Raw genomic sequence first — 461,373 nt, forward strand, 5'->3', positions numbered from 1 at the left:
TCGGCGGACGCGTCGGTCTGCTCACCGGCCGCCGCGGTGACGCGGTCGAGGACGACGGCGAGGAGCACGATCGGGATGCCGGCGGCCAGGGCGGCGCCGACGTCGACGGAGGCGAGGGCCTGGTAGACGCGGTCACCGAGGCCTCCGGCGCCGATGACGGAGGCGATGACGGCCATGGAGAGGGCCATCATGATCGTCTGGTTGAGGCCGAGGAGGAGCTGCTTGCGGGCCAGCGGGAGCCGTGCGGTCAGCAGGCGCTGGCGTCCGGTGGCGCCCAGGGACTCGACGGCTTCCAGGACCTCGGGGTCGGCGTCGCGCAGGCCGAGCGCGGTGAGGCGGGCCATGGGCGGGGCGGCGTAGACGACCGTGGCGAGGACGGCGGCGGGGACGCCGATGCCGAAGACGAGGACGACGGGGAGGAGGTAGGCGAAGGCGGGGAGCACCTGCATGGTGTCCAGGACCGGGCGCAGGGCGCGGTCCGTGCGGGCGGAGAGGCCGCCGGCCAGACCGAGCAGGGCGCCCACGACGACCGAGGTGAGCACGGCGACCACCATCAGCGCGAGGGTCTGCATGGTCGGCACCCACATGCCGAGCAGTCCGCACACGAGGAAGGCGACGCCGGTGCCGATCGCGAGACGTACGCCCGCGACGCGCCAGGCGACGAGCGCGCCGAACGCGGTGACACCGGCCCAGCCCGCGGCGAGCAGCACCAGGTAGACGGCGCGTACGGCGAGGACGACGGCGCTGCTGATGTAGCCGAAGAAGTAGAGGAACAGCGGGGAGCTGTCGCGGTTGTCGATGATCCAGTCGTTGGCCCGGCCCAGCGGACCGGACAGGTCGACGGTGAGGGCGTGCGGCCAACTGCCGCTGGACCAGTGCGCGTTGGCGAGCGGTACGAGGACCGCGGCGGCGAGCGCGAGCAGCATGAGTTTGTGCGCGGCCCGGTGCCGGAGGATGCCGGGGAGGGCGGGACGCGGGGCGGGTGCGGTGACCGTTGCCATCAGACCGCCTCCTTGTGGAGCTCCGCCCCTGCCACGACGTCCAGCAGTCGTGCCTGGTCGACCACGCCGAGGCAGCGGCCGTTCTCCACGACACAGGCAGGCTTGCCGCTGCGGGAGACGACCTTGATCGCCTCGGCGACGACCGCGTCGGCCGCGAGCGCGCCGGGGTGCTCCTGGCCTCCGCAGCCTCCTGGGCGCATGGCCGTGCGGACGGTCATGACGTCGGCGCGCGGGACGTCGCGGACGAACTCGCGGACGTAGTCGTCGGCGGGTGAGCCGACGATCTCCTCGGGGGTGCCGAGCTGGACGATACGGCCGTCGCGCATCAGGGCGATGCGGTCGCCGAGCTTGAGGGCCTCGTTGAGGTCGTGGGTGATGAAGACCATCGTGCGGCCCTCTTCCTGGTGCAGCCGGACGACCTCCTCCTGCATGTCGCGCCGGATCAGCGGGTCGAGCGCGCTGAACGGCTCGTCGAAGAGCAGGACTTGGGGGTCGACCGCCAACGCGCGGGCGAGACCGACGCGTTGGCGCTGGCCGCCGGAGAGCTGGCCGGGGCGGCGCTGCTCCATGCCGTCCAGGCCGACCTTGGTGACGACCTCGGCGGCGCGGCGGCGGCGCTCCGCCTTGGCGACGCCCTGGATCTCCAGGCCGTAGGCGACGTTGTCGAGGACCGTGCGGTGCGGGAGGAGGCCGAAGTGCTGGAAGACCATCGCGGCGCGGTGGCGGCGGAGTTCGCGCAGCCGGGACCGGTCCATGGCGCGGACGTCCTCGCCGTCGATGGCGATGGTGCCCGCGGTGGGCTCGATGAGTCGGGTGAGGCAGCGGACCAGGGTGGACTTGCCGGAGCCGGAGAGGCCCATCACCACGAAGACCTCGCCCTTGCGGACGTCGAAGGAGACGTCGCGGACGGCGGCGGTGCAGCCGGTGCGGGCGCGCAGCTCGGCGGCGTCGAGGGAGGTGAGTTCGGGGTCGGCGGGGATCTCGTCGGCCTTCGGGCCGAAGACCTTCCAGAGGCCGTCCACGGAGAACACGGCGTCACCGGAGGCACCCGTGCCGGGACCACCGGAGGCCTCCGTGTTCGTGGAACTGCCGGACGTGTCAAGGCCGTTGGGTGTGCTGACGGTACTCATCGCGCACCACCTCCGATCAGGTCGACGGCCCTCTCGCCGACCATGAGCACCCCGATCATCGGGTTCACGGCGGGCATGGTCGGGAAGACGGAGGCATCGGCGATCCGGAGGCCGTCCAGTCCGCGGACGCGCAACTCCGGGTCGACGACGGCGAGTTCGTCGGAGTCGGCGCCCATGCGGCAGGTGCCGGCCGGGTGGTAGACGGTGTGGGCGACCTTGCGGGCGTACTCGCTCAGCTCGGCGTCGCCGAGGATCTCCGGGCCGGGGCACACCTCGCGCTTGAGCCAGCCGGCGAGGGGTTCGGTCTTCGCGATCGCGCGGGCGATGCGGATGCCGTCGACGAGGGTGCGGCCGTCGTAGTCGTCCTCGTCGGTGAAGTACCGGAAGTCCAGGGCGGGTTTGACGGCCGGGTCGGCGCTCTCCAGGTACAGACGGCCGCGGCTCTTCGGCTTGGGGATGTTCGGGGTCATGGAGACGCCGAACTCGGGGCGTTCGTAGCCGAGGCGCTCGGGGTTGTCGGTGAAGGGCACCTGGTAGAAGTGGAACATCAGGTCCGGGCCCTGGTGTTCGGGGTCGCGGCGGACGAACAGGCCCGCGTCGGAGTCCATCGCGGAGTTCTCCGGGATCGGCCCGTCGGTCTCCCAGACGATCACCGACTCGGGGTGGTCGAGGAGGTTCTCGCCGACGCCCGGGAGGTCCACGGCGACGGGGATGCCGAGCGCTTCGAGGTCCTCGCGGGGGCCGATGCCCGAGTGCAGGAGCAGGCGCGGGGAGTCGACGGCGCCGGCGCACAGGACGACCTCGCGGCGGGCGCGGACGACCAGTTCCTCGCCGTCCTTGGTGCGGACGTGGACGCCCTCCGCGCGGGTGCCGTCCAGCTCCAGGCGGTGGGCCCAGGTCTCCAGGAAGAGGGTGAGGTTGGGGCGCTCGTCCATCACCGGGTGGAGATACGCGACGGACGCGCTGGACCGCTTGTTGTTCTCCGGGTGGTAGGCGAGGTCGAAGAAGCCGACGCCGTCCGTGAACGGGGCCTTGTTGAAGCCCTCGACGCGCGGGACGTCGAGCGCCTTCTGGGCCGCGTCGACGAAGTCGCGGGCGATGGCGTTCCGGTCCTTCTCGTCGACGGGGACGATGTTGTTGAGGAGGCGCGCGTAGTACGCCTCCATCGCTATCGCGCCCCAGCCCTTCGCCCCGGCCGCCTCCCACTCGTCCCAGTCGGACGGCAGCGGCTTGAAGGCGATCAGGGTGTTGTGCGAGGAGCAGCCGCCGAGGACGCGGGCGCGGCTGTGCCGGATGTGCGAGTTGCCGCGCGGCTGCTCGGTGGTCGGGTAGTCGTAGTCCAGCTCGCCGCCGAGGAGGCCCATCCAGCGGCGCAGGGTCAGTACGTCCTCGCGGCCGACGTCGCTGGGGCCGCCTTCGATGACGGCGACGGTGACGTCGGGGTTCTCGGTGAGGCGGGAGGCGATGACGGAGCCGGCCGTTCCGCCGCCGATGACGACGTAGTCGTATAGGTGAGGGGTCTCAGGCATGGAGCAACTCCGGGTAGAGGTGGTCTCTTCGGGGGCGGGTGCGGGTGCGAGTACTGGTGCGAGTACTGGTGCGGGTGCGTTGTGGCTGGTCGCGCCCACGCGGCGGAGCCGCATATCGGCACCGCCCGCGCCCCTAGGTGGGCTGGGGTAGCGGGGCCGGTGAGTCGACGGGATCAGCCCGCGAAACAGCTAGGTGGGCTGGGGGTAGCGGGGCAGCGAATCGACGGGACCAGCCGCGAAACAGCTAGGTGGGCTGGGGGTAGCGGGGTCAGGGAGTCGACGGGATCAGCCCGCGAACCAGCGCACCGGCTTCGGCGCCAGGTTCTGGTACACGTGCTTGGCCTCGCGGTACTCGGCGAGTCCGGCGGGGCCCAACTCCCGGCCCACACCGCTCTTTCCGAAGCCGCCCCACTCCGCCTGCGGAAGGTAGGGGTGGAAGTCGTTGATCCAGACGGTGCCGTGCCGCAGTCGTCCGGCGACGCGGCGCGCGCGGCCCGCGTCGGCGGTCCAGACGGCGCCCGCGAGGCCGTACTCGGTGTCGTTGGCGAGCGCGACGGCCTCGTCCTCGGTGCGGAAGGTCTCGACGGTGAGGACCGGTCCGAAGACCTCTTCGCGTACGACGGTCATCTCGCGATGGCACTGGTCGAGCACGGTCGGCTCGTAGAAGTAGCCGGTGGCCGGCCGGGTCCCGGTCGGCTCGGGACGCTTGCCGCCGGAGCGCAGCACCGCGCCCTCGGCGAGAGCGGCGGCGACGTACGACTCGGTCTTGGCGCGCTGCTGCTCGGAGACGAGCGGGCCGCACTCGACGCCGTCCTCGGTACCGCGGCCGAGGCGGATCTTCTCGGCGCGGCGGGCGAGTTCGGCGACGAAGCGCTCCCGGATGGTCTCCTCGACGATGAGGCGGGCACCCGCGGAGCAGACCTGGCCACTGTGGATGAAGGCCGCGTTGAGGGCCTGGTCGACGGCGGTGTCGAAGCCCTCCTCGGTGGCGCAGGCGTCGGCGAAGACGACGTTGGGGTTCTTGCCGCCGAGTTCGAGGGCGACCTTCTTCACGGTCACGGCCGCGGCCTGGGCGACCTTCGTGCCGCTGACGAGGCCGCCGGTGAAGGAGACGAGGTCGACGTCGGGGTGCTCGGCGAGGCGGGCACCGACCGAGTGACCGGGGCCGGTGACGATGTTGGCGACACCGGCGGGCAGACCGGCCTCGACGAGGAGGTCGATCAGGGCGATCGTCGTCATCGGGGTGATCTCGCTGGGCTTGACGACGAAGGTGTTGCCGGCCGCGAGGGCGGGCGCGATCTTCCAACTCGCCTGGAGCAGCGGGTAGTTCCAGGGGGTGATCAGCGCGCAGACCCCGACGGGCTCATGCACGACGACGCTGTGCACCTCGGGCGTGCCCGCGTCGACGACCCGGCCGGGGGCCTCGCCTGCGACGAGGTCGGCGAAGTAGCGGAAGGCGTCGGCGACACAGTCGATGTCGACCCGGCCCTCCTCCACGGTCTTGCCCGCGTCCCGGCTCTCCAGCAGGCCGAGCTGTTCGCGGTCGCGCACGAGGAGGTCGGCGACACGGCGCAGCAGGGCGGCGCGCTCGGTGACGGGGGTGAGCGGCCAGGCCCCCTGACCGCCGTCGAAGGCGTCACGGGCGGCGGCGACGGCCAGGTCCGTGTCCTTCTCGTCGCCCTCCGCGACCACGGCGAACGGCAGCGCGTCCGCGGGGTCGATGATCTCGCGCGTGGCGCCGGAGACCGCTTCGAGCCACTCCCCGCCCGCGTGAATGGTCTTCCCCACCTGCTGTTCCGCGTTGTCGGCCATGATCGGTATTGCCTTCCGTTCCTGTTCAGTGCCCCAGCGTCACCTAACTGTCACTCTCGGGGACTGCGAGCGCCTGCCCGGGACGTCCGCACGCATGCGCAATCCATGGCCGAAAGTGGGCCAGGTCACTGAACATGCGGACATATGGGGCGAAGCGCGGGCTGAATCAGTTGGCGGAGGCGTCGTCGCAGGTTCCGGCCTGCGGGCAGAACCAGGTGACGGCGGTGGCGAGCAGCTCCAGCTCGTCGGCGTGACCGTCCGCGTCGGGGCCGTAGGCGGCGATGGCGTAGATCGCGCCGTCGGACGCCACGAACCGTTCGTCGTAGACATGCCAGGTGCCGATGTCGGGCTCGCCCTTGAGGGAGTCGGCCGTGTATTCCAGCCGGGTCCCCGTGAAGCTGCCGTCGTCGAGGGTCTGAAGGCCGAGCTTGCGGAAACCGGCCGGCTTGGGCGTCTGGTCGGAGAGGTACAGCTCGAACGACGCGGCCGGGGTGGGCTCGGCCACCTGGTACACCTGGAGCCGGTGGTCGCCGTCCCCGCTGCGGTAGTTGACCACGTCGATGCCGTACGTCGACGCCACGGTGGAGCGGGTCCAGCCGTCCGGGTAGGCGATCCGGAAGCCCTCGGGATCGTCGAACGAGGTGTAACCGGGCGGGAGTTCGGGGGTCGAGGCGGACGGCGAGGGAGACGGCGACGGGGACACGTCCGTGGACGGCGAGGTGCCCGGCGTCGACGAGGAGGCGGCGACCGTGCGACCACCCTCGCCCTTGCCGTCGTCATGCCCCTGACCGACCACGAAGGTGAGCACCAGGCTTACAACGACCCCGACCGCGGCGGCCCCCACGATCACGGACCAGACAAGCCGCCGACTGTACGCGGGCCGGGACGACACCGGCCCGGACGAGACGGTGGGCGGAGCAAAGGAGGCGGGAGGCAGGGACGACGGCGGAAGCGGGGACGGGGGCGGGGGCAGAACGGAGTGCCAGTCCGGAGACGCGGAGTCCGTTGCCGGGGCCGAGTGCCAGTCCGGAGACGCGGAGTCCGTTGCCGGGGCCGAGTGCCAGTCCGAAGGCGCGGAGTCCGGAGCTGGGGCCGAGTGCCAGTCCGGGGGCGCGGAGTCCGGAGCTGAGGCCGAGTGCCAGTCCGGGGGCGCAGCGGCCGGAGTCTGGGCCGAGTACCAATCCGAAGGCGCAGCATCCGGAGCCGGGGTCGAGTACGAGTCCGAAGGCGGAGCGGCCGGAGCCTGGCCCGAGTACCAATCCGAAGGCGCAGCATCCGGAGCCGGGGCCGAGTGCCAGTCCGAAGGCGGAGCGACCGAAGCCGTCGGCGCCTCCGGGTCCACATCCTCGACACCCGCCACGTCCTGCGAACCCGACCCCGAATCCGAACCCGGCTTGGACCCCGCACCCGACTCCGCACCGGCATCCGCCCCCGGCTCCGGCTCCGACCCCGGCTCCGAACCGGAACCCCGCCCCGCCCCCGACCCGTCGCCGTCCTCCCAGCGCTGGGTCTCCTCATTCCAGTACCGCGGGCCCGATCCTGATGCCGACCACCAATCCGACCCCGCCCCTGACCCGGACCCCGATCCCCATCCCGCTCCCCCGCTCATCGCATCCCTCTCCCCACCCGGCTCACAGTCCCACCAGGCCCGCCACGGCTCCCGCCGAAGCGAGCACGGTCAGCAGGGACTGCGAGTCGGAGAGCAGTTCGCGCAGGCGTTCGCGGCGCGTCGGGGCCGCCTGCCCGGTGCGGGTGATCTCGTCCTCCGTGTCGGCGAGCGCGGCGTCCAGCACCGCCGTCTGGTCCGTGCCCCGCACCCGCTTGAGATCGGCCCGCAACTCCCTTACGGCCTTGAGGAGTTCCTCGGTCGCCTGGTCGCGTCCCGGCGCCACGCCGTGGTGGCTGACGGCCCGCGCGTGGCTGCCCACGGCGAAGGTGCTGTGGGAGACGTCCCCGAAGCTGACGTTCGGCTCATCCGTTGCCATTGGTCGAAGGCCCCCTCGTGGAGTTCGTGGAGTTGGTGGTGTGAGTCGTGCGCGTGGAGGACGCCGACCCGTGATCGCCGACCACGAACGTGCTGCCCTCCACCTTGTCCGCGTGCACGGTGTTGTTGCTGACGTTGGTGATCTTCTGGACGAACTCGCCGGTGAGGTACCCCGATGCGGCGAGCGCGTTCGTCACCCCGTGGGCGACCCGGTCCTGAACATTGCGCAGATACCGCCGGACGTCCATCTCCTGGAACGTGGACCCGGCCGACGCCGACCCCAACTCCCTTACGGACAGGGCCGGTCCGTCGGGCAGCGCGCCCGCGTAGCCGCCGGTCAGCAGCCGCCAGGCATACAGCGCGCCCCGGCCGAGCACGACGAGGGAGCCGACGGCGGAGCGGGGCACCCGGGCGACGGCCCAAGCCGCCTTGCCGAAGGCGTTGTTGTGGCGGAAGCGGTGGGCCGTACGGTCCGCGTTCTTGAAGTCCTCGCGGATCGGCAGCAGGACGTGCGGGGCGATCTCCAGGGTGAGCATGCGGCCCTGCGTGTGGACGCGCACGAACACCGTGACGACCAGCTCCTCCTCCCAGCCGCCGACGCGGATGCGCAGGAAGTGCCGCCGCTTCTCGGCGCCCTCCTCGACCGCCCGCGCCCGGTGCTCCTCGAAGGCCTGCGGGTAGTACGGCGCCTCTTCGCGCCGCATCAGCCCCTCCGCGGGCAGGAACACGCACTCGTCGATCTCCAGCCGGCGCAGCCGGTCGCGGCCCAGGTGGACGGCATGGTCGGCGGGCAGCCGGAGCTGGGCGAGCAGGGGGCGGATCGTCTCCAGGACCGTGCGGTTGCTGATCGGCCGCTGTTCCTTCTCGGGGTCGGGCCGGAGTTCGGCGGCGAGCACCCAGGTCTCGTACGAATCGCCGGCCCCGCAGAACGGGCGGGCCTCGTGGTACATGACCAGCGGCGCGTGCTGCTCGATCCGGACCCGGTTCCTGAGCCGCTGGAAGCGCTGGCCCTCGCCCTGCTCGGCGGGGTCGTTCGCGGCGTCCGGGAAGCGCTGCGGGGACAGTTCGGCGGCCAGCACCCGGGCGAACTGGCCGCGTTGGGCCGCCAGGCAGTAGGCGATCAGCGCGAACAGGGCGAGGGTGACCCAGGCCTGCCAGGGTTTGATCAGGCTGCCGAAGTCGTCGGTGCTGGGGACCAGGAGATCGGTGGCGCTGGTGGAGCCGGAGGAACCGTACGAGTCGTAGGACCCGTACGACCCGGAGGTCGAGCCGTAGGACGACGACGAGTCGTCCGGGCCGCCGCCGAAGGCGATCACCACCGTGAAGAACAGCAGGAACGCGAACATGAAGCGGCCCCACCAGCGGAGCAGGAAGGCGGCGATCAGCCGGTACAGCGGCGGATGCGCGGCGCGGCCCCTGATCCAGCCGCCGACCGCGAGGTAGAGGCTGGGGAACAGGAACAGGGCCAGCAGTCCGCCGCTGAGCAGCGAGCCCACCACCCACAGGCCCAGGATCGCCCCGGCCCACTGGAGCTCCAGACGGCTGGCCCGCACCGCGTGCGCGAGGACGCGGGCCGCGTCGAACCCGAGTGAAGGGGCCACGAGGCGCTGTTCGTTGAGATGCAGTTCGTCGATGACGCGGTCGCGGTAGCCGGAGTCCAGATAGGTGCCCGCGCACAGCAACCGGGTGGCCTCGCTGGCGTGCGGCGGGACGGGGGGCGGCGGCTGTGGCTGCGGTTGGTGCGGCACGAAAGCGGTACTCACGCGACTCCCCCGATGCGCGGAACTGAGCTGCTGAACACCCACACCCCAGCAGTTACTGACAGAGAGTCAGCATAGACCCGCGCTGCGCGACGATGGACGCCAATTAATCCTTTGACTAAAGTCAAAGAAATATGAGGCCCGTCGCAGAACCCGTCACAGAACCGGTGTCACCCGAGGACGTCGCGTCCTTCCGTCGCTTCAACCGCTACTTCACCCGCCGCATCGGCGCCCTGGACGACCACTACCTCGGCCAGGACCGCCCGCTCGGCGAGGCCCGGCTGCTGTTCGAGATCGGTGCCGGGGTCTCGCTGCGCGAGCTGCGCGGCCGACTCGCCCTGGACGCCGGGTACTTGAGCCGGATGGCGAAGTCCCTGGAGGCGCAGGGCCTGGTCCGGCTGACCGTGCCCCCGCACGACACCCGGCTGCGCCTGATCGAGCTGACCGGGGCGGGCCGCGTCGAGGTCGAGGAGCAGCAGCGCCGCGCCGACGCGCTCGCCGCCGGCCTCCTCACCGCGCTCACCCCGCCCCAACGCGCCGAACTGGCGCACGCGTTGGCCACCACGCAACGCCTCCTCCGCCTGGCCGGCATCACGGTCGCCCTGGTCGACGGCGCCGCCGAGGACGCCCGCGCCTGTCTCGACGCCTACGCCGCCGACATCGACGCCCTCTTCCCGGAGGGCTTCGACAAGACCGACCTCGTGCGGCCGGAGGAGGTCACGGGGGACGCGGGCGCGTTCTTCGTCGCGTACGAGGAGGGGCGCCCGGTGGCCTGCGGGGCTCTGCGCACCCTGGAGCCGGGCACCGGCGAGATCCGGCACGTCTGGGTGCACCCCGACGCCCGCCGCCTCGGCCTCGCCCGCCGCATCCTCGCGGAACTCGAACGGGCCGCCGTGGCGCACGGGTTCACCGTCGTACGGCTCGACACGCACGCGGCGCTCACGGAGGCGCAGGCGATGTACCGGGCGTGCGGGTACACGGAGATCCCGGCCTACGTCGACCACGTCTACGCGGACCACTGGTTCGAGAAACGGCTAACCGGGGCGCGCTGACCCCTGCTCCGCCAGCAGTTCCCGTACGCAGGATCGCAGCCAGGCGTGGGCCGGGTCGGCGTCGTGGCGCGGATGCCAGGCCAACCCGACCTCAAGGCTCGGGAGTTGGAGCGGCACGTCGAAGGTGACCAGGCCCAGGGTGTGGGCGATGGGCACGCTCCAGAGGCTGATCAGGCCGACCAGGTCCGTGTCGCGCAGCACGAAGAGCGAGGCCGGAAAGGTGCCGACGGTCCCCACCACCCGGCGTTTCAGGCCCAGTTCGGCCAGGCCGGTGTCGATGGGGCCGTGCAGTTTGCCGCGCCGCGAGACGATCAGGTGGTCCGCGTCCCCGGCGAACCGCTCGGGCGTCAACTCCCCTTCCAGCAAGGGGTGTCCGGCCCGCACCACGCCGACCATCCGGTCCTCGTGCAGCATCTCGACATGCACCTCGGGCGCGGTCGAGTCGACGACCCCGACCTCCAGGTCGGCGGTGCCCTGCCGCAGATACGGCGTGTCCACATGGCTCTCGGCGAGGAACCGGACGCGGATGCCGGGCGCCTCGGCGGCGGCGCGGGCCAGCAGCCGGGCGCCGTAGAGGGCCGGGAAGGTGTCGTGGCCGATGATCGTAAGGGTGCGGCTGACGGTCCTGAGGTCGGTGTCCCGGCCCGGCGCGAACAGGGCCCGCGCCCGCTCCACCACCGCGCTCACCTCGGCGCGCACGGCCAGCGCGCGCGGGGTGGGCACCATCTTCCGCCCGGCCCGCACCAGCACCGGATCACCGAGCGCCTTGCGGATGCGGCCCAGTGTGCGGCTCATCGCGGGTTCGGAGAGATGCAGCCGGTGCGCGGCACCCTGCACGCTCTGCTCCTCCAGCAGCACGTCGAGGGCGACCAGCAGATTGAGGTCCAGCCCTCCGGCGCTTCCGGATTGCGTCACACGCATTCTCCCCTTGCAAAGGTTGCACTGGAATGCAGGTCATCCCCGAGCCTACGGTGACAGGGCACCCACCACCACACCGGACTCCCTGGAGGAGCCGTGCCCTCACACGCCCAGAAGCCGACCCATGAGCCCGCCCCCGACCGCACCCTGAGGCGCTCCACCCTCCTCACCCTCTGCGCCTGCGTCCTCGTCGCGCAGAGCATGGTCGCCGCGATCAACCTCCTGATCCCGCAGCTGAGTTCGTCCTCCCTGCACCCCTCGCACACCGAACTGCTGTGGATGGTCGACGCGTACGTCATCGTCTTCGCGGGACTCCTCATCCCGGCCGGCGCGCTCGGCGACCGGCACGGCCGCAAGGGCGCGCTGCTCGCGGGGCTCGCCCTGTTCGCGGCGGGGGCCGCCACCAGCGCGCTCGCGCAGAACCCGGCGACGCTGATCGTGGGCCGCGGTCTGTCCGGCGCGGGCGCGGCGCTGATCACGCCCGCGACGATGTCGATCCTGGTCCACCTCTCCGCGCCGGAACACCGATCCCGCGCGTTGGCGTCCTGGACCCTCGCGCTCGGCCTCGGCGGACTCGCCGGGAACCTCGGCGGCGGCCTGGTAGGTCAATTCCTGTCCTGGCGTGCCCTGTTCGGGGCGATGGTCCCACTGGCCGCCCTGCTGGCCCTCGCGGTCACCCTGACCACACCCCGTACGGCCCGCTCGACGCGCAGCAACCTCGACCCCGCCGGCACCGCCCTCCTGACCACCGGCCTGGTCGCGCTGCTCTTCGGCATCATCGAGGGCCCGGCCTACGGCTGGACCTCCCCGCGCATCATCACGGCCTTCGCGGCGGCCGCCGTCCTCATCGCGGCGTTCACCCTGCACGCCCTCCGCTCCCCCACCCCGCTCCTCGACCCGCGCGTCTTCGCCTCCCCCACCCTCCGCGCGGCCACCCTCGGCACGGCCACCGGCTTCTTCGGCCTGTTCGCCCTCTTCTACGTCAACTCCCAGTACCTGCAAGGCATCAAGGGCTACGGCGCCGCCGTGACCGGTGTCGCGATCGTGCCGCTGACGATCGGCATGGCGCTGGTCCCGAAGCTCGCCGTCCGCTGGTCGCACCGCCCCCGCGCGGTCATCGGCACCGGTCTCGCCCTGATCGGGCTGGGTCTGCTGGGCGCGTCCACCGCCGACGCGGGCACCCCGTACTGGACGTACGCCTGCTGGCTGCTGGTGATCTCGGCGGGGACCGGGCTGTCGATGCCCGCGCTCACGGTCGGGGTCGTCACCTCGCTGCCACCGCACCGGACGGGCCTCGGCTCGGGTCTTGGCACCTCGGCCCGTGAACTGGGCGCGGCGCTGGGCGTGGCGGTGACCGGCACGATCCTGGCCGCCCACCCGGACCTCGGTCACGGCATGGGCCCGGCGCTGCGCACGGTCGGCGTGATCGTGCTGGCCGCCACGGCGGTCGTGATCGTCGGCCACCGCACCCGCCCGACGCCCACACGTACTATCGCGTCCGAGGAGGAACGCGTACTATCGCGTCCAGTCGGCCAGTCCTGATCGCCAACTCCCCCTATGCATGACCCAGTTGAGGAGCCACCCGTGCCCAACGCCCTCCTGAACCCCGTCCTCGACCTGGTCACCCTCCGCGCCACCGTCACCGCGGCCGAGCAGATCACCGCCCGCATGCGCCGTCTGCGCATCGAGGGCGACGCCCTCACCGGCCACGACGTCCGCCCCGGCCAGCAGGTCCGCGTCCTGGTCACCGGCCTGACCCTGCGCACGTACTCGGTGTGGCGCTACGACCCGTCCGGCGCCGTCGAGTTGTGCGTGCTGGACCACTCCGAGGGGGGACCCGGGGCGCTGTGGGGGAAGAGCGTCGGTGTCGGTGAGCAGGTGCGGCTGCGGAAGCCGGAGGGCACGTTCACGCTCCGCCCGGACGCCTCCCACCATGTCTTCGTCGGCGAGGAGACGGCGTCCGTCGCGTTCGCCGCGATGCTGGCCGCGCTGCCCGAGGGGGCACGGGTCTCCGGCTGCGTGGAGACGGAGGCGGCGGCGGACCGGCTGCCGATGGCGCACTCGGACCGCCTCGACTGGCTTGTCAGGGGCGGGACTTCACTCCCGGACGCGGTGAGGGAGCTGGCGCCCGAGCCGGGCGGGATCGCGTACGTCGCCGGGGAGGCCCGTACCGTGCAGCAGGTCCGGCAGGTGCTCGTCCGGGACGTGGGATGGGACCGGCGTTCCGTTCTGACGAAGCCGTTCTGGGCGCCGGGGAAGCGGGGCATGGAATAGGGCCCCGCGCCGGTCGAAACCGGAGCGGGGCCCAGGGGAACCCGTGACCGGGCCCTCAATTCAACTGTTCACCCTCACCTACCCGCTGGGGTGGCTCAGATGAGGCCGAGGGAGCGGACCGCCTCGCGCTCCTCCTCCAGCTCCTTCACCGACGCGTCGATGCGGGCGCGGGAGAACTCGTTGATGTCCAGGCCCTGGACGATCTCGTAGACGCCGTCCTTCGTGGTGACCGGGAAGGACGAGATGAGGCCCTCGGGGACGCCGTAGGAGCCGTCCGACGGGATGCCCATCGAGGTCCAGTCGCCGTCCGCCGTGCCGTTGACCCAGGTGTGGACGTGGTCGATGGCGGCGTTCGCGGCGGAGGCCGCGGAGGACGCGCCGCGGGCCTCGATGATCGCGGCGCCGCGCTTGGCGACGGTCGGGATGAAGTCCTCGGCCAGCCACTTCTCGTCGTTCACGGTCTCGGCGGCGTTCTTGTCGGCGACCGTGGCGTGGAAGATGTCGGGGTACTGGGTGGCGGAGTGGTTGCCCCAGATGGTCAGCCGCTTGATGTCGGCGACCGTGGTGCCCGTCTTCTTCGCGAGCTGGGTGAGCGCGCGGTTGTGGTCGAGGCGGGTCATCGCGGTGAAGCGGTCGGCCGGCACGTCCGGGGCGGCGGCCTGCGCGATGAGCGCGTTGGTGTTGGCCGGGTTGCCGACGACGAGGACCTTGATGTCGTCCGCGGCGTTGTCGTTGATGGCCTTGCCCTGCGGCTTGAAGATGCCGCCGTTCGCGGAGAGCAGGTCGCCGCGCTCCATGCCCTTGGTGCGGGGGCGGGCGCCGACGAGGAGGGCGACGTTGGCGCCGGCGAAGGCGACGTTCGGGTCGTCCGTGATGTCGATGCCCTGGAGCAGCGGGAAGGCGCAGTCGTCGAGCTCCATCGCGGTGCCCTCGGCGGCCTTGAGCGCCGGGGTGATCTCCAGGAGACGCAGCTTGACCGGCACGTCCGCGCCGAGCAGCTGGCCGGAGGCGATGCGGAAGAGCAGGGCGTAACCGATCTGGCCGGCCGCGCCGGTGACGGTGACGTTCACGGGAGTGCGGGTCATGGCGTTCTCCGTTATGACAGCTGGCGGTGGGGCGGCACTGCCCCGGGGTGCGGACGTACAGATGATCGATCTCTTGGCGTCAAGAGATCCACCGGTCAGGCTATCGCGCATCCGCGATCCCGGACTCCCGGGTCCGTGTGGCCCACCCCACAGAGCGGGGTCCGGGGCATGGGAAACGCGGACCGGGGCACACAAAAAGGCGGCCGTCCGGCTCGGGAGAGGAACACCGGACGACCGCCGTGGGGGGACCGGGGGTCCGGACTCCCGTGGGGGTACTTTTCCCCTGCCCGAAAGCGGGACGGCCATTCCGCACGTACACCGAATCCCCACACTTACGGCTTAGCCGGTGCACCCCTTCTGCCCCGACGCGAGCGTCACACACGCCTTCGCCTCACCGGCGTCCCTCACGGCCACCATCGGGGTGTAGGCGATGGCGTCGTCGGCCGCGGTGATGGTGTCGGTCTCCTTGGCGGTGCCCGCGCCGATCTGCACGGAGTCCCCCGCGACACCCGTGGTGATACGACCCCAGGCCGCGCGGCAGGTCTTGCTGTAGCGGACCTCGACGACGGTCGTGCCGACGGTCGCGGTCCGCGCGGTCGTCACCGCGCCCGCCTCCGTGGTGCACCCCATCGCCTCGGCGTCCTTGCCGGTGCAGCCCTCGCCCACGCACTTCACCCCGGCCGGCAGATCGGGCTCGGTGCTGGTGGACGCCGAGGCCGAGGTGTGCGAGGCCCCGGCCTTCCTGTCGTCGCCGCCGTCGCCGTTGCCGTGGGTGAACAGGAACACGGACCCGATCACGACGAGCGCCCCGAGGACCCCGGCCCCGAACATCAGTGCCCGGCGCTTGGCCCCGCCCATGCCCTCGGGCGGCGCGGGCCGCGAGGGTTCGCCGCCGGGGACCGGTGTCTCGGGCTCGGGCTTCGCGACGGGCGCCGGGGCATGGGGCCGGGCCGGGCCCGGATACCCGGCGATCCCCCAGGAGTTGGCGACCTTCGCGGGCCCCTCCCGTACGTCCTTCGCAGCGCCTTCCCGTACGTCCCTCGAAGAACTCGAAGAAGCTTCCCGTACGTCGCCGTCGGGCGCCGCCGACCGCGGCGGCACCGTGGGCGACACCCCCGCCGGACCCGCGATCCCCGGGGTCGCGGTGACGCTGCCGCCGCCCTTGCGGAACACCTTTCCGGCCTTGGCGGGGGCCGCCGGGGCCGCCCCGGCCTCGCCCAGCGCCGCCCGCGCCCGGGAGATCCGGAGCGCCTCCATGGTCGTGTCGTGCCGCAGCTCGGAGCGGCTCCAGGCGCGCTCGGCCAGCTCCCACAGGGTGGTCAGATGGACGGGACTGGTGCCGGTGACCTCGGCCAGGGCGATGACCGCACCCTTGGGCGCGAGGAGCTTGCCGTTGAGATAGCGGTCCCAGGACGTCTTGCCGTAGCCCGTACGGTCGGCCACCGCCGCGATGCTCAGGCCGCTGCGGTCCACGAGTCTGCGCAACTGGCTCGCGAACTCCCTGACCTGCGGATCGAGTTCATCCGGCAAGGCCCTCCAACGAGGCATTGCTTCCCCCTCTGCCCTGAATTGCCCACGCTAACGCGGTTGTCGGTCGGCTTCGTTGCATATCCTCGAACTTGTCAATACATCGACACAAGGGCCACGACTCCCACGACAGCGGTGAGGAGCAGGAGAAGCAACAGCACCAACGTGTACCGGAGCAGCCGTCCGCCGGGCCGTTGCTCCGGCTCCTCGGGAGGGGTGTCCCACCAGGGAAGGGTCGGGTCGTCCCGGTACTCGTCCCCGCCGTCCGCCCGTTCGGGGACCGGCACCGGACGGGGCCAGGCCTGGACCGCCAACTCCCAGCGCACTCCGATGCGTTCGGGGTCGACCCCGGCCACCCGGCACAGGGCGAGCACGGCCTGCCGGGGCGGGGGCTGGGTGGCGTTGAGATAGCGGTGCCAGGAGGACTTGCTGTACGCGGTGCGCGCGCCGAGCGCCACCAGGCTGAGCCCGGTGCGGTCCTTGAGGAGGCGCAGCTGCTCCACGAAGTGCCGTACCTCCGCCGGCAGTTCGTCCGGCAGCGGCTGCCAGCCGCCCATCGCACCTCCCCGGTGTCCCCCGTGCCCCCTTGCGCCCGCTCCGAGCGAAATGACGACACCGGAAGGGGAACGGTTCCCTCGTCGCCGCGCGGTGCGTGCCACGTAGCGAAACGGTCACCCCCCTGCCACAGCGCGCCGACAGCTGTTGAACAGGCTGCCGACAGGGCGACAAGCTGCATGCAGACGGCGGCGCGTCCTTGCTCGGGGGAGGGGACGGGCCGCCGTCGTGTGTCGTGAACTGCCGTGCGCCAGGACCTAGTTGCTGTTGACCGTGTAGTGCAGCGTGTCCTTGAGGTACGGGATCGTCAGCCACGGTTTCGGCTGCGCCATCATCGCCAGCAGGACGATCGCGAGGCCGAGGATGCCGTACGTGACGATGTCGGTGAAGCGGGAGCGTACGGCGAGCATGCCGACGTCCGGCATGACCCAGCGCAGGACGGCGCCGGCCAGCAGGGCGGCGCCGATGAGCAGGGTGCCGTAGCGGAAGACGTCGAAGGCCGTGAGCAGGAGGCCGAGGCCGACCGTGCCGAGGACGGCGAGGATCGGCCACTGGCGGGCCGGGGCCGGAGCGTCGCGCGGGGCGGCCCGGCCGCCGCCCTCGGGGCGGGCGGTGTCCCGGGTGAAGAGGGGGAAGCGGCGGGTGGCGCGGCGCGGCTTGCCCTCGGCGTCGGGCGCGCTGACCGCGTCCGTGACCTCGATCTCGTCCGGACCCTCGATCTCGTCCGGACCCTCGATCTCGTCCGGGCGCTCGGTCTCGTCCGGGCGCTCGGTGACCGCGGTGTCCTTGGCCCGGGTGTCCTGGGTGTCCTGGGTGCCCTCGGCCTTGCCGGGGTTGCTGTCAGGCGACACTGCGCTCCGCCGCCTCGACCACGTTGACGAGCAGCTGGGCGCGGGTCATCGGGCCGACTCCGCCGGGGTTCGGGGAGATGAACCCGGCGACCTCGGCGACGCCGGGGTGGACGTCGCCCACGATCTTGCCGTCGGCGTTGCGGGAGACACCGACGTCGAGGACGGCGGCGCCCGGCTTCACGTCCTCGGGGCGGATCAGATGGGCGGAACCGGCGGCGGCCACGATGATGTCGGCGCGCTTGAGGTGCGAGGAGAGGTCACGGGTGCCGGTGTGGCACTGGGTGACGGTGGCGTTCTCGCTGCGCCGGGTGAGGAGCAGGGGCATCGGGCGGCCGATGGTGACGCCGCGGCCGACGACCACGACCTCGGCGCCCTTGATCTCCACGCCGTAGCGGCGGAGCAGGGTCAGGACGCCGTTCGGGGTGCAGGGCAGCGGGGCCGGCTCGTTGAGGACGAGGCGGCCGAGGTTCATCGGGTGGAGGCCGTCGGCGTCCTTGTCCGGGTCCATCAGTTCGAGGATGCGGTTCTCGTCGATGCCCTTGGGGAGCGGGAGTTGGACGATGTACCCGGTGCAGGCCGGGTCCTCGTTCAGCTCCTTCACCACCGCCTCGATCTCGTCCTGCGTGGCGGTGGCGGGCAGTTCGCGCTGGATGGAGGCGATGCCCACCTGCGCGCAGTCCCGGTGCTTGCCGGCGACGTACTTCTGGCTGCCGGGGTCGTCCCCGACCAGGATCGTGCCGAGGCCGGGCGTGACGCCCTTCTCCTTCAGCGCCGCCACGCGGGCGGTCAGGTCGGACTTGATCGCGGCTGCGGTGGCCTTGCCATCGAGAATCTGGGCGGTCATGGACCCATCCTCGCGGATGACGCCCCCCGGGTTCCAATCCGGGTGCACCCCGGCTGTATCGCCATGATCACTGATGTTGCACTTACACAACACCTATGGAATGCCGCTGGACAAAAACTCGCCCCGAATAGAACGATGAACGCCGCAGTACTGCGGTAGGTGTTGGGGGGCAAGCCGCTCATCTCGTGACGTACCTCCGCGCAATCCGCATCGTCCCCGCATTGCCAACGGAGGAAACCCGCCATGAGTTTCGACCCGAACAACCCCTACGGGCAGCCACAGCAGAACCCCCAGCAGGGCTACGGCCAGCCGCAGGGCCAGCCGGGCTACGGCTACCCGCAGGGCGCCCCCCAGGGCGTCCCGCCGCAGCAGGGCTACGGCTACCCGCAGCAGCCGGGCTACCCCGGTTACCCGCAGGCCGGCTACGGCGCGACCCCGCCGTACGCGAACTGGGGTCAGCGGTTCCTGGGCACGCTGGTGGACGGGCTCGTCTTCCTGGTGCCGTACATCCTGATCATCGTCAGCCAGGGCAAGGGCGTGCTGCTCGCGATCGGCGCCATCATCATCATCGGCGTCGCCATCTGGCAGCTGATACAGGAGGGCAAGACCGGCCAGACCGTCGGCAAGAAGGCGCTGGGCATCCGCCTGGTCCGCGAGAGCGACGGCCAGCCCCTCGGTGTCGGCATGGCGTTCGTCCGCCGCCTCGCCCACTTCCTCGACTCCCTGGCGTGCTACCTGGGCTGGCTGTGGCCGGCGTGGGACGCGAAGCGCCAGACGTTCGCGGACAAGGTCTGCGGCTCGATCGTGATCCGCACGCAGTAGTAGTTTCGCGGGTCCGTCGCTGTTCCCCGGGGCCGTGTCACCACGTGGTGATGCGGCCCCGGGGCGTTGACGCTCCGCTATTTCAGGGCGTCGATGAACGGGGTCCAGGCGGGGGCGGGAATGAGGAGGGCGGGTCCGAGGGGGACCTTGGAGTCCCGGACGGGGACGAGGCCGGGGAGGTCATCGCGGACCTCGACGCATTCACCGCCGCTGCTGTTGCTGTAGCTGCTCCTACGCCACACTTCTGTGATCCTCCGAGGTAGAGGGCTAGGCCGTACCGGCCCACTCGATGAAGGGGGTCCAGGCGGGGGCGGCGATGAGAAGAGCGGGGCCGTGAGGGGCCTTGGAGTCCCGGACGGGGACGAGGCCGGGGAGGTCGTCGCAGACCTCGACGCAGTCACCGCCGCTGCTGTTGCTGTAGCTGCTCCTACGCCAAACAGCGGTGCTCAAGTCAGGCCCTGTGCTTGCCATTTCGGTGGTCCTCCGCCGCTTGCTCGATCATGTCCAGGGACGTCTCCGGCGGTAGTGCCGCGGCCCTGAGCAGATCGTACGACCTTCGGTAGTCCTTAACGAGGGCCGGATAGTCGATCAGTTGGCCACTGTGCAGGCCCTCCGTGTACACCACAGGCGGCGCGTCCGGAAAGGTCATCACCTTGATCATGCCCATCATGAGCGGGTAGGACGTCGTCGTTTCCGGAAGGACTTGCAGAACGCCTTGCGTGGAGCGGACCACCTGCGCGATGTGCTCCAACTGCGCTGCCATCTCGCCGGACGGCAACAGCGGCTTGCGAATCAGCTCCTCCCGAACAATCGCCCAGAACGACGGGCGTTCCTCCCGCTCCCAGAGCTTCGCACGCACGAGGCGTGCGTTGACCTGTGCCTCAACGGTGTCGGATCGCAGCCATGGGCTACCAGTCCGAATGACCTTGAGGGCGTACGCCTCCGTCTGCAACAGCCCCGGAAGTAGCGCTGGCGCCCACTCTTCAATCGACTCGGCGTACTTCTCCATCTCGGCGACATCCGCGAAATACTCCGCATGCCCTGACTGCTTCGCCTTCCGCGCGTCTTCACACCGGCGCTCGAAAAAGCCGTCCGTGCCCAGCCGTTGGTCGACGTGCTTGGCCAGGTCCAACGGCATTCTCCGCTCACCGCGCTCGATCTGGCTCAGAAACGGGACGCCTCGGAAGCTTCCCTCCGCCAGCTGTTCGAGCGTGAGGCCCGCCGCCTCCCTCTTGAAGCGCAACTCCGCGCCGTAGAAGGAGGGGACATTCGCCGACGCGTCGGTGTCCTTGCGTGGGGGCACAACTCACCACCGCCTTTTGCCAGTTCCCGGGTGCAACCCAAACCCCTGTCACGGTACGAGACTTCGCGTCACTCTGTGAGTGATTCGTCACAGAGAGAGGCGTACGGCCATGATCAGTCCCCGGTCCCACGAGGCCAACACCCACGTCGCGGAGCTACAGGACGCGTTGGCGGCGCACGGGATCATCCTGCCGTCACTCGGTGTCGACCTGCCCTCGGTCGTCCAGACCTACCGCGCCCCGCTCGTCGAACTCGGCAACTGCAACCTCGACACCGCGAGGGCCCTCACCGCCGCCCTCCGCAAGGCGGCCGGCCGGTGACTTCGCTCCGCCTCGAACTCCTCGCCGCCGCCAAGGCGGTACCGGAAGCCCGTCGGGCCGTACGGGCACACCTCGGCGTCCCGTGTCCCGAAGTCCAGCTCTGTGTCAGCGAGTTGCTGACCAACGTGATCAAGCACCTGGGCGAGGGCACCCCGGTGAGCCTCGGGGTGACGTGCCGCGACGGCCGGGTCCGTGTCTCCGTCACCGACCCGGAGCCGTACGCCTGGCTCGTCGTACGGGATGCCGGGCCGGACGACGAGAACGGGCGCGGGCTGCTGCTGCTCGACGCGGTCGCCGTGCGGTGGGGCGTGGCACAGGGGCCGGAGGGCAAGACGGTGTGGTGCGAGCTGGAGAGCCCGCACCCACACCACATGTCGGACCTCAGTGGAAGAAGTGCCGCGTCCCCGTGAAGTACATCGTGACGCCCGCCTTCTTCGCCGCCTCGACACTCAGCTCGTCGCGCAGCGAACCACCGGGCTGGACAACGGCCTTGACGCCCGCGTCGAGCAGGACCTCAAGCCCGTCCGGGAAGGGGAAGAACGCGTCCGAGGCCGCGTACGAACCCTGCGCCCGCTCGGCCCCCGCCCGCTCGACCGCCAGCTTCGCGGAGTCGACACGGTTGACCTGGCCCATACCGACGCCGACCGACGCACCGTCCTTGGCCAGCAGGATCGCGTTCGACTTCACGGCCCGGCAGGCCTTCCAGGCGAAGGCGAGTTCGGCCAGCTCGGACGCGGACAGCGCCTCGCCCGTCGCCAGCGTCCAGTTGGCCGGGTCGTCGCCGTCGGCCTGGAGGCGGTCCGTCACCTGGAGCAGCGCGCCTCCGTCGATCGCCTTGATCTCCACGGCGTTCGACGGGCCGCCCGGCGCCTTCAGCACCCGGATGTTCTTCTTCTTGGCCAGGGCCTCCAGCGCGCCGTCCTCGTAGTCCGGCGCGACGATGACCTCGGTGAAGATCGGCGCGACCTGCTCCGCCAGCTCCTTCGTCACCGGGCGGTTGACCGCGATCACGCCGCCGAACGCCGACAGCGGGTCGCACTCGTGCGCCTTGCGGTGCGCCTCGGTGACATCCGAACCGATCGCGATACCGCAGGGGTTGGCATGCTTGATGATCGCGACACAGGGCTCGTCGTGGTCGTACGCGGCACGGCGCGCGGCATCCGTGTCCGTGTAGTTGTTGTACGACATCTCCTTGCCGTGCAGCTGCTCGGCCTGCGCCAGGCCACCGCCGCTGCCGTCGACGTAGAGGGCCGCGGGCTGGTGCGGGTTCTCGCCGTAGCGCAGGGTGTTCTCGCGCTCCCAGGTGGCGCCCAGGAAGTCCGGGAACTGCGAGTCGTCGACCGGGGCGTACTCGCTCGCGAACCAGCTCGCCACCGCCACGTCGTACGACGCCGTGTGCTGGAACGCCTCCGCCGCGAGCCGCTTGCGGGTGGTGAGGTCGAAGCCGCCGTTCTGCACGGCGTTCAGGACGTCGGCGTAGCGCGCGGGGCTGGTGACGACCGCGACCGACGGGTGGTTCTTGGCGGCGGCACGGACCATCGACGGGCCGCCGATGTCGATCTGCTCGACGCACTCGTCGGCGGACGCGCCCGACGCGACCGTCTCCCGGAACGGGTACAGGTTGACGACCACCAGGTCGAAGGGGGCCACCCCCAGCTCGTCGAGCTGCTGACGGTGGCTCTCCAGGCGCAGGTCGGCGAGGATGCCGGCGTGCACCTTGGGGTGCAGGGTCTTGACCCGGCCGTCCAGGCACTCGGGGAAGCCGGTCAGCTCCTCGACCTTGGTGACGGGGACACCGGACGCGGCGATACGGGCGGCGGTGGAGCCCGTGGAGACGAGCTCCACGCCCGCCTCGTGCAGGCCGCGGGCCAGCTCCTCAAGACCGGTCTTGTCGTAGACGCTGACCAGCGCGCGGCGGATGGCTCGCTTGTTGCTCTCGGCGGTCACTGGATAACTACCTTTCGTCCCTCAATGCGATAGCCGTTGCGGGCGAGCCGCCCCACGACATCGACGAGCAGCGTGCGCTCGACTTCCTTGATGCGCTCGTGCAGAGCGCTCTCGTCGTCCTCGTCCCGGATCTCGACCACGCCCTGAGCGATGATCGGCCCGGTGTCGACGCCGTCGTCGACGAAGTGGACGGTGCAGCCGGTGACCCGGGCGCCGTACGCGAGCGCGTCCCGTACGCCATGGGCTCCCGGAAAACTGGGCAGCAGGGCGGGATGCGTGTTCACGACCCGGCCGCCGAAGCGGGCCAGGAACTCCTTGCCCACGATCTTCATGAACCCCGCCGACACGATCAGGTCCGGCTCGAACGCGGCGGTGGCCTCGGCGAGCGCCGCGTCCCACTCCTCGCGCGTCCCGAAGTCCTTCACCCGGCACACGAAGACCGGCAGCCCCGCCCGCTCGGCACGGGCGAGACCCTCGATGCCCTCACGGTCCGCCCCTACGGCCACGATCTCGGCGCCGTACGCCTCGGTGCCTGCGGTGTCGATGGCGTCGAGGAGCGCCTGCAAATTCGTACCGGATCCGGAGACCAGCACGACGAGGCGCTTGGCCACGGGCTTGGCGGCCACGGCGGGGCCCTTTCTCGGGGGAGCGTCGTCTTGTGCGGCCGGCTGGTGCATCCGTATGTCTCGTGCGTTCATACGAATGCTTCGCGCCCCGGGATACGGGGAAGTCTACGAAGCGGCCGACCGTCAGCAACGATACCGGCACACCGGACAGCCCCCACGGGACGGGGGCGTGGCCGGAAGGTAGCGTCTGGGGCGAGCGGGTTCGGGAACGCCGCCCTCGTGCGACGCGTTCACGAGGTGACAGCTCATGCAGTGACCGCTCATGAAGTGACAGTTCATGCCGGAGACGTATCCACCAAGGGGAAGACGCTCATTTGATGCCGGACCGCAGTCTGCGACTTCTCACGTTCCCGCCGCAGTCGGTGCTGCTCAGGGAGCGGCCCTCCTCACCGCCCGACGCACCCTCGGGTGACTCTGGTTCCACGGGTCCGTCGGATTCATCAGGTTCGTCGGGTTCCTCAGGTTCGTCCGGCTCCTCGGGTTCTTCCGGTTCCTCGGGTTCTTCCGGTTCTTCGGGCTCCTCGGACGACAATCCGTTCGCGCCGCCGCCCGAGGGCACCCCGGACCGGCCGTGGCAGCCGCGGCGGCCGGAGGGTGGTCAGGGCGGTGACGGACCGCAGAGCGACGGCGGGCAGTCGCCGTGGGGCAGTCAGTGGAGCGACCAGCAGCCCGGACGTTCCCAGGGCGGCTTCGGCGACCGGCCCGGCAGACAGGGCGGACCGGGCAGCCAGGGCGGTCCGGAGGGACCCGGTGGCGGCCCCGGCCAGGGAGGCATGCGCTGGGACCCGACGGACCCGGCACAGCGCCGCGCGCGGTACGCGCTGCTGAGCGGCATGTGGGCCTTCTTCTTCGCCCTCTTCAGCTGGCCGTACGTGGCCCTGCTGCTCGGCTCGCTCGCCCTCTACTGGGGCGGCAGCGCCCTGCGCGCCAAGCCCGGCACCGGCGACCCCGACACCCCGGCGGTCCCCGAGTCGCAGGCCCGCCCGCAGACGACGGCCGCGGTGAGCGGCCTGGTCACCGCGTCCCTGGCGATCGCCCTGGTCGCCGCGATGTTCGTCGCGCAGCTGGCCTACAAGGACTTCTACACCTGCACCAACGACGCCCTCACGAACGAGGCCAAGCAGTCCTGCAACCAGCTGCTGCCGAAGGACCTGCGGGGAATCCTGGGCACCAGCAACTGACCCGACCCATGGGCGGCGCCGGTCAGTTCGCCACCGGCGGTTCCGGCTCGCCCGGGTGGTCCGAGGGCCCCGCTTGTTCCGGGTGGCCCGAGTGGTCCGAGTAGTCCGAGTGTTGCGAGTGCTCCGGGTGTTCCGAGTGCTCCGGGTGTTCCGAGGTCTCCGGTGGCGTGGACGCCTCCCGCAGGGCCGCCCAACGGGCCTCGCGGGAGGCGTCGTCGTACCAGGGCGTGGGCGCCGGCTCCGACGGCACGTCGACGGGCAGGAAGTCGTACGGGTCGAACGTGGAGTCGTGGTCGTAGGCGATGTACGGCTGGTCGACGGGCGTCTGCGCGGGCACCGGTACCGGCACCGGCCGCTCCGCCTTCGGTTTGCGCGCGACCCAGCCCCGGGCGACCGCGAACGGCTTCCGGAACCAGCGTTGCGGGTCGGCACCGGCAGACACCGGCGCGGGTACGGAGACGGGCGGGGCAGGCGAGGCAGGCGCGGACACCGGGGGCGGGGTGACGGCCGCACCACCCTTCCGCGGCTTCCCGATCGTCGGCGCGGGCACCCGGCGCTTCCGCAGCCGCCACGCCCGCAGCCCCACCGCCGTCGGCACGGCCACCGCCGCGATCCACGCCAGCGCCGCTCCCCCGGTCTGCCACCACACCGGCCCGAACCGCGCCAGCGCCGCACCCCCGAGCGGCCCGCCGGACAACTCCGCGAGCAGCGCCAGCACCACGGCGCAGAGCGCGGCGGCGAGCAGGGCGGTGGCTGCGGTACGGCCGCGCGCCCAAGGGGCCTGCGCCGAGGCGGTCCTCGCCGAAGGGGCCTGCGTCGGCTGCTGCCGGAGCCCGGCGCCGATGGCCCGCCGCTGCTGTTCCTCCGTCAACTCGCCTGCGCTGTCGGCCCGTTGACTCGCCGTGCCGCCCACCGCGACCCGGGCCACGAACCATCCCGCCATCACCCCGGCGGCCACCGGCACCAGCCCGGCGAGCCAGTTGAGCGGGGTTCCGGCGCCCGCGTCCGGGACCGCCGCGAGGAGGGGGAAGGGCGGGAGGAGGGGCGCCGGGTCCGAGGAGAGGGGGGCGACCGTGTGGTGGACGCCGAGGGCGAAGCCGGGGCCGAGGGCGTAGGACGCGGACCACACCGCCGCGTTCGGGATCAGCGCGAGGCAGAGCAGCAGGACGGCGAACCGGCCCGACAATCCCTCCGTCAGCTGGAGGAACGACGTCCGGGCCGCTCCGCCGTGCCAGATCAGGGACGCTCCGAGCAGCAGCGCGCCACCGCCGAAGAGCACGGACGTGCCGAGTCCCGCGGCGCGCACCGCGGTGCCGATGCGGGCCCGGGACTCGCGTGCCTCCGGGCCGAGGACGAGCCGCCGTAGCCCGGCCGGCAGCAGGATCAGCACGCTCAGCACGGGTTCACGCGGGTGCCCGTACGCCGTCCACACCCCCGAACCGGCCGCGCCCGCCGCGAGCAGCGGCAGGCAGACCGCGGTCCAGCTCCAGGACGGGGAGAGTTCCCCGCCGGACGCGTAGAGGGCGGTCGCGGTGCCGACGGCGAGGTAGCCGACGGCGACGCCGGTCCACGCCGTGCGGGCGGCGATCAGGGGCGGGCCCTCGGGGTCGTCCTCGTCGGTCTCCCCGCCCAGCACCGCGTGCCGTGCGGCCCGGTGCAGCAGCCACAGCGGCAGGGCGAGGAGCAGGAGCGGGGTGACGCCGACCGGTGCGGGGGCGCCGGAGAGGGTGTCGGTGCGGACCAGTTCGACGCCGTGCGCGAGGAGCCACAGGGCGGCGGCCACGTGCAGGGCGCCGCCGGGCCCGCTGTCGGGGTACGGCGAGCTGATCCACAGCACCGTCACGAGTACCGCGAACGAGCCGAGTCCGAGCCCCGCCGCGACCGCGCCACCCAACAGGCTGGCGGCCAGTCCGGGGGATCGGTCGCGCATCCGGGTGAGCAGGGGCGACAACAGCGCTCGGCGGTGGGTCATCGGCATCACGCCCGCCATGCTCCCAACGACACGCGCTTTCTCGTCGTAACAGGCGAACCTCGGAAGTGTCGCCCAATATACGTTTATGTACTTTTTCGTACGAAGGGGCGTCCGGTGACGCAGAGCCCTGCAACCCCGCTCCCCCCGCCCAAGGAACGCCGACGCCTGCGCGAGGCGGGCTCGCTGACACAGGCTCAGGTCGCCGAGCGGGTGGGCGTCAGCCGCGAGACCGTGCGGTCGTGGGAGACCGGCCGTACGGCACCACGCGGCCGGAAACGGGAGGCGTACGCGAAATTGCTCACCAGCCTGGGTGAAGAGAAGACGGTGACGGGGGCCGCGGTTGAGCCGCGGGTGCCCGGGACGGTCACGGCGGAGGTGCCGGTCGAGGTGGTGGCGACGGCCGGGACGGTGGTGCCGGTCGAGACGGTGCTGCCGGCCGAGGTGGTGCTGCCGGTCGAGACGGTCGCGGTGGATGAGGGGGTGACGGTCGATGAGGGAGCGGCCGTTGATGAGACGGGCACGGTGGACGACACCGCCGCACTCGAACCCGTCCTCGTCCCCGTGCCGATCGAAGTACCGGCCCGCGCCGCCCTGACGCCCGCTCAGGCCTTCGACGCGCTCTACGCGTTCTGCGCGCCCGCCCTCGTACGGCAGGCCTATCTGCTCACCGGGCGGCGCGAGTTGGCACGCGAGTCCGTCGAGCGGGCCTTCCAGACCGCCTGGCAGCGGTGGCCCGAGGTCGCGGTCGACCGGGACCCGGCCGGCTGGGTGCGGTCGGTGGCCTACGAGTACGCCCTCTCCCCCTGGCACCGGTTCCGCCCCCGATACCGCCACCCGGAGCCCCCGCCCCCCGACACGTCCGACCGCGCTCTGCTGACCGCCCTCCTCAACCTCCCGCCGTCGTACCGCCGCACGCTGCTCCTCTACGACGGGGTCGGGCTCGGGCTCGCGGAGACGGCGGCGGAGACCGAGGCGAGTACGCCTGCGGCGGCCAACCGGCTGCTGCATGCGCGTGAGGCGATCGCGGCGCAGTTGCCCGACCTGTCCGACCCGGGCGAGTTGCGTCGGCGGATGACCGAACTCGCCTCCACCGGGCGGTTGCATGCCGCCAAGCCGCCGACCGTGCGGTTCGTGGGGGAACGGCGGACGGTGTTCTGGACCCGGGCGGCGATCGCCCTCACCGTCGCGATCATCGGGGCGACGGCCTTCACGCTCCGGGTCGCGCCCACGCGGTACGAGGCGCCGGTTCCCGTGGGGGAACGGGTGGATGGGGTGCCGGCGCGGGTGGTGCAGGGGTCTCTGTCGGAGGAGGAGATCGCTCTCCGGGACCGGTTGCGGAGCGGGATGACCAGTGGTCCGGAGAGGTTGGCGCCACTAGGTCGGTAGTCGGTAGTTCGTCGGGCGCGGGCCGGTGGGGGCTGGTCGCGCAGTTCCCCGCGCCCCTTAAAGGCAGGTCGGCCGAAACGGGGCCGGTTTCAGGGGCGCGGGGAGCGGTGCCCCTGAAAGACGCGGGCCCGCCGGTGCTTTTTAGGGGCGCGGGGAACTGCGCGACCAGCCACGACGAGCCCGCGGCCGCTCGACAACCGGACCCGCCGGTGTTTTTCAGGGGCGCGGGGAACTGCGCGATCGGCCACGACGGGCCCGCGGACGCTCGGCAACCGGACCCGGCACCCCATGACGCGGACGGGCCCGCCCCCCACTCAGGGGGACGGGCCCATCGACGTGCAGCGGGGTGGGTCAGCCGGCCAGGATCTCGCGGGCGAGCTTGGCCGTCTCGGTCGGGGTCTTGCCGACCTTGACGCCGGCGGCCTCGAGGGCCTCCTTCTTCGCGGCGGCCGTGCCGGAGGAACCGGAGACGATGGCACCGGCGTGGCCCATCGTCTTGCCCTCGGGCGCGGTGAAGCCCGCGACGTAACCGACGACCGGCTTCGTCACGTTCTTCGCGATGAAGTCCGCGGCCCGCTCCTCCGCGTCGCCACCGATCTCACCGATCATGACGATGAGGTCGGTGTCGGGGTCGGCCTCGAAGGCCGCCAGCGCGTCGATGTGCGTGGTGCCGATGACCGGGTCGCCACCGATACCGACGGCGGACGAGAAGCCGATGTCACGCAGCTCGTACATCATCTGGTACGTCAGCGTGCCGGACTTCGAGACCAGGCCGATACGGCCCGGCTTGGTGATGTCGCCCGGGATGATGCCGGCGTTCGACTGGCCCGGGGTGATGAGACCGGGGCAGTTCGGGCCGATGATCCGGGTCTTGTTGCCCTTGGCCACGGCGTACGCGTAGAACGCGGCCGAGTCGTGGACGGCGATGCCCTCGGTGATGACGACCGCGAGCGGGATCTCGGCGTCGATGGCCTCGACGACGGCGGCCTTGGAGAAGGCCGGCGGTACGAAGAGGACGGACACGTTCGCGCCCGTCTTCTCGATCGCCTCGGCGACCGTGCCGAAGACCGGGATCTCGGTGCCGTCGACGTCGACGGACGTGCCCGCCTTACGGGGGTTCACGCCACCGACGATGTTCGTGCCGTCGGCCAGCATGAGCTTGGTGTGCTTCATGCCCGTGGAGCCGGTCATGCCCTGGACGATGACCTTGCTGTCCTTGGTGAGGAAGATAGCCATGGCTGTTTTGTCCCTCGTCCCTTACTTCGCAGCCGCGAGCTCGGCGGCCTTGTCGGCCGCGCCGTCCATGGTGTCCACGCGCTGGACCAGCGGGTGGTTGGCGTCGGAGAGGATCTTGCGACCCAGCTCGGCGTTGTTGCCGTCGAGGCGGACGACGAGGGGCTTGGTGACTTCCTCGCCCTTGTCCGCGAGCAGCTGAAGCGCCTGGACGATGCCGTTGGCGACCTCGTCACACGCGGTGATGCCGCCGAAGACGTTGACGAACACGGACTTGACGTCCGGGTCGCCGAGGATGATCTCCAGGCCGTTCGCCATCACGGCCGCGGACGCGCCGCCGCCGATGTCGAGGAAGTTGGCCGGCTTCACGCCGCCGTGGTTCTCACCGGCGTACGCGACGACGTCCAGGGTGCTCATGACGAGACCCGCGCCGTTGCCGATGATGCCGACCTCGCCGTCGAGCTTGACGTAGTTGAGGTTCTTGGCCTTGGCGGCCGCCTCGAGCGGGTTGGCGGAGTCGTGGTCGACGAGCGCCTCGTGCTCCGGCTGACGGAACTCGGCGTTCTCGTCCAGCGAGACCTTGCCGTCGAGGGCGATGACACGGCCGTCGGCGACCTTCGCGAGGGGGTTGACCTCGACGAGGAGGGCGTCCTCCTTGACGAAGGTGTCCCACAGCGTCACCAGGATCTCGGCGACCTGCTCGGCCACGTCGGCCGGGAACTTCGCCTGCGCGACGATCTCGCGGGCCTTCTCGATGGAGACGCCTTCGTTGGCGTTGACCGGGACCTTCGCCAGGGCCTCGGGGTTCTCCTCCGCGACGACCTCGATCTCCACGCCGCCCTGGACGGACGCCATGGCGAGGAAGGTGCGGTTGGTGCGGTCGAGGAGGAAGGAGACGTAGTACTCCTCCACGATCTCGGGCGCGGTCTCGGCGATCATCACCTTGTGGACCGTGTGGCCCTTGATGTCCATGCCGAGGATGTCCGTCGCCCAGGCGACTGCCTCGTCCGGGGTGGCGGCGAGCTTGACGCCACCGGCCTTGCCACGGCCGCCGACCTTCACCTGGGCCTTGACGACGGACTTGCCACCGAGCCGCTCGGTGGCTGCGCGGGCCGCCTCAGGCGTGTCGATGACTTCACCGGCCAGCACCGGTACATCGTGCTTGGCGAAGAGGTCCCTCGCCTGATACTCGAACAGGTCCACGCGCTTCCGTCCTCAGTGATATCGCGGTTCGTTGGATGCGTGGGCGTGCCGCGAAGGGCAACGTGACGTCCGCTGTCACAAGGGAGGCGCACACGGTGACCGAGCGCGCGGCATGTCCGTCTCGCAGGTTATCGCTGCTTGCAGGGGGCCCCTAAATCGAGGGTCACACCTGAGCGGTGATACCTGTCACATGATGCCGGATTCCATGACACGGAGTGCCGCGCGCGGGGCGTACGGGCAGGTCGTTCGGGTGCGGCCGGACTGCGGTCGGACTGCGGTTCCACGGCCCGGGGGTGGGCCCGGGCGTGGGCGTGGTGGGCGCGGGGCCTCACCGGGTTGGGGTTGGCCCGGCGAGGCCCCAGACCGTGAGACGTACTCAGGACAAGCCGACGGCATTCGACCGTCCGGGGTCACCGCCTCACGGAGTCGGTCACTCCCAGTGCCGGGCCCGGCGCGCCACGGGGGCGGGGGCGGCCGTCTGGGTGCGGACATTGCGTGCGGCCCGGGCACCCTGGATGGCCGCGGCGGCCCTGACCCTGGAGTGCCTCGGGACGGAGACGTGGGCGTCGACGAGACGTCGGCGGAGTTCGGCGGGGGTGAAGGCGGTGCTCGCGCTCAGGTTGTGCGTGCTCAGGCCGTTCGTGCTCAAGCTGTTGGTGCTCATGCGTGCGTCGGTTCCTCAGGGATTCCGGGGCTGGGGACATGGCGACATTCCGGACAGCTCACCTGCCGGAAGGGCCCTGCCTAACCCGGGAAAACGGGAACGTCCCGGTACCTGTCCTGCGTCTCCGCCGCGTCCACCCGCGCCACGACACCGGGCACGATCCGCACGGCCACCCGGCACTCCGACGTCACCGCCTGCGCGTCACAGTGCCGCGACGACCCGCCGTCCACACCCGACTGATTCCGCAGCGCACCGTCGGGATCACCGGCGGGCGCCTGATGCCGGGCCGGCGCGTGCCCGGCGGAGGAACTCAGGGCGTGGCCTACGACCACATGTCCTACGGCGCCGAACGCATCGGCGGTTTCCGTGCCGAAGCGCGGCCCGTACGGGTCGCCTACCCCTGCCGTCGCCTCGGCGGGCCCCGCAGCGCCGGAGGACTGCGGGGTGGACCGGACGGGCGCGGGGACCGCCGTCGACACGGGCGCGGTGGGCGCCGGAGGCGTCGGTATCGGAGACGCAGGCTGACTCGGCACCACGGGGATTGAGGGGAGCGTAGGCGCTGACGGGATCGTCGGCACTGAGGGGATCGTGGGGATCGACGGCAGCGTGGGCAGAGCGGGCAACGAGGGCAACGCGGGTGTCTTGGTCAACACCTCGGTCACCGTCTTCGTCACCACGTCCGTCACGGGCCGCACGACCCGCTCCACGGTGTCCGAGACCGGAGCCACGACCGGAGCAACGACCGGGGTAAGGACCGGAGCGAGAACAGGAACCGAAGCCGGAACCTGCTCGGCCCTCGGAACCGGCTTGGCCGCCGAAACCGGCCTGGCGGTCGAAACCGGCTTGGCCGGCGAAACGGGCCTGGCTCCCGGAACGGGCTTGGCCGCCGGAACGGACCTGACCCCTTGAACGGGCACGGCCGCCGACACCGGCTTGGCCGGCGGAGCCACCGTCGGAATCACAGGCCGCTGCCCCGTGACCCCGTCGGCCGCCTGCGCCTGCCCCCCGCACAGCAACCCGAGCGCGAACAACCCGCCCACCAGCAGCGCCAGTTGAAGCACACGCCGCCCAACCGCCGTACGCATCACGCGCACAGCGGCACCGGGCACTACGGCGGGCCAGTTCATGAGGCGACGATCCTCGCACAAGCGTCCGGTGGACGCACAAGCCCCCTACATCTCACAGCAGTTCATCACGAGGGCTCAAGACGGTTCGTCACGCCGTGTCCGGTATCGGCAAGGGCCGCTTCTCGATCGCCGCCGCCATCACCTCCGGGAACAGATCCGGCGTACAGGCGAACGCCGGCGCCCCCAACGCGCCCAACGCGGCGGCGTGTTCCCGGTCGTAGGCGGGCGCGCCCTCGTCGGACAGCGCCAGCAGCGTCACGAACTGCACCCCCGACGCCTTCATCGCGGCGACCCGCTTGAGCATCTCGTTGCGGATGCCGCCTTCGTAGAGGTCGCTGATCAGCACGACGACCGTCTCCGCGGGCCGGGTGATCTGCGACTGGCAGTACGCGAGCGCCCTGTTGATGTCCGTGCCGCCGCCGAGCTGGGTCCCGAAGAGCACGTCCACCGGGTCGTCGAGCTGGTCGGTGAGGTCGACGACCGCCGTGTCGAAGGCGACGAGCCGGGTGTTGATCGACCGCATCGACGCGAGCACCGCCCCGAACACGGAGGCGTAGACGACGGAGGCCGCCATCGAACCGGACTGGTCGATGCAGAGGATGACCTCCTTCTTCACCGACTGGGACGCCCGCCCGTACCCGATCAGCCGCTCCGGCACGATCGTCCGGTACTCCGGGAGGTAGTGCTTGAGGTTGGCCGCGATCGTGCGGTTCCAGTCGATGTCGTGGTGGCGCGGCCGGTTGATCCGGGCGCTGCGGTCGAGCGCGCCGGTGAGCGTGGCCCGGGTGCGGGTGGCGAGCCGCTTCTCCAGGTCCTGGACGACCTTGCGGACGACCGCCCGCGCCGTCTCCTTCGTGGTCTCCGGCATCGCCTTGTTGAGGGAGAGGAGCGTGCCGACGAGATGCACGTCGGCCTCGACCGCCTCCAGCATCTCCGGTTCGAGCAGCAGCGCGGACAGCCCGAGCCGGTCGATGGCGTCGCGCTGCATGACCTGGACTACGGAGGACGGGAAGTACGTGCGGATGTCCCCGAGCCAGCGCGCGACGGACGGCGCCGACGCCCCGAGCCCCGCCGAACGGTCCTTCGCCGTCCGCCCCTTGTCCCCCCTGCCGTACAGCGCGGTCAGCGCCCCGTCCATCGCGGCGTCCTGCCCGGCCAGCTCGCATCCGGTGCCGTCGGCCGCCCCGCCCCCGAGCACGAGCCGCCACCGCCGCAGCCTCTCCTGCCCGGGGTCCGCGACCCCGCCGACCGCGACCGCCTCGGCCGCCCCGGTGGTCCCCGTGCTCATCCGCGCACCCCCGTACGCAGCCCTTCCCACAGCGGTACGACCCGCACGCCCTTCGCCGGGCCGCTCTCGGCCCGCCGCCCGCGCACGCCCTGGCCCGCGCCTGGCGTCTCCGGCTTCCTGGTGCCCTGCCTGCCGTTGTTCGTCATCCCGCCACCCCCACACGCTCGTTGTCGTCCAAACCCAGCAGCAGCCGCAGCACCGGCACGACCGCGTCCGCGCGCCCGGCGTCCGGCTCCGCGCCGAACCCGGGTATCCCGGCGACCGCCGTCGTCGTGCCCGTCTGCTTCCCCGGCCCGCGCCGCACCAATTCCCCGAGTGTCCGGCGCACCCCCGGCTCGTACGACGAGAACGTCCGCCGCAGCAACGGCAGTACGTCCGTGAACGCCTCCGCCGGCACCCGGGTCAGCCACTCGTCCACCAGCCCGAGCAACCGCTCGTCGTGTACGAGGAGCAGGCCGCCCCCGCCGCCCACGAACCCCTCGATCCACGCCGCCGCGTCCGCCGGAGGTGTCCCCGGTGAGAGCACAAGACCCATCAGCCGGGCCGCCTCGTCCGCCCCCAACTCCCCTTCGTCCAGCAGGAGTCGTACCGCCCGCCCACGGATGACACCGGGAACGGTGTCCCGCGCGGACAGAGTGCGCAGCACCGCGCGCCACCGGACCCGCAGGTCACCATGGGCGGACCCCGGCCCGGACCCGCCCGCGTCGCCCAGCAGACCCACCGCCCCGTGCACCGCGTCCACATGCCGCCGCATCTCCTCCGCGGCGTCCCCGTCGAGGGCCGCGCAGGCCGGGGGCAGCCCGACGAAGACCCGCTCGGCGAGGCCCGCCGCGACCTCCGTCAGCGCGCCGGTGTCGGTGCCGCGCACGTCGCCGTAGCGCAGTGAACGGACCAGCGCGGGCAGCGCCTGGGCGAGATGGCCGACGTCCGTGTCGAGGGCCGCGCGGTCGGCGAGGACCTTCATCACCACCGGGAGCGCGTCCGGCAGTTCGGCCAGCAGGCAGAGCTCGGCGAGTGCGGTGACGTCGGCGAGGCTCTCCGCACCGACGGCGTCCGCCTCCGCCTTGGCCGTCGCCGCGGCCGGCACCGTGGTGCCCCAGACCCCCGCCTCGGCGACCCGCACCACCAACTCCGGCTCCCAGCGCAGCCGCCAGGTCTCCCGGAACGTCCCCGTGCTCCCCCGCGACGCGGCCGGCTCGCCCCACTCGACGCGCAGCAGCCGCAGCCGGTGCAGCAGCGTGCTGCGCCCGGCGTCGATCTCCTTGCGCAGATCGAGCTCCAACTCCCGCTCCAGCGCCTCCGGTTTCATCCGCAGCCTGCGCTGCGAGCGGTCCAGGTCGCGCTGCAACGGCACCGCGGGCGCCCCCGGCGGCACCTCGCCCAGCACATCCCCGACCACGAGCCGGTCGCGCACCAGTGCCAGCGGTACGTCCGACCCCTCGCACATCACCGCGCGCACCGCGTCGGTGGTCTCCCCGAGCCCCGGCAACGGCCGCCCCCGCATCACCGCGAGGGTCTCCGCCAGCCGTACGGCCTCGATGACATGGGCCGAGGAGACGATCCGGTCCTCCTCCCGGAACAGCCCCGCCACCTTGGTCATCCATCGCTCGACCGGCCGGTCCGGCGCGCTGAACAGATGGCCGTACCAGCCCGGCGAGTCGATCCCCGCGCCGTACCCGCTGGCCCGCGACAGCCGGCGGTGCGTCCACGGCACCCAGGTCAGATCGGCCTTGACCTTGGGCAGCCCCTTCAGCAGCGCACGGTCCGCGGCGACCGACGTCTTCTGCCGCAGGGCGGGCACGTGCCACGCCCCGCACACCACGGCCACGTCGTCCTCGAACTCCCGCTGCGCCGCCCGCACCTGGAGCCGCATGTACGCCTCGCGCACGAGATCCCGGTCGTGCCCGCCGACCCCGTACGTCTCGCGCAGCGCCCCCATCGCCTCCTCCAGCGCGGTGAACGGCGCGAACGCGTCCCGCTCGCCGACGCCCCGGTGCTCGACGACGTCCTCCCACCAGCGCTCGGGGTCGTCGTAACCGGCGGCTTCGGCGAGGACGGCGAGGGGGTCGACGCGGATGTCGATGTCCGGCTCGGAGGGGTCCGGCTCGGAGGTGTCCGGGGCAGCGGGGTCCGGGGCGGAAGGGGACTCGCTGGACGGGGCCCCGGCGGTCGGGATCTCGGCGGTCGGGGTCCCAGCGTCCGGAGTCGCGACTGCCGGTGTCTCGGCGGTCGGGTCCGGCGGCTGCTCCTCCCCCGTCGACTCGCCCTCGGTGTCGTCCTTGTCGGCCTCGTCGTCCCTTCTCCACGCCAGCGTGTGCGTGGCAGGCAGGTCGATGAAGCGGGCCGGGACGTCGTGCTCCAGGGCCCAGCGGATGGCGACCCATTCCGGGGAGAACTCGGCCAGCGGCCAGAAGGCGGAGCGGCCGGGCTCGTCCACGGCGTGGGCGAGGAGCGCGACCGGTGGGCGCATGCCCTCGTCGGCGGCGAGCGGGATCAACGCGTCTGCCTCCGGCGGCCCTTCGATCAGGACGACCCGCGGCCGGGCCGCCGCCAGCGCCGCCCGTACCGCCCGCGCCGAACCGGGTCCGTGATGCCGCACCCCGAGCAGCAGCGGCCCGGCGCCCCGGCCCCCCTCAGTCCCTGCCATGTCGTCCTCCTCCCTTCCGAATCCCGCTCCGGCGGTTCCAGCGGCTCCAGTAGCTCCAGGTGGAGTCCTCGTCGACGTGCTCCCTGAAGCCGCTCACGCGCTCACCTCGCGGCAGGCCCGGTAGAAGTCCTTCCAGCCGTCGCGCTCGCGGACGACCGCCTCCAGGTACTCCTGCCAGATGACGCGGTCGGCCGCCGGATCGCGGACGACGGCGCCGAGGATGCCCGCGGCGACATCGCTCGGGCGCAGCAGTCCGTCGCCGAAGTGGGCTGCGAGGGCGAGGCCGTTGGTGACGACGGAGATCGCCTCGGCCGTCGACAGCGTGCCGCTGGGCGACTTGAGCTTGGTGCGGCCGTCCGCCGTGATGCCGTCGCGCAGTTCGCGGAAGACGGTCACCACGCGGCGGATCTCGTCGACGCCCTCGGGCACGGCGGGCAGGTCGAGGGAGCGGCCGATCTGGTCGACGCGGCGGGCGACGATCTCGACCTCGGCGTCGGCGCTCTCCGGCAGTGGCAGCACCACGGTGTTGAACCGGCGGCGCAGCGCGCTGGAGAGGTCGTTGACCCCGCGGTCGCGGTCGTTGGCCGTGGCGATCAGGTTGAAGCCGCGGACGGCCTGCACCTCTCCGCCCAGCTCCGGTATCGGCAGCGTCTTCTCGGACAGGATCGTGATGAGCGAGTCCTGCACGTCGGCCGGGATACGGGTCAGCTCCTCGACGCGCGCGGTCATCCCCTCGGCCATGGCCCGCATGACGGGGCTGGGCACGAGGGCGGCGCGGCTCGGGCCGTTGGCGAGCAGCTGCGCGTAGTTCCAGCCGTAGCGAATCGCCTCCTCCGGGGTGCCGGCGGTGCCCTGCACGAGCAGGGTGGAGTCGCCGCTGACCGCCGCCGCGAGGTGCTCGGACACCCAGGTCTTCGCGGTGCCGGGCACGCCGAGCAGGAGCAGGGCGCGGTCGGTGGCGAGGGTGGTGACGGCGACCTCGACGATGCGGCGCGGGCCGACGTACTTCGGTGTGATCACCGTGCCGTCCGGCAGCGTGCCGCCGAGCAGGTATGTGGCGACGGCCCACGGCGACATCTTCCAGCGAACCGGACGCGGCCGGTCGTCCTGCGCGGCCAGCGCGGCCAGTTCATCGGCGAAGGCGTCCTCGGCGTGCGGCCGCAACGCCTCGCTCGACGGCTTCTCACTCGCCACCGCGGACGTCGACGATGTGGGTTCTACGGACACAGTCATGGCTGAGGCCCCCTCCAGCTCGGCCGGTTCGGATCTGGTGTCCACCGTGCACCACGCCACTGACAACGCGATCCGACCTGCGAAAACACCCTCGCGGACACCGGTGACGGCTCAGCCTCCCGATCCCCGCGCCACCGCCGCCCTCCACTCCGCTCACCCACCGCTCGCGGACCGATTGTCAGTGGTGGGATCTACCGTCGAAGACATGACTCAGCAGGGGGTGCGCTGGACGGCTGATCAGGTGCTGGCACTGGCGCCTGACGCAGCGTCACGCAAAGCGGGAAGCAAGCTCGGGGCGGCAGGGCCGTGGTCCGAGGCGGGGAGTTCTGACGAGGGGACGGTGTGGGGGCTGTGCAAGGGCAGTGGCAGCAAGCCGTATCAGACGGTCGTCGACATCGCGGACACCGCGGGTCCGGCGTACAAGTGCAGTTGTCCCAGCCGCAAGTTCCCGTGCAAGCACGCGCTGGGGCTGCTGCTGCTCTGGGCCGGCGAGGACGGCGCGGTGCCGTCGTCGGGCCAGGCGCCGGACTGGGCCGAGGAGTGGATCGCGGGGCGGCGGAAGCGGACGGAGGACAAGCGGGCGGCGGGTGCGTCCGGTGCGCAGGCCGCCGCTGATCCGGAGGCCGCGCGGCGCCGGGCGGAGCGCCGGGCCGAGCGGATCAGCGCGGGCGCGGGCGAGCTGGAGCAGCGGCTGACGGACCTGCTGCGCACCGGCCTGGCCTCGGCGGAGCAGGGCGGGTACGCGCTGTGGGAGGAGACCGCGGCCCGCATGGTCGACGCACAGGCCCCAGGACTGGCCGCGCGGGCAAGGGAGTTGGGGGCGATCCCGGCGTCGGGACCCGGCTGGCCCGTCCGGCTGCTGGAGGAGTGCGCGCTGCTCCACCTCCTCGACCAGGCCTGGCTGCGCCGCGGGCGCCTGCCCGAGGACCTGGCGGCGACGGTCCGCTCCCGCATCGGCCTGCCCGGCACGGCGGACGGCCCGCCCCTGCGCGACCACTGGCTGGTCCTCGCCCAGTACGACACGGTGGACCCGAAACTGACGACCCGAAGAATCTGGCTGCACGGCACGGAGTCGGACCGCACGTCCCTCCTCCTCTCCTACGGCGCCGGTGGCCGCGCCCCCGAGCTGGCGCTGCCGATGGGGCTGGCCCTGGACGCGGAGATATCGGCGTTCCCGGGCGCGGGGCAGCTCCGGGCGGCCTTGGGCGAGCAGTTCGCGGCGCCCTCACCCACGACGGCACGGCCGCGCGGGGTGTCGACGGCTCAGGCCACCGCCCGCTACGGGGAGGCCCTCCGTCACGACCCGTGGCTGGACGCGGTCCCGGTGACGCTGGACCGGGTCGTGCCCACTCCGGACGGCGACTCCTGGCAACTGGCGGACGCCGACGCCGACTTGGCGGTGCCGCTCACCCCGAGCGCCCGTTCCCGTCCGGGTCTGTGGCGGCTGGTCGCGCTCTCCGGGGGCGCCCCGGTGAAGGTCTTCGGCGAGCTGGGCCACCGCGGCTTCACCCCGCTGACGGCCTGGCCGGAGGGGGCGGGAGAGGCCGTGTCCCTGTGCTGAACGCCACCCCTCCGAACCACCGACCCCTCTGAACCACCGACGGAAAGGCACCGCATGAACAGCACCTCCGCTCCGGCGCCCCCCGCGGGCGACTGGGAGGACCTCGTCACCACGGCCCTGCTCGGCACGGACCGCCGTACACCTCAGGGGCACGCCCCGGGCCAGGACGCACCGGTGACCCTCCTGGACGCGGCGGCCGTGGAGACCGTACGGCGGCGGGCCGGGCTGTGTCCGGCGCGGGCGGCACAGCGTCCGGAGCCGGCCGCGCCCGACACGCGTCCGGCGCTGCCCCCCGCGGCGGCGCGCAGGCTGGCGATGCTGCTGGCCGACCGTCCCGGCGCGGGCGGTGGCGGCCGTAGGGGCACCTCGCCGGATCTCATGGAGTTGCTGCCCCAGTGGCTGACGGCGGCCAACGCGCGGGGTTTCGCCCCGCCTGTCCAGGCGTTGCCGGCGTTGCTGGACGCGGCGCGGGGGCGTACGGATCTGCGGCCGGCGGCGCTGGAGTTCGCGGGCCCGCGCGCGTTGTGGCTGGCCCGGCTGAACCCGGACTGGCGGTTCGCCCTGCGCGCCACCCCGGGCGGCGGCACGGCCCTGCCGGACCTCGACTCCCCGGACCAGGTCGAACAGCTGTGGCAAGAGGGCCTGTTCGCCGAGCGGGTCGCCCTGCTCGCGGCGATACGGACGCGACAGCCCTCAGTCGCACGCGAGTTGCTGGCCACGACGTGGGCGACGGAGCGGGCGGAGGATCGGCTGATGTTCCTCGACTCGCTGCGGACGGGGCTCGCGGCCGAGGACGAGCCGTTCCTGGAGCAGGCGTTGGCCGACCGGAGCCGCAATGTGCGTGCCACGGCCGCCGAGTTGCTGTCGGCGCTGCCGGACTCGGCGCTCGCCGCGCGGATGGCGGTGCGGGCGTCGGCCTGTGTGGCGGTGGACCGTACGCGCGAGGAGCCTGGCCTGGTCGTCGAGGCGCCGCACGAGTGCGACTCGAGCATGGAGCGAGACGGTGTCGTGGCGAAGGCTCCGGCGGGACGAGGTGAACGCTCGTGGTGGTTCGGCCAGTTGGTGGAGGCGACGCCGCTCGGGACGTGGGAGCGGCGGCTCGGCGGTCGTACGCCCCAGGAGATCGTGGCGCTTCCGGTCGCGGACGACTGGCGGAGCGAGCTGCACGCCGCGTGGTGCCGGGCGGCCGTACGGCAGCGGAACGCGGACTGGTCCCGGGCACTGCTCGGGATGCCGTCCGCGCCCGAGGCGGGCGGGCCGGGGGCGGTGTCGCTGGCCGAGCGGGCGAAGCTGCTGAGCACGTTGGGCGGGGGCGAACGGGCGGAGTGGGTGGCCGGGTTCATCGCGGCGCAGGGGCTGTCCGAGGCGTTCCAGCTGCTCGGGGTGTGCGCGGTGCCGTGGGCCGCGCCGCTGGGGCGGGCTGTCGTGGACGCGCTCAACATCGCGCGGGACGCCGGGAGTTATCCGTGGAGCTTCAGCGGGGTGATGGGGCTGGCCGAGCGGTGTCTCGATCCGGGCGAGGCGGGTCGGCTGGACGGATTGCTGGCGGTGCCGGACGAGACGGAGGACGCGGCGCCGGGGGCCGGGAGTTATTGGGCGGAGGCGTTCCAGCGGCTGGTGACGACGTTGCGGCTACGGGCTGCGATGGCGCGGGAGTTGGAGGCACCGTAAAGGCTCGGGGGTCGCGCCCCCGAATCCCCCTTCGGTCTGAGCGGCCTCGTCCGCACACGCCGGACGGGCGGGAAGCGTCACCGGGTTCCGGTGGTGGAGTCCTGCCGCACGTTCTCCCGCACCCAGTCCACGATCGTCTGCGTGGTCGCCCCGGGCGTGAAGATCTCCGCGACGCCCTTCTCCTTGAGAGGGGCGATGTCCGCCTCGGGGATGATGCCGCCGCCGAAGACGAGGATGTCCTCCGCCTCGCGCTGCCGCAGCAGGTCGATCACCGCGGCGAAGAGTGTGTTGTGGGCGCCGGAGAGGATGGAGAGGCCGATCGCGTCGGCGTCCTCCTGGATCGCGGTGTCGACGATCTGCTCGGGCGTCTGGTGGAGGCCGGTGTAGATGACCTCCATACCGGCGTCGCGCAGCGCCCGCGCGATCACCTTGGCCCCGCGATCGTGGCCGTCGAGCCCCGGCTTGGCCACCACCACGCGGATCGGACCGGCTGCCACACCCATCACTGCCTCCATGAAGCGACTGCTTTCATCCCTACCCACGGGTACCGCGGCACCCGCCTCATTGCGGGAAGTGAACGAACGTTATCTCCAGCATCCCGCAACCGGCAGTTTCGCGGCGGATACCGAGGGGGAAATCACACAATGGGACACGTTCACCGCGCGACGTTCCGACGGGAACACGCGCACCGGGAGCCGCAACGAGGTCGCCGGACTACCGCGCCGCAGGCCGCGCGCCGTGGTGGTGCGGCGCATCGGCGCAGGCACGAAGGGCACGAAGGGCACGCAGGGCAGGCACGGCACGACAGCGGGAAGCCTCGTCGCCTCTTCGGCAGGGTTCCCCGTCCGGTCGACGGCATCGCATCCGCCGTACGCCGCGCTCACCCCACGCTTACCCCTCGCGCACCGTCGGTGATCCTCGCCGTGGCCTCCCACGAGGGCACACGGGGGACGGAGCTGTCGTTCCGTGTGCCGACAGGAGGTCGGCCATGAAGGTCACCGGGGCCGTAGCGCCCATTCTCCCCCTCTGTCAGCGCCTCCTGCCCAGCAGGCTGGCGGGCCTCTCCATGACCCTCCTGAAAGCGACCGCCCTGGAGATCGCGATCCTCGCGGGCCACCTTCTCCTCTATCCCTCCGGCATCGCCCAGGAACGCCGGGAACCGCTGCCGGAACCGCCCTCCCCGGAGGACGCGACACGGCTGCCGACCGAGGCGAAGCCGCCGGTGGTGCTGCTGCACGGGTTCATCGACAACCGCTCGGTCTTCGTGCTGCTGCGCCGCTCCCTGGCCCAGCACGGCCACCGCCAGGTCGAGTCGCTGAACTACTCGCCGCTGACCTGCGACATCCGCACCGCCGCGGAGCTGCTCGGCCGGCACATCGAGGAGATCTGCGAGCGCACGGGCAGCCGCGAGGTCGACATCGTCGGCCACAGTCTCGGCGGGCTGATCGCGCGCTACTACGCGCAGCGGCTCGGCGGCGACCTGCGGGTCCGCACGCTGGTGACGCTCGGCACCCCGCACTCGGGCACCGCCGTGGCGCCGCTGGCGAACGCCCACCCGATCGTCCGCCAGATGCGGCCCGGCTCGCCGGTGATCGAGGAGCTGGCCCGGCCCGCACCCGGCTGCCGCACGCATTTCGTCAGTTTCTGGAGCGACCTCGACCACCTGATGGAGCCGCTGGAGACGGCCTGCGTCGACCACCCCGACCTGATCACCCAGAACGTCCAGGTCAGCGGTATCGGCCATCTCGCCCTGCCGGTCCATCCGGCCGTCGCGACGGGCATACGCCAGGCCCTCGACACCCCGCGGCCGGAACCCCGGCCCGCCACCCGCGCCGGCGGCCTGACAGTGGCCTGACCGGAGACCGACAGGGGGCTCACAGAACCCGGAAGATCGAACGCTATTCGAACTCAAGGCCAAACCCGCGCCCGCCGTCCCCCGAAACACGGCCGAATGCCCGTTTCCTGCTGACGCGAAACCTGATGAAGATTGTCGTGCCCGCATACCGCCGGGTACAGTCCACCGCACTGCTCTGGCAGCCCCTGTTGTCGAGGCGAATAGAGAAGTTGGTGAACGATCGTCACCCGTCGGGGACCATGACCACCCCGGCTCCGGCTTCCGATGCCACCTCGGCGCCCTACGCGTCGTACGGCGGACAGGACGCCCAGTTCGGTGACTTCACCACGTACGGCGACCACACCGCCACGGGTTTTCAGCAGAGCGCGGCCGGCGGCCACGCCACCGCGAGCTTCGCGACCGACCCCCTCTTCGGCGACATGTCGGGCCACGCCCACGACACCGGGTCCCACCACACCGGCGCCTACGACTCCTCCGCCTGGTCCACGGGTGCCCAACACACCCTGAACTACGACCCGTACGCGGCCCAGCACCACGCCACCTACGACACGGGCGCCTACGAGACCACCGCCTGGTCGGCCGACTACCAGCAGCTGTCCGCCATCCCGCCGCAGGGCGCCGGTCACGACGCGAGCGGCCAGTGGGACGCCAACGCCTGGCTCCAGCCGGACACTTCGGCCCAGCACCCCGCCCCCGCCGACCAGACCCAGCAGTGGGAATGGGGCACGCAGGCCTTCGACACCGGCGCGTACGACGCCACGCAGTGGAACGCCGACGGCACCCCCGCCGAGGCCACCACCACCTTCGAGCAGGCCTCGTACGACGGGACCTACGGCGGAGCGGGCGAGTCGTACGGCGAACCGGCCCCGGAGGAAGGCGAGTTGACCGCCACCGGCGAGCTGCCCGCCCTCGACGACGCCGACCCGGACCACGACGACGCCCAGCCGCACCACGAACTCCTGGAGGATCAGGAGGAGTTCACCCCGGACCCGGAGACCGCCTCACGCGCCGCGTCCCGCAACGGCGGCCGTTCCAGGCGCCGTACGCCCCCGAAGCGGTCCGCGCTGATGACCATCGCCGTACCGTCCGCGTGTGTGATGGGTGTCGCCGGCATCGCCGCCGCGTCCGTCGGCACGCTGACCGGGGGCAGTGACACCACGGCGTCGGCCGCCGACGCGGCCACGGTGCAGCCGTCCGTCGCGAACAACAAGCTGGACGCCCAGATCAAGAGCCTGTCGGCCGGTGCCGACGACTTCGCCGACCGGGCCAGCCGTACGCAGGAACGCATCGACCTCAAGGCCCAGCAGGAGGCCGAGAAGAAGAAGGCGGCGGCGGAGGCGGCCCGCAAGGAGCGGCTGCGCCCCAAGTACGTGCTGCCGGTGACGCAGAGAGGCCTCAGCGCCTACTTCGGCCAGGCGGGCGTCAACTGGATGTCCGTGCACACGGGCATCGACTTCCCCGTCTCGTACGGCACGACGGTGATGGCCGCGACCGACGGCGTCGTCAGCACGAAGTGGAACAGCGCCTACGGCAACATGCTGATCCTCACCGAGAAGGACGGCACGCAGACCTGGTACTGCCACCTCTCCAGCTACCGGGTCCCCTCCGGTACGACGGTGAAGGCCGGCGACCCGATCGCGTACTCCGGGAACTCGGGCAACTCCACCGGTCCGCATCTGCACTTCGAGGTGCGCCCGGCGGGCGGGGCGGCCATCGACCCGCTCCCGTGGCTGCGCAGCCACGGACTCGACCCGACCTGAGCCGCCCGCCCGACTCCCTTACGGGCAGACCCCGTAAGGGCAACTCCCTTACGGGCTACAGCTTCTCCACCGGCGCGTACCGCAGCAGCAGCCGCTTCGGCTTCGGCTCCCCGAAGTCGACCGTCGCCTCCGCGTTCGCCCCCGTGCCCTTCACGCCGACCACCGTGCCGAGGCCGAACTGGTCGTGCGTGACCCGGTCGCCGACGGCAAGCGCCACGACCGGCTTCTCCGAGGTGCGGCGGGTCGCGAAGCCCGAGGCGCCCGACGCCGACGAGCGCGAGCGGGACGAGGACAGCGAGGCCGCGATGCCCGAGGCCGGACCCGTCGACGGCGGAGCCGCCATGGCGCCGGTCCGCTTCCACTCCACGTGCGCCGCCGGGATCTCCTCCAGGAAGCGCGAGGGCGGGTTGTACGACGGCTGTCCCCAGGCGCTGCGCAGCGACGAGCGGGTGAGGTAGAGGCGTTCCCGCGCGCGCGTGATGCCCACGTACGCGAGGCGCCGCTCCTCCTCCAGCTCCTTGGTCTGGCCGAGGGCCCGCATGTGCGGGAAGACGCCGTCCTCCATGCCGGTGAGGAAGACGACCGGGAACTCGAGTCCCTTGGCGGTGTGCAGAGTCATCAGCGTGATGACTCCGGAGCCGTCCTCGTCCTCGTCCGGGATCTGGTCCGAGTCGGCGACCAGCGCCACCCGCTCCAGGAACGCGGCGAGCCCTACCGGCGTCTCGCCCTCCCCGTCACTGTTCTCCTGCTCGAACTCCAGGGCCACGGCGGCGAGTTCCTGGAGGTTCTCGATGCGGGTCTCGTCCTGCGGGTCGGTCGAGGCCTGCAACTCGGCGAGGTAGCCGGTGCGTTCGAGGATGGCCTCCAGGACCGTCGCCGGGCCCGCCCCGGAGTCGACGATCGTACGGAGGTCCTCCATCAGCGTGTTGAACTTCTTGACCGCGTTCGTCGACCGCGCGGCCATGCCGTACGCCTCGTCGACGCGCTTCAACGCCTGCGGGAAGCTGATCTTCTCGCGCTGCGAGAGGGCGTCGATCATCGCCTCGGCGCGCTCGCCGATGCCGCGCTTGGGGACGTTGAGGATGCGGCGCAGCGGGACCGAGTCCTCCGGGTTGGCCAGCACGCGGAGGTAGGCCAGGACGTCCCGGACCTCCTTGCGCTCGTAGAAGCGGACACCGCCGACGACCTTGTAGGGCAGGCCGACGCGGATGAAGATCTCCTCGAAGACACGGGACTGGGCGTTCGTCCGGTAGAAGACGGCGACGTCACCGGCCTTCACGTCACCCGCGTCGGTGAGACGGTCTATCTCCTCGGCGACGAACTGCGCCTCGTCGTGCTCGGTGTCGGCGACATAGCCGGTGATCTGCGCGCCCGCGCCCGCGTTGGTCCACAGGTTCTTGGGGCGGCGGGACTCGTTGCGCTCGATGACCGCGTTGGCCGCGCTCAGGATCGTCTGCGTGGAGCGGTAGTTCTGCTCCAGGAGGATCGTCGTCGCGTTCGGGTAGTCCTCCTCGAACTGGAGGATGTTGCGGATCGTCGCACCCCGGAAGGCGTAGATCGACTGGTCGGCGTCACCCACGACGCACAACTCGGCGGGGGGCAGGTCGTGTTCGCTGGGCGGGGTGTCCTCGTCGTGCGCGGCGGTGCCGACGAGCTCCCGTACGAGCGCGTACTGCGCGTGGTTGGTGTCCTGGTACTCGTCGACCATGACGTGCCGGAAGCGGCGGCGGTAGTGCTCGGCGACGTCCGGGAAGGCGCGCAGCAGGTTGACCGTCGTCATGATCAGGTCGTCGAAGTCGAGGGCGTTGGCCTCGCGCAGCCGCGACTGGTACATGGCGTAGGCCTGGGCGAGGGTCTTCTCGAAGCCGTCGGTGGCCTGGGCGGCGAAGTCCTCCTCGTCGATCAGCTCGTTCTTCAGGTTCGAGATCTTGGCGCTGAAGGACTTCGGGGGGAACTTCTTCGGGTCGATGTCCAGGTCGCGGCAGACCAGGGCCATCAGGCGCTTGGAGTCGGCGGCGTCGTAGATCGAGAACGAGGACGTGAAGCCGAGCTTCTTCGACTCGCGGCGCAGGATGCGGACGCACGCGCTGTGGAAGGTCATCACCCACATCGCGTTGGCGCGCGGGCCGACGAGCTGCTCGACGCGCTCCTTCATCTCGCCCGCGGCCTTGTTGGTGAAGGTGATCGCGAGGATCTGCCCGGGGTGCACATGGCGCTCGCCGAGGAGGTGGGCGATGCGGTGGGTGAGCACACGGGTCTTGCCGGAGCCGGCGCCGGCCACGATGAGCAGCGGGCTGCCGGAGTGGACGACGGCCGCGCGCTGGTTCTCGTTCAGCCCGTCCAGGAGGGCCGCCGGGTCGACGACCGGGCGGGGGGCGCCGTCGCGGTAGTGGGCGTCCCTGCTCGCGGGCACGTCGAACTTCCCGCCGAACAGGTCGTCCGGAATCGGCTCAGGACCGTGCTCGTCCTCGGGCGGGGGCGGGGGCTCTCCCTCGTGGGCACGGGGCCCCTGGAGATCCGCCAGGAAGCTGTCGTCAAAGAGGCTGCTCATCGCCTTCCGAGTTTAGGGCGCCCCACTGACAACCGGCCGCCACCCCGAGAACTCGGGAAAATTCACGGACCGGAATCGCTCATTCACGATCAGCGACGACCGATCCCGCACATGGTCAAGGTCACGGGCGCGTACCGGGCATACCGAACATCGACCTTCACGCGAGCCACACATATTGGTTAGCGTTCGATCAAGCCGCACGACCCCGCCGACCTGGGGCGCGTCGGTCCAACTCCCTTTCCGGGCACGGACCGTGGGGCAGTCGCGGCCCAACAGGACAGCAACGGCCCTTGGGGCACCATCTGGAAGGGGTCGCCTCCCTTGGCGTCGTCGCACCGCAAGCCGCGTTCCGCGGGTAAGCGCATCGCAGGCAGCCCGGGCCTCGGAGAGGTCGAGAGGAAGATCGACGACCTCTACCGGCGGGCGGAGTCGGCGACCGAGAAGTACACCGCGGCCGGGGAGAGGGCGGCCAGGCCGCGCAAGCGCGTCGACGACCACCTGGACGACGTGACCGAGCGCGCGCAGAGGCCCAACTCCGCGCGAGAGTGGCTGGGTTCGTTCGCCGCCGCGCAGTACCGCACCGGGGTCTCCGCACCGGACGCCTCGGGCTTCCGGCTCGCCGACATCCCGCCGGACTACTTCGAGCAGACCCAGCTGATGAACCGGCTTGCCATGCGCCGCAGGAACGCGGGCGAGGCGTACGCCACCGGGCAGCCGACGGCCGGAAGCCCTGGGGCCCCCGGTGACACGCGGAGCGATCTGGGGACGGCCAAGGCCACCGTCCAGAAGAAGCTCATCACCGCACGCGAGCTGCTGACGCGGCTGACCGCGCAGGAGCAGCAGCAGGCGGAGACGGCGAAGGGCACCCCTTCCGACGCCTCGTACGCCACGAAGGCCGCCAAGGCCATCGCCTTCGCCCGCGCCCAGGTCGGCAAGCCGTACGTCTGGGGCGCCACCGGCCCCGGCTCCTACGACTGCTCCGGCCTCACCCAGGCCGCCTGGAAGGCGACCGGAGTCACCCTCCCGCGCGCGACCACCGACCAGGCCGACGCCGGAACCACGGTCCCCCTGGCCGAGGCGCAACCCGGTGACCTGGTCTTCTTCCACGACGACAGCAGCCACGTCGGTGTCTACGTCGGCGACGGCATGATGATCCACGCCCCGAAGCCCGGCGCCTACGTCCGCGAGGAGTCAGTCCACTACGACGGCACGGCGGTCATCCACAGCGTGGTGCGGCCGGCCTGAGCGGGTTCTCGGCACGCACACACGCGTGCAGGTGTTTTTGAGCTCCACGCGCGCGTGGCCCGCCGTCGGCACCGGAGCGGCTCCCTAGCATCGGCCCATGCCCGCTACCGGTATGTCCCGCTTCCGCCCCTGGTGGTCCCAGCGGCCCGCGGCGGCCGGAACCGCCGTGATGGCCGCCGCGATCATCTCGATCGGCCTGCACCTCATCGGCCACGAGACGCTGTCCCGCATCGTCCTCGCCCTGGCCTGCGCCGCCTGGCTGGCCCTGGCAGCGGACTTCGTCGTACGGCTGCTGCGGGACCGTCAGCGGTGGCTCGCGGAGGCGGAGACACCGGCCGGGCTGACCGCCGTGGCCGCGACCACCGTCCTCGGCACCCGCTTCTCGGCGGCCGGCCGGCAGACCCTCGCGGAAGCGCTGCTGGCCCTGGCCGCGGTGCTGTGGCCGGGGCTGCTCGTCGATGTCGTACGGCACTGGAAGCGCGGGATGGCGGGCGCGGTCTTCCTCGTCTGCGTGGCCACACAGGGCCTCGCCGTACTGGGCGCCACGCTCGCCGCAGCGCAGTCGGTGGCCTGGCTCGCCCACACCGCACTGGTGCTGTTCTGGCTCGGACTGGTCCTCTACGGGGTCGCCCTGGCCCATTTCGACGTACGGCAGGTGGTGACGGGCGCCGGGGACCACTGGGTGGTGGGCGGCGCGCTGGCGATCTCGACGCTCGCCGGGGCGAAGCTGGTCGCGGCGGGCAGCTCGGGGCTGTACCTGTGGAACTCCGACGACCGGGGCGTCCTGCGCGCCGTGACGGAGGCCCTGCTGGTGCTCGTCATGGCCTGGTACGTCGTCCTGGCGGTCGCGGAGGTCGTCCGGCCCCGGCTGCGCTACGACGTGCGGCGCTGGGCGACCGTGTTCCCCCTGGGGATGACGGCGGTGGCCGTGCTCTCCGTGGGGACCGCCCTGGGTTTCTCGTGGCTCAGGACGCCCGGACAGGTACTGGTGTGGATCGCGGTGGCGGGCTGGCTGGTGGTCGCGGTCGGGGCGGTGCGGTTCTACGCGGGGCCCGAGGGGCGGGTCACGTCCACAGGACCGCGATGAAGATGTTCACCATGGTCAGGCCCCCGACCAGCGCGAACTGGCTCTTGTCGACCGTCTCCTCGTCCCGCTTCACATAGACGAGCCCGAGGATCACGATCAGCAGCGCGAGCTTGATGCCGATCTTGACGTTGTTGACGTGCTGGTCGTCGGCCTGGTTGAGGCCGACCAGGATCGCGCCGGTGACCAGCATGGTCAGCGCGCCGTGCAGCATGCCGGGGACGAAGCGGGCGGTGCCCTGGCCCATCGCCTTCATCTGGGTGAGGAAACCGCCGAGCAGCGCGGCGATGCCGATGATGTGCAGGCCGACGAAGAGATGGATGAGTACGTCCATGGGTCCGGAGCCTAATCAGAGGCCCTGAGGGCTCCCGACACCGCCCCCGCGTCGCGCCTCCCGAACCACTCCCGGCCGTCGCATATATGCGGCCCATAGCACCGTGCCGCACCGCCCCACGCCGGAACCGCCGCATCGGTCAGCGCGCCGCGTGAAGGCGGCGACCCCGGACCGGGATCACAGTCATCCATGGTCAGCTCGCGGTCACCTCCTGTCAGTTCCGGACATGCGTTACCGGGCCGTCACCGTCAGGTTTAGCGTCCTCCACCAGGTGACCGGCTCACCATCGCCGCCCGGACCAGGGGCGGCAGTCGGACACCACCGCCGAAAAGGTCCGGCGGCGGCCCCGCTCCCCCTGTGCGGGCCGCCGCCGGACGCGCAATCGCCCGCTCCCCCGGCGGTCGTACGAAAGGACGTGCAGTCCACGTGGCAGCGCACCGCAAGCTCCGACAGCGCTCGCTCAGCGGCAATACGGCCCGCACCGCCGTCACCATCGCCCTCGCGGGCGCGGCGACGGCGACAGCCTTCGACGGAACCTCCCACGCCGAGCCACAGCTGACACCGACGCAGGTCAAGGCCAAGGTGGACAAGCTGTACCAGGAGGCGGAGGTCGCGACCGAGAAGTACGACGGCGCGAAGGAGAAGGCGGACGCGGCGGAGAAGCAGCTGAACACCCTGCGGGACGAGGCGGCGCGCAAGACGGAGAAACTCAACTCGGCGCGGGAAGCGCTGGGTTACGTCGCCGCCGCGCAGTACCGCAGCGGCGGGATCGACCCCGCGGTGCAGCTCATGCTCTCGAACGACCCCGAACGGTATCTGGACGGCGCCGAGTTCGCCGACCGGGTCGGCCACCGGCAGACGGCGGCCGTGGAACTCGTACGCCAACAGCTGCGCGAGATCGAGCAGCTGCGCGGTGCCGCGCACATCGAACTGACCTCCCTGAAGTCGCGGCAGGCCGAGCTGAAGAAGCAGAAGACCACGATCACCGGCAAGCTCGACCAGGCCCGCCGCCTGCTCTCCCGCCTGACCCCGCAGCAACAGGCCCAGGTCACAAGCCCCACGTCCGGCGGTCGCGCCTCCCGCTCCTCCACGACCGCCCGGGGCGCGCTGGCCGCCCCCCATTCCTCCGCCGCCGCTGCCGACGCCCCCAACTCCCGCGCCGCGGCCGCCGTTTCCTACGCCTACCAGAAACTCGGCAGCCCCTACGTCTGGGGCGCCACGGGCCCGCACGCCTTCGACTGCTCGGGCCTCGTCCAGGCCGCCTACAACTCCGCCGGCGTCTCACTGCCCCGCACGACCTACGCCCAGATCAACGCCGGGCAGCGCGTCTCCCGCTCCGAACTGCGCCCCGGCGACCTGGTCTTCTTCTACTCCGGCATCAGTCACGTCGGCATCTACGTCGGCGACGGCCAGATGATCCACGCCCCGAACCCGACGGCCCCGGTGCGGCTGGCACCCATCGACGAGATGCCGTTCGCCGGAGCGACCCGGGTGGTGTGAATCCCCGGGCGAACTCCCTTACGGGGTCGGGCTCTCAGGGGCTCGGGCTTTCACGGGGTCGGCCCTTACCGGGTCGCGTTCTACCGGGTCCGGCCCCTACGGGTCACACCAGTCGCCGTGCCGTCGCCCACCGGGTCAGCTCGTGCCGGTTCGACAGCTGGAGCTTCCTCAGCACCGCCGAGACATGGGACTCGACCGTCTTCACCGAGATGAACAGCTGCTTGGCGATCTCCTTGTACGCGTACCCGCGTGCGATGAGGCGGAGCACCTCGCGCTCGCGCTGGGTGAGGCGGTCGAGGTCCTCGTCGACCGGCGGGGCGTCGGTCGACGCGAAGGCGTCGAGGACGAACCCGGCCAGCCTCGGGGAGAAGACGGCGTCGCCTTCCTGGACCCGGAAGATGGAGTTGACGAGGTCGGTGCCCGTGATCGTCTTGGTGACGTAGCCGCGCGCACCGCCGCGGATCACCCCGATCACGTCCTCCGCCGCGTCCGACACGGACAGGGCGAGGAAGCGGACGGGCTGCTCGGCGTCGCTCATCAACGGGGCGCAGCGGCGCAGGACTTCGACCCCGCCGCCGCCCGGGAGGTGGACGTCGAGAAGGACCACCTCGGGGCGGGTCGCGGTGATCACCGTGACCGCCTGGTCGACGTCCGCGGCCTCGCCGACCACCTCGACACCGGTCTCGTCGGTCCGGCCGATCTCGGCCTGGACCCCCGTACGGAACATGCGGTGGTCGTCGACGAGGACCACGCGCACGTGACGCCCGCCCGCGCTCCCGCCGGTCGGCTCCGCCGGTTCGCTCGTCTCGGTCGTGTCGCTCATGACGTCTTCTCCGCCCTCTCCATCTCCAGCTCGACCTCGGTGCCGCCGTCCGGCACCGCGCGCAGACGTGCCGTACCGCCGTGACGCTCCATACGGCCGATGATCGATTCTCTGACGCCCATGCGGTCACCGGGTATCGAGTCGAGGTCGAAGCCCGGTCCGCGGTCGCGGACGGACACGAAGACCTTCTTCCCCTCCACCTCGGCGTAGACCTGCACGGCGCCGCCCTCGCCACCGTACTTGGCCGCGTTGACCATCGCTTCGCGCGCGGCCTGCATCTGGGCGCCGATTCTGTCGTCGAGCGGGCAGTCGCCGACCACGACGACTTCGATGGGGACGCCGTGCTTGTCCTCGACCTCGGCCGCGCTGCGGCGGACCGCCTCGGCGAGGGTGTCGGGTTCGTCGGCCTCGTCCTTGCCGGTGCCCCCCGGTTTGTAGAGCCAGGCGCGCAGATCGCGCTCCTGGGCGCGGGCCAGGCGGCGCACCTCGCCGGGGCTGTCGGCGTTGCGCTGGATCAGCGTCAAGGTGTGCAGCACGGAGTCGTGGACATGGGCGGCGACCTCGGCGCGCTCCTGGGCGCGGATGCGCATCAGGCGTTCCTCGGAGAGGTCCTGGGTCATCCGCACCAGGTACGGGCCGGCGAGCAGCGTGATGCCGACGAGGACCGCGAGGGCGGCCTGGAGGACCGAGCCGAGGTGGTCGGCGGAGCCCTGTAGCACGAAGATCGCGGTGGCACCGGCGGTGACCAGCAGGACGCCGCCGCCCGCGCGCAGCAGGCTGAGCGTACGGCGGCGGCTGCCGACCTCGGCCCAGCGGGCGCGGCGCGCGTTGTCCGCCTGGCGCCAGACGAGGGCGACGCCCGCGCCGACGAGGACGGTGGGGAAGAGATAGGCCTTCGCGCCGTTGCCCAGATTGACGTTGCCGACGAAGACCAGGGCCACGACGACCATGAGGAGCAGGGCGACGATCTGGCCCTTGTCGGGCTTGCGGGCGACGAGTCTGCGGCGGCCGTCCGGCGAGGTCTCGGTGGAGACGAGCGACGGGGGCCGCTGGCCGGCGACACCGCCGACGCCGAGCGGCACGAAGAACCAGAACGACGCGTACAACAGCGCGCCGAGTCCGTCCGCGAGGAACAGCCCGACGAACACCAGCCGCACCCAGATCACCGGCAGGCCGAGATGCCCGGCGAGCCCCCGCGCCACTCCGCCGAGCCAGCGACCGTCACTGCTGCGGTAGAGCTTGCGCGGCGGCCGCGGGTCCTCGACTGGCAATGCTGCGGCTTCCGGCATGCCACCGATGTTCACACGGCCCGCCGTTCAGGGCATCAGGGTCGACCCCCGAGACTCCCCTGATCTTCGAATCCGGCGGGCCGCGCCCTCGGAATCGGCGCGCGGCGAGCGGCTTTCGCGGAGTCGGGGACGCCGTCGAACACTCCCCCGGCCCGGGTCAGGGCGGATCTCAGGGTTCGGCCAGGGTTGTCCCGACTGCCATCGGCGGCTCGCGGCGGGCAGCATGGACGCATGACAGATCACGAGCGCGCCGCGACGGGTCCGGGACCCGGCTCCGGCCCGGCCCCGGAAGCGGGCGGCGGGCCGCGGGACGCCGTGCCCGGCGAGGGCACCGCGGCCGCGGCTCCGCACCGCTTCCGGCGGGACCGGCGGTCCAAGGTGCTCGCGGGGGTGTGCGCGGGGCTCGGCCGCCAGTGCGACATGGACCCGGTGATCTTCCGGATCACCCTCGCGGTGCTCTCCGCGACGGGCGGCATCGGCCTCATCTTCTACGGCTTCGCCTGGCTCTTCGTCCCGTACGAAGACGAGGAGGAGAACGAGGTCCGCAAACTCTTCACCGGCCGCGTCGACGGCCAGGCCCTGGCGGCCGTGCTGTTCGCGCTGGTGGGCTGCGGTGTGTTCCTGTCGATGCTGAGCAACGGGAGCGTGCTGACGTTCGCCGTCGTCCTCTCCCTCCTGCTGGCGGGCGCGGGGTACTGGTCGCAGCAGCGCGGCGCCCCCGACCCCGACCCGCTGGCCGCGCAGGCCGTCGCCGACGCGCCGCCGGAGGCTCAGGCACCGCCGGTGGTCACCTCCTATCCCTCCTGGTGGCGTGATCCGATCGTCAAGGACGGCACCCACGTGGGGGGCACAGGTTATCTGTGGGGTCCCGGCGACTCCCGCGACCGGGACATCGCGGACGTGGTCGACGCCCGGCTCTCCCCGTCGTACCCGCACTGGCGCGAGGACCAGCGCACCCCGCGCCCGGCGCCCCCGAAGCCGCGCGGCCCGCGCTGGATCGGCGGCTGGATCTTCCTTCTCGCGCTCGGCGCGGGAGCGGTCGGCACCGCCGCGAAATGGGACGACCAGGCGCTCGGCACCAGCCTTCAGGCGGGGCTGGCCTGTGCGCTCGTGGTGTTCGGCCTGGGGATCGCGGTCAGCGCGTTCCTCGGGCGGACGGGAGCGGGCTCGGTGTTCCTCGCGATCGTCACGGCCGGCCTGCTCGCCGCCTCGGCGGCCCTGCCCAAGGACCTCACCACGCACTGGGAGCGCGTGAGATGGCAGCCGGCGGCGGTCGCGGAGGTCCAGGAGAAGTACGACTTGGGGAACGGGGTGGGGACACTCGATCTGACCCACCTGCGCCTGGCCAAGGGCCAGGCGGTCGCGACGGACGCGGAGGTCGGCGTCGGACGGCTCCAGGTGATCGTCCCGTCGGACGTGACGGTGGAGCTGAATGTGGACGTGGGCGTCGGGGACATCCAGTTGCCCGGTGACGACAAGAAGGACGTGGACGTGGAGCCGGGCAAGCACCGGCAGGTCACTCTGACCCCGGCGACGGGCGTCAAGAGCACCGGCACGCTGACCCTGGACCTACATGTCGGCGTCGGACAGGCGGAGGTCAGCCGTGCTGCGTCATGAGTTCCAGCCCGGAAAGCTGGTCGCCGGCCTCTTCCTCGCCGCCGCGGGCGTGGTCTACGCCGGGGACGCGGGCGGCCTGTGGGTGACCGAGTGGTTCGCCGTGATCCCGCTGGTCACGGCTGGCCTGGTGCTGGCCGGTGTGGCGGCGGGCATCAACGGCGCGGTCCGCAGACGCCGAGGGGCCGCCCGCAGGAACACGGCCGACCCGGGTCCGGACATATCCGGCTGACGATCGCCTACGGACGGTGATGACGGCTGGCCCGGGACGGTCGGTCCCGGACGGCTGACGGCTGGGCGGAGCTACCGCCGCCGGTTCCCTCCTCGGGGACTCCGGGGACTCCGGGAACTCCGGGACCTGCCGGAACTTCCGGACCCGCCAGAACTACCGGTATCCCCCAGCCCGTTGCCTTCGCCTGCCGCGGATCACCGCGTCCAGGGAGAACATGGAGGCGCCCGCGAGGACAAGGGGCAGCCAGGCCATCAGATAGGCGAGGTCGTTGCCGTAGTAGTACGGGTCGTTGGCCCAGCTGATGGTCAGCCACAGGCTGAGCGAGATCAGTGCGCCGCCGAGGGCGGCGAGGCGGGCCAGCAGGCCGATCAACGTGCCGATGCCGACGGCGAGTTCACCGAAGGCGATGGCGTAGCCGAAGCCGACGGGGTTCTTCAGGGCCAGGTCGACCAGGGCCGGGATCGCCGAGGAGTCGCGGACCGCGCGCATCGTCTCGCCGATCGAGCCGGCACCGGAGGACTTCATGAAGGCGCTGTCGGTGAGTTTGTCCAGGCCGGCGTAGATGAAGGTGACGCCCAGGAAGACGCGCAGTGGGAGCAGGGCGTATCGGGTGGCGGTGTCCCGCCAGCTTCGGTCGCCGTCGAGGTACGGGGTTTGCGTATCCATTCGAGTGCCGTGAGTCATCGCCCTTAGCCGCCTCTCGCCCGCTGTGCCGTGACCCCTCAACTGACCATACGTACGAATAGGGGGACCCGCTCAATGATTCTTCAACCAGTTTTCGCGACCTTGGCACGGCTCAAGCGGTGGGCGGCCCGTCGAGGGCGTCAGTCCGTCACGTCGACGACGCAGGCGTTCGTCTCCACGCCCGCGGCCGTCACGACCTGTACTTCCACGCGGCCGGGTTCGACGTCGGCCGGGACCGGGACGGTGAGGAGGGTGTCCGTCGGGTTGGAGAAGCCGCCGGTGACCGGGACGAGGGGGACGTGGACGTTGACGGGGCCGATGCGGACGACCATGCGGGAGAGGCGGTCGGCGGTCTGGGCACCCGGGGGCACGAAGCCCGCGCCGCGGATCTCGATGTCGTCGCCGGTGCGGATGGGGGCGTCCAGGTCGCCCGCCTCGCGGGAGCGCACCACGGAGAGGATGACCGGCCGGCCGCCCTCGGCGTACTTGCCGGCCAGGTACGTCGCCGCCGAGATCAGCACCACGACCGCCAGCCCCCAGGGCAGGTCCGGCAGTTGGTCGGGGCGGCGGGCCAGGCGGACGGCGACGAAGACGAGGGCGACGGCGCTGATCGCGACGTACTGGATGTCGGCGAAGGTGCCGCGGCCCGCGTCGTCGGTGAGGAGGTCGGCCGCGCGGGGGCGGTCCGCGGGGACCTTCTGGAGGCGCTGGCCCAGCACCCGCAGGCCGACGACGCGGCGGACGAGCACCGCGATCGCGCAGACCACGGCGAGGACGGTCACCACACCGGCGGCGCGGGCGAGTTCGAGGCCGGAGATGAGGGCGTCGCGTTCGGCGTGGTCGGAGGCGGCGGCGAGGCGCCCGGCCAGGACCAGCACGGCGTACACCACGAACAGCACCCAGGACACGGCCACGGCACGGGAGGTCGACAGCCGGTTGTCCTCACCGATGACCGGGGCCAGCGCCCCGCCGCGCGCCCGGTGGAACCAGGAGGCCGCGGTCAGCGCACCGGCGACCAGGAGCGCGGCGAGCAGCCCGGCCGTGCGGGCCGCCGTCCAGCCCGCGCCGATCGCGGTGAGCGCCTGCACGAGGAGCAGGACGACGAAGGCGCCCCACACCGCGAAGGCCGTGCGGTGCCAGAGGCGGGCCAGCCAGGCGCCGCCCTCGGCTCGGCCGCGTTCGGCGACGACGTCGGCGGACTGGGTCAGTTCGTCCGAGACCCACTGCCGGGAGGCGGACGCCGAGTGCGCCACGGCCGCGGGCAGCCCCTCCCCTGCGGCGAACCCGTCCCGCTTGACGAGGAACGCGGCGACCGCGCGCCGGTGCCCCTCGCGTGCCCCGTGCGGGCAGTCCCCGCAGGTGCAGCCGCCTCCGTGGACACCGACGTGCTCGCCGCCCTGTCTCGCCTCCTGCACCGCCACGCCCGACGCCTGCCTTCCCCATGCCCCGCGGCCCGTGACCCCGGACCCTCGTGTTCGGCGGCCGGCTCCGAAGCCTTTGGCCACCGCCTTGCAACTCCCGTACGACAACAGCGGATTGTGCCCTACGGGACACGGCCCGCGTCCGGCAGGTCTGGTCAGCGCGGGTGAAGTGACGGCCGCCGTGTTGACCCGGCTGCGAGAATTTCCCTATGGCCGAGATCATCCAGCGCGACGGGACCTGGGCCTTCGACGGCACAACGGTCCGGATCACGCCGGGACTTCACCGCTCCGTGCCGCTGTTCCGGCAGACGTACGGGGAGATCACCGTGCCCCTCGAAGCCGTCGCGGGCGTCGTCTACGAACCGGAACGCAGACGTGGCCGCCTGCGGTTGAGGCTGCGCGAGGGTGCCGACCCGCTGCTCCAGGCGACCGGCGGACGGCTGCCGGACGCGGCGGACCCGTACCGGCTGCTGGTGGACATCGACCGGTCCGGGGTCGCCGAGTACGTGGCGGAGGAGATCCGGCACGCGCTGCTCCTCGACCAGATCCCCAAGGACCCGACCAAGGCGTATCTGCTGCCCGGGCCGCCGGTTCCGGTCTCGGTGCGCTCGTCCGACGGCACGGTGTCCTTCGACGGCGCGCAGGTGCGGATCGACTGGGCCGACACCTCGGAGCGCGTCAAGCGGGCCACCGGGCCGCGGATCGTCGCCGTGGGCGATCTGGTGCAGGTGGAGTGGCTGCCCAACACCGGTTACGAGGACGGGTTCATGCGGTTCGTGACCCGCGAGACGGTGTTCTCGAAACTGCCGCCGGAGAAGGACCCGTACGCCCTCGATCTGTGGGGCAGCACCCGCCGGGATCTGCTCACCGCGCTGGTCGCCACGGCGGTGACCTCGCGGCTGCCGCATCCGTCGGCGCGCGGCGAGGGCGAGGGCGACGGCGGGTTCGGGGACCGTCCGTCGCGGGCGGCCCGCGTCCCGCCCCCGGCCGACCATCACGACGTACTCCTGCGCAGGCTGCGGGAGTTGGGGGAGCTGCACCGCGACGGTGTGCTCACGGACGAGGAGTTCACGATGACCAAGGCGGCGGTGCTGCGGGGTTTCCGGTAGGTGCCTCAGCTGAGGAGGTCGGGTTCGCTGCGGCTGATGTCCTGCCACAGGGGCTGGTAGTTGATCCAGGCGACCAGGTCGCCGCCGGTCTGTTCGCGGGTGGCGACGGCGAGCTTGTGGTCGATGAGGAGGGGGCGGCCCGCGGCTTTGGCGAGGAGCTGGACCTGGGAGGAGCGCTCCATCGACAGGAACCACCAGGCCGCCGCGTCCACCGAGTCGCCCACGGTGAGCAGGCCGTGGTTGCGCAGCACGAGCGCCTTGCGGGAGCCGAGCGCGGCGGCGATCCGCTTGCCCTCCTCGGCGTCGACGGAGACCCCGCTGTAGGCGTCGTAGAGCGCGTGGTCCTCGTAGAAGGCGCAGCTCTCCTGGCTGATCGGGTCGAGGAAGTCGCCGAGGGCGGAGAGCGCGCGGCCGTGCACGGAGTGGCAGTGGGCGACCGCGACGACGTCCGGGCGGGCGGCGTGGACCTGGGAGTGCACGGTGAAGGCGGCCTGGTTCACATGGTGGCTGCCCTGGAGCACCTGGCCGTCCGAGTTGGACAGCACCAGATCGCTGACGGTGACGTGCCGGAAGGGCATCCCGAAGGGGTTGACCCAGAAGCAGTCGGTGAACTCGGGGTCGCGCGCGGTGATGTGTCCCGAGACGCCGTCCTCGAAGCCGAGCCGGCCGAACAGGCGCAGGGCGCCCGCGAGGCGTTCCTTGCGGTGCCGGCGTTCGTCCTCGACCGACTCGTGCATCGGCGGCATGGCGAACTGCAGCCGGTCGGTGGGCAGGGGGGAGGGCGGCGTCGGCCCGTGCATCGGTCCTCCAGCACTGGGTTCCTGGTTACCGGCGGAAGTTACCGTCGGTGAGGCGAAAAGGGCAGTGGTGTTCTGTAAAGATGCGGCACCAAGAGGGCCGGGCGGCCATTAATCCGGACAGTGGATGTCGGGTATCGGCGGGACAGTCACCGTATGACATCGAACTGGGCCGTATTCGTCGCCGCCGAACCCGAACTCGCCGCGACCGTGGAGAAGCGCTTCGGGGGCGGGGGTGCGGCGGTGTCCTCCGCGGAGTACAGACCGCACCACGTCCTCGCGACCCTGCGCAAGGACGGCTCGCCGCGGACGAGCGGGCTCGAAGTGCGTTTCCTGGACGGGGAGTTGTGGTTCGGGATGATGCCCGACTCGTTGAAGGCGCTGGATCTGCGGCGGGATCCACGGTTCGCGCTCCAGGCGAACCCAGGGGCGGGTACGGACATGGGCGGCGGGGACGTGCGGATCGGCGGGCGGGCGGTGGAGGTCACCGACCCCGGGGTGAAGGGGGCGTACAGCAAAGAGGTGGAACCGCCGGAGCCGTTCCACCTCTTCCGCACCGAGGTGACGGAGGTCGTGCGGACCTACGTCGAGGACGAGACGTATCTCGTCACTCAGGTCTGGCACCCCGGAGCGCCGGTGCGGACACTCCGGAGACGGTGACGGTGGGGACTACTCCCACTCGATGGTCCCCGGGGGCTTCGACGTGACGTCGAGGACGACCCGGTTGACGTCGGCGACCTCGTTCGTGATGCGGGTGGAGATCTTCGCGAGGACCTCGTAGGGCAGGCGGGACCAGTCGGCGGTCATCGCGTCCTCGGAGGAGACCGGGCGCAGGACGATCGGGTGGCCGTAGGTGCGGCCGTCGCCCTGGACGCCGACGCTGCGGACGTCCGCGAGGAGGACCACCGGGCACTGCCAGATGTCACGGTCGAGACCGGCCGCGGTCAGTTCCTCGCGGGCGATCGCGTCGGCCTCGCGGAGCAGGTCGAGGCGGTCCTTGGTGACCTCGCCGACGATCCGGATGCCCAGGCCGGGGCCGGGGAAGGGCTGGCGCTGGACGATCTCCTCCGGCAGGCCCAGTTCCTGGCCGACCATCCGGACCTCGTCCTTGAACAGCTTGCGCAGCGGCTCGACGAGCTGGAACTCCAGGTCCTCGGGCAGGCCGCCCACGTTGTGGTGGGACTTGATGTTGGCCGTGCCGGTGCCGCCGCCGGACTCGACGACGTCCGGGTAGAGCGTGCCCTGCACCAGGAACGCGACCTCGGGGCCCTCGTCCGCGATGATCTCGGCCTGCGCCTGCTCGAAGACGCGGATGAACTCGCGGCCGATGATCTTCCGCTTCTGCTCCGGATCGGATACCCCGGCGAGCGCGGTCAGGAACCGCTCCTCCGCGTCCACGACCTTGAGCTGGACGCCGGTCGCGGCCACGAAGTCCTTCTCGACCTGCTCGGTCTCGCCCTTGCGCATCAGGCCGTGGTCGACGTAGACGCAGGTCAGCTGGGAGCCGATGGCCTTCTGGACCAGGGCCGCGGCCACCGCGGAGTCGACACCGCCGGACAGACCGCAGATGGCGCGCTTGTCGCCGACCTGCTCGCGGATGAGGGCGACCTGCTCGTCGATGACGTTGCCGGTGGTCCAGTTCGGGGTGAGGCCCGCGCCGCGGTACAGGAAGTGCTCCAGGACCTGCTGGCCGTGCGTGGAGTGCATCACCTCGGGGTGGTGCTGGACGCCGTAGAGCTTCTTCTCGTCGTTCTCGAAGGCGGCGACCGGGACGACGTCCGTGGACGCGGTGACCGTGAAGCCCTCGGGGGCGGCGGAGCAGGCGTCGCCGTGCGACATCCACACCGACTGCTCGACCGGGGTGCCTTCGAAGAGGGTGGAGGACGCCTTGGAGACGTGCAGTCCCGTACGGCCGTACTCGCGGGCGCCGGTGTTGTCGACGGTGCCGCCGAGGGTCGTCGCCATCAGCTGGAAGCCGTAGCACATGCCGAAGACGGGGACGCCGGCCTCGAAGAGGGCGCGGTCCAGGCGGGGGGCGCCCTCCGCGTACACCGACGAGGGGCCGCCGGAGAGGATGATCGCCGCCGGGTTCTTGGCGAGCATCTCCGCGACCGGCATGGTGCTCGGCACGATCTCGCTGTAGACCCGGGCCTCGCGGACGCGGCGGGCGATGAGCTGGGCGTACTGCGCGCCGAAGTCGACGACCAGGACGGTGTCGGGGGCGGGGGTCGCTGCTGACACGGGGGCCTTCCGGCGGTTGGGCGGGGTTCTGGTCACCGATTCTAACGGGGCTCGGGCGGGACACCTGGTCGTCCCTGGGGACCCCGCCTCCCGGGACACCTGGTCGTCCCCGGGGGTCCAGCCTCCGGCCCCCCGGGCCGACGCCCGCGCACCGCCCGTCCCGGCAGGCCGCGAAGGCGTCCCACCCGCCCGGCCCGGCGGCCCGCACGGCCACCCTGAACCCCGCAGCCGTTCTGTGCCATACTCGCCCCCATGCTCACACACCCGACCTACCTCTTTACCTATGGCAACCGGCCCGCCGGCTGCCATGGTCGTGCTGCTTGAGCTACTGACAAGCGACTTCCCAGGCGCCCCGGGCCGACAGGTCCGGGGCGCCTGTTGTTTTCCCGGATCTGTCGCCCCGGGGTACCGCGTCCGTATCCGACAAGGAGCCCCCGATGACCGCCACCACGACCACGCCGACGACCACTCCGACGACCAGTCCCGAGCAGACGATCGCCGACGCCCGTGCCCGTATCGACGCCCTCGACGACCGCCTCATCGGGCTGATCCAGGAACGGGTCGCCGTCTCCGCCGTGGTGCAGGAGACCCGGATCGCGTCCGGCGGGCGGCGGGTGAGCCTCACCCGCGAGAACGAGGTCCTCCGGCACTACAGCGACGCGCTCGGCAAGCCCGGTACCGCCCTCGCGATGACGCTGCTCGAACTGTCCCGGGGTCGTATCTGAGTTCGGGCCCGCTCTCACCCGTACGGCGCGTGACCGGTCCCTGAACCGCTTCGTTGGTGGTGGTGTCCGTGCCAGCCAGGGGCGGGCCCGAAAGAACCACGCGTGGCTCACTGGGGCGATGAGACGTACGGAACGTGCCGTGCGTCGTGGGACCTCGCTCCAGGGTCGTGACCGGACGGCAGGGGACAGCAGCCCGGTCACCTCACCCAAGAGAACGGTCGGTCCCGGGGACGCCCGGGGCCGCCCGGCGGAAACTGCAAAAATGCACAAAGCCGGATCGAACGGTTGCGGAGGCCGCGTCCATCCAGCACGATGCGTAGAGGGCCCCGGAGGCTTCACCGTCCCCAAGTCCCGGAGCAGACAACCGTATTGCAGTGCACTGTTCCCCTGCCAAAGGTCGAGACCAAGCGCGCGCCCCGTGTGCGCCGGGGCGCCGACCCAGGGCACGCGAGACAAGCGGCGCAACCCCCCGGCGCCGCTTCCCAGGCACCGGCGCTGCCCTGACGTCGGTGCTGACGGAGAAGGGCCCCGCGGCTCCGTCCCGCGGGGCCCTTCGCTCGCCCTCAAGCAGCCCGCCGGCCCTCAACCGACTCGCTCGCCCTCAGTCACCTTCATCGTGACGGCGTCAAGTCAGCCCCCCCCGCCGCTCAGTTCGGCTACGTCCGGCTCACCGTCCCGCACGTCTCGTTCTCGCCGCCGATGTCCTTGCTCCGGTCGTACGGGTCCGTCGTCGGACCGGACGGCGCCGGCCCCGCGGGCTCCGACGTGGAGGGCGAGGAGAACTCCGGGTGGAAGTAGCCGTCGTAGATCTCGCAGGCGCTGTTGCCGAAGTCCGAGTTGTAGTGGTCGACGTGGAGGCGGCCGGACGTGACCTGGTAGCGGGCCGGGTCGAGGAGTTCGAGGTCGATCACGCGGCGGACGATGGTGCGGGTGACCTCGGTGGAGCCGTTCGTGCGGACGACCGGGTAGACGAAGGTGTAGTCGGTGTGGATCAGGACGCCGGAGTGCTCGCCCTCCTTGAAGGTGATCCGGCCGCGGGTCTTCACGACGTCACCGACGAGCCGTATGTGCTTGGGGTCGAAGCGGCTGAACAGATTCAGCGGGTCGTGGGTCTTCGCCGGGGTCTTCAGGGAGGTGTTCAACTCCTCGATCATCCCGGGCTGTTGGGGATCGAGCACTGAGAGCGCGGTTGCCGGGCGGGCACCGGCGAGCGTCTTCAGGTTCAGGTTGGCGTCGACGAGGAGCTTCTCGGTCTGTTTCAGGGCGAGTTGGACCTGGTCCTTGGAGAACACGCCCACCGCCTTGGCCTGGGGCAGGACGATACCGGCCTCGCCGTCCGCCCAGCTCAGCGCGGGTGAACCGGCGAACGGCCGGTCCAGCGTGGGGGTTTCGGGGTCCACGGCGGAGGGCGCGGCGGTCGGCGCCGCGGTCTCCGGCGCGAGCGGGGCGACGGCGGCGGGACTGCCGTCGCCGTTCTTGCCGCCCTTGCCGAAGGGGTCGCCCGGGATGACGGACGGCTTCATCGCGACCACGACGGCGGCCACGGCGAGCGGGACGCCGAGGACGGCCCACGCACGGCGTTTGCGCCCGGCCCGCCCGTTCATCTCCTGCCAGGCGGGACCGGTGCGCCAGCCCGGAGGCTCCTCGCCCTTGCCCGGCTTCAGCCGGCCGGTCACCTCACGGGCGCGGGCGGACGGCTCCTTGGGAGCGGAGGCGCGGATGTCGCGCTCCGTGTCACGGGCGAACTGTTCCCAGACATCGTCGGGGATCTCCGGGTGCGAGGGCGATTCCTCGGCGGGCTTGTCAGACACGTCCCCAAGTTCTAGACGTACCGAAAGCCTGTTCACAAGGCGAACCAGGGTGTGACGCAGCCCACATAAGAATTTGGTGAGAGTGGGTACAACCGTTCCCTCTCTTCCCGTGTCTCACCTGCGTAACCAAGGGCCACACCCGCGCCCCACACGCGGAGCCCTCCGCCCAGCGTGCTGCACTCTGCCGCAGCACACCGGACTTCTTGAGGACTTCATGAAGCTGCGCCGTGCCATGGCCGCGGCGGCCGCGACGGCCGTCATCGCTCCGCTCGCCCTGCTCTCCGCGCCCGCCGCGTTCGCGGAGGAGTCGCCGTCGGCGAGCCCGAGCGAGAGCGTGAGCGAGTCGGCGTCCGCGTCGCCGTCGGACTCGCCCTCCGCGTCGGCGTCCGACACCACGTCGCCGTCCGCCAGCACCCTGCCGGGCGACTCGGCCAGCCCCTCCGCGAGCACCAGCGCGTCCACGTCGGCCACTCCGTCGGCTTCGGCCGAGCCGAGCGGGGAGCCGACCGACCCGGATGTGCCGTTCTGTGACGACATCGACCAGGACTTCTCCACCGCCAAGGTGTCCGCGGACATCAAGGGTCTGCCGGGCAAGATCGTCGCGGGCGACGGCTTCCACAGCTTCAAGCTGACCGTGACGAACGACTCGAAGACCACGGTCGACGGCGTCGCCTTCTACGCCGAGGTCGAGAACTACGAACTCGACGAGTCGAAGTACCTGAGCCCGTACGTCGACCTGGAGTTCAAGAACCCCGAGTCCGGCAAGTGGGACCGGATCGGCGACGACGAGTGGGCCGGTGACTACTTCTTCTACGTCAACGCCCTGAAGTCCGGGAAGAGCGAGTCCGTCGACCTGCGCGTCAGCATCAGCGCGAAGGCCCCGGCCGGCGACGCCTACTCCTTCGGTTCCGGCGCCTACCTCGACAACGTCAAGGGCCAGGACTGCATCGCCGAGGGCTGGGCGCAGTACGACTTCGAGGTCCTGAAGGCCGGCACCTCGAACACCGACCCGGGCACCGCCACCCCGAGCACCGGTGACAAGGACACCTCGGTGAAGAAGCCGCAGGGCGAGGTCTCCGACCTCCCGACCGGCAACCTCGCCGAGACCGGCTCCAGCTCCGCACTCCCGATGATCGGCCTCGTGGGCGGCGCCGCCGTCGTCGCGGGTGCCGCCACGGTGGTCATGGTGCGCCGCCGCAAGAGCGGGGCGAGCGCGTAACACGTAGCTCACCGCACGAAGAAGGACCTGCGCTCGGAGGGGGGCGCAGGTCCTTCTGTCTGTAGCGGGTCCTTCTCTGTAGGGGCCCTTCTCCGTGTGGGGCCTTCTGTCTGTACCGGCGGCTGCTTCAAGTACCGCCGATCGCCTGCGCGTCAGACCGTCTCCTACGGCTTCGGCGGCACCGTCGGCATCCCCAGGAACGGCAGCTTCAGCTCGCCGAACGCGCCCTCGGGAACCGCCGGTCGACGCGGCTCCACCGGCTTCAGGCGTTCGTACGACAGCCCTTGCTCGGGGCGCGGGTCCGGCTCGCCCTTGTTGGGCCAGTACGACATCGCGCGCTCGGCCTGTGCCGTGATGGTGAGGGACGGGTTGACGCCGAGGTTCGCGGAGACCGCCGAGCCGTCGACGACCGAGATACCGGCATGGCCGTAGAGCCGGTGGTACGGGTCGATGACGCCCGTCTCGCGGGAGGCGCCGATGGGGCAGCCGCCGAGGAAGTGCGCGGTGAGCGGGGTGCCCATGAGTTCGCCGACGTTCGAGCCCGGGAAGCCGTTGATCTCGGCGGCGATCGCGGCCGCGCCCTCCGAAGCCGCCCTGATCTGCTTGGGGTTGGGGGCGCCATGACCCTGACGAGCCGTCAGAAGTCCCTTCCCCACGCCGTCCGGTTTCAGGTACGTCGTCAGGGAGTTGTCCAGCGACTGCATCACCAGGCCGATGATGGTCCGCTCCGACCAGCGGCGGTTGGAGAGCGAACGCAGGACCAGGAGCGGGTGCCTGGCCGCGTTCGCCAGCCAGGCCAGTGCCCTCGACGAGCCCTCCGCGTAGGGGACTTGGAGGATCGAGAGGCCGCCCATCGAGTTGGAGCCCTTGCCGTAGCGGACCGGTTCGATGTGGGTGTTCTCGTCCGGGTGGATCGAGGAGGTGATGGCGACCCCGCGCGTGAAGTCGACCTGCGGGGAGCCGGTCGCCTTGCGGTACCGGCGGCCGGTCGTCTGCGCGCCGACCAGCGCCTCCGAGTTGGTACGGGTCAGCTCGCCCAACTTCTCCGAGAGGTACGGCAGTTGACCGCCCGCCTTCATACGGTGCAGCAGGGTCTGGGTGCCGTAGGTGCCGGCGGCGAGGACGACACGGCGGGCCTTGAAGGTGCAGCCCTTCGACGACTTCCTCGCGTCCGTGGGCAGGGTCGCCACCGCGTAGCCGCCCTGCGAGTCGTCCGTGACCGACACGACCGTCGTCATGGGGTGGACCGTCGCGCCCGCCTTCTCGGCGAGGTGGAGGTAGTTCTCGTTCAGGGTGTTCTTCGCTCCGTGACGGCAGCCCGTCATGCACTCGCCGCACTCGGTGCACGCCTTGCGGGCCGGGCCCGCGCCGCCGAAGTAGGGGTCGTCGACCTGCTCGCCGGGGCGGGCCTTCGCCGTTCCCCCGGCGTCCTCGCCGTCGCCGAAGAAGACGCCGACGGGCGCCATGTGGAAGGTGTCTCCTACGCCCATGCGCTGGGCGGCGGCCTTCAGGTGGACGTCCGACGGGGTCATCGTCGGGTTGAGGCGTACGCCGAGCATGCGGCGGGCCTGGTCGTAGTACGGGGTCAACTCCTCTTCCCAGTCGGTGATGTCGCGCCACTGGGGGTCCTCGAAGAACGGCTTCGGGGGGACGTAGAGGGTGTTGGCGTAGTTCAGGGAGCCGCCGCCCACGCCCGCGCCGGCGAGGACCATGACGTTGCCCAGGAGGTGGATGCGCTGGAGGCCGTACATGTGGAGCTTGGGGGCCCAGAGGTAGTTCTTGAGGTCCCAGGAGTTCTTGGGGAGCGTCGCGGGGGTGAAGCGGCGGCCCGCTTCCAACACCCCTACCTTGTAACCCTTTTCGGTCAGGCGCAGGGCAGTCACCGAGCCGCCGAAGCCTGATCCGACGACTATGACGTCGTAGTCGTAGGTGTCCTGGGGCACGGGTTCTCCTCTTTGAGTTTCGCGTGCGGGTCGTCTGTGGCTGGTCGCGTCTACGCGGCGGAGCCGCATACCGATGCGGCCCCGCGCCCCTGAAAGCACCTCACCTGAGCCGGAATACCTTCATCGCGCGCAGACTGCGGCTCATGAACTGGGCGTACGCCTCGTCGGTCATTCCCAGGGAAGGGGCCATCGGCAACAGCCTTTGCTGGGCGATGGTCTGGGCCTCCGTGTACTTGAGGATGCCCTCGGAGCCGTGGCGGCGGCCGAGGCCGGAGTCCTTCATGCCGCCCATGGGGGACTGGACACTGCCGTAGGCGGAGGCGTAGCCCTCGTTGACGTTGACCGTGCCGGTGCGCAGGCGGGCGGCGATGGCGCGGCCGCGGCTGCCGTCCTTCGTCCAGACGGAGGAATTGAGGCCGTAGGGCGTGGAGTTGGCCTTCTCGACCACCTCGTCCTCCGACGTGAAGCGGTACACGGAGACGACCGGGCCGAAGGTCTCCTCGGTGCAGACGGCCATGGGGGCCTCCACGCCGTCGAGGATGGTCGGCTCGAAGAAGTACGGGCCGATGTCCGGGCGGGCCACGCCACCGGCCAGCACCTTCGCGCCCTTGGCGACCGCCTCGTCCACATGCCGGGTGACGGACTCCAACTGCCGCTCCCCCGCGAGCGATCCCATGTCCGCGCCGTACGCGAGGGACGTGCCGAGGCGCATCGCCCTGGTGCGGGCGGCGAAGCGCTCCAGGAAGGTGTCGGCGATCGACTCGTGGACGTACAACCGCTCGATGGAGACGCAGAGTTGGCCGGCGGAGGAGAAGCAGGCGCGGATCGCGCCCGCCGCCGCCTTCTCGATGTCGGCGTCCTCCAGGACCACCATGGCGTTCTTGCCGCCGAGTTCGAGGGAGACGCCGACCAGCCGGGCGGCGGCGGCCTGCGCGACCTCGCGGCCGGTGCGGGTGGAGCCGGTGAACGAGACGTAGTCGGCGTGCTGGACGACCTCGGGGCCGACGACCGGGCCCTCGCCGAGGACGATCTGGAAGACCTCGGCGGGCAGACCGGCCTCGATGAGGAGGTCACGGGCCCAGAGAGCCGTCAGGCAGGTCTCGGTGTCGGGCTTCATCACGACCGCGTTGCCCGCCGCGAAGGCCGGAAGCGCGTCGCCGACGGAGAGTTCGAGGGGGTAGTTCCAGGGGGCGATCTGGCCGACCACCCCGCGCGGGTGCCGGAGTTCGGTGACCTTGGTGAGGGTCGGGACGGCGCCGGTGTGCCTCTTCGGCTTGAGGTAGGCGGGGGCCTTGCGGCCGTAGTGGCGGGCCGCGACGGCGACGGCCTGCACCTCCTCGTGCGCGTGCAGCCTCGCCTTGCCGGTCTCCAGCTGGATCAGGTCGAGTACCTCGGCCTGGCGGGCGAGGACGAGATCGTGGAAGCGGAGCAGGACGGCCGCGCGCTGCCGTACCGGCGCCTGCGCCCACAGGGCCTGAGCGGCGCGGGCCGCGTCGAAGGCCTTCGCCACGTCCTCGGGGGTGGACTCGGGCAGGTCCGCGAGCTTCTCGCCGGTGAACGGCGAGTGGTTGGCGGTCCGGCCGGAGCCGACCACACCCTTCGTGAGCTGGGCGATCAGCTCCGGGGTGACCACATCGGCGGCGGTACGGGCGCCTGTGGGGGCCGGCGCGAGGGGGTTCGTGCCGGTCGTCGTTTCCGTGCCGGTCTTTTCCGGGGCCTGCGAGTCCGTCATGTGCCGCAGGGTATGCCGCTGCGAGAGGTTTGGGTACCCGTCGGTAATCGGGATTCACGCAGTACTCACATCACGCCAGTGATCACTGGCAACGAACACCCTGATCAGGGCGTTGTACGGCGATGATCACCCCCGCATCGCCACCGCATCACTTTCCGGCAAGGGTGAGCCGGTCGCGGGCGCCCTTGAAGAGCGCGGTCCCCTCCTTCTCGTCCGGGGTGCCCTTGGGCATGTCCACGCGCAGTTCGTACATACGGCCGTCCGCGGTGCGGATGATCAGCGCCATGACGCGGGTCGGGACGCCGGAGCCGTCCTGGACGGTGTCGGCGAGCACCGCGTCCTTGTTCCCCCGGAAGCTCGTGCGGGTGTACTGCGGATTCGACGTGCCCCGCGTCAGGGCGTGCGCCTCGGTGAGGGGGGAGGAGGAGGTCCCGGCCCGTTCGGTGAGGCGGACGCGGAGGACGCCGGTGGCGGTGGTGGCGTATGTGACCACGCGGGTGCCGGATTCCGTCTGCGCGGCGACGCGCTTGTACGGGGACGGGAGGTAGAGGACCGCGGACATCTTCCGCTCCGGGTGCGCTGTCCACGGACGGCTCGACTCGCTGTCGGCCGTTTCGAGCAGATTGTCGACGACCGTCCCGAGGACCAGACCCGTCAGGAGGAGAGCGCCGAGAACGAGGAGGAGCGGGCGGACCCAACGGGGGCGCTGGGAGCGGGACTTGGGAGTGGATATGGATTCGGCGTCGGGATCGGGCGCGGATTCGGGATCGGGTGCGGCTTCGAGGTCGGGTGTCGGTTCGAGGTCGGGCGCGGCTTCGAGGTCGGGTGTCGGTTCGAGGTCGGGCGCGGCTTCGAGGTCGGGTGTCGGTTCGAGGTCGGGCGCGGCTTCGAGGTCGGGTGCGGGTCCGGTCGCGGGCTCCGCTACGACGGCTGCGGCGTCGGGCGCCTCCACGACCGCCGCCTCAGGCGCCCCCTCCGACTTCTCCTCCCGCATCTCCTCCGGCAGATCCTCGGGCACCGCGTCGGGCACCGCATCGCTCGGAACCGTGGGGACCGGCCGATCCGGTACGTCCTTCCCCTCGGCCACCGCGTCCAGTACCGCGCCGACCTCCTCCGCCGCGGGCCGCGCCTCCGGCTCCCGCGCCAGCATCCGCAGGATCAGCGGGCCGAGGGGCCCCGCGCGGGTCGGTTCGGGCGGGTCGGCGGCGAGGATCGCGCCGAGGGTGGACTCAACGGTCGTACGGCGGAAGGGAGATGCCCCTTCGACGACCGCGTACAGCAGGACGCCCAGGGACCACAGGTCGGAGGCCGGGCCCGCTCCCGCGACCGTGCCCGACATGCGCTCGGGGGCGATGAATTCGAGGGAGCCGACGAACTCCCCGCTGGCGGTGAGGGATTCCTCGCCCTGGATGTGGGCGATGCCGAAGTCGGTGAGGACGACGCGGTCGTGCGGGCCGAGGAGGACGTTGGCGGGTTTGACGTCCCGGTGCACGATCCCGACGGAGTGCGCGGCGCACAGGGCGCCGAGGACGGCACGGCCGATGCGGGCGGCTTCGGCGGGGGCGACGGGGCCGCGGGCGAGTAATGCGTGCAGCGACTCACCGCGCACCAACTCCATGACGATCCACGGGAGTTCGTCCTCGATGACGACATCGTGGATGGTGACGGCGGAGGGATGGTCGACCCGGGCAGCGGCGCGGGCCTCGCGGTAGAGCCGGTGGGCGGCGCGCTGGAACTCCTCGTCCTCCGGGTCACCGGGCAACCGCGGCTGCTTCACGGCGACTTCGCGGTCGACGAGTTCGTCGAACGCCCGCCAGACGGTGCCCATGCCGCCGGAGCCGATCCGTTCGAGCAGCCGGTAGCGACTGCCGACCAGACGTCCGTCGCGCACCTGTTCGCCGACTTCGCTCATGCCCCATCAGTACCGTGCCGGATACGGCCTTGTCGACGCGCGCCCTACTTCCCGAGCATCAGCGTGTCGCCGACCCGCCGCACCTCCGCGACCCCGGTGCCGCCGAAGTGCGCCGGAATCACCAACTCTCCCTCGTCGGCGGCCCGTTCGAGAATGCGCCGCCGTCTCCTCGCGGCCTGCCGGGGATCGAGGCAGAAGCAGCTGCTGCACTCCGGATACGCGATCTGCACGGGGCTGTGCAGCAGGTCCCCGACGAACACGGCCCGTTCACCGCCGGAGGCGACCCGGAGGACCGACGAACCCGGGGTGTGCCCCGGCGCGGACTCCAACGTCAGGTGCTCGTCGACGCGGTACGTGCCGTCCCACAGGGTGGCCAACCCGGCGCGGTGCAGCGGCGCGACGCTGTCCTCGTAGATCAGCCGGTCGTCGGGCCGTACCGCGCCGCCGTAGTTGTTCGCGGGCCCGAAGTGGAAGTCGTCGGCGGCGGGCAGGAGATAGCGCGCGCCGGGGAACAGCGGCACCCAACTCCCGTCCACGTCATGGGTGTTCCAGCCGACGTGGTCGCCGTGGATGTGCGTGTTGACGACGATGTCGACGTCCTCCGGCCGCACCCCGGCCCGTGCCAGCCGCCCCGGGAGGTCGCCCCGGCTCATGTGGAAGAGCGGGTTGCCGGGCCGTTCCCGGCCGTTGCCGACACCGGTGTCCACGAGCACGGTCAGCCCGGCGCTGCGCACCACCCAGGTCTGGAGCGCCACGACCGCGCGGTCGGTCTCGGGCTCCCAGTGGTCGGGGGCGAGCATGTCGCGGTTGTCCTCCCACACCTCGGGCGGCACGTCCGGGACGAGGGTGCGGGCGGGGGCGAAGGGCCGCGCCCACTCGACGACACGGACGACGTCGACGTCACCGATGGTCAGGGTCTGTGTGTTGTCCTCACTCATGAGAACAACAGTAGGGAGGCCAGTATGAGTGTCTCAATGCGTGAATGACTCATCTGGATACGCGGACAGCTCAGCCCTGCTGTCTCTGCCGTAACCTGATCCCATGGACGTGGTGAGCGACGCGATCTCCGCCGTGCGGACCGGGCGGCCTTCCTCCAACCGGCTGCGAGTGGGCGGCAGTTGGTGCACGCGGCTGGCGCCGTACGAAGGGGCCGGGTTCCATGTCGTGCTCGCGGGCGGGTGCTGGCTGGTGCCGGAGACGGGCGGGGAGCCGGTGACGCTGGGCGCGGGGGACGTCGTACTGCTGCCGCACGGGGTCGGGCATGTGCTGGCGGACTCGCCCGGGGACATCGCGCGGGCGGTGCCGTTCGAGCAGATGCGGCGGCCGGACGGGGGCGGCGACGGGCGGGAGGCCGAGCTGCTGTGCGGGAAGTACCGGCTGGACCGGAGCCGGACCCATCCGCTGATGGCGGAGCTGCCGGAGGTCGTCCACCTGCCGAACCGGGTCGGCCGCCATCCCGAACTCCGGTCGGCGGTGGATCTGTTGGCGAACGAGTTGGACGAACGGCGGCCGGGGGCGTGCCTGGCGCTGCCGAGTCTGCTGGACCTGTTGCTGATCTACATGGTGCGGGCGTGGATGTCCGAGGCGGAGACGGGGAGTTGGCCGTCGGTGCTGAACGACCCGGTGACCACGGCCGCGCTGCGCGCCCTGCACTCGGACCCGGCCGCGCCCTGGACCAACGACCGGCTGGCCGCCGCGGCGGGCGTGTCCCGGGCGACGCTGGCCCGCCGGTTCACCGCGCTCGTGGGGCGGGCGCCGATGGCGTATCTGACGTGGTGGCGGCTGACGTTGGCGGCGACACGGCTGCGCGACACGGACGACTCGCTGACGACGGTGGCCCGGGAGGCGGGCTACGGCAGCCCGTACGCCCTGTCGCACGCGTTCAGCCGGGAGTTCGGGGTGACGCCGGGCAAGTATCGGATGGGGGCGGGGAGTTCATAGCCCTGGGGCTTCGCCGTCAGGTTCGTCGGCGTACTCCTCCGCGAGCCGCAGCCCGAGATCGGACTCCCACTCCAGGGCCCACCGCCGCAGCTCCGCGATCTCGTCGGCGTCGAGCCCGTGCGCCGCGAACTCCTCGTCGCTGACCCACACGACACTCTCCAGGCGGTCCCGCAGACCGAAGAGGTCGAAGTGCGTGCCGTCGGCCTGGAGGCCCAACTGCTCCAGTTCGACGGCGGAGTAGTGGCGGCGGGCGGCGTACACGTCGATCACGTCGGCCGGCAGGCCGCGGTCGCCGAGCGCGCGCACGCTCATGACCGCGAGGTCGGCGGCCTCCGTACCGTCGCTCACAGCCTGTCGACGTCCAGGTTCGCGATCGCCGCCTTCGCCACCTCGCGGCCCCGGGCCGTGAAGTCGCCCTTGCCGGGGTAACTGACCGTGAGGCGGTACATGTTGCCCGAGGTGGTCTTGTAGTAGAGGATCTGGACCTCGCGGGGGCGGGGGTACTGGCTGTCGTCGGTCTTGTAGGTGAGCGTGTTCGTGGCGGCGGGCCTGCCCCGGTAGGTGCCGGTGGGCTTGGTGTCCGACTTCGGGTTCTCCGGCATGTCGAGGCTGGAGCTGCCGCTCTGCTTGAAGCCGCCGTTGTCGTCGTACATTTGGGCAGCGGCGGAGTCCTTGATCTCGCCGAGGGTGTCCTCGGACTTCTTCACGAGCGCCAGGCCGACCGAGATGCTCCCGCTCGGGTCGGTGTACGTGATCCAGTGGCCCTTGTCCGTCTTGCGGTCGGGGCCCCCGCGCTCGTAGGCGGCGGGGACGGCGAGCGTCGCCGCGACGTCCGTCTCGTGGTGCTTGCTCCAGCCGTCCGGGAGGGTCCGCGCTCCGGCGAACGGGTTCGCGATCAGCAGATACGCCGAAACCGCCGCCGCGACGACCAGCGCACCCGCCCCGAACCACGCCTTGCGGCCGAGGAGTCGCCTGCGTCCGGGGCCCTCGACGTAGCGGACCTCCTGCGTCGGCACCGGTGCCGGAGGGTTGGCCACCGCTTCGAGTACGGCACGCACCTGGGCCGCGTTCGGGCGGCTCGGGGCGTCCTTGGCGAGGAGGGCGGTGATGAGGTCGGCGAGTGGGCCCGGGGCCGAAGTCGGCGGCACGGGCGCGGAGTTGAGGACCGACTGGAGGGTGGCGGGGGTGTTGCTGCGGCGGAACGGGGAGACGCCCTCCGTCGCCGCGTACAGGACCACGCCGAGGGACCAGAGGTCGGACGCGGGGCCGGGGCGCTGGCCCAACACCCGTTCCGGGGCGATGTATTCGGGCGAGCCGACGAACCCGCCGGTGTCCGTCAGGTTGGTCTCGCCCTCGATCTGCGCGATGCCGAAGTCGGTCAGGACGACCCGGTCGTGGCGGCCCAGCAGGACGTTGTCCGGCTTCACGTCACGGTGCAGGACGCCCGCCGCGTGCGCCGCTTCGAGGGCTCCGAGCACCTGGAGGCCGATGCGGGCCGCGTCGCGCGCGTCGAGGGTGCCCTCCTGCAAGACGTCGCCCAGCGAGCGGCCGGTCACCAGCTCCATCACGATCCACGGCTGACCGTCGACGACGGCCACATCGTGCACGTTCACGACGGCCGGGTGATCGAGCCGGGCCGCCGCACGGGCCTCGCGACGCATCCGCTCGAACGCGTTCTCCCGTTCGCGTTCGGGAAGATGGTCCGGGACACGCGGCTCCTTCACCGCGACCTCGCGGTCCATCGTCTCGTCCTTGGCGCGCCACACCGTCCCCATACCGCCGTGCCCGAGCTTGCCCAGCAGCCGGTACCGGCCGGCTATGAGGCGTCCGGTGCGGGGGTCGGGCGCTTGGGCGGGCGCCTGGGCAGACGCCGAACTCGGCGTCGCGTAGGGGTTGTTCGGGTGCGGCACAGCCGCTGGCGCGGACGCGGGCATGGGTGCAGGCGCAGGAGCAGGCACAGCCGCGGACCTGGGCGAAGACCGGTCCCCGCGTGGATTCGGTGGTTGCAGAGCAAAGCTCGTCGGCTCGTCGGCTCCGTGTCGGGCTCCCCCGTTGCTGCTCATACGTCCATCCATATCGCGCCGGCCGCCGCCCTATCCACCTCTGATGCTTTCCGGTCACAGACCCGTGACCGAGTGCGCGGCTTATCGCCCGATACGTGCCCACGGCCTCACGCGCGGACGAAGGTGTCCAGCGCGACGTCGAAGTACTCCTTCGCCTCCCGCACCTTCCCGACCGGCGCGGACACCCACACGTCGTACAGGCGGCCGTTCTCCTCCCAGCACATGTCGTAGGTGTGCCGGGGCCCCTCCGCCGCGCTGAAGCCGTTCCAGGTGAACTCCCAGAGCGCGGCGGGGTGGCCGGAGTGCGTGGTGTCGGTGACCTTGCCGTCGTGGTATCCGGGGTTGGTGGAGGCCCCGTTGGCCGCCGCGCTCTTCATCACCGCGAGCGGGCCGCCCTGTTGGGGGTCGGACATCCTGATGCCGAGCCGGAATGTCTCCCCCGGCGACATATAGAAGATGCGCTCCCCCTGCGGCACCCGCGTGAAGTCCTCCGGCACGGCGAGGGAGAAGCCGTCGGGGTCGTCGGCGATGCGGTAACCGGAGGGCGCGGTGGGGGTGTTGGGCGTGCCGGCACTCGCCGAGGGCGTCCCGGAGGTGTTGCCCGGGGTCGAGGGCCTGGGCGACGGTGACGGCGTACCGGCGCTCGTGGACGTCAGCGGTGCCGAACTCGTGTGCGCCGAGGGCCCGTTGCCGTCGTCAACCCGCATCAGCAGCGCCACCGCCGACACCCCGGCCCCTGCCGTCGCCGCGACCAGCAACGCGGCCACCAGCACCCCGCGCGTGGAGCGCCGGGAGGTCTGCCCGGCCGCATCGGGTGCGGGCGGCGAGGGGAGGGGGGCCGGGGACGGCACGGCGTCCCTTCGGGGAATGTCCCGTTGGGTCGGCGTGTACCCGGGCGTCGGCCTTCCCGCGTGGCCGGATGCCGCCCTGGGATGCCGCCCCGTCGACGCCCCCGCGGCCTTCGGCGTCCGCCCGGTGTCCAGGAACGCGCGCAGCATCCGCTCCGCCTCCGCCGCCCCGAGCCGCCGTTCCGGATCGCGTTCGAGCAGTCCCCGGACGACGGGCAGCAGGGGACGGGCCTGTTCCGGCGGGCGGATCTCGTCGACGACGACCGCGTGCAGGATGCCGCCCAACGAGTCGCGGCGGAACGGGGATTCACCGCTCAGCACCGTGCACAGCAGCGCGCCCAGCGACCACAGATCGGACTCCGGACCGGTCCGCACACCCGACATCCGCTCCGGCGCGGTGTACTCGGGCGAGCCGACGAACGCGCCGGTCTCGGTGAGCGTCGTCGCGCCCGCGACCTGCGCGATGCCGAAGTCGGTCAGCACGACCCGCTCCGGGCCGTCCTCGTCGGTGGCGGTCTGGAGCAGCACGTTGGCCGGTTTGATGTCCCGGTGCAGGACGCCCGCCGCATGCGCCGTGCGCAGCGCGCCGAGCAGGGCGACGCCGATGCGGGCGGCCTCGACCGCGTCGACCGGGCCGCGCGCGGAGATCCGCTCGGCGAGCGAGCCGCCGTCGACCAACTCCATGACGATGTACGGCCGTTCGTCCTGCTCGACGACGTCGTGGACGACGATGATGTGCGGGTGGCGCAGTTGCGCCACCGCCCGCGCCTCGCGCAGGGTGCGGTCGCGCTGCTGGCGGGCCTCCTCCTCGGAGAGGGAGTCGTCCTGGGCGATCTCCTTCACCGCGACCTGCCGGCCCAGGAGTTGGTCGGCCGCCCGCCACACGACGCCCATGCCGCCGCGCCCGAGCCGCTTCTCCAGTCGGTAACGCCCGGCAATGACGCGGGCGTTGTCCCCCTCGGTCCCCATGCGCACCATCATGACGCAAGCGGAAGCGGTCAGCCCGAGCCGGGACTCCAGCTCTGAAGGACCGACTTGAACCGCGCGCTGGTCGTCGCCCAGTCCGCGGCCGGCCCGGACATGTAGATCGCGAACTCGACGCCCTCACGGGACATGTACGTCTCCTCGATCGCGCGCCGCGGTCCCGGGAACGGCGTGTCCTTCGCCTGCGCGGTCCAGGAGTAGTCCCACAGGGAGCCAGGACGGTCGCGGTAGGTGTTCTCCTCCAGGGTCACCCGGTGGTAGTCGACCAGGCGCTGGAGCTGGACTTCCAGGTCGAGTTGGTGGGCGTTCGCGGTGGGGAAGTCCGGGGAGGTGTCGATGGCGATGCGGACGAAGTGCTTGCCGTTGTCGGGCGAGTAGTCGACCTGCTTGATGCCGCCGGAGTCGCCGTAGACCGTGCGCGTCCAGCCCTTGGGGAGGGATATGTCGAAGCCCCAAGGATCGTGGTAGACACGCCAGTTGGCCGGTCCCGAACCCTGCGGGCTCGGCGTGGCGCTCTGCGAGGCCGAGGAGCCCGGTGCGCTGCCCTGGTCCTGGTTCCGGCCCTGATGCCACTTCTGCAGCCCCAGCGCCGTACCGCCGCCGACGAGCGCGGCGACGACGACCACGAGGACGACCGAGCGCAGCCGGCGGCGCTTCGGCGAAGCGGCCGGCCCGGGAGGCGTGAGGGAGACGGGCGGGGTGTGCTGGTACGTGGCCCCGGTCGCCGACGGATACGGTGCCGCACCCCCGGTGGCCGGCGGATACGGCGTCCCGCCCGAGCCGACGTCCTCGGCGAACCCGCCCTGGCGCGAGCCCACTTGCTGCGTGGGCAGCCACTCCTCCGCCGAGCGCGGCCGTCGCCCCTCCGCCGCCTCCGCGAGCATCTGCTCGGCCTGGTCGGCGTCGGGGCGCAGGGCGGGGTCCTTGTTCAGGAGGGCGGTGATGACGGGGGCGAGGGCACCGGCGTAGCGGAGTTCGCCCGCGTCCTCCTCTACAACGGCCTGCATCGTGGAGAGCGGCGAGGTGCGGCGGAAGGGCGAGCGGCCCTCGACTGCCGTGTAGAGCGTGGCTCCCAGCGCCCACAGGTCGGAGGAGGGACCGGGGTCGGCGCCGCGGACGCGCTCGGGGGCGAGGTAGTCGACGGAGCCCACGACCTCTCCCGTGCGGGTGATGGTCGAGTCGCCCTCGATCTGCGCGATGCCGAAGTCGGTGAGCAGCACCCGTCCGTCCTGCCCGAGCAGCACGTTGCCCGGCTTGATGTCGCGGTGCAGGACACCGGCGGCGTGCGCGGCGCGCAGGGCGCGCAGCACCCACAGACCGATGCGCGCGGCCTCGGCGGGCTCGATACGGCCCTGCTCCTTCACCTCGTCGGCAAGGGAGTTGCCCTCGACCAGCTCCATGACGATCCACGGGCGGCCGTCGTGTTCGAGTACGTCGTGGACGGTGACGACGGCGGAGTGGTTGATCCGCGCGGCGGCGCGCGCCTCGGCACGGGTGCGCGCCAGCAGGCGTGGCTGGTCGCTCTCGGACACATAGAGCGCGGCCGTCAACTCCTTGATGGCGACGGTCCGGTGCAACACCTCGTCATGCGCCCGCCACACCCGGCCCATACCGCCGCTGCCGATCGACTCGGCCAGCCGATAGCGCCCCGCGAGGAGCAGGCCCTGCATCTGATTCACGTTTCCCCGCAATGCTCTTGACAGGCTCAGCGTAAGGACAGGCCCTCGTCCAGGGAACCAGCGGGGTACCACGGAGACCGCACTGTGACGGTTGTCGCTTCTGCGTCCGATCGGGAACCAACGGGCCCCGGCGCGCCGCCTCCGCGGGTCACCCGGTGTACTGATAGGTCGACGACGCCTGCTCGTACAGGCTTGTCACCTCGTCGCGTTGTGCCTCCGGGCCGCGGACCTGCACGATGTGGTAGCGGCCGTCGATGAGGAACGCCATGTTGCGTACGAAGAGGGCGCCGCCCTGGCTGTCCGTCCAGGTGAACTGGCCCTCGGCCATGGTCTTTCCGCCCACCGTGATGGTCCGCAGCCCGGTCGCGGTGGCCCAGCTGGAGCTGCGGTACGGCTGCAACTCGGCCTCCTTGTCCCGCTGGTAGACCATGGGGTCGCTGCCGTCGGCCGCCGCACTGTCCCGGCCCGCCACGACGATCAGCTCGAAGCCGTTGTGGGAGTAGACGACCTGGCCGCTGCCGTTCTTCGGCGTCCGGGTCCAGCCCTTCGCCACCGCGATCCGGAACCCTTCGGGGTCCTTGCGCAGCACGAAGCCGTCGGCCACGTTCGGGTCGGTCTGCGTCTCGGTCGAACTGGCCGACTTGGACGGGCTGTTGCCGCTGCCGGGCGAGGTCTGGTCGGGCTGCGGCTGACTGCTCGAACCGTCCGACGACCGGGTGGGCGCGGTACTGACCTCACCCGCCGCGCCGGTCCGATCGCCCTGCCCCGCACCGGTGTCCTCCCCGGACTTGGGCATGAAGAGCATGGCGTACGCGACCGCGCCGGCCAGCAGCAGGAAGACGAGGATCAGCAGCGTCCTGCCCAACCGCCGCGGTGAGCCGCCGACTTCGTCCTTGGCCCGCTTGTGCCGCCCGTGCGGACTGGTCGCGGGCAGCCCGGCCCGCCGCCTGCGCACCAACTCGCCGCGCCTGCGCACGATCGGCAGCCGCCGCGGGTCGGTCGGCGGGGTGGCGACGACATACGTACCGGCCTCGGGCTCGGGCGCCGAACGCACCAACGACCGCAGCCAGCCCCGCAGTTCCTCGAAGTCCAGCCGCTCCGTCGGGTCCTGCCGCAGCAACGACTCCACGACCGGCCGCAGCGGCCCGCACTCCTCGGCGAAGGCGGGCGGCTCCGCACACACCAGCTGCACCAGCTCCGCCGTCGCCTCCTCCGGATACGGCGCGTGCCCCTGCACGGCCCGGAAGAGCAGCGCCCCGAGCGCCCACAGATCGGTGGCGGGCCCGATCGGCGCGGCCAACTGCCAGTTCTCATGCACCGGCACGGCCTGCTCGGGCGCCCACCGCTCGGTGACCGGCCCTACGACCGTCATCCGCACCTGCCGGGCCCGCTCGGCGGCGAGCGCGGTGGCGGGTCCTCGGCGGACGGGAACACCTACGGCGGCGAGGTCGTCCCAACGGGCCGGTGGATGCGGCGAGTTACCGGGCACGGAGGCGGCATCGGGCGGCACCGGGCCTTCGAGGCCGGGGGTACGGGAGGTGCCCGCGGGCGGTGCGGGTACGGGGTGCTGGCCGGTGGCGGCTGTGAGGGCGCCGTAGGCCGTGGGGTCGGAAGTGTGGGGGCGGGGGGTGCCTCCGCCGTGGGCCGGGGCGTCCGCGCCGTGAGGGCGGGGTGCTCCGGGGTAGCCCGCTGGGGCTTCCGTGCCGTGAGGGCGAGGGGCTCCGGGGTAGCCCGCCGGGGCGTCCGCGCCGTAGGAACGGCCGTCCGTGCCGGGGAACGTGCCCGTTCCGCCCGGGGGCAGGGCACCGGCGGCGCCGCCCTCCCGAGGCGGGCGTGCCTGGTCGCCCTGCGGCACCGGGCCCTGCCCGGGGCGCCCCGGTCCCGACCCGAACGCGGACTGCGAACCTCCGCCGCCTTCCAGAGGCGGGAACGTCCGCTCGCCCTGCGCCGCCGAGCCGCCCTGCTCGCCGGTGCCGGGGCGCGGCGTCGCGCCGTGCCACGCGGTGTTGCGGACGCCGTAGGGGTCGGCTATCTGGCCCGGTGGGGTGGTGGGCGCCGGGTGTTGCACGCCGTTGCTTCCCGCGTACGGGAGTTGGGCCGCGCCGTTGGACTGGGCCGGGCCGTGTTCGCCCTCGGGGGCGGGGCGGGCGCCCGGGAGTGCCGGGCGGCCCTGCTGGGACTCCTGGACCCGCGCTGCGGCCCGGGCGCCCGCGCGGTACGCGGCGATCGCCCCGGCGCGCGCGGCCCGTACGTCACCGCCGCCGTCCGGCTCCCTGCGGGCGGGCACGGCGGGAGCACCGCTCGCTCCGGCGTTCTCCACGCCGACTCCGGGCAGCCCTCCGGCGGCCCGTGCCTCGATCGCGGCCCGCCGGGCGGCCTCGGGGTCCGCGCCGCCGGGGCCCACGGCGGCGGCCGAGCCACCGCCCGCGCCTCCGAAGCCGATCGCTCCGCCACCGGTCCCCCGCGAGCTACCGGGGACCGCAGGAACCATAGAACCGCCGGCAGTGGGGGAACCGGACCGCGTCGTGGAGCCGGCGGGGGCGATCGCGCCGCCCGGGGCCCTGGAGCCCGCGGGGATCGCGGCGTCGCCGTCCACACCGTCCTGGCCCGGCACCGGGTCGTAGCCGCACAGTGCCTCCTCCGCCGCGCCGACCGCGAGGCCGGTCAGCATGACGCGGCCGTCGTCGCAGACGAGCACCGTGCGGGCGGTGATGTTGCGGTGCACCCAGCCGTGCGCGTGCAGCACCCGCAGCGCCATCAGCACGTCGGAGGCGACCTCGGCCGCCCGGTACGGCGACAGCGGCTTCTCGGCGAGCAGCGCGGCGAGCGGCTGGGCGGAGACCAGTTCGCTCACTATCCACAGCGAACCGCCCTCGGCGAACACGTCGAAGACCTGGTCCAGCCGGGGATGGTCTGGAATCCGCGCCGCGGCCTGCGCGGCCTCGACCGCACGCCGTACGGCGGGGTCGGAGGGCCGCCGGGTCGCCGTCCGTGCCGCGGTCGGCCGCCGGGCCCCGCGGTCACGCGCCGTGAACCCGTCGGGCAGCCCGTCGTCGCCCAGCACCTCCGCCTCGACGACCTCGGGCAACGGCACCTGGCGCACCAGGACTTCCTGCCCGCTGTACGTGTCGAAGGCCGGGGTCTCGGTGAGTTCGTACTCGTCCGAGGGCGGCAGCGGCAGGCGGTAGCGGTCGGCGAGCACCCGACCCGCATAGTCGTCCACGTTGCCTCCCCCGGCCGCCCGGTTGGTCAATTCCGTTCGCCTTGCGGCCCGTTCCGTCCGCATACCTAGATGCGTACGGTCCGCAACCACTCACGATACGTGCCGCGGGCAACCCACAAAGAGGGGTTGACGGATCTGGCGCGCCAAACCCGCCCCACCCGCCTCACGACTTCGGCTGGAACGTCTTCGTCAGGGTCGTCCAGGTGTCCTTACGAAGCTCAGTACCCCAATTGGCAGCCTTCGCGGTGTACATGAGCGCATATCCGAGATGACTGTTGACGACGAACCCGCGGTCGATGGTGCGGTACTTCGTCCCACCGTCCTGATAGGTGAACTCCCAGTCGGCCGCGTTCCAGCCCCGGTAGTCCACCTTTTCTATTCGGATCTTCGAGTACCCGGAGCGCGTCATGTACTGCTCCTGGTTCTTCCAGTCCGCGACCGCGTCGCTCTTCGGCGTACTGGTCCAGGCGATCAGCAGCTTCTGCCCGTCGGGGCCGGCCAGCCGGACCCCGGCGGAGTCCGTCGACTGGTACGACCACCCTGCGGGCAGGCCGATCGAGAAACCCTGGCTCGCCTTGTACGTCTTCACGACCGCGGCGCCGTCCGAGGAACCCTTCGTCTCGTCGCCGGACCCACTGGACGCGCCCGTGCCCGAACTCGCCGTGTTCTCCCCGGCACTTGCCGTCGCCGAGGAGTCGCTGCTCGTGCCGCCCGTGCTCTTGGTGTCGCCGTCGTCCTTCTTCTCGTCCGCGCTCGTACTCGCGCTCGCGCTGACACCGCCCCCGGCCTTGGCTCCGCCGTTGTCCTTCGACCCCTTGGAGCCGCTGTCGTCTCCGCCGCCGAGCGTCAGCGCCAGCACAGCACCGATCACCGCGAGCGCGATCACGACCGCGATGATCACCAGCGTGCGCTTCGGCACCACGTCCGTCAGCGGCGCCCTCGGCACCGGCCGCGGCGGCAGATCCGGCGGCGTCATCACGGGCCAGCCGGAACTCCGCCCGCCCGCACCCGAGTTGTCCCCACGCGCACTGACCTCACGGGTCGCGCTCAGACCCTTGGTACCGGCATCACCGAGACCCGGCTCCCGCAGCCCCGACGACTGCACACCCGAAGCCCGCGTCCCGGAGTCACGCGAACCCGGGTCACGAGTCCCCGAGTCACGCGAACCGGCGTCGCGCGTACCGGAGTCCGCCGCACCGCCCTTCGCCGCCGAGCCGGCCGCAGCACCGGCGCCCGCGCCGGCCGCAGTTCCCGCACCGGCCGACGCCCCGGAACGCGTCCCCGCACCGCCAGCGCTTCCGGACCGAGCCGAAGGAACCCCGGGCGTACCGGACTTGGCGTCCGGAGACCCTGAACCGCTGTCAGCAGCAGCGCCCTTCGCCCCGCCGGAGCCACCCTTGCCCGAAGCACCGGCTCCGGCAGCAGCGGCACCAGAACCCGCACCCTCCCCGGAGTCACCCGGCTTACCGGGAGCGGAAGTTGAAGCCCCACTGGAAGCCCCGCCAGTTGTCGCACCGGCGGTCGCACCGGAAGCCCCACGAGAAGCCCCGGCGGACGGAGCCGCACCGGCCCCCGCCTTCGTGCCCGAACCCGCACCGGAACCCGCACCGGAACCCGTCGCCGACCCCGCAGCCGCCCCGGCCCCGGCCGCGGCCGATCCCCCGGCCGCCTTCCGCATGGACCGCAACGCCCCGCGCAACCGCTCGGCTCCCGCCGAAGCTCCCGAACCCCCGCTGCCGCCGCCGCTCTTCTTGCCACCGGTCTCCGCGGGCCCCGGCTGCGCCGGCAACGGCACGACCCGGGTCGCGTCCAGCGCCGGCTCCGGCTCGGCCGGCTTCGGCTCGGGCGCGTGGATCACCGCGGTGAGCATCGCCCGGGCACCCGCGTCGTCGAGACGCTGCGCCGGGTCCTTGTTCAGCAGGCCGTAGATGACGTCCTTCAACGGCCCGGCGTGCTTCGGCTCCTCCAACGGCTCGGTCATCACCGCGGTGAGCGTGGCGATCGCCGAACCCTTGTCGTACGGCGGTGCGCCCTCGACCGCCGCGTACAGCAACCCGCCGAGCGACCACAGGTCGGCCGCCGGTCCCGGCTTGTGCCCGCGGGCCCGCTCCGGGGAGATGTAGGAGGGCGCGCCGACGAGCATGCCGGTGGAGGTGATCGACGGGTCGCCCTCGACCTGCGCGATACCGAAGTCGGTGAGCACGACCCGGCCGTCCTCGGCGATCAGCACGTTCGACGGCTTCACGTCGCGGTGCAGGATGCCCTCGCGGTGCGCGGACCGCAGGACGTCGAGTATCGCGAGCCCGACCTCCGCGGCGCGCCGCGGCTTGAGCAGACCGTCCTCACGGATGGCCTCGGCGAGGGACTTGCCCTCGACCAGCTCCATGACGATCCATGGCCGGTCGTCCTCGTCGACGACGTCATAGACCGTCACCGCACTGGTGTTGCGGATGCGCGCGATGGCCTTCGCCTCGCGCAGCGTCCGTGTGATGAGCCGCCGCTTCTCGTCCTCGTCGATGCTGGACGGGAACCTCAGCTCCTTGACGGCGACCGTCCGGCCCAGGGTTTCGTCCTCGGCACGCCACACCGTGCCCATGCCTCCGCGGCCGAGCACTTCTCCCAACCGGTACCGCCCGGCGAGAAGACGCTCGTTCTTGTCCCGACGAGTGTCCTGACGGGATGTCCCCGCCCGCTCCGCCTCCGACATGCGTCCCCTCATGCAACCCGCCCTGACAGAGCCTCCATTGTCCCCCACCGAACAAGTGCCCAACGCCCAGGGTGCCTCTCCTCGCGCACTCCGGGCACATCCCGTCGGGTATCCGCCGCAGGTCACACAGCCAAGTCCGGCAGGATGACCGCTGAGAACGGAGGACCGCGATGCCCACACCTCGGACACTGCTGGCCCTTCCGATCTCCCTGGCCTTCCTCTGCCTGTCCACGGCCGCCTCCCAGGCCGGCCCGGCCCCGGACACGAACGCCCTGGTCAGACTGCTGGTCACCCGGGGAGGAGCCCCCGCGGCGGCGCTACTGGCCCAGGACAGCACGGGCCTTGGCGTCACCCCGGCCGGAACGGACGACGAGCGGGCCGCGAGGGACTACGCCCCCGAGACGGAGGCGTACGCCCGGTCGGGGACCGGCATCAGCCGCGCCGACCATTTCCGCGCGGGCAGCATCACGAAGACCTTCATCGCGACCGTGGTCCTCCAACTCGCCGCCGAACACAGGCTGTCCCTGTCCGACACGGTCGAGCAGCACCTCCCGGGTCTGGTACACGGAGCGGGCAACGACGGGCGCGCGCTGACCCTCCGTTCCCTGCTCACCCACACCAGCGGTCTGTACGACTTCACCGCGGACACCGGGGGCACCGTCCCCGTCTCCCCAACTCAGGCCGTCCGTACAGCAGTCACCCACCCTCCGGCCGATCGAGGCCGCTTCTCCTACTCGAACACCAACTACGTGCTGCTCGGCCTGGTGATCCGACAGGTCACCGGCGACTCGTACGCCACCGAGGCCGAGCGCCGCATCATCGCTCCGCTGCGTCTGACGGGCACCTCCTTCCCGGGCTCCCGCACCACACTTCCCTCGCCGCACGGCCGGGCCTACGCCGCCGACGGCTCCGACGTCACCGATCTCGACCCGCGGGTGGCCGGGGCCGCGGGCGAGCTGGTGACCACGCTCGCCGACCTGGACCGCTTCTACTCGGCCCTGCTCGGTGGGCAGTTGCTGCCCCCGCGCTGGCTGCGCGAGATGCTCGACACCCGCACCGCACACGGCTCGTACGGCATGGGGCTTTTTCCGGTGAAGCTGCCGTGCGGCATCACGGTGTGGGGGCACAACGGCCGGATCTCCGGCAGCTACGTGCGCACCGCAGCCACCCTCGACGGCCGTCGTGTCCTCACCTTCCGCGTGAACACGAGCGAGATCGCAGACCCCGGCCTCGAACCGGCCCTGCTCGCCGCTGAGTTCTGCCCCCGCACCTCGTAGAACGGCCGGGTTCCGGACAAAGATCCCAACTCATGACACTCGTTCGAGTGAAGCCGGCCCTGAGCCGGGCCGGCCGCACCCCGCGTCGTCACAGCGACGGCGCCGCAGCGGCGTCGCCACAGCAGCGGCGCAGACCGCGAGGGCGCATACCGCGGCGGCGCACACCGCGACGGGACTACAGCGGCGCGATGTCCGGCGCCCCCAGCCGCGCCGCGTCCGCCGTCAGGTCGTCCGGCTGGAGCTGGGACTCCCGCTCGGCCTCCACCCGCTTCTCGTAGTGCTCGACCTCGCGCTCGACCTGGTCCTTGTCCCAGCCGAGCACCGGTGCCATCAGCTCGGCGGCCTCACGGGCGCTGCGCGTACCCCGGTCGAAGGTCTCGATCGAGATGCGAGTGCGGCGGGTGAGGACGTCGTCGAGGTGGCGGGCGCCCTCGTGCGAGGCTGCGTAGACGACCTCGGCGCGCAGATAGTCGTCGGCCGCCTGGAGGGGTTCGCCGAGGGTGGGGTCCTTCTCGATGAGTTCGAGGACCTCCTCGGCCATCGAGCCGAAACGGTTCAACAGGTGCTCCACGCGCACCACATGGATGCCGGTCTTGGTGGCGATGCGGGCCCGCGCGTTCCACAGCGCCCGGTATCCCTCGGCGCCCAGCAGCGGCACGTCCTCGGTGACGCACTCCGCGACCCGCATGTCGAGTCCGTGCACCGCCTCGTCCACGGCGTCCTTGGCCATCACTCGGTACGTCGTGTACTTGCCGCCCGCCACGACGACGAGCCCCGGCACCGGGTGCGCGACGGTGTGCTCGCGCGACAGCTTGCTGGTGGCGTCGGACTCGCCGGCCAGCAGCGGGCGCAGTCCCGCGTACACACCCTGGACGTCGTCTCTGGTCAGCGGTACCGCGAGCACCGAGTTGACGTGTTCGAGGAGGTAGTCGATGTCGGCGCTGGACGCGGCCGGGTGGGCCTTGTCGAGGTCCCAGTCGGTGTCGGTGGTGCCGACGATCCAGTGCCGGCCCCACGGGATGACGAACAGGACGGACTTCTCGGTGCGCAGGATCAGCCCGCTGGTGGAGTTGATGCGGTCCTTGGGGACGACCAGGTGGATGCCCTTGGAGGCCCGGACGTGGAACTGGCCGCGCTCGCCGACCATCGCCTGGGTGTCGTCGGTCCACACCCCCGTCGCGTTCACGATCTGCTTGGCGCGGATCTCGTACTCGCCGCCCGCCTCGACGTCCTGCACCCGGGCGCCGACCACGCGCTCGCCCTCGCGCAGGAAACCGGTCACCCGCGCGCGGTTGGCGACTTTCGCGCCGTAGGACGAGGCCGTGCGCACCAGGGTGGCCACATAGCGGGCGTCGTCCATCTGCGCGTCGTAGTACTGCAACGCGCCGACCAGGGCGTCCTTCTTCAGGGCGGGTGCCACGCGCAGGGCGTGCCGGCGGCTCAGGTGGCGGTGTGTGGGCAGGCCCCGGCCGTGGGCGCGGGCCATGGACATCGCGTCGTAGAGCGCGACGCCCGAACCGGCGTACAGCCGCTCCCAGCCCTTGTGCTGGAGGGGGTACAGGAACGGCACCGGCTTCACCAGGTGCGGGGCCAGGCGCTCCAGCAGCAGTCCGCGTTCCTTGAGGGCCTCCCGGACGAGGGCGAAGTCGAGCATCTCCAGATAGCGCAGTCCTCCGTGGATGAGCTTGCTCGACCTGCTCGACGTGCCGGACGCCCAGTCCCGCGCCTCGACCAGTCCCGTGGACAGGCCGCGCGTCACGGCGTCCAGGGCGGTGCCCGCGCCGACCACGCCTCCGCCCACCACGAGCACATCCAGTTCGCGCTCGGCCATTCCCGCCAGTGCCTCGGCTCGCTGCGCCGGACCCAGTGTCGCTGTCCTCACCGCTGCCTCCCGCTATCGGTAGCGCCGGCCGCACCCGTTCGGCGAAGCCCGGTTCGTTTCCCTCCTGCCCAAATTCTGACCGGGTTGCCCGACTTCAGCCACCACTCGCCCCCAGCCTGTGGACAACAATCACGGGACTGCCGAGAAACACAGCCGTCCAATCCCGCATAACGGTCATATTTACTCCTAGTCTGACATTGCGCTCGCCCGTTCTGTCCACAGGGCTTGCGCACCTGTCCCGCTTCGGTTACTGGGAAGGACGGCCCACGCCATGCCCGCAGATCTCGCCGTCATCGGACTCGGTCCTCTCGGCCTGCCCCTGGCCCAGGCCGCTGTCGCCGCCGGTATCGCCACGGCCGGCTTCAAGACCGGTCCTGAGGCCGGCTCCCTCAGCCCCGCAGAACTGCGCCGGATGCTCTCGGGGGGCTTCCGGCCGGCCACCAACCCCGCCGAGCTCGGCCGCGTACGCACCGCCGTGATCTGCGCCCCGACGCCCCGGGACGCCGACGGCGGCCTCGACCTCAGCCAGGTGGAGACGGCCGCCCGCGCCCTCGCGGCCCACCTGCGTCCGCACACCACGGTGATCCTGGAGTCAGCGGTGCACCCCGGCACCACCGAAACCTTCCTGCGCCCCCTCCTCGAAGAGGGGTCAGGCCTGCGCGCGGGACGCGACTTCCACCTCGCCTACTCCCCCAGCCGCATCGACCCCGGCAACCGCGACTTCACCCCGGCCAACACCCCGAAGGTGATCGGCGGCCTCACCCCGGCCTGCACCGAGTCGGCCGCCGCCTTCTACGGCCGCCTCACCGACAAGGTGGTACGCGCGCGTGGCCTGCGCGAAGCCGAGACCGTGCAGCTCCTGGAGACCAACTTCCGGCACGTCAACATCGCCCTCGTCAACGAAATGGCCGTCCTGTGCCACGACTTGGGCGTCGACCTCTGGGACGTCATCCGCTGCGCGGAGACCAAGCCGTTCGGCTACCAGGCGTTCCGCCCCGGCCCCGGCGTCGGCGGCCACGCCGTCCCCCAGGACCTCACCGGCCACGGCGCGCGCCCCCTGCGCATGGTCGAACTCGCCCAGCAGGTCAACAACCAGATGCCCCGCTACGTCATCCAGCGCGCCGCCACGCTCCTCAATGAGCACGGCAAGTCCGCGCGCGGGGCCCGCGTCCTGCTCCTCGGCGTCACCTACAAGGCCGACCTCGCCGACCAACAGGGCACCCCCGCCCAGGAGATCGCGATCCGCCTGATGGAACTCGGCGCCTCCGTCAGCTACCACGACCCGCACATCCCGTCCTGGAGCGTCCTCGACCGCCCGGTCCCCCGCGCGGACTCCCTCTACGAGGCCGCGGCCGACGCGGACCTGACCATCCTGCTCCAGCAGCACCGGACCTACGACCTCCAGGGCCTGTCCGTCAAGGCCCAGCTGCTGCTGGACACGCGGGGGGCCACGCCTACGGGGGCGGCGCATCGGTTGTGAAAGGGGGCGCGCGGGGCGGGTGAGCCTCGGGGGTCGGTGGCGGGCGACTCGCGGCGCCGGTACCGTGAGAAACAGGTGGAGCCCACCGCAGCGGGTACTGCGGTGAGCTCCTGAAAAGTGAACGGAGTGTCCACCCCTATTGTGTCTAGGGGTGGCCGCTCACTTTCCGCCGTGAATCCACAAGATCCACCTCCTCCGTTGCTTCACCATCCGAAGACGGATCCGGTCCCAGCGGGTGGGCTTGCGGTGGCGACCCATGGGCGCCCCCTTCCACGAGGCCGCCCATTAGCCCGGTGGGCGGTTCGTCTGGAATTCGGGCCGGGCCCCGAGAGCCCGGGTCCGGAACGATTTCCGTGGAAGGGGGCACCCCGCACAACTGGGGCGCCACTCACGGACGTTACCGCTTCGACACGCCCCACCAGCGAACTTTCGCCCCGAACGCAACCGTGCGCCCCCTCGCTCCAACACACGCCCCACCAGCCCCACTTGGGCACACGAAAGGGCCCGGACCACCCAGGTCCGGGCCCTTTGAAGCGTCGTAGGACCGCCTCCGCCTACCGCTTGTGCTGGGAGTCGGCCACCGTGACCTCGACGCGCTGGAACTCCTTCAGCTCGCTGTACCCGGTCGTCGCCATCGCGCGGCGCAGCGCGCCGAAGATGTTCATGGAGCCGTCGGGGATGTGGGACGGGCCGGCGAGGATCTCCTCGATCGTGCCGACCGTGCCGAGGTCGACCTTCTTGCCGCGCGGCAGCTCCTCGTTGACCGCTTCCATGCCCCAGTGGTGGCCCTTGCCGGGCGCGTCCGTGGCGCGGGCGAGCGGGGAGCCCATCATGACCGCGTCCGCGCCGCAGGCGATCGCCTTGGGGAGGTCGCCGGACCAGCCGACGCCGCCGTCGGCGATGACGTGCACGTACCGGCCGCCGGACTCGTCCATGTAGTCGCGGCGGGCGGCGGCCACGTCGGCGACCGCGGTGGCCATCGGGACCTGGATGCCCAGCACGTTGCGCGTGGTGTGCGCCGCGCCGCCGCCGAAGCCGACGAGGACGCCGGCCGCGCCGGTGCGCATGAGGTGCAGGGCCGCGGTGTACGTGGCGCAGCCGCCGACGATGACCGGGACGTCCAGCTCGTAGATGAACTGCTTCAGGTTCAGCGGCTCGTGCGAACCGGACACGTGCTCCGCGGAGACCGTCGTACCGCGGATGACGAAGATGTCCACGCCCGCGTCGACGACGGCCTTGGAGAACTGGGCCGTGCGCTGCGGGGAGAGCGCGGCGGCGGTGACCACGCCCGAGTCGCGCACCTCCTTGATGCGCTGCCCGATCAGCTCCTCCTTGATGGGAGCCGCGTAGATCTCCTGGAGGCGGCGGGTCGCGGCGTCCACGTCGAGGCCGGTGATCTCGTCGAGCAGCGGCTGCGGGTCCTCGTACCGCGTCCAGAGGCCTTCGAGGTTCAGCACGCCGAGGCCGCCGAGCTCGCCGATGCGGATCGCGGTGGCCGGGGAGACGACCGAGTCCATGGGGGCGGCCAGGAAGGGCAGCTCGAAGCGGTAGGCGTCGATCTGCCAGGCGATCGAGACCTCCTTCGGGTCCCGCGTACGGCGGCTGGGGACGACGGCGATGTCGTCGAAGGCGTACGCCCGGCGGCCGCGCTTGCCGCGCCCGATCTCGATCTCAGTCACGTCTGTGGCCTTTCCTCTGCGTTTCAGCGTCTTCCAGTATCGCCGACGGACACGGCAAGGGCGGCCCCGGTGTCCCCGGGGCCGCCCTTGAGGAAGCCTGCCGACTACTTGCTGCGGCTGTAGTTCGGTGCCTCGACCGTCATCTGGATGTCGTGCGGGTGGCTCTCCTTGAGGCCCGCGGACGTGATGCGGACGAAACGGCCCTTGGTCTCCATCTCCTCGATGGTGGCCGCGCCGACATAGCCCATGGTCTGGCGCAGCCCGCCGACGAGCTGGTGCAGCACGTTGGCCAGCGGGCCGCGGTAGGGCACCTGGCCCTCGATGCCCTCGGGCACGAGCTTGTCGTCGGAGGCGACCTCGGCCTGGAAGTAGCGGTCCTTGGAGTACGACCGGGCCTGGCCGCGGGACTGCATCGCGCCGAGCGAGCCCATGCCGCGGTACGACTTGAACTGCTTGCCGTTGATGAACTGCAACTCGCCCGGGGACTCCTCGCAGCCCGCGAGGAGGCTGCCGAGCATCACCGTGTCGGCGCCGGCGGCGAGGGCCTTGCCGATGTCGCCGGAGTACTGGAGGCCGCCGTCGCCGATGAGCGGGACGCCGGCCGCGCGGGCGGCGAGGGACGCTTCGTAGATCGCGGTGACCTGCGGCACGCCGATGCCGGCGACGACCCGGGTCGTACAGATCGAGCCGGGGCCCACGCCGACCTTGATGCCGTCGACACCGGCGTCGACCAGGGCCTGGGCGCCGTCGCGGGTGGCGACGTTGCCGCCGATCACGTCGACGCCGACGCTCGACTTGATCTTCGCCATCCAGTTGAGGGCGTTGCTGTTGTGGCCGTGCGAGGTGTCGACGACCAGGAAGTCCACGCCGGCCTCGGCGAGGGCCTGGGCGCGCTCCAGGGCCTCGGGGCTGGCGCCGACGGCGGCACCGACGATCAGGCGGCCCTCGGCGTCCTTGGCGGCGTTCGGGTACTGCTCGGCCTTGACGAAGTCCTTGACCGTGATGAGGCCCTTGAGGATGCCGGCCTCGTCGACGAGGGGCAGCTTCTCGATCTTGTGGCGGCGCAGCAGCTGCATGGCGTCGGCGCCGGAGATGCCGACCTTGCCGGTGACCAGGGGCATCGGGGTCATGACCTCGCGCACCTGACGGGAGCGGTCGGTCTCGAAGGCCATGTCACGGTTGGTGACGATGCCGAGGAGCTTGCCGTTGCCGTCGGTCACCGGGACGCCGCTGATGCGGAACTTGGCGCACAGGGCGTCGGCCTCGCCGAGCGTGGCGTCCGGGTGGACGGTGATCGGGTCGGTGACCATGCCGGACTCGGAGCGCTTCACGAGGTCGACCTGGTTGACCTGGTCCTCGACGGACAGGTTGCGGTGCAGGACGCCGACACCGCCCTGGCGGGCCATCGCGATCGCCATCCGGGACTCGGTCACCTTGTCCATCGCCGCGGACAGCAGCGGGATGTTGACGCGGACGTTGCGCGAGATGCGGGACGAGGTGTCGACCGCGTTCGGGAGCACGTCGGACGCGCCCGGCAGCAGCAGCACGTCGTCGTAGGTCAGCCCTAGTGTCGCGAATTTGGCGGGCACTCCGTCGACGTTGGCAGTCATGACACCTTCCCCAAATGGCCTTGATCGGTGCGGATGTCCATGCTAACGGGAAGCGCGGTCACCAAATTCCACGATTCCACGGCTACGGCCCGCTCCGGGCTTCGTATGTTCGTACGTACGCCGTCGGCCTGCTGTTCACGGCAGGCACCCCGGGGTGAGGGCTCCACCGCCCAGGGCGGTGCCCGTAGGGGAGTTACTGCTCGGCCAGCGCGCGCAGTCGGCTCAGGGCGCGGTGCTGGGCGACCCGGACCGCACCGGGTGACATTCCCAACATCTGGCCGGTCTCCTCGGCGGTGAGGCCGACGGCGATGCGGAGCAGGAGCAGCTCGCGCTGGTTCTCCGGGAGGTTGGCCAGGAGTTTCTTGGCCCATTCGGCGTCGCTGCTGAGCAGGGCGCGCTCCTCGGGACCGAGGGAGTCGTCCGGGCGCTCCGGCATCTCGTCCGAGGGCACGGCCGTGGAGCCGGGGTGGCGCATCGCGGCGCGCTGGAGGTCGGCGACCTTGTGGGCGGCGATGGCGAAGACGAAGGCCTCGAAGGGACGGCCGGTGTCCTTGTAGCGCGGCAGCGCGAGGAGGACGGCGACGCAGACCTCCTGGGCGAGGTCCTCCACGAAGTGCCGTGCGTCGCCCGGGAGTCGGGACAGACGGGTGCGGCAGTACCGCAGCGCCAGTGGGTGCACGTGGGCGAGCAGATCGTGGGTGGCCTGCTCGTCTCCGTCGACCGCGCGGAGGACGAGCCCACCAATCGCCCCTGGGGCACTGGCCGCCTCGTCGTCGCGCATCGGTCCATGGTGCCTTGCGGCCGAAGGGTCCGTGGCACCGCGTCCGTTGTTGTGCACCGAAGCGTTATGAGCAGGTGCGCCGGAACTCATCTCCTGCGCCCTCCCCTCCCGCTCGACCGACTCGTCCCCGAGGAACTCCACACCTCAAGGATGCGGCATCCGCGGCGAAACGAGCAGCGGGCACCCGGCGGGCCCCTTCACCGTCCCCGCCCACCCTGCGGCGGGCGGGGATACTCGTACCCCCGCTACGACCCACTGACCTGGTCCTAACGGACCAGGCCCCACCGGAAACCGAGCGCCACGGCGTGTGCCCGGTCCGAGGCGCCGAGTTTCTTGAAGAGCCGCCGTGCGTGGGTCTTGACCGTGTCCTCGGAGAGGAAGAGCTCACGGCCGATCTCCGCGTTCGAGCGGCCGTGGCTCATGCCCTCCAGGACCTGGATCTCACGCGCGGTGAGCGTCGGCGCGGCGCCCATCTCGGCCGAGCGCAGCCGGCGCGGGGCCAGCCGCCAGGTCGGGTCGGCGAGGGCCTGGGTGACCGTGGCCCGCAGTTCGGCGCGCGAGGCGTCCTTGTGCAGATAGCCGCGTGCGCCGGCCGCGACCGCGAGGGCCACGCCGTCCAGGTCCTCGGCGACGGTGAGCATGATGATCCGTGCGCCCGGGTCGGCGGACAGCAGTCGCCGCACGGTCTCGACACCGCCGAGTCCGGGCATGCGTACGTCCATCAGGATGAGGTCCGAGCGGTCGGCACCCCAGCGGCGGAGGACTTCCTCGCCGTTGGCCGCCGTGGTCACGCGCTCGACACCGGGCACGGTCGCCACCGCGCGGCGGAGCGCCTCTCGGGCAAGCGGGGAGTCGTCACAGACGAGGACGGATGTCATGACCGCCCTCCGCAACTGATGCGCGTCACCTTGAGCCTCCAGGCTGGTACGAAATCGTCACCTGTGCGGTCGACCGTCTCGGACGCCTGCCCGAGCACTTGTGTTTTCAACCGCCTCGCACTCTCAACGACGGTCACTCGAAAGAGTTACGGGGCCGTGTGCCATCTTCGGCACTCTACGTGAGGGTGCGGACACGGTGGAGACGTGCGGGGCCGACCCTCAAGCTTTCATCACAACCGGTGCCCCATTCAGCCCTATTTCTTCCCTTTTGCTGGTGTCTGAGGCTAGATTCGCAATGAGTCATATTTTCATCTCCTTAGATCGTAGTTGTACGGTCGTGGACACCGTATCCGCCCATAACGGCTACAAGGGGTCACGCAATGGCAGATTTCTCCCGCCTTCCCGGACCGAACGCGGACCTGTGGGACTGGCAGCTCCTGGCTGCCTGCCGAGGGGTCGACAGCTCGCTCTTCTTTCATCCCGAGGGCGAGCGCGGTGCGGCACGAAGCGCTCGTGAGAACTCGGCCAAAGAGGTCTGCATGAGGTGCCCGGTCCGCGCACAGTGCGCGGCGCACGCGCTGGCGGTGCGCGAGCCGTACGGCGTCTGGGGCGGACTGACCGAGGACGAGCGCGAAGAGCTCATGGGGCGTGCCCGCAACCGGCTGGTGTCGGCTTCGGCCGCCGGGGACATGGCTTCGAACAACTGAAGGAACGTTTCTCCAACTAGCTGTCCACCAGGGGGCACAACCAGCTCTCCACCAGGGGCACACCCGGAGTCCCCACCAGGGGCACACCCGAAGTCCCACCAGGGGCACGCGTGCGCGTGCCCCTCTATTTTTCGCGGGCCGCGCGCTCCAGCCGGTCCAGCGTCGCCGCCACGGCCGGCACCCGCGCCAGGTCGGGCAGGGTCAGCGCGACGATCTCCCGCCGCACCGCCGGTTCCAGCGTCACCGTCCGCGCGCCCCGGGGCCGTACGGACTCGATGGCGAGCTGGGGCAGGACGGCGACGCCCAAGCCCGCGCTCACCAGGCCGACGACCGCCGGATAGTCGTCGGTCGCGAAGTCGATGCGCGGGGTGAAGCCCGCGCTCTCGCAGACCTCGACCAGCTGGCCCCGGCAGCGCGGGCAGCCGGCGATCCAGGGCTCGCGGGCGAGTTCGCCGATCGACACCGACTCCGCGCGCGCGAGGCGGTGCCTTTCCGGGACCAGGGCGACCAGACGGTCGCCGAGCAGGGGGCGTACCACCAGGTCGGACCAGTCCTCCGCGCCCGCCGCGGCCTCGTAGCGGAAGGCGAGCGCGATGTCGCAGTCGCCCTCCCGGAGGAGCTCGACGGAGTTCGGCGGCTCGGCCTCCTCCAGGGAGACGCGGGTGCCGGGGTGGGCGGCGCGCAGGGCGGCCAGTGCCGTGGGGACGAGCGTCGAGCTGCCGCTGGGGAAGGAGACCAGGCGGACCCGGCCGGCCCGCAGGCCCGCGATCGCGGCGACCTCCTCCTCGGCGGCGGTGAGCCCCGAGAGGATGCCGGCCGCGTGCCGGACCAGTGCCTCGCCCGCCTGGGTCAGCCGCATCTCGCGGCCGGTGCGGACCAGCAGCGGGGTGCCGATCGAGGTCTCCAGGGCCTTCATCTGCTGGCTGACGGCGGGCTGCGTGCAGCCCAGCTCGCGCCCGGCCGCCGAGAAGGAGCCGGTGGCGGCGACGGCGCGCAGCACACGGAGATGTCGGGCCTCGATCACGCGCCGAGCATAAGCGCTCCTTTGCTGCGGCGCCGAATAATGCGCCGCGCCTTTGGGGCGCTCTCGTCTACCGTGCCGCCATGAAGCTTCTCTCGCTGAACCTGGGCCGGGCCACGGCCGTGCCGTACACCGAACAGCCGGACGGCGTGACCGGTATCGACAAGCGGCCGACCGACGCGCCGGTGCGGGTGAGCGCGCCCGGCCCCAAGGGCGTCGCCGGGAGCGGGCTGGCCGGGGACGCGGTCTGTCACCGGCGCCACCACGGGGGCGACGACCAGGCGGTGTACGCGGTCGCGCGTGAGGATCTCGACGACTGGGAGCGGGAGTTGGGGCGCCCGCTGGCCAGCGGTTCCTTCGGGGAGAACCTGACGACCCTGGGTCTCGACGTGTCCGGCGCGCGGATAGGCGAGCGCTGGCGGATCGGTCCCGAGGTGGTCCTCGAAGTCACCTGCGGGCGCATCCCGTGCCGTACGTTCCAGGACCATCTGGGCGAACGGGGATGGGTGAAACGGTTCACCGTGAAGGGTGCCCCGGGGGCCTACCTGCGGGTGATCGAACCCGGTGAGATCCGGGCGGGCGACGCGATCGAGATCGTGCACCGGCCCGCTCACGAGGTGACGGTGGCCCTTCAGTTCCGGGCCGTGACGACCGAGCGGGAGCTGTTGCCGCGGCTGCTTCCGGCGGGCGAGGCGCTGCATCCGGAGTGTCTCGCCCAGGCCCGGAAGTATGTCGCGGAGCACCCCGCCTGACCTGCCGTCACGGCGTGTTCGACACATTGTTCGACACGTGTTCGTCACGGATCGGGAGGGCGTGTGCAGAGATCTGACCGGTCGGCCCGGGGTCACTAATCTTGCGCCATGACAACGGCATTGATTACGGGATCGACCGCGGGGATCGGTGCCGCGTTCGCGCGGCGGCTCGCGGCGGACGGACACAACCTCGTGCTGGTGGCGCGAAACACCGCCCGGCTCGGGGAGCAGGCGACCGAACTGCACGACCGGCACGGCATCGAGGCGGAGGTGCTCACCGCCGACCTCGCCACCGACGAGGGCATCGAGGCGGTGGCCGCCCGCCTCGCCGACCGCAAGAACCCCGTCGACCTGCTGGTCAACAACGCGGGCTTCGGCAACAAGGGCCGTTATCTCGACGTACCGATGGCCGACGAGCTGAAGATGCTCAAGGTGCACTGCGAGGCGGTGCTGCGGCTGACCAGCGCGGCGACCGGGGCGATGCGGGAGCGCGGGCGCGGCGGGGTGGTCAACGTGGCGTCGGTGGCGGCCTTCGTGCCGCGCGGGACGTACGGCGCGTCGAAGGCGTGGGTCGTGCAGTTCACGCAGGGCGCGGCCAAGGACCTGGCGGGTACGGGCGTACGGCTGATGGCGCTGGCGCCCGGCTTCGTGCGGACCGAGTTCCATGAGCGGGCCGGGATGGGCACGGACAACATCCCGAACTGGATGTGGCTGGACGCGGACAAGCTGGTCGCGGCGGCGCTCGCGGATCTGGCGCGCGGCAAGTCGCTGTCCATCCCGGACCCGCGCTACAAGGCGCTGATGGGCCTGGTGAAGGTCACCCCGCAGGCGGTGCTGGGCGGGATCACGTCGAAGACCGGGCGGAAGTACGGGCCGCGGTGACAGCAGCCGCCTCGATGACGGCGGCCTCTACGACGACCACGACGACCACGGAGACCGCGGAGACCACGAAGGCGACGGAAGCTCCGGTGACGCGCGAAGGCCCGGCTCCCCCAGAGGGGCGCCGGGCCTTCGACGTACGTACTACGGGTTCACCGACTGGCGTCAGTGGGAGTGGCCGTGGCTGTGACCAGCGGCGGCCGGCTCCTCCTCTTCCTTCTTCTCGACGACCAGGGTCTCGGTCGTGAGGAGGAGGGAGGCGATGGAGGCGGCGTTCTCCAGGGCCGAGCGGGTGACCTTGACCGGGTCGATGACGCCGGCCTTGACCAGGTCGCCGTACTCGCCGGTCGCGGCGTTGAAGCCCTGACCCGGCTCCAGCTCGGCGACCTTGGAGGTGATGACGTAGCCCTCCAGGCCGGCGTTCTCGGCGATCCAGCGCAGCGGCTCGACGACCGCGCGGCGCACGACCGCGACACCCGTGGCCTCGTCGCCGGTCTTGTCGAGGTTGCCGTCCAGCACCTTGGCGGCGTGCACCAGGGCGGAGCCACCACCGGAGACGATGCCCTCCTCGACCGCGGCGCGGGTCGCGGAGATGGCGTCCTCCAGACGGTGCTTCTTCTCCTTCAGCTCCACCTCGGTGGCGGCGCCGACCTTGATCACGCACACGCCGCCGGCCAGCTTCGCGAGGCGCTCCTGGAGCTTCTCGCGGTCCCAGTCGGAGTCGGTGTTCTCGATCTCGGCCTTGATCTGGTTGACGCGGCCCGCGACCTCGGAGGCGTCACCGGCACCGTCGACGACGGTCGTGTCGTCCTTGGTGACGGTCACCCGACGGGCGGAGCCCAGCACGTCCAGGCCGACCTGGTCGAGCTTGAGGCCGACCTCCTCGGCGATGACCTGACCGCCGGTGAGGGTGGCGAGGTCGCCGAGCATCGCCTTGCGGCGGTCGCCGAAGCCGGGGGCCTTGACCGCGACGGCGTTGAACGTGCCGCGGATCTTGTTCACGACCAGGGTCGACAGGGCCTCGCCCTCGACGTCCTCGGCGATGATCAGCAGCGGCTTGGAGGCGTTGGCCTGGATGACCTTCTCCAGCAGCGGCAGAAGGTCCTGGATGGAGCTGATCTTGCCCTGGTGGATGAGGATGTACGGGTCCTCGAGGACCGCTTCCATGCGCTCCTGGTCCGTCACGAAGTACGGCGACAGGTAGCCCTTGTCGAAGGCCATGCCCTCGGTGAAGTCCAGCTCCAGACCGAAGGTGTTGGACTCCTCGACGGTGATGACACCGTCCTTGCCGACCTTGTCCATCGCCTCGGCGATGAGCTCGCCGACCTGGCTGTCCTGGGCGGACAGACCGGCGACGGCCGCGATGTCGGCCTTGTCGTCGATCGGCCGCGCGGTGGAGAGCAGCTCGTCGGAGACGGCCTTGACGGCGGCGTCGATGCCCTTCTTCAAGGCGGCCGGGGAGGCACCCGCGGCGACGTTGCGCAGGCCCTCGCGCACGAGCGCCTGGGCGAGCACGGTGGCGGTGGTGGTGCCGTCACCCGCGATGTCGTTGGTCTTGGTCGCCACCTCCTTCACCAGCTGGGCACCGAGGTTCTCGTACGGGTCCTCGATCTCGACCTCGCGGGCGATGGTGACACCGTCGTTGGTGATGGTGGGGGCGCCGAACTTCTTGTCGATGACGACGTTGCGGCCCTTGGGGCCGATCGTCACCTTGACCGTGTCGGCAAGCTTGTTGACGCCGCGCTCGAGGGCGCGACGGGCGTCCTCGTCGAACTTCAGGATCTTCGCCATGGGAGCGGTTCAGCCCTCTCGGAAAACGTGGGTGAAACGAACTGCGCCCCCGACGCCCGGCTTCATAAGGTCGCGGGAACCAGGGGCGCAGCTCAAAAGCAGAATGTGCTGGTGGTGAATTACTTCTCGATGATCGCGAGCACGTCGCGAGCCGAGAGGACGAGGTACTCCTCGCCGCTGTACTTCACCTCGGTGCCGCCGTACTTGCTGTACAGCACGATGTCGCCGGTCTTCACGTCGAGCGGCAGGCGCTCGCCGTTCTCGAAGCGACCCGGGCCCACGGCGAGGACGACGCCCTCCTGGGGCTTCTCCTTCGCGGTGTCCGGGATGACCAGGCCAGAGGCCGTGGTCTGCTCGGCGTCGAGCGGCTGGACCACAATGCGGTCCTCGAGCGGCTTGATGGCAACCTTGGAGCTGGCGGTCGTCACGATCCGACCTCCCCCTTCGGAGATCTCACGGGGTTAACTGTCTGAGGTGGCGACCAGGTCGATCCGTCGTCGCGGGTGCCGGACCTGCCCGTCGCTGTTGGCACTCTCCAGTGGGGAGTGCCAGACCTGAGACTATGACTGCGATTAGCACTCGGTCAAGCGGAGTGCCAATGCCCGCGGCGCCGCACCGGATTTTCTCGTCGCCCTGAGCCGTGAGGCGGGCCCGTACTTGATGCCGCCGTCCCTGGGGGCTGCGCCCCCAGACCCCCCCTTCGGCCTGGACGGCCTCGTCCTCAAACGCCGGACGGGCTGACAGTGGCGACCGGTGCCCATGGGAGGGCGGACCGGTGCCCATGGGAGGGCCGATCGGTGCCCAGGGGAGTGCCGATCGGCGCCGAAGGACGGCCCTAGAGATAGTCCTCCAGGCGGCCCACCGTCAGGCCCCGCTCCTGGATGCCCCGGAGGAGGCGGGCGGTCGTGCCGGTCGGGGTGATCCGGACGATGTCTCCGGGGGTGAGGCGGTGGTCGCCCCGGGCGTAGGTGAGGGTGCCGGTCGTCGTGGAGGCGCGCCAGAGGACGAGGGCGGAGATACCGCAGTCGGCCGCGGCGCGGCGGGTCGTCGTGTCGTACGTGCCCTCCGGGGGCCGGAGCAGGCGGGAGCCGGGGCGGTGGCCGCAGATCTCGGTGCGCTGGGCGGCGTAGGGCAGGCCGGTGAAGCGGGCGGGCTTCGGGGGTGTGCGGAACTCCGTGACCGGGAGGCGCAGTTCGCGGATCAGGGCGGTGAACCTCGGGTCCCGGCGGGCGCGCGTGTCGTGGTCGTAGGTCAGGAAGACGACCCGGTCGCGGGTGCGGACGTGGTCCACGACCGGGGGGAGTCCCGGGCCCGCCGAGCGTGCGGCGGGCCGGGGGGACGGGGTCGGGGCGGGGGGCAGCGGGGCGGTCAGACCCCAGTGGCGGTACGGCTGTTCGTGGGTCGGGCCGTGCTGGTGCACGCGCTGGGCGGCCTTCTTGCCGAGCCGTTCGATGGGGTCGACGGACTGCGCGCAGCCGGTGAGGAGGGTGGCCGCCAACACGACGGTCACCGGCGTCCGTAGTGTCGCGAGTCTCACAGGTAGTCCTCCAGGCGGGCCACCGCGTATCCCTCGGCCGTGACCTTGCCGAGGAAGCGGCGCATGTCGTCGACCATGGTGCCCTTCCAGTCCTCGCGGCCCCGGAAGTGCGTCAGGACGATGTCGCCGGGATGCAGGGACCGGTCGTCCTCGCGGTACTCCCAGTGGTCGACGAAGACCTCCTCGTCCCAGATCGGGGCGTACTTGATGCCGCAGGACTTCGCGGCGACGAGGGTGTCGTGGTTGTAGTTCCCGTACGGCGGCCGGAACACGGTCGGGGCCTTGCCGAACTGCTTCTTCATGATGTCCTGCATGCCGCAGATCTCGCGCTTCTGCTCGGCGTAGGACAGGCCCGGCAGGTACGGGTGCGTGAGGGTGTGGTTGTTGACCGTGTGCCCCTGGGCCTGCATCTTCCGGAAGTAGCCGTAGTCGTCCTCCACCAGGTAGTTGCTGAGGAAGGCGGTGTACGGGATCTTCAGGTCGCTCATCATCCGCAGGAACGCGGGGTCCTTGTTCTCGCCGTCGTCGATAGTGAGGAACACGATCTTCTTCTTGGTCGGGATCGTGGTGAAGACCGGCGGGAGGTTCAGCTCCTCCTGGTCGTCCACCTCGAAGCCCGCGCGCGCGGTGATCTCCGGCTTCCGCGCGGGCGCCGGCGGGGCCGTGAGCGGCACCTTCGCCAGCCCCCAGCGCTTCGTGGCGGCCACCCGGGCCGCGTACTCGGCGCGCAGCTTCGTGGCGTAGGAGTCCAGCGCGCGGGCCGGGGGCGCGTGCAGGGGCGGTGCGCCCTGTGCCGGGTGGACCGCCGCTCCGGAGCCGGACTGGCCGCAGCCGGAGACGAGGGCCGCGAGCGCGAGAGCGGCGAGCGCGCCACGGGCGCCCGCCCTCCGGCGCGGATTCGCGTGCGCCCGGCTCCCACGCGCCCGATTGATGTCATTTTGTACGACTACTCGCATGGGGCCGGATCTTTTCAGGCCCCGGCCCCGATCCCGCGCCGACACCGCCGGGACACCACCACCGGAGGCACACCGTCCACCGACTGGCCCACAATGTCCCGGTGAACGACCCCGTACTCGCCTTCGCCGCCCTGCTCACCCCCGAGGGCCGCGCCCTCCTCGACGAGGTCCGCGGCACCGACCCGGCCAAGGAACTCGCCGTCGCCACCCGGCTGCGCCGCGACCACCCCGCCGACCTCGTCTCGGCGGCCCTCGGCCAGGCCCGGCTGCGGCAGCGCGCGGCGGCGGCGAAGTTCACGCCCGAGGACGCCGACCGGATGTTCTTCACCCCGAACGGCTTCGAACAGTCCACCCGCACCACCGTCGCCTCCTACCGCGCCGGCCGCCTCCAGGCCCTCGGCGTCACCTCCGTCGCCGACCTCTGCTGCGGCATCGGCGGCGACGCGATCGCGCTGGCCCGGGCGGGGGTGCGGGTTTTGGCCGTGGACCGCGACCCGCTGACGGTCGCCGTCGCCCGCGCCAACGCCGAGGCCCTGGGCCTGGCCGACCTGATCGAGGTACGGGAGGCGGATGTGACGGACGTCGACACGTCCGGGTACGACGCCGTCTTCGTCGACCCCGCACGACGCGGCGGCCGCGGCCGCGTCTTCGACCCCGAGGCGTACTCGCCCCCGCTGTCCTGGGCCGTCGACGCCGCTACGACCGCCCCGCTCGCCGCACTGAAGATCGCCCCCGGGGTGCCGCACGAGGCGATCCCGGCGACGGCCGAGGCGGAGTGGATCTCGGACGGGGGTGACGTGAAGGAGGCGGTGCTGTGGTTCGGGACCGGGGTACGGCCGGGCGCCGTGCGCGCGACTCTCCTCCCCGGCCCGCGAGTTCTGCACGGCCGGGGCCTGCCCGACCCCGAAGTCCGCCCCGTGGGCCGGTACTTGTACGAACCCGACGGCGCCGTCATCCGCGCCCACCTCGTGGCCGAGGTCGCGGAGGAGGTCGGGGGCGGGCTCGTCGACGAGACCATCGCGTATGTGACGGCGGACGGGCTACGGCCCACCGCGTACGCCTCCGCCTACGAGATCACCGATCAACTCCCCTTCGGCGTCAAGAAGTTGAAGGCGCTGCTGCGGGAGCGGGAGGTGGGCGTCCTCACCGTGAAGAAGCGGGGATCGGCCGTCGAGCCGGAGGAACTCCGCCGGAAGGTGAAGCCTCAGGGGCCCAACTCCGCGACCGTGTTCCTCACTCGGGTCGCGGGGGCGCCCACGATGTTGATCGGGCACCCCGCCTGACCCCCCGTCACACGCCCACACGCTCGCGCTACGACGCCTCCCCGGCCCGGCGCAGCAGGAGTTGCCGCTCGCGTTCGTTGCGGGCCAGCGAGGCCGCGCGTTCGAACTCGGCCTTCGCCTCCGTCGTACGGCCGAGGCGGAGGAGCAGGTCGCCGCGGACGCTCGGGAGCAAGTGGTAGTCGCGCAGGGCCGGTTCGGAGGCGAGGGTGTCGACGAGGGCCAGGGCCGGGGCCGGGCCGTCCGCCATCGAGATGGCCACCGCGCGGTTCAACTCCACGACGGGGGACGGGGATCGGGCGGCGAGGAGGCCGTAGAGGAGGGCGATCGTCCGCCAGTCGGTCTCGTCGTAGGTGTACGCGTGGGCGTGGCAGGCGGCGATGGCGGCCTGGAGGGCGTAGGGGCCGGGGGCGCCGGTGGAGACCGCGTCGGCGCGGCCGAGGGCGGTGATGCCGCGGGCGATGAGGAGGCGGTTCCAGCGGCGGCGGTTCTGGTCCCTGAGGAGGACGGGGGCGCCGTCGGGGCCGGTGCGGGCGGCGGAGCGGGAGGCCTGGAACTCCAACAGCGCGGCCAGCGCGTGCACTTCGGGTTCCTTCGGCATCAGGGCGGCGAGCAGGCGGGCCAGCCGGAGCGCGTCCTCGCAGAGGCTCGGGCGGAGCCAGTCGTCGCCCGCGGTCGCCGCGTAGCCCTCGTTGAAGATGAGGTAGATGACGTCCAGGACGGAGCCGAGGCGGGCTTCGCGGTCGGGGCCGTAGGGGACCTCGAAGGCGATGTTCCTGGTGGCCAGGGTGCGTTTGGCGCGGACGATGCGCTGGGCGATCGTCGGCTCGGGGGCCAGGAAGGCGCGGGCGATCTCGGGGGTGGTGAGGCCGCCGAGGAGGCGCAGGGTGAGGGCGGTGCGGGCCTCGGCGGAGAGGACCGGGTGACAGGTGGTGAAGACGAGGCGCAGGAGGTCGTCGTCGATGTCGTCCGGGGCGGTGGGTTCCTCGGGCGGGGCCGTCGTCTCCAGGGTGCGGCCGATCTCCTGGAGCTTGCGGGCGTAGTTCTCCCGGCGCCGGATCAGGTCGACGGCGCGGTGCCTGGCGGTGGCCATGAGCCAGGCGCCTGGGTTGTCGGGCACGCCGTCCCTCGGCCACTGTTCCAGCGCGGCGACGAGCGCGTCCTGCGCGAGTTCCTCGGCGATGCCGACGTCACGGACCAGGCGGGCGACGGCGGCGATGATGCGGGGGGACTCGATGCGGAAGACGGTCTCGATGGTGCCGTGCGGGTCGGTGGCGGTGCCGTGCGGGGCTGCGGTGGGCTGTGATTCCGGGGTCACAACCCACCATGCAACACCCCCGGCGGCCTCAGGGCCAAGGAAGGCCGGGCAGGGCCGGGGAGAGCGCGGGGTGCTCAGCCCTCCGCGATCTCCCGCACCTCGCAGGTCACCGTCCAGAACTCCTCGTGTACCTTCAGGAACCGCTTCGTCCACTCGATCGCCTCGGCCATGTCCTTGCACTGCATGAGCGCGTAGCCGCCGACGACCTCCTTGGACTCGGTGAAGGGGCCGTCGGTCACGGAGATCTTGCCGCCCTCCCAGTGGACGCGGGCGCCCTGCGCGGTCGGGGTGAGGCCGGCGGTGTCGAGCATGACGCCGGCCTTGGTGATCTCCTCGATCAGCTCGCCCATGCGCTGCATCAGCTCGGGGCTCGGTCCCTCGGCGGGGGCGGTCTTCTCGTCGATCTGCACGAGGGAGAGGTAGCGGGGCATGGTGACTCCTCGGGTCGTTCCGGCCGGGTCGTTCCCGGCCTTTCAACCATGCGTCGATCGAGGGCCGCCCGGATCGACACACTCGCCGGAAAACCTCGAAGATTTTTTCCGCCCAGCTGTTTCCGCAGGTCAGCCGGGGTTCGGCCGATACCTCAGCGCAGCGACTCCCAGAGATCGCTCGCCGCCGGCTCCTTCGCCACCACCCGGTTCGGGTCGGACGGCGCCGTGACGTTCGGCATCGTCACCGTGGTCACCGCGTCCGCCGACAGGCCCTTCAGGCTCTGGCCGAGGCCGATCAGTTCGCTGAGCGAGTCGAGACCGGTGTCGGTGGTGAGGCTGTCGGTGACCGCGTCGGTGATCTCGTAGAGCTTGGCGGGATCGGTGAGCAGGTCATGGGTGGATATCTGGGTCAGCAGGGCCTTCACCAGCATCTGCTGGAGGCCTATCCGGCCGAGGTCGCTGCCGTCGCCTATGCCGTGCCGGGTGCGGGCGAGGGCCAGGGCCTGCTTGCCGTCGAGGTGGTGGGTGCCCTTCTTGAGGTGCAGATGGCTGTCGTCGTCGTCGATGTCCTGGGTCGTGGTGACCGTGACACCGCCGAGCGCGTCGACCAGCTTCGCGAAGCCCGCGAAGTCGATCTCCAGGTAGTGGTCCATGCGGACGCCGGTGATGGACTCGACCGTCTTGACCGCGCAGACCGGACCGCCCACCGAGTACGCGCTGTTGAACATCGCCTGGTACGCCACCGACGTCGAGCCCCCGGACGACAGCGGGCAGGACGGGCGGGTGACGAGGGTGTCGCGCGGGATGCTGACGATCGTGGCCCTGGTGCGGCCCGCGTCGAGGTGGACGACCATCGCCGTGTCGGAGCGGGCGCCGGAGCTGTCGCCGCCGCCGAGTGACTTGTTCTCCTTGCCGCTGCGCGAGTCGGAGCCGAGGACCAGGATGTTCAGGGAACCGGTCGGCACGGGGGACGCGGACGCGGCGGAGGAGGGGGTGGTCACCGCCTTCGCGGGGCGCCCGGTGCCGAGCGCGCTGTCGATGTCGACGCTCTTGATGTTGTTGTTGAGGTGCCAGTAGGCCCAGCCCGCCGCGCCGACGCCCAGGACGAGGGCACCGGCCAGAGTGAGGCCGACGATCTTCAGCACGCGTGATCGCCGGCCCACTCGTCTGTCGTCCTCGGCGTTCTCGATGTCCGTCACGGACAGGAACGTAAGTCCGAATTATTAGGAGAAAGTTAGGGGAGCCGCCCCGATCCGGTTTTCTGCGGAAAATTTCACGGTTCTCAGGCCCGCTTCACCCCCGCGTACTCCCCCGCCTCCCTCATCCCAGGGTCACCACCGGCACCGGATTGCTCCCGCTCCAGGACGCGTTGAACCCGAACGACACCGAACCGCCGTCCGGGACCGTGCCGTTGTAGCTCGCGTTCGCACAACTCACCGCCGTGCCCGACTGGGTGCAGGCCGCGTTCCACGCCTGGGTGATCCGCTGGCCGGCGCCGTACGCCCAACTCGCCTTCCACGACGACAGCGAGGCCCCGGAACACGCGATCGTCACCTGTCCGGTGAACCCGGCGTTCCACTGACTCGTCACGCTGTACGTCGCCGAGCACGCACCGTTCGTCGGCGGCGGGGTGGTGGTCGTGCCGCCGAGCGCCTCCGAGATCCCGTAATACGCCGGTTTCGGCGCGTAGTTGGCGTCGTACGGTGTCGCCGCCCCGTAGCCCGGGAAGGTGCTGTCGACCCAGGAGTCGGAGTCGGTGAAGCCCCAGACGGTGACGTTCACGCAGCGCGTCACCGCGACGCAGGCGGCCGTGACGCTCTTGAAGTCGGCCTTCTGCTGGGCGAGTTTCGCGCTGTCGGCCGGGAGCGCCATCCGTACGTCCAGCTCGGTGATCGCCACGTCCACGCCGAGGTCGGCGAAGCGCTGGATGTTCTGCTGGAGGGTGGCCGGGACCTGGCCGACGATCAGATGGGCCTGGAGACCGACGCCGTCGATCGGAACGCCCGCCGCCTTCAGGGACTTGACCAGGTTGTAGAGGGCGGTGGACTTCGCGTTGACGCCCTCGACGTTGTAGTCGTTGATGTACAGCTTGGCGGCCGGGTCGGCGGTGTGCGCCCATGTCAGCGCCTGCGCGATGTAGTTGGCGCCGAGTCCGTCGTACCAGAGGGTCGAGCGGTAGGTGCCGTCCTCGTTGAAGGGTTCGTTCACCACGTCCCAGGCGGTGATCTCGCCCTTGTAGCGGCCGACTTCGGTGCTGATGTGGTTCTGTAGCAGGCTGCTCAACTGGGCGGACGTCCAGGTGCCGTTGGTCAGCCAGCTCGGGTTCTGGTTGTGCCAGACCAGGGTGTGGCCGCGCACCTGCTGGTGGTGGGCCTGGGCGAAGGCGACGATCTGGTCCGCCTCCGACCAGTTGAAGCTGCCCTGCGTCGGCTCCACGGTCCCCCACTTCATGGCGTTGCCGGGGGTGAGCGAGCTGAACTGGGCGCCTGCGATGTCGCCGTAGCCGCCGGTGAGTTTGGAGCCGGTGACGGCGGTGCCGATGACTTTGCCCTTCGCGGCGGCGAGGTCGCGCAGCGGGGTGTCGGCGGCGTGCGCGGCGGGGGCCGCGAAGAGCATGACGGCGCCGGTGAACAGGGCCGCCAGGGATAAGCCGGTTCTCAGAGATCTCATGCGGGTGCCTCCGAAAGTTTCGGTTGTGCAACCGATTGGCTTCGGAGGAGTGTGGGGCGGCTCGCCCCCCGCGTCAATACACCGCCTTCCGGCCACGCCCGGCACAGTCGGCTCGGCTTCTGGCCACGCGCCTCACTCCGCGGCCGGTGCCGCCGTACTGCTGCGCACCACCAGGCTGGTCGCCAGTTCCACCCGCCGGGCCGCCGAGGTCTCCTGCTCACGCCCGAGGTCGAGCACCAGCTTGGCCGCCGCCTCGGCCATCTCCGTCAGGGGCTGTCGTACGGTCGTCAGCGGCGGGCCGACCCAGCGGGCGACCGGCAGATCGTCGAAGCCGACCACGCTCAGGTCCTCCGGGATGCGCAGCCCGAGTTCACGCGCGGCCTCGTACAGGCCGAGCGCCTGGAGGTCGTTGCCGGCGAAGACGGCGGTGGGCCGGTCCGGGCGGCGCAGCAGCTGGAGCCCGAGCCGGTAGCCGGCCTCGTGGTGGAAGTCGCCGGTGGTGATCAGCGAGGGGTCGACCGGCAGCCCGGCCGTCTCCAGCGCGGCCCGGTACCCGTCGACCCGGGCACGGCTGCACATCATCCGGGACGGCCCGCTGATCGCGCCGATCCGGGTGTGGCCGAGCTCGACCAGGTGCCGGGTGGCGGCGAGCCCGCCCTGCCAGTTGGTCGCGCCGATCGACGGAACGTCGGCGCCCGGGTCACCGGCCGGGTCCATCACCACGAACGGGATGGAACGGCTGGTGAGCAGCGCCCGCTGGGACTCGTCGAGCCCGGACAGCACCAGGACCACGCCGTGCGGGCGGCGCGCGGCGACCTGGTCGGCCCAGGTCCGGCCCGGGGTCAGCCGCCCGGCGCTCTCACTCAGCACCACGCTCAGCCCGGAGTCCCGCGCGACGTTCTCCACGCCCCGGATTACCTCCATCGCCCAGGCGCTCTCCAGCTCGTGGAAGACCAGGTCGATCAGCGGGGAGCGGGTCGCCTCGGCGCGGCGGCGCCGGTAGCCGTAGACGCGCAGGAGTTCCTCGACGCGGGTGCGGGTCGCCGGGGCGACATCGGCACGGCCGTTGAGGACCTTCGAAACAGTCGGAGCCGACACTCCGGCCTCGCGGGCGATCTCGGCGAGGGTGGCGGTCTGGGTCGGCCGACCCGCTGTCTGGGTTTCGGCGGAATCCGGGGCTGTCATGGCGGCGATCGTATCCCTGCGCGACCTCTTGACGAACCCCCTCGCGCGTCTTAGGTTCCCGGAACATTCGTAGAACGGCTCGAAACATTCGCACGAGAGGTGCTGTCCATGGAGCCCAACACGTCCAACGGCGGGCGTACGTTCAGCAGGCGCTGGGTGCTCGGCGCCGGTGCCACCACCCTGCTCACGACCGGACTCACGGCCTGCGGTTCCAGTGACAGCACCGGCGGCAGCAGCACGGTCACCGCCTTCACCTACGGCGACGACGCGGCGAAGGTGCAGGTCAAGGCCGTCACCCGGTTCAACGCGTCGGCGGCGGCGAAGAAGGCCAAGGGCAAGATCAAGCTGGAGAAGGTGCCCGGCACGGACTACCCGGCGAAGCTGCGCACCGCGATGGGCTCGCCGAACGCGCCGGACGTCTTCTTCAACTGGGGCGGCGGCTCGATCAAGGCGTACCAGGAGGCCGACCAGCTGGTGGACCTCACCGACACCATCAAGAGCGACCCGGTCCTCAAGGACGGCTTCCTGCCCTCCGTGCTCGCGGCGGGCGCGCTCAAGGGCAAGAACTACGGCATACCGATGCGCGGCATGCAGCCGGTGATCCTCTTCTACAACAAGACCGTCTTCGCCGCGCACAAGCTCCAGCCGCCCACCACCTGGGCCGAGTTGCTCGACATCAACAAGAAGCTGAAGGCCGCGAACATCACGCCGTTCGCGCTCGGCGGTGCGGACATCTGGCCCGAGCTGATGTGGCTGGAGTACCTCGTCGACCGGATCGGCGGCCCCGAGGTCTTCGACAAGATCAAGAACGGCGACGCGTCCGGGTGGGGCGACCCCGCCGTCCTCAAGGCCGCCGAGACCGTCAAGCAGCTCATCGACGACGGGGCGTTCGGCAAGGGGTTCAGCTCCGTGTCGTACGTCAACGGGGGTGCGCCCGCGGTGTTCGCCAAGGGGAAGGCGGCGATGCATCTGATGGGGTCGTGGGAGTACTCGACGCAGCTCGGGAAGTTCCCCGACTTCGCGAAGAACAACCTGGGCTGGGTCGCCTTCCCGAAGTACGAGGGAGGCGCGGGCGACATCCGCAACGTGGTCGGCAACCCCACCAACTACTGGTCCGTGAACGCCCGTACGGGCAACAAGGACGCGGCGATCGCGTTCCTGCGGGACTGTGCGTCGGAGGCGTACGCGAAGGACCTGGTCGCCAACGGGGACATCCCCACCACGGCCAACGCCGAGAAGTTGCTGGAGTCCTCGCCCAACCCCGAGTTCGCGAAGTTCCAGTACCAGATGGTGCAGCAGGCGCCCGCGTTCACGTTGAGCTGGGACCAGGCGGTGGACCCGGCTGTGTCCACACCGATGCTGACCGAGATCAACAAGCTGTTCGTGGGGAAGAGTTCGCCGGCGCAGTTCGTGTCGGCGCTCAAGGGGCTGAAGTGAGCGAGCGCTCCGCGGAGGGGCCCGTCGTTCGGCCGCGGGCTCCTCGTGGTCTGTCGCGCCGTTCGCCGCGCCCCTATCGGGGCGCTGTGCCTCACGGCGTCTGGGCTGTGCCCGGGGTGCTGTTCTTCGTCTTCTTCGCCGTGGCGCCCATGGTGTTGGCGGTCTATCTCTCCTTCACCAAGTGGAACGGGCTCGGGGACCCCAAGCCCGTCGGTCTCGCCAACTGGGACAAGTTGCTGCACGACGACCGGCTGACCCAATCCCTCACCATCACCGTGCTGTTGACGGTGACGAGCTGGGTGTTCCAGACCGTCGCGTCCCTTCTCCTCGGTGTCTGGGCGGCGGGACGGCAGCGCAGCCGGGCCGTCCTCTCCGCGATCTTCTTCGTGCCGTTCCTGCTGTCCTCGACGGCGATAGCGCTGCTTTTCTACGCGCTGCTCGACCCCAACTTCGGGGTCATCCACCAGGACACGCTGGGGACGACGAGTGGGGCGTTTCTCGCGATCGTGTTCGTCGGGGGGTGGCAGTTCATTCCCTTCCACACGCTGATCTATCAGGGCGGCGCCCGGCAGATCCCCGAAGTGCTCTATCAGGCGGCGGCGATCGACGGGGCGGGACGGTACCGGCAGTTCTTCTCGATCACGCTGCCCCAGCTCCGCAACACGGCCACGACATCGAGCGTGCTGATGATCGTCGGCTCGCTCACGTACTTCGAGACCGTCCTGATCCTCACCCAGGGCGGTCCGGGTACGGACACGGCGATCCTGCCGTACCTGATGTACGAGGCCGGGTTCAAGAGCTACGACTTCGGCTACGCGAGCGCGATCGCCACCTTCCTGGTCGTCGTCGCCACCGCGCTGTCCCTGGTCCTGGTCCGGCTCACCGGTTTCGGCGCCATGCGCAGTACCCGCGAAGGGATGTGACGGAGTGTCACACGACACGTTGCCGCGTCCGGTGAAGACGGCGGGGGAACCGGCGGAAGAGCCGCGCACCCGGAGGCGCCGGCACTGGAGCAAGCGGCCCAACCCCGTGGCGGGGCTCGGTTCGCTGCTCTGGCTCGCCGTCGTCATCGTGCCGATCTACGCGATGATCTCGGCCTCGCTCACCCGCCAGGACAAGGCGCTGGGCAACAACGCCCTGAAGCCGCCCACCGATCCGACGTTCGCCAACTACAACACCGTCCTGCACAACGGCTTCGGCCACTTCCTCGCCAACACCGCGCTGGTCGCGGCGGCGGTCGTGGGAATCGTGCTGGTGCTGTGCGTGCCGCTGGCCTACGTGGCCGTACGCACCAGGACGGTATGGGCGAGCGGCGCCTTCCGGCTGTTCCTGCTGGGAGTCGCCATCCCGGCGCAGGCGGTCGTGGTCCCGCTGTACCTGATGATCGCCAAACTCAACCTGTACGACAGCCTGTTGGCGGTGATCCTGCCTACGGCGGCCTTCGCGATGCCGGTGTCCGTGCTGATCCTGACCGGCACGCTGCGGGACATCTCCGAGGAGCTGTACGAGGCGATGGCGCTCGACGGGGCCTCGGCGACCCGGATGCTGTTCCAGCTGGTCATCCCGATGACCAAGGGCGGGATCAGCACGGTCGTCGTCTACACAGCGCTCCAGGCCTGGAACGGCTTCCTCTTCCCGCTGATCTTCACCCAGTCCGACGGGCCGAGGGTCCTCACGCTCGGACTCTTCAACTACGTCAGCCAGTTCGGCGTGAACATCCCGGCCCTGCTCGCCTCGGTCGTCCTCTCCGGCATTCCGATCTTCGCCGTCTACCTGGTGGCCCGGCGCGCCCTGGTCGGCGGCCTGATGGGCGTGGGCGGCAAGTGAGCTGCCCCAACTCACCTTTCCCGAACGGAGTTTCATGACCACCGCCCCCTGGCGCGACCCCGCCCTGCCCACCGCCGCCCGCGTCGACGACCTCCTCGCCCGGATGACCCTGGAGGAGAAGACCGCCCAGCTCTACGGCGTCTGGGTGGGCGCCGCCACGGACGGCGACGGGGTCGCCCCGCTCCAGCGGGAGATGACCTCGGACTACGACTGGGACGAGCTGATCACCCTGGGGCTGGGCCAGCTCACCCGTTCCTTCGGTACGGCGCCGGTGGACCCGGAGCTGGGCGCACAGGCGCTGGCCCGCGCGCAGCGCCGGATCGCGGCGGCGGGGCGCTTCGGCATCCCGGCGGTCGCCCACGAGGAGTGCCTGGCGGGCTTCACCGCGTGGGGTGCGACGGCGTACCCGGTGCCGCTGGCGTGGGGGGCGAGCTTCGACCCGGGGCTGGTCGAGGAGATGGCCCGGCGCATCGGCGCCGACCTGCGCTCGGCCGGCGTCCACCAGGGTCTCGCCCCGGTCCTGGACGTCGTACGGGACCCGCGGTGGGGGCGGGTGGAGGAGACCATCGGCGAGGACCCGTATCTGGTGGGGACGATCGGGGCGGCCTATGTGCGGGGGCTGGAGTCGGCCGGGGTCGTCGCGACGCTGAAGCACTTCGCCGGGTACGCGTCCTCGGTGGGGGCGCGGAATCTGGCGCCGGTGCGGGCGGGGGTGCGGGAGTTCGCGGACGTCACACTGCCGCCGTTCGAGATGGCGCTGCGGGAGGGCGGGGCGCGCTCGGTGATGGCGGCGTACAACGAGACCGACGGCGTCCCGGCGTCGGCGGACCCGCACCTGCTGACCGAACTCCTGCGGGACGAGTGGGAGTTCACCGGCACGGTCGTCGCCGACTACTTCGGCATCGGCTTCCTGGAGACGCTCCACCGGGTCGCGGGCAGCCCGGCGCAGGCCGCGCACGCGGCGCTGGCGGCGGGGATCGACGTGGAGCTGCCGACGCTGAAGTGCTACGGCAGGCCGCTGGTCGAGGCGGTGCGGGCAGGGGAGATCCCGGAGTCGCTCGTGGACCGGGCGGCGCGCCGAGTGCTGCTCCAGAAGGCCGAGTTGGGGCTTCTGGACGAGGACTGGTCACCGGAGCCGACGGGCCCCATCGACCTGGACTCGACGGCGAACCGGACCCTGGCCCGCCGACTCGCGGAAAAATCCGTGGTGTTGCTGGACAACCCGGACGGTGTGCTCCCGCTCCCGCCGGAGGCACGGATAGCCGTGGTGGGCCCGAGGGCGGCGGACGCGCTGGCGATGCTCGGCTGCTACTCCTTCCCCTCCCATGTGGGAACGCACCACCCCGAGGTGCCGATGGGCATCGAGATCCCGACGGTGCTGGAGTCGCTGCGGGCCGAACTCCCGGACGCCAAGGTGACGTTCGCGGAGGGGTGCGATGTCTCCGACCCGGACACCTCCGGGTTCGAGGAGGCGGTCGCGCGGGCGGCGGAGGCGGACGTGTGCGTGGCCGTGCTCGGCGACCGGGCGGGCCTGTTCGGACGCGGCACCTCGGGCGAGGGCTGCGATGTGGCGGACCTCCGACTGCCGGGCGTCCAGGCCGACTTGCTGGACGCACTGGTGTCGACCGGGGTCCCGGTGGTGCTGGTCCTGCTGACCGGCCGCCCCTACGCGCTGGGCCGCTGGCAGGGCCGCCTCGGCGCGGTGGTCCAGGCGTTCTTCCCCGGCGAGGAGGGCGGCCCGGCGGTCACCGGCGTCCTCTCGGGCCGCGTGAACCCGTCCGGCCGCCTCCCGGTGAGCGTCCCGCAGGCCCCCGGCGGCCAGCCCTGGACGTACCTCCAGCCCCCTTTGGGCCTGGCCGACGAGGTCAGCAACCTCGACCCGACCCCGCTCTACCCCTTCGGCCACGGCCGCTCCTACACGAGCTTCGCGTGGGAGGTCACCGAGTCCCCGGTCCCGGAGATCGACACGGACGGCTCCTACGACCTGCCGGTCACCGTCCGCAACACCGGCGACCGCCCCGGCACGGAGGTCGTCCAGCTGTACCTGCACGACCCGGTCGCCTCGGTGACCCGCCCGGACGTCCGCCTGATCGCCTACCAGCGGCTGGAGTTGGCACCGGGCGAGTCGGCCCGGCTGACCTTCCGCTTCCACACCGACCTCTCGGCCTTCACCGACCGCTCGGGGCGCCGGGTGGTCGAACCGGGCGTACTGGAACTGAGGTTGGCGGCGTCGAGCGCGGACGTGCGGCACACGACCCGGCTGACCGTGACGGGTCCCGTACGGGTGGTGGGGGCGGAGCGGCGGCTGCGGTGCGAGACGGAGGTACAGGGCGAGGCGTGAGGACCGCCCCTCTTCACCCGCCCAGCGACTCGAACCGCCACCGGTGCACGGTCCGGGTCACCAACTCCCCGTCCGGCTCCGGGAGTTCGGGCAGATCGGCGTCCAGCTCCGCGTCCCACCAGGTGATGACGAGCACCCGGTCCCGGGGCGCGCGGAGGAACTCCCGGCGCAGGGGTTCGGCGGCAAGCCGCTGGGCCCGCGCCCAGGCGAGGAGTTCGGCCCCTCGCCCCTCCGCCGCTCGGGCCTCCCACATCAGCGCGACCGTCACGAGTACAGGTTCTCCTTGCTGACCTCGTGGACGTGGTCGTGGTGATGGTGACCCGGGACGTGGGGGTCCGTCACCGGGAGGGAGGAGTCCGCCGAGAGGTCCCAGTCGGACGGCGTGCGGTCGCGGGCGACCATCTCCGCGCCCAGTGCGGCGACCATCGCGCCGTTGTCCGTGCAGAGCTTGGGGCGCGGGACGCGCAGGCGGATGCCGGCGGCCTCGCAGCGTTCCTGGGCCAGGGCGCGCAGGCGGGAGTTGGCGGCGACACCCCCGCCGATCATCAGGTGGTCGACGCCCTCGTCCTTGCAGGCCCGCACGGCCTTGCGGGTCAGGACGTCGACGACGGCCTCCTGGAAGGACGCCGACACATCGCGCACCGGCACGTCCTCCCCCGCTGCCCGCTTCGCCTCGATCCAGCGGGCCACGGACGTCTTCAGCCCGGAGAAGGAGAAGTCGTACGCCGGGTCGCGCGGGCCGGTCAGTCCGCGCGGGAACGCGATCGCCGTGGGGTCGCCCTCCTTCGCGTACCGGTCGATGACCGGGCCGCCCGGGAAGCCGAGGTTCAGCACGCGCGCGATCTTGTCGAAGGCCTCGCCCGCCGCGTCGTCGATCGTCGCGCCCAGCGGCCGTACGTCCGAGGTGATGTCCGAGGAGAGGAGCAGCGAGGAGTGGCCGCCGGACACCAGGAGCGCCATCGTCGGTTCGGGCAACGGGCCGTGTTCCAGCTGGTCCACGCAGATGTGGGAGGCGAGGTGGTTCACGCCGTAGAGCGGCTTGCCGAGGGCGTAGGCGTACGCCTTGGCCGCCGAGACGCCGACCAGCAGGGCGCCGGCCAGGCCCGGACCCGCCGTGACCGCGATGCCGTCGAGGTCACGGGCGCTCACGCCCGCGTCCTTCAGCGCGCGCTCGATCGTCGGGACCATCGCCTCCAGATGGGCGCGGGACGCCACCTCCGGTACGACCCCGCCGAAGCGGGCGTGCTCGTCGACGCTGGACGCGACCGCGTCCGCCAGCAGGGTGGTGCCGCGGACGATCCCGACGCCGGTCTCGTCGCAGGAGGTCTCGATGCCGAGCACAAGGGGTTCGTCAGTCATGGATCTCGGTTCCTTGTACGGAAGGTGACTCCGCAGCGGAGCCGCTGTCGGGATCTGTGGTGAGGCGCATCACCAGGGCGTCGACATTGCCCGGCTGGTAGTAGCCGCGCCGGAAACCGATCGGGGCGAAGCCGAAGCGCTCGTACAGCTTCTGCGCGCGGACGTTGTCGACGCGGCACTCCAGCATGACCTCGGCGCACTCGAACTCGCTCGCCGCGGTGAGCAGTTCGGTCAGCAGGGTGGCGCCGAGGCCGGTGCCCCAGTGGTCGCGGGCGACGGCGATGGTCTGGATGTCGGCCTGGTCGCCGTTGGTGGCGAGACCGGCGTAGCCGATGACCCGGACACCGCCCTCGTCCTGCTCGCCGGCCACCTCGGCCACCAGGTACCGCCGGGTCGCCTCGGCGCCGCGGGCGTGCGCCAGCTCGGACCAGAACATGCCCCGGGACCAGGCGTCCTCGGGGAAGAGGTCCTTCTCCAGTTCCAGCACGGGATCGATGTCCCACCAGCGCATCTCGCGCAGCCGAGGGCTCAGGGATTCGGTCACTTCGGGGTGACCACCTTGTAGTTCTTGGGCACCTGGGCGTCCGGCCGGCGCAGGTACAGCGGCCGGGGCGCGGGGAGTTCGACGCCCGCCGCGAGTCTCTCGACGGCGAGTGAGGCGAGCGCGGCGGCGGACACGTGCTCCGGCTCGTGCACGGCCGGGAAGGTGTCCGGGTAGAGCAGCGCACCGGCGCCGACCGCGGGCAGTCCCGCGACCTCGTCGGCGATGTCGGCGGGCCGGTCGACGGCCGGGTCGGTCACCCTCGTACGGGAGTCGGAGTAGCGCGCCCAGTACACCTCCTTGCGCCGCGCGTCCGTGGCCACGACGAAGGGGCCGTCGAGGTCGGCGGCGTAGGCGAGGCCGTCCAGCGTGCACACACCGTGCACAGGGACGCCGAGCGCGAGGCCGAAGGTGTCGGCGGTCATCAGCCCGACGCGCAGTCCGGTGTAGGGGCCGGGGCCGATGCCCACGACGATTCCGGTGACGGCGTCGAGCCTGAGCCCCGCGCCGTCGAGCACGTGGTCGACGGCCGGGAGCAGCAGCTCACCGTGGCGGCGCGCGTCCACCTGACTCGACGAGGCGATGACGGCCTCGCCGTCGTGCAGGGCGACGGTGACGGCGGGGGTGGCGGTATCCAGAGCGAGCAAGAGCACGCAAACAGCCTACGGCTCCGGCGCCGCGAGCACGGCCGCCCCGGTCACCCCGGCCCCAACTGCTACGGTCACCTAGGGTCACCGGACTTACGGGATGTACGGGACCGTACGGGACACCGTCACAGACGGACGAGACGCGGAGGTGGGCGCCGATGGCCGGCAGCAGCGCGGGAATCGTGGCCGGACTCACCGTGGCGGCCGTCGCCACGGTCGGCTTCCTCGCCTATCAGGCGTCCGCGACCGTCCCGGCCGGGATGGGGGACACGGCCCACGCGAGCACCGCCCCCGTGGCGGCCAAGAAGGCCCCGCGCGACACGAAGAACCCCGCCGCGCTGCCCGCCGGGTCCGGCAGGGGCGAGCGGGTCGTCTACTCGGTGGACGACGACCGGGTGTGGCTGGTCGCCGAGAACGACAAGGTCACCCGCACGTTCAAGGTCACCCCCGGCACGGTCGACCCGCCCACGGGCACCTACCCGGTCACCTCCCGCTCGAACGCCATCGTCGGCACCGACGGCACCCCCATCCAGCACGTCGTCCGCTTCACCAACGCCAAGGGAGTCGCCATCGGCTTCAGCGCGCCGGTCAGCGGCGAGACAGCGGCACCCGACCCCACAACCAAGTCAGGCGGCATCCGCGAGTCGATCGCCGATGGCGCGGCCATGTGGGAATTCGCCACGATCGGCCAGAACATCGTGGTCATCCGCTAGACGAATCCAACGCCCTGCGGACCACTCCCTCAGGGGCGCGGGGAACTGCGCGACCAGCCACAACGGGCCCGCGGACGACCGACTACGCGGCTTTACGCGGCTCAACCGGCGGAGCCTCCGGCGCTCGCGGCGGGGTGGACACAGCCCGCGCCGCCTCACCCGCGGCCAACAGCTCCCGCATGGACACCGCACACGGCCGCGCCCGCTCACGCTGATCCTCTGAAGCCGACATGGACGCCTCCTGGGGGCCGGGGCAGACGTGGTTAGGTAGACCTAACTACGAACTGGATACCATGTGACCACGCCCGGGACCTGGAACGCAACATCTTGCCGACACCTTGTCGGAACCCACACCGCCCATGTCCCCCGCACCACCCGGTCAGCCGCCGAGCACACCCAGTTCGACGGAGGTCCACCGCTCACCGAGCCCCGTGACCGTGACATGCCGTACCTCGTCGGTGGTGTCACCGACGGCCCGGTGGATGACGAGGGACAGCCGGTCGTCCGTCAACTCCTCGACCTTGCCCTCACCCCACTCCACGACGATCACGGACTCGGGCAGCGAGACATCGAGATCGAGGTCCTCCATCTCATCGAGCCCGCCGCCCAGGCGGTACGCGTCGACATGGACGAGCGGCGGCCCCTCCCCCAGCGAGGGGTGCACGCGCGCGATGACGAACGTCGGCGAGGTGACCGCGCCGCGGACCCCGAGCCCCTCCCCCAGTCCCCGGGTCAGGGTGGTCTTGCCGGCGCCCAGCTCGCCCGTGAGCATCACCAGGTCGCCCGCGCGCAGCAGCTTGGCCAGGCGGCGACCCAACTCCCGCATCTGCTCGGGGGAGTTGACGGTGATCGATACGGACAGGGGCTCAGCCGCGTTGTGCGGTGCTGCTGGTGCTTCCATAGCCACTTACGGTAGCCCCTGCGGGCACGGCACCCGCGCGGGTGAGCAGGTCGGCGAGGCGGTCGGTGACCACCTCCGGGTGCTCCAGCATGACCAGGTGCCCGGCGTCCGGCACGAGCACCAGCTCGGCGTCCGGCAGCAGGTCGGCGATGGCCTCGCTGTGCTCACTGGGCGTGACGAGATCGCCGATCCCGGCCAGCACGAGCACCGGCATGTCCTTGAAGTGGGTGAGCGCGGCCGTCTTGTCGTGGTCGGTGAACGCCGGGTAGAACTCGGCGACGACGTCGATGGGCGTGCCCTCGATCATCCGCTCGGCGAACCGCGCGACCGCCGGGTCGACGTCCCGGGACGCGAACGAGTACCGCTTGATGATCCCGGCGAACAGATCGGCGGTGGCCCGGCGCCCCCGCTCCACCAGCGCGGCCTGCTGCCCGAGCGCCTTCAGTACGCCGGGCAGGATCCGCCGTACCGCGTTGACCCCGGCGACGGGCAGGCCGAAGTTGACCTCGCCGAGGCGCCCGGAGGACGTACCGACGAAGGCGGTGGCGACGACCCGGTCGCGGATCAGGTCGGGGTACTGGTCGGCGAGGGCCATGACCGTCATGCCGCCCATGGAGTGGCCGACGAGCACGATCTGGCCCTCGGGCACCGCCGCGTCGATCACGGCCTTCAGGTCCCGGCCCAACTGGTCGATGGTGAGCGGCATGCCGTCTTCCAGCTGCGCGACCCCGCGCGCGGAGCGGCCGTGGCTGCGCTGGTCCCAGTGCACGGTCCGCACGACCCCGCGCAGGGCGGCGCGCTGGAAGTGCCAGGAGTCCTGGTTGAGGCAGTAGCCGTGGCTGAAGACGACGGTGACGGGGGCCGGGGCCTTGCGCCCGAAGAGGCGGCGGCGCTTGGGCGTGACGGCGAGGTCCGGCTCGACGTCGTCGACCTCGTAGTACAGCTCGGTGCCGTCGTCGGCGAGTGCCGTGCCGGGGGTGCCGCGCAGCGAGCCGTACGGTCCCGTCGAGTCGAGCGCCAGGCGGGCCCGCTCGCGCATACCGCGCCCGACGGTCATCCGCTCTATGGCGACACCGGCCGCGGCGCCGGCGGCGATCACACCTATCGCGGCACCGGCGATACCGGTCGCCTTGCGCCAGTTGCCGGCCACCCCCGTGGCGGCGGAGGCGACCGCGGCGACCGCCTCCGCACTGCTCTCGCTCACGTGCCGCTCCTCTTCACGTCAGGGCCCTGCGCCGTGTCGCCCTCCTCATACCCGGGGGCGGCCTCATTGACGTAGACGCGGGGAACGCGAGTTCCGATGCGGGTCACGATCTCGTAGGCGATGGTGCCCGCGGCCTGCGCCCAGTCCTCGGCGGTCGGCTCGCCGCGGTCGCCGGGCCCGAAGAGGATCGCCTCCTCACCGGCCTCCGGCTCGTCCCCTCCGAGGTCCACGACGAACTGGTCCATGGCGACCCGGCCCGCGACCGTGCGCCACTTGCCGCCGACGAGCACGGGGCCGGTGCCGGAGGCGTGGCGCGGGATGCCGTCCGCGTAGCCGACGGGGACGAGGCCGAGGGTGGTGGTGCCCGGGGTGATGTAGTGATGGCCGTAGCTCACGCCGTGGCCGCCCGGGACCTGCTTCACCAGGGCGAGGGACGCCTTCAGGGTCATCACCGGGCGCAGCCCGAAGTCGGCCGGGGAGCCCACCTCGGGGCTGGGCGAGATGCCGTAGACGGCGATGCCGGTGCGGACGAGGTCGAAGTGGGCGTCCGGGCGGGTGAGGGCGGCGGGCGAGTTGGCGATGTGCCGCACCTCGGGGTGTACGCCCTGGGTCTCCGCGTGGGCGACCATCTCGCGGAACAGGGCGAGTTGGGCGTCGATGGAGGGGTGTCCCGGTTCGTCGGCGCAAGCGAGGTGCGACCAGAGTCCGGTGATCCGGACGAGCCCCTCGGCCTCCGCGCGCAGGGCGGCACCGACGAGCTCGGTCCAGTCGGCGCCCGGCTGGCAGCCGTTGCGCCCGAGCCCGGTGTCCGCCTTGAGCTGCACGCGCGCGGGACGCCCGACGGCACGGGCGGCGGCGGTGACTTCCCGGAGGGCCCACATCGCGCTGAGGGACACGTCGAGATCGGCCTCGATGGCCTCGCGCCAGGGTCCGCCCGGGGTCCACAGCCAGCACATGATCCGCGTGCCGTCCGGCAGTCCGGCGCGGGCGCGCAGGTCGAGGGCCTCCTCGGGCGTCGCCGTACCGAGCCAGGTCGCTCCCGCCTCGACGGCCGCGCGGGCGCACGCCGGGGCCCCGTGGCCGTACGCGTCGGACTTGACGACGGCCATGAGGGCCGCACCCGGCGCGAGGGCGCGCAGGGCGCGGACATTGGCCCGCAGGGCGCCCAGATCGATCTCGGCACGGGCCCGCAGGGGCGAGGTCGGCACAGCAGCTGTCTCATTCATGACGCCCCCAGTCTCTCAGAGGGGACTGACAATCCCGCAGGCCCGCCTAGTTTCCCGGCCGGTGGCCCCAGACGTAGACGCGGTCGCCCTTCTTCAGGACGCCCCAGAGCTTGCGGGCGTCGGCGAGCTGGAGGTTGACGCAGCCCCAGGAGCCGACGGTGGTGTAGATGCTGCCGTAGACGGCGTGGAAGGCGATGCCGCCGTCGAAGAACTGGGCGTACGGCATGGGGCTGTTGTAGAGCGTCGACCAGTGGTTCTTGTGCTTCCAGTAGATCTTGTGCCAGCCGCCCCGGGTCACATGCCCCTTGCGTCCGCTGCGCATCGGCACCGGTCCGAAGACGACCTTCGTGCCCTTCTGCACCCAGGTCAGCTGCCGGTCGAGGTCGACACAGGCGACGCGGTACGCGCGGACGGGGCACTTCCTGGCCGCGTTGGGGTTCTTCTTCGCCGCGAGCAACTGCATCCGCGCCCAGGTGACGGGCCCCGCGAAGCCGATCGCGGGCTTGATGCCCTGCTTCTTCTGAAAGGCGCGGATGGCCTTGCAGTCGGCGCCCGACTGCCTGCCGTCCACCCTCAGTCCCAGCCACCGCTCCACGCCCCGCTGGTACGGCCCGGTCTGCTTGCTGCACGTCACCTTGGCGACGGCGTCCCCGATCGGCACGTACTCGACGAGCGCGTACGTCCCCACGGCCGCGTCCCGGGGCTCGACGCGGTCCTCCTCAGCGGTCGGCGTGTACACCTTCGGCGCGAGGGCCTGATCCGGGGTGTCGATCTGCCAGGGCTGATACGGCCCCGGCGGCACCCCGGGCACCAACTCACTCTCCGCGGGCCCCGCCGCGGGCACCGGCACGGGTCCGTCGCTGGCCAAGGCACTCCCGGCCCCGACGGGGAGGGCGATCACCGCGGTGAGCAGCACCGCGATACTTCTGTGCGCGATTCGTGTACTGATCATGCGATCAGAGAAACGCGCCCCTACGGCCCGATCCGGCTGCCGCGCGGAGGGGTCACCCTTATTGACGAGCGCGAACGCCTCACCGCGGACCGGGTCCGCCACGGCTTTCGCCGCGGAGGCGAACACTCACCCCAGCACCACATCCCGCCAGGCCTCCCGCACCCCCTCCGCCACGTCATGCGCCCCCACCGGCGCCCCCTCCGCCGCCAGCCGCCCCGCCAGACCGTGCAGATACGCCCCCACACTCCCCGCGTCGAACGCCGACAGCCCCGACGCCAGCAACGACCCGGCGAGCCCCGACAACACGTCCCCGCTCCCCGCCGTGGCGAGCCATCCCGTCCCGGTCGAGTTGACCCGCACCGCACCGCCCCCCGAATCCGCGACCAACGTCGTGGACCCCTTCAGCAGCACGGTCGCCCCGTACCGCCCCGCAAGCTCCCGCACGGACTCCAGCCGGGCCCCCTCGACCACCGCCCGGTCCACCCCGAGGAGCGCCGCCGCCTCCCCCGCGTGCGGAGTCATCAACGTTGGTGCCCTGCGCGCCCGTACGGCATCCGGGTCGGCCAACCGCAACCCGTCCGCGTCGATGAGCACGGGCACCTCGGCGGTCACGACGTCCGCGACGGTCGCCGCGTCGTCCCCGCCGCCCGGCCCCACGACCCACGCCTGCACCCGCCCCGCCTTGAGCGGTCCCCCGTCCGACACCAGCACCTCGGGGAACCGCGCGATGACCGCGTCCGCGGCGGGACCGGCGTACCGTACGGCCCCCGCCCCGCCCCGCAACGCCCCCGCGACGGCGAGCACGGCCGCCCCGGGATACCGACCGGACCCGGCGGCGATGCCGACGACACCCCGCCGGTACTTGTCGCTCTCGGCGCTCGGCACGGGCAACAGCCGTGCCACGTCGGCGTGCTGGAGGGCCTCCAGCTCGGGTTCGGCGGGGAGTCCGGCGTCGAGTCCGATGTCGACCAGCCGTACGGAACCGGCGTACTCGCGCGCGGGATCGATCAGCAGCCCGGGCTTGTGGGCGCCGAAGGTGACGGTGACGTCGGCGCGCACGGCGGCACCGCGCACCTCGCCGCTGTCCGCCTCGACGCCGCTCGGCAGGTCGACGGCGACGACGAGCGCCCCGGAGTCCCCGGCGAGCGTCGCGAGGCGCGCGGCGTCGGGCCGCAGCCCGCCCTTGCCGCCGATGCCGACGATGCCGTCGAGGACGAGATCGGCGCGCAGGACGGTGTCCTCGGCGTCGGCGGGGGCGACGCTACGGCCGCCCGCGCGCAGCAGCGCCGCGAGCCCGCCCGCGTGGGTGCGGTCGGGCGCGAGGAGTACGGCGACGACGGCCGCCCCGCGCCGGGCCAGCCGTGCGCCGGCGTACAGGGCGTCGCCGCCGTTGTCCCCGCTCCCCACCAGCAGGACGACCCGGCTGCCGTAGACCCGGCCCAGCAACTGGGCGCAGGCCACGGCGAGTCCGGCGGCGGCGCGCTGCATGAGCGTGCCTTCCGGGAGCCGTGCCATGAGGGCCTGTTCGGCCGTCCTTACCGTCTCCACGCTGTACGCAGTCCGCATGCGGTCGAGTCTGCCCCGGATGGGCCGGGCCCCGCATCCGGGCGTCCGCGGCAGGTCCTTCTCAGCCCTCCGCGATGACCACGGCCGAGGCGACCCCGGCGTCGTGGCTCAGGGAGACGTGCCAGGAGCGCACGCCCAGTTCGGCCGCGCGGGCCGCGACCGTGCCGGTGACCCGCAGCCGGGGCTGCCCGCTGTCCTCGACGTACACCTCGGCGTCCGTCCAGTGCAGTCCGGCGGGCGCGCCGAGCGCCTTGGCGAGGGCCTCCTTCGCGGCGAAGCGGGCGGCGAGGGAGGCGTTCCCCCGCCGTTCCCCGCTCGGCAGCAGCAACTCGCTGTCCAGGAAGAGGCGTCGGGCCATTCCCGGTGTACGTGCGAGGGACGCCGCGAACCGGTCGATCTCGGCCACGTCGATACCAACCCCGATGATGCTCATGCCGAGCACCCTACGACCGGGCCCGCCCGCGACACGGATCGGCGGACGGGCGGTCGGACCGGCGGAGTTCAGGCGGCGTCGAGGGCCGCGGTGATCTTGCGGGTCATGTCGGCCATGACGGGGCCGGCGGCGTTCCTGTCGCCCCGGGTGCCCGCTTCGAGGGCGACGAGGACGGTGCCGCGGAAGTTGTCGGCCTCGGCCGGGTCCTGCTTCCTGAGCACGCTCATGGCCTCGGTCAGGGCCGGCAGGACGTGGTCGGCGAGTGCGGCGACGGACGTGCCGTCGAGCCCCTTGATCCGCGACTTCTCGGCGAGCACGTACCCGATCGGGCCGGTCGCCGAGGCCAGCGCGATGCTGCCCCGGGTGGCGACCTTGTGCGGCGAACCGGCGGCCCCGGCGGCGGCCATCAGCGAGACGGCGCCGTACGCGGCGGTGCGCAGGGTGTTCTTGTCCTGGTCGGTGAGGGTGATGCCCATGGTGACGCTCTCCTTGGATCCGGCGCGGCCCCGGGTCGGTGCCGCCTCGCCTTCGTTGTGATCCAGAGAGTGCGCCCGCCCGGTTTCAGGGGGCCTTCAGGGCGACTTCAGCGTGCTTTCAGGGCGGTCTCAGGGACCGGTCAAACGACCCGGACGCCCCGCCGCCAGACGCCGGCGACCAGGGGTACGCCCGGGCGGTAGGCGAGGTGGACGTGGCTCGGGGCGTCCAGGAGGGTCAGGTCGGCGCGGGCGCCCGGGGTGAGGCGGCCGACGTCGTCGCGGCGCAGGGCTGCCGCGCCGCCCGCCGTGGCCGACCACACCGCCTCGTCCGGGGTCATGCCCATGTCCCGTACGGCGAGGGCGATGCAGAAGGGCACCGAGGAGGTGAAGGACGAACCCGGGTTGCAGTCGGTGGAGAGGGCGACGGTCGCGCCCGCGTCCAGGAGGCGGCGGGCGTCCGGCCACTGGGCGCGCGTGGAGAACTCGGCGCCGGGCAGGAGCGTCGCGACCGTGCCGCTGTTCGCCAGGGCGTCCACGTCGGCGTCGGTGAGGTGGGTGCAGTGGTCGGCGCTGGCCGCGTCGAGTTCCACGGCGAGCTGGACGCCGGGGCCGTACGAGAGCTGGTTGGCGTGGATACGGGGGTGGAGGCCCTTCGCCCTGCCCGCGGTGAGGATCGCGCGGGCCTGGTCGCCGTCGAACGCGCCCTTCTCGCAGAACACGTCGATCCAACGGGCGTGCGGGGCGCAGGCGTCGAGCATCCCGCCGGTGACCAGGGACACGTATCCGGCGGGGTCGTCCGCGTAGTCCGGCGGGACGATGTGGGCGCCGAGGTACGTCACCTCGTCCGTGTGGGCGGCGGCGATGCGCAGCGCACGGGACTCGTCGGCGACCGTCAGGCCGTAGCCGGACTTCGTCTCGAAGGTGGTGGTGCCCTGGCGGAGCGCCTCGTCCAGGTAGCGGGTGAGGTTCGCCTCCAGCTCCCCGTCGCTCGCCGCGCGCGTCGCCGCGACGGTCGTGCGGATGCCGCCCGCGCTGTACGCCCGCCCGGACATCCGGGCGTTGAACTCCTGCGTGCGGTCGCCCGCGAAGACGAGGTGCGAGTGGGAGTCCACGAAGCCCGGCAGGACCGCCCGCCCACCGGCGTCGACCCGGTTGTCAGTGGCGGGTGCTTTGCTTGATTCACCGGTCCACACGACGCGGTCGCCGTCGATGACGACGGCCGCGTCGTGGATCAGTCCGAGGGGGGAACCGTCACCGAGGGAGGGGTCGTTGGTGACCAGCGTGGCGATGTTGGTGATGACAGTGCTGCTCATCGTGTCCTCGTGGGTGGGGGGTTCGGCGGTCAGCGGGAGCGCAGGGCTTCGACGGCCCGCGCCAGCGCCTGTGGCACATCCGGTACGAGCGTGTGAGCGCCGTCGCGTACGACGTGCCGGCCGCCCACGACCGTGTGCCGTACATCCGCTGCCGTCGCCGCGAATACGGCCGTCTCGGCGCCGAGCCTGGGCACCGGCCCCGCTGTCCTGACCGAGTCGAGGGCGATCGTCGTGAAGTCGGCGAGCGCGCCTGCCTCCAGCGTGCCCGCGTCCGTCCAGCCGAGTGCCGCGTGGCCGTCGGCCGAGGCCGCGCGGAGCAGGGCCGCCGCCGTCCAGTGACCCCGGGTGCGGGTGCGCAGGCGCTCGTTCAGCTCCATCGCGCGGGCCTCTTCGAGGAGGTCGATGACGGCGTGGCTGTCGGAGCCGAGGGAGAGGGGTGAGCCCGCGCGCTGGAGGGCGACGGCGGGGCCGATGCCGTCCGCGAGGTCGCGTTCCGTCGTCGGGCACATGCAGGTGCCGGTGCCGGTCGAGCCGAGCAGGGCGATGTCCTCGTCGGTGAGGTGCGTGTTGTGGACACCGGTGGTGCGCGGGCCGAGCACTCCGTGGTCGGCGAGGAGCCGGGTCGGGGTGCAGTCGTGGGCGGTGCGGCAGGCGTCGTTCTCGGCGGTCTGCTCGGACAGGTGGACGTGGAGCGGGGCCCGCCGCTCCTCGGCCCAGCGGGCCACGGTCGCCAACTCCCGTGCGGGCACGGCCCGTACGGAGTGGATGGCGGCACCGATCCGCGCGTGATCCCGTTCCTTGAGAAGTGAAGAGCGTTCGGCCCAGGCGTCCGCGCTGCCGTCGGAGAAGCGGAGCTGGTGCCGGTTGGGGGGCTGTCCGAAGCCGGAGGAGAGGTAGGCGGTGTCGAGGAGGGTGATGCGGATGCCGGCTTCGGAGGCGGCGGCGATGAGGGCCTCGCCCATGGCGTTGGGGTCGGCGTACGGGGTGCCGCCGTGCGCGTGGTGCACGTAGTGGAACTCGCCGACGGCCGTGATCCCGGCGAGCGCCATCTCGGCGTACACCGCGCGGGCGAGGGCGTGGTAGGTCTCCGGGGTCAGCTGGTCGGCGAAGGAGTACATGAACTCCCGCCAGGTCCAGAAGGTCCCGGAGCCGACCTGGACGGTGCCGCGCAGGGCCCGGTGGAAGGCGTGGCTGTGCGCGTTGGCGAGCCCGGGGAGGGTGAGTCCGCGGAGGATCTCGGCGCCGGGGGGCGGGGTGTCGACGCCCGTGCGGAGGGCGGTGACGCGTCCGTCGCCCACCTCCAGGGCGACGCCCGGCTCGACGTTGGTGTCGAGCCAGGCGTGTTCCAGCCAGTACGTCCGCGTTCGGGGTGCGGCGGGGGATGTCACCTGCGGGCCAGCCCTTCCAGTACGTCGGCGAGTGCGGTCACCCCGGCCACGCAGTCATCCTCGGCCGCGAACTCGGCCGGGGAGTGCGAGACGCCCGTGGGGTTGCGCACGAACAGCATGGCGGTCGGGATGCTTCCGGAGAGGATTCCGGCGTCGTGTCCGGCGCCGGTGCCCAGGACGGGGACCGTGAGGTCGGTGTCCTTGCCCAGGACGCGGGCGAGTTCGTCGCGCAGTGTGTGGTCGAACTCGACGACGGGGGTGAAGGACTCCCGGACGACGTCGAGGTCGACACCGTGCGCCTCGGCGTACTCGCGGGCCGCCTTCTCGACACCGGTGACCACCGTGTCCAGGGTGTCCTGGTCGGCGGCGCGGGAGTCGAGCCAGCCGCGCACCAGGGAGGGGATGGCGTTGACGCCGTTCGGCTCGACGGCGATCTTCCCGAACGTGGCCACGGCACCCGCGAGCTGGGCCTCGCGGCGGGCGGCGAGCACGGTCTCCGCGTACGACAGCATCGGGTCGCGGCGGTCCACCAGCCGGGTCGTGCCGGCGTGGTTGGCCTCGCCCCGGAAGTCGAACCGCCAGCGTCCGTGCGGCCAGATGGCGCTGGCGATGCCGACCCGGTCGCCGGACAGGTCCAGCGCGCGGCCCTGTTCGACGTGAAGCTCGACGAACGCGCCGATGCGGGCGAGGCGTTCGGGGTCGGGGCCGATGGCGTCGGCGTCGTAGCCGGCCGCCGCCATGGCCTGCGGCAGCGTGATCCCGTCGCCGTCGGTCAGCCGGTGTGCCTGCTCGACGGTGAGCTGCCCGGCGGTGAGCCGCGAGCCGACACAGGCGAGTCCGAAGCGGGCGCCCTCCTCGTCACCGAAGTTCACGATGGCGAGGGGCTTGGTGAACCGCGCTCCCCTGCGGCGCAGTTCATCGAGCGCGGCGAAGGACGACACGACACCGAGGGGCCCGTCGAAGGCCCCGCCGTCGGGCACCGAGTCGAGGTGCGACCCGGTGACGACGGCGTCCCCGGCGGCGGGATCGCCGAGCCAGGCCCACTGGTTGCCGTTGCGGTCCAGCTCGTAGGTCAGGCCCCGGGACCGGGCCTGCTCCTCGAACCAGGCACGGCACTCGGCGTCGGCGGCGGTCCAGGCGAACCGGCGGTAGCCGCCGGAGTCGGGGTGCCGGCCGACGGGGAGCAGTTCGCGCCACATCTCGTGGAAGGAGGCGCCGGACAGGGCCGCGTCCGGCGCCGCGGAGTCGCCGCCCCGCTCGTCTCCCGGAAGGGTCACGCGTCGTCACCCTCGCGCATCGGAACCCGCACGCCCCGCTCGTCCGCGACCCGCTCCGCGATGTCGTAGCCCGCGTCCACGTGCCGGATGACGCCCATGCCGGGGTCGTTGGTGAGGACGCGGCGGATCTTCTCGCCGGCGAGGGCGGTGCCGTCGGCGACGGTGACCTGGCCCGCGTGGATGGAGCGGCCCATGCCCACACCGCCGCCGTGGTGGATGGAGACCCAGGACGCGCCGGAGGCGACGTTGACCATGGCGTTCAGGAGGGGCCAGTCGGCGATCGCGTCGGAGCCGTCGAGCATGGCCTCGGTCTCGCGGTACGGGGAGGCGACGGACCCGGCGTCCAGGTGATCCCGGCCGATCGCCAGCGGCGCCGCCAGTTCTCCGCTCGCCACCATGTCGTTGAACCGGTCACCGGCCTTGTCCCGCTCGCCGTAGCCGAGCCAGCAGATACGCGCGGGAAGGCCCTGGAAGTGGACCCGCTCCCCCGCCATCTTGATCCAGCGGGCGAGGGACTCGTTCTCGGGGAACAGTTCCAGGATCGCCTTGTCGGTCTTGTGGATGTCGGACGCCTCGCCGGACAGGGCGGCCCAGCGGAAGGGGCCCTTGCCCTCGGAGAAGAGGGGGCGGATGTAGGCGGGGACGAAGCCGGGGAAGGCGAACGCGCGCTCGTACCCGGCGAGTTGGGCCTCGCCGCGGATCGAGTTGCCGTAGTCGAAGACCTCGGAACCGGCGTCCATGAAGCCGACCATCGCCTCGACGTGCCGGGCCATGGACTCACGGGCGCGGGTGGTGAAGCCCGCCGGGTCCTTGGCGGCCTCGTCGGCCATGTCCTCGAAGGCCATGCCCACGGGGAGGTAGGCCAGCGGGTCGTGGGCCGAGGTCTGGTCGGTCACGATGTCGATGGGGGCGCCCTCGGCGAGCATCTGCGGGAGCAGTTCGGCCGCGTTGCCGAGGAGGCCGATGGAGAGCGGGCGGCGGGCGTCGCGGGCCTCGACGGCCAGCTCCAGCGCATGGCGCAGGTTGTCGGCCTTGACGTCGAGGTAGCGGTGCTCGATGCGGCGTTCGATGGCACGCGGGTCGACGTCGATACAGATCGCGACGCCGTCGTTCATCGTCACGGCGAGGGGCTGCGCGCCGCCCATGCCGCCGAGGCCGGCGGTGAGGGTGATGGTCCCGGCGAGGGTGCCGTCGAACTTCTTCGCGGCGACGGCGGCGAAGGTCTCGTAGGTGCCCTGGAGGATGCCCTGGGTGCCGATGTAGATCCACGAACCGGCGGTCATCTGGCCGTACATGGTGAGGCCGAGGGCCTCCAGGCGGCGGAACTCCTCCCAGTTGGCCCAGTCGCCGACGAGGTTGGAGTTGGCGATGAGGACGCGCGGGGCCCACTCGTGGGTCTGCATCACGCCGACCGGGCGGCCGGACTGGACGAGCATCGTCTCGTCCTGCTTGAGGGTGCGCAGGGTGCGGACCATGGCGTCGAAGGAGCGCCAGTCGCGGGCGGCCTTGCCGGTGCCGCCGTAGACGACGAGCTTGTCGGGGTGTTCGGCGACCTCGGGGTCCAGGTTGTTCTGGAGCATCCGCAGGGCGGCCTCCTGCTGCCATCCCAGGGCGCTCAGTTCCGTACCGCGGGGTGCTCGTACGGGGCGGGGTCCTGACATGGTCTGCCTCCTAGCGGACTGCGTGCAGCGGATTTTTCTCCTACTTCTATTCACATCCTGGCTTCGTGAATAGAACTAGTCAATACATCAGGGCGTCTCTCTGGGCAGGCTCAGGATGTTTGGCCGGATGTACGAGCCGGTTGTACCGCCACGGGTGACGACACGACGGGGAATGCGATGAGCGACGGAATCCAGGGTCACACGGACGCCACCGAACCCGGCGGCGCGCGCACCGCCCGCCGGGACGAGGCGGTCCGGGCCGCCGTGGAACAGGGGTTGTTGGGACCCGGCGCCCCCATCGCCGCGCTGCTGGACGTCACCGGCATCCGGGAGTCGGCGGCGGAGCTGCGGGCGGCGTTCGACGCGGTGACGGCACCCGGGACCCCGGTGCTGCACGCGTTCGCCGTGAAGGCGAGCCCGCTGGTGCCGGTGCTGCGGCTGCTGCACGAGGAGGGCATCGGCGCCGAGGTCGCGAGCCCCGGCGAGCTGGCCCTCGCGCGGGCGGCGGGCGTGCGGCCGGAGCGGACGGTGCTGGACGCGCCCGCGAAGACGTCGGCGGAGCTGCGGGAGGCGCTGGCACTCGGGATCGCCGTGAACGCCGACAATCCGCAGGAGCTGGAGCGCATCGACGGACTGATGCGGTCGGCGAGCAGCCGTTCGCCGCTCGGCATCCGGGTCAATCCGCAGATCGGCGGCGGGTCGATCGCGGCGCTCTCCACGGCGACGGCGACCTCGAAGTTCGGGGTGGCACTGCGGGACGAGGGGGCGCGCGAGTGGGTGGTGCGCGCCTACGCCGAGCGGCCGTGGCTGACCCGGCTGCACGCGCACACCGGGTCGCAGGGCATCCCGCTGACCTTGCTCGCGCGGGGCGTGGCGGAGACGTACGAGCTGGCGGAGGAGATCAACGCGCGGATCGGGCGGCCGCAGATCGACACGCTCGACATCGGCGGCGGCCTGGGGGTCAACTTCGGTTCGGACGCGACGACCCCGACCTACGCGCAGTACGCGCGGCTGCTGCGGGAGGCGGTGCCGGGGCTGTTCGACGGGCGGTACGGGCTGGTGACCGAGTTCGGGCGGTCGATGCTGGCCAAGCAGGGCACGGTGGTGGCCCGGGTCGAGTACGCGAAGAGCGCGGGCGGGCGGCCCATCGCGATCACGCACGCGGGCGTGCAGGTGGCGACCCGGACGGTGTACGCGCCGCAGTCCTGGCCGCTGCGGATCGCCGCCTACGACGGGAAGGGGCGCCCCAAGCCGGGCCCCGAGGTGGTGCAGGATGTCGCCGGGCCCGCGTGCTTCGCGGGTGACCTGCTGGCCGAGGGACAGGCGCTGCCGTTGCTGGAGCAGGGCGACTACGCGGCGGCGCTGGACACCGGTGCGTACTACTTCTCGGCGCACTACGCCTACAACTCCCTTGCCCGGCCCGGCATTTACGGCTTCGTGCAGGACGGCGCCGGAGGCGTGACGTTCGCGACCGTGCGCAGGCCCCAGACGACGGCGGAGATCGTGGCCGAGTCCGGAGGGGCGCACGCCGTCGCGCTCACCACCCTGCGCGCGCCCGGGAGCCGTTGACGCACACCGGTGCGAGCAGGGTTCAACTGACCCATGCAACTCGTGTGAAAACGGGGTCAGTTGACCCACCTTAGTCACTCGGGAGCATGTTCCACTGGAAAATGCCAGATCCCTCACCCCTCGGCCACACGGTGCGTAGCTTCGTCGTCACTCAGCCGAACCGCAGGCGGGAGGGGAGCCACGGTGCCCGGAATCGACGAGTGCTTACTTGAGGCCATGCGACTGCCCGGTGCCCGGGGCGCCGCGCTGGTCGACTGGACGAGCGGGCTGGCCCTGGGCGTCGTCGGGGAGTCCCCGGGCGGTGACCAGGAGGCCAGTGCCGCCGAGGCCGCCGAGCTGGCGCGGCTCGCGGCCGAGCACCGGGCGTTCGCGTCCATGGGAACGGACGGGGAGGAGGCCGACGATCCGCCGCTGGAGGACCTGATCGTCAGCAACCGGGACAGCTATCACGTGCTCCGGTTCGTACGGACGTCGTTCGACAGCAGCGTGTTCCTGCACCTGTGGCTGGCCCGCGCGGAGGGCAACCTCGCGCTGGCCCGCATCCGGCTCGGCGAGATGGCCGGACGGCTGGTGCTGGGATGACCGCGGTCAAGGCCACGCCCACCACCCCGCCGCCCCGGCTGCCGGTCCGGGACAAGGCCGCCGCCGGGGACCGGGGCTGGGGCGGCGTCTCGCCGATGCTGACCCGGCTCGCCGCCGAGGAGGCCACCGGTGTCCTCGTCCGGGAGCGCGGCAGCCTGCATCTCGTGGACGGCGGGGTCGTCCACGCCGAGAGCCCGTCCGCGCCCGGCCTCGACCTGCTCCTCACCGCGCACGGCACGCTGGGCGCCGAGGCGTGGGAGGCCGCGGCGAGAGCCACCGACGACCGGCACGCCACCACCCGACTGCTGCTGGACGGCGGCCTGTTGAGCCCGGGCGCGCTGGAGCTGTGCCATCTGGGGGCGCTGTACGACGCGGCGTACTTCGTGCTCGCGCCGAGCAGCACCCCGGGCCGTTTCCGGTACGGCGTGACGCATCCGCTCGGGGGTGTGCGGCCGGTTCCGGTGGCCGCACTGGAGCGGGAGACGCTGCGCCGCCGGGATCTGCTGCACCGCGTCTGGCCGGACGCGGCGACGGACGGCGCGCCGCTGGTGCGGACCGACCCCGTCGCGCCCCCGCCGGTCACGCCCCGGCAGGCCGCGGTGCTGGACCGGGTGGACGGCGTCCGTACGGCGACGGACATCGCGCGGGCGCTGGGCCGGCGGGCGTACCCCACGCTGCTGGACGTCCGGCGGCTGGTGTCGGCGGGGCTCGTCTCACCCCGGCCGGCCGTGCCCGCCGCTGTGACCGCACCCGGACCCGCGCCAAGAGCCGCGCCAGGAGCCGCATCCGTGCCGGACGTCGCCGATCCCGACATCACATTGCTGAAGAGGCTCAGGGATGCGCTGGAGGCCCTTTGAGTGGCAGCGGGCACGCGCCGAGAGGAGAGAGCCGATGGCCTCCGAGGCCGAGATCCTCGACGAGCTGCGGCGACTGAGAGCCCGGGTGCCCCAGCTGACCGGGGCGCTGGCGGCGGGCGTGGACGGTCTCGTCCTGGCCCAGGACACCCCGGGCGTCGAGCCCGAGCGGGTGGCCGCGCTGACCGTGACGGCGCTCGGCGTGGCCGAACGGATGGCGGACGCGACCGGGCAGGGCGACTTCCGCGAGCTGCTCGTGCGCGGGGTCTACGGCTATGTCGCGACCTACGCGGCGGGCCGGGGCGCCGTGCTGACCGTGCTCGCCCAGGACCGCGTCAACCTCGGCCGGCTGCTGTTGGAGGGCCGCCGGGCGGGGGCCCGGATCGGCGAACTGGTCGACGCCGAGGCGGCAGCCGAGGCCGAGGCCGCGGAGCGGTCCGAGGAGACGGCGCCCGCCAAGGCACCCCCGAGAACCACCACCGCACGACCGAGAACAGCGCGCGCACCACGCACCACCAACGCGCGTACCACCACGGAAAGTTGAACGGACCCAAGGGAGCACTGTCATGGCCAACACCGAAACCTCTCTCAAAGAGGCGCTGACCTCCATCGAGGGCGCGACCGGCGTCGCGCTCGTCGACTACACCAGCGGTATGGCGCTCGGCACGATGGGCGGCAGCAAGACCTTCGACCTCGGGGTCGCCGCGGCCGGCAACACCGACGTGGTGCGCTCCAAGCTGCGCACCATGGAGCACCTCGGCCTGAAGGGCGAGATCGAGGACATCCTGATCACCCTGTCGAGCCAGTACCACCTGATCCGCCTGCTCAAGGGGCGCGGCGGCAACGGCCTCTTCCTCTACCTGGTCCTGGACGCCAACCGGGCCAACCTGGCGATGGCCCGGCACCAGCTGAAGAAGATCGAGGCGGACCTGGAGGTGTAGCCGGCCTAGGCGAAGACGTCGCTGCGGCGGCGCGCCCCGCCCGGGGTCGCGTCGCCGGCGGCGATGCCGGTGGAGCGGTAGCCCTTGACCGGCTTGCCCGCGGGGGCGCCGTGGCGCTTGTCCAGCCAGTCGACGCGGACCCAGAGCAGCACGTCGTCGGCACGCTCGCGGCGGCCGAGCCACGCGGCCTTCAGGCGCAGCCCCGTACCGGCACCGGCGAGCAGCATGCCGCCCGCGGCGGGCACGGCGAACGAGGCGGCCAGCGCGAGCGCGAGAGCGAGGACGAGCCACCAGCGGTGGGCACGGCGCCAGTTCCGTGTGCTCACCGCGCGGTCCTGGAGCACGTCGTGCTTCCCGGCCCGGACGGCCCCGCGGGCGAGCTCGGTGTAGCGCTTGCGGCGCGCGTACGACACCACGGCCGCCGCGACGATGAACAGCGCGGCCCCGGCCATCACCCCGATCCGCCGCCCGGTGATGCCGGGCGGCAGCACCCCGACACCCGCCGCGAGCACCCCGAACCACCACATCGGGGCGGCCCCGGCCCGTACGACGACAGCCACTCGGGCCAGCCCCTGAACTCTCCGATCTCCGCGTGCCACGTCCCGCCTCCTGGTCGTCCCGGCACCGTTCCGTCCGGCGGGGAGACTAGTGAGCGAACGTGAGACGAGTCTGAGAAGTCGGCGGCGAGGACGGGTTTTCGGGCACGGACGCCGTAGGGCGCGGCGAACCGCGCGCCCAGCCACAACGCACCCGCACCCCAAACCCCACACCGTGCCACCCGCCACCCGGCACCCGGCACCCGGCACCCGGCACCCGGCAACTCTCCCGTCCGCCCGCGGAGCGCCCGTCACTCCACGAACAACCCCCGTGCCGCCGCCCGCGCGTCGAACTCCTCAAGCCTGGCCTGCGCGTCCGGCAGGTCGTCGCACATCGCCTCCAGCAGGACCCGGCCGAGCAGCATCGGCGCGCACGCCGTGTCGAAGGCGAGGCCGGTGCCGACGGCGGCCGGGATCAGCAGGTCGGAGACCTTGGCGACGGGGGCGAACGCCGAGTCCGCGACGGTGACGACGGTCAGGCCCGCCTCCCGCGCGTACGCCAGCGTGTCCACGACCTCGCGCGGATGCCGGGGCAGCGCGAAGCACAGCAGGGCGGTGGCACCGGCCCGGACGGCCGCGTCGATCCGGTCGTGGATCATCGTGCCGCCCTCGTTGAGCAGCCGTACGTCCGGATGGACCTTGGCGGCGAAGTACGCGAAGCCGTACGCCTGGGAGGCCGCCGCGCGCAGGCCGAGGACGGGCAGCGGGCGCGAGGCGGCGAGCAGGCGGCGCGCCTTGGCGACCGGCCGGGGGTCGGCCAGTATCTCGGCGAGGTGCCTGAGGTTCTCGATCTCGGCCTCTACGGCCTGCTGGTACTCGTTGTACGACGCCGTGTCCGGTGCCGACTCGGCGGGCGTGACCTCGCGGAGGTGTCTGCGCAGCGCCGGGTAGCCGTCGAAGCCGAGGGCGACCGCGAAACGGGTCACGGAGGGCTGGCTGACACCGGCGAGTTCGGCGAGTTCGACGCTGGAGAGGAACGGCACGTCGGCGGCGCGGCGCACCATGCTGTGCGCGATGCGCCGCTGGGTCGGCGTGAGCCGGTGCCCCTCGAAGAGCGTCTGCAACCGTGCGGCCGGGCTGTCGGTCACACCCACACTCCTGTCCGCGGACGGGTCCTCGCTAGGCTCCGCGCTCCTGTCCGCACTCCCGTCCCCACTTCTGCCCACGCTCATGACGTGCTCCCCCTCCAGATCTCGGTGAACCGGTCCAGCAGTCCCGCCGCCGCCGTCACATCGTCCGTGAGCGGCCGGTCCGCCGTCTCGTCGACGAGCACCGACTCGGCCAGCTCCAGCGCGCGGCCGACCGGGAGTTCCGGGTCGGGCCGCAGACCGCGCTGGCGCAACGCCCGGACGGCGGCGACGAGTTCGCAGCCGACGACGAGACGGTACGCGCGGCAGGCGCGCAGTGTCTGACGTGCGGCGAGCGAGGCGAAGCTGGCCTGTTCCTCGACGCCCCGGGAGAGTACAGCGTGCCCGAGCGAGGCGGGAGCGGAGAAGGCCCGCAGGTCACCGAGGGCGGCGGCGGCGGAGTACTCCAGGATCATCACGCCGGAGGAGGCGGCCTCGTTGTCGGCGAGGAAGGGCTTGAGGCGGGTGAACGCGGGCTCGTTCAGCGAGGAGAGCCGGGACGTCGAGAGCCGGGCCACCTGGGTGAGGGCGAGCCTGAAGTGGTCCAGGGCGAGGACGAGTTGGGCCTGGTAGAAGCCGCCGTGGTGGTAGGCGGTCATGTCCTCGGCGGAGATGAAGGGGTTCTCGGCGGCGGCGTTGATCTCGATCGCGAGCACCGCTTCCAGCGCGTCGGCGGCGTCGTGCGCGGGCCCGTGGATCTGCGGCAGGCACCGGAAGCCGTACGGGTCCTGGATGCGCCCGAGCGGTGGGGTGGGCCGGTCGGCGGCTCCGATCAACTCCCGCATCCGCCGGGCGACTTCGGTCGAACCGTGGTGCGGCCGGGCGGCATGCACCGGCGCGGCGAACGGCTCGTGCGACCCGTCGACAGCGATCAGCGACAGCGCACCGACGACCTGCGTGGCCCCGATCAGCCCCCTCAACTCGTGCAGCGCGAGGGCGGATTGCCCGAGGGTGAGCGCGTTGCTGCTGATGAGCGCGAGCGCGTCGTTGTTGTCGAGGGGCTGGGGCTCGGGAACTCCCGCGCGGGCACGAGCGTCGGCGACTCCGGCACGGGCACGAGCCTCGGTATCTCCGGCACGGGCACGAGCGTCGGCGACTCCGGCGCCGGCACGGGGATCGGCACCTCCATTGCGGGCACGAGCTTCGGTAACTCCGTTGCGGGACAGACCACTTGAGGCCGCCCCACCCGCCTCGCCGGCCTCCCCCACCCCCCGCCAGGGATGCTCCCCCACCAGCGCCAGCCCCACCTGGGCCAGCGCCGCGATGTCCCCCGTCCCCACCGAACCGAACTCGTTGACGACCGGGTACACCCCGCTCTCCAGCGCCTCGCAGAGCGCGGTGACGACCGTGGGCCGCAGCCCCGCGCCGCCCGCCAGCAGCTGGTTCGCGCGGACCGCGAGCATCGCCCGTACTTCCCGGGCGGGAAGCTCGTCGCCGATCGCGCCGGCGTGGCTGCGCAGCAACCGCAGGCCGTGCTCGGCGGCGGCCTCCGTGGGCACGTCCTCGTTCCGGTTGGCGCCGACGCCGGTGGAGCGGCCGTAGACGCGGCCGGTCGCGGCGATCTGGCGGGCCGCGTCCCAGGACTCGGTCGCGCGCTTCATCGCGTCGGTGCCGGGGACCGGCCGGGCGTCCCCGTCGGCGAGCCGGACGACATCGGCGACGCCGAAGCCGACCCCGTCGAGGACGACGAGGTCGGAGCCTCCGGAGACCATCGCATCAGCCGTGTCCACGATCCGAGACGACATATAGCCCTAACTCCCCTCAATCCGGACACTCGATCTTGCCTACCGGTCATCCGTTACCTCGGATTAACGCGGAGACATTGACAAACTATTCAGACACCGAGAACTCTGCATGACGTTATACAGCCGGGCAAGGGACAACTCATGATCCAGTTCGACGCGGTCCACAAACGCTTCCCCAACGGCACGACAGCAGTTCACGACCTCACTCTGGAGATGCCGGAGGGCGGGGTCACGGTACTGGTCGGATCCTCCGGTTGCGGCAAGACGACCACCCTTCGGATGATCAACCGGATGATCGACCCGACCTCGGGCGTCATCAGGGTCGGCGGCAAGGACGTCACCCGTCAGGACGCGGCCGAACTGCGCCGCTCCATCGGCTACGTCATCCAGCAGTCGGGCCTCTTCCCGCACCGCACGGTGCTCGACAACATCGCCACCGTGCCGCTCCTGCTCGGCCACGGCAGGAAGAGGGCCCGCGCCCGCGCCGCCGAACTCCTGGAGACCGTCGGCCTCGCCGCCGACGCCGGGAAGCGCTACCCGCACCAGCTCTCCGGCGGCCAGCAGCAGCGCGTGGGCGTGGCCCGCGCACTCGCCGCCGACCCGCCCGTGCTGCTGATGGACGAGCCCTTCGGCGCCGTCGACCCGGTGGTCCGCACCCAGCTCCAGGACGAACTCCTCCGTCTTCAGAAGGAGTTGAACAAGACCATCGTCTTCGTCACGCACGACATCGACGAGGCCGTACGGCTCGGCGACCGCATCGCGATCTTCCGCACCGGCGGCCACCTCGTCCAGTGCGCGGCCCCCGCCGAACTCCTCGCCCGCCCGGCCGACGACTTCGTGGCCGACTTCCTCGGCGCCGAACGCGGCCTCAAGCTGCTCTCGCTGACGACCCTCGCCGAGGTCCCGCAGGGCCCGGCCCCCGAGGGCGGCCCGTGGACCCTCGTCCTCGACGAGGCGCGCAAGCCCCTGCACTGGGCGGCGAAGGACGCCGTCATACCCGTACGGCCCCTGACGGACGACGACTCCCTGCTCGCCGCGCTCGACGAGTCCGTCGCCTCCCCGAACGGCCTGATCGCCCGTGTCGACGCGGCCGGTGTCCTCACCGGCGTCTCCTCCCGCGACGACATCCACACCCACGCTGGCCGGGCGCACGCCGACGCGAGGGTCGCGGCATGACGATCGACTGGTCGTGGATAGGCGACCACACCGACGACCTGACCAGCCTCACGTTCTCGCACCTCCAGGCCGCGATGACCGCCGTCCTCCTCGGCCTGCTGATCTCGCTCCCGCTCGCGGTCGTGGCGCATCGGGTCCGCCCGCTCCGGGGCTTCCTGCTCGGCCTGTCGAACGTCCTCTTCACCATCCCGTCGATCGCGATCTTCGTGCTGCTGCTCCCGATCAGCGGCCTCACCCGTACGACCACGGTCATCGGCCTGACGGTCTACACGCTGGTCGTGCTGCTGCGGAACACGGTCGAGGGCCTCGACTCGGTCCCCGCGAAGACGAAGGAGGCCGCGAAGGCGATGGGCACGCGCCCCCTGCGCACGCTCCTCACCGTCGAACTCCCCCTCGCGCTCCCGGTGATCATGGCCGGTGTCCGTATCGCCACGGTCATGTCGATCTCGCTCGTCTCGGTCGCGACCTACATCGGCGACGGCGGCCTCGGCCAGCTCTTCACCGACGGCTTCCAGCGCGACTTCCCGACGCCGGTCATCGTCGGCGTCGTCCTGACCCTGCTCCTGGCCGTGGTGGCGGACGCCCTGCTGGTCGCCCTCCAGTACGTGCTGACCCCGTGGAAGAGGCGGCGCGCCTGATGTACGAACTCTTCAAGAACCTCGCCCAGTGGCTGACCAGCGGCTCCCAGTGGGCCGGTTCGGACGGCATCGCGCACCGCCTCGCCGAGCACCTCCAGTACTCGCTGCTCGCGACCCTCATCGCGGCCGCGATCGGCCTCCCCCTCGGCCTGCTGATCGGCCACACCGGCAAGGGCGCCTTCCTCGCGATCAACCTCGCGTCCTTCGGCCGCGCCCTGCCGACCGTCGGCCTGGTCGTCCTCGTCTTCCTCGCCAGCGGCCTGTCGATGTGGCCGGTGTACATCGCGCTGGTCGCCCTCGCGGTCCCGTCCATCGTCACGAACACCTACGCCGGGATGACCGCCGTGGACCCGGACGTGAAGGACGCGGCACGCGGCCAGGGCATGCGCGGCCACCAGGTCCTGTTCCAGGTGGAGCTGCCCCTCGCGCTCCCCCTGATCATGACCGGCCTGCGGCTCGCCCTCATCCAGGTGGTGGCCACCGCCACGATCGCCGCATACGTGTCTTTCGGCGGGCTGGGCCGGTACGTCTTCGACGGCCTCGCCCAGCGGGATCTCGTGCAGGTGCTGGGCGGTGCGGTGCTGGTGGCCGTCGTCGCCATCGTGCTGGACCTGGGCCTCTCCGCCCTTCAGCGATTCCTCTTCCGCCACCGGACGGCGTAGTCGCCTCGCCGGATGCGCCGTTTTCGTCTGCGGCGCCGTCGTGGCCGGTCGCGCAGTTCCCCGCGCCCCTTGGGTGCGTCGCCCCTCGGGGCGCTGCCGAACCACCCCGGACTTCACCCGACCTCGCCCAGGGAACCCGAAGGACCCGAAATGAACCGTCGCACTCTCCTCGGCGCCCTCGCCGGAACGGCCGTCGCCGTCCCCGTCCTGTCCGCCTGCTCCAGCGGCGTCACCTCGCTCGACGGCGGTGGCTCGTCCGGCGGCGGCAGCGCCTCCAGCAAGAACGGCGTCACCATCGGCACCGCCAACTTCACCGAGAACCAGGTCCTCGGCTACCTCTACGCCGCCGCCCTCGAAGCGGCCGGCGTGAAGGTCAAGGTCCGCCCCAACCTCGGCACCCGCGAGATCGTCTTCCCCGCCCTCAAGAGCGGCGACATCGACCTCCTCCCCGAGTACCAGGGCTCCCTGCTCACCTACCTCCGGCCCACGTCCAAGGTCGCGGAGGCCGGCGAGATGCAGAACTCCCTCACCCTCGCCCTCCCCTCCGGCCTCCAGGTCCTCCCCTACGGCATCGCCGAGGACGCGGACTGCTTCGTCGTCACCCGCGCGACCGCCCGGAAGTACGGCCTGACCTCGCTGGCCGACCTGGCGAAGCACAACGGCAAGCTGACCCTGGGCGCCTCCGCCGAGGTGAAGACACGTCAGGTGGGCGTCGTAGGACTGAAATCGGTCTACGGCGTGGAGTTCAAGGAGTTCAAGTCCCTTGATTCGGACGGGCCGTTGGTGAAGGGCGCGCTGAAGAAGGGGGATGTGGACGTGGCGAACCTGTTCACCACCGACACCGACATCAAGGCCAACGACTGGGTGGTCCTGACCGACCCCAAGACGCTGATCCCCAGTCAGCACATCGTCCCGCTGGTCGCCGACCGCGTGGCCGACCCCACCGTCCGCAAGGCCCTCGCCCGGCTCGGCAACCTCCTCACCACCGCCCAGCTCACCGAGCTGAACCGGCAGGTGGACAAGGACAAGAAGGACCCGGAGGACGTGGCGAACACCTACGCCCGACAGCACGGCATCACGAAGTAACGGCCGGTCGGGATGGATCGAGGTGCGCATCTCCGGGTGGGCAGGGCGGTCGTCGGCGGGTGCTGGAGTCGCCGGGTGCTCCCGGTGAACCCGACGTCCAACAGGGGGGCTATCCCCAGTGCGGCGGGGGATACGGCTCCCTAACCTGAGTCGCATGACGGGAATGGACGCGCACGACGTCGAACTCAAGAAGGAACTCAACGCCACCCTGCACGCACGCAGGGAACTCGGCGACGAGTACGAGTCGGCGCTGGTCGACTCCTTCCTGGACAAGGTCGACCAGCGCATCGACGGCGCGGTGGAGCGCCGGGTGCGCAGGCAGATGGCCGAGCAGCAGATGGTGGTCGCCCGCGGCTCCCGTTCGCCGCAGGGCACCGACTCCTGGGGCGAGCGCTTCGGCTTCGGCATCGTCTCGATGGTCCTGGCGATCCCGCTCTCCGCGATCGGCGGCGGCATCGCCCACCTCCCCGGCCTGCTGGTGGCCTGGGCCGGCATCGTCGGCGTGAACGTCGTCCAGGCGACGCGGTCCAACCCGGGGCTCTTCGGCGGACGGCGGCGCAAGTCGTCCCAGGACAGTGACTGGGAAGACTGAGAAAGCCGGGAAAAGGCTATGCGCGGGGACCGCCGCACCCCCCGTTGCCGGGAGGGCGGGACGACGGCGGTCCCCGCGAGGGACGCGTGCCGGGTCAGGGCCGGGCGTGCGCGTCCTAGGCGTCGGTGGAGGTCCGGGAGCCGCTCCGGAGGTCCGTGACGCCGTTTTTGTGTCGGCGAGGCGGGGAGCCGCTCCCGCCCTGCCGACACCCACTAATCTGCACGACGCGTGTTAAGCGTGTGCTGCGTGGACGTGACGCCCTCGTACCACTTCCACGAAGTCCACCGTTTCGGCGGGCAACCGCAAAGTCGCCGCCGACACGGCCCGTTCACCGGACGTTCGTCACTGCTTCCCGCCCTTGGCGAGGAAGGACAGCAGATCCTGTCGGCTGATGACACCGGTGGGCTTGCCCTCGACCAGGACGATGGCCGCGTCGGCGGCGCCCAGCACGGACATCAGGTCGCCCACCGGTTCGCCGGAGCCGACCTGCGGCAGCGGGGCCGACATGTGCTTCTCCAGCGGGTCGGTCAGGGAGGCGCGCTGGGTGAACAGGGCGTCCAGCAGCTCCCGTTCGACGACCGAGCCGACGACCTCCGCCGCCATGACGTCGGGGTGACCGGCGCCCGGCTTCACGATCGGCATCTGCGAGACGCCGTACTCGCGCAGGACCTCGATGGCCTCGCCGACGGTCTCGTCCGGGTGCATGTGCACGAGGGACGGGATGGCGCCGTGCACCTTGTCGTTGAGGACGTCGGCGACGCGGGCGCTGGGGCCCTCGTCCTCCAGGAAGCCGTAGTCGGCCATCCACTCGTCGTTGAAGATCTTGGAGAGATAGCCGCGGCCGCTGTCGGGCAGCAGGACGACCACGACGTCGTCGGGACCGAGCCGCTCGGCGACCCGCAGCGCGGCCACGACGGCCATGCCGCAGGAGCCGCCGACGAGCAGGCCCTCCTCCTTGGCGAGCCGGCGGGTCATCTGGAAGGAGTCCTTGTCGGACACGGGGACGATCTCGTCCGCGACGGTCCGGTCGTAGGCGGTCGGCCAGAAGTCCTCGCCGACGCCCTCGACGAGGTACGGCCGCCCGGAGCCGCCGGAGTAGACGGAGCCCTCGGGGTCGGCGCCGATGACCTGGACGGAGCCGTCGCTGGCGTCCTTGAGGTAGCGGCCCGTGCCGGAGATGGTGCCGCCCGTCCCCACACCCGCGACGAAGTGGGTGATCTTCCCCTCGGTCTGCTCCCACAGCTCGGGGCCGGTCGAGTGGTAGTGGGAGAGGGGGTTGTTCGGGTTGGAGTACTGGTCCGGCTTCCAGGCACCCGGCGTCTCACGGACCAGGCGGTCGGAGACGTTGTAGTACGAGTCCGGGTGCTCGGGGTCCACGGCGGTGGGGCACACGACCACCTCGGCGCCGTACGCGCGCAGCACGTTGATCTTGTCGGTGGACACCTTGTCGGGGCACACGAAGATGCAGTGGTACCCCTTCTGCTGGGCGACGATGGCGAGGCCGACACCGGTGTTGCCGCTGGTCGGCTCGACGATGGTGCCGCCGGGCTGAAGCTCCCCGCTCTTCTCGGCCGCCTCGATCATGCGCAGCGCGATGCGGTCCTTCACGGATCCGCCGGGGTTGAAGTACTCCACCTTGGCCAGAACGGTCGCCTGGACACCCGCGGTCACGCTGTTGAGCCTCAGCAGCGGGGTGTTGCCGACGAGGCTGATCATCGAGTCGTGGAATTGCACCGTTGTCTCCGGTTGCTGCAAAAGAAGTGGTCGTGATTGGTTCCGCCAGCCTAAGGCCCGAAATCCACGTTCACCGACTGTTGAGATTGGGCGACCTGCTGTTCGGGGCAAGGAGTGGATGACGGCTCAGAGGAGGTGGCGGCGACGTATGACGAGGATGTCGAGGGCACGGGTGGCCCGGCGGATCGCGGCCGGTGCGGCGTACGGCGGTGGCGGGGTCGGCCTGGTGGGCGCGGCGGCCGTCGGGCTGGTGCTGGCCGAGGTCCGGTTCGTGAAGCGGCATGTGGGCAACGGCCACGGTCCGGGCAGCAACCATGTGCCCAGCGCCGACGGCCGGTACGGCCATTCCTACGACACTCCGGGTGAACCTCCCCTGCGCCTGACCATGCTCGGCGACTCCACGGCCGCGGGACAGGGCGTGCACCGCGCGGCACAGACCCCGGGCGCACTGCTCGCCTCGGGCCTCGCCGCGGTCGCGGAACGCCCGGTCGAGCTGCGCAACGTGGCGCTCCCCGGCGCCCAGTCCGACGACCTGGACCGCCAGGTGGCGCTGGCCCTCGCGGACACCACCCGGGTGCCGGACGTCTGCGTGATCATGATCGGCGCGAACGACGTCACCCACCGCATGCACCCGACCCGCTCGGTACGCCATCTGTCGGCGACGGTACGCCGGCTGCGCACGGCCGGTGCCGAGGTCGTCGTCGGCACCTGTCCCGACCTCGGGACGGTGGAGCAGGTCCAGCAGCCCCTGCGCTGGCTGGCCCGCCGGGCGTCCAGACAGCTGGCGGCGGCCCAGACGATCGGCACGGTCGAGCAGGGCGGGCGCACGGTGTCGCTGGGCGACCTGCTGGGCCCCGAGTTCGCGGCGAACCCGCGTGAGCTGTTCGGCCCGGACAACTTCCACCCCTCCGCGGAGGGCTACGCCACCGCGGCCATGGCGGTCCTCCCGACCGTCTGTGCCGCGCTGGGCCTCTGGCCGGCCGACGAGGACCGTCCGGACGCGTCCCGCCGCGAGGGCTTCCTGCCGGTGGCACGGGCCGCCGCGGAGGCCGCCTCGGAGCCGGGCACGGAGGTCACGGCGGCGATGCCGACGGGTCCCCGGGGCCCGTGGGCCCTGCTGAAGCGCCGGAAGAGGCGGCGGGTGCCGGAGGCCTCGCCGATTCACGCACCCATTTCGGCGACTTCTCGACCCACCGAGTCGGGTGGTGGGTGGGCATAGGTCCGGGGGTCCAGGGGGTGGAGCCCCCTGGACGTCCGCCGCCGGCCCGCGCCGCCGACCCGCCCCACCGCCGGGGGCCCAAGCAAGCGCTTAGAAAACTGCGGTCAGGGTCACACAGCGATCCCCGTGACCTGTGCCATACGTGCGGGTAACTTCCGAAGGAGCCGTGCCAGTCCCCCGTACGAAACGCCAATGGAGCCGTGATGCCCGAAGCCGTCATCGTCTCGACCGCCCGCTCCCCCATCGGCCGCGCCGTCAAGGGCTCCCTCAAGGACCTGCGCCCCGACGACCTCACCGCCACGATCATCCAGGCCGCCCTCGCGAAGATCCCCGAGCTGGACCCGAAGCTCATCGAGGACCTGATGCTCGGCTGCGGCCTCCCCGGCGGCGAGCAGGGCTACAACCTCGGCCGGATCGTCGCCGTACAGCTGGGCATGGACCACCTGCCGGGCTGCACGGTCACCCGCTACTGTTCCTCGTCGTTGCAGACCAGCCGCATGGCCCTGCACGCCATCAAGGCCGGCGAGGGCGACGTCTTCATCTCGGCCGGTGTCGAGATGGTCTCCCGTTACGCCAAGGGCAGCTCGGACGGCCTCCCGGACACCACCAACCCGGTCTTCGCCGAGGCACAGGCCCGCACCGCCGCCACCGCCGCGTCCGAGGGGTCGACCTGGCACGACCCGCGCGAGGACGGCCTGCTCCCCGACCCGTACATCGCGATGGGCCAGACCGCGGAGAACCTCGCCCGGATCAAGGGCGTCACCCGCCAGGACATGGACGAGTTCGGCGTCCGCTCGCAGAACCTCGCCGAGGAAGCCCTGAAGAACGGCTTCTGGGAGCGCGAGATCACCCCGGTCACGCTGCCCGACGGCACGGTCGTGTCGAAGGACGACGGCCCGCGCGCCGGCGTCACCCTGGAGGGTGTCTCCGGCCTGAAGCCGGTGTTCCGCCCCGACGGCATGGTCACGGCCGGCAACTGCTGCCCGCTGAACGACGGCGCCGCCGCGGTCGTCATCATGAGCGACACCAAGGCCCGCGAGCTGGGCCTGACCCCGCTGGCCCGGATCGTGTCGACCGGTGTCTCCGGCCTCTCCCCCGAGATCATGGGCCTCGGCCCGGTCGAGGCGTCGAAGCAGGCGCTGGGCCGCGCCGGTCTCACCGTCGACGACATCGACCTGTTCGAGATCAACGAGGCGTTCGCCGCCCAGGTGATCCCGTCCTACCGCGACCTGAACATCCCGCTGGAGAAGCTGAACGTGAACGGCGGCGCCATCGCGGTCGGCCACCCCTTCGGCATGACCGGCGCCCGCATCACCGGCACCCTGATCAACTCCCTCCAGTTCCACGACAAGCAGTTCGGTCTGGAGACGATGTGCGTCGGCGGCGGCCAGGGCATGGCGATGGTCATCGAGCGCCTCAGCTAGTCAACTCCCCGTAGCCGCATGGGAACTTTGCGTCACCTTTCGGCCCGGAATCCGGCAACCGCCTGGGTTCTGGGCCGATTTGTGATCCAATCTCCCCCAGGATGTGACCTATCTCCCTTCGAAGAGGGATTTCCCCAGGTCAGGACCGTTTCACCACCAAACATCAGGCCCAAAGTCCTGCCCGTTTCGTGACGTTACGCACTGACAGCTGGTTAGTCCGCCCTTCAAGCTGATGTAGGAAGTCGGGGGTCGACTTTGAACCGGGAGTACGTCAGTGAGCGCCATGCCGATCGCTTTGCTGCTCACCACGGCCGCCGTTGGCGCCGTGGGCGTCGCCGTCCTGCGCACCCTCTTGGTGCTCCGTCGCCAGGTAGCAGCCCTGCACACCGAACTCGCCGAGGGCCGAGCCGCCGCCGTACGCGCGCTCGTGCCCGCCGCCCGCAGCCACACCGACGCGGATGAGATACGCGCCGCCGTGGCCGAGGCGCTGGCCGAGGAACGGGAGCGGGAACTCGCCGAGGCGCGCGCCTTCTGGGCCGCCCAGGAAGCCCGCGACACGGAGGTGCCGACCCTGCTGGGTCTGCCCGACAGCGAGCTGTTCCTGCCCCGCCAGAGCGACTTCGCGGGCCTCGAACCGCTGGAGCCGGTCACCGAGCCGTCCGCGGACGCCGACGAGTTCGCCGGGGAGTCCCCCGAACTGGCCGCGGCCCGTCGCCGCCACCCGTCCCACCCGGACTTCGTCCCGGCCCAGTCACCCGTGGCCAACGACCACGAACGCACGGTGGCGACCCTGGAAGAGCTGGCCGAGTCCGCCGTGGAACTGGCCGACGTCCGCCCCGGCCCGCTGGGCACCCTCGACGTGTACGTCTTCGTCGACGGCACCACCCTCTGCATGACCCCCGGCCACCGCGAGACCGCCGAACGCCTCGCCGCGGCCCTCCAGGCCGGCGAGACCCCGTTCCTCCTGGGCGGCTCCGGAGTCTCCGGCGCGTACACCCTCACGTTCGCGTGCGGCGAGGAGAACGTCTACATCCTGGCAGACCGGGTCATAGCGTCCCTTTGATTCCGGGGACGTCCGGGTACGTCGTCGAGTGCGAGTGAGTGGGGGCTTGTCGCGCAGTTCCCCGCACCCCTAGGGGGACCCGGCGGGGCTGCGTTCAGCCGCCCGGCAGCCACCTGAAAGTCCCGGCAGACCTACGTCTTTCGGGGGCGCGGGGAACTGCGCGACAAGCCACGACGCACCCGCACCCGCCGACGAAGCTCAGACCCCCGCCCTCTTCTGCGCCTCCGCGACCAACTCCAACGCCTCATCGACTTCGGCGTCATCGACCAGCACGAGCGCGAAGTCATGCACGGCCACGGTGATCTGATCGGCCGCGGCGAACATCCCCGCGTCCGGCATCTCCCGAGGCTTCGCCCCGGGCTCCTCCACCGCCTGCGCCCGGCGGGCCATTTCCCTGGCCAGCGCCAGCGCCTCCGCGGCGGCGCCCCGTTGCAAACGACTCTGCGGCGCGGCCCTGAGCCGGTCCGCGAAGTGATCCACCGCTTGAGTCAACCGCGTCGTATCCACCACGCCGCGAGACTACGCGCCGTACCGGGACTGTTGCCAACGGGCGAACGCTCAGGCACGGTGACCTGAAGGACCGGCTTACACCCCATGCGTCCGGAGGCGCCGATGTCCCAAGTGTTCTCCCAGGAGACCCATCAGAATCTGCTCGCCCGCATCCCCCACTGCACCGGTCGTGAAGTGTCCGACTGGTTGCGCACCGTCGACGAAGGCCCCGCCCTCTTCCGCTTCGAGGAGAAGGTCAGCTGGCTCCGAGCCGAGCACGACCTCGCGTACGGCCACGCCAAGGCGATCATTCACGAGTACGACCTGAGGAGGGCCGCGCGCAAACTGCTCTAGGCGCGCACCACGGACGAACCGACCACGGACATGACGAAGGGCCCCGGGAACGAACCCGGGGCCCTTTCACGATCGTGAGGACCGCTAGTTGTTGCTGTTGAGGATCGAGATGAGCCGCAGGAACTCCATGTAGATCCACACCAGCGTCAGCGTCAGCCCGAAGGCCGCGAGCCACGCCTCTTCCTTGGGCGCGCCGTAGGCGATCCCGTCCTCGACCTGCTTGAAGTCCAGGGCGAGGAAGCAGGCGCCGAGGATGATGCCGACGACGCCGAAGAAGATGCCGAGCGGGCCGCTGCGGAAGCCGAGGCCGTCACCGCCGCCGAAGACCGCGAACAGCAGGTTCACGACCATCAGCAGCATGAAGCCGAGCGCCGCCGCCATCACGAAGCCGTAGAAGCGGCGGTTCACGCGGATCCAGCCCGCGCGGTACGCGATGAGGACGCCGGCGAAGACCGCCATCGTGCCGATCACGGCCTGCATGGCCGCGCCGCTCGCGATGCGGTTGTCGACGACGCTGGAGACGACGCCGAGGAAGACGCCTTCCAGCGCGGCGTACGACAGGATCAGCGCCGGGACGGGCTTGCGCTTGAAGGACTGGACGAACGCCAGGACCATCGCCACCAGCGCGGCACCGATGCCGATGCCGTACGACCGGCCGATGTTGGCGTCGTCGACCGGGAGCAGCGCCCAGGCGAGCGCCGCCGTGACGATCAGCGTGCCGAGGGTGGTGCCGGTGCGCAGGACGACGTCGTCCATGGTCATCCGGCCGGTGGAGGCCGGGGCCTGGGGCGGTGCGCCCTGTTGCAGGTCCTGCTGCGCGTACGGGTTCTGCGCGTACGGGTTGCCGCCCGCGTAGGGGTTCCCCTGCGTGCCCACGGCGGGGCCCCCGGCCTGCGGCGCGGTGTTGAAGCCCGCGTAGCCGTTGTCGCGGCTGAACCCCCGTCGCGAGAAGACCGGGTTTCTGCTCCTCATTTCACTCCTCCATGGCCGCCTCGCGCGGCCTTGGGCTCAAGAGTAATAGGTAGGCAAAGGATTGACCCTACCTCTTGGGGAGGATCTTCCCCTCGTCCTGCCAAGGTACGCGGTGCGGCGCACGCCCCGCGCACACTGGTACCAAGCCGTGACGCCCCCCTTAGAGCCCCCTTATCCCTGTGCGTCGAACGGAAACCCGGTGTACGCCTCGGCAAGATCCGTCTCGGCCGCCGCGGACGACGCGATCCGCTCCAGCCGGGCCAGTTGGAGCCGCCCCTCGAAGGGCGTCGCGTCGGGCGCGCGGTGCAGGAGGCTCGTCATGTCGTAGGAGAACCGCTCGGCCTGCCAGACCCGTCGCAGACAGGTGGCGGAGTACGCGTCGAGCCGTTCGTCGCCGCCCGTCTCCTTCTTGTACGTCAGTGCCCGCGCGAAGGTGACGACGTCGCCGACGGCGAGGTTGAGGCCCTTGGCTCCGGTCGGCGGGACGATGTGCGCCGCGTCTCCCGCGAGGAAGAGCCGTCCGTGCCGCATGGGCTCGTGGACGTAGGACCGCATGGGGGTGACGGACTTCTGGGTGACGGGACCGCGGTCGAGCCGCCAGCCGTCCTCCGTCTCGAACCGCCGCTCCAGCTCGTCCCAGATGTCGTCGTCGCTCCAGCTCTCCGCGTCCGTGCCCGCCTCCACCTGGAGGTAGAGGCGGGAGACGGACGGCGAGCGCATGGAGAGGAGGGCGAAGCCGCGGTCGTGGCGGGCGTAGACCAGTTCGTCGTGGGAGGGCGCGACATCGGCGAGGATGCCGAGCCAGGCATAGGGGTACGACCGCTCGAAGACGCGGGTGAGGTGCGCGGGGATCGCGTTGCGGGCGACGCCCCAGAACCCGTCGCACCCGACGACGTAGTCGCAGTCGAGGACGTCCTCGCGCCCCTGATGCCGGAAGCGGACGCGCGGCCGGTCGGTCTCCGCCCCCGCCACCTCCAGCGCCTCCGCCTCGAACAACAGCGGGCCGCCGTCGGCGAGTTGAAGGGCGATCAGGTCCTTGCACACCTCGGTCTGGGCGTAGACGGTGACGCTGCGGCCGCCGGTGAGGGCCGGGAAGTCCACCCGGTGCCGCTTCCGGTCGAACCGCAGCTCGATCCCGTCGTGCCGCAGCCCCTCCCGGTCCAGGCGCTCCCCCGCGCCGGCCGCGCGCAGCACGTCGACCGTGCCCTGCTCCAGAATGCCGGCCCGCTGCCGGTGCTCCACGTACTCCCGGTCCCGGCTCTCCAGCACGACCGAGTCGATCCCGGCGTTGTGCAGCAGCCGGGCGAGCAGGAGCCCGGCGGGGCCGGCTCCGATGATGCCGACGGTGGTGCGCATCGGGCGTTCCCTTTCCCTGGCCAGCATGTGTTCGCATGGTGAAATTTCCTTCACCTTGCTGGTACGCCCCAAGTCTCCGGCCGCGTGGGTCGCCTGTCAACGGTTGGGAAAGTGTGCGAAAAAGGGTCGGAGGTGCCCGGAGCCGGACTTGAACCGGCACGCCCGCGAAGGGGCAGCGAGGTTTAAGCTCGCCGTGTCTGCATTCCACCATCCGGGCAGGCCGTGGGCTCCGCATCGAGGTCACGAGCCTATCGGGACGCGCCTCCCCAACAGCGGGCGGGCGGACCGATGTTGTCTTATTTTATTGATGTCTGAGGGTGCATCAGACCGCGGAAAGAGCCATCAGCACTTGCCAATAGCCTTGCGCGCGGTCAGGGGGCTCGTATGCGGAATGACGGAATTTCACCGCCCGAACGAGGGTGCTCCACCGGTTCTTGACGCGAACCCGACTCAGGGGCCGTCTCCGGGTCGGCCCTCATCCCCAGGTATGACAGCGCTGAGCGCAGTCCGACTGGAGGCTGCCCCCGGAACCGGAACAGCGGCTGACTACACGGTGCGATCGGGCGGAGAGGATGGGACACGTCCCCAGCAGTACCGTCGTCCCGACAGGAGCGCCCTCAGTGACCACCACCCCCATCGCCGACCGGACCACCTCCGTGGCCGCGCGTGCCACGGATCTTTCCAAGATCTACGGACAGGGCGAGACCCAGGTGGTCGCCCTCGACCGGGTCTCCATCGCCTTCCGGCAGGCCGAGTTCACCGCGATCATGGGCCCCTCGGGGTCCGGGAAGTCCACGCTGATGCACTGCGTGGCCGGCCTCGACACCTTCTCGTCCGGTTCCGTGCGGATCGGTGACACCGAACTGGGCTCCCTGAAGGACAAGCAGCTCACGAAGTTGCGCCGGGACAAGATCGGTTTCATCTTCCAGGCGTTCAACCTGCTGCCGACGCTGACGGCCCTGGAGAACATCACCCTCCCGATGGACATCGCGGGCCGCAAGCCGGACAAGGAGTGGCTGGACTCGGTGATCACGATGATCGGTCTCGCCGACCGGCTGAAGCACCGGCCCTCCGAGCTCTCCGGCGGCCAGCAGCAACGCGTCGCCGTGGCACGGGCACTGGCCTCCCGCCCCGACATCATCTTCGGTGACGAGCCGACCGGAAACCTGGACTCGCGCTCCGGCGCCGAGGTGCTGGGCTTCCTCCGCAACTCCGTACGGGAGCTGGGGCAGACGGTGGTCATGGTCACCCACGACCCGGTGGCCGCCGCGTACGCGGACCGGGTGGTGTTCCTCGCGGACGGCCGCATCGTCGACGAGGTCTACGAGCCGACGGCGGACTCGGTGCTCGACCGCATGAAGCGATTCGACACCAAGGTCCGCACCAGCTGACCGGCTCCGGCCGCACCAGCTGACGGCACCTCAACTCGCCGCACGGGGACGGGCGTTCACTGCCTCCTCCCCGACACCGCGGCCCCGGCAGCCGGCTTCACCGCCAGGGCCCCCGACTTCGCTGCCCGGCGGCACCCGACTCCGCCCCGGGCCCGACTTCCTCGCCCCGGCCCCCGGCTCCGCCGCCCGGCTCACCCCTCGTAGACCTGGACTGAGTAGACCCATGTTCCGTACCGCCTTGCGCAACGTACTCGCGCACAAGGCCCGGCTCCTCATGACCGTGCTCGCCGTGATGCTCGGCGTCGCGTTCGTGTCGGGGACCCTGGTCTTCACCAACACCATCTCGAACGCCTTCCAGAACAGCTCGGCCAAGGGCTTCGACCAGGTCGACGTCGCCGTCCAGGCCAAGTACCAGGACGGCGGGGGCGACACCGTCGGCAAGACCCCCGAGCTGACCCAGGCCATGCTGGACACCAGCGCCAAGGTGCCGGGCGCCGCGTCCGCGACCGGTGTCGTCAACGGCTTCACCGCCATCGCCGACAAGAAGGGCAAGCTCATCGGCGGCGGCTTCCAGTCGGAGGGCGGCAACTACTGGGGGGACAAGGACGCCCGCTACCCCCTCACGTCCGGTGCCGCGCCCCATGGTTCGGGCGAGGTGGCCATCGACTCCGAGACCGCGAAGCGCGCCGGGTACAAGGTCGGCGACACCGTGCGCATCTCGGTCGACGGCCCTGTCCTGACCCCGAGGATCACCGGCATCTTCACCACCGACGACGGCAATGTCACCGCCGGCGGCAGCCTCGCCCTCTTCGACACCGCGACCGCGCAGAAGCTGTTCGGCAAGGCGGGGACGTACGACGAGATCGATGTGAAGGCCGCGGCCGGAACCAGCCAGGCCGCGCTGAAGGCGCACCTGGACAGTGCCCTGCCCAAGGGCCTCACCGAGACCACCACCGCCAAGAAGCTCGCCGACGACCAGGCCGAGACGATCGCCTCCTCGATGAGCGGGCTCAAGCAGGGCCTGCTGGTCTTCGCGGGCATCGCGCTCTTCGTCGGCACGTTCATCATCGCCAACACCTTCACCATGCTGGTCGCCCAACGCACCAAGGAACTGGCCCTGTTGCGCGCCGTCGGCGCCTCCCGCAGGCAGGTCACGCGGTCGGTGCTGCTGGAGGCGTTCGTGGTCGGCGCGGTCGCCGCGGTGGCCGGTCTGGTCGCCGGTATCGGCATCGGCGCCGGACTGCGCGCCCTGATGGGCACGATCGGCGCGACCGTCCCGGACGGCCCGCTGGTCATCACCGGGAACACGGTCCTGAGCGCCCTCGCGGTCGGCATCCTCATCACCATGCTCGCCGCCTGGCTGCCCGGCCGCCGCGCCGCGAAGATCCCGCCGGTCGCCGCGATGAGCAGCCTGCACGCCACGGCCACCACCAAGTCGCTCGTCCTGCGCAACACGCTCGGCGCGCTGTTCTCCGGCGCGGGCATCGCGGTCGTCATCGCGGCCACGTCGATGAACGGCTCGGACGGCCAAGCCCCCATGGGTATCGGCGCCGTCCTCCTCATCATCGGTGTCTTCATCCTGACCCCGCTGCTGTCCCGCCCGCTGATCGCGGCCTCGGCGCCGGTCCTGCGGATCTTCGGGATCTCCGGCAAGCTGGCCCGCCAGAACTCGGTGCGCAACCCGCGCCGTACCGCCGCCACCGCGTCCGCGCTGATGATCGGCCTCACCCTCATCACCGGCATGACCGTGATGGCGGGCAGCCTCCAGCAGGCGATCGACAAGATGGCCTCGTCCGCGATCAGCGCCGACTACATCGTGTCGATGGCGAACGGCAACTCGCTCTCCCCCGACGTCGACAAGACGCTCACCACCACCTCCGGCGTCACCGCCACCAGCCCGCTGCGCAACGCCCCCTCGCGCATCGACGGCACGTCCGAGTTCCTCACCGGCGTCAACGGCTCGGCGATCGACAAGCTCACCGACCTCAAGGTCGACAGCGGCACCTTCAAGGTCGCCGGGACCCAGGTGGTCGTGGACGACGACACGGCCACCTCCCGTCACTGGAAGGCCGGTTCGACCTTCACCGCGCACTACGAGGACGGCAAGGCGCAACAGCTCACCGTCTCCGCGGTCTACGAGGGCAACGAGCTCATCCGCGGCATCATGCTCGACAACGCCACGCTCGCCCCGCACCAGACCGACCCGGCCGACATGCAGATCCTGGTCAAGACGGCCGACGGCGCGTCCAGCGCGACGAAGGACAAGCTGGAGAAGGCCCTCGGCTCCAACCCGGCCGTCAAGGTCCAGGACAAGAAGGACCTCTCCGACAGCATCGCGCAGGTCTTCACCCTGATCCTCAACATGGTCTACGGCCTGCTGGCGATGGCGGTGATCGTCGCGGTCCTCGGGGTCATCAACACCCTGGCCATGTCGGTCTTCGAGCGCTCGCAGGAGATCGGGATGCTGCGCGCGATCGGCCTCGACCGCAAGGGCATCAAGCGGATGGTCCGGCTGGAGTCCCTGGTCATCTCGCTCTTCGGCGGGGTGCTCGGCATCGGCCTCGGCGTGTTCTTCGGCTGGGCGGCGGGCGAGTTGATCGGCGCGAAGATGGCGACGTACGCGCTGGTCATCCCGTGGGCCCGGATGGCGCTCTTCCTGCTCCTCGCGGGCACGGTCGGCGTCCTGGCGGCCCTGTGGCCGGCCCGGCGCGCGGCCAAGCTGAACATGCTGTCGGCCATCAAGTCCGAGTAGCGGCACATGAGTCGGGGCCCCGTTCCGCATCGGAACGGGGCCCCTTCCGCTGTCCGGAAATCCGGATCAGTTCCAGGTACGGGCGCGCAACGGCATCCCGGAACTCCCGCCGTCCGGGGTCCGGACCGCCAGGACCTGGTTGACGCCGATGCGGTTGCGCTCGAAGGCGAGCGCGGAGGCAGCCATGTACAGACGCCACACACGCGCCCGGCCCGCCCCGGCCAGCTTGGCCGCACGCGCCCACTCGGCCTCCAGGTTGGCGACCCAGCGGCGCAGGGTGAGCGCGTAGTGCTCGCGGATCACCTCGACGTCACGCACTTCGAGCCCGGCGCGCTCCAACTGCGTCACCGTGGTGCCGATCGGGGCGAGTTCGCCGTCCGGGAAGACGTAGGAGTCGATGAACTCGTCGATGCTGTACGCCGATTCGTCCCGGCGCGGGCGCCGGGCGATCTGGTGGTTCAGGAGCCGCCCGCCGGGTGCGAGCAGCGCGTGGAGAACCCCCGCGTACTCCAAGTACCGCTCGGCGCCGACGTGTTCGGCCATGCCGATGGAGGAGATGGCGTCGTAGGGCCCGTCGCTGACGTCGCGGTAGTCCTGCACCCGGATCTCCACCTTGTCGGTGAGCCCCTCGTCCGCGACGCGCTTGCGGGCGTAGGCCGCCTGTTCCTGGGAGAGGGTCACGCCGACCACGCGCACGCCGTACTCGCGGGCCGCGTGGATCGCCATCGAGCCCCAGCCGCAGCCGACGTCGAGGAGGCGCTGACCCGGCGTCAACTCCAGTTTGCGGCAGATGAGGTCGAGCTTGTCGCGCTGGGCGTCCTCCAGGGTGCCGTCCGGGGACTCCCAGTAGGCGCAGGAGTAGACCATGGAGGGGCCGAGGACGATCTCGTAGAAGTCGTTGCCGACGTCGTAGTGGTGGCTGATGGCGTGCTTGTCGGTGCGCTTGGTGTGGAGGTGGGCGCGGCCGCGGCGGACCTCTTCCGGGGGCGGGGCGGGCGGCAGCGGGAGTCCGGCGAGCCTGACCATTCCGCGGACGGCGGAGCGCACCTCGGGGTCGCGCAGGGCCTGGGTGAGGGTGCGGGCGTCCTCGCCGCGCTCCCACACCAGCTCGGACATCGCGTCGAGGGCCTCGTACAGGTCGCCCTCGATGCCCAGGTCGCCGGAGACCCAGGCGCGGGCCATGCCCAGTTCGCCGGGCTTCCACAGCAGTCGGCGCAGGGCACGGCGATTGCGTACGACCAACGTCGGCGCATCGGGCGGCCCTGCCTCGGAACCGTCCCAGGCGCGGATGCGCACCGGGATAGAGGTTCCCAACAGCTGTTCGAAGAGGGATTTGAGCCGCAGCGCGGCATCAGCCATGGCGCACACCTCCGTGACGCGGATCCCGGAATTGTCCATCACTACGTAAACACCGGCCAGGCCCGATCGCAGTCCTGCGTGAGCATTACGAGTAGGCAAAATAGATGTAGCGGCCATGGAGGTGGCGTGAGCGCACGCCGAAGGGGCCGCCCGCACCACGGATGGCGGACGGCCCCTTCGGGGTCACTGCTTCTTACGACTGCGCACGGCTTCTCACACCGCCAGAGGTGACCGAGGACGGTCAGGAGGCCTTGGCCTTCTCCTCGGTCTTCGCGGCGACGGCCGGAGCCGGCGCCGGCTTGGCGGCCTCGTAGAACTCCTCGCGGGGGTTCTCCATGGCGCCGAGCGAGACGACCTCGCGCTTGAGGAACATCGCGAGCGTCCAGTCGGCGAAGACGCGGATCTTGCGGTTCCAGGTCGGCATGGCCAGACCGTGGTAGCCGCGGTGCATGTACCACGCGAGGCGGCCCTTGACCTTGATCTTCATCTTGCCCATGACGATCATCGCGACGCCCTTGTGGAGGCCGAGGCCCGCCACCGCACCCTTGTTGGCGTGCGAGTACTCCTTCTGCGGGAAGCCCCGCATACCGGAGATCACGTTGTCGCCGAGGACCTTCGCCTGGCGCAGCGCGTGCTGGGCGTTCGGCGGGCACCAGGCGTTCTCGACGCCGGCCTTGCGGGCGGCGATGTCGGGCACCTGGGCGTTGTCGCCGGCGGCCCAGACGTAGTCGGTGCCGGTGACCTGGAGGGTCGGCTGGGCGTCGACGTGACCGCGCGGGCCGAGCGGGAGGCCGAAGCGGGAGAGAACGGGGTTCGGCTTGACGCCGGCCGTCCACACGATCGTGTTGGAGTCGACCTCCAGGCCGTTCTTCAGCACGACGTGGCCGTCGACGCAGGAGTCCATCGAGGTCGAGAGGTAGATCTCGATCCCGCGGCTCTCCAGGTGCTCCTTGCCGTAGAGGCCGAGCTTGGGGCCGACCTCCGGGAGGATCTTGTCGGCGGCGTCGACGAGGACGAAGCGCATGTCCTCGCGGGAGACGTTGGTGTAGTACTTGGCCGCGTCCCGGGCCATGTCCTCGACCTCACCGATGGTCTCCGCACCGGCGAAACCGCCGCCGATGAAGACGAAGGTGAGCGCCTTGCGGCGGATCTCCTCGTCGGTGGTGGAGTCGGCCTTGTCGAGCTGCTCGAGGACGTGGTTGCGCAGGCCGATGGACTCCTCGATGCCCTTCATGCCGATGCCCTGTTCGGCGAGGCCGGGGATCGGGAAGGTGCGGGAGACCGCGCCCATCGCGATGACGAGGTAGTCGAAAGGCAGCTCGTACGCCTCGCCCACGAGGGGGGCGATCGTGGCGACCTTGCGGTCCTGGTCGATGGTGGTGACCCGGCCGGTGAGGACCTCCGCCTTGGGCAGGACGCGCCGCAGCGGGACGACGACGTGCCGAGGGGAGATGCTGCCGGCGGCGGCTTCGGGGAGGAAGGGCTGGTAGGTCATGTACGACCGGGGGTCGACGACCGTGACGGTCGCCTCGCCGTAGCGCATCTTCTTGAGAATGCGCCGAGCTGCGTACAGGCCTACGTACCCACCGCCTACTACGAGGATCCTGGGACGCTCCGTGGTGCTCATGCCATCGAGTATCCACCTGCCCCTGGGGGGTCGCTCGTGCGCCCCTTCACAAGCTTGCCCAGGGGCTGTGTTATCCTCCGCGACTCGCATGATCCAGGTCGCGTCAGAGGCACTGAACCACGGGTCGGTTCGCCCCGTTGTCAAGGCCGCGTGAGCTGCCGCTCTACCCCGCGAGACCCCCTGGACCACACCTCCGCGACACCCTCCCGAAACACCCGCGAATCACTCCCGGACCACCCCGCCGAGCACGTCCCCAGGGCCGTCCGCACCCCGGAAGGGCCAGCCGGGGCCGTCTCGTCGCTCAACTGGACAGAATTCCTTGTGAAGAACTTCACGAACTTTCTTGCGGACACGTTCCGAAGGGGGTCCGCGGGCGCCTCTGCTTCCGCTCATACGTTATATGGGCTGCTCAGGAGTTTACTACTGGCCAGTAATAATTCGGGGTTCCGGAGAGCCGGGGACGCCGGGGGACGGGCATAAGGGGGGATCGGCAGAGGGGTCGACGGCCCGGCGGCGGGACCGGTGTGAGGGCGGCGGCAGCTGGCCCACCCGTACGCCAACAACCCTGATTTCAGGCCGAGTCGGGAATGAAGCGGCGGGTGTCGCATGTTGTGGCCCCCCGACCGGATCTCCCCTCCCCTGGGAAGAAGGCACGCCCCATGACCTCCTCGCCGACCACCATGCGCGCCGTCCGGCTCTCCGCACCCGGCCCCGTGGAGAATCTGCGGCTGATCACGCTCCCCCTCCCTCCCGAACGGGACGGGTGGGTGCGCATCAAGGTCGAGGCGTTCGGGCTCAACCGGTCGGAGCTGAAGCTGCGGCTGGGGGTGAGCGAGGGCGTCAGCTTCCCCCGGGTGCCGGGGATCGAGGCCGCCGGGACCGTCGACTCGGCGCCGGCCGGAAGCGGGCTGGTGCGGGGGCAGAAGGTCGTCGCGATGATGGGGGACATGGGGCGGACCTACGACGGCGGGTACGCGGAGTACACGTCGGTGCCGCTGACTCAGGTGATCCCGGTGGAGACCGAGCTGCCCTGGGAGGTGCTGGGCGCGCTGCCGGAGATGGTGCAGACCGCGTACGGCTCGCTCACCGTCGGGCTGGATCTGCGGCCGGGGCAGTCCGTACTGATCCGGGGCGGCACCTCCTCCGTGGGCCTAGCCGCCGCCGCGCTCGCCCGCCGGCGCGGTGCCACGGTGCTGTCCACCACCCGCCGCCCCGACCGCCTCGCCGCGCTGAAGGAGCACGGTGTCGACCACCCGCTGCTCGACACCGGCGAAGTGGCGACCGCCGTAAGGGAGTTGTACCCGGACGGGGTCGACGCCGCCCTCGACCTGGTCGGCACCCCGACGCTGCCCGACACCCTGCGCGCGGTCCGCGTCCACGGCACGGGCTGCTTCGGCGGCAGCCTCTCCAACCAGTGGACGGTGCGGGACTTCGCGCCGAACGAGTACCTGCCGAGGGGAGTGCGTCTGGCGGGCTACTTCGGCGACGCGTCCGACCTGCCCGCGGCGGTCTTCCAGGAGATCCTGGACGCGGTCGCCGCCGGCCGACTCGCCTTCCCTGTCGACCGGGTCTACGACGGCCTGGAGCAGGTGGCGCGGGCCCACGACGACATGGAGCACGACCGGGCCACGGGCAAGTTGGTGGTCCGCGTCCGGCACGGCGGCCTCGACCGCGATGCCGGGGGTGCGCCCGCGTCCGCCCCTGCCTAGTGGGCGGAGATGAGGGCGATCAGGGCGATGAACAGCCCGAGGATTCCGGCGATCTCCGCAGCCACCGTCAGCAGCGGACGGCGCGCCCCGTCACCGGCCGGTGACGGGGCGGACGGGGTGAGGCCCCTTGGTTGTGCGCCTGCGGGACGTGCGGAAGGACGGTCGGTCCCGTCCCGGCCTGACGTCGCCCCCGGGCACGTCGCGTGCTGGAACGGACCAGTGCCCAGATCAGCAACCCGATCAGCACGACGATCACGACGTCGAACGGCAACACTGCCGTGACTGGCACCCCGTCGCACACGCCCTGCTCACCGACCACAGGTGCGTGAGTTCCCTGCACTGACTATGCCCGACGGGTGACGCGGGCAAGGGCCGAATCGCATCGGGCTTCGCCCCGGGGCGGGAAGAGGCCGGGGTCCTGTCGCCTCAGTCGCCCTGCTTGCCCGCCTCGGCCTCTTCCGCCGCCTTGAACGCGATCCCGTCCAGGATGTCGTGCTCGCTCACCACGACCTCGCTCGCTCCGATCCGCTCCATGATCGAGAGGAGTACGAGGGCGCCCGCGCCGATGACGTCGACGCGGCCGGGGTGCATGGAGGGGATGGCGGCGCGTTCGGCGTGGGTGGAGCGGAGGAGGGACTCCGTGATCTCGCGGACCCGGTCGTAGGGGACGCGGGAGTGGTGGATGGCCTCCGTGTCGTACGCGGGGAGGTCCTGGGCGATCGCCGAGACCGTGGTGACCGAACCGGCCAGGCCGACCAGGGTGCGGGCCTCGCGGAGCGGGACCGTCTCCTCGGCGAGGTCGAGTGCGGCCTCGATGTCCGCGCGCATCGCCGTGATCTGGTCCGGGGTGGGCGGGTCGGTGACCTTGCCGTCGCGCACGAGGTGGCGCTCGGTCATGCGGACACAGCCGATGTTCACGGAACGGGCGGCGCGGACCTGGTCGTCGCCGACGACGAACTCCGTGGAGCCGCCGCCGATGTCGACGACGAGGTAGGGCTTGGCGAGGTCGTCCCGGCCCGTCAGTTCCTTGGTCGCGCCGGTGAAGGAGAGCTCCGCCTCCTCGTCGCCGGAGATGACCTCGGGTTCGACGCCGAGGATGTCCAGCACCCCACGGACGAAGTCGTCACGGTTCGAGGCGTCGCGGGAGGCGGACGTGGCGACGAAGCGGAGGCGTTCGGCGCCGAGGTCCTTGATGATCGCCGCGTAGTCACGGCAGGCCGCGAACGTGCGCTCCAGCGCCTCGGGGGCCAGCCGGCCGGTCTTGTCCACGCCCTGGCCGAGCCGGACGATCGTCATCCGCCGGTCCAGGTCGACGAGTTCACCGGTCTCCGGGGGCACGTCGGCCACCAGGAGGCGGATCGAGTTCGTACCGCAGTCGACGGCGGCGACGCGGGTCACTGGCCCTCCTCCTTCGCGTCGACGGGCTTCTCGACGGGCTTGAACGCGAAGTGGCCCGTGCCGTCCTCGGTCGTGCTCGTCTGCCAGTCCTCGCCGGTCGGCGCCGCCCCGGGCACGGACACGCACGGCCCCTTCGCCCACCACTCCGGCAGCATGGCGAGGGCCTCGTCGCCGAGCGGGTTGACGCCCGGGCCCGCGGCCAGGGAGTGGCCCACCAGGACGTGCAGGCACTTCACGCGGTCCGGCATGCCGCCCGCGCTCGGGAAGCCCTCCAGGACCTCGATGGCGTCGCGGCGCGCGATGTAGTCCTCGTGCGCGGCGCGGTAGGCGGCGGCGAGTTCGGGGTCCGTCTCCAGACGGGCCGTCATCTCCTTCATCACGCCGTTCGCCTCAAGGGTGCCGATCGCCGAGGCGGCGCGCGGGCACGTGAGGTAGTACGTCGTCGGGAAGGGGGTGCCGTCGGGGAGGCGGGGGGCCGTCTCCACCACGTCCGGCTGACCGCACGGGCAACGGTGCGCGATCGCGCGCAGCCCGCGCGGCGGACGCCCGAGCTGCTGCTTGAAGGCCTCGACGTCGGCGTCGGTGGGCTCGGTGCGCGGGGTGGGCGGCGGGGGCGTTTCCATGACTGTCTTCAGGACGTCTTTCTATGGGTCAGTTCTCGCTGGTGGTGCTCACTGGTCGGACGCGTCGGACTTGTCGACGCCGTCCCACACGTTCGCGTACCAGGGACGGTCGGCCGCCCCCAGCTCGGCGCGCGACTGCTTCGCCGCGTCCGGGTCGATCACGATGTAGCCGGTCTCCCCGGGCATCACATAGTGCAGCCGCTGCCGGATCTGCTGCTCCGCGTAGGAGTCGTCCTGCCAGCGCGCCTTGAGGTCGCGCAGCTGCTCGACGCGCTGCCGGGCCTGGTCCTGCTGCCGCTGGAGATCGGAGATCTCGGCGCGCTGGGAGACGTACTGCCTTATCGGGTACGCCAGCGCCACGATCAGGGAGCAGAGGACCAGGGCGAGGAGGGCCGCCCGGCCGGTGAGCCGGGAGCGGCGGGCCTGCCGCTTGGTCTGGGAGCGGTAGACGCGGGCCGCCGTCTGCTCGCCGAGCAGCTTGAGCCTGGTCGCGGTGGAGAACCGGTCCCGGTCCCTCACGGCCATGTCCCGCCTCCCTTCACACGTGCGTACGTCCCCGCACACGGTACGGGACCGGGTGCGGGGACGTACGTACGACTGGCTAAGGATTGACCCTGGTGGGGTCAGCCCGTTACCGGTGTCAGCCCTTGAAGCGCGGGAAGGCGCTGCGGCCCGCGTACTCGGCCGCGTCGTCGAGGATCTCCTCGATGCGGAGCAGCTGGTTGTACTTGGCGACGCGGTCCGAGCGGGCCGGGGCGCCGGTCTTGATCTGACCGCAGTTCACCGCGACGGCGAGGTCGGCGATGGTGACGTCCTCGGTCTCGCCGGAGCGGTGGGACATCATGCACTTGAAGCCGTTGCGCTGGGCCATCTCGACGGCGTCCAGGGTCTCGGTCAGCGAGCCGATCTGGTTCACCTTGACGAGCAGGGCGTTGGCGGTGCCCTCCTCGATGCCGCGGGCGAGGCGCTCGGGGTTGGTGACGAAGAGGTCGTCGCCGACGATCTGGACCTTGTCGCCGATCTTGTCGGTGATGACCTTCCAGCCGGCCCAGTCGTCCTCGTACAGCGGGTCCTCGATGGAGACGAGCGGGTACGCGGAGACGAGCTCCTCGTAGTACTCGGTCATCTCGGCGGCCGAGCGGGACTTGCCCTCGAACTCGTACTTGCCGTCCTTGTAGAACTCGGACGCGGCGACGTCGAGCGCGAGCGCGATCTGCTCGCCGGGGATGTAACCGGCCTGCTTGATGGCCTCGATGATGAGGTCGAGGGCGGCGCGGTTGGACTCCAGGTTCGGGGCGAAGCCGCCCTCGTCGCCGAGGCCGGTGGACAGGCCCTTGGTCTTCAGCACCTTCTTGAGGGTGTGGTAGACCTCGGCGCCCCAGCGCAGCGCCTCGGAGAAGGACTCCGCGCCGATCGGGGCGATCATGAACTCCTGGATGTCCACGTTGGAGTCGGCGTGCGAGCCGCCGTTCAGGATGTTCATCATCGGAACGGGCAGCAGGTGCGCGTTCGGACCGCCGAGGTAGCGGAAGAGGGGGAGGTCGCTGGCCTCGGACGCGGCGTGCGCGACGGCGAGGGAGACGCCGAGGATGGCGTTGGCGCCGAGCGAGCCCTTGTTGTCGGTGGCGTCCAGGTCGAACATGGCCTGGTCGATCAGGCGCTGCTCGGTGGCGTCGTAGCCGACGAGCTCCGGGCCGATCTGCTCGATGACGGCGAGGACGGCCTTCTCGACACCCTTGCCGCCGTAGCGGTTGGGGTCACCGTCACGCAGCTCGATGGCTTCGAAGGCACCCGTGGAGGCGCCGGACGGAACGGCGGCACGACCCGTGCTGCCGTCGTCGAGGCCGACCTCGACCTCGACCGTGGGGTTGCCTCGGGAGTCCAGGATTTCCCGGGCTACGACGACGTCGATGGACGGCACGAGCATCTCCTTCTTGGGATCTGACGCGGCTACGGCAGCACCGCAGCGGCTCTGCGAGACGAGCCTAACCGGCTCGGGGCGATTGGCCATCCGGTCGGCCGCCTGATGGACAGAACCGAGAGTAAATTGTTTCCGAACGGAACAAAAAGTCCCGGCAAGCGGCGGGCATGAGCACGGGGCGGCAGGCCGGGGGACGCAAAAAGCCCCGCTCCGGTGCGTACGGGGGAACACGCACCGGAGCGGGGGGCCCGTGTGGGACGGGGGTGGCCCTCACGGGGTCTCCATGGTGGACACCACGGATAGGAGGGAGCTGTGGTTCAGCTACGAGCCGCGTAGGTCACTTCAGGTGGAGCTGCTGACCCGGGAAGATGAAGTCGGCGTCGTCGATGATGTCCTTGTTCAGCTTGAACAGCTTCTGCCAGCCGCCCTTCACCTTGTGCTTCTCGGCGATGGAGCTGAGGGTGTCACCCTTGACGACCTTGTACTCGCCGTCACCCTTCTTGACCTTCTTGCCGGTCGGGGTGGTGACGGTCTTCTTGGCGGCCGGACGCTCGGCGGAGCGGGAGGCGGTGGTGTCGCCGCTGGAGCGCTCGCTGGTGGAGCTTCCGCTCGACGAGCTGCCGCTGTTGGAGCCGCTGGAGCTGGAGGAGCTGCCGCCGGAGTAGGAAGCGCCCGACAGGCCGGTGCCACAGGTGGGCCAGGCGCCCTTGCCCTGGGCGGCGAGAACCTTCTCGCCGATGGCTATCTGCTGGGACTTGGAGGCCTGGTTCGCGGTGGAGGCGTAGGCGGTGCCGCCGTACGCGGCCCAGGTGGACGCGGAGAACTGGAGACCGCCGTAGTAACCGTTGCCGGTGTTGATGGACCAGTTGCCGCCGGACTCGCACTGGGCGACGGTGTCCCACTCGGAGGCGGTGGCGGCGGAGGCACTGCCGGTCGCCATGAGCGGGGCGGCGATGGCGACACCGGTCACGCCGGCGAGCGTGGCGACGCGGGTGGCCTTGGACGGACGGCGGTGCTTGCCCTTGCTGGAAAACAGCATGGAAGATCCCAATCCCCTCACCGACGCCTGCGAGGTGAGCTGTCGGGTTCGGGCCGTGTGAGTTGCCCGGCCGCGCACCTCTCGGCGCACGACTTCACCCCAAGCCGCACCCGGCATCAACTGCCGGGCCCGGCACTTACCTTGGGTCCCCCGCTCCTGCCTACGGCGCTTGACGCGACGACTGTTCCCGGAGGCCGCTGGCAGGACTCGGCGTTGCGGCAACCGGTGCTCGTGGTGACGAGCGGCCTTGACCGTAGACAGAGAATCCGCGGGATTTCAAAGACGATCAGGGCTTCTGAGACTCATCCCACACTTTCGCCAAACCGGACATTCAGCGCGAAGCGTGACGTGAACTCCCGCTGTATTCCTGCTACTTTCCGCCCGTTTCCGTCCCGACGTCCAGCGTCTGACCGGCGGCGATCTGTGTCGGATCGGCGCCTATCACCTTTTTGTTCTCGGCGTAGAGCGCACGCCATCCGCCGTCGAAGCCAAGGGAGTCGGCGATGGACGCGAGGGAGTCGCCGGCGCGGACGATGTACGTCTGCGGCGTCACGCTCTCCTCGGCACTCGCCCCGCGGTGCTTCCCGACACTCTGCGGCGCGTCCACACCGCTCGCACCACCCGTGCCGCTCGCACCGCTCACGTCATCGAGCGCGCCGGTGTCGACGAGGCTCGATTTGCCCACCGCCTGGGCCGAGTTGTCCGATTCGTCGAGTTTCGGAGAGGCCTCGGCCGAGTTGCCGCTCTTCGAAGGAGTGGTGGACTTGTCGGACTTGGAGGAGTTGGTCGGGTTGTCCTTCGCGGAGGGCGAGGGGCTCGACGAGGTGCCGGACGAGTCGGAGGACGACGAATCCGTGGTGCCGGGGGTACCGGAGGTGCCGGATTCGGACAACCCGGACGAAGCGGAAGAGCCCGAGGAACCGGAGGAGTCGGAGGAGCCGCTGGAGTCCGTCGCACCGGCCGACGGGGCGTCACTCGCGACGCCGGTGTCGACGTCCGTCGAACCGGAGTTCGTGGTGAGGCCGGAGAGCAGCGCGCAGGTGAGCCACGGGGTGGTGCCCTCGGCGTCGAGGATCTTCTCGGCGACGGCTATCTGCTGGGAGCGGCTGGCCAGGTCGGGGCTCGGGGCATAGTCGAGGCCGCCGTACTTGTCCCAGTCGTCCAGGGACATCTGTAGCCCGCCGTAGTAGGCGTTGCCGCTGTTCTCGCTCCAGGAGCCGCCGCTCTCGCAGTTGGCCACCTTGTCCCAGGTGGTGCCGTCGGCGGCGTTCGCGGAGGCGGCACCGAGCAGCGGAATCGCGATGGCGGACCCGGTCACCCCGGCCGCGACGAGAAGAGCCGGAGCCTGACGGGGGCGACGGTGACGACCGTTCCCGGAGAGCATGCGGAGACCTTTCGCGTGACAGCGGGGAGCGCGCGGCGGTGGGGGGTTGGGGTCGTACGGGTCGCCGCGCTGGTAGGTGAACGTATCCACAGTCGATCACTTGTCACAAGTTAATGCCACGGAGATCACGTGAAGATCACAGAGTTGAGGAAGTGTCACTTTCGGGTTTAGGGGGCGGGGGGACGGGTTCGGGGAGGGGGTGACGGGGCGGGTTGTGTGGGTGGGGGGTCGGGTTGGCGGGGTGGGTTGCCCGGCCGGGGAGTCGGGTTGGCGAAGTGGTGTGCCTGGGTGGGGAGTCGGGTTGGTTGGCGAGGCGGGATGCCCGGATGGGAGATCGGGCTCACGGGGCGGGTTGCCTGGCTGGGGAGTTGGGTTGGCGGGGTGGGTTGCCCCGCCGGGAGGTCGGGTTCACGGGGTGGGTTGCCCGGCCGGGGAGTCGGGTTGGCGAGGCGGGATGCCCGGATGGGAAATCGGGCTCACGGGGCGGGTTGCCTGGCCGGGAGGTCGGGTTCACTGGGCGGGTTGCCCGGCCGGGAGATCGGGTTCACGCGACGGGGTGCCTGGTTAGGGAGATCGGGTTCACGGGGCCGTACGCCTGGTTGGGGAGGTCGGGTTGGCGGGGCGGGGCGACTGGTTGGTGGGTCGGGGTTCGGGGGCGGGTCACGGGGTCTGGGCGTGCGGCCGGAGGCGCTCCGGGGTGAACTCCACGGGCAGGGTGCGCAGTCCGCGCATGATGAGGCCGCCGCGCCAGCGCAAGTCGGCCGGGTCTCCCGCGAGTTGGAGGTCGGGGAGGCGGGTGAGGAGGGTGGCCAACGCGGTCTGCCCCTCCAGTCGGGCCAGCGGAGCGCCCAGGCAGTAGTGGATCCCGTGGCCGTAACCGAGGTGTTGATTGTCACGCCGTCCGAGGTCGAGGACGTCCGGGTCGGCGAACCGCTCCGGATCACGGTCCGCGGCGGCGAGCACGACCAGCACGGGGTCGCCGGCCGCGATGTCCTTCCCGCCGAGGGTGAGCGGCCGGGTGGCGAAGCGCCAGGTGGCCAGCTCCACCGGGCCGTCGTAGCGCAGGAGTTCCTCTACGCCGGTCTCGAGTAGGCCGTGCTCCCCCGCGGCCAGGGACTTCTCCAGGCGGGCGCGCTGCTCGGGGTGGGTGAGCAGGGCGTACGTGCCGTTGCCGATGAGGTTGACGGTCGTCTCGAACCCGGCGAACAACAGGATGAAGGCCATCGCGGCGGCCTCGTTCTCGGTGAGGTGCTCGCCTTGGTCGGAGGCGCGGATGAGGCCGGAGAGAAGGTCTTCGGTGGGGGTGGGGGTGTCGGGGGTACCGGGGGCGTCGGGGGGGCCGGGGAGGTTTCCGGCGGGGGGTGGGGTGGGGGCGTCGGAGAGGGCTTCGCGCTTGCGGTGGATGAGGTCGGCGAGATAGGCGCGCATCTTCTTGACCGACCGGGCGACTCCGCCGCGCGGCCCGCCGCCGTGCCGGATCATCATGCCCGCCCAGTCACGGAAGTCGTCCTGGTCCTCGCGGGGAACGCCGAGCAGGTCGCAGATGGCGTAGATGGGGAGCGGGAACGCGAAGTCGTGGATCAGATCGGCGGAGCCCTCCGCAGCGAACCGGTCGATCAGATCGTTCGTCAACTCCTGCACCCGGGGCGCGAATTCGGCCACCCGGCGGGGTGTGAACGCCTTGCTGACCAGCCGTCGCAGCCGTGTGTGGTCCGGCGGGTCGATGTTGAGCAGATGCGTCATCAGCTCGGCCTTGCGCTCACCGGGGATACCGGTCTTGCCCTTGGCGTGCGCCGGTTCGTCGTGATGCGCGGGGTTCTTGGAGAGCCGCGGGTCGGCGAGCGCCTGCTTGGCATCGGCGTAACGGGTGACCAGCCAGGCCTCCACCCCACTGGGCAGCCGCGTCCTGTGCACCGGCTCGTGCTCGCGGAGCCAGGCGTAGGCGGGGTAGGGGTTGGTGGCGAACTCCCAGCTGAAGAGTTCCGGGGCGGTGTGGTGGGGGTGCGGCTGGTCTGTCACTCCTTGACGGTATCCGGGGTGCGGGGGCGCTCCACGATGGCCTTCAGGGCAGCGGGGTGTCCCATCTCGGCGGCTTTGCGGTACCAGACGCCGGCCTCCTCGGACTTGCCCTGCTTGTCGAGGAGGGCGGCGAGGCGGTAGGCCGCGTAGGAGTCGCCGGCCTGGTAGCCCCTCTCGTAGTACCTACGGGCTTCGGCCGGCTCTCCCTGCTCTTCCAGTACGACGCCGTAGTGGGCGTTGTCCAGCGGGTAGGCCTCCGAGAACGAGAAGCGGCCCCTTGTCTCCTCCAGCGGCTGCGGCCCTGTCCCCAGGTGCGCCAAGAGCTCGGCCGCCGGTCCGTCGCCCGCGGCCACCGCCCGTGCCAGCCATACCTGGGCCGCCCCATGCCCGTTGCACAGCAGATGGAGCATGCCCGAGCTTCTCGCTACCTCGGCGTATCCCTGTTGCTCCGCCAGAAGATAGGAGTTCTCCGCCTGGATGAGATCGCCCGCAGCGAGGCAGAGATCACCCAGTTGACGGGCCGCTTGTGGATTGCCCGACTCGGTCGCCGCTTCGAACCACTGAAACGCCCGGTCCCGGAGCAGCGTGCCCAGCAGCGTGGCTGCCACGTGGTCCCCAGCCTCGGCCGCCAACTCCAGGAAGAGTTCCGCCTCTCTGCTCTCACCCCGCTCCACGAGCAGCCGCCCGAGATGCCCTGCGGACTCGGTCCATCCCGCCTCCGCCGCCCGCCGGAACCAGGACTCGGCCTTCTCTCCTTCCCCCTGACTCCTTTCGAGAAGGCCCAGGGCATGCATGGCCGACCCGTCCCCCGCCTCGGCCTCCCCTGTATACGCCGCCCGCGCCCCGGCGACGACACCCTCCACGTCGTGCGCCGACGGATCCGCCCGCGCCGCCTCCACCGCCTGCCCCCACACCCACCCGGCAACGGCCGGAAACCCGTCGTCCTGCTCCGCGGTGTGCACGAAATACGGCAGCACGTTCCCGAAGGGACCTGTCTCCCGGTCGTTCTGTTCCGCCGTGCGCACGGCATACGGCAGTACGTCCTCGAAGGGTCTCGTCTCCCGGTCGCTGCATCGCATCATGCGCAGCGACCCGTACCGCCTGCGCCCCACCCACTCCCAGGCGTCGTCCAGGGATTCCCGTTCGAGACCCGCGATGCCGTACCCGTCGTGGACCGTCACCAACAGGTCGCGCGGCAGCGGTCCCGTCAGTCCGCACCGGGCCAGGTCCACCGCCGCCCGCACCAGCGCGTGGGCACGGGGGTGCCGCTGGGGGTTCCGGGCGCGCCGCCAGTCGTTCCAGAGGCGCTGGCCGATGGCGAGGTACGTGGCGACTCCCACCGTGCCGCTCTCGCGGACCGCCTCGGTGAGCCGGGGGTCCCCTGTCCTCTCGGCACGCTCCAGTTCGGCGGGTGACCAGGTCCGGGGAAGTTCGACGAGCTGGGCCAGGTCCAACAGGCGTCCGTGCGCGGACGTCCCGACGCATTTGTCGTAGGCCTCGTCCCGCATCGTCGCCACTACGACGGCCTCCAACGCGCTCAGCTGGGACAGCAGTCGTGGTTCCAGGCCACGGCCCCCGAGATGTCCGTCGAGGTCGTCGAGCCAGATGACACACCGCTCCGCCCGGCCGCGCAGCAGCGCGGGCAGCTCGCGCAGATCCTCGTTCCGCGCGGGCGCAAACACCCGGTGGCCCGGGAGCACTTGGGCCATCGCGGCGAGCGCTGCACGCGACTTCCCGACGTACGCCTGCCCGAGGACCACGACCAGGCCGCTCTCCGAACGCGCCTGCCCCACAGCCGAGTTGATGGCATCGTCCTGATCCCGCCGCACGTACGGCGGCAGCACCGGCAGTCCCTTCATGCGCCGGGTCGGCCGGACTCCGTGCGTGAGCGGCTCGACGTCCTTCGCCAACAGCCAGGCCGGTGCGGCCGGTTGAGTGCCGTCCGGCGCGGGGACGGCGTAGGAGTTGTGCACGGTCTGGACGCCGATGACCTGCCCGTTGAAGGTGCCCTCACGGAAGTCGAACAGGTCGCCGGAATCGGGGGTGGGAGGCGAAGCCGGGGCCAACTGGGAAACGAGGGAGCGGAGTGCATCGTCCTTCTCCGAGCCGGGCGTCGCCCGGATTGCCTCGCGAAGGCGATTGCGCCAGAACGCCTGTCCCCGACCGGAGCGGTCAGTCGCGGGGCCCGCAGTCCCGACTTCCCGGGCGACGGCATACATCCCGTGCCGTTCGAACCAGTCCACGAAATCGGCCCGATCCCAGCCCTGGTCGGAAGTACCCGGCCCGCCCGCCAACACCTCGGCCGCCATACCGACCAGCCGCTCCAACTCCCCGTCGTCCACACGCTCCCCCACACCCGAAACCGTCCCTGTCCCAACGGTACTGAGCCGACGCCCCCGTCACAGCCCGGAGCCGCGCCCCTCCACCCCTCTGATCGCATCCCGATAAGCCCGCCCCGCCGCCCGCAACGCCGCCTCCGGATCGACCCCGGCCGCCTCCGCCCGTACGGCGAGCGCAAGCAACTCGTACCCGATGCCGTCGTCCCCCGTGGGCAACGGCACCTCAAGTCCCGCCGTCCGTACGCGTGATGCGAGCTTCGACGCGAGGGCCAGGCCGGGCTGGCCCATGGGGATGCCCTCGGTGATGGAGGTGCGCTGCTTCTCCTCCGCCTTGGTCCGCAGCCAATGGGCCTTCACCTCCTCGGGAGTCGACGCCGTCTCGTCGCCGAAGACGTGGGGGTGGCGGTGGATCAGCTTGGTGACGATGCCGGCGGCCACGTCGTCGATCGAGAAGGGGGCGTCGGGGTCCTCCTCCGCGATGCGGGCGTGGAAGACGACCTGGAGGAGGACGTCACCGAGCTCCTCGCGCAGTTCGTCGCGGTCGCCCTCCTCGATCGCCTCGACGAGTTCGTACGCCTCCTCGATGCCGTACTTCGCCAGGCCCTTGTGCGTCTGCTGCGACGACCAGGGGCACTCGAGGCGGATGCGGTCCATGACCTGGACGAGATCGAGGAGGCGGGCGCCGGGAAGGTCGTAGGAGGCGGGGAGCAGTTCCAGGTCCGGCATCTGGATGCGTCCGGAACCGGCGAGGCGGGCCAGGCCGTCGGTGAGGGTGGGCTCGCCCTCACCGGTGGCGACGACCACCACCGTGGCGCCGCTCGCGCAGGCCGCGACCAGTTCCTCGGCGGTCGGGGCCGCCTCGGCGACGGTTATCCCGGCCTCGCGCAGATATGGCAGCTGCGGGTGCGCACCGTCCGCGCACAGCACCTGGTCCGCGTCGCGCAGCGCCTGCCACGCGGGCCAGGACAGCAGGCCGGGGGCGACACGGTGGCTGGTGGTGAGCAGGACGATGCGGCCGGGGGCGGGGACCGGGGTGCCGTCGGGGGCGGGGCTGGTTGCGTTCACCCCCCGAACGTAACCCACGCCGCCGACAGCCCCGGAGTTATCCACAGGCCGTCGTGCACCGGCCCCCGCTGTTGTCCACAGGTCAGCCCGTGCACCCCGGCCCGGGGTCGGGTCGGCCCGCGATCCGCCGCCCGCCGAGCCTCCGTACCGCTACGCCGACTGCTGCGTCTGCTTCGCCGTGACCTCGCGTACCCACGGCGTCTTCGCGTCCACCCGGCTGCTCTTCTCCACGTCCCACGTGCCGTAGCGCGGGTTGAGGTCGACGTGGAGTTCCTTGGAGGCGGTGGAGAGGGCCTTCCAGAAGGCGGGCTGGGTGGTGTCGGTGCCGAGTTTCGCGGCGAGTTTGCGGCCCTCGACCTGGAGGCGGAGGTTCTCGTCGAGGCGCTGCGGGGGGACCCCGTACTGGGCGAGCCAGGTCGCCTCCAGGGCCTTGGAGCCGCCCGCCTGCTGGGCGAGGCCGGCCCGCATGTCCTGGATGTCCTTGCGGGTGACGGTGACCCCGGCGTCCCGCGCGGCGCGGTGGACGACCTGGTCGAAGACCATGCCGTAGAGCGTCTCGCGGGTGAGGCCGCCGGTGGTGGCGACGGCCCGCTCGTACTGCGCCTCGTTCTGGACGGACGCCCGCTGGGCCGTGCGCACCTCGTTGACCCGGCTCTGCAGCTGCCCGACGGTGATGCGCTGGCCGCCCACGACGGCCGCGGCGCCTGGATGCGTATCGTTTCCGCAGGCGGTCAGGGCGGGTGCCGCAGCGGCGATCACGGCGGTGAGGACGAGCGCGGTGCGACGGCGGCGGTGCAAGGAAGCCTCCCGAGGAGATTGCAATAACAGGTGCGGCGCGCGGCCTCTCCATCAGGGGTGGTGGTCGGGCGACGGGCGGGCGCACAAAGTCTTGCGGTGATCGATGTTAGGCAGTGGGTCGGCTGTGGCCAACCCATTCGACCAACGATTCACCGGGACTTCGGGCACCGCCGCGCATGGGCACGCACGCGTGCGCTAGTTCCGCGCGTCCACCACGCGCTCCACGGCCGCCGCGACCGCCTCGCGGAGCCCGTCCCCGGTGGGCACCCAGGACACGTTCGCGGCGGTCTTGCCTCCGTTGGCGGCGCCGACGAGTACGAAGCCGACCTTCGCGTACCGCCCCGTCGTCTCCTGTGCCGCCTTCACCTCCGCGCCGCCCACCGCGAGGACGACCTCGCAGGAGCTCTGGAGCATGGCGTTGAGGAAGGGGCGCGCGTTCGCGGTGCTCTGTTCGCCGGTCACCGAGGAGTAGGTCACGCGTGTGTGCGTCCTGAGCGACGCGTCCTGCATGCCCCGCCAGACCGTGGCGGCCGTGCCGCCGTTGATGCCTTGGTGGTCGGTGAGCAGGCAGGCGTCGGTGTCGGTGTAGTGCCGGGCCCGGGTGGCGGGGATCGGCGGCCGGCTGTCGTGCCTGGAGAGGACGATTCCGGTCACGATCACCGCGAGGAGGACGGCGAGCGCCGTAGCGATCATGGCGATAGTGCGACCGCCGAGCGCACGCAGCCCGGCCACCACGGCATGCCCCACGCGCGTGAGCCGTCGCTGTCTCTCCACCGGGACCGGACGCGCCTGCGTGACCTGCCGGACCTGCTTGCCCATCTACCGCTGCTCCTCGGCCCGTTCGACCGCCGGGCCACGTGTCTGTTCTGCGGCCAGGTCCCGCGCCCGCCGCGGCCACGCCCGCCACGCGTGCGCCGAGGCGCCCGCCATGGAGAGCGCGACCAGCAGCAGGTCCACGCCGAACAGCGCGCCGTGCGTGTCGACCGGCGTCAGCGCGAGTTCGGTGATCCAGGCCGCGAGGACCGCGGTGAACCCGGCGAAGACGAGCCAGTCGGCGCGGGTGCGGCGGCGCAGGGCGAGGACGAGGGACGGGACGGGACAGAGCAGGCCCAGGCTGACGACCGGCAGCGCGGCGAAACCCACGCGCACGGCCGGCGTCCGCAGCACCGGCGCGGCGGACGCCCGCAGCACCCTCAGCATCCTCATCGCCCTCACTCCTCGCCCTTCAGCAGTCGGCGCTCAGCCGGTGATGGCCACCGGCGCGTCCCACGCGTCGCGGTCCACGGTGATCGTGTAACCGCCGCGGGTCTCCTTGCTGTTGACGAGGTACTGGTGGGCGCGGCTGTGGCCGGTGAACTGGGTGGAGCCCCACGGCCAGTCCGAGGTGGTCGTGTTGACCTTGTCCCACAGCGCGTACCAGAGGTTGCCCGGCAGGTCCGTCTTGTCGGTCGCGGTCGCGATCGCCTTGGCGCTGGAGCTGGAGAAGCCGTAGAGGCCGCCGCGGTAGATCTTGGCGTGCAGTTCCTTGTCGAAGGCGCGCACATAGGTCAGCACGGCGTTGTTGCAGGACGTGTTCGTCGTGTCGTACGACTCCATGTCCAGGTAGACCGGGCTGCCGGCCTTGAAGCCGAGCGCCGCGGACTTGGCGACCGCGTCGTCCGCCTCGGACTTGCCGACGGCCGCGGCGGTGCCGGCGCTGATCTTCACCGAGCCGCCGGAGCCGCAGGACGGCTGGGAGCCGACGTAGAGCGGGATGAACTTCCAGCCGACCGTGGTGAGGGACTTGACCCAGGAGGCGGTGAGGTTGGGCTGGGCGCAGCCGCGGTTCTTGCCGCCGATGTAGACGGCGGCGGCACCGTAGGCACCGTCGGTGTGCCAGGCCTTCATCGCGGCGAGGGAGGGGGCGGCACAGGTGTCGAAGGCGCGGCCCGTGTAGGTCTTCTGCGCGGGCCAGGTGGTGGCGGCCATCGAGTTCGTCGCGGCGATACCGCCTCCGGCGACGACGGCGGCACCCGCGACGCCCCAAGCGATGTATCTGCGCTTCTTCGACTGCCGGTGCTCGGACACGGAAAACCCCACCCCTGTTCATGACAAGCGGACATGTACGACGTCCGCCGGAAAATTGTCGGCCCCTCGGGGGCCCCGGAAGCTGCGCGGGTCCGGCGCGGCGACGCCGTAGGACTACGGTCGTACGGCCCTGTGTACGGAACCGTCCGTGCGCGCGCGGGACTTGGGACCCCAGCGAATCGCACGATAATCGACGGTGTCCTTCGACCTGGAAAACGGATCCTCTCGATCGCCACAAGATTCCCTCACGACACGGCAAAAACTCTCGTCCCGGGGAACGCGGGCCGGACAAACGCCGTACCAGTGCGCGGGCCTGGCGGGCGTCCGCCGGGTCGCGGGACGGTTCACATGGCCTTTCGTCCCCCGGGCGGCGGCCTGTGCCACGCCTTGGCCCGGCCTCGGGGGGGGGTTGGCATGGCAAAACGGCTCGCTGGGGCGTGTTCGCGTCCTGGCGGTCGTGCTGACCATGCTGACGGCCGCCGGACTGCTGCTGTTCGGAATGTTCGACACCCCGCCCCCGAAGCGGCAGCTGTACGTGGCATGCCGGTACCCCCGCAACAGGGGAACCCGTACCTGCGGTAGATCCCCTGCCTCCGGTGGATCACGTCCGCCGGGTGCGCCGCAGGATCCGTACCGCGGGCCAGACGATCAGTCCGGTGACGGCCCACAGGAAGGCCGAGAGGCCCAGCCATTCGCCGGTGCCGCTGTCGGGGTCGTGGCCAAAGACCGTCGTCGCGAGCGCGACGAAGGCGAACAGCCCGCCGAGGAGGAAGAACACGACGAGCGCGGCGGTCTGCCCGCCGGTGCGCCGGGCGGGCGCGGCACCACCGCTCTCGGCGGTCGGCGCCGACACGGGCGCCTCCGCGCGCGGGGCGCTCCGCCGAGGCGGCAACTGCACGCGCGCGTGCGGCGGTACCGCCGCGTCGAGCATCGCCATCGTGTGCGCGTCGACGCCGTAGAGCCCCGGTTCCACGGAGACGGCGAGACCGTCGGTGCCGATGAGCCGCCGGCCACCGTCGGGCCAGCTGAGCACGGCGGCGCAGGAACGGTACGGCACGGTCACCGCGAGGTCGCTCCCGTCACGTCCACGCACGGTCACGCTGACCCCGTCGTCCCCCACCACCAGCGCGGATCCGTCCTTGGCCACCGCCTCGAAACGCCGCCCGGTGACGGCGTACGTCGAACGGACCGGCGCCTCCACGTACCCCGCCCAGTCGGCACTGTGCCCCGAGGGCACCTGCAACAGCGCGGTCCCGGCAGCCTCCAGGGCCACCGCGTGCAGCTGACCGGGCGTCACCGACCACAGCTCGTGGCGCAGTTCGTCGAGCCCGCGCGGCGGCCGTCCGGCGAGCAGGTCCTCCGCCGCCCCCGGCAGCCGTCGTACGGCCGCGTCGGCCGCCGTCAGTCCCGCGTCGGCCCGCGCCCGTACGGCCTCCAGGTCTGCCTGCGCGATACGGCCGGCCTGGAGCGCGGCGAGGACGTCGACGAAGCCGCCGAGCACCGCGTCCTGCTTGGCGGGCAGGGAGTCCGCGAAGGCGGTGAGGAGGGCGTGGCCGTCGCGGCGGGAGGTGTAGTCGGTGGCGGCGGTGTAGGAGTTGCCGTCCTCCTGGCGCAGGGCGCGGGAGAGTTCGCGTTCCAGGACACCGGCGTAGAGTCGGGCGGCGGTGGTGTCGGTGACGACGGCGTCGAGGAGGACTCCGCCCTGGCCGTCGGCGAAGTGGGCGGGTGTGGTGGGGAGCGCGGAGGTGACGGCGGGGAGCGGGTGGCGGGTGCCCGGGGGCAGCTTGAGCGCGAGTCCGGCGGGGAAGCGCTCGCCGGCGATCCACAGCACGGCGTTGCCGGCGGTGAACCAGGTTTCCGTCCAGTGCCGTACGTCCTCCGGGCGCAGGTTCCTGACCCCCCACTCCGGGTAGCTGACCAGGCCGTAGCCCTGGGCGCCGTAGCGCCACAAGGGGAGTTGGCCGGTCTCGCGGCGGGACTCCTCCGTCCGTAGGATCTCCTTCTCCGTCTCCAGGCGCTCCATGGGGAGGTCGGCGAGGGAGGCGCACACGCCGTGAAGATAGTCGACGATCTCGTGTTCGGCGCCCTCCACGTGGAAGTGGGTGAAGGCGGCCTTGGTCGCGCCGTTGTAGTGGTAGTCGGCGAGACCGTGGCGGTACAGGGCGAGGTGTTCGACGAGGTGCGTGACACCGGCGCGGGCGAGGGTCTCGTCGGCGATGCCGACGCGGAAGACGAGGCCGGCGCGGAGGGGGCCGGGGGCGTAGGCGAAGAGGGTGGGGATGCCGTCGACTTCGGTGAGGTGGATGGCGTTCATGCTGGCGGCGGCGGGCTGACTGTCCTGGGAGGCCTGGGGGTTCTGGGGGTCCCGGGGGTTCATCTTCGGCCTCTCAGGGCGGAGTTGGCGATGTCGCGGTGCTGGACGTACGCCTCGGCGGGCTTGCCGAGGTAACTCCACGGATAGTCGGAGGCGAGGTTGCCGAGCGCCCGGAAGTGCGCGGCGGCCTGCGCGGTGTCGCCGATCAGCGAGAACAGCGCGGCGAAACTGCCCTGCACGGTGACCCAGCCGTACGGCCGCGCGAACTGCGGGTGGAACACGGAGCGTTGGGCGGCCTCGACGAGTTCGGCGTGCACGTGGGGTTGCTGGAGATATTCGCTGCGCTTGTCGTCGGCACCGAGGTCGAGCCAGTGCTCGACGTGCGCCTCGGCGACGAGCCCGCCGTTCAACGCCCCTGCGGGGGCGGTCAGTAGACACTCGCGCGCGAACCCGTGGGCCTCCTCCCAGGTGCCGCCCCACTTGGGGCAGAGCTTCTGGAGGAAGCGGGCCTGGCCGGTGAAGTGGTGGGGGTGGTAGCGGGCGAGGCGGTTGTAGCGGCGCCGACTCTCGTTCTGCCCGAGCGACAGCCCGCGGGCGGTGTTGAGACGGGCGGCCCAGGCGGCGTCGTAGGAAGGGTCCAAAGCCGTTGCCTGGATGAGGAGTTGCTCCGCCTCTCGCAGGTGTTCGTGGAACGCCTTGAACTGCTCGCGGCTGACGTTCTTGGCTCGCGCGCCGGTCCGTATCTCCCACCCGGCCTCGATGAGCCGGGTCCCGAGCACGGTGAGCGCGAGAACGTCGTGCGGTACGGCGGCGAGTTGCCGTCGCAGCGCGTGCTCGAAAGCGTCGTCCTCCGCCAACACCCCCACGACGAAGGCCCGGTCGGTACCGGGCGGCAGGCTGTCGTGGTACTGCCGGATCGCGGCCCAGTCGGCCGCGGCGGCGGCCTGACGCAACCAGGTGACCTCCGGGAAGGCGGACGCGAGTTCGAAGTCGGGGCCTGGATCGGCTCCGGGGACGGATGACATGCGGCGGATCCTAGGCGAGCCCTGTGACATCGCGGATGGCGGGGAATCCGCAGGTCAGACATGGGGTGAGCGTGGGTTTGACTTGACCTTCGCCCTACCTTTCGTCCAACTTCCGTTCACCAGAAGCTCATATTGTCCGCACCTTTCTGTACTCACGCCCCCCAGGAGCGACGCCATGTCCCTGAACGCCCGCCGTAACCGCCAACTCCTCGAAGCGGCGGCCCCGTTGCTCCTCCAGGGCGAACGGGTTGAGTTCACTTCCCTGGCCGCGATCGGCTCGGTATCGGTCCGCAAGCAAGCCCTGACGGCGGCCGTGGTGGGGGTGTTGAGCGCGGGAACGGTGATGGCCACGGTCACTCCACGCCCCCTGTACATAGTCCTGACCGACCAGAGAGTCCTGTTCTTCGACGGCAACAGGGGCGGGAAACCAGGCAAGTTGATGCTGAACCTGCCACGTCCGTACGTCTCGGCGGGCGGTTCGAAGAAGGCGTTCCTGGGGTTGCAGTTCACCACGAGGCTGTCGGTGGCGGGGCAGGAGCAGGGGTTGAAAGTCACGTTCCCGGTCCAGCACCGGGGGGATGGACCGCGGTTCGTGGCGGCGTTGCCGGTCACGCGGTAAGCAGCTCGCACCAGACGTATTTGCCGCGCGCGCCGTGCCTGGCTGAGGGCTGCCAGCCCCAGAGATCGGCACATGCCTGGACGAGCGCGAGCCCTCGTCCGCCCTCGGCATCCTCGGAGGCTGCAATCAGCTCCAACGGCTCTGGCGGGGGCGGAGGTTCGGGATCGGCGTCCCAGGCCCCGATCCGCAGTACCCCTGCCTCCCAGCGGACGCGCAGGTCGGCGGGTCCTTTCGTATGCCGTACGGCGTTGGAGACCAACTCGGTGGCAAGAAGTTCGGCGGTGTCGACGAGGCCGATGAGTCCGTGGACGGTGAGGATGAGGCGGAGGGTGCGGCGGCTTACGGTGACGGCTCGGGGGTCGTTGGGGATGGAGAGGGAGTACTCCCAGGGGGCGGTGGCGACGGGTCCGGCCTCAGACTCGTTTTCAAGCATGGGTCAACTCCGGTCAGGTGAAGGGGAGTTCGCGCGGTGGCTCGGCCACGACCATCACGGCATGACGGAGTGGTGCACTTCCGCAGGGTATGCGTTGCGTAACCAACCGTAGGGATAACCTGTCATCCCAGACAAGCGGATCGCGTAATCTGCCCTCGAACGAGGAGGAGCAATCGATGGTCCTGAGGCGCGAACCAACGGCACGACAGATGCGCCTGGGCATCGAGTTGCGCAGACTCCGCGAGGCAGCGGGGCTCACCGCCGTCGACGCCGCGGCGCTGCTCGGAGCGGGTCGCGTCCAGATCAGCCACATCGAAGCCGGAATCGTGGGCGTGAGCGAGGAACGGGTACGCCGCCTCGCATCCCACTACGCCTGCACGGACGAGGAGTTCATCGACGCGCTGGTCGCTATGGCAACCGATCGGACGCGGGGCTGGTGGGAGGAGTACCGGGGTCTGCTGCCCACGTCGTTCCTGGATCTGGCCGAGCTGGACCATCACGCCGCGTTCTTGCACGAGGTAGCGATCCTGTATGTGCCGGGCCTGCTACAGACGGAGGACTACGCCCGCGCGGTGTTCTCCGCCAGGGTCCCCGAACTCACCGACGAAGAACTTGAGTTGCGCGTCCAACATCGCCTGCGGCGTCAACAGCTCCGCATGCCCTACGAGTTGGTGATCCACGAGTCAGCACTGCGCATCAGGGTCAGCGACCGCGCAGCCTCCCGAGCCCAACTCACCAAGCTTCTCGGACTCTCCGAAGCGGACGACATCACCGTCCGCGTCATCCCCTTCGACCTGGACGGCTTCGCAAGGGCCGCCAGCGCGATGACGTACGCGGGCGGCCCCGTTCCCAAACTGGACACGGTCGTACGCGACGTACCCCACGGCTCGGCCTTCATCGACTCCGAAGCACAGCTCAGCGCCTTTCGAACGCGCTTCCGTAAGGTGGAAGCCGTGTCACTCGACCCCGAACGGTCGCGCGACTTCATCGACCGACTGGCGAAAGAGCTGTGAGACACCCCATGGACAACTGGCGGAAGTCGTCCTACTCGGGCCCGGACGACGGCAACAACTGTGTGGAGATCGCGAACTCCCCCACCCATACACACGTGTCCATACGCGACTCGAAGGCGCCGGCCAGGGCCATACTCACCTTCCCCGGCGGAACCTTCCATGCCTTCATCGAGACCCTCAAGACGGACGAAGAGACGCGTGCTTTCATCCGCGAACTGGTTCAGAAGCCGTGAGGTAGCCATGGACAACTGGCGGAAGTCGTCCTACTCAGGCCCGGACGACGGCAACGAGTGCGTGGAGATCGCGAACTCCCCCACCCATACACACGTGTCCGTACGCGACTCGAAGGCGCCGGCCAGGGCCATAATCACGTTCCCCGCAGGGGCCTTCGCCACGTTCGTAGACACGGTGAAGGCAGACATGACCCGCGCGCACACCGCGATGCGGGCGAGCTGAGAGCCAGGAGCGGCATCACCGTGCCAAGCCCAGACATCGCCGTCGGAGCCGCTGTGACCATCACTGAGGGCCCGTTCGCAACACTTCGGGCGACGGTCACAGAGATCGATGCCCCGACACAAAAGATCAAGGGCGTCATCAAACTGTTCGGCCGCCACTCTCCGGTCGAACTCACCTTCACCGGCACGCCGAACGAACTACGAGTGACAGCAGTGCAGGACCGCTCACAGATCATCGCCACGCACAGAGACGCCACACGCCACTTCGGGGTCGTAGGATGCATCACCTCCGGCAAAGACGCAGGCCGCTACATCCGGGTCGATGGAATGGCCGCCCTCGACGAGCCCGCTGCGGAGCACACAGGATCGGCGGAAGTGATGATTCGCGTCGCCGACGACCCCGGCATGCAGATCAACTGCGTCGGCGAATGGGTAGAGGACTGGGCAGGCGTGGAGGAGTCGTTCCGACTCGATCACCGCCAGGTCGACTGGGACCATTGAACTTCAACGGGCAGTGACGGGCTGATCATGCCCTACCTCCACGGCCCCGACCTCGAACATTGTCCGCTGCCGGGAGGACACGCCCGCATCCTGTGGACCCTGCCGGTGACCGCGGCCGAGATCGAGTTCCGCAGGCGTCACGGACACGAGGCGTTGGAACAGCTCTTCGACGAGGCACAGATCGTCCCCACCGATCCCTACCGAGCATCGGTCGCCTGACCTTCCGGCCTCATCCGGTTCGCCTACTTGGAATTGCCATGTGGCATCAGGCACCAAGACCTGTCCCGTTAGTGATCTTCGAGCTGTTCTGGATGCGGCGGGCCGCAGTCACGAGCTCGGCAGGCAGCGCGGGGCCGTCACACGCGTAATCGATCAGCAGGTCCCGGTAGGAGTCGTTCGGCAGGTTCGGCGCCAGTTCGATGAGTTCGCTCAGTTCGGCGGGCGACCCGATCAGCCGTGCTCGGTAGGCGGCTCCGGCAGCACGGAGCGTGAGCCCAGTCGGCTCGTACTCCATTCCCTGATCAATCAGCCGGACCGCAGCGGCGAAGTCGCCCTGCTCGGCGTGTACGTCGGCCAGGTCGAGATGGAGCGACCAGTTGGCCGGGTCCAGGGCAAGAGCGCGCTCGAACGCCGCCACCGTCCGTTCAGGATCACCCAGCTTGCGCCATGTACCCGCTCGCACGACTTCCGTCAGCATGATCGGCTCCACGGAGTCCGCCCGGTCGCAGAGAGCCAATGACGTATCGGTGAGACCGCATGTCCGCAGCAAGATCGCCATCTTGGCCAACGCATCCGGCGACGGCCGCCGGGCAGCGACCGCGTCGACGGCCTGGAACCAGGGCCGGAACCGTTCCCGCGTACTTTCGGTGTCCAGAACACGGCCGTGGTCCATCGTCCGCATTGCGGCCTCGGCCAACGCATCGGCACTCACCACACCGAGAAATCGCGCATCGCCGAACCAAGGGGCTTGGGCCCATGCGATGTCGGGTTGCACACCAGTGACCGACCCGATCGCCAGCGCCGCACCGTCCATGTCACCCTCAAGGAAGCTGATGTACGACCGCGCCAGCAGCGTCCTCAAGGAGTCGGCGCCCTGAACGACCTCGGCCAGTTCGGACGGCTTGTCCCTCCACAACTCGGCAAGGACCGTATAAGGCTCGGGGTTCTCAGGTGTGGAGGCGATGGCACCCGCCAGATAGTGCACGGCTGCTGCTGGGCTGCCCCCGCAGTGCGCCATCACCTGCGCGAGACCTACTCCAACTGCCACTGCCCGATTCGACATTGGCCGAGGGTATCCCTGACGGAAGCCTGCCGGCCCGCCCACCCAGGACTCGCTGGACACGACGCCGTGATCTTGTTGCGGCAGGAGTATTGGCGACGCCAAAACCGCCCTGGGCACGAACGCGGTTCGCAAGAGCCGGGCCCACCCGTCGACCAGTCAATGATTTGATCTTGGGCCAGCTCTCGGGAGTCACGTGATGGTGGTCCCCGTCGTCGGCGTCCATCCGTGAATGGAAGGGCACGTACAGCTGATCGTCTTCGAGACGGTGGGTGACGCCGCCCATACCGAATACGGTGAAGACGATTCCTACGCCTGGTGCTTCCGTCGGGTCCAGTTGGCGTCCCAGGCCATATCCGAGGGGTAGTCCCATTCTTCTCGGTACGTGGTATGTAAGGACGATTGGGTATGCACCTCGCCTACTCAATTTCCTGAACGCGAATAGGTTCAGCACCTCCCAAATAGAGCATGCATCCCGCATCCTCCTGGTCCGATTTTTCTGGAGGAATTACGTAGATTCCGGCGGTCGGTGCAGGAGCCCAACCTAGGCTTCGCGGAGGATCGTACGCCTCATAGTGCCCGACATAAAGGCGTGTCGACGGGATGGAGACCGTACAGACATCTCCAGCACGCAGCTCAGACGCTGGCGGTTCGAGCCGATATGGAACCCATTCTGGATTAGACTCTCCGTAGGGCAGCGCAAGAGTTCCGTCCCAGCGAAAATTGGCTGAATTGTCGACCGCACCCCAGGGCCAATCCAACGTGATGTATCGCGAATTCACCGACACAACCCTGGCCCCTGCGGGCTCACATGAGACAACTACCTCACTGCCGACTTGAGGAAGCATAATTACCTGCCACCTATCCTGACCGTGAAACGGCACCAACCTGCTCAAATTTGAAGTGAAACTTGCCACCGCCCTAACAACGGGAAATCATGTGGCGAAACCGTACCTGCCCTCACACCCTATCGGCTCCGAAATCCGTGCCCGCCAAAACAAACTACCGGTCGACCTGGATTCACAGGGCTAGCCTCAGAAATATATGCCGCACTCCCACATTCAGTCGGTCGAGAATGCCGTGAGAGCCGAGGCCAGCTGATTACCGTATTCATCGCAACTATTCAAAAGTCGGCGACCCGTCTCGGAGGAGATCAGTTCGTCATTTTCTGGCGCGACCAGGATTGCTTCATGACAGGTGCTTTCAATCTCTCGATTCATGGTGCCGAAATATCCCAGACCATATGAAAGAAAATGTTCGCCAGCACTGCGGAGATAGCCCCGACGATCCTCTTCCCCCTCGACCAGAGTGAGTGAAGATTCCATGTACTTGTCGAGATAGTCGGCCATTTCGCGAGCAAGGCAGACAACTGTGCCGGTCTGGACCTCACTCAAATCTCCCAACGCTTCCCCGAGCATGAGCCAACCATTGATGGCCTCCAACTGGAAGCTCTCAGCGAATTCCGGCTCGATCCCAGACTCGAACAGCGGTGCAGAGCGGAGTTCGATGATGGCCTGCTGGAGCCCTCCGTTGCTCTCCCCATCCATCTGTGCCTGGCCGGCTCGGATCAGAGATTCGACTGCCGTACTGTCCACTCCCCACTTCTCCGGCATAGTGATCCGAAGGAGTGGTGCCTGCAGTCTGCGTAGAGCAAGGTATGCCGCCTGATTGCGTTGTTTTCGCGACATGCATGGACCTGAGCTGACAACGTTTCTTCGTCACGCCGGCCCAATTGGCTCACTCCACCGATGACCTCGCACAGTCGGCGCTCCACGTCCTGCTTCCCTTGCAAACACCCGTGCTCCCGCGCACGTGCCCAATCCGCCCGAACCATAGAGAGTCTCTCTATTTGTCGGACAACGCCTGCAACACAACCTCCCACTGGAAGTCAATTAGCCGAGAGCAGTTCTCATTATCTCTCTCGGATTCAAGCAGCTCTTGGGGCAGTCCTTCCGTATGCAACACAGCCTCATAGCAGGAAGACATGATCTCTAGCGTTGAATCCGAATCGAACCCGGCAACCACACAATCGAAGAACAGCGAGAGACCTGCCACCAACGAATCAGTCCCGATTGCCAGATCCTCATTCGCCAAAGAATACAATCGACTGGAAATGCGGTCAGCTTCGTCACGATCGAAATCCTCAGAGGGGGCGGACTCGATAATTGACCTGACAAATTGGACCGTAGCTTCGGAGAACACTTCATCGAATGAAGGTCGAAAGAACTCAAGCGACCCACGGATCACCTGGAAAGAAACTTCCCCTCGCATATCCGGGGAAATCTCCTCCAAGGACTCACTCCAATGTTGCGCTCGCACATCCCACAAGCTCAAAACACACCTCCTACCCTTGCTTTCCTGTCTTAATTTCGCTCTTCATCGATCCCATGGGGCCAATCGAGTCTGCTCGAAGAGTTGTATGTTAGGAAATTCGTTACCCCTCGCCGCACAGTTCTGCCGTTCAGGTCCGCAAGCTGGTCGAGAAGCCACGATAGTACCCTCGCCTTCCAGGCTTCCATCTTCCACCGCATTGAAAAGAATTTGCTCTGCGTCAGTCTGGAGTGCTTGACCACCTGGCCCTTTAGTGACGTAATCCACTCCAAATATTCGCCGATACCCCTTCGCTTTCGCCAGAGCCTTCAGTGCCACAGAGGCCCGATTATTGTTAGTGGAGTAAACTAGTTCCCCCCCAAGTTCGCCCGTGGCAACCGTCGTACCTTGATCGGCCATCTTGTTACCATTTGTGGGCGGATTCTGGAGCTTCGAAATATTGGCATCGTGCAAAGCCTGCGCGTCATCACCCAACTCTTGCGCTGTCTTCGCGCCGTTTATCGGGCAACTCGCCGGAGACACCAGGTTGACATCGACGTTGTGAACCAGAACCGGAGTGTTCCCGGCCTCCACATAGTAGGTGTGGAGTGTGCCGATGGTCAGGTCGTAGGTAGTGGTGTTCGCGTGGTAGAGCCGAACCCCGGTGACCTCAGCCGTCCCGGACGGGGTCTGGAGGACGTCGCCGGCCTTCAGGTCCTTGCCCTCGATGAACGCCGACCGGGTCTCGTCGTAGAACGGGTGGTGGAAGGTCGTCGTCAGGTGCGCGCCCTGCGCAACCGGCGCCTCCCCGCCAGCCTTGCCGCTCTGACCGGGCGTTGCCGAGGACACCGCCGCGACCGTCTTGGCCGCCGGCTCCTGATCAGCGCCGTGGCCGTGGCTCGCGCCCAGCGCTCCCAGTACCGCAGCCGACGCCGCCAGGCCGAATGCCGCCTTGCGGGCGACCTTCTTGGCCAGGGACTTAGTAGCGGTGCTCGCGCCCTTCTTCGCGCCAGTCTCGACCGCCGCCTTGACCGTCAGGTCCACGAAGTCGTGGTCCGTGTGCGTGACGATCACCGCGGTGACCTTGTGCGCCTCCGTACCAGCAATCCCCGGCACCGAGTTGGCGATCGTGTCGCCCACCTTCATCTGTTCGATCGCCTTGGTCGTGCCGTCGGCCATAAGTACCCGGGTAGCACCAGTGAAACTGTGAACAGGGCAACTACCCGACCGCGACTGCGATTTAGTCCCCGCCCCCTCGGACTCCGCCGCCGAAGCCGCCTCATCCGTGGCATCCGCAGCCCCGGACTCCCCGGCTTCAGTCGCCCCCTTCCCGAAGAGCCCTCCGACGACCTCCATCGCCTTCGGAGCCGCCTTGGCAAGGAGCTTTCCGCCCAGGGAACCAAGCGCGCCGCCCAGCGCACCCGTCACCGCGCCCTCGACCGCCGACCCCGCGAACGCACCCGCGCTGCAGTCACCGCCGCCGTTCTGGGCGCACTTGAAGCCCTGCTCGACCAAGGACCCGGCCGCACCCGCCAACGCGGCGCAGCCAATCGTGCCCACGCCCCACGTCGCCGCCTCGCAGCCCGCGAAGACCGCCGTCGACACCACGATCGACGTGATCGCCGCCGCGTGGTTCTTGACGAACTTCGCGGTGGTCTTCACCGCCTTCACCGTGGCGTGGTAGGCCGTCCGCGTCGCATGCGCGACCGCCTTCGCCGCCTTCTTCACCTCATGCGCGACCTTGTGCGCCGCCTTCTTCACCGCGTGTACCACGCGATGCGCGACCCTCGATGCCTTGTGGTACGCCGTATGCACCGCGTGAACTGCCGCGTGGTACACGCGTTTCACGTGTCTGACCGTGTAGTGGTAGACCCGCCGCGTCACCCGCACCGTCGCCCGGTACACGTCGTGCACCTGGTGAACGACCCTGTGGGCCGCGTGCTTCACCGCGTGAACCACCTTGCGGGCCACGTGCTTGGCCGCGTGGTACACGGCCTTCGCCGCGTGCTTGACCTTGTGCGCCACGTGCTTGGCGGCCTTCACCTCGCACGAGCCGGTCCACCAGGAGCAGTGGCCGGACGGGTCCGTGCCCACCATCGGGTTGTCGTCGACGTAGGCGAAGGGGTTCGCAGCCACCGAGTCGGGGCTCGGGTCCAGGGACACACTGTCCTTGTTCAGGAACTCCCCGGAGTTCGGGTTGTACCAGCGGGACGCCGTGCCCACGTCACCCGTGCCCGGCTCCGTCCAGCCCGACTGGAAGCCCAGGTGGCCGATCAGTGACAGCGTCGCCGTCACCTTGCCCAGCGGGTCGTACGTCGCCGAACCCGAGAGGGCCGTCGCGCCCGACGTGAACGTGCCCACCACGTCGTCGTGCAGGTCCGTCAGAGCCAGGGCACCGGTCGACGAACCCGACTGCTTGATGCCCACCAGGCCGCCGCCCGGGTCGTACGTGTACGACGCGTCCCCGTCCGTCGCGATCGTGTTGTCCGCGCCCGAGTAGGCGAACGTACGGGTCGACGACGCGGCCGTGTCGGTGTCCGTGATGTTCCGGCCCAGCGCGTCCAGCGTGTAGGACTGCGGGCCGGCGACTATCTGGCCGCCGAACGCGTCCGTCTTGAACGCGGCCGTGCCGTTTGCCGTCGACGACTCCTGCGTCATCGTGCCGCGCGCCGAATAGGAGTACGAGTTGATGCCGTCCGATGTCAGCTGGTCCCGCGCGTCGTACGTGTAGACGTCCGCGCCGGACCGCACCCGGTTGCCCGAGGCGTCGTACGAATACGCCGTCGTCGTCGAGCCGTTGTTCCACGACGTCAGGCGGTCCGACCAGTCGTACGCGTACGTGTTCGTCGACGCGCCCGTCACGCCCGCCGTCGTCTTCGACGTCAGGTTGCCGTTGTTGTCGTAGCCGTACGTGAAGCTCGACACCGTCGACGCGCCCTGCACCATGACGTCGCTCGACAGCTCGTGCGCGCTGTTGTAGCCGAAGGTCCTCGTCTGGCCCGTGCTGCCGTACTTGATCGTCTTCAGGTTGTTCAACTGGTCGTACGTGTACGAGAGATGGGTGCCGCTCGCCGCGTCGTCCAGCGTGGAGAGGCGGCCCGCCGTGTCATAGCCGTACGACTGCGTGCCCGCCGCGTCCGTGCGAGTCAGTGTCGAACCGTCGTCGTTGTACGTGAAGCTCGACGAACCCGCCGAACCCGACGCCGAGAGCAGATCGCCCCGGTCGTCGTACGTGAACGCGTCGTGCGTGGACGCCTGGTGGTCCGCGGCGCCTACCGTGCCGGCCTCGTCCGTGTCCGCCGAGGTGACGCGGCCGTCGGCGTCGTAGGAGAAGCTGTGCTTCGCCGAGGCCGCTTCCGCGCCGGTGCCCGTCATCGTCTTGAGCTGGTCGTTGGCGTCGTACGTCATCGACGTCGTGACGCCGCCGGGGGCGGTGGCCGAGGTGGCGTTGCCGTCCGCGTCGTAGGCGAAGGTCGTCGTGGAGTCGGCGGCCGAGGTGTATTGGGACGTCGTGGGCTCGGTCACCGTCGCCTGCTGGCCCCAGGGGGTGTAGCCGTAGCGCCAGGAGTTGCCGCGGCCGTCGGTGAAGCGGGTGCGGTTGCCGGCCGCGTCGTAGCCGAAGGACGTGGTGATCGACGTCGTCGCGTCTACCGGCTCCACCTGCTGGGTGATCGTGCCCGCCGCGTCGTACGTCCAGCGGGTGGTGTGCTGGTTGGCGTCGGTGGCCGCGGTCAGGTTGCCGTTGCCGTCGTACTGCTGCGAAGTGCCGTAGAGGAACGTGCCGTTGGGGTCGTAGCTGCGAGTCGCCGTCGGGTCGTCGTTGACGTTGTAGTCGGTAGTCGTGTAACTGCCGTCTGCCAGCGTTGTCTTGGTGGGGTTGTCCTCGAAGTCGTAGGCGTAGGAGGTGGAGTTGCCCGCGCCGTCCGTGGTCTTCGTGACGTCGCCCGCGCGGTTGTAGGCGTACGTCGAGGTCACGCCGCCCGGGGTCGTCGTCGAGGCGACGTGGGCGCCGTAGGGGTTGCCGGTGGTGACCGCGTAGGAGTTGGTCGTGGTCAGCGTGCGGTTGGAGGGGTAGCGCTCCAGGGTGGTGGAGGTGACCTGGCGGCCGAGGTAGTCGAAGGTCGCCTGGGCCTGGGCGCCTGTGCCGTCCGTGGCCGTGCGCTGTTCGCCGTTGGTGTCGTAGGTGGCGTGTGTTTTCGTGCCGTCGGGCTCGGTTACCTGGGCCAGGTCGCCCAACTGGTCGTAGAGGTACGACGTCGTCCTGCCGCCCGGTGTCGTCTCGCTGGTCTGGTTGCCCTCGCTGTCGTACGTCCAGACTGTCGTGCCGGAGTTGGGAGTTGAGGCTCCGGCCGGGGTGTAGGAGGGGAGGGTCTCGCTGACCTTGTTGCCGACCGCGTCGTAGGCCGTGGTGGTGACCAGGCCGGTCGGGTCCTTCTCCGCGACGGCCTCGCCGAAGGTGTTGAAGCCGCTTGAGGTGACCGGGTTGACGGGCGCGGCGTTCGCGGCGATGCCGTCCGGCTCCGACTGGACCGTCGGTGCCGTGGTGACCGCGAGGTTGCCGGCCTGGTCGTACGCGTAGGTGGTGGTGTGCTGCTCGGGGTCCGTCATGGACGTGGGCAGACCGCGTTTGTCGTACGTGTACTTGGTGGTCTGCTGGTCGGAGGAACCGACCGTGCCGCCCGAACGGCCCTTTCCGTACAGGGAGTTGATCTCGCTCGTCGACAGCGCCCGCTGGTAGGTCTGGACGTTGCTGACCGCGCCGTTCACGGCGTTGCTGACCGCGCCCGAGGCGGTCTTCGCGCCGCCGATGGACAGCGGGCCCGCGCCGGTCCAGGGGGCGGGGTTGTTGGCGGTGCCCGCGAGGGTGCCGTTGACGTACAGGTTCATGGTGCCGGTCGACGCGTCGAAGGAGCCGACCAGTTGGGTCCAGGTGTTGAGGGCGGGGGTGGTGGAGGCGGAGGCGCTGTAGTACGCCGACGGGGCGGCGGAGGTGTCCTGGCTGGGCGAGATGAGACGGAAGACACCCGTGGTGGAGGCGTACTGGAGGTAGAAGGAGGAGCGGTTGGTGCCGCCCTGCGCGACGAAGGTGCGGAAGGTGGAGGCGTCGGACAGCTTCACCCACGCCGACACCGTGTAGGACGAACTCGTGTCCAGGACCGGTCCGTTGGTGGCGGCGATGTCGCCGTTGCCGGAGGTGTCGCCGCTGAACTGGGCCGCGTCGTCCGACCAGGTGACGCCCGGTCCGGCGGTGACGGTGTTGCCGGTGCCGGAGGAGTCGGTGACCGAGCGGCCGGTTGTCTGGTTCAGCTTCCACCAGCCCGACGGGTGCCCGGAGGCGTCGCCGTACAGGGTCTCGCTGAGCAGGTTGCCCATGTCGTCGTACGAGTCGGTGGTGGTGCGGTCGTAACCGGTCGCGTCGTGGTCGTTCTCCGACGCGACCTGGTCGTCCGGTGTGTACGACACGGACGTCACGCGGTCGACACCGGTCGGGTCGACGGTCGTGGACGTGGTGCGGCTGGAGGCGTCGACCGTGTACTGGGTGACGTTCTCGCCGTTGTCGGTGGTCTGGGTCAGCAGGTTGCCGGCCGCGTCGTAGGTGTCCGACTCCAGCGTGTAGCTGCTGGTGCCGTCGGAGCTGGTCCTCTTCACCGTCGCGGTCAGGCCGTCGTCGGTGTAGGTGTACGACGTCTTGTTGCCCATCGCATCCGTGACCGAGGCCAGCCGGTCAGCCGGGTCGTAGGCCCGCGAGGACTCGACCAGTTTCGCGGCGGTCCCCGGGGAGACCGGGTCGCCGGTGTACATCAGGCTCTGCGTGAGCAGGTTGCCGTTGTCGTCGTAGGTGTAGTCGGTCTCGTTGCCGGCGCTCGTCACCTCCTTGGTCTTGTTGCCTGAGGTGTCGTACGTGTACGTCGTCGTGTTGCCGTAGGACGTGCCTGCCGCGACGTTGGCGTCGGACTCGGTCAGCAGCCGGTCGTAGGCGTCGTAGGTCTGGGTCTCGGTGCGCGGGGCGTCGCCGCCCTGAGCGTCGGAGACGGTCTGGGAGAGGACATCGCCGTCGTCGTCGTAGACCGTGCTGGAGACGGCGGAGTGGTCGGCGCCCTGCACACGGTCGGTGATCTTCGGGTCGTGCTCGGCGGTGACCTGGCCGTTCTTGTCGTAGTCGTAGCTGGTGGTCAGACCGGCCGGGTAGGTGTCGGAGACGACGTTCTGACTCAGGACCTGGCCGACGCCGTCGTAGGTGTACGACGTGACCAGGCCGATGGCGTCGGTGGTGGAGGCGACGTCGCCGTTGGTGAAGTACGACACGGAGTTGACCGCTCCGCCGGGGCTGACCGTCTTGACCGGGAGGCCCTTGGGCACGACGCCGCCGTTGGCGGAGGGGTAGGTGCTGGTGCCGTCGCTGTAGACGGTGGTCGTGGTGCGGCCGGACGGGAAGCCGGGGACTGCGGGGCCGGTGACGGCGGTCTGGTTGCCCGCCGAGTCGTAGGTGTACGACGTCAGATACGTGTTGTCCGTCGCGGACGCCGAACGGCCGTCGCGCTCGGTCAGCAGCTGGTCGTTGCGCGGGTCGGCGGTGGTCAGCTGGGCGGTCGTGTCGTCCGGGTAGTACGTGTAGTACTCGGTGTTGCACTTGTTGGCGACCTGGTCCTGGCAGGACGTGGACGAGACGATGTTGCCGCGGACGTCGTGACCGGTGGTGGTGACCGCGCCGTTGGGGTCGGTGACCGTGTGCTCGAAGCCGGCCGTGTCGTAGCCGAAGCTGGTCTTGTTGCCGAGGCCGTCGGTCTCGGTCAGGGCGCGGTTTCCGTTGGTGACGTCGTAGGTGTACGTCAGCGTGGACGTGGTCGGCGAGGTCACCTTGACCGTCTCGACCGGGAGCAGCCCGCTGGAGTTCTTGGCCGCCTCGACATGTGCCGCCACGTCCGCCGCGCTGAGCGCCGTGTGGTAGAAGGCCGCGTCGGCGATCGAACCGGTGAAGTGGCTGACGTCTCCCGGGGAGTTGAGCCAGCTCTTGGCGAAACCGGCGCCCAGGTAGAGGTGGGTGTAGGTCTGGTCGGCCGGGGTGCCGGAGTAGCTGGACTGCTGGACGCCGTCCAGGTACAGGGTCTGGGTGGCGCCGGAGGCCGTGAGGGCCACGTGGTGCCAGGTGTTGTCGGTGACCGTGCCGGTCGAGCCGAACGCCGTCGAGCTGGACCCGCTGCCCGAGTAGTAGTGGCCGTGCAGTTTGTTGTCGCTGCCGACGTACAGCAGGGGCGCCCAGGTGCCGGACGTGGTGGTCGCGCCGGAGATGACCGCCGACTGGGCGCCGACGATGACGCCTTGCGAGGCGGTCTTGAACCAGAGTTCCAGAGAGCGGTCGCTGGTGCCGAACTGCACGGACGTCGGCAGCTCGGTATAGGAGGAACTGCCGTTGTACGTCGTGGCCTTGGCGTCGCTGAACGGTCCTGTCGCGCCGAGTGTCACTCCGCTGTACGTGCCGTTGCCGCCGTGCACCTCGTTGAGGGCCGTGGTCGCGCCGGCCGCCTCGCCGAGCCGGTAGTAGCCGGCCGGTCCGCCACCGAGGACCGCGCCCCGGTAGGTCTGGCTGGAGCCGGTGACGGTGGGGGCGGCGAGCTTCCAGACGCCGCCGTTCTCGTCGGTGAGCTGGGTGAGTGTTGTCGTCGCCGGGTCGTAGGTCATCGTCGCGAAGGACTTGCCGGAGGGGCGCTTGACCGAGGTGAGCAGGGACGTCGAGTGAGTGCCGTACTGGTAGAGGGCGTTGACGTCGGCGGCAACCAACGGGCGTCCGTACCAGGCCGCGTCGGCGATCGAGCCGTTGAAGTAGGTCGCGTAGCCGGTGCCGTCGGTGGTGCTGCTGTTCGCCTCGTCGGGCCAACTGCCGCCCAGGAAGCCGGTACCGAGGTAGTTGAAGACCTGGTTCTTGCCGAAGGCCACCGCGCTCTTGATGGAGACGGTGCCGGTGCGCGAGCCGACCTTCGTGTTGTCCAGGAACAGCGTCTGCGAGTTTCCGGCGGCGCTCAGCACCACGTGGTGCCACTTGCCGTCGGCCACGGACGCCGAGGACACGATCGGGTTGATGCCGCCGCTGTACCAGAACTCGGCGTTCAGCTTGCCGTCGGTGCCGACGTAGACCGACGGGGTGTAGAAGCCGGCGGCCTTCTTCGAGCTGATCGGCTGGGAGGCGTACGAGTAGAGCACCCCCGGTCCGGCCGAGGTCTTGAACCACAGGGACAGCGCGCCCGAGTCGGTGTCGTTTCCGGTGTTCTTCGGCAGGGCGACGTCGGAGGTGGTGCCGTTGAAGGAGGCCGCGGTGGAGGAGGAACCGGTGAGCGGGCCTGCCGCGCCCAGCGTCACGTTCTCGTACGTCGCGTTCTTCGTGCCCTCGTTGGCGAGGACCGCGTCCTTCGCGGTGGTGCCCGAGGTCTCCGTGAGCGGCCAGGCCGCGCTCGGGTCGAGGTCGAGGGACGCGTTCTGGTACTGCGAGCCAGTCGTGTAGCCGTACGTCGTGCACTTCGTCGTCGACAGCGGCGCGCACACGGTCGTCAACTGGTCGCCTGTGTAACCGTAGTTCCAGGTCAGCGCGGTCGACGCGGTGCCGGCGGTGACCGGGTCGGTGGTGACGGTCGCGACATGCGCGGCGAGGGCGCCGGAGGGGGTGGACCAGGTGAGGGCCAGTGTGCGGCCGGACACGTTGGACTTCATCTGTGTGACGTGGCCGCTGGTCCAAGTGAGCGATATGGAGCGGCCGTTGGCGTCGGTGACGGAGGTGAGTCCGTAGTTGCCCGTGGTCAGCAGCGTGGTGAAGGCGTAGACCGTGTCGTCCTTGTCGGTCAGGCTGTAGCCGCCCGCGCTGACCGTGGTGAACGTGGCCCAGCGGCCGGTGCCGGGCGCGAAGGTGCCGTCGCTGTTCTTGCCGTAGCCGACCTGTGAGCCGTCCGGATAGGTGACGTTGACGCTGGTGACCGCGCCGGCCGCGCTGTACTGCTCGGTGGCGCGCGCGTCGAAGATGGACGACCAGCCGGAACCGAAGGCTCCGGTCCAGCGCGGGTCACGGGAGTTGTAGTCGCGCTCGACGTCGAGGGACGGGCCGACGGTGGAGATCGAGGCGTCCGTGTCGGAGGTGGTGTAGTTGCCGATGGACGCGTCGAAGCCGTGGTCGCTGCTGTTCTGCGAGAGCCCCGAGGTGATGACCGGCTGGGGCACCTGGACGGACAACTCGTAGGGATCGGCGGGCGAGTAGAGCGCGGTCGTCGCGTCGTACGCCTGGACTTCCCAGGTGTAGTTCTTGCCCCAGGCCAGTTTCCCGGCCGGCACGGTCCAGTCGCCGGTGGAGACCAGGCCCGAGTCGACGACCAGGGCGTTGTTGGCGTCGTAGACCTTGAACTGGTACTTGTTCGCGCTGCCGCTGGTGGAGTTGGCGCCGCCCGCCCAAGCGGTGAGCTCCGGGGTGGTGGTGCCGACGACCGCGTTGTCGGCGGGGAACTGCTCGTAGAGCTGCGGGGCGGTGTTCCCGGTGTAGGTGACGATGAGCTTCGGGCCGAGCCCCGGGTCGTTGAAGGAGCCGAACTGCTTCCAGTGCAGGCTATCGGTCGTGGCCGCGTAGAGCGCGAGGCCGTAGTCGGCGGTCGTGCCGCTGAACCAGCCCTGGATCGCCGAGGTCGACAGCGTCACGTCCACCGTGTCGCCCACGGACCGGTCGGCGGCCGTGTTCGCGCAGGCGTTCGGCACGGTCGGGGTCAGGTTGCCGATGGAGGCGCCGTAGCTCGGCCCGGGATAGCCGGTGACGCCCTCGGGCGTCCAGGCCTGGGTGACGAGGGCGACGTCGAAACGCTCGGCGGTGCAGGTCGCGGCCCAGGTGTCGAACAGTTCCAGTTTCGCTGCGGTGACCGTCAGGCCGCTGTCGTCCCAGGCGGTGTCCCAGTGGTTGATGTAGCTCGCCGCGGAGTGCGTGCCCGAGTCGTACGAACCGACCTTGATCGTCTGCTCGTAGGAGTGGTCGCCCGTCGAGTCCGAGCCCGACTCGGCGTAGGTGGTGGTCCAGCCGTCGGTGACGGTCGGGTCGACGGTGACGGGGAAGACGCGGTGCGTGTCCTTCAGCCAGGCGTCGTCGAGGGTGATCCTCAGCGCGTAGCCGCCGCCGTCCCGCACGAGGGTGGTGGTGACGTCGTGGGTGGTGGTCGGCTCACCGGAGCGCGGATCGACCTTCGAGTCGTAGGCGTACGACGGTGGGACGCGCTCCACGGTCTTGTCCGCGCTGTCGCGCAGGTCGATCGAGCCGTCCTTGTTCTGGACGGGCGTGAGTCCCTTGAGGTGGAGCGGGAAGGTCCAGGAGTTGCCGGCGTCCGCGGAGTGCAGGACGACCGCTTCCTTCACGCCGGTGGCGGTGGGGGCGACCTGGAGGTCGGTGTCGGTGAGGACGTCCGGGTAGGTGACGCGCGAGCCGTCGTCGGCGGTGCCCTTGACGGCCTGGGCGTTCTTCAACCCGTAGGAGACGGTGTGCCGCGCGTCGGCGGAGAGGGAGACGAGGGTCGAGTCGTCCGCCTTCGCCGCGAAGTCGACGCCAACGGAGTTGGCCTTCTCGTGCCACCGCCCGTCGGGTCCGGCCCTCACGTCCACGTCGATGGGCGCCCATTTGCCTTTGCCGACCTGGTAGTTGACGGGTGTCGGCGATATCTGTCTGGTGATCGACCCGTCGGCGTTGTCGAATACGGTGTCGGTCCGCGAGGACTTCCCCGCGTCCCGCTTGCTGGTCCTGGCGTTGAACCCGGCCTTGCCCGCGGCGCTCTTCCCGCGCTTCACCGACGCCGAGTGGGCGTGGTAGGCGGCGAGTTCGCCCTTGCCCTTCCCCGGCTTACGGCCCGCGCCCTGGTGTGCCTCGGTGGCGGCGGCCGAGACCCGGTGCCGCTTCCCGGCCGCCGTGCCGGACTTCTCCGACGGCAGCCGGCCCCAGTGCGGGTCCTTCAGCCAGGCGGTGAGCGAGGACAGGCTCGGCAACGAGACGTCGACGGCGTGCAGTTCGACCCCGTCGGCCATCGCCTGCTGCGTCGTCCACATCAGCGCGAGCGCGGTCAGCAGGAGCAGGGCGACACCACGGCGGGCGCGTCGCGCGCGGCGGGGTGAGCGAACACGGCGAGCTAGCCGGATGCGCACGACAGGGACTCCAACGGTCGACAGACAAGGGCGCAACTGCGCTGACCGCAGTGTCAGTTGTCGTTTGACCGAGCCCTGACAGAGAAGTCGCAGAAACGCACAGATCCTGCCTGTCGCTCACACAGGCCGAACAGACCCAGGAGGGGATCATGAAGCGATCTTGACCACTACCCGGTAAACCGACCCGACTTGCCTCGCATATCCGTTTCCCCCTTGTGAATTCCTTTGCGTATACATCTACTTGGGCAGAGGATGCCTTCACCTCCCGTATGTGGTGTTCACGAGGAAGGTGTGAGCGCTTACTTCGCGTGGAACCTGCTCGGCGCGTTCGTCGGGTTGCCCCCGGTCGGGAGGGCCTGCTTCGAGCAGGTGGAGAGGACCTTGACCATCGCGGCCTTCTCCGCCGACGTGACCCACAGCCCGTACTTCTTCTTCACGGCGACCTGCGCGGCGACGTACGTGCAGCGGTACGCCTTGGGCGGCACCCAGGTGGCCGTGTCGCCGTCGCCCTTGCTGCGGTTGGGGCTGGCGCCGACGGTGAGGAGGTTGAGCGGGTCGTTGGCAAGAGCTATGCGCTTGCTGGCGTCCCAGTACTTGGCGCCCTTCTGCCAGGCGTCGGAGAGGGCGACCAGGTGGTCGATGTCGACGAGGCTGGCGCCGCGCTTGTAGACGACTTCCTTGCCGGAGTACGGATCGTTTTCGAGGACGCCGTACGACACCTTGCAGTCGCCGCCGGTGAACTTGACCTGCTTCAGGTCCCGTTTGAGGATGTCGTCCCTGGTGTCGCAGCTGTTGGAGTCCGTGTCGGCCCAGGCGGTGCCGAACCGCTCACGGGAGTAGCCCGTCTTCGGCGCCCGCCCCTTGACGGGCAGGGCTTCGGCGGCGGTCAGCGCCGCGCCTCCTCCTGAGCCTGCGCCATTTGTCGCCTCGGGTCCGGCGTCGCCCGTCCCCGTGGTGTCCGTCTTGCATCCGGCGACGGACAGCATGACCAGGGCAGCGATCGCCGCCCCACTCCTCAGACGCATCACGTGCGCCCCTCCCCTTGCTCACCCGGCCCCGCCCCTTCAGGGACGGATATTGCCTGGTCCCACGGTAGCGGCGGACATGTCACGGGCATACGGGACCTATACCCGTACGGCACGCAACTCGCCTTTGTCGCGGCGGTGGAACAGGCCGAAGTACCGGCTTCCCTCACCCCCTCTCCTTACTCCCCTTACTCCGCACCGGATGTGACGCCCCCTCATCCTCAGACCTTGCCGATGCCCAGCGTCGACTCCGAGGGCAGCAGCCCGGAGCCCAGGACGGCGACCCAGAACTCCCCCAGCAGTTCGATGAGTCGGCCGGTGTCGGTCCGGCCGAGTGACTCCCAGGGCGCGGCGGCCAGTCGGTCGGTGCGGTGCTCGACCTCCTGGCGCAGATCACGGCCCGCCCGCGTCGCCGTACCCATGTCGTCTATGACGCCTCGGGCCACCAGCCGTCCGCGTGCCGCCGTCCATTCGTCTCGGCTCCAGCCCCGGCTCTCGAAGCGCTGGACGGAGGCGGCTCCGATCGCGGCGAAGGAGACCAGGGACTCGACCGGGTCGAGGCCGGCGACGAGGAGGGCGGAGAGATGGCCGTCGCCGCGGTGTTCGCGCAGGATCGTCGCCGCCTGCCAGAGCTGGAGGTGGGGCTCCTCCGGCCAGGGCAACTCGGCGTTGGCCGCGGCCAGGGGACGGCCCTCCAGGTTGGCCGCCTCGGCGGCGCGGCGGGCCAGGGCGGCTGCCTCCGCCAGCTCGGGACTGTCGACGCGGTCGCCGAATATCGCGCGGTAGGCCCGGTCCATTCCGCGCAGCCTCGCCCGCAGTACGGCGTCCGGGCTCGCGATGCTCCACGCCGAGTCCATGTGCTCGGCGACCATGCGGGGGCTGAAGCTGTAGAAGGCGGAGGTCACCCGCTCACCGCCGACGGGGCCCAACGGGGCGGCGCGCAGCGGGAAGTAGCTCGACCAGCGCTCCTTTGTGCCGTACCCGAGAGCGGCGGCCTCCTCGAAGACCTCCGGCGCGTAATACAGCACCGCGTGCAGGGGTTCGAGCAGGTGCCAGAGCTGGCGCACGCGGCCCAGCTCCACGGTGACGGGGCTTTTCGTGGTCTCCGCTCCACGCACGCTGTCCGACATGACGTAACTCCTCGTCGCGTCCCGGTCGTTCCACAACTTGACACTGACAAGATTGCCTCACCCGCCCAAACTTGTCAATGCCTAGATTCGGCGTACGCTGCTGAGTATGAGTACGACCAAGCCGACCAAGAGCCCGTACCACCACGGCGACCTGCGCCGCGCCGTCCTCACCGCCGCGCTCGACGTCATCGCCGCCGACGGCCCGTCCGGTCTGAGCCTGCGGGACCTCGCCCGCCGTGCCGGTGTCTCACACGCGGCGCCGGCCCATCACTTCAAGGACCGCACGGGGCTGTTGACGGCCATCGCGGCGGAGGGGTTCGGGCTGCTGGCCGCCACGATCGGGGAGGCGGTGGACCTCAAGGACGCGGGAGTGCGGTATGTGCGCTTCGCGCGCGAGCATCCGGCGCACTTCCAGGTGATGTTCGCGCCCGAGCTGCTCCGCGACGGCGACCTCGAACTGACCACGGCCCGTGCCCTCGCCGCCGACACGCTGAGCCACGCCGTCTCCGCCGTATCCCCCGAGGGCCGCGGCCCCGACGCCCGCCTCGCCGGTGTCGCCGCCTGGTCCCTGGCCCACGGCTTCGCGACGCTACTGCTCGGCCACAACCTCGACGGGGCGGTGAGCGGGCAGGACCCGGAGGAGGTGTTCCGGGCACTGGCGTCGATGCTGTTCCAGGCACCGGCCGGGTGACGTGACGGCGTCTTTCCCGGTGGCAGACGGGCGCCGTGACCGAGACAACCGAAGCGACCGAGGCCGCTGGAGCGGCTGGAGCGAGCGGACCACGGACAAGCCCGAAGCGACCGGCCGCCAGGCACCTTTACGACCCCGGCCGACCGGCCCCTCCTACGACGCCCTCGGTGCGCCCAGCACGCTCCGCGCCGTCCGCGCCCTCGACGCCTCGACGCCCCGACGCCCCGACGCCCACAACTCCAGGACCACACCCCGGAATCCCGGAATCCCCAAACCCCGGGCCCCCGAACCCTGGCCCCCTAGGACGCCCAGAGTCCCTCCCCCCGAACCCCCCAGACTCACGACCCCAGAATCGAAGCCAAGAACTCCCCCACCCACCCCAGCAACTCCCGCCCGACCAACGGCTTCCCGCCCACCTTCGCCGTCTTCGGGCGCGGCACCAGCACCTGGTGGGCGGCCTGCTTGATGACTGCACCCGGGTAGAGGCGCTTGAGGCGCAGTTCCTGGGACTCCCTCAACTCCACCGGTGCGAAGCGGATGTTGGTGCCCTGGAGGACGATGTCGCCGACGCCGCACGCGCGGGCGAGCATGCGCAGGCCCGCCACCAGCAGCAGGTTCTCCACCGGTTCGGGCAACTTGCCATAGCGGTCGACGAGTTCCTCGCGTACGGCCTTGATGTCCTCCTCCGTGTTGGCGGAGGCGATGGACCGGTAGGCCTGGAGGCGCAGGCGCTCGCCCGGGGCGTAGTCGTGCGGGACGTGCGCGTCGACCGGGAGCTCGATCTTGACCTCCAGGGGCGGCTCCTCCTCGACCCCGCCCTCCAGGGAGGCGCGGTAGTCCGCGACGGCCTCGCCGACCATGCGGACGTACAGGTCGAAGCCGACGCCCGCGATGTGGCCGGACTGTTCGCCGCCCAGGAGGTTTCCGGCTCCTCGGATCTCCAGGTCCTTCATCGCCACGTACATGCCCGCGCCCATCTCCGTGTGCTGGGCGATGGTGGCGAGCCGCTCGTGGGCCGTCTCCGTCAGGGGCTTCTCCGGCGGGTACAGGAAGTACGCGTAGCCGCGCTCCCTGCCTCGGCCGACACGGCCCCTGAGCTGGTGGAGCTGGGACAGGCCGAAGTTGTCACCGCGTTCCACGATCAGCGTGTTGGCGTTGGAGATGTCGATGCCCGACTCGACGATCGTCGTCGACACCAGGACGTCGAACTTCTTCTCCCAGAAGTCGACGACGACCTGCTCCAGTGCCTGCTCCGACATCTGCCCGTGGGCGGTCGCGATGCGTGCCTCCGGGACGATCTCGCGCAAACGGGCTGCCGCGCGGTCGATCGACTCGACGCGGTTGTGGATGTAGAAGACCTGGCCCTCGCGCAGGAGTTCGCGGCGGATCGCGGCGCCGATCTGCTTCTCCTCGTAGGGGCCGACGAACGTCAGCACCGGGTGACGCTCCTCCGGGGGCGTCGTGATCGTCGACATCTCGCGGATGCCGGTGACCGCCATCTCCAGGGTTCTGGGAATCGGGGTGGCGGACATCGTCAGGACGTCGACGTTGGCGCGCAGCTTCTTCAGCTGCTCCTTGTGCTCGACGCCGAAGCGCTGCTCCTCGTCGACGATGACCAGGCCGAGGTCCTTGAACTTGGTCTCGGAGGAGAACAGGCGGTGGGTGCCGATGACGACGTCCACGGAGCCCTCGCGCAGGCCCTCCAGGGTGGCCTTCGCCTCCGTGTCGGTCTGGAAGCGGCTCAACGCCCTTACGTTGACCGGGAATTGCGAGTACCGCTCGCTGAAGGTCCCGAAGTGCTGCTGCACGAGGAGGGTCGTCGGGACGAGGACGGCGACCTGCTTGCCGTCCTGGACGGCCTTGAAGGCGGCGCGGACCGCGATCTCGGTCTTGCCGTAGCCGACGTCGCCGCAGATCAGGCGGTCCATCGGGACCGACTTCTCCATGTCGTCCTTGACCTCGGCGATGGTCGTCAGCTGGTCGGGCGTCTCCACGTACGGGAAGGCGTCCTCCAGTTCGCGCTGCCAGGGCGTGTCCGGCCCGAAGGTGTGGCCCGGGGCGGCCATGCGGGCGCTGTACAGCTTGATCAGGTCGGCCGCGATCTCCTTGACGGCCTTCTTGGCGCGCGCCTTGGTCTTCGTCCAGTCGGCGCCGCCCAGGCGGTGCAGGGTGGGGGACTCGCCGCCGACGTACTTGGTGATCTGCTCCAGCTGGTCGGTCGGGATGTACAGCCGGTCGCCGGGCTGGCCGCGCTTGGCGGGCGCGTACTCGACGACCAGGTACTCGCGCGTGGCGCCCTGGACGGTGCGCTGCACCATCTCGATGTAGCGGCCCACTCCGTGCTGCTCGTGGACGATGTAGTCGCCCGCCTCCAGGGTGAGCGGGTCGATGGTCTTGCGGCGGCGGGCCGGCATCCGGGCGCCGTCCTTGCCGGCGGCCTTCTGCCCGGAGAGGTCGGTCTCGGTGAGGACGGCGAGCTTCAGTGCCGTGTCGACGAAGCCGTAGTCGATCGAACCGGTCGCCACGTGCACCACGGAGGGGGCGATCTCGCCCAGTTCCGTCTCCAGGCGGGCGGCGACGCCCTCGGTGCCGAGGACCTCGACCGTGCGGGCGGCGGGGCCGTGGGCCTCGGTGACGAAGACCGTGCGCCAGCCGTCGGCGAGCCAGCCCTTGGTGTCGGCGAGGGCCTTCGCGGTGTCGCCGCGGTACGTCTCGGGGGCGTGCATCCCGAGCTTGAGCGTGTCCGCGTCGAGTTCCTCGTCGGCGGCGAACGGCGACACCGACCACCACATCATGTCGAGCTCGCGCGCCCGGTCCCGTACGTCCGCGATGGCCCACAGGGAGGCCGCGTCCACGTCGATGGGTGCCTCGCCGCCGCCCGCGGTGGCCGCCCAGGAGGCCTGGAGGAACTCCTGCGAGGTGGCGACGAGATCGGCCGCACGCGTGCGGACCCGCTCCGGATCGCATACGACGGCCATAGCCCCCTTGGGGAGCACGTCCAGCAGCAGTTCCATGTCGTCGACGAGCACCGGGGCCAGCGACTCCATGCCCTCCACGGCGATGCCCTCGGCGATCTTGCCGAGCAGCTCGCCCAGTTCGGGGTGCTGTTCGGCGAGGGCACGCGCACGCGTGCGGACGTCTTCCGTCAACAGGAGTTCACGGCAGGGGGGTGCCCACAGGCCGTGTTCGGCGACCTCCAGGGAGCGCTGGTCGGCGACCTTGAAGTAGCGGATCTCCTCGACGTCGTCGCCCCAGAACTCGATGCGCAGGGGGTGTTCCTCGGTGGGCGGGAAGACATCCAGGATGCCGCCGCGCACGGCGAACTCGCCGCGCTTCTCGACGAGCTCCACGCGCGCGTACGCGGCGGCGCCGAGGGCGTCCACGATCGCGTTCAGGTCGGCGGTCTGGCCTGTCCTCAGGGCGACCGGCTCCAGGTCTCCGAGGCCCTTGACCTGCGGTTGCAGCACGGACCGCACGGGCGCCACGACGACGGAGACCGGGCCCGTCTCCGGGTCGTCCTCCCTGGGGTGGGCCAGGCGGCGCAGGACGGCGAGGCGGCGGCCCACGGTGTCGCTGCGCGGGCTGAGCCGCTCGTGCGGGAGGGTCTCCCAGGAGGGGTACTCCACGATGCCGTCCGGCGGGAGCAGGGAGCGCAGGGCCGCGGCGAGGTCCTCGGCCTCCCTGCCGGTCGCGGTCACCGCGAGGACCGTGCGGCCGGTCTCGCGCGCGAGTGCCGCCACGGCGAAGGGGCGGGTCGCCGGGGGGCCGACCAGGTCGATGTGCATGCGGTTGCCGTCGGCCGCCGCCTTGGTCGCTTCCGCGAGGGCGGGGTCCTTGACTACGGCGTCGAGCAGACCGTGCAGGCTCATGGAGGGCTTTCCGTCTGGGGGGTGGGCAACACGAAGGGCCCGACGCGCGTGGTGGGCCGGGGGGTATCCAGCGTACGTCGGTGCGCTGCCGTGTGCCGGGGCTGTGGATAACCGCGCTTTTCCGGCACCCCGTGCTGCCGTCGACGCACCTGGGGACTCCGCCCCCTCCGGACCACCGGGCCGGACACGACAAACAGGCCCGGCGCCAAGAAGTCCCCCGTGACTTCTCGGTGCCGGGCCTGCCCCCGTTGGGCAGTGGCTCTGTGGGCTACTCCGTGGCGATGGCGTTGAGGACGTTCATCCGGCCCGCCCGGAACGCCGGGATCAGGGCGGCGAACAGGCCCACGAAGGCGGAGCCGACGAAGACCGCGATGATCGTGCCCCAGGGGATCTCCAGGACCTTCAGTCCCTCCAGGGCGAGGAGCTGCTGGGCGGTGGCGCCCCAGCCCATCCCGAGGCCCAGTCCGAGCAGCGCTCCGAAGAGGGCGATCACGACCGACTCCATGCGGATCATCCGGCGGAGCTGGCGGCGGGACATGCCGATCGCCCGCATGAGGCCGATCTCCCGGGTCCGCTCGACGACCGAGAGGGCCAGCGTGTTCACGACACCCAGGACCGCGACGATGATCGCGAGGGCGAGCAGGCCGTAGACCATGTTCAGGAGCTGGCCGATCTGATCCTTCAGTTCCTGCTTGTAGTCGGTCTGGTCGCGCACCTGGTACTGCGGGTACGGGGCCATGGCCTTCTTCAGGGCCGCGTAGGCCTGCTTCTCCTGGCCGTCCTTGGCCTTGGCGAACATGATCTCGTTCGGCGGGACCTTGTTCGCCGGGAGGTACTTCTTCATCGTGGCGATGCTGGTGTACCGCGCGCCCTGGTCGATGGCCACGTCGTCGTCCGTGATCGCGGCGACCTTGAGCTTCGCCGTCGTGCCGCCCTTGAAGGCGACGCCGATCGTGTCCCCGAGGTGGACGCCGTGCTTCTTGGCGTACTTGGAGCCGACGGACATCGCGTCGGTGCCGTAGGCGGCGGACAGGTCGCCGGCCGTGGTGGCGCGGCGCAGGTCCTGGGCGTAGGACGGGTCGGCGGCGGTGAGGCCGTCGGTGTCCTTCTGCCCGTCGGGCGAGGTGAGGGTGACGTCGAGGAACTTGTAGCGGGTGACGTGGGCGAGGTCGGGCGAGTGTTCCATCGCCTTCTCGGCCTGCGGCACGATCCGCTGGTTGCCCTGGACGATGAAGTCGGCGCCGACGGACTTGTCGAGTTCGCTCGTGGCCGAGGCGACCATCGAGGAGCCGACCACCGACAGGCAGGCGACCAGCGCGAGGCCGATCATCAGGGCCGCACCCGTGGCACCGGTACGCCGGGGGTTGCGGAGCGCGTTGCGTTCGGCCAGGCGCCCCACCGGGCCGAAGGCGCGCAGGAGGACCAGGCTGATCACCCGGACCACTGCGTTGGCGAGCACCGGGCCGATGATGACGAAGCCGATCAGGGACAGGACCACGCCCGCTCCCAGTACCAGCGAACCGTCCGTCGCCTTCTTGGCGGTGGCCGCCGCGAACAGCGAGGCGATACCGGCGCCGGTCAGGACCAGGCCGATCAGTCCGCGCACCCAGCCGGCCTTGCCGTCGGCCGGTGTACCGGCGTCGCGCAGCGCGGCCATCGGGGAGACCTTGCCGGCCCGGCGGGCCGGGAGGTAGGCGGCGAGGACGGTGACGATCACGCCGAGGAGCAGGCCGAGCACCGGGGTGGTCCACTTGACCGTCAGGTCCCGGGTCGACAGGTCCATGCCCGCCGCGCTCATCAGTTTCATCAGGCCTACGGCGATCCCGACCCCGGCGCCGACGCCGAGGACGGAGCCGACGATCCCGAGCAGGGTCGCCTCGACGAGGACCGAGCGGTTGACCTGCTTGCGGGAGGAGCCGATCGCCCTCATCAGGCCTATTTCGCGGGTCCGTTGGGCGACCAGCATCGAGAAGGTGTTGATGATCAGGAAGATGCCGACCAGGAACGCGATCCCGGCGAAGCCGAGCATGGCGTACTTGATGACGTTCATGAACTGGCCGACGCCCTTGCGGTTCTCGTCGGCGTTCTCCTTGGCCGTCTGGATCTTGTACGTCCCGGACGAGGCGAGGGTCTGTGCCACGTTCTGCTTGAGCCGGGTGTCCGTCACGCCGCTCGCGGCGGTGACGCCGATCTGGGTGAACCGGCCGGTGGCGCCCAGGAGTTGACGCTGCGCGGTGGCGGTGTCGAAGTAGACGACGGCCGCACCGGGGTTGGTCACCTTGAAGGTGGCGATGCCGACGATGTGGGTGGTGAAGTCGCCGGTCTGGGAGATGGTGCGCAGCGAGTCGCCCATCTTGAGGTGGTGCTTGTCGGCGGTGTCGGCGTCGACCATCACCTCGGTCGGGCCGCGCGGGGCATGGCCGGAGGTGATCTCCATCGAACGCAGGTCGTTCTTCGTCCAGTTGCCCGCGATGGTGGGCGCTCCGGTCGAGGACCCCATGTTCTTGTCGGCGCTGTCGACGACGGTCACGTTCATCGAACTGACGCCGCCCTCGACGGACTTGACGCCCTGGGCCTTCGCCACCCGTGCGACCGTGGAGGCCGGCAGCGACTCGGGCAGTCCGTTCTGCGGGGTGCTGCCGTCGCTCTTGGCCGTCTTCGGCATGACCGTCACGTCGGACGCGGTGGCCGCGAAGAGCTTGTCGAACGTCGTGTTCATGGTGTCGGTGAACACCAGCGTGCCGCAGACGAAGGCGACCGACAGCAGGACGGCGATCGCCGAGAGGGCCATCCGCCCTTTGTGCGCGAAGAAGTTGCGCATCGAGGTCTTGAGGACGGTCATGACGTACGCCCCCGCGCGTCGAAGTCCTTCATGCGGTCGAGGACGGCGTCCGCGGTGGGCTTGAACATCTCGTCGACGATCCGGCCGTCCGCGAGGTAGAGGACACGGTCCGCGTACGAGGCGGCCACCGGGTCGTGCGTGACCATCACGATGGTCTGGCCCAGGTCGTCGACGGAGCGGCGCAGGAAGCCCAACACCTCTGCTCCCGCACGGGAGTCGAGGTTTCCGGTCGGCTCGTCACCGAAGATGATCTCGGGCCGGGCCGCCAACGCCCGTGCCACGGCGACGCGTTGCTGCTGACCGCCGGAGAGCTGGTTGGGCCGGTGCTTGAGCCGGCTGGAGAGTCCGACCGTCTCCACGACCTGCGCGAGCCAGCCCTTGTCGGGCTTGCGGCCGGCGATGTCCATCGGGAGGGTGATGTTCTCCAGCGCGTTCAGCGTCGGCAGCAGGTTGTAGGCCTGGAAGATGAACCCGATGCGGTCCCGGCGGAGTTGGGTGAGCTTCTTGTCCTTGAGGCCGGTGATCTCGGTCTCGTCCAGGTAGATCTGCCCGGACGTCACGGTGTCGAGCCCGGCGAGGCAGTGCATGAGCGTGGACTTGCCGGACCCCGAGGGGCCCATGATCGCGGTGAACTGACCGCGGGCGATGTCCACGTCGACATGGTCGAGGGCGACGACGCGGGTCTCCCCGGCTCCGTATGCCTTGACGACCTGCCGCGCTCGCGCGGCAACGGCCGTACGCCCTCCAGTACCCCCGTGCCTGGGAATGGTCACAGCCGATGTCACGGTATGTCTCCTAAGTCGGGCAGCGGCGGTGCGTACCGGTGCCCGTTCGAGGTGTTCCAACTGGTTACGACGATGATTCTGTCGGCGGGCGGGGGTCCGGCGCGCTGGTGCTCAGCGCAGTCTTTCCCGGGGGAAAACCCCACCCTCCTGGGTTCGGCCTGCCGCCCCCCAGCGGCATAAAGCCAGGTTAAGGACGCCCCCTCCCCCTTCTCCTCCTCCGCCGGTACGAACCGACCCCGGGCCCTGATAGGGAGGAACCCCCTAGGGGCTCTCCACCGTCGGGTGGAGCCGGCCTAGGGGTTCGGTCCACCCACCGGCCCTGTCAGCTTCCGCCCTGCCGCGACGTGAGGGTCAAGTGGGAAGCTGGTGCGCGGCAGATAGATGCAAGGGGAAAGGATTCCTGTGGACCAGGGGGACAGCGACACCGAGATACGCCCCGACGCGGCCGGGCAGCCCACGCCGGCCCCTCTCGACCGGCGCCGGGGCCCCGTGGTCGCGGCCCTGATGCTCGCGATGGCCCTGGCCGCCCTCGACTCCACCATCGTCTCCACCGCCGTGCCGCAGATCGTCGGCGACCTCGGCGGCTTCTCCGTCTTCTCCTGGCTGTTCTCCGGCTATCTGCTGGCCGTGACGGTCACGCTGCCCGTCTACGGCAAGCTCTCCGACACCTTCGGGCGCAAGCCGGTGCTGATCGTCGGGGCGGCGGTCTTCCTCGCCGGGTCGCTGCTGTGCGCGGTGGCCTGGAACATGGGCGCGCTGATCGCGTTCCGCATCGTGCAGGGCCTGGGCGGCGGCGCGTTGCAGGGCACCGTCCAGACGCTCGCCGCCGATCTGTACCCGCTGAAGGAACGCCCCAAGATCCAGTCGAAGCTGTCCACGGTGTGGGCGGTGTCGGCGGTCGCGGGCCCGGGGGTGGGCGGGCTGCTCGCCGCGTACGCGGGCTGGCGCTGGATCTTCCTCGTCAACCTCCCTGTCGGGGCGGTGGCGTTGTGGCTGATCGTCCGCCACCTCCACGAACCGGCACGCGCCCGCACGGCCCGCCCCCGCGTCGACTGGGCGGGCGCACTGGCGGTGTTCGCCTGCGGAGGCGTGCTGATCACGGCCCTCGTGCAGGGCGGGGTCGCGTGGGACTGGCTGTCGGCACCCTCGATGGCCCTGTTCGCCACGGGACTCGGGCTGGCCGCACTCGTCGTGGCGATCGAGCGCCGGGCGGCCGAGCCGATCATCCCGGGATGGGTGTGGCGGCGCCGTACGATCGCGGCCGTCAACCTGGCCCTGGGCGCGCTGGGGTTGCTGATGGTGGCGCCGAGTGTGTTCCTGCCGACGTACGCGCAGTCGGTGCTCGGCCTCGCGCCGGTGGCGGCCGGATTCGTGCTGTCCGTATGGACGTTGAGCTGGCCGGTGTCGGCCGCGCTGAGCCAGCACGTGTACCGGCGGATCGGCTTCCGCAACACGGCGATGCTCGGGATCGGGGCGGCGACGCTGATCCTGTTCGCGTTCCCGTTCCTGCCCTACCCGGGCTCGGCCTGGCAGCCGATGGTGCTGATGCTGCTGCTCGGCGCGGCCCTCGGACTCTTCCAACTCCCCCTGATCGTCGGAGTGCAGTCGACGGTCGGATGGGAGGAGCGGGGTGTGACGACCGCGTCCGTGCTGTTCTGCCGCCAGACCGGCCAGACCATCGGCGCCTCCGTCTTCGGGGCCGTCGCCAACGGGGTGCTGGCCTCCCGGCTGGGCGGCGCGAGCGACCTGGACTCGGTGACACGGGGCCTCGACGGCGGCGCGGTCCCCGAGGCGACCCGGCGGGCGATCGCGGACGCGGTGCACGCGGTGTACATCGGCGCCGGATGCGCGGCCGGTGTCGCCTTCCTGGTGCTGCTGTTCCTGGCACCGCGGCGCTTCCCGGTCCTCAAGGAGCAGTAGGCAGAGGGGAGTTCAGGAGACGGTGGCGGCGGGTGGGGTCCAACGGCGCGTGCGCGGAACCGAGTTGGGTACGCCGTAGTCCTTCTTGAGCTGTTCCGGGATGGCGTAGTGCATGACGCGGCCGCGGGTGAGGGAGGACAGCTCCAGGACGGTGGTGAGGTGGCCGAGGCGGTCCAACGCCCAGGCGCCGAGCGGGGAACGGTCCTCGATGGTCTCCAGGACGCCGAGGAGGTGGGGTACGGCCTTGACGAGCGTGTCCCACCGGGTGCGGGGCACCCGGAGCCAGTCGGCGCAGGTGTCGCCGACGAGGTGGCGGATGAGGGCGGAGACGACCGGGTCGAAGAAGGTGCCGGGGACAACCTCCTCGTAGAGGTCGATGAGCTGGCGGGTCAGGACGGCGCCCTCCTCGGACGGGCCCATGTGCCGCAGCATGTAGAGGTCGAGGAACTGGCGGGCTTCCTCAAGGGACTTGGGTACGGCGTCCTGGTCGACGCCGAGCATCGCGCCGACCACGCGCCACGCGTAGTAGTAGGCCTCGGCGCCCTCCGTCGACATGTGGATGCCGAGGCGGTGCAGGCTGTCCAGGACGAGCAGGGAGAAGAACATCTGCCCGCCGATCATGTCCTCCTGGCAGATCGGCGTGCCCAACTCGCCCGTGTCCCACTGGTTCTCGCGCAGGAGGTGGTGGCGGATGGAGGCGTGCAGGAGCCTGACCTTCTGCGCGGCGGGGATGAAGCGGCTGCCGGCCTCGAAGGCGTCGGGCCGCATCAGATAGACGGTGAACTGCCCTGTCTCCGCCATGCGTTTGGACGGGTACCGCAGCCCGTGGCTGGCCGACAGGAGCTTCGCCACCGGCGGGACGACGTAGCAGGCCGGCATGGAGGCGAAGGACAGGGCGGTGGAGATGTGCACGTTGTTGTCGATGAAGAACAGCCGGGCCCTCTCCATCTCGGCCCAGTCGACCCAACTCGGCGGTGTGCTCGTCGCGTTGAGGTACTCCAGGGCGACGGGGGGCAGGCCGTCCGGCAGCGGTGCGCCCGCCACGGAGACGTAGCGCATGAGGGTGTTGAACTTGCCCACCTCCCCCCGGTCGAAGAGGGCGGCGACGGTGGCGTCGGCGAGTTCGTCACCGGCCCGGCGCAGGCCGTCCATCGAGGTCTCGGTGTAAGTCACGTGGGACTCCTGGGAGTTCGCGGGTCGCGGGTCAGGACAGGCGGGCCGACGCCGAGTGGGCCAGCGCGGTCAGCGCGGCCTCGGCGGGGGCGGGGACGTTCAGTTCTTGGAGGGCGTCGAGCGCCTCCTCGACACGGGCGGCGATCATGCCCTCGACGCGGTCGGGCGCCTTCAGCCGGCGCATCGTCTCCCGCACCGAGTCCAACTCCTCGCCATTCAGCGACCGTTGGCCCATGAGCGTGCGCAGTCGCTCCCGGTCCTCGGCCCCGGCGCTGCGCCAGGTCTCCGCGAGGAGGGCGGTGGGCCGGTGGCCGCGCACATCGTCGGCGTTGGCCTTGCCGGTGGCCTCCGGGTCTCCGAACAGGCCGAGGACGTCGTCCCGCAACTGGAAGGCCTCGCCCAGCGGCAGCCCGTACGCCGAGTAGCCCTCCCGCAGCCGGCCCCCGGCACCGGCGAGCGCGCCGCCGATCAACAGGGGCTGTTCCACCGTGTACTTGGCGGTCTTGTACCGGATCACCTTCAGGGACGCGCCGGTGTCGGGCTCGGCCCCGGTCCGCAGGATCTCCAGGCACTCGCCCGCGATCAGCTCCCGTGCCAGCACCGACCACAGCGGCCGGGCGCGGGCGAGATACGCGGCCGGCAGACCGCTGGTGGTGAAGAGTTCCCCCGCCATGCCCATCAGCAGATCCCCCACCAGCATGGCGAGCGACCTGGCCGCCGCGACGGCACGCGGGCGGCGGCGTACGGCACCGCGCAGCGCGATGTGGGCGGTGGGGCGGCCGTGCCGCAGCGGGCTGTCGTCGATGAGGTCGTCGTGCACGACGGCGGCGGCGTGCACCAGTTCCATCGAGGCCGCCGCCCGCACCAGCGCGTCGCTGTCGGGCTGGCCCACCGCGCGCCAGCCCCAGTAACAGAACGCCGCCCGCAGCCGTTTGCCGTCCGCGACCGCCGCCTCCAGCTGCCCGGCGACCGGCTCCAGCGCCGGGTCGATCTCCACGAACCGCCCGGCCTCCTCGGCCACGAACCGCTGGAGCACGTGGTCGACGCGCGTCTTGAACGCGGCCGACTCCCACCGGTCAGACGTCATCGGCGGCGGCCTGCCGGGCGAGCGCGAGCCGGGCCAGGGTCTCCAGATGTGCCGGGGGCAGACCCGTGTACCGGTCCAGCACCAGGCGTCCGCGCGCCGCGAGATCCCGCTCGGCCTCCGCCGCCAGCTCCCCCGCGTCCGACCGGCGCAGCAGCCCCCGCACCGCCCCCAGCGCCGATCCCACGGCCGACCCCACCGTGCTCACCGCCAGCTCGGCCAGCCCCGCCGCCAGTAACAACGCCCGTTCGTCCAGGCCCTCGTGCCGCTCCGCCGCCCGTGTCATGCCACTCCCACCCTTAGGACTTGCGGACGGCACCGATCACCCGCCCCCTCCTGTCAGGATCGCGACAGCCCGGGCGCCCCCGAGGGGAAACTCACGATCGGGTGATCACTTCGCTCGGCCGTACGGTCGCCACCGCCACGCCCACCTCCACCGTTCCCGGGAAACACCGTCAACTCGCGTAACACCCGAGGTCAGCGCCCGGTTGACGCGCTCGCCGCCCACCGACGCCGTACCGACCGACCAGTTCGGCGAAAAGCACCCACATACCCCAACCGGCGAGTAACGTGCGTGGCTCCCGCCGCCCACTCCCTGCGGTCCGCCGCCACGGACCCGAGCCACGCAAGGAGCACGGGATGTCCTACGACCCGTACCCTCCGCAAGATTCGTACCGCCCGGACGACGCGTACCGCCCGGACGATGTCCGCTCATCACCCGACCCGTACACGCCGTACGGCCACACACCGCCCCCGACTCCCCTCCCGCCCGCCGTCACCTACCCCTGGCAGCCGCCCCCGCCCCCGCCCGAACGCCGCCGCCTCCCCCGTCGGCCCGCCCTCGGCAACCACAGCGACCTGCGCATCCTGCGCGGCGCGTACCGCCGTCAGCGGCGGGTGGCGACCACCGCAGCGCTCGGCTACTTCTGTCTCTTCCTCGGGCTCTCCGCGTTCGCGCCCGGCCTGATGACGAGCACCGTCACCGGCGGGGTGCCGACCGGGCTGCTGCTCGCGCTGGTCCAACTGCCCGTCACCTGGCTGGCGATAGGGCTCTACGAGCACACCGCCCGGCAGCGCGTCGACCCGCTCGCGGACCGCTTCCGCAGGCAGGCCGAGCTGGACGCCAGACGGGAGGCGGCGCGATGACCGGGACGATCACCGTGACCGCGGCGGCCGGTCTCAGGGACTCCTCGCAGACCATGTCGCTGGTGGCCTTCACCGCCGTCGCCACGGTCACGCTGCTGCTGTGCGTGCTGACGGGCCCGGACCGCGACGACCTCGACGAGTTCTACACGGGCTACGGCTCCCTCTCCCCGCTCCGCAACGGCCTTGCCATAGCCGGTGATTACATCTCCGCGGCGAGCGTGCTGGGCACCGGCGGAGTGATCGCGCTGTACGGCTATGACGGCGTGGTCCTCGCGCTGAGCACGGCCCTGTCGCTGCTCCTGCTGATGTTCCTGCTGGCCGAACCGCTGCGCAACGCGGGCCGGTTCACGATGGGCGACGCCTTCGCCCGCCGTATGCCGGGCCGTTCGGTACGCGTCGTCGGGTGCACGGTGACGATCCTCGCGCTGCTGCCGCTGATGCTGGTCCAACTCGCGGGCGCGGGACAGCTGCTGGCGTTCATCCTCGGCTTCTCCGGCGACGCGCTCCAGACCGGCTGCATCATCGGCCTCGGCGCGCTGATGATCAGCTACGCGGCGATCGGCGGCATGAAGGGCACCGCCCTCATCCAGATCCTGAAGATCGTGATGCTGCTCGGGTCGGGCGCCGTGATCGCCGTACTCGTACTGAACCGTTTCCACTGGGACTTGGGCGCGTTCTTCGACACGGCGGCACAGAGGAGCGGCGTAGGACCGGCCTTCCTGCACTCGGGACTTCAGTTCTCGCAGGGACCGGCTCCCCGCCTGGACATGATCAGTTCACAGCTGACGGTCGTGATCGGCGGCGCCTGCCTCCCGCACATAACGATGCGCATGTACACCGCGTCGAGCGCCCGGCAGGTGCGGCGGTCGATGTCGTGGGCGGTGTCGAGCGTCGCCCTGTTCGTGGTGATCCTGACGGTCGTCGGGTTCGGGGCCACCGCGCTGGTCGGCCGGGCTGCGATCGCGCAGGCCGATCCGCAGGGCAACACGGCCTATCTGCTGGGCTCACGGGCGGTGTTCGGCGCGGACGTGTCGACGGCGGAGACCCTGCTCCTCACCGCCGTCACCACGGCCGTCTTCCTCACCCTGCTCGCCTCGGTCGCCGGGATGATCCTCGCCTGCGCCAACTCCCTTGCCCACGACGTCTTCGCGACCCGGGTCCGGGAGATGCCGGTGCGCCGCGAGATGACGCTGGCCCGCTACTCGGCGCTGGCGGTGGGCGTCCCGGCGATCGCGCTCGCGACGCTGATCCAGCACCGGGGCCTGCAACCGCTCGTCACCCTGTCGTTCTGCCTGGGCGCCTCGGCCATAGCGCCCGCCCTCGTCTACAGCCTCTTCTGGCGCCGCTACACCCGAACCGGCCTGCTCAGCACGCTGATCGGAGGCACGCTCGCGGTTCTGGTGCTGATGCCGGGCACGAACCTGGTCTCCGGCTCGCCCGCCGCCGCCTTCCCGCACGCCGACTTCAACTGGTTCCCGTTCACCACGACGGGCCTCGTCACGATCCCGCTCGGCTTCGCCTTCGGCTGGCTGGGCACGGTCGTCTCTGGCCGCGGCGCGGAGCGGGAACAGCGGCGGCGGTACGACGCACTGGAGGGGTCGATCCTGGCCGGCGCGGTACGGAGAGACACCGCCGGCACACAGGGAGAGACACTGGATGACCGGCGCAAAAGCACCGCATGACCGGGGTCATAGCCGTGCATGACTCGTTCTTTGCCACACCACCACCCCGACTCCCGCTGTTCACCGCCCCTTCTCAGACTCTGCACGTCCGAGCGTGAAGGTCCCTGCATTCAGCGGGAGTTGAGCATGAGCCACGGCCACAGTCACGGCGACCACGGTCACCACCACCATCACCACCACGAGGACGGCGACACCTCGTCGCTGCCTCCGGCCCTCGACACATCGATTCCGGACACCGAGTTGACGCCCAGTCAGCTGTCACGCAGAGGCATGCTGCGCCGAACGGGCCTGCTGGGCGCGGGACTCGCGGCGGGCGGTGTGCTCGCCGGCGCGGGGGAGGCAGCCGCGTCGGTGCAGCAGGCGGCGCAGCAGCAGGCGGCCAAGTCGTCGAAGGGCAACGGCCGTTACCTGTGGCTGGCGGGCGACCACCACATTCACACGCAGTACAGCAGCGACGCCAAGTACCGGGTCATCGACCATGTGCGCCAGGCGAACGCGCACGGCCTGGACTGGATGGTGATCACCGACCACGGCAGCGTCACGCACGCCAAGATCGGTGTGGAGAAGGTCAATCCGGACATCGTCGAGGCGCGTGACCAGACCGACGACACCCTCGTCTTCCAGGGCCTGGAGTGGAACATCCCGGGCGCCGAGCACGGCACGGTGTTCGTGCACCCCGGCTCCAACGAGGTCGCCGTGCTCAAGGAGTTCGAGAACTCCTTCGACGGCAGCGTGAAGAGCGCGAGCGGCAACTCGCCCGCCAACGAGGCCCTCGCCATCGCGGGCGTCAACTTCCTCGCCGACCAGGTCCGCCGCCGCAAGGTCAAGGACGCGCTGTTCCTCGCCAACCATCCGGCGCGCAAGGGCATCGACTCCCCGCACGAGATCCGGGGCTGGCGTGACGCGCAGCCCTCGATCGCGGTCGGCATGGAGGGCGCCCCCGGCCACCAGGCGGGCGGCATCCCCAAGCCGAACGGCCCCGGCGGCGGTCGCGGCATCTACGACGGCAGCCCGAGCGCGGACTCGTTCCCCGGTTATCCGCTGGAGAGTTACCGCACCTGGGGCGGGTTCGACTGGATGACGTCGACGGTCGGCGGCCTGTGGGACAGCCTCCTCGCCGAGGGCAAGCCGTGGTGGATCACCGCCAACTCCGACTCCCACAACGTGTACGCGGACACGGCGGTACGCGGCCCGAACAGCGCCTTCGAGACCAACGGCCGCTACAACGACCCGGTGTACAGCGGCGGAATCAGCCTCACCGACACCGACTTCTGGCCCGGCCAGTACTCCCGCACGCACGTCGGCGCGGCCTCCTTCTCGTACAAGGCGGTCATGGACGGCATCCGCGCGGGCCGCGTCTGGGTCGACCACGGCGGCCTGATCAGCGGCCTCGACGCCCGGCTGTCCTCCGGCGGCCGGGAGGTCACCCTCGGCGGCGCACTGCACGTACGCCGAGGCGCGCGGGTCGACCTGACGATCAGCATCAGCCTCGCCAACGGCCCCAACTGGGCGCAGTTCCAACCGACTCTGGCCCGCGTCGACGTCATCCAGGGCGACGTCACCGGCCCGGTGAAGGACCGTGACGTGTTCGCCGCGCCGAAGACGAAGGTCGTCACGTCCTTCGAGGTCGACAGGTCCACCGGCACCGTCCGCCTCACGTACTCCCTCGGCCGCCTCGACAAGCCGGTCTACGTCCGCCTCCGCGGCACCGACGGCAACCGCTCCGCCGTGGGCATCAACGGCGCGTCCGTGGACCCCGCGGGCCCCGCGATGGACGTCCTCGGCGACGCCGACCCGTGGAAGGACCTCTGGTTCTACTCCAACCCGATGTGGGTCCTCCCCGCATGAGCGGTACCTACGACCCGTCCGGCGTCCACCCCGTCATAGGGGTGGACGCCGGCACGGCCACGCTTCGCGAGGCGGACCACCTGATCCGCGACCTGAGGACCACGCTGGCCCTTCCCCCCGGAACGGTCGCCTGCACCCACCTGATCCGCACGGACACCCGCAGGGGAACAGCGGTTTCCCTCGCCCTCCCGGAGAGGGTTTCAGTGGAGCGGGTCTGGCAGCAGCTCACGGCGACGGAGCTGAGCGCGGCCCTGGACGACCGGAGACACGGCCCTTCCGAAGCCGCCGCCCTGGCCGCGGCGGAGCACGCGGCGCGCCGGTCGGGCCGGGCCGTCCTCTACGCCGGCGTGGAACGCCTCACCGGCACAGTCACCGTGGCCGACCTGCTGGAGTCCACGGCGATCGACCAACTGACGGTGGTAGGAGCCCCGTCGACCATCCCGGCACCCACCACACCCATTCTCACCCAGGACCACGTACGCCCCGAGTGGCGAGCGGGACGACTGACCCTGGCCCTGGTCCCGGCGGTGGGCAACACCCTGGCCCCCTTCGAGGTCCCCAACCCGACACCGTGCTGCGCCGATCACGCCTGACACCGCCCGCACCCCGTCATCTCACTCGGCCGGCGCCCGCCCGGTGAGCGCGGTCAAACTGCTCCGCACATGATCCATCTGCGCCCGCACGTCGTCCCAGGTCTCCCCGTGCTCCCGCAACACCCGCTCGGTATCCCGCGCGACCCTCTCCTCGCGCACCCGAGCCTCCGCCAACACCTCGGCCGCCCGCTCCGCCGCCTCCGCCTGCCGCCGCCGATCCGACAACTCGGCGTCGGCAAAAGCCTGTTCGGCCTCGCGCAGACCGGCCTCCGCACACGCCACCCGCTCGGCATACGCCGCGTCGAAGGCAGCCACCCGCTCAGCCGCCTCCCGCTCGGCCAAGGCCCACCGCTCCTCATGCTCCTTGGCCTGCTCCCCGAGCATCGCCGCCGTCCGCTGCCGCACCTCACGCAACGCGGACAACGCCTCCGTACGCCCTTCCTTCACCGCACGCCGAGCACCGATCCGGATGTCGTCGGCCTCGGCGCGGGCGGCGAGGAGCCGGTGCCGGGCCCTTTCCTCCGCCTCCGCACGGAGCGCGTCCGCCTCGTCACGTGCCTCCTGAAGCACGGCCGCGGCGTGCGCCTCGGCCCGCGCGACCTCTTCCCGCGCCGCACGCCGCGCGGACTCCCGCAGCGCGGCCGCCTCTTCCTCACCCAGCCGGAACAGCCGGTGCGCCCGCTCGCCGAGCGCCTCGTACGTCTGCGGAGCCAGCCGGGAGACGGCCTCCCGCATCCGCTCGGCCTCCGCCTCCATGTCCTTGGCCAGCACGGTCAGCCGCGCGGCCCGTTCCCAGGCCATGTCCCGGTACTGCGAGATCGCCGCCGCGTACGCGTCGACCTGGTCGGGTCGGTAGCCGCGCCCCCGTACGGCCACGAAGCCACGTGGTGACACCGTTGCGCTGCTCATCCTTGAACCCCTCTCCATCCGACGGACACGACATGATGATTTGCCGCATATCTTGATGGATCGGGCGTAAGTGTTCATAACGCGACACTCCGCAGACAGGTCACGGGCATCACGCGAACGTGAACGGCCACCGGCGCACACGGGCACACAAAAGGGCCGGACCCGATCACACGACCGGGTCCGGCCCTTCAGCGATGACTGTTCAGCTGACCATCGGCGTCACAGCAGCCCGTCCCACATCTGCTCCAGCAGCACCGACCACCAGCTCTCCGGCGAACCGAGCGCCGCCGGGTCCAGCGAGGCGAGCTGGGCCTGGAAGTCGACGGTCCAGCGCCCCGCCTGCTCCTGGTTGAGCCCGTACCGCAGACGCCACATCCGGCCGAGCAGCGCCAGACAGCGCGCGAACTCGGGCAGCCCCGTGTTCACGAACTGCGGCGGTACGGGCGCACCGCCCGGCCCCGCCTCCACGGGCACGGCGACGATGTTGGCCGTGCCGTACTGGACGCAGATCGCACGGCCGAAGTCGCTGCCCATGACGAGATACGAGCCCGCGTCGGCGGACGGCCGCACCCCGCGCTCCTGCGCGAGCTCGGCCAACGTCGGTACGGGACGCCCGGGTTGGGCCTGCGCCCAGAAGAACGGGCCCATGTCCATCGGCAGCCCCGCCGCGACCAGCGTGTGCGCGACGATCGGCGGTACGCCCTGCCGGGACACCGCCGCCTGCTCGAACCGGAACACGCCCGGCCCGAAGGCGCCCGCGAGTTCCTGCGCGATCGCCTCCGGCGGGATCGGCGGCGTCGGCTGCACCGGCGGCAACGGCGCCCGCACCGGGGCGAGTCGGGCCGGGCCGTCGGCGACCTGATGCAACTCGCCCTGGTGGGCCAGGAGTTCACGCATGCCCTGCTGCCGGCTCGCGTGATCCGTGCCGTACGGCGCGATGCTCGCGATGCGGGCCTGCGGCCACTGTTCGCGGATCATCCGCGCGCAGTAGGCGCCCGGCAGTTCGCAGGACTCCAACTCCGTGTGCAGTTCGAGGACTTGGTCCGGCGGGATGTTCATACCGCGCAGCTCGTGGAAGATCTGCCACTCCGGGTGCGGCGTCCCCGGCGCGGACCGCCGGATCAACTGCTGCTCGGACCCGTCCGGCGCGCGGTACCGCAACACGGCCTGATACCCCGGTCCTACGGTCGGCTGCCCGTGCTGGGGATAGCCGTAGGCGGGCTGCTGCTGCCCGGGGAAGGGTTGACCCGGAGGCGGCATCGCGCCGGGAGGCATGGCACCGGGAGGTACCGCGCCCGGCGGCATCGGCTGCGGCGGAGCGCCCGGCGGCATACCGGGGGCGCCCAACGCACCGGGCGCGCCCGGGAATTGAGGCGGCGGCGGAGGAGGCGGCACACCGGGACCGCCCGGCGGGGGCCCGGCGAGCATGGTCTCCGCATGATGCACAGCACCGTGGGCTCCGCCCTGGGAACCGGGACTGCCGGGAGCACCGGGCGCACCAGGGGCGCCGGGCATGCCGGGACCGTTCGGCGGCTTGGGAGCACCGGGACCACCAGCGTTCCCGGGCGCACCGGGAAAGCCCGGTCCGCCGGAACCACCAGGCGCACCAGGACCGACAGGTGCACCGGGACTACCGGGGGCACCCGGAGCGCCAGGCACACCAGGACCACCGGGCGCGCCGGAACCACCAGGCCCACCAGGCGACTTGGGCGCACCGGGAACACCAGGGGCACCGGGCGCGGGCGGCACGCCAGGGGCACCCGGCGGCTGCGGCGCACCAGGCCCCGCGGGCCCACCCCGACCCGGGTCGGCGAACATCGTCGCGGCGTAGTGCACTCCCCCCGAGGGCGGCCCCCCGGGAGTGTTCGGAGCACCGGGCGCTCCGGGAGCACCAGGCGGCTGCGGCGCACCAGGCCCACCCTGACCACCAGGCCCACCCGAGCCCACGGGCCCTCCGGGCCTACCCGCACTACCAGGCCCACCCGGAGTACCAGGCCCACCCTGCCCGTCCGGACCGAGCCCCGGAACCATCTGAGTCGCCACATACCCACCGGGCGGAGGCGGAGAAGCCGGCGGAGGCGGAGGCGAACCGGCCGCACCACCCGCACCACCCGCACCACCCGCACCACCCGCACCGGCCGAACCACCCGGACCGCCCGCCCGCGCACCCGGTGTCCCCGGCGCGCCCGGCGGAGGCGGTGTCGTGGAACCCCCGCCCCGGCGCGGCGGAGGCGCCGCCTTGCTGGTGGCGGCGTCGGCGATGTCCCCGGCGTTGGGCGCGAGCGCCCGACCCGGCACACCGGGCCCGCCGGGAGGCTGCGGCACATTGCCACCGGGCCCCTGGGGATACCCGTAGGCGGAAGCCCCCGGCGCGGGCGCGCCCGGACCAGCGTCCCCTTGGGGATAGCCGTACGACGAACCGGGAGCGGCCGCCCCCGGCCCACCCGAACCCTGCGAACTCCCGGCCCCCGCACCGGCGTTGGACTCGTCCACGGCCGGAGCAAGCGTCGTACGCGGAAGCCGGCTCCCGCCGGAGATCAGCGCGGTCTTGGCCTCGGCCGGGGTCGAGTCCTCCGGCTCGCTCAGCGGCGGCGCGAAGACGGTAGCGGGCAGCGGTACCGAACGGTCCTCGCCGGCATCCGCGTTGGTGTCGGTCCCCGCCCAGGGCGTGGCCCCGGCGGGCACCGCGGGCGCGTCCTGCGCCCCGGACCCCCCGGCATCGGGCCACGCCGAAGCGGCAGGCACACCGGCCTGAGTCTCCGGAAGCGCCCGCCCCGCGGAACCATGAGGCGCCCCCTGGGCCCCAACTCCGGTACCACCGGCCGGAGTCGAAGAGGACGGCTCCCGCCGATCCGGAATCCCCAGCTTGTCCGCCGCCTCCTGCAACCACTCCGGTGGACTCAAGAGGAACGACGTCTGGTTCAGGTCCACCCGCGCGGGAGCGGCCGGTACCGCGTCGGCGATCTCGTCGGCGCGGCCGTACTCCTCCTCGTAGCGGCGGACGACCTCACCCACCGGCAGGGCGGGCCACAGCGTGGCCTCGCCGGTGTCGCGGGCGAGCACCATGCGTTGCGCGCCGCCGTCCGAGCGCGGGCCGTCGGCGCGGTCCTCGGCCCAGATCACGAAGCCGAGGTCGAACTCCCGCACCCGCACCTCGCGATGCTGGTACGACGGCACATCGCCGTTGATCCACTCCTCGGCGCGCTCCTGCGCCTGTGCGAAGGTCACCATCGTTCAGCTCACTCCCCCACCGAGGACGCCACCGGAACCACCGTCGCGAACCCGCCGTCCACCATCAGATTCGCCACCGTCTCCAACTCCGGGGGATTTCCCGCGAGTCGGGCGAGGAACTGGTCGAAGTCGTCCCCGGCGGGCAGCAGCAGCCGCTCCACGCGGTCGGCCGGTGCCTGCGACGGGTCGACGTCGCGGGCGTCGTCGTAGGCGCAGAACCAGACGGACCCGAGCGCCTGCCCCTTCACCTTCACGGCGAGCAGACCGCCCTGGACGAAACCGACGCCCAGATAGTCCTTGGTCAGATGATCGCGCAGGCACTTGTTGACATAGACAAGATCGTTGACGGCCGCCTCGTCGCGGACCGTGAAGAACGGCTGGTCGATCAGCAGGCCCAACTCGGCGTCCAGCGCGGTGCCGACGGGCGCGCAGCCGCCGGCCGCCTTGAGGAACGAGCGGTAGGCGCCCGGGAGTCGGTAGCCGAGGTCCTCCTCGACGCCCTGGACCTGCGACTCGGTGACCGCGACCGCCGACTTCGGCAGACCGAAGTGCGCGGGGCGGGTCTCCTGGAGCGGGCGGGTGCCGCGCTTCTCGTGGTCGACGGCGGCCGTGGCGATCCCGCCGTGGTGGCGCAGCAGCGCCTTCACGTCGACGGGGACGAGTTCGAGGCGCCGGGTGCCGACCACGTGGTGCCAGGTCCAGCCGTGCGGGGTGGCGACGGCGGGCACGGTGTCCCACAACTCATGACCGGTCGCGGCGAGAGCCGCGTTCGCCGACACATAGTCCGTCAGCCGCAGCTCGTCGACCCCGAAGCCCTCCGGGGGCTCCGCGATCTCGGCCGCGGCGCGCGCGTACGGCGAGAAGTCGGGGTAGCCGTGCTCGTCCATCCGCACCCCTCGCGGGTGACGGGCCGCCCGGACCGGGTCCGGGAAGTGCACGACCTGCCCGGCGTAGGCCGCGTTCGGTGGCACGGCTCGCTGCCCGAGCCGACCTGTCGTCATGGCGGTTGCCCCCTGCGGCATTCAGTACGATTCACAGCGGCCGAAAGTCCAACTCGCCCCACTGCGCCCCGTATCGACTGTCTCGTCTTCTTGACGTCTTCGTTCGACTGTCTCCACGCGTCGACCGCGTGGATCGCGGTGCGGACAGCCTATGCGGTACGGCGACACCGGTCACCGGCGGCGGTCGGCCGCACCCGCTCCCCGCACCCCTCACCGAACGCACCGCACCCGTCACCGAACCCTCACTTCCGTGACCTGACGTCACCCCGCCGTGACAGCCAGCCGAAGCCCTGGCGTGTCGCACCGCCCCAGCTACCGCACCAGCCACGGCATTTGGCACTCTGTGACCCGCCGGGGGATGCTCGGGAGGGGATGACGATCATGAACGCGACGCAGACGGGACCGCACACCGGGGCGCACACCGGGCCTTCGGGCGACCCCAGAGTCGGCTGGAGCGCCACCGAGGCGCCGCACGCACCGGCCCTCAACCACCGCCGTGACGGCATACTCCCGACCGTCGCCGCCGCCCTGTCCGTGCGCGGCGCCACCACCCTCACCGGCACCGCCGCCCGCGGCGACCAGCCGCCCGCGCTGCACCCGCTCGTGCAGGACTTCCTCGACACCCTCACCAGCGCGCAACGGGACCGGTTCACCGGCCGCTGCGCCGAGGCGATCCTCATCTCCCGCCACATCGCAGCCGCCGACGCCGCCCGCAGCAAACGCGCCGCCCGCAAGCCGATGACCAACGGCGAGGCCCGCAAAACCCTCAAGCAGGCCAAACTCACCGCCCGCCGCATCCGCGAGGACGGCGACCCCCTGCACGGCAGCTTCGCGCCCCCCTGCCAGGCCTGCACAGCCCTGAGCGCCCACTTCGGCGTCCGAGTAGTCGACCCCACGACGGACTCAGGCTGACCCCACCCCCGCAGCACCACCCAATCCAAACCTGAACCAACTCACACACTGGCACCACTGGCACCACAGTCCCTGACGCCGACGATCGAAGGCAGATGCAAGCCGACCGCCACTCCACCACGCGCTTCTCCGTACCTGTGGACGCCGCCCTGCGCGCCGCCGGCTGGCAGCCGGGCCGCTGGGACATAAAGCAGGCCGAGATCTGGGCGGACACCCTGCGCGACCACACCTCGCCCGCGGGACACCAGCACGCCGTCTTCCCGGCGGCGGTGGAGGTCTGGGCCGAGTTCGGCGGCCTGCACATCACACCCACCGGCCCCGGCCGCCAGATCTCCCCCGTATCACTCCACCTGGACCCGCTGCACGGCCTCCACATGGCCCGCACCCTCGGCGACCTCGGCCGCGCCCTGGACACCGACGTCAGCCCGCTCGGCGAGGAACCCGACACCCAGTCCCTCCTGGCCATCGACTCCGAGGGCCGCGTCTACGCCCTCGACCACACCGGCGATTGGTACCTGGGCCCCGACATCGACCAGGCCCTGGCAACGCTGGTCTCGGGCATAGAGCCGGTACGCCTCACAGCGGGCTGACAAAGCCGACGCGTACGGCGAGAAGGCGACGTGTCGGGGGGTGTCCGCCCGCAGCGGTCGGCGCCAACACAGCCGCACACTCAAAAAAACGCCCCCGCGCCGACCCGAGGACGGAGACCCCCCGGCGCGGCGCCGACCCACAACGCACCGCAGGCAACCCACAACGCACCTCAGGCCGACCCACAAAGCCAAACCGGCAACCCCCCAGGGGCGCGAGGAACTGCGCGACCAGCCCCCACCGAACCCGCACCCGAAAACCGAACCCGAACCCGCACCCGCACCCGAACCCTCAAGCCGCCGGAATCACCGCAGACACCCGAAACCCCCCGGCATCCGTAGGCCCGGAAACAAACACCCCACCCAGCGCCAGCACCCGCTCCCGCATCCCCACCAGCCCGTTCCCCCCGGAGGGCAACCGCGCGGCAGAAGCCGACGCCAACTCCGGCGGAGGTTCGTTCTCGACCTGCATCGCGATCTCGGACACCCGGTGCGCAAGCCGCACATGCGTCTTCGCCCCCGCCGCGTGCTTGTGGACGTTCGTCAACGCCTCCTGCACCACCCGATACGCGGTCTGCTCGATCTCCGCCGCATACGAGCGCGTCTCACCCTCCACCGAGAGATCCACGGCCATCCCGGCCGCCGCGGACTGCCCGAGCAACTCGTCCACGTCGGACAGACAGGGCCCCTCACCCCCGCCCTCGTCATCGACGACCCGGGAAACCGCGGCCGCGGCAGCCGCGGCCACGGCGACCAGCGGCACGGCCGCCCGCTCCCGCGCGTCCCGCCCGTCGCCACTCCTCAACACCCCGAGCATCTCCCGGAGTTCGGTGAGCGCCTGACGCCCCATGTCCCCGACGAGGGCCGCGTTCTTCACGGCCTTCTCGGGATCCTTCCGGGCCACCGCCTGAAGCGCGGCCGCGTGCACGACCATCAGACTCACCCGGTGCGCGACGACGTCGTGCATCTCACGGGCGATCCGGGTCCGCTCCTCGTTGCGGGCCCACTCCGCGCGCTCCTCGGCCCGCTCCGCGAGGAGTTGGAGCTCCCGCTCCAGGCTGTCCGCGCGCTCCCTGAGGCTCTCCATCAGTCGGCGCCGGGCGCCCACGTACATGCCGAGCAGAACGGGCGGCGCGGTCATGCCGACCGCGGTGGTGATGGAGGCGAAGGGGAGGAACCAGTCGCCGAGTTCCCACGTGCCGTGCTGCATGTCCTGGCGCACCCGCACGAACATGACGATGAGCATCCCGAGGAACGACATCCCCGCGAGCGCCCCGATGATCCGGCGCGGCAGCTCGGACGCGGCCAGGGTGTACAGGCCGACGATGCCCATCAGATAGCCCATCTGGGCCGGGGTGATGGCGATGGAGACGAGGACGACGGCGATGGGCCACTTCCGGCGGACGATCAGCGTCGAACCGGCCAGCACCCCGAACACGACACCGACGGCCGCCGGGATGCCCGCGTCCCGGGCGAACCGGACGCCCTCCGCCCCGCACTCCGCCGCGGACCCCGCGGCGAGCCCCGCGTCGAGCACCGCACTGCGCCACCTGGTCCACCACCACGGCCCTCCCCGGGCCGTGGCATGGTCTTCCCCCGTCGTGGTCATGCCTCCAGCCTAAGGGCGCCGGGGCCCGGTTTTCCGGTGAGTTTCCACGACCGGACCAGACCACGACGCGTAGTCGGACGGTGACGAATTCGATCACCGTGGACAAGTACCGTCGCACGGAGGCCATCCCGTACGGCATAGTGTTGGGTGCCCACTCGGCGACCAGACTAAATGTCCGGTTCTCACGAGTTTGATCCCCCGTGGTGTAATTGGCAGCACCGTGGCTTTTGGTGCCATTTGTCCGGGTTCGAGTCCTGGCGGGGGAGCACCAACCGAGCGCCACCTGAGCAACCCCCTCTGCGCGCACCCCTGTTAGGGCCCTGACAGCACTGTCAGGGCCCACTCTCATGTCACCCATGAAACGCCCCGGTATCCTGCGAATGTCCACCCCCCAGCATTCCGAAGCCGAAGGGCAAACCCGTGAGCGCCATTCGCCCGGCAGCCGTCGTCGTCCTCGCAGCGGGTGAGGGCACCCGTATGAAGTCGGCCACACCGAAGGTCCTGCACGAGCTCTGCGGCCGGACCCTCGTCGGTCATGTGCTGGCCGCCGCGCGCGAGTTGGAGCCGGAGAACCTGGTCGTCGTCGTGGGCCACGCCCGCGAGCAGGTGACCGCCCACCTCGGCGCGACCGACCCCGGCGTACGCACCGCGGTCCAGGCCGAGCAGAACGGCACCGGGCACGCCGTACGCATGGCGCTCGAAGAACTCGGCAGCGTCGACGGCACCGTGGTCGTCGTCTGCGGCGACACCCCCCTGCTGCGCGGCGAGACCCTGCGCGCCCTCACCGCCAACCACTCCGCCGACGGCAACGCGGTGACCGTCCTGACCGCCGAGGTCCCCGACGCCACCGGCTACGGCCGCATCGTCCGCGACGGCGCCTCCGGCGCGGTGACCGCGATCGTCGAGCACAAGGACGCCTCCGACTCGCAGCGCGCGATCCGTGAGATCAACTCCGGGGTCTTCGCCTTCGACGGCCAGCTGCTCGCCGACGCCCTCGGCAAGGTGCGCACCGACAACAGCCAGGGCGAGGAGTACCTCACCGACGTCCTCGGCATCCTGCGCGAGGCCGGGCACCGGGTCGGCGCCTCCGTCGCGGGCGACCACCGCGAGATCGCCGGCATCAACAACCGCGTGCAGCTGTCCGAGGCCCGCCGCATCCTGAACGACCGGCTGCTGACCGAGGCCATGCTCGGCGGCGTCACGGTCATCGACCCGGCCACCACCTGGATCGACGTCGACGTCACCTTCGGCCAGGACGCGGTCGTCCACCCCGGCACCCAGCTGCACGGCACCACCCACCTCGGCGAGGGCGCCGAGGTCGGCCCCAACAGCCGCCTGAAGGACACCACCGTGGAGGCCGGCGCCCGCGTCGACAACACCGTGGCCGTCAGCGCGCACATCGGACCGCACGCGACCGTGGGGCCGTACGCCTATCTCCGTCCCGGCACCCGGCTGGGCGCGAAGGGCAAGATCGGGACGTACGTCGAGACGAAGAACGCGACGATCGGCGAGGGCTCGAAGATCCCGCACCTCTCCTATGTCGGGGACGCGACGATCGGCGAGTACACGAACATCGGAGCGGCAAGCGTGTTCGTCAACTACGACGGACAGGACAAACACCACACCACCGTGGGATCGCATTGCCGGACGGGTTCGGACAATATGTTTGTGGCACCCGTCACGGTCGGGGACGGCGCGTACACCGCCGCCGGGTCCGTGATCACCAAGGACGTACCGCCCGGTTCGCTGGCCGTGGCCCGTGGCCAGCAGCGGAATATCGAGGGCTGGGTCGCCCGCAAGCGTCCGGGCAGCGCGGCGGCGAAGGCCGCGGAAACGGCTTCCCGCCAGGGCGAGAGCGAAGACTGACCGGAAACGGGCGCGTCGAACACGGCGTACCGTGATAAACGCACACCCAGTTGATAACCCTCTGAGGAGACAGTGCTGTGACCGGGATCAAGACGACCGGCGAGAAGAAGATGATGTTCTTCTCCGGCCGCGCCCACCCCGAGCTTGCCAAGGAGGTCGCCCAGCAGCTGGGTGTCGGGGTCGTCCCGACGAAGGCCTTCGACTTCGCGAACGGCGAGATCTACGTCCGCTTCGAGGAGTCGGTGCGCGGTGCGGACTGTTTCGTGATCCAGAGCCACACGGCTCCGATCAACCAGTGGATCATGGAACAGCTCATCATGATCGACGCCCTGAAGCGCGCGTCGGCCCGCTCCATCACGGTGATCGTGCCGTTCTACGGCTACGCCCGCCAGGACAAGAAGCACCGCGGCCGTGAGCCGATCTCGGCCCGCCTGGTCGCGGACCTGATGAAGACGGCGGGCGCGCACCGCATCCTCACCGTCGACCTGCACACCGACCAGATCCAGGGCTTCTTCGACGGCCCCGTGGACCACCTCTTCGCCCTCCCGCTGCTGGCGGACTACGTGGGCGGCAAGGTCGACCGCAGCAAGCTGACCGTCGTCTCCCCGGACGCCGGCCGCGTGCGCGTCGCCGACCGCTGGTGCGACCGCCTCGGCGCGCCCCTCGCCATCGTGCACAAGAGGCGCGACAAGGACGTGGCGAACCAGGTGACCGTCCACGAGGTCGTCGGTGAGGTCAAGGGCCGCGTCTGCGTCCTGGTCGACGACATGATCGACACCGGCGGCACGATCTGCGCCGCCGCGGACGCCCTGTTCGCGCACGGCGCGGAGGACGTCATCGTGACGGCCACCCACGGCGTGCTCTCCGGCCCCGCCGCCGACCGCCTGAAGAACTCCCGCGTCAGCGAGTTCGTCCTCACGGACACCCTCCCGACACCGGGCGAACTGGGCGCCGACCTCGACAAGATCACCGTCCTGTCGATCGCCCCGACCATCGCCAGCGCGGTCCGCGAGGTCTTCGAGGACGGCTCGGTGACGAGCCTCTTCGACGAGCACTGACCCCAGCCGTCGTAGATCGATTTCTTGTACGGCCTCCCCGCCGAGTAAGCTGCCACAGTTGCTCGGCGAGGGAGGCCGTACCGGCTTGGGTACGGCGGTCCGTTATCGACGCGCTCTTCGTAGCAGGCCGATGTTCGGCCGGGTGACCGCCCCCACCCCGTCTGTTCTACGAGGAGTAGCCATGGCCGACGTCAAGCTCACCGCCGAGACCCGTACCGAGTTCGGCAAGGGCGCCGCCCGCCGCATCCGCCGTGACAACAAGGTTCCCGCGGTCGTCTACGGCCACGGTGTCGACCCGCTGCACGTCACCCTGCCGGGCCACGAGCTTCAGCTCGCCCTGCGCACCCCGAACGTCCTGCTGACCCTGGACATCGAGGGCAAGACCCAGCTCGCCATCCCGAAGGCCGTCCAGCGTGACGCCATCAAGGGCTTCCTTGAGCACGTCGACCTGCTCACCGTGAAGAGCGGCGAGAAGGTCAACGTCGAGGTCTACGTGCACACCGAGGGCGAGCTGGCCCCGGGCTCCTTCCTGCTGGAGCACGTGCTGAGCACGATCACCGTCGAGGCCGAGGCCACGCACATCCCCGAGTCGGTCACGGTGTCCATCGAGGGCCTGGAGGCCGGTGCCTCCATCGCCGCCAAGGACATCCCGCTGCCCAAGGGCACCACGCTGGCGATCGACGAGGACGCGGTCGTCCTCCAGGTCCTGGCCGCGCAGGCCGAAGAGGCGTCCACGGACGAGGCCGAGGGCGAGTCCGCCGAGGCCTGATCCTCACCGCTCACCGTCTCGCCGGCCGCTGTTCCCCCTGGGAGCAGCGGCCGGCGCGTATCAAAGGGAGACATGGACGTGACGACCGTCGCCAACGCCCCCTGGCTGATCGTGGGCCTCGGGAACCCTGGCCCCGAGTACGCGAAGAACCGGCACAACGTGGGCTTCATGGTGGCCGACCTGCTGGCCGAGCGGATCGGCGGCAAGTTCAAGCGGGCCGGCAAGGCACAGGCGCAGGTCCTGGAGGGCCGCATCGGCGCCCCGGGTCCGGCGAGCCGCCGGGTCGTGCTGGTGAAGCCGACGTCGTTCATGAACCTGTCGGGCGGCCCGGTCAACGCGCTGCGCGACTTCTACAAGGTGCCGCTCGCCAACGTCGTCGCCGTGCACGACGAACTCGACATCGACTACGGCACCCTCCGCCTGAAGCTGGGCGGCGGCGACAACGGCCACAACGGCCTCAAGTCGATGACCAAGGCGATGGGTCCGGACTACCACCGGGTGCGGTTCGGCATCGGACGTCCGCCGGGCCGGATGCAGGTCGCCGACTTCGTGCTGAAGGACTTCTCCTCCACGGAGCGCAAGGAGCTGGACTTCCTGGTGGACCGGGCGACGGACTCCGTGGAATGCCTGGTGAGCGAGGGCCTGGAGCGGGCGCAGAGCGCGTACAACTCCTGATGTGATCGACTTGCCGGGCACCCGAGTTGACCGCGCGTACAGGTATGGCCAATGATCCCGGCCATGTCACCCGCAGCCTCCCCCGGCGCCTTCGCCGCCCTGAACTTCGGACGGCTCGCGGCGATGGGCGCGGTCACCGTGCTGATCCTGATCGCCGGGGTGTGGGGCTCCTGGCCTACCGCGCACAACGTGATGCTCACCAAGGGCCGCGAGAGCGGCACGGTCGAGGTCACCGCGTGCGGCGACGACACCTGCACCGGGCCGTACACCCCGGTCTCCACGGGGTCGAAGGCGCGCGCCGAGGTCGTCATCGACCACACGGTCGCGGTGAAGAAGGGCAAGACGTACACCGTGGTCGTGAAGCCCGGCACCGACGAGGTGCTGCGCTCGGGCCCCGCCGGCATCCTCTACGCCTGGGTCCCCCTCGGCGGCGCCCTCCTGCTGGCCTCGGTGGTGGTCGCGGGCGGCCTGCGGCTGACCCGGGCCGCGTGGGTGCTGGCCGGGTCGGGCATCGCCCTGCTGACGGCGGCGTTCCTGGCGCTGTGACCAGCACCTGAACGCCGCCGCACGCTCCTCGGTCAGCCGGTGTTGCGCAGGCCCGCCGCCACGCCGTTCACCGTGAGGAGCAGGGCCCTGCTGAGCAGCGGGTCGGGGTCCGCGCCCGCCGCCGCCTCGTCGCGCTGGCGCTTCAGCAGGGCGACCTGGAGGTAGGAGATCGGGTCGAGGTAGGCGTCGCGGATGGCGAACGTCTGCTTCAGCACCGGGGTGGCGTCGAGGAGTTCGGCCTCACCGGTGATGCGGAGCACCTCGGCCACGGTCAGGTCGTGCTCGGCCCTGATGGTGTCGAAGACGTGCTTCAGCTCGTCCGGGACGAGGGTGTCGACGTAGTGCTGGGCGATCCGCAGGTCCGTCTTCGCGAGGGTCATCTCGACGTTCGAGAGGAAGTTGCGGAAGAAGTGCCACTGCTCGTGCATCTCGTCGAGCACGCCCTCTCCTCCCAATGTCGCAGTCAGGCCCGCCTCGCGCAGCGCCTTCAGGCCCGAGCCCACGCCGAACCAGCCGGGCACGATCTGCCGGGACTGGGTCCAGCCGAACACCCACGGGATGGCGCGCAGTCCGTCGAGCGAGACGCCCGAGCCGGGGCGGCGGGAGGGCCGCGAGCCCAGGTGCAGTTCGGCGAGCTGGTCCACCGGCGTGGAGGCGAGGAAGTACGTCGGGAGGTCCGGGTCCTCGACCAGCCTGCGGTAGGCGGAGTGGGCCGCGTCGCTCACCACGTCCATGGCCGCGTCCCAGCGGGCCAGCGCCTCGTCGGACTGGCGGGGCGAGGTGTGCAGGGCGGACGCCTGGAGCGTCGCCGCGACGGTCAGTTCGAGGTTCTCCCGGGCCAGCGACGGCACGAGGTACTTGTCGGAGATGACCTCGCCCTGCTCGGTCACCTTGATCTCGCCCTCCAGGGTGCCCCAGGGCTGGGCGAGGATCGCGTCGTGCGAGGGACCGCCACCGCGGCCGACGGTTCCGCCGCGGCCGTGGAACAGGCGGAGCCGGACGCCGTAGCGATGGGCGACGTCGCGCAGACGGCGCTGGGCGCGGTGGATCTCCCACTGCGAGGTCGTGATGCCGCCGAACTTCGACGAGTCGGAGTATCCGAGCATGACCTCCTGGACGTCCCCGCGCAGCGCCACGAGGCGCCGGTAGGACGGGTCGGAGAGCATGTCCTCGAGGATGGTGTCGGCGGCCTTCAGCTCGTCCGTGGTCTCCAGCAGCGGGACGATGCCGACCTTCGCCCACCCGGCGTGCAGATCGATGAGCCCGGCCTCGCGGGCCAGCACGGCGGCGGCGAACACGTCGTCGGCGCCCTGGCACATCGAGATGATGTACGACTCGATGACCTCGGGCCCGAACACCGCGAGCGCCTTCTTGACGGTCTCGAAGACACCGAGGGTCTTCTCGCCGGCCGCGTCGACGGGCGCCGGGGTGGGAGCGAGCGGACGGCGCGAGCGCAGCTCCTTGGCGAGCAGCTTCGCGCGGTACTCGCGGGGCATGTCGGCGTACCGCCAGGACTCCTCGCCGAGCCGGTCGAAGAGCTGGCCGAGCGCGTGGTGGTGGGCGTCCGCGTGCTCGCGTACGTCCATGGTGGCGAGCTGGAGGCCGAACGCGGCGAGCGTGCGGATCGTACGGTCCATGCGGCCGTCGGCGAAGAGGCCGCCGCGGTGGGCGCGCAGGGAGGCCTGGATCAGGGTGAGGTCGTGCAGCAGCTCGGCGGTGCCGAGGTAGTCGCGGCCGTCCTCGTGCGGGGTGCCCTTGGCCAGCCGGCTCTTGGTGTTCTCCAGCTTCTGCCGGATGCAGGTGGCCTTGAGGCGGTACGGCTCCTCGGCGTTGAGGCGCTTGTAGCGGGGGCTGATCTCGGGCAGCCGCTCCAGGTCGGCCTGGAGGGACTCCAGCAGTTCCTCCGTCGCACCCGTGTAGCGGATGGAGTTGGAGAGGAAGCCGCGCAGCTCGTCGATCGTCTCCAGGGCGTCGTTGATGCCGTGCTCGTGCTGGAGGATCAGGACGTCCCAGGTGACCTGGGGCGTGACGTTCGGGTTGCCGTCCCGGTCGCCGCCGATCCAGGTGCCGAAGGTGAGCGGGCGGGTGTCGTCGGGCAGCTTGACGCCGACGCGCTCCAGCTCGGCCGTCAGGTCCTCGAGGACGTCTCCCACGGCGCCCGCGTGCAGCTCGTCGAGGTAGTAGATGGCGTTACGGGCTTCGTCGGCGGGCTCCGGGCGTACGACGCGCAGCTCGTCGGTCTGCCACACCAGGTCGATGTTCTCGGCCAGTCGGGTGTCGTAGCGACGGCGGTCGGACTCGATGACCGGGGTCTCCAGAAGCGTGGCGATGCGCCGGAGCTTGTTGAGGACCGACCGGCGCGCGGCCTCGGTGGGGTGCGCGGTGAAGACCGGGCGCACGTTCAGGTTCTTGACCGTCTCGCGCAGGTGGTCCGGGTCGGCGTCCTTGAGCCGGTCGGCCGTCCGGGCGAGGAGACCGCCCTCGGCGGCACGGCGGGCGCGCAGCTCGCGGCCGCGGTGCACCTGCTCGGTGACGTTGGCCAGGTGGAAGTAGGTGGAGAAGGCGCGGACCAGCTTGGCGGCGGTCTCCAGTTCGGTGCCGCGCAGCAGCTCGGCGGCGGCCTCGCCGTCCTCCCGGGTGAGGCGGCGGACCTTCTCGACCAGTTCGAGCAGCTCGGGGCCCTCCTGGCGGACGAGGGTCTCGCCGAGCAGGTCGCCCAGGCGCCGGATGTCGGCGCGCAGCTCGTTGTTGGTCGTGGTGGCCTGGTCGTCGGCACTGCTCACAGGTGCGGCTCCTTGCAGTGTTTGAAGCTCGTCTGGAGGGAACCCGGACGGCGGTCCCGCGGCGGCTGCCGCATACGGGACGGACATCCGGGAAGAAAACAGAGCGGACCGCGCTGTCCGACCGACACCAAGGATAGGTGTCCACTCTGACGCGCGGTCTCACGGGCTTCGTCCACCGGTCGACGCGCTGCCATACTTACGTCGCCGTAGGTTACGGAACCGTAGGGATGTCCATGCTGAACTGCCACTGCCCGGCTCCCGCCGTCCGACGCTCCGCCTCCACCTCCGAACCCCACAGGGGACGCCCATGACCACGAGCTCCGATGTGATCGACGACGCCCCGCGGGCGAACGACGACGGCACTCCGCTGCCCGCCGCCACGCTGGGCGGCGAGAAGAAGGGGTCGCTGGAACAGCTCACACTCCTCCTCTTCATCACCGTCCCGTTCCTCGCCCTGCTCGCGGCGGTGCCGCTGGCCTGGAGCTGGGGCGGGGTGAGCTGGCTGGACCTCGGCCTGCTCGTGTTCTTCTACTACCTCGGCTGCCACGGCGTGACGATCGGCTACCACCGGTACTTCACGCACGGCTCCTTCAAGGCGAAGCGCCCGCTGCGGATCGCCATCGCCATCGCCGGGTCGATGGCCGTCGAGGGTCCGCTGGTGCGCTGGGTCGCCGACCACCGCAAGCACCACAAGTTCTCCGACGCCGACGGCGACCCGCATTCGCCGTGGCGCTACGGCGAGACCGTGCCGGCCCTGATCAAGGGCCTGTGGTGGGCGCACATCGCGTGGATGTTCGACGAGGAGCGCACCCCGCAGGAGAAGTACGCGCCGGACCTGATCAAGGACCGTACGATCCGGGCGATCTCCCGCCAGTTCATCTACTGGACGATGCTCTCGCTCGCGCTGCCGGCGCTGATCGGCGGGCTCGTCACGATGTCCTGGTGGGGCGCGTTCACCGGCTTCTTCTGGGGCTCGCTCGTGCGGGTCGCGCTGCTGCACCACGTGACCTGGTCGATCAACTCGATCTGCCACGCGGTCGGCAAGCGCCCCTTCAAGTCCCGGGACCGCTCGGGCAACGTGTGGTGGCTGGCGATCCTGTCCTGCGGCGAGTCCTGGCACAACCTGCACCACGCCGACCCGACCTCCGCGCGGCACGGTGTGATGCGCGGCCAGCTGGATTCCTCGGCCCGGATCATCCGCTGGTGCGAGCAGCTGGGCTGGGCCTATGACGTGCGTTGGCCGTCACGCTCGCGTATCGATTCGCGCCGTATCTCCGGTACCGGCGGCTCTCTGCCCCGGGAGGAGTCGGCGGAGGCGGCATGATTGACGCCGTGGCGACCGATCCCAGCAGTACCCCGAGCAACGAGAAACCCCGACGCGCGCGCCGCACCAGAATGACCGGAGCGGAACGCAGGGCGCAGTTGCTCGAGGTCGGTCGCACGCTCTTCGCGACGAAGGGCTTCGAGGCCACGTCGGTGGAGGAGATCGCGGCGAAGGCCGGCGTCTCCAAGCCGGTGGTCTACGAGCACTTCGGCGGCAAGGAGGGGCTGTACGCGGTGGTGGTGGACCGCGAGATGCGCCGCCTGCTGGACATGGTGACCAGCTCGCTGACCGCGGGCCACCCTCGCGAACTCTGCGAACAGGCGGCCTTCGCCCTCCTCGACTACATCGAGGAGTACACGGACGGCTTCCGCATCCTGGTTCGCGACTCCCCCATCCCCCAGTCCACCGGCTCCTTCGCGTCCCTGATCTCGGACATCGCGACGCAGGTGGAGGACATCCTGGGCCGCGAGTTCAAGAGCCGGGGCTTCGACGCCAATCTGGCCCCGCTCTACGCCCAGGCCCTCGTCGGCATGGTCGCCCTGACCGGCCAGTGGTGGCTGGACGTCCGCCGCCCGAAGAAGGCCGAGGTCGCGGCGCATCTGGTGAACCTGGCCTGGCACGGGCTGGACGGGCTGGAGGCCAAGCCGCGGTTGATAGGGCACCGCAAGAACTGAACCCGTGGCGCGGCGAGCGAGAGAACCCGTGGCGCGGCGAGCAAAATGGGCCCCTGCCGTCCGGCAGGGGCCCCTCATCGCTTTCGGCGTCAGCGCTTGAACGCGTCCTTCGCCTTCTCCTTGGCCTGCCGAGCGTCTCCCTTGGACTTCTCGGCCTGGCCCTTGGCCTTCATGGTCTCGTTTCCCACGGCACGGCCCACGGTCTCCTTGGCCTTGCCCTTGGCCTGTTCCTTCTTGGCCTTGGCCTTCTCGTCCTTTGCCACGGTTCATCACTCCCGGTCGGTTCGGAACTAGGAACTCGGCGCCACCCACCGGGTAGCCGCGATGCCGGAGGGCAAACACGGGTCAGCCCTCCGGCTCCAGGAACTCCAGCCGGTTCCCCACCGGGTCCTCGGAGTAGAAACGCCGGTGTCCCGGCAGGGCGTCGTCCCAAGTGACGGATGCCCCAAGGGACTTCAGCCGGGCCGCGTACGCCTCGATGCCGGTCACGAGGAGCCCGGGGTGCGCCTTCCTCGCGGGCCGGAAGTCGTCCTCGATCCCCAGGTGCAGCCGCACCGCCCCCGCCCCGAACCAGCACCCGCCCCGCGCCGCCAGGACCGGCGGCTTCGGTTCCTCGGCCATCCCGAGGACGTCGACGTAGTACCGCCGCAGTGCGTCCTCGGAGCCCGGCGGGGCCGCCAGCTGTACGTGATCCACGGCCGCGAGCATCCCTCACGCCTCCTTGCGGGCCACCGCGAACAGCCGCCGGAACGGGAGGACCGTGCCGTAGGCCTTCGCCGGGTACGCCTCGCGGAGGAGGTCGCGGTACTCGGTGACGAAGGCGTCCCTCGCCTCCGGGTCGTCGGACAGGGCGGTGAGGACCGGGCGCAGGCCCGTGCCCTTGACCCAGTCCAGGACCGGGTCCTCGCCGGGGAGGATGTGCTGGTACGTCGTCTGCCAGATGTCGGGGGCGCAGCCGAGGCGGGCCAGGTGGTCCAGGTAGACACCTGGGGCGTGGACCGAGTCCTCGCGGCGCAGCACCTCGCCCAGGCGGGGCTTCCAGCGGGCGGTGCCGGCCAGTTCGCGCATCAGGGCGTGCAGGGGGGCGTCGATGTTGTCCGGGACCTGGAAGGCGAAGGTGCCGCCGGGGGCCAGCGCGGCGACCCAGTCGCCGAACCGGTCCAGGTGACCCGGCACCCATTGCAGCGCCGCGTTCGACACGATCAGGTCGTATGTCTGGGCCGGTGTCCACTCCGTCGCGTCCGCGTGGGCGAAGTCGAGCCGGCCGCCGCCGGGGGTGGGACCGGCGTGGGCCTCGGTCCTGGCGAGCATCTCGGGTGAGTTGTCGTAGCCGGTGATGTGCGCGGTGGGCCAGCGGTCGGCGAGGACGGTGGTCACGTTGCCGGGGCCGCAGCCGAGGTCGGCGATGCGGGGCGCGGCGGCGGGGAGGTCGCCGACGCGGGCGAGCAGGTCCGCGAACGGACGGGCGCGGTGGCCGGCGTGGCGCAGGTACTGAGCGGGGTCCCAGGTCGTCATGTCCTCCACCTTCCCGCCCGCATATCTTGATGTCAAGAGACTCTTAACCAAGAGGCTTGATATCAAGAGACTTCATGTCGACACAACCACTACACTGATCGTCATGGAGGACGAGGTCGATCGGCTTGTCGCAGCGTGGCGCCGGGAGCGCCCCGACCTCGACGTGGAGCCACTCGAAGTGCTCAGCCGGGTGAGCAGGCTGGCCCGGCATCTGGACCGGGCCAGGCGGCTGGCGTTCGCCGAGCACAGCCTGGAGCCCTGGGAGTTCGACGTGCTGACGGCGCTGAGGCGTGCGGGCAGCCCCTACCAGCTCTCCCCCGGCCAACTGCTGACGCAGACCCTGGTGACGTCCGGCACGATGACGAACCGTATCGACCGGCTCGCGCAGAAGGGCCTCGTCGAGCGGCTCCCCGACCCCAGCGACCGCCGGGGCGTGCTGGTCCGGCTCACCGAGGAGGGCCAGGACCGCGCGGACCAGGCCCTGGCCGGACTGCTGGCACAGGAGCGCGCGATCCTCGCGGAACTCTCCCGCGCCCAGCGGGGCGAACTGGCGGGCCTGCTACGCCAGTTGACCGCCCCGTTCGACAACATCCCCGGCTAGGTCGACGGGACCGACCCCGGCACGCCTCGCGAGTGCGACCGCGGCGAGGGTGGAGTGGACACCCAACTTGCCGAGCACGTTCTGCATATGCGTCCGGACCGTGTGCGGGGAGAGGAACAGCCGCTCGGCGACCGCCTTGCGCCCCAGGCCGGCCACCATGCAGCGCAGCACCTCGCGCTCCCGCGGAGTCAGCGACTCCACCAGGCGCTCGCTCTCGGTGCGGTGCTTGCGCGCGGCCGTCAACTCCCGCAGGACACCGGTCAGCAGGGCCGGCGGCAGATGTGTCTCGTCGCGCAGGACACCTCGTATGACGGTTAAAAGCCTGGACAGCGAGCAGTCCTTGGCGACCCAGCCGGAGGCCCCGGCCTGAAGGGCCAGCGCGGCCCGGCGCGGATCGTCCTTCTCGGCCAGCACGACCATCCGCACGCTCGGCTGCGCCGAACGGACCCCGGCGACCAGGGAGATCCCGTCCACCAGCCCGTCCTCGTTGCCCGCCTGAACAGGGACGGCGGGCCGGACGCCCGGGACGTTGCCGCCCAGATCGGCGTCCACGAGCAGGACGTCGAATCTGCGGCCCTCGGCGGACGCGCGCTCCATGCAGCGCAGCGCGGCGGGACCACTGCCGGCCGCGGAGACGTCGACATCGGGCTCGGCCGCCAGTGCCGCGGCGAGCGATTCGGCGAAGATGCGATGGTCGTCGACGACCAGGACTCGGATGCGAACCACGAAACCCCCTTCCCCAGGCTCCTGGTGGAGCAGGGGATACCTCATCGTCGGGAGACGAAGCGATGGTTGCGGGTACGACGCCCGGGAGCGGACCGCGTCGCACGGCCGCCGCCGTGCAGACACTGCTACCCCCACATCGGGCGTCGTACCCGACTTGTCTCGCCCCCTGATCAGCACCGGCCCCCACCGGTGCTGCTCACAGCGTACGGCCGGGGCGCGGCAGCGGAACCCAATTTGCAGAACTGACTGTCCGGCACGTTTATGGTGAGCCGCATGTTTCGTATTGAGACGGAAGTCGACAGAGAGCGACGCGATCTGCTCCGCGCCCGGCTGCTCGAAACCAACACGGCCGCGTCGCCGGTGCTGCGCGCGCTGCGCGGAACCCCTCGCGAACGTGAAGTACCGCTCCATGTCTGGGCGTTGGACGCCGTCGGTGATCTCGCGGGCGGCCTGGTCGGGCACAGCTGGGCTGACTGGCTGCATGTGACCTACCTGTGGATCGACGACCGGCACCGGGGCACCGGGCTGGGCTCGCGGCTGCTCGGCGAGGCGGAGCGGATCGCCCGCGAGGAGCGCGGCTGCGGGGCGTCCCGCCTGGAGACCTGGGACTTCCAGGCGCCGGGGTTCTACCAGAAGCGGGGATACGAGGTGGTGAGCGTGATCCCGGACTATCCGCCGGGGATCACCGAGTACACCCTTACCAAGAACCTGAGGTGACCGGGAGCACTCAGCCCAGTCTCCTACTCTCCCCTTACTCAGCCGTGCGCCGGTGATTCCGGATGGTGAGATGGCCGGTTCCCGCCGCGCGTCGGAACGGGACGCCGTAGGCCGGCGCGGGTCCTCTAAAGTCCCTGGCCGTGACATCCACTTCAGCCACCACCGCCGAGAGTCCGGGACCGACATCACTGTGGCGTGAGCCCGCGTTCGTGCTGCTCGCGAGCGCGCGGACCGTGTCCGTGCTGGGCAACGGCTTCGCCGCCGTCGCCCTCGCCTTCGCGGTCCTCGCCCTCCCCGGAGCGAGCCCCGGCCGGCTCTCGCTCGTGCTGGCCTGCCAGGCGTTGCCGCAGCTGATGTTCATCCTGGCGGGCGGGGTCATCGCGGACCGTATGTCACGGGCCCGGCTGATGGCGCTCGCGGAGATGCTGGGGGCCGTGGCCTACACGGGCCTGGCCGCGCTGGTGCTGTCCGGGCACGCGCCGCTGCCCGCGATGTGCGTGCTGGCGGTGGCGGCGGGTACGGCCTCGGCCCTGTTCATGCCGGCGATGGAGGGCATCGTGCCGCTGATCGTCTCCGGCGAACGCCTCCAGCAGGCCAACGGGCTGCTGCGGGTGGGCACCAACAGCGCCCGGCTGCTGGGCCTCGCGCTCTCGGGTGTGACGGTGGCCCTGGTGGGCGCGGGCTGGGCGCTCGCGCTGAACGCCGCGTCGTTCGTCGTCAGCGCGGCCCTCACGGTGCGCCTCCCGGTCGCCGTACGGCCGCCGAGGAAGTCCACCGGCTGGGCCGATCTCCGGGAGGGCTGGCGGGAGTTCGCGTCCCGCCAGTGGCTGTGGGCCGTGGTGGCCCAGTGGTCGATCGTGATCGCGGCGCTCAACGCGAACGTGGGCGTCCTCGGCCCGCTCACCGCCGACCGCTACCTCGGCGGTGCCCGCGCCTGGTCGGTCATCGTCGCCGCGCAGGCCCTCGGCACCATCGCCGGCGCGGGCCTGGCCGCCCGGGTCCGGGTCCGCCGCCCGATCCTGGTGGCCGTGCTCGCCACCTTCCCCGCGGCCGTCCCGATCGCGCTCCTCGCCGTCCGCGCCCCGGTCTGGCTGATCGCCGCCTCGATGTTCACCGCCGGGATCTCCAACGACGTCTTCGGCGTCCTGTGGGCCACCACGATCCACCGCGAGATCCCCGAGGAGTCCCTCTCCCGCGTCAGCTCCTACGACGGCTTCGGCTCCCTGGCCTTCGCCCCGCTGGGCCTGCTCATCGCCGGCCCGCTCGCGGCGACCGTCGGCCTGGGCCGCACCCTCGCGGGCTGCGCGTCCCTGATCGTCCTCGCCACGCTCGGAGCCCTGCTGGCGCCGGGGGTACGGGGGCTGCGCGCGACGCCCTGACGGAGGAGACGGGCCCGTGGACATCGGGCCGCACTGCTCGGCGGGGAGCCATCGCGGCCCTGGCGACCACACCCGGATTCGACCGACGCGCCGCCGCGGACCCCACTCACCCCGAGCATCCGTTCCCCCGCGCGCTCCGCGCACCGGCCCGCGGTGCGCGACGGGGTACGGGGGCTGCGCGCGACACCCTGAAGGAGGAGACCGGGCCCATGGACATCGGGCCGCACTGCTCGGCGGGGAGCCATCGCGCCCTGGCGACCACACCCGGATTCGACCGACGCGCCGCCGCGGACCCCACTCACCCCGAGCATCCGTTCCCCCGCGCGCTCCGCGCACCGGCCCGACGTGCGCGACACCGGTCGGCCGGGAGCCTCCCGCCCGGGACCCCGGCCGCGACGGCATCCCGGGAAAGCGAAAACGCCCCGGCTGCCCGGGGCGTCCTCGCAGGCGATCCGTCAGCTCAGGCGTCGTGCGCCCGCCGAAGGCACCGCCGGGAACACGCGCGGCGCGGTGTAGCCCGCCGTCGCGAAGGCCTCCTCGATCGCCTTCGTGACCGTGTCCGTGTCGTCGGCCTCCACGAGGACGATCGCCGAGCCGCCGAAGCCGCCGCCGGTCATGCGGGCGCCCAGGGCACCCGCGCCGACCGCAGTGTCGACGACGAGGTCCAGCTCCGGGCAGGAGATGCGCAGATCGTCGCGGAGCGAGACATGGCCCTCGGTGAGGACCGGGCCGATCGCGCGCACCTCGCCCGCGTCGAGCAGGCCGATGACCTGGTCGACGCGGTGGTCGTCGGAGACGACGTGGCGGACGTAGCGCCGGATGCGTTCGTCCGACAGACGGGCCAGGGACGACTCCAGGTCCTCGTACGCCACGTCCCGCAGGAACGGCACGCCCAGCTGCCGCGCGCCCTCCTCGCAACCCTCGCGGCGCTCCGCGTACTCGCCGTCGCCCAGCGCGTGCTTCACGCGGGAGTCGACGACCAGGAGCGAGAGGCCCTCCGACGCGAGGTCGAAGGGGATCTGACGGATCGACAGGTCCCGGCAGTCGAGGTGCAGCGCGTGGCCGTCCTCCGCGCAGGCCGAGGCCGTCTGGTCCATGATGCCGCAGGGCACGCCGACGAAGTCGTTCTCCGCGCGCTGCGAGAAACGGGCCAGCTCCTGGCCGGACAGGCCGAGTTCGAAGAGGTCGTTCAGGGCGAGCGCCGTGACCACCTCGAGCGCGGCCGACGACGAGAGACCCGCGCCCGTCGGGACCGTCGACGACAGGTGGATGTCCGCGCCCGTCACCTCGTGCCCCGCCTCGCGCAGCACCCACACCACACCCGCCGGGTACGCGGCCCAGCTGGTGTTCGTGCGCGGGGCGAGCGCCTCGACATGCAGTTCCACGACCGGGCCCTCGATGTCGGCCGAGTGGAGGCGCAGGACGCCGTCGCTGCGGGGGGACACCGCCGCCACCGCCGTGTGCGGCAGGGCGAGCGGCATCACGAAGCCCTCGTTGAAGTCGGTGTACTCGCCGATCAGGTTGACTCGGCCCGGCGCGGCCCAGACGCCCTCGGGAGCCGTCCCGTACAGCTCCTCGAAGCCCTCGCGTACACCCACGTGCGATCCCCTCACCCTTCGATCAGTTCGATACGTTCTGCGCGAACGCCCACGCGTCCGCGACGATGCCCGCGAGATCCGCGCGGGACGGGTTCCAGCCGAGGCGCTCCTTGGCCCGGGCCGCCGAGGCCACCAGGGTCGCCGGGTCGCCGCCGCGGCGCGGGGCGACGACCTCGGGGATCGGGTGCCCGGTGACCTGGCGGACCGTCTCGATGACCTGGCGGACGGAGAAGCCCTCGCCGTTGCCGAGGTTGCAGATCAGGTGCTCGCCCGGGGTGGCGGCCTTCAGCGCGAGCAGGTGCGCGTCGGCCAGGTCCGCGACGTGGATGTAGTCGCGGACGCAGGTGCCGTCCGGCGTCGGGTAGTCGTCGCCGTAGACGGAGATCGCGTCGCGCTTGCCCTGGGCGACCTGGAGGACGAGCGGGATGAGGTGCGACTCGGGCTGGTGCCGCTCGCCGCAACTGCCGTACGCGCCCGCCACGTTGAAGTAGCGCAGCGAGACCGCGCCGAGGCCGTGGGCCTGCGCCTCGCTGGTGATCATGAAGTCGACGGACAGCTTCGACGCGCCGTACGGGTTCGTCGGGGAGGTGCGGGCGGTCTCGACGATCGGGACCTCGTCGGGCTCGCCGTAGGTGGCGGCCGTGGAGGAGAAGACGAGCTTGCGGACGCCGGCCTCGCGCATCGCGGCGAGGAGGGCCATCGAGCCGCCGACGTTGTTGTCCCAGTACTTCTCGGGCTTCACGACGGACTCGCCGACCTGGGAGAACGCGGCGAAGTGGAGGACGGCGTCGTAGGAGGAGTCGAGCCACTTGGCCGCGTCCCTGATGTCGCCCTCGATGAAGGAAGCACCCGCGGGCACGCCCTCACGGAACCCCGTCGAGAGGTTGTCCAGGACGGTGACCTCGTGGCCCGCCTCCAGCAGGTGCTGGGCGACCACGCTGCCGACGTAACCCGCTCCGCCCGTGACCAGGTACTTACCGCTCATCAACTCGCTACCTCTCGCAGTCGCTCGGCCGCGCGCTCCGGCGGCACGTCGTTGATGAACACGCTCATGCCGGACTCGGAACCCGCGAGGAACTTCAGCTTGCCGGACGTACGGCGAATGGTGAAAAGCTCGAGGTGGAGAGCGAAGTCGTCCCTGCTCACCCCGTCGAACTCCTCCAGCGTGCCGAACGGCGCCTGGTGCCAGGCGGAGATGTACGGCGTCGGAGGCTCGCCCTCACCGAAGATCCGGTCGAAGCGCCTCAAGAGTTCCAGATAGACCTTGGGGAACTCTGTGCGGGCCGCCTCGTCGAGACCGAGCAGGTCCGGCACCCGGCGCTTCGGGTACAGGTGGACCTCGTAGGGCCAGTGCGCGGCGTACGGCACGAAGGCCGCCCAGTGTTCACCCTCAAGGACGACCCGCTCACCGGCGAGTTCGTTCTCCAGGACCGAGTCGAAGAGGTTCTCCCCGCCGGTCGCCTCCTTGTGGGCCGCGAGTGAACGCAACATCAGTGCGGTGCGCGGGGTGGTGAAGGGGTAGGCGTAGATCTGGCCGTGGGGATGACCGAGCGTCACACCGATCTCCTCCCCCCGGTTCTCGAAACAGAAGACCTGCTCGACGGAGGGTAGATGCGACAGTTCCGACGTCCGGTCGGTCCACGCGTCGAGGACGAGGCGCGCCTGCTCCTCCGTCAGCGAGGCGAAGGACGCATCGTGGTCGGAGGTGAAGCAGACCACCTCGCAGCGCCCGGAGTCGCCGGCCAGCGAGGGGAAACGGTTCTCGAAGACCGCGACGTCGTACGACGAGTCCGGGATCTCGCTGAGCCGGTCGCCGGTCGTCGGGCAGAGGGGGCACTGGTCGGCCGGCGGGTGGTAGGTGCGGCCCTGGCGGTGCGAGGCGATCGCCACCGCGTCGCCGAGCAGCACGTCCCGCCGTACCTCCGAAGTGGTGACCGTGCGCTCCAGCGGGCGTCGGTCCACCGCGTCGCGCACGGTGTCGTCCCGCAGGTCGTAGTAGATGAGCTCACGACCGTCGGCCAACCGGGTCGAGGTCTTCTTCACGCCGGGCTCTCCATCCGTACGTACATGCACGCTTCACACATAACCCAACACAGAACCGAACACATCAAACCACAAATCCCCCCAGCCGTCACCATCACAATCAAACAAAGAACACCAAACTGAGTACATCAACCACACCGATCAAGGAAACCCGTAAACCCACCTGCCAACCCCTACCAAGGTGAGCGCTTGATGCAGAACCCCACCTCTCTCGCCGCCGAGCTGCGACTCCCCACCAACGGGCTGGACTACACGATCCTGGCGATCTACTTCGTGGTCGTCCTCGGCATCGGCCTGGCCGCCCGCAGATCGGTGAAGACGAGCCTCGACTTCTTCCTCTCCGGGCGCTCCCTGCCCGCCTGGATCACCGGCCTCGCCTTCATCTCGGCGAACCTGGCCGCGACCGAGATCCTCGGCATGGCCGCCAACAGCGCCCAGTACGGCGCCTACACCGTCCACTGGTACTGGATCGGCGCCATCCCCGCCATGGTCTTCCTCGGCCTGGTGATGATGCCCTTCTACTACGGCTCGAAAGTGCGCTCGGTCCCCGAGTTCCTGCTGCTGCGCTTCGACAAGGCGGCACACCTGCTGAGTTCGATCCTGTTCGCCTTCGCCGCCATCCTGATCGCGGGCGTGAACCTCTACGCCCTCGCGATCGTCGTCGAGGCGCTGCTGGGGTGGCCTCAGTGGGTGGCGATCGTGGTCGCCGGTGCCTTCGTCCTCGCGTACATCACCCTCGGCGGACTGTCGTCGGCGATCTACAACGAAGTACTCCAGTTCTTCGTGATCCTCGCGGCGCTGATCCCGATCTCCTACCTCGGCCTGAAGAAGGTCGGCGGCTGGGACGGGCTGACCCACAAGCTCGACGCGACCCACGGCCACAACTTCACCACCGCCTGGGGCGGCACGGGCATCGGCAGCGTCAACCCGCTGGGGGCGAACTGGCTGACGATCGTGCTGGGCCTGGGCTTCGTGCTGTCCTTCGGCTACTGGACGACCAACTTCGCCGAGGTCCAGCGCGCCCTCTCCGCGAAGAACCTCTCGGCCGCCCAGCGCACCCCGCTGATCGCCGCGTACCCGAAGGTCTTCATCGTCTTCCTCGTGATGATCCCGGGCCTGGTCGCCGCGGCGCTCGTCCCGAAGATCGGCACCAGCGGCTCGGACCTCCAGTACAACGACGCGATTCCGTACCTGATGCAGGAGTTGCTGCCCAACGGCGTCCTCGGCATCGCGGTGACCGGCCTGCTGGCCGCGTTCATGGCCGGTATGGCGGCCAACGTGTCGTCCTTCAACACGGTGTTCACCAACGACATCTGGGCCAAGTACGTCGTGAAGGACCGCGAGGACGAGTACTACGTCCGCTTCGGCCGCCTGATCACGGTGATCGGCGTGGCGGCGTCGGTGGGCACCGCCTTCCTGGCGTCCTCCTTCTCCAACATCATGAGCTACCTCCAGACGCTCTTCTCCTTCTTCAACGTGCCGATGTTCGTCGTCTTCATCGTCGGCATGTTCTGGAAGAAGGCCACCCCGAAGTCCGGCTTCTGGGGCCTGCTCGCGGGCACGGTCACCGCGATGGTGAACTACTTCTGGATCTACAAGCAGGGGATCATCTCCATCCCCTCCGACCAGGGCGCCAACTTCGTCTCCGCGATCGCCGGCTTCGTCGCCGGCGCGGTGGTCATGTTCGCCGTCTCCCTCTTCACCCAACCCAAGCCGGCCGAACAGCTCCAGGGCCTGGTCTACGGCACGACCAGCCCCGGCATGAGCGAGGCACCGGCCGCGGGCGACGACGCCTGGTACCGCCGGCCCGCCCTCCTCGGCTGGGGCGCGGTCATCCTGGCCGCCGTCTGCTACATCCCGTTCTCGTTCTAGCCGCGGAAGGATAGAGAGACCATGTCTGAGAACTCCGGACACCCCGACCACTCCGGGCGCTCCGAACACGACGTCCACCGCGAAGTCACCGAACTGGAGACCAAGTCCACGACGGCGTCCCGCCTGTTCGACCTCCGGCTGATCATCGGCGGCCTGTTCGTCGTCTACGGCATCATCGTCACGATCGCCGGCATCAGCCCGTCCCAGTCCACCCTGGACAAGGCCGAGGGCGTCAACATCAACCTCTGGACCGGCATCGCGATGCTGCTCCTCGGCATCTTCTTCCTGGGCTGGCTGAAACTCCGGCCGGTACCGCCGGTGGAGATCGAGGTGACGGAGGAGAAAGAGGGAGCCTAGGCCGTGCGCCGGGCGCGGGCGGGCTGTGGCTGATCGCGCAGTTCCCCGCGCCCCGCGCGCCCCGCGGCCCTAGGTGTCCGACCCCGCGGAGTTGTGCAGAGGGCCCGCCCTGTCCAGCAGCCCCGTGCGGGCGGCCAGTGCCGCCGCCTCCAGCCTCGACCCCACCCCGAGTTTCATCAGCACCCTCTGGACATGGGTGCGGGCCGTGGACGGGGCGATGCCCATGCCCGCCGCGATGAGGCGGGTGTCCTCGCCGTCCGCGACCCTGACCAGGACTTCCACCTCCCTCGGGGTGAGCATCTGGAGGAGGCGTTGGCCCTCGTCGTCGGGTTGGGCCGCGGGGTTGAGCAGTTCACTGAAGGCGCCCTGGAGCAGTTGGGGGGCTACCGCCGCCTCGCCCGCCCTGGCCTTCATGATGGCCCGCTCCACGCCCTCGATGCGTTCGTCGTGGCGGACGTAGCCCGAGGCGCCGGCCGCGAAGGCCGCCGCGATTCCCCGGGGGCTCGGGACCGGGCCCAGGACCAGGACGGCCACCTGGGGGCGTTCCCGTTTGATCTTCGTCACCGGGTCGAAGATGCCCGGTTCGGCCGGTGTCGCCGTGCCGAGCAGGCACACCTCGGGGGCGCGGGTGATCACCAGTTCCGCCGCGCCCGCCGCGGGCGCGGCCGCCGCCAGCACCCGGTGTCCCCGCAGCTTCAGTGCCGAGGCCAGTGCCTCGGCGAGCAATCGGTGGTCGTCGACCACCATCAGCCGCACTCCCATCGAGCAACCCCCCCAGTCCCCCCAATGGATGCCCACTATGGATGCCCACCGGTCCCGCGAACAGAGGGCCCCCAGCACCCCCGTCCTTCATGCCCCCGGAAGCTACACGCTTGTTCGACGTTGCGCTGCCCCTACTGGAGAGAAGTGCCCCGGATCGACTGACTTTTTCGCATTCCTCGTATTCGGGGGTGTTGAGCGGTACGCCCCCGGCCCCGTCCCTGAGCAGGGGCGGGGCCGGGGGCGTGGACGCGGTCGGGTCAGCCGGTGGTGCCGAACGCGATCGCCAGGTCCTTGTCACCCGTCGAGGACGACGAGGCCTTGTCCGCGTAGACCGCCGACATGTAGAGGTGGCCCTCCGCGTAGAGGATCTCGGCGTAGTCCGGCAGGAAGGTGGTCTCCGTCTGCCGTGTCTTCTCCGCGCTCGGGTTCTCCAGCAGCTTGGTCTCCTTGAAGGAGGTGCCGTCGATGCTGACGATCTGGCCGCCCTTGTTGTAGGGCGGGGACTTGTACGCGATGACGTTGCTGCCGTCCATGCGCAGCGGGGTGATGGTGTAGCCGTCGCCCGCGTCGGCGCGCTGGCCGGTCTGCTTGCCGGTGGCGAGGTCGAAGGCGACGATCTCGTTGGTCCGGCTGTACGAGTCGCCGGAACCGTCGTGCTCTTCGGTGGGGACGTACAACCGGTCGTTGCCGACGGCCAGTTCGGTGCAGTACTCGACCCGTGTGATGCCGTCGCAGCGGGCGGCGTACTGCTTGCCCGGCGCCGGGATGTGCGAGCGCAGCGCACCGGTCTTGTTGTCGATGGAGAAGAAGTCCGAGACGCCGCTGCCGTCGCCCGCGCTGTCGCCGACGTCGGCCGCGACGACCAGCGGGTCGGTCGACACGATGCTCGCGTACTCGATGCCCTGGGCCATCTTGTAGTCCGAGGTCACCTTCCCGGAGACCGGGTCGATGGTCTGGATGTGCAGGACGGGCGAGTCGTACGTCCCGCACCGGCGCACCGCGACCAGCTTCGCGCCGCCGCCGTACCCGGCGTCGTAGCAGTCGGCGACCTTCGGGCTCCACAGGACCTTGCCGGTGGAGATGTCGAAGGCGGCGCCGCCGTCTGTGCTGCCCACGGCGACGGTGTCGGCGCTGACGGTGACGTTCTCGAAACTGATCGGCTGGTCACCGGAGTTGGCGGTCTTCGTCCACAGCTTGGTGCCCGCGTTCAGGTCGATCGCGGCGATCTGGCTGCATCCGTGCGAGGGCTTGTCCTTGGTCGGCATGGCGGGCTCGTAGAGGATCGCCGTCCTGCCGTCGGTGGTGGTGTGCTTCGTGGCCTGGCAGACCGGGCCGGGGAGCTTGATCGTCCACTGCTTGGCGCCGGTGTCGCGGTTGTAGCCGACGACCTCGGCGCTGCCGGTCTTGGCGTACACCTTGTCGGTGAGCCAGGAGCCGGAGGTCACCATGGTGTCGGCGACCTTGGGCATCGGGACCTCGAAGAGGACCTTGGACGCGGCGTCCGCGGGCACCTTCTCCTTGCCGCCCGACGTCGTGCCGCCCTTGTCGTTCGTGCCGCCGGTGGTGCCGCTGGAGCTGGCGCTCTTCTTCGTGGCGTCGTCCTTCTTGCCGGACGAGGAGGCGTACCAGATCCCGCCGCCGACGATCAGCGCGATCGCGACGACCGCGGCGGTGATGATCACCGCGGGCGCCCCGAACTTCCGCCCGCCGCCGCCCGGTTGACCCGGCTGCGGGTGCAGCGGCATGGTCGCCGGCTGCCCCGGATAGCCGTAACCCGGCTGCTGGCCATAGGGGTTGGGCTGCTGCCCGTACGGCTGCTGCGGCTGCTGCGCGTACGGGTTCGGCTGCTGGCCCGGGTAGCCGTAGCCGGGCGGCGGGGCCTGCGGGGGTCCCTGGGGCGGCTGCTGGGGCTGCTGGGGATAGCCGTAGACCGGCGGCTGCTGGGGCGGGGGCGCCTGCGGGTAGCCGTAGCCCGGTGCGGGCTGGGGCGGCTGCTGCGGGGGCTGGTCCTGGGGTGGGCCGAAGCCGCCCTGCGGGGGCTCGTTCGGCGGGGGTGGTGGGGGCGTGGTCATGACGAGTACCTCGGGGGGACGGCGGGACGGGGAGAAGTCGGGGTCTCACTTGCCGTACGCGAGCATCAACTTCTCCTTCGTGTCGTCATTGCCGTTCAGCCGGGTCGACGAGATGTAGAAGCGTCCGTCGACGTAGTCGATGTCCCGGGAGAAGAAGCTCGACTCGATCTGCGCGGTGCCGGCGGGCATCTGCAACAGCTTCGCCGTCGGGTGCGAGGAGCCCGCCGTGGGGATGGACACGATCTGGCCGCCCGCGTCGTAGGACGCCTCGACGTAGGCGATGAGCTTGCCGCCCTGGACCTTGACCGGGACCATCGACACGGCCGCGGGCGACTTGACGCGCCACTTCTCCTTGCCGGTGGCCAGGTTGATCGCCACGATCTGGTTGGCGCCGGTCGTCGCGTCCGTCGGCAGGTACAGGGTGTCCGCGTCGACCGCGACGCCCTGGCAGCCCTGGAGGTCGCTGTCGAGGAACGACGAACTGCACGTCGGCGCGAACGCGGCCTTGGAGTCGACCTGCGAGCGGACCGAACCGTCGGCCTTCAGCGTCGAGATGTTCCAGTGCTTGTGGTCCGAGTCGGTCATGTAGAGGACGACCGGGTCCACCGAGTACGTGCGGGACACCGTCCACCCCTTGGGGATCGACTTGGTCCACTTCGCCTTGCCGGTCGCCGGGTCCAGCTCCTGCACCTCGTCGTGCTCGTTCGAGGTGCTCGCGCCGCAGGACGCCACCGAAATCAGCTTCGCACCGCCCGCGAACGCGGACGGGAAGCAGGCCGCGCCGTACTTCTTCTTCTCGAAGAGCTTCTTGCCGGTGTCCACGTCGTACGCGATCCCCGACTCCGAGCGGCCCACCATCAGCGTCCTGCCGGAGATGGACAGACCGACGCTGAGCGCGCTGTCGAAGAGACCGCCGTCCGGGACGGTCCCCGACCAGCCCTTCGCGCCGGTGCCGAGGTCGATCTGCTGGAGCTGGTTGCACTTGGCGTTGTCGCTGACACCGCTCTCGTACGCCACGACGATCTTGCCGTCCGCCGACTTCGCCGGGGTGACCGCGCAGATCTTCTGCGGGAAGGTGACCGTGGGCCAGGTCGGCTTGCCGTTGCCCACGTCGTAGGCGACGAGTTCCTTGTACGCGGCCTTCACCGCGGTCTTGCCGGTGATCCACATGCCGGGGGCGTCGGCACCCGAACCGGGCGCGTCCGGCGCCTCCTTGTACCAGAGCACCTTCGCCTCGCCGGCCTTGCGGCCCGCGTTGAGGTCCTGGGAGTCATTGCCGCCGTCGCCGCTGCCGTCACCGGGGTTGGCCGGGTCGTCGGTGGCGCCGGTGGGCGTCGGGCTGTCGCTCTTCTCCGCGACCGGCTTCTTGTCGTCGCCGCCACCGCTGGTGACCGCCCACACCGTGCCGCCGACCACCAGCAGCCCCGCCACCGCGGCCGCGATCACCAGCGCCGGGCGCCCCTTGAAGGGGTTGCGGGAGCCGCCGCCCGGAGGTGGCGGCGGGGTGAACTGGGGCGGCGGGTAGCCGTAGCCGGGCTGCTGGCCGTAGGGCCCCGGCTGCTGCGGCTGACCGTAGGGGCCGGGCTGCGGCTGCGGCTGGCCGTACGGGCCCGGCTGCTGCGGCTGTTGGGGCTGCTGCGGATAGCCGTAGGGGCCGGGCTGTTGCTGCTGCGGATAGCCGTAGCCGGGCTGGGGCGGGACCGGGGCGCCGAAGCCGCCGGGCGGTGGCTGTGGCGGCTGGTTCGGCGGCGCTCCGTAACCGCCGGACGGCGGCTGTTCGGGCGGCTGAGTCATCAGCGGTTCCCCCTCGTTCACTGATTTTTAGCCACGCCCCGAGGCTCGCGAAGGACCCGGAGTCGTAATCAACGGTGCTCAGACAGTTCTCAGACGGCTCTTTCTATCACCCGGCTGTCCATGAAGAACGGGCCGGTTCCCCCCTGTTCCCAAGGGAGGACCGGCCCGTGACGCCCCCGTTATGCGCCTTCACCCAGCCTTCACGCGTCCTCGGCGAGTTCCAGCCACCGCAGCTCCAGCTCGTCCCGCTCACGGCTCAAGTCCCTCAGCTGGCCGTCCAGTTCGGCCACCTTCGCGAAGTCCGTGGCGTTGTCGGCGATCTGGGTGTGCAGCTTGGCCTCCTTCTCGGAGACCTTGTCCAACTGCCGCTCGATCTTCTGGAGTTCCTTCTTCGCGGCCCGCTGGTCGGCGGCGCTCACCGCGGGCACGGCCTTCTCCACCACGGGGGCGGCAGCGGCGGCCTCCTCCTCCATACGGTGGCGCCGCTCCAGGTACTCGTCGATCCCGCGCGGCAGCATCCGCAGGGTCGCGTCACCCAGCAGCGCGAACACCTTGTCGGTGGTGCGCTCGACGAAGAACCGGTCGTGGGAGATCACGATCATCGACCCAGGCCAGCCGTCGAGGACGTCCTCCAGCTGGGTCAGGGTCTCGATGTCGAGGTCGTTCGTGGGCTCGTCGAGGAAGAGGACGTTCGGCTCGTCCATCAGCAGCCGCAGCAACTGGAGCCGGCGGCGCTCACCACCGGACAGGTCCCCGACCGGCGTCCACTGCTTCTCCTTGTTGAAGCCGAACGTCTCGCACAGCTGCCCGGCGGTCATCTCCCGCCCCTTGCCGAGATCGACCCGCTCCCGCACCTGCTGCACGGCCTCCAACACCCGCAGCGTGGGCTTGAGTTCGGCCACCTCCTGCGAGAGGTAGGCGAGCTTCACCGTCTTCCCCACGACGACCTTGCCGGCCGCGGGCTGCGTCTCGCCGTCGCTGCGGGCGGCCTCGGCGAGGGCACGCAGCAGGGAGGTCTTGCCGGCGCCGTTGACCCCGACCAGGCCGACGCGGTCGCCGGGGCCGAGGTGCCAGGTGATGTGCTTCAGCAGGACTTTGGGCCCGGCCTGGACGGTCACGTCCTCCAGGTCGAAGACCGTGCGGCCGAGCCGTGAGGACGCGAACTTCATCAGCTCGCTGGTGTCGCGCGGCGGCGGCACGTCCGCGATCAGTTCGTTGGCGGCCTCGACGCGGAAGCGCGGCTTGGACGTACGGGCCGGGGCTCCCCGGCGCAGCCACGCCAGCTCCTTGCGGACCAGGTTCTGCCGCTTGGTCTCCTCGGTGGCGGCGATGCGCTCGCGCTCGGCGCGGGCGAAGACGTAGTCCGAGTAGCCGCCCTCGTACTCGTAGACGTCGCCCTTCTGCACATCCCACATGCGGGTGCAGACCTGGTCCAGGAACCAGCGGTCGTGGGTCACGCAGACGAGCGCGGATCGCCGCTCGCGCAGATGCCGGGCGAGCCAGGAGATGCCCTCGACGTCCAGGTGGTTCGTGGGCTCGTCCAGGACGATCAGGTCCTGGTCCTCGATGAGCAGCTTCGCGAGGGCGATACGGCGGCGCTCGCCACCGGAGAGCGGGCCGATGACGGTGTCGAGTCCCTGCGGGAAGCCCGGCATGTCGAGCCCGCCGAAGAGTCCGGTGAGTACGTCGCGGATCTTGGCGTTGCCCGCCCACTCGTGGTCGGCCATGTCCCGGATGACCTCGTGGCGGACGGTCGCCTCGGGGTCCAGGGAGTCGTGCTGGGTGAGGACGCCGAGGCGGAGTCCTCCGGAGTGGGTGACGCGGCCGGTGTCGGACTCCTCCAGCTTGGCGAGCATCCGGATCAGCGTGGTCTTGCCGTCACCGTTGCGGCCCACGACCCCGATCCGGTCCCCTTCGGAGACACCGAGCGAGACGCCGTCGAGCAGGGCACGGGTGCCGTACACCTTGCTGACGTTCTCGACATTGACCAGGTTGACGGCCATTTCTCTCCTGACAGGGGGGACGGTCAGCCTCCCAGGGTAATGCGCGGCGGGAGCCTCACTGTCCGTGCAGGTCAGGTGGGGTTCGAAGGCCGGTCGGCCTACGGCCGACCGAGTACGGTCGCGCCCGCCGCCGGGGCCGTCGCCGTGCGGACCGTCCGGCAGGTTCCGGAGGCCGTCAGCGCCTCCGCCACCTTCGTCGCCGAACCGGGGTCGCGGACGAGGAACGCCGTCGTCGGCCCCGAACCGGAGACCAGCGCGGCGAGGGCACCCGCGGAGCGGCCCGCGGCGAGGGTGTCGGCGAGTTCCGGGAAGAGCGAAAGGGCGGCGGGCTGGAGGTCGTTGGAGACGGCGGCGGCGAGCGCGTCCGGGTCGCCCTTCGCGAGCGCGTCGAGGAGGGGCCGCGAGGCGACGGGCTCGGGGATGTCGGTTCCCTCGCCGAGCCGGTCGAACTCCCGGAACACCGCCGGGGTCGACAGCCCCCGCCCGGCCATCGCGAACACCCAGTGGAAGGTGCCGCCGGTCTCCAGGACGGTCAGCTTCTCGCCGCGCCCGATGCCGAGCGCCGCCCCGCCCACCAGGCTGAACGGCACATCGCTGCCCAACTCCGCGCAGATGTCCAGCAGTTCGGCCCGCGAGGCACCGGTGCCCCACAGCGCGTCGCACGCCACCAGCGCACCCGCCCCGTCCGCGCTGCCGCCCGCCATGCCCCCGGCGACGGGGATGTCCTTGGCGATGTGGATGTGCACGGCGGGGTCGTGTCCGTACCGCTCGGCGAGCGCGACGGCCGCCCGCGCCGCCAAGTTCGTTGCGTCCAGGGGGACTTGGGCCGCGTCCGGGCCCGTGCAGGTGATGCGGAGTTCCTCGGCGGGGGTCACGGTGACCTCGTCGTGGAGGCCGACGGCGAGGAAGACGTTGGCCAGGTCGTGGAAGCCGTCGGGGCGCGCGGCACCCACCGCGAGCTGGACGTTGACCTTGGCGGGGACGCGGACGGTGACGCTCACTTGCCGGGCTCCTTGTGGTGGACGGTGGCCTTCGCGCGGACCGGGGCGGGAAGGGTCACGTGCCGGGTTCCTCGTGCGGGACGCCGAGCTTCGACGAGGCCGGGGCGGTCGGGGTGGGGATGGCGGGGGCGGTCACGCTCACCGGCCGGGCTCGTCGCGCGGGGTGTCGTCGGACCGTACGGCTGCCGCCTGCGGTGCGTGCGCGTCCTGCCCCGCGCCGTCTGCATCCACCTTGTTCTCCGCGATGCGCGCGAACTCCTCCACCGTCAGCGACTCGCCCCGCGCCTGCGGCGAGACCCCGGCCGCCACGAGCGCCGCCTCGGCCGCCGCCGCCGATCCCGCCCAGCCCGCGAGCGCCGCCCGCAGGGTCTTGCGGCGCTGCGCGAAGGCCGCGTCCACCACGGCGAACACCTCGCGGCGGTCGGCGGTCGTCTTCAGCGGCTCGGTCCTGCGGGTGAGCGCGACGAGGCCGCTGTCGACGTTCGGCGCGGGCCAGAAGACGGTACGGCCGATGGAACCGGCCCGCTTGACCTCGGCGTACCAGTTCGCCTTCACGGACGGGACGCCGTACACCTTCGAACCGGGCGCCGCGGCGAGCCGGTCGGCGACCTCCGCCTGGACCATCACCAGCGTGCGCTCGATGCTCGGGAAGTGCTCCAGCATGTGCAGCAGGACCGGTACGGCCACGTTGTACGGCAGGTTCGCGACCAGCGCGGTCGGGGCCGGGCCCGGCAGCTCCGTCACCTGCATCGCGTCCGAGTGCACCAGCGCGAAACGGTCCGCCCGGGTCGGCATCCGCGCCGCCACCGTCGCCGGGAGCGCGCTCGCGAGAGTGTCGTCGATCTCCACGGCGGTGACGCGGTCGGCCACCTCCAGCAGGGCGAGGGTGAGTGAGCCCAGGCCGGGACCTACCTCCACGACCACGTCGTCGGGGCGGACGTCCGCGGTGCGGACGATACGGCGGACCGTGTTCGCGTCGATCACGAAGTTCTGGCCGCGCTGTTTGGTGGGGCGGACGTTCAGGGCGGCGGCCAGTTCGCGGATCTCGGCGGGGCCCAGGAGGGCGTCGGGGTTGCTGCTCACGTACCTAGGTTACGGGCGGTTCTTCGCCTGCCGGTCCGCTGTGGCTGGTCGCGCGCACGCGGCGGAGCCGCACATCGACACCGACCCGCGCCCCTGGGGAATGGGGGCTGCGCCCCCTGTCCCCATCTCCTCTCAGCCGTGCAGCCTCGTTCCGCAGTGCGGCCATGGGCTCGCACCCCGCCGGACGTACAGCCTCTTCGCCCTGAACGTCTGCTCCTCCGCGCTCGCGTCCTGCGGGCGCCCGCTGCCGCCCAGGCTGTGCCAGGTGTGGGTGTCGAACTGGTAGAGGCCGCCGTAGGTGCCCGAGGGGTCGACCGCGCCGGGGCGACCGCCGGACTCGCAGGTGGCCAGGCCGTGCCAGTTGAGCTGGTCGGCGCCCTGGACGGAGGTGGGCATCGGTTTGGTGCCGACCTTCACCAGCTGGGAGCGGGGCTCGCGGACCACTTGGTCGTCGATGCGGCGGGGCTTCTCCTTGACGCCGTTGACCGTGCGGAGGGCGTAGGTGACGCGGCGCAGGCCCGGGCGGCCGGCGCGTTCGACGACCTCCGTGCCCTTGAACAGGGTGGGGTCGTCCTCGCGCTCCACCTTGAACGGGATGGCCTCCTCGCGGATCTCCTTGGTGCCGGTGACCCGCAGGACGGTGACGGTCTGGCCGTCGCGGGGGAAGCTGTCGGCCGGGACGGAGGTGGTGTCCTCGCCGTGCAGGCCGATGCCGGCCTCCTGGACCGCCCGGCCCACCGTCGCCGCGTTGGTGCGGATCGTGCGGGCGCGGCCGTCGGCCATGATCGTGACGGTGCGTTCGGTGCGGACGTCGAGGGTGAGTCCGGCGCGGCCGATGGGCTGGGAGCGCGAGGTGGAGAGGTAGGCGCCCTCGGCCCGCACGCCGAGTTCTTCGAGGGCCGCGTCGACCGTGCGTGCCGTGGTCCACACCTCGCGCCGGTGGCCGTCGACGGTGAGCCGCACGGGGCGGCCGTAGCGGACCGCGACCTCGTCGCCGCTGGTGAGGGGCGCGTCGCGGCCGGGGGCGACCACGTCGTGGGCGCCCACGTCGACGCCCTGCTGGGCGAGGAGTTCGGTGACGTCGTCGGCGAAGGTGTGCAGGGTGCGCGGCTTGCCGTCGACGTTCAGCTCGATCGCCTTGTCCTTGGCGACGAACGCGGTGGTGCCGCCGGCGAGGAAGGCGACGACCAGGGCCTGCGGGACCAGCCTGCGCATCGCGGAACCGGTGTCCGGGCGGTCGGCTCTTCGGCGCCGCCCGTGCCGCGCCGCCGGCTCGCTCTCCGGCTCCGCGGTGCCCGCCTGGCGGGGGAACACGGGCTCGTACGCCTCGTAGGCGGGCCGGTACGTGTCCTCGTACACCGCCGTCGGGCCGTCGGTGTACGTGTCCGCGCGCACACCGCGGTCGTACGTCTCGTAGGTCTCGTAGTTGCTCACGCCGACACGCTCCAGAAGGCCACGGGGGTCCGGATCGGGCCACCAGAACCTAGCGGAGCGACCGTCACTCTCCAAAGTGACGCGGCTACCCAGAGTTGTGTTCGATGACGTCCCGGGGATTGGTCCGGCGGGGCCGCGAGGGCTCAATAGGCGAACGCCCGGGCCGTGTTGGCGGCGAGCGCCGTCGCCAGCGTGTCCTCGTCGATGCCCCGTACGGCCGCCATCGCGCGGACCGTGACCGGAACGAGGTAGGGGGCGTTGGGCCGTCCGCGGTACGGGGCGGGGGTGAGGAAGGGAGCGTCCGTCTCGACCAGGACCAGTTCGAGCGGGGCCACCGCGAGCGCGTCCCGCAGGTTCTGGGCGTTCTTGAAGGTGACCGTGCCGGCGAAGGACATGAAGTACCCGGCGCGGGCGCAGAGTTCGGCCATCTCGGCGTCGCCGGAGTAGCAGTGGAAGACCGTGCGCTCGGGGGCGCCTTCCTCCTTGAGGACGCGCAGGACGTCGGCGTGGGCGTCGCGGTCGTGGATGACCAGGGCCTTGCCGTGCCGCTTGGCGATCTCGATGTGGGCGCGGAAGGACTTCTCCTGGGCCGCCTTGCCCTCGGGGCCGGTGCGGAAGTAGTCGAGGCCGGTCTCGCCGACGCCCTTGACCTGGGGCAGTCCGGCCAGCCGGTCGATCTCCGCGAGGGCCTCGTCGAGGGCGCCGTCGCCGCCGGGAACGCGCGCGCCCTGCCGGGACCACCCGTCGGGGTCTCCGTGCACGATGCGCGGGGCTTCGTTCGGGTGCAGGGCGACCGTCGCGTGGACGGAGTCGTGGCGGGCGGCCGTCTCGGCGGCCCAGCGGGAGCCCTTGATGTCGCAGCCGACCTGGACGACCGTCGTCACGCCGACCGACGCGGCCTTGGCGAGCGCCGCGTCCACCGTGCCGGACTGCATGTCGAGGTGGGTGTGGGAGTCGGCGACGGGCACCCGGAGGGGCTCCGGGAGCGGCGGCGCCGCGTTCTTCTCGCTGCCGCGTGCGCGGTCGCCGGCGCTGTCGCTGGAGGAAGGCATGCCCCGATCCTACGAAAGGGGCATGCCCGCCCGGTCGTCGGAGCCGGTCAGCTCGCCTTGCGGTGGAACGGGTGCAGCAGGTCGGACAGGTGCCAGTGGTGGTCCTTGTGCTCCGGCAGCGGGGTCACGGCCGCGTCGCCGTCCTCCGGGGCCGTGGCGTCCGCGGCTGCCGCTGCCGCCGTGCGGGGCCGCGGCGGGGCGTACTGCCGCTGTGCGGCCTCCCGTACCGAGGAGACCTGGCCCGCGCGCATGATGCGCACGACATGCCCGTCACAGTTGAGGCACGCGGGACGGCTCAGGGGCGACGGCACGACCTGGCCCCCCGCCACGTACATCACGAACTGGTGGCCGTCGGTGTCGACGTGGTGCTCTATCTCGTACGACTGCTCCCAGCCGTGCCCGCACCGCATGCAGGCGAAGGAGTACGACTCGTTGACCACGGCGGTGGCACCGCCCCGAAGACCGGTCTGCCCTGCGATCTCACTCATGCCAGCTCCTGCTTGCTTTCCGCTGGACAAATACCCCCGGCGAGGGGATTCCCCCCGGAATCCCGTTGGAGGTGAGGGACGGGTGTGTCCCTTCGTCCAGTGGACGCCTCCGGCAGGGCGAACGCATCAGTCCTGTCGACTGTTGGAGGCGATTTGGACTTTCCTTGTCGAATCACCCCGGCAAGGCGGTCCGGCTTTTGCATTCGCGGACGGTGCTTTGCCCCGCCATGGGGCGCGCGCTCATCGGAACAGCGCCCCGCTCAGAGGAAGCTTTCCCGCAGGTCAGACGGGTTTTTGCGCACTCTTCGCCGCCACCACGGCATCGAACACCGCCCGCTTGGGAAGGCCTGCCTCGACGGCCACGGCGGCGATCGCTTCCTTGCGCCGCTCCCCCGCCTCCTCACGCACGCGGACCCGCCGTACCAGCTCGTCCGCGTCGAGTTCCTCGGCCTTCTCGGGGGCGCCCTCGACGACGACGGTGATCTCCCCCCGAACCCCCTCCGCCGCCCACTCGGCCAGCTCGCCGACCGGGCCGCGCTTGATCTCCTCGTACGTCTTCGTCAGCTCCCGGCACACGGCGGCCCGCCGCTCGGCGCCGAAGACCTCGGCCATCGCGGCGAGGGTGTCGTCGAGCCGGTGCGGCGCCTCGAAGTAGACGAGGGTGCGCCGCTCACCGGCGACCTCCCGCAGCCGCGACAGCCGCTCGCCCGCCTTGCGCGGCAGGAACCCCTCGAAGCAGAACCGGTCCACCGGCAGCCCCGACAGCGCGAGCGCGGTGAGCACCGCGGACGGCCCCGGCACGGCGGTCACCCTGATGTCCCGCTCCACGGCGGCGGCGACGAGCCGGTACCCCGGGTCGGACACGGACGGCATCCCCGCGTCGGTCACCAGGAGCACGCGCGAGCCGTCGAGGAGCGCCTCGACCAACTCCGGTGTCCGGGCGGCCTCGTTGCCCTCGAAGTACGACACGACCCGCCCCTTGGGCTGCACCCCGAGCGCCTGGGTCAGCCGCCGCAGCCGCCGGGTGTCCTCGGCGGCGACCACGTCCGCCCCGGCCAGCTCCTCGGCGAGGCGCGGCGGGGCGTCCGCGATGTCGCCGATGGGGGTGCCGGCAAGGACCAGGGTTCCGGGAGCAACTGTCACGTTTCCATCCTCTCAGGGGAGAGAGGCGGGACTCACACAGACCTGTTCCCTACGATGGCGCGGTGACCAGTACCGCGTCCTCCACGGACACCCGGCAAGGGCAGGCCCCGCACGAGCAGCGGCCGTCGTGGCAGCAGCAGCTGCGCCGATTCGGATATTCGGCGGGGCCCAGAAGCGACGTACGGGACCGGCTGGTGCCGCCGTACGCCGAGCCCAGTCCGCGGCTGTGGGCGGCGCTCGGCTTCTCGCCGACCCTTGTCGACCGCATCAACCGCTGGTCCGGCTGGGGCGGCCCGCTGCTGGTCACACTGCTGGCGGGCGCGATGCGCTTCTACCACCTGGGCAGCCCCAAGGCGGTGATATTCGACGAGACGTACTACGCGAAGGACGCGTGGGCGCTGGTCCACCGCGGCTTCGAGGTCAACTGGGACAAGAACGCCAACGACCTGATCCTCCAGCACAACGGCCATGTCCCGATCCCGACCGACGCGGCCTACGTCGTGCACCCGCCGGTCGGCAAGTACGTCATCGGCCTCGGGGAGCTGATCTTCGGGTTCAACCCCTTCGGCTGGCGCTTCATGACGGCGCTGCTCGGCACGCTGGCGATCCTGATGCTGTGCCGCATCGGCCGCCGCCTGTTCCGCTCCACGTTCCTGGGCTGCGTGGCGGGCGTCATGATGTCCCTCGACGGCCTGGCCTTCGTGATGGCCCGCACCTCGCTGCTCGACGGCGTCCTGATGTTCTTCGTGGTGGCCGCGTTCGGCTGCCTGCTGCTGGACCGGGACCGGGCCCGCGCCAGACTCGCCGCCGCACTGCCGGTCGACGCCGACGGCCGGGTCCGCCCCGACGCGCACATCGCCGACACCCTCTCCCTCGGCTGGCGCCCCTGGCGCTGGATGGCCGGCCTGACGCTCGGCCTCGCGATGGCCACCAAGTGGAACGGCATGTTCTACGCCGCCGCCTTCGTGGTGATGGCCGTCCTCTGGGACGTCGGCTCCCGCAAGGTCGCGGGCGCGAGCAAGCCGTACGTCGCCGTCCTCCAGCACGACGTGGGCCTCGCCTTCCTCTCCACCGCCCCGGTGGCGATCTCGGTCTACGTCCTCTCCTGGCTCGGCTGGATCCTCTCCCCCGCGAACGGCACCGGCGGCTACTTCCGCAACTGGGCCGCCACGGACGGCAAGGGCGGCTTCTGGAGCCACTTCATGCCGGACTGGGTGCGCAGTCTGTGGCACTACGAGCACGAGGTCTACGAGTTCAACGTCGGCCTGCACTCCCCGCACACGTACATGTCCAACCCCTGGAGCTGGCTGGTCGACGGCCGCCCGGTCTCGTACTTCTACGAGTCCCCGTCCCCCGGTTCGGCCGGCTGCCCGGCGAGCGCGGGCGAGAAGTGCGCCCGCGAGGTCCTCGCCCTCGGCACCCCCCTCCTGTGGTGGGCCGCGTGCTTCGCCCTCCTCTACGTCCTCTGGCGCTGGGCGTTCCGCCGCGACTGGCGCGCGGGCGCGATCGCCTGCGGCGTGGCGGCCGGCTACCTCCCCTGGTTCCTTTACCAGGACCGCACGATCTTCTTCTTCTACTCGATCGTCTTCCTCCCCTTCCTCTGCCTCGCGGTGGCGATGCTGATCGGCGCGGTCATCGGCCCCCCGGGCTCCAGCGACACCCGCCGGGTGACGGGCGCGGTGGGCGCGGGCGTCCTGGTCCTGCTGATCACGTGGAACTTCATCTACTTCTGGCCGCTGTACACGGGCACGGCGATCCCCATCGACCAGTGGCGGTCACGGATGTGGCTGGATACGTGGGTGTGATTCAGTCGGCTGATCTCTGTTAGGGCAACAAAAGGCAACACCCCTCACAGCTTTCCCCCACGCCACCTACAGTTCGAAGGACTGACAACGGGGAGGGACAGGGGCATGCGCAAGGGGGTGAAGGCCACCGTCGTCGGCAGTGTGTTCGCCGTGATGGTGGGCGGCGCGGGGTACGGGGCGTTCAACCTCGTGTCCGCGCTCGGGGGTTCGGACGGTGTGGCCGGGGTCGGCGGGGCCGCGGCCAAGAAGACCGGGCCGCCCAGCGGCGACGAGGTCGAGGAGACGACGAAGAAGTTCTTCGCGGCCTGGGAGAGCGGCGAGGCCGTGTCCGCCGCGTCGTACACGAACAACGACGCCGCCGCCGACCCCGTGCTGGAGTCGTACGGCGGAGCGGGTCACATCACGAAGGTGAAGATCACGCCCGGTACGACGACGGGCGCCACCGTGCCGTTCACGGTGCGGGCGACGGTGTCGTACAAGGGCATCGACAAGCCGCTCACCTACCGGAGCCGGCTGACGGTCGTCCGCGGGGAGACCACGGGGCGGGCCCTCGTCGACTGGCAACCGTCCGTCGTGCACCCGGAGTTGAAGACCGGCGACACCCTCGTCACCGGCGAGTCCGAGAGCCCGGCGATCGAGGCCGTGGACCGGAACGGAACCGTGCTGACCAAGGAGAGGTACCCGTCGCTCGGCCCGATCCTGGACGAGCTGCGCGCCAAGTACGGCGACAAGGCGGGCGGTACGCCGGGCATCGAGCTGGCGATCAAGCACCCCGTCGCCGACTCCGCCGACACCACGCTGATGACCCTGGAGAAGGGCAAGGCCGGCAAGGTGCGCACGACGCTCAGCGCGGGCGCGCAGGCCGCCGCCGAGCGGGCCGTGACCAAGTACTCGGAGTCGTCCGTGGTGGCCGTGCAGCCGAGCACCGGCCAGATCCTGGCGGTCGCCAACAACCGCAACGACGGCTTCAACGCCGCGTTCCTCGGCAAGTTGGCGCCCGGCTCCACGATGAAGATCATCAGCGCCGCCACGCTCATCGACAACGACATCACCAGCATGACCGGCGCGGCGCCCTGTCCGCCCACCGCCACCTGGCAGAGCCAGACCTTCCACAACCTGGAGGGTCTGTCGCCGGACGAGGGCGCGACGCTCGCCGACAGTTTCGCCCGCTCCTGCAACACGGCGTTCGTGAAGTTCGCCGACTCGGTCAAGGTGGACTCGCTGACCAAGGAGGCCGAGGACCGCTTCGGCCTCGGCCGCGACAACTGGAAGACCGGCATCCCGTCCTTCGACGGCTCGGTGCCCGCGTCCGGCGGCCCGGACACCGCGGCCAACCTGATCGGCCAGGGCCAGGTGCAGATGAGCCCGCTGAACATGGCGTCGGTGACGGCGACCGCGAAGACGGGCACGTTCCGCCAGCCGGTGCTCGTCGCACAGAGCCTCGACGACCGCGAACTGGCCACCGCCCGGGGCCTGTCGGCGAGTACGTCGGCCCAGCTGCGCGCGATGATGAACCGCACCGCGACCACCGGCACCGCCGCCGGCATCATGTCCGGGCTGGGCGGCAGCATCGGCGCGAAGACGGGGTCGGCCGAGGTGGACGGGCAGTCGAAGTCCAACAGCTGGTTCACCGGCTACCGCGACGACGTGGCCGCGGCGGCGATGACACAGGACGGCGGTCACGGCATCGACGCCGCGGGCCCGATCGTCCGGGCCGTGCTGGCGGCGGGTGGCTGAACTCACCCCCGTGAGACGGGAACTCACCCGCACAGGACGGGACTCTAGGGTGTGCCCCGTCGTTGGGGTGTGTGAGGGCTGAGGGCCGGGACGGCGGGGCCCAATGGGATTCGCGGAGGATCGGGAACTGTGGGCACGAGGGGCAAGAGAAGGCGCGTGGCCGAGAAGCGCACGGCGAGACCGGCCGTGGTCGGCGGGGTGATCGCCGTGGCGGTCGTCGCCGCGGGCGTCGGCGCCTACGCGCTGTACGACGGCGGCGCGTCCGCCGAGGCGCGCACGTCGGGCACCGCCGACCACAAGGCCGTCAAGACGGGCCCGCTGTCGGCGACCGAGGTGCAGACGACCGCGCAGCGATTCCTCGCCGACTGGCAGCAGGGCAAGGTCGCCCAGGCCGCCGCGACGACGGACAGGTCGACGGCGGCCACCGCCCTGCTCACCGGGTACACGAAGAACGCCCACATGAAGGGCCTCACCGTCACCCAGGGCGCCCGCACCGGCGCCAAGGTCCCCTTCTCCGTGAAGTGCACGGTGTCGTACAAGGGCATCAACAAGCCCATGTCGTACGCGAGTTCACTCACGGTCGTGCGCAGCGCGAAGGACGGCAAGCCGTATGTCTCCTGGCACGCCTCCGTCGTCCACCCGGACCTCGCGGACGGCGACACCCTGGTCACGGGCGAGTCCGGGACCCCGCCGATCAAGGCCTACGACCGGGACGGCGGCGAGCTGACGGCGGCCAAGTACCCGTCGCTGGGCGCGGTGTTGGACGGGCTGCGGGAGAAGTTCGGCAAGAAGGCGGGCGGCAAGGCGGGCATCGAGCTGCGGGTGATCCGGGGCAAGGGGTCCAAGGAGTCCGACAAGACGCTGCTGGAGCTGAGCAAGGGCACGCCGGGCAAGGTGAAGACGACGCTCAGCCCGACCCTCCAGGCGGCGGCCGAGACGCAGGTCGGCAAGCAGAAGAACTCCTCGGTCGTCATGATGCGCCCCTCGACCGGCGAGATCCTGGCCGTGGCGAACGCCTCGCACGGCTTCAACGTGGCGTTCCAGGGCTCCCTCGCCCCCGGCTCCACGATGAAGATCGTGACGTCGACGATGCTCTTCGAGAAGAAGCTCGTCACCCCGGACGCGTCCCACCCCTGCCCCAAGACGTACAAGCTGGCGGGCTGGACCTTCCACAACGACGACGACTCGGAGATCAAGAAGGGCACGTTCAAGATGGCCTTCGGGGCGTCCTGCAACAACGCCTTCATCAACTTCGCGCCCAAGCTGTCCAACAGCGACCTGACGACGGAGGCCCAGCAGGTCTACGGCCTCGGCATGAACAACTGGGCCATCGGCGTCCCCACCTTCGACGGCTCGGTCCCGGTGCAGAGCGGCGCGCAGATGGGCGCCTCGCTGATCGGCCAGGGCGGGGTCCGCATGAACCCGCTGAACATGGCGTCGGTCGCCGCGACGGTCGACACGGGCACCTTCCACCAGCCGTACCTGGTCTCGCCGACGGTCGACAACCGCACGATCGCGAAGGCGTCGCGCTCGATGTCGTCGACGACCCAGGCCCAGCTGAAGGAGGTCATGAAGTACACGGCGGACTACGGCACGGCGGCCAAGGCGATGTCCGGACTCGGTCCGGACTACGGCGCGAAGACGGGCTCCGCGGAGGTCGACGGCCAGAAGAAGCCCAACGGCTGGTTCACCGCGTACAAGGGCGACCTCGTCGCCGCGGGCGTCGTCCAGGCGGGCGGCCACGGCGGCGACACGGCGGGCCCGATCGTGGCGGCCCTGCTCAAGCTGGGCGCCGGCCTCGGCGGCTGAACCGACCGGGCCCGCCCGACCGGCTGAACCGGCTGAATGTGCCGAGCCCCTGATCCGCTACGGCCGCGGGGCTCAGCTCGCGACCGGAGTGGTGGCCATGTAGGTGCGGCGCAGGAACCGCATGATCGTCTTCGTCTCGAACTGGACGACGGAGACGCCCTGTTCGGAGTGGAACTCGACCACGGCCTGCACGCGCCCGCACGGCCACACCCGCACCTCGCCGCTGCCGGCCGGGGATCGCAGCCCCTGCTCCAGCAGGGCCCGGTCGAAGGTCCATTCATGCGGTCCCGGGAGACCGATGCGGACGGCTCGGGGGTCGGATTCGGGGTCGTACCGCAGGACGACGGGGACCGCGTCAGCATCCAGCCGGTCCACGTCCTCGTCGGTGACGATATGGGCTCGCGCGTACTGTTCGACTACGGACATCGGGCGGCCCCTTACGCTGAGTGACCTGTGTGAGAGCTATGCATCCGCTTCCACTACCCAAATGTCGCACATTTTCCCGGGAGCGCTCGTCGGGGCGACAGATCTCACATCTGAAGCGGCCTCGATCCACGCATGTCTGGCTCTTGCAAAGCACTCGCAATAACCATCTAAAATCATTCCGTGCATGTGCCTGACGGATTCATCGACGCCCCCATGTCCGCCGCGACCGGTCTGGTCGCCGCCGGCGCCATCGCCGTGAGCCTGCGCGGTGCCCGCCGCGAGCTCGGGGGCGCCCCCCGCGCGGACGAGGCCGAGCGTGGGGGAGAACGGACGGCGCCGCTGGCGGGACTGGTCGCCGCGTTCATCTTCGCCGTGCAGATGCTGAACTTCCCCGTCGCGGCCGGCACCAGCGGCCACCTCCTCGGCGGGGCGCTGGCCGCGATCCTGGTCGGCCCCTACACCGGCGTCCTCTGTGTCTCGGTCGTCCTGCTCATGCAGGGCGTCCTGTTCGCGGACGGCGGCCTGACCGCGCTCGGCGTGAACATCACCGACATGGCGATCACGACGACATTGGTGGCCTACGCCGTCTTCCGCGGCCTGGTCAAGATCCTCCCGCGCAGCCGCCGCTCGATCACCGCCGCGTCCTTCGTGGCCGCCCTGCTCTCGGTCCCGGCCGCCGCCCTCGTCTTCACCCTCATCTACGCACTCGGCGGCACCACCGACGTCTCCCTCGGCAAGGTCGCCGGCGCGATGATCGGCGTGCACGTCCTCATCGGCATCGGCGAGGCCGCGATCACCGCGCTGACGGTGGGCGCCGTGATCGCCGTACGCCCGGATCTCGTGCATGGCGCGCGCGGCCTGGAGCAGCGCCTCAAGCTGCGTGTGGGCGGCGAACTCGTGGACGCGGCGCGGCCGTCGGAGCCGGTCGCCGCCCGTGGCACCTCGCGCCGGAGGCTGTGGATCGGCGGCCTGGTCGCCTCCCTCGTCCTCGCCGGTTTCGTCAGTTTCTACGCCTCCTCGAACCCCGACGGCCTGGAGAAGGTCGCCGCCGACCAGGGCATCGACCGCACGGCAGAGGAGCACGCGAGCGCGGACTCCCCGCTCGCGGACTACGGCGTGCGCGATGTGGAGGACGCCCGGCTGTCCGGGGGCCTCGCGGGGGTGATCGGCGTGGGCGTGACGGTCGTCGCGGGCACCGGCGTCTTCTGGGCGGTCCGCAGGCGCCGCGGCACCTCGCAGGTGGTCTGACGTGGGCGCGGGGCATGCACATCGCCTCTACCGGCACGGCCACTCCCCCGTGCACGCGCTGCCCCCGCACACCAAGCTGGCCGCCGTGTTCGCCTTCGTGGTGGTCGTGGTGTCGACCCCGCGCGAGGCGATGTGGGCGTTCGGCCTGTACGCCGTGCTCCTCGCGTGCGTCGCGTACGCGGCCCGCGTGCCCGCGGGCTTCCTGCTGCGCCGCCTGCTGATCGAGGTCCCGTTCGTGGCGTTCGCGGTGCTGATGCCCTTCGTCGCGGAGGGCGACCACGTCACCGTCCTGGGCGTGCGATTGAGCGTGAACGGCCTCTGGGGCGCGTGGAACGTCCTGGCGAAGGGCACGTTGGGCGTGGCCGCGTCCGTGCTCCTCGCCTCGACCACCGAACTCCGCGAACTCCTCCTGGGACTCCAGCGGTTGAAGCTCCCGCCCCTCCTGGTCCAGATCGCGTCGTTCATGATCCGCTACGGCGATGTCGTCACCGACGAGATGCGCCGGATGCGGATCGCCCGCGCGTCACGGGGTTTCGAGGCCCGGGGCGTCCGCCACTGGGGCGTGCTCGCGAAGTCGGCGGGCGCGCTGTTCATCCGCTCCTACGAACGCGGGGAGCGGGTCCATCTGGCCATGCTGAGCCGGGGATACACGGGGTCCATGCCGGTGATCGACGAGGTGACCGCGTCCCGGGCGCAGTGGTCGTACGCCCTCGCACTCCCCTGTGCCGCCCTCGTCGTATGCCTGTTGGGATGGACGCTGTGACCCCCTCGCTCGAAGTGGCCGGACTGGCCTTCGCCTATCCCGACGGCCGACAGGCCCTGTTCGGCGTCGACTTCACCGTCCAGCGCGGTGAACGCGTCGTCCTGCTCGGTCCGAACGGCGCCGGGAAGACCACCCTCGTCCTGCACCTCAACGGCATCCTCACGGCCGGCGCCGGGACGGTGACGGTGGCCGGACTCCCGGTCGGCAGGCGGCACATGGCGGAGATCAGGCGCCGGGTCGGGATCGTGTTCCAGGACCCGGACGACCAGCTCTTCATGCCGACGGTCCGCGAGGACGTGGCGTTCGGCCCGGCGGCGGCCGGGATGAAGGGCGCCGAGCTGGAGCAACGGGTGCGTACGGCACTGGAGTCGGTCGGCATGGCGGACTTCGCGGACCGTCCCCCGCACCACCTCTCGTTCGGGCAGCGGCGGCGCGTCGCCGTGGCGACGGTGCTGGCGATGGAGCCGGAGATCCTCGTCCTCGACGAGCCCTCGTCCAACCTCGACCCCGCCTCGCGCCGTGAACTGGCCGACATCCTGCGGTCGTTGGACGTGACGGTCCTCATGGTCACGCACGACCTGCCGTACGCCCTGGAGCTGTGCCCGCGTGCGCTGATCCTCAGCGAGGGCGTCATCGCGGCGGACGGCAGGACCGGTGAACTCCTCGCCGACGACGAGCTGATGCGCGCCCATCGCCTGGAGTTGCCCTTCGGGTTCGACCCGCGGTCCGTGACAATGGGCGCGTGACGAACGAGGACCACACCGAGGCCGGCTCGCTGCTCCTCGACGAGCAGTTGTGCTTCGCGCTGTACGCGGCCCAGCGGGCGCTGACGGCCGCGTACCGCCCGCTCCTGGACGAGCTGGAGCTGACCTATCCGCAGTATCTCGTCCTCCTCGTCCTCTGGGAGCGCGGCGAGACCCCGATCAAGGACCTCGCGACCGCCCTGCACCTCGACTACGGCACGCTGTCACCGCTGCTGAAGCGCCTGGAGTCGGCGGGTCTCGTCCACCGCGAGCGGGCGGCGCACGACGAGCGCTCGGTGCTGGTGGCGTGCACGGAGCGCGGTACAGCGCTCCGGGGGCGGGCGGCGGGTGTCCCCGGCGCGCTGCTCGCGGCGACGGAACTGGAGATGTCCGAGGTCACGCGGCTGCGGGCGGAGCTGTGGCGGCTCGCGGAGCGCGCGGAGGCGGCGGCGGAGAGGGCTCGCTGACCGGCCGACCTCGGGTTACCGGCGGTTCGCGCCCCCGGTGGGCAAGGGCGCCCTACCGGTCAGTATCTTGTGCACGATGTAGTTGTGCGCTCTCGTGTTTCCGTCCCTGGGGGAGGTCCCGCCATGACCGACGACACCGACGACACCGCTGACACCGCTGTCGACACCCGTCCGACGAAGATCATGTACGTCGCCGAGGCCACCGCCCACGGCGGCCGGGAGGGCTTCGTCAGCAGCCAGGACGGCCAGCTCGCCCTCCAGGTCGCGATGCCCCCGGCGCTGGGCGGCGACGGCAACGGCACCAACCCCGAGCAGCTCTTCGCGGCCGGCTACAGCTCCTGCTTCCACAACGCGCTGGTCCTGGTCGGCCGCAGGGCGGGCTTCGACCTGACCGGCTCGACGGTCGCCGCGAAGGTCGGCATCGGCCCCAACAAGCAGCACGGCTACGGCCTCGCGGTCGCCCTGAGCGTGTCCCTGCCGGTCCTGGACCAGGGCATCGCGGCGAAACTGGTGGACGCGGCGCACGAGGTCTGCCCGTACTCGAACGCGACCCGCGGGAACATCGACGTCACGATCCTGCTTGGGTGAAAGAGGACAGCGGTACGGCGGAACTTCGGGACGGGGAGCGCGGGCGTGGACGTGAACGGGTTGGTGGCCGAGGGCTTCGAGCCGGTCAGGGAGGCGTTCGCGGCCAACTTCGAGGTGCGCGGCGACCGGGGCGCGGCCGTGACCGTCTACCGGCACGGACACCGGGTCGTGGACCTCTGGGCGGGCACGAAGGACGTCGACGGCACCGCGCCCTGGGAGCGGGGCACGGCTCAGATCGTGCGCTCGGCGACGAAGGGTGTGGCCGCCGCCGCCCTCCTGCTGCTGGCACAGCGCGGGCAGTTGGACCTGGACGCCCCGGTCGGGGAGTACTGGCCGGAGTACAAGGCGGCGGGCAAGGAGCACACCCTCGTCCGGCATCTTCTGGCCCACCGCGCGGGCGTGCCGGTGCTGGACCGTCCGCTGACCCCGGACGAGGCGGCCGACCCGGTGCTCGGCGCGGCGGCGGTGGCGGCGCAGGCGCCGGTGTGGGAGCCGGGCACGGACCACGGGTACCACGCGCAGACGTACAGCTGGCTGACCGGTGAGGTGGTCCGCCGGGTGACGGGCCGGTCGATCGGGGCGTGGATCGCGGACGAGATCGCGGGCCCGGTCGGGGCCGACCTGTGGGTGGGCCTGCCAGCGGCTCAGGCGGACCGGGTGGGCCGGGTCGCGCAGCTGGACACCCCGGCGACGGACCCGGGTGTCCTCCGCACCCGCCCCAAGCGCTCGGTCTCCGAGGCGTACGCGAACCCGGACTCCCTCACCCGGCGCGCGTTCGGGGCGATCACGCCGATGCCGGACGAGAACGATCCCGCGTACCGGGCGGCCGTACTGCCCGCGTCCAACGGCATCGCGACGGCGGACGGACTGGCCCGCTTCTACGCGTCCCTGATCGGCGAAGTGGACGGCGGGGCACGGCTGTTCACCCCGGAGACGGTCGAAGCGGCCCGCACGGAACGCTCCTCGGGCCCGGACCGCGTCCTGGTCATCGGCACCCGTTTCGGCCTGGGCTACATGCTGCACGGCAGCGCGTCCCCGCTCCTCTCCGAGACGTCCTTCGGCCACCCCGGCCGGGGCGGCGCCCTGGGCTTCGCGGACCCGGAGTCGGGCATCGCGTTCGGGTATGTGACGAATTCGTTCCGCAAGAGCGTGACGGCCGACCCACGGGCGCAGGCGCTGGTCAGGGCGGTGCGCACCGCCCTGTCGTAGCGCACTGGTACGGCTGCCGCCGTCGCCGCCACCACCGGCGTTCACGGCACTGGGGCAACAATGGGGTATGCGCTGCTGTTTCTCGGCTCCCCTCGCGGCCCTCTCCGCGCTCCCCACTCCGTACGACGTCCTGCGCTCCGGAACGCTCCTCGCCCCGGCCCTGCTGCGGGCCGCCCACGCCGGTCTGCCGCGCGGCAGGTACCGCCAGCCGGCCGCCGTACACCTGGAGTTGGTCACCCTCACCGAGGACAGCGCCATCATCACCTGGCACACCCGGACACCCGGCACCGACGACGGCTTCGGCCATCCGCTCCCCGCGGTCACCGAGGGCGAGGTCCTCTACGGCACCCACCCGGCCCGGCTCAACCGCGTCGCGGCCGAGGACCGCCCCACCGCGCACCACCAGGTGGAGCTGACCGGCCTGGAGCCCGGGCAGACGTACTACTACCGGGCCCGCTCCCAGGGCGTCACCGCCCTGCCGACGCCGTTGCAGCACGTGCGCGGGAACGCCGTCGGCACCTCACGGCACGGCCTCGGCTCCCTGACCGGCACCTACTCCTTCACCACGCCCCAGCCCCCGCCCGGCAGGCATCTGCTGTCCATCGCCCTCTGCAACGACCTGCACCTCGGCGAGACCACCGCGGGCCGGATGGCGGGCTTCCCGCTGCTGCGCGGGGTGTCGCAGGCGGCGGGCCTCGCCGCCTATCCGGAGATCATGACCCGGGCCCTGGTCGAGGAGGCCAGGCGGCGCGGGGCGGACGTCCTGCTGGCCGCCGGGGACATCTCGGCGGGGGGATCGCCGCGGGACCTGGCCGAGGCCAGAGGCATCCTGGACGGCTTCGGCACGCTCGGCCGGGACTACCTCGTCGTACGCGGCAACCACGACCGTGCCGGGGACTCCGCCGACACGTTCCGGGAGGGGTTCCGTGAGGGCTTCGACGGCGGTGACGGACCCGGCTACTTCGCCCACGATCTCGGCGGGCTGCGGATCATCGGGCTCGACACCTATGCCAAGGCCGGCAACGGCGGTGACGCGGGCGGGCTCGGCGAGGAGCAGCTGTCCTGGTTCCGGGGCCGGCTCAGGGCCGATCCGGACCGGCCGACCGTCGTCTTCGGCCACCATCCGCTGACGGTACGGGACTCCGTGTTCCCGGTGACCCGGGGGCAGCAGCTGGACCGGCGGCAGGCGCGGGCGATCGTCGACGCGTACGCCTCCGCGCCGGGCGTCTTCCTGCACCACGCGGGGCACACCCATCGCAACAAGCGGACCGTGCTGGTGCGGGCGCCGCACGTCGTCCAGCAGGAGGTGACCGCCGCGAAGGACTATCCCGGCGGTTTCCTGCTGCTGCGCGTGCACTCCGGGGGGTACGCCCTCAACCACTACAAGGCCGGCGGGATCGAGGCGCGGGAGTGGGGGGAGCGGTCGCGGCGGGTGGCGGGCGGGCTGTGGCCGCATCATGCGCTGGGGCGGGCGGCGACGGACCGGAACAGCGTCAGGGCGCACGACCTGTCCGGCCTCGGCTCCCTGGGCCTGGCTGTCGGCTGAGGCCCTGAAAGGGGGCCCGGTGGGCCCCCTTCCGGGCTGTGTCAGCCGTCGTTCTCCGGTGAGGGCAGGTACGCGCCGGGCACGTCGCCCGGGGCGTAGACCTTCTTGTCGCCGGGGTACGGGCTGGTCCAGTTGTGGGTCTGGTACCAGGTGTAGCGGTTCATCTGGGTGGGGTTGGCGTAGTCGGGGACCGCGTGGGGACCCGTGAGGCGTTGGTGGGAGGCCCACGTCTTCCACTGGGCCGCGAGCGACTTCGCGGCCGGCGGTACCGACACGGATGTCGGTGCGGCTGCCGCGCTCGTGTCCTGGGCCGCCGGGGTGTCCGAGCCGCAGGACGGCTGGGGGTTCACGCCCAGGGTCAGGGAGGTGCGGTTGGGGACCGCTGTGAACGGGGTGTTGTCGGGCTTGCTCGTGAACGCCCCGTACATGGGGGTGGCCGCGCTGTCGAGCTGGTTCATCGGGTGGATGCCGAGGATCTGCTCGATCGTGCGGACCATGGTGATCTGCGAGTAGTAGTGGGCGTCGACCGTGCCGTGGTGGGCGTACGGGCTGATGACCTGGACCGGGGCGCGGTGGCCGTCGACGTGGTCGAGGCCCGCCTGGGAGTCGTCCTCGACGACGAAGATCGCCGAGTCCTTCCAGTACGTGCTGTGGGTGATCTTGTCGACCATCCGGCCGACCGCGAGGTCGTTGTCGGCGACCTCCGCCGCCGCGTTGGCCGGGCCGCCGGTGTGGTCGTTGGAGAACCAGAACATGTTCAGGTTCGCCGGGCCGTTCTTGTCGAAGTCCTGCTGCCAGATCTGCTCTTTGTAGATGTCCGGCACATCGAGGTCGAACAGCGGGAACCCCTGCACCGACACCTTGTTGAGGGAGGGGATCGCCGAGCCCGTCTTGATGGGGTAGGCGGTCTGCGCGCCGGTCGCGGCCATGTTCTTGCTGTCGCAGTACAGGTTCTGCCAGGTCGCGCCGGCAGGCTTGGTCTCCAGCGACTGGAACTCGCCGAAGTCCTTCACCGTCTTCCCGGCCGCCTGCGCGCCGGTCCAGATGAACCCGGACTTCTGGTGGCCGAGGACGTCGTTCTCGGTGTCGTAGCTGCGGGTGTACTCGCCGGCCGAGGACTCGGTGTACTCCGGGTTGTCCGACTGCATCAGCCAGTTGTGGCCTTCGGCGGAGTTGGTGCCGATGTCGTAGAAGTTGTCGTAGAGCCCGAACTGCTCGGCCAGCGCGTGCTGGTTGGGGGTCACGTTCGCGCCGAACTGGGTGAGCGAGGCGTTGCCGTCGCCCTGCGGGAGGTCGCCGAAGACCTGGTCGTAGGTGCGGTTCTCCTTGACCAGCAGGAAGACGTGCTTGATCGTCGAGGGGTCGCCGATGCGGGTCGGGACCGGGACGGCCTTCGCGCGGCTCTTGCCCCTGGCCGTGGTGACCGAGCCGGGCGTCCAGCCGTTCTGCCGGAAGACCTTGGCCGTCTGCGACCTGACGACGAGGTCGCTGGGCAGGGTGAACCGCGTGACGCTCGACGTCGTGTCGTGCGTGTTGTGGCCGGCCGCGTCGGGGCGGAGCGCGTCGACGCCACGGGTGTTGGAGACGACGACCTGCTTGCCGACGGCGGTGATCTCCGAGGGGAAGTAGTCCGTGGGGAGCAGGCCGACGTAGCGGGCGGGCTGCTGCGGGGAGCTGTAGCGGTAGACGGCGACCGCGTTGGCGCGGCCGAGCGTGACCAGCAGCCGGCCGTCGTCGGTGAGCGTCACCGCGTTCGGCTCGTAGCCGACGGACGCCTCCGGCCACGGCTGGGTGGCGATGGTCTGGACGACCCTGCCCTTGCGGGTGTCGATGACGGACACGCTGTTGTCGGCGGTGTTGGTGACGAACACCGCGCCCTGCTTCGCGTACACCGCGGTCGGGTGCAGTCCTACGGCGATGGTGGCGACGGCGGCGGACGGGTCGGCGGTGTCGATGACGCTGACCGTGCCGGTGGTGCTCGCGCCCGTGTCCGGGTTCGCGGGCACGTCCGTGCCGTAGGAGTTGATGGTGGTGTCGCCGGCCTTCGCCGGACGCCCGCCCTCGTTGCTGACGTACAACTTGCCGCCGACCAGGGCGAGTCCGCGCGGGGCGGTGCCGACTGCCCAGCTCTGCCGGACGGTTCCGGTCGCCGCGTCGATGGCGACGACCTTGTTCTGGCCGTTGACCGCGGAGTAGACGGTCGAGCCGTCGGCGGAGAACACGGCCGCGCCGACGAGGGCCTGCTTGGTGCCGTCGGCCGGGATCGGGACGGCGGTGGGGCTCGCGAGGGTGCCGTCGGCGTTGACGGTGAACCTGGTGTAGCCGTTCGCCTGGCCGAGCCACAGCTGCTTGCCGTCGGGCGAGTAGGTCGGGCCCTCCTGGCCCACGGCACCGCTGCTGATGCGCAGGTCGTCCGCCGTGCTGGTGCCGATCTTCTGTTTGATCTGCCCCGTGGCGAGGTCCATGACCACCAGGGAGGCGTCGCCGTCGGTGATCGAGGCCGCGAGGCGGGTGCCGTCCGGGCTGACCGTGGACGACATGATCTTGCCGTCGTTGATGACCGTGCGGCTGCCGTACGGCTTGATGTACTGGTCGCTGGAGATGACCTGGCCGTCGGCGGTGGTCTGGCCGACCTGCTGGGTGCCGAACTTGTAGGTCGAGGCGACCGCCGTGCCCGTGACACCCAGGGCGACGGCGATTCCCGTCGTCACCAGCAGTGCCCGGCGGCCGACGTGTCTGCCGAAGAGGTTGACCTGCTTCTTCTCGCTGATCCGACGCTGGCGGATTACCTGCACGGAACTGTTCCCTTCACTGGGTTTCGAGCAGTTCGACGTTGCCGTCGAACTGCCACAGCGGATTCGGGGCGTCGCCGGTGGAAGTCCGCACCAGGAAGTAGCCGTTGACTTCCTTGGGACCGTCACCGTCCGCCACGAACCGCCCGTCCGAGGTGATGTCGAGCTGGTAGATCGCCGTTCCCGTGACCGCGACCCCGGGGAGATGCCAGCTCACGACGCAGCGCCAGTCGTTGCCCGCCCCCTCCTGGGCGGCCTGGCCGTCGCTCTTGGTGCAGACCGCCGAGGTCCGCAACTGGGCCTCGGTGACGGCGGGCCGGTGGAGCTGCCGCGTCTGGAGGCGGTAGAGGTGGGCGAAGACGACGGCGAGGGACTTCTGCACCTTCGCCTGCTCGATCCCGGAGGCCGTCGACGGAGTCGCCATGGCGACCGCCCCGACGGTGACGGCGGTCAGCGCGGCCAGCGGCAGCACACCGAAGGTGAACGCGCGGCGCCCGGAGCCGTCGTAGGCCGGGTTGGTGAAGTCCCTTCGTACGAACAGGAGATGGGCCAGCGCGGTGGCGAGCACGGCCCATGCGAGGCTGACCGCGACCGCGGTCAGGAGCGGGGTGAGCTGGGCCGGGCTGGTGAACAGACCGTTCCAGGCGATGAAGGCGTAGCCGGGCAGGGCGAGGCGCACGGCGACGGGCAGCGGCAGCATCTGGGCGACCTGCATCGCGAGCGCGACCAGCACGGGCAGCAGCAGTCCCATCGAGGACCGCCCGAGCGCGACCGACCCGAGGAGGCCGATCGCGGCGAGGGCCAGGGTCGGGGCGAGGGCGCAGAGCCAGGCGAGCAGCACCCGGCCGGCCGCGTCCCCCGGCGCCAGCAGGTGTCCGTCGAGCCCGACCAGCGGCTGGTTGCCGACGGCCAGGAGCCCGCCGACCGTGCTGGAGACGGCCAGCCCCGCCACCAGCGCCAGGATGACGGTGAGGCTGGCCAGCGCCTTCGCGGCGAAGATCCGCGCGGGCGAGCGGACCGCCACCAGCAGATGGCGCCAGGTGCCGAGCCGGTCCTCGGCGGCGAACACGTCACCGGCGACCAGCGAGGTCAGCAACGGCAGCGCCCAACTGCCCGCGAACCCGAGCATCACCAGCGGTCCTGCCCACCCCGTGGCGTGCATCCAGCGGCCGAAGAGGGTGTCGGAGGGAAGCGTGCTCTGCTCGCTCACCCCGGCGACGAAGAGCGCCGGGGCGATCCAGCAGGCGAGCACCAGCAGACGGATCCGCCACTGCGAGACCAGCTTGACGAGTTCGAAGCGGTAGCCGCGCGTGACGGAGACGGGGCGGGTCACGGCGACGGGTTCGGCGACGGCCACGGTGGTCATCGGCCGGCCCCCTCTTCCTGCTCGGTGAGGGCGAGGAACGCGGCCTCCAACGGCGATACCACCGGGGCGAGTTCACGGACCGCGATGCCCGACCGCACGAGCCCGGCGACCAGGGCGTCCAGGGCGGGGGTCAGCGCGCGCACGACGAACGCCTCGGCGTCCTGCCGCACCCCGGCGTCGTCGACGACCCGGACCCCGGTGATCGTGGCGGCGAGGTCGCGCGCGGCCCGCGCGTCGGACGTCCGCAACCGGTACTCGAGCTCACGGCTCTCGGTGGCCAGTTTGCCCAACGGGCCGGAGAAGACGACCCGTCCGGTGGCGAGGATGGTGACCTCGGAGCAGAGCGCCTCCAGGTCGTCCATGCGGTGGCTGGAGAGCACTACGGCGGTGCCGTCGGCGGCGAGCCGGGTGAGGACCCCGTGCACATGTCTCTTGCCCGCCGGATCAAGGCCGTTGGAGGGTTCGTCGAGCACGAGGAGGCGGGGCCTGGTGAGCAGCGCGGCGGCGAGGCCGAGGCGTTGGCGCATTCCGAGCGAGAAGCCGCGGGCGCGGTCGTCGGCGACGTCGGTGAGCCCGACCTCGTCGAGGACGTCGTCGATGCCCGCCGTCCGCGCGTCACCACCGCGCAGAGCGGCCAGCGCGGCGAGGTTCTGCCGGGCGGTGAGCGAGGGGTAGAGACCGGGGCCGTCCACGAACCCGGCGACGCCATCGGGAGCGGCGAACGCCCGCCCGACCTGCGTCCCGAGGATCTCCAGACGCCCGCCGTCGGCGACGGCCAGGCCCAGCAGCAGACCGAGCAGGGTGGTCTTGCCCGCGCCGTTCGGCCCGACCAGACCATGGATCTGTCCCTGCGTCACGTCCAGGTCGACACCGTCGAGCGCGACGACCTCGCCGAAGCACTTCGTGATCCCGGCGGCCCGGACCGCGTGGAGTGTCCCCATGAGCCCCTTCTTTCGAATCCTCAGGGACCCTAGGGGCACCACACATCACAGGCACAGACAGCCGTCTGAACGCCCGGGGAACGAATCGTCAAGCCGTCGGCAAGCAGGGTGATGAGACAGTCAACCCGCCGACCCCACAAGCCCGATACCGGCCACGGGCAGCAGGGCGGCGGCGATCTCCCGGTGTCACGGGGTCTGTTCGCGCACGTCCGCGAGGGTGGCGCCGGCGTGGGCGACGAGTTCCTTGGGCTCCATGGGGAACACGGCGTGCGGATTGCCGGCGGCGGCCCACACGATGTCGTGCGCGAGCAGGGACCGGTCGGCGAGGACTCGGGTCTTCGTACGGTGTCCGAAGGGAGGGACACCTCCGATGGCGTACCCGGTGGTCTCGCGTACGACGTCCGCCTTGGCCCGCGTGACCTTCTCGACGCCGAGTTCGCGCCGGACGAGCTCCAGGTCCACCCGGGACGAGCCGTCCATCAGCACCAGGACCGGAACCCCGTCCGCCGCGAAGATCAGGGACTTGCAGATCTCGCTCAGCTCACACCCGATCGCAGCGGCGGCCTCGGCGGCGGTACGGGTGGCATCCGGAAAGCGCCGAATACGACCGAGCAGCTCCGCGAGTCCCAACTCCCGTAGCGCGTCGGCGAATCGGGGGTTCGCGCCGGTGTTGCCGTCTTCGGTGTCGTTCATGCTCATGGGGTGCACGGTAGCGGTGGGTCCACTGGCCCGGCGACCGAGTTCCTACCGCCGGACCGCCCGCTTCTTGGCCAGTGTCGGGATTGCGGAAGCCGAGTAAAGGGCGCTCCGCTGCGCTACGCGTCGCCTCCGGCGATGGCCCTGCGGACCACCCTTGACTCGCCTCCCGCAATCCCGTTTGAGAAGCGAGCGAGCGGCCCCGAGGAATGGGTGACCCAGGTGTCTACGCCCTTGCCTGCACTGCGTTCCGCACCGGTACGGGGGAACGCGCTCGCGCCTCGCCAGCACGCCACCTCGCCTCAGCGGCCAACCCTGAGTGGATGGCTCAGCCAGCCTCCAGAGACACCGGGGATGGTGGGGCGGGCAGGGTGATGGGGAGCGGGAGGAGGGAGGGGGAGGAGGGAGGGGGAGGAGGGAGGGGGAAGTGGGGACGGCAGGGAGGTGAGGCGGGCCGGGCCGGGGGCGAAGGTGCGCCGTAGGCTGGGGTCTTTTCTAACCGGTCATCGCATCCGACACCGGTTAGATTTACCCACAGCCTCCAGCACCCACCCACCCACAGACGGACCGATCGATCGACCGACCGACCGCTGACCACTCACCGCCCACCCGCGACGCACACGCACCCCACCCACTCACCGCTGGCCGCTAAGCCGGCCCGGCGTGCTGGCGAGACGCGACCGCGCACCCCACACACCGCCCCACAAGCCGGTACAGGCAGGGGCGTAGACACCTGGCCACCCATTCCTCCGGGCCACTCGCTCGCTTCTCAAACGGGCTGGAGCGGACCGAGTCAAGGGTGGCCCGCAGGGCCATCGCCGAAGGCGACGCGCAGCGCAGCGGAGCGCCCTTTACTCGGGCCGCGGAAGCCCGACACTGACCAAGAAGCGAGTGGCCCTACCCCCACGTAACCCCCTCAGCCAGAACAACCGCAGCCGTCCGCCCAGGCGCCTCGTGATACTTCCAGTACAGATTCGTGTGCGCGATGACCTGCTCCGGCACCGGCGCCCCCCACCCGCTCAGATCCGTCGTGGTGTGGGCGTCGCCGACGAGCGTCACGTCGTAGCCGCGTACGAAGGCGCCGTGGATCGTGGAGCGGATGCACGCGTCGGTGGAGGCGCCCGCCACGACCAGGTGTCCGACCTGTGCCTCGGCGAGGACCTGCTCCAGGGAGGTGCCCTCGAAGGAGTCGGGGTAGCTCTTGGGGACGAGGGGTTCGGGGTCGCGGCGGGTGAGTTCGGGGACGTACTGCCAGGCCTCGCTGCCCTGGGGCACGTTGTCGTCGTGGTGCTGGACCCAGACGACCGGCACGGATGCCGCGCGGGCCCGGTCCACGAGCCCGGCGATGGCGGCCACGACCGCGTCACGCGCGTACGCCTCGGCCACGACGCCGACCTGGACATCGATCACCAGCAACGCGGTGCGGGGACGTGCTGTGAGGGTGGTCATACCCGACACGCTAGCGCCGGCCACCGACAACGGCTCCGGGGAATGCCGGCGCCTCCGCGGACGCGGTCTGCCGCGTCACTAGGACTCGGTGACGCGGCAGACGGGTGGACCGGTGCCTCAGTGCCTCACGGCAGCCGCCTCAGGCCCGGACCAGCTCCCGGTCCTCGTCGGGGTCGGAGTCCTTGGAGTCGAGTCCGCGCAGGCCCTCGCCCTCGACGTCCACGTTGGGGAGTATCCGGTTCAGCCACTTCGGCAGCCACCACGCCCGCTTGCCGAGCAGCGCGAGCACCGCCGGGACGATCGCCATGCGGACCACGAACGCGTCGAAGAAGACGGCGATCGCGAGGCCGAAGCCGATCATCTTGATCATGGATTCGCTGGAGCTGATGAAGCCGGAGAACACCGCGATCATGATGACGGCCGCCGCGGTCACCACGCGGGCGCTGTGCCGGAAGCCGGTGACGATCGACTGGCTGGGCTTCTCGCCGTGGACGTGCGCTTCACGGATGCGGGTCACGAGGAACACCTCGTAGTCCATGGCCAGTCCGAAGACCACGCCGACCATGAAGATCGGCATCATCGACATGACGGGGCCGGTTTCCTCGACGCCCATCAGGCCCGACAGCCAGCCCCACTGGAAGACCGCCACGACCGCGCCCAGTGCCGCCATGACCGACAGCAGGAAGCCGAGGGCTGCCTTCAGGGGGACCAGGATCGAGCGGAAGACCACGATCAGGAGGAGGAACGCCAGGCCCACCACCAGGATCAGGTACGGGATCAGCGCGTCGTTCAGTTTCTGCGAGACGTCGATGTTCATCGCCGTGGTGCCGGTGACCAGGACCGACGAGTCGGTGTCCGTCTTGACCTGCGCTCCCGCGTCACGGATGCCGTGGACGAGGTCCTCGGTCGTGACGGACGACGGCTTGGAGTCCGGGACGACGGTGATCGTCGCGGTGTCGCCGTCCTTGTTGAAGTTCGCCGGGGTGACGGTGGTGACGTCCTTGAGGGCCTTGATCTTGTCGGTCACCGTGGTGACGTCGGCCTTCGGGGTCTTGCTGTCCTTCGCGTCGACGACGACCATCAGCGGCCCGTTGAACCCGGGACCGAAGCCCTCGGACAGCAGGTCGTAGGCCCGGCGCTGGGTGGTGGACGTGGGCTGCGAACCGTCGTCGGGCAGGCCCAGTTCGAGGGAGGCCGCGGGGATCGCCGCCGCGCCGAGTCCGATCACGCCCAGCAGCAGCACCGCGAGCGGGCGTCGTACGACGAAGCTCGCCCAGCGGGTGCCCATGTTCGGGCGGGCCGACTTCTCGGCGGCCTTGGCGCGTCCGCCGCCCAGGAGCTTGCTCTTCTGGCCGGCGGGCTTGATCTTCTTGCCGGCGTAGCCGAGCAGCGCCGGGATCATGGTGAGGGCGATGAGGACCGCGATCGCGACCGTGCCGGCCGCTGCCACGCCCATCTTCGTCAGCATCGGGATGTTGACGACCGCCAGGCCGACCAGGGCGATCACGACCGTGAGGCCCGCGAAGACCACCGCCGAGCCCGCCGTACCGACCGCTCGTCCGGCCGCCTCCTCGCGTTCGCGGCCCTCCGCCAGCTCCCCCCGGTAGCGGGAGACGATGAACAGGGCGTAGTCGATGCCGACCGCGAGGCCGATCATCATCGCGAGGGTGGAGGTGGTGGTGCCGAGGTCGAGGGCGCTGGCCAGGGCGGTGATAGTCGAGACGCCGATGCCTACCCCGATCAGCGCGGTGAGCAGCGGGAACCCGGCCGCGAGCAGGGAGCCGAAGGTGATCACGAGGACCACGGCGGCTATCGCGATGCCGATGATCTCCGTGGAGCCCGTCTCGGGCGTCGCGGTGAGCGCGTCACCGCCGACCTCGACGGTGAGTCCGGCCTTGCGCGCCTGTTCCGCGGTGTCGGTGAGGGCGTCCTTGGAGGCGTCCTTCAGCTCCATGCCGGAGACCTTGTACTTCACGGACGCGTAGGCGATCGTGCCGTCCTTGCTGACGGCCTTGCCCTTGAAGGGGTCGGCGACCGAGACGACCTCGGAGCCGTCGCCGAGGTCCTTGACGGTCTTCTCGACGGTGGCCTTGTTGGCGCCGATGTCGAGCTTCTCGCCGGCCGGGGCCTTGAAGACGACCCGGGCGGTGGCGCCGTCGGCGCTCATCCCGGGGAAGCGCTGCTCCAGCAGGTCGAAGGCCTTCTGGGCCTCGGTTCCCGGTACGGAGAAGGAGGAGGCGCCGGCGGTGGGCGCACTGGCCGCGCCGACTCCCGCGAGGGTCAGCAGCGCGATCCAGAGCAGGGCGACGTAGTGCCGTCGCCTGAAGGCGAGCCGGCCGACTTTGTAGAGGAACGTGGCCACGAGGGCGTACTCCCGGTCAGGTCGTGGGGGTTCTTCGGGGCAGGGGTGATCAACCGGTTGGGGACACGGGTGATCGGCCCGACGACGTGAGCGGTTACGTCAGGTGGGCGTGCTGTGGGTGGGTCAGGAGGTGGGTGCGCCGAGAGCGGGGAGCACGACGGCGTCGATGTACGAGGTGAGGTATGCCTGGGTCGGCGGCTGGTCATCGATGAGCGTCCGGGTCGCGAAGGCGCCGATCATCATGTGCACGACGTATTGCAGCGCCGGGCAGTCCGCACGGACCTCACCCCGGTCGACGGCACGTTGCATGACGATCCGGAACTCTTCCATCTCCGGTTCGACCATCAGCTCGCGGAACGCCCGCAGCAGGTCCGGGTTGTTGTGCGTGGCCATGGCCAGGCCCCGCATCAGCGCGGAGTTCTGTTCCATCCGGCAGTCGTCCTCGCGGGTCACCATTGCGTGCATGTCGCCCCGGAGGGTCCCGGTGTCGACGTCGGTGACCCGTCCCGGCTTGCTGTGCCGCATGGCGCGCACCACCAGCTCGGCCTTGCCGCCCCACTGGCGGTAGAGCGTCGCCTTGCTCGACCGGGTGCGGGCCGCCACGGCGTCCATGGTGAGGGCGTCGTAGCCGACCTCCCGGAGCAGGTCGAGCACGGCCGCGTACAGCTCGGCCTCGCGCTCGGGCGTGATGCGACTGCGACGCGCCGTTGCGACTTCAGTCATGCCACTCACCTCTCCGGGTCCGAACGAGACGGTTTCGTACCTACCTCGTAGTCACGAATGTAGCGCACTCCACAACGAAACGAAACCGTTTCGTACGTGTGCTGGGTCACCCCCAGGGATTTTTCACAAGTTGCTCCGGTCCGTCCCCCGGAAAAGCATAGGGACGTGAGCTATCTGCGCCTGCCGCACCTCAGTGGCGACCTCCTGAGCTTCGTGGCCGAGGACGACCTCTGGCTGGCCCCCCTCGACGGCAGGGGCCGCGCCTGGCGCCTCACCGTCGACCGCACCAAGGTCGGCCACCCACGCTTCTCGCCCGACGGCCGCCACATCGCCTACACGAGCTGGCGCAGCCTGGTCCCGGAGATCCATCTCGCGCCGGTCGAGGGCGGCCCCGGCCGCCGCCTCACGTACTGGGGCAGCGCCGACACCCAGGTCTGCGGCTGGACCCCCGACGGCGACATCCTCGCGGTGGCCTCGCACGGCGAACCGTTCTCCTATTTCACCTGGGCCCACAAGGTCCCCACCGACGGCGACCCCGGCGGCCGGCTCCCCTGGGGCCCGGTCGCCGACATCCAGCTCGCCGACATCGACGGCGAACACCAGACCCTGCTCCTCACCGGCACCCCGCCCCACGAACCGGCCGCCTGGAAGCGCTACCGCGGCGGCGCGATGGGCCGCCTCTGGCTGCACGGCCGCCGCCTCCTCGCCGACCTCGAAGGCCATCTGCACTCCCCGATGTTCGTCGACGGCCGTATCGCCTTCCTCTCCGACCACGAGGGCGTCGGCAACCTCTACTCCTGCTCCTACGACGGCTCCGACCTGCGCCGCCACACCGACCACGACGCCTTCTACGCCCGGCACGCGGCGAGCGACGGCAGCCGCGTCGTGTACCAGTGCGCCGGCGACCTGTGGATCGTCGACGACCTGTCCCCCACGTCGACCCCGCGCAAGCTGGACGTGCGGTTGAGCGGGCCGCGCGCCGGGCGCCGTACGTACCAAGTCCCCGCCGCCCAGCACGTCGACGGCATCTCGGTCGACGAGACGGGCCGCGCGAGCGCCGTCGTCGTCCGCGGCAGCCTGTACTGGCTGACCCACCGCGACGGCCCCGCCCGCACCATCACCGACACCCCGGGCGTCCGCGTCCGCCTCCCCGAGATGCTCGGCTCCGGCGGCCAGGTCGCCTACGTCACGGACGCGGAGGGCGAGGACGCGATCGAGATCGCCTACCTCCCCCGCGCCACCGGCGACCGCGAGCCCCGCCGACTCGCCTCCGGCGAGGTGGGCCGCGTACTGGAGCTGGTGTCGGACACGGCGGGCGAACGCCTCGCGATCGCCGCGCACGACGGCCGGCTCCTGCTCCTGGACGCGACGGAGGACTCTGGGGGCACCTCCCGGACGGAGTCTGGGGGAGGCGAAGTGACGGAGCTGATCCGCTCGATCAACGGGCCCGTCCGCGACCTCGCCTTCTCTCCCGACGGCAGCTGGCTGACCTGGTCCCACCCGGGCATCGGACGCAGCCTCCGCCAGATCAAGATGGCCCGCATGAAGGACCGTCTGATCGTCGACGTCACCAACGGCCGCTTCGAGGACGAGAACCCGGTCTTCACCAGGGACGGCCGCTACCTCGCCTTCCTCTCCTGGCGCGGCTTCGACCCTGTCTACGACGTCCACACCGGCGACCTGTCCTTCCCGCTCGGCTGCCGCCCCTACCTCGTCCCGCTCTCCTCGGCCACGCCCTCCCCCTTCGCGCTGACCCCGGAGGGCCGCCCGGCCGCCGGTGGCCTGGACGCGGCGGAGGACGACGAGGGCGCGGACGGCACGGTGACGGTGGAGGTGGAGGGCCTGGAGAGCAGGGTCACGCCGTTCCCGGTCGCGGCCTCCAAGTACTCGGCGCTGTACCCGGTTTCGGGCGGCGGCCTGGTCTGGCTGCGCTGGCCGATCTCCGGCGCGCTGGGCGAGACCTTCGCCAACCCGGACGACACCAGCGGCCGCCCGACCCTCGAGTACTTCAACATCAGCAAGGCGAAGAAGTCCGAACTCGTGGATCACCTGGACTGGTTCGCGGTGAGCGGCGACGGCTCCCGGCTGGTCGTGGTCGACGAGGACGAACTGCGCGCGGTCCCCTCGACGGAGTCAGGCGACAGCGACTCCACGGTCTGGATCGACCTCCGCCGCATCCTCCACGAGGTGGACCCGCCCGCCGAATGGCGCCAGTCGTACGAGGAGGCGGGCCGTCTGATCCGCGCGTACTACTGGGACCCGCAGATGTGCGGCATCGACTGGACCGGGGTCCTGGACCAGTACCGCCCGCTGGTCGACCGGGTCGCCTCCCCCGACGACTTCGCGGACCTGCTCCGGGAAGTCCTGGGCGAGTTGGGCACCTCGCACGCCTACGTCACCCCGTCCCGCCGCAACGAGGGCCCGCCCCACTACCAGCGCCGCCAGGGCCTGCTGGGCGCCAACTTCGTGCGCAGGGACGGCGGTTGGATGGTGGCCCGCATCCTCCCCGGTGAGTCCTCGGACTCCAAGGCCCGCTCACCGCTGGCCGGCACCGGCATCCGGGAGGGCGCGATCCTGACCCATGTCGACGGCCGCCCGGTGGACGAACTGACCGGCCCGTACCCCCTGTTGGCGGCCGCGGGCGGCACCACGGTGGAGCTGACCTTCACCCCGGCGGAAGGCGAGGGCAGGGCACGCCGAGTCGCCGTGGTCCCGCTGATCGACGAACGCCCCCTGCGCTACCAGGACTGGGTGGCCAAACGCCGGGCCGTGGTACGGGAGTTGAGCGGCGGCCACTGCGGCTACCTCCACATCCCCGACATGGGCGGCTCCGGCTGGGCCCAGTTCAACCGCGACCTGCGCCTGGAGGTCTCCCGCCCCGCCCTGATCGTCGACGTACGCGGCAACGCGGGCGGCCACATCAGCGAGCTGGTGGTGGAGAAACTGACCCGCACGATCCTCGGCTGGGACCTCACCCGCAACGCCCAACCGGTGTCCTACGCCTCGAACGCGCCCCGGGGCCCGGTGGTCGCCCTGGCCGACGAGGCGACGTCCTCGGACGGCGACATGATCACGGCGGCGTTCAAGCTGCTCAAACTCGGCCCGGTGGTGGGCCAGCGCACCTGGGGCGGAGTGGTCGGCATGACCGGCCGCCACGAACTCGGCGACGGCACGGTGATCACGGTCCCCATGAACGCGGCCTGGTTCGACGCATACGGCTGGTCGGTGGAGAACCGGGGCGTCACCCCGGACCTGGAGATCCTCCGCACCCCCCTGGACTGGGCGGAGGGCCGCCACGCCCAACTCGACGACGCCATCAAGCTGGCCCTCGACCTCCTGGCCATCCACCCCCCGGCAACCCCGCCGGACCACAGCGACGTCCCGAACCGCTCCCGCCCAAAACTCCCCCCACGCTCTTGAGACACGGGGGAAGGGTGACGTCTTAAGGGGCGCGGGGAACTGCGCGCCCAGCCCCCACCGGACCCGCACCCGACAACGCACCGTGGGGCGCCCTCAACCACAGGGCGCCCCACGCGATCAGGCTACGAGCAGTTACGCGTCGTAGTCCTGGTCCATCTCCCGGTCCATACGCTCGCGCGCACCCTGACCGTGACGCTGAACGTCCTCTTCCCGCTGCTGCCCCCGGTCCCGCGCCTGGTCCTTACCCTGGTCCATACGCTCCTTCGCCTTGTCGGCGAGGTCCTTGGCCTTGTCCTGGAACTGGTCCTTCATACCCATGTGGGTTCACTCCCGTGCAGGTGGGGGATTCATGACCCCGTCGTTGGGGCCTCATCCAGATTCACACGCCCGGTGACCCCCCGCATCTCGATCAGTCACGCTGAGTAGCCCGAGCCGCGTCGTCCGCCGCCCCGCCCGCCCCGACGAGCCCCGACCGCATCCCGTCCAGCCGCGCCCCGAACCGCCGCATCTCCCGCTGGCCCACGGACCCGATGACCCCGGGCAGATACCCCCGCACGCCCTGCATCCCGCGCAGCCACCACTGCCCGTACACATGGCTGGACCGCCGCTCGATCCCGGCGACGATCCGGTCCACGGCCGGCCCCAGCGGATATGTCTTGTTCGCCGGCCACGGCAACCGCGACCTCAACTCCCGCATGACGTCGTCCTGGTCGGCCCCGCGCACCATGTCCGTGTCGGTCCACGACAGATACCCGACCCCGACCCGCACGCCCTTGTACCCGACCTCGGCCCGCAGACTGTGCGCGTACGCCTCGACGCCGGACTTGGACGCGCAGTACGCGGTCATCATCGGCGCCGGAGTGATCGCGGCCAGCGAGGCGATCTGCAGCAGATACCCCCGGCTCTCCACCAGGACGGGCAGAAACGCCCGCGCGGTCACCGCGGACCCGATCAGATTGACCTCGATCACCCGCCGCCAGGCGACCGGATCGGAGTCGAGGAACGGCCCCCCGCTGGCGACGCCCGCGTTGGCGACGACTATGTCGACCTTCCCGAACCGCTCCTTGACCTCGGCCGCGACCCGCGCCATCGCCTCGTGGTCCGTGACGTCGGCGTACCAGTGAGCGCTGTCGGTGTGCAGCCGTTCGGAGACCTGCTTCAGCTCGTCCGCCTCCAGCCCGACGAGCGCCACCTTGGCTCCGCGCGCGGAGAGTTTGCGGGCGAGCAGCTCGCCGACACCCCGCGCGGCCCCGGTCACGACCGCGACCTGTCCCTCAAGACTCACCCTGCTCATGCGCCCTCCTTGACCTGATCGCCCTGACTGAACCGCGCGTACGTGGCGGCCAGTTCACGGATCTTCGCGCTCACCAGCCCGGGCGCCTCGACGGGCGTCATATGGCCGAGCCCCGGAAGTTCGGTCACGCCGACGCACTGCGGCAGCGCGGCGACCAGCCCCCGCGCGTGCACCGGCGGTGTCATCCGGTCCGCCGTCCCGACGACGACGGCCGTCGGCACCGTCAACTCCCGTACGCCGTGCTCGAGATCGAGCGAGTCGAGGACCTCCGACCACGCGTGCCGCACACCCCGCGGACACGCGTGCACGATCCGCGCGCACGCCTCGACCATGTCGGGTGCCGAACCGGCGCCCATCGTGGCGTACTTGAGGACCCGCCGCGCGGTCGGCGTGACCGGCCCGAGCGGCGCCCGCGACCCGAGCACCTTCCGGGTCAGCCAGCTCCGCACCCGCCCGGCCCGCAACGGCACCACGAGCGACTCGTCCACCAGCCGCGAACTCCCCGTGCTGCACAGCAGAACGGCCACCACATGCTCCCTGAACCGCGCCCGCGAAGCAGCCGCCAGCACCGCCATCCCACCCATGGAATGCCCGGCGACCACCGCCTTCTCCCCGCCCCGAAGCGTCTTCTCCAGTACGGCGTCCAGGTCGTCGGCGAGCGCGTCGGTGCTGTGCGCGAGGGACGCGGGACTGCGCCCGTGGCCCCGCTGGTCGTAGGCGACGACCCGGTGGTCGACCGCCAACTCCCTTATCTGCGCGGCCCAGAACGCGGTGGAACAGGTCCAGCCGTGCGCGAGGACGACGGTGGGCACGCCCTCCTCGGGTCCGTGCACCTCGACGTGCAGCCGGGAGCCGTCGGCCGAGGTGACGGTCAACTCCCGTACGGGAGTGGGCGGGGCGTACACCCCGGTGCTGACATGCATGAGCCTGCTCACGCGCTGGCCACCTCCGTCTCAGCGGCCTCCGCCGACCGGGTCCGCGCCCGGACGACCTCGTACTCGGTGAGGTCCACTCGCCGGGTCGCCTTGCGGAACTCGGCCGTCGTACCGGGCCAGATGGTGGTGTTGCGGCCGCTCGCGTCGAGATACCAGCTGGTGCAGCCGCCGGTGTTCCACACGGTCCGCTTCAGGCGTTCCTGCACCCACCGGTTCCAGGCGCCGACGGCGCTCGGGCGGGCGTCGAGAGCGACCTGTCCGCCCAGGACGTCCAACTGCCGTATGTAGTCGGCGAGATAGTTCAGCTGGGACTCGATCATCAGGATCATGGAGGACGTGCCCAGGCCGGTGTTGGGCCCGATGACCGTCATCCAGTTCGGGAACCCGGCCGCGGAGGTCCCGCGCAGCGCCTGCATACCGCCCTGCCAGGCCTCGGCCAGCGTCCGCCCGTCCACGCCGACAACGCGTTCGGCGATCGGCATGTCCGTGACGTGGAAGCCCGTACCGAAGACGATCGCGTCGACCTCGGCCGTGGTGCCGTCGGCCGCGACGACCGTCGAACCCCGGATCTCGCTCAGCCCGCTGGCCACGACGTCGACATTGGGGCGGGCGAGCGCCGGGTAGTAGGCGCTGGAGAGCAGGATGCGTTTGCAGCCGATGCGGTAGTCGGGGGTGAGCTTGGCGCGCAGCGCCGGGTCCTTGATGGCGCGGGCCATGTTCCGCTTGGCCAGCCGCTCCACCAGGGCGAGCTGGTCGGGCCGCTTGGTGAACGCCTGGGTCTGCAACTCCCTTATGCCCCACAGCAGTCCGCGCCGGGCCTGGGTGGTGAAGGGCAGCGCGCGGTGCAGGGCGCGCTCGGCGCCGCTGATCTCACGGTCGACGCGGGGCATCACCCAGGGCGGGGTGCGCTGGAAGAGGGTGAGCCGCCCCACCTCGGGCTGGATCGCGGGCACGATCTGGATCGCGGAGGCCCCGGTGCCGACCACGGCGACCCGCTTGCCCCGCAGGTCGTAGTCGTGGTCCCAGCGCGCCGAGTGGAAGACCTCACCGGGGAAGGTGTCGAGCCCCGGCACGTCCGGGACCTTGGGGTCGGAGAGCGGCCCGGTCGCGGAGACGACGAGGTCGGCGGAGTACGAACCACTGGTGGTCTCGATGTCCCACCGCAACCGCTCCGCGTCCCACGTCATCATCTTCACCTCGCTGTTGAAGCGGAGGTGCGGCCGGAGCCGGAACACGTCCGTGACGTGCTCCAGGTAGGCGCGGATGTGCCCCTGCCCGGAGAACGTGCGCGGCCACTCGGCGTTCGGCGCGAAGGAGAACGAGTACAGATGGGACGGTACGTCGCAGGCGCAGCCGGGATAGCTGTTGTCCCGCCAGGTCCCGCCCACGCTGTCGGCGCGCTCCAGGACGACGAAGTCGGTGACGCCCTCGCGCCGCAGCCGCACCGCGGCTCCCAGCCCGCCGAACCCGGACCCGATCACCGCCACCCGCACATGCTCGTGTTCGGTCATCCCGTGCCCTTCCATACGACCAAGCGACCGCGCCAGTGAACACTGGCGCAATCGGAGCGTAGAGCAGCTCCTTACCGATGGGTAGGGGTCGGGGCGAGGGCATTTGAATCAACGGCCGCCCACGCGCGCCCCCGGGCCACGACGTAGGGTGCGGGCGTGGCGGAGAAGGCGGAGCAGACGGAGAAGCGCGAGTACCGCATGGAGGAACTGGCCGCGAAGGCCGGCATCACCGTGCGCACCCTGCGCTTCTACCGCGAGCGCAAACTCATCCACCCACCGCGCCGCGAGGGCCGTATCGCCTGGTACGACGAGACACACCTGGCCCGTCTGCGCACCATCTCGGCGCTCCTGGAACGCGGCCACACCCTCAACGGCATCGCCGAACTCGCCGAGGCCTTCGACCACGGCCGCAACGTCGGCGAGCTGCTCGGCGTCGGCGCCCCCACCGAGGAGACCCCGGTCCGGCTCACCCCGGAGGCCCTCGCCGACTACTTCGGCGACCAGGCCACCCCGGAGAACTTCGCCGCCTCACTCGAACTCGGCTACCTCGGCACCGACGGCAGCGAGATCGTCCACATCAGCCGCCGCCTCCTGGACGTCACGGCCGCACTGGTCCGCGAGGGCATCCCCCTCGCCGACGTCCTCGCCGCGGGCCGCCGTGTCCGCGAGCACACCGACGCCCTCGCCGAACTCTTCACCGGCCTGGTCATCTCCGGCGGCCGCACCCCGGACGACCTGCAACGACTGCGCCCCCTCGCGAAGAGCGTCGTCGAGGCGGAACTGTCGATGGCCATGGACCGCCGACTCCGCCAGGCCGATCAGGGGTCGTAGACCACCTATCAGACGATCCAGGGCCGTAGACCACCGGTCAGAGGTCGTAGACCACCGTCACCGGCGCGTGGTCCGACCACCGCTCGCCATGGGTGGCCGCACGCTCGACAAAGCCCTTGACCGCCTTCGCCGCGAGCCCCGGCGTCGACACGTGGTAGTCGATGCGCCAGCCGCTGTCGTTGTCGAACGCCCGCCCCCGGTAGGACCACCAGGTGTACGGCCCCTCGACATCGGGATGCAGCCCGCGCACGACGTCCACGTACCCGCCGTCCCCGGCGTCGAAGACGGTGCCCAGCCACTCCCTCTCCTCCGGCAGGAACCCGGAACTCTTCTGGTTGGCCCGCCAGTTCTTGAGGTCCGCGGGGTGGTGGGCGATGTTCCAGTCACCGCAGACGACGACCTCACGCCCGTCGGCCGCGGACCGCTCCCGCAGTCCCTTCAGATAGGCGAGGAACTCGCCCATGAACCGCACCTTCTCGTCCTGCCGCCCGGTACCGACCTCACCGGAGGGCAGATAGAGGCTCGCGACCGTGACACCGGGCAGGTCGACCTCGACGTAACGACCGCTCCCGTCGAACTCGGCCGACCCGAACCCCACCTGGACCCGGTCCGGCTCACGCCGGCTGTAGAGGGAGACGCCCGCACGGCCCTTGGCGGCGGCCGGGGCATGCACGACGTGCCAGCCCTCGGGGGCGCGGACGTGTTCCGGCAGCTGCTGCGGCTCGGCCCGCACCTCCTGAAGACAGAGCACATCGGCGGAGGTCTCCGCGAGCCACTCCACGAAGCCCTTCTTCGCGGCGGCCCGCAGTCCGTTCACATTGGCAGAGGTCACAGTGAGCACCCGGGCACAATACCGGCACACTGGACGGAGTCCGGATCCACCCTGCGCGGACCTTCAGAGTCCTCCGCAGACCCTCCCTACGCATAGAAGTACGATATCTGGCATGAATATACGCCCCGTCCCGTTCGACCACCCCGACGCCGTGAAGCTGGACGACCAGGTCCAGGCGGAATACCACGCCCGCTACGGCGACGGCGGCGACGCCACCACCCTGGACCCGGCGGACTTCACCCCACCGAACGGCGTGTACCTGATCGCGTACGACGAGAACGACTCCCCCGTCGCCACCGGCGGCTGGCGCACCCAGGACGCCAACGACGAGGGCAACGAGGACGGCGACGCCGAACTCAAGCGCATGTACGTGATCGAGCAGGCCCGCGGCCTGGGCCTCGCCCGCCGCATGCTGGCCACCCTGGAGGAGAACGCCCGCGCCGCCGGCCGCACCCGCATGGTCCTGGAAACCGGCACCAAGCAGCCGGAGGCCATCGCCCTCTACACCTCCAGCGGCTACGAGCCCTGCGCGAAGTTCGGCTACTACCGCTTCCACGCGGACAGCCGGTGTTTCGCGAAGAAGCTTTGAGCGGTTTTGCGGCGGGGGCGGGGTCCGGCGGGCGGGTCAGTGCCGCCGGGCGGGTGATGACGCGGCCGGGGGTGCGTCCTCCGGGCCGCCCGGCGCCCGCCCCGCCCATCGGCGGTGGTTCGCCTCGCCGCCGAATGACCCCAACTCGGCTGCGGGCGACGGCCCCCGGAAACGACGAAGATCCCGCCCGATCATGAAGATCGTACGGGATCTCGTCAACTACCCCTGAGCGAACTCAAGAACAGTCATTGCGGTGGACCTGTGGGGATTTGAACCCCAGACCCCCTCGATGCGAACGAGGTGCGCTACCAGACTGCGCCACAGGCCCTTGCAACGAGTGAAACTCTAGCATCCCCGTCAGGGTGCTTGGAAATCCGTTCCTTGCCTGGTCACTCGTTGGCCGCGCGGGGCCGTTCGCCGTCCTCGTACTGATCGAACAGCGGGGTGCGGCCCCGCTCGCGGGCACGGCGGGCGGAGGCTGCGCGGCGGGCGTCGGTACGGCCGTCCCCCGTCGTCCTGTCGTCCGACGCGTCCTCCGCGTCCTCGTCCTGAACGTCGTGGGCGCGCTGGGCGTCGCGATCGTCCCGCGCACCCGACTGCGCCTCCTGCTCCGGCGCCACGGAACTGGACCGGGCCGAACTCCACGCGTCCGGCGCCCCGAGGTCCACGTCGGACGTGGCGCGCGGTGCGACCGGCGCGGTGACGTACGTCGGCAGCGGGACCGGTACCGGGTCCCAGCTGTCGCCCTGCCCCGGCCGGCGCTGCCGCTCGCGCTGCTGGTCGACCCACTCGGCGTGGTCGGTCTGCTCGACGAGGGCGCGACGGTCGGCGGCGAGCGCGGACAGCCCGGGGTCGGTCTCCGGTTCCGGGCCCTCCTCGGCGTCGTCGAGTGAGGCGTCCACGGACGCACGCCGACGCGGCTGGCGTTCCCGCAGTCGCTGCGCGGCGACCTCGGCCCTGCGCCGGTCCATCTGGTAGGCGAACCGGCGGCGTTCCTGGGTGCGCAGGTAGGCGATGTATCCGCTGAGCAGTACCGCCGGCACTCCGGGCGCCCAGAGCAGGGCGAGCCCGCCGACCGCCGCGACGATCGCGCCGAGCGTGAAGGCGAGGAAGAGCATCACCGTGGTACGTCTGCGGCGCGCGAGCACCTTCACACGCCGGGCGCGCGCTGCCGCGGCCTCCTCGGCGGGGCTGCGTCGCGCGACCGGCACGCGCTTGCGCGCGGACGCGGAGGGGGACTTGGGCGCCTTGGCGGAGGCGGAGGCGGGGGCTTGCTGGGGTGCCGACTTGGGCGCCTGGTCGCGTGCCGGTTCGCGGACCGGCACGTGCTCGGACTCGCGCGCCGCCTCCCGCGCCGCCGCGCGCTCGGATTCGCGGACCGCTCCGCGTTCCGGTTCGCGCGCCGCTTCCGGCCGTTCCTGGCTCTGCTGGCGGACGGGTGCGTGCACCTGGGGACGGACCGGGGGCATGGCGAAGGCCCGGACGTCCACCGAGTCGGTGACGGCGTCCGAGGCGTCGGCGCTGGGCTCCCCCTCCTCGGCGGAGCGCGCCCGCAGGTCCTTGGCGTACCGGCGCTCCATTCCCGCCCGTCCGGACAGCAGCCGGATGGCGGTGCTGAAGCGTTCCGTCGGACGGGCCTCGTTCAGCTCGTCCTGCCTACGGAGCCACATCGGCACCAAGTAGGCGGCCCAGGCCCCGACAATGACTGCGTAGATGAGGCCGCTGCTGCTCACGCCTCACACGGTAGAGGGGTTTGCGTGAGGCCATCTGCCAATTGAGCCGGTGTGTCGCACGATCTGGCTGATATTTCGAGCTTTTTTTGTGACCGATGCGATCAACAGGCCGCCTGGTTGGCGAATTCATTGCCCTTAGACGGTCATCCGTCGATCACTTTCGAACACTTATTCCATTTCCGGAGTCCCGGACTTCCGCCCTCCGGGCTATGCGGGATTGTCGTGCGGGGTACTCCGGGAGCGTGCCCGCTGCCAGCGGCTCAGCAACCCCTCGGGCACCTCTTCCGCGGTGAGCGCGAAGACGAGGTGGTCGCGCCAGGCGCCGTCGATGTGGAGATAACGGGGCCTGAGCCCCTCCTCACGGAATCCGAGTTTCTCGACGACCCGGCGGCTGGGAGCGTTCTCCGGGCGAATGCAGACCTCGATGCGGTGCAGTCCCACGGCCCGGAAACAGTGGTCGACGACGAGTGCCACGGACGTCGGCATCACTCCGCGCCCGGCCACCGACTCGTCCACCCAGTAACCGATGTGGCCCGAACACATGGAACCCCAGGTGATCCCGGCGACCGTCAACTGCCCGACCAGGCGCCCCTGGTATTCGATGACGAACGGCAGCATCCGGCCCGAGTTCGCCTCGGAACGCAGATGCCGGACCATCTGCCGGTATGTCGGCCGGTGCGCGATCGGCCCGCTGGGGGTGGGCGGCGGAATCGTCGCCTCCCAGGGGCGCAGCCAGTCCCGGTTGCGCCGGTTGACCTCGCGCCAGGACCGCTGGTCGCGCAGTTTTATCGGCCTCAGGACGATGTCGCCGTCCACCAGCACGGCAGGCCAGGATGGGCTGTTCAGCTCGCACCCCCACTGGTGTCGGCGGGTCTGGGGTGATCGCCGCCGCGGATCTGGTCGACGGCGTGCGCCAGCAGCGGCTCCAGGACGGCGAGACCGTCCCTCACCCCGCCGGTGGACCCCGGAAGGTTGACGATCAGTGTGTGCCCGGCGACGCCGGCGAGCCCCCGGGAGAGTGCCGCGGTCGGCACCTTCTCGCGTCCGAACGCCCGGATGGCCTCGGCGATGCCCGGCACCTCGTAGTCGATGACCGCGCGGGTCGCCTCCGGGGTGCGGTCGGTGGGCGAGACGCCGGTGCCGCCGGTGGTGACGACGGCGTCGTAACCGGCCGCTACGGCGGCTCTCAGCGCGGCCTCCACGGGGTCGCCGTCGGGCACCACCCGCGGCCCCTCGACCGCGAAGCCGAAGCTCCTGAGGCCGTCGGCGACCAGCGGGCCGCCCTTGTCCTCGTAGACACCGGTGGCGGCCCGGTTGGAGGCCGTGACCACCAGGGCGCGGTACGGCGCGGGCACGGTGTCGCCGGGCGTCATGTCCGGCTCCAGTCGCCCGACTTGCCGCCCGTCTTCTCCTCCACGCGCACGTCCGTGATGACCGCTCCCTTGTCGACCGCCTTGACCATGTCGATCACGGTGAGCGCGGCGACGGAGACCGCGGTGAGCGCCTCCATCTCGACGCCTGTGCGGTCCGTCGTCTTCACGGTGGCCCGGATGCGTACGGCGTCGTCCGCGACCGACAGATCCAGTTTCACACCCGCCACCGACAACGGGTGGCAGAGCGGGATCAGGTCCGGGGTGCGTTTGGCGCCCATGATCCCGGCGATGCGCGCGGTGGCGAGGGCGTCGCCCTTGGGGACCCCCTCGCCGCGCAGCAGTTCGACCACGCGGGGCGAGACGAGGACGCGTCCGGTGGCGGTGGCGGTGCGCGCGGTCACGTCCTTGCCGGACACGTCGACCATGCGGGCGGCGCCCGCGTCGTCGATGTGCGTCAGTCGGTCGTGCGCGAGGGGTCCGGGGGTGCTCCCCCGGAAAGGCTCAGTCATGCTGTGTGGCGCTCCCGGTCCGGGCGTGTTGTGCGCGACACGGTACCGCCAACGAGCGGTACTCAGCCGAGCAGGACCACGTCGACCTCGGTGCCGGGCTCCACGGACTCGACGTCCTCGGGGACGACGATCAGCGCGTCGGCGAGTGCCAGGGCCGCCACGAGGTGCGATCCGGCGCCCCCCACGGGGGTGACCGCGCCGTCCGCGTACGTCCCGCGCAGGAACTGCCGGCGCCCCTTCGGGGAGGTCAGTGCCTTGTCCGCGGTAAGCGTGGCCCGGGTCCTCGGACGGTGCACGTCGTCCAGGCCCATGAGGGTGCGGATCGCGGGGCGGACGAACAGCTCGAAGGAGACGTACGACGAGACCGGGTTGCCGGGGAGGGCCAGCAGCGGGGTGTGGTCGGGGCCGATGGAGCCGAAGCCCTGGGGTTTGCCGGGCTGCATGGCGAGCTTGCGGAAGTCGATCCCGGCGCCCTCCTCGTCCTCGTCCCCTACGGAGGACAGCGCCTCCTTGACGACGTCGTACGCCCCGACGCTCACGCCGCCGGTGGTGACCATGAGGTCGGCGCGGACGAGCTGGTCCTCGATGGTGGAGCGGAGGGTCTCGGCGTCGTCGGCGACGGCGCCCACCCGGTAGGCGATGGCTCCGGCGTCGCGGGCGGCGGCGGTGAGGGCGAAGCTGTTCGAGTCGTAGATCTGGCCGTTGCCCAACTGCTCGTCGGGCTGGACGAGTTCGCTGCCGGTGGACATGACGACCACGCGCGGGCGGGGGCGTACGCGGACCGTGCCGCGGCCGATCGCGGCGAGGAGGGCGATCTGCGGGGGGCCGAGGACGGTGCCGGCCTCCAGGGCGCGGTCGCCCGCCTTCACGTCGCTACCCAGCGCGCGTACGTGCGCGCGTGCCTCGGCCGAGCGGTACACGTGCACATGGCCGCCGGCACCCTCGGGGGACTGGCTGCGGGCCCGCATGCCGGTGACCGGGCCCTCGCCCAGGCCTCCGTCGGTCCACTCCACGGGGACGACGGCCTCGGCGCCGGGCGGGAGGGGGGCGCCGGTCATGATGCGGGCGGTCTCGCCGGGGCCCACATGGAGGGACTCGGCCTGGCCTGCCGCGACGTCGCCGATGACCGTCAGGACGGCCGGGTACTCCTCGCTCGCGCCCGCCACGTCCGTGACCCGCACCGCGTACCCGTCCATCGAGCTGTTGTCGAAGGGCGGGAGCGAGACCGGCACCATGATGTCCTCGACCAGGACGCAGCCCTGGGCGTCGAGCAGTTGCAGCTCGATGGGGTCCAGGGGGCGGACGGTCGCGAGGATGTCCTCCAGGTGCTCGTCCACCGTCCAGAGGTGGTCGGGTCCTGTGGTGCGGGTCGCGGCGGTGCTCAACGTTGCTACATCTCCTCGGCTACGTAACTGCGAAGCCAGGCCCGGAAGTCCGGCCCCAGGTCTTCACGTTCGCACGCGAGTCTGACAATGGCACGCAGATAGTCGCCCCGGTCTCCGGTGTCATAGCGGCGGCCCTTGAAGACGACGCCGTGCACCGGGCCGCCGACCTTCTCGTCGGTGGCGAGCTGCTGGAGGGCGTCGGTGAGCTGGATCTCACCGCCGCGGCCCGGCTCGGTCTTGCGCAGTATGTCGAAGATGTGCGGGTCGAGGACGTAGCGGCCGATGATCGCGTAGTTCGACGGGGCGTCGGCCGCGTCGGGCTTCTCGACCAGGCCGGTCACCTTGACGACGTCGTCGTCCGCGGTGGCCTCGACGGCCGCGGAGCCGTAGAGGTGGATCTGCTCGGGTGCGACCTCCATGAGGGCGACGACGCTGCCGCCGTGCAGCTCCTGGACCTCGACCATGCGCGCGAGGAGGGGGTCGCGGGGGTCGATCAGGTCATCCCCGAGGAGGACGGCGAAGGGCTCGTGACCGACGTGCGGGGCGGCGCACAGGACGGCGTGGCCGAGGCCCTTGGGGTCGCCCTGGCGGACGTAGTGCATGGTCGCGAGGTCGCTGGACTCCTGGACCTTGGCGAGCCGGCCCGCGTCGCCCTTCTTCTGGAGGGCGGATTCGAGCTCGTAGTTGCGGTCGAAGTGGTCCTCAAGAGGGCGCTTGTTGCGTCCGGTGATCATGAGGACGTCGTCGAGCCCCGCCGACACGGCCTCTTCGACCACGTACTGGATCGCGGGCTTGTCCACGACCGGCAGCATCTCCTTGGGAGTTGCTTTCGTGGCCGGCAGGAACCTGGTGCCGAGACCGGCTGCGGGAATGACAGCCTTGCTGATCCTGGGGTGCGACTGAGTCATGCCCGAACCTTATCCGGTGCGTTTGTGCGGAATCTGTGGCACCGGTTGAAACATTCTCATATGAGCACATTAGGAAGGGTACGGGTGAAACCTGTGCGTCACCTAGGACCTGAAGCCGAGCCTGACAAGCGAATGTTGCGACGAGAGTTCCTCGCGATGAGGAACAGGTTGACGGTCGATGACGTGCGGGGGGCGGGCGACGCGCTCGCGGACCGCGCCCTGGAACTGCCGGAGTTGGCGGACGCGCGCACGGTGGCGGCGTACGTCTCCGTCGGGGCCGAGCCCGGAACGCTCGCGCTCCTGGACGCACTCCGCGCGCGGGACGTCCGCGTCCTGCTGCCGGTGCTGCTCCCGGACAACGACCTGGACTGGGGCGCCTACGAGGGCGAGGGCTCGCTCGCGCGGGTCCAGCACGGCGGAAAGATGGCCCTGTTCGAGCCCTCCGGTGAGCGGCTCGGACCGGACGCCGTGACGGCCGCCGACGTCGTCCTGCTGCCCGGTCTGGCGGTCGACGGGCGCGGGATGCGTCTGGGACGCGGCGGGGGGTCGTACGACCGCGTGCTGGCGCGGCTGGAGCGGGCGGGCGCGCATCCCGCGCTGGTGGTGCTGCTGTACGACTCCGAGGTCGTCGGGCGCGTCCCCGCGGAGGCGCACGACCGGCCGGTGCGGGCGGTGGTGACGCCTTCGGGTGTGCGGCGGTTCACCGCGTAACTGAAAGGGCCCTCCACGCACGCGTGGAGGGCCCTTTCAGTTCGTTCAACGATTCACGGCTTAAGCACCAGGCTGTCGCTCGTGCTGTCGTCGACCGCCTTGGACGAGAACGACCAGGGCAGCAGTTCACCGTTGACCCACTTGCTGGTCTGGTCGGTGTAGTGCGCGCTGTAGGCGTGTCCGGAGGCTCCGGTGAGGTTGATCCACTTGGACTTGTCGAAGTTGTCCAGGTTGACCACCATGCGCATCGACGGCACCCAGACGACTCCGTAGCCGCCGGCCGCGTTCCAGCCGGTCGCGTTGACCGTGGCCTCTCCGCCGCTGAGCTTCCAGGGGCCGCGGTTGAGGATGTACTGGACGATGCCGGGGCCGTCGGTGCCCAGGGTCTGGTTCTTCAGGAACAGGCGGTGCAGCCGTCCCCAGCTCCAGGTGTCGATGTCCTTGCCGAGCTTGGCGGTCAGCTCCCAGCGGGCGTCGATCATGGCGCGCTCGAAGAGCTGGTTCATGTTGGCCGCCGCCGGGCGGTTGCCCGACTTGGGGGTCTTCCACCAGTCGTTGGTGGGGTCGTCCATGAGCTTGCGGACGACCTCGAACCAGCGGTCGCCGCCGTCCGGCTGCGCCTCGTCGGCATCGCGCTCGCCGCACTCGCGGACCTTCTGGTCGGCCTCGTCGGCGGGCCCGGTGGTGTCGACCGGCGTGACGAACAGGCACTGGCCCTTGACCCGCAGCTCCTTGGGGAGCTTGTTGCCGAAGGCGAGCTTGAGGATGTTGCGCCAGACCGAGTTGAAGTAGGCGGCCGCCGCCGAGTCGGCGTCCTGGGTGTAGTCCCAGCCCTCCAGGAGCTTCTGCGCCTGGCGGACGTCCGGGTCGTCGATGTCGAGCTTCAGCAGCTTGGGCACGATCAGCTTGGCGATCTCGCTGCTGTCGTCGAGCTGCATCTGCCGCATGTCGTCGGTGGAGATCTTGCCGCCGCCGTCGATCTTCGACTGGATCAGATCGGTGATGCGCTGGCTGCGGGTGCCGTAGCCCCAGTCCGTGGTGAGCGTGTAGGGGTACTTGTCCTTGTCGATCACGGCCTGGTTGGCGGTGACGATGTAGCCGCGCTTCGGGTTGTACTCGTACGGCAGGGCGGCCTGCGGGATGTAGCCGGTCCAGTCGTAGCTGGGGTCCCAGCCGGGCACCGGCAGCGAGCCGTCGCCCTTCCCGCGCGTGGGGATCTTGCCGGGCAGCGTGTAGCCGATGTTGTTCTTGGTGTCGGCGTAGACGAGGTTCTGGGAGGGCACGTCGAACTTCGTGGAGGCCGCGCGGAACTCGGTCCAGTTCGACGCCTTGTCGATGGCGAAGACGGCGTCCATGGTGGTGCCCGGGTCCTCGGCGGTCCAGCGCAGGGCGATGCCGTAGCCGTCGCCTCTGTCCGGTGCCGCGGTGTCGACAGTGGCCTTCTTGCCGACCTTCACGAGTTCGTCGTCGCGGTCGGACAGCAGCGGGCCGTTGTTGGTCTCCCGGATGACGATCTCCTTGGACGCGCCGCCGGCGACCTTGATGGTCTCCGTGCGGGTCGTGAAGGGCTTCGTCTTGCCGTCGTACAGGTAGCCGTCCCCGGAGAGCTTCTCCAGGTAGAGGTCGGTGGTGTCGACCCCGGAGTTGGTCATGCCCCAGGCGATGTCCTGGTTGTGGCCGATGACGACGCCCGGCATGCCCGCGAAGGTGTAGCCGGAGACGTCGTACTGGCACTTGCTGGAGACTGCGCGGCAGTGCAGGCCCATCTGGTACCACACCGACGGCAGCGAGGCCTCCAGGTGTGGATCGTTGGCCAGGAGGGGCTTGCCGGTGATGGTGTTCTTGCCGGCGACGACCCAGGAGTTGGAGCCGATGCCCTGGCCGTTCACGCCGACGGCCGTCGGGAGGTCCTCCAGGACGCCCGAGAGGCCCGAGAGCTGGCTCGTGAGGGCCGAACCCGACGAGGACGACGTCGAGCCCGTCGTGCCGCCCGTGGACGTGCTGGTGGAGCTGTCACCGCCGCCGAAGGTCTTGGTGTACTCGTCGTACTCGCCCTCGGTGACGATCGGCTGGTTGCGGCTGTAGGGGTACTCCGGGTACAGGTCCGCGATCTGCTGGGGGCCGAGGCGGGTGGTCATCAGGGCGCGGTCGATCTCGTCCTGCATGTTGCCGCGCAGGTCCCAGGCCATCGCCTTGAGCCACGCGATCGAGTCGACCGGGGTCCACTTCTGCGGCTGGTAGCTGTTCTCGAACCCGAGGGCCGCGTACTCCAGGGAGATGTCCTTGCCGTCTTTGCCCTTGAGGTAGGCGTTGACTCCCTTGGCGTAGGCCTGGAGGTACTTCTTCGTGGAGGCCGACAGCGTGGTGTCGTACTCCTTCTGGGCCACCCGGTCCCAGCCCAGGGTGCGCAGGAACTCGTCGTTCTTGACCTGGCCCTTGCCGAACATCTCGGAGAGCCGGCCGGAGGTCATGTGCCGGCGCACGTCCATCTCGTAGAACCGGTCCTGCGCCTGGACGTAGCCCTGGGCCATGAACAGGTCCGCGTCGGAGGACGCGTAGATCTGCGGGATGCCGTAGCTGTCGCGCTTCACGTCGACGGGTCCGGACAGGCCGTCGAGGGTGATCGATCCCGTGGTCTGCGGAAGGGACGCGCGGACCGTGCTGATCGACCAGTACGCGCCGTAGGCGATGCCCCCGATGATGGCCAATACCAGAACAAGCACCAGTAGACGGGCTTTGCGCCCCTTTTTCCTGCCGGACTTGCCGGGCTTATGACCCGATGAGGCGGTGGTGTTGGGGGGCATCGCTGTCCTTGCTGTCCTAACGCGAGCGGCAGGGCGGGCTGTGCTTTTGACTGAGCGCTGGAGCAACCATAGGCGCAGGGTCCCGGGCGACTTGACGCGGAGTCGGGTACCGACGCGGACGGGCGTTCGATCTTGCCTTGAGAAGTGTCAAGAAAGCGTCAAGAGTTAGGTAAGGTAACGAAGTACTTGGATGCATGGCGCCGCAGCCTCGCGTCCCCTGTACGTGTGCTGTCGCCCCACTGGCGCGTCAGCCGAGGAAGGGAAGGCCACTGACTGTCCACCACCTCGACCAGCTCCTGCTCGTCTGCTCGCTCGTCCTGCTCGTCGCCGTCGCGGCGGTCCGGATCTCCTCGCGCAGCGGGCTCCCGAGCCTGCTCGTGTACCTGGGGATCGGCGTCGCCATGGGCCAGGACGGCGTCGGCGACATCCACTTCAGCAACGCCGAGCTGACCCAGGTCATCGGGTACGCGGCCCTGGTCGTGATCCTGGCCGAGGGCGGCCTCGGCACGAAGTGGAAAGAGGTCGGGCCCGTCCTGTCGTCCGCTGCCACCCTGGCGCTGGCGGGGGTGGCGGTGAGCGTCGGCGTCACGGCCGCGGCCGCGCACTACGTGGTCGGCCTGGAATGGCGGCAGGCGCTCATCATCGGGGCGGTGGTGTCCTCGACGGACGCGGCGGCGGTCTTCTCCGTGCTGCGCAGAATCCCCCTCCCCGCGCGCGTGACGGGCACGCTGGAGGCCGAGTCCGGCTTCAACGACGCCCCGGTGGTCATCCTGGTCGTCGCCTTCTCCACGGCGGGCCCCGTCGAGCACTGGTACGTGCTGGTGGGCGAGATAGCCCTGGAACTGGCCATCGGCGCTGCCATGGGTGTCGCGGTGGGCTGGCTCGGCTCCTGGGGGATCCGGCACGTGGCACTGCCCGCCTCCGGCCTCTACCCGATCGCCGTCATGGCCATCGCGGTCACCGCGTACGCGGCGGGCGCCCTGGCGCACGGCAGCGGCTTCCTGGCGGTCTATCTCGCCTCGATGATGCTCGGCAACGCCAAGCTGCCCCACTGGCCCGCCACGCGCGGTTTCGCCGAGGGGCTCGGCTGGATCGCCCAGATCGGCATGTTCGTCCTGCTCGGCCTGCTGGTCACCCCGCACGAACTGGGGGACGACGTCTGGCCCGCGCTCATCATCGGCCTGGTGCTGACGATGGTCGCCCGGCCGCTCAGCGTGGTGGTGAGCCTCACGCCGTTCCGGGTGCCCTGGCAGGAGCAGACCCTCATGTCCTGGGCCGGGCTGCGCGGCGCGGTGCCCATCATCCTGGCGACGATCCCCATGGTGAACGGCGTCTCCGGCAGCCGCCGCATCTTCAACATCGTCTTCGTCCTGGTCGTCGTCTACACCCTCATCCAGGGACCGACACTCCCCTGGCTGGCGCGCAAGCTGCGGCTCGGCGAGGGCGCGGAGGCCGCCGACCTCGGGGTCGAATCGGCGCCCCTGGAGCGGCTGCGCGGGCATCTGCTGTCCGTGGCGATCCCCGCGGAGTCGAAGATGCACGGCGTCGAGGTCAACGAACTGAGACTGCCGGCCGGAGCCGCGGTCACCCTCGTCGTCCGCGATGGAAAATCGTTCGTCCCGCTGCCCTCGACGGTCCTGCGACGCGGCGACGAGCTGCTCGTGGTCACCACGGACCCCGTCCGGGACGCGGCGGAGCAGCGGCTGCGCGCGGTGGGCCACGGCGGCAAGCTCGCCGGGTGGCTGGGCTCGGACGTCACCGGCGCCGGTCGTTAAGGGCATGTTTCGTACGGTTCACTTGTTCACCAATCACAGGTGAACGCGCGCGTGGTGCCCGTTTTCACAGGCCGACCACACCTCGCCACCTGTACGATGAAGGCACATTCTGATCGAACCAACTCTGCCTGAAGCAGTGCTGGCGCGACCGTATGGCGGCCGAAACCCTCTCCGCAGTGGGCACCGGTATCTACCGCAGTTCCGCGCAAGAGGACAGCTCTCGGCGCCCCCCGCACAGGGCGCGCTACCAGGCGGCAGAAAGGCACGGGCCGTGGCATCCACGGTCACCTCCGGGACGGGATCCCGCCCCGGATACGGGCAGCTGCTGCGCACGCGCGGCGCCTGGACGTTCCTGCTTCCCGGCTTCGCGGCACGCCAGCCGTTCGCGATGCTCACCATCTCCATCGTGCTGCTGGTCCAGCACACCACCGGCTCCTACGGCGCGGCGGGCGCCGCCGCGGCCGTCACCGGCGTCTCCATGGCCCTGTTCGCGCCCTACAGCGGCCGCCTGGCCGATCGCTACGGCCAGCGGACCGTCCTGCTCCCCGGCGTCCTGGTGCACACCCTGTCGGGCCTCACGTTCACGGCGCTCGCGCTCGGCCACGCGCCCCTGTGGGCGCTGTTCGTGGCGGCCGTGCCGACCGGTGCCTCGGTGCCGCAGATCGGGCCCATGGTGCGCGCCCGCTGGGGCGTGAAGCTCCAGGACTCCCCGCTGCTGAGCACCGCCGCGGCCTTCGAGTCCGTCACGGACGAGCTGACCTTCGTCTTCGGCCCGCTCCTGGCGACGGCCCTGTGCACCGCCGTGAACCCGGCCGCCGGCCTGATCACCGAGGCGTCGCTGACCCTCGTCGGCGGTCTCCTGTTCGCCGCCCAGAGGAGCACCCAGCCCACGGTGGCCGTCGCCGCCGGGCACGCACGCGTGGAGCACGGCTCCGCGCTGAGCATCCCCGGGGTGCGCGTGCTGATCGTGACCTTCCTGGGTATCGGTTCCGTCTTCGGCGGGATGCAGGTCTCCCTGGCCGCGTTCACCGAGTCGATCGGCGAACCGGGTCTGAACGGCGTCCTGTACGGCACGTTCGCCGCCGGCAACATGCTCTCCGGGATCGTCTGCGGTGCCGTCGCCTGGAAGATCGCCCCGCAGCGCCGCCTGCTCATCGGCTACGCGGCACTCGCGCTGACCGCGTCCGCCCTGTGGACCGCCCACTCGGTGCTGCTGCTGGGGGGCCTGGGTCTCCTGGTCGGCATGTGCATCGCACCCGCCCTGATCACCGGCTACACCCTGGTCGAGGGGCTCGTCCCGGCCGGCGCCCGCACGGAGGCCTTCACCTGGCTGACCGGCGCGGTCGCCCTCGGCCAGGCCGCAGCCGTCACGGTCGCAGGACAGCTGGAGGACCGCCTGTGGGGCGGCGCCGGTTTCCTGGTGCCGATGGTCGGCACCGTGCTGGCCCTGGGGACCCTGCTGGCCCTGCACTCGCGCCTCGCAACCCGGCCCCACAGCCGGACCGTGGCACGTGGCGTCGGTCACCGCGTGCCGGTGGCAGTGGACTGATCCCCGGGAATACGTCACTATGGACGCTCGTTAGCACTCATTGACTGAGAGTGCCAGGAGGAAGACAACAGTGCCGACCTACCAGTACCAGTGCACCGAGTGCGGCGAGGGCCTTGAAGCGGTCCAGAAGTTCACCGACGACGCGCTGACCGAGTGCCCCAATTGCGGGGGCCGCCTGAAGAAGGTGTTCTCCGCGGTCGGCATTGTCTTCAAGGGCTCCGGCTTCTACCGCAACGACAGCCGCGGCTCCTCGTCGAGCAGCACGCCGGCCACCCCGAAGCCGTCGACGTCCTCGGACTCGAAGCCGTCCACCCCATCGACCTCGTCGTCCTCCTCGGACTCGAAGTCGTCGAGCTCGGGCTCCTCGTCCAGTAAGAGCTCCGCCGCGTAGGACACTTCCGCGGGACCCTGCCGTCGTACGACGGCAGGGTCTTCGGCGTTTCCGAAGCCGGTTCCCGCGCCGTTTCGACGGCCGCTAGGGTGCGGAGCATGGCGAACGCAGAGATCGGCGTAATCGGCGGCTCCGGCTTCTACTCGTTCCTCGACGACGTGACCGAGATCGAGGTGGACACCCCCTACGGACCTCCCAGCGACTCCCTCTTCCTCGGCGAGATCGCCGGCCGGCGGGTCGCCTTCCTGCCCCGGCACGGGCGCGGCCACCATCTGCCGCCGCACCGCATCAACTACCGCGCCAACCTCTGGGCGTTGCGCTCCGTCGGCGTCCGCCAGGTCCTCGGCCCGTGCGCGGTGGGCGGCCTGCGCCCCGAGTACGGGCCGGGCACGCTGCTGGTGCCGGACCAGCTGGTGGACCGCACCAAGTCCCGCACGGGCACGTACTTCGACGGACTCCCGCTGCCCGACGGCGCGGTGCCGAACGTGGTGCACGTGTCACTGGCCGACCCCTACTGCCCGACCGGCCGGGCCGCCGCGCTGAAGTCGGCGCGCGGGCGCGACTGGGAGCCGGTGGACGGCGGCACGCTCGTGGTGATCGAGGGCCCGCGCTTCTCCACCCGCGCAGAATCGCTGTGGCACCAGGCGCAGGGCTGGTCGGTGGTCGGCATGACCGGCCACCCGGAGGCCGCGCTCGCCCGTGAACTGGAGCTCTGCTACTCGTCGTTGACCCTCGTCACCGATCTCGACGCGGGTGCCGAGACCGGCGAGGGCGTCTCCCACGACGAGGTGCTGCGGGTGTTCTCCGCCAACGTGGACCGCCTGCGAGGCGTGCTGTTCGACACGGTCGCCGCGCTGCCGGAGAGCGGGGAGCGGGACTGCCTGTGCGCGAACGCGCTGGGCGGGATGGACCCGGGCTTCGCACTGCCGTAACCGGGGGTCCAGGCGGCGGAACGTCCCCTTCGGGTGAGGGAGTTGTCCACAACCGACGGGTAACACACGGGCTCCGGCAGACATCGGCGCGAACCCTCATCGTGGGACCGCAAGCCGATCCCTCGTCGCAGGTGGTGTTCCCATGACTCTCTCCCGCCCGTCCTTCCCAGCCCCGCCCCCGTCGTTCGCAGCCCCGCCCGGACCGTCTTTCACAGCCTCACCCGATCCCGATCCCGATCCCGATCTCCGCCTCGCCCCCTTCCCGCGCCCGTTGGGCACCGACGCTCCCCCCACGTGCGAGGTGCCCCACTTCGCACCGGTGCGGGTGCGGGGCGGTGGCCGGCAGCTGCGCCGGTTGCTACGGCATCGCAGGCGCGCCGTGGCCGCGGGGCTGGCGCTGACGGCCGCGGCGCTCGTGGCGGCGGGCCCGCGGGAGGCCGCGGAGATCCGGCACAGCGAACGGCCCCGCGGGCACCCGGTGGCCGATCCGCTGCGGCAGCGCCGGGCGGTCGAGTGGGTGTCGGCGCCGGTGCGGATCGCCGACGCCGGCACGGTGCGGCTGCTGCGGGCGGGGGACCGGGTCGATGTGATCGCCGCGGAGGAGTCGGCGGCGGGCGGTGACGCGCACGTGGTCGCGCGCGGGGCGCGGGTGACGAAGGTGCCCGAGCCGCTCGAAGTGGTGGACGGCGGCGGGGCGTTGGTGGTGCTGTCGGTGCCGCGCGCCACGGCGGCGCGGCTGGCCGGCGCGAGCGTCACGGCACGGCTGGCGGTGACGATGTGCTGATCGGCCGGTTGGTGTCGGTGCTGGTCCGGGGGGTGAACCGGGCCTTTCGATGGCTCGGCGACTTGCCGTCAAGTCCCTCATTGGAGTTACTGAATTGGACAGGACGGCCGGACCTTGCCGTAGGTTGCGGACCTGTTGATTCCACAGCCCGCGCGTGCGAGAAGAGGCTCCGAGTTGAGCGAGAAGAAGGAACCGGGCGTCTGGCAGGGCTTCAAGGCCTTCCTGATGCGTGGCAACGTCGTCGATCTGGCAGTCGCGGTCGTCATCGGTGCCGCCTTCACGAACATCGTCAACGCGGTGGTGAAGGGGCTCATCAACCCGCTCGTCGGGGCGATCGGCACACAGAACCTGGACACCTACAGCTCGTGTCTGAGCAGCAGTTGCTCGGGCGACAAGGGCATCCAGCTGATGTGGGGCTCCGTCCTGGGAGCCACCCTCAGCTTCGTGATCACCGCGGCGGTCGTCTACTTCCTGATGGTCCTGCCGATGGCGAAGTACCTGGCGCGGATCGAGGCCCATCGGAAGGCCAAGGAGGGCACGCACGAGGTGATCGAGATCACCGAGCTGGAGGTCCTCAAGGAGATCCGCGACGCGCTCGTCGCGCAGCGCGGCGAAGGACACCGCGAGCCGTAACCGACGGCTCAGATGTGGTGGGGCGGCTTCTCGTCGAGGAAGCGCTTCAGATCGGCGGCGCTGTCACCCTCGGGACGCTCGCCCCACCCGCGGTCCGTGTCGTCGGAGGACGGCCGGCTCAGCGGGTCGTCGAAGACCAGCGCGGGCTTGGGATCGCGCGGCTCGGGGGCGGGGGCGGCACTCATGCCTCCAGGGTACGGCCACCCGCGGACATCATCTGCTGTGCTTGTCCCCATGACGTCGGACACCCACAGCCCCCGCAGCTCCCACAGCCCCCCGCGCCCCGTGCGCCCGCTCACCGCCCGAGGCCGGGACGAGCAGCACCGGGTCGCCTCGCCGCTGGAGCTCTTCTTCGACCTGTGCTTCGTCGTGGCCATCGCGCAGGCGGGCCTTCAGCTGGCGCATGCCGTCGCCGAGGGACACGCGGGCGAGGGCATCCTGAACTACGCGATGCAGTTCTTCTCCATCTGGTGGGCGTGGATGAACTTCTCGTGGTTCTCCTCGGCCTACGACAACGACGATGTGCTGTACCGGGTCGTCACGCTGGTGCAGATCGCCGGGGTCCTGGTCCTCGCGGCCGGAGTCTCGCGCGCCTTCGACCAGCACGACTACGTGGTCGTCTGGCTCGGCTACCTGATCATGCGGCTGGCGATGGCATCGCAGTGGCTGCGGGTGGCGCGAGGGGCCCAGGGCCCGGAGCGCACGATGGCGCTGAGGTACGCGGGCGGCGTACTCCTCTGCCTGGTCGGCTGGCTGGGGCTGGTGGTGCTGCCGGAGCACGCACGGGCGTGGGTGTTCCTCGTGATGGTGATCGCGGAGCTGTGCGTGCCGCTCTACGCGGAGAAGGACTGCACGACGCCCTGGCACCCGCACCACATCTCCGAGCGGTACGGCCTGTTCACGATCATCGTGCTGGGCGAGACGATCGCGGCGGCGACGGTGGCGGTGAAGTCGGGGGTGGACGAGCACGACGCGCTGGGCGAGCTGCTGCCGATCGCCGCGGGCGGCCTGCTGATCGTGTTCGCCGCCTGGTGGATCTACTTCGTGGTGCCGATCCACGGGCATCTGCGCTCCAGCAAGCAGGCGTTCCTGTGGGGTTACGGCCACTACCTGATCTTCGCCTCGGCGGCCACGATCGGCGCGGGCCTGGAGGTGGCGGTGACGGAGGCCGTGGGCAAGGCCCACATCTCCACCCTGGCGGCCTCCGCGGCGGTGACCCTTCCCACAGCCCTCTATCTGCTCAGCGTCTGGGCCCTGCACGCCCGCCACTACAAGGTGGGCATCGCCCAGCAACTGGTGCTCCCGGTGGCCGCGTTGCTGGTGATCTGCTGCACGTTCCTGGGCCACTGGGCGGTACTGGCGGCCGGACTGGTGTCGGCGCTGACGGTGGCGGCCGGGGTGACCCTGACGGCACGCATGGCGGCCGCGGAGAGCGAAGCCGGAGCGACGGCGCGGACGGCCTGACCGAATCCCGGAAGGTCCCCGGATCCACCAGGTGCTGGGCAAGACTGGGGGCCATGACAGTTGACGCGTTGACGGACGTGGCCGGCGTGCGGGTGGGCCATGCGACAAGGGTGGGCGACGGCTGGCTCACCGGCACCACGGTCGTGCTGGCGCCGGAGGGCGGAGCCGTGGCCGCGGTGGACGTACGAGGCGGCGGCCCCGGCACCAAGGAGACGGACGCGCTGGACCCACGCAACCTGGTGGAACGGGTGGACGCGATCGTCCTGACCGGCGGCAGCGCGTACGGACTGGACGCCGCGTCAGGGGTGATGGCCTGGCTGGAGGAACAGGGACGCGGGGTACGGGTAGGGGCCGACCCCCTGCACGTAGTACCCGTAGTGCCCGCGGCCTGCGTCTTCGACCTGGGGCGGGGCGGCACCTTCAAGGCCAGACCGGACGCGTCCACCGGCCGGGCCGCGGTCGAGGCCGCGGCGATCAGCGGCCCCGGGGTGCGGGTGCGGGAGGGATGCGTGGGCGCGGGTACGGGGGCGGTGGTCGGACAGCTGAAGGGCGGAATCGGAACCGCGAGCATCGTGCTGGAGTCGGGCATCACGGTGGCGGCACTGGTGGTGGCCAACGCGGCGGGCTCGGCGACGGACCCGGAAACGGGTGTGCTGTACGGGGAGTTGCACCAAGGCGGCCGGGCGAAGTACCCCGACCCACACGTCCACGAGGCGGCAGGACAACGTCTGGCCGAGGCAACGGCGAAGAACACCCCTCCCCCGCTGAACACAACCCTCGCGGTGGTGGCCACGGACGCCACCCTGACCAAGGCCCAGGCGCAGAAACTGGCAGGCACGGCGCACGACGGCATCGCGCGCGCCGTACGCCCGGTACATCTGCTGAACGACGGCGACACGGTATTCACCCTGGCCACCGGAACCCGCTCGCTGAACGCGAAGAACCCCCTGGCCCTGAACGAGATCCTGGCGGCAGGCGCGGAGGCGGTGACCCGGGCGATCGTGCGAGCGGTACGGGCCGCCGAGCCGGTGGAAGGCCCGGGCGGAACGTGGCCGTCGTACGAGGAGCTGTACGGCAGACGGTAGAGACCCCGCGACCTCTTCCGGCGGGGGTCGACACCTAACCATTCACATCAGATACGGCGGTTAGATTTACCCACAGCCTCCAGCAACCCCTGTCTCCCCCCGCCCGAACTGCCCACCCACGCTGCCGAAGAGCGGGGGGCCCACCCCGCGTATGTCGCGGTTCTGTCACCGGATGACGTCCAAGAGAAACGCCGGGAACCCACACAGGCCCCCCGCCCCTCTTCGTCCACGCATCGCAGCGGACGACGCACACCACACCGAACCTGGAGCAGCCCGTGACAACGCCGGACATAGCAGCGCGGCGCGTACTGGGGGCCATCGCCGCCCTGGTGGTCGGCACCCTCACCCTCAGCGCATGCGGCGGCAACGCCAACGCGGACGCCAACACCGACACGAAGAACGGCAGCGCCGGCACCACCGCCAAGACGTCCACCGCGAAAATCGTCATCTCGGCGAAGGACGGCTCGACGAACGCGTCCATCAACGCGACCGGCGTGCAGGTCAGCAACGGCAAGTTGACCGACGTGAAGATGACGGTCGCGGGCTCCGGGCAGGCCGTGGACGGCGCGATATCCGCGAACGGTGCGAGCTGGAAACCGAAGGAGCAGTTGGAGCGCGGGACCAAGTACCAGATATCCGCGACCGCGAAGGACTCCACCGGCAAGACCGCGGCGGCCAACTCCATCTTCACGACGGTCACTTCGAGCAACAGCTTCATCGGGACGTACACCCCGGACAACGGGACGACGGTCGGCGTGGGGATGCCGGTGTCGTTCACCTTCGACAAGGTGATCAGCGACAAGAAGGCCGTGCAGTCGCACATCACGGTCACGTCGAGCACCGGGCAGCAGGTCGTGGGCCACTGGTTCGGCGCGCAGCGGCTGGACTTCCGGCCGCAGGACTACTGGAAGGCCGGTTCCAAGGTCACGATGAAGATCGACCTGGACGGCGTGCAGGGCGCGAACGGCGTGTACGGCGTGCAGAAGAAGACCGTGAGCTTCACGATCGGCCGCTCGCAGGTCTCCACGGTCGACGTCAACACGCAGACCATGACGGTCGTACGGGACGGCCAGACCCTCAAGTCGCTGCCGATCTCGTCCGGCAGCCCCGAACACACCACGTACAACGGCCAGATGGTGATCTCCGAGAAGTTCACGCAGACGCGGATGGACAGCCGGACGGTCGGTCTGGGCGGGGAGTACGACATCCCGGACGTGCCGCACGCGATGCGCCTGACCTCTTCGGGGACGTTCATCCACGGCAACTACTGGTACAACCAGTCCAACCCGCCCTTCGGCCGCACGGGCACCAGCCACGGCTGCGTCGGGCTCGCGGACGTACAGGGCGCGCAGGGCGCGACGAACGCCAAGTGGTTCTACGACAACTCCCTCATCGGGGACGTCGTGATCGTGAAGCACTCCCCCGACAGGACGGTGGACCCGGACAACGGACTCAACGGCTGGAACATGCCGTGGAGCGAGTGGACCGCCGGAAGTGCCGCCTGACCGGCGGATTTTGACGGAACCTCGGGCCGCGCGGGAACATCCCGCGCGGCCCGCGCGTTTTCTGGGCATACGTTTTCTCGGTTCCCGGACATGATGTCCGACCGAGGGGCTACGGTATGCACCCACAAGGTGACATGCAGCAACGCCGGGAGAAGCCTTGAGCGTTCCGTACGACACGGCAGCGTACGAACAACCCGAGTCGCCCGAGTCTCCGCAAGAGCACCTCGAGCGACTCCTCGGCCGTGCCCTGAACTCCTTCGAGCTGCCGGACGAGACCATAGGGCGCCTCGACTGCGCGCTGGCGCACGACAGTTCGCTGCACTCCGCGCACCACAGCGCCGGCCTGCACCGGGAGACGTACCGGCACACATGGCTGCTCGCCGACGGCTCGGCGCTCACCCTGTGGGAGCTCGTCCACAACACCGTGCTGGGCCGCGAGACGCAGCACGAGGTGTATGTCGACGAGGAGGAGCTGCGCACCGCGACCGTGCGGCTCCCGCTGCCGCCGGACACCCCGGACTTCGAACTGCCGGTGCTGGTCCAGCTGTCGCCGCTCCCGGAGCCCCGGCACACATATCTGGCGGACGACTCCGCGGATCACGCGCGCCGTTTACTGCGCCGGGCGGAGAACGCGGACAAGCCCGGCGCGGAGACGGCCGAGCTGCTGGAGACGGCGTTCGCGCACCAGATCACGCAGGCCTTCGGCCGCCCGTTCCGGGCGGGCAGGGCGGCGCTGTGCTTCTCGCTCTACGAGCACGCGTTCCTGCTCCAGGACGGGACGGAGATCTCCCTGTGGGAGGTCGAGCACACGGCCACGCCGGACGGCCGGCACATGTGCGAGGTGTACGTCAGCGAGGACGCGGCCCGCGACGCGATGGAGCGGCGGGCGGCGCAGGTCTCGTAGCGGCCGGGTCGGCGCAGGTCTCCCAGCGGTCCCGAGCCGGCGCGCCCAGCGCCCTCAGCGCCCGTCGCTGAGCTGTCGTACGAGACCCGCGAACGCGTCGCGCTCGGCCGGGGTCAGTTCGACGGACTCCATGTGCGGAGGGGTGGCGCGCTGGGGCGGAAGGCCGTAGAGCGGGTGGCCCGCGTGCCATGCGGTGGGTTCCACGAGGGAGCGGCGCAGGACGCGCGTCAGGCCGACCACCCAGGCGACGGTCGCCAGGGCGAGGACGGCCACACCGGTCAGCTGGAGGATCGAGACGTGCTCAGGCATGCGTTCCAGTAGACACCACGGTCCGGGACCGTGGTCCCGGACCGTGACGTATATCGCAGTTGCCGTGAACACCTCACAGTGGCCCAAAAGAGGCAGACGGAGGTGGGGCAGGGGCCGGACGGAGGCCGGACGGAGGCTAGGCGGCGACCGGCTGCTTGGTGTCCGCCGCCGGAGCGGCTATGTCCTCCGGCGCACCGGGAGCGGTGCCGCCCTTGACCGGCTTGCGCATGCCCTTCAGTACGACGACCAGGGCCGCCGTGACGCACATGCCGACCGCGATGGCGATCAGGTAGAGGAACGGGTTGCCGATCAGCGGGACCACGAAGATGCCGCCGTGCGGGGCCCGCAGGGTCGCGCCGAAGGACATCGACAGGGCGCCGGTGATCGCGCCGCCCACCATCGAGGACGGGATGACGCGCAGCGGGTCGGCCGCCGCGAACGGGATCGCGCCCTCGGAGATGAAGGACGCGCCCAGCACCCAGGCGGCCTTGCCGTTCTCCCGCTCGGTCTCGGTGAAGAGCTTGCCGCGCACGGTCGTCGCCAGGGCCATCGCCAGCGGCGGGACCATGCCGGCCGCCATCACCGCGGCCATGATCTTCATCGCGGACTCACTGGGGTTGGAGACCGCGATACCGGCGGTGGCGAAGGTGTACGCGACCTTGTTGACCGGGCCGCCGAGGTCGAAGCACATCATCAGGCCGAGCAGGGCGCCCAGCAGGATCGCGTTCGAGCCGCTGAGGCCGTTGAGCCAGTCGGTCATGCCCTTCTGCGCCGAGGCGATCGGTTTGCCGATGACCACGAACATCAGGAACCCGACGATCGCCGTGGAGATCAGCGGGATCACCACCACCGGCATGATCCCCCGGACCGCCTTGGGGATCTTCACCTTCTGGATGGCCAGCACCACACCACCGGCGATCAGACCGGCGGCCAGGCCGCCGAGGAAGCCCGCGTTGATGGTGGAGGCGATCATGCCGCCGACGAACCCGGGCACCAGACCCGGCCGGTCGGCCATGCCGTAGGCGATGTAACCGGCCAGGACCGGGACGAGGAAGCCGAAGGCGACGGCGCCGATCTGGAACATCAGCGCGGCCCAGCTGTCGGTCTGCGTCCACACGAAGTGCTGCATGACCGAGGGCGCGGACTTGATCTCGTAGCCGCCGATCGCGAAGCCGAGGGCGATCAGCAGACCGCCCGCCGCGACGAACGGGACCATGTAACTGACGCCGGACATCAGCCACTTGCGGAGCATCGAGCCGTAGCCCTCGCCCTCCTCGCCGCCGCGTTCGACCGGGGTCGGCGTGGCGCCGCCGGTGACCTCGCCGCGCTCCGCCTTGCCGCGGACCTCGGAGATCAGCTCGGCGGGGCGGTTGATGCCCGCCTTCACGCCGACGTCGACGGTCGGCTTCCCAGCGAAGCGGTCCTTGTCCCGTACGGGCACGTCGTGGGCGAAGATCACGGCGTCCGCCGCAGCGATCACCGCCGGGTCGAGCCGGGTGAAACCGGCCGAGCCCTGCGTCTCCACGACGAGGTCGACACCGGCCTCGCGGCCCGCGTTCTCCAGCGACTCGGCCGCCATGTAGGTGTGCGCGATGCCGGTGGGGCAGGAGGTGACGGCGACGATACGGAACGGAGTGTCGCCGTCCCCGTGGGGCGCCGGTGCGGTGCTGTCCGTGGCGGCGTCGGCGGAGGCCGCCGCCGACGTCGCCACGGAGTCTTCGGAGGTGACGGCCGCGGGGGCCTCGTCGCCGCGGATCAGCGCCGCCGCGCTCTCCGCGTCGCCCACCGAGCGCAGCGCGGACGTGAACTCGGCGTTCATGAGCTGCCGGGCCAGCGAGGAGAGGATCGTGAGGTGGGCGTCGTCGGCGCCGGCGGGTGCGGCGATCAGGAAGATCAGGTCGGCCGGGCCGTCCGGGGCGCCGAAGTCGACACCCTCGGCGCTGCGGCCGAAGGCGAGGGACGGCTCGGTGACGTACGCGCTGCGGCAGTGCGGGATGCCGATGCCGCCGTCGAGGCCGGTCGGCATCTGCGCCTCGCGGGCGGCCACGTCGGCGAGGAAGCCGTCGAGGTCGGTGACCCGGCCCTGGGCGACCATGCGCTCGGCGAGGGCGCGTGCCGCCGCCTCTTTGGTATCGGCGGACAGGTCGAGGTCGACCAGGTCCGCGGTGATCATCTCGCTCATCGCGGGCTCCTTCGCTCGCGTATCGCCCGGGGACTGCCGTGGGCGGGGGTGGGGACGGGGACGGGGGTACAGCGGGGCTGCGGGGAGGGGGCGGCCGTTAACGGGGAGCGGGGTCGGGTGGCCGAACGGACCGTGGGCGCGCTCATGTCACCGGCTCCGTGAGGACGCGGTCCACCGGGACGTCCGCCGTGACGGTCACCGCGGCCGGGTCGAGATCGGCCGGGGTCGGCATCACACTGCCGGGGAGCTGGACGGCGGCGGCGCCGTGGGCGACGGCCGAGGCGAGGGCGTCGGGGCCGCTGCCGCCGGCGATCAGGAAGCCGGCCAGCGAGGAGTCCCCGGCGCCGACATTGCTGCGTACGACGTCGACGCGCGCGCTGCCGTACCAGGCACCGGAGCCGTCCACGAGCAGCTGCCCGTCCGCGCCGAGGCTGGCGAGGACGGCACCGGCGCCCAACTCCCGCAGTTCTTCCGCCGCCTTGACCGCGTCGCCGACGGTGGCGAGCGGGCGGGAGACGGCCTCGGCGAGTTCCTCGGCGTTGGGCTTGACGACGTCCGGGCGTTCGCGCAGCGCCTCGATGAGGGCGGGCCCGGAGGTGTCGAGGGCGATCCGGACCCCGGCGGCGTGCGCGCGGGCCACCAACTCGGCGTACCAGGACGGCGCGAGGCCGCGCGGGAGGCTCCCGCAGCAGGCGATCCAGTCGGCGTCACGGGACTGCCGCCGGACCGTCTCCAGAAGCAACTCCTGCTCGGCGGCGGTCAGTTCGGGCCCGGGTGCGTTGATCTTCGTGAGCACGCCGTCCGCCTCGGCCAGCGCGATGTTCGAGCGGGTGGCCCCGGCGACCGGGACCGGCGCGACCTCGATGCCCTGCGCGTCGAGCAGGTCCGCGACCAGCGCGCCCGGAGCACCGCCCAGCGGCAGGACGGCGACGGTACGGCGGCCCGCGGCGGACACCGCGCGGGAGACGTTGACACCCTTGCCGCCGGGGTCCATGCGTTCGCCGGTGGCCCGTATGACCTCGCCGCGGTCGAGGGAGGGGACCTCGTAGGTGCGGTCGAGGGACGGGTTCGGGGTGACGGTGAGGATCATGCGCGCACTACTTCCATGCCGCCGCGCTCCATGGCGGTGGCGTCTTCAGGGCTCAGCCCGCTGTCGGTGATCAGGAGGTCCACGTCGCTCAGGGCGCCGAAGCGGGCGAAGTGCTCCTGGCCGTGCTTGGCGGAGTCGGCGAGCAGCACCACCCGGCGGGCGGCGGCGATCGCCGCGCGCTTGACCGCGGCCTCGGCGAGGTCGGGGGTTGTGAGCCCGTGCCCGGCGGAGAAGCCGTTGGCCGCGACGAACACGACGTCGGCGCGGATCTCGCCGTAGGCCCGCAGCGCCCAGGCGTCCACGGCGGCGCGCGTACGGTGCCGCACGCGCCCCCCGACGAGGTGGAGCTGCATGCCCGGGTGGTCCGCGAGGCGGGCCGCGATGGGCAGCGAGTGCGTGACGACGGTCAGCTCGGCCTCCAGCGGGACGATGCCCGCGAGGCGGGCCACCGTCGTACCGGCGTCGAGGATCACCGTGCCCTGCATCGGCAGCTCGGCGAGGGCCGCCTTGGCGATGCGGTCCTTCTCGTCGGCCGCCGTCGACTCGCGCTCGGCGAGGTCCGGCTCGAAGTCCAGCCGCCCGGCGGGTATGGCACCGCCGTGCACCCGGCGGACGAGTCCCGCGCGGTCGAGGGCCTTCAGGTCCCGGCGGATCGTCTCCGCCGTGACCTGGAACTCCTCGGCCAGCGATATGACGTCCACCCGGCCGCCGTCACGGGCCAGCCGGAGGATCTCCTGCTGCCGCTCCGGTGCGTACATGTCCGTTCGCCTCCGACCTGTGCCCGAACTTGTGGTTTCGCTGGGGAGGCTACGCCCGGATTTCCGGAAAGTAAACAGGTTCGGGCATCAGGTGGACATGAACGGGCGGACGGGGCTTTTTTTGGGGGGGGCTGGCTGGGGGCGCCATGCGGTGTGGGGTCAGCCGCGACGCAGGTCTTTGATCTTCTTCTGGGCGGCGAGGATGGCACGCACCAGTTCGCCCCGGGCGGCTTCCTGCCGCATGGCCTGCACGAGCCGGGCGTGGCACTCCTGGACACCGATATGCGCGGCCGTCGGGTCGAACTCGGGCAGGGCGGAGTCGACGTAGTCCTTCACACACTCGACGACCTTCGCCAGTTCGAGCCTGACAGCCTCGGTGTCTTCGGCTATTCCCTCGATCATGTTGCCGATCTGGGAGATCTCCACGAAGTCGTCGGCGGCACAAGGTTTCCGGGTGAGGCGGCACTGGGCCTTGTAGAGGTCGCCGAGCCACTCGGCCGGCCTGTCGAAATCGGCGTTCGTCTCGTCCTTGTGGCGCAGCCACTTCGTCCAGGCGAAGACCTGCCGGTGATGCCGGTACGTCAGGGCCCCGAGCAAGGCGGTGGCGGCGGGCACCAGGAAGGTGCTGATCATCATGGGGTGATCCGTTCGGGGATGAAACGCGAGCGGGGAGGGGAACGGTGCGCCGGGCGGGGTCACACCCCGCCGGCGAGGTGACGCAGCGCGTCGACGTCATGGACGAGGAACTTCCGGTACCGAGCCTCGACGATCCCGTGGTAACGCAGGGTCCGCAGCGCGTTCTCCGTTGTGGAGACGGCGAGTTGGAGCGCCGCCGCGATGTCCCTCTGAGCCGGGCCCGTGATGTGCGTGACGCCCGTCCGGGCATCGGGGGTGCCCGCGGTGTCGGCGAGATGCGCCAGGAGCCGACTGGTGCGCTCCAGGGGCGGCCTGGTGGTCAGGGTGTAGACGAGTTCGTCGCTGCGGTTGCGGTGCTCCAGGCTGCGCAGCAGCGCGAGCTTGGCCTCGGGCCGCTTGCTCAGCAGCACGTTGAAGCGGCGCGCACGGCAGGGGATGACGACGGTCCTGGTCAGGCAGCGGGTGCGGACGGCGGACTCGGGGCTGATGAGCTTGGCCTCGCCGACCAGCTGGCCGCCGCCCCGGAACCGGGTGACGACGGGGGCGCCCTCCCAGTCACCGAGCGGGAAGCGGTCCTGTCGTACGACGCCGTCCCAGATCAGGTAGACGTTCCGGTCGTCCGCCGCCATCGGCAGGTGCTCGTCCTGGCCGTAGCTGCGGCCCCGGAGGTCGTCCTCCAGCAGAAAACGCCAGTCGTCGGCGGACAGGCGTTGCAGGAAGCTTCCCTCAGGTTTGTCCTCATGGCCCATGAGGGGGTGGTCGGTCGGCCGGTTGGTGTCGGCGGTCGAGGGCACGCTCACTCCCCCGCCCCGGCGGCCGCGTCGGCACGCGCACCGGCGTGCGCGCCCTGACGCGTGGGGTGGTGACGGGGTGTCACCAGGAGGGTGCCGCGGGAGCCGCGGTGCGACGGCGGACGTACGCCGTCGCCGTTGACGGTACGCATAGTGCGATCCTCGTAGTGTCTACGCAGGAGAACCCCGCTGTTCAGCGAGGTTCCGGGTGGTGGGTCCGGAACGTTCCGGGAGATACGGCACCGCCCGGCTGGTGAGGCCCGGCGGGTGGAAACAGTGGCGCGAGATAGCACGGTACCCCTCGCCACGAGTGAAGAGCCAGCCGCGTTTTCGAAGGTGGCGGCGGAGAATGTAGATCGTTTCGGAAACCCCTGGCCGTAGGGCTTTATTACAGAAGATCACGAGCAATACGAAGGGGAAAGAAAACACCCTTTACCGCATTGCCGATCGCGGCCGTTCTGGTTATCCACCGCGTCCCGGAGGGGTGCCGGGACCCTTCTCAGGTGGCCGAGATATGACACGTACACAAACCGTCGGCAAAAAACGAGAGGCCCCGGGGCACCACCCCCAGGGCCTCCCGGAATGGTCCGGACCCACCAAGGATCAGACCGCTGCCCAGTAAACACCACGGATGCCGTTTGGGTCACTCCCCGCCCACCACCGGCGCCGGATAGTCCAGCGAAATCCCCGCCCACGGGGATTGTCACCGACAGCTAACCTCGCCACACGCGCCGTCGGGACGCCCCGACAGGCCGAGCCTTTTGCCCCCTTTGTCCCCACGTGAGGAAGGCGCTTCCGCCACCCACAGGGACATGACAGCGTTATCAACTGATTGCCATCGATCAAGAGTAAACAGATTCGGCCAGTACGGGCCCGCGCGACCGCCGACTCCGGCCACCGGAAGCCCGCCCGGCAAAGCCCGCGGAGCGCCCCACTCCGGCCCGCCCGATTAACCGGACGGCGCTGCCGGAATTCCTTTTCCCGAGGCAATCAAAGGCGACAGAAAATGTGGCCGGTCGCGGTGCCGGGCGGATTCCTGAACGGAAATCAACGGTTCGCCGCCGCAACATCGTGAAGTGTCGACAAGATAATAAAAACACCGTCCCGATCCCGCGCCCGCCCCCCGTCCCGCACACCCGGCCCGCCCGCCCCACCGGTAACTCACGGTCCGTCAGTTTTCCCTCGGCGCGGGCGACTTGGGCCCACGAGACGCCCGTAACCGGAGTGTTCACCACAGAAGCGAGCATTAGGGGACGTAGTGCGGCGTTCGGCCCCCGGTGCGCCGTCCGGCCTGCCGGGCGTACGCCCCACCCGTCCCCCGGCGTACGCCATCGTCCGCTCTTTCACGTCGAGCGCCCCACCCCCGTACTGCTCGGGGCGGGGCGCTGTCAGGCACCTGGAGAGGCATCAACTCCCGCCGAACGCGGCCTCCTTGGCCTCGACCTCTGTGGCCTCAGCCCCCTTGGCCGTCGCCTCCGTGACCGGAGCCCCTTCGACCACCCCTTCGACCGCCCCCGCGACCGCCGCCCCGGCCGCCCGCCCCGGCAGCGCGAACATCAGCAGGAAGATCAGCCCCATCACCGCGGCGACCCAACCCAGCGAGTCCTGAAAGGCGTTGACGAACGCGGGCCCCACCTCGGCCGGGGTCAGCCGGTCGCCGATCGAGCCGAAGAAGACCACCGACACCAGCCCCAGCCCCAGCGCGTTGCCCATCTGCTGAACGGTGTTGATGAGCCCGGACGCCGATCCCGCGTGCTCGCGCGGCACTTCGGAGAGGATCGTGTCGGTGAGCGGGGCGAAGATCAGGCCCATGCCGGCGCCCATCACGACGAGCGGGAGCGCCATCTGCCAGGAGGCGATGGCCAGTTGGTACCGGTCGGCCTCCCAGAGGTACAGCAGCACGCCCACCACCATCACCAGCGCGCCGGTCTGGAGCACATTGCGCCCGCCGAGCCGCGGCACCAGTTTCTGCACGGACATCCCGGCCGCCGCCGAGCAGGCGAGGGAGAACGGCACACCGGTCAGCCCGGCCCGCAGCGGGCTCCAGCCCAGCCCGATCTGCATGTACAGCGTCCAGACCAGGAAGAAGATGCCGAGCCCGATCCCGAAGACCGTCTGTACGGCGATACCGGCCGCGAAGCTCTTCACCTCGAACAGGGACAGCTCGACGAGCGGCGAACCGTCCCGCGCCGCCTTCCGGCGCTCGTAGGCCACCAGCCCGGCGAAGACCCCGATCGAGCCGGACATCGACACGAACCCCCAGGCGGGCCAGCCCAGTTCGTCGCCCCGGGTGAGCGGATAGAGCAGCATCAGCAGGCCGAGGGTGACCAGGGTGACGCCCACCAGGTCCAGCTTCAGCGCGCGCGGGGCCTTGGACTCCGTGATGAAGCGGGTGCCGAGGATCAGTCCGGCGATACCGACGGGCAGGTTGATCAGGAAGATCGGGCGCCATTCCAGCCCGAACAGATTCCACTCGGTGAGCAGCGCGCCGAGCAGCGGACCGGACACCGCGCCCAGTCCGACGATCGCGCCGAACAGCCCGAACACCTTGCCGCGTTCGTGCGCCGGGAAGGTCGCGTGCACGATCGACAGCACCTGCGGCACCATCATCGCGGCCATCCCGCCCTGAAGGATGCGCGAGGCGACGAGCATCTCCGGGTTGGCGGCGAAGCCGCAGAGCGCGGAGGCGAGCGTGAAGCCGCCGATGCCGACGAGGAAGAGCCGCTTGCGGCCGTGGATGTCACCGAGCCGCCCGCCGGTGATCAGCCCGGCGGCGAAGGCGAGCGCGTAACCGGCCGTTATCCACTGGATCTGGCTGAAGGAGGCGCCCGCGTCCCGCTGGATCGACGGGATCGCGACATTGACGATCGTGACGTCGACGAGGTCCATGAAGGCCGCCGTCATCACGATCGCGAGGGCGAACCAGCGACGCCGGTCACCCGCGCCGGCCACGGGGGCCTCGGGGGCCGGGGCCGAGCTGTCCACAAGGGTTTCGGTGGAGGTCATGACCCGAAGCTAGAGCCCTATTAGGTCAGATCGTGTCCTACTTCTACGGCATCCTCGAACCCGTGAAGACGACCGTGAGGACGACCCCATGAGGACGACCCCATGAAGACGACGGAGCACTCATGACGACGGACACCCCGGCCCGGCTCCTCCAGCTCCTCTCCCTCCTCCAGACGCCCCGCGAGTGGCCCGGCGGCGAGCTGGCCGACCGCCTCGGGGTCTCCCGGCGCACGGTCCGCCGGGACATCGACCGGCTGCGCGAACTCGGCTACCCCGTGCAGGCGACCCTCGGCTCCGACGGCGGCTACCGGCTGGTCGCGGGCAAGGCGATGCCCCCGCTGGTGCTGGACGACGAGGAGGCGGTGGCGATCGCGGTCGGCCTGCGCGCGGGCGCCGGGCACGCGCTGGAGGGCGTGGACGAGGCGTCCGTACGCGCGCTGGCGAAGCTGGAACAGGTACTGCCCTCGCGGCTACGGCACCGGGTCGCCACCCTCCAGGCCGCCACGACCCCGCTGACCAGCGGCGACGGCGCGAGCATCGCTCCCGAGACGCTGACGGTGATGGCCTCGACGGTGGCGGGCCGGGAGCGGCTGCGCTTCGCCTACCGCGCCAAGGACGGCACCGAGTCCCGCCGCGTGACGGAGCCGTACCGCCTCGTCTCGACCGGCCGGCGCTGGTACCTCGTCGCCTACGACCTCGACCGCGAGGACTGGCGCACGTTCCGGGTCGACCGGGTGAGCCGGCCCTTCGCGACGGGGGCGCGGTTCACCCCGCGCGAGCTGCCGACGGGGAGCGCGGCGGAGTACCTGCGGCAGTCCATGTACCGGCGTCAGGAGACCTACGAGTACTCCGTCACCTTCGCCGCCCCCGCCGACGCCGTGGCGGCCCGCATCCCGGCCTGGCTCGGCGCCCCGGAGCCGCTCGGCGAGGACAGCTGCCGCCTGCGCGCCACGACCGGCGACGCGGTGGACTGGCTGGCCGTACGGCTGGCGATGCTGGGGTACGAGTTCACGGTGCAGGAGCCGACGGAACTGGCCAGATGCGTACGGGAGTTGGGCGAGCGGCTGATCCGGGCGGGCGGCGGGGACACGTAAGCCGGACTCACACCCCGTGACGGCGGGGACCCGTGAGCCGGGCTCACCCCACGTGACGGCCGGGACACACGAGCCGGACCCACCTCCCGTGACGGCCGGGACACATGAGCCGGGCTCGCCCCCGTGGCGGCCGGAGCCCGTGAGCCGGGCTCACCCCCCGCCCGGTCCCGCCGCTCCCAGCTCCCCCCAGGGAAAGTCCCGTAGCACCCGCAGGTTCCGCAGCGCCATGTCCGCCGGGCCGGCCGCCGCACCGCCGTGCGCCTCCTCGGCCGCCCAGCCCTCAACCGCGGTGCGTACGGCGGCACTTGCCACGGCGGCGGCGAAGCGCAGCTCCGGGGAGACAGCGGAGGGGGCCCGGTCGGCGGGGGTGCCGTCGGACCGGGTGAGGCGTTCCATGATGACCTCGCCCAGGGTCCGTTCCGAGGCCTGGCAGACCTCCGCCCAGACCCGGCGCAGGGCGGGGCTGGTCTCGGCCATGCCGATCAGGGTGCGCACCCAGGTCCAGGAGTTGACGGAGACGCCCACCCCGGGGGTCAGCGTGTGGCGTGCCCCGTGTTCCAGGGCCTCCGGCACGGACAGGGCGGCCGGGGCCGCGCGGACCGCCTCCGCCCAGCGCTGGGCGCCGGCCGCGTAGAGCGGGGCGACGGCCTCTTCCTTGGTGGCGAAGTAGCGGTAGAACGTGCGCGGGGCGATACCGGCGGACTGGGCGATGTCCTCGGCGCGGGTGGCGCGCAGCCCGTGTCTCACGAAGAGTCCGGCCGCCGCCCGGGCGATCTCCATCCGGGTCTCGGCCTTGCGCCGCTCGGTCAGCGAGAGCGGGGCGGTGCGGGAGTGCGGTGCGGAGGCGGAATCCGGTGCTGGGGTGGGGCTGCTCACATCGGCAGGCTATGCCTCTGTGGCACAATCTGCCATTCGGCGGGCCACCCCGGAGTTCAGGTACGGGGTGCCCCGCCATCCAAGCGTGCTCCGGCAGAAAGAACCGGGCCCCGACGCCTGGGGGGTAAGCGCCGAAGCCCGGTTCCGGAGAGTCCCGGCGCCGGGGGGGGGATTGCGTCGGGACGTGGCTCAGGGGGTCTCGGGGCGTACCCCGAACCCCAACTCCTGGGCCCTGAAGTCTTGTTCCCAGGGCCCTTGAGGTTGAAGCGGCGTTACACAGCCATGTTTGCGGGCCGGACACCACCCGGGGGAGCCCCCAAAGGGAGCCCCCGGCACCCCGCTTACGCCGCCGCGTCGAACCCGGTCTGACTGGCCAGCTTCTTCAGTTCGAGCAGGGCGTGCTTCTCGATCTGCCGAATCCGCTCCCGCGTCAGCCCGTGCTCCTTGCCGACCTCCGTCAGCGTCCGCTCACGGCCGTCCTCGATGCCGTACCGCATCTTGATGATGGAGGCCGTGCGCTGGTCGAGGCGGCCGATCAGATCGTCCAGTTCCTCGCTGCGCAGCAGGGTCATGACGGACTGCTCGGGCGAGACCGCGGAGGTGTCCTCCAGGAGGTCACCGAACTGGGTGTCGCCGTCGTCGTCCACCGACATGTTCAGCGAGACCGGGTCACGGGCCCAGTCCAGCACGTCGGTCACGCGCTCCGGCGTCGAGTCCAGCTCCGCGGCGATCTCCGCGTGCTCGGGCTCCCGGCCGTTCTTGCGGTTGAACTCGCGCTGCACCCGGCGGATCCGGCCCAGCTCCTCCACCAGGTGGACGGGGAGCCGGATGGTCCGGGACTGGTCGGCGATGGAGCGGGTGATGGCCTGGCGGATCCACCAGGTCGCGTACGTCGAGAACTTGAAGCCCTTGCGGTAGTCGAACTTCTCGACGGCGCGGACCAGGCCCGCGTTGCCCTCCTGGATCAGGTCCAGCAGGGGCAGGCCGCTCCGCGGGTAACGGCGGGCCACGGCCACGACCAGGCGGAGGTTGGAACGGATGAAGACGTCCTTGGCACGCTCCCCTTCGGCGACCAGTGCCTCGAGCTCGGCGCGGGAGGCGTCCGCCTGGGACTTCTCCTCGCCCTCGAGGACCTGGCGCGCGAACACGCCCGCTTCGATGGTCTGCGAAAGCTCGACTTCCTTGGCGGCGTCGAGCAGCGGTGTCCGCGCGATTTCGTCGAGATACATGCCGACCAGGTCGCGGTCGGCGATCTCGCCGCCATGGGCGCGAACACTGCGTGCCGCGTCGGAGGTCTCGCCGGTGGCGGACTTACGACGGGCGACGGCACGGGTTGCCATGCGTGCTCCCTTGCGAATGGGGTCCCCCCAGGCCCTTTGGCACTGGGGGATGGTCAGCAGGTGTTCGTCCGATGCTTCGGCACTCTTCTCGTGTGCCCTGCATCTGATGGAAACAACGACTGGAATCCGGACAGAATTCCCAACCCGCTCCCCTATTTTTCTGATCTTGCAGTACCCTGTCCGGCCACAAGGGGGTCGCGATGCCATCGGAACGTACAGAGGTGCAGGTCAGGTCGGGAGTCGAGGGTGACCTCGAAGCCCTCACCGGCATCTACAACCACTACGTACGCGAGACCCCGATCACCTTCGACACCGCCGCCTTCACGCCGGAGGAGCGCCGCCCCTGGCTGCTCTCCCACCCTGAAGACGGGCCATACCGGCTGAAGGTTGCCGTGGACGGGACCTTCCAAGGAAACTCACAGCGAATCCTCGGCTACGCCACATCCAGCCCTTACCGGGCGAAGCCCGCCTACTCGACCTCGGTCGAGGTCACGGTCTACCTCGCCCCGGAGACGGGCGGCCGGGGCATCGGGACGCTGCTCTACGAGGCCCTGTTCGCGTCCCTGGCGGACGAGGACGTGCACCGGGCGTACGCGGGCATCGCACAGCCCAACGAAGCGTCCACGCGGCTGCATGAACGCTTCGGGTTCCGGCGTGTCGGCACCTACCGGGAGGTGGGCCGCAAGTTCGGCCGCTACTGGGATGTCGCCTGGTACGAGAAGGAGTTGTAGCCCTTCCCACGGGGAGAGGGCTGCGCGCCCCGCCGCCCCGGCCTCAGCCGAACTGCACCGACCGCTTCGCCATCCCCATCCAGAACCCGTCGATCACCGACGGGTTCACCGACTCCCGCGTGTCCAGCTCGCCGCCCGCCTCCGCCGCGCCCATGGTGACGAACAGGGGGGCGAAGTGCTCGGTGCGCGGGTGGGCGTAGCGCCCGGCCGGGGCCTTGTGGAGGAAGTCCAGCAGGCCGTCCCAGTCACGGGACTCCAGCGCGCGCCTGCCCCAGTCGTCGAACTCGGAGGACCAGGTGGGCACTCCCCCGCCGGTGTGGCGCAGGGCGGCGAGGTTGTGGGTGAAGAAGCCGGAGCCGACGATCAGGACGCCCTCGTCGCGCAGCGGGGCGAGCTTGCGGCCGATGTCCATCAGCTTGGCGGGGTCGAGGGTCGGCATCGACACCTGGAGGACGGGGATGTCGGCGGCCGGGAACATCTCGACGAGCGGGACGTAGGCCCCGTGGTCGAGGCCGCGGTCGGGGACGTCCTGGACGGGGATGCCCGGGGCGCGCAGCAGCTTCCGTACGGACTCGGCGAGTTCGGGGGCGCCGGGGGCGTCGTAGCGGACCTGGTAGTAGTGCTCGGGGAAGCCCCAGAAGTCGTAGACCAGGGGAACGGGGTCGACCGCGCCGAGGGCGAGGGGGGCCTCCTCCCAGTGGGCGGAGACCATGAGGATCGCCTTGGGGCGGGGGAGGCCGGCGGACCAGGCGGCGAGTTCGCCGGGCCAGATCGGGTCGTCCGCCAGCGGCGGGGCGCCATGGCTGAGATACAGGGCGGGCATGCGCTCCGGTGCGGCGGTGGACATGACGGTCACTCCCAGGGTCGAACTCGATGCTTTAACTCTCAAACTTCCTGCGTCAGAGCTTACCCCTCGTTTGTTTAACATTCAAGGAGACTTCTCGTACAGTGGGGTGCATGAACACGGCACCCGCATCCGCACCCGCTGAAGCCCACTGGCTCACCGCCGAGGAGCAGCGCGTCTGGCGCTTCTACATGCACGCCAGCACCCTTCTGGAGGACCATCTGGACCGCCAGCTCCAGCGGGACGCGGGCATGCCGCACATCTACTACGGCCTGCTCGTGCAGCTCGCCGAGGCCCCGGACCGCCGGCTGCGGATGACCGAGCTGGCCATGAACGCGAAGATCACCCGCTCCCGCCTCTCGCACGCGATCGCGCGGCTGGAGAAGAACGGCTGGGTGCGCCGCGAGGACTGCCCGTCCGACAAGCGCGGCCAGTTCGCGGTGCTGACCGACGACGGCTACGGCGTCCTCCGCCGGACCGCGCCGGGCCATGTGACCGCCGTACGGCAGGCGCTGTTCGAGCGGCTGACCCCGGAACAGCAGAAGTCCCTCGGCGAGATCATGGAGATCGTCGCCGAGGGACTTCAGCCGAACGAAGCGGGTGCGGATCTGCCCTGGCTCCGCTGAGCCGCTCAACTCAACGGAGAACCAGGGCAGTTCCTAGGAGTCGTGCCTACGGGGCGTCCCCTTCCCCGTAGGCACGGATGGTGCGAAGGGGGTACGACCGGCCGGGCGTCGTCAGTGGGCGACGACCGGGATCTTGAAGTCGTCCTCGACGTCGTCACCGGAGGCGACCGGGTCGGAACCCTGCTTGCCCGCGTTGACGAGCACCGAGACGATCACGGCGGCCGTCACCAGCATGCCGACGGCGAACCAGATGGCGTTGGTGTAGCCGTGCACCTGGCCCTGTAGCGCGACGAGCTGCTGCTGGGTCTTGGAGGTGCCCGCACCGGCGATGTGGTCCTTGATGTACGCGGTCGTCGCGGACGCGGCGATCGTGTTCAGCAGGGCCGTGCCGATCGCGCCGCCCACCTGCTGCGAGGTGTTGACCATCGCGGAGGCGACACCCGCGTCCCGGGGCTCGACGCCCAGGGTGGCCAGGGACATGGCCGGCATGAACGCCGTACCCATGCCGAGACCGAGCAGCAGCATCGCGGGCAGGATGATCGAGGCGTACGACGAGCCGATCTCCAGCTGCGTCATCAGGAGCATGCCGACCGCGGCGACCAGGAAGCCGGGGCCCATCAGCAGACGGGCCGGCAGGCGGGTCATCAGCCGGGTGCCGATCTGGGTCGAGCCGACCATCATGCCGACGATCATCGGCATGAAGGCGAAGCCGGTCTTGATGGGCGAGAAGCCCTTCACGACCTGGAGGTAGTAGGTGAGGAAGAGGAACGTGCCGAACATCGCGATGATGGCGATGCCGAGCGAGAGGTAGATACCGCCGCGGTTGCGGTCGGTGATCACACGCAGGGGCAGCAGCGGGGCCTTGACCTTGGACTCGACGATGACGAACGAGGCCAGCAGGACCGCGGAAGCGATGAAGAGCGCGATGGTGGAGGAGTCGCCCCAGCCGTCCGTCTCGGCGCGGGTGAAGCCGTAGACCAGGGACACGAGGCCGAGGGTCGACAGGAGCACGCCGGGGATGTCGAGCGGGTTGCGGTTGCGGCCACCGGCCGGCTCGCGGATGACGAAGTACGCGCCCAGCGCGGCGACGATCGCGAACGGGATGTTCACGAAGAACGTCCAGCGCCAGTCCAGGTACTCGGTGAGCACACCGCCGAGAATGAAGCCGACGGCGCCGCCGCCACCGGCGATCGCGCCGTAGATGCCGAACGCCTTGGCGCGTTCCTTGGCGTCCGTGAACATGACCGCGAGCAGGGAGAGCGCGGCGGGTGCGAGCAGCGCGCCGAACGCGCCCTGGAGGGCACGGGCGCCGAACATCATGGCGCCGGTGGTGGCGACACCGCCGAGTGCGGACGCGGCGGCGAAGCCGGTCAGACCGACGACGAAGGCGCGCTTGCGGCCCCACAGGTCGGCTATACGGCCACCGAAGAGCAGCAGACCACCGAAGGCGAGCGCGTAGGCCGTGACGACCCACTGGCGGTTGCCGTCGGAGATGCCCAGGTCGGTCTGGGCGGACGGGAGGGCGATGTTCACGATGGTCGCGTCGAGCACGACCATCAGCTGGGCGAGCGCGATGAACGCGAGCGCCTTCCAGCGGTTGGAATGGGCTTCGTGCTCGGCGGCCTCGGCGGCCTTGTCGAGAGCGCTTGGAGCGCTTCGAGCTGTTTCAGACATGGTGGTACCCACTTCGGGACTTCGTGACGGAAAAATTCGGAAGAAGGACGTGTTCGGGGACGGCTCGTCCTGCGGGCGACGCTCTGCGGTCGCTACGGGACGAGAGCCGGTGCTTGTTGTCGAGACTGAGACTGGCGTGATGCTCTGAACTGATCGGTCAGGGCTGCCGGAGATCCTCCATCGTCGCGGCCGTACCGGGCAGGACCGAGCGGGCCGGGGCCCGCAGTCCGTCCAGGAACAGCTGCAGGTGTCGGTGTACGAAGCGGTCGGCGCTGAGGCAACCGGTGCCGGCCGGGGGCCGGCTGAGCTGGGCCACGGCCACCATCACGTCACCGACACCCACGTCGGTGCGGAGCTGACCGGACTTCCTGGCCCTGTCCATGACCTCGTCGATGAGCTGCTCGACCCGCTCGCGCGCGGCTTCCAGATCCGGGTGGAACTGGTCGAACGTGCCGGAGATCATCGGGCACAGCGCGCTGATCCGTTCGTCGGCGGCCACGTGCACGAAGCGCTCCAGAGCGGCGAAGGCATCGCCGGTCTCGGTGAGCGCCTGCTCGGCGGCTTCCGACGTACGGTCCATGACCGAGACCACTACCTCGCGGACGAGGGCGTCGCGGTCGGGGAAGTTGCGGTAGAGCGTGGCGTTGCCGACGCCGGCCCGGCGGGCGATCTCGTCGAGCGGCACATCGGGGCCGAACTCGACGAACATCTCGCGGGCGGCGGTGACGACCCGCTCCCGGTTGCGCAAAGCGTCGGCACGGGGCCGGGTCACCTTTCGCTGTACGGGGGTCGCGGTCGTCACGGCGTACTCCTGAAGTCTTGGACTGCTGAGGCGATCCGGGGAAGCACTCCCCGTTTCGCTCGGACACATGGCTAAACGGGGAGACGCTCCCCGGTTATTTCCGCCTCCGCGATTCTTTAGATGTGACCTGAGTCACATTCGCCGAATTCCCGGTTTGGATCTCCGCGCACCGGCCCTCCCGGCTCCCCGTTCGGCCCCCTACCAGCGAGAAACACACGGTCGGTCTCCTCCAGCGCGCGCCCGCACGGGAGTCGACACAGGGTGATCGAAAGGATGCAGCCGGAGACCGGCGGCTGCCGTTGGCGCGAAGGGTCCCCGTATGCAGCCCAGCCGTCGGATACGCCCGCGCCGCGTGGCCGCCCTCGCGTCCGTGACCGTCCTGACCCTCGCGGTCAGCACCTCGGCCGGCACGGAACGCTTCACCCCGGGCGCCATGACGGCGGCGGGCCCGGTCGCACTCGCCCGCACCTCCACGCTCGGCCCCTGCCTGATCAACGGCCCGCTGGACGTCCAGATGTCCGAGGGCATCCCCACCCCCGGCGGCTACTCCCGCTCCACCGGCACGGTCCACGCCCTGACCCTGATGGTCGACTTCTCCGACGCGCCCGGCGAGGGCAGCGCCATGGACCGGTACCGCGAGTTCTTCCCCAAGACCCAGGAGTGGTTCGCCACCAGCTCCTACGGCCGCCTCGACTACCGCCCCGCGACCCCGGTCGACCACTGGCTCCGCATGCCCAAGCCCTTCCGGTCCTACGGCATAGAACGCGGCGCACCCTTCGACCCCGGCTACCGGCAGCTCGTCCAGGACATCGTGGCCGCGGCCGACCCCACGGTGGACTTCCGGCAGTACGACCTCCTGAACGTCCTGGTCACCCCGAACGCGGGCCCCTCCGCCCTGGACACGGTCCTGTCGGTGACGTTCGCGGGCAATACGGAGGCCCCGGTCGCGGACGGCGTCCCGGTCTCCAACGCCTCCTTCGTGTACTCCCGCCAGGACGACGGCTCCGGCTCGTACTCCCAGACCGGCTACCGCGTCCTCCCCCACGAGAACGGCCATGCCTTCGGCCTGCCCGACCTCTACACCCAGGAGGGCGGGAGCGCGGTCGGCCACTGGGACATCATGAGCGAGGACTGGGGCGCCAACAACGACTTCCTCGGCTGGCACAAGTGGAAGCTCGGCTGGCTCGACCCGTCCCAGGTCGACTGCGCGCGCACCGCGGGCACCACGCGGTACACCCTGACCCCGCTGGAGCGGCCCGGCGGCGAGGGCACCCGCCTGGTCTTCGTCCCCATCGACCGCCGCACCGGCTACGCCCTCGAACTCCGCACCCGTGAGGGCAACGACGAGGCCGTGTGCCGCCCCGGCGTCCTCATCTACAAGGTCGAGGCGGACGTCGACACGGGCATGGGCCCCGTGAAGGTCTACGACGCCCACCGGGACAGCGGCGGCTGCACCCGCAGCCCCAACGTCCAGGCCGAACTCTCGGACGCGCCGTTCGCAGCGGGCGAGACGTTCACGGACCCGGGGCACGGAATCCGCATCGCGGTCACGGGAGTCGACGGGGCGGGGACGTATCGGGTGGCGGTGAGCCGGACGCGGTAGGGGTACGGCGGCGAACCCTCCGGTGAACCCACCGGTGATCCCACTGGTGACGAAGGCGGCGAGGTCGGCCTTACCGTAGGGCTGCCGAGACTGCCGTACCGGAGAATCGATGCCCGCTGAGACCTCGCTTGCCGACCCCGCCGCCGGAGTGCCCGCCGAGGCGGTCGCGCCGCTGATCCGTGGGGTCGCCGTGGTGCGGCAACTGACCGAGGCGGGCGGGGTGTTGAGCCTCAGTGCGCTGGAGCGGGCGACCGGTCTCGCCCGCTCGACGGTGGACCGGATCACCGGGACGCTCGCCCGGATGGGATACGTCCGTCTCGACGGCCGGGACGCGGTCCTCACCCCTCGGATCATGGAGCTGGGCAACGCCTACCTCGCCGCGCTGCGCCTGCCCGCCCTGCTCGACGCCCGCGCGGACGCGCTGGCCGACGAACTGGACGAGTCGGTGTCGCTCGCGGTGGCCGACCGGGACGGCATCCGCTTCATCCACCAGGCGACCCGCCGCCGCGCGATGTCCCTCAGCTTCCGCATCGGCGACCTGCTCCCGGCCGAACGCACCGCCCCGGGACCGCTGTTCGCCACCGAGTGGACGGAACCGGAGTGGCGGCACTGGCGGGAGCGCCGGGCCGCCGACCCGAGGGACGAGGGCTTCCCGGCCGTACCCCGACGATCCTCCCCCGGGCCCGACTTCGAGCAGTGGACCGCCCAAGTCCGCGAGGACGGCTGGGCGTTGGACGACCAGCTGATCGAACCCGGGCTGGTCGCGGTGTCCGTAACCGTACGGGACCCCCGTACCGGCACGATCGCCTGCGTGGCGAGCGTCGTGAGCCATACCAGCCGGCACACCGCCGACGATCTGCGGAACTCCCTTCTGCCCAGGCTGCGTTCGGCGGTCCGGACGATGGAGGAGGACCTGGCCGAGGACCTGCGCGAGGCACCGCGCGGCGAGTCCCCCGCCCCCTCCGGACTCGCGACCTGGACGGGCGCGTCCAAGCAGGAACTGGGCCGCGAGTTCGTCGAGTCCCTGGCCCGCGGCCTGACCGTCCTGACGGCCTTCGGCGAGGACCGCGCCGAACTGACCCTCACGGAGGTCGCCCAGGCGACGGGACTGGCGCGCGCGACGGCCCGCAGGGCATTGATCACGTACGAGCACCTGGGCCTGGTGACCCCGTCGGGCGACCGCCGGTTCGCGCTCACCCCCCGGGTCCTGTCCCTCGGCTTCCCGCCCCTCTCCCGTACGACCCTGCCCGTCCTCGCCCACCCCCACCTCACCGCCCTCGCCGCCCGCGTCCACGAACCGGCGTCCCTGGCGATCCTCGTCGGCGACGAGGTCCAGTACACGGCTCGGGTCGCCACCAGCCGCGTGATGAGCGTGAACATCGCGGTCGGCACCCGCCTCCCGGCGTACGCGACGGCCCTGGGACGCGTCCTGCTGGCGGACGCGCCGCCGCGCGAACACGAGCTGCGCGCGCTGACCCCGCGCACACTGACCGACCCGGCGGCGCTGGCCGCGGCGCTGGAGACGGTCCGCAGGCGGGGATACGCCCTGGTCGACGAGGAGTTGGAGGCGGGTCTGCGCTCGATCGCGGTACCGGTCCGCGACCGTACGGGCCGGGTGGTGGCCGCGCTGAACACGGCGACCCATGTGACCGGCCGCACGGTCGAGGAGTACGTCCGGGACGTGCTGCCCGAGCTGACGGCGACGGCGGGCACGATCGAGGCGGACCTGCGGGTGGCGGGCCGCTTCACCAGGGTGTCGGCGGCCTGACCCGGCCCCGCGGAACCGGACGGCAGCGCCCCACCCGAATCCGCTACCCTGTCCTGAGCCGCCCTTCGGGGCGATCCGTCCCGCCTTCGTAGCTCAGGGGATAGAGCACGGCTCTCCTAAAGCCGGTGTCGCAGGTTCGAATCCTGCCGAGGGCACAGTGAGAGGTTGGTTGGAGGCCCTTCCGTCCGGTGGACGGGAGGGCCTCCGGCGTCTCGGCGGAGGCCCGACAGCGGCCGGCGACAGCCCGGAACCGACTTCCGATCCCGGCTACGGCTACGGCTACGGCTACGGCTACGGCTACGGCTACGGCTACGGCACCTTCGCCTCGTCCGCGGCCCCCACCGACCCGTCCCCCTCCGCCGCCGCACGGTTCCGCCGCACCGACGACCAGAACGACCACCCGATCAGCACGACCCCCACCAACCCGGTGATGACCTCGTTGATCTGGTACTGGATGGTCACCATCAGGATCACGGCCAGGGCGCCGATCGCGTAGTGCGCGCCGTGCTCCAGGTAGACGTAGTCGTCGAGGGTGCCCTGGCGGACCAGGTACACCGTCAGGGAACGGACGTACATCGCGCCGATGCCCAGCCCCAATGCCATGAGCACGATGTCGTTGGTGATGGCGAAGGCACCGATCACGCCGTCGAAGGAGAAGGACGCGTCCAGGACTTCGAGGTACAGGAACATGAAGAACGCGGCCTGGCCCGCCAGGACCACCGCCGAGCGGTTGCTCTCCTGTTCGCGTTCCTCCTCCGCCTCCAGGCGGTCCTCGAAGAAGCCCGAGAGGCCGCCGACGATCATGTAGGTGATGAGGCCGGCGATGCCGGAGATCAGGACCGTCTGCGCCTTGTCCGCGTGGGCGCCGCCGTGCTGGTGGGCGTGGGTCGCGAAGGTCATCGAGGTGATCAGGAGGACGATCAGGGCGATGCAGACGGACAGCATGTCGACCTTGCCGAGCTTGGCGAGAGGGCGCTCCAGCCAGCCCAGCCACTTGATGTCCCGCTCCTCGAAGATGAAGTCCAGGAAGATCATCAGCAGGAACATGCCGCCGAAGGCCGCGATCGCCGGGTGGGCGTCGGTGACCAGCTGTTCGTAGCGGTCCTTGTCGGTCAGCGCGAGGTTGACCGCCTCGAAGGGGCTCTTCTTCGCCGTGACCGCGACGATCACCACCGGGAAGGCCAGGCGCATGCCGAAGACCGCGATCAGGACGCCGACCGTGAGGAAGATCTTCTGCCAGAACGCCGACATCTTCTTCAGAATCCCGGCGTTGACCACCGCGTTGTCGAAGGACAGCGAGATCTCCAGGACGGCCAGGATCGCGATGACACCGAACGCCGTCCAGCCGCCGTACCAGACCCCGAGGGCCAGGCCGACCGCGGTGACCGCGAACGACCAGCGGAAGGTCTTCAGAAGCACGGGTTACCCCTCCTGTTGTCGCGCGGTTGCCCGCGGGCCGGGCACAACAGCCCTGACCATCATCGGCGTTGTCTACCACGACCGCCTGTCGTACAGATGGCGGGGGCCACCCCGAGAACGCGGAAAGGGCCCCGACCTCAGCGGTCCAGGGCCCCGGCCGACACACCTCGCCGTCACTTCCTCGGCGCCACCTTGCCCGTCGTCCGCAGCGTGCCCACCGTCTTGAGCAGCCGGTCCGCCGGATCGCGCAGGGACGGATGGGCCAGCACCGTGTTGCGCAGCCCGCGCACCGGGCGCCGCCACAGGCGATGGGCCGCCGCCACCGGGTGCGGACGGGTGGCGAACCCCTCCCCGACACGCAGCTCGCGCGTCTTGAGCCAGTCCTTCCACTCCTTGTCGCCGCGCCCCAGGTCCATCAGGCGCACCCCATGCCGCCCCGCCTCCTCGGCCATCCGCAGATGCATGATCAACCCCGGTGAGTAGTACCGCAGTTCGGGGTCGTACGCCGTGAACCACGCGGCGAACAGCGTCCGGGACGTCGGGCCGAAGTGGGCCGCCACGGGGCGCTCCCCGGCGTAGAGGACGGACAGGATGCCGGTGAAGTGTTCCTCGCGGACGCGGAACAGATGGTTCACCAGGTCGACGATCCACGGGCGCGCGAAGCGGTCCATGCGGCCGGTCCTGCGGTACTGCGCCGATTTCCACCGCATCAGCGTGCGCAGCACCTCGGGGTCGCGCTCGTCGTAGACGAACCGCATCTCGCCGAGGTCGCGGCCCAGCCGGCGTTCCTTCTTCAGGGTGGTCTTGGCGATGCCCGGATAGGCGCCGCGCAGCCACTCCGGGTACGGGACCTCGCCGTCGCCGTCCTTCAGGTCGATCACCGGGGACGCGAACGTGCCCGTGACGTAGCGGCCGAACGGCTGCTGTTCCTCCACCAGATGATCGAACTCGAAGACCGACAGGCCGCAGGCGCGCAGGAGTTGCTGGACGTCCCAGGTGACGCCGGGCCGGTGCACCAGGGCCTGACAGTCGGAGAGGCCGAGGCCGATGGCCCGGCCGACGCCGACGGGATTGCGCTCGTACGGGAAGAAGCCGACCGGCTCCCCGCCCTCGTGCAGCACCGCCACCTGCGCGCCGCCGCGATGACGGCCGACGCCGCCCGCGAACTCCGGTGCCAGAAAAGGGTTCGCGTAGTCCGGCGACTCGTCCATCGCCTTGTGCCAGGCCTGGCGGAGCGTGCTGCTGAGCTCCTCCGGTCTGTGGATCGTGATGTCCGCCTTGCTGTTGGATCGCATGGGCGACCGTCCCCCCACTTTCCCCCACGACGCGTCGTCCGCGTCCTGCCTACGTATCCCAAGGTACGACGAGACACGAACAGTTCGGCAGGGCTCAAACGTCGCGAAACAGTACGGACGCTGTCAAGGATGCCTGTGCGCACGGAAAAGTACGGATCGCCCTCTCCCTCAGGCCGTCTGCGCCTCCGGCACCTCCCCCCGCACCTGTCGGCCCAGCACCGCCAGCACCAGCGTCACCCCGACCGACGCCACCGCCACCAGGGTCATCGCCGTTGCCGGGGAGGTGAGTTGGGCCACCGTGCCCGCGAGGGCGGCGCCGATGCCCTGCATGGAGAGCATGCCCGCGGAGCGCAACCCCAGGGCGTGGCCCGCGAGTTCGCCGGGGGTGAGTTCCATCAGGCGTTCCTGGAGGACGAGGCTCGCGCCGTAGCCGACGGAGGCCACGCACACCGCGACGGCAGCCCACGGCATCCCCGGACGCAGGGCGAAGAAGAGGTACGGGGTGGCCAGGAGGAGGCGGAGGGGGATGTCGAGGCGGGCGCGCAGGGTGGCCGGTACGAAGCGGCCCAGGGTGAGGTCGCCGACGAACATGCCCAGCGCCGCGCTCGCGAACAGCGCGCCCGCGGACCCGGGGTCGTAGGAGACGTAGAGGGATTCGCAGCCGACGATCAGGCCGTTGGGGACCCACATGCCGAGGTAGGTGAGGCGGCGGGGGCGGGAGGACCACAGGACGGCGTTCGTGCGCCAGGTGGCCGCGACCGACGGGCGGCCCGCCATGCGGGGCGGGCGGGCGGTCAGGCCGAGGCGGAGGACGACGGCCGTGGTGAGGTACAGCCCCGACGCGAGGAGGAGGCAGATGCGCGGGGCGAGGAGGGCCAGGAGGGCGCCGCCCGCCGCGAACCCGGTGACCTGCATCAGGCCCGAGGCCATGTTGAACACCGAACGGCCCAGCAGATAGCCGTCCTTGGAGAGGATCTCGTTCAGCAGTCCGCCGCTCACCCCGCCGCCCAGCGAGGCGATCAGGCCCTGGAGGAACACGAGGGCGAGGACCGCGGCGATCGGCAGGCCGGGGAGCGCCAGCAGGGCCGTACAGACCGCGAAGGCCGTGTTGATGCCGGTGAGGGTGGCGCGTGGGGGCAGGCGGTCGGCGCCCGACAGGAAGAAGGTCGCGCCGAGCATCTGGGCGAGCTGCGGGCCGAACATGCTGACGGCTGAGAGCAGGGGGGACGCGGTCGCCCGGTACACGAGGGTCGCCAGGGCCAGGCCGCTGATGGTCAGGGCCGCGTTCTGGGCGGCGAAGGAGAGGAAGAACGGGGTGTATTCGGGGGTACGGAAGAGCTCGCGGTAGCTGCGCATGAGCGGAGTCTGCGGGGGTGCCCGCGAGGGTCCTATTCTTTCGCCCGGACGCGAAACACGGGGGGCGTGGATGGGGTTGTGGCAGCTCAACGCGGACACCCTCGCGCGGAGCCGGTTCGTGCTGTCGTCGTTCGCCGAGACCTTCGCCGCGCTGAAACTGCTGCACGCGGGGGTGGGCGCGCACCCGGGTGAGCAGATGTGGCTGCGGGACCATCTGCCGGGCTACCGGGGGCTGTTGGCGGCCGATCCGGTCAGCGGGGCGCTGGTACGGGCGGCGCTCGGGCGGTCCTGGATCGCCGACTTCTGCTGCCCGACCCAGACCGACCAGGAGTCGTTCGCCGAGACCGTCGCCCGGGTCCGCGCCACTCCCCCCGCCGCCGCCCGCGCCCACCTCCGGGTCTCCCTCGCCGGCCCGCTTCCCGCCGCCCTGGACCGCGACGACCTGCCCGAGCGGGCGGCGCGCGTCCTGGAGTACGTCTGGGAGGAGACCGTACGGCCGTACTGGGCGCGGCGCCGGCGGGTGCTGGAGGCGGACGTGGTCGCGCGGACGGCCCAGGTGAGCCAGGGAGGCTGGGCGGCCGTGCTGGACGCCCTGCAACCGGGGCGGACGCGGTGGCTCGGGGAGAACCGGCTCCAGATCAACCTGCACGAGAACCCACCGCGCGAGGTCTCCGGCGCGGAACTGCTCTTCATGCCGGTGACATCGAAGGCCGGGTGGGTGTCGTGGGAGGAGCCGGACCTGTACGCGATCGTCTACCCCTGCACGGGCGCCCTCGCCGATCCCGGCGGGCGGGCGGTGCCGACGGGGCTCGGCACGCTGCTGGGGGCCTCGCGGGCCGAGGTGCTGATGCTGCTCGGCTCACCGATGAGTACCAGCCAGCTGACCGCCGTGACCGGGCAGGCGCTCGGCTCGGTGGGGCGGCATCTGCGGGTGCTGCTGGACGCGGGGCTCGTGGAGCGGCGGCGGGCGGGGCGGTCGGTGCTGTATTCGCGGACGGCGGCGGGGGAGGTCGTGGTGAAGGCGGCGGGGTTGTAGGGCTGGGGCGGGAGGGCCATCGGGCTGTGGACGGCCAGGAGCGGTGCGGGGGCATCCGGGGTGGGGACGGCTGGGGTGCCGGGACATCCGGGGTGTGGTGCGTGGGCGGCGGCCTGTAAGGGCTGGGGGTCCGTGGGCCCGTGGGGAGAACGACATTTACCGGAGTTAGCATCCGGTTATGACGACTACAGAGAACACGGGTCCCCTCGGTGTCGAGATCGGGTCGCTCACCGGCGGCTCGGCGGACCTCTCGCAGTACGCGGGCAAGGCCGTCCTCGTGGTGAACGTGGCCTCCAAGTGCGGGCTGACCCCCCAGTACACGGGCCTCGAACGGCTCCAGGAGCGGTACGCGGCCCAGGGCTTCACCGTGCTCGGCGTGCCCTGCAACCAGTTCCTCGGGCAGGAGCCCGGCAGCGCCGAGGAGATCGCCGAGTTCTGCTCGGCGACGTACGGCGTGACCTTCCCGCTGACCGAGAAGGTCGAGGTCAACGGAGACGGCCGGCACGAGCTGTACGACCGCCTCGTCGGCTTCGCGGACGGCGAGGGCCACACCGGGGACATCCGCTGGAACTTCGAGAAGTTCCTGATCGGCCGCGACGGCACGGTCGTCGCCCGCTTCTCCCCGCAGACCGAGCCGGAGTCGGCGGAGGTCGTCGCGGCGGTGGAGTCCGCAGTCGCCTAGGACCGACGTGGGCAGGTGTTGACCTTGCCCCTGGGGCAGGGCCGAGCGTCCTTCTCGCCGGGCGGACGGAAACCGCCCGGTGACGGAGGATGCGAGGGTGGACGACGAACTGCTGACCATCGGCGCGTTCGCGGCGCGGGCGCGGCTTTCGGCCAAGGCGTTGCGGCTGTACGACCGGCTGGGGCTGCTGTCACCGGCGTACGTCGACGAGGTCAGCGGTTACCGCTACTACCGCGCCGCCCAGACGGAACGGGCCCGACTCGTCGCGCTGCTACGGCAGTTGGACATGCCGCTGGCCCGGATCGCCGAGCTGGTCGAGGCCGACGGGAGCGACGCGGCGGAACTCCTCGCCGCGTACTGGACGGCCGTGGAGACCCGGATCGCCGGGCAGCGCACGCTCGCCGAGTACCTCCGTGCACGTCTGTCGGGGAGGAGCTCCGAGATGTACGGAACATTCGTGGTCGAGACGGTCGAGGTACCGGAACAGGTGCTGATCACCGAGACCCGGCACACCCTCGCGGACGAGCTGCCGGCCTGGATCGGCGCCTCGCTGGGGCGGCTCGGGGAAGCGGCGCGGGAGTGCGGGGGCGTGAGCGCGGCGCCGTTCGTCGTCTACCACGCCGAGGTGTCGATGGAGAGCGACGGCCCGGCCGAGGCCTGCGTACCGGTCGCGGACGAGGCGGCGGCGCGGGCGTGGGCCGCACGGCAGGGGCGGGCCCGGCAGACCGCGGTCCGGGTGGAACCGGCCAGGCGCCTGGCGTACACCCGCATCACCAAGGCGCAGGTCGCGCATCCGCAGATCCTGGCCGCGTTCGAGGCGGTCGAGCAGTGGGTGGCCGCGCAGGGCCTGCGCTACGCCGGTCCGTGCCGCGAGGTGTACTTCGTGGACTGGGAGGCGGCGGGGCCGGGGGACGCGGTGTGCGACGTGGCGTTCCCGCTGGAGTTCCCGGCGGAGCCGTCGGCGCACTGAGCCGGGGTGCGCCGGGGGGGCGGGGTGATCCCGGGCCGGGGCGGCCCGGGGACCGGGGCGGTCCGAGGGCCGGGATGGCCCGGGGACCGGGGCGGTCCGGGGACCGAGATGGTCCGGGGACCGAGATGGCCCGGGGACCGGAGCGGTCCGGGGACCGAGATGGCCCGGGGACCGGAGCGGTCCGGGGACCGGGATGGCCCGAGGGTCGGGATGGCCCGGGGACCGGGAAGGCCCGGGGACCGGGAAGGCCCGGGGACCGGGAAGGCCCGGGGACCGAGGCGGTCCGAGGGCCGGAGCGGTCCGAGGGCCGGAGCGGTCCGAGGGCCGGAGCGGCCCGGGGACCGGGAAGGCCCGGGGACCGGGAAGGCCCGGGGACCGGGAAGGCCCGGGGACCGGGAAGGCCCGGGGACCGGGAAGGTCCAGGGCCGGGAAGGTCCAGGTAAAAAGCCGAGCCCCCTCGGCAAGGACGGCGGCCAGTCGAGAGGGCTTCGGTGGTGCTTTTAAGTTGTCGATGGTGACGCGGCCGACGATGAGGCTGTCGACGGTGACGCTCTGGACGGTGAAGTTGCCGATCACCTGATCGCTCGAAGATCAGGAAGATCCTCCCCCCGTGTCGTGTGCCTATGCCTTGACCGATGCCACGAAGGCCTTCCACGCGTCGGCCGGGAAGTCCAGGACGGGCCCCTCGGAGACCTTCGAGTCCCGGACGGCCATCGCCGACAGGACCGGGGACTTGATCTCGACGCACGCGCCGTTGCCCTGCGAGTAAGAGGACTTGATCCACTTGTCCGCGGCGCCCTGCTTGATTGCCATGTTCGCTCCGATTACCAGTTGCTGAGTTGCTGTCGCCGTGTCCCGCACATCACTCCGTCTGCGGGACACGGTTTGCGCCAACGTTGTTGCTTGATGGCGTGATCGACGCTACTCGCCAACATCGCCGCACGGAGCGGCCATTCACTCGACCGGGTGGCATATTCCAGTGGTGTCTTCCCTCTTACCCGAGGAGGGTGTATTTTCCGGCACCGCACGCGTCACGAGCCGTTCGGGACGGTTCAACGCGCATAGTCCTTCGCCACGTTCGAGATGAACTCACGGCTCTGGTCCGCGTTCAGGGCCTGCGCTCTGAGGTGTTCGTACATCACGCTGTACTTCTGGACGTCCTGCGCCTTCTCCAGATACAGGTCGCTGGTGACGCCCTCGATGTAGACCACGCTGGAGTCGGCCGCGTCGGGGAACTCCAGGATCGCGTACTGCCCGCTGACACCCGGGTGCGCGCCCATCGCGAACGGGATCACCTGCACGGTGACGTGCGGGAGCTGGGACATCTCGATGAGACCGTCCAACTGCCCGATCATCACCTGCTTGTTGCCGACCTCGCGGCGCAGCGCCGCCTCGTCGAGCACCGCCCACAGCCGCAGCGGGTTCTCCGCGGCCGCGATCCGCTCCTGCCGGCGCAGCCGCACCTGGACCCGCTTCTCGACGTCCGCCGGGGCCGACTCGGGCAGCGCGCCGGTGATCAGCGCCTCGGCGTACTGCCGGGTCTGCAACAGGCCCGGGATGACCTGGGGGTCGTAGACGCGCAGGCTGGCCGCGTCCGTCTCCAGTCCGATGTAGACGCTGTACGGGATGTCGCCGAAGGAGTGCCACCAGCCCTGCTGGCGGGAGTCCTTGGCCATCTGCATCAGGGAGTCGACGATCCGGACGTCCTCGACCTCGTAGACCCCGCACAGGTCGCGGACGTCGCGCTGGCTGATGCTGCGCCGGCCGTTCTCCAGCCGGCTGATCTTCGACTGGGACACCAGGAGTCTCTCGGCGACCTCTTCGGCCGTCATGCCCTTGAGCTCGCGGAGCCGACGCAACTCCTGGCCCAACCGGCGTCGCCTGACGGTGGGATTGACACTTGACGCCACGGGAACGTGCACCTCCGGCTGCATGCCTCTGCTTGCTGCTACGTGCTGCTCAATGCTTGCCACTTTGCGTATCTGCTGTTGAGCAGACTGCCACCAAGGTGGTTTCTACCGCTGGGAAACGGTGGATATGCGGCAGGTACGCGCCAGGTTCGGGTTGCCGGAGGTGCCCGTAGATGCGGCCGAGCGGGGTGGAGTGACGTTACGTCAACTCCACCCCGCTCGGACCAGCGGCTCCCGAACCGGGTCTTGGGGACTGGCGGTGCGGCGGTACTGCGGTCGTGCGGTCCTACGATCTTGCGGTCCTGCGGTGGTTCCGTCGTGCGGTCCTCGGTGATGCGGGCGTGTGCCGTGGGACTGCGGCTCAGTGAGCCACGGCGCGTGCCATGGTGCCGCGGTGCGGCTGCATCGGAACACCACGAGCCGGTTCCGGTGGCCTTGATCCGGGCGCGGCCTGACGGCCGGCCGGGGCCGGGCTACGGCGTGGCTGTGCCGCCACTCCGTTCTGGACGTCCATCACGGCGTGCGCCACGAGTCCGCCCATCGGGTCGTGCCTGATCAGGTCCCGCAGCCGGGAGCGGGACGAGCGTCCCTCATTGCCCGGATACAGGTGTTTGCCGAGACCGACCGCGTGCGCCAGTGCGGCGAGCGCGGCTGTCCGCGGGTCCGGTGGCACACCGGTGCGGATCGCGGAATCGAGCCGGGCCCTGATCTCCCGGCTGATGTCGTTGTCCGTCGCTTGGTAGCGAGTCGTCGGCAGCACCCCGCACATCTGTCCCGCCACGGCATGCACCATGCCGCACCGCTCCAGATGCGAGAGGTAGGTCTGGCGAAGTCCCAGTCGGGGCCCGCCAATCCAGTTCACCGCACGTACGGGAGCGCCACGCCTTCGCAGCAACTCCAACGCGCAGTCCAAAGTCGGATCTCCGGTCGGCCGTGGTACCACCACGGCGATACGATCCCCGTCTGGGGCTATCCGTCCGGCCAGCGCCAGCTCCACTAGCTGTGCTCCGGCCAGACCGAGGTCGAGCGACTGCGGCTGTGCAGTGGTACCCGTGGTCGGGTCCAATGCCAGCAACAGAAGCTCTTCCGGAAGTGTTCTGCGGCTCCTGCCCATCCATGCCTCCCCGCGTGGATGAATGACAGGGTGACCCCTCTCACATTGGCTTGTCGAGAGTGCGTGACCGCTTCGTAGTGGAACCGGTAGGTATGTCGTTCTCGTCTACCGGTGGGGTTAAGCCCGCACACAGGACACTGGTACATGGTTCGGACAGCGTCGGTTGATGCGTTGTCCGGACTGCGGGTAGGAGATTTCCCAGCTGATTTTCCAGCTGTTTTTGTAACCAACTCGGTTATCTCGGTCGGTTCGGTTGACGCACGCGGAGCGTGCGGCGCATGGAGGAGGCATCGGTGGCGGGCGAGTCCCCCGACAGGTCGAAGCAGCGCGAGTCGTCGGCAGAACCGACGCCGGGGAGCGCGAGTCCGGTTCCTGAGGCCAGGGGTGAACGTGACCCCCGGCTCGCGGTGGCCCGGGATGACGCGACATCGTCGTCATCCTCGCCGTCGTCCGCGGACCGGCGCGGGGGTGTGGATACGGCGACGAAGGTCTTCTCGATCAAGGAGCTGCGGGCGGAATCGGAGTCCGGGTCAGGTGCCGGGTCCGGGTCCGACGAGCCCGGTGACTCCGCGCCCGCGAAGACTCCCGGGGCCTCCGAGAGCGCCGATGAGCAGAACCCTTCCGCCAAGGACGGCACGGCCGGCGATGCGCGGTTGCGGGCGGCTGTGGCGGCCTGGGTGACGTCCGCGGACGGGGCCGAGGGCTCGGAGGACGGGGAGGCTCGGGGGGATTCCGAGCGGCCCGCCGACGCCGAAGTCTCCGAGGATGCCGGGAAGTTGGCCGGGGCCGAGGTGTCCGACGAGGGCACTGCGGACTCCGGGCGGACTGCCGACGCGGACACCCCTGAGGACGCCGAGGCGACCGGGAAGCCCGCCGGGAGTGCGGGGGGAAGCTCCGCGAGCGGGGATGCCGAGCACCCCGAGCAAACCGAGGACAGCGAAAACACCGAGGACACCGAGGACACCGACGCCGAAGGTGCCGTGGCGGCCGAGGCCGACCGGGGTGCCGGGAAGCCCGGAGAGACCGCGAGTGGCGACGCCGGGGCGGCTGACGGCTCCGCCGAGGGCGACGAGGCGCGCGATGCGGCTGCCGCCGAGCCCGGCAGCGACGACGAGGTGACCGAGGGTGAGCGGGCCGCCGACGCCGTGGACGCGTCCACGGCGGACGAGGCGACGGAAGCCACCGGCCCCGGCTCCGGCAACCCCGAGGACGCCTCCACGGCCGACGACGCCGCGGAAGCCATCGACGCCGGCTCCGACGACCCCGAGGACATGGCTCCCGAGGCGGACGGGACTGACGCGGCCGACCCGGAGTCCGCCGAAGGCAGGACGACCTCCGGCACGGAGGCGACGACGGACGCCCCCGCGGCCTCCGACCCGGCCCCCCAGGCCACCGCGACCCCCACCACGGAGGCGAAGGCCGACACCCCCGCAACCTCCGACCCGAAGAACCCCCAGGCCACCGCAACCCCCGCCACGGAGACGAAGGCCGACACCCCCGCGGCCACCGACCCGAGGACCGCCCAGGCCAAGGCAACCCCCGCCACGGACGCTGCTGCCGACACCGACACCGACGCTGCCGCCGCCCCGAAGACCTCCGAAGCCGACACGCCCACCGACGCCGGGACGGAGGCGGAGGCCGAAGGCGACGGGCGGGCGGACGCGGAAGCCGAAGGCGACGCGGCGGACGGCGGCGCGGAAGCCGAAGGCGACGCGGCGGACGGTGGGGCCGGGCCGAGAGCCGCCGATGGCGCCCGCGCCCCACAGGCGCCACCCGCACCCGACGACGAGACCCGCACGGGTGGTGCGGGTGGGAAACCGGAAACGGCCGAGGGCGAAGCCGAGGCCGGGGCCGTCGATCACCCCACCACCGTCTTCAAGGCCGTACGACCTCCCAAGCCCGAGGTCGACCAGCCCACCACCATGCTCAAGCTCGGCGGGGCGACAAAAACCCCCAAGACCCCCAAGACCCCCGAGTCCGCTCCCGAGCGCACCAGCAAGTTCGTCGCCCTCAAGCCCCTCGACGAGCCCCGCACGCCCCGCAGGGACACCGCCCCCAAGGACGCCACCCGCCCCGTCCACCACGTGGGCCCGGAGCACACCACCCAGCAACCGCTTCCCCCGAAGCCCCCGCTGGACCTCCTCGCCGAACTGACCAACACCCCGCCGCCCCCGGAGACCCCGGTCCGCACGGCGATCCGCCGGGTCAAGATCTGGACCCCGCTGGTCATCCTCCTGGCGATCGTGTTTGCAGTAGTACAGGCCGTACGCCCGCTGCCGACCCCGTCCCTCACCCTGACCGCCGAGGACTCGTACACCTTCGACGGCAGCAAGGTGAACCTCCCGTGGCCCACCGAGGGCCAGGGCTGGATGGACGTCAACGGCATCGGCACGATGGGCAACTTCGGCAAGCAGACCCCGGTGGCCATCGGCTCGGTCGCGAAGGCGATGACCGCGTACATCGTCCTCAAGGACCACCCCCTGAAGGCGGGCACGGAGGGCGAGAAGATCACCGTCGACGCGACCGCCGAGAAGGAGGGCGGCTACGACAAGGACGGCGAGTCCACGCTCAACACCGTGAAGGCCGGTGACGTCCTCACCGAGAAGCAGGCCCTCTCGGCGATCATGATCCCGTCGGCGAACAACATCGCGCGCCTGCTGGCCCGCTGGGACGCGGGCTCGGAGGTGGCGTTCATCAAGAAGATGAACGCCACCGCCAAGGAACTCGGGATGACGAACACGACGTACACCGACGCGTCGGGCCTGAAGGAGACCACCGTCTCCTCCGCCGAGGACCAGGTGAAGCTGGGCAACCAGCTGGTCAAGATCCAGTCGCTGATGGACATCACGAAGCTGCCGAGCTGGGTCGACCCGTCCGGTCACAAGTGGACCAACTACAACCGCCTGGTGCCGTACAACAACTCGCTCGGCATCAAGACCGGCACCACCACCGCGGCCGGCGGCAACCTGCTCTTCGCCGCCACCAAGCAGGTCGGCGGTGAGACGGCCGTCGTCGTCGGCGCGATCCTCGGCCAGCACACCGCGCCGATCATCGACACCGTCAACACGGTCAGCAAGACGGCGATGCTCGCGGCGCAGGACGCGATGACCGCGGCGAAGATCCTGAAGAAGGGGACCGTGGTCGGGTACGTGGACGACCAGCTCGGCGGTCACACGCCGGTCGTCGTCACCAAGGACGTCGCGGCGGTCGGCTGGGCCGGCCTGAAGGTGAAGCTGTCCTTCGCGCCCGACGACGTACCGCACACCGCGAAGGCCGGCACCAAGGTGGGCACGCTCACCGTGGGCGACGGTTCGGGCGGTGCGGTCAAGGTGCCGGTCGCCCTCCAGAAGGATCTGGCGGAACCGGCCTTGACGTCCAAGCTGACCCGCCTCGGCTGACCCACGAGGCGATGTACGTCACCGCACCCCGCCAGGCGGGCACCCACCCGGGAGCCTGTCGGCGGGGTGCGTGCTAGCGTCGCGAATCGGGGCAGGTCGCCGGTCGGGGAGACGCGGCGTCGAACAGGCCGGGAACGGGACAGGACACGGCCGAGAACAGAAGACGGGACACGGGGAGTGCCTTCAGGTGGCCACTGCGGAGCCGACACGCGCCGACGATGCCGATCCGGGCCCGGGAACCGGCCCGCGAATACGCCTGCCCGCGCCCGCCGCGACGGATGACGCGGCAGCCGGCGCCCAGGGCACGGACGACGGTGCGAGCCGTGACGGCGGCACCCGCCTGACGCGGTTCGTCGACCGGCTCCGCGCCCCCTTCCTCCGGCACCCGGTGATCGGCTTCACGCTGCTCTCCGGTGTCCTGCACATCGTCTGGTTCTTCACGTTCGCGAACAGTGGCGGCGACCTCGCGGCGCAGGACGCGTGGGCGGAGTTCGTCGGCCGGCATCCGGACTCGGCGTACAACCTCGCCTGGTACGGCGGCATGCACCCGGTGTCGTACAGCGTGGTCTCGCCGTATCTCATGTCGGTCCTCGGCGTGCGGACGACGATGATGATCGCCGGGACGATCTCGGCGGGTCTGCTCACCATGATCCTGATCCGCAGCCGCTCGGTGAGGAACCCGCTGTGGGCCTCGCTCGCGGGTGTCTTCGCGCTGCTGTGCAACGCGGTGTCGGGCCGGGTGACGTACGGCCTCGGTCTGGTCTTCGGGCTCGGCGCGGTGGCCGTGGTGTTCTGCTGGCCGTACCGCTGGCGCTACAAGCGGTGGGCGAAGGCCCTGTGCGCGGCCCCGCTGGCGGCGCTCGCGACGATGTCCTCGCCGGTGGCGGGGCTGTTCGTGGGTCTGGTCGCCGTGGCCCTGTTCCTTCAGAAGCGACGCCCCGGCGCGTGGGCTCTGGGTCTCGCGCCGGCGGCGGTGGTGGCCGTGTCCGCGTGGCTGTTCCCGTTCTCGGGCACGCAGCCGATGATGTTCGGCTCGATGATCCTGCCGCTGATCTCCGGGGTCCTGGTCTACTTCCTGGTCCCGCGCGAGTGGACGACCGTACGGATCACGGCCGCCGTGTACAGCATCGGCGTCATCCTCGTCTGGCTGGTCAGTTCGCAGATCGGCTCGAACATAAGCCGGCTGGCGATGCTGTTCGCGGGGGTGGCCCTGATCGCCGCGCTGCCGTTCGCGGTGCCCCGGTCACGCAAGTGGTACGTGATCGCGCTGGCCTTCGTCGGCTTCAACGGCTGGATCGGCTTCAAGTCGATCGACGACATCGTCAACACCGCCCCGGCCGCGTCCTGGTCGCACGAGCTCGCGCCGCTGGTCAACGAACTCCAGACCGTGGGCGCCGAGCGCGGGCGCGTCGAGGTCGTCCCGGCCGCGTCCCACATCGAGGCCTCCGCGCTCGCGCCGTACGTCAACCTGGCCCGCGGCTGGAACCGCCAGGCCGACATGGAGCGCAACCCCCTCTTCTACGACGACACCCTCAACTCGGCGAACTACCACGAGTGGCTCCAGCGCTGGGCCGTGCACTACGTCGTGCTGCCGAAGGACAAGCTGGACGGCGACGGCGGCGTGCGCGAACGGGCCCTGGTCCAGCGCGGGATGCCGTATCTGAAGCAGATCTGGGGCGACACGAACTGGCAGCTGTTCCAGGTCACCGACCCGACACCGCTCGCCGAGCCGAACTCGGTCGTGGACCGGGCGGAGCAGGGCGAGCTGACCATCGAGGTGCGGAAGAAGGGGCGGATCCTCATCCGTATCCCGTACTCGCCGTGGCTGAGCATCGTCGACGCGAAGGGCAAGAGCCTCAAGCCCCCGCAGGAGACCGACGCGTCCAAGCACCGCGCCGAGGGCACGCCGAAGTCGTACGACAACCTCAACGGCTGCCTGATGGAGACGGAGGAGGACTCCAAGGGCGACAAGTGGACGATGCTGCTGGCGCCGAAGGCGGGAACGTACCGGCTGGCGGCGCCGTACCAGTTGCCTCGGGGTACGCCGTGTCCGGACGAGCTGAAGTAGTCAGCGCAGCCGGTCGACGTACTTGTCCGTGCCCGGGACCGTGGGGATGAAGGGTGCCACCAACTCCACGCGTCCCAGGCCGGATTCGGCCATCGGCGCTTCGAGGTCGGCGAAGTGCTCCTCCCAGCAGTCGCGCGGGTCGGCCTCCAGGAACCACAGCAGGGTGAGCCGGGTGTCGACCCCTTCGACCTGCTTGACGTAGGTCATGCGGTCGCCCGGCAGCGGGGTCGGCCGGAAGACGGTCACCATCGCGGCCGGGGAGCCCGCGAGCCGTTTCGGCAGGTGGCGGGAGCGTAGCCACTCCAGCAACTCGGCGCGCTGCTCGGCCGATTCACTGTCGACGACCTCCAGCACCAGCCCGGCGTAAGGGTGGTCGAGGGCGTGGAAGTCCCGCGGGCCCGCCGCGCCGTCCCGGTAGACGGTCGCCTCGTGGTCCTGGAACGCCGTGAAGACGTGCGTACGGTCCTGGTACACCCGCCCGTCCCGGTTGAGCCGTTTGTTGATGCCGACGGTCCACTTCATGTGTTCGTCGTAGCGGCCCTCGGTGACCCAGTACGTGGAGAGGTAGCAGCCGGCGGTGACGGGCTGCGCGATCGCCGACTTCTCGGGGGAGCGCAGGAGTTGGAGGTCCCGGGTGGCGACCCAGCGGCGGCCCGCGTACATCCAGGGCATGGCCATCGCGCCCGCGTAGTAGTGGTCGTCCTCGTACCAGCGGTTGTAGGCGTACTCGTGGCCGGGACGCGGTTCGACCATGGTGATCAGCGCATGCCCCGGCCGGACTCCGTACGGTCCTACGGCGGCCAGTTCGGCGTACACGTCGCTCCGGGTTTCCTCGCTCACGTCGCTCCCCTTCCGTCCTCCGCCGGTCGCCCATACTCTGACGCCCCGTCAGATAATTGACCAGACCCCGGGAGGGATCGGATGTCGCTGCTCGCGGGCAAGACCGTCGTCGTCTCGGGGGTCGGGGCGGGACTCGGCCACCAGGTCGCCGCCGCCGTCGTACGGGACGGAGGGAACGCCGTCCTCGGGGCGCGCACGGAGGCGAACCTCGCCAAGTCGGCCGCCGAGATCGATCCGGACGGGTCGCACACGGCGTACCGGGCGACGGACATCACGGACGAGGGGCAGTGCGAGGCGCTGGTGGCGGTGGCGCGGGAGCGGTTCGGGCGGGTCGACGCGGTGGTCCAGGTCGCCGCGTGGGACAGCTACTTCGGCGGGGTCGAGGACGCGGACTTCGCGACCTGGGAGTCCGTGGTCGGCGTGAATCTGCTGGGGACGCTGAAGATGACGCGGGCCTGCCTGCCGGCGCTGAAGGAGGTGGGCGGCGGCTCGGTCGTGTTCATCGGGACGCAGTCGGCCGTGGCCGCGCCTTCGCAGGTGCGGCAGGCGGCGTACGCGGCGTCGAAGGGGGCGCTGACGAGCGCGATGTACTCGCTGGCACGGGAGTTGGGGCCGTATCGAATCCGGGTGAACACCGTGCTGCCGGGGTGGATGTGGGGGCCGCCGGTGGAGGCGTACGTCCAGTTCACCGCGCACACGGAGCAGGTGCCGGAGGCGGAGGTGCTGAAGCGGCTGTCCGACCGGATGGCGTTGCCGGAGCTGGCGACGGACGGGGACGTGGCGGACGCGGCGGTGTTCCTGGCGTCGGACCGGGCGCGAGCGATCACGGGTCAGTCGTTGCTGGTCAACGCGGGGGAGCTGATGCGGTGAGTTCATGTAGATGAACGTGGAACATCAATCCGAACGATTTTACTCCCCCTTGACCTCACGCTTACTTGTCGTGCTCACGCGCGACCGCCCACGATGAGCCCCGGGCTGAACCGGCTCAATCGTGGGAGGGCGCATATGAACGGGCTCGACTGGGCCGTGCTCATCGGCTATTTCGGCGTGATGGTCGCGATCGGCGTGTGGTCGCACAAGCGCGTCGACAATGTGAGCGACTTCTTCACGGCCGGCGGGAAGATGCCCTGGTGGCTCTCCGGCATCTCGCACCACATGTCGGGCTACAGCGCGGTGATGTTCACCGGCTACGCGGGCATCGCCTACACCTATGGCGTCACATCCTTCATCACCTGGTCGTTCCCGATCGCGCTCGGCATCGCGATCGGCTCCAAGCTGTTCGCGCCGCGCATCAACCGGCTGCGCTCACGGCTTCATGTGGCATCCCCGCTCGAGTACTTGAAGAACCGCTACAACCTCAGGACCCAGCAGGCGCTCGCCTGGTCCGGGATGCTGCTGAAGATCGTGGACGTGGCGGCCAAGTGGGCGGCGATCGCCACCCTGTTGTCCGTCTTCACCGGTGTGTCCCTGAACCAGGGCATCCTCATCACCGGCGCGATCACGGCGGTCTACTGCACGATCGGCGGCCTCTGGGCGGACGCGCTGACCGAACTCGGCCAGTTCGTCATCCAGTTGCTGGCCGGTATCTCCATGTTCGTGGCCGTCGTACTGAAGCTGAACGACAAGGGCATCGGATTCCTCGGCGCCTGGGACGAACCCGCGCTCCAGGGACACGGCAAACCGCTCGTCGGCCCCTACGGCACGGTGTTCCTCCTCGCGTTCCTCTTCATCAAGCTCTTCGAGTACAACGGCGGCATGCTCAACCAGGCCCAGCGGTACATGGCCACCAAGTCCCCCTACGCGGCGGAGCGTTCGGCCCGGCTGTCGGCGGCGCTGTGGCTGATCTGGCCGACGGTCCTGTTCTTCCCGATGTGGATGTCACCGCTCCTGGTCCACGCGCAGAAGCCGGACGGCTCCGACTCCTACGGCCTGATGACCGAACAGCTGCTCCCGCACGGCCTGTTGGGCCTGGTGGTCGTCGGCTTCTTCTCGCACACGATGGCCATGTGCTCGTCCGACGCCAACGCGATCGCGGCGGTCTTCACCCGGGACGTGGCGCCGGTCGTGTCGGCCAAGGCCCGTGCGTGGAACGACCGTTCGGGGCTCATCGCGGCCCGCGTCACCACGGTCGTCTTCCTCGGCCTCTCCATGGCGGTGGCCACCCAGGTCAACTCGCCCACGTTCAAGGACATCATCACCGTCGTCATCAAGTGGGTCGCCGGTCTCATGGGCCCGATCGCGATCCCGATGATGCTGGGTCTGCTCCGCCCGTTCCGCAAGTCCGGTCCTACGGCGGCCCTCACCAGCTGGGCGGCGGGCCTGCTCGCGTTCTGGCTGGTCAACTACCCCATCAACTGGGAGGTCGACGGCGGGGTCCCGCTCCAGTACCAGGTGTCGATCCCGCTCGCGGTCTCCCTCGTCCTCTACATCCTCATCGGCTATGTGAAGCCCGAGGACACCCCGGAGCGGGACGCGCTGATCGAGAAGATCAACGGAGGCGGGGACGACGACGGGGAAGCGGCCGCGGTGGCGGTACCGGCGCAGGCTCAGGCGGGCGCGGGCGACGACGCCGTAGGCAGCCAGTCGTAGGACTCAGGCACCCCGCGGATACCGGGCGATCCATCCCGGGGAGGACCCGGCGGGCCCGTGCAACGCGGGTCCCTGGGTCATCTCCACCGCGAAGTCATCGGCGAGCACGAGCAATGTGGGACGGCCCTCCAGTTCGGCCAGCCAGGCCGGTGGGAGGGCCGTCTCGCCGTGCAGCGCCCCGAGCAGGCCGCCGGTGAGCGCGCCGACGACAGCGGACGGCCCGCCGTGGTTCACGGCCAGACACAACCCGTGCCGTACGTCCTCACCCACGAGCGCGCAGTAGACGGAACCGGCGAGCACTCCCTCCGCGCTTCCCTCCCCCACCAGCTCCTCGACCCGCCCGGAGGTGGGCATCCCCTGCCGTACGGCGCCGAGGGCGCGTTGCAGACCGTCGGAGACGGGCGGGTGGCCGGGCCGGGCGGCGAGCAGGGCGAGCGCCCGCTGCACGGCGGCGTCGAGACTCTCACCCCTTGCAAGTCCATGCACGATGACGGCGTAGGCCCCGGCGGCGAGATACCCGACGGGGTGTCCGTGCGTCTGCGCGGCACACTCCACGGCGAGCTGCATCACCAGCTGGGGCTCCCACCCCACGAGCAGCCCGAAAGGCGCTGACCGGGCGGCGGCCTCCCCTCCCGCCTCCCCAGGGTTCTTGGGTGCGTCAAGCGTCCCCATCCGCTCATCGCCAAACCCCAGCAGACAGGCCCGAGTCGGCTCACGTCGCGCGTAGAGCCACTCCTCCCGTGCCAGCCATCCGTCATCCTTACGACGCTCATCGGGCCCCCAGTCGTGCTGAGTGGCGGCCCACCGCAGATACGCCCGATGCAGATCGGTGGGCGGATGCCAGGCCCCGGTGTCCCGGCGCACCTGGGCCCGGATCAACCCATCCACGCTGAAGAGACTGAGCTGAGTGAGATGAGTGATGCCCCCACGCCGCCCGAACCCGAAGGCAAGATCCACGACACCCTCGGCGCCGTAGGCCTCCCGGATCTCGTCCATCGCCAAGAGATCAACAGGCGCACCCAGGGCGTCCCCTACGGCGGCCCCCAGCAACGTCCCCCGCACCCGACTCCGGAAATCCTGCTGCTCCACCCGCCCCCAGACGGCCCCGGTTGCCGTGCTCACCAAAGCCCCCTCATCGTGCCGTTCGTACGTACGAGTCAGCTCAGCACTGTAATCGAACGGGGACGGTGGGTTGAGGGGGTGGAGCGGTATGGGGGGGGTGGGCCACTCGCTTCTTGCCAGTGTCGGGCTTCCGCGGCCCGAGTAAAGGGCGCTCCGCTGCGCTGCGCGTCGCCTTCGGCGATGGCCCTGCGGGCCACCCTTGACTCGGTCCGCTCCAGCCCGTTTGAGAAGCGAGCGAGTGGCCCGGAGGAATGGGTGGCCAGGTGTCTACGCCCCCGCCTGTACCGGCTTGCGGGGCGGGGTAAGGGGTGCGCGGTCGCGTCTCGCCAGCACGCCGGGCCGGCTTAGCGGCCAACGGTGAGTGGGTGGGGTGCGTGTGCATCGCGGGTGGCGGCGAATGGTCAGCGGTCGATCGGTCCGTCGGTGGGTGGGTGGGTGCTGGAGGCTGTGGGTAAATCTAACCGGTGTCGGATGTGATGACCGGTTAGAAAAGACCCCAGCCTCCAGCACCCACCCATCAACGCATCCACCCATCCACCCACCGGCGGTTGGCCGCTAAGCCGGCCCGGCGTGCTGGCGAGGCGCCGACGCGTGTCCGTCGCACCGAGGCACAGCTCAGTACAGGTAGGGGGATTCGTGCCTGGCCACCCATACCTCGGGGCCGCCCGCTCGCTTCTCAAACGGGATTGCGTGAGCCGAGTCAAGGGTGGAGCGGAGCGGAATCGGCGCAGCCGACGCGTAGCGCAGCGGAGCGCCCTTTACTCGGCTCTCGCCATCCCGACACTGACCAAGAAGCGGGCGGCCCGACGTCCACCCCGATGAAGCGGCTCCATGAAGCGGCCCGATAAAGCGGCCCGGTGATGCCGTCCGCTACTTGACCACGATGACCTTCGTGCTGGTCGTGCCGAAGGCCCACAGCGCCGCGCCGTCCGCCTTGGCCATGCGGACGCCGCCCGTCTGCTTGCCCGCCGCCGGTGGGGGCGAGGAGCCGTCGACCGCGTTGGAGAAGGCAATGTTGAGGCCGGACTTGGTGGCGAAGTAGACGATGTTCTCGATCTGGACGCCGTCGGAGCCCGTCGTGGCGTCCTTGCGGACCGACACCGTGTAGGTGCCCGGGTCGGGGCTCACCGTGCCCGGCCAGACCGTGAACGTGCGGCCCGCCTTGTCGCTCGCGTCGACCAGCCACACCCGTTTCTCGCCCACCGCGTAGACGATGCGGCGGCCGGTGCCGGAGTCGGCCGGGACCCCGGCGGCGGCCGTCGCGTGCGGTTTGGGGGACGTGGAGGCGTGCGCGGACGCCGACGCGCTCGGGCGGGCGGCGGACGCCTTCGGGTGCGGCCCCTTGTTGGCCTGGACGGCCAGGACCGTGACCGCGGCGATCGCTCCCACCGTCAGACCGGTCACCCAGACCTTGGAGGCAGGCACGGGCACGCATCTCCTCAGCTACACACGGCCCCCGCATTCCGATCGAACAGGGGTCGGATCATCGTACCGGCCCCCGTCCACGGCTCCGCCCGCTCAGTCGAGCACCGGCAGCAGCTCCGGCAGATGCCCGTCCGAGACGGCGGCGGCCCGCTGCCGCTCCTCCGGCACCTCGCCGTAGAGCGTGGTGCGCGGCTTCGCCGGCCTGCCCGCCAGCTCCGCCACGGCCACCAGGTCCCGCACCGACTTGTACGAGCCGTACGACGAGCCCGCCATCCGCGAGATCGTCTCCTCCATCAGCGTGCCGCCGAGGTCGTTCGCCCCGGAGCGCAGCATCTCCGCCGCGCCCTCCGAGCCGAGCTTCACCCAGCTCGTCTGGATGTTGGGGATCCAGGGGTGCAGGAGCAGCCTCGCCATGGCCACCACCGCCCTGTTGTCCCGCATCGTCGGGCCCGGCCGGGCGATGCCCGCCAGGTAGACCGGCGCGTTGGTGTGGATGAACGGCAGGGTCACGAACTCGGTGAAGCCGCCCGTGCGTTGCTGGATGCCGGCCAGGGTGCGGAGGTGGCCGAGCCAGTGGCGTGGCTGGTCGACGTGGCCGTACATCATGGTCGACGAGGAGCGGATGCCCAACTCGTGGGCCGTGGTGACCACTTCGATCCAGGTCGCCGTCGGCAGCTTGCCCTTCGTCAGGACCCAACGGACCTCGTCGTCGAGGATCTCCGCCGCCGTGCCGGGGATGGAGTTCAGGCCGGCCTCCTTCGCCGCGCTCAGCCACTCGCGGATGGACATGCCCGTGCGCGTCGCGCCGTTCACCACCTCCATCGGGGAGAACGCGTGGACGTGCATGCCGGGGACGCGTTCCTTGACCGCCTTCGCGATGTCGAAGTACGCCGTGCCGGGCAGGTCGGGGTGGATGCCGCCCTGCATGCAGACCTCGACCGCCCCGACCTCCCAGGCCTGTTGGGCCCGGTCCGCCACCTGGTCCAGGGAGAGCGTGTAGGCGTCCGCGTCCGTACGGCGCTGTGCGAAGGCGCAGAAACGGCAGCCCGTGTAGCAGACGTTGGTGAAGTTGATGTTCCGCGTGACGATGTACGTCACCTCGTCGCCGACCGCCGACTTCCGCACGTCGTCCGCGATCCGCGTCAGCGCGTCCAGCGCCGGGCCGTCCGCGTGCAGCAGCGCCAGCGCCTCCGCGTCGGTCAGCCTGGTCGGGTCGTCCGCCGCCGTCGCCAGGGCCTGGCGTACGTCCGTGTCGATGCGCTCGGGGGCCATGCCGGGGGCCGCCGCCTCGCGCAGGGCGCCCCAGTCGCCGTAGACCTCGTCGAAGTCGTCACGGCGGTCGGAGGTGCGGCCCTCCGTGTCGATCGTGGCGTGGAGGTCCGTGCGGCCGGTCGCCACGAAGGCCTCCTCGGGCTCCTGCCAGGCGTGGCCCTCCACCGTGGCGTCCTCACGTGCCAGGCCGGTCTCCGGGTCCGCCAGGGCCCGTACGTGCGGCAGCAGGCGCGGGTCCAGCCAGGGTTCGCCGCGGCCCACGAACTCGGGGTACACGCAGAGGCGTTCGCGGAGTTCGAAGCCCGCCTCCGCCGACTGTTCGCGCAGCAACTCGATCTGGGGCCAGGGGCGTTCGGGGTTGACGTGGTCGATGGTGAGGGGGGACACCCCGCCCCAGTCGTCGATGCCCGCGCCGATCAGGCGCTTGTACTCGGAGTCGACGAGGTTGGGGGGTGCCTGGATGCAGGCCGCCGGGCCCATGATGTGCCGGGCCACCGCGACCGTCGCCACCAGTTCGTCCAGCTCCGCGTCCGGCATCCCGCGCATCGCGGTGTCCGGCTTGGCGCGGAAGTTCTGGATGATCAGTTCCTGGATGCCGTGGTACGAACGGGACACCTTGCGGAGCGCGAAGAGGGAGTCCGCGCGCTCCTCGTACGTCTCGCCGATGCCGATCAGGATGCCGGACGTGAAGGGGACCGAGGACCGGCCCGCGTTCTCCAACACCCGCAGCCGTACGGCCGGTTCCTTGTCCGGGGAGCCGTGGTGCGGGCCGCCCGGCTCCGACCAGAGGCGGGTCGCCGTCGTCTCCAGCATCATGCCCATGGACGGCGCGACGGGCTTGAGGCGCTGGAAGTCCGTCCAGGTCATCACCCCGGGGTTGAGGTGCGGGAGCAGGCCCGTCTCCTCCAGGATGCGGATCGAGATGGCGCGGACGTACGCGATGGTGTCGTCGTAGCCGTGCGCGTCGAGCCACTCGCGCGCCTCCGGCCAGCGGTCCTCGGGCTTGTCGCCGAGGGTGATCAGGGCTTCCTTGCAACCGAGTTCGGCGCCCTTGCGCGCGATGTCGAGGACCTCGTCCGGGGACATGAACATGCCGTGGCCGGCCCGGCGGAGCTTGCCGGGGACCGTGACGAAGGTGCAGTAGTGGCACTTGTCGCGGCACAGGCGGGTGAGGGGGATGAAGACGCTCTTCGAGTAGGTGATCACGCCGGGGCGGCCGGCCGTCTCCAGGCCCGCGTCACGCACCCGGGCGGCGGACGCGGTGAGGTCGTCGAGGGCCTCGCCGCGCGCCTGGAGCAGCACCGCCGCCTCCGTGACGTCGAGGGCCACGCCGTCACGGGCGCGTTTGAGGGCGCGACGCATGGAGTTCTCGGTCGGGCCGGTTCCGGAGCTCGCGGGAGTCGTCATCCTTCGAGCATACGATCGCTCTGATCAGGCCAAAGAGGGACGGCCGATTCGTTCCTGCCGGGAAGTCGTTGCACGGTGTCACTGGCAGCGGGAGCGCGCCGCCCCCTTCCGTGCCGGTGCGGTTTCCCGACACCCTGCGATTCCCTGTCCTTGCACGGGAGTTCACAGCCGACTAGCAGAGTCGTACGCGCCATCCCTGTCACTGACGACACCCCGGGAGCAGCAGCATGTGCGACGACGATCACGGAAACGGCATCAACCGGCGCGCGCTGATCGTGACGGGCGCCGCCGCCGCGCTTACGTTGGGAAGCGTGACCTTCGCGAGCGGCGCCGCGGCCGCGGCAGACGGCGACCAGGAGAGCCGGACGGTACGGGGCACCCTCCCGACCGGCTCGCCCGACTTCGTGTACGTGCCGGTCGAGGTCCCCGCGGGGGTCCGCGAGCTGAAGGTGGCGTACACGTACGACAGACCGTCCGTCCCGGCCGGCACCCAGGGCAACGCCCTCGACATCGGCATCTTCGACCAGCGCGGCACGGATCTCGGCGGCCGGGGTTTCCGCGGCTGGTCGGGCGGGGCCCGCACGGAGTTCTTCCTCCGCGCCGACGACGCGACGCCCGGCTACCTCCCCGGCCCGGTGCACGCCGGCACCTGGCACATCGCGCTGGGCCCGTACACGGTCTCCCCGCAGGGCCTGGCGTACGAGCTGACGATCACGCTCACCTACGGCGCACCGGGCGCCGCCCCTCGGCCGGTGTACCCGCCGGAGCGGGCGAAGGGGCGCGGGCGGGACTGGTACCGGGGTGACTGCCATCTGCACTCCTGGTACTCGGACGGGCGCCGCACCCCCGCCGAGATCGCGGCGCTCGCGCGCGCGGCGGGCCTGGACTTCATCAACACCTCGGACCACAACACCCAGGCCTCGCACCCCCATTGGGCCCCGGAGGCGGGCGACGACCTGCTGATCATGCTGGGTGAGGAGATCACCACCCGCAACGGTCACGTCGTCGCCCTCGGCACCGAACCCGACACGTTCATCGACTGGCGCTACCGGGCCCGCGACAACCGTTTCGGCCGGTACGCCCGTGAGATCCGGCGGGCCGGCGGTCTGGTCGTGCCCGCCCATCCGCACGCCACCTGCATCGGCTGCGCCTGGAAGTTCGGCTTCGGCGAGGCGGACGCCGTGGAGGTGTGGAACGGCCCCTACACGCCCGACGACGAGATCGCCCTTGCCTCCTGGGACGCGACGCTGGTGGCGTCCGTGCGGGAGAACCGGGGGTGGCTCCCGGCGATGGGCAACAGCGACGCCCACCGCGACCCGGACGTGGTCGGCCTGCCCCAGACGGTCGTCCTGGCCGACGACCTGACCCGCGAGGCCGTCCAGGACGGCATCCGCGCCGGGCACTCCTACATCGCCGAGTCCAAGAACATCTCCCTCACCTTCACCGCGTCCGGCGGCCGGGCCCAACAGGCGGGAATCGGCGACCGGTTGAGGGTCGACGCGGACACCCCGGTCACGGTACGGCTGGAGGTCACCGGCGCCCCGCGCTGCACGGTCCGCCTCGTCACCGACCAGGGGGTCCTCTTCACGAGCGATCCGCTTCCGGTCGCCGGCGCGGGCGTCGTGGAGTGGCACACCACCCCGGCCTACGCGGCGTACGTACGCGCCGAGTTGCGCCACGAGACGGCGGCGGGACCGGTACCGGGCGCGCTGGCCGCGCTCACCAATCCGATCTTCCTGGGCGACCCCGCGCACTGAACCGGCGTCATTCCGCGTCCAGTTCGTCACTCAGGTCCACGACGACGGCCGCGTGGTCGGTCGGCCACACCCCGCCGACCGGCCCGTCCCCCGCCCGCCGTGCGCCCCGCACGTGCCCGAGCCCACCGCGCCCGGTCGGTGCCACGAAGACGTAGTCGATGCGGACGCTCGGCCCGGACGTGCCCGCGACATACGGATTCCGGAGGTCCCAGGTGGCCGAGGGCGCCCCGGGTTCGGCGAAGTCCCAGGCGTCGACGAGGACGTGGCCGGGCACGGGCGGCGCGGTCCTGTACCCGCCGAACAGCCGCACCTCGTCCGAGTCCGGCCAGGCGTTGAAGTCACCGGTGACGACGGGCGGGAAGGGCCCCTCCCCGCGCCGCCCGGCGACGAACTCCGCGAGCGCGGTGACCTGTTGGCACCGTACGGCGGAGGCGGCGGGGAAGGAGGAGAGGTGGGCGGTGAAGAACGGGACCCGGTGGCCCGGCACGTCCAGCCCCGCGTAGAGCGCGAGCCGGCCGCCGTCGCCGTTCCCGGGCGGCAGCGGCAGGACGGCCCGCTCGGCGACGGGCCAGCGGCTGAGGACGGCGTTGCCGATACCCACGGCGGGATCGCCGAGCCGCCGCTGCCAGAACCCGGGGTCGTGGGAGGCGCCCCAGGCCCAGTGCATCCCGAGTTCACCGGCGAGCCACCCGGCGAGGTTCTCCCCGCCTGAGTCCCGCGTGTCCCACACTTCCTGCAACCCGACGACATCGGGCCGCAGTTCACGCAACACGGCGAGAATCGCCTTCCGGCGGGCCTCCCAGGGCCCGTACCGCCACCACAGATTCCATGTCACGACCCGCACGGCACCATTGAAGGCCACAGCCCGCCCGTCCGACAGGAGACCCGAGTCCCGATGCCCGCGCCGAACCCCGAAGCCAAGTACCGCACCATCAGCAGATTCCAGCGTGTCCTGAACTCGGTCACCCGCCACCTGCCCACCCAGACCGTGCTGGAGACCACCGGCCGCGTCTCCGGCAGGCCCCGCCGCACCCCGCTGGGCGGCCGTCGCGTCGGCGACACCTTCTGGCTGGTCTCGGAGTTCGGTGAACTCTCGCACTACGTCCGCAACATCAAGGCCGACCCCGAAGTCCGCGTCCGCATCATGGGCCGCTGGCACACCGGCACAGCCCACCTCCTGCCCGACGACGACCCCCGGGCCCGGCTGCGCACCCTCCCCCGCTTCAACAGCGCGGCGGTCAAGGCGATGGGCTCAAACCTGCTGACGGTACGGGTGGACCTGCGGGACTGAACCCGCGCGAGCACGACGGGAGGCCCTTCACCCCGGCCACACGATCGCCTGCACCTCGCTGTACGCGTGCAGCGCGTACGAGCCGACGTCCCGGCCGACCCCGCTCTTCTTGAAGCCGCCGAACGGGGCCTCCATGTTGCGGCCCACGGTGTTGACGCCCACGCCGCCGGCGCGCAGTCGCCGGGCGACCCGGAAGGCTCGGGCCACGTCGGCGGACCAGACGTAGTCGATGAGGCCGTAGTCGCTGTCGTTGGCGAGGGCGATCCCCTCCTCCTCCTCGTCGAAGGGGACGACCACGACGACCGGCCCGAAGATCTCCTCGCGGACGACCCGCATCTCGGGTCCGCAGTCGGCGAGGACGGTCGGCGCCACGAGGAACCCCGGCCCGGAGGAGGGCCGTTCGCCGCCCGCCATGACCACCGCGCCTTCCTTGCGGCCCAGTTCGACGTACGACTCGACGCGCTCCCGGTGCGCCGCCGAGATCACCGGCCCGACCACCGTGTCCGGGAGGCGCGGGTCACCGACCTTCAACACCCGCGCGTAGGCCGCCAGTTGGTCGACGAGGCGGTCGTAGATCCCGCGCTGCGCCAGCACTCGCGTCGGTGCCGTGCAGATCTGCCCGCTGTAGAAGGAGAAGGTCGTACCGATCCCGGAGACGGCGGAGGCGAGGTCCGCGTCGTCGAAGACGAGGGCCGCGCCCTTGCCGCCCAGCTCCATCAACTGCCGTTTCATCGCCCGCCCGCACACCTCGGCGATCCGCTGTCCGACCGCCGTGGACCCGGTGAAGCTGACCATGTCGACGTCCGGCGACTCCACGGCCGCCTCGCCGACCGCCACGGACTGCCCGTTGACCACGTTCACGACCCCGCGCGGCACCCCGGCCGCCTCCAGCGCCTCCGCCATGCGGTAGACGGACAGCGGGTCCTGCGGCGCGGGTTTCACGACCACCGTGTTGCCCATGGCGAGGGCGGGCGCGATCTTCCCGGCGGGGTTCGCCCAGGGGTTGTTGTACGACGTGATGCACGTGACGACCCCGACCGGCTGCCGCACGGCAAGCGCCCCCATGACAGCCGCCCGCCCGAACGGGCCCGCCTCGTTCACCTGCGGCGCGATCGCCCACTCGCCCGGCTCCACGGTCGCGTACCGCCTGAACCGGGCGGCTCCCACGCCCACTTGCATCGCTCGCGCGGTCCCGGTCGTGGCCCCGCTCTCCGCCTGCGCGAGTTCGGCGTACGGCACCAGCTGCCCCCGGATGAGGTCCGCGGCCCGGCCGAGAACCGCCGCGCGCTCCCCGGCCGGCGTCCGCGACCAGGCCCCGAAGGCCTCCCGAGCCGAGGCGGCGGCGGCCGACACCTGCTCCCGAGAGGCTTCGGGCGCCCACCCCACGGTCTCCTCGGTGGCGGGGTCGATCACGGCATAGTGCCCGCCGTCGGGCTCGACCCACTCCCCGCCGACGAACAACCGCTGCCCGTCGGCGACGTGGGAGCCCGCCCCCCGAGAACCCGGCTCGGAACTCACTTGGTGCTCACCGTCCTGGTGTCCCGCCCCGACCGCAGCACCCGCCCCGGCACGTGCCCGCTCACCACGTCGTCCCGGATGGCCTCGACTCCGTTGACCCACACGGCCCGTATCCCGATCGCCTTGGAGTCGAGACGCGGGCTGTCTCCCGGCAGGTCGTGCACCAGGGTGGCCTTGCCGGCGTCGATCCGCTCCGGGTCGAACAGCACGAGGTCCGCATGCCAGCCCTCCCGCACCTGCCCCCGCTCCCGCAGCCCGAACAGCCGCGCGGGATCATCGGTGAGCATCTTCACGGCCTGCTCAAGACCCACCAGCTTCCGCCCCCGCACACAGTCCCCGATGAACCGGGTCGTGTACGGCGCCCCGCACATCCGGTCCAGATGCGCCCCCGCGTCGGACCCGCCGAGCAGCACGTCCTCGTGCCGCCAGGTCTCGGCGCGCAGGGCCCAGGAGGCGGGGTCGTTGTCGGACGGCATGGGCCACAGCACCGTACGCAACTCGTCGGCCGCGCAGATCTCGACCAGACACTCGAAGGGTTCCTGACCACGCTCGGCGGCGATGTCCTTCACCACCCGCCCGGTCAGTCCCTCATTGGCCTCGCTGTAGGTGTCCCCGATCACATACCGCCCGAAGTCGGCGAGCCGCCGGAAGACGCCCGCCTCCTTGCTGTTGGCGCTCCGCAGCATCTCGGCGCGTACGTCGGGTTCCCGCAGCCTGGCGATCCGCTCGGGCACGGGCAGGCTCAGGATCGGCCCCCAACCGGGTATCAGGTTCAGCGCGCAGAAGGTGCCGAGGGACATGTTCATCGGCGTGAGGATCGGCATGGTCAGCGCGACGACCCGGCCGCCGGCCTTCCGGGCCCGCTCGCTGGCGAACAGCTGCCGGGGCACCCGTTCGGGCACGGCGGCGTCGATGGTCAGCACGTTCCAGTTCAACGGCCGCCCCGCCACCGCGCTCATCTCGACGAACAGATCGATCTCCGCGTCACTGAACTGATCCAGGCATCCGGCGACGATCGCCTCGATCTGCGTTCCCTCGTGCTCGCCGACGGCCCGTGACAGGGCCAGCAGTTCCTCCGGGCGGGCGTGCCGGGAGGCGACCGGCTGTCCGTCGCCGTCCGAGTGGGTGGAGGACTGGGTGGTGGAGAAACCCCAGGCACCGGCGTCCATGGCCCCGTGCAACAGCCGTACGATCTCGGCGAGTTGTTCCTCGGTGGGCTGCCCGCCGACCGCGTCCGGCCCCATCACGTACCGGCGCAGGGCGCAGTGCCCGACCATGAACCCGGCGTTGACGGCGATCCGCCCTTCGAGCGCGTCCAGGTACTCCCCGAACCCGCGCCAGCTCCAGGGCGCCCCCTCCTCCAGCGCGACCAGCGACATCCCCTCGACCTTGGACATCATCCGGCGCGTGTAGTCGGCGTCCCCCGGCTTCAGCGGCGCGAGCGTGAACCCGCAGTTCCCGGCGGCGACGGTGGTCACCCCGTGGTTGAGGGAGGGCGTCGCGTACGGGTCCCAGAAGAGCTGGGCGTCGTAGTGGGTGTGGGGGTCGACGAACCCGGGCGCGAGGACGAGTCCGTGCGCGTCCTCGCTGGTCCGGGCCTCCTCTCCGATGGACCCGATCTCGGCGATACGACCGTCCCGTATGCCGACGTCGGCGGTGTACGCGGGCGCGCCCGTCCCGTCCACGACGGTCGCACCCTTGATCACGTGATCGAACACGGGGTGACTCCTTGAGATGCGTGACGCATACCTACCCAGGGGCGCGGGGAACTGCGCGACCAGCCACAGCCGACCCGCACCCCGCGACGAACCCTCAAGCCGACTGACGGAACCGCGTGGTCCGGTGCACAGGATCCGTGTCGATCTTCGGAACCACGTGCTCCCCGATCAGCCGGATCGTCTGCAACGTCTCCTCCTTCGGCACCCCCACCGGCAACCCGAAGCTCAGCTGATCCGCCCCGGCCTGCTCCCACCGCTTGCACTGCGTGAGCACCTCGTCCGGATCGCCGCAGATCAACAGCTCCTCCTCCACGAGGAGTTCGACGAACTCCGGCGTGTACTCGGGGAGCGTCTCCGGCCAGACCGGGAACCCCTCGGGCCGGGGAAACGTGTCGTGGTACCGGAACACCAGCGAGGGCAGATAGTGCAGTCCCCCGCTCGTGGCGATCCGGATCGCCTCGTCATGGGTCGGCGCGCAGATCGCCGTCGTCGTCACCATGACGTTGTCGTTGACGAACGCCCCCACCGGCTCCGCGTTCACGATCGCCGTCTTGTACTGCTCCAGCACCCACTCCATGTCGGACACCTTCTGGATGCTGAACCCGAGCACCCCGAGCCCCTTGCGGGCGGCCATGGCGTACGACGGCGGCGACCCGGCGGCGTACCACATCGCGGGGTGCGCCTTCCCGTACGGCTTGGGCAGGATCTTCCGCGGCGGCAGCTGCCAGTGCTTGCCCTGGAAGCCGACGTACTCGTCCTGGAGCCACATCTTGGGGAACTCGGCGATGGTCTCTTCCCAGATCTCCTTGGTGTAGTTCATGTCGGTCACCCCGGGGATGAACCCGAGGATCTCGTGCGAACCGGCGCCGCGACCGCTGCCGAACTCGAAGCGGTTGCCGGAGAGATGGTCGAGCATGGCGACCTTCTCGGCCACCTTCACCGGGTGGTTGACCTGCGCGAGGGGGTTGAAGATGCCCGATCCGAGGTGGATGCGGTCGGTCGCGTGGGCGAGATAGCCGAGGTAGACGTCGTTCGCCGAGAGGTGCGAGTACTCCTCCAGGAAGTGGTGCTCGGACGCCCAGGCGTACTTGAACCCGGACTTGTCCGCCTGGATGACGTACTCGGTCTCCTCCATCAGCGCCTTGTGCTCGGCCAGCGGGTCCGTCTCGGCGCGCTTGCCCACGTATCCCTGTACAAAGAGCCCGAATTCCAAGGAGGTTCACCGTCCCAAGTCCAGATGGGTTCGTCTGAGTGCTACGACTTTCTGACGTGGCGTCAGATTCGTCAATAGCTGACGCCTCGTCAGATAACACTGACTCCGGCCAGCCAGCCCCCGTCGATCACGAAGGGCTGCCCGGTGATGTACGACGAGTCGTCCGACGTCAGGAACAGCGCGAGCCGCGCCACCTCGTCGGCCCGCCCGATCCGGCCCAGCGGCACGAGCTTGCGGTACAGCTCGTCCAGCGCCCGGGTCATCTCCTCCGGGTCCGCGTCCGGGTCGAGCCGTGCCGGGTTGGACATCGCGGTGTCCACGGCCCCGGGGCAGACGGCGTTGACCCGGATGCGCCGGCTCGCCAGCTCCAGCGCGGCGACGCGGGTGAGCCCGAGGATGGCGTGCTTGGTCGCCGTGTACGTCCCGACGGCCGCCATCCCCGTCACCGCCGTGTACGAGGCCGTGTTGACGATCGTGCCGCCGTCCTCCATCGCCGACGCCACGGTCTTGATCCCGAGGAAGCAGCCGACCTGGTTGACCCGCACGACCTGCATGAACTCCTCGAGCGGCGTGTCCACGAGGGCGTTGAACCGCAGAATCCCCGCGTTGTTCACCAGCCCGTCGATCCGCCCGTACGCCCCCTTGACCGCCCCGACCGCGGCGGCCCAGTCGGCCTCCTCCCCCACGTCCAGGTGCACGTAGAGCGCCCCCAACTCCTCGGCCAGCGCCTCCCCTTGCCCGTCCAGCACATCCGCCACGGCGACCTTCGCGCCCTCGGCCGCGAACAGCCGCGCCTCCTGCTCGCCCTGCCCGCGTGCCGCCCCGGTGACGATGACGACACGTCCGTCCAGCTTGCCCATGCGGTCTCCCTAGTCGAGGTGGTCGAGATGGGGCGCGATCCCGGCCCCGAACGCGGCTATCTGGTCGATGAGTTCGGCCCGGTCACGGCACCGGAAGCGCACCTGGATCTGGTCCACGCCCATCGCCCCGTAGGCGCGCAGGGACTCGGCGACGAGGTCGGGGGCCCCGCTGAGCGTGCGGCGGCCCACCTCCCATCCCGGCTCGCCCACGTACAGCGGCTCGGTGATCGCCCCGAACACGAACGGCCCCTGGACCGAGGCCTCTTCGCGCAGTCGCCGTATCCGCTCGATCTGCGCCGGCAGCCGGTCGCGGGGGTCGCCCTGCGGCAGCCAGCCGTCCGCCTTCAGCGCGGCCCGGCGGACGGCGGCGGGCGACGAGCCGCCGACCCAGAGGGGGACGTGTGCCTGCGCGGGCCGGGGGCGCTGGCCCAGGCCCTCGAAGTCGTACAACTTGCCGTGGTGGGCCGGGAATTCGTCCGGTCCGAGGGCTGCCCGCAGCGCGTCGATCGACTCGTCGAGGACGGCACCCCGGCGCTCGAAGTCGACTCCCAGCGCCTCGAACTCCTCGCGTACGTGCCCGGCGCCCACCCCGAGGATCAGACGGCCGCCGCTGAGGTGGTCAAGGGTGGCGTACTGCTTGGCGGTGACGAGCGGGTGGCGCAGGCCCACGACCGCCACATGGCTGAGCAGGCGGACGCGTTCGGTGACGCCCGCGAGGTAGGAGAGGGTGGCGACGGGGTCGTACCAGATGGTGCTCATGGCCGTGGCCAGGCGGCGCGGGACGCCGACGTGGTCGCAGCCCGCGACGTAGTCGAAGCCCGCCCCGTCGGCGGCCCGCGCGATCGCGACGAGGTCGGCGGGCCCTGCCCCGGCCTCCCAGGGCTCGGCGTAGATGGTGCTCTGGGACTGGACGGGGAGCTGCAACCCGTAGGCGAGGGAGGTCACTTGGGGCCCTCCCACAGGCCGGCCGGGGTCAGGCCGAGGAGGTCGATCGCGTTGCCCCGGACGATCCGCTCGACGACGTCCGGCGCCAGGTGGCCCATCTGCGCCTCGCCGACCTCGCGGGACTTGGGCCACGTGGAGTCGGAGTGGGGGTAGTCGGTCTCGTAGAGGACGTTGCCGACGCCGATCGCGTCGAGGTTCTTCAGGCCGAAGGCGTCGTCGAAGAAGCAGCCGTAGACGTGCTCGGCGAAGAGTTCGGACGGCGGGCGGTGGACCTTGTCGGCGACGCCGCCCCAGGCGCGGTTCTCCTCCCAGACGACGTCGGCCCGCTCCAGGATGTAGGGGATCCAGCCGATCTGGCCCTCGGCGTACATGACCTTGAGGTCGGGGAAGCGCTCGAACTTGCCGCTCATCAGCCAGTCCACCATGGAGTAGCAGCAGTTGGCGAAGGTGATCGTGGAGCCGACGGCGGGCGGCGCGTCGGCCGAGGTCGACGGCATGCGGCTGCTGGAGCCGATGTGCATGGCGACGACGGTGCCGGTCTCGGCGCAGGCGGCGAGGAACGGGTCCCAGTCGTCGGTGTGGATGGAGGGCAGGCCGAGGTGCGGGGGTATCTCGGAGAAGGCGACGGCGCGGGTGCCGCGGGCCGCGTTGCGGCGGACCTCTGCGGCGGCCGACTCCGGGTCCCAGAGCGGGATCAGGGGCAGGGGTATCAGGCGGCCCCGCGCTTCGGGGCCGCACCACTCCTCCACCATCCAGTCGTTGTAGGCGCGCACGCACAGCAGCCCGAGTTCGCGGTCGGCGGCCTCGGTGAACGTCTGGCCGCAGAAACGGGGGAAGGTGGGGAAACAGAGCGCGGACTGGACGTGGTTGACGTCCATGTCGGCGAGCCGGGCCGGGACGTCGTACGACCCCGGACGCATCTGCTCGTAAGTGATGACTTCGAGCTTGATCTCGTCCCTGCTGTAGCCGACGGCGGTGTCGAGGCGGGTGAGCGGGCGGTGCAGATCCTCGTACACCCACCAGTCGCCGATGGGTCCGTCGTCGCCGGGCTCACCCATCACGGGCTTGAACCGGCCGCCGAGGAACGTCATGTCCTTCAGCGGCGCGCGGACTACGCGGGGGCCCGTGTCCAGGTACTTCCTGGGCAGCCGGTGCTGCCAGACGTCGGCGGGCTCCACGGTGTGGTCGTCGACGGAGATGATCGGCGGAAGGGGCGTCGGAGCGGTGGTCTGGGTGTCCATGGCGCTCACGGTAGCGCCGATCTGACGACCCGTCAGCTAGCTGGATGCGGGTTCGGGATGCTCGGTTGTGTGCGGAACTGTGCGCAGGCCGTGTGAGAGCCTTGTGAGGTCCCGCGTGGCCGCGTGTGAGCGGTGTCTCCGAGAGCTGACGCATCCGCCGTGAACAAGGCAAACTGTCGTAGTTATCAGGCTTGCCTAGGGGGAACGGCGATGGACGGTGGACCGCGGGTACCGGAGCAGCGGCGCCCCGACTCCGGCACGGAGGAGTCGGCCGCACTGCGCTTCAGCGTGCTCGGTCCGGTACGTGCCTGGCGGGGCCCCGACGCGCTGCCCACCGGCTCCCCTCAGCAACGCGCCCTGCTGGCGGCGCTGTTGCTGCGCGAGGGCCGCACGGCGACCGCCGGTGAGCTGATCGACGCCCTGTGGGGCGACGACCCTCCGTCCCAGGCGCTGGCGGCGGTGCGCACCTACGCGTCCCGGCTGCGGAAGGTCCTGGACGCCGGGGTCCTGGTCAGCGAGTCCGGCGGCTATGCCGTACGGGGGCTGCCCGAGCGCGCGTTGGACGTGGCCGAGGTGCAGGACCTGGCGACCGAGGCGGAGAAGGCGAAGTCGGCGGGTGACCTGACCCACGCGCGGGACCTGCTGGGCCGCGCGCTCACGCTGTGGGACGGGGAGCCCCTGGCCGGACTGCCCGGCCCGTACGCGGAGGCGCAGCGCGTCCGCCTGGAGGAGTGGCGGCTCCAACTCCTCGAATCACGGCTGGACATGGACCTGGAGCAGGGCTGCCATGCCGAGGCCGTCAGCGAGTTGACCGCCCTCACCGCGGCCCACCCGCTCCGCGAACGCCTCCGCGAGCTGCTGATGCTCGCCCTGTACCGCTCGGGCCGCCAGGCGGAGGCCCTCGCCGTGTACGCCGACACCCGGCGGCTGCTCGCCGACGAACTCGGTGTGGACCCGCGCCCCGGCCTGCGCGAACTCCAGCACCGCATCCTCCAGGCCGACCCGGGCCTCGCGGAACCGTCCGCACCGGCGGCGGAGACCGCGACGGCACCGGTCCGCCCCCACCAACTCCCGGCCACGGTCCCGGACTTCACCGGCCGCGTGTCCTTCGTGTCGGAACTGAGCGACGTCCTCGCCTCGGCCGAGGGCCGCGTGATGGCCGTGTCGGCGCTGGCAGGGATCGGCGGCGTGGGCAAGACGACCCTCGCCGTCCATGTCGCCCACCAGGCCCGATCCGCCTTCCCCGACGGCCAGTTGTACGTCGACCTCCAGGGCGCCGGCTCCCGGGCCGCCGAGCCGGAGACCGTACTCGGCGCGTTCCTGCGGGCGTTGGGCACCCCGGACTCCGCGATACCGGACTCCCTGGAGGAGCGGTCGGCGCTGTACCGGTCGGTGCTGGACGGGCGGCGCGTGCTGGTGCTGCTGGACAACGCGAAGGACGCGGCCCAGGTACGGCCCCTGCTGCCCGGCACCGAGGGCTGCGCGGCGCTGGTCACCTCCCGGGTGCGGATGGTGGACCTGGCCGGGGCGCACTTGGTCGACCTCGACGTGATGTCCCCCGAGGAGGCCCTCCAGCTCTTCACGCGGATCGTCGGCGCCGAACGCGTCGCCGCCGAGCGGGAAGCCGCCCTCGACGTGGTCGCGGCCTGTGGCTTCCTGCCCCTCGCGATCCGCATCGCGGCCTCCCGCCTCGCGGCCCGCCGCACCTGGACGGTCTCCGTCCTCGCCGCCAAGCTCGCCGACGAGCGGCGCCGGCTGGACGAGCTCCAGGCAGGCGACCTCGCCGTGAAGGCCACCTTCGAGCTGGGCTACGGCCAGCTGGAGCCGGCCCAGGCGCGGGCGTTCCGGCTGCTGGGGCTGGCGGACGGCCCGGACGTCTCCCTCGCGGCAGCGGCGGCGGTGCTGGACCTCCCCCTGGAGGACACCGAAGACATCCTGGAATCCCTCGTGGACACGTCGCTTGTCGAATCGGCGGCGCCCGGACGCTACCGGTACCACGATCTGGTGCGGCTCTACGCGCGTGCGTGTGCCGAGCGGGACGAGTGGCCGCCGAGCGAGACGACGGCGGCGATGTCGCGGCTGCTGGACTTCTATCTCGCCACGGCCGCCGGGGTCTACGGCATCGAGCGGCCCGGCGACCGCCTCGTCGACCACCTGGAGGAGACCGGCGTCGACGGACTGGTCTTCCCCGACCGCCGGGCCGCGCAGGACTGGCTCTACAGCGAGGCGATGCCGCTGCTGGCCTGCGTACGGCAGTCGGCGGGCGGGACGACGCTGCGGCGGGCCGTCGACCTGCTGTGGGCTGCGGTCGACCTCGCGGAGTCCGGGGCGAACTTCAAGGAGTACGAGGCGGCCGGCACCACCCTGCGCGACGCGGCCCGCGAGGCCGCCGACAGCCGGGCGGAGGGCCGGGCCGTCCTGGTGCTGGCCAACGCCCGCCATTTCTCCGGGCAGTTCGAGCAGGCGCACCAGGAGGCCGGGCAGGCACTCGCCCTGTCGGAGGCCTCCGACGACGCCCTGCCGTGCTGCTGGGCGGCGAACCTCCTCGGCATCTACTCCTTCTACCGGAGCCGCTACGACGAGGCCGAGGAGTTCCTGGAGCGGGCCATCGCGAGCTTCCGCGCCTGCGGGGACCTCTCCGGCGCCGCGTCGGCGCTGTGCAACCTCTCCCGCCTGCACCTTCAGACGGAACGCGCCGAGAGCGCGGTCGGCCTCGCCCGCCAGGGCACCGAGATGTACGAGGAACTCGGGCACACCCTCAAGGCGGCCAACGGCCACTACGCCCTCGGGCTGGCCCTCGGCAAGAACAGCCAGCCGGCCGACGCGGTCGCGCATCTCAAGCAGGCGCTGACGGTCTTCCGCGCGAGCCGGCAACGCCTCTGGGAGGGCATGACCCTCTTCCGTCTCGCCGAGGTGGACCTGCTGGCCCAGCGTCCCGCCCAGGCGGCGGCCAACGCCGAGATGGCACTGACGCCGCTCCGCGAGATCGGCGGCGAGTGGCGCCGCGGCAACGTCCTGACCGTCCTCGGCAAGGCCCTGAACGGCATCGGCCAATCCGGCCGCGCCCAGGTCTGCTGGACGGAGGCGCTGGAGATCTACGAGCGGCTGGAGTCGCCGGAGGTGGAGGAGGTCCGGGGCCTGCTGGCGCCGTCGACCACCGTCTGACGCCGCCGGAGCCGGCGCCCTCCCCGAAGGGCGTTCATCGTTCGTTTATCGCGGTCCGGCACTCTCAGCTGTGTCGGGCCGTCGCGTCGGGGGGCAGACGGAACGGCAGGTGGCCGGGCATCTAAGGTGAACCGGCCTCGCGGATCCGTCCGGCAGTTCTCGGGGGAGTTGCCGGGCGGATCCCGCCCAATCACCGCACGTAACAGGGGAGCCAGTGAGATGAGCGACACCAAGAACGACGAGCCGATCGTCAAACCGGACAACACGCACATCACCGACGCCAAGCTGACCGGCGACATCAAGCCGCTCAACACGCACATCACGGACGTCGAGACTGTCGTGGCCGCCGACGACGACGGCACCGCCACACCGGACAACACGCACATCACGTCCGACCCCAGCTAGACCTTCACCCACCGCGGGGGACCGGCCGCGACGGCCCAGGGGGAGCCGTCGCGGCCGACGTGTGTGTCCAGCCGTGCATGACGGCCCGGCACCTCATCCCGCCCCCCGCAACGCCCCCTTCACCACTTTCCCGCTCGCGTTCCGAGGCAGCTCCCCCACGAACTCCACCACCCGCGGCACCTTGTAGTTCGCCATTTCGCGGCGGGCCCAGGCGATCAGGTCGTCGCCGGTCAGGGTGACGCCGGGGCGGCGGACGACGTAGGCCTTGCCGACCTCGCCGAGGCGGGGGTCCGGGACGCCGACCACCGCGACGTCGGCCACGTCGGGGTGAATGCCGAGGAGTTGCTCTATCTCCGCCGGGTACGCGTTGAAGCCGCCGACGATGAACATGTCCTTGATGCGGTCGGTGATGCGGAGGTTGCCCGCGTCGTCCAGGACGCCGACGTCGCCGGTGCGCAGCCAGCCGTCCTCCGTGACGACCTGGGCGGTGGCGGTTTCGTCCTCGTAGTAGCCACGCATGACGTTGAAGCCGCGGACCAGGACCTCGCCCGGCGAACCGGGCGGTGCCTCCACCCGTACCTCCGTACCGGGAATCGCCCGCCCCGACGTCGACGCGATCACCGTCGGATCGTCGCCGCGCCGGCACATCGTCACGATGCCGCTGGCCTCCGAGAGGCCGTAAGCGGTGAGGACGGTCTCCACGCCCAGTTCCCCGCGCAGCCGTTCCACCAGCCGCAACGGCACCACCGCCGCGCCCGTCACGACCAGCCGGAGGGCCGAGAGGTCATGGGTGTCGCGGGCCGGGTGGTCCAGGAGGGACTGGTGGAGGGTCGGCGGGCCGGGGAGGACCGAGACCCGTTCCGCCGCGATGTTGGCGAGCACCGTGTCGACCCCGAAGACCGGCTGCGGGATCATCGTCGCGCCCCGCATCAGACAGGCCAGCACCCCGGCCTTGTAGCCGAAGGTGTGGAAGAAGGGGTTCACGATCAGATAGCGGTCGCCCTGCCGCAGCCCCGCGAGGTCGCTCCAGATCTCGTACGCCCGCAGCGTCTGCGCGTGCGAGATGACCGCGCCCTTCGGCCGCCCCGTCGTACCGGACGTGAAGACGATGTCGGAGGGCCAACTGCCCCGCACCGCCGCCGCGCGCGCCCGCACCTCGGCCGTCGGCACTCCGTCCCCGCCCGCCAGGAAGTCCTTCCAGGTGCGGAAGTCGGCGGGCGCGTCGTCCGACAGCACCACCACTTGGTCCAGCCCCGGCAGCCCGGGCCCCTCCGCGACCGCCCGCCGCAGCGAGGCCACGTAGGAGGTGCCGAGAAACGTCCCGGTCACGAACAGCAGCCGCGCCTCGCTGCGCCGCAGCACGTCCGCCGCCTCGACTCCCTTGAAACGGGTGTTGATCGGCACCAGCACCGCCCCCGCCGAGACGGCGCCGAGCGCCGCCACGATCCAGTCGAGTGAGTTCGGGGCCCAGATCGCGACCCGGTCGCCCGGCGAGACGCCCGCTCCGACGCAGGCCGCCGCCGATCGTTCGACGCGGGCGCCCAGCTCGGCGTACGAGATCCGGGTCCGGCCCTCCACCACCGCCTCGGTGTCCGCGTACCGCTCCGCCGCGAACCGGACGAGTCCCGGAATGCTTCCCCACTCCACGTCTCCGCGCACGAACGGCCTCCCTGTACGCATTAGCTGACTGTCCGTCAGATTAGCTGTAGCCTGACGCCCTGTCAGCTGCCCCGGCACCATGTGGAGGCCCCAGCCATGGCCGGAATCAAGGACGCCACCGCAATCGTCGGCATCGGTCAGACCCCCTTCGCCAAGCAACTCCCCGAGGACGAGCGGACCTTGGCCTGTCGCGCCGTCCTGGCCGCCCTCGACGACGCGGGCATCGCCCCCGCCGAGGTCGACGCCCTCGCCTCCTACACGATGGAGGAGACCGACGAGGTCGAACTGGCGAAGGCGGTCGGCTTCGGCGACCTGACCTTCTTCAGCAAGGTCGGTTACGGGGGCGGCGGTTCATGCGCCACCGTCGCCCACCTCGCCACCGCCATCGCCGCCGGGCAGGCGACCGTGGGCGTGGCCTGGCGGTCCCGGAAGCGGGGCAGCGGGGTACGGCCGTGGACCAACACGACCCGCCAACTCCCCACCCCCGCCCAGTGGACGCGCCCCTTCGGCCTCCTCCGGCCGGCCGACGAGATCGCGATGCTCACCCGCCGCTACATGTACGAGTACGGCGCCACCCGCGACCATCTGTTCAACGTGGCCCTCGCCTGCCGGAACAGGGCCAACCAGAATCCGGCGGCGATCATGTACGACCGCCCGCTCACCCGCGAGATGTACATGACCTCCCGCTGGATCAGCGAACCCCTCTGCCTCTTCGACAACTGCCTTGAGACGGACGGCGCGTTGGCCTGCGTGATCGTCTCCCGGGAACGCGCCCGCGACTGCCGCCGCACCCCCGTCCACATCCACTCCGCCGCCCAGGGCCTCCCCGCCCAGCACCACGGCATGGTCAACTACTGGAACGACGACCCGCTCACCGGCCCGGCCTGGACCGCCGCCCGACACCTGTGGAAACACGCCGACTTCACCGCACAGGACGTCGATGTCGCCCAGATCTACGACGCGTTCACCGCCCTCGTCCCGCTCTCCCTGGAGGGCTACGGCTTCTGCGGCCGGGGCGAAGGGGGCGCCTTCACGGAGGGCGGCGCGCTGGAGATCGGCGGCCGGCTCCCCCTCAACACCAGCGGCGGCGGTCTCTCCGAGGCGTACGTCCACGGCTTCAACCTGATCAACGAAGGCGTACGACAGCTGCGCGGCACCAGCACCGCCCAGGTCCCGGACGCCGCCACCTGCCTGGTCACGGCGGGCGAGGGCGTCCCCACCTCCGCCCTGCTACTGAGGAACTGAGGAGTTGATCCGCCCATGCTCGCTCCCGTCCCCGACGACGACGGCGCCCCCTTCTGGCAGTACGCCCGCGACGGCGAACTCCGCGTCCAGACCTGCGCCGACTGCGCCGAACCCCGCTTCCCGCCCCGCCCCTGCTGCCCCCACTGCCAGTCCTTCGCGAGCGAGTGGCGGCCGGTGAGCGGACGGGGCCGGGTGTGGTCGTACGTCTTCCCGCATCCCCCGCTCCTGCCCGACTACGCGGCCGTCGCGCCGTACAACGTGGTCGTGGTGGAGCTGGCCGACGCCCCGCGCATCCGGCTGGTCGGGAATCTGGTCACGGGCGCCGGGGCAGCCCTCGACTCCCTTTCCCCCGACCGGGTCCGGATCGGGGCGCGGGTGCAGGTCGTGTTCGACGAGGGCGGGCTTCCGCAGTGGGTCCTGGAGCGGCCGTGACCCTCAACGTCTCCGTCGACAAGGACACCGGCGTCGCCGTCGTCACCCTCGACCGGCCGCACCGGCTCAACGCCATCGACCTCACCACCGCCGACGAACTCAGCGCCGCATGGCGGGAGTTGCGGTTCGACGACTCCGTGCGGGCCGTCGTCCTCACCGGGGCCGGGGAGCGTGCCTTCTGCACCGGGCTGGACCGGGACGCGGTGGTGCCGCAGCCCAACTCCCCCTATATGCAGGACGATCCGCTGCTGCACATCGGCCCGAAGGCCAACGACCTGTGGAAGCCGGTGATCGCCGCCGTGACCGGGATGGCCTGCGGCGGGGCGTTCTATCTGCTGGGCGAGAGCGAGTTCGTCGTCGCCGACCCGACCGCCGTGTTCTTCGACCCGCACACCACCTACGGCATGGTCAGCGCGTACGAGTCGGTGCTGATGGCACACCGGATGCCGTACGGCGAGGTAGCGCGGATGATGCTGATGGGGACGGCGGAGCGGATCTCCGCGCGGCGGGCCTACGAGCTGGGACTCGTCTCCGAACTCGCCGAGCCAGGAAGGGCGTTGGAGGCGGCGGTGGCCTGCGCGACCGTCATCGCCGGATATCCGGCGGAGGGGGTCCAGGGGACCGTGCGGGCGTTGTGGGCGGCGAAGGAGGCGGCGCGGGCGCAGGGATACGCGCAGGCACCGCCGCTCATCGCGCTGGGCAACCTCCCGGCGGAACGGCAGGCGGAGCTGTTCGCCGACCGGAAGAACGGCGGCTTCCGGACCCGGTGAGGGTCAGGCCGCGGTGGCCCTGGGGTCGACCTCGCAGTGATCGAGCCGGTCCAGGGCCCCCGTACTGGCGGCGGCCATCCGGAGGGTCGCTTTGCCGTTCGCGGGCACATACACCTGGTGGGTTGTGTCGGCCATGGTGAACCCGGTCCTGTCCTTGTACGCGACCTTCACGGTGAAGAGCGCCTCGCGCCCGTTCGGGTTCCTGACCTCGACGGTCGTGTACGGGTCGTCCACGCTCGCGCACCGCTTGAGCACCGCGGTGCCGTCCTTCAGAGGCCGGGCGGAGGCGGACGAGGTCGCCGTGGGGGTGGAACGGTAGGTGGGCCGCGAACGGTGCGTACCGGTGCTGCCACCGGTCCCGGAGCCGTACGCCTCGTCGGACGAGCCGCCGCCCGGCGACGAACTGTCGTGGTCCTGGCGGGAACTGGAGCACCCGCCCCCGCCGCCGCTCCCGTGACGGCTGTGGCTGTGGTGCCGTCCCGTGGAGAAGCCGGTGAGAGTGAGTACCGTCAGTGCCAGTACCGCCGTGAATCTGAGCCTGCGCCCCCGCGTATGCATCCGATCATGGTACCCACCTGGGTCAACTGGCGCCGCTCACGAGGTCCTTGCGGTGCCCGTGCCCTTCTCCGCGTCGAGGGCGTACACGCAGCGGTCCTTGCTACAGGCGTACACGACCCCGTCCCTGACGACCGGTGCGCCGGTGATCTCGCCGCCGGTGGCGAGTTTCCAGCGGAGGCGGCCGTCGTCGGCCTTGAGGGTGTACAGGAGGTGGTCGGTGGAGCCGAAGTGGATACGGCCCTCGGCGACCGCGGGGGCGCCGACGATGTCGCCGCCCGCCTGGAAGCGCCATTTGGGTGTTCCGGTGACCGCGTCGAGGGTGTAGAGCCCCTTGCCGCTGCCGACGTGGACGTGCCCCGCCGCGACCAGGACGGGTTCGATGGAGGCGCGCGGTTCGGTGGCGATACGCCAGCGGTCGCGGCCGTCGGCGGCGTCGAGGGCGTAGACCGTGCCGAGGTAGTCGGCGAGGTAGATGCCGCCGCCCGTGACCGCGGGGCCGGGGGCGAAGGTCGGCGGACAGAGGAAGACCGCCGGGGCCTCGAAGTGCCAGCGGACCCGGCCGCTCGCGACGTCCACGGAGAGGACGCGGGTGCCGGCGGCGAGGTACACGTGTCCGTCGGGGGCGGGGGTGATCCGGACGGGGACACCGCCGCAGGAGGCCGCGTCGCCGATCGGATACGACCAGCGCTCGTCGCCCGTCCGGGCGTCCAGGGCGCGCAGGCGGGCGTCCTGCCACACGTAGACGGTGCCGTCGTGCAGGGCCGGGCCCGCTTCCGGGGACTCGAAGTCGGTCTGCGCGCCGGTCAGCTGCCAGAGCTTCTGCCCGGTGGACGCCTCCCAGGCCTGCACGCCACCACCGCGGGTGCCGGTGACGACGGTGCCGCGCTCCGCCTTGAGGGAGTACACCCAGGCGTCGGTGGACAGCCGCCACAGGTCACCGCCCTCGCGGGCGTCCAGGGCGAAGAGGGTGGGGCCGTCCGAGGCGTGGATACGGCCGTCCGCGACCGCCATCGACCAGGCGACGTCCCGCGTCTTGAAGGAACGGCGGCCGGTCGCCACGTCCAGGGCGTGCACCTCGAAGGAGGTGACGTAGACGAGGTCGCCCGCGACGGTCGGGGTGCCCCACACGTCGTTGGACATCCGGAACCGCCAGGGACGCCAGCCGGAGGCCGTTTCCGGGGGCAGCGCGGGGGGCGGGGGTACGGCGGCGGGGTCGACGCCGTTGACGCCGGGCCGGGGCCGGGACCAGGAGGCGACGAGGCCGGCCTCCGGCGGGGGCGCCTTCACGGCGGCGGCGCGGGCGTCGGCGACACGGGGACCCGGGCCGATGGGCACCGGCGCGCCCGCGAGCCGTACGGGCCCGGTGTCGGGGGCGCCGACCGGGACCGGCACGACGGGGTCGTGGGACGGCGGCGGCGGTACGGCGACGCGACCGCCACCGCTGCGGCCGCTGGTGGGCGCCGGTTTCACGGGCGGGCGGCCACCGCGCCGGGTCTCGATCAGGCCGACCGCGCGCTCGGGCAGCCAGGCCGAGGCCGTACCGCTGTCGTCGGAGCCGGAGCCGAAGAGGTGCGGGGCGAGCTGGGCCTGGAGGTCGGCCGGGTTGGGCCGGCCGGTGGCCTCCATCTGCATGCAGGACTCGATGAGGGGGCGCAGTTCGTCCGGGAGGCCGGTGAGGTCGGGGCCCTCGCGCAGCAGCATGAAGACGGTCTCGACCGGGTTGGCGCCGTGGAACGGGGGGTGTCCGGTGGCGGCGAACACGAGCATCGAGCCGAGCGAGAACACATCACTCGCGCCGGTGACGCTGCGGGAGTCCTTGGCCTGCTCGGGAGACATGTAGGCCGGGGTGCCCACAGCCACATTGGTCATCGTCAAACGGGTGTTCGACACACCGGAGGCGATGCCGAAGTCGATGACCCGCGGCCCGTCCTCGACCACGAGCACGTTGGACGGTTTCAGGTCACGGTGGACGAGACCCGCCCCGTGGATGGACTGCAACGCCTCCGCGACCCCCGCCGCGAGCCAGCGCACCGCCTGGGCCGGCATCGGCCCGCACTCGTTCACTATCTCCTCGAGCGAGGGCGCGGGCACATACGCGGTGGCCAGCCAGGGCACGGCCGCCCGGGGATCGGCGTCGACCACGGCCGCCGTGTAGAAGCCGGAGACGGCACGCGCCGCCTCGACCTCACGCGTGAAGCGGACCCGGAACAACTGGTCCTCGGCGAGTTCCGTCCGCACGGTCTTGATCGCCACGCGCCGGCCGGACGCCGAGCGCGCGAGATAGACCAGCCCCATGCCGCCCGCGCCCAGCCGTCCCAGCACCTCGAACGGCCCGATCCGCCGCGGATCGTGCTGCGTCAGCTGATCCACCACTTGCCTGCCACCTCCCCGTACGGGCCACGCCACCCACATATGTACGCGACCCCGTGCAGCGTCTCACCACCGCACCGCCATGGCGGCACGCACCCCGATTCTTCCTGGCCGGGCCACAGGTTGCGAACCCGGCGACTAATCGGGGTGTCTCGCCATATCTCCGGACAAACGTCCAGGTGTCAGCGTTGCAGCAGCGCGAACGACGCCCCTTGATTGTCCGTGACGACCGCCACTTTCCCGTACGACGTCTCGAAGGGCGGAACCTGCACCCGCCCGCCCAGCCGGTGCACGGTTCCCAGCACGGCGGTGATGTCCTCGACCCGGAAGTGCACGAGGAAGTGCGGGGGCATCTCGACCGGGAAGACGTCGGAGACGGGCGCCCGCCCGAAGTCGGGAGCGGCGTCCGGGCCGAACAGGGCGTCTGTGAAAAGTCCGCCGTAGAAGGTGTTCGCGCTCTCCGTGTCGCGGGCGTACAGCTCGGCCCAGCCGAAGGTGCCGGCCTTGTGCCGGGTCCCGAAACCGGGGTGCCGGGCCGCCTGCCACAGCCCGAAGACGGCCCCCTCCGGATCGGCGGCGAGAGCGGCGGTGCCCAGCTCCCCCACGGCCACCGGCGCGGTCACCACCTGGCCGCCGGCCTCCCGGATGCGTCCGCTCAGCCGCACCACGTCCGGGGTCGCGAAGTACACCGTCCACACGGTCGGCATGCGCCCGTCCGCCTTGTGGGCGAGCGCCGCGACGGCCTCTCCGTCCTTGCGGGCCCATACGGAGCCGCCGTACGCCTCCTCGAAGGTCCACCCGAAGAGCTCACCGTAGAACCGCCTGCCCGCCGCCAGGTCCGGAAGCTGCGCGTCCACCCAGCAGGGGACGCCCTCTCCGTACGCGGATGCCCTGTTTTCGGCCATACCGTCAAAGTAACGGCGACGCACGCACCCCGCAGACCAGGCACACCACCCTCCGGACCCTCGTGCACCCCATTTGCAGTCGGCCGAATCGCGCTCCGATCACCCCTCGGTAAGCTGACGGCATGACAGGACAAGTGCGTACCGTCGATGGCCGCGTGGCCGGCCGGCGTGGGCAGGCGACCCGGCAGAAGCTGCTCGACTGCCTAAGCGAGATGCTCAGCTCCTCCCCTTACCGGGACGTCAAAGTCATCGATGTCGCCCGGAAGGCGGGGACTTCACCCGCGACCTTCTACCAGTACTTCCCGGACGTCGAAGGCGCCGTCCTGGAGATCGCCGAGCAAATGGCCACGGAGGGCGGTCAGTTGACCGAACTCCTGGCCGGCCGTTCCTGGGTCGGCAAGGCGGGCTGGCAGACCTCCCAGGAACTCGTGGACGGTTTCCTGGAGTTCTGGCGGCGCAACGACGCGATCCTCAGGGTCGTCGACCTCGGAGCCGCCGAGGGGGACAAACGGTTCTACAAGATCCGGATGAAGATCCTGAACTCCGTCAACAACTCCCTCTCGGACGCCGTCGCCGAGTTGCAGGCCAAGGGCAGGGTCGACAAGGACGTGAACCCGGCGGCGATCGCCGGCTCACTGGTCGCGATGCTCGCGGCCGTCGCCTCGCACCAGAAGGGTTTCCAGACGTGGGGCGTCAAGCAGGCTGAACTCAAGCCGAACCTGGCGCTGTTGGTCCACCTGGGCGTGACCGGCAAGAAGCCGACGAAGTAGGAGTCCCTGCTTCCAGGTCCCAAGTCCTGTCTCGTGGGCGGTGGTTCACTCCGGTGGACCACCGCCTGCCCTGCGTGTGATCCGGAACAGCCGGATCTCCCGCTCGATCCGTCGCTGATACGTGGCGTACGGCGGCCAGAACGCCAGCGCGGCCTTCCACACCGCGGCCCGCTCCTCCTCCTCCAACAGCCGTGCGGTGACGGGGATCTCCTCCCCTTTCCAGCTGATCTCGGCGTCGGGATGGGCGATCAGGTTGTGCGTCCAGGCGGGATGCCCGGTACGCCCGAAGTTGGACCCGATCAGAACCCAGCCACCGGCTTCCGGCATACAGGCAAGGGGACTTCGGCGCGGCTGCCCGCTCCGCGCCCCGGTGGAGGTCAGGATCACCCCCGGCAGCATCTGGGCGCTGAGCAGCACCTTCCCGCGGGTGAGCCGGTGCACGGTCCGGTCCATGGCGGGGATGACATGGGGGGCGATCCGCGCGAACGCCCGTGTCGACGACACCTTCTGCACCGCACGCACACCGATCACACCGTCACCTCGCGGCTCTCGAAGAGATGCGCCCCCTCGGCGGCATGCGCCCGCAGCCGGTGCACCGGCCCGAACAGCAGCTCGTCCCCGGTGGCACGCTTGAAGTAGAGATGGGCCTCGTGCTCCCAGGTGAAGCCGATCCCGCCGTGCAACTGAATTCCCTCGGCGGCGGCGGTCCGCAGCGCCTCCAGCGCCTGAGCGAGCGCGAGCCCACCGACCCGCTCCCCCTGGCCGGTTGCCCAAGCGGCGTAATAGGCGGCCGACTTGGCGGCCTGGACCTGCACGTACACATCGGCCAGCCGGTGCTTCACCGCCTGGAACGACCCGATCGCCCGCCCGAACTGCTCCCGCTGCTTGACGTACTGGACGGTCCGCTCCAGCGCGCGGTCGGCGGCACCGACGGCCTCGGCGGCGAGGACGGCGGCGACGGTGTCGCCGGTGGCGGAGAGCTCGCGGAGGACGCGGGGACCGCCGGGGGCGCTGTCGTCGTCCTCACCGAGCAACTCGGCGGCCACGTCCCGCAGTTCGAGGCGGGCCTGCGGCCGGGTCGCGTCGAGGGCGGTCTGCCGTGTGCGTACGAGCCCGTCCGCGTCGCCCGCGACGAGGAAGAGCAGGGTCCGCGACCGGGCGAACCCCCCGGCGTGGGCGGCGACCAGCAGCACATCGGCGCTGTGCCCGTCGAGCACCTGCGCGACCTGCCCGTACAACCGCCACCCGGCGTCCGCGACCTGCCGGGCCTGCACCCCGCCCGCGCGTCCGCCCCCCGCCCATTCCCCGCCGTTGGGGCCGGTGAGGGTGAGGGCGGTGGTGAGTTCGGTGCCGGGGACGGCGAGGGCGGCGGTGAGGGAGCCGGCCGCGATGCGGGGCAGCAGGCGGGCGCGCTGGGTGTCGGTGCCGAGAGCGAGGACGAGGGGTGCGGTGAGCACGGCGGTGGCGAGGAGCGGCGAGGGGGCGAGGAAACGGCCCATCTCCTCGGCCGCGAGGGCGAGTTCGGTCACCGAGCAGCCGATACCGCCGTAGGACTCGGGGAGGGCGAGTCCGGGCAGGCCCAGTTGCCGGGCGAGGGCGGTCCAGAGGGCGGGGTCGTGTCCGGCGGGGGTGTCGACGGCGGCACGCAACTCCTGGGGGCCGCACCGCTTGTGGAGCAGTTCGCGGAGGGTACGGCGGATCTCGTCCTGCTCGGCGGTGAAGCTGGCGTCCATGGCACTTCCCTCCAGATCTGACGGTCCGTCATATTAGGAGTCCGGGCACGATATGCACAGAGGGAGGAGGCCCCTCATGCCAGTGGGGAGCCGCAAGGTCGCCGTGGTGGGCGTGGCCCTGTCCGACTGCGGACGCGTGGACGACGCAACCCCCTACGCCCTGCACGCCCAGGCGGCCCGCCGCGCACTGGCGGACGCGGGCCTGGGAAGGGAGATGGTCGACGGCTTCGCGTCGGCGGGCCTGGGCACCCTGGCGCCGGTGGAGGTGGCCGAATACCTGGGCCTGCGCCCCACCTGGGTCGACTCCACCTCCGTGGGCGGCTCGACCTGGGAGGTCATGGCGGCCCACGCGGCGGACGCGATAGCGGCGGGCCACGCGAACGCCGTCCTCCTGGTCTACGGCTCGACGGCCCGAGCCGACATCAAGGCGGGCCGCAGAACGGGCGACCTCTCCTTCGGCGCACGGGGCCCCCTCCAGTTCGAGGTCCCCTACGGCCACACCCTGATCGCCAAGTACGCGATGGCCGCGCGCCGCCACATGCTCGAACACGGCACGACGATCGAGCAGTTGGCGGAGGTGGCGGTGCAGGCCCGGGCGAACGCGGCCCTGAACCCCGAGGCGATGTTCCGCGACCCGATCACCGTGGACGACGTCCTCTCCGGCCCGATGATCGCCGACCCGTTCACCAAACTGCACTGCTGCATACGGTCCGACGGCGGCGCGGCGGTACTGCTGGCGGCCGAGGAGTACGTACGGGACTGCCGTACCGCGCCGGTGTGGGTGCTCGGCACCGGGGAGCATGTCTCGCACGCCGCGATGTCCGAGTGGCCGGACTTCACGGTCTCACCGGCGGCGGTGAGCGGCCGACTGGCGTTCGAGCGGGCGGGAGTCGAGGCGTCGGAGATCGACTTCGCGGAGATCTACGACGCGTTCACCTACATGACGTTGGTGACGCTGGAGGACCTGGGTTTCTGCGCGAAGGGTGAGGGGGGTGCCTTTGTGGAGAAGGGGCGGTTGCGGGTGGAGGGCGGGGAGTTGCCGGTGAACACGGACGGCGGCGGACTGTCGGCCCAACACCCCGGAATGCGGGGCCTGTTCCTGCTGGTGGAGGCGGTGCGGCAGTTGCGGGGCGAGGGCGGGGCGCGTCAAGTGACGGGCGCGGACGGCGAGTTGCCGCGACTGGGGGTCGCCTCGGGAACCGGCGGCTGGTTCTGCTCCTCGGGGACGGTGGTACTGGGGCGGGACTGAGCCAGCAGGGCCTTCCAGGACCGGTTGCGCTTGAAGGGCAGTTCGAAGATCCGGGAGAACAGCCAAGCCGCCGACACCGAGACGGGCAGACCCACGAGCAGCGTGAAGCAGAAGGTGGGCAGCCCGGGCGCGACCACATGCGGGGCGACGCGACGGATGACGACCAGGACGACCGGCAGGTGGATCAGGTAGAGGCTGTAGGAGGCATCGCCGAGCACCCGCAACGGCCGGGCGGTCAACAGCCGTACAAGCCGAGCGGGTTGGCCGGTGGCGACGGCGGCGATCAGCATCGTCATGGCAGGGGCGACGGCGAGGTCGACCCAGAAATAATGGTGCACGCTCCAAACAGACCCCCGCACGACACCGAGCACCACGACGGGCAGGGCGGCCAGGACGGCGAACCACCCCCACGGCAGCCGCCGGACACGCTCCGACGCGACGACGACCCCCGCCCCCACCACACCCACGACGAACACGGGCGCAAGATGCGGGGCAAGCCAGTTGTCGCCCTCGACCGGATTGGCGCCAGGGGCCAGCAGCCCACGGACGACCACCGGAAGCGTCACGCAGGCGACGACCGCCGCCGCACCGAACCGCCGCCGAACAAGAAGGACCAGTGGAAAAAGGAGATACAGCTCGGCCTCCACCCCGATCGACCAGAAAGCGCCGTTCGGAGTCGGAGCGAAGAACACGTCCTGGAGGACAAGGCCGTAGACAAGGACAGACGAGCCGGTGGGCGGCCCGTAGTGCGAGGCCGGGACCAAGAACAGCGAAACCCCGAGGCTCATGGCCAGCGCGGCCCAGTACGGCGGAAGGATGCGCCAGGCGCGCCGCCGCAGGAACCGACCGACTCCCCCGGTCCGCCAGCCATGCCGGGCCGGCGAGATGGCGAGCGAGAAGCCGGACAACACCAGAAAGAAGACGACGGCGAGCCGCCCGAACATCAGCACGTCCAGAACCCTGGGCGCCGAACTGTTCGGGTACCCCGGGAAGGTGTACAGCCAGCAGTGGAACAGCACCACATACAGCGCGGCCAGCCCGCGAAGACCGTCCAGCCCCAGCACCTGCCGACGCACGGGTGCGCTGCTCGTCCGAACTTCCACTGAGACGGAAATCGCCAGACCCTTTCTCCGACACGGCCCTCGGCAAGTGGTACGCGCCACCCGGCCACGAAGTTCAACAACAACCAGCCGACGCCCGCACCACCCCTCCGCAAGCCGCACCCTTTCCTAACCAGTCACCCCACCCCACACCAGTTAGATTCACCCACAGCTTCCAGCACCCACCCACCCGGCGACCGCTGACCACTCACCCGCGATACGCCCCCACCCACCGGGCGATAGCCGCTAAGCCGACCCGGCGTGCAGGCGAGACGCGACAGCGCACCGCCCACACCGCCACACACCCCAGTACAGGCAAGGGCGTAGGCACCCGGGCCACCCGTTTCCTCCGGGCCACTCGCTCGCTTCTCCAACGGGCTGGAGCGGCCCGAGTCAAGGGTGAAGCGCAGCGAAATCGGCGCAGCCGACGCGACCGCAGGGAGCGCCCTTTACTCGGGCCGCGGAAGCCCGACACTGACCAAGAAGCGAGTGGCCAACCCGCCCCCCCAGGCTCAGGGCCAGAGCAACCCCCTAGACCAACCCCGCTCCCCACGGACATAACTCAGCCGCACATGACGTCGCAGAGCATCCCCCTGAAAAAACTCGACCTCGTCCGGGAACACCCGATACAGACACCAGGAAGGAGCCGGAGTCTCCGGCTCGCGTTGAGCCAGCGCCCAGGACGCTTCCGAGGCCTGCGCCAACTCGGCCAGGGAGGAGAGCGGAGCACTCTGACGGCCGGTCAGTGCGGCAGCGAGGGCCCCGGTCGAGTGAGCATGGAGATCTGCCTGGGATTCGGCCGAGGTCGCCGAGACGACCGGCCCACGCAGGCGAACCTGACGCCCCAGCAGGGGCCAGTAGAAGGCGAGAGCGGCGTACGGAAACGTCGTGAGCTGGTGACCCTTGCGACTGGTGGTGTGAGTGGCGAAGGACCACCCCTCCTCGTCCGCGCCATGCAGCATCACCATCCGCGCATCGGGCAGCCCACCGCCCTCGGTAGCCGGATCGCCGTCCCGCGTCGCCAGCGACATCACATGCGGCTCCGTCTCCCCGGCCGCCACCGCCTCCGCGAACCAGGTGGTGAACAGGGGGAGAGGCGCGTCCGGTGCCGTGGCCGGGTCCAGGGGCGGGAGCTTGGTCAGCTCGGGGTCCCATACGCGTAGCGATCGAAGCAGTTCGTGAAGGTCAGTTCCCGTTGCCATGAGGTGAGTATCACCTCGGGAACGCCCCGGCGCGGAAGCCGCAGCCCGAGGCGAGTCACCTCACGGAAGACCCGGCGCGAAAGTCATAGCCCGCGAAGTCCTCCACAGGCCGATACCCGAGGCGCTGGTACAGCGCGTTGCTCGTCGAATTGGCCAGATCGGTGAAGAGAAGCACCTCCTCCGCGTTAGCCGCCCTCGCCATCCCGCTGACCTCCGCAGTCACCGCCCCCGCGTAACCCCGGCCCCTGAACTCCGCCGGGGTGTAGACGGGAGCCACCCCCACCTGACCGGCCACCTTCGGCGTGATCCCGGCCATGGACACCGGCGTACCGTCCGGGGTCTCCCAGAACGTGATCCCGCCGTACGCGATCCGCGCGTCGGCCCACTCACCGGGGTCCTGCGAAGGACCGCTCTCCCCGATCGCCTCGGTGAACTCGACGTACCAGCGCATGAGTTGCTCGCGATCGTCAGCCGTCGCAACCCTAGGACGACCCGGCGGCGAGGGCCGCTGGGGCGTCAACTCGCCCAGACGGTACAGGCGTTGACGTGCGTAAAGTCGGCAGTCCAAATCCGTCCGCCGCCCCCACTCCTCCGCAAACTCCGCTGCCGTGTCCAGCTCAGCCATGACTCCCGGCAACTCGTCCCCTCGCGCAGCCAGTTGGGCGGCCAGCCCGCCGGCCTCCCCACCCCCCAGCGGGGTCAGCATCAGGCGACCGGGCGGGGTACGGAAGAACGCGCCCCGTACCTCCCCGTCCCGTTCCAGCAGACCGAACACCGGGTCACCCTCGCCGTAGACGCGGAGCCCCCGGCCGCGCAGCGCCTCCGTCACCGTCAGATGGACCGTGTGCAGTGCGGGGCGCGAACGCAGGAACTCGCCCGCCCGGGTGAGGAAGTCGGTCAGGTCGCCGGTGATGTGCCAGTCGGTCGGTGTCACGCGTCGGTCTCCGGGTCCGTGGCCAGGCGGCCGTGCAGGTGTACATCGCGGAAGGTGCTCTGGCTGCCGGCCTCGAACATCGCCCCGCGCAGGGTTCCCTCGGCCGGGAAGCCGCAGCGTTCGGCGATATGGCAGGACGCGTCGTGGCCGAGGGCGTGACCGAGTTCGAGGCGGTGCAGGCCCAGGTCGGTCAGGGCCCAGCGGGCGGCCAGGGTGAGGGCGCGGACGGCGACGTGCCGGCCGCGGGCCTCGGGCAGGGTCCAGTAGCCGACACGGGCGACGCGGACGATGTGGTCGATGTCGTTGACGCCGATGTGCCCCAGCGTCGTACCGCTGGCCGCGTCGGTGACACAGAACGAGGCGCTGACGCCGTCCTCCGCGCTCTCGGCGCGGGAGCGGAGCGAGTTACGGGCGCTGGTGGCGTCCGTGATCGGCCGTAGCGGGGTGTTCCAGCGCTGGAACTCGGGGTCGGAGACTCCGCGCAGCCAGTCGGTCACGTCGCTGTCGGCGTCGGGGTCCCAGGGGCGCAGCCGGAGTCCGTGACCGTTCAGCTCGGGGAAGGGGCGCTGGAGGGACCGCTCGCGTATGTGGGCCATCGCGCCATTGAATCAAGCGCCCCGTGCACCGGATACGTCTTTTTTCCTCAGCCTGAACACGGGCACCCCGTCCCGGAACGCGACGTAGACCGGGGTCCCGGCCCGCAGTTCGGCCGTGCCGGACTCCACCAGTTCCGTCATCATCCGGGGTCCCTCCGCGAGGTCGACGACGGCCGCGACGTACGGCACCCGCTGCCCGAAGGGCGGGAGGTCGTTGCGGTGGACGACGGACCAGGTGTAGAGGGTGGCGTGGCCGCTCGCGGGTTCCCAGGTGACGTGCTCGCTCCAGCAGTGGGGGCAGAACTCGCGGGGGTAGTGGTGGGCGCGCCCGCAGTCCGCGCAGCGGCGGAGGAGGAGCCGGCCCCGCGCCGCCGCGTCCCAGTAGGTGCGGGTGAAGGCGTCGGGCTCGGGGACGTCGAACCGCGCTTCGCCCATCAGAACCACCCCAGCGCCGCGTCCACCGACCACACCTGCCAGGACATCGCGAACAGCGCCACGACCGAGATGAGCGCCATCATCGCGTTCTGTCCCTGCTCCGCCCAGTCGTGGATCATGAGCGTGAAGTAGAGGACGTTGAGGAGCAGGCCCCCGACGAGGGCGGCCGGGGTGAGGAACCCCGCGACCAGGCCGAGGCCGGTCGCGAGTTCGGCGTAGACGACGACGTAGGACATGGCGCGCGGGCGCGGCGCGACCACCGTGTCGAAGCCCGAACGGACCGCCGTCCAGCGGTGCTTGGCCGCGACGTCGGACGCCCACGCGATGCCCGTGCCGCGCTCGAACCACGCCTTCTTGTCCTTGTGCCGCCAGCTCTCCAGCCACCACAGCCCGAGTCCTATGCGGAGGACCGCGAGCCAGTCCGCTCCGCTGAGCCAGATCGCATCCATGAATCTGACGGTACGTCAGAAGCTGAGGAAAGCCGAGAGCCGGCCATGAAAATCCTGTGTTCCGGCCATGCCGCTGTGGGTCCCCCATGAACGTCCGGCAGATTGTTGACGATTTTGTTCAGCCCCGATTACGTTCGCAAGCGCAAGGCCAAGGAGCGGTCGGGACGACGCGGTCGGTAAGACGAGAGGCAGCACGGTGAAGCACAGGGCAGTCAAGCGCAGGACGGTAGTCATGGGCATCGGCGCGACCGCCGGTGTCGCGGCGGTCGGCGGTATCGCACTCAGCGCGAACGCGTCGAGCGACTCGAAGTCGTCGTCGTCCTCGGGTTCCCTGGTCTTCGACCCGGACGCCTGCACGAAGCTGACGAAGACGGTCACGGACACCGCCGGCACCGAGCACACGGTGGTCTACCACTTCTGGAAGGCGATCACGTACGTCGCCAAGCCGGTCGACGCCACCTACCAGTCCCTGATCGTCAGCGCCCCGGTGGAGATCGACGGCAAGGCGGTCGACGCGAGCAACGCGCCGATCCTGCTCGCCAACTCCGTCGGCGGCTACCTCCCCGCCTCCGTGTCGACCGCCACCGAGGTCGGCGGCGGCGGTTCCGCGATGGGCGGCGGCGCGGCCCCCAGCGGCGCCCCCACGGGCTCGACCGGCGGTACGGCAAGCGGTTCGGCCGCCCCGAGCGCAGCCGCCTCCGCCCCCGGCGCCAACGGCAACACCAACGCCACCGGCGGCGCCACCTCCAGCAACCAGCTCCTCGCCCTGGCCGCCGGCTACGTCGTGATCGAGCCCGGCGCCCGCGGCCGTACCCTCAAGAACTCCAGCGGCGAGTACTACGGCACCGCCCCCGCAGCGATCGTCGACCTCAAGGCCGCGGTCCGCTACATCAGGGCGAACAAGGGCCGTATCCCCGGCAACGTCGAGCGGATCGTCTCCGCGGGCACCAGCGCGGGTGGCGCCCTGTCGTCCCTCCTCGGCGCCTCCGGCGACAGCCCGGCCTATGACCCGTACCTCAAGGCGCTGGGCGCGGCCGACGCCTCCGACGCGATCTTCGCGACCGGCGCCTGGTGCCCGATCACGGACCTGGAGCACGCGGACGGCGCCTACGAGTGGAACTGGGGCGCCAACGACCTGAGCATCGGCAAGCAGGTGAACCAGACGGTGTCCAAGGCGCTACAGGCCCAGTTCGCCGAGTACCAGGCCGGTCTGAAGCTGCGCGGCCTCGGCGGCTTCGGCCCGCTGAACGCCCGCAACCTCGACGAGTACATGGTCAGGCAGTACCTGGAGCCCTTGGCGACCACGTACCTCGCCGCCCTCTCGGACACCGCCCGCGCGACCTACCTGAAGGCCAACACCTTCATCACCTGGTCCGGCGGCAGGGCCACCTTCACCTGGAGCGACTTCCTCACCCACGTCGGCGCCCGCAAGAAGGACGCCCCCGCGTTCGACGCCTTCGACCTGTCGGCCGGGGAGAACAACGAGTTCGGCACGGGCACGACGTCGGCCCGCCACTTCACGGCGTACGGCGCGAAGAACGACTCGACGGGCCTCAGCGGCAAGCGCGTCGCCGGCGACATCCCGGAGAAGCTCGACCTGATGAACCCGATGTACCACCTGGTCGAGAAGGTCAACCCGAACCGCTCGAAGCACTGGTGGATCCGGCTCGGCACCAAGGACTCGGACACCGCGCTGACGGTCGCCGCCAACCTCGCCGCCCGCCTCGACAACCTGGGCGACGACGTGAACCACCTCTACTACTGGGACGAGGGCCACGGCGCCAACACCGACCCGGGCGACTTCATCACCTGGATCGCCCAGGTGACGGGCCACAGGGCCAAGCACACGTAGGCACCGCAACCGACCGCGACGCCGAGCCCCACCGCGCACCCCGCGGGCTCGGCGTCGTCCTCGTTCCCGGCCGCATCCCACAACCAGAGCCCCTACGCCACCGGTCTCACCCGGTCCTCCACACCCGTGATCAATCCGCAACCAATTCCGGGCTTGACCGAGACCCATCAACGTAGTGCGTGATTACGCTCGCGCTCATGGCCGACTCCACAGCGTCCCCGATCCTCGCGGCGCAGAACCACGCAGACCGTCCCGTGTACGTCATCGGCGGCGGCCCCGGCGGTCTCGCCGCCGCGTACGCGCTGCGCGCACAGGGCATCCGTGCCGTCGTACTGGAGAAGTCGGACCGGGTCGGAGCCTCCTGGCGCAGGCACTACGACCGCCTCCATCTGCACACCACGCGGCGGCTCTCGGCGCTGCCCGGACTCGCGATACCGCGCCCGTTCGGCCGCTGGGTCTCGCGGGACGACGTGGTGCGCTATCTGGAGAAGTACGCCGAGGTCCACGAGCTGGAGATCGTCACCGGCGTCGAGGTCTCCCGCGTCGAGCGCTCGGCGGACGGCGCCGGCTGGCTGCTGCACGCCACCGGCGGCCGTGAGCTGACCGGCCGCGCGGTCGTCGTCGCGACCGGCACCAACCACACTCCGCGCATCCCCGACTGGCCCGGCCGCGACACCTACACCGGCGACCTCCTGCACGCCGCCGACTACCGCAACGCCCAGCCCTACGCCGGCCGTGACGTCCTGGTCGTCGGCATCGGCAACACGGGCGCGGAGATCGCCGTCGACCTGGTGGAGGGCGGCGCGTCCCGCGTCCGCCTCGCCGTCCGCACGGCCCCGCACATCCTGCGCCGCTCGACCGCGGGCTGGGCGGCCCAGTACACAGGCGTTCTCGTACGACGGCTGCCGGTCGGCCTGGTCGACCGGCTCGCGGGACCGGTGGGCAGGCTCAGCGTGCCGGACCTGGCGGAGCAGGGGCTGCCACGCCCCGACACCGGGCTGTACAGCCGGGTCAAGGAGGGGTCGATCCCGGTGCAGGACGTCGGTCTGATCGACGCCGTGCGCAAGGGGCGGGTCGAGGTGGTGACGGCGGTGGAGAGCTTCGAGGACGGCAAGGTGGTCCTCGCCGGCGGCGACCGCATCGGCCCCGACGCGGTGATCGCGGCCACGGGCTACGTCCGCTCCCTGGAACAACTCGTCGGCCACCTGGGCGTGTTGGACGCCCGCGGCAAGCCGGTCGTGCACGGCGCGGACACCCCGAAGGACGCGCCCGGCCTCTACTTCACCGGCTTCACCAACCCGATCAGCGGCATGTTCCGCGAGATGGCGATCGACGCCGAGAAGATCGCGAAGGCGCTCGCCAGGGAGACCCGGAAGGAAGCCAGGAGAGAGGCCAAGAAGGCCGCGAAGAGCGCCCGGAAGGGTGTGCCCGCCGCCTCCTGACCCGGGGTCCGCCCGTCTTTTGCGTGCACGACAGTTCCTGACGCACTGTCAGTTCAGTAATCTGACAGTGCGTCAATTATTTGCGCTGTCACGACTGTCACGTCACACAGGAGCGGGGCGAACCGATGCTTGGATCAACCCACGGCACCCTCACCACCGACTCCCGCCGGGCCCGGGTCATCGCCTGCGGTGAGCAACCCGGCCCCGCCGTCCACGGCAGGCCCGCCGACGTCGACGATCTCGACGTCGGAGGGCGTCCGTTGTACGCCGGCGTTCCCGACCTGGACCGGTTCTTCCGCCCCGAGTCGGTCGCCGTGATCGGCGCCTCGGACGCGGAGGGCCGCCCGAACACCGGCATCACCCGCCAGCTCATGGCCTGGGCGGGGCGGGTGGGCGCCCGGCTCCACCCGGTCCATCCCACCCGTACGACGGTCTTCGGCGTCCCCTGCTTCCCCTCCGTCGCCGACCTCCCCGAACAGGTCGACCTGGCCGTGGTGCTGGTGGCCGACCCGCTCCCGGTGATCGAGCAACTCGCCGAGGCGAAGGTGAAGTTCGCGGTCGCCTTCGCGTCCGGGTTCGCGGAGACCGGCGAGGAGGGCGCGCAGGCGCAGGCCCGGCTCGCCGCCGCCGTGGGCCGGTCGGGCCTGCGCCTCCTCGGCCCGAACACCAACCTCAACGCCTTCGAGCACTTCCGCGAGGACCTGGACGGCCCCGCGATCGCGCTGATCACCCAGTCCGGCCACCAGGGCCGCCCGGTCTTCGCCCTCCAGGAACTCGGCATCCGCCTCTCCCACTGGGCCCCCACCGGCAACGAGGCCGACCTGGAGACCGCCGACTTCATCTCCTACTTCGCCGAGCGTCCCGAGGTCGGCGCCATCGCCTGCTACATCGAGGGCCTCAAGGACGGCCGCTCCTTCCTCCTCGCCGCCGACCGCGCCGCCCGCCGCAGGGTGCCGGTGGTCGCGGTGAAGGTCGGCCGCACCGAGACCGGCGCCCGTACGGCCGCCTCCCACACCGGCAAACTCACCGGCGCGGACACGGTGGTGGACGCGGCGATGCGCCAGTACGGCGTGATCCGCGTCGATGGCCTGGACGAACTCCAGGACACCTCGGCCCTGTTGGCCAGGGCGAAGCCCCCGGTGGCCGAGGGGGTCGTCGTCTACTCGATCTCCGGCGGCACGGGCGCCCACTTCGCCGACCTGGCGAGCGAGGCGGGCCTGCGGCTGCCGCAGCTGTCGACCGCCAAGCAGGCCGAACTGCACGAGTGGATACCGCCGTACCTGAGCGTGGCCAACCCCGTCGACAACGGCGGTCATCCGGTGGGCGACTGGCGCGGCCGGAAGATCATCGACGCGATCCTCGACGACCCCGGGGTGGGGGTCCTGGTCTGTCCGATCACGGGGCCGTTCCCGCCGCTCAGCGACAAGCTGGTGGAGGACCTGGTGGCCGCCGCCGAACGCACGGACAAGCTGGTGTGCGTGGTGTGGGGCTCACCGGTCGGCACCGAACCGGCCTACCGCGAGCGCCTGTTGGGCTCTTCCCGGGTGGCCACCTTCCGCACGGTCGGCAACTGCATCACCGCCCTGGGCGCCTACTTCTCCCACCACCGCTTCGTGCACGCCTACCGCTCCCCCTTCGACGAGGCCCCCCGCGCCCTCTCCCCCTCCTTCCGCAAGGCCCAGGCCCTGATGCGCCCGGGCCAGCAGCTCAGCGAGCACGCGGCGAAGCAGCTCCTGCGGGCCTACGGAATCCGGGTCCCCCGCGAGCAGTTGGTGACCAGCGCGGCGGCGGCCGTACGGGCGGCGGGGCTGGTGGGCTACCCGGTGGTGATGAAGGCGTCCGGCGGACAGATCGCCCACAAGACGGAACTGGGCCTGGTGAAGGTGGAACTGACCTCGGCGAGCCAGGTCCGGGACGCCTACCGCGAGCTGACGGACATCGCGCGCTACGAGGACGTGACGCTCGACGGTGTCCTCGTGTGCCAGATGGTCGAGCGGGGCGTCGAGATGGTCGTCGGTGTCACACAGGACGAACTCTTCGGCCCGACCGTGACCGTGGGGCTCGGCGGAGTGCTGGTGGAGGTCCTGCGGGACGTGGCCGTACGGGTGCCGCCGTTCGGCGAGGAGGCGGCGCGGGACATGCTGGGTGAGCTGCGCGGGCGGCCCCTGCTGGACGGGGTGCGGGGACGCCCACCGGCCGACCTGGACGCCCTGGTGGAGGTGATCCTCCGGGTGCAGCGCATGGCGCTCGAACTGGGCGATGTGCTCTCGGAGCTGGACATCAACCCGCTGATGGTGCTGCCGCGGGGGCAGGGCGCGGTGGCGTTGGACGCGTTGGCGGTGTGCCGATGAGCGATCCGACGGCCGAGGTCACGCACACGGTCGGGGGCGGCGTCGCGTACCTCACCCTCAACCGCCCCGAGGCCCTGAACGCGATCACCCCGGCCCAACGGGACGTCCTGATAGGCCTGTTGGGCGACGCGTCGGCCGACCCGACGATCCGGGCGGTCGTCCTCACCGGCACCGGGCGAGGCTTCTGCGCGGGCGCGGACCTGCGGGGCGGCGGGGCGTCGACCGGTGCCGAACGGGTGGCAGGTGACGTGGCCCGGGTGATCCGCCGGGGCGCGCAGCGCCTGATCGCCGCCGTCCTGGACTGCGAGAAACCGGTGATCGCCGCGGTGAACGGCACGGCGGCGGGGCTCGGCGCGCATCTGGCCCTGGCCTGCGATCTCGTCCTGGCCGCGGAGTCGGCGCGGTTCATCGAGGTGTTCGTACGGCGCGGGCTGGTCCCGGACGGCGGCGGCGCGTATCTGCTGCCGCGTCTCATCGGCCCCCAGCGCGCGAAGGAGCTGATGTTCTTCGGCGACGCGCTGACCGCACCGGAGGCGGAACGGCTCGGCCTGGTCAACAGGGTCGTACCGGACGGGGAGTTGGAGAAGACGGCCCGCGAGTGGGCGGAACGCCTCGCCACCGGTCCGACCCGCGCCCTCGCCCTCACCAAGCAGCTCGTCAACGCGTCCCTGGACTCCGACCGCGCGACGGCGTTCGCGGCGGAGGCGGCGGCACAGGAGATCAACATGACGACGGAGGACGCGCGGGAGGGGGTGGCCGGCTTCGTGGAGCGGCGCAGTCCGGAGTACCGGGGGCGATGAGCCGGATGCGGAGGGTGTCGCACCCCTTCCTAACTGATGACCCGTCAGCTTCAATGGGGGTGTGATGGGACACGCAGGGGCGGCGGCAGCAGCCGTCCGGTACCTCAGGTCGGCCGGAAGCGCTCCGGCCGCGCAGCCTGTCGAGGCGCTGCCGCGGCCGGAGCTTCGATGCGTCACGGACGACGAGCGGGCACCGGTCGACCCGGGCCGGTTCCGGCGCGTACTGGGCACGTTCGCGACCGGCGTCACGGTGATCACCGCCCCCGCGGCCGGCGGCGAACCCGGCCCCGCCGGCTTCGCCTGCCAGTCCTTCTCCGCCCTCTCCCTCGACCCGCCGCTCGTCGTCTTCATGGTCGGCCGCACCTCCACGACCTGGCCGCGCATCGCCCGCGCCGGTGTCTTCTGCGTCAACGTACTCGGCGCCCACCAGGGCGAGTTGTGCCGCGGCTTCGCGGTCAGCGGCACCGACAAGTTCGCGGGCGTCCCGTACGACGCCTCCCCCGTCTCCGGTTCCCCGCGCCTCACCGGCGCCGCCGCCTGGGTCGACTGCACGATCCACGCGGTGCACACCGGGGGCGACCATCTGATCGTGGTGGGACGGGTGGACGCGCTGGGTGCCGACGAGGGTGAGGGAGCGCCCCTGCTGTTCCATCGGGGCCGGTTCGTCTGAGTGCTCCTGAGTAACCCGCGCTCCGGTTCTGAGCCCGCGTACTCATGAAGGTCCGCCGCTCCTCCGACAGTCTTGCTCTCAGACCGATTCGAGCATCTGACCGGGGGATCTCCACCATGAGCAAGCACACAAGAGTCGCCGTTCTCACGTCCGTCCTGATATCCGCCTCCGCACTGCTGTCCGCCTGTTCGTTCTCCACGGCGGACGCCATGTGCAGCGAGGGCGAGTATCCGGTCCTGGCCGTGGACAGCACCATGGGCGGTGCCTGCGTGAAGAACGGCGACAACCCGCCGAGCGGCTACGCGCGCTACCCGAAGGGGAAGGTGCCGCAGCACGTCGAGGACAAGTGGGACACGTACTGGCAGACCCACACCGTGGACGCGAAGGGCAACATCCACTCCGCGCCGTAGCGGTCACGCCACCGCGACCGCACCCGCCCGCACGACCGGCCGGCGCCGGATCACCAGCGCCATCAGCGCCGCGACCGCGCACAACGCTCCCGCCAGGTACCAGACCATGTCGTACGACCCGAACGCGTCCCGGGCGACCCCGCCCAGGAAGGCGACGAGGGCCGCGCCGATCTGGTGGGAGGCGAGGACCCAGCCGAAGACGATCGCGCTGTCCTCGCCGTACTGCTCGCGGCACAGGGCGAGGGTGGGCGGGACGGTGGCGACCCAGTCGAGGCCGTAGAAGACGATGAAGAAGAGCATCGGGGGGTGGACGCTGGGGGCCAGCAGCATGGGGAGGAAGAGGAGGGAGACGCCGCGCAGGGCGTAGTAGACGGCGAGCAGGCGGCGGGGTTCGAAGCGGTCGGTGAACCAGCCGGAGGCGATCGTGCCGACCACGTCGAAGACGCCGATCACCGCGAGCAGCGAGGCCGCGGCCGTGATGGGCATGCCGTGGTCGTGGGCGGCGGGCACGAAGTGGGTCTGGACCAGGCCGTTCGTGGACGCCCCGCAGATCGCGAAGGTCCCGGCCAGCAGCCAGAACGGGCCCGTGCGGACCGCCTTGAACAGCACCGAGACCGTGCGGCGGGCCGCGCCGGTCACCGGTTCCGGCTTCGGCACGAACTCCGTCGCGCCGTACGGCTTCGCGCCCACGTCCGCCGGGTGGTCCCGCAGCAGCAGCCACACGAAGGGCACCACCGCGAGCGCCGCGAGGGACACGGTCACCGCCGCCGGGCGCCAGCTGTGCTCCTCGACTATCCAGGACAGCAGCGGCAGGAAGATCAGCTGGCCGGACGCCGAGGCCGCCGTCAGGATGCCGGTGACCAGGCCCTTCCGTGCGGTGAACCAGCGGTTGGTGACCGTCGCCGCGAAGGCGAGCGCCATCGAACCGCTGCCGAGACCCACCAACAGGCCCCAGCACAGCAGCAGTTGCCACGGCGCCGTCATCCACACCGTCAGGCCGGACCCCAGCGCGATCACGGTCAGCGCGACCGCGACCACCCGCCGGATGCCGAAGCGGTCCATCAGCGCGGCGGCGAAGGGGGCCGTCAGCCCGTAGAGCGCGAGGTTGATGGAGGCCGCGGCCCCGATCGTCCCGCGCGACCACCCGAACTCCTGGTGCAGCGGATCGATCAGCAGCCCCGGCAGCGAACGGAACGCCGCCGCGCCGATGATCGTCACGAACGTGACCGCCGCGACGAACCAGGCGCGATGGAGCCGCGTACGGCTACGACGGCCGGCCCCACCGGGCGCGGGGGCGGGTCCGGAGCCGGGTTCCTCGGCGGCGCCGGGACCGGGCGTGGCATCGGTTGTCTGCGTCACGTCAATGAGCCTCGGCCATCCGCCCCTCCCGAGCCACTGGCCCGAAGGACAGCATTCGCTAGGATTGGGCCATGCGTCGAGAGCCCGAGCCGGAGTTTCGCCCCCACCGCGTCGTCGTCCTCGCCCTCGACGGCATCCTCCCCTTCGAGCTGGGCATCCCGCACCGCATCTTCGGCCGGCCCCGGGACGCCGAGGGGCGGCTGCTGTACGAGGTCGTCACCTGCTCGGTCCGTCCGCCCGGCCCGGTCGACACCGACGCCGACTTCGCCATCCACGTCCCGAACGGCCCGGAGGCCCTCGCCACCGCCGACACGGTGATCGTCCCGGCGTCGTACGAACTCGGTCCGGTCTTCGAGGACGGCGTCCTCACCCCCGAGCTCGCCGCCGCCCTCGCCCACATCCGCCCCGGCACCCGCCTCGCCTCCATCTGCACCGGCGTCTACGTCCTCGCCGCCGCAGGTCTCCTCGACGGCCGCCCCGCCACCACGCACTGGGCCGACGCCGAGCGCTTCCAGGAGCTCTTCCCGGGGATCGAGGTCGACGCCGACGTCCTCTTCATCGACGACGGCGACGTCCTCACCTCCGCCGGTGTCGCCGCCGGCATCGACCTCTGCCTGCACATGGTCCGCCGCGACCACGGCACCGCCGTGGCCAACGACGTCGCCCGCCGCACCGTCGTACCGCCGCACCGCGACGGCGGCCAGGCGCAGTACATCCACCGCCCGGTCCCGGACCCGCAGGTCGCGACCACGACCGCCGCCCGGGCGTGGGCCCTGGGCCGCCTCCACGAACCCCTCCAGCTCCGGGACATGGCCGAGCAGGAGGCGATGTCCGTGCGTACCTTCACCCGTCGCTTCCGCGAGGAGGTCGGCGTCAGCCCCGGCCAGTGGCTCACCCAGCAGCGCGTCGAACGCGCCCGCCACCTCCTCGAATCCACCGACCTCTCCATGGACCAGGTCGCCGCACACGCCGGCTTCGGCACGGCCCAGTCCATGCGCCAGCATCTCCAGACGGCCCTGGGCGTCACCCCGACGGGATACCGCCGCACGTTCCGCACGGAGACGGGAGCCACCACCGCTTCAGCGCGCTACGGCACGGTCGAGACCCTCGACTGACCTGCGGCGCCCTCAAGGGGCGCGAGGAACCACGCGACCAGCCCCCACGGACCGGCAGCCGCCGACGATTCAGCGCCCCCGAGCTCCTGGGCACCCGTCAGAACGTCAGCACCCCCCGAGCCACCCGCCCCGCCTCCGCGTCCCCCGCCGCCTTCTCGAAGTCCTCGACGGGATACGTCTCGGTCACCAACTCGTCGAGCAGCAACCGCCCTTCGCGGTACAGCTGCGCGTACAGGGCGATGTCCCGCTGCGGCCGCGAGGACCCGTACCGGCACCCCAGGATCGACTTGTCCAGATACATGGACGAGACGAGGAAGGACGCCTCGGCGGTGGCCGGCGGCACCCCGAGCAGCACCGCCTGCCCGTGCCGGTCCAGCAGATCCACGGCCTGCCGTATCAACTCCACCCGCCCGACGCACTCAAACGCGTGGTCGGCCCCGTCGGGCAGAATCTCCCGCACACCCTCGACGGACGTCAGGAAGTGCGTGGCCCCGAACTCCCGCGCCACAGCCTCCTTCCCAGGATTCGCGTCGACCGCGACGATCGTCGACGCCCCCGCGATCCGGGCCCCTTGAAGGACATTGAGCCCGATCCCCCCGGTCCCGATGACGACAACGCTCTCCCCCAGCCCCACCCGCGCCCGGTTGAGAACGGCACCGACCCCGGTCAGCACCCCGCACCCGATGAGCGCGGCGGACGGCATCGGAATGTCCTTCGGTATCCGTACGGCCTGCACGGCCTGCACCACGGTCCGCTCCGCGAAGGCGGAGTTGGAGGCGAACTGGTACACGGGCTTCCCGCCCCGCGTGAACGGCTTCCCCGGCCGCCCGATGGCCTGCCGGCACATGGTCGGCCGCCCCCGGTCGCACTCGGCGCAGGTACCGCAGTTGGCGAGCGTGGACAGAGCGACATGATCCCCGGGCGACACATGGGTGACGCCCACACCCACGGCCTCGACGACCCCGGCCCCCTCATGCCCCAGCACCACAGGAACGGGGAACGGTATGGTCCCGTCCACCACAGACAGATCGCTGTGGCACAACCCGGCCGCCGAGATGGCGACTAGCACTTCCCCGGGTCCCGGCTCCCGTACCTCCAGATCGTCCACGACCTGGATCTGCTCGCCGTCGAAGACCACACCGCGCATCAGACGACCCCCTTGGGTTCCCTGGGCAGACCGAGCACCCGCTCGGCGATGATCGTGCGCTGAACCTGGTCCGAGCCGCCGTAGATCGTGTCGGCCCGTGAGAAGAGGAACAGGTGCTGGAGCAGGTCGAGTTCGTACGTCAGGGACGGCGTCCAGTCCACCGGCCCGACCGTCGCCGCGGCCCCCCGCACCTGCATCGCCAGCTCCCCGAGCCGCTGATGCCAGCCGCCCCAGAGCAGCTTGGCCACACTGGGCGCCCCCGCGTCCCCGGCCCGCCCGAGGGTCCGCAGCGCGTTCCACCGCATGGCCCGCAACTCGGCCCACTGCCGCACCAGCCGCTCGCGTACGACGGGATCGCGTACCGCCCCCGAGGCGACGGCGGCCTCCACGACCCGCCCCAACTCCCGTGCGAACCCGATCTGTTGGGTCAGGGTGGACACCCCCCGCTCGAATCCGAGCAGGCTCATGGCGACCGTCCACCCCTCCCCCTCACCCCCCACACGATGCTCGGCACGCGCGCGTGCCCCGTCGAAGAACACCTCGTTGAACTCGCTGGTCCCGGTCAACTGCCGGATGGGCCGGACCTCGACGCGCCCCGGCTGGTCCATGGGCACGAGCAGGAAACTCAGCCCCCGGTGCCGCCGGGACCCCGTCTCGGTCCGCGCCAGCACGAAACACCAGTCGGCCTCATGGGCGAGCGAGGTCCAGATCTTCTGCCCGCTGATCCGGTACGCCCCCTCCCCCGCGTCCCACACGGCGGCGGTCCGCACCCCGGCGAGATCCGACCCGGCCCCCGGCTCGCTGTACCCCTGGCACCACAGCTCGTCCCCGGCGGCGATGGCGGGCAGGAACCGGGACTTCTGCTCGTCGGTGCCGTGCGCGATGAGGGTCGGGGCCAGCAGGTTCTCCCCGATGTGACCGGACCTCGGCGGTGCGGCGGACCGCGCGTACTCCTCGGCCCAGGCGACCTGTTGGGTGAGGGTCGCGAGGCGATTGCCGTATCCGTCCTCGGGCCAGCCCAGCCCGATCCAGCCGCTCTTGCCGAGCGCCCGTTCCCAACTGCGCCGATCCTGATCCGCATCAACATGCTCCGCCAACCAGGCCCGCACATCCGCCCGGAACACTTCGTCCTCGGCAGCAAACCCAAAATCCACAGGGGGCTCCTCAAAGAACACCGCTCAGGCCATCTCCCTCAAGAGGCGCGGGGCCGTATCGATGTGCGGCTCAGCCGCGTGAGCGCGACCAGCCACACCCCACCCGCACCCGCACCCGCCCACAACAGCCCCCGCCCCACTAGGCGTTGGGCCGGCTCCCTTCTCGCGCCGCCTGCTCCATCTCCCGCAACCGCGCGAGCATCGGCATCGGATCCACCCCGACGGACCCCGGCAGGAACTCCGCGATCCGTTCGGCCGTCCACCCGCCGGAGGCATACGCGGCCCGCAGCTCACGCGGCTGGGCCCACACCGCGATCTTCGGCCCGGCGACGGTGTAGACCTGCCCGGTGATCCCCTGTTCGCAAGCCGCGTCCGACAGCAGATAGACCACCATCGCGGCGACATCCTCCGGCGACCCGATCTCCGCCAGCTCCATGGGAACGTTGGCCGACATCCGCGTACGCGCGACGGGCGCCACCGCGTTCGCGGTCACCCCGTACTTGTTCAGGCCCAGCGCGGCGCTCCGCACGAGCGAGATGATCCCGCCCTTCGCGGCGCTGTAGTTCGCCTGCGAGACGGAGCCCTGGTGGTTGCCGCTGGTGAATCCGACGAGTGTCCCGGCCCGCTGTTTCCGCATCACCGCCGAAGCGGCCCGGAACACGGTGAACGTCCCCTTCAGATGGGTCGCGAGAACGGGGTCCCACTCCTCCTCGGACATGTTGAAAAGCATCCGCTCCCGAAGAATCCCGGCCCCGCACACCACCCCGTCGATCCGCCCGAACGACGACACCGCGACATCGACGACCCGCTGTCCGCCGGCCATCGTCGAGATGTCGTCGGCAACGGCGACGGCCTCGCCTCCCGCCGCCAGGATCTCCTTGACGACCCCCTCGGCGATCTCGCTCGCGGGCGAGGCCCCGTCCATCGAGACGCCGTAGTCGTTGACGACGACCCGCGCCCCCTCGGCGGCGGCCGCGAGCGCGACCGCCCGTCCGATCCCCCGCCCGGCCCCCGTGACGGCGACGACCTTGCCTGCCAAGAAGTTCCCCATGTCCGGCCCCTCCCGCAGTTTCTGACGGTCCGTTAGATTCGATTCAGATTCTACGGCCCGTCAGATGCCTGGACACAAGCCCCGGGGAGGCCCCGATGTCAGCGCCGACACTTGGTCCCGAGTTCCACGACATCGCCAAGCGCGTGAACAACTGGGGCCGTTGGGGGTCGGACGACGAGATCGGCACGCTGAACCTGATCACCGACGAGGTGGTCCGAGCCGCCGCCGCCGAGATCCGCACCGGCCGCCGCGTCCCCCTCGCCCTCCCGCTCCAGCAGGACGGCGTCCAGACGGGGATGATCCCGGGCCGGGTCAACCCCCTGCACGCGATGGTGCAGATCAACCAGGAACTCTTCGGCCCGGGGACGGTGGCGTGCAGCGACGACGCCGTGACGATGGGCCTTCAGGCCGGCACGCACTGGGACGCGCTGACCCATGTCTCGCACTCCGGGAAGCTCTACAACGGCCGCCCGGCCGGCACCGTGACCCCGCACGGCGGCGCCGAGTTCAGCGGGATCGACAAGGCCCGGCACATCGTCTCGCGCGGGGTCCTGCTGGACGTGGCACGCGCGCGGGGCGTCGACCGGCTGGAGGGCGGCCACGCCGTCACCCCCGAAGACCTGGAAGCCGCCGAGGAGTTGGCCGGCACCCGGGTCCGCGCGGGCGACATCGTGCTCGTACGGACCGGGCAGGTGCAGGTGTATCTGGCGGGCGACAAGCAGGGGTACGGCTATCCGTCGCCCGGGCTGTCGGTCCGTACGCCGGAGTGGTTCCACGCGCGCGATGTCGCGGCGGTCGCCAACGACACCCTCACCTTCGAGATATTTCCGCCGGAGATCGCCGACCTGTGGCTGCCGGTGCACGCGCTCGATCTGGTCGAGATGGGGATGCTGCAAGGCCAGAACTGGAATCTCGAAGAGTTGTCCACAGCCTGTGGACAAGAGAACCGCTACGCGTTCCTCCTCTCCGCGATGCCCGAACCTTTCGTGGGCGCCACGGGAACCCCGGTGGCCCCGATCGCCATCCTCTAGGGCAGTCCGGTTTTGACGAGGGCCGGGCTTACGGTCGGATGGCGGCACGCTGCTGCCCGCCCCGAGCACGGCACCGCGTGCCGCCATCCGACTCCGGCGTACCCGTCCTGGCCTCCCGCCCCGAGGAGACCCACGCCGAACACGACCCACACTCGCCGAGGACTCCCGTCACCGAAGCCCTCGTCGTCCCCTCGCGGCGAATCGCTGCCCACAAGCGTGACCACATGGTCACTTCGCGTCAACGCCCGTCCGGGGAAATGCCCCCTTGATCCCTTTTTGTCGCCGGGCGCACACGGAAGCACACCCCGGCGCATCTCCACCCGGCACTTGCAGACAGCACCTACACGGCGGCACCGGGCGACCAGCTCAGACGCCCGTCACGGGAGAACCGGCCGGCTAGACGGCCTCGTACGCGAAGCCCTCGAACCCGAAGCCCTCGAACGCCGTGACACCGCCCCCGAACGCGGTCTCGCGGGATTCACCGCCCCGGTCCAGCTCGCACCAGATGCGTTTGCCGGTGCCCTCGGCGCTCCAGCCCCAGCGGTCGGCGAGGCCGTCCACGAGGGCCAGGCCTCGGCCGCCGGTCTCGTCACCCTCGGCGCACCGCGGCACGGGCGCCTTGCAGCTGGTGTCGGCGACCTCCAGCCGTACGGTCGCGGACTCGGTCGCCACCCCCGGCAGCGAGAGCCGCAGCACGGCCGGACAACCGGTGTGCACCACGGCGTTGGTGACGAGTTCGGAGACGAGCAGGATCAGCGTCTCGGCGAGCGGTTCGTCGGCCTCTATCCCGGACCCGGCGAGGCGCGAGCGCGCCCACCGTCGGGCTCGCCCCACCTCCGCGGGGTCGGGCCGGATCTCCAGCTGCACTTGAAGCACCTGCACCGCTCACACCATCCGAACCGGCGGACACTTAGCCTCGCGCCTCACGAGGGCCACGATCGTAGCCATTTCCTGCATGGCCAGAACAACGGCCAGAACCGGGGTCACGGAACGTGAATCCCTTGCGAGACAGCATGGTTGACGTTCAGTCACCCCAACAAGCGCTTCGGGCATATTCCAGCGCGAAGGAGTACGTGTGCGGGATACTGTGCGACGCTCGTCGCGGGGAGTCGAACAGGCAGGGGTGAAAGCCCGTTCTGCCGTACGAGCCACGGAGCGCACCGCCCGATCCGGGGCCGCCTCACAGGCAACACCGGCATGGCTCGTACCTTGAACCACTCGCATCCCACACAAGGTACCGGAGCCCCCGGGCGACTCCAGGCCGTGACAAGTCACGCGTAGGACACAACCCGATATCAACGCTCCGTGATTCCGATATGCCACGATCCGTGACACCGTTGTCGAGCCCCTTCCGATCCCCGCAGGCAGACGCCCCGCTAGCCCGGGCGACCCGCCAGATCCGCCGCGAGCAGTTCCTCACTCTCCGTGCCCCCGCCGCCACGCCGAGCCCGCACCCACGCCCGTTTCAGATGCAGATGAACCTCGGACTCCCAGGTGAAGCCCATCCCGCCATGCACCTGAAGACAGTCCCGGGCTCCGCGCACGGCCGCCTCGTCGGCGAGCAGCCGGGCCGCCGCGATGTCCACCGCGTCCCCGGTCACCGCCGCCGCGTACACGGCGGCCCGGGCCACCTCGACCCGTACCAACGACTGCGCGCACAGGTGCTTGACGGCCTGAAACGCGCCGATGGGCTGTCCGAACTGCTCCCGGGTCCGGGCGTGTTGCACCGCGAGCCCGCACACCCGCCCGGCCGTACCCAGCTGCTCCGCGGCGGTCAGCAGCACGGCGACCGGCTCGACCCGCGCCGGGGCCGGCACCCGATGCACCGGCGTCGACGGGTCCACCGACCGCATCGCCACCGCGCCCTCGGCGCCCGGCAGCACGACATCGGCCTCGTCCAGCCACTCCACGAGGCTGCCGTCGGCAGCGGCGACCACCGCCTCCCCGGTGGCCGCGCCGGGCACCACCCCGGCCGCGAGATGCGTGGCCGCCAACGGCCCGGGCACCAGCGCCCGCCCCAGCTCCTCGAACACCAACACGGCCTCGGGCAACCCGAGTCCGGCTCCCCCCTCCGCCTCGGGCAACCGCAGCGAGAACACCCCGAGCCGTCCCAGGGCCGACCACAGACCCCGGTCCAGCCGAGGAGGGCACTTCGGGGGCGCGGGGCTGCGTCCATCAGCGGCTCCGCCGCGGGGCGCGACCGGCCAGGACGGGTCCGCGGCCGGCGAGCGACCGACCACATCCCGCACGACGGCCCGCAACGCCTGCTGCTCGCCGGTCAGTTGAAACCGCACGGCTCACCTTCCCTTCGGCAGCCCGAGAATCCGCTCGGCCACGATGTTCTGCTGAATCTGCGAGGTACCGGCCGCGATCGTGTACGAGAGCGAGGACAGCCGGTCCAGCACCCAGGGCCGCTCCAGATCAAGGGAGTTCACCCCGAGAACGTCCGCCGCGACGTCGTACAGCTCCTGCCGCGCGTGCGAATACCGGAGCTTGAAGACCGACCCCCCGGCCCCCGGCACTCCCCCACTCGCCTCGGCCTCACTCACGTTCCACTGAGTGAGCCGCCACAGCGCCCGGAACTCGGCGTTCAGCCGCCCGAGCCGACGCCTGAGCACCGCGTCGTCCCAACACCCGTTCCGCCGCGCCTCCACCGCCAGCTCCCCCAGCACCCGCCGGCAGGCGACGACCTCCCCCACGAAGGCCGTACCGCGCTCGAAGGAAAGGGTCACCATCGTCACCCGCCACCCGTCGTTCTCGTCCCCCACCCGATTCCCGACCGGCACCCGCACCTCGTCGAGAAACACCTCGGCGAACTCCGCGGACCCGGCCAGCGTCCGCAACGGCCGCACGGTGATCCCCGCCGCGGACATCGGCATCGCGAGCCAGCTGATCCCCCGGTGCTTCGGCGCCGCGGGGTCCGTGCGGACCAACAGCTCGCACCAGTCGGCGACTTCGGCGTGCGAGGTCCAGATCTTGGAGCCGCTCACCACGTAGTCGTCGCCGTCCCGCCACGCGCGGGTGCGCAGCGCCGCGAGGTCGGACCCGGCCCCGGGTTCGCTGAACCCCTGGCACCACACCTCGTCCCCGCGCAGCACCGGCGGCAGCCACCGCTCCCGCTGCTCGGGAGTCCCCTCGGCGGCGATCGTCGGCCCGGCGTGCAACAGCCCGACGAAGTTGGCCCCCACGTAGGGCGCGCCCGCCTTCTCGGTCTCCTCCAGGAAGATCAGCCGGGTCGTCGGGGACGCGTCCCAGTGCACATGGCCGTACCCGGCGTCGTACAGCATCCGCTGCCAGCCGAGGTCGTAGGCACGACGGCCGGGCCAGTCGTCCGGGGACGGCTTCGCGGGGAGGGTGGGGAGCGCCTTGCCCAGCCACTCCCGCAGGCGCGCGCCGAACTCCTCCTCCTCGGGGGTGTAGGAGAGGTCCATTACCGGTCGAGGTCCAGGCCCAGCATGCGGATCGCGTTGCCCCGCATCAGCTTGTAGACGGTCTCGTCGTCGAGGCCCTTCACATGGTCGAGGGCGACTTCCCTGGTGTGCGGGAAGGTCGAGTCGACGTGCGGGTAGTCGGTCTCGAACGTGGCGTTGTCCCGGCCCACCACGTCCAGCGAGGCGACCCCGTGCTTGTCGCGGAAGAAGCAGCAGAACATCTGCCGGTAGTAGTACGTCGACGGCGGCTCGGGGATCAGGTCCCGCACCCCGCCCCAGGCGCGGTGCTCCTCCCAGACGTCGTCGGCGCGTTCCAGGGCGTACGGAATCCAGCCCATCTGCCCTTCGGAGTAAGCGAGTTTGAGGGTCGGGAACTTCACCAGGACGCCGCTGAAGAGGAAGTCCATCATCGAGGCCATCGCGTTGTTGAAGGAGAGCGAGGCCTGTACGGCGGGCGGTGCGTCCGGGGATGCGGCGGGCATCTGGGAGCTGCTGCCGATGTGCATGTTGACGACCGTGCCGGTCTCCTGGCAGACGGCGAAGAAGGGGTCCCAGTAGCCGGAGTGGATGGAGGGCAGCCCGAGGTAGGTGGGGATCTCGGAGAACGTCATCGCGCGCACGCCCCGTGCCGCGTTGCGCCGGATCTCCGCCACGGCCAACTCCACGTCCCACAGGGGGATCAGGCACAGCGGGATGAGCCGGCCGCCGCTGTCCCCGCACCACTCCTCGACCATCCAGTCGTTGTAGGCGCGGACGCAGGCGAGCGCGACCTCCTTGTCGTGGGCCTCGGCGAAGGTCTGGCCGCAGAAGCGCGGGAAGGTCGGGAAGCAGAGCGAGCCCTCGACGTGGTTGAGGTCCATGTCCTTGAGCCGTTCGGCCGGGTCCCAGCAGCCGGGGCGCATCTGCTCGCGGGTGATGCCCTCCAGGGTCATGTCGTCGCGGTCGAAGCCGACGGCGGCGATGTTGCGCTTGTACGGGAACTTCAGGTCCTCGTAGATCCACCAGTCGGTGGGCGGCCCTTCCGGGTCCATGGTGATCTGGTATTTGCCTGCCACGTAGGCGAGTTCGCCGATTCCGGCGGTGAGCGGCCGGGGGCCGCGGTCGCGGTACTTCTTCGGCAGCCAGGTCTCGAAGAGGTGCGCGGGTTCGATGACGTGGTCGTCGACGCTGATGATGCGGGGCAGTTCGGTGGTCATGGGTTCCCCTCCGCCGGGACGGTACTTATCTGATGACCCGTCAGATAGCATGTCACCTGACGAGTCGTCAGCCAAGGAGGGGGACCATGAACGAGACGGCGCACTCCCTGAGTTCCTCCCGCACCCTCTGGGACCTGGTCGCCCGCCGCGCCGACCTCACCCCCGACCGCCCGGTCCTCCTCCAGGACGACCGGGCCCTGAGCTTCGGCGAGTTGCACGACCGCTCCGAGCGGGTCGCGGCGGGCCTGTACGGCATGGGCGTCCGCCCCGGCACGGTCGTCGCCTGGCAGCTCCCCACCCGCATCGAGACGGCCCTGCTCTCCTTCGCGCTGGCCCGCCTGGGCGCCGTACAGACCCCGGTGATCCCCTTCTACCGCGACCGCGAAGTCGGTTTCGCGCTGCGGGAGTCGAAGGCGGAGTTCTTCGCGGTGCCGGGCGTCTGGCGCGGCTTCGACCACACGGAGATGGCACGGCGGCTCGGCGCCAGGGGGATCTTCGAGGCGTACGACAGCTCCCAACTCCCGGACGGAGAGCCGGACCTGCTCCCGGCCCCGCCCGCCGACGGCACCTCCGTGCGCTGGATCTACTGGACCTCCGGCACCACCTCCGATCCCAAAGGCGTGCTGCACACGGACCGTTCACTGATCGCGGGCGGCTCCTGCCTCGCCCACGCGCTCCACCTCACGGCGGACGACGTGGGCTCGATGGCCTTCCCGTACGCGCACATAGCGGGGCCCGACTACACGGTGATGCTGCTGCTGTACGGCTTCCCCGCGGTGCTGTTCGAGCAGTTCGCCCTGCCGGACGCGCTGGAGGGGTACCGCAAGCACGGGGTGACGGTGGCCGGCGGCTCAACCGCCTTCTACTCCATGTTCCTCGCCGAGCAGCGCAAGCAGCCGGGCGAGAAGGTCATCCCCTCGCTACGGCTGCTCGCGGGCGGTGGCGCGCCGAAGCCGCCGGAGGTCTACCACTCCGTCGTACGGGAGATGGGGGTGCAGCTCACCCACGGCTACGGCATGACCGAGGTGCCGATGATCACGATGGGGGCGCCCGACGACACCGTGGAGAACCTGGCCACGACCGAGGGGCGTCCGCCGGACGGGATGGAGATACGGATCGCGGCGGGCGGGGAGGTGCGATTGCGCGGGGAGGCCGTGTGCCAGGGATACCTGGACCCGGCGCAGACGGCCGAGGCGTTCGACGGGGACGGCTTCCTGCGGACCGGTGACCTCGGGTTGCTGACCGACACCGGGCATCTGATTCTCACCGGGCGGCTGAAGGACGTGATCATCCGCAAGGGGGAGAACATCTCGGCGAAGGAGATCGAGGATCTGCTCGCCGCGCATCCGGACGTCGGGGACGTGGCCGTCGTGGGGCTGCCCGATGCCGAGCGGGGGGAGCGGGTGTGCGCGGTGGTCGAACAGCCGCCGGGGGCCGGGGAGTTGACCCTGGCCGCCGTCACCGACTATCTGCGCGCGGAAGGGCTGTCCGTGCACAAGCTGCCGGAGCGGCTGGAGATCGTGGACGCCCTTCCGCGCAACGAGACCCTGCGCAAAGTGCTCAAGTACAAGCTGCGGGAGCGCTATTCGGGGACGGTGAAGTAGCGGGCGAAGGAGGAGACGATCTCCGCCTCGCCCACCTTGCCGTCGCTGTCCGTGTCGAGGGCGTCGGCGGCCGTCGCGGCGATGTCGTCCGGCACACCGAGGGCCTTGAGGACGCGCACGGTGTCCGCGATCGTGGCCGAGCCGTCGCCGTCCGGGTCGGCCACGTCGAGGGCCGCGTGCAGGAAGGGGCGGCCGATCTCGGCGAAGCGCTCCGGGTTGTCGCGCAGCCGCTTGACCGCGCCGTTGACGAACTCCTCGCGGCTGACGCGCTGGTCGCCGTCCCGGTCCGCGATGCCGGCCATGCCCTGCCAGAACGCCTCCGCGCCGATGTACAGGGCCTGGCCCTTGTCGGAGCGGGCCGCCGTGCCGAACTCCGTGAGCAGCGCCTTGGCCGCCGAGTTGAAGTCCTCCCGGTCGATGAACCCGTTGCCGTCCTGGTCGAAGGTGGCGAACCGGGCCGCGATCCGTCGCTCGTACTCGGTGCTGACCATGTCTTTCGGGCCGCCTTACTCATGTGGGGTGCACTTGGCAGGGAGCGTACGACGCCGAGACGGGTCCGGGAGCGGAAAACGACGCTTGTACCAAGACCGGGGAAATTCCGAAACAACGACGTCACGCCGGAAACCGCCGTGTCACGCCGAGAGAGGGTCCGCCTCGTCCTCGGGTTCGTCCTCTGTGGCCGTCATCACATCGGGGTAGACGTCGAAGAGACGACGCACACCGAGGGCGCCGAGGACCCGGTTCACATGAGAGCCGTCGACGGCTCCCTGCGCGGGCAGAACCACGCGCAGATGGCCCTGGCAGGAGCGGATCAGTCGGCGGACGGCGATCAGCACGCCGACGCCGCTGGAGTCACAGAACAGCACCTCGGAGAGGTCGAGGACCAGGCTGTGCTGCCCCTCGGCCACCACGTCGTGCACCGCCTGGCGCAACACCGGCGAGGTCACCAGGTCCAGTTCGCCGGACACGAGGAGCACGGACCAGCCGCCGCGCTCGCCGTCGTTCACTTTGAAGGCCACCATCGAGCCTTTCGCTAGCCGGAACTCCCGGAAACCGTCCGGAAACGGAAGCCGTACCTACGCTTCCTTGCAGCGCGGCTGCCCAGCGGCCGTTCCCTGAAACACAGGCCCAGAAACGGAAACCGGTCGGAAGAGGCTTGTTTTAGTCGGCTTCGATCCTGTTCGATCAGATGTGGGCAGGGTAGGCACAGATCCGCTACCACCTGCGTCGGTTCGGGGGCGTGCAATTGCAGAATGGGGGGTGCGCTGTCAGACGTGCCCACTACATTCGAAGAGACGGTGAGCGCACGCTTGACTCGGGCACAGCCACGGTGAAGGGGGTCGCATGGCGACGAAGGACGCACCGCCCCGTTGGGACCGCAAGATGCAGCAGCGGCTCGCGCGCGGCGAGGCGGCGGCCCTCGGTGAGCTGTACGACCGCTTCGCGTCCCTCGTGCACTCCCTCGCCCACCGCGTCCTGGGCGACGAGCGCGCGGCCGACGGCATCACCCGCGAGGTCTTCACCCACGTCTGGGAGCACCCGGACGCCTACGACCCCAAGCAGGGCCCGCTGCGTTCCTGGGTGGCCGCGCTGACGCACCGGCTCGCCGTGCAGCGCCTGCGGGCCACGGAGACGGCCGCGCTCGCGCGTGAGGGTCGCGACGGCCGGGGTTCCGCGGAGGAGCTGGAGCGCAAGGTCCGCCACGCCTCCGTCGCCGCCCGCGCCGACTACATCGTCACGTCCATGCCCGCCCCGCTGCGGGCCGCCCTGGACCTCGCCTACTTCCAGCGCCGTGACTACCGCCAGACCGCCGTCGACCTCGGCGTCACCGAGGACGAGGCCAGGCGCCGCCTCCGCCTCGGCCTCCAGCTCCTGTCCACCGCCCACGACGCCGGCGCACCGCCGGGAGCGAGGGGTGGCACGTGAGCGACGCGTGGCGGGACGACTTCGAGAACTTCGGGGGACACGAGGGGCGCGAGGAGTACGACGGGTTCGGCGACGGTGAGGGGGTCGTGCCCGCGCAGGGTGGGGCGGGTGGGTCCGGCAGGCCTGGTGGCCCCGAGCACGGCCGCCCTGTGAACGACGGCTCCGGGAACGGCGGTTCGGTGGACGACGACGGCGACGGCACGCGGGGTGGGCCGGGCGGTAGTGGCGATCCCGGGGGCGGTGAGGGCTCGCGGGGTGGGGCCGGTGATCCCGGCGGCGGGGGGTTCGCGCACAGCGGTGCCGCGAGCGGGGACGGGGACGGCGAGCCGCCGCGCATCCCGCTGCCCCGGGCCTCCGTGGAGGACAGCGGGCGTCCGCTGCCCGACCTCGACGCGACCGCGTCCCTGCCGGTGCCGCTGGTGCTGGAGCACCAGGTGCTGAAGGCGCTGCTCGGCGCGTGGGCGCTGGCCGCGTGCTCGGCGGAGGAGACGGCGGCCGTGGAGGAACACCTCGGCGAGTGCGGGGCCTGCGCGGACGAGGCGATGCGGCTGCGCAGTGCGGTCGGCCTGCTGCATCCCGTCGAGCCGCTGGACCTCGACCCCGGGCTGCGGACGCGCGTCCTGACCGGTTCCTTCGACCGCCGGCCGCCGCGCATCCCGGTGCCGGAGTGGGCGACGGCGTACGACGCGGAGACGGCGCGGCTGGACGCGCTGCTCCAGGACATAGGTGACGCCGAGTGGCACGCGCCCGTGCGGCTGCGGTGGTTCGACGGCGTGGGGCCGACGAGCCGTCGTACGACCGTCGCCGGGGTGATCGCGCATCTGCTGACCGTCGACGGCCTGGTCGCGGCGGCGCTCGGCCTCGACGACCCGCTGACCGGGGAGACCGCGAAGCCGTCGACGCCGGCGGCGCGTACCGAGGCGTACTGGAAGTCGTCGCACTTCCCGACGACCCGGTCCATCCGCGCGCCCTGGCGCGAGCAGAGCCACAACATCGTCCGCACGGTGTCCTTCACCGGCGGCAGCACCGGCGGACTGGCCGTGTCCTACGGCGACTTCGAGCTTCCGCTGCACGATGCGATGCTCGACCGGGCCTTCGAGTGCTGGGTCCACGCGGAGGACATCGCGGAGGCGGTCGACTATCCGTACGAGCCGCCGTCCCCGCGCGGTCTGAACCGGATGATCGATCTGGCCGCGCGGATGTTGCCGTCCGCGCTGGCCGTACGGCGTCGGCACGGGTTGGCTTCGCCGGTGAGCGGGCGGCATCTCGTCGGGGCGGGGGAGGCGGGGCGGAGTCTTCGGCTGGAGATCGAGGGGCATGGCGGGGGCGAGTGGCTGATCTCCCTGGACTCGCCCGGCGCGGTGGGGTCGGCCGAGCGGGAAGTCGCCCATATCGCCCTGGACGGCGTCGAGTTCTGCCACCTCGCCGCCGGGCACGTTTCTCCGGAGGAGGCGGCCGCGGGGCAACTCGGTGACCGGGAGGCGATCCGGGATGTGCTGTTCGCCACGGCGTCGTTGAGCCGGATGTAGGGGTCGGTTCCGGCTTCGTCGGCGACTGCGGGTGAGTGGGGGCCGGTCGCGCAGTTCCCCGCGCCCCTTCGTAGCGCACGGTTCGTTTCGTCGGTGCGGGTGAGGGGGCTTCCGTTTGCGGGGCAGGTGCGGGTAGTCCGTGGTTGCTCGCGCAGTTCCCCGCGCCCCTGAAACTGGGCCGGGGTTCCGAAGGGGCGCGGGGAACTGCGCGACCAGCCACAACGCACCCGCACCCACACCCGCACGGAGAGACCCTCAGGGGCGCGGGGAACTGCGCGACCAGCCACGACGCACCCGCACCCGCACCCACCGCCGAAGCAGCAACCCCCGTGTTCCTAGGCGAACACGACCGTCCGGCGGCCGTTCAGGAGGATTCGGCGTTCCGCGTGCCACTTGACCGCCCGTGCCAGCGCCTGGCATTCGACATCGCGGCCGATCGCCACCAGCTGGTCCGGGGTGACGTCGTGCCCCACCCGCTCGACCTCCTGCTCGATGATCGGCCCCTCGTCGAGGTCGGCGGTGACATAGTGCGCCGTCGCCCCGATCAGCTTCACACCCCGCAGATGAGCCTGGTGATACGGCTTCGCACCCTTGAAGCTCGGTAGGAAGGAGTGGTGGATGTTGATGATCCGCCCGCTGAGCGCCTTGCAGAGATCGTCGGAGAGAACCTGCATGTACCGCGCGAGGACGACGAGTTCGACCTTCTCCTCGCGGACCAGTTCGAGCACCCGCGCCTCGGCCTCGGCCTTGTTCTCCTTCGTCACCGGAATGTGGTGGAAGGGAATGTGGTACGACTCCACCAGCTCAGCGAAGTCCGTGTGGTTGGACACCACCGCCGCGATCTCCACCGGCAACGCCCCGATCCGCGCCCGGAACAACAGGTCGTTCAGACAGTGCCCGAACTTGCTGACCATGAGCACGACCCGCATCCGGTCCCCGGCCCGGTTGATCTGCCAGTCCATGTGGAACGAGTCACCGATCGCCGCGAAGCTCGCCCGCAGCTTCTCCGCCGTCACCGGCGACTCCGCCGAGAAGTGGACGCGCATGAAGAACAGCCCCGTGTCGTGGTCACCGAACTGCTGGCTGTCCTCGATGTTGCAGCCGGTCATGAAGAGGTAGCTCGACACGGCGTGCACGATGCCCTGCTTGTCGGGGCACGACAGGGTGAGGACGTACTGGTCGGCGGCTGCCGCGGCGGGGGTGGACTGCGCGTTCATGCCGGACAGGGTCCCATATCCCCCTGAGCGGACACATCGGCGTCCGCCACCCGGACCGACCGGACACCCGGCGTGTCGCGAAGGGACGAACCCGCCCCCGGCGAACCCGCCCGGCGCTACGCGGACCGCGTCATGATCTGGAGAACCTCAAGCGTCCGCGGCGGCGCGTCCGGGTCCTCCCCGTCGCTCACCGCCATCCGCACATGCGCGTCCCGCGCCGCCCGCACCGCCTCCGGCCACGCCTGGTGGTCGACGTACGCGGAGACCTGCGCGTCGGGGCCCACCTGGTGCATGATCCGCAGGACGCGCAGGACGGCGGTGTCGACGAGGGCCGCCTCCTGGGAGTCGCGGAAGATCGTGCCGACGTACTTCTCGGCGGACCAGTTGTCGAGCCAGGTGTCCTCGACGAGGCGGTAGACGGCGTCGGTGACGTCGCCGTACCCGTCGACACCTGCCAGCCAGACGTTCTGCTGGAACGCCGGGTCGGAGAGCATGTGCAGCGCGGAACGCACGTTGCTGCGCCAGCGCCACCAGGGCATGTCGTTCAGTGGCATGCCGCCCATGGTGGAGGAGCGACGGGGGCGACGGGAAGAGTTCTCCGAACCTTGCACGGTCATCGATCGTACGTTCCTCGTCACACACACAGGAACACCCCCCGTAATTCACCCCCACGTCACCATCTGTTGACCCAGAGTCACTGCTCGGTTAGCGGTGTGGCGGAAGCGTGTGTGGACATGACCGGCAGGCGACGCAACCGCAGCACCTTCCTCCCCCCTCTCACCCGGCCCGTCAGAGCGACCGCCCTGTCGGCGGCGGCCCTGGGGGTGTGCGCGTCCCTCCTCGCCGGCTGCGGGGTCATCCACGGTGTCACGGGGGGCGCCGGGGGTGACTCCATCACCGTCATGACGTGGGCGCCGTGGGACACCGGCGCGACCAACAAGCCCGGCATGCCCGCCATGGCGACGGCGTACGCGAAGTGGATCAACAAGCACGGCGGGATCAATGGCCGCAAGCTCACGGTCCTGACCTGCAACGACCACAACACGAACGTGTCCGCGGCGAAGTGCGCCCGGCAGGCCGTGGAGAAGAACGTGGTCGCGGTCGTCGGCTCCTACAGCGAGTTCAGCGACTCGTTCTTCGCCCCGCTGGAGGGCGCCGGCATCCCCTACATAGGCGGCTACGGCGTCACCACCGAGGAGTTCACCCGCGCCCTGTCCTACCCCGTCAACGGCGGCCAGCCCGCGCTCCTGGCGGGCCTCGGCAAGGAACTCGGCCCGGCCTGCGGCCCGGTCGCCCTCGTACGGCCCGACTCCATCGCGGGCGACGACCTGCCCCCGCTGCTCAACGCCGGGCTCGCGGCGGGCGGCCACGCGGCGGCGACCGACCAGCTCGCGGCGGACGACGCGACCGAGTACTCCAGCCAGTCGACGCGGGCGCTGGAGAGCGCGACCGGCGGCTCGGGCAAGGAGGGCTGTGTGGTGCCCTCGCTCGGGGACCGTACCGACACCTTCATGGACTCCTTCCGGCGCGACCGTCAGGACTATCCCGCGGTGCACGCCGCGACCGTGCTCGGCAGCGTCGACCAGACCGAGATCAACTCGACGGGCGGGCAGTCCGGGCCCTACGAGGGGTCGTACATCACCGGCTGGTACCCGGTGGCGAGCGACGCGCGCTGGGACCCGATGAAGAAGGCCGTCAACGAGGTGGCCTTCGGCGACAACCGCATCGACCCCGCGGACGCGGGCGTGCAGACCACCTGGATCGCGTACACCGCGTTCAAGGCGGTCGTGAACTCGCTCGGCAGCGGCGACATCACCTCCGACACCGTGCGCCGCGCCCTCGACGACGGCGTGAAGGTCAACACCGGGGGCCTGACCCCGACCCTCCAGTGGAGCTCCCGCGACGACAACCTCGCCTCGGTCGGCCTGTCCCGCCTGGTGAACGCGTGCGTGACCCTCCAGGTCGTCCGCAAGGGCGTCCTGGTCTCGGCGAAGAAGGGCTTCTTCGATATGACGAGGACGCTGGAGAGCGCGGATCTGGACTAGGAGCCGGGCGCGGGCCCCTTCCGAGGCCCGCGCCCGCGTTCCTCAGAGCTGCGTCGGCTGGCGCTGGGTCAAGCCGTACGTCTTCGCGATCGTGTTCCAGAGGGCGGCGGCCTTGACCTTCTGGTTGCTGGCGACGCCGCTTGCCGCGTTGCCCGCGCCGGTCTGGCCGGTGGTGCGGGCCTGGCCCTTCTTGCAGCCGTGTTTGCCGGCGGCCTGGTCGGCCCAGGCCGCGTAGTGGTTGTCGGCCGACGCCGACGCCTTCCACGCGCTGGTGAGGGCGGTCGTCAGGGCCGCGTTGTCCGGCAGCTTGTCCACGCTGAGCTGGGACAGCTTGGTCACCAGTTCGGCGCGCTGCTTGGCCGCGTCCCGCAGGTCGGAGGCCGACTCGCCGAGCTTGTTGCAGGCCTTCACATTGCCGACGGCCTTGATCACCGAGGCACGGCTGCTGCCGCTGTCGGCGAGCAACTTGTCCAGGGCCACGGCCTGTTCCTTCGCGGCATCCGTGCCCGCCGACGAGGAACCGTCCGTGGCGGCCGACGTCGCGGCCACCGTCTTGTTGGCGTCGCTCTTGCCGCCGCCCCCGCTGAGCAGCGCCCCGGCACCGACCCCGAGGATCGCGATACCGATCCCGACCCCGGCGATCAGCGGCACCCGCGAACGGCGCCCGCCCCGGCCGCCGTCGTCCCCCGGCGCGCCGCGTCGGCCGCCGTCCCCGGGCGGGGCGTACGACGGCTGTGCGTACCCCTGCTGCGCGTACGACGGCTGGGCCTGCCCGTACCCCTGCCCCTGCTGCTCCGCGCGCGGCGGCTGCTGGAAGCGGGGCATCTGCTGGGTGGACCCGGCGGGCTGCTCGCCCCCGGCGTCGCTGCGGAACAGGTTGTCGAACTCGGCGGGCGGCTGCCGGTCGTCCGGTCCGCCCGGCCGCACCCCGTACCCGGGAGCGCCGCCCTGCGCGGGCACCGGCGGCAGGAACTGCGTGGGCTGCGCGTCGGGGTGCCCGGCCTGCTGCGGCATCGGCCCCGCGGGCACCTCGGGCGGCAGCGCCCCGGGCGTGACGGGCGGCAGGAACTGCGTCGCCCCCTCGTCCATGGGCGCGGCCGGCACCGGCGGCAGGAACTGGGTGGCGCCTTCGTCACCGGGCACGTTGGCCACCGGCGGGATGTACTGCGTGGCCCCCTCGTCGGCGGGCGGCAGCGGCACGCTCGGGAACGCGGCCGGCAGGGCGCCGGAGGACGGCTGGTGCCCGGTGGAGGCGGAACCGCCGTATCCGTAGCCGTAGTTCTGCGCGGCGCCCTGGGGTGTCGCGGGCGGCTGCTCGGCCGCGTAGCCCGCGCCGACGTATCCGGCGGCGGGCTCCTGGGCGTACCCCGACGGGTACTCCTGGGCGTACGACTGCTGCTGCACGCCGTAGGCCGCGTGCTGGGCGCTCTCCTCGGGCAGCGCGCCCGGCTGACCCGGGATGCCGTCCTGGGCGCCCCACGCGGGCTGCTCGGGGCCGGCACCCCACTGCTGCTGCGACTCGCCCCAGCCCTGGCCCGGCGGCGGGGCCGGGCTCTGGTGCTGCTGCTGGTCGTGCCGGTCGGGGCCCCAGGGCCCGCCCCAGGACTGACCGCTGGTCGGGGGTGCTATCGACGGCTGCCCGCCCGACTGCTGGTTACCGCGTCCGCCCGTCATACCCGGCAGGAGGGGTTCACCTCCGTCGGAGGGCAGCACGATGCCTTCGCGCGCGGGCCGCGCCGAGGGCTCCTCGCCCTGTCCACTCTGCGTCACCGGGACTCCTACGAATGGGGGACCTACGGGATCGTCGGCTCACGCTACCGGGTACCCCGAGCCCGGTGCCACGCAGCACTGGACTGGACCTGCCCTCTTGTGACGGCCGTAACAGTCCCGGACCCGCCTCCGCTCCAAGTGCCGCTGTCCGCACTCCTTTCCGCACCGGAGCGGTGTTCACCTGCTGGTCACCCCGCCGTTCACGCGGCGGCCTGCAACTCCATCCGTGCCCCGAACTCCCGCACCACCGGCTCGTCCCGGTACGGCTCAAGCCGCTGCTGGAAGTCGTCGAGATACTCGGCGCCCCGGTTGGACCGCAGCGAACCGAGCAACTCCACCGCTTTCAGGCCCGTGTTGCAGGCCTGCTCGACCTCGCGCTGCTGCACCTGCGCGCTCGCCAGCAGCACATATCCGATGGCCCGGCGGCGCGCCCGCGACTCCGGGTGCCCGTCCAGCGACTCCTGCGCGCACCGCGCCGCCGCCTCGGCCTGGCCCAGGTCGCGGTGGCAGTGCGCCAACTCGTCGGCGAGATAGGCCTCGTCGAAGTGCCCGATCCACGCCGGGTCGTCACCGGACGACGGATCGGCCGCGTCCAGCGCGCTCACCGCGCGCCCCGACGCGAGCTGCGCGGACCGCGCGTCCCCCATCAGGGCGTGCCCGCGCGCTTCGGCCGCGTAGAACATCGCCTCGGCCCGCGGGGTCACGCGCCCCCGCGCCCCCTCCTGCGCCGCCCGCGCCAACTGGGCGATCTCACGCGGGTTTCCGAGCTGCGCGGCCAGGTGACTCATGGACGCGGCGAGGACATAGCCGCCGTATCCGCGGTCCCCCGCCGCCTGCGCGAGCCGCAGCGCCTGGATGTAGTACCGCTGCGCCAGGCCGGGTTGACCGGTGTCGACGGCCATGTACCCGGCGAGTTCCGTCAACCGGGCGACGGCGGCGAAGAGTTCACGCCCCACGGCTTCCCGGTACGACCCCGCCAGCAGCCCGGAGACGACGCTGTTGAGGTAGTGCACGACGACCGGGCGCACATGCCCGCTGCCGTACTGGTGGTCCAGGTCGCTCAGCGCCTGGGTCATGGCGCGCACGGCCGCCACGTCGGACTGCCCCACCCTCGGCCCCGCCGCCCGCGCGACCTGTGAGTCGGGCGAGGAGATCAGCCAGTCACGGCTCGGCTCGACCAGCGCGGACGCGGCGACCGACGAACCGGACAGGAAGTCCCGCCGGCCCACGTCGCTGCGCCACAGCTCGCACACCTGCTCGATGGCCCCGAGGACGGTCGGCGAGAACTGGAGGCCCACGCCCGACGCGAGGTTCTTGCCGTTGGCCATGCCGATCTCGTCGATCGTGACCGTACGGCCCAGCTTGCGGCCCAGCGCCTCGGCGATGATCGCCGGCGCCCGCCCTCGCGGCTGCTGTCCCCGTAGCCAGCGGGCCACGGACGTCTTGTCGTAGCGCAGGTCGAGACCGTGCTCGGCGCCGCACATGTTGACCCGGCGGGCCAGCCCGGCGTTCGAGCACCCCGCCTCCTGGATGAGCGCTTGCAGCCGTTCGTTCGGCTGCCGCGCGACAAGTGGCCTTGCGGCCATGGCGTACCCCCTGGGAACAACCCCTGAAGCGAAAAGATCCGGCCGTGAAGATCAATGCCCAGCGAACATGGCGAAAATGCGAAGCTTGCGAGGAATGCCGGGGTAAAAGCTGGTGCCCGCCCCACACGTGGCTACCCAGCTGCCGCTGTCGTTCCTCCCGCGCGCCCCCGCACATGCCTCCATGCGCCCCAGTTGCGGAATCGATGCCCCTCCCCCGCGCGCGCTACGCCCGTAACTCCAGGTGGGTGCGGGAGTTGTGTTGGGCGTGGAAGAGACGATCGCGGGCACCGAAGCCGCTCAGATTCCGAAGCAGCGCGGGGAATCGCTGCTGGAGACAGCCGTACGCTACGCGGAGGAGCGCCACTGGGACGTCTTCCCCGGCACCTGGCTGGAAGCCGTCGACGGGGTGCAGCACTGCTCCTGTGGCGACACCGCGTGCGCCGCACCCGGCGCACACCCGGCGCGTGAGGACTGGGCGACACAGGCGACGGGCAGTGCGACGGTCGCGCGGCGGATGTGGCAGAAGCAGCCGGCGTCCTCGATCCTGCTGCCCACGGGGCGGACGTTCGACGCGATCTCAGTCCCGGAGAGTTCGGGTTTTCTCGCGCTGGCCCGGATGGAGCGGATGGAACTGACGCTCGGGCCCGTGATGGTGACGCCGGCGCGGCGGATGGAGTTCTTCGTGCTGCCGGGGGCGTCGGTGAAGGTGCCGGATCTGGTGCGGCGGATCGGGTGGTCGCCGGCGTCGTTGGATCTGGTGGTGCTGGGCGAGGGCGGGTATGTGGCCGCGCCGCCCACGCGGTTCGGGTCTCGGGGGGCCGTGCAGTGGGCCTGCCGGCCTACCGCCGCGAACCGCTGGCTGCCGGACGCGGAGGAGTTGATCTCGCCGCTCGCCTACGCGTGCGGGCGTGATCGGTAGTCGCGCGCGTGCCGGTTCGGTGGGGGCTGCTCGCGCCCCGCGGCGGACCCGGGTACCGACACTGTCCCGCGCCCCTTGGGCAGGTCCCCTGACCGTAGGCTGCACGGTATGACGTCGGCTGTGAGTGTGCGTGGGCTCTGGAAGCGGTTCGGGCAGCAGATCGCTGTCGCCGGGATCGATCTGGAGTTGCCTTCGGGGAAGTTCATCGGGCTGGTCGGGCCCAATGGAGCCGGGAAGACCACCACCCTCTCCATGGTGACCGGGTTGTTGCGGCCCGATCAGGGGAGCATCTCGGTCGTCGGGCACGACGTGTGGCAGGACCCCGTGGCCGTGAAGGCGCGGATCGGTGTGCTGCCGGAAGGGCTGCGGCTCTTCGAGCGGCTGTCGGGCCGTGAACTCCTCGGGTACAGCGGCCGGTTGCGGGGGCTGCCCGGGGCCGAGGTGGACAAGCGGGCCACGCAGCTGCTCGACGTGCTCGACCTGGCCGGGGCCCAGCACAAGCTGGTCGTCGACTACTCGACCGGTATGCGCAAGAAGATCGGGCTCGCCGCCGCTCTCCTCCACAACCCCGAAGTCCTCTTCCTGGACGAGCCGTTCGAGGGCGTCGACCCGGTCTCCGCGCAGACCATCCGGGGCGTCCTGGAGCGCTACACCGCCTCCGGCGCCACCGTCGTCTTCTCCTCCCACGTCATGGAACTCGTCGAGTCCCTCTGCGACTGGGTCGCCGTGATGGCCGCCGGCCGCATCCGCGCACAGGGCACGCTCGCCGAGGTCCGCGGCGAATCCCCCACGCTCCAGCAGGCATTCCTCGAACTCGTCGGCGCCGGCGCCCGCGACCACGGTTCCGACCTCGACTGGCTGGGCGGCGGCGCCCGATGACCGACACCACGGCTCCCGCCTCGATCACCCCGGTCGTCGTCCGCCTGAAGCTGTCCCTGCTCCGCAACGGTCTACGGCAGTCCGGCGGGCGCCGGGCCGCGTATGTCGCGTCGGCGGTCGTGGCGCTGCTGATCGCCGCGCTCCAGCTGGTCGGGCTGATCGCGCTGCGCGGGGACGCGAGCGCGGTCTCCGTGGTCGTACTCCTCGTCGCGGTCCTGGGGCTGGGCTGGGCGGTGATGCCGCTGTTCTTCCCGTCCGGCGACGAGACCCTCGACCCGACTCGCCTGGTGATGCTGCCCCTTCGGCCCCAGCCCCTCGTACGGGCGCTGCTGGCGGCCTCGTTGGTGGGCATCGGGCCGGTGTTCACACTGGTGCTGCTGCTCGGTTCGGTGATCGCGGTCGCGCACGGCGCCGCCGCCTACGTCACCGCGGTGGTGGCGCTCGCCCTCGGGCTGCTGAGCTGCGTGGCCCTGGCGCGGGCGGTGGCCGCGGCCAACATCCGCCTGCTGACCAGCCGCAAGGGCCGCGACCTCGCGGTGCTGAGCGGGCTGGTGATCGCGGTCGGCGCGCAGGTGGTCAACTTCGGATTGCAGCACCTCGGTTCGAGCGGCCTGTCCAAGCTCGATCCGGCGGCCGAGGTGTTGCGCTGGGTGCCACCGGCGACGGCGGTCGGCGCGGTGGACTCGGTGAGCAAGGGTTCCTACGGTCTGGCAGCCGCCCAACTGGCGCTGTCCGTGGCCGCGTTGACGGCCCTGGTGGTGCTCTGGTCCCGCAGTCTGACCAAGCTGATGACGGCACCGGACGGCTCGACGATCCAGTCCGCGGAACCGGCGGCGAAGGACAAGGCAGCGACGGGCGCGCTGTCCCGGCTCCTCCCGTCGGGCCGCACGGGCACGGTCATGGAACGCAGCCTGCGGTACGTGTGGCGCGACCCCAAGACCAAGGCGGCGTGGGTGACTTCGCTGGCGATCGGTCTGATCGTGCCGGTGTTCAACGCCATCCAGGGCACGGGCTCGGTGTACTTCGCGTGCTTCGCAGCCGGGATGCTCGGCATCCAGATGTACAACCAGTTCGGCCAGGACACCTCCGCGTTCTGGATGGTCGCGACGACGATCTCCACGACACGGGACGCCTACGTCGAACTCCGCGCCCGCGCGCTGGCGTTGCTGCTGATCACCCTGCCGTACGCGACGCTCGTGACCGTCGTGACGACAGCGCTGCTCGGCGACTGGCACCGGCTCCCCGAGGTCCTCGGCCTGTCCTTCGCCCTCCTCGGCGCGATGCTCGCCACCGGCGCCTGGACCTCGGCCCGCTTCCCCTACTCCATCCCCCAGGGCACCCACAAGAACGTCGCCCCCGGCCAGGCCGGCCTCGCCTGGATCTCCATCTTCGGCGGCATGATCTCCGCCGCGCTCCTCTGCTCCCCCGTCATCGCCCTCACCATCTGGGCGAACGTCAGCGCGGACGGCGACCAGTGGAGCTGGGTGCTGCTCCCGGTGGGTGCGGCCTACGGAACGGCGATCACCTACGCGGGCCTGCGCCTGGCGGCACCGGGCACGGCAAGACGCCTCCCGGAGATCCTGGCGGCAGTGAGCAAGGCCTGAGCGGTCTTTCAGGGGCGCGGGGAACTGCGCACCCAGCCACGACCCACCCGCACCCGCCCCGCAACAGGAGCCCCCACCCCCCTAGGCGCACACCTCACACCAGCACCCCGTCAAGAAACGGCTCGATAGCCGCCCGCCAGGCGTCGGGCTGGTCGTAGAACACGAGATGTCCCGCGTCACCGACCTCCGCGTACTCCCCCCTGGGAAGGACCCGCACCATCTCCTGCGCCTCGGCCCGCCCCAGCTCTCCGTCCAGCCCCCGCACCACCAGCGCGGGACACTGCACCTGGGCCAGTTCCTCCCAGTGCGCGTCGTACACCCATGTCTCCCGCGACTTCAGCATCTGCTCGGGCTCGAACACCGGCCGCCACCCGTCCGCGGACTCCTGCATGACCTCGGCGTAGAACTCCCCCCGGGAGGGATTGGGCCGCTCCACCCATGGATCGTCCTCACCGAACCACTTGCGGACGTCCGCGAGCGTGGCGAAGGGAACGGGCCACGAGGTGAACCAGTCGGCCCACTCCCGCTGCGAGGCCGCGCCCAGCGCGGACGCCCGCATGTCACAGATGATCAACCCCCGCACCAGATCGGGCCGTTTCGCCGCGAGCTGCCACGCCGTCAGCGCACCCATCGCATGGCCGATGAGGACGACCGGGGCGAGCCCGAGCTGCTCCAGCGCGGCCTCCGCGTCCTCGACGTAGGCCTCGCGGGTGAAGGCCGCCCGCGGCGGCTTCTCGCTCCGGCCGTGGCCGCGCTGGTCGAGTGCGACGGCGCGGTGCCGTTCGGAGAGCCAGCGGGCGGTGGACGCCCAGTGCGAGGCACGGCCCATCAGGCCGTGCAGTAAGAGAACTCCGGGTGCTCGCTCGATCTCCCCCGACTTGGGCGGGTCCGCGAACTCCCATGCGGCCAGGCGTACGCCGCCTGCGCCGGTCACGTCGATGCGCCGCGCCATTGGTCCTGGCACCCCCCTAGCTCCGCACGGACCGCTCGCTCCCGCTTCGAGCCACCGGTCCTGTGAACCACGCTCTGCCGCTTGTGCCGTTGCTCGGTGCTTGTGTCTCTCCTCTTCTGCCCTCGTTCCGCGCTTCTGACCTCTGCCCCGCGCCCCCGCCGCGCGCCGCGTGCGTGTCTCTTCCTACAGGGCACGCCCCGCGCGTTTCATCCCCCGCAGGTTATCGAATACGAATTCGAAGATGCCGTCCTCGGCCGTGACACCCCTCGTTCGAGTGACCCGGCGCGAGGAATGATCGCCGCCGCCGGGGGGAGATCTTCAGCGGGAGGCGGACCGCTCGGGGAAAACGGTCCGAGGGGAATGACCTTGAGCGCTCGGGGCTCCGGGTCAGCACAGGGGAGGACAGGCCCCGGCGCCGTGCGGCGCCGGGGCCCTCTCCACGTCTTCGGCACATCCTCCCGCCCCCTCACGGTCATATGCCTCACGCGACAGCCTGGCACGCGAAACGTCCGAGCGCGGCGATTCAGCTCACTAAATCTGGGATTCGCCGGGATCGCCGACGGCCCCGCCGCGACGCCACAACTACCCCTCGCACCCCGGGAGTTGGACGACCCGCAGCTCAGCGTTCCGCACGGCACCCGGCCCGGCGCCCACCCCGGTCCCCGCCCCTCGGCTCAGCGCTTGGCGACGAACACGTGCGAGGCGATATCCGACTCCAGCTCGGCCGCCTCGCCGCCGCTGCCCACCAGCACCCCGCCCGCGGACTCCGTCACGCTCACCACCGAGCCGGGCTGCACGCCCGCGCGGCGCAGCGTGTACATCAGCTGGGCGTCCGTCTGGATGGGCTCGCCGATCCGCCGTACGACGACGGTCTTGCCGTCGACTCCCGGGTCGAGGTCGGCCAGCGAGACCATGCCCTCGTCCAGGAACGGGTCCGCGCCGTCCTTCTCGCCCAGCTCCTCCAGCCCGGGGATCGGGTTGCCGTACGGCGACTCCGTGGGGTGGCGCAGGAGCTCCAGGACGCGGCGCTCCACGGCCTCGCTCATCACGTGCTCCCAGCGGCAGGCCTCGGCGTGCACCTGCTCCCACTCCAGGCCGATCACGTCGACGAGCAGACACTCGGCGAGCCGGTGCTTGCGCATCACGCGGGTGGCGAGCCGGCGGCCCTCGTCGGTCAGCTCCAGGTGGCGGTCGCTGGCCACGGCCACCAGGCCGTCGCGCTCCATGCGCGCCACCGTCTGGCTCACCGTGGGCCCGCTCTGGTCGAGCCGCTCGGCGATGCGGGCGCGCATGGGGACCACACCTTCCTCCTCCAGCTCGAGGATGGTGCGGAGATACATCTCCGTGGTGTCGATCAGTCCGGACATACGTGCCCCTCGATTACCTCTGCCCGAAGCTCGACGGCTCCGCGGCGCGTGCGCTGGCCCTGGACCCAATTCTGACGCATACCACTGACAACCGTGCCGCGCCGCCGAAACCGGCCGGTCACGGCCGCCCTCGGCACCCCTCCCGGCGTGCTCCACGCGTGCTCCGCGCCTGCTCCGCGGCAGGCCCGGCACGGGCTGTGCGGTGGCCCGGATCGCCCTGGCCGCCGTATTGACATCCCGATGGTCCAGACCGCACGGTGATCCGCGACACAACCTCACCGAGGAGGCTCCCGTATGAGCGACCGTACGCCGGCCGGCCAGTTCTTCGACGCCGCGATCACCCTCCTCCAGCGGGTCCGCGACGAAGAGGCCGAGCCCGTCCAGGCGGCCGGCACGCTCCTCGCGGACACCGTGGCCGGGGGCGGACGCCTCTTCGCGTTCGGTGCCGGGCACTCCTCGCTCGCGGCCCAGGACGTCGTCTATCGCGCGGGCGGCCTCGCCCTGATGAACCTGCTCACGGTCCCCGGAGTCGTCGGCGTCGACGTCATGCCGGCCACGCTGGGCTCCGCCCTGGAGCGCGTCGACGGCCTCGCGAGCGTGGTCCTGGAGACCTCACCGCTGCGGGACGGCGACGCCCTGGTGATCATCTCGCTGTCCGGGCGGAACGCCCTCCCCGTGGAGATGGCGATGAAGGCCCGCTCCCTGGGCGTACGGGTCATCGGCGTGACGTCGGTGGCGTACGCCTCGGAGACGACCTCACGGCACACCTCGGGGACGTACCTCAAGGACCACTGCGACGTCGTCCTCGACTCGAAGATCGCGATCGGCGACGCGGAACTCACCCTCGACACCATCCCGGCCCCCTTCGCCCCCGCCTCCACGGCCGTCACCACGGCCCTCCTCCAGGCGGTCATGGCGACGGCGGCCGCGACCCTGGCCGACCGCGGCATCGAGCCGCCCCTGCTGCGCTCCGGGAACGTCGACGGCGGCCACGAGTGGAACGGCCGCGTCTTCGAGGAGTACCGCGACCGGATCTTCTACCAGTACTGAGCAGCCTCTTCCACGGCTGCCGCGTGTTCTTTCACGGCTGCTGAGCGGGCCTCCGGCCGGGCGGCCCCGCTCACTTCTCGCCGACCCGCTCCGCCAGATCCAGCGCCGCCGCGATCCGTACGGCGACGTCCTCGGCGTAGATCGAGTCGGACCGTTCGAACTGGCTGCGCCCGGCGCCCCGCAGGAACGTCACGACGCCCAGGGTCCGCCCCCGGCTGCGCAGGACCGCGCACAGGGCGTGCACGGCGTCCGTGGGCCACTGGCGGACGCGGGCCCACTCGCGGGCCTGCTCGGGCGGGACGGTGCCGATGCTGGCCCGCACGGAGCCGACGCGTTCGACGCACTGGAGGGCGGGATGGCCCTCCGCATAGCGCACGGGCAGACCGGCCGCGCCGGTGAGCAGGCTGGGGCCGGGGGCTCCCGTGGGCGTGGCGGCGACGCGGATGAGGCGTACGGCTGTCGTGCCGCTCCGCAGGCCGTCGCCGTCGTTCAGCGATCCGCCCGCGACCCGGTCGACAAGGGCGTGGTCCGCGAAGCCCGCGAGGGCGAAGTCGAGGTGGACGGTCGCCGCGTCGCGCGGGTCCTCGCACTCGGCGGCGGCGCGGGCGGCGCGGTGGAGCTGCTGGGCGCGGAAGCGGAGCAGCGAGGCTTCCTGTTCGAGCTGTTTGGCCTCGGTGACGTCCTGGAAGAGCCAGCCGACGCCGAGCGGCACGGGTTCCTCGGTGAGCGGGGAGGCCAGCCGCAGGAAGCCGCTGCGCCAGCAGCGCCGCAGGTTGCCCTCCGGGGTCCGCACGCTCACCCAGATCTCGGCGGGCGCGGGCGGCGCGCCCTCGGCGAGCACGTGGGTGAGGGCGGCCTCCAGCTCCTCGACGCCCTGGGCGAGCAGTTCGCCGAGGGGGCGCCCGAGGACGGAGGTGCGCCCGGTGCCGAGCGCCCGCGCGGCGTGCGAGTTGACGACGGCGGGCCGCAGGTCGGCGTCGACCAGGACCACACCCCAGGAGGCGTCCTCGAAGAGAGCCTCGCTCAAGGCGATCGACCGCTCCAGGTCGATCTGGGCATGCACCTCGCTGAAGGCGCAGTAGACCCCCGCGGGCTTCCCGTCGGGCCCGCGCACGGCGGCGGACTGGGTCCGCACCAGCACGCGCCCGCCGTCCTTGGTGAGCAGGGCGAACTCGTGGACCTGCCGCCCGGGGGCCTGCATCGCGGACATCAGCCGCGCCTCGACCTCCTCGGCGTCCGCCGTGCGCAGGGCCCATCCCGCCAGCCCGTGCCGTCCGACGGCCTCGGCGGCGGTCCAGCCGAGGATGCGCTCCGCCTCGCGGTTCCAGTGCGTCAGCACCCCGTCCGCGTCGAAGGCACACAGTGCCGCGTCCATGCCGTCCAGCAACGCGGCCAGCAGATCCGACCCACCGACACCCTCGGGCCCGCCGTCCCGCTCGGGCTCGTCGGGACCCAACTCGTCGGTGGTCCCACTACGCCGGGAAGCACTCACCTGGACCCCCCTTCAGGCTGCGTCCGTGGACACGGCGCGTCCGTACACTCACTCCCTCTCATTCAACTCGAACGTGACGCAGCACACATCGAGTTCCCGCAAGATTGAAGGAATCGTTGTACGACGGCAAACCGTCCCTATGCCAGTCGCATGGTGATCCACACGTCGCTCTCGCCGTCCAGCACATACCGCTCGGTCTCGACGAACCCCCGGGCCTCCGCGAACCGCACACCGTCGGTGTTGGCGGCCAGGAGGACGGTCTCGACCGCACCGGCGCCGAGCGCACGCGCGCGCGTGAGGCCGTTCTCGTAGAGGGCGGTCCCGTGGCCCTGCCGTCGGAACGCGGGCAGCACGCGCGCGATGACGGTCGCCACCGCGTCCTCCCCTTCGGGGGGCCGCACGGTGGAGCACCCCACGAGCGTGTCCCCCAGGTACGCGTTCTCCAGCCGGTTCCGTGCGCTCCGCTCACGGACCTCGTCGAGGTCCATCGCGGCGGGCGGCACGATCAGGTTGTGGACGTGGCGCCAGTCCTGGAGCGCGTGCTCGGCGTCCGGTTCCACCAGTTCGATGCGGAGGTCGGTCATGGGCCGGAACCTAAGTGACCAGCGGGTTCGCGTCCAGTGTGTTCAGGGCTCGTAAAAAGTGGTTGATCCGGCGGCGGAGGGTTCTTAGGGTGGCGGTACTTCGGAAAGGAGGTGGTTCGGCAGATGTATGGAAACCGGACGGAAGAGGTGGCTGCGGGCTAGTGGCCCGCCGTCGTACTCGGTTCGGCGCCGGACCAGCGTGTGAGAGCTGCACGCAACCGGCCTAACCCAACGCAGTCACCCGACCCGCGAGCTCGCCGGTACGTCCGGCCGGCTCCCCCGCCGTCAGGCGGAGGGACCTGAGCTCGCGGGTCGCTGTGTTTCCCCGGCCCGTGTGTCAGGGGCTCAGCCGGTCCACGTGCCAGTTGCCGGAGGGCTGCGCGGTGTAGCGCAGGAGGTCGTGGAGGCGGTTCTCCCGGCCCTGCCAGAACTCGACGGTCTGAGGGGCGATGCGGAAGCCGCCCCAGTGCGGCGGGACCGGGACCTGTTCGCCCTCGGGGTAGCGGGCGGCCAACTCCTCGTACGACGACTCCAGTTCGGCCCGGGAGGGGATCACCGAGGACTGGGTGCTCGCCCAGGCGCCGAGCTGGGAGCCGTGCGGGCGGGTGCGGAAGTACGCGGCGGTCTCGTCCCGGCCGGTGCGGCGGGCGATGCCGGTGACCAGGACCTGGCGGGCCATCGGGTGCCAGGGGAAGAGCAGTGAGACGTAGGGGTTGGCGCCGAGTTCGCGGGCCTTGCGGGAGTCGTAGTTCGTGTAGAAGACGAAGCCCTGGTCGTCGTAGTGCTTCATCAGGACCGTGCGCGAACTGGGGCGGCCGTCGGCGTCGGCGGTGGAGACGACCATGGCGTTCGGCTCGTAGACGAGTTCCTGTACGACCGCCTCCTCGAACCAGCGGCCGAACTGTTCCATCGGGCCGCCGGCCAGCTCGGTCTCGTCGAGGCCGGCCACGCGGTACTGCTTGCGCATCGCGGCGGGGTCGAGGCGGGGATCACGGTCGGCGGTGGCATCGCGGTCGGTCACGCGGTCATCCTGCCGTACGACGCCTTGAGGCCGGCTACGGTCGCGCGTTCTGGTGGCACTGAGTGCCGTACACCCTCCCCTTGTGTGGCACTCGGCGTTATGGTGCTGATGTCTCTACCTTCGGCCCGCGAGTCCCCCGCGACCGTGGAGCCACAGCATGAGGAGCCGCCTGATGTCCGACTTCGACCCCTCCTTTGTACCCGGACTCGAAGGAGTCGTCGCGTTCGAGACGGAGATCGCCGAACCGGACAAGGAGGGCGGCGCCCTGCGGTACCGGGGCGTCGACATCGAGGATCTGGTCGGTCACGTCTCGTTCGGCAACGTCTGGGGGCTGCTCGTCGACGGCGCCTTCGACCCCGGGCTGCCGCCCGCCGAGCCGTTCCCGATCCCGGTGCACTCCGGGGACATCCGGGTCGACGTCCAGTCCGCGCTGGCCATGCTGGCTCCCGTGTGGGGCCTCAAGCCGCTCCTCGACATCGACGAGCGGCAGGCCCGCGACGACCTCGCCCGGGCGGCCGTGATGGCGCTGTCGTACGTCGCGCAGTCCGCGCGCGGGCAGGGGCGGGCGATGGTGCCGCAGAGCGAGATCGACAAAGCGCAGTCGGTGGTCGAGCGGTTCATGATCCGTTGGCGCGGGGAGCCGGACCCGAAGCACGTGGCGGCCGTGGACGCGTACTGGACGTCCGCTGCCGAGCACGGGATGAACGCGTCCACGTTCACGGCTCGGGTCATCGCCTCCACCGGTGCCGATGTCGCCGCCGCGCTGTCCGGCGCGGTGGGCGCGATGTCCGGGCCGCTGCACGGCGGGGCGCCGTCCCGGGTGCTCGGGATGATCGAGGAGATCGAGCGGACCGGGGACGCCGAAGCGTATGTCCGGCAGGCCCTCGACAAGGGTGAGCGGCTGATGGGATTCGGGCACCGGGTGTACCGGGCCGAGGACCCTCGGGCCCGTGTACTGCGGCGTACCGCGCGGGAGTTGGGGGCGCCGCGGTTCGAGATCGCCGAGGCGCTGGAGAAGGCGGCGCTGGCCGAGTTGCACGCCCGGCGGCCTGATCGGGTGCTCGCGACCAACGTCGAGTTCTGGGCGGCGATCGTGCTGGACTTCGCCGAGGTGCCGGCGCACATGTTCACGTCGATGTTCACGTGTGCGCGTACGGCGGGGTGGTCGGCGCACATTCTCGAGCAGAAGCGGACGGGGCGGCTGGTGCGGCCGTCCGCGAGATATGTGGGGCCGGAGTCCCGTGGGCCTGAGTCGATCGTCGGGTACGCGGACATCGCCGACTGAACAGGGGGCTTGGGTGCGTGGGCGACTGCGGGCCGGATGTGGCTGGTCGCGCCCACGCGGCGGAGCCGCACATCGATACAGCCCCGCGCCCCTAGAGTCCTCGCCCCAGGGCATGCTCCAGAAGGGCCGCCCATTGGGTCACCACTCGCTCCCGCCTGGCCCTGTCGTCCGTGAGCAGGTTCGCCAGGCCCAGGCCTCGTGCCATGTCCAGGAGGCCCTGGACCGTTTCCCGGACACCTGGGCCGGACTCGTCCGCGCCCAGCAGTTCGACCGCGATACGGTGGGTCTCGCGGCCCACTCGTCCCTCCAACTCCGTTACGCGAGAGCGGAGTTGCTCCTCGTTCGAGGCCGCCACCCAGAGGTGGAGAGCCGCGCGGAACAGAGGGCCGGTGTAGAGGTCGACCAGGGCCTGCACCACCGCGCGGCGGTCCGTGGCGCCCTCGGGGAACAGGGCGCGGAGGGCCGTGGAGCGTTCCTCGGCGACGTACTCGACGGCTGCCGTGAAGAGGTCCTCGCGGGTCGGGAAGTGGTGTTGGGCGGCGCCTCGGGAGACGCCGGCGCGTTCGGCGACGACGGAGACCGTGGAGCCGGCCCAGCCGTGTTCGGCGAGGCAGGACACGGCGGCCTCCAGGAGGCGCTGGCGGGTGGCCCGGCTGCGGTCCTGCTTGGGTCTGCGGTCGACCGCGCCCGGCGCCGTCGTCGCGCTCACACCACCCATGCGGGATCCCGTCGTTCGAGGAATGCTGTCATCCCCTCGCGGGCCTGCGCGGAGCCGAACAGCCGTGCCGAGAGCGCGGTCAGGTCGGCCGCGTCCCGGTCGAAGGTCTCCAGCACCCTAGCCGTGAGCAGCCGTTTCGTCTCGGCCAGGGCCTCGGGAGCGGACCGGCGCAGGCCGTCGAGGATCGGTGCCAGTACCTCGTCCACGTCCTCTCCCGCCGCCGTCAGCAAGCCCGCGCGGGTCGCTTCCGTCGCGTCGAAGCGCTCGCCGGTGAGGTAGTAGCGGGCCAGCGCGCGCGGGTCGGTGCGGGGCAGCAGCGGGAGGGAGATCACCGCCGGGGCCACCCCGATGCGCACCTCAGTGAACGCGAAGGTGGCCGATGCGGTCGACGCCGCCGCCATGTCGCAGGCCGCGAGGAGGCCCAGGCCGCCTGCCCTCACGTGGCCCGTCACCCGGGCGACGACGGGCTTGGGGAGTTCGACGATCCGCCGGAGCAGGGCCACGAGTGACTCCGGGGGCGGGGGGTCCCGTAGGTCCGCGCCCGCGCAGAACGTGTTGCCGGTGTGGGTGAGGACGACCGCGCGTACGTCGTCCTGTTTCGCGCAGTCCGTGAGCGCGTCCGTCAACTCGCCCACCAGGAATGCCGACAGCGCGTTGCGGCTCTCCGGTGCGTCGAGGCTCAGGGTCTCGATGCCCCGCGTGCGGGTACGGCCGATGAGTGTCATGCGCGGCCTCGCAGTTCCCGGCGGAGGATCTTGCCGGAGGCGGCTCGGGGGACGGTGTCGACGAAGGTGACGACGCGGACGCGTTTGTACGGGGCGACGCGTTCGGCGACGTACATCAGGACCTCGCTTGGCGAGAGGTCCGGGGCTGTCTGCTGGCGGACCACATAGGCGTGCGGGACCTCGTTGTTGTCGTCGTTGTACTCGCCCACGACCGCCGCGTCGGCGATGCCGGGGTGGGTGAGCAGGAGGGCCTCCAGTTCGGCGGGGGCCACCTGGAAGCCCTTGTACTTGATGAGTTCCTTCACCCGGTCGACGACGAACAGCCAGCCGCCGTCGTCGACATGACCGACGTCCCCGGTGTGCAGCCAGCCGTCCGGGTCGATCATGGCGGCGGTCTCGTCGGGGCGGCCGAGGTAGCCCTTCATCACCTGGGGCCCGCGGATGAGGAGTTCGCCCGCCTCGCCGATGCCGAGGTCCTTGCCGGGGTCGTCGAGGGAGACGACCCGCATCTCGGTGCCGGCGATCAGCTTGCCGACGGTTCCCGGGGGTGCGCTGGGCATGTCCCGTACGGGGACCACGTGGGTGCCCGGGGACAGTTCCGTCATGCCGTACGCCTGGCCCACGGGCGGCAGGCCCAGGCGCCGCGAGCAGGCGGCGGCGAGGTTCGCGTCGAGGGGGGCGGCGGCGCTGATGATGTATTTGAGGGACGAGAGGTCGTACTGTGCGACCGCCGGGTGCTTGGCCAGGGCCAGGACGATCGGCGGGGCCACGTAGAGGCCGGTGATGCGGTGGTTCTCGATGGCCGCGAGGAAGGTCTCCAGGTCGAAGCGGGGCAGTACCACGACCGCGGCGCCCTGCCTCAGGGGGGCGTTCATCAGGGCCGTCAGGCCGTAGATGTGGAAGAAGGGCAGCACGGCGAGGATGCGGTCGCCGGGTCCGGTCGGGACGGCGGGCTCCAACTGGGCCAGATTCGTGGCTATTTGGCGGTGCGTGAGCATCACGCCCTTGGGGGTGCCCGTCGTGCCCGAGGAGTACGGGAGGGCCGCCACGTCCGTCACCGGGTCGATGTCGACGACCGGCTCGGGGGCCGTGGAGCCGAGCATGTCGGCGAGGGAACGGTGACCTGGCGCGCTGTCGCAGACGAATATCTCCTCGACGCCGCCCGCGAGTTCGGCCGCCCGGCGGGCCGCGGCCAGGAGCGGCGACAGGGTGACGATCCAGCGGGCCGCGGAGTCGCGCAGCTGCTTGGCGAACTCCTCCGGCGTGGCGAGCGGGTGCACCGTCGTGACGGAGGCACCCGCGCGCGTCGCGGCGTAGAACGCCAGCGGGAAGGCGACCGTGTTGGGGCTGTGCAGGGCGAGCACGTCCCCCTTGCGCACCCCCGCGTCCGCGAGCCCGGCCGCGATCCGCCGGTGGAACGTGTCGAGTTGGGTGTACGTCAGCGTGGTGCCGTCCGTGCCGTCGACCAGCGCGGGTTCGTCCCCGAACTCCGCCGCCCGGGCCAGCACCGCGTCATGGATGGGGAGTTCTACGGCCGGAACGTCTGCGTACTCGCTGCGGAACATGGTTCCTCCTGGCGCGGACTGGCGCGGGCCTGTACTGGCTCGGGGCTAGTAGGACTTGGGCAGGCCCAGGGTCTGGTGGGAGACGTAGTTGAGAATCATCTCCCGGCTCACCGGAGCAATACGAGCCACGCGCGCGGCGGTTATCAACGAGGCGAGCCCGAACTCGCGCGTGAGGCCGTTGCCGCCGAGGGTGTGCACGGACTGGTCGACGGCCCGCACGCATGCCTCGCCGGCCGCGTACTTGGCCATGTTGGCGGCCTCGCCCGCGCCGACGTCGTCCCCGGCGTCGTAGAGGTACGCCGCCTTCTGCATCATCAGGCGGGCGAGTTCGAGGTCGATGTGCGCCTGGGCGAGGGGGTGCGCGATCGCCTGGTGGGCGCCGATCGGGGCGTCCCACACGGTGCGGTCGCGGGCGTACTCGATCGCTCGGGCGAGTGCGTAGCGGCCCATGCCGATCGCGAAGGCGGCGGTCATGATGCGTTCGGGGTTGAGCCCGGCGAAGAGCTGGAGCAGGCCCGCGTCCTCGTCTCCGACCAGGGCGTCCGCCGGAAGTCGTACGTCGTCCAGGGTCAGCTCGAACTGCTTCTCCGACGCCTGGAGTTCCATGTCGATCCGGCGGCGGGTGAAGCCGGGGGCGTCTCGCGGAACGATGAACAGACAGGGCTTCAGCCGACCGGTCCGGGAGTCTTCCGTGCGGCCGACTATGAGGGTCGCGTCGGCCAGGTCCACGCCGGAGATGAAGACCTTGCGGCCGGTGAGGAGCCAGTCCGTGCCGTCCTTCCTCGCCGTGGTGGTGATGCGGTGGCTGTTGGAACCCGCGTCCGGTTCCGTGATGCCGAAGGCCATGGTCCGGGTGCCGTCGGCCAACGCGGGGAGCCACGTCTGCTTTTGAGCCTCCGTGCCGAAGCGGGCGATCACCGTGCCGCAGATCGCCGGTGACACGACCATCATCAGCAGCGGGCAGCCGGCCGCGCCCAACTCCTCCAGGACGATGGAGAGTTCGGAGATGCCGCCGCCTCCGCCGCCGTATGCCTCCGGCAGGTTGACGCCGAGATAGCCCAGCTTGGCCGCATCGGACCAGAGTTGCTCTCGGTCGTAGTCGCGACCATGGCGTTTGCCGAGGGCGGCGACTGCCGAGCGCAGGGCCCGGTGTTCTTCTGTTTCGGTCGTGGGCATGTGGCTCCCTCGTCGTGGCTGGTCGCGCTCGTGCGGCGGTCGCCGCCTGTCGGTACGGCCCCGCGCCCCTCAGTCGGGCTGGACTACGGCCAGCAGGGCGGCCAGTCGCACCTGTTGGCCGGGTACCGCGTTCAGGGCCGTCAGCCGGCCTGTCACCGGGGCCGTGATCCTGTGTTCCATCTTCATCGCCTCCAGCCAGAGCAGGGGGTCTCCGGCCTTTACGGCGGCTCCTACGGTCAGGCCGTCCGCGAGCCTCACCACCGTGCCGGGCATGGGGGCGAGGAGGGAGCCGGGGGCCAGTTGGGTGGTGGAGTCGGGGAAGCGGGGCAGGGCCGTCAGGGTCGTGGCGTTCACGTACACCTGGTCGGTGTCGTAGCGGGCCACCTCGAACTTCCTTTGCACGCCGTCCACTTCGAGTACGACTCGGCCGGCGTCCACGTGGACGACGCGCACCCCGTCCGCCGTCAGGCCCGTCCTCGTGTGGCGGTACCGGACCTCGTGTTCGGTGTCGCCCATGGCGTAGCGCTTCAGTTGGGGCTGAGACGGGACGTTGCGCCAGGCCCCTCCGAAGCGGGAGCGGGCGTGGGTGTCGGCCAGGGCCGCGGCGAGCGGGGCGTGCGGGTCGGGGGCCTGGTGGATGAGGTCTTGGAGGTGGCGGTCGTAGAAGCCCGTGTCCATGCGGGCCGTCGTGAACTCCTTGTGGCGCAGGGAGTTGACGAGGAGGGCGCGGTTGGTGACCGGGCCGTGGATGGTGGCCCGGTCCAGGGCTCCCGCGAGTTTGCGAACGGCCTCGGCGCGGGTGGGGGCGTGGGCTACGACCTTGGCGAGCATGGGGTCGTAGTGGACGCCGATCTCGTCGCCGTCGGTGTAACCCGTGTCCAGGCGGACGCCGTTCGGGACGGTGAGGCGGTGCAGGGTGCCGGTCTGGGGGGTCCAGTCGGTTGCCGGGTCCTCGGCGTAGAGGCGGGCCTCCACGGCGTGGCCGTGTGGGTGCGGGGGGTTGCTGTCGAGGGGCTCGCCCTCCGCGACGCGTAGTTGCAGGGCCACCAGGTCGATGCCGAACACGGCTTCGGTCACCGGGTGTTCGACCTGGAGGCGGGTGTTCATCTCCAGGAAGTGGGCCTTGTTGTCCGGGGAGATGAGGAACTCGACGGTTCCGGCGCCCTCGTAGGCGACTGCCCGGGCGGCGCGTACGGCCAACGCGCTGATTTCTTGCACCAGTTGATTGGCGAGGCCCGGTGCCGGGGACTCCTCGATCACCTTCTGGTGGCGGCGCTGGAGGGAGCAGTCCCGGGTGCCGAGGGCCCAGACGGTGCCGTGGGTGTCGGCGAGGATCTGCACCTCGACGTGCCGGCCGCCCTCGACGTACGGCTCGACGAAGACCTCGCCGTCGCCGAAGGCACTGGTCGCCTCGGCGCGGGCGGCGGTCAACTCGGTGTCGAAGTCGGCGAGTTGGCGTACGACTCGCATGCCGCGCCCGCCACCGCCCGCCGCCGCCTTCACCAGGACCGGGAGGTCGTTCTCGGTGACGTGTTCCAGGGAGGGGATGCCCATGAGTTCCTTGGCGCGGGTCTTGGAGGCCATGGCCTCGATCGCCTCGGGCGGGGGGCCGATCCAGACCAGGCCGGCGGCCAGGACCGCGCGGGCGAAGTCGGCGTTCTCGGAGAGGAAGCCGTAGCCGGGGTGGACGGCGTCGGCACCTGCCGCGACGGCCGCCTTCACGATCGACTCCCCGCGCAGATAGGTCTCCTGGGGCGATGACCCCGGCAGCCGTACCGCCGCGTCGGCCAGGCGTGTGTGCAGCGCGTGCTCGTCGGCGTCCGAGTGCACGGCGACCGTACGGATGCCCAGCTCACGGCAGGTACGGAAGACCCGGCAGGCGATCTCGCCCCGGTTGGCGACCAGTACGGTCGAAATCACGTGATCCCTCACATCCGGAAGACGCCGAAGCCACCGCGCGCGCCCTCGTAAGGCGCGGTGTGGATGGCGGACAGACACAGGCCGAGGACGGTGCGGGTGTCGCGCGGATCGATGACGCCGTCGTCGTACAGCCGCCCCGAGAGGAACATCGGCAGGGACTCGGACTCGATCTGCTGCTCCACCATGGCGCGCAGCGCCGCGTCCGCGTCCTCGTCGTAGGGCTGCCCCTTCGCCACGGCCGACTGCCGGGCGACGATCGACAGCACACCGGCGAGCTGCTGGGGGCCCATGACGGCGGACTTGGCGCTGGGCCAGGCGAACAGGAAGCGGGGGTCGTAGGCACGGCCGCACATGCCGTAGTGCCCGGCGCCGTACGAGGCGCCCATCAGGACGGAGAGGTGCGGTACGCGGCTGTTGCTGACGGCGTTGATCATCATGGCGCCGTGTTTGATGATGCCGCCCTGTTCGTACTCCTTGCCGACCATGTAGCCGGTGGTGTTGTGCAGGAAGAGCAGCGGGATGTCGCGCTGGTTGGCCAACTGGATGAACTGGGCGGCCTTTTGGGACTCCGCACTGAAGAGGACCCCCTGGGCGTTGGCGAGGATGCCGACGGGATAGCCGTGCAGGGCGGCCCAGCCGGTGACGAGGCTCGTGCCGTAGAGGGGCTTGAACTCGTCGAAGTCGGAGGCGTCGACGAGGCGGGCGACGACCTCGCGGGGATCGAAGGGCGTCTTCAGGTCCCCCGGGACGATGCCGAGCAGCTCGTCCTCGTCGTACTTGGGGGGCTCGGCCGGGCCCGGATCGCCGTACGCCTTGCGGTGGTTGAGGCGGGCGACGACGCGGCGCGCCTGCCGCAGCGCGTCCTGCTCGTCCACGGCGAAGTGGTCCGCGAGGCCCGAGACACGGGCGTGCATCTCGGCGCCGCCGAGGGACTCGTCGTCGCTCTCCTCGCCGGTGGCCATCTTCACGAGGGGCGGCCCGCCGAGGAACACCTTCGCGCGCTCCTTGACCATGATCACGTGGTCGGACATGCCGGGGATGTAGGCGCCGCCGGCGGTGGAGTTGCCGAAGACGACGGCGATCGTCGGGATGCCGGCGGCCGAAAGCCGGGTCAGATCACGGAAGATGGCGCCGCCCGGGATGAAGATCTCCTTCTGGGACGGCAGATCGGCACCCCCGGACTCCACGAGGCTGATGCAGGGCAGCCGGTTGGCGAGGGCGATGTCGTTGGCCCGCAGGGCCTTCTTCAGCGACCAGGGATTGCTGGCTCCGCCGCGCACGGTCGGGTCGTTGGCGGTGATCAGGCACTCCACGCCCTCCACCACTCCGATGCCGGTGACGAGGGAGGCACCGACCGCGTAGTCACTGCCCCAGGCGGCGAGCGGGGAGAGTTCCAGGAAGGGCGTGTCGGGATCGAGGAGCAGCTCGATCCGCTCGCGGGCGAGCAACTTGCCGCGCGTGCGGTGCCGTTCGACGTACTTCGGCCCGCCGCCCGCGAGGGCCTTCGCGTGTTCGGCGTCGAGGTCGGCGAGCTTGGCGAGCATGGCCTCGCGGTGGGCGGCGTAGTCGGGACCGTTGGTGTCCAGGGCGGTCGGGAGGACGGTCACAGGAGGACCTCCGGTATGTCCAGACGACGGGACCGCAGCCATTCCCCCAGGGCCTTGGCCTGCGGATCGAAACGATGCTGAGCGGCGACACCCTCGCCGAGAATCCCGACGACGACGAAGTTGAGGGCGCGGAGATTGGGCAGCACATGCCGGGCGACCTCCAACTCGGCGGTCTCCGGCAGCAGTTGCCCGAACCGCTCGACGGTCAGCGCATGGGCGAGCCAGCGCCACGCCTCATCCGTACGCGCCCAGACCCCCACGTTGGCGTTCCCTCCCTTGTCCCCGCTCCGGGCCCCGGCGACCAGACCGAGGGGCGCCCGCGCCGTGGGCCCGTCCGGCAGCGGCTCGGGCAGGGCCGGCTCCGGAACGTCTTCCAGTACGAGGGTGTCGTGGGCCGGGGCCACAGCGATCCGGCGCCCGTCGTGGAGGACGGCCATATGGTCGACGGCACCCTGGGGGACATACACATCATCGAAGACGCCATAGGGGGCGCCCTTCCCAGGTGGGGTCAGCACATGGAAGCCGGGGTAGCTGGCGAGCGCGAGCTCGATGGCGGCGGCGCTCAGGGAGCGCCCGACAACATCCTGGTCGGCGTCCCGGACGACGAGCCGCAGCAGCGCGCTGGCGGTCTCCTCGGTGACGGCATCGGCGTGATCGGTCCTGGCGAGATCCCAACGGATGCCGGAAGGGCGCGACTTGGCCTCGCGGAACACGAGATCCAGCTGCTCCCGTACGAGGGTGGCCTTGCGCTCGATGTCGAGCCCCGTGAGGACGAAGGTGACCTCGTTGCGGAAGCCGCCCAGCCGGTTGAGGCCGACCTTGAGGGTCGCGGGCGGCGCTTCCCCGCGCACCCCGTCGATCCGCACCCGGTCGTCACCGTCCGCCCCGAGCCGGACGGTGTCGAGCCGGGCGGTGACATCGGGTCCCGCGTAGCGGGCACCGTGCGTCTCGTAGAGAAGCTGGGCGGTGACGGTGCCGACATCGACAACTCCCCCTGTACCGGGGTGCTTTGTGACGACGGACGAACCGTCCTCGTACACCTCGGCCAGCGGGAAGCCGGGCCGTCGAAGCTTCTCGGGCGCGTGCTCGGTGAAGAAGGCGTAGTTGCCGCCGGTCGCCTGGGTCCCGCACTCCAGCACATGCCCGGCGACCACGGCGCCCGCGAGCCGGTCGTAGTCCTCGGCCCCCCACCCGAAGTGGGCGACGGCGGGCCCGGTGACGAGCGCGGCGTCGGTCACGCGCCCGGTGACCACGACATCGGCCCCCGCCTCAAGACAGGCGGCAATCCCGAACCCACCGAGGTAGGCGTGCGCGGCCAGGGCATCCGGATACCGAGCGGCGAGATCGTCCCCCTCGACATGCGCGACGCGCACGGGAAGCCCGAGCCGATCGGCCAACTTCCGTACGGCGTCGGCGAGTCCGGCGGGGTTCAGCCCACCGGCGTTGGTGACGATCCGCACCCCGCGCTCATGGGCGAGCCCGAGACACTCCTCCAACTGCTTGAGGAAGGTACGGGCATACCCCGCGCCGGGGTCCTTCAGCCGGTCCCGCCCCAGGATGAGCATGGTCAACTCAGCGAGATAGTCACCGGTCAGGAAGTCCAGTTGCCCCCCAGTGAGCATCTCGCGCAGGGCGTCGAACCGGTCGCCGTAGAACCCGGAGGCATTCCCGATCCGGAGGGGGCCGACGGTGGAGGTCATGCCCGGTCCCCCTTCGGCGGTCGCCCGGGACCGGCCGGCCCCGCGAAGGCCTGAGCGATGTCGAGCCACCGGTCGGCGTCGGGCCCCACCGCCTCCACGGCGAGGTCGGCGCGGTGGGCGCGCTGGGTGACGAGGAGACAGAAGTCGAGAGCGGGGCCGGTGACGCGCTGCGGGGCGTCGTCGGGCCCGTAGCTCCACAACTCCCCCGACGGGGCGCGGAGTTCGACCCGGAACTCCTCGCCCGGCGCGGCAAGCCCGTGCACACCGAAGGCGAAGTCGCGGGCCCGCACACCAATGCGCACCACATGCCGAAGCCGATCCGTGGGCGGTCGCACCACGCCCACCGCGTCGGCGACATCCTGCCCGTGGGCCCAGGTCTCCATAAGGCGCCCGGTGGCCATGGACGCACCTGACATGGGCGGCCCGTACCAGGGAAAACGAGTCCCCGTGGGCGCGGCGTACAGGGCGTCCAGCAGGGCCGCCCGCCCGGCCCGCCAGTCGTCGAGAAGCCGGCCGGGTGCCTTCGCGGCCCCCTCCGCCGCCCCGTCGTCCACGAACGTCGAGGGGGCGGCCAGCGCCTTCTCGACCAGCGCACGGAACGCTTCCTGATCCGTCACGGCAAGCAGGGCGGAGTGGTCGGTCCAGGCCAGGTGGGCGATCTGATGGGCGACGGTCCAGCGTGCGGCGGGAGTCTCAAGGGCCCAGCCCTCCGGGCCCAACTCGGCTACGAGCCGGTCGAGTTCCTCGCCTTCCTCACGCAGATCGTCGAACACGCGCGTCGGATCGGACATGGGGGGAGCATGGCAGGGGCACCAGAAACAATCAAGCGTGCTTGCATTATTAAATGGCGGGGGGGCACGGGCACCCGGGGGGGCTGCTGCAACCCTGGGTTGCGTCGTGGACGTCGGGCCGCCCGCTTCTTGGCCAGTGTCGGGATGGCGAGAGCCGAGTAAAGGGCGCTCCGCTGCGCTACGCGTCGGCTCCGCCGATTCCGCTCCGCTCCACCCTTGACTCGGCTCACGCAATCCCGTTTGAGAAGCGAGCGGGCGGCCCCGAGGGATGGGTGGCCAGGCACGAATCCCGTCGGGTGGGCTACGCCGTGAACCGGGTCGAGGAACGCGTTCGCGCCTCGCCAGCACGCCCCCTCGGCTCAGCGGCCACCCCTGAGTGGGGGGATGGGCGTACAGAGGGAAGAAGGGAGCGAAGGCTGGGCGGGTGGTTGCTGGAAGCTGGGTGTAAATCCAACCACCGTAACGACCTTTGACCAGTTAGAAATGACCCCAGCCCCCCGAGAGGCCCGGCTCGGAACGGGGCGACGCACCAACATCCCGCCAGCAGACCGAGTCATCCCAACACCTCCCGACCGGCGGGACTCACCACCCAAGAGACCAAGCCCAAAAGTGACCAAGACCGCAAGGCGCCAAGGCGGGCAAGGGGCCGAGGAAGCGAGGAGTCGGCGGGCCAAGAGCCGAGGGGCCAAGAACCCGAGAGGTCGAGAGGTCAAGGAGCCGAGACGCGTAAGGGCCAAGGGCCGACGGCGGAGGACCCGAGAGGCAGAGGGGCGAGAGGCCGAGGACCCAGGGGCCGAAAGTCCTAGGAAGGAGGGCCGAGGGCGGGGAGGCTAGGGGCCGAAGGTCGAGGGGCCGGGGGGCGCAGGCGAAGGTCGGGGGGCCAAGGGCCGATGGTCGACGACGAAGGCCGAGGGGCTGAAGGTCGAGAGGCGAGAAAGGAGGGCCAAGGGCGGGGACGCCCAGGGGCCGGGGGAGGAGGGGCCAAGGGCCGGGAGCCGGGCATCGGGGGTCGGGGCCCGAGGCCGGGGGGCCAAGAGCGGAGGTCGACGGCGAAGGCCGAGGGGCCGAGGGCTGAGGTCAGCGGGTCAGGGGCCGAGGGGTACCCCAGCCTTCCGCAACCCCCACCCGAACTCACCACCAACGGCTGGCCGTTGAGCCAAGGTGGCATGCAGGCGAGGTGTGGTCGCGTCTCCTCGCGCCCCATCGGGCGGTGGCACGCTGGGCCAGCGCGGTGTGCAGGTGAGACGCCAGTGATTCACCCTCTCCCCCGGACTCGGCCCCATCCCTAAAAGCCGGGGTCACTCCTAACCAGCCAAAGGCGCGACAGCAGTTAGATTTACACCCAGCTTCCAGCAACCCCCCACCCCAAGCACCCCTCCACCCGCCCACTCACCCATCCGCCCATCCACCCACCGCCCATCCACCCACTCAGGGTTGGCCGCTGAGCCGAGGGGGCGTGCTGGCGAGTCGCGAGTGCGTGTACCTCGCACCCCACCGGGCGGTCGCCGCTGAGCCCACCCGGCGTGCTGGCGAGACGCGAGCGCGCATCCCCTCACACCGGTCCACAGCTCAGTACAGGCACGGGATTCCTAGCCGGCCACCCGTTCCTCCGGGCCGCTCGCTCGCTTCTGAAACGGGCTGGAGCGGTCCTAGTCAAGGGTGGCCCGCAGGGCCATCGGCGCAGCCGACGCGTAGCGGAGCGGAGCGCCCTTTACTTGGGCCGTGGAAGCCCGACACTGGCCAAGAAGCGAGTGGCCCAACGGTCACCTACGCGTCTACTTTCGCCTTCCCCCGCCCCACCTGCGTCCGCACCGCCCCCATGCTCGCCGCAATGACCAGCGCGATAGCCATGGCTTCCGGAACGGACAGCGCCTGGTGAAGGATCAGGAAGCCCGCAGTAGCAGCCACCGCCGGTTCGAGGCTCATGAGGATGGCGAAGGTGGAGGAAGGGAGACGGCGCAGGGCAAGGAGTTCAAGCGTGTAGGGAAGGACCGAGGACAGAACGGCCACCGCTGATCCGAGGGCGACGGTCGCCGGGTTCAGGAGCTTCGTGCCCGACTCCACGACACCGAGCGGCAGGAACACCACCGCCGCCACGACCATCGCCAGCGCCAACCCGTCAGCCTGCGGAAAGCGGCGCCCCGTACGCGCGCTGAAGATGATGTACGTGGCCCACATCGCCCCGGCCCCCAGGGCGAAGGCCACGCCCACGGGGTCCAGGCTGCTGAAGCCTCCGCCGCCGAGGAGGAAGACGCCCGCCAGGGCGAGACCTGCCCAGACCGCGTTCAGCGCGCGCCGGGACGTCAGGACAGAGAGGGCGAGCGGGCCCAGTACCTCAAGGGTCACTGCGGGGCCCAGGGGAATGCGGGCCAGCGATTGGTAGAAGAGGCCGTTCATCGCGGCCATGGTGACGCCGAAGACGACGACCGTGCCCCAGTCCGCCCGCGAGTGCCCCCGCACACTTGGCCGGCAGACCACGAGCAGCACCACCGCGGCCACCAGCAACCGCAGCGTCACCACACCCAGTGCCCCCACCCTGGGCATCAACGTCACCGCCAGCGCACCACCGAACTGCACCGAGATCCCCCCGGCCAGCACCAGCCCCACCGGCCCGAGCGAGCCCATACGGCCAGGAGTGACGGCCAGGTCGGCGGTCGGACCCACGGCCGGGGTGGCCGCGGGGGCGGAGGTCGACGTACTGGGGATGCTCACGGGGGCTTCCAGGGGCTCGGCTCAGCGCACATTCGTCCATCACGATGCACTACTCAGTCCATGGTAATGGACTTCGACAGGTGTGCGAACCCTTTATGCAACTGTCACTGGGCCTAATCCCGGAACAGGGGCCGACCGTCGGGGAGGGTGGCGGGCATGGGCCCGAAGAGAGGATCGGAGTACTCCGGGTGCTCGGCCTGCGGGTAGGGCGGTTGATATGTCGGCCCGTACGTCTGCCCGTACGTCGGTTCGTGCGACGGCTCGTATGGCCGGTCGTATGGCGGCTCGTACGTCTGCGGTGCCCAGCTCTCCACGAAAACGGGCGCCGCGGGGTATCCGTAACCCGCCCCCACCCCCGCCGTCGCCCCCGCCTCCACGAACGACGGGAGCCTCAACTCCCCCGTGTCCATCACCGCGTTGTTCTGCGAGCGATGCAACCGCGAGTACGCCCCGCTCCGCGCCATCAACTCCTCGTGCCGCCCCGTCTCCACGATCCGGCCCCGGTCCACGACCAGGATGCGGTCGGCGTCGGGGGCGAGGTTGAGGTCGTGGGTGATCATGATGGTCGTCCGGCCCGCCATCAGGCGTCGCAGGGGCTTCACGACCCGGCGGGCGGCCATCGAGTCCAGCCCGGTCGTGGGTTCGTCGAGGACCAGAACCGGCGCGTCCCGCAGAATCGCCCGCGCGATCGCCAGCCGCTGGAGCTGACCGCCGGACAACCGGGCGGAGTTGGGGTCGACCTTCGTGTCGTAGCCCTCGGGCAGCCGCAGGATGAACTCGTGCGCGTCGGCGGCGACGGCCGCGTCCACGATCGCCTGTTCGCTGGCGCCGGGCCGCCCGCAGGCGATGTTCGCGCGGACGGTGTCGTGCAGGACCAGGGTCTCCTGGGGCAGCAGGGTCACGTACTCACGCAGGCGGGCCACCGGGAGGTTCCGCAGCGGTACGCCGTCGAGCAACACCTCGCCCGCGTCGGGGTCGTAGAAGCGAAGGAGCATTTTGGAGACCGTGGACTTGCCGGCGCCGCTGGGGCCGGTGACGATCACCAGTTCGCCGGGGTCGACCGTGAACGAGAGGCCCTCCAGGGCGGTCCGGTCCGCGCCCGGGTAGGTGAAGGAGACGTCGCGAAGTTCGACCGTGCCGTCCGGTCGGCCGGTCTCCGGGTCGCGGGCGGGGTCGGTGACGGACGGGCGTACGTCGAGGATCTCGATGAGGCGCTCGGCGCCCGCGGTGGCGGCGGTGATGGTGAGGCCGAGTTGGGCCAGGCCGCGGACGGGCGGGTAGAGGTAGCCCAAGAAGGCGGAGAACGCGAGGAGTTGGCCGAGAGTCATGCGGCCGGTGGAGATCTCCCACGCGCCGATGCCGATGACGGCGAGCACGCAGACGGTCTCGATGACGGAGACGAGTTGCTCATAGGCCTCGTTGAGCCGGGTCGAGCGGACGGAGGCACGGAACCAGGCGCCGGCCTCCTCGTTCAGGCGTCGGCGCTCGGCGTCGCGGCGGCCGTAGGCCTGGGTGAGGACGATGTTGCCGAGCGACTCCTCGACCACGGAGGTGATCGCGCCGTCGGCGACCCGGCCCTCGCGGGAGACGTCCTTGATGGAGCCGGAGAAACGGCGAGCCGCCAGCCAGAAGAGCGGCGCGAGGACGAAGGTGGCGGCGGCGAGGTCCCAGCGGAGCCAGAACGCCGCGGCGGCGTAGAACAGGGCGGAGAAAACGGCGGACGCGGTGCCGACGACGCCGGAGACGACGAGGGTCTCGATCGCCTCGACGTCACCGGTGAGGCGGGACAACAGGTCGCCCTGGCGGTGCCGTTGGAAGAAGTGCGGGGGCAACTGCTGTACGTGGTCGAAGACATGCTCGCGCAGTCTCATCACGAAGCGTTCGGTGGCCCAGGCGGCGAGGGAGTTGCCGGCGTACGAGACGAACGCGCCGAGGATCGCCACGCCGAGCCATTGGGCGGCGGGGTTCCAGAAGGCGCTCAGGGAGCCCTTCGCGAGGGCGCGGTCGGTGAGGTCGCTGAAGAGGAGGATGGCCTCGGTCTCGGCGAGCGCGCCGACGACGGTGCACACCCAGACGAGCGTCAGCCAGCGTCTGAGCCCCCGGGTGAGCGGCCAGAACCGACGGAATGCCACGCGGGCGGGAATGGTGGGAGTGGTGGGAGTTTCGTACTCCTCGCCGTATTCAAGGTCTTCCTCGTCCGAATCCACACCCATGACCCCCTCCGCTTTCCGTCATCAGAATTCTTTTGGATTTTCGAATTCGGGAAAGAAAAGAGGGCCGACTGCGTGGGTCGGCCCTCTTCTACTGCCGGATCAGCTGTCCTGGCCGGGCAGCGGCTTCGGCAGTGGCTTCGGCTCGTGCTTCCTGCGAGGCTTCGGGGCGGGCGGGGGCGGAAGCTGCTGCTTCTTGGGCTTGGGCAGCGGGGCGAGCTTGTTGAGGCCCATTCCGAACTCCTTGGTTGTGCAGAGGAATTTGTGCGTCAAAGTCGAGCGTTTTACCGCCCGGGGAATTCCCGACACGGATGAACTTACACGCGGCCGACGCCAAGAAGCAGCAAAAATGGCAAGCGAACGGCAAGCAGGCGCTGTGAATACCTTTGTGAATCCTGGGTTACGGCGGCGAACCTGAGAGTTCTCTGACAAACCTGAGAGGAGCCTTGATGAACCTGTGCTTCCGCCCTCAGCCGGGTCGGTTCGCCTGTTGCTTGTTCTCGGTCTCCAGGGCTTCCGCCAGTACCTCCGCCAGGTGTCGTCCCCGTACCCCCGCCAGCTGCTCCAGTTGCGTACGGCACGAGAAGCCGTCCGCCAGGATCACCGCGTCCTCCGGGGCCTGCCTCACCGACGGCAGCAGCTGTTCCTCCGCGCACGTCGCCGACACCTCGTAATGCCCCTTCTCGAAGCCGAAGTTGCCCGCCAGGCCGCAGCAGCCGCCCGACAGTTCGCCCGTCAGGCCCGCTGCCGTGCGGAGGCGGCGGTCCGGGGTGTCGCCCAGGACCGCGTGCTGGTGGCAGTGGGTCTGGCCGACGGCCGGGCGGTCGATGCGGGGCGGGGTCCAGTCGGGGGCCAGGCGTTCCAGGGCCTCGGCGAAGGTGAGGATCGACGCGGAGAGGCGGGCCGCTCGGGGGTCGTCGGGCAGCAGCTCGGGGAGGTCCGTGCGGAGGGCCGCCGCGCAGCTCGGTTCCAGGACGACCACATGCGGTGCGGGCCCCGAGTCCAGCGGGCCGCTCATCGCGTCCAGCGTGCGGCGCATCACCTCCCGCGCCCGGTCCAGTTGGCCCGTCGACACGTACGTCAGACCGCAGCAGACCGGTTTCCCCGCCGTCACCGGGAGCACGGCCAGCCCCGCCGCCTCCAGCACCCGCACCGCCGCCAGGCCGACGGCCGGCGAGAGGTGTTCGGTGAACGTGTCCGGCCAGAGGAAGACCTGACCCCGGCCCGGCGTCTCCACCCCCTCCCGCACGCTCCGCCGCCACGCCCGCGTGAACGTCGTCCCCGCCACCCGCGGAATCTCCCGCTCCGCCGCGATCCCGCCCAGCCTCTTCGCCACCGCCGCCAACGGCCGTACCGCAGCGAGGGAGTTGACCAGCCACGCCGTACGCGTACGCGCCACCAGCCGCAGCCACCGCGGCAGCCAACCCATCGCGTAGTGCGCCGCGGGCCGTCGCCGGCCCTCGTAGTGGTGGTGCAGGAACTCCGCCTTGTACGTGGCCATGTCGACCCCGACCGGGCAGTCCGTGCGGCAGCCCTTGCAGGACAGGCAGAGGTCCAGCGCGTCACGGACCTCCGTCGACCGCCAGCCGTCGGTGACCAGTTCGCCCGCGAGCATCTCGTGGAGGAGCCGGGCCCGCCCGCGCGTGGAGTGCTCCTCCTCGCCCGTCGCCCGGAACGACGGGCACATCACCGACGATCCGGCGGCCTCGGGAGTACGGCACTTGGCCACCCCCACACAGCGCCGCACCGCCGCCGAGAAGTCCCCGCCGTCCGCCGGGTACCCGAACACCACGTCCACCGGCCGACGCGGGAGCACCGAGAAGCGGAGGTTCGTGTCCAGCGGGGCCGGCCGCACCAGCATCCCGGGGTTGAGGAGATCGTCCGGGTCCCACACCCCCTTCGCCCGCTCGAACAGGGCCACCATCTCCGCGCCGTACATCCGCGGCAGCAGCTCGGCCCGCGCCTGCCCGTCCCCGTGCTCCCCGGAGAGCGAGCCGCCGTGCGCCGTCACCAGCCCGGCCAACTCCTCCGAGAAGTCCCGGAAGCGGGCGATCCCCGCCTTCGTCAACAGGTCGAAGTCGATGCGGACATGGATGCAGCCGTCCCCGAAGTGGCCGTACGGCGTGCCCCGTAGGCCGTGCGCGGTCAGCAGGCTCCTGAAGTCCCGCAGATACGCGCCCAGTCGCGCCGGTGGCACCGCGCAGTCCTCCCAGCCCGGCCACGCCTCCGCGCTTCCCCCGGCCCCTGGGGACTGGGAGGTGTTCACAGGAATGCGCGTCGCCGTACCGCTCGCGTCCTCGCGGATGCGCCACAGGGCGCGCTGGCCCGAAGGGTCCGTCACCACCAGGGAGTCGAGGACGTCGGCCGCGCGGACGATCGTCTCGGCACGCGCGTGTGCCTCCGCCGCCGTGTCGCCGCCGGTCTCGACGAACAGCCAGGCCCCGCCCCGGGGGAGGTCGGCCGTGGAGCGGACCAGGTCGGCCGCCATGCCCTCCACCGTCAGCGGGCCGTGCACCAGCAGGCCCGCCGCCGCCTCCGCCGCCGCGCTCTCGTCGGCGTAGCCCAGGACGGCCAGCGCACGCGCGCGGGGCGCCTCGACGAGGCGTACGACCGCCTCCGTGACGATGCCCAGGGTGCCCTCGCTGCCGCAGAAGGAGCGGGCCACGTCCGCGCCGTTCTCGGGGAGGAGGGCGTCCAGCGCGTACCCCGAGATGCGGCGCGGGAGGTCGGGGAAGCCCGTGCGCAGACGGGCCAACTCGGCCTCGACCAGGGGCCGTAGACCCTCGGGAGCGCCCGACCAGTCGCGGCCCAGGCGCAGTCGGTCGCCGCGCGCGGTGGTCACGGACAGTGCGCTCACGCTGTCCGCCGTGGTGCCCCAGGCGACCGAGTGGGAGCCGCAGGAGTTGTTGCCGATCATGCCGCCGAGGGTGCAGCGGCTGTGGGTCGAGGGGTCGGGGCCGAAGCGCAACCCGTGCGGGGCGGCGGCCTGTTGGAGGCGGTCGAGGACCAGGCCGGGCTGGACTACCGCCGTACGGGACGCGGGGTCGAGGGACACCAGCCCGTCCATATGGCGGGTGAAGTCCAGCACCACGCCCACGCCCGTCGCCTGGCCTGCGATCGAGGTGCCGCCGCCGCGTGCCACGACCGGCACTCCATGAGCCCGGCAGGCGGCCAGCGTCGCCGCCACGTCATCGGCGTCACGGGGCGCGACGACGCCCAGCGGGACGCGCCGGTAGTTCGACGCGTCCATGGTCACCAGTGCCCGGGACGTGACGTCGAAATCCACCTCGCCCCGGACGGTGCCGCGCAGCTCGGCCCGCACACCCGCCAGTTCCGCCTGAAGATCCGCCATGCCCCCAGCATGCACCCGACCACTGACAGTGACCGTCCGGCATCTGGCGAAACGTTCCGGGAAACTTCCCGCCCACGGGGCACCGATTCTGTAAACGCATCCAGAACCTCCCCAGTTCTGTCACTAACTCTCATATAGTGACCGTCAGTTGAGCACCCGGTGTCGCTTCTCGCCCAAGAACCCGACGAGCACCCCCCGAGGACACGACCGAGGACGACTGAGGACCCCCGACCAAAGACGCCCGAGGACCCGACCGAGGACCCCCTTCATGACCGCCCCCATGCTTCCCGGCGAACGCCCCACCTTCCGCACCGTCGCCCCCGTACCCGTGCTCACCGCCGTACTGGCCGCGCTCGCGGTCGTCGGCGCGGTCTATGTGACCCCCGACGCGAAGCGCCTCGCGGTCGCGTGCGCGGCGAGCGCCGGTGCGCTGCTGCTGTGCGCGGCCGTCGCGATCGCCACGCACGCGTACCAGACGGCCCGTATCACCCGCCGCCGGCTGGAGGCCGTCACGCTGGACGCGGGGCGGCTGTTGCAGGAACGGGCCCGGCTGAGCACGGACTTCGACCGCGAGCGGGTGCAGCTGACCGAGGAGCTGACCCACGAGCGGGCCCGGCTGACCGCCGAACTCTCGCAGGAACGCGCCCGGTTGACCTCCGACTTCGCCCAGGAGCGGCTGCGGCTGACCACCTCCTTCGCGGAGGAGCGCGCCCGCCTCACGGAGGAGGGCGAATTGGAGCGCGCCCGGCTGACCGCCGAGAACAGGCAGCTGTCCGAGCGGGCCCGCCGCGACTCCCACGAACGCGCCGCCGCGCTCTCCGCGACCGCCAACGCGGCGGGCCGGATGCAGGCGTTGGCCACCGGCATGCTCGCCGACCTGCGCGCCATGGAGGAGCGGCACTCGGATGAGGACGTCCTCGCTGACCTGCTCCACCTCGACCACCGCACCGCGCAGGCGGGCCGCCTCGCCGACTCCGTCGCCGTCCTGACCGGCGCCCGCTCCGGCCGCCGTTGGGCCCGCCCGATCGCCATGGAGTCGATCCTGCGCGGCGCGATGGGCCGGATCAGCGGCTACCAGCGGGTGCGCGTGCACTCCGCGAGCGATGCCGCCGTCGCCGGGCACGCGGCCGAGGGCGTGATGCACGCGCTCGCCGAACTCCTCGACAACGCCGCGAACTTCTCGCCGCCGAGCGCCGAAGTGCATGTCTACGTGGAAGAAGTGCCCGCCGGGGTCATCCTCTCGGTGGAGGACAGCGGTCTCGTCATGGGCGACATCCAACTCCGGCGCGCCGAACGGGCGGTGTCCGGCGACGCCGTCGAACTCGGCGGTCTCACCGGTACCCGCCTCGGCCTCGCGGTCGTCGGCCGCCTCGCCCGCAAGTACGGCCTGAAGGTGTCGTACCGGCCCTCCGCGCGCGGCGGCACCGGTGTCCTGATGCTCGTACCGCAGGACATCCTGGTGCCCCAGGACGCCCCCGCGCCGCAGAACTCCCTCCCGCTCCCGGAATCGTCGACCCCGGAGGGATCAACGCCGGCTGACACGGAGGCCGTTCGCGAGCCCGCCGCCGTGGAGCAGCCGTGGATGTCCTACGCCGCCGGGCGCACCCTCGCCGATCTGGACCCGGACCCGGTGCCCACGCACGAGTCCCCTGACCGGGGCACGCTCCCGGACCCGGCGCCGGACACCGCGAACACCTTGCCCGAAGGCCTGCCCAAGCGCCGCCGGGGTCAGGCGCTCGCCGAGGCCGAGCGGTCACGCGCGCGTGCCGAGTCCCCGGCCCCCGAGACGCCCCGCCCCGCGCCCTCCGCCGACGACACCCTCGCGCGCACCGCCCGCTTCAACAGCTTCCGCCAGGCCGTGCGCGCCGCGAGCCCCGACCCGGACCCCTCCGCAGCCGCGGAACCCGTCACCTCCCCCTCCCACCCGGAAGGCAACGCCACCTCATGACCGGCACGACGACCGCCGACGAGAAGCTCACCTGGCTCATCGAGGGCCTCCTGGAGCGCACCCCGGGCGCGCGGCACGCGCTCGTGCTGTCCCGGGACGGCCTGAAGCTGTGCCGGACCCCCGAACTCTCCGTCGACCAGGCCGACCAGCTCGCCGCGATCGCCGCGGGGATCCAGTCGCTGTCGCACGGCGCCTCGGTGGAATTCGGCGACGGCAGCGGAGGCGTGCGCTCCGCGATGACGGAGTTCTACGGCGGGGTGCTGTTCATCGTCGAGGCGGGCGAGGGCGCCCACCTGGCGCTGGTCACCACCGAGGACGCGGACGCGGGGCTGATCGGGCACAACATGAGCGAGCTGGTCGAACAGCTCGGCGAGCACCTGCGCGCGGAACCGCGTACGTCATGAGCCGCCCCGGCAGGGACGACTCGCCCGACCGCCTCTACACGCTCACGGGGGGCCGCGCCCGCTCCGCACCGGACAACCCGTTCGACCTGGTGACCCTCGTGGTCGCCGAGTGCGACCCGGTGGCCGGTATGCAGTCGGAGCACGCGGCGATCCTGCGGCTCACCGAACACCCCACGGCCGTCGTCGAGTTGGCGGCCGAGCTGAAGCTCCCGGTGTCCATCACCAAGATCCTCCTCTCCGACCTTCTCGCGGCCGGCCGGGTCAGTGCCCGGCATCCGCGGAAGGCCGTTCTCGATCCCGACGTCCTGGAACAGGTGCTCGTTGGACTCCGCAACCTCTGACGCGCGCACCCCCTTGGGTGCCACCGCCGACAACGGCCTGAAGATCGTGGTCGTCGGCGGCTTCGGCGTCGGCAAGACCACGCTGGTCCGCTCGGTCAGCGAGATACGTCCCCTCAACACCGAGGAGACGATGACGAAGGCCGGCGAGGCCGTCGACGACATCAGCGAGGTGCGCGGCAAGTCCGCGACCACGGTCGCCTTCGACTTCGGCCGCATCACGCTCGACGCCCGCAATGTGCTGTATCTGTTCGGCGCCCCCGGCCAGGAGAGGTTCTGGTTTCTCTGGGACCGGCTCTTCTCCGGGACGCTCGGCGCGGTCGTCCTCGTGGACACCCGGCGGATCGGCGACTCCTGGTACGCCATCGACCGCCTCGAAGACCACGGCACCCCGTTCATCGTGGCCTGCAACGACTTCGGCGGCCCCACCTACGCCCCGCAGCAGATCCGCGAGGCCCTCGACCTCGATCCGCACGTCCCGCTCCTGGACTGCGACGCCCGCTCCCGCGCGTCCGCGAAGCAGGTCCTGATCACCCTGGTCGAGTACGTCAGGAACCACCACGGCCCGCGGAGCGGTCGCTACGACACCCAAGTTCACGCCCCCCACCAGGAGTTGGCCCTGTGACCGCGCCCGTACCGCTGAGTGGACCCAGGTTCCAGACCGAACCGGCGCAGCTGTACCGGGAGATGCGGCGCGAGCACGGCGCCGTGACACCCGTGGTGCTCGACGGCGGCATCCCGGCCTGGCTGGTGCTCGGCTACCGCGAGCTGCACCAAGTCACCGGCGATCCCGTCCTGTTCAGCCGCGACTCCGACCTGTGGAACCAGTGGGACGACATCCCCGACGACTGGCCGCTGCTCCCGATGATCGGCCGCAAGCAGCCGTCGATCCTCTACACGGTCGGCGAACGGCACCGCGAGCGCGTCGGCATGATCAGCGACGCGCTGGAGGCCGTCGACCCGTCCGAACTCCGCTCGTACACCGAGAAGTTCGCCGACGAGCTGATCGACGGGATCTGCGCCAAGGGCGAGACGGACCTCGTCGGCGACTACGCGATGCTGCTGCCGGTGCGCGTCCTGGCGCGGCTCTACGGCTTCCGGGACGAGCAGGGTCCCGGCCTGGTGACGGCGTTGAACGACATGATCGACGGTCGGGAGCGCGCGATCGCCGGGCAGACCCATCTCGCCACGTCCATGGGGCGGTTGCTGGCCGACCGGAAGGACGAGCCGGCCGACGACGTCGTGTCGCGGATGCTGACGCACGAGTCCGGCTTCAACGACGTCGAGATCGCCCAGGACCTGATGGTGATGATGGCGGCCGGCCATCAGCCGACCGCCGACTGGATCGGCAACTCGCTGCGGCTGATGCTGACCGACGACCGGTTCGCGGCCTCGCTGTTCGGCGGCCGCAACAGTGTCGCCGAGGCGATGAACGAGGTCCTGTGGGAGGACACCCCGACCCAGAACGTGGCCGGGCGCTGGGCCTCCCGCGACACCCAGCTCGCCGGCCGCCGCATCCGCGCGGGCGACCTGCTCCTCCTCGGCCTCCAGGGCGCCAACTCCGACCCCCAGGTCCGCACCGACGGCGCCGCGCTCACCGGCGGCAACAACGCGCACTTCTCCTTCGGGCACGGCGAGCACCGGTGTCCGTTCCCGGCGCAGGAGGTCGCCGAGGTGATCGCGCGGACCGGTATCGAGGTCGTCCTGGACCGGCTGCCGGACATCGACCTGGCCGTACCCGCCGAGTCCCTCACCCGCAGGCCCTCGCCGTGGCTGCGGGGGCTGACGGAACTGCCGGTGCGGTTCACGCCCGTGCCCGCGCTCTGAGCTTCCGGACCCGATCCTGCGTCACCCCGGCGGCACCACAACGCCCGCCGGGGGCCCGGGAGTTGACCACGACCCCGGGGGACGCGGCACCCCACCCCTGCCCTTGGAGGCACCTGTATGAGCACCGGTACCGAAGAGACCCGTATCGTCCTCGACCCGTTCGTCGGCGACCTGGACGGTGAGAGCGCCAGGCTGCGCGCGGCCGGTCCGCTGGCCGCCGTGGAGCTGCCCGGTGGCGTGCCCGTGTGGGCGGTGACCCGGCACGCCGAGGCGAAGCAGCTGCTCACGGACCCGCGGCTGGTGAAGGACATCAACGTCTGGGGTGCCTGGCAGCGCGGTGAGATCCCCGCGGACTGGCCGCTGATCGGGCTCGCGAACCCGGGCCGTTCGATGCTGACCGTGGACGGTGCCGACCACCGCAGGATGCGCACGCTGGTCGCGCAGGCGCTCACCCCGCGCCGGGTGGAGCAGATGCGGGATCGGATAGCGAAGTTCACGGAGGGCCTGCTGGACGGCCTGGAGGGGGATGTCGTGGATCTGAAGGCGGCGTTCGCGTACCCGCTCCCCATGTACGTCATCGCCGACCTCATGGGCATCGCGGAGGACCGGCTCCCGCGGCTGAAGGAGCTGTTCGAGAAGTTCTTCTCGACGCAGACCCCGCCGGCGGAGGTCATCGCGACGCTCACGGAACTCGCGGGCATCATGGCGGACACGGTCGCGGCCAAGCGTGCCGAGCCCGGCGACGACCTGACCTCGGCGCTGATCCTGGCCTCCGAGAACGGCGACCACCTCACCGACGAGGAGATCGTCTCCACGCTCCAGCTGATGGTCGCGGCCGGCCACGAGACGACTATCTCGCTGATCGTCAACACGGTCGTCAACCTGTCGGCGCACCCCGTCCAGCGGGCCCTGGTGCTGGCCGGCGAGGCGGACTGGTCCTCGGTGATCGAGGAGACCCTGCGCCACTCGACGCCCACCTCGCACGTCCTGATCCGCTTCGCCACGGAGGACGTCCAGGTCGGCGACAGGACCCTTCCGGCCGGGGACGCGCTGATCGTGTCGTACGCCGCGATCGGCCGTGACGAGGAGGCCCACGGGCCGACGGCGGGCGAGTTCGACATCACCCGCACCAGCGAGAACCGGCACATCTCCTTCGGCCACGGCCCGCACGTCTGCCCCGGCGCGGCACTGTCCCGGCTGGAGGCGGGGGTGGCGCTCCCGGCGCTCTACGAGCGGTTCCCGGCCCTTGACCTGGCGGTCCCGGCGTCGGAGCTCCGCAACAAGCCGGTGGTGACGCAGAACGACCTCTACGAGCTGCCGGTCCGGCTGACGCCGTAGATCGCCGTAGATCGCCACAGCTAGCTCGCCGTCGGTCCACGAGCCGGAGTGGTCGTCTCATCGAACGGACGCGTTTCCGTCCCGTTTCGCCGAGGAGATACGCTCCCGCTCGTGGCTGATATCCAGATTCCCGCTGACATCAAGCCCGCCGACGGACGTTTCGGCGCTGGCCCCTCCAAGGTGCGGACGGAGGCGCTGGACGCCCTGGCCGCCACCGGCACGTCCCTGCTCGGCACCTCCCACCGCCAGGCCCCGGTCAAGAACCTGGTCGGCAAGGTCCGCGAGGGCGTCTCCGCGCTGTTCTCGCTCCCCGAGGGCTACGAGGTCGTCCTCGGCAACGGCGGTTCGACGGCCTTCTGGGACGTCGCGACCCACGGCCTGATCGAGAACAAGTCCCAGCACCTGAACTTCGGCGAGTTCAGCTCGAAGTTCGCCAAGGCGGCCAAGCTCGCCCCGTGGCTGGCCGAGCCCACCGTCATCGCGAGCGACCCCGGCACGCACCCGGACCCGGCCGCCGAGGCGGGCGTCGACGTGTACGCGTTCACGCACAACGAGACGTCGACGGGTGTCGCGGCCCCGGTCCAGCGCGTCGCGGGCGCCGACGAGGGCGCGCTGGTCCTCGTGGACGCCACGTCGGGCGCGGGCGGCCTCCCGGTCGACATCGCCGAGACGGACGTCTACTACTTCGCCCCGCAGAAGTCCTTCGCCTCCGACGGCGGCCTGTGGATCGGCGTCTTCTCCCCGGCCGCGATCGAGCGCGCCGAGCGCATCCACGCGTCCGGCCGCCACGTCCCGGAGTTCTTCAGTCTCCCCACGGCGATCGACAACTCCCGCAAGAACCAGACGTACAACACCCCCGCGCTGGCCACCCTGTTCCTCCTCAACGAGCAGCTGGAGTGGATCAACGGTCAGGGCGGTCTCGCCTGGTCGACGGCCCGCACGAAGGACTCGTCCACCCGTCTGTACACCTGGGCGGAGGACTCGAAGTACGCCACCCCGTTCGTGTCCGACCCCACCCAGCGCTCGCAGGTCATCGGCACGATCGACTTCGCCGACGAGATCGACGCGGCGGCCGTCGCCAAGGTCCTGCGCGCGAACGGCATCGTCGACACCGAGCCCTACCGCAAGCTCGGCCGCAACCAGCTCCGCGTGGCGATGTTCCCGGCGATCGACCCGGCGGACGTCGAGGCGCTGACGAAGTGCGTCGACTACGTCATCGAGAAGCTGTAGTTCCCTGGTCACAGTCGTTCTCGCTACGACGACGAAAGGCGCCCCGCGGCCGGTCCGCGGGGCGCCTTTCGTCGTCGTAGGGCAATACACGGCAGCGTGCGGCCGAAGTCCAGGTGAACCCGAAAACCGGACAAACCACCCGCACACCACAGCCACGTAACAGCGAACGCACAGGGAGCAACTCCCGCCCGACCCGGCCGGTCGAACCCGGTGCGTCGCACACCTGCGGCGCAACTCCTCTGCCACCGACCGAAGTTGGAGTTGCCCCATGCCCAGGAAATCCCTGCCGACGCGGCTCGCCGCCACCGCCGCACTGCTGCTCGCCGCAGGCGCCCTGTCCGCGCCCGCCGCCTCCGCGGACGACGCCCCCTCCAAGGCGTACGTCCTGACCGTGACGACCAGCCCCACCACCACGAACTACCAGGAACGGCACGTCGACGTCACCGGCACCGTCACCAAGGCCGACGGCACCCCGGCGCCGAACATCCCCGTCACCCTCCAGGAAGTCGTCCAGTTCACGACCTGGAACCCGTGGGGCGACCCGATCGACCCCAACTACTACGAGCCCCGCGACCTCGGCAAGCCGGTCACCGACGCCAACGGGAAGTTCACGGTCCCGGACGTCGACATCGACCACTCGGGCGGCAGCAGCCTGCTCAACGTCCAGCACGACGTGCACATCACCGCCTCCTACGACGAGGACGGCGACCCCAACACGCCGCAGGACGGCTACTTCACGGAGACCACGGTCGCCGCCAAGGCCCGTACCAGCAAGATCAGTTACTCCGTCAACAAGAAGAAGGTGAAGGCCGGCGACATCCTCACCGTCCAGGGCAAGGTCACCCTCCCCCAGGGCGTCGAGCCCGAGGGCACGGAGGTCTTCCTCCAGACGTACTGGGAGCAGCAGTACCACGTGAAGGTGACCGCCGAGGACGACGGCTTCTTCGTCATGTCGGTCCGCGTCTCCTCCTACGACGACACGTTCGTGCTCCGCACGGCTCCGAGAGACCTGTACGTGGCCGGGGCGACCCAGAAGCTCCCGATCACCAACACGTCCTTGCCCCGGGGGTAGTTGGAGGCCCACGGTGAGGAGGGGGGGCACCACCGGCTTCCGGGTGCCGGGTGCCCCGGACTGCTCGGCCGCCCTACGTCGCCGTACAGCTCACCGTGGGCACAGCCCCGCCCCCCGGAGCGCCTCCGAAGCCGAAACTCGCCGAACTCCCCACGCCCACGGCCCCGTTGTGATCCGCGTTCACCGCCGTGACACTCGTCCCGGTCTGGGTGTACGTCGCGTTCCACATGGTGGTGATCTGCTGGGAGCCGGGCCAGGTCCACTTCACCTGCCAGGACTTGAGCGCCGACGCACCCGTGTTCGTCACCGTCACGGACGCGTTGAAGCCGGCGCCCCAGTCGCTGGTGGTGGTGTACATCGCCGTGCACGCGGCCGTGGACCCGCCGCCTCCTCCGTCCCCGCCGCCCGATCCCGTGCTGGGGAAGCCCGGGGCCTTGATGCCGGCCAGGTAGCCGTCCTTCACCGTGTCCACCGTCTGCCAGTCGTCCTTCAGGATTCCGCCGGTGTCACCGGAGTTGGGGTTCCAGGACCAGAAGGTCCAGGAGAAGGAGTCGGCGCCGTAGGTCGAGGTCGGGCGGAGGTAACTCACCAGTGCCGCAAGCCACTTCTGGTCCACCGTCGACGCCAGGGTCGTGCCGAACTCGCCCACCCACACCGGGGCGATGTTCTGCCGGAAGAGGTAGCCCCAGTACTTGTCCCACACGCCGGGCATGTTCGCCGGGAAGGACGGGTCGCTGAACCAGGGCTGCTGGGCCACGCTCGTCGCGTAGTCGTGGGCCGAGTACACGACCCGGTTGGGGACGGTCAGTCGCACCGGGTACTGGCCCGCGCCCATCAGATTGCCGCCCCACCAGCCGGAGACGCCGTTGTACGTCTGCACGCCCTCCACGAAGATCAGCAGGTCCGGGTTGACCGACAGCACCGCGTCGCCCGCCCGCTCCGCCGCCAGCCGCCAGTCCGTCGCGACGTCACCGCAGCCCCAACAGGCCGGATCGTGCGGCTCGTTGTGAAGGTCGATGCCGATGACGGTCGACTGGCCCGCGTAACGGGCCGCCAGGGAGCGGAGATTGGCGATCCAGGTCGACTCCGGCACCGCCGCCGTGTACCAGAGCGCCGACTGCCCCGACGCGTCCGGGCGGTGCCGGTCGAGGATGACCTTCAGACCGTCCTGGCCCGCGTAGGCGACCAGTTTGTCCATGATCTGGAGGGAGTTGAGGCCCTGGAGGTCGGCGTTCTTGCCGTTGGAGAAGTCGATGCTGTTGGGGACCGTGCCGGACTTGAAGATGTCGTCGCTGTAGGGGAGGCGGATGGTGTTGTAGCCCAGCGACTTCATCTGGTCGATCATGCTCTTGTAGTCGCGTGACCAGAGGCCGTGGACCACGTAGTTGGCGGTCTCGAAGCCGAACCAGTTGATCCCGGCGATACGGACCGGCTGGCCCGCCGCGTCCAGGATCTGGCGGCCGCTCGTGTGCCAGTAGCCGGCGCCGGGGGCGGCGGCCGTGGCACCCGCCGCACTCCCTGCGCTCGCCGCACGCGCCGTACTCGCCGCATCGGCCGCCTGCGCTCCATGGACGCCGGCCAGCGGCAGCAACAGCGCCGCGGCGACGACCCCCAGCGCTCTTCTCAAGCTGCGGAACATGTCGCTGCTTCCTCTCTCGGGAGGGGCGGGTCCGGAACCGATGGGAGCGCTCCCACCACCCGACACCCTCCATGGAAGCCACGCCACATGGACACGTCAAGGCAACGGACATCGGCAATCGTCCACAGTCGGCGGCCGAACCTGTGGAAGCGGCCCGGGAGTTCAGCGCCGGCGGGTGAGGCGCCGGAGGCCGAAGAGCGCGCCGCAGACGACCACGACGGCCACCGCGCCCAGCTTGACGTTGTTGTTCGAACTGTCGCCGCTCGCCGAACTCCCGCCGCCCGAGGGTGACTTGGCGGAACCCGAACCACCGCCGGGGGCGTCCTCGGCCTGCACCGGGCTGTCGGTGCCCTCGCTTCCGTACAGCAGCTTGGTGCCGTCGGGCGAGTAGCTGACGGACTCGCCCTGCCCCTGGAGCGGTACGTCCAGACGCCCCGCGCGCTTGATCTTCCCGCCGTTCCAGTCGTAGTAGATGCCGCCCAAGTAGCCGCGTACGGCGAGCTGTTGGCCGTCCGGGGAGAAGGCGGCGTCGGTGGCCCAGAGGTCCACGGCGGCGATGGGCTTGAAGTAGTTGGTGCCCGAGGTGGAGAGCGTGGCCGGTCCCTCGAAGAGGTGGCCGCCGTCCTCCTTCTTGTCGATGATGTACACGCGGCCGGTCTTGGGGTGCACGACCAGCGACTCGGCGTTGCGGGCGCCGTCCGAGTACTTCACGACGTACTGCGTCGCCCGGATCGTCTGGTCCTTGAGCACCTTCGGCTCGGGCAGCTTGTAGATCCAGACGTAGGGCCAGGTCCCGTCGAGGTTGTCGCCGATGTCGCCGACGTAGATCTCGTTGTGCGGGCCGATGGAGATCGCCTCGACGTCCCGGGGCCTGCCGACGCCGCTGAAGGTGACCGTGGCGACCGTCTTGCCGGTGGCGCTGTCGACGGCGTAGAGGTACGGGCCGTCGTCGCTGTCGTTGTGCGTCCAGTAGATGCCGGGGTGGAGGTGCGAGGCGGCGAGGCCGCTGGACTCCGTGATGCGGGAGTCCGAGATCGTGAACCCCTTGTCGCCCTTGCCTCCGTCGTCGGCGGCGGCCGGTGCTGCTGCGGTTGCGGGCAGGGCGAGCGCGCCGACGAGGAAGCCGGCGCCGAGGAACGCGAGGAAGCGACGCATGGGGCAAGCCTGCCATCCCGCACGGCGGGGCAGCGGGCGGGCTGGTGCGGCGGTGGACTTGCCGGGCAGGGGGGCGTGGTGGGCCTCACACCCCGCCCGTTCCATCCCCCGGCGGTTGATCGTCCATCATGAGCGGATGCTCAGGTTCATGCCCGTAGGCGACTCCATGACGATCGGGAGCGCGGGCGAACACACATGGCGCTACCGGATGTGGCAGCACCTGCGCGCGACCTACGGCGGTCCGTTCGCCGTGGTCGGCCCGCGCGAGACGCTGTACGACAAGGCGACGGACACGCCCACGTCGTACGAGTACGCCGACCCCGACTTCCCGCACTTCCACCTGGCCGGCTGGGGTGAGGGCTGGCTGCACATGGCTCCGCTGATCGGCGAGGCGGTGCGCGCGCACCGGGCGGACGTGCTCCTCGTCTCCCTCGGCCTGATCGACCTGGGCTTCTACACGAACGCGGGGCAGACGGCCGAGAACCTGCGCTCCTTCGTGGCGGAGGCCCGCGCCGCGAAGCCCTCCGTCCGCATGGTGTTCCTGCCGGTGATACCGAACGTCCGGGCCCGCACGGACGTCCCCTTCGCCACCGAGGTCGCCCTCTTCAACGAACTCCAGGCGAAGGCCGTCGCCGACCTCGACGAACGGCGCTCCCCGCTTCTCCTGGCCTCCCTCCCCGAGTCGTACGACGTCGACCACGACACGTACGACGGGACCCATCCGAACGCGGCCGGTGAGCACAAGATCGCGGGGGCGTTCGCGGGGGCGATGCATCAGGCGTGGGGGGTGGGGGGCGAGTACGGCGACGAGAGCGGGAGCGAGAACGCGAACGAGGAACACGGGGGCGCGGCCCGGGACCACGACAGGTACCGGTCGGCCCACTCCTCGTCCAGGCGGTCCGCCTGGCGCTGACGGCCGGGGGTGTCGTCCCGGCTCAGGTGTGGGGGCAACCGGATTTCGACGGTCGATGGCGTGATCACCACGTACCCCGGTCACCGTGCGTATCGTTGTACTGCTGGCTGTGCCCGTTCGTGGGAGCGGCCGGGGAGGAGCGCCGGATGACCGTCCTGGACGACAGGATCGAGATCGACATGGCCGACGAGAACACCGAGCGCTTGGACGAATGGTTCGAGCGACTTGAGCGACTGCCCGTCCCCGAGGGATACAAGGCCGAGATCGTCGGGGGCTTCGTCTACATGACTCCGCAGCGGGACATCCACTGGGAAACCATTCGCGAGATCCTCTGGGCTCTCGAAGATCGCTTCGGGAGGCGGCACGCGCGGGTCTTCTCCGATGTCCGGATCGACTTCCCGGGGAATCAGAACGGCTTCTGCCCCGACGTCGCCAAGCTCCGCGACGGCGCGGCGAAGGACGAAGCGGGCCGTTGGCGGTACGAGGACATCGAGTTCGTCGCCGAGGTCATCTCACAAGGGACGGCATCCAACGACTACGGCCCCAAGAAGGAGGCCTACGCCGCCGCCGAGGTTCCTGTGTACCTCGTCGCCGACCCCTACAGGCACCGGTGCATCGTGTACACCGAACCCAAGGGCGGCGACTACCGGTGCGAGCTGCGGGTCGCGTACGGAACCGATGTCGACCTGACCGCTACTCCCCTGGACCTCACCCTCAGGACCGGCGACTTCCCCCGCGACTGACCCCCTTGCGTAGAGCGCACTCGAAGTCGTTGGCTGGTCACTCATGAAGTACACGCAGCTCGGACGCACAGGCCTCAAGGTCAGCCGACTGGTTCTCGGGACGATGAACTTCGGCCCGCAGACCGACGAGGCGGACAGCCACGGGATCATGGACGCGGCGCTGGCCGCCGGTATCAACTACTTCGACACCGCCAACGTGTATGGCTGGGGTGAGAACAAGGGCCGCACCGAGGAGATCATCGGCAGCTGGTTCGCCAAGAGCCCCGTCCACCGCGACAAGGTGGTCCTCGCCACCAAGGTCTACGGCAACATGGCCGCCGACGGCGACGCCTGGCCCAACCACGACAAACTCTCCGCGGTGAACATCCGGCGGGCCGTGGACGCCAGCCTCAAGCGGCTCCAGACGGACTACATCGACATCTACCAGTTCCACCACATCGACCGCGCCACCCCCTTCGAGGAGATCTGGCAGGCGATCGACACCCTCATCCAGCAGGGCAAGATCCTCTACGTCGGTTCCTCGAACTTCCCCGGATACAAGATCGCCCAGGCCAACGAGATCGCCGCCCGCCGCGGCGGCACCATCGGCCTGGTCAGCGAGCAGTGCCTCTACAACCTCGCCGAGCGCCGCGCCGAGATGGAGGTCATCCCGGCCGCGCAGGAGTACGGCCTCGGGGTCATCCCCTGGTCCCCGCTCCAGGGCGGACTCCTCGGCGGGGTCATCAAGAAGGAGGTCACGGGCGGGCGCCGGGCGAGCGGCCGGGCCGCGGACACCCTCGCCAACCCGACCTCGCGGGCCCAGATCCAGGCCTACGAGGACCTCCTCGACAAGCACGGCATCGAGCCCGGCGAAGCGGCTCTGGCGTGGCTCCTCACCCGCCCCGGCGTCACCGGCCCGATCGTCGGCCCGCGCACCGCCGAACAGCTCGACAGCGCGCTGCGCGCCGTGGAACTGGACCTGAGCGAGGAACTCCTCACGTCACTGGACGAGATCTTCCCGGGTCCCGGTCCGTCGCCGGAGGCCTTCGCCTGGTAGTCGGCGAGGGCGAGCGCCTTTTTTCAGGGGCGCGGGGCGATGACATGTGCGGCTCCGCCGCGTGGGCGCGGCCGGCCCCCGCGGACGCGCAGCCGGCGGTGATCGCGCAGTCCCCCGCGCCCCGCCCTCACTTACCGAGCGCCGCGGCGAGCCCGACGACAACGAACAACAGCACAAGCACACCGGCCATGATCCGGTTCCGGGTTTTGGGGTCCACGTATCCGAGCCTAACCGGCCGCCCCCAGCTCCCAGCGGCCGACCGCCTCGTACCGGGGTTGTTCGCCGGGCGCACCCGACGTCGGCAGGTTGCTGCGTACCAGCGCCAGCTCCCCGACCGTCCATGCCCGCCCGGCGAAGCCGTCGAGCCGCTCGGCATACGGCCGTACGTCCACGGCCTCCCGGCTCCGCGCCACGGTCAGGTGCGGGCGATAGCGCCGGTGCTCCCCCAACGCCACGCCGGCCTCCCGCGCCGCCGCCTCGCACCGGTCGGCGAGCAGCCGCAGTGCCGCGACGTCGCCGTCCACCCCGGCCCACAGCGCCCGCCCCTGCCCGAACTCCCCGCCGCCGCGCACCGCCAGCCCGAACGGCCCGGTCGCCCGCGCGGCCCGCTCCAGCCGGGCGGACAGGTCGGGTACGACGTCCTCGTCGACCTCGCCGTAGAAGGCGAGCGTGAAGTGCCACCCCGGGCGGCCCATCCAGCGGAGCGCGTCCGCGCCCGGGAGGGCCCGCAACTCGTCGACGGCCGTGCCGAGTTGGGCCAGTACGTCCTCGGGCGGCAGGAGGGCCGCGAAGAGTCTCATGGGGGCAGCCTTCCACCACTCCTCGGCGTGGGTGCCCTACGGGGCCGTCGAGTGGCTCGTCCGGGAGTACCGGCGGCCGGGACAGGTGCCGGCCCGGAGGGTGTGACACGCACATCCTCCGGGCCGGTCCGCAACGGTCAGGCCGCCGTGGCCAGTTGCTCCCGTTCCCGGGGTACGAAGGCGACGCTCGGGTGGCCATGGTTCCAGCCGAAGGACAGGCGCAGGTCGCCCATCCGGGCCAGGACCAGGCCGATCGTGGCGGCTGCGGCCGCCGCGATGACGCCGCCGAGGGCGAAGCTCACCCGGGGGCCGTAGGCGTCGGTGATCCAGCCGACGACGGGGGCGCCCAGCGGCGTACCGCCCATGAAGACCATCATGAACAGGGCCATGACGCGGCCCCGCATGGCCGGGTCGGTGCCCATCTGGACGGCGGTGTTGGCCGTGACGTTGACCGTCAGGCCGGCGATGCCTATCGGGATCATGAGCAGCGCGAACAGCCAGTAGGAGGGTGCCACCGCGGCCACGATCTCCAGCAGGCCGAAGGCCGCGGCCGCCGCGATCAGGACGCGGAGGCGGGCGGTGCCGCGGCGGGCGGCGAGCAGGGCGCCGACCAGGGAGCCGACCGCCATCAGGGTGTTGAAGAGGCTGTACCCGCCGGCGCCCGCGTGGAAGACGTCGTCCGCGTAGGCCGACAGCCACACCGGGAAGTTGAAGCCGAAGGTGCCGATGAAGCCGACGAGGACGATCGGCCAGATCAGGTCCGGGCGCTTGGCCACGTACTGGAGGCCCTCGCGGAGCTGGCCCTTGCCGCGCGGGGCGCGCTCGACGACCTTCAGGTCGCGGTTGCGCATCAGGAGCAGGCCGGCCAGCGGGGCCACGAAGGACAGGCCGTTGAAGAGGAACGCCCAGCCGGTGCCGACGCCGGTGATCATGACGCCCGCGACGGCGGGGCCGACGAGGCGGGCGGACTGGAAGTTCGCCGAGTTCAGGCTGACCGCGTTCTGGAGCTGGTCGGGGCCGACCATCTCGGAGACGAAGGACTGCCGGGCCGGGTTGTCGACGACCGTGGCGAGACCGACGGCGAAGGCGGCGACGTAGACGTGCCAGACCTGGACGTGGCCGGAGAGGGTGAGGGCGGCGAGGGCGAGGCCGGTGAGGGCCATCGCGGACTGCGTGACGAGCAGCGTGGGCCGCTTGGGCAGCCGGTCGACGAGGACACCGCCGTAGAGCCCGAAGAGCAGCATCGGCAGGAACTGGAGGGCGGTCGTGATGCCTACGGCGGCGGAGGAGCCGGTGAGGCTGAGGACCAGCCAGTCCTGGGCGATGCGCTGCATCCAGGTGCCGGTGTTGGAGACGACCTGGCCGATGAAGAACAGGCGGTAGTTCCGGATCTTCAGCGAGCTGAACATCGAGGACTTGCCGGTGCGTCCGGCGGTGTCAGGGGTGGGCGGGGAGTCGGGGGTGGCTGGCGCGGGGGCGGAGTCTGCTCCGGGTCCCGGACTCAAAAAAGTCGCCTCCTACAGAGAACGTGTTTTACAGGTGTGCGAGTTTCTCCAGCACGGGGGCGGCGGCGACGATCTTCGCCCACTCGTCCTCGTCGAGGCCGTCGACCAGGCCGGCCAGGAACGCGTTGCGCTTGCGGCGGCTCTCTTCGAGCATCGCCTCGGCCTGGGGGGTCTTGGTGACGACCTTCTGGCGCCGGTCCTCGGGGTGCGGTTCCAGCTGGACCAGACCCTTCGCTTCGAGCAGCGCCACGATGCGGGTCATCGAGGGCGGCTGCACATGCTCCTTGCGAGCGAGCTCGCCAGGGGTCGCGCTGCCGCAGGTGGACAGGGTGCCGAGCACCGACATCTCGGTGGGGCTCAGTGACTCGTCGACCCGCTGGTGCTTGAGTCGACGGGACAACCGCATCACGGCTGCTCGCAGGGAGTTCACGGCGGCAGCGTCGTCGCCATGGGTAAGGTCCGGCATGTTCTTTAGCGTAACTCATTACTCTCGCTAAAGACCAATGGCGACACGCCGGGATGCCCGTGACCCTGGACACTGAACCCTTACATCACCCATATGAGTGATCCCGACGCGGAACGTCACGCGCCACCCGGAGACGCCCCGGACCCTCGTGTTCATGGGGACCAGCGTGCTCAGCCTGCGGATAGACGGGGAGCTGCTCGAACGGCTCCGCGACCATGCCTCGAAAAGGGGAATGAGCGTCCAGGACTATGTGGTCCAGACGCTCATCCGGGACGACTTCGACGAGCGGTTCCAGACCGCCGTCGAGGAGACGGAGAAGTTCTACGGCGTCACGTGACGGCCGTAGCGGCGCGGATCAGGTCAGACCCAGCGCCGGCATCAGGTAGTAGAAGCCGAAGACCGCCGCGACGACGTACATCGGCACCGGGACCTCCCGGCCCCGGCCCGCCACCAGCCGCAGCACCACGAACGTGATGAAGCCCATGCCGATGCCGTTGGTGATCGAGTAGGTGAACGGCATCATCAGCATCGTGATGAAGGCCGGGATCGCGATCGTGTGGTCGGCCCAGTCGATCTCCCTGACGGAGCCCGACAGGATCAGGAAGCCCACCGCGAGCAGCGCGGGGGTGGCCGCCTGGGACGGGACCATCGTGGCGATCGGCGTGAGGAACAGCGCGACGGCGAAGAGCGCGCCGGTGACGACGTTCGCGAGGCCGGTGCGCGCGCCCTCGCCGACGCCCGCCGTGGACTCCACGAAGCAGGTCGTCGCGGACGAGGAGCTGGCGCCGCCCGCCGCGACGGCGATGCCGTCGACGAAGAGGACCTTGTTGATGCCGGGCATGTTGCCCTCGCCGTCGGTCAGCTTCGCCTCGTCGCTGATGCCCATGATCGTGCCCATCGCGTCGAAGAAGCACGACAGCAGGACCGTGAAGACGAAGAGGATGCCGGTCAGCACGCCGACCTTGGAGAAGCCGCCGAACAGGCTGAACTTGCCGATCAGGCCGAAGTCCGGGGTGGCGACCGGGTTCCCGGGCCACTTCGGGGTGGTCAGGCCCCAGGAGGGGATCGTCGCGACCGCGTTCACGATCACCGCGAGGACCGTCATCGTGACGATGGAGATCAGGATCGCGCCGGAGACCTTGCGGACGATCAGCGCGAGGGTGAGCAGCACGCCGAGGATGAAGATGAGGACCGGCCAGCCGTTGAGGTGACCGTCGCCGCCGAGCTGGAGCGGGACGGTGGTCTGGGCGGCGTCCGGGATGCGGGAGATGAACCCGGAGTCCACGAGCCCGATCAGCATGATGAACAGGCCGATACCGATCGAGATGGCCTTGCGCAGTCCGTACGGCACCGCGTTCATCACGCGCTCGCGCAGCCCGGTGGCGACCAGCAGCATCACGACGAGACCGGCCAGCACGACCATGCCCATCGCGTCCGGCCACGACATGCGGGGCGCGAGCTGGAGGGCGACGACGGAGTTCACGCCGAGTCCGGCGGCCAGCGCGATCGGCACGTTGCCGATGACGCCCATCAGGATGGTGGTGAACGCGGCCGTCACGGCGGTCGCGGTGACCAGCTGGCCGTTGTCGAGGTGGTGGCCGTACATGTCCTTCGCGCTGCCCAGGATGATCGGGTTGAGCACGATGATGTACGCCATCGCGAAGAAGGTGGCGAAGCCGCCGCGGATCTCGCGGGGTAGCGAGCTGCCACGCTCGGAGATCTTGAAGTAACGGTCGAGCGCGGTCGGCATTGGATGTTCCTACGAGCAGAAGTGGACAGACGGAAACCGTTTCAGTATGAACATATGAAGACGTCAGGCGCTATCTCCGCGCGTAGACCGGCGTGGGGCCGCGTGTCCCCGCCCAGCGCCCGCCGCCCCCTCATCAGCGCGTCGCACCGCCGCACAGGCCCGTCGCACCGCCTCGTAAGCTGGGGCCATGGCGAAGTGGACACCGACACACGAGGCACCGGAGCCCCTGGAGGGCCCGATCGTCCCGACCATCATCGGCGGCACGATCCTCTGGTTCGTCCTCTTCCTGGTCCAGCTCCCCTTCTACGGCTGGTTCGACGACCACGGTCATCTGTGGTGGCTGTGGACCTGCCTGGCCGGAAGCGGACTCGGGCTGATCGGCATCTGGTATGTCCGGGGGCGCGACGCGGCGCTCAAGCGCATGGCGGCCGAGGCCGAGGCGCGGGGTCCCGCTCCTGCTGCGGA

Annotated in this window: 387 protein-coding genes, 4 tRNA genes and 1 riboswitch (2 of these 392 only partly in view); of the genes, 153 read left to right on the plus strand and 238 right to left on the minus strand. The window is 70.9% G+C overall.

The window, feature by feature from the left end:
- The 7 genes from ACIRB1_RS11860 to ACIRB1_RS11890 form a co-directional block, all read right to left on the minus strand.
- A protein-coding gene (locus tag ACIRB1_RS11860) for an ABC transporter permease (protein ID WP_403465419.1) crosses the window boundary here: on the minus strand, window positions 1–1,001 show its 5' portion. 955 nt of this gene lie to the left of the window's left edge; 1,001 of the gene's 1,956 nt are visible here — the first part of the coding sequence; its start codon is at window positions 999–1,001; its stop codon lies off the left edge, out of view.
- The gene (locus ACIRB1_RS11865) at window positions 1,001–2,131 is read right to left on the minus strand and encodes a glycine betaine/L-proline ABC transporter ATP-binding protein (protein ID WP_403465420.1); all 1,131 of its coding nucleotides are present in this window, start codon (window positions 2,129–2,131) and stop codon (window positions 1,001–1,003) included. The genes ACIRB1_RS11860 and ACIRB1_RS11865 overlap by 1 nt, the downstream gene beginning before the upstream one ends.
- Entirely contained in the window at window positions 2,128–3,660 is a 1,533-nt protein-coding gene (locus tag ACIRB1_RS11870; RefSeq protein WP_403465421.1) for a GMC family oxidoreductase, read from the minus strand. Before ACIRB1_RS11870 ends, ACIRB1_RS11865 begins: the two co-directional genes overlap by 4 nt.
- A 285-nt stretch (window positions 3,661–3,945) precedes the next feature.
- Complete coding sequence (locus ACIRB1_RS11875; RefSeq protein ID WP_403465422.1) at window positions 3,946–5,472, minus strand: aldehyde dehydrogenase family protein; 1,527 nt, start codon at window positions 5,470–5,472, stop codon at window positions 3,946–3,948.
- A gap of 166 nt (window positions 5,473–5,638) precedes the next feature.
- On the minus strand, window positions 5,639–6,322 hold the full coding sequence (locus ACIRB1_RS11880; RefSeq protein ID WP_403465423.1) for a hypothetical protein: 684 nt from the start codon (window positions 6,320–6,322) through the stop codon (window positions 5,639–5,641).
- A gap of 781 nt (window positions 6,323–7,103) precedes the next feature.
- Window positions 7,104–7,457, minus strand: a complete 354-nt coding sequence (locus tag ACIRB1_RS11885; RefSeq protein ID WP_403465424.1) for a hypothetical protein — start codon at window positions 7,455–7,457, stop codon at window positions 7,104–7,106.
- Window positions 7,444–9,219, minus strand: a complete 1,776-nt coding sequence (locus ACIRB1_RS11890; RefSeq protein WP_403465425.1) for a hypothetical protein — start codon at window positions 9,217–9,219, stop codon at window positions 7,444–7,446. The genes ACIRB1_RS11885 and ACIRB1_RS11890 overlap by 14 nt, the downstream gene beginning before the upstream one ends.
- Before the next feature lie 131 nt (window positions 9,220–9,350).
- Between ACIRB1_RS11890 and ACIRB1_RS11895 the strand changes: the two genes are divergently transcribed.
- Complete coding sequence (locus ACIRB1_RS11895) at window positions 9,351–10,268, plus strand: helix-turn-helix domain-containing GNAT family N-acetyltransferase (protein WP_352182074.1); 918 nt, start codon at window positions 9,351–9,353, stop codon at window positions 10,266–10,268.
- On the opposite strand, the gene ACIRB1_RS11900 is transcribed toward ACIRB1_RS11895, so the two are convergent.
- Entirely contained in the window at window positions 10,251–11,189 is a 939-nt protein-coding gene (locus tag ACIRB1_RS11900) for a LysR family transcriptional regulator (RefSeq protein ID WP_352182073.1), read from the minus strand. The two genes, ACIRB1_RS11895 and ACIRB1_RS11900, sit on opposite strands and share 18 nt — an antisense overlap.
- 93 nt (window positions 11,190–11,282) lie before the next feature.
- On the opposite strand from ACIRB1_RS11900, the gene ACIRB1_RS11905 reads away from it, so the two are divergent.
- Window positions 11,283–12,728, plus strand: coding sequence for an MFS transporter (locus tag ACIRB1_RS11905; protein ID WP_403465426.1), 1,446 nt, complete (start codon window positions 11,283–11,285; stop codon window positions 12,726–12,728).
- Window positions 12,729–12,770: 42 nt separating this feature from the next.
- Window positions 12,771–13,460 carry a siderophore-interacting protein gene (locus tag ACIRB1_RS11910; protein ID WP_352182071.1) on the plus strand — a complete coding sequence of 230 codons (690 nt, stop codon included), beginning with the start codon at window positions 12,771–12,773 and terminating at the stop codon, window positions 13,458–13,460.
- Window positions 13,461–13,555: 95 nt separating this feature from the next.
- Here ACIRB1_RS11910 and ACIRB1_RS11915 read toward each other — a convergent pair whose 3' ends face one another.
- The 5 genes from ACIRB1_RS11915 to ACIRB1_RS11935 all read right to left on the minus strand — a co-directional run bounded on the left by ACIRB1_RS11915 (window position 13,556) and on the right by ACIRB1_RS11935 (window position 18,322).
- Window positions 13,556–14,545, minus strand: coding sequence for a malate dehydrogenase (locus ACIRB1_RS11915; RefSeq protein WP_403465427.1), 990 nt, complete (start codon window positions 14,543–14,545; stop codon window positions 13,556–13,558).
- Window positions 14,546–14,884: 339 nt separating this feature from the next.
- Entirely contained in the window at window positions 14,885–16,075 is a 1,191-nt protein-coding gene (locus ACIRB1_RS11920; protein WP_352182069.1) for a DUF2690 domain-containing protein, read from the minus strand.
- Between the two features lie 92 nt (window positions 16,076–16,167).
- Complete coding sequence (locus ACIRB1_RS11925) at window positions 16,168–16,629, minus strand: helix-turn-helix transcriptional regulator (protein ID WP_352182068.1); 462 nt, start codon at window positions 16,627–16,629, stop codon at window positions 16,168–16,170.
- A gap of 255 nt (window positions 16,630–16,884) precedes the next feature.
- Window positions 16,885–17,364, minus strand: a complete 480-nt coding sequence (locus ACIRB1_RS11930) for a DUF3017 domain-containing protein (RefSeq protein WP_403465779.1) — start codon at window positions 17,362–17,364, stop codon at window positions 16,885–16,887.
- Window positions 17,365–17,467: 103 nt separating this feature from the next.
- A complete protein-coding gene (locus ACIRB1_RS11935) occupies window positions 17,468–18,322 on the minus strand; it encodes a bifunctional methylenetetrahydrofolate dehydrogenase/methenyltetrahydrofolate cyclohydrolase (RefSeq protein WP_328829588.1) in 855 nt (284 codons plus the stop codon).
- 243 nt (window positions 18,323–18,565) lie between these two features.
- Here ACIRB1_RS11935 and ACIRB1_RS11940 point away from each other — a divergent pair, with 243 nt between their 5' ends.
- Window positions 18,566–19,144: an RDD family protein gene (locus tag ACIRB1_RS11940; protein WP_352182067.1), complete on the plus strand. Its 579-nt coding sequence runs from the start codon at window positions 18,566–18,568 to the stop codon at window positions 19,142–19,144.
- Window positions 19,145–19,221: 77 nt separating this feature from the next.
- Here the strand turns inward: ACIRB1_RS11940 and ACIRB1_RS11945 are convergent, their stop codons facing one another.
- The 3 genes from ACIRB1_RS11945 to ACIRB1_RS11955 are packed head-to-tail and all read right to left on the minus strand — an operon-like array spanning window position 19,222 to window position 20,447.
- Window positions 19,222–19,386, minus strand: coding sequence for a DUF397 domain-containing protein (locus tag ACIRB1_RS11945; RefSeq protein WP_403465428.1), 165 nt, complete (start codon window positions 19,384–19,386; stop codon window positions 19,222–19,224).
- A 25-nt stretch (window positions 19,387–19,411) separates the two neighbouring features.
- Entirely contained in the window at window positions 19,412–19,615 is a 204-nt protein-coding gene (locus tag ACIRB1_RS11950) for a DUF397 domain-containing protein (protein ID WP_403465429.1), read from the minus strand.
- Window positions 19,596–20,447, minus strand: a complete 852-nt coding sequence (locus ACIRB1_RS11955) for a helix-turn-helix domain-containing protein (protein WP_403465430.1) — start codon at window positions 20,445–20,447, stop codon at window positions 19,596–19,598. Before ACIRB1_RS11955 ends, ACIRB1_RS11950 begins: the two co-directional genes overlap by 20 nt.
- A gap of 109 nt (window positions 20,448–20,556) precedes the next feature.
- Between ACIRB1_RS11955 and ACIRB1_RS11960 the strand changes: the two genes are divergently transcribed.
- Both ACIRB1_RS11960 and ACIRB1_RS11965 read left to right on the plus strand, forming a co-directional pair.
- Window positions 20,557–20,766: a hypothetical protein gene (locus ACIRB1_RS11960; protein WP_403465431.1), complete on the plus strand. Its 210-nt coding sequence runs from the start codon at window positions 20,557–20,559 to the stop codon at window positions 20,764–20,766.
- Window positions 20,763–21,176, plus strand: coding sequence for an ATP-binding protein (locus tag ACIRB1_RS11965; protein WP_403465432.1), 414 nt, complete (start codon window positions 20,763–20,765; stop codon window positions 21,174–21,176). The genes ACIRB1_RS11960 and ACIRB1_RS11965 overlap by 4 nt, the downstream gene beginning before the upstream one ends.
- On the opposite strand, the gene purH is transcribed toward ACIRB1_RS11965, so the two are convergent.
- Window positions 21,148–22,713, minus strand: coding sequence for a bifunctional phosphoribosylaminoimidazolecarboxamide formyltransferase/IMP cyclohydrolase (purH, locus tag ACIRB1_RS11970; protein WP_403465433.1), 1,566 nt, complete (start codon window positions 22,711–22,713; stop codon window positions 21,148–21,150). The two genes, ACIRB1_RS11965 and purH, sit on opposite strands and share 29 nt — an antisense overlap.
- Window positions 22,710–23,339 carry a phosphoribosylglycinamide formyltransferase gene (purN, locus tag ACIRB1_RS11975; protein WP_403465434.1) on the minus strand — a complete coding sequence of 210 codons (630 nt, stop codon included), beginning with the start codon at window positions 23,337–23,339 and terminating at the stop codon, window positions 22,710–22,712. Before purN ends, purH begins: the two co-directional genes overlap by 4 nt.
- 317 nt (window positions 23,340–23,656) lie before the next feature.
- Between purN and ACIRB1_RS11980 the strand changes: the two genes are divergently transcribed.
- Window positions 23,657–24,520 carry a hypothetical protein gene (locus ACIRB1_RS11980; protein WP_403465435.1) on the plus strand — a complete coding sequence of 288 codons (864 nt, stop codon included), beginning with the start codon at window positions 23,657–23,659 and terminating at the stop codon, window positions 24,518–24,520.
- Window positions 24,521–24,542: 22 nt separating this feature from the next.
- Here the strand turns inward: ACIRB1_RS11980 and ACIRB1_RS11985 are convergent, their stop codons facing one another.
- Window positions 24,543–26,510, minus strand: coding sequence for a DUF6350 family protein (locus ACIRB1_RS11985; protein WP_403465436.1), 1,968 nt, complete (start codon window positions 26,508–26,510; stop codon window positions 24,543–24,545).
- Window positions 26,511–26,606: 96 nt separating this feature from the next.
- On the opposite strand from ACIRB1_RS11985, the gene ACIRB1_RS11990 reads away from it, so the two are divergent.
- Complete coding sequence (locus tag ACIRB1_RS11990; protein ID WP_403465437.1) at window positions 26,607–27,878, plus strand: sigma factor-like helix-turn-helix DNA-binding protein; 1,272 nt, start codon at window positions 26,607–26,609, stop codon at window positions 27,876–27,878.
- A 351-nt stretch (window positions 27,879–28,229) separates the two neighbouring features.
- On the opposite strand, the gene sucD is transcribed toward ACIRB1_RS11990, so the two are convergent.
- The 8 genes from sucD to ACIRB1_RS12030 all read right to left on the minus strand — a co-directional run bounded on the left by sucD (window position 28,230) and on the right by ACIRB1_RS12030 (window position 37,273).
- Window positions 28,230–29,114 carry a succinate--CoA ligase subunit alpha gene (sucD, locus tag ACIRB1_RS11995; protein WP_019066811.1) on the minus strand — a complete coding sequence of 295 codons (885 nt, stop codon included), beginning with the start codon at window positions 29,112–29,114 and terminating at the stop codon, window positions 28,230–28,232.
- Window positions 29,115–29,135: 21 nt separating this feature from the next.
- Window positions 29,136–30,314, minus strand: coding sequence for an ADP-forming succinate--CoA ligase subunit beta (gene sucC, locus ACIRB1_RS12000; protein WP_403465438.1), 1,179 nt, complete (start codon window positions 30,312–30,314; stop codon window positions 29,136–29,138).
- 430 nt (window positions 30,315–30,744) lie between these two features.
- A complete protein-coding gene (locus tag ACIRB1_RS12005; RefSeq protein WP_403465439.1) occupies window positions 30,745–30,978 on the minus strand; it encodes a hypothetical protein in 234 nt (77 codons plus the stop codon).
- Between the two features lie 80 nt (window positions 30,979–31,058).
- Window positions 31,059–31,457 (minus strand): hypothetical protein, encoded by a 399-nt coding sequence (locus tag ACIRB1_RS12010; RefSeq protein ID WP_403465440.1) that lies wholly within the window; start codon window positions 31,455–31,457, stop codon window positions 31,059–31,061.
- 736 nt (window positions 31,458–32,193) lie between these two features.
- The gene (locus ACIRB1_RS12015) at window positions 32,194–33,393 is read right to left on the minus strand and encodes a VWA domain-containing protein (RefSeq protein WP_403465441.1); all 1,200 of its coding nucleotides are present in this window, start codon (window positions 33,391–33,393) and stop codon (window positions 32,194–32,196) included.
- The gene (locus tag ACIRB1_RS12020) at window positions 33,390–33,539 is read right to left on the minus strand and encodes a hypothetical protein (RefSeq protein WP_403465442.1); all 150 of its coding nucleotides are present in this window, start codon (window positions 33,537–33,539) and stop codon (window positions 33,390–33,392) included. Before ACIRB1_RS12020 ends, ACIRB1_RS12015 begins: the two co-directional genes overlap by 4 nt.
- On the minus strand, window positions 33,536–36,040 hold the full coding sequence (locus tag ACIRB1_RS12025) for a DUF5682 family protein (protein WP_403465443.1): 2,505 nt from the start codon (window positions 36,038–36,040) through the stop codon (window positions 33,536–33,538). Before ACIRB1_RS12025 ends, ACIRB1_RS12020 begins: the two co-directional genes overlap by 4 nt.
- 93 nt (window positions 36,041–36,133) lie before the next feature.
- Window positions 36,134–37,273, minus strand: coding sequence for an AAA family ATPase (locus ACIRB1_RS12030; protein ID WP_403465444.1), 1,140 nt, complete (start codon window positions 37,271–37,273; stop codon window positions 36,134–36,136).
- A 205-nt stretch (window positions 37,274–37,478) separates the two neighbouring features.
- Between ACIRB1_RS12030 and ACIRB1_RS12035 the strand changes: the two genes are divergently transcribed.
- Both ACIRB1_RS12035 and ACIRB1_RS12040 read left to right on the plus strand, forming a co-directional pair.
- On the plus strand, window positions 37,479–38,834 hold the full coding sequence (locus ACIRB1_RS12035) for an SWIM zinc finger family protein (protein WP_403465445.1): 1,356 nt from the start codon (window positions 37,479–37,481) through the stop codon (window positions 38,832–38,834).
- Between the two features lie 54 nt (window positions 38,835–38,888).
- Complete coding sequence (locus ACIRB1_RS12040) at window positions 38,889–40,505, plus strand: DUF5691 domain-containing protein (protein WP_403465446.1); 1,617 nt, start codon at window positions 38,889–38,891, stop codon at window positions 40,503–40,505.
- Between the two features lie 77 nt (window positions 40,506–40,582).
- On the opposite strand, the gene ACIRB1_RS12045 is transcribed toward ACIRB1_RS12040, so the two are convergent.
- A complete protein-coding gene (locus ACIRB1_RS12045; RefSeq protein ID WP_403465447.1) occupies window positions 40,583–41,008 on the minus strand; it encodes a cobalamin B12-binding domain-containing protein in 426 nt (141 codons plus the stop codon).
- Window positions 41,009–41,493: 485 nt separating this feature from the next.
- Between ACIRB1_RS12045 and ACIRB1_RS12050 the strand changes: the two genes are divergently transcribed.
- Both ACIRB1_RS12050 and ACIRB1_RS12055 read left to right on the plus strand, forming a co-directional pair.
- Entirely contained in the window at window positions 41,494–42,360 is an 867-nt protein-coding gene (locus ACIRB1_RS12050; RefSeq protein WP_403465448.1) for an esterase/lipase family protein, read from the plus strand.
- Window positions 42,361–42,599: 239 nt separating this feature from the next.
- Window positions 42,600–44,120 carry a M23 family metallopeptidase gene (locus tag ACIRB1_RS12055; protein ID WP_403465780.1) on the plus strand — a complete coding sequence of 507 codons (1,521 nt, stop codon included), beginning with the start codon at window positions 42,600–42,602 and terminating at the stop codon, window positions 44,118–44,120.
- 55 nt (window positions 44,121–44,175) lie between these two features.
- On the opposite strand, the gene pcrA is transcribed toward ACIRB1_RS12055, so the two are convergent.
- Window positions 44,176–46,671 (minus strand): DNA helicase PcrA, encoded by a 2,496-nt coding sequence (pcrA, locus tag ACIRB1_RS12060; RefSeq protein ID WP_352182044.1) that lies wholly within the window; start codon window positions 46,669–46,671, stop codon window positions 44,176–44,178.
- A gap of 321 nt (window positions 46,672–46,992) precedes the next feature.
- On the opposite strand from pcrA, the gene ACIRB1_RS12065 reads away from it, so the two are divergent.
- Together ACIRB1_RS12065 and ACIRB1_RS12070 are read left to right on the plus strand one after the other, a co-directional pair.
- Entirely contained in the window at window positions 46,993–47,916 is a 924-nt protein-coding gene (locus tag ACIRB1_RS12065) for a C40 family peptidase (RefSeq protein WP_403465449.1), read from the plus strand.
- 97 nt (window positions 47,917–48,013) lie between these two features.
- Window positions 48,014–49,003: a tellurite resistance/C4-dicarboxylate transporter family protein gene (locus ACIRB1_RS12070; protein WP_403465450.1), complete on the plus strand. Its 990-nt coding sequence runs from the start codon at window positions 48,014–48,016 to the stop codon at window positions 49,001–49,003.
- On the opposite strand, the gene ACIRB1_RS12075 is transcribed toward ACIRB1_RS12070, so the two are convergent.
- Window positions 48,981–49,334 (minus strand): hypothetical protein, encoded by a 354-nt coding sequence (locus tag ACIRB1_RS12075; protein WP_403465451.1) that lies wholly within the window; start codon window positions 49,332–49,334, stop codon window positions 48,981–48,983. The genes ACIRB1_RS12070 and ACIRB1_RS12075 overlap by 23 nt on opposite strands.
- Window positions 49,335–49,760: 426 nt before the next feature.
- Here ACIRB1_RS12075 and ACIRB1_RS12080 point away from each other — a divergent pair, with 426 nt between their 5' ends.
- A complete protein-coding gene (locus ACIRB1_RS12080) occupies window positions 49,761–50,834 on the plus strand; it encodes an NlpC/P60 family protein (RefSeq protein WP_403465452.1) in 1,074 nt (357 codons plus the stop codon).
- Window positions 50,835–50,937: 103 nt separating this feature from the next.
- On the opposite strand, the gene ACIRB1_RS12085 is transcribed toward ACIRB1_RS12080, so the two are convergent.
- Window positions 50,938–51,657 (minus strand): response regulator transcription factor, encoded by a 720-nt coding sequence (locus ACIRB1_RS12085; RefSeq protein WP_366316411.1) that lies wholly within the window; start codon window positions 51,655–51,657, stop codon window positions 50,938–50,940.
- Entirely contained in the window at window positions 51,654–52,946 is a 1,293-nt protein-coding gene (locus ACIRB1_RS12090; protein ID WP_352182038.1) for a PspC domain-containing protein, read from the minus strand. The genes ACIRB1_RS12085 and ACIRB1_RS12090 overlap by 4 nt, the downstream gene beginning before the upstream one ends.
- Before the next feature lie 231 nt (window positions 52,947–53,177).
- Between ACIRB1_RS12090 and ACIRB1_RS12095 the strand changes: the two genes are divergently transcribed.
- Both ACIRB1_RS12095 and ACIRB1_RS12100 read left to right on the plus strand, forming a co-directional pair.
- The gene (locus ACIRB1_RS12095; RefSeq protein WP_403465453.1) at window positions 53,178–54,563 is read left to right on the plus strand and encodes a PspC domain-containing protein; all 1,386 of its coding nucleotides are present in this window, start codon (window positions 53,178–53,180) and stop codon (window positions 54,561–54,563) included.
- Window positions 54,550–54,792, plus strand: a complete 243-nt coding sequence (locus ACIRB1_RS12100) for a hypothetical protein (protein ID WP_403465454.1) — start codon at window positions 54,550–54,552, stop codon at window positions 54,790–54,792. The genes ACIRB1_RS12095 and ACIRB1_RS12100 overlap by 14 nt, the downstream gene beginning before the upstream one ends.
- Before the next feature lie 153 nt (window positions 54,793–54,945).
- Here the strand turns inward: ACIRB1_RS12100 and ACIRB1_RS12105 are convergent, their stop codons facing one another.
- Entirely contained in the window at window positions 54,946–55,476 is a 531-nt protein-coding gene (locus ACIRB1_RS12105; RefSeq protein WP_403465455.1) for a DoxX family protein, read from the minus strand.
- A 140-nt stretch (window positions 55,477–55,616) separates the two neighbouring features.
- Complete coding sequence (locus ACIRB1_RS12110; protein ID WP_403465456.1) at window positions 55,617–56,897, minus strand: hypothetical protein; 1,281 nt, start codon at window positions 56,895–56,897, stop codon at window positions 55,617–55,619.
- A 209-nt stretch (window positions 56,898–57,106) separates the two neighbouring features.
- Between ACIRB1_RS12110 and ACIRB1_RS12115 the strand changes: the two genes are divergently transcribed.
- A complete protein-coding gene (locus ACIRB1_RS12115; RefSeq protein ID WP_403465457.1) occupies window positions 57,107–58,006 on the plus strand; it encodes a DUF4429 domain-containing protein in 900 nt (299 codons plus the stop codon).
- 5 nt (window positions 58,007–58,011) lie between these two features.
- On the opposite strand, the gene ACIRB1_RS12120 is transcribed toward ACIRB1_RS12115, so the two are convergent.
- Window positions 58,012–58,806 carry a class II aldolase/adducin family protein gene (locus tag ACIRB1_RS12120; protein ID WP_403465458.1) on the minus strand — a complete coding sequence of 265 codons (795 nt, stop codon included), beginning with the start codon at window positions 58,804–58,806 and terminating at the stop codon, window positions 58,012–58,014.
- Window positions 58,807–58,959: 153 nt separating this feature from the next.
- Here ACIRB1_RS12120 and ACIRB1_RS12125 point away from each other — a divergent pair, with 153 nt between their 5' ends.
- Complete coding sequence (locus ACIRB1_RS12125) at window positions 58,960–59,463, plus strand: pyridoxamine 5'-phosphate oxidase family protein (protein ID WP_403465459.1); 504 nt, start codon at window positions 58,960–58,962, stop codon at window positions 59,461–59,463.
- A 9-nt stretch (window positions 59,464–59,472) separates the two neighbouring features.
- Here ACIRB1_RS12125 and guaA read toward each other — a convergent pair whose 3' ends face one another.
- A complete protein-coding gene (gene guaA, locus ACIRB1_RS12130) occupies window positions 59,473–61,044 on the minus strand; it encodes a glutamine-hydrolyzing GMP synthase (RefSeq protein WP_366316429.1) in 1,572 nt (523 codons plus the stop codon).
- A 437-nt stretch (window positions 61,045–61,481) separates the two neighbouring features.
- Between guaA and ACIRB1_RS12135 the strand changes: the two genes are divergently transcribed.
- A complete protein-coding gene (locus tag ACIRB1_RS12135) occupies window positions 61,482–61,769 on the plus strand; it encodes a chorismate mutase (protein WP_403465460.1) in 288 nt (95 codons plus the stop codon).
- 656 nt (window positions 61,770–62,425) lie between these two features.
- Here the strand turns inward: ACIRB1_RS12135 and ACIRB1_RS12140 are convergent.
- Window positions 62,426–63,580 (minus strand): hypothetical protein, encoded by a 1,155-nt coding sequence (locus ACIRB1_RS12140; protein WP_403465461.1) that lies wholly within the window; start codon window positions 63,578–63,580, stop codon window positions 62,426–62,428.
- Between the two features lie 214 nt (window positions 63,581–63,794).
- Between ACIRB1_RS12140 and ACIRB1_RS12145 the strand changes: the two genes are divergently transcribed.
- The gene (locus ACIRB1_RS12145; RefSeq protein ID WP_352182028.1) at window positions 63,795–64,799 is read left to right on the plus strand and encodes an LAETG motif-containing sortase-dependent surface protein; all 1,005 of its coding nucleotides are present in this window, start codon (window positions 63,795–63,797) and stop codon (window positions 64,797–64,799) included.
- A gap of 164 nt (window positions 64,800–64,963) precedes the next feature.
- Here the strand turns inward: ACIRB1_RS12145 and ACIRB1_RS12150 are convergent, their stop codons facing one another.
- The 4 genes from ACIRB1_RS12150 to ACIRB1_RS12165 form a co-directional block, all read right to left on the minus strand.
- Entirely contained in the window at window positions 64,964–66,742 is a 1,779-nt protein-coding gene (locus ACIRB1_RS12150) for a GMC oxidoreductase (protein WP_403465462.1), read from the minus strand.
- Between the two features lie 100 nt (window positions 66,743–66,842).
- Window positions 66,843–68,474 (minus strand): succinic semialdehyde dehydrogenase, encoded by a 1,632-nt coding sequence (locus tag ACIRB1_RS12155; RefSeq protein WP_403465463.1) that lies wholly within the window; start codon window positions 68,472–68,474, stop codon window positions 66,843–66,845.
- Window positions 68,475–68,622: 148 nt separating this feature from the next.
- Window positions 68,623–70,386 (minus strand): protein kinase, encoded by a 1,764-nt coding sequence (locus ACIRB1_RS12160; RefSeq protein ID WP_403465464.1) that lies wholly within the window; start codon window positions 70,384–70,386, stop codon window positions 68,623–68,625.
- A gap of 44 nt (window positions 70,387–70,430) precedes the next feature.
- Entirely contained in the window at window positions 70,431–71,324 is an 894-nt protein-coding gene (locus ACIRB1_RS12165) for an MBL fold metallo-hydrolase (RefSeq protein ID WP_403465465.1), read from the minus strand.
- 103 nt (window positions 71,325–71,427) lie between these two features.
- Here ACIRB1_RS12165 and ACIRB1_RS12170 point away from each other — a divergent pair, with 103 nt between their 5' ends.
- Window positions 71,428–72,327 carry an AraC family transcriptional regulator gene (locus ACIRB1_RS12170; RefSeq protein ID WP_403465466.1) on the plus strand — a complete coding sequence of 300 codons (900 nt, stop codon included), beginning with the start codon at window positions 71,428–71,430 and terminating at the stop codon, window positions 72,325–72,327.
- Here ACIRB1_RS12170 and ACIRB1_RS12175 read toward each other — a convergent pair.
- The 6 genes from ACIRB1_RS12175 to ACIRB1_RS12200 all read right to left on the minus strand — a co-directional run bounded on the left by ACIRB1_RS12175 (window position 72,322) and on the right by ACIRB1_RS12200 (window position 83,831).
- A complete protein-coding gene (locus ACIRB1_RS12175; RefSeq protein ID WP_403465467.1) occupies window positions 72,322–72,675 on the minus strand; it encodes a hypothetical protein in 354 nt (117 codons plus the stop codon). The two genes, ACIRB1_RS12170 and ACIRB1_RS12175, sit on opposite strands and share 6 nt — an antisense overlap.
- Complete coding sequence (locus ACIRB1_RS12180) at window positions 72,672–74,390, minus strand: serine/threonine-protein kinase (RefSeq protein ID WP_403465468.1); 1,719 nt, start codon at window positions 74,388–74,390, stop codon at window positions 72,672–72,674. The genes ACIRB1_RS12175 and ACIRB1_RS12180 overlap by 4 nt, the downstream gene beginning before the upstream one ends.
- Window positions 74,391–74,497: 107 nt before the next feature.
- The gene (locus ACIRB1_RS12185; RefSeq protein WP_403465469.1) at window positions 74,498–76,207 is read right to left on the minus strand and encodes a serine/threonine-protein kinase; all 1,710 of its coding nucleotides are present in this window, start codon (window positions 76,205–76,207) and stop codon (window positions 74,498–74,500) included.
- A 29-nt stretch (window positions 76,208–76,236) separates the two neighbouring features.
- Window positions 76,237–77,892: a protein kinase gene (locus ACIRB1_RS12190; protein WP_403465781.1), complete on the minus strand. Its 1,656-nt coding sequence runs from the start codon at window positions 77,890–77,892 to the stop codon at window positions 76,237–76,239.
- Between the two features lie 157 nt (window positions 77,893–78,049).
- Window positions 78,050–81,124, minus strand: coding sequence for a protein kinase (locus ACIRB1_RS12195; RefSeq protein ID WP_403465470.1), 3,075 nt, complete (start codon window positions 81,122–81,124; stop codon window positions 78,050–78,052).
- A 163-nt stretch (window positions 81,125–81,287) separates the two neighbouring features.
- A complete protein-coding gene (locus ACIRB1_RS12200; RefSeq protein ID WP_403465471.1) occupies window positions 81,288–83,831 on the minus strand; it encodes a serine/threonine-protein kinase in 2,544 nt (847 codons plus the stop codon).
- A 170-nt stretch (window positions 83,832–84,001) separates the two neighbouring features.
- Between ACIRB1_RS12200 and ACIRB1_RS12205 the strand changes: the two genes are divergently transcribed.
- Window positions 84,002–85,108 carry a serine hydrolase domain-containing protein gene (locus tag ACIRB1_RS12205; RefSeq protein WP_403465472.1) on the plus strand — a complete coding sequence of 369 codons (1,107 nt, stop codon included), beginning with the start codon at window positions 84,002–84,004 and terminating at the stop codon, window positions 85,106–85,108.
- Window positions 85,109–85,283: 175 nt separating this feature from the next.
- Here the strand turns inward: ACIRB1_RS12205 and ACIRB1_RS12210 are convergent, their stop codons facing one another.
- Entirely contained in the window at window positions 85,284–86,990 is a 1,707-nt protein-coding gene (locus ACIRB1_RS12210; RefSeq protein ID WP_352182017.1) for a glycerol-3-phosphate dehydrogenase/oxidase, read from the minus strand.
- A gap of 271 nt (window positions 86,991–87,261) precedes the next feature.
- Here ACIRB1_RS12210 and ACIRB1_RS12215 point away from each other — a divergent pair, with 271 nt between their 5' ends.
- Complete coding sequence (locus ACIRB1_RS12215; protein ID WP_352182016.1) at window positions 87,262–88,470, plus strand: nucleotide sugar dehydrogenase; 1,209 nt, start codon at window positions 87,262–87,264, stop codon at window positions 88,468–88,470.
- 554 nt (window positions 88,471–89,024) lie between these two features.
- Here the strand turns inward: ACIRB1_RS12215 and ACIRB1_RS12220 are convergent.
- The 4 genes from ACIRB1_RS12220 to ACIRB1_RS12235 all read right to left on the minus strand — a co-directional run bounded on the left by ACIRB1_RS12220 (window position 89,025) and on the right by ACIRB1_RS12235 (window position 93,418).
- Window positions 89,025–90,149, minus strand: a complete 1,125-nt coding sequence (locus ACIRB1_RS12220) for a GuaB3 family IMP dehydrogenase-related protein (protein WP_266771622.1) — start codon at window positions 90,147–90,149, stop codon at window positions 89,025–89,027.
- A gap of 104 nt (window positions 90,150–90,253) precedes the next feature.
- Entirely contained in the window at window positions 90,254–91,759 is a 1,506-nt protein-coding gene (gene guaB / locus ACIRB1_RS12225) for an IMP dehydrogenase (protein ID WP_352182015.1), read from the minus strand.
- Between the two features lie 193 nt (window positions 91,760–91,952).
- Window positions 91,953–92,540, minus strand: coding sequence for a sigma-70 family RNA polymerase sigma factor (locus ACIRB1_RS12230; protein ID WP_019055585.1), 588 nt, complete (start codon window positions 92,538–92,540; stop codon window positions 91,953–91,955).
- Between the two features lie 266 nt (window positions 92,541–92,806).
- Entirely contained in the window at window positions 92,807–93,418 is a 612-nt protein-coding gene (locus ACIRB1_RS12235; protein ID WP_003948568.1) for a response regulator transcription factor, read from the minus strand.
- A 380-nt stretch (window positions 93,419–93,798) separates the two neighbouring features.
- Between ACIRB1_RS12235 and ACIRB1_RS12240 the strand changes: the two genes are divergently transcribed.
- Window positions 93,799–94,125 (plus strand): WhiB family transcriptional regulator, encoded by a 327-nt coding sequence (locus ACIRB1_RS12240; RefSeq protein ID WP_019055584.1) that lies wholly within the window; start codon window positions 93,799–93,801, stop codon window positions 94,123–94,125.
- A gap of 124 nt (window positions 94,126–94,249) precedes the next feature.
- Here the strand turns inward: ACIRB1_RS12240 and ACIRB1_RS12245 are convergent, their stop codons facing one another.
- Window positions 94,250–95,149 (minus strand): LysR family transcriptional regulator, encoded by a 900-nt coding sequence (locus ACIRB1_RS12245; RefSeq protein ID WP_403465473.1) that lies wholly within the window; start codon window positions 95,147–95,149, stop codon window positions 94,250–94,252.
- A gap of 80 nt (window positions 95,150–95,229) precedes the next feature.
- Here ACIRB1_RS12245 and ACIRB1_RS12250 point away from each other — a divergent pair, with 80 nt between their 5' ends.
- Both ACIRB1_RS12250 and ACIRB1_RS12255 read left to right on the plus strand, forming a co-directional pair.
- A complete protein-coding gene (locus ACIRB1_RS12250) occupies window positions 95,230–95,898 on the plus strand; it encodes an MOSC domain-containing protein (protein WP_403465474.1) in 669 nt (222 codons plus the stop codon).
- Between the two features lie 108 nt (window positions 95,899–96,006).
- Entirely contained in the window at window positions 96,007–96,780 is a 774-nt protein-coding gene (locus ACIRB1_RS12255) for an SDR family oxidoreductase (protein ID WP_352182012.1), read from the plus strand.
- 162 nt (window positions 96,781–96,942) lie between these two features.
- Here the strand turns inward: ACIRB1_RS12255 and groL are convergent, their stop codons facing one another.
- From groL to ACIRB1_RS12275, 4 genes are all read right to left on the minus strand, one after another.
- Window positions 96,943–98,568 (minus strand): chaperonin GroEL, encoded by a 1,626-nt coding sequence (gene groL / locus ACIRB1_RS12260; protein ID WP_403465475.1) that lies wholly within the window; start codon window positions 98,566–98,568, stop codon window positions 96,943–96,945.
- A 119-nt stretch (window positions 98,569–98,687) separates the two neighbouring features.
- The gene (gene groES, locus ACIRB1_RS12265) at window positions 98,688–98,996 is read right to left on the minus strand and encodes a co-chaperone GroES (protein ID WP_008747517.1); all 309 of its coding nucleotides are present in this window, start codon (window positions 98,994–98,996) and stop codon (window positions 98,688–98,690) included.
- 407 nt (window positions 98,997–99,403) lie between these two features.
- Window positions 99,404–100,105: a hypothetical protein gene (locus tag ACIRB1_RS12270; protein ID WP_403465476.1), complete on the minus strand. Its 702-nt coding sequence runs from the start codon at window positions 100,103–100,105 to the stop codon at window positions 99,404–99,406.
- Window positions 100,102–101,061 carry a polysaccharide deacetylase family protein gene (locus tag ACIRB1_RS12275; RefSeq protein ID WP_403465477.1) on the minus strand — a complete coding sequence of 320 codons (960 nt, stop codon included), beginning with the start codon at window positions 101,059–101,061 and terminating at the stop codon, window positions 100,102–100,104. Before ACIRB1_RS12275 ends, ACIRB1_RS12270 begins: the two co-directional genes overlap by 4 nt.
- 101 nt (window positions 101,062–101,162) lie before the next feature.
- Here ACIRB1_RS12275 and ACIRB1_RS12280 point away from each other — a divergent pair, with 101 nt between their 5' ends.
- Window positions 101,163–102,344 (plus strand): methyltransferase domain-containing protein, encoded by a 1,182-nt coding sequence (locus tag ACIRB1_RS12280; RefSeq protein ID WP_403465478.1) that lies wholly within the window; start codon window positions 101,163–101,165, stop codon window positions 102,342–102,344.
- Window positions 102,345–102,372: 28 nt separating this feature from the next.
- Here ACIRB1_RS12280 and ACIRB1_RS12285 read toward each other — a convergent pair whose 3' ends face one another.
- The 5 genes from ACIRB1_RS12285 to ACIRB1_RS12305 all read right to left on the minus strand — a co-directional run bounded on the left by ACIRB1_RS12285 (window position 102,373) and on the right by ACIRB1_RS12305 (window position 107,945).
- The gene (locus tag ACIRB1_RS12285) at window positions 102,373–103,659 is read right to left on the minus strand and encodes a sigma-70 family RNA polymerase sigma factor (protein ID WP_352182007.1); all 1,287 of its coding nucleotides are present in this window, start codon (window positions 103,657–103,659) and stop codon (window positions 102,373–102,375) included.
- 74 nt (window positions 103,660–103,733) lie between these two features.
- Window positions 103,734–104,090, minus strand: a complete 357-nt coding sequence (locus ACIRB1_RS12290; protein WP_043676922.1) for a YciI family protein — start codon at window positions 104,088–104,090, stop codon at window positions 103,734–103,736.
- A gap of 152 nt (window positions 104,091–104,242) precedes the next feature.
- Window positions 104,243–105,289, minus strand: coding sequence for an LCP family protein (locus ACIRB1_RS12295; protein ID WP_403465479.1), 1,047 nt, complete (start codon window positions 105,287–105,289; stop codon window positions 104,243–104,245).
- Between the two features lie 121 nt (window positions 105,290–105,410).
- Window positions 105,411–106,760 carry an endo-1,4-beta-xylanase gene (locus ACIRB1_RS12300; protein WP_403465480.1) on the minus strand — a complete coding sequence of 450 codons (1,350 nt, stop codon included), beginning with the start codon at window positions 106,758–106,760 and terminating at the stop codon, window positions 105,411–105,413.
- A gap of 132 nt (window positions 106,761–106,892) precedes the next feature.
- Window positions 106,893–107,945 (minus strand): LacI family DNA-binding transcriptional regulator, encoded by a 1,053-nt coding sequence (locus tag ACIRB1_RS12305; RefSeq protein WP_352182004.1) that lies wholly within the window; start codon window positions 107,943–107,945, stop codon window positions 106,893–106,895.
- 108 nt (window positions 107,946–108,053) lie between these two features.
- Between ACIRB1_RS12305 and ACIRB1_RS12310 the strand changes: the two genes are divergently transcribed.
- From ACIRB1_RS12310 to ACIRB1_RS12325, 4 genes are read left to right on the plus strand one after another with little or no spacing between them, the layout of a single operon-like run.
- Window positions 108,054–109,382: an ABC transporter substrate-binding protein gene (locus ACIRB1_RS12310; protein WP_403465481.1), complete on the plus strand. Its 1,329-nt coding sequence runs from the start codon at window positions 108,054–108,056 to the stop codon at window positions 109,380–109,382.
- A 50-nt stretch (window positions 109,383–109,432) separates the two neighbouring features.
- Complete coding sequence (locus ACIRB1_RS12315; protein WP_403465782.1) at window positions 109,433–110,305, plus strand: carbohydrate ABC transporter permease; 873 nt, start codon at window positions 109,433–109,435, stop codon at window positions 110,303–110,305.
- 4 nt (window positions 110,306–110,309) lie between these two features.
- Window positions 110,310–111,209 carry a carbohydrate ABC transporter permease gene (locus ACIRB1_RS12320; protein ID WP_403465482.1) on the plus strand — a complete coding sequence of 300 codons (900 nt, stop codon included), beginning with the start codon at window positions 110,310–110,312 and terminating at the stop codon, window positions 111,207–111,209.
- Window positions 111,210–111,243: 34 nt separating this feature from the next.
- A complete protein-coding gene (locus tag ACIRB1_RS12325) occupies window positions 111,244–113,550 on the plus strand; it encodes a glycoside hydrolase family 3 N-terminal domain-containing protein (protein ID WP_403465483.1) in 2,307 nt (768 codons plus the stop codon).
- 13 nt (window positions 113,551–113,563) lie between these two features.
- Here ACIRB1_RS12325 and ACIRB1_RS12330 read toward each other — a convergent pair whose 3' ends face one another.
- The 4 genes from ACIRB1_RS12330 to tsaB are packed head-to-tail and all read right to left on the minus strand — an operon-like array spanning window position 113,564 to window position 116,103.
- Window positions 113,564–113,818 (minus strand): hypothetical protein, encoded by a 255-nt coding sequence (locus ACIRB1_RS12330; RefSeq protein WP_403465484.1) that lies wholly within the window; start codon window positions 113,816–113,818, stop codon window positions 113,564–113,566.
- Window positions 113,815–114,909, minus strand: coding sequence for a tRNA (adenosine(37)-N6)-threonylcarbamoyltransferase complex transferase subunit TsaD (tsaD, locus tag ACIRB1_RS12335; RefSeq protein ID WP_352181999.1), 1,095 nt, complete (start codon window positions 114,907–114,909; stop codon window positions 113,815–113,817). Before tsaD ends, ACIRB1_RS12330 begins: the two co-directional genes overlap by 4 nt.
- Window positions 114,902–115,420, minus strand: coding sequence for a ribosomal protein S18-alanine N-acetyltransferase (gene rimI / locus ACIRB1_RS12340; RefSeq protein WP_403465783.1), 519 nt, complete (start codon window positions 115,418–115,420; stop codon window positions 114,902–114,904). Before rimI ends, tsaD begins: the two co-directional genes overlap by 8 nt.
- Before the next feature lie 29 nt (window positions 115,421–115,449).
- Complete coding sequence (tsaB, locus tag ACIRB1_RS12345) at window positions 115,450–116,103, minus strand: tRNA (adenosine(37)-N6)-threonylcarbamoyltransferase complex dimerization subunit type 1 TsaB (RefSeq protein ID WP_403465485.1); 654 nt, start codon at window positions 116,101–116,103, stop codon at window positions 115,450–115,452.
- A gap of 152 nt (window positions 116,104–116,255) precedes the next feature.
- Here tsaB and ACIRB1_RS12350 point away from each other — a divergent pair, with 152 nt between their 5' ends.
- Window positions 116,256–116,810 carry a hypothetical protein gene (locus tag ACIRB1_RS12350; protein ID WP_403465486.1) on the plus strand — a complete coding sequence of 185 codons (555 nt, stop codon included), beginning with the start codon at window positions 116,256–116,258 and terminating at the stop codon, window positions 116,808–116,810.
- A gap of 379 nt (window positions 116,811–117,189) precedes the next feature.
- On the opposite strand, the gene tsaE is transcribed toward ACIRB1_RS12350, so the two are convergent.
- The 11 genes from tsaE to hutU form a co-directional block, all read right to left on the minus strand.
- A complete protein-coding gene (gene tsaE, locus ACIRB1_RS12355; protein ID WP_403465487.1) occupies window positions 117,190–117,711 on the minus strand; it encodes a tRNA (adenosine(37)-N6)-threonylcarbamoyltransferase complex ATPase subunit type 1 TsaE in 522 nt (173 codons plus the stop codon).
- The gene (locus ACIRB1_RS12360; RefSeq protein WP_352181994.1) at window positions 117,677–118,915 is read right to left on the minus strand and encodes an alpha/beta hydrolase; all 1,239 of its coding nucleotides are present in this window, start codon (window positions 118,913–118,915) and stop codon (window positions 117,677–117,679) included. Before ACIRB1_RS12360 ends, tsaE begins: the two co-directional genes overlap by 35 nt.
- On the minus strand, window positions 118,912–120,141 hold the full coding sequence (gene alr, locus ACIRB1_RS12365; protein WP_403465488.1) for an alanine racemase: 1,230 nt from the start codon (window positions 120,139–120,141) through the stop codon (window positions 118,912–118,914). The genes ACIRB1_RS12360 and alr overlap by 4 nt, the downstream gene beginning before the upstream one ends.
- A 46-nt stretch (window positions 120,142–120,187) precedes the next feature.
- A complete protein-coding gene (locus tag ACIRB1_RS12370) occupies window positions 120,188–121,093 on the minus strand; it encodes a L,D-transpeptidase family protein (protein WP_352181992.1) in 906 nt (301 codons plus the stop codon).
- Window positions 121,094–121,219: 126 nt separating this feature from the next.
- On the minus strand, window positions 121,220–122,659 hold the full coding sequence (locus ACIRB1_RS12375) for an NAD(P)H-hydrate dehydratase (RefSeq protein ID WP_403465489.1): 1,440 nt from the start codon (window positions 122,657–122,659) through the stop codon (window positions 121,220–121,222).
- Window positions 122,660–122,720: 61 nt separating this feature from the next.
- Window positions 122,721–123,092, minus strand: a complete 372-nt coding sequence (locus ACIRB1_RS12380) for a holo-ACP synthase (protein WP_352181990.1) — start codon at window positions 123,090–123,092, stop codon at window positions 122,721–122,723.
- A 68-nt stretch (window positions 123,093–123,160) separates the two neighbouring features.
- Window positions 123,161–123,568: a hypothetical protein gene (locus ACIRB1_RS12385; RefSeq protein WP_352181989.1), complete on the minus strand. Its 408-nt coding sequence runs from the start codon at window positions 123,566–123,568 to the stop codon at window positions 123,161–123,163.
- 140 nt (window positions 123,569–123,708) lie between these two features.
- Window positions 123,709–124,881 (minus strand): imidazolonepropionase, encoded by a 1,173-nt coding sequence (hutI, locus tag ACIRB1_RS12390; RefSeq protein WP_352181988.1) that lies wholly within the window; start codon window positions 124,879–124,881, stop codon window positions 123,709–123,711.
- 29 nt (window positions 124,882–124,910) lie between these two features.
- On the minus strand, window positions 124,911–126,269 hold the full coding sequence (locus ACIRB1_RS12395) for a formimidoylglutamate deiminase (protein WP_352181987.1): 1,359 nt from the start codon (window positions 126,267–126,269) through the stop codon (window positions 124,911–124,913).
- Entirely contained in the window at window positions 126,266–127,468 is a 1,203-nt protein-coding gene (locus ACIRB1_RS12400; RefSeq protein ID WP_403465784.1) for an allantoate amidohydrolase, read from the minus strand. Before ACIRB1_RS12400 ends, ACIRB1_RS12395 begins: the two co-directional genes overlap by 4 nt.
- 74 nt (window positions 127,469–127,542) lie before the next feature.
- On the minus strand, window positions 127,543–129,207 hold the full coding sequence (hutU, locus tag ACIRB1_RS12405; protein WP_403465490.1) for a urocanate hydratase: 1,665 nt from the start codon (window positions 129,205–129,207) through the stop codon (window positions 127,543–127,545).
- Between the two features lie 177 nt (window positions 129,208–129,384).
- Here hutU and ACIRB1_RS12410 point away from each other — a divergent pair, with 177 nt between their 5' ends.
- From ACIRB1_RS12410 to ACIRB1_RS12430, 5 genes are all read left to right on the plus strand, one after another.
- The gene (locus tag ACIRB1_RS12410; RefSeq protein ID WP_403465491.1) at window positions 129,385–130,776 is read left to right on the plus strand and encodes a diaminopimelate decarboxylase; all 1,392 of its coding nucleotides are present in this window, start codon (window positions 129,385–129,387) and stop codon (window positions 130,774–130,776) included.
- A 183-nt stretch (window positions 130,777–130,959) separates the two neighbouring features.
- Entirely contained in the window at window positions 130,960–131,358 is a 399-nt protein-coding gene (locus ACIRB1_RS12415; protein WP_266771584.1) for a hypothetical protein, read from the plus strand.
- The gene (locus ACIRB1_RS12420) at window positions 131,355–132,215 is read left to right on the plus strand and encodes a transcriptional regulator (protein WP_403465492.1); all 861 of its coding nucleotides are present in this window, start codon (window positions 131,355–131,357) and stop codon (window positions 132,213–132,215) included. The genes ACIRB1_RS12415 and ACIRB1_RS12420 overlap by 4 nt, the downstream gene beginning before the upstream one ends.
- 34 nt (window positions 132,216–132,249) lie before the next feature.
- Complete coding sequence (locus ACIRB1_RS12425) at window positions 132,250–132,756, plus strand: roadblock/LC7 domain-containing protein (protein ID WP_403465493.1); 507 nt, start codon at window positions 132,250–132,252, stop codon at window positions 132,754–132,756.
- 22 nt (window positions 132,757–132,778) lie between these two features.
- A complete protein-coding gene (locus tag ACIRB1_RS12430; protein ID WP_266771580.1) occupies window positions 132,779–133,153 on the plus strand; it encodes a hypothetical protein in 375 nt (124 codons plus the stop codon).
- A gap of 5 nt (window positions 133,154–133,158) precedes the next feature.
- On the opposite strand, the gene ACIRB1_RS12435 is transcribed toward ACIRB1_RS12430, so the two are convergent.
- From ACIRB1_RS12435 to ACIRB1_RS12445, 3 genes are all read right to left on the minus strand, one after another.
- A complete protein-coding gene (locus ACIRB1_RS12435; protein WP_403465494.1) occupies window positions 133,159–133,752 on the minus strand; it encodes a hypothetical protein in 594 nt (197 codons plus the stop codon).
- A gap of 248 nt (window positions 133,753–134,000) precedes the next feature.
- Window positions 134,001–134,921, minus strand: a complete 921-nt coding sequence (locus ACIRB1_RS12440; protein ID WP_403465496.1) for a MurR/RpiR family transcriptional regulator — start codon at window positions 134,919–134,921, stop codon at window positions 134,001–134,003.
- Window positions 134,918–136,621: an aromatic amino acid ammonia-lyase gene (locus tag ACIRB1_RS12445; protein WP_352181979.1), complete on the minus strand. Its 1,704-nt coding sequence runs from the start codon at window positions 136,619–136,621 to the stop codon at window positions 134,918–134,920. Before ACIRB1_RS12445 ends, ACIRB1_RS12440 begins: the two co-directional genes overlap by 4 nt.
- Before the next feature lie 141 nt (window positions 136,622–136,762).
- On the opposite strand from ACIRB1_RS12445, the gene ACIRB1_RS12450 reads away from it, so the two are divergent.
- From ACIRB1_RS12450 to ACIRB1_RS12470, 5 genes are all read left to right on the plus strand, one after another.
- Window positions 136,763–137,797 carry an ABC transporter ATP-binding protein gene (locus ACIRB1_RS12450; RefSeq protein WP_403465497.1) on the plus strand — a complete coding sequence of 345 codons (1,035 nt, stop codon included), beginning with the start codon at window positions 136,763–136,765 and terminating at the stop codon, window positions 137,795–137,797.
- Window positions 137,794–138,435 (plus strand): ABC transporter permease, encoded by a 642-nt coding sequence (locus tag ACIRB1_RS12455; protein ID WP_037748117.1) that lies wholly within the window; start codon window positions 137,794–137,796, stop codon window positions 138,433–138,435. The genes ACIRB1_RS12450 and ACIRB1_RS12455 overlap by 4 nt, the downstream gene beginning before the upstream one ends.
- A complete protein-coding gene (locus ACIRB1_RS12460; RefSeq protein ID WP_352181977.1) occupies window positions 138,435–139,097 on the plus strand; it encodes an ABC transporter permease in 663 nt (220 codons plus the stop codon). Before ACIRB1_RS12455 ends, ACIRB1_RS12460 begins: the two co-directional genes overlap by 1 nt.
- Window positions 139,098–139,247: 150 nt before the next feature.
- Window positions 139,248–140,183 carry an ABC transporter substrate-binding protein gene (locus ACIRB1_RS12465; protein ID WP_403465498.1) on the plus strand — a complete coding sequence of 312 codons (936 nt, stop codon included), beginning with the start codon at window positions 139,248–139,250 and terminating at the stop codon, window positions 140,181–140,183.
- Between the two features lie 163 nt (window positions 140,184–140,346).
- On the plus strand, window positions 140,347–140,775 hold the full coding sequence (locus ACIRB1_RS12470; protein WP_352182148.1) for a hypothetical protein: 429 nt from the start codon (window positions 140,347–140,349) through the stop codon (window positions 140,773–140,775).
- Window positions 140,776–141,117: 342 nt separating this feature from the next.
- Here ACIRB1_RS12470 and ACIRB1_RS12475 read toward each other — a convergent pair whose 3' ends face one another.
- Complete coding sequence (locus tag ACIRB1_RS12475; protein WP_352181975.1) at window positions 141,118–142,509, minus strand: cystathionine beta-synthase; 1,392 nt, start codon at window positions 142,507–142,509, stop codon at window positions 141,118–141,120.
- 148 nt (window positions 142,510–142,657) lie between these two features.
- On the opposite strand from ACIRB1_RS12475, the gene ACIRB1_RS12480 reads away from it, so the two are divergent.
- The 3 genes from ACIRB1_RS12480 (at window position 142,658) to ACIRB1_RS12490 (ending at window position 146,215) form a co-directional block, all read left to right on the plus strand.
- Window positions 142,658–143,728 (plus strand): SGNH/GDSL hydrolase family protein, encoded by a 1,071-nt coding sequence (locus tag ACIRB1_RS12480; protein WP_352181974.1) that lies wholly within the window; start codon window positions 142,658–142,660, stop codon window positions 143,726–143,728.
- A 203-nt stretch (window positions 143,729–143,931) separates the two neighbouring features.
- Complete coding sequence (locus tag ACIRB1_RS12485) at window positions 143,932–145,152, plus strand: acetyl-CoA C-acetyltransferase (protein WP_352181973.1); 1,221 nt, start codon at window positions 143,932–143,934, stop codon at window positions 145,150–145,152.
- 283 nt (window positions 145,153–145,435) lie between these two features.
- Complete coding sequence (locus ACIRB1_RS12490; RefSeq protein WP_352181972.1) at window positions 145,436–146,215, plus strand: hypothetical protein; 780 nt, start codon at window positions 145,436–145,438, stop codon at window positions 146,213–146,215.
- A gap of 198 nt (window positions 146,216–146,413) precedes the next feature.
- Here ACIRB1_RS12490 and ACIRB1_RS12495 read toward each other — a convergent pair whose 3' ends face one another.
- On the minus strand, window positions 146,414–146,725 hold the full coding sequence (locus ACIRB1_RS12495; RefSeq protein WP_403465499.1) for a hypothetical protein: 312 nt from the start codon (window positions 146,723–146,725) through the stop codon (window positions 146,414–146,416).
- Between the two features lie 102 nt (window positions 146,726–146,827).
- Here ACIRB1_RS12495 and ACIRB1_RS12500 point away from each other — a divergent pair, with 102 nt between their 5' ends.
- Window positions 146,828–147,058: a DUF4287 domain-containing protein gene (locus tag ACIRB1_RS12500; RefSeq protein WP_266771566.1), complete on the plus strand. Its 231-nt coding sequence runs from the start codon at window positions 146,828–146,830 to the stop codon at window positions 147,056–147,058.
- An 84-nt stretch (window positions 147,059–147,142) separates the two neighbouring features.
- On the opposite strand, the gene ACIRB1_RS12505 is transcribed toward ACIRB1_RS12500, so the two are convergent.
- The 3 genes from ACIRB1_RS12505 to ACIRB1_RS12515 all read right to left on the minus strand — a co-directional run bounded on the left by ACIRB1_RS12505 (window position 147,143) and on the right by ACIRB1_RS12515 (window position 149,603).
- Window positions 147,143–148,030 carry a Bax inhibitor-1/YccA family protein gene (locus ACIRB1_RS12505; protein WP_403465500.1) on the minus strand — a complete coding sequence of 296 codons (888 nt, stop codon included), beginning with the start codon at window positions 148,028–148,030 and terminating at the stop codon, window positions 147,143–147,145.
- Window positions 148,031–148,201: 171 nt separating this feature from the next.
- Window positions 148,202–149,386, minus strand: coding sequence for a 4-hydroxybenzoate 3-monooxygenase (locus ACIRB1_RS12510; RefSeq protein ID WP_403465501.1), 1,185 nt, complete (start codon window positions 149,384–149,386; stop codon window positions 148,202–148,204).
- A 133-nt stretch (window positions 149,387–149,519) separates the two neighbouring features.
- A tRNA-Leu gene (locus ACIRB1_RS12515) sits at window positions 149,520–149,603 on the minus strand.
- Between the two features lie 403 nt (window positions 149,604–150,006).
- Between ACIRB1_RS12515 and ACIRB1_RS12520 the strand changes: the two genes are divergently transcribed.
- Window positions 150,007–150,777 (plus strand): ABC transporter ATP-binding protein, encoded by a 771-nt coding sequence (locus ACIRB1_RS12520; protein WP_352181968.1) that lies wholly within the window; start codon window positions 150,007–150,009, stop codon window positions 150,775–150,777.
- A 223-nt stretch (window positions 150,778–151,000) separates the two neighbouring features.
- On the plus strand, window positions 151,001–153,529 hold the full coding sequence (locus tag ACIRB1_RS12525) for an ABC transporter permease (protein ID WP_403465502.1): 2,529 nt from the start codon (window positions 151,001–151,003) through the stop codon (window positions 153,527–153,529).
- Window positions 153,530–153,595: 66 nt separating this feature from the next.
- Here ACIRB1_RS12525 and ACIRB1_RS12530 read toward each other — a convergent pair whose 3' ends face one another.
- Window positions 153,596–154,888, minus strand: a complete 1,293-nt coding sequence (locus ACIRB1_RS12530; RefSeq protein ID WP_403465503.1) for a class I SAM-dependent methyltransferase — start codon at window positions 154,886–154,888, stop codon at window positions 153,596–153,598.
- A gap of 241 nt (window positions 154,889–155,129) precedes the next feature.
- Complete coding sequence (locus tag ACIRB1_RS12535; protein ID WP_352181965.1) at window positions 155,130–156,515, minus strand: NAD(P)/FAD-dependent oxidoreductase; 1,386 nt, start codon at window positions 156,513–156,515, stop codon at window positions 155,130–155,132.
- A gap of 659 nt (window positions 156,516–157,174) precedes the next feature.
- Between ACIRB1_RS12535 and ACIRB1_RS12540 the strand changes: the two genes are divergently transcribed.
- The gene (locus tag ACIRB1_RS12540) at window positions 157,175–158,224 is read left to right on the plus strand and encodes a zinc-binding dehydrogenase (RefSeq protein WP_403465504.1); all 1,050 of its coding nucleotides are present in this window, start codon (window positions 157,175–157,177) and stop codon (window positions 158,222–158,224) included.
- Between the two features lie 426 nt (window positions 158,225–158,650).
- Here ACIRB1_RS12540 and ACIRB1_RS12545 read toward each other — a convergent pair whose 3' ends face one another.
- The 15 genes from ACIRB1_RS12545 to ACIRB1_RS12615 form a co-directional block, all read right to left on the minus strand.
- A complete protein-coding gene (locus ACIRB1_RS12545; protein ID WP_403465505.1) occupies window positions 158,651–159,622 on the minus strand; it encodes an exopolyphosphatase in 972 nt (323 codons plus the stop codon).
- Window positions 159,619–160,245: a DUF501 domain-containing protein gene (locus ACIRB1_RS12550; RefSeq protein ID WP_403465506.1), complete on the minus strand. Its 627-nt coding sequence runs from the start codon at window positions 160,243–160,245 to the stop codon at window positions 159,619–159,621. Before ACIRB1_RS12550 ends, ACIRB1_RS12545 begins: the two co-directional genes overlap by 4 nt.
- 48 nt (window positions 160,246–160,293) lie before the next feature.
- Window positions 160,294–160,770 (minus strand): septum formation initiator family protein, encoded by a 477-nt coding sequence (locus ACIRB1_RS12555; protein ID WP_352181961.1) that lies wholly within the window; start codon window positions 160,768–160,770, stop codon window positions 160,294–160,296.
- A gap of 115 nt (window positions 160,771–160,885) precedes the next feature.
- Window positions 160,886–162,172: a phosphopyruvate hydratase gene (gene eno / locus ACIRB1_RS12560; protein ID WP_352181960.1), complete on the minus strand. Its 1,287-nt coding sequence runs from the start codon at window positions 162,170–162,172 to the stop codon at window positions 160,886–160,888.
- Between the two features lie 331 nt (window positions 162,173–162,503).
- Complete coding sequence (locus ACIRB1_RS12565; protein WP_403465507.1) at window positions 162,504–163,205, minus strand: transglycosylase family protein; 702 nt, start codon at window positions 163,203–163,205, stop codon at window positions 162,504–162,506.
- Window positions 163,206–163,214: 9 nt separating this feature from the next.
- A riboswitch (cyclic di-AMP (ydaO/yuaA leader) is annotated at window positions 163,215–163,383 on the minus strand.
- Between the two features lie 192 nt (window positions 163,384–163,575).
- Window positions 163,576–164,589 carry a transglycosylase family protein gene (locus ACIRB1_RS12570; protein WP_403465508.1) on the minus strand — a complete coding sequence of 338 codons (1,014 nt, stop codon included), beginning with the start codon at window positions 164,587–164,589 and terminating at the stop codon, window positions 163,576–163,578.
- A gap of 660 nt (window positions 164,590–165,249) precedes the next feature.
- A complete protein-coding gene (locus ACIRB1_RS12575) occupies window positions 165,250–166,608 on the minus strand; it encodes a cytochrome P450 (RefSeq protein WP_403465509.1) in 1,359 nt (452 codons plus the stop codon).
- The gene (locus ACIRB1_RS12580; protein ID WP_403465510.1) at window positions 166,605–168,962 is read right to left on the minus strand and encodes a hypothetical protein; all 2,358 of its coding nucleotides are present in this window, start codon (window positions 168,960–168,962) and stop codon (window positions 166,605–166,607) included. The genes ACIRB1_RS12575 and ACIRB1_RS12580 overlap by 4 nt, the downstream gene beginning before the upstream one ends.
- Before the next feature lie 45 nt (window positions 168,963–169,007).
- Window positions 169,008–170,012 carry a nucleoside triphosphate pyrophosphohydrolase gene (locus ACIRB1_RS12585; protein ID WP_403465511.1) on the minus strand — a complete coding sequence of 335 codons (1,005 nt, stop codon included), beginning with the start codon at window positions 170,010–170,012 and terminating at the stop codon, window positions 169,008–169,010.
- Window positions 170,013–170,162: 150 nt separating this feature from the next.
- Window positions 170,163–170,810 carry a SurA N-terminal domain-containing protein gene (locus tag ACIRB1_RS12590; protein ID WP_403465512.1) on the minus strand — a complete coding sequence of 216 codons (648 nt, stop codon included), beginning with the start codon at window positions 170,808–170,810 and terminating at the stop codon, window positions 170,163–170,165.
- 195 nt (window positions 170,811–171,005) lie between these two features.
- A complete protein-coding gene (locus tag ACIRB1_RS12595; protein ID WP_403465513.1) occupies window positions 171,006–171,629 on the minus strand; it encodes a hypothetical protein in 624 nt (207 codons plus the stop codon).
- Window positions 171,630–172,016, minus strand: a complete 387-nt coding sequence (locus tag ACIRB1_RS12600; protein ID WP_403465514.1) for a hypothetical protein — start codon at window positions 172,014–172,016, stop codon at window positions 171,630–171,632.
- A 33-nt stretch (window positions 172,017–172,049) separates the two neighbouring features.
- Window positions 172,050–172,877 carry a glycoside hydrolase domain-containing protein gene (locus tag ACIRB1_RS12605; RefSeq protein WP_403465515.1) on the minus strand — a complete coding sequence of 276 codons (828 nt, stop codon included), beginning with the start codon at window positions 172,875–172,877 and terminating at the stop codon, window positions 172,050–172,052.
- A gap of 601 nt (window positions 172,878–173,478) precedes the next feature.
- The gene (locus ACIRB1_RS12610) at window positions 173,479–175,254 is read right to left on the minus strand and encodes an insulinase family protein (RefSeq protein ID WP_403465516.1); all 1,776 of its coding nucleotides are present in this window, start codon (window positions 175,252–175,254) and stop codon (window positions 173,479–173,481) included.
- Window positions 175,251–176,216 (minus strand): hypothetical protein, encoded by a 966-nt coding sequence (locus ACIRB1_RS12615; RefSeq protein WP_403465517.1) that lies wholly within the window; start codon window positions 176,214–176,216, stop codon window positions 175,251–175,253. The genes ACIRB1_RS12610 and ACIRB1_RS12615 overlap by 4 nt, the downstream gene beginning before the upstream one ends.
- 175 nt (window positions 176,217–176,391) lie before the next feature.
- Between ACIRB1_RS12615 and ACIRB1_RS12620 the strand changes: the two genes are divergently transcribed.
- Window positions 176,392–176,835 carry a hypothetical protein gene (locus ACIRB1_RS12620; RefSeq protein WP_403465518.1) on the plus strand — a complete coding sequence of 148 codons (444 nt, stop codon included), beginning with the start codon at window positions 176,392–176,394 and terminating at the stop codon, window positions 176,833–176,835.
- Here the strand turns inward: ACIRB1_RS12620 and ACIRB1_RS12625 are convergent.
- Window positions 176,825–177,268 (minus strand): ATP-binding protein, encoded by a 444-nt coding sequence (locus tag ACIRB1_RS12625; RefSeq protein WP_403465519.1) that lies wholly within the window; start codon window positions 177,266–177,268, stop codon window positions 176,825–176,827. The genes ACIRB1_RS12620 and ACIRB1_RS12625 overlap by 11 nt on opposite strands.
- 176 nt (window positions 177,269–177,444) lie before the next feature.
- Between ACIRB1_RS12625 and ACIRB1_RS12630 the strand changes: the two genes are divergently transcribed.
- Genes ACIRB1_RS12630 through ACIRB1_RS12650 form a run of 5 tightly spaced genes read left to right on the plus strand, consistent with a single transcriptional unit; the run spans window position 177,445 to window position 179,456 of the window.
- Window positions 177,445–178,281, plus strand: coding sequence for a helix-turn-helix domain-containing protein (locus ACIRB1_RS12630; RefSeq protein ID WP_403465520.1), 837 nt, complete (start codon window positions 177,445–177,447; stop codon window positions 178,279–178,281).
- 8 nt (window positions 178,282–178,289) lie between these two features.
- Window positions 178,290–178,514, plus strand: a complete 225-nt coding sequence (locus tag ACIRB1_RS12635) for a DUF397 domain-containing protein (RefSeq protein WP_403465522.1) — start codon at window positions 178,290–178,292, stop codon at window positions 178,512–178,514.
- A gap of 7 nt (window positions 178,515–178,521) precedes the next feature.
- The gene (locus ACIRB1_RS12640) at window positions 178,522–178,737 is read left to right on the plus strand and encodes a DUF397 domain-containing protein (protein ID WP_403465523.1); all 216 of its coding nucleotides are present in this window, start codon (window positions 178,522–178,524) and stop codon (window positions 178,735–178,737) included.
- Between the two features lie 53 nt (window positions 178,738–178,790).
- Window positions 178,791–179,237, plus strand: a complete 447-nt coding sequence (locus ACIRB1_RS12645) for a hypothetical protein (protein ID WP_403465524.1) — start codon at window positions 178,791–178,793, stop codon at window positions 179,235–179,237.
- 27 nt (window positions 179,238–179,264) lie between these two features.
- Window positions 179,265–179,456 carry a suppressor of fused domain protein gene (locus ACIRB1_RS12650; RefSeq protein ID WP_403465525.1) on the plus strand — a complete coding sequence of 64 codons (192 nt, stop codon included), beginning with the start codon at window positions 179,265–179,267 and terminating at the stop codon, window positions 179,454–179,456.
- Between the two features lie 46 nt (window positions 179,457–179,502).
- Here ACIRB1_RS12650 and ACIRB1_RS12655 read toward each other — a convergent pair whose 3' ends face one another.
- The 6 genes from ACIRB1_RS12655 to ACIRB1_RS12680 all read right to left on the minus strand — a co-directional run bounded on the left by ACIRB1_RS12655 (window position 179,503) and on the right by ACIRB1_RS12680 (window position 196,132).
- Window positions 179,503–180,441, minus strand: coding sequence for a tetratricopeptide repeat protein (locus tag ACIRB1_RS12655; protein WP_403465526.1), 939 nt, complete (start codon window positions 180,439–180,441; stop codon window positions 179,503–179,505).
- A gap of 1,136 nt (window positions 180,442–181,577) precedes the next feature.
- Complete coding sequence (locus tag ACIRB1_RS12660) at window positions 181,578–182,111, minus strand: hypothetical protein (RefSeq protein ID WP_403465527.1); 534 nt, start codon at window positions 182,109–182,111, stop codon at window positions 181,578–181,580.
- Window positions 182,112–182,361: 250 nt separating this feature from the next.
- Window positions 182,362–182,808: a hypothetical protein gene (locus ACIRB1_RS12665; protein WP_403465528.1), complete on the minus strand. Its 447-nt coding sequence runs from the start codon at window positions 182,806–182,808 to the stop codon at window positions 182,362–182,364.
- An 84-nt stretch (window positions 182,809–182,892) separates the two neighbouring features.
- Window positions 182,893–193,977, minus strand: coding sequence for a LamG-like jellyroll fold domain-containing protein (locus tag ACIRB1_RS12670; RefSeq protein ID WP_403465529.1), 11,085 nt, complete (start codon window positions 193,975–193,977; stop codon window positions 182,893–182,895).
- A 299-nt stretch (window positions 193,978–194,276) separates the two neighbouring features.
- Window positions 194,277–195,002, minus strand: a complete 726-nt coding sequence (locus tag ACIRB1_RS12675) for an HNH endonuclease family protein (RefSeq protein ID WP_403465530.1) — start codon at window positions 195,000–195,002, stop codon at window positions 194,277–194,279.
- A 221-nt stretch (window positions 195,003–195,223) separates the two neighbouring features.
- Entirely contained in the window at window positions 195,224–196,132 is a 909-nt protein-coding gene (locus tag ACIRB1_RS12680; protein ID WP_403465531.1) for a hypothetical protein, read from the minus strand.
- Between the two features lie 106 nt (window positions 196,133–196,238).
- Between ACIRB1_RS12680 and ACIRB1_RS12685 the strand changes: the two genes are divergently transcribed.
- Window positions 196,239–196,823 (plus strand): TetR/AcrR family transcriptional regulator, encoded by a 585-nt coding sequence (locus tag ACIRB1_RS12685; RefSeq protein ID WP_403465532.1) that lies wholly within the window; start codon window positions 196,239–196,241, stop codon window positions 196,821–196,823.
- Window positions 196,824–197,161: 338 nt separating this feature from the next.
- Here ACIRB1_RS12685 and mfd read toward each other — a convergent pair whose 3' ends face one another.
- The 3 genes from mfd to ACIRB1_RS12700 form a co-directional block, all read right to left on the minus strand.
- On the minus strand, window positions 197,162–200,692 hold the full coding sequence (mfd, locus tag ACIRB1_RS12690) for a transcription-repair coupling factor (RefSeq protein WP_352181945.1): 3,531 nt from the start codon (window positions 200,690–200,692) through the stop codon (window positions 197,162–197,164).
- Between the two features lie 268 nt (window positions 200,693–200,960).
- The gene (locus ACIRB1_RS12695; protein WP_403465533.1) at window positions 200,961–203,534 is read right to left on the minus strand and encodes an ABC transporter permease; all 2,574 of its coding nucleotides are present in this window, start codon (window positions 203,532–203,534) and stop codon (window positions 200,961–200,963) included.
- Window positions 203,531–204,319, minus strand: a complete 789-nt coding sequence (locus ACIRB1_RS12700) for an ABC transporter ATP-binding protein (RefSeq protein ID WP_026178212.1) — start codon at window positions 204,317–204,319, stop codon at window positions 203,531–203,533. The genes ACIRB1_RS12695 and ACIRB1_RS12700 overlap by 4 nt, the downstream gene beginning before the upstream one ends.
- 381 nt (window positions 204,320–204,700) lie before the next feature.
- On the opposite strand from ACIRB1_RS12700, the gene ACIRB1_RS12705 reads away from it, so the two are divergent.
- On the plus strand, window positions 204,701–206,239 hold the full coding sequence (locus ACIRB1_RS12705) for an MFS transporter (RefSeq protein ID WP_403465534.1): 1,539 nt from the start codon (window positions 204,701–204,703) through the stop codon (window positions 206,237–206,239).
- Between the two features lie 12 nt (window positions 206,240–206,251).
- Here the strand turns inward: ACIRB1_RS12705 and ACIRB1_RS12710 are convergent, their stop codons facing one another.
- The 3 genes from ACIRB1_RS12710 to ACIRB1_RS12720 are packed head-to-tail and all read right to left on the minus strand — an operon-like array spanning window position 206,252 to window position 208,782.
- Complete coding sequence (locus ACIRB1_RS12710; protein WP_403465535.1) at window positions 206,252–207,412, minus strand: oxygenase MpaB family protein; 1,161 nt, start codon at window positions 207,410–207,412, stop codon at window positions 206,252–206,254.
- A gap of 31 nt (window positions 207,413–207,443) precedes the next feature.
- A complete protein-coding gene (locus tag ACIRB1_RS12715; RefSeq protein ID WP_403465536.1) occupies window positions 207,444–208,499 on the minus strand; it encodes a polyprenyl synthetase family protein in 1,056 nt (351 codons plus the stop codon).
- Window positions 208,489–208,782, minus strand: coding sequence for a polyprenyl synthetase (locus ACIRB1_RS12720; RefSeq protein ID WP_403465537.1), 294 nt, complete (start codon window positions 208,780–208,782; stop codon window positions 208,489–208,491). Before ACIRB1_RS12720 ends, ACIRB1_RS12715 begins: the two co-directional genes overlap by 11 nt.
- Before the next feature lie 353 nt (window positions 208,783–209,135).
- Here ACIRB1_RS12720 and ACIRB1_RS12725 point away from each other — a divergent pair, with 353 nt between their 5' ends.
- The 4 genes from ACIRB1_RS12725 to ACIRB1_RS12740 all read left to right on the plus strand — a co-directional run bounded on the left by ACIRB1_RS12725 (window position 209,136) and on the right by ACIRB1_RS12740 (window position 213,765).
- Window positions 209,136–209,642: a DUF485 domain-containing protein gene (locus ACIRB1_RS12725; protein ID WP_403465538.1), complete on the plus strand. Its 507-nt coding sequence runs from the start codon at window positions 209,136–209,138 to the stop codon at window positions 209,640–209,642.
- Window positions 209,639–211,324: a cation acetate symporter gene (locus tag ACIRB1_RS12730; RefSeq protein WP_403465539.1), complete on the plus strand. Its 1,686-nt coding sequence runs from the start codon at window positions 209,639–209,641 to the stop codon at window positions 211,322–211,324. The genes ACIRB1_RS12725 and ACIRB1_RS12730 overlap by 4 nt, the downstream gene beginning before the upstream one ends.
- A 126-nt stretch (window positions 211,325–211,450) precedes the next feature.
- Window positions 211,451–213,172, plus strand: a complete 1,722-nt coding sequence (locus ACIRB1_RS12735) for a PHP domain-containing protein (RefSeq protein ID WP_403465540.1) — start codon at window positions 211,451–211,453, stop codon at window positions 213,170–213,172.
- On the plus strand, window positions 213,169–213,765 hold the full coding sequence (locus tag ACIRB1_RS12740; protein WP_403465541.1) for a hypothetical protein: 597 nt from the start codon (window positions 213,169–213,171) through the stop codon (window positions 213,763–213,765). Before ACIRB1_RS12735 ends, ACIRB1_RS12740 begins: the two co-directional genes overlap by 4 nt.
- Window positions 213,766–213,786: 21 nt before the next feature.
- Here ACIRB1_RS12740 and ACIRB1_RS12745 read toward each other — a convergent pair whose 3' ends face one another.
- From ACIRB1_RS12745 to ACIRB1_RS12755, 3 genes are all read right to left on the minus strand, one after another.
- The gene (locus ACIRB1_RS12745) at window positions 213,787–214,674 is read right to left on the minus strand and encodes a cellulose-binding protein (protein WP_403465542.1); all 888 of its coding nucleotides are present in this window, start codon (window positions 214,672–214,674) and stop codon (window positions 213,787–213,789) included.
- A gap of 219 nt (window positions 214,675–214,893) precedes the next feature.
- Window positions 214,894–217,905 carry an SUKH-4 family immunity protein gene (locus tag ACIRB1_RS12750; protein ID WP_403465543.1) on the minus strand — a complete coding sequence of 1,004 codons (3,012 nt, stop codon included), beginning with the start codon at window positions 217,903–217,905 and terminating at the stop codon, window positions 214,894–214,896.
- A gap of 8 nt (window positions 217,906–217,913) precedes the next feature.
- Entirely contained in the window at window positions 217,914–218,906 is a 993-nt protein-coding gene (locus ACIRB1_RS12755) for an SMI1/KNR4 family protein (protein ID WP_352181933.1), read from the minus strand.
- Window positions 218,907–219,278: 372 nt separating this feature from the next.
- On the opposite strand from ACIRB1_RS12755, the gene ACIRB1_RS12760 reads away from it, so the two are divergent.
- Window positions 219,279–219,818 carry a YwqJ-related putative deaminase gene (locus ACIRB1_RS12760; protein WP_403465544.1) on the plus strand — a complete coding sequence of 180 codons (540 nt, stop codon included), beginning with the start codon at window positions 219,279–219,281 and terminating at the stop codon, window positions 219,816–219,818.
- A 95-nt stretch (window positions 219,819–219,913) separates the two neighbouring features.
- Window positions 219,914–220,408 (plus strand): SUKH-3 domain-containing protein, encoded by a 495-nt coding sequence (locus tag ACIRB1_RS12765; RefSeq protein ID WP_352181931.1) that lies wholly within the window; start codon window positions 219,914–219,916, stop codon window positions 220,406–220,408.
- 289 nt (window positions 220,409–220,697) lie between these two features.
- Here ACIRB1_RS12765 and ACIRB1_RS12770 read toward each other — a convergent pair whose 3' ends face one another.
- Window positions 220,698–222,014: a histidine kinase gene (locus tag ACIRB1_RS12770; RefSeq protein WP_352181930.1), complete on the minus strand. Its 1,317-nt coding sequence runs from the start codon at window positions 222,012–222,014 to the stop codon at window positions 220,698–220,700.
- Window positions 222,015–222,208: 194 nt separating this feature from the next.
- On the opposite strand from ACIRB1_RS12770, the gene ACIRB1_RS12775 reads away from it, so the two are divergent.
- From ACIRB1_RS12775 to ACIRB1_RS12800, 6 genes are all read left to right on the plus strand, one after another.
- Window positions 222,209–222,280 (plus strand) — tRNA-Gln (locus tag ACIRB1_RS12775).
- A gap of 154 nt (window positions 222,281–222,434) precedes the next feature.
- Window positions 222,435–223,880 (plus strand): bifunctional UDP-N-acetylglucosamine diphosphorylase/glucosamine-1-phosphate N-acetyltransferase GlmU, encoded by a 1,446-nt coding sequence (gene glmU, locus ACIRB1_RS12780; RefSeq protein WP_403465545.1) that lies wholly within the window; start codon window positions 222,435–222,437, stop codon window positions 223,878–223,880.
- A gap of 77 nt (window positions 223,881–223,957) precedes the next feature.
- Window positions 223,958–224,938, plus strand: coding sequence for a ribose-phosphate diphosphokinase (locus ACIRB1_RS12785; protein WP_352181928.1), 981 nt, complete (start codon window positions 223,958–223,960; stop codon window positions 224,936–224,938).
- 181 nt (window positions 224,939–225,119) lie between these two features.
- Window positions 225,120–225,707 (plus strand): 50S ribosomal protein L25/general stress protein Ctc, encoded by a 588-nt coding sequence (locus tag ACIRB1_RS12790; protein WP_352181927.1) that lies wholly within the window; start codon window positions 225,120–225,122, stop codon window positions 225,705–225,707.
- Between the two features lie 72 nt (window positions 225,708–225,779).
- On the plus strand, window positions 225,780–226,382 hold the full coding sequence (pth, locus tag ACIRB1_RS12795; protein ID WP_403465546.1) for an aminoacyl-tRNA hydrolase: 603 nt from the start codon (window positions 225,780–225,782) through the stop codon (window positions 226,380–226,382).
- Between the two features lie 63 nt (window positions 226,383–226,445).
- A complete protein-coding gene (locus ACIRB1_RS12800) occupies window positions 226,446–226,928 on the plus strand; it encodes a hypothetical protein (protein ID WP_403465547.1) in 483 nt (160 codons plus the stop codon).
- A gap of 32 nt (window positions 226,929–226,960) precedes the next feature.
- On the opposite strand, the gene ppc is transcribed toward ACIRB1_RS12800, so the two are convergent.
- Window positions 226,961–229,711, minus strand: a complete 2,751-nt coding sequence (gene ppc, locus ACIRB1_RS12805; protein WP_403465548.1) for a phosphoenolpyruvate carboxylase — start codon at window positions 229,709–229,711, stop codon at window positions 226,961–226,963.
- A gap of 307 nt (window positions 229,712–230,018) precedes the next feature.
- On the opposite strand from ppc, the gene ACIRB1_RS12810 reads away from it, so the two are divergent.
- Together ACIRB1_RS12810 and ACIRB1_RS12815 are read left to right on the plus strand one after the other, a co-directional pair.
- The gene (locus ACIRB1_RS12810) at window positions 230,019–231,035 is read left to right on the plus strand and encodes a fatty acid desaturase (RefSeq protein ID WP_352181924.1); all 1,017 of its coding nucleotides are present in this window, start codon (window positions 230,019–230,021) and stop codon (window positions 231,033–231,035) included.
- The gene (locus ACIRB1_RS12815; RefSeq protein ID WP_403465549.1) at window positions 231,032–231,709 is read left to right on the plus strand and encodes a TetR family transcriptional regulator; all 678 of its coding nucleotides are present in this window, start codon (window positions 231,032–231,034) and stop codon (window positions 231,707–231,709) included. Before ACIRB1_RS12810 ends, ACIRB1_RS12815 begins: the two co-directional genes overlap by 4 nt.
- Before the next feature lie 89 nt (window positions 231,710–231,798).
- Here ACIRB1_RS12815 and ACIRB1_RS12820 read toward each other — a convergent pair whose 3' ends face one another.
- From ACIRB1_RS12820 to ACIRB1_RS12830, 3 genes are all read right to left on the minus strand, one after another.
- Complete coding sequence (locus ACIRB1_RS12820; protein ID WP_078652648.1) at window positions 231,799–231,972, minus strand: CsbD family protein; 174 nt, start codon at window positions 231,970–231,972, stop codon at window positions 231,799–231,801.
- A gap of 82 nt (window positions 231,973–232,054) precedes the next feature.
- Window positions 232,055–232,417 (minus strand): VOC family protein, encoded by a 363-nt coding sequence (locus tag ACIRB1_RS12825; protein ID WP_403465550.1) that lies wholly within the window; start codon window positions 232,415–232,417, stop codon window positions 232,055–232,057.
- Window positions 232,418–232,420: 3 nt separating this feature from the next.
- A complete protein-coding gene (locus tag ACIRB1_RS12830; protein WP_352181921.1) occupies window positions 232,421–233,224 on the minus strand; it encodes a trans-aconitate 2-methyltransferase in 804 nt (267 codons plus the stop codon).
- Between the two features lie 103 nt (window positions 233,225–233,327).
- On the opposite strand from ACIRB1_RS12830, the gene ACIRB1_RS12835 reads away from it, so the two are divergent.
- On the plus strand, window positions 233,328–233,825 hold the full coding sequence (locus tag ACIRB1_RS12835; protein ID WP_019064646.1) for a MarR family winged helix-turn-helix transcriptional regulator: 498 nt from the start codon (window positions 233,328–233,330) through the stop codon (window positions 233,823–233,825).
- Here ACIRB1_RS12835 and ACIRB1_RS12840 read toward each other — a convergent pair.
- Window positions 233,784–234,551, minus strand: coding sequence for a response regulator transcription factor (locus ACIRB1_RS12840; protein WP_043684893.1), 768 nt, complete (start codon window positions 234,549–234,551; stop codon window positions 233,784–233,786). The two genes, ACIRB1_RS12835 and ACIRB1_RS12840, sit on opposite strands and share 42 nt — an antisense overlap.
- Window positions 234,552–234,812: 261 nt before the next feature.
- On the opposite strand from ACIRB1_RS12840, the gene ACIRB1_RS12845 reads away from it, so the two are divergent.
- Together ACIRB1_RS12845 and ACIRB1_RS12850 are read left to right on the plus strand one after the other, a co-directional pair.
- Window positions 234,813–235,268 carry an N-acetyltransferase gene (locus tag ACIRB1_RS12845; RefSeq protein ID WP_352181920.1) on the plus strand — a complete coding sequence of 152 codons (456 nt, stop codon included), beginning with the start codon at window positions 234,813–234,815 and terminating at the stop codon, window positions 235,266–235,268.
- Window positions 235,269–235,408: 140 nt separating this feature from the next.
- On the plus strand, window positions 235,409–236,647 hold the full coding sequence (locus tag ACIRB1_RS12850) for an MFS transporter (protein WP_403465551.1): 1,239 nt from the start codon (window positions 235,409–235,411) through the stop codon (window positions 236,645–236,647).
- Between the two features lie 455 nt (window positions 236,648–237,102).
- On the opposite strand, the gene galK is transcribed toward ACIRB1_RS12850, so the two are convergent.
- Genes galK through galT form a run of 3 tightly spaced genes read right to left on the minus strand, consistent with a single transcriptional unit; the run spans window position 237,103 to window position 240,288 of the window.
- Window positions 237,103–238,245, minus strand: a complete 1,143-nt coding sequence (gene galK / locus ACIRB1_RS12855; protein WP_403465552.1) for a galactokinase — start codon at window positions 238,243–238,245, stop codon at window positions 237,103–237,105.
- Window positions 238,246–238,267: 22 nt separating this feature from the next.
- Window positions 238,268–239,230 carry a UDP-glucose 4-epimerase GalE gene (galE, locus tag ACIRB1_RS12860; protein ID WP_352181917.1) on the minus strand — a complete coding sequence of 321 codons (963 nt, stop codon included), beginning with the start codon at window positions 239,228–239,230 and terminating at the stop codon, window positions 238,268–238,270.
- The gene (galT, locus tag ACIRB1_RS12865) at window positions 239,230–240,288 is read right to left on the minus strand and encodes a galactose-1-phosphate uridylyltransferase (RefSeq protein WP_352181916.1); all 1,059 of its coding nucleotides are present in this window, start codon (window positions 240,286–240,288) and stop codon (window positions 239,230–239,232) included. Before galT ends, galE begins: the two co-directional genes overlap by 1 nt.
- 192 nt (window positions 240,289–240,480) lie before the next feature.
- On the opposite strand from galT, the gene ACIRB1_RS12870 reads away from it, so the two are divergent.
- Both ACIRB1_RS12870 and ACIRB1_RS12875 read left to right on the plus strand, forming a co-directional pair.
- Window positions 240,481–242,160, plus strand: a complete 1,680-nt coding sequence (locus ACIRB1_RS12870; protein ID WP_403465553.1) for a sodium:solute symporter family protein — start codon at window positions 240,481–240,483, stop codon at window positions 242,158–242,160.
- 21 nt (window positions 242,161–242,181) lie between these two features.
- On the plus strand, window positions 242,182–242,517 hold the full coding sequence (locus ACIRB1_RS12875; RefSeq protein ID WP_352181914.1) for a hypothetical protein: 336 nt from the start codon (window positions 242,182–242,184) through the stop codon (window positions 242,515–242,517).
- 69 nt (window positions 242,518–242,586) lie between these two features.
- Here ACIRB1_RS12875 and ACIRB1_RS12880 read toward each other — a convergent pair whose 3' ends face one another.
- The 10 genes from ACIRB1_RS12880 to rsmI form a co-directional block, all read right to left on the minus strand.
- Entirely contained in the window at window positions 242,587–243,279 is a 693-nt protein-coding gene (locus ACIRB1_RS12880; protein ID WP_403465554.1) for a LuxR C-terminal-related transcriptional regulator, read from the minus strand.
- A gap of 257 nt (window positions 243,280–243,536) precedes the next feature.
- Window positions 243,537–245,351, minus strand: a complete 1,815-nt coding sequence (locus tag ACIRB1_RS12885) for a PQQ-binding-like beta-propeller repeat protein (protein ID WP_403465555.1) — start codon at window positions 245,349–245,351, stop codon at window positions 243,537–243,539.
- Between the two features lie 45 nt (window positions 245,352–245,396).
- A complete protein-coding gene (locus ACIRB1_RS12890; RefSeq protein ID WP_403465556.1) occupies window positions 245,397–247,145 on the minus strand; it encodes a PQQ-binding-like beta-propeller repeat protein in 1,749 nt (582 codons plus the stop codon).
- A 200-nt stretch (window positions 247,146–247,345) separates the two neighbouring features.
- Window positions 247,346–249,148: an ABC-F family ATP-binding cassette domain-containing protein gene (locus tag ACIRB1_RS12895; protein ID WP_403465557.1), complete on the minus strand. Its 1,803-nt coding sequence runs from the start codon at window positions 249,146–249,148 to the stop codon at window positions 247,346–247,348.
- A gap of 98 nt (window positions 249,149–249,246) precedes the next feature.
- The gene (locus ACIRB1_RS12900) at window positions 249,247–250,149 is read right to left on the minus strand and encodes a 4-(cytidine 5'-diphospho)-2-C-methyl-D-erythritol kinase (RefSeq protein WP_403465558.1); all 903 of its coding nucleotides are present in this window, start codon (window positions 250,147–250,149) and stop codon (window positions 249,247–249,249) included.
- Window positions 250,150–250,287: 138 nt separating this feature from the next.
- Window positions 250,288–251,232: a 16S rRNA (adenine(1518)-N(6)/adenine(1519)-N(6))-dimethyltransferase RsmA gene (gene rsmA / locus ACIRB1_RS12905; RefSeq protein WP_403465559.1), complete on the minus strand. Its 945-nt coding sequence runs from the start codon at window positions 251,230–251,232 to the stop codon at window positions 250,288–250,290.
- 132 nt (window positions 251,233–251,364) lie between these two features.
- The gene (locus tag ACIRB1_RS12910; RefSeq protein ID WP_403465560.1) at window positions 251,365–252,666 is read right to left on the minus strand and encodes a ubiquitin-like domain-containing protein; all 1,302 of its coding nucleotides are present in this window, start codon (window positions 252,664–252,666) and stop codon (window positions 251,365–251,367) included.
- 143 nt (window positions 252,667–252,809) lie between these two features.
- On the minus strand, window positions 252,810–253,718 hold the full coding sequence (locus ACIRB1_RS12915) for a TatD family hydrolase (protein WP_352181905.1): 909 nt from the start codon (window positions 253,716–253,718) through the stop codon (window positions 252,810–252,812).
- 47 nt (window positions 253,719–253,765) lie between these two features.
- Window positions 253,766–254,206 carry a hypothetical protein gene (locus ACIRB1_RS12920; RefSeq protein WP_352181904.1) on the minus strand — a complete coding sequence of 147 codons (441 nt, stop codon included), beginning with the start codon at window positions 254,204–254,206 and terminating at the stop codon, window positions 253,766–253,768.
- 282 nt (window positions 254,207–254,488) lie between these two features.
- Window positions 254,489–255,349 carry a 16S rRNA (cytidine(1402)-2'-O)-methyltransferase gene (gene rsmI, locus ACIRB1_RS12925; RefSeq protein WP_384295257.1) on the minus strand — a complete coding sequence of 287 codons (861 nt, stop codon included), beginning with the start codon at window positions 255,347–255,349 and terminating at the stop codon, window positions 254,489–254,491.
- A gap of 62 nt (window positions 255,350–255,411) precedes the next feature.
- Here rsmI and ACIRB1_RS12930 point away from each other — a divergent pair, with 62 nt between their 5' ends.
- The 3 genes from ACIRB1_RS12930 (at window position 255,412) to ACIRB1_RS12940 (ending at window position 260,700) form a co-directional block, all read left to right on the plus strand.
- Entirely contained in the window at window positions 255,412–257,154 is a 1,743-nt protein-coding gene (locus ACIRB1_RS12930; protein ID WP_403465562.1) for a dolichyl-phosphate-mannose--protein mannosyltransferase, read from the plus strand.
- A gap of 105 nt (window positions 257,155–257,259) precedes the next feature.
- Window positions 257,260–258,891 (plus strand): penicillin-binding transpeptidase domain-containing protein, encoded by a 1,632-nt coding sequence (locus ACIRB1_RS12935; RefSeq protein WP_403465563.1) that lies wholly within the window; start codon window positions 257,260–257,262, stop codon window positions 258,889–258,891.
- A gap of 129 nt (window positions 258,892–259,020) precedes the next feature.
- Window positions 259,021–260,700: a penicillin-binding transpeptidase domain-containing protein gene (locus ACIRB1_RS12940; RefSeq protein ID WP_403465564.1), complete on the plus strand. Its 1,680-nt coding sequence runs from the start codon at window positions 259,021–259,023 to the stop codon at window positions 260,698–260,700.
- A gap of 72 nt (window positions 260,701–260,772) precedes the next feature.
- On the opposite strand, the gene ACIRB1_RS12945 is transcribed toward ACIRB1_RS12940, so the two are convergent.
- The gene (locus tag ACIRB1_RS12945; protein WP_266771467.1) at window positions 260,773–261,126 is read right to left on the minus strand and encodes an SsgA family sporulation/cell division regulator; all 354 of its coding nucleotides are present in this window, start codon (window positions 261,124–261,126) and stop codon (window positions 260,773–260,775) included.
- Window positions 261,127–261,306: 180 nt separating this feature from the next.
- On the opposite strand from ACIRB1_RS12945, the gene ACIRB1_RS12950 reads away from it, so the two are divergent.
- From ACIRB1_RS12950 to ACIRB1_RS12980, 7 genes are all read left to right on the plus strand, one after another.
- A complete protein-coding gene (locus ACIRB1_RS12950; RefSeq protein ID WP_403465565.1) occupies window positions 261,307–262,374 on the plus strand; it encodes an energy-coupling factor ABC transporter permease in 1,068 nt (355 codons plus the stop codon).
- 1 nt (window position 262,375) lies between these two features.
- Complete coding sequence (gene cbiQ, locus ACIRB1_RS12955; protein WP_403465566.1) at window positions 262,376–263,137, plus strand: cobalt ECF transporter T component CbiQ; 762 nt, start codon at window positions 262,376–262,378, stop codon at window positions 263,135–263,137.
- Window positions 263,125–263,883: an energy-coupling factor ABC transporter ATP-binding protein gene (locus ACIRB1_RS12960; RefSeq protein ID WP_403465567.1), complete on the plus strand. Its 759-nt coding sequence runs from the start codon at window positions 263,125–263,127 to the stop codon at window positions 263,881–263,883. Before cbiQ ends, ACIRB1_RS12960 begins: the two co-directional genes overlap by 13 nt.
- Window positions 263,880–264,347 (plus strand): MarR family winged helix-turn-helix transcriptional regulator, encoded by a 468-nt coding sequence (locus tag ACIRB1_RS12965; protein WP_403465568.1) that lies wholly within the window; start codon window positions 263,880–263,882, stop codon window positions 264,345–264,347. The genes ACIRB1_RS12960 and ACIRB1_RS12965 overlap by 4 nt, the downstream gene beginning before the upstream one ends.
- A 123-nt stretch (window positions 264,348–264,470) precedes the next feature.
- Entirely contained in the window at window positions 264,471–264,935 is a 465-nt protein-coding gene (locus ACIRB1_RS12970) for an organic hydroperoxide resistance protein (protein WP_352181895.1), read from the plus strand.
- 45 nt (window positions 264,936–264,980) lie between these two features.
- Window positions 264,981–266,144, plus strand: a complete 1,164-nt coding sequence (locus ACIRB1_RS12975) for a serine hydrolase domain-containing protein (protein WP_403465569.1) — start codon at window positions 264,981–264,983, stop codon at window positions 266,142–266,144.
- Window positions 266,145–266,211: 67 nt separating this feature from the next.
- Window positions 266,212–267,690 (plus strand): metallophosphoesterase family protein, encoded by a 1,479-nt coding sequence (locus ACIRB1_RS12980; RefSeq protein WP_352181893.1) that lies wholly within the window; start codon window positions 266,212–266,214, stop codon window positions 267,688–267,690.
- Window positions 267,691–267,731: 41 nt separating this feature from the next.
- Here ACIRB1_RS12980 and ACIRB1_RS12985 read toward each other — a convergent pair whose 3' ends face one another.
- The 7 genes from ACIRB1_RS12985 to ACIRB1_RS13015 form a co-directional block, all read right to left on the minus strand.
- Window positions 267,732–270,485, minus strand: a complete 2,754-nt coding sequence (locus ACIRB1_RS12985) for a phosphoesterase (protein WP_403465570.1) — start codon at window positions 270,483–270,485, stop codon at window positions 267,732–267,734.
- A gap of 13 nt (window positions 270,486–270,498) precedes the next feature.
- A complete protein-coding gene (locus ACIRB1_RS12990) occupies window positions 270,499–271,848 on the minus strand; it encodes an ABC transporter permease (protein WP_403465571.1) in 1,350 nt (449 codons plus the stop codon).
- Window positions 271,845–272,789 (minus strand): ABC transporter ATP-binding protein, encoded by a 945-nt coding sequence (locus ACIRB1_RS12995; RefSeq protein ID WP_352181890.1) that lies wholly within the window; start codon window positions 272,787–272,789, stop codon window positions 271,845–271,847. Before ACIRB1_RS12995 ends, ACIRB1_RS12990 begins: the two co-directional genes overlap by 4 nt.
- Before the next feature lie 186 nt (window positions 272,790–272,975).
- Window positions 272,976–273,488: a YbaK/EbsC family protein gene (locus tag ACIRB1_RS13000; RefSeq protein WP_352181889.1), complete on the minus strand. Its 513-nt coding sequence runs from the start codon at window positions 273,486–273,488 to the stop codon at window positions 272,976–272,978.
- Window positions 273,489–274,382: 894 nt separating this feature from the next.
- A complete protein-coding gene (locus ACIRB1_RS13005) occupies window positions 274,383–274,934 on the minus strand; it encodes a cysteine hydrolase family protein (protein WP_403465572.1) in 552 nt (183 codons plus the stop codon).
- A gap of 139 nt (window positions 274,935–275,073) precedes the next feature.
- Window positions 275,074–277,296 carry an MMPL family transporter gene (locus tag ACIRB1_RS13010; RefSeq protein ID WP_403465573.1) on the minus strand — a complete coding sequence of 741 codons (2,223 nt, stop codon included), beginning with the start codon at window positions 277,294–277,296 and terminating at the stop codon, window positions 275,074–275,076.
- Between the two features lie 123 nt (window positions 277,297–277,419).
- The gene (locus ACIRB1_RS13015; protein WP_352181826.1) at window positions 277,420–278,019 is read right to left on the minus strand and encodes a TetR/AcrR family transcriptional regulator; all 600 of its coding nucleotides are present in this window, start codon (window positions 278,017–278,019) and stop codon (window positions 277,420–277,422) included.
- Between the two features lie 165 nt (window positions 278,020–278,184).
- Between ACIRB1_RS13015 and ACIRB1_RS13020 the strand changes: the two genes are divergently transcribed.
- Window positions 278,185–281,439, plus strand: coding sequence for a S41 family peptidase (locus tag ACIRB1_RS13020; RefSeq protein ID WP_403465574.1), 3,255 nt, complete (start codon window positions 278,185–278,187; stop codon window positions 281,437–281,439).
- A gap of 132 nt (window positions 281,440–281,571) precedes the next feature.
- Here ACIRB1_RS13020 and ACIRB1_RS13025 read toward each other — a convergent pair whose 3' ends face one another.
- The 4 genes from ACIRB1_RS13025 to ACIRB1_RS13040 all read right to left on the minus strand — a co-directional run bounded on the left by ACIRB1_RS13025 (window position 281,572) and on the right by ACIRB1_RS13040 (window position 285,179).
- Entirely contained in the window at window positions 281,572–281,751 is a 180-nt protein-coding gene (locus ACIRB1_RS13025) for a hypothetical protein (RefSeq protein ID WP_403465575.1), read from the minus strand.
- 97 nt (window positions 281,752–281,848) lie between these two features.
- Complete coding sequence (locus ACIRB1_RS13030; RefSeq protein WP_352181829.1) at window positions 281,849–282,733, minus strand: SDR family oxidoreductase; 885 nt, start codon at window positions 282,731–282,733, stop codon at window positions 281,849–281,851.
- A complete protein-coding gene (locus tag ACIRB1_RS13035; protein ID WP_403465576.1) occupies window positions 282,730–283,668 on the minus strand; it encodes an alpha/beta fold hydrolase in 939 nt (312 codons plus the stop codon). The genes ACIRB1_RS13030 and ACIRB1_RS13035 overlap by 4 nt, the downstream gene beginning before the upstream one ends.
- Complete coding sequence (locus ACIRB1_RS13040) at window positions 283,665–285,179, minus strand: flavin-containing monooxygenase (protein WP_403465577.1); 1,515 nt, start codon at window positions 285,177–285,179, stop codon at window positions 283,665–283,667. Before ACIRB1_RS13040 ends, ACIRB1_RS13035 begins: the two co-directional genes overlap by 4 nt.
- 198 nt (window positions 285,180–285,377) lie before the next feature.
- Here ACIRB1_RS13040 and ACIRB1_RS13045 point away from each other — a divergent pair, with 198 nt between their 5' ends.
- Entirely contained in the window at window positions 285,378–286,010 is a 633-nt protein-coding gene (locus ACIRB1_RS13045; protein ID WP_403465785.1) for a MerR family transcriptional regulator, read from the plus strand.
- Between the two features lie 37 nt (window positions 286,011–286,047).
- On the opposite strand, the gene ACIRB1_RS13050 is transcribed toward ACIRB1_RS13045, so the two are convergent.
- Window positions 286,048–286,851, minus strand: coding sequence for an exodeoxyribonuclease III (locus ACIRB1_RS13050; protein WP_352181832.1), 804 nt, complete (start codon window positions 286,849–286,851; stop codon window positions 286,048–286,050).
- A gap of 103 nt (window positions 286,852–286,954) precedes the next feature.
- Here ACIRB1_RS13050 and ACIRB1_RS13055 point away from each other — a divergent pair, with 103 nt between their 5' ends.
- The gene (locus tag ACIRB1_RS13055; protein ID WP_352181833.1) at window positions 286,955–287,431 is read left to right on the plus strand and encodes a GNAT family N-acetyltransferase; all 477 of its coding nucleotides are present in this window, start codon (window positions 286,955–286,957) and stop codon (window positions 287,429–287,431) included.
- Between the two features lie 254 nt (window positions 287,432–287,685).
- Here the strand turns inward: ACIRB1_RS13055 and ACIRB1_RS13060 are convergent.
- From ACIRB1_RS13060 to galU, 7 genes are all read right to left on the minus strand, one after another.
- Window positions 287,686–287,759, minus strand: a tRNA-Ala gene (locus tag ACIRB1_RS13060).
- A gap of 61 nt (window positions 287,760–287,820) precedes the next feature.
- Window positions 287,821–289,164 carry a gephyrin-like molybdotransferase receptor GlpR gene (gene glpR / locus ACIRB1_RS13065; RefSeq protein WP_403465578.1) on the minus strand — a complete coding sequence of 448 codons (1,344 nt, stop codon included), beginning with the start codon at window positions 289,162–289,164 and terminating at the stop codon, window positions 287,821–287,823.
- Window positions 289,165–289,371: 207 nt separating this feature from the next.
- Window positions 289,372–289,986, minus strand: a complete 615-nt coding sequence (locus tag ACIRB1_RS13070) for a GNAT family protein (protein WP_352181835.1) — start codon at window positions 289,984–289,986, stop codon at window positions 289,372–289,374.
- 20 nt (window positions 289,987–290,006) lie between these two features.
- Entirely contained in the window at window positions 290,007–290,537 is a 531-nt protein-coding gene (locus ACIRB1_RS13075; RefSeq protein WP_352181836.1) for a MogA/MoaB family molybdenum cofactor biosynthesis protein, read from the minus strand.
- On the minus strand, window positions 290,534–291,046 hold the full coding sequence (gene moaC, locus ACIRB1_RS13080; protein ID WP_403465580.1) for a cyclic pyranopterin monophosphate synthase MoaC: 513 nt from the start codon (window positions 291,044–291,046) through the stop codon (window positions 290,534–290,536). The genes ACIRB1_RS13075 and moaC overlap by 4 nt, the downstream gene beginning before the upstream one ends.
- Before the next feature lie 62 nt (window positions 291,047–291,108).
- A complete protein-coding gene (gene glp / locus ACIRB1_RS13085) occupies window positions 291,109–292,431 on the minus strand; it encodes a gephyrin-like molybdotransferase Glp (RefSeq protein ID WP_352181838.1) in 1,323 nt (440 codons plus the stop codon).
- 5 nt (window positions 292,432–292,436) lie between these two features.
- Window positions 292,437–293,339 (minus strand): UTP--glucose-1-phosphate uridylyltransferase GalU, encoded by a 903-nt coding sequence (galU, locus tag ACIRB1_RS13090; RefSeq protein ID WP_352181839.1) that lies wholly within the window; start codon window positions 293,337–293,339, stop codon window positions 292,437–292,439.
- Between the two features lie 132 nt (window positions 293,340–293,471).
- Here galU and ACIRB1_RS13095 point away from each other — a divergent pair, with 132 nt between their 5' ends.
- Window positions 293,472–294,050, plus strand: a complete 579-nt coding sequence (locus ACIRB1_RS13095) for a 5-formyltetrahydrofolate cyclo-ligase (RefSeq protein ID WP_403465581.1) — start codon at window positions 293,472–293,474, stop codon at window positions 294,048–294,050.
- A 53-nt stretch (window positions 294,051–294,103) separates the two neighbouring features.
- Here ACIRB1_RS13095 and ACIRB1_RS13100 read toward each other — a convergent pair whose 3' ends face one another.
- Window positions 294,104–296,854, minus strand: a complete 2,751-nt coding sequence (locus ACIRB1_RS13100; protein WP_403465582.1) for a penicillin acylase family protein — start codon at window positions 296,852–296,854, stop codon at window positions 294,104–294,106.
- A 194-nt stretch (window positions 296,855–297,048) separates the two neighbouring features.
- Here ACIRB1_RS13100 and ACIRB1_RS13105 point away from each other — a divergent pair, with 194 nt between their 5' ends.
- The 6 genes from ACIRB1_RS13105 (at window position 297,049) to mscL (ending at window position 302,918) form a co-directional block, all read left to right on the plus strand.
- Window positions 297,049–298,629 (plus strand): potassium/proton antiporter, encoded by a 1,581-nt coding sequence (locus ACIRB1_RS13105; RefSeq protein WP_352181842.1) that lies wholly within the window; start codon window positions 297,049–297,051, stop codon window positions 298,627–298,629.
- A gap of 271 nt (window positions 298,630–298,900) precedes the next feature.
- Complete coding sequence (locus tag ACIRB1_RS13110) at window positions 298,901–300,178, plus strand: MFS transporter (RefSeq protein WP_403465583.1); 1,278 nt, start codon at window positions 298,901–298,903, stop codon at window positions 300,176–300,178.
- Between the two features lie 70 nt (window positions 300,179–300,248).
- Window positions 300,249–300,569: an FmdB family zinc ribbon protein gene (locus ACIRB1_RS13115; protein ID WP_352181844.1), complete on the plus strand. Its 321-nt coding sequence runs from the start codon at window positions 300,249–300,251 to the stop codon at window positions 300,567–300,569.
- A gap of 98 nt (window positions 300,570–300,667) precedes the next feature.
- Window positions 300,668–301,501: an S-methyl-5'-thioadenosine phosphorylase gene (locus ACIRB1_RS13120; RefSeq protein ID WP_403465584.1), complete on the plus strand. Its 834-nt coding sequence runs from the start codon at window positions 300,668–300,670 to the stop codon at window positions 301,499–301,501.
- 301 nt (window positions 301,502–301,802) lie between these two features.
- Complete coding sequence (locus ACIRB1_RS13125; RefSeq protein ID WP_403465585.1) at window positions 301,803–302,285, plus strand: hypothetical protein; 483 nt, start codon at window positions 301,803–301,805, stop codon at window positions 302,283–302,285.
- Window positions 302,286–302,459: 174 nt separating this feature from the next.
- A complete protein-coding gene (gene mscL, locus ACIRB1_RS13130; RefSeq protein ID WP_403465586.1) occupies window positions 302,460–302,918 on the plus strand; it encodes a large conductance mechanosensitive channel protein MscL in 459 nt (152 codons plus the stop codon).
- Between the two features lie 8 nt (window positions 302,919–302,926).
- Here the strand turns inward: mscL and ACIRB1_RS13135 are convergent, their stop codons facing one another.
- On the minus strand, window positions 302,927–303,103 hold the full coding sequence (locus tag ACIRB1_RS13135) for a hypothetical protein (RefSeq protein ID WP_403465587.1): 177 nt from the start codon (window positions 303,101–303,103) through the stop codon (window positions 302,927–302,929).
- Between the two features lie 49 nt (window positions 303,104–303,152).
- Here ACIRB1_RS13135 and ACIRB1_RS13140 point away from each other — a divergent pair, with 49 nt between their 5' ends.
- From ACIRB1_RS13140 to ACIRB1_RS13155, 4 genes are all read left to right on the plus strand, one after another.
- Window positions 303,153–304,382 carry a low temperature requirement protein A gene (locus ACIRB1_RS13140; RefSeq protein WP_403465588.1) on the plus strand — a complete coding sequence of 410 codons (1,230 nt, stop codon included), beginning with the start codon at window positions 303,153–303,155 and terminating at the stop codon, window positions 304,380–304,382.
- Between the two features lie 53 nt (window positions 304,383–304,435).
- Entirely contained in the window at window positions 304,436–305,467 is a 1,032-nt protein-coding gene (locus ACIRB1_RS13145; RefSeq protein WP_403465589.1) for a P1 family peptidase, read from the plus strand.
- Window positions 305,468–305,742: 275 nt separating this feature from the next.
- Window positions 305,743–306,972 (plus strand): Ig-like domain-containing protein, encoded by a 1,230-nt coding sequence (locus ACIRB1_RS13150; RefSeq protein ID WP_403465590.1) that lies wholly within the window; start codon window positions 305,743–305,745, stop codon window positions 306,970–306,972.
- Between the two features lie 157 nt (window positions 306,973–307,129).
- Window positions 307,130–307,876 carry a DUF6227 family protein gene (locus tag ACIRB1_RS13155; protein WP_352181851.1) on the plus strand — a complete coding sequence of 249 codons (747 nt, stop codon included), beginning with the start codon at window positions 307,130–307,132 and terminating at the stop codon, window positions 307,874–307,876.
- A 54-nt stretch (window positions 307,877–307,930) separates the two neighbouring features.
- On the opposite strand, the gene ACIRB1_RS13160 is transcribed toward ACIRB1_RS13155, so the two are convergent.
- From ACIRB1_RS13160 to ACIRB1_RS13195, 8 genes are all read right to left on the minus strand, one after another.
- Complete coding sequence (locus ACIRB1_RS13160) at window positions 307,931–308,185, minus strand: hypothetical protein (RefSeq protein ID WP_352181852.1); 255 nt, start codon at window positions 308,183–308,185, stop codon at window positions 307,931–307,933.
- A gap of 136 nt (window positions 308,186–308,321) precedes the next feature.
- The gene (locus tag ACIRB1_RS13165; protein ID WP_403465591.1) at window positions 308,322–310,367 is read right to left on the minus strand and encodes a fructose-specific PTS transporter subunit EIIC; all 2,046 of its coding nucleotides are present in this window, start codon (window positions 310,365–310,367) and stop codon (window positions 308,322–308,324) included.
- A 142-nt stretch (window positions 310,368–310,509) separates the two neighbouring features.
- Window positions 310,510–311,457: a 1-phosphofructokinase gene (gene pfkB, locus ACIRB1_RS13170; RefSeq protein WP_403465592.1), complete on the minus strand. Its 948-nt coding sequence runs from the start codon at window positions 311,455–311,457 to the stop codon at window positions 310,510–310,512.
- Window positions 311,454–312,215, minus strand: coding sequence for a DeoR/GlpR family DNA-binding transcription regulator (locus ACIRB1_RS13175; RefSeq protein ID WP_352181855.1), 762 nt, complete (start codon window positions 312,213–312,215; stop codon window positions 311,454–311,456). Before ACIRB1_RS13175 ends, pfkB begins: the two co-directional genes overlap by 4 nt.
- A gap of 159 nt (window positions 312,216–312,374) precedes the next feature.
- The gene (locus tag ACIRB1_RS13180) at window positions 312,375–312,851 is read right to left on the minus strand and encodes a hypothetical protein (RefSeq protein WP_403465593.1); all 477 of its coding nucleotides are present in this window, start codon (window positions 312,849–312,851) and stop codon (window positions 312,375–312,377) included.
- Window positions 312,852–312,910: 59 nt separating this feature from the next.
- Window positions 312,911–313,645, minus strand: coding sequence for a Crp/Fnr family transcriptional regulator (locus ACIRB1_RS13185; protein ID WP_352181857.1), 735 nt, complete (start codon window positions 313,643–313,645; stop codon window positions 312,911–312,913).
- Window positions 313,646–313,647: 2 nt separating this feature from the next.
- Window positions 313,648–313,794 (minus strand): hypothetical protein, encoded by a 147-nt coding sequence (locus ACIRB1_RS13190; protein ID WP_403465594.1) that lies wholly within the window; start codon window positions 313,792–313,794, stop codon window positions 313,648–313,650.
- 1,255 nt (window positions 313,795–315,049) lie between these two features.
- On the minus strand, window positions 315,050–316,648 hold the full coding sequence (locus ACIRB1_RS13195) for an MFS transporter (protein ID WP_403465595.1): 1,599 nt from the start codon (window positions 316,646–316,648) through the stop codon (window positions 315,050–315,052).
- 122 nt (window positions 316,649–316,770) lie between these two features.
- Here ACIRB1_RS13195 and ACIRB1_RS13200 point away from each other — a divergent pair, with 122 nt between their 5' ends.
- Complete coding sequence (locus ACIRB1_RS13200; RefSeq protein WP_403465596.1) at window positions 316,771–317,742, plus strand: helix-turn-helix transcriptional regulator; 972 nt, start codon at window positions 316,771–316,773, stop codon at window positions 317,740–317,742.
- A gap of 150 nt (window positions 317,743–317,892) precedes the next feature.
- Here the strand turns inward: ACIRB1_RS13200 and ACIRB1_RS13205 are convergent, their stop codons facing one another.
- A complete protein-coding gene (locus ACIRB1_RS13205) occupies window positions 317,893–318,618 on the minus strand; it encodes a TetR/AcrR family transcriptional regulator (protein WP_403465597.1) in 726 nt (241 codons plus the stop codon).
- A gap of 341 nt (window positions 318,619–318,959) precedes the next feature.
- Window positions 318,960–319,958: a sigma-70 family RNA polymerase sigma factor gene (locus ACIRB1_RS13210; RefSeq protein WP_328829870.1), complete on the minus strand. Its 999-nt coding sequence runs from the start codon at window positions 319,956–319,958 to the stop codon at window positions 318,960–318,962.
- A gap of 200 nt (window positions 319,959–320,158) precedes the next feature.
- On the opposite strand from ACIRB1_RS13210, the gene ACIRB1_RS13215 reads away from it, so the two are divergent.
- On the plus strand, window positions 320,159–320,689 hold the full coding sequence (locus ACIRB1_RS13215) for a GNAT family N-acetyltransferase (RefSeq protein ID WP_403465598.1): 531 nt from the start codon (window positions 320,159–320,161) through the stop codon (window positions 320,687–320,689).
- A gap of 43 nt (window positions 320,690–320,732) precedes the next feature.
- On the opposite strand, the gene ACIRB1_RS13220 is transcribed toward ACIRB1_RS13215, so the two are convergent.
- Window positions 320,733–321,536: a class III extradiol ring-cleavage dioxygenase gene (locus ACIRB1_RS13220; protein ID WP_352181862.1), complete on the minus strand. Its 804-nt coding sequence runs from the start codon at window positions 321,534–321,536 to the stop codon at window positions 320,733–320,735.
- Between the two features lie 110 nt (window positions 321,537–321,646).
- Between ACIRB1_RS13220 and ACIRB1_RS13225 the strand changes: the two genes are divergently transcribed.
- Entirely contained in the window at window positions 321,647–322,159 is a 513-nt protein-coding gene (locus ACIRB1_RS13225; protein ID WP_352181863.1) for a MarR family transcriptional regulator, read from the plus strand.
- A gap of 111 nt (window positions 322,160–322,270) precedes the next feature.
- Here the strand turns inward: ACIRB1_RS13225 and ACIRB1_RS13230 are convergent, their stop codons facing one another.
- Both ACIRB1_RS13230 and ACIRB1_RS13235 read right to left on the minus strand, forming a co-directional pair.
- On the minus strand, window positions 322,271–323,833 hold the full coding sequence (locus tag ACIRB1_RS13230; protein ID WP_352181864.1) for an MFS transporter: 1,563 nt from the start codon (window positions 323,831–323,833) through the stop codon (window positions 322,271–322,273).
- 157 nt (window positions 323,834–323,990) lie between these two features.
- Window positions 323,991–324,635, minus strand: a complete 645-nt coding sequence (locus tag ACIRB1_RS13235) for a TetR/AcrR family transcriptional regulator (protein ID WP_352181865.1) — start codon at window positions 324,633–324,635, stop codon at window positions 323,991–323,993.
- A gap of 319 nt (window positions 324,636–324,954) precedes the next feature.
- On the opposite strand from ACIRB1_RS13235, the gene ACIRB1_RS13240 reads away from it, so the two are divergent.
- The 3 genes from ACIRB1_RS13240 (at window position 324,955) to ACIRB1_RS13250 (ending at window position 328,161) form a co-directional block, all read left to right on the plus strand.
- Complete coding sequence (locus ACIRB1_RS13240; RefSeq protein WP_403465599.1) at window positions 324,955–326,238, plus strand: M6 family metalloprotease domain-containing protein; 1,284 nt, start codon at window positions 324,955–324,957, stop codon at window positions 326,236–326,238.
- A gap of 109 nt (window positions 326,239–326,347) precedes the next feature.
- Window positions 326,348–328,006 carry an IclR family transcriptional regulator C-terminal domain-containing protein gene (locus ACIRB1_RS13245; RefSeq protein WP_403465600.1) on the plus strand — a complete coding sequence of 553 codons (1,659 nt, stop codon included), beginning with the start codon at window positions 326,348–326,350 and terminating at the stop codon, window positions 328,004–328,006.
- Between the two features lie 82 nt (window positions 328,007–328,088).
- A tRNA-Arg gene (locus ACIRB1_RS13250) sits at window positions 328,089–328,161 on the plus strand.
- A gap of 154 nt (window positions 328,162–328,315) precedes the next feature.
- On the opposite strand, the gene ACIRB1_RS13255 is transcribed toward ACIRB1_RS13250, so the two are convergent.
- From ACIRB1_RS13255 to ACIRB1_RS13265, 3 genes are all read right to left on the minus strand, one after another.
- Window positions 328,316–329,425 carry a DUF475 domain-containing protein gene (locus ACIRB1_RS13255; protein WP_403465601.1) on the minus strand — a complete coding sequence of 370 codons (1,110 nt, stop codon included), beginning with the start codon at window positions 329,423–329,425 and terminating at the stop codon, window positions 328,316–328,318.
- A 173-nt stretch (window positions 329,426–329,598) separates the two neighbouring features.
- On the minus strand, window positions 329,599–330,720 hold the full coding sequence (locus ACIRB1_RS13260; RefSeq protein ID WP_352181876.1) for a GNAT family N-acetyltransferase: 1,122 nt from the start codon (window positions 330,718–330,720) through the stop codon (window positions 329,599–329,601).
- Window positions 330,721–330,888: 168 nt separating this feature from the next.
- Window positions 330,889–332,076, minus strand: a complete 1,188-nt coding sequence (locus ACIRB1_RS13265; protein ID WP_352181877.1) for an MFS transporter — start codon at window positions 332,074–332,076, stop codon at window positions 330,889–330,891.
- 70 nt (window positions 332,077–332,146) lie between these two features.
- Between ACIRB1_RS13265 and ACIRB1_RS13270 the strand changes: the two genes are divergently transcribed.
- From ACIRB1_RS13270 to ACIRB1_RS13280, 3 genes are all read left to right on the plus strand, one after another.
- Complete coding sequence (locus ACIRB1_RS13270) at window positions 332,147–333,112, plus strand: winged helix-turn-helix domain-containing protein (protein WP_352181878.1); 966 nt, start codon at window positions 332,147–332,149, stop codon at window positions 333,110–333,112.
- A 178-nt stretch (window positions 333,113–333,290) separates the two neighbouring features.
- On the plus strand, window positions 333,291–333,794 hold the full coding sequence (locus ACIRB1_RS13275) for a glutathione peroxidase (protein WP_352181879.1): 504 nt from the start codon (window positions 333,291–333,293) through the stop codon (window positions 333,792–333,794).
- 97 nt (window positions 333,795–333,891) lie between these two features.
- Entirely contained in the window at window positions 333,892–334,764 is an 873-nt protein-coding gene (locus ACIRB1_RS13280; RefSeq protein ID WP_403465602.1) for a MerR family transcriptional regulator, read from the plus strand.
- Between the two features lie 621 nt (window positions 334,765–335,385).
- On the opposite strand, the gene ACIRB1_RS13285 is transcribed toward ACIRB1_RS13280, so the two are convergent.
- The 3 genes from ACIRB1_RS13285 to ACIRB1_RS13295 form a co-directional block, all read right to left on the minus strand.
- On the minus strand, window positions 335,386–335,577 hold the full coding sequence (locus ACIRB1_RS13285) for a DUF397 domain-containing protein (protein WP_352181881.1): 192 nt from the start codon (window positions 335,575–335,577) through the stop codon (window positions 335,386–335,388).
- Between the two features lie 239 nt (window positions 335,578–335,816).
- Window positions 335,817–336,674, minus strand: coding sequence for a helix-turn-helix transcriptional regulator (locus ACIRB1_RS13290; RefSeq protein WP_352181882.1), 858 nt, complete (start codon window positions 336,672–336,674; stop codon window positions 335,817–335,819).
- Window positions 336,675–337,035: 361 nt separating this feature from the next.
- Window positions 337,036–337,788, minus strand: coding sequence for a GPP34 family phosphoprotein (locus ACIRB1_RS13295; RefSeq protein WP_352181883.1), 753 nt, complete (start codon window positions 337,786–337,788; stop codon window positions 337,036–337,038).
- A 470-nt stretch (window positions 337,789–338,258) separates the two neighbouring features.
- Here ACIRB1_RS13295 and ACIRB1_RS13300 point away from each other — a divergent pair, with 470 nt between their 5' ends.
- Together ACIRB1_RS13300 and ACIRB1_RS13305 are read left to right on the plus strand one after the other, a co-directional pair.
- Window positions 338,259–341,186, plus strand: a complete 2,928-nt coding sequence (locus tag ACIRB1_RS13300; RefSeq protein WP_403465603.1) for a D-alanyl-D-alanine carboxypeptidase — start codon at window positions 338,259–338,261, stop codon at window positions 341,184–341,186.
- A gap of 187 nt (window positions 341,187–341,373) precedes the next feature.
- Window positions 341,374–343,254 (plus strand): MFS transporter, encoded by a 1,881-nt coding sequence (locus ACIRB1_RS13305; protein ID WP_352181885.1) that lies wholly within the window; start codon window positions 341,374–341,376, stop codon window positions 343,252–343,254.
- Here the strand turns inward: ACIRB1_RS13305 and ACIRB1_RS13310 are convergent, their stop codons facing one another.
- A complete protein-coding gene (locus ACIRB1_RS13310; RefSeq protein WP_403465604.1) occupies window positions 343,255–344,094 on the minus strand; it encodes a hypothetical protein in 840 nt (279 codons plus the stop codon).
- 81 nt (window positions 344,095–344,175) lie between these two features.
- On the opposite strand from ACIRB1_RS13310, the gene ACIRB1_RS13315 reads away from it, so the two are divergent.
- Both ACIRB1_RS13315 and ACIRB1_RS13320 read left to right on the plus strand, forming a co-directional pair.
- Window positions 344,176–344,964, plus strand: a complete 789-nt coding sequence (locus tag ACIRB1_RS13315) for an SDR family oxidoreductase (RefSeq protein ID WP_266771347.1) — start codon at window positions 344,176–344,178, stop codon at window positions 344,962–344,964.
- A gap of 135 nt (window positions 344,965–345,099) precedes the next feature.
- A complete protein-coding gene (locus ACIRB1_RS13320; RefSeq protein ID WP_403465605.1) occupies window positions 345,100–346,683 on the plus strand; it encodes a sodium:solute symporter family protein in 1,584 nt (527 codons plus the stop codon).
- A gap of 3 nt (window positions 346,684–346,686) precedes the next feature.
- Here ACIRB1_RS13320 and ACIRB1_RS13325 read toward each other — a convergent pair whose 3' ends face one another.
- The 3 genes from ACIRB1_RS13325 to ACIRB1_RS13335 all read right to left on the minus strand — a co-directional run bounded on the left by ACIRB1_RS13325 (window position 346,687) and on the right by ACIRB1_RS13335 (window position 351,909).
- Complete coding sequence (locus ACIRB1_RS13325) at window positions 346,687–347,805, minus strand: ADP-ribosylglycohydrolase family protein (protein WP_352181888.1); 1,119 nt, start codon at window positions 347,803–347,805, stop codon at window positions 346,687–346,689.
- Window positions 347,806–348,675: 870 nt separating this feature from the next.
- Window positions 348,676–349,230, minus strand: coding sequence for a hypothetical protein (locus tag ACIRB1_RS13330; protein ID WP_403465606.1), 555 nt, complete (start codon window positions 349,228–349,230; stop codon window positions 348,676–348,678).
- A gap of 93 nt (window positions 349,231–349,323) precedes the next feature.
- Window positions 349,324–351,909 (minus strand): bifunctional FO biosynthesis protein CofGH, encoded by a 2,586-nt coding sequence (locus tag ACIRB1_RS13335; RefSeq protein WP_403465607.1) that lies wholly within the window; start codon window positions 351,907–351,909, stop codon window positions 349,324–349,326.
- A 227-nt stretch (window positions 351,910–352,136) separates the two neighbouring features.
- Between ACIRB1_RS13335 and ACIRB1_RS13340 the strand changes: the two genes are divergently transcribed.
- Complete coding sequence (locus tag ACIRB1_RS13340) at window positions 352,137–353,666, plus strand: CehA/McbA family metallohydrolase (protein ID WP_352183326.1); 1,530 nt, start codon at window positions 352,137–352,139, stop codon at window positions 353,664–353,666.
- Between the two features lie 7 nt (window positions 353,667–353,673).
- Here the strand turns inward: ACIRB1_RS13340 and ACIRB1_RS13345 are convergent, their stop codons facing one another.
- Complete coding sequence (locus tag ACIRB1_RS13345) at window positions 353,674–354,510, minus strand: endonuclease/exonuclease/phosphatase family protein (RefSeq protein ID WP_403465608.1); 837 nt, start codon at window positions 354,508–354,510, stop codon at window positions 353,674–353,676.
- A gap of 51 nt (window positions 354,511–354,561) precedes the next feature.
- Between ACIRB1_RS13345 and ACIRB1_RS13350 the strand changes: the two genes are divergently transcribed.
- Window positions 354,562–354,957 carry a nitroreductase/quinone reductase family protein gene (locus ACIRB1_RS13350; protein WP_352183325.1) on the plus strand — a complete coding sequence of 132 codons (396 nt, stop codon included), beginning with the start codon at window positions 354,562–354,564 and terminating at the stop codon, window positions 354,955–354,957.
- A gap of 27 nt (window positions 354,958–354,984) precedes the next feature.
- On the opposite strand, the gene ACIRB1_RS13355 is transcribed toward ACIRB1_RS13350, so the two are convergent.
- The 6 genes from ACIRB1_RS13355 to ACIRB1_RS13380 form a co-directional block, all read right to left on the minus strand.
- The gene (locus ACIRB1_RS13355; RefSeq protein WP_403465609.1) at window positions 354,985–356,475 is read right to left on the minus strand and encodes an aldehyde dehydrogenase family protein; all 1,491 of its coding nucleotides are present in this window, start codon (window positions 356,473–356,475) and stop codon (window positions 354,985–354,987) included.
- Window positions 356,472–358,211 carry an amidohydrolase family protein gene (locus ACIRB1_RS13360; RefSeq protein ID WP_403465786.1) on the minus strand — a complete coding sequence of 580 codons (1,740 nt, stop codon included), beginning with the start codon at window positions 358,209–358,211 and terminating at the stop codon, window positions 356,472–356,474. The genes ACIRB1_RS13355 and ACIRB1_RS13360 overlap by 4 nt, the downstream gene beginning before the upstream one ends.
- A 76-nt stretch (window positions 358,212–358,287) precedes the next feature.
- On the minus strand, window positions 358,288–359,406 hold the full coding sequence (locus ACIRB1_RS13365) for an LLM class flavin-dependent oxidoreductase (RefSeq protein ID WP_352183323.1): 1,119 nt from the start codon (window positions 359,404–359,406) through the stop codon (window positions 358,288–358,290).
- An 89-nt stretch (window positions 359,407–359,495) separates the two neighbouring features.
- Window positions 359,496–360,266: an SDR family NAD(P)-dependent oxidoreductase gene (locus tag ACIRB1_RS13370; RefSeq protein ID WP_403465610.1), complete on the minus strand. Its 771-nt coding sequence runs from the start codon at window positions 360,264–360,266 to the stop codon at window positions 359,496–359,498.
- 9 nt (window positions 360,267–360,275) lie between these two features.
- Entirely contained in the window at window positions 360,276–361,211 is a 936-nt protein-coding gene (locus ACIRB1_RS13375; RefSeq protein WP_403465611.1) for an LLM class F420-dependent oxidoreductase, read from the minus strand.
- Complete coding sequence (locus ACIRB1_RS13380) at window positions 361,208–362,452, minus strand: amidohydrolase family protein (protein WP_403465612.1); 1,245 nt, start codon at window positions 362,450–362,452, stop codon at window positions 361,208–361,210. The genes ACIRB1_RS13375 and ACIRB1_RS13380 overlap by 4 nt, the downstream gene beginning before the upstream one ends.
- Before the next feature lie 210 nt (window positions 362,453–362,662).
- Between ACIRB1_RS13380 and ACIRB1_RS13385 the strand changes: the two genes are divergently transcribed.
- Window positions 362,663–365,617, plus strand: coding sequence for a BTAD domain-containing putative transcriptional regulator (locus tag ACIRB1_RS13385; protein ID WP_352183319.1), 2,955 nt, complete (start codon window positions 362,663–362,665; stop codon window positions 365,615–365,617).
- Window positions 365,618–365,836: 219 nt separating this feature from the next.
- On the plus strand, window positions 365,837–366,022 hold the full coding sequence (locus ACIRB1_RS13390) for a hypothetical protein (protein WP_352183318.1): 186 nt from the start codon (window positions 365,837–365,839) through the stop codon (window positions 366,020–366,022).
- Window positions 366,023–366,115: 93 nt separating this feature from the next.
- Here the strand turns inward: ACIRB1_RS13390 and ACIRB1_RS13395 are convergent, their stop codons facing one another.
- Window positions 366,116–367,681, minus strand: coding sequence for a FadD3 family acyl-CoA ligase (locus ACIRB1_RS13395; protein ID WP_403465613.1), 1,566 nt, complete (start codon window positions 367,679–367,681; stop codon window positions 366,116–366,118).
- Between the two features lie 96 nt (window positions 367,682–367,777).
- Between ACIRB1_RS13395 and ACIRB1_RS13400 the strand changes: the two genes are divergently transcribed.
- Genes ACIRB1_RS13400 through ACIRB1_RS13410 form a run of 3 tightly spaced genes read left to right on the plus strand, consistent with a single transcriptional unit; the run spans window position 367,778 to window position 370,128 of the window.
- Window positions 367,778–368,926, plus strand: coding sequence for a lipid-transfer protein (locus tag ACIRB1_RS13400; RefSeq protein WP_403465614.1), 1,149 nt, complete (start codon window positions 367,778–367,780; stop codon window positions 368,924–368,926).
- 15 nt (window positions 368,927–368,941) lie between these two features.
- Window positions 368,942–369,358: an OB-fold domain-containing protein gene (locus ACIRB1_RS13405; RefSeq protein WP_352183315.1), complete on the plus strand. Its 417-nt coding sequence runs from the start codon at window positions 368,942–368,944 to the stop codon at window positions 369,356–369,358.
- Complete coding sequence (locus ACIRB1_RS13410; protein ID WP_403465615.1) at window positions 369,355–370,128, plus strand: enoyl-CoA hydratase/isomerase family protein; 774 nt, start codon at window positions 369,355–369,357, stop codon at window positions 370,126–370,128. Before ACIRB1_RS13405 ends, ACIRB1_RS13410 begins: the two co-directional genes overlap by 4 nt.
- A gap of 3 nt (window positions 370,129–370,131) precedes the next feature.
- Here ACIRB1_RS13410 and ACIRB1_RS13415 read toward each other — a convergent pair whose 3' ends face one another.
- From ACIRB1_RS13415 to ACIRB1_RS13425, 3 genes are all read right to left on the minus strand, one after another.
- The gene (locus ACIRB1_RS13415; protein ID WP_403465616.1) at window positions 370,132–370,686 is read right to left on the minus strand and encodes a hypothetical protein; all 555 of its coding nucleotides are present in this window, start codon (window positions 370,684–370,686) and stop codon (window positions 370,132–370,134) included.
- Window positions 370,687–370,722: 36 nt separating this feature from the next.
- Entirely contained in the window at window positions 370,723–373,059 is a 2,337-nt protein-coding gene (locus ACIRB1_RS13420) for a serine/threonine-protein kinase (RefSeq protein WP_352183312.1), read from the minus strand.
- 179 nt (window positions 373,060–373,238) lie between these two features.
- The gene (locus ACIRB1_RS13425; protein ID WP_352183311.1) at window positions 373,239–373,961 is read right to left on the minus strand and encodes a VOC family protein; all 723 of its coding nucleotides are present in this window, start codon (window positions 373,959–373,961) and stop codon (window positions 373,239–373,241) included.
- A 122-nt stretch (window positions 373,962–374,083) separates the two neighbouring features.
- On the opposite strand from ACIRB1_RS13425, the gene ACIRB1_RS13430 reads away from it, so the two are divergent.
- Window positions 374,084–374,731, plus strand: a complete 648-nt coding sequence (locus tag ACIRB1_RS13430) for a TetR family transcriptional regulator (RefSeq protein WP_327403296.1) — start codon at window positions 374,084–374,086, stop codon at window positions 374,729–374,731.
- Between the two features lie 45 nt (window positions 374,732–374,776).
- On the opposite strand, the gene ACIRB1_RS13435 is transcribed toward ACIRB1_RS13430, so the two are convergent.
- On the minus strand, window positions 374,777–375,262 hold the full coding sequence (locus ACIRB1_RS13435) for a nitroreductase family deazaflavin-dependent oxidoreductase (RefSeq protein WP_403465617.1): 486 nt from the start codon (window positions 375,260–375,262) through the stop codon (window positions 374,777–374,779).
- Window positions 375,259–376,464 carry an acyl-CoA dehydrogenase family protein gene (locus ACIRB1_RS13440; RefSeq protein WP_352183309.1) on the minus strand — a complete coding sequence of 402 codons (1,206 nt, stop codon included), beginning with the start codon at window positions 376,462–376,464 and terminating at the stop codon, window positions 375,259–375,261. Before ACIRB1_RS13440 ends, ACIRB1_RS13435 begins: the two co-directional genes overlap by 4 nt.
- Before the next feature lie 76 nt (window positions 376,465–376,540).
- Between ACIRB1_RS13440 and ACIRB1_RS13445 the strand changes: the two genes are divergently transcribed.
- Window positions 376,541–377,713, plus strand: coding sequence for a thiolase C-terminal domain-containing protein (locus ACIRB1_RS13445; RefSeq protein ID WP_403465618.1), 1,173 nt, complete (start codon window positions 376,541–376,543; stop codon window positions 377,711–377,713).
- Here ACIRB1_RS13445 and ACIRB1_RS13450 read toward each other — a convergent pair.
- The 6 genes from ACIRB1_RS13450 to ACIRB1_RS13475 form a co-directional block, all read right to left on the minus strand.
- Window positions 377,611–378,789 (minus strand): acyltransferase family protein, encoded by a 1,179-nt coding sequence (locus ACIRB1_RS13450; RefSeq protein ID WP_403465619.1) that lies wholly within the window; start codon window positions 378,787–378,789, stop codon window positions 377,611–377,613. The two genes, ACIRB1_RS13445 and ACIRB1_RS13450, sit on opposite strands and share 103 nt — an antisense overlap.
- Before the next feature lie 536 nt (window positions 378,790–379,325).
- Entirely contained in the window at window positions 379,326–380,015 is a 690-nt protein-coding gene (locus ACIRB1_RS13455; protein WP_403465620.1) for a pyridoxal 5'-phosphate synthase, read from the minus strand.
- 55 nt (window positions 380,016–380,070) lie between these two features.
- On the minus strand, window positions 380,071–380,949 hold the full coding sequence (locus ACIRB1_RS13460) for a GNAT family N-acetyltransferase (protein ID WP_403465622.1): 879 nt from the start codon (window positions 380,947–380,949) through the stop codon (window positions 380,071–380,073).
- Window positions 380,946–381,545 carry a GNAT family N-acetyltransferase gene (locus tag ACIRB1_RS13465; RefSeq protein ID WP_403465623.1) on the minus strand — a complete coding sequence of 200 codons (600 nt, stop codon included), beginning with the start codon at window positions 381,543–381,545 and terminating at the stop codon, window positions 380,946–380,948. Before ACIRB1_RS13465 ends, ACIRB1_RS13460 begins: the two co-directional genes overlap by 4 nt.
- 12 nt (window positions 381,546–381,557) lie before the next feature.
- Window positions 381,558–381,980, minus strand: a complete 423-nt coding sequence (locus tag ACIRB1_RS13470; protein WP_403465624.1) for a Zn-ribbon domain-containing OB-fold protein — start codon at window positions 381,978–381,980, stop codon at window positions 381,558–381,560.
- Window positions 381,980–382,429 carry a DoxX family protein gene (locus tag ACIRB1_RS13475; RefSeq protein WP_266771302.1) on the minus strand — a complete coding sequence of 150 codons (450 nt, stop codon included), beginning with the start codon at window positions 382,427–382,429 and terminating at the stop codon, window positions 381,980–381,982. The genes ACIRB1_RS13470 and ACIRB1_RS13475 overlap by 1 nt, the downstream gene beginning before the upstream one ends.
- A gap of 232 nt (window positions 382,430–382,661) precedes the next feature.
- Here ACIRB1_RS13475 and ACIRB1_RS13480 point away from each other — a divergent pair, with 232 nt between their 5' ends.
- The 6 genes from ACIRB1_RS13480 (at window position 382,662) to ACIRB1_RS13505 (ending at window position 389,954) form a co-directional block, all read left to right on the plus strand.
- The gene (locus tag ACIRB1_RS13480) at window positions 382,662–384,281 is read left to right on the plus strand and encodes a subtype B tannase (RefSeq protein WP_403465625.1); all 1,620 of its coding nucleotides are present in this window, start codon (window positions 382,662–382,664) and stop codon (window positions 384,279–384,281) included.
- 197 nt (window positions 384,282–384,478) lie between these two features.
- On the plus strand, window positions 384,479–385,723 hold the full coding sequence (locus tag ACIRB1_RS13485) for a flavin-containing monooxygenase (protein ID WP_403465626.1): 1,245 nt from the start codon (window positions 384,479–384,481) through the stop codon (window positions 385,721–385,723).
- A 125-nt stretch (window positions 385,724–385,848) separates the two neighbouring features.
- Window positions 385,849–388,074 (plus strand): acetate--CoA ligase family protein, encoded by a 2,226-nt coding sequence (locus ACIRB1_RS13490; RefSeq protein WP_403465627.1) that lies wholly within the window; start codon window positions 385,849–385,851, stop codon window positions 388,072–388,074.
- On the plus strand, window positions 388,071–388,874 hold the full coding sequence (locus ACIRB1_RS13495; RefSeq protein WP_403465628.1) for an enoyl-CoA hydratase/isomerase family protein: 804 nt from the start codon (window positions 388,071–388,073) through the stop codon (window positions 388,872–388,874). The genes ACIRB1_RS13490 and ACIRB1_RS13495 overlap by 4 nt, the downstream gene beginning before the upstream one ends.
- Before the next feature lie 64 nt (window positions 388,875–388,938).
- Window positions 388,939–389,544 (plus strand): flavin reductase family protein, encoded by a 606-nt coding sequence (locus ACIRB1_RS13500; RefSeq protein ID WP_403465629.1) that lies wholly within the window; start codon window positions 388,939–388,941, stop codon window positions 389,542–389,544.
- A 116-nt stretch (window positions 389,545–389,660) separates the two neighbouring features.
- Window positions 389,661–389,954, plus strand: coding sequence for an SCO0607 family lipoprotein (locus ACIRB1_RS13505; protein WP_352183297.1), 294 nt, complete (start codon window positions 389,661–389,663; stop codon window positions 389,952–389,954).
- Between the two features lie 3 nt (window positions 389,955–389,957).
- Here the strand turns inward: ACIRB1_RS13505 and ACIRB1_RS13510 are convergent, their stop codons facing one another.
- Window positions 389,958–391,313, minus strand: a complete 1,356-nt coding sequence (locus tag ACIRB1_RS13510) for an MFS transporter (RefSeq protein WP_403465630.1) — start codon at window positions 391,311–391,313, stop codon at window positions 389,958–389,960.
- 71 nt (window positions 391,314–391,384) lie between these two features.
- Here ACIRB1_RS13510 and ACIRB1_RS13515 point away from each other — a divergent pair, with 71 nt between their 5' ends.
- Window positions 391,385–392,428, plus strand: coding sequence for a GlxA family transcriptional regulator (locus tag ACIRB1_RS13515; protein ID WP_403465631.1), 1,044 nt, complete (start codon window positions 391,385–391,387; stop codon window positions 392,426–392,428).
- Window positions 392,429–392,525: 97 nt separating this feature from the next.
- On the opposite strand, the gene ACIRB1_RS13520 is transcribed toward ACIRB1_RS13515, so the two are convergent.
- The 3 genes from ACIRB1_RS13520 to ACIRB1_RS13530 all read right to left on the minus strand — a co-directional run bounded on the left by ACIRB1_RS13520 (window position 392,526) and on the right by ACIRB1_RS13530 (window position 395,780).
- Window positions 392,526–393,575: a Zn-dependent alcohol dehydrogenase gene (locus ACIRB1_RS13520; protein WP_403465632.1), complete on the minus strand. Its 1,050-nt coding sequence runs from the start codon at window positions 393,573–393,575 to the stop codon at window positions 392,526–392,528.
- Window positions 393,575–394,729 (minus strand): acyl-CoA dehydrogenase family protein, encoded by a 1,155-nt coding sequence (locus tag ACIRB1_RS13525; protein WP_403465633.1) that lies wholly within the window; start codon window positions 394,727–394,729, stop codon window positions 393,575–393,577. The genes ACIRB1_RS13520 and ACIRB1_RS13525 overlap by 1 nt, the downstream gene beginning before the upstream one ends.
- A gap of 139 nt (window positions 394,730–394,868) precedes the next feature.
- Window positions 394,869–395,780 carry an SDR family oxidoreductase gene (locus tag ACIRB1_RS13530; RefSeq protein ID WP_403465634.1) on the minus strand — a complete coding sequence of 304 codons (912 nt, stop codon included), beginning with the start codon at window positions 395,778–395,780 and terminating at the stop codon, window positions 394,869–394,871.
- A gap of 95 nt (window positions 395,781–395,875) precedes the next feature.
- Between ACIRB1_RS13530 and ACIRB1_RS13535 the strand changes: the two genes are divergently transcribed.
- Window positions 395,876–396,811: a cyclase family protein gene (locus ACIRB1_RS13535; protein ID WP_352183291.1), complete on the plus strand. Its 936-nt coding sequence runs from the start codon at window positions 395,876–395,878 to the stop codon at window positions 396,809–396,811.
- Window positions 396,812–397,207: 396 nt separating this feature from the next.
- Here ACIRB1_RS13535 and ACIRB1_RS13540 read toward each other — a convergent pair whose 3' ends face one another.
- The 4 genes from ACIRB1_RS13540 to ACIRB1_RS13555 all read right to left on the minus strand — a co-directional run bounded on the left by ACIRB1_RS13540 (window position 397,208) and on the right by ACIRB1_RS13555 (window position 401,438).
- The gene (locus tag ACIRB1_RS13540; protein ID WP_403465787.1) at window positions 397,208–397,678 is read right to left on the minus strand and encodes an ATP-binding protein; all 471 of its coding nucleotides are present in this window, start codon (window positions 397,676–397,678) and stop codon (window positions 397,208–397,210) included.
- Window positions 397,679–398,187: 509 nt separating this feature from the next.
- The gene (locus tag ACIRB1_RS13545; protein ID WP_403465635.1) at window positions 398,188–399,105 is read right to left on the minus strand and encodes an acyl-CoA dehydrogenase family protein; all 918 of its coding nucleotides are present in this window, start codon (window positions 399,103–399,105) and stop codon (window positions 398,188–398,190) included.
- Between the two features lie 3 nt (window positions 399,106–399,108).
- A complete protein-coding gene (locus ACIRB1_RS13550; RefSeq protein WP_403465636.1) occupies window positions 399,109–400,242 on the minus strand; it encodes an acyl-CoA dehydrogenase family protein in 1,134 nt (377 codons plus the stop codon).
- A complete protein-coding gene (locus ACIRB1_RS13555; protein WP_401190017.1) occupies window positions 400,242–401,438 on the minus strand; it encodes an amidohydrolase family protein in 1,197 nt (398 codons plus the stop codon). The genes ACIRB1_RS13550 and ACIRB1_RS13555 overlap by 1 nt, the downstream gene beginning before the upstream one ends.
- Window positions 401,439–401,524: 86 nt before the next feature.
- Between ACIRB1_RS13555 and ACIRB1_RS13560 the strand changes: the two genes are divergently transcribed.
- Entirely contained in the window at window positions 401,525–403,042 is a 1,518-nt protein-coding gene (locus tag ACIRB1_RS13560) for a class I adenylate-forming enzyme family protein (RefSeq protein ID WP_403465637.1), read from the plus strand.
- Here ACIRB1_RS13560 and ACIRB1_RS13565 read toward each other — a convergent pair.
- Window positions 403,021–403,533 carry an EF-hand domain-containing protein gene (locus tag ACIRB1_RS13565; protein ID WP_403465638.1) on the minus strand — a complete coding sequence of 171 codons (513 nt, stop codon included), beginning with the start codon at window positions 403,531–403,533 and terminating at the stop codon, window positions 403,021–403,023. The two genes, ACIRB1_RS13560 and ACIRB1_RS13565, sit on opposite strands and share 22 nt — an antisense overlap.
- Before the next feature lie 141 nt (window positions 403,534–403,674).
- Entirely contained in the window at window positions 403,675–404,064 is a 390-nt protein-coding gene (locus tag ACIRB1_RS13570) for an STAS domain-containing protein (RefSeq protein ID WP_403465639.1), read from the minus strand.
- A gap of 322 nt (window positions 404,065–404,386) precedes the next feature.
- Here ACIRB1_RS13570 and ACIRB1_RS13575 point away from each other — a divergent pair, with 322 nt between their 5' ends.
- Window positions 404,387–404,968: a sigma-70 family RNA polymerase sigma factor gene (locus ACIRB1_RS13575; RefSeq protein ID WP_352183284.1), complete on the plus strand. Its 582-nt coding sequence runs from the start codon at window positions 404,387–404,389 to the stop codon at window positions 404,966–404,968.
- A gap of 179 nt (window positions 404,969–405,147) precedes the next feature.
- A complete protein-coding gene (locus ACIRB1_RS13580; protein ID WP_403465788.1) occupies window positions 405,148–406,497 on the plus strand; it encodes a zf-HC2 domain-containing protein in 1,350 nt (449 codons plus the stop codon).
- Window positions 406,498–406,832: 335 nt separating this feature from the next.
- On the opposite strand, the gene purU is transcribed toward ACIRB1_RS13580, so the two are convergent.
- Together purU and ACIRB1_RS13590 are read right to left on the minus strand one after the other, a co-directional pair.
- Window positions 406,833–407,714 carry a formyltetrahydrofolate deformylase gene (purU, locus tag ACIRB1_RS13585; protein WP_352183283.1) on the minus strand — a complete coding sequence of 294 codons (882 nt, stop codon included), beginning with the start codon at window positions 407,712–407,714 and terminating at the stop codon, window positions 406,833–406,835.
- Window positions 407,715–407,830: 116 nt separating this feature from the next.
- Window positions 407,831–408,331: a hypothetical protein gene (locus ACIRB1_RS13590; protein ID WP_352183282.1), complete on the minus strand. Its 501-nt coding sequence runs from the start codon at window positions 408,329–408,331 to the stop codon at window positions 407,831–407,833.
- Window positions 408,332–408,448: 117 nt separating this feature from the next.
- Here ACIRB1_RS13590 and ACIRB1_RS13595 point away from each other — a divergent pair, with 117 nt between their 5' ends.
- Window positions 408,449–409,759, plus strand: coding sequence for an ABC transporter substrate-binding protein (locus tag ACIRB1_RS13595; RefSeq protein WP_352183281.1), 1,311 nt, complete (start codon window positions 408,449–408,451; stop codon window positions 409,757–409,759).
- A gap of 42 nt (window positions 409,760–409,801) precedes the next feature.
- Here ACIRB1_RS13595 and ACIRB1_RS13600 read toward each other — a convergent pair whose 3' ends face one another.
- A complete protein-coding gene (locus ACIRB1_RS13600; protein ID WP_403465640.1) occupies window positions 409,802–411,529 on the minus strand; it encodes a hypothetical protein in 1,728 nt (575 codons plus the stop codon).
- Between the two features lie 200 nt (window positions 411,530–411,729).
- The gene (locus ACIRB1_RS13605; protein ID WP_328829957.1) at window positions 411,730–413,115 is read right to left on the minus strand and encodes a transcriptional regulator; all 1,386 of its coding nucleotides are present in this window, start codon (window positions 413,113–413,115) and stop codon (window positions 411,730–411,732) included.
- Window positions 413,116–413,371: 256 nt separating this feature from the next.
- Between ACIRB1_RS13605 and ACIRB1_RS13610 the strand changes: the two genes are divergently transcribed.
- The 3 genes from ACIRB1_RS13610 to ACIRB1_RS13620 all read left to right on the plus strand — a co-directional run bounded on the left by ACIRB1_RS13610 (window position 413,372) and on the right by ACIRB1_RS13620 (window position 416,517).
- On the plus strand, window positions 413,372–414,034 hold the full coding sequence (locus tag ACIRB1_RS13610) for a bifunctional DNA primase/polymerase (protein WP_352183279.1): 663 nt from the start codon (window positions 413,372–413,374) through the stop codon (window positions 414,032–414,034).
- Between the two features lie 108 nt (window positions 414,035–414,142).
- Window positions 414,143–414,913 (plus strand): ABC transporter ATP-binding protein, encoded by a 771-nt coding sequence (locus ACIRB1_RS13615; protein ID WP_352183278.1) that lies wholly within the window; start codon window positions 414,143–414,145, stop codon window positions 414,911–414,913.
- On the plus strand, window positions 414,910–416,517 hold the full coding sequence (locus tag ACIRB1_RS13620) for a transporter (RefSeq protein ID WP_403465641.1): 1,608 nt from the start codon (window positions 414,910–414,912) through the stop codon (window positions 416,515–416,517). The genes ACIRB1_RS13615 and ACIRB1_RS13620 overlap by 4 nt, the downstream gene beginning before the upstream one ends.
- A gap of 94 nt (window positions 416,518–416,611) precedes the next feature.
- Here the strand turns inward: ACIRB1_RS13620 and ACIRB1_RS13625 are convergent, their stop codons facing one another.
- Together ACIRB1_RS13625 and ACIRB1_RS13630 are read right to left on the minus strand one after the other, a co-directional pair.
- Complete coding sequence (locus ACIRB1_RS13625; RefSeq protein ID WP_352183276.1) at window positions 416,612–417,469, minus strand: alpha/beta hydrolase; 858 nt, start codon at window positions 417,467–417,469, stop codon at window positions 416,612–416,614.
- 674 nt (window positions 417,470–418,143) lie between these two features.
- On the minus strand, window positions 418,144–418,836 hold the full coding sequence (locus ACIRB1_RS13630; RefSeq protein ID WP_352183275.1) for a metal-dependent transcriptional regulator: 693 nt from the start codon (window positions 418,834–418,836) through the stop codon (window positions 418,144–418,146).
- 294 nt (window positions 418,837–419,130) lie between these two features.
- On the opposite strand from ACIRB1_RS13630, the gene ACIRB1_RS13635 reads away from it, so the two are divergent.
- Window positions 419,131–419,886, plus strand: a complete 756-nt coding sequence (locus tag ACIRB1_RS13635; protein ID WP_352183274.1) for an SIS domain-containing protein — start codon at window positions 419,131–419,133, stop codon at window positions 419,884–419,886.
- 70 nt (window positions 419,887–419,956) lie between these two features.
- Here the strand turns inward: ACIRB1_RS13635 and ACIRB1_RS13640 are convergent, their stop codons facing one another.
- From ACIRB1_RS13640 to pdxH, 3 genes are all read right to left on the minus strand, one after another.
- Window positions 419,957–421,378, minus strand: coding sequence for a PAS domain-containing protein (locus ACIRB1_RS13640; RefSeq protein ID WP_352183273.1), 1,422 nt, complete (start codon window positions 421,376–421,378; stop codon window positions 419,957–419,959).
- Window positions 421,379–421,515: 137 nt separating this feature from the next.
- On the minus strand, window positions 421,516–421,962 hold the full coding sequence (locus tag ACIRB1_RS13645; RefSeq protein ID WP_352183272.1) for a GNAT family N-acetyltransferase: 447 nt from the start codon (window positions 421,960–421,962) through the stop codon (window positions 421,516–421,518).
- Between the two features lie 337 nt (window positions 421,963–422,299).
- Window positions 422,300–422,983 carry a pyridoxamine 5'-phosphate oxidase gene (gene pdxH / locus ACIRB1_RS13650; RefSeq protein WP_403465642.1) on the minus strand — a complete coding sequence of 228 codons (684 nt, stop codon included), beginning with the start codon at window positions 422,981–422,983 and terminating at the stop codon, window positions 422,300–422,302.
- A gap of 172 nt (window positions 422,984–423,155) precedes the next feature.
- Here pdxH and ACIRB1_RS13655 point away from each other — a divergent pair, with 172 nt between their 5' ends.
- A complete protein-coding gene (locus ACIRB1_RS13655) occupies window positions 423,156–424,268 on the plus strand; it encodes a citrate synthase 2 (RefSeq protein ID WP_352183270.1) in 1,113 nt (370 codons plus the stop codon).
- A 91-nt stretch (window positions 424,269–424,359) separates the two neighbouring features.
- Here the strand turns inward: ACIRB1_RS13655 and ACIRB1_RS13660 are convergent, their stop codons facing one another.
- The 12 genes from ACIRB1_RS13660 to ACIRB1_RS13715 form a co-directional block, all read right to left on the minus strand.
- On the minus strand, window positions 424,360–424,986 hold the full coding sequence (locus ACIRB1_RS13660) for a TetR/AcrR family transcriptional regulator (protein ID WP_403465643.1): 627 nt from the start codon (window positions 424,984–424,986) through the stop codon (window positions 424,360–424,362).
- Window positions 424,974–425,711 (minus strand): enoyl-CoA hydratase family protein, encoded by a 738-nt coding sequence (locus ACIRB1_RS13665; protein WP_403465644.1) that lies wholly within the window; start codon window positions 425,709–425,711, stop codon window positions 424,974–424,976. The genes ACIRB1_RS13660 and ACIRB1_RS13665 overlap by 13 nt, the downstream gene beginning before the upstream one ends.
- Window positions 425,708–427,276, minus strand: a complete 1,569-nt coding sequence (locus tag ACIRB1_RS13670; RefSeq protein ID WP_403465645.1) for a 4-coumarate--CoA ligase family protein — start codon at window positions 427,274–427,276, stop codon at window positions 425,708–425,710. The genes ACIRB1_RS13665 and ACIRB1_RS13670 overlap by 4 nt, the downstream gene beginning before the upstream one ends.
- Before the next feature lie 45 nt (window positions 427,277–427,321).
- Entirely contained in the window at window positions 427,322–428,452 is a 1,131-nt protein-coding gene (locus ACIRB1_RS13675; protein ID WP_403465646.1) for an acyl-CoA dehydrogenase family protein, read from the minus strand.
- A 69-nt stretch (window positions 428,453–428,521) separates the two neighbouring features.
- On the minus strand, window positions 428,522–430,372 hold the full coding sequence (locus ACIRB1_RS13680; protein ID WP_403465647.1) for a biotin carboxylase N-terminal domain-containing protein: 1,851 nt from the start codon (window positions 430,370–430,372) through the stop codon (window positions 428,522–428,524).
- Between the two features lie 8 nt (window positions 430,373–430,380).
- Window positions 430,381–431,979, minus strand: coding sequence for an acyl-CoA carboxylase subunit beta (locus ACIRB1_RS13685; protein WP_403465648.1), 1,599 nt, complete (start codon window positions 431,977–431,979; stop codon window positions 430,381–430,383).
- On the minus strand, window positions 431,976–433,679 hold the full coding sequence (locus ACIRB1_RS13690) for an acyclic terpene utilization AtuA family protein (RefSeq protein ID WP_403465649.1): 1,704 nt from the start codon (window positions 433,677–433,679) through the stop codon (window positions 431,976–431,978). The genes ACIRB1_RS13685 and ACIRB1_RS13690 overlap by 4 nt, the downstream gene beginning before the upstream one ends.
- Window positions 433,676–434,470, minus strand: a complete 795-nt coding sequence (locus ACIRB1_RS13695; RefSeq protein ID WP_352183262.1) for a TIGR03084 family metal-binding protein — start codon at window positions 434,468–434,470, stop codon at window positions 433,676–433,678. Before ACIRB1_RS13695 ends, ACIRB1_RS13690 begins: the two co-directional genes overlap by 4 nt.
- Before the next feature lie 1,767 nt (window positions 434,471–436,237).
- The gene (locus tag ACIRB1_RS13700; RefSeq protein ID WP_403465650.1) at window positions 436,238–437,182 is read right to left on the minus strand and encodes an EamA family transporter; all 945 of its coding nucleotides are present in this window, start codon (window positions 437,180–437,182) and stop codon (window positions 436,238–436,240) included.
- A gap of 113 nt (window positions 437,183–437,295) precedes the next feature.
- A complete protein-coding gene (locus ACIRB1_RS13705) occupies window positions 437,296–439,395 on the minus strand; it encodes an ABC transporter ATP-binding protein (protein ID WP_403465651.1) in 2,100 nt (699 codons plus the stop codon).
- A gap of 99 nt (window positions 439,396–439,494) precedes the next feature.
- Window positions 439,495–439,626 carry a hypothetical protein gene (locus ACIRB1_RS13710; RefSeq protein WP_329553543.1) on the minus strand — a complete coding sequence of 44 codons (132 nt, stop codon included), beginning with the start codon at window positions 439,624–439,626 and terminating at the stop codon, window positions 439,495–439,497.
- A gap of 235 nt (window positions 439,627–439,861) precedes the next feature.
- A complete protein-coding gene (locus ACIRB1_RS13715) occupies window positions 439,862–442,744 on the minus strand; it encodes an FAD-binding and (Fe-S)-binding domain-containing protein (RefSeq protein WP_403465652.1) in 2,883 nt (960 codons plus the stop codon).
- Between the two features lie 268 nt (window positions 442,745–443,012).
- Here ACIRB1_RS13715 and ACIRB1_RS13720 point away from each other — a divergent pair, with 268 nt between their 5' ends.
- From ACIRB1_RS13720 to ACIRB1_RS13755, 8 genes are all read left to right on the plus strand, one after another.
- A complete protein-coding gene (locus tag ACIRB1_RS13720) occupies window positions 443,013–444,692 on the plus strand; it encodes an ATP-binding protein (RefSeq protein ID WP_403465653.1) in 1,680 nt (559 codons plus the stop codon).
- Window positions 444,689–445,096: a roadblock/LC7 domain-containing protein gene (locus tag ACIRB1_RS13725; protein ID WP_266771250.1), complete on the plus strand. Its 408-nt coding sequence runs from the start codon at window positions 444,689–444,691 to the stop codon at window positions 445,094–445,096. Before ACIRB1_RS13720 ends, ACIRB1_RS13725 begins: the two co-directional genes overlap by 4 nt.
- A complete protein-coding gene (locus ACIRB1_RS13730; protein ID WP_266771248.1) occupies window positions 445,093–445,437 on the plus strand; it encodes a DUF742 domain-containing protein in 345 nt (114 codons plus the stop codon). Before ACIRB1_RS13725 ends, ACIRB1_RS13730 begins: the two co-directional genes overlap by 4 nt.
- The gene (locus ACIRB1_RS13735) at window positions 445,418–446,059 is read left to right on the plus strand and encodes a GTP-binding protein (RefSeq protein ID WP_403465654.1); all 642 of its coding nucleotides are present in this window, start codon (window positions 445,418–445,420) and stop codon (window positions 446,057–446,059) included. The genes ACIRB1_RS13730 and ACIRB1_RS13735 overlap by 20 nt, the downstream gene beginning before the upstream one ends.
- Entirely contained in the window at window positions 446,056–447,261 is a 1,206-nt protein-coding gene (locus tag ACIRB1_RS13740) for a cytochrome P450 (protein ID WP_352183257.1), read from the plus strand. The genes ACIRB1_RS13735 and ACIRB1_RS13740 overlap by 4 nt, the downstream gene beginning before the upstream one ends.
- A 117-nt stretch (window positions 447,262–447,378) precedes the next feature.
- Window positions 447,379–448,599 (plus strand): cytochrome P450, encoded by a 1,221-nt coding sequence (locus ACIRB1_RS13745; RefSeq protein WP_403465655.1) that lies wholly within the window; start codon window positions 447,379–447,381, stop codon window positions 448,597–448,599.
- Window positions 448,600–448,710: 111 nt separating this feature from the next.
- Window positions 448,711–449,829 carry a phosphoserine transaminase gene (serC, locus tag ACIRB1_RS13750; RefSeq protein ID WP_352183255.1) on the plus strand — a complete coding sequence of 373 codons (1,119 nt, stop codon included), beginning with the start codon at window positions 448,711–448,713 and terminating at the stop codon, window positions 449,827–449,829.
- A 268-nt stretch (window positions 449,830–450,097) separates the two neighbouring features.
- Window positions 450,098–450,901, plus strand: a complete 804-nt coding sequence (locus tag ACIRB1_RS13755; RefSeq protein WP_403465656.1) for an acyl carrier protein — start codon at window positions 450,098–450,100, stop codon at window positions 450,899–450,901.
- Between the two features lie 73 nt (window positions 450,902–450,974).
- On the opposite strand, the gene ACIRB1_RS13760 is transcribed toward ACIRB1_RS13755, so the two are convergent.
- A complete protein-coding gene (locus ACIRB1_RS13760) occupies window positions 450,975–452,540 on the minus strand; it encodes a cellulase family glycosylhydrolase (RefSeq protein WP_403465657.1) in 1,566 nt (521 codons plus the stop codon).
- A gap of 162 nt (window positions 452,541–452,702) precedes the next feature.
- Complete coding sequence (locus ACIRB1_RS13765) at window positions 452,703–453,695, minus strand: WD40 repeat domain-containing protein (protein WP_352183252.1); 993 nt, start codon at window positions 453,693–453,695, stop codon at window positions 452,703–452,705.
- Between the two features lie 136 nt (window positions 453,696–453,831).
- Between ACIRB1_RS13765 and ACIRB1_RS13770 the strand changes: the two genes are divergently transcribed.
- The 3 genes from ACIRB1_RS13770 to ACIRB1_RS13780 all read left to right on the plus strand — a co-directional run bounded on the left by ACIRB1_RS13770 (window position 453,832) and on the right by ACIRB1_RS13780 (window position 456,387).
- On the plus strand, window positions 453,832–454,608 hold the full coding sequence (locus ACIRB1_RS13770) for an SGNH/GDSL hydrolase family protein (protein WP_403465658.1): 777 nt from the start codon (window positions 453,832–453,834) through the stop codon (window positions 454,606–454,608).
- A gap of 146 nt (window positions 454,609–454,754) precedes the next feature.
- A complete protein-coding gene (locus ACIRB1_RS13775) occupies window positions 454,755–455,351 on the plus strand; it encodes a Uma2 family endonuclease (protein WP_352183250.1) in 597 nt (198 codons plus the stop codon).
- Between the two features lie 43 nt (window positions 455,352–455,394).
- On the plus strand, window positions 455,395–456,387 hold the full coding sequence (locus tag ACIRB1_RS13780) for an aldo/keto reductase (protein WP_266771229.1): 993 nt from the start codon (window positions 455,395–455,397) through the stop codon (window positions 456,385–456,387).
- Window positions 456,388–456,614: 227 nt separating this feature from the next.
- Here the strand turns inward: ACIRB1_RS13780 and thpR are convergent, their stop codons facing one another.
- The 3 genes from thpR to ACIRB1_RS13795 all read right to left on the minus strand — a co-directional run bounded on the left by thpR (window position 456,615) and on the right by ACIRB1_RS13795 (window position 459,158).
- Window positions 456,615–457,187 (minus strand): RNA 2',3'-cyclic phosphodiesterase, encoded by a 573-nt coding sequence (thpR, locus tag ACIRB1_RS13785; RefSeq protein WP_352183248.1) that lies wholly within the window; start codon window positions 457,185–457,187, stop codon window positions 456,615–456,617.
- A gap of 137 nt (window positions 457,188–457,324) precedes the next feature.
- Entirely contained in the window at window positions 457,325–458,596 is a 1,272-nt protein-coding gene (locus ACIRB1_RS13790) for an MFS transporter (RefSeq protein ID WP_403465789.1), read from the minus strand.
- Window positions 458,597–458,720: 124 nt separating this feature from the next.
- A complete protein-coding gene (locus ACIRB1_RS13795) occupies window positions 458,721–459,158 on the minus strand; it encodes a MarR family transcriptional regulator (protein ID WP_352183246.1) in 438 nt (145 codons plus the stop codon).
- A gap of 148 nt (window positions 459,159–459,306) precedes the next feature.
- On the opposite strand from ACIRB1_RS13795, the gene ACIRB1_RS13800 reads away from it, so the two are divergent.
- On the plus strand, window positions 459,307–459,495 hold the full coding sequence (locus tag ACIRB1_RS13800; protein ID WP_266776641.1) for a ribbon-helix-helix protein, CopG family: 189 nt from the start codon (window positions 459,307–459,309) through the stop codon (window positions 459,493–459,495).
- 18 nt (window positions 459,496–459,513) lie between these two features.
- On the opposite strand, the gene ACIRB1_RS13805 is transcribed toward ACIRB1_RS13800, so the two are convergent.
- Window positions 459,514–460,908, minus strand: a complete 1,395-nt coding sequence (locus tag ACIRB1_RS13805; protein ID WP_352183245.1) for an NCS2 family permease — start codon at window positions 460,906–460,908, stop codon at window positions 459,514–459,516.
- A 187-nt stretch (window positions 460,909–461,095) separates the two neighbouring features.
- Between ACIRB1_RS13805 and ACIRB1_RS13810 the strand changes: the two genes are divergently transcribed.
- Window positions 461,096–461,373, plus strand: the 5' portion of a protein-coding gene (locus ACIRB1_RS13810) for a DUF2530 domain-containing protein (RefSeq protein ID WP_352183244.1). 4 nt of this gene lie beyond the right edge of the window; 278 of the gene's 282 nt are visible here — the first part of the coding sequence; its start codon is at window positions 461,096–461,098; its stop codon lies beyond the right edge, outside the window.

Origin of the sequence: Streptomyces sp. NPDC096013, assembly GCF_044763565.1 — a bacterium.
In the GTDB taxonomy this organism is placed as follows: domain Bacteria; phylum Actinomycetota; class Actinomycetes; order Streptomycetales; family Streptomycetaceae; genus Streptomyces.

Coding starts and splice junctions, on each gene's coding strand:
- ACIRB1_RS13200 (WP_403465596.1), top strand. CDS start 316,771: ATGACGACGGACACCCCGGCCCGGCTCCTCCAGCTCCTCTCCCTCCTC.
- ACIRB1_RS12770 (WP_352181930.1), bottom strand. CDS start 222,014: ATGACCACGACGGGGGAAGACCATGCCACGGCCCGGGGAGGGCCGTGG.
- ACIRB1_RS13380 (WP_403465612.1), bottom strand. CDS start 362,452: ATGGACACCCAGACCACCGCTCCGACGCCCCTTCCGCCGATCATCTCC.
- ACIRB1_RS13165 (WP_403465591.1), bottom strand. CDS start 310,367: ATGAGCGAGATGATCACCGCGGACCTGGTCGACCTCGACCTGTCCGCC.
- ACIRB1_RS13760 (WP_403465657.1), bottom strand. CDS start 452,540: ATGTTCCGCAGCTTGAGAAGAGCGCTGGGGGTCGTCGCCGCGGCGCTG.
- ACIRB1_RS13720 (WP_403465653.1), top strand. CDS start 443,013: ATGACCGCCCCCATGCTTCCCGGCGAACGCCCCACCTTCCGCACCGTC.
- ACIRB1_RS12835 (WP_019064646.1), top strand. CDS start 233,328: ATGGAGGACGAGGTCGATCGGCTTGTCGCAGCGTGGCGCCGGGAGCGC.
- ACIRB1_RS12375 (WP_403465489.1), bottom strand. CDS start 122,659: ATGCGGACTGCGTACAGCGTGGAGACGGTAAGGACGGCCGAACAGGCC.
- mfd (WP_352181945.1), bottom strand. CDS start 200,692: ATGAGCCTGCACGGTCTGCTCGACGCCGTAGTCAAGGACCCCGCCCTC.
- ACIRB1_RS13340 (WP_352183326.1), top strand. CDS start 352,137: ATGTGCGACGACGATCACGGAAACGGCATCAACCGGCGCGCGCTGATC.
- ACIRB1_RS13140 (WP_403465588.1), top strand. CDS start 303,153: ATGACGTCGGACACCCACAGCCCCCGCAGCTCCCACAGCCCCCCGCGC.
- ACIRB1_RS12830 (WP_352181921.1), bottom strand. CDS start 233,224: ATGACGACCTGGGACCCCGCTCAGTACCTGCGCCACGCCGGCCACCGC.
- ACIRB1_RS12870 (WP_403465553.1), top strand. CDS start 240,481: ATGCAGAACCCCACCTCTCTCGCCGCCGAGCTGCGACTCCCCACCAAC.
- ACIRB1_RS13100 (WP_403465582.1), bottom strand. CDS start 296,854: ATGCCCCCCAACACCACCGCCTCATCGGGTCATAAGCCCGGCAAGTCC.
- ACIRB1_RS12460 (WP_352181977.1), top strand. CDS start 138,435: ATGTACGAACTCTTCAAGAACCTCGCCCAGTGGCTGACCAGCGGCTCC.
- ACIRB1_RS11900 (WP_352182073.1), bottom strand. CDS start 11,189: ATGCGTGTGACGCAATCCGGAAGCGCCGGAGGGCTGGACCTCAATCTG.
- ACIRB1_RS12470 (WP_352182148.1), top strand. CDS start 140,347: ATGGACGCGCACGACGTCGAACTCAAGAAGGAACTCAACGCCACCCTG.
- ACIRB1_RS13405 (WP_352183315.1), top strand. CDS start 368,942: ATGCTCGCTCCCGTCCCCGACGACGACGGCGCCCCCTTCTGGCAGTAC.
- ACIRB1_RS12155 (WP_403465463.1), bottom strand. CDS start 68,474: ATGACGGACTCGCAGGCCCCGGAAAAGACCGGCACGGAAACGACGACC.
- ACIRB1_RS13385 (WP_352183319.1), top strand. CDS start 362,663: ATGGACGGTGGACCGCGGGTACCGGAGCAGCGGCGCCCCGACTCCGGC.
- ACIRB1_RS13570 (WP_403465639.1), bottom strand. CDS start 404,064: ATGGTGGCCTTCAAAGTGAACGACGGCGAGCGCGGCGGCTGGTCCGTG.
- ACIRB1_RS12135 (WP_403465460.1), top strand. CDS start 61,482: ATGACCGCCACCACGACCACGCCGACGACCACTCCGACGACCAGTCCC.
- ACIRB1_RS13000 (WP_352181889.1), bottom strand. CDS start 273,488: ATGAGCATGAACGACACCGAAGACGGCAACACCGGCGCGAACCCCCGA.
- ACIRB1_RS11915 (WP_403465427.1), bottom strand. CDS start 14,545: ATGACCCGCACTCCCGTGAACGTCACCGTCACCGGCGCGGCCGGCCAG.
- ACIRB1_RS12550 (WP_403465506.1), bottom strand. CDS start 160,245: ATGGAAACGCCCCCGCCGCCCACCCCGCGCACCGAGCCCACCGACGCC.
- ACIRB1_RS12610 (WP_403465516.1), bottom strand. CDS start 175,254: ATGAACCCCCGGGACCCCCAGAACCCCCAGGCCTCCCAGGACAGTCAG.
- ACIRB1_RS12490 (WP_352181972.1), top strand. CDS start 145,436: ATGCCGATCGCTTTGCTGCTCACCACGGCCGCCGTTGGCGCCGTGGGC.
- ACIRB1_RS12430 (WP_266771580.1), top strand. CDS start 132,779: ATGGCCAACACCGAAACCTCTCTCAAAGAGGCGCTGACCTCCATCGAG.
- ACIRB1_RS12035 (WP_403465445.1), top strand. CDS start 37,479: ATGACTCAGCAGGGGGTGCGCTGGACGGCTGATCAGGTGCTGGCACTG.
- ACIRB1_RS12420 (WP_403465492.1), top strand. CDS start 131,355: ATGACCGCGGTCAAGGCCACGCCCACCACCCCGCCGCCCCGGCTGCCG.
- ACIRB1_RS13215 (WP_403465598.1), top strand. CDS start 320,159: ATGCCATCGGAACGTACAGAGGTGCAGGTCAGGTCGGGAGTCGAGGGT.
- ACIRB1_RS13775 (WP_352183250.1), top strand. CDS start 454,755: ATGACCGTCCTGGACGACAGGATCGAGATCGACATGGCCGACGAGAAC.
- ACIRB1_RS11925 (WP_352182068.1), bottom strand. CDS start 16,629: ATGGGCGGCTGGCAGCCGCTGCCGGACGAACTGCCGGCGGAGGTACGG.
- ACIRB1_RS13230 (WP_352181864.1), bottom strand. CDS start 323,833: ATGTCTGAAACAGCTCGAAGCGCTCCAAGCGCTCTCGACAAGGCCGCC.
- ACIRB1_RS11940 (WP_352182067.1), top strand. CDS start 18,566: ATGAGTTTCGACCCGAACAACCCCTACGGGCAGCCACAGCAGAACCCC.
- ACIRB1_RS12735 (WP_403465540.1), top strand. CDS start 211,451: ATGAGCCACGGCCACAGTCACGGCGACCACGGTCACCACCACCATCAC.
- ACIRB1_RS13030 (WP_352181829.1), bottom strand. CDS start 282,733: ATGAGCAGGGTGAGTCTTGAGGGACAGGTCGCGGTCGTGACCGGGGCC.
- ACIRB1_RS12015 (WP_403465441.1), bottom strand. CDS start 33,393: ATGAGCACGGGGACCACCGGGGCGGCCGAGGCGGTCGCGGTCGGCGGG.
- tsaD (WP_352181999.1), bottom strand. CDS start 114,909: ATGACTGACGAACCCCTTGTGCTCGGCATCGAGACCTCCTGCGACGAG.
- ACIRB1_RS13625 (WP_352183276.1), bottom strand. CDS start 417,469: ATGGCGCGGCGCATCGACGTGACCGGCGCAGGCGGCGTACGCCTGGCC.
- ACIRB1_RS12685 (WP_403465532.1), top strand. CDS start 196,239: ATGAGTACGACCAAGCCGACCAAGAGCCCGTACCACCACGGCGACCTG.
- ACIRB1_RS12650 (WP_403465525.1), top strand. CDS start 179,265: ATGCCCTACCTCCACGGCCCCGACCTCGAACATTGTCCGCTGCCGGGA.
- ACIRB1_RS12995 (WP_352181890.1), bottom strand. CDS start 272,789: ATGGGGACACTCCACGCGGTCCGGGCCGCCGGGATCACGAAGTGCTTC.
- ACIRB1_RS12915 (WP_352181905.1), bottom strand. CDS start 253,718: ATGCCTTCCTCCAGCGACAGCGCCGGCGACCGCGCACGCGGCAGCGAG.
- ACIRB1_RS12570 (WP_403465508.1), bottom strand. CDS start 164,589: ATGCTCTCCGGGAACGGTCGTCACCGTCGCCCCCGTCAGGCTCCGGCT.
- ACIRB1_RS12740 (WP_403465541.1), top strand. CDS start 213,169: ATGAGCGGTACCTACGACCCGTCCGGCGTCCACCCCGTCATAGGGGTG.
- ACIRB1_RS11885 (WP_403465424.1), bottom strand. CDS start 7,457: ATGGCAACGGATGAGCCGAACGTCAGCTTCGGGGACGTCTCCCACAGC.
- ACIRB1_RS12325 (WP_403465483.1), top strand. CDS start 111,244: ATGACCACCGCCCCCTGGCGCGACCCCGCCCTGCCCACCGCCGCCCGC.
- ACIRB1_RS13240 (WP_403465599.1), top strand. CDS start 324,955: ATGCAGCCCAGCCGTCGGATACGCCCGCGCCGCGTGGCCGCCCTCGCG.
- ACIRB1_RS13295 (WP_352181883.1), bottom strand. CDS start 337,788: ATGGGCAGGAGCCGCAGAACACTTCCGGAAGAGCTTCTGTTGCTGGCA.
- ACIRB1_RS12845 (WP_352181920.1), top strand. CDS start 234,813: ATGGTGAGCCGCATGTTTCGTATTGAGACGGAAGTCGACAGAGAGCGA.
- ACIRB1_RS12680 (WP_403465531.1), bottom strand. CDS start 196,132: ATGTCGGACAGCGTGCGTGGAGCGGAGACCACGAAAAGCCCCGTCACC.
- ACIRB1_RS12525 (WP_403465502.1), top strand. CDS start 151,001: ATGTTCCGTACCGCCTTGCGCAACGTACTCGCGCACAAGGCCCGGCTC.
- ACIRB1_RS13045 (WP_403465785.1), top strand. CDS start 285,378: ATGGAGGAACTGGCCGCGAAGGCCGGCATCACCGTGCGCACCCTGCGC.
- ACIRB1_RS13400 (WP_403465614.1), top strand. CDS start 367,778: ATGGCCGGAATCAAGGACGCCACCGCAATCGTCGGCATCGGTCAGACC.
- ACIRB1_RS12450 (WP_403465497.1), top strand. CDS start 136,763: ATGATCCAGTTCGACGCGGTCCACAAACGCTTCCCCAACGGCACGACA.
- ACIRB1_RS12715 (WP_403465536.1), bottom strand. CDS start 208,499: ATGACGTCTGACCGGTGGGAGTCGGCCGCGTTCAAGACGCGCGTCGAC.
- ACIRB1_RS12085 (WP_366316411.1), bottom strand. CDS start 51,657: ATGAGCGACACGACCGAGACGAGCGAACCGGCGGAGCCGACCGGCGGG.
- ACIRB1_RS13790 (WP_403465789.1), bottom strand. CDS start 458,596: ATGTTCAGCTCGCTGAAGATCCGGAACTACCGCCTGTTCTTCATCGGC.
- ACIRB1_RS11935 (WP_328829588.1), bottom strand. CDS start 18,322: ATGACCGCCCAGATTCTCGATGGCAAGGCCACCGCAGCCGCGATCAAG.
- ACIRB1_RS13425 (WP_352183311.1), bottom strand. CDS start 373,961: ATGGCCGAAAACAGGGCATCCGCGTACGGAGAGGGCGTCCCCTGCTGG.
- ACIRB1_RS13745 (WP_403465655.1), top strand. CDS start 447,379: ATGAGCACCGGTACCGAAGAGACCCGTATCGTCCTCGACCCGTTCGTC.
- ACIRB1_RS12625 (WP_403465519.1), bottom strand. CDS start 177,268: ATGCTTGAAAACGAGTCTGAGGCCGGACCCGTCGCCACCGCCCCCTGG.
- ACIRB1_RS12465 (WP_403465498.1), top strand. CDS start 139,248: ATGAACCGTCGCACTCTCCTCGGCGCCCTCGCCGGAACGGCCGTCGCC.
- ACIRB1_RS11875 (WP_403465422.1), bottom strand. CDS start 5,472: ATGGCCGACAACGCGGAACAGCAGGTGGGGAAGACCATTCACGCGGGC.
- ACIRB1_RS13275 (WP_352181879.1), top strand. CDS start 333,291: ATGACGACTACAGAGAACACGGGTCCCCTCGGTGTCGAGATCGGGTCG.
- ACIRB1_RS13370 (WP_403465610.1), bottom strand. CDS start 360,266: ATGGGCAAGCTGGACGGACGTGTCGTCATCGTCACCGGGGCGGCACGC.
- eno (WP_352181960.1), bottom strand. CDS start 162,172: ATGCTCGTGCCGTCCATCGACGTCGTCGTAGCCCGGGAAATCCTGGAC.
- ACIRB1_RS12565 (WP_403465507.1), bottom strand. CDS start 163,205: ATGCTGTTTTCCAGCAAGGGCAAGCACCGCCGTCCGTCCAAGGCCACC.
- ACIRB1_RS13220 (WP_352181862.1), bottom strand. CDS start 321,536: ATGTCCACCGCCGCACCGGAGCGCATGCCCGCCCTGTATCTCAGCCAT.
- ACIRB1_RS13730 (WP_266771248.1), top strand. CDS start 445,093: ATGAGCCGCCCCGGCAGGGACGACTCGCCCGACCGCCTCTACACGCTC.
- ACIRB1_RS13025 (WP_403465575.1), bottom strand. CDS start 281,751: ATGAAGGACCAGTTCCAGGACAAGGCCAAGGACCTCGCCGACAAGGCG.
- ACIRB1_RS12535 (WP_352181965.1), bottom strand. CDS start 156,515: ATGAGCACCACGGAGCGTCCCAGGATCCTCGTAGTAGGCGGTGGGTAC.
- ACIRB1_RS12105 (WP_403465455.1), bottom strand. CDS start 55,476: ATGACTCACGGCACTCGAATGGATACGCAAACCCCGTACCTCGACGGC.
- ACIRB1_RS12310 (WP_403465481.1), top strand. CDS start 108,054: ATGGAGCCCAACACGTCCAACGGCGGGCGTACGTTCAGCAGGCGCTGG.
- ACIRB1_RS11980 (WP_403465435.1), top strand. CDS start 23,657: ATGCCGGACCGCAGTCTGCGACTTCTCACGTTCCCGCCGCAGTCGGTG.
- ACIRB1_RS12385 (WP_352181989.1), bottom strand. CDS start 123,568: ATGGGCATCACCCTCACCGACCAGGACAAGAACACCCTGCGCACCGCC.
- ACIRB1_RS12725 (WP_403465538.1), top strand. CDS start 209,136: ATGTCCTACGACCCGTACCCTCCGCAAGATTCGTACCGCCCGGACGAC.
- ACIRB1_RS12410 (WP_403465491.1), top strand. CDS start 129,385: ATGAGCGACGGAATCCAGGGTCACACGGACGCCACCGAACCCGGCGGC.
- guaB (WP_352182015.1), bottom strand. CDS start 91,759: ATGACTGCCAACGTCGACGGAGTGCCCGCCAAATTCGCGACACTAGGG.
- ACIRB1_RS12250 (WP_403465474.1), top strand. CDS start 95,230: ATGAAGCTTCTCTCGCTGAACCTGGGCCGGGCCACGGCCGTGCCGTAC.
- ACIRB1_RS12200 (WP_403465471.1), bottom strand. CDS start 83,831: ATGTCGGAGGCGGAGCGGGCGGGGACATCCCGTCAGGACACTCGTCGG.
- ACIRB1_RS12185 (WP_403465469.1), bottom strand. CDS start 76,207: ATGGGGACCGAGGGGGACAACGCCCGCGTCATTGCCGGGCGTTACCGA.
- ACIRB1_RS12945 (WP_266771467.1), bottom strand. CDS start 261,126: ATGTCCGTAGTCGAACAGTACGCGCGAGCCCATATCGTCACCGACGAG.
- ACIRB1_RS13335 (WP_403465607.1), bottom strand. CDS start 351,909: ATGACGACTCCCGCGAGCTCCGGAACCGGCCCGACCGAGAACTCCATG.
- ACIRB1_RS13195 (WP_403465595.1), bottom strand. CDS start 316,648: ATGACCTCCACCGAAACCCTTGTGGACAGCTCGGCCCCGGCCCCCGAG.
- purU (WP_352183283.1), bottom strand. CDS start 407,714: ATGAACGCGCAGTCCACCCCCGCCGCGGCAGCCGCCGACCAGTACGTC.
- ACIRB1_RS13040 (WP_403465577.1), bottom strand. CDS start 285,179: ATGACCGAACACGAGCATGTGCGGGTGGCGGTGATCGGGTCCGGGTTC.
- ACIRB1_RS12215 (WP_352182016.1), top strand. CDS start 87,262: ATGCCCGCAGATCTCGCCGTCATCGGACTCGGTCCTCTCGGCCTGCCC.
- ACIRB1_RS12205 (WP_403465472.1), top strand. CDS start 84,002: ATGCCCACACCTCGGACACTGCTGGCCCTTCCGATCTCCCTGGCCTTC.
- ACIRB1_RS13075 (WP_352181836.1), bottom strand. CDS start 290,537: ATGACGCCCGGCGACACCGTGCCCGCGCCGTACCGCGCCCTGGTGGTC.
- ACIRB1_RS12120 (WP_403465458.1), bottom strand. CDS start 58,806: ATGCACGGGCCGACGCCGCCCTCCCCCCTGCCCACCGACCGGCTGCAG.
- ACIRB1_RS11960 (WP_403465431.1), top strand. CDS start 20,557: ATGATCAGTCCCCGGTCCCACGAGGCCAACACCCACGTCGCGGAGCTA.
- groL (WP_403465475.1), bottom strand. CDS start 98,568: ATGGCGAAGATCCTGAAGTTCGACGAGGACGCCCGTCGCGCCCTCGAG.
- ACIRB1_RS11950 (WP_403465429.1), bottom strand. CDS start 19,615: ATGGCAAGCACAGGGCCTGACTTGAGCACCGCTGTTTGGCGTAGGAGC.
- ACIRB1_RS13595 (WP_352183281.1), top strand. CDS start 408,449: ATGACCGGCAGGCGACGCAACCGCAGCACCTTCCTCCCCCCTCTCACC.
- ACIRB1_RS12160 (WP_403465464.1), bottom strand. CDS start 70,386: ATGAGCGAAGTCGGCGAACAGGTGCGCGACGGACGTCTGGTCGGCAGT.
- ACIRB1_RS12730 (WP_403465539.1), top strand. CDS start 209,639: ATGACCGGGACGATCACCGTGACCGCGGCGGCCGGTCTCAGGGACTCC.
- ACIRB1_RS13710 (WP_329553543.1), bottom strand. CDS start 439,626: ATGGGCCTCAACAAGCTCGCCCCGCTGCCCAAGCCCAAGAAGCAGCAG.
- ACIRB1_RS13705 (WP_403465651.1), bottom strand. CDS start 439,395: ATGGGTGTGGATTCGGACGAGGAAGACCTTGAATACGGCGAGGAGTAC.
- ACIRB1_RS12455 (WP_037748117.1), top strand. CDS start 137,794: ATGACGATCGACTGGTCGTGGATAGGCGACCACACCGACGACCTGACC.
- moaC (WP_403465580.1), bottom strand. CDS start 291,046: ATGACTGAGCCTTTCCGGGGGAGCACCCCCGGACCCCTCGCGCACGAC.
- ACIRB1_RS12095 (WP_403465453.1), top strand. CDS start 53,178: ATGACAGATCACGAGCGCGCCGCGACGGGTCCGGGACCCGGCTCCGGC.
- ACIRB1_RS12875 (WP_352181914.1), top strand. CDS start 242,182: ATGTCTGAGAACTCCGGACACCCCGACCACTCCGGGCGCTCCGAACAC.
- ACIRB1_RS13120 (WP_403465584.1), top strand. CDS start 300,668: ATGGCGAACGCAGAGATCGGCGTAATCGGCGGCTCCGGCTTCTACTCG.
- ACIRB1_RS12350 (WP_403465486.1), top strand. CDS start 116,256: ATGGCCGGCAGCAGCGCGGGAATCGTGGCCGGACTCACCGTGGCGGCC.
- pcrA (WP_352182044.1), bottom strand. CDS start 46,671: ATGAGCAGCCTCTTTGACGACAGCTTCCTGGCGGATCTCCAGGGGCCC.
- ACIRB1_RS12190 (WP_403465781.1), bottom strand. CDS start 77,892: ATGCAGGGCCTGCTCCTCGCGGGGCGCTATCGGCTGGCCGAGTCGATC.
- ACIRB1_RS13095 (WP_403465581.1), top strand. CDS start 293,472: ATGTTGCGACGAGAGTTCCTCGCGATGAGGAACAGGTTGACGGTCGAT.
- ACIRB1_RS12630 (WP_403465520.1), top strand. CDS start 177,445: ATGGTCCTGAGGCGCGAACCAACGGCACGACAGATGCGCCTGGGCATC.
- ACIRB1_RS12640 (WP_403465523.1), top strand. CDS start 178,522: ATGGACAACTGGCGGAAGTCGTCCTACTCAGGCCCGGACGACGGCAAC.
- ACIRB1_RS13575 (WP_352183284.1), top strand. CDS start 404,387: ATGGCGACGAAGGACGCACCGCCCCGTTGGGACCGCAAGATGCAGCAG.
- tsaE (WP_403465487.1), bottom strand. CDS start 117,711: ATGGAAGCACCAGCAGCACCGCACAACGCGGCTGAGCCCCTGTCCGTA.
- ACIRB1_RS13260 (WP_352181876.1), bottom strand. CDS start 330,720: ATGCGATCCAACAGCAAGGCGGACATCACGATCCACAGACCGGAGGAG.
- ACIRB1_RS13605 (WP_328829957.1), bottom strand. CDS start 413,115: ATGGCCGCAAGGCCACTTGTCGCGCGGCAGCCGAACGAACGGCTGCAA.
- ACIRB1_RS12620 (WP_403465518.1), top strand. CDS start 176,392: ATGTCCCTGAACGCCCGCCGTAACCGCCAACTCCTCGAAGCGGCGGCC.
- ACIRB1_RS12890 (WP_403465556.1), bottom strand. CDS start 247,145: ATGACTCAGCCGCCCGAACAGCCGCCGTCCGGCGGTTACGGAGCGCCG.
- ACIRB1_RS13210 (WP_328829870.1), bottom strand. CDS start 319,958: ATGGCAACCCGTGCCGTCGCCCGTCGTAAGTCCGCCACCGGCGAGACC.
- ACIRB1_RS12255 (WP_352182012.1), top strand. CDS start 96,007: ATGACAACGGCATTGATTACGGGATCGACCGCGGGGATCGGTGCCGCG.
- ACIRB1_RS13755 (WP_403465656.1), top strand. CDS start 450,098: ATGCCCAGGAAATCCCTGCCGACGCGGCTCGCCGCCACCGCCGCACTG.
- ACIRB1_RS11865 (WP_403465420.1), bottom strand. CDS start 2,131: ATGAGTACCGTCAGCACACCCAACGGCCTTGACACGTCCGGCAGTTCC.
- ACIRB1_RS12230 (WP_019055585.1), bottom strand. CDS start 92,540: ATGCGCGACGACGAGGCGGCCAGTGCCCCAGGGGCGATTGGTGGGCTC.
- ACIRB1_RS13135 (WP_403465587.1), bottom strand. CDS start 303,103: ATGAGTGCCGCCCCCGCCCCCGAGCCGCGCGATCCCAAGCCCGCGCTG.
- ACIRB1_RS12500 (WP_266771566.1), top strand. CDS start 146,828: ATGTCCCAAGTGTTCTCCCAGGAGACCCATCAGAATCTGCTCGCCCGC.
- ACIRB1_RS13430 (WP_327403296.1), top strand. CDS start 374,084: ATGACAGGACAAGTGCGTACCGTCGATGGCCGCGTGGCCGGCCGGCGT.
- ACIRB1_RS13445 (WP_403465618.1), top strand. CDS start 376,541: ATGCCAGTGGGGAGCCGCAAGGTCGCCGTGGTGGGCGTGGCCCTGTCC.
- ACIRB1_RS12180 (WP_403465468.1), bottom strand. CDS start 74,390: ATGAGCAGCAACGGGGGAGCCCGACACGGAGCCGACGAGCCGACGAGC.
- ACIRB1_RS12070 (WP_403465450.1), top strand. CDS start 48,014: ATGCCCGCTACCGGTATGTCCCGCTTCCGCCCCTGGTGGTCCCAGCGG.
- hutU (WP_403465490.1), bottom strand. CDS start 129,207: ATGTCAGGACCCCGCCCCGTACGAGCACCCCGCGGTACGGAACTGAGC.
- ACIRB1_RS12880 (WP_403465554.1), bottom strand. CDS start 243,279: ATGGGAGTGCGGCTGATGGTGGTCGACGACCACCGATTGCTCGCCGAG.
- ACIRB1_RS13645 (WP_352183272.1), bottom strand. CDS start 421,962: ATGACCGACCTCCGCATCGAACTGGTGGAACCGGACGCCGAGCACGCG.
- ACIRB1_RS12815 (WP_403465549.1), top strand. CDS start 231,032: ATGATTGACGCCGTGGCGACCGATCCCAGCAGTACCCCGAGCAACGAG.
- ACIRB1_RS12595 (WP_403465513.1), bottom strand. CDS start 171,629: ATGGGCAAGCAGGTCCGGCAGGTCACGCAGGCGCGTCCGGTCCCGGTG.
- ACIRB1_RS13160 (WP_352181852.1), bottom strand. CDS start 308,185: ATGCCTGAGCACGTCTCGATCCTCCAGCTGACCGGTGTGGCCGTCCTC.
- ACIRB1_RS12005 (WP_403465439.1), bottom strand. CDS start 30,978: ATGAGCACCAACAGCTTGAGCACGAACGGCCTGAGCACGCACAACCTG.
- ACIRB1_RS12235 (WP_003948568.1), bottom strand. CDS start 93,418: ATGACATCCGTCCTCGTCTGTGACGACTCCCCGCTTGCCCGAGAGGCG.
- ACIRB1_RS12030 (WP_403465444.1), bottom strand. CDS start 37,273: ATGACTGTGTCCGTAGAACCCACATCGTCGACGTCCGCGGTGGCGAGT.
- ACIRB1_RS12290 (WP_043676922.1), bottom strand. CDS start 104,090: ATGCCCCGCTACCTCTCCCTCGTGCAGATCGACGAGAAGACCGCCCCC.
- galE (WP_352181917.1), bottom strand. CDS start 239,230: ATGAGCGGTAAGTACCTGGTCACGGGCGGAGCGGGTTACGTCGGCAGC.
- ACIRB1_RS13225 (WP_352181863.1), top strand. CDS start 321,647: ATGAACACGGCACCCGCATCCGCACCCGCTGAAGCCCACTGGCTCACC.
- ACIRB1_RS12505 (WP_403465500.1), bottom strand. CDS start 148,030: ATGAGGAGCAGAAACCCGGTCTTCTCGCGACGGGGGTTCAGCCGCGAC.
- ACIRB1_RS13350 (WP_352183325.1), top strand. CDS start 354,562: ATGCCCGCGCCGAACCCCGAAGCCAAGTACCGCACCATCAGCAGATTC.
- ACIRB1_RS12145 (WP_352182028.1), top strand. CDS start 63,795: ATGAAGCTGCGCCGTGCCATGGCCGCGGCGGCCGCGACGGCCGTCATC.
- ACIRB1_RS13145 (WP_403465589.1), top strand. CDS start 304,436: ATGACAGTTGACGCGTTGACGGACGTGGCCGGCGTGCGGGTGGGCCAT.
- ACIRB1_RS11895 (WP_352182074.1), top strand. CDS start 9,351: ATGAGGCCCGTCGCAGAACCCGTCACAGAACCGGTGTCACCCGAGGAC.
- pfkB (WP_403465592.1), bottom strand. CDS start 311,457: ATGATCCTCACCGTCACCCCGAACCCGTCCCTCGACCGCACCTACGAG.
- pth (WP_403465546.1), top strand. CDS start 225,780: ATGGACGTGACGACCGTCGCCAACGCCCCCTGGCTGATCGTGGGCCTC.
- ACIRB1_RS12705 (WP_403465534.1), top strand. CDS start 204,701: ATGCAAGGGGAAAGGATTCCTGTGGACCAGGGGGACAGCGACACCGAG.
- ACIRB1_RS13795 (WP_352183246.1), bottom strand. CDS start 459,158: ATGCCGGACCTTACCCATGGCGACGACGCTGCCGCCGTGAACTCCCTG.
- ACIRB1_RS12765 (WP_352181931.1), top strand. CDS start 219,914: ATGCAAGCCGACCGCCACTCCACCACGCGCTTCTCCGTACCTGTGGAC.
- ACIRB1_RS12425 (WP_403465493.1), top strand. CDS start 132,250: ATGGCCTCCGAGGCCGAGATCCTCGACGAGCTGCGGCGACTGAGAGCC.
- ACIRB1_RS12980 (WP_352181893.1), top strand. CDS start 266,212: ATGCGCTGCTGTTTCTCGGCTCCCCTCGCGGCCCTCTCCGCGCTCCCC.
- ACIRB1_RS12540 (WP_403465504.1), top strand. CDS start 157,175: ATGACCTCCTCGCCGACCACCATGCGCGCCGTCCGGCTCTCCGCACCC.
- ACIRB1_RS12165 (WP_403465465.1), bottom strand. CDS start 71,324: ATGAGTGAGGACAACACACAGACCCTGACCATCGGTGACGTCGACGTC.
- ACIRB1_RS13500 (WP_403465629.1), top strand. CDS start 388,939: ATGGGACACGCAGGGGCGGCGGCAGCAGCCGTCCGGTACCTCAGGTCG.
- ACIRB1_RS12045 (WP_403465447.1), bottom strand. CDS start 41,008: ATGGGTGTGGCAGCCGGTCCGATCCGCGTGGTGGTGGCCAAGCCGGGG.
- ACIRB1_RS12240 (WP_019055584.1), top strand. CDS start 93,799: ATGGCAGATTTCTCCCGCCTTCCCGGACCGAACGCGGACCTGTGGGAC.
- ACIRB1_RS13475 (WP_266771302.1), bottom strand. CDS start 382,429: ATGGATGCGATCTGGCTCAGCGGAGCGGACTGGCTCGCGGTCCTCCGC.
- ACIRB1_RS12895 (WP_403465557.1), bottom strand. CDS start 249,148: ATGGCCGTCAACCTGGTCAATGTCGAGAACGTCAGCAAGGTGTACGGC.
- ACIRB1_RS13695 (WP_352183262.1), bottom strand. CDS start 434,470: ATGTCCGATCCGACGCGCGTGTTCGACGATCTGCGTGAGGAAGGCGAG.
- ACIRB1_RS12170 (WP_403465466.1), top strand. CDS start 71,428: ATGGACGTGGTGAGCGACGCGATCTCCGCCGTGCGGACCGGGCGGCCT.
- ACIRB1_RS12745 (WP_403465542.1), bottom strand. CDS start 214,674: ATGAGCAGCGCAACGGTGTCACCACGTGGCTTCGTGGCCGTACGGGGG.
- ACIRB1_RS12750 (WP_403465543.1), bottom strand. CDS start 217,905: ATGGTGACCTTCGCACAGGCGCAGGAGCGCGCCGAGGAGTGGATCAAC.
- ACIRB1_RS13485 (WP_403465626.1), top strand. CDS start 384,479: ATGGCCGACTCCACAGCGTCCCCGATCCTCGCGGCGCAGAACCACGCA.
- ACIRB1_RS13765 (WP_352183252.1), bottom strand. CDS start 453,695: ATGCGTCGCTTCCTCGCGTTCCTCGGCGCCGGCTTCCTCGTCGGCGCG.
- ACIRB1_RS13455 (WP_403465620.1), bottom strand. CDS start 380,015: ATGGCAACGGGAACTGACCTTCACGAACTGCTTCGATCGCTACGCGTA.
- ACIRB1_RS12115 (WP_403465457.1), top strand. CDS start 57,107: ATGGCCGAGATCATCCAGCGCGACGGGACCTGGGCCTTCGACGGCACA.
- ACIRB1_RS13635 (WP_352183274.1), top strand. CDS start 419,131: ATGAGCGACCGTACGCCGGCCGGCCAGTTCTTCGACGCCGCGATCACC.
- ACIRB1_RS13675 (WP_403465646.1), bottom strand. CDS start 428,452: ATGCCCACGACCGAAACAGAAGAACACCGGGCCCTGCGCTCGGCAGTC.
- ACIRB1_RS12760 (WP_403465544.1), top strand. CDS start 219,279: ATGACGATCATGAACGCGACGCAGACGGGACCGCACACCGGGGCGCAC.
- ACIRB1_RS13805 (WP_352183245.1), bottom strand. CDS start 460,908: ATGCCGACCGCGCTCGACCGTTACTTCAAGATCTCCGAGCGTGGCAGC.
- ACIRB1_RS13265 (WP_352181877.1), bottom strand. CDS start 332,076: ATGCGCAGCTACCGCGAGCTCTTCCGTACCCCCGAATACACCCCGTTC.
- ACIRB1_RS13615 (WP_352183278.1), top strand. CDS start 414,143: ATGACGTCGGCTGTGAGTGTGCGTGGGCTCTGGAAGCGGTTCGGGCAG.
- ACIRB1_RS13515 (WP_403465631.1), top strand. CDS start 391,385: ATGCGTCGAGAGCCCGAGCCGGAGTTTCGCCCCCACCGCGTCGTCGTC.
- ACIRB1_RS13495 (WP_403465628.1), top strand. CDS start 388,071: ATGAGCGATCCGACGGCCGAGGTCACGCACACGGTCGGGGGCGGCGTC.
- ACIRB1_RS12675 (WP_403465530.1), bottom strand. CDS start 195,002: ATGCGTCTGAGGAGTGGGGCGGCGATCGCTGCCCTGGTCATGCTGTCC.
- ACIRB1_RS13565 (WP_403465638.1), bottom strand. CDS start 403,533: ATGGTCAGCACCGAGTACGAGCGACGGATCGCGGCCCGGTTCGCCACC.
- ACIRB1_RS12305 (WP_352182004.1), bottom strand. CDS start 107,945: ATGACAGCCCCGGATTCCGCCGAAACCCAGACAGCGGGTCGGCCGACC.
- ACIRB1_RS12075 (WP_403465451.1), bottom strand. CDS start 49,334: ATGGACGTACTCATCCATCTCTTCGTCGGCCTGCACATCATCGGCATC.
- ACIRB1_RS13320 (WP_403465605.1), top strand. CDS start 345,100: ATGAACGGGCTCGACTGGGCCGTGCTCATCGGCTATTTCGGCGTGATG.
- ACIRB1_RS13480 (WP_403465625.1), top strand. CDS start 382,662: ATGGGCATCGGCGCGACCGCCGGTGTCGCGGCGGTCGGCGGTATCGCA.
- sucD (WP_019066811.1), bottom strand. CDS start 29,114: ATGGCTATCTTCCTCACCAAGGACAGCAAGGTCATCGTCCAGGGCATG.
- ACIRB1_RS12990 (WP_403465571.1), bottom strand. CDS start 271,848: ATGACCACCGTGGCCGTCGCCGAACCCGTCGCCGTGACCCGCCCCGTC.
- ACIRB1_RS13560 (WP_403465637.1), top strand. CDS start 401,525: ATGAACGAGACGGCGCACTCCCTGAGTTCCTCCCGCACCCTCTGGGAC.
- ACIRB1_RS13415 (WP_403465616.1), bottom strand. CDS start 370,686: ATGCATACGCGGGGGCGCAGGCTCAGATTCACGGCGGTACTGGCACTG.
- ACIRB1_RS12800 (WP_403465547.1), top strand. CDS start 226,446: ATGTCACCCGCAGCCTCCCCCGGCGCCTTCGCCGCCCTGAACTTCGGA.
- ACIRB1_RS12300 (WP_403465480.1), bottom strand. CDS start 106,760: ATGAGATCTCTGAGAACCGGCTTATCCCTGGCGGCCCTGTTCACCGGC.
- ACIRB1_RS13555 (WP_401190017.1), bottom strand. CDS start 401,438: ATGACCACCGAACTGCCCCGCATCATCAGCGTCGACGACCACGTCATC.
- ACIRB1_RS13270 (WP_352181878.1), top strand. CDS start 332,147: ATGGGGTTGTGGCAGCTCAACGCGGACACCCTCGCGCGGAGCCGGTTC.
- ACIRB1_RS12960 (WP_403465567.1), top strand. CDS start 263,125: ATGGACGCTGTGACCCCCTCGCTCGAAGTGGCCGGACTGGCCTTCGCC.
- ACIRB1_RS13670 (WP_403465645.1), bottom strand. CDS start 427,276: ATGTTCCGCAGCGAGTACGCAGACGTTCCGGCCGTAGAACTCCCCATC.
- ACIRB1_RS13620 (WP_403465641.1), top strand. CDS start 414,910: ATGACCGACACCACGGCTCCCGCCTCGATCACCCCGGTCGTCGTCCGC.
- ACIRB1_RS13440 (WP_352183309.1), bottom strand. CDS start 376,464: ATGGACGCCAGCTTCACCGCCGAGCAGGACGAGATCCGCCGTACCCTC.
- ACIRB1_RS12970 (WP_352181895.1), top strand. CDS start 264,471: ATGACCGACGACACCGACGACACCGCTGACACCGCTGTCGACACCCGT.
- ACIRB1_RS13390 (WP_352183318.1), top strand. CDS start 365,837: ATGAGCGACACCAAGAACGACGAGCCGATCGTCAAACCGGACAACACG.
- ACIRB1_RS12025 (WP_403465443.1), bottom strand. CDS start 36,040: ATGGCAGGGACTGAGGGGGGCCGGGGCGCCGGGCCGCTGCTGCTCGGG.
- galU (WP_352181839.1), bottom strand. CDS start 293,339: ATGACTCAGTCGCACCCCAGGATCAGCAAGGCTGTCATTCCCGCAGCC.
- ACIRB1_RS13505 (WP_352183297.1), top strand. CDS start 389,661: ATGAGCAAGCACACAAGAGTCGCCGTTCTCACGTCCGTCCTGATATCC.
- ACIRB1_RS13550 (WP_403465636.1), bottom strand. CDS start 400,242: ATGGACCTCTCCTACACCCCCGAGGAGGAGGAGTTCGGCGCGCGCCTG.
- ACIRB1_RS13725 (WP_266771250.1), top strand. CDS start 444,689: ATGACCGGCACGACGACCGCCGACGAGAAGCTCACCTGGCTCATCGAG.
- ACIRB1_RS13285 (WP_352181881.1), bottom strand. CDS start 335,577: ATGGCAATCAAGCAGGGCGCCGCGGACAAGTGGATCAAGTCCTCTTAC.
- ACIRB1_RS12090 (WP_352182038.1), bottom strand. CDS start 52,946: ATGCCGGAAGCCGCAGCATTGCCAGTCGAGGACCCGCGGCCGCCGCGC.
- ACIRB1_RS13535 (WP_352183291.1), top strand. CDS start 395,876: ATGTCAGCGCCGACACTTGGTCCCGAGTTCCACGACATCGCCAAGCGC.
- ACIRB1_RS13055 (WP_352181833.1), top strand. CDS start 286,955: ATGAATATACGCCCCGTCCCGTTCGACCACCCCGACGCCGTGAAGCTG.
- ACIRB1_RS12380 (WP_352181990.1), bottom strand. CDS start 123,092: ATGAGCATCATCGGGGTTGGTATCGACGTGGCCGAGATCGACCGGTTC.
- ACIRB1_RS13690 (WP_403465649.1), bottom strand. CDS start 433,679: ATGACCTCCACCGTCGGCCCCCTCCGGATCGGGAATGCCTCCGGGTTC.
- hutI (WP_352181988.1), bottom strand. CDS start 124,881: ATGAGCAGCACTGTCATCACCAACATCGCCACGCTGGTCACCAACGAC.
- ACIRB1_RS12695 (WP_403465533.1), bottom strand. CDS start 203,534: ATGACCGTCCTCAAGACCTCGATGCGCAACTTCTTCGCGCACAAAGGG.
- ACIRB1_RS12055 (WP_403465780.1), top strand. CDS start 42,600: ATGACCACCCCGGCTCCGGCTTCCGATGCCACCTCGGCGCCCTACGCG.
- ACIRB1_RS13245 (WP_403465600.1), top strand. CDS start 326,348: ATGCCCGCTGAGACCTCGCTTGCCGACCCCGCCGCCGGAGTGCCCGCC.
- ACIRB1_RS12275 (WP_403465477.1), bottom strand. CDS start 101,061: ATGCGAGTAGTCGTACAAAATGACATCAATCGGGCGCGTGGGAGCCGG.
- ACIRB1_RS13520 (WP_403465632.1), bottom strand. CDS start 393,575: ATGCGCGGTGTGGTCTTCGACGGCGAGCAGATCCAGGTCGTGGACGAT.
- ACIRB1_RS13660 (WP_403465643.1), bottom strand. CDS start 424,986: ATGGGTGGTGTGAGCGCGACGACGGCGCCGGGCGCGGTCGACCGCAGA.
- ACIRB1_RS12530 (WP_403465503.1), bottom strand. CDS start 154,888: ATGGCTGATGCCGCGCTGCGGCTCAAATCCCTCTTCGAACAGCTGTTG.
- ACIRB1_RS12920 (WP_352181904.1), bottom strand. CDS start 254,206: ATGAGTGAGATCGCAGGGCAGACCGGTCTTCGGGGCGGTGCCACCGCC.
- ACIRB1_RS13190 (WP_403465594.1), bottom strand. CDS start 313,794: ATGCGTACCGTCAACGGCGACGGCGTACGTCCGCCGTCGCACCGCGGC.
- ACIRB1_RS12125 (WP_403465459.1), top strand. CDS start 58,960: ATGACATCGAACTGGGCCGTATTCGTCGCCGCCGAACCCGAACTCGCC.
- ACIRB1_RS12600 (WP_403465514.1), bottom strand. CDS start 172,016: ATGAGGATGCTGAGGGTGCTGCGGGCGTCCGCCGCGCCGGTGCTGCGG.
- ACIRB1_RS12555 (WP_352181961.1), bottom strand. CDS start 160,770: ATGGCCGTGAGGGACCGGGACCGGTTCTCCACCGCGACCAGGCTCAAG.
- ACIRB1_RS13665 (WP_403465644.1), bottom strand. CDS start 425,711: ATGACACTCATCGGCCGTACCCGCACGCGGGGCATCGAGACCCTGAGC.
- ACIRB1_RS12720 (WP_403465537.1), bottom strand. CDS start 208,782: ATGACACGGGCGGCGGAGCGGCACGAGGGCCTGGACGAACGGGCGTTG.
- ACIRB1_RS12020 (WP_403465442.1), bottom strand. CDS start 33,539: ATGACGAACAACGGCAGGCAGGGCACCAGGAAGCCGGAGACGCCAGGC.
- ACIRB1_RS13780 (WP_266771229.1), top strand. CDS start 455,395: ATGAAGTACACGCAGCTCGGACGCACAGGCCTCAAGGTCAGCCGACTG.
- ACIRB1_RS12370 (WP_352181992.1), bottom strand. CDS start 121,093: ATGATCAGTACACGAATCGCGCACAGAAGTATCGCGGTGCTGCTCACC.
- ACIRB1_RS13175 (WP_352181855.1), bottom strand. CDS start 312,215: ATGTACGCACCGGAGCGGCAGCAGGAGATCCTCCGGCTGGCCCGTGAC.
- ACIRB1_RS12635 (WP_403465522.1), top strand. CDS start 178,290: ATGGACAACTGGCGGAAGTCGTCCTACTCGGGCCCGGACGACGGCAAC.
- ACIRB1_RS12480 (WP_352181974.1), top strand. CDS start 142,658: ATGACGAGGATGTCGAGGGCACGGGTGGCCCGGCGGATCGCGGCCGGT.
- ACIRB1_RS13465 (WP_403465623.1), bottom strand. CDS start 381,545: ATGGCCCACATACGCGAGCGGTCCCTCCAGCGCCCCTTCCCCGAGCTG.
- ACIRB1_RS12825 (WP_403465550.1), bottom strand. CDS start 232,417: ATGCTCGCGGCCGTGGATCACGTACAGCTGGCGGCCCCGCCGGGCTCC.
- ACIRB1_RS11985 (WP_403465436.1), bottom strand. CDS start 26,510: ATGGCGGGCGTGATGCCGATGACCCACCGCCGAGCGCTGTTGTCGCCC.
- ACIRB1_RS12445 (WP_352181979.1), bottom strand. CDS start 136,621: ATGTCGTCTCGGATCGTGGACACGGCTGATGCGATGGTCTCCGGAGGC.
- ACIRB1_RS13655 (WP_352183270.1), top strand. CDS start 423,156: ATGTCCGACTTCGACCCCTCCTTTGTACCCGGACTCGAAGGAGTCGTC.
- rimI (WP_403465783.1), bottom strand. CDS start 115,420: ATGCGCTGGTGGGACATCGATCCCGTGCTGGAACTGGAGAAGGACCTC.
- ACIRB1_RS13315 (WP_266771347.1), top strand. CDS start 344,176: ATGTCGCTGCTCGCGGGCAAGACCGTCGTCGTCTCGGGGGTCGGGGCG.
- ACIRB1_RS13770 (WP_403465658.1), top strand. CDS start 453,832: ATGCTCAGGTTCATGCCCGTAGGCGACTCCATGACGATCGGGAGCGCG.
- ACIRB1_RS12440 (WP_403465496.1), bottom strand. CDS start 134,921: ATGAGCGTGGGCAGAAGTGGGGACGGGAGTGCGGACAGGAGCGCGGAG.
- ACIRB1_RS12810 (WP_352181924.1), top strand. CDS start 230,019: ATGACCACGAGCTCCGATGTGATCGACGACGCCCCGCGGGCGAACGAC.
- ACIRB1_RS13630 (WP_352183275.1), bottom strand. CDS start 418,836: ATGTCCGGACTGATCGACACCACGGAGATGTATCTCCGCACCATCCTC.
- ACIRB1_RS13470 (WP_403465624.1), bottom strand. CDS start 381,980: ATGGGCGAAGCGCGGTTCGACGTCCCCGAGCCCGACGCCTTCACCCGC.
- ACIRB1_RS12755 (WP_352181933.1), bottom strand. CDS start 218,906: ATGACGACAGGTCGGCTCGGGCAGCGAGCCGTGCCACCGAACGCGGCC.
- ACIRB1_RS12615 (WP_403465517.1), bottom strand. CDS start 176,216: ATGTCATCCGTCCCCGGAGCCGATCCAGGCCCCGACTTCGAACTCGCG.
- ACIRB1_RS13015 (WP_352181826.1), bottom strand. CDS start 278,019: ATGACTGAAGTCGCAACGGCGCGTCGCAGTCGCATCACGCCCGAGCGC.
- ACIRB1_RS13005 (WP_403465572.1), bottom strand. CDS start 274,934: ATGACCACCCTCACAGCACGTCCCCGCACCGCGTTGCTGGTGATCGAT.
- ACIRB1_RS12040 (WP_403465446.1), top strand. CDS start 38,889: ATGAACAGCACCTCCGCTCCGGCGCCCCCCGCGGGCGACTGGGAGGAC.
- ACIRB1_RS13590 (WP_352183282.1), bottom strand. CDS start 408,331: ATGACCGTGCAAGGTTCGGAGAACTCTTCCCGTCGCCCCCGTCGCTCC.
- ACIRB1_RS12400 (WP_403465784.1), bottom strand. CDS start 127,468: ATGTGGCGCGAACTGCTCCCCGTCGGCCGGCACCCCGACTCCGGCGGC.
- ACIRB1_RS12935 (WP_403465563.1), top strand. CDS start 257,260: ATGCGCAAGGGGGTGAAGGCCACCGTCGTCGGCAGTGTGTTCGCCGTG.
- ACIRB1_RS13180 (WP_403465593.1), bottom strand. CDS start 312,851: ATGATGATCAGCACCTTCCTGGTGCCCGCCGCCACCGCCTTGCTCGGG.
- ACIRB1_RS12485 (WP_352181973.1), top strand. CDS start 143,932: ATGCCCGAAGCCGTCATCGTCTCGACCGCCCGCTCCCCCATCGGCCGC.
- ACIRB1_RS13105 (WP_352181842.1), top strand. CDS start 297,049: ATGGCGCCGCAGCCTCGCGTCCCCTGTACGTGTGCTGTCGCCCCACTG.
- thpR (WP_352183248.1), bottom strand. CDS start 457,187: ATGAGACTCTTCGCGGCCCTCCTGCCGCCCGAGGACGTACTGGCCCAA.
- ACIRB1_RS13490 (WP_403465627.1), top strand. CDS start 385,849: ATGCTTGGATCAACCCACGGCACCCTCACCACCGACTCCCGCCGGGCC.
- ACIRB1_RS12885 (WP_403465555.1), bottom strand. CDS start 245,351: ATGACCACGCCCCCACCACCCCCGCCGAACGAGCCCCCGCAGGGCGGC.
- ACIRB1_RS13530 (WP_403465634.1), bottom strand. CDS start 395,780: ATGGGGAACTTCTTGGCAGGCAAGGTCGTCGCCGTCACGGGGGCCGGG.
- ACIRB1_RS12050 (WP_403465448.1), top strand. CDS start 41,494: ATGAAGGTCACCGGGGCCGTAGCGCCCATTCTCCCCCTCTGTCAGCGC.
- ACIRB1_RS12510 (WP_403465501.1), bottom strand. CDS start 149,386: ATGCGCACCACCGTCGGCATCATCGGAGCCGGCCCCGCCGGGCTCCTG.
- ACIRB1_RS11870 (WP_403465421.1), bottom strand. CDS start 3,660: ATGCCTGAGACCCCTCACCTATACGACTACGTCGTCATCGGCGGCGGA.
- ACIRB1_RS13715 (WP_403465652.1), bottom strand. CDS start 442,744: ATGGCGGATCTTCAGGCGGAACTGGCGGGTGTGCGGGCCGAGCTGCGC.
- alr (WP_403465488.1), bottom strand. CDS start 120,141: ATGAATGAGACAGCTGCTGTGCCGACCTCGCCCCTGCGGGCCCGTGCC.
- ACIRB1_RS12790 (WP_352181927.1), top strand. CDS start 225,120: ATGGCCGACGTCAAGCTCACCGCCGAGACCCGTACCGAGTTCGGCAAG.